This is a genomic window from Methyloversatilis discipulorum (assembly GCF_000385375.1).
GTDB classification, from domain to species: Bacteria; Pseudomonadota; Gammaproteobacteria; order Burkholderiales; family Rhodocyclaceae; genus Methyloversatilis; species Methyloversatilis discipulorum_A.
Genome location: NZ_ARVV01000001.1, coordinates 225,622 through 670,344 on the forward strand (window position 1 = coordinate 225,622; position 444,723 = coordinate 670,344).

425 protein-coding genes, 2 tRNA genes, 1 other RNA gene and 1 riboswitch (1 of these 429 only partly in view) are annotated in these 444,723 nt (G+C 67.1%); of the genes, 256 read left to right on the forward strand and 172 right to left on the reverse strand.

Annotation, left to right across the window (positions count from 1 at the left end):
• The first annotated feature begins 7 nt into the window (after positions 1 to 7).
• Positions 8 to 595 (forward strand): c-type cytochrome, encoded by a 588-nt coding sequence (locus METRZ18153_RS0101075; protein WP_020162991.1) that lies wholly within the window; start codon positions 8 to 10, stop codon positions 593 to 595.
• A gap of 453 nt (positions 596 to 1,048) precedes the next feature.
• On the opposite strand, the gene METRZ18153_RS0101080 is transcribed toward METRZ18153_RS0101075, so the two are convergent.
• Positions 1,049 to 3,058 carry a UvrD-helicase domain-containing protein gene (locus tag METRZ18153_RS0101080; protein ID WP_020162992.1) on the reverse strand — a complete coding sequence of 670 codons (2,010 nt, stop codon included), beginning with the start codon at positions 3,056 to 3,058 and terminating at the stop codon, positions 1,049 to 1,051.
• Between the two features lie 126 nt (positions 3,059 to 3,184).
• Here METRZ18153_RS0101080 and METRZ18153_RS0101085 point away from each other — a divergent pair, with 126 nt between their 5' ends.
• Positions 3,185 to 5,512 (forward strand): Tex family protein, encoded by a 2,328-nt coding sequence (locus METRZ18153_RS0101085; RefSeq protein ID WP_029143470.1) that lies wholly within the window; start codon positions 3,185 to 3,187, stop codon positions 5,510 to 5,512.
• 323 nt (positions 5,513 to 5,835) lie between these two features.
• Here the strand turns inward: METRZ18153_RS0101085 and METRZ18153_RS0101090 are convergent, their stop codons facing one another.
• The gene (locus tag METRZ18153_RS0101090) at positions 5,836 to 6,516 is read right to left on the reverse strand and encodes a DUF4197 domain-containing protein (protein ID WP_020162994.1); all 681 of its coding nucleotides are present in this window, start codon (positions 6,514 to 6,516) and stop codon (positions 5,836 to 5,838) included.
• 14 nt (positions 6,517 to 6,530) lie between these two features.
• On the opposite strand from METRZ18153_RS0101090, the gene METRZ18153_RS0101095 reads away from it, so the two are divergent.
• Genes METRZ18153_RS0101095 through METRZ18153_RS0101115 form a run of 5 tightly spaced genes read left to right on the forward strand, consistent with a single transcriptional unit; the run spans position 6,531 to position 12,304 of the window.
• Positions 6,531 to 7,055, forward strand: a complete 525-nt coding sequence (locus METRZ18153_RS0101095) for a TlpA disulfide reductase family protein (protein WP_232415937.1) — start codon at positions 6,531 to 6,533, stop codon at positions 7,053 to 7,055.
• 8 nt (positions 7,056 to 7,063) lie between these two features.
• Positions 7,064 to 8,290, forward strand: coding sequence for an efflux RND transporter periplasmic adaptor subunit (locus METRZ18153_RS0101100; protein WP_020162996.1), 1,227 nt, complete (start codon positions 7,064 to 7,066; stop codon positions 8,288 to 8,290).
• 2 nt (positions 8,291 to 8,292) lie between these two features.
• Positions 8,293 to 9,516, forward strand: a complete 1,224-nt coding sequence (locus tag METRZ18153_RS0101105) for an ABC transporter permease (protein ID WP_020162997.1) — start codon at positions 8,293 to 8,295, stop codon at positions 9,514 to 9,516.
• A 10-nt stretch (positions 9,517 to 9,526) separates the two neighbouring features.
• The gene (locus tag METRZ18153_RS0101110; protein WP_020162998.1) at positions 9,527 to 10,213 is read left to right on the forward strand and encodes an ABC transporter ATP-binding protein; all 687 of its coding nucleotides are present in this window, start codon (positions 9,527 to 9,529) and stop codon (positions 10,211 to 10,213) included.
• A 57-nt stretch (positions 10,214 to 10,270) separates the two neighbouring features.
• On the forward strand, positions 10,271 to 12,304 hold the full coding sequence (locus tag METRZ18153_RS0101115) for a site-specific recombinase (RefSeq protein ID WP_020162999.1): 2,034 nt from the start codon (positions 10,271 to 10,273) through the stop codon (positions 12,302 to 12,304).
• Positions 12,305 to 12,313: 9 nt separating this feature from the next.
• Here the strand turns inward: METRZ18153_RS0101115 and METRZ18153_RS0101120 are convergent, their stop codons facing one another.
• The 4 genes from METRZ18153_RS0101120 to METRZ18153_RS0101135 all read right to left on the reverse strand — a co-directional run bounded on the left by METRZ18153_RS0101120 (position 12,314) and on the right by METRZ18153_RS0101135 (position 15,705).
• On the reverse strand, positions 12,314 to 13,360 hold the full coding sequence (locus METRZ18153_RS0101120; RefSeq protein WP_020163000.1) for an NYN domain-containing protein: 1,047 nt from the start codon (positions 13,358 to 13,360) through the stop codon (positions 12,314 to 12,316).
• A 288-nt stretch (positions 13,361 to 13,648) separates the two neighbouring features.
• On the reverse strand, positions 13,649 to 14,656 hold the full coding sequence (locus tag METRZ18153_RS0101125; RefSeq protein WP_020163001.1) for a DUF6976 family protein: 1,008 nt from the start codon (positions 14,654 to 14,656) through the stop codon (positions 13,649 to 13,651).
• Positions 14,657 to 14,673: 17 nt separating this feature from the next.
• Positions 14,674 to 15,408, reverse strand: a complete 735-nt coding sequence (locus METRZ18153_RS0101130) for a hypothetical protein (RefSeq protein WP_020163002.1) — start codon at positions 15,406 to 15,408, stop codon at positions 14,674 to 14,676.
• A gap of 212 nt (positions 15,409 to 15,620) precedes the next feature.
• Positions 15,621 to 15,705, reverse strand: a tRNA-Leu gene (locus tag METRZ18153_RS0101135).
• Between the two features lie 74 nt (positions 15,706 to 15,779).
• Between METRZ18153_RS0101135 and METRZ18153_RS0101140 the strand changes: the two genes are divergently transcribed.
• On the forward strand, positions 15,780 to 17,501 hold the full coding sequence (locus METRZ18153_RS0101140; RefSeq protein ID WP_020163003.1) for an ABC transporter transmembrane domain-containing protein: 1,722 nt from the start codon (positions 15,780 to 15,782) through the stop codon (positions 17,499 to 17,501).
• A gap of 14 nt (positions 17,502 to 17,515) precedes the next feature.
• On the opposite strand, the gene METRZ18153_RS0101145 is transcribed toward METRZ18153_RS0101140, so the two are convergent.
• From METRZ18153_RS0101145 to METRZ18153_RS0101165, 5 genes are all read right to left on the reverse strand, one after another.
• Positions 17,516 to 18,802, reverse strand: coding sequence for a sensor domain-containing protein (locus METRZ18153_RS0101145; RefSeq protein WP_029143471.1), 1,287 nt, complete (start codon positions 18,800 to 18,802; stop codon positions 17,516 to 17,518).
• A 124-nt stretch (positions 18,803 to 18,926) separates the two neighbouring features.
• Entirely contained in the window at positions 18,927 to 19,265 is a 339-nt protein-coding gene (locus tag METRZ18153_RS0101150; protein ID WP_020163005.1) for a zinc ribbon domain-containing protein YjdM, read from the reverse strand.
• A gap of 107 nt (positions 19,266 to 19,372) precedes the next feature.
• A complete protein-coding gene (locus tag METRZ18153_RS0101155) occupies positions 19,373 to 20,332 on the reverse strand; it encodes a YcjF family protein (protein ID WP_020163006.1) in 960 nt (319 codons plus the stop codon).
• Positions 20,333 to 20,417: 85 nt separating this feature from the next.
• Positions 20,418 to 23,057, reverse strand: a complete 2,640-nt coding sequence (locus METRZ18153_RS0101160; RefSeq protein ID WP_020163007.1) for an AAA family ATPase — start codon at positions 23,055 to 23,057, stop codon at positions 20,418 to 20,420.
• A complete protein-coding gene (locus METRZ18153_RS0101165; protein WP_020163008.1) occupies positions 23,054 to 24,175 on the reverse strand; it encodes a metallophosphoesterase family protein in 1,122 nt (373 codons plus the stop codon). Before METRZ18153_RS0101165 ends, METRZ18153_RS0101160 begins: the two co-directional genes overlap by 4 nt.
• Positions 24,176 to 24,404: 229 nt before the next feature.
• On the opposite strand from METRZ18153_RS0101165, the gene dksA (METRZ18153_RS0101170) reads away from it, so the two are divergent.
• The gene (gene dksA, locus METRZ18153_RS0101170) at positions 24,405 to 24,833 is read left to right on the forward strand and encodes an RNA polymerase-binding protein DksA (RefSeq protein ID WP_019915780.1); all 429 of its coding nucleotides are present in this window, start codon (positions 24,405 to 24,407) and stop codon (positions 24,831 to 24,833) included.
• A 15-nt stretch (positions 24,834 to 24,848) separates the two neighbouring features.
• Here the strand turns inward: dksA (METRZ18153_RS0101170) and infA are convergent, their stop codons facing one another.
• The gene (infA, locus tag METRZ18153_RS0101175; RefSeq protein ID WP_020163009.1) at positions 24,849 to 25,109 is read right to left on the reverse strand and encodes a translation initiation factor IF-1; all 261 of its coding nucleotides are present in this window, start codon (positions 25,107 to 25,109) and stop codon (positions 24,849 to 24,851) included.
• A gap of 273 nt (positions 25,110 to 25,382) precedes the next feature.
• Here infA and METRZ18153_RS0101180 point away from each other — a divergent pair, with 273 nt between their 5' ends.
• On the forward strand, positions 25,383 to 26,132 hold the full coding sequence (locus METRZ18153_RS0101180) for a S1 family peptidase (protein WP_020163010.1): 750 nt from the start codon (positions 25,383 to 25,385) through the stop codon (positions 26,130 to 26,132).
• Positions 26,133 to 26,210: 78 nt separating this feature from the next.
• Positions 26,211 to 27,422: a glycoside hydrolase family 2 TIM barrel-domain containing protein gene (locus METRZ18153_RS0101185; protein WP_020163011.1), complete on the forward strand. Its 1,212-nt coding sequence runs from the start codon at positions 26,211 to 26,213 to the stop codon at positions 27,420 to 27,422.
• A gap of 214 nt (positions 27,423 to 27,636) precedes the next feature.
• Here the strand turns inward: METRZ18153_RS0101185 and mog are convergent, their stop codons facing one another.
• Entirely contained in the window at positions 27,637 to 28,236 is a 600-nt protein-coding gene (gene mog / locus METRZ18153_RS0101190) for a molybdopterin adenylyltransferase (protein WP_020163012.1), read from the reverse strand.
• Complete coding sequence (gene yjgA, locus METRZ18153_RS0101195) at positions 28,229 to 28,807, reverse strand: ribosome biogenesis factor YjgA (RefSeq protein WP_020163013.1); 579 nt, start codon at positions 28,805 to 28,807, stop codon at positions 28,229 to 28,231. The genes mog and yjgA overlap by 8 nt, the downstream gene beginning before the upstream one ends.
• A 72-nt stretch (positions 28,808 to 28,879) precedes the next feature.
• Here yjgA and pmbA point away from each other — a divergent pair, with 72 nt between their 5' ends.
• Complete coding sequence (gene pmbA / locus METRZ18153_RS0101200) at positions 28,880 to 30,220, forward strand: metalloprotease PmbA (RefSeq protein WP_020163014.1); 1,341 nt, start codon at positions 28,880 to 28,882, stop codon at positions 30,218 to 30,220.
• Positions 30,221 to 31,300 (forward strand): TRAP transporter substrate-binding protein, encoded by a 1,080-nt coding sequence (locus METRZ18153_RS0101205; protein WP_020163015.1) that lies wholly within the window; start codon positions 30,221 to 30,223, stop codon positions 31,298 to 31,300.
• Between the two features lie 76 nt (positions 31,301 to 31,376).
• Here the strand turns inward: METRZ18153_RS0101205 and metK are convergent, their stop codons facing one another.
• A complete protein-coding gene (gene metK / locus METRZ18153_RS0101210; protein ID WP_020163016.1) occupies positions 31,377 to 32,540 on the reverse strand; it encodes a methionine adenosyltransferase in 1,164 nt (387 codons plus the stop codon).
• A gap of 169 nt (positions 32,541 to 32,709) precedes the next feature.
• Here metK and METRZ18153_RS0101215 point away from each other — a divergent pair, with 169 nt between their 5' ends.
• The 13 genes from METRZ18153_RS0101215 to METRZ18153_RS0101275 all read left to right on the forward strand — a co-directional run bounded on the left by METRZ18153_RS0101215 (position 32,710) and on the right by METRZ18153_RS0101275 (position 45,151).
• Positions 32,710 to 33,585 carry a lysophospholipid acyltransferase family protein gene (locus METRZ18153_RS0101215; protein WP_198291202.1) on the forward strand — a complete coding sequence of 292 codons (876 nt, stop codon included), beginning with the start codon at positions 32,710 to 32,712 and terminating at the stop codon, positions 33,583 to 33,585.
• 5 nt (positions 33,586 to 33,590) lie between these two features.
• Positions 33,591 to 34,019, forward strand: coding sequence for a CoA-binding protein (locus tag METRZ18153_RS0101220; RefSeq protein ID WP_020163018.1), 429 nt, complete (start codon positions 33,591 to 33,593; stop codon positions 34,017 to 34,019).
• Complete coding sequence (gene dapF / locus METRZ18153_RS0101225) at positions 34,016 to 34,849, forward strand: diaminopimelate epimerase (protein WP_020163019.1); 834 nt, start codon at positions 34,016 to 34,018, stop codon at positions 34,847 to 34,849. The genes METRZ18153_RS0101220 and dapF overlap by 4 nt, the downstream gene beginning before the upstream one ends.
• Before the next feature lie 7 nt (positions 34,850 to 34,856).
• A complete protein-coding gene (locus tag METRZ18153_RS0101230) occupies positions 34,857 to 35,507 on the forward strand; it encodes a DUF484 family protein (protein WP_020163020.1) in 651 nt (216 codons plus the stop codon).
• A 139-nt stretch (positions 35,508 to 35,646) separates the two neighbouring features.
• Positions 35,647 to 36,861 (forward strand): class I SAM-dependent rRNA methyltransferase, encoded by a 1,215-nt coding sequence (locus METRZ18153_RS0101235; RefSeq protein WP_020163021.1) that lies wholly within the window; start codon positions 35,647 to 35,649, stop codon positions 36,859 to 36,861.
• A 70-nt stretch (positions 36,862 to 36,931) separates the two neighbouring features.
• A complete protein-coding gene (gene dksA, locus METRZ18153_RS0101240; RefSeq protein ID WP_019915761.1) occupies positions 36,932 to 37,369 on the forward strand; it encodes an RNA polymerase-binding protein DksA in 438 nt (145 codons plus the stop codon).
• 19 nt (positions 37,370 to 37,388) lie between these two features.
• Positions 37,389 to 37,718 (forward strand): hypothetical protein, encoded by a 330-nt coding sequence (locus tag METRZ18153_RS0101245; protein ID WP_020163022.1) that lies wholly within the window; start codon positions 37,389 to 37,391, stop codon positions 37,716 to 37,718.
• A 97-nt stretch (positions 37,719 to 37,815) separates the two neighbouring features.
• Positions 37,816 to 39,819, forward strand: a complete 2,004-nt coding sequence (locus METRZ18153_RS0101250; protein ID WP_020163023.1) for a TonB-dependent receptor — start codon at positions 37,816 to 37,818, stop codon at positions 39,817 to 39,819.
• 203 nt (positions 39,820 to 40,022) lie between these two features.
• A complete protein-coding gene (locus METRZ18153_RS0101255; RefSeq protein WP_020163024.1) occupies positions 40,023 to 41,231 on the forward strand; it encodes an STAS domain-containing protein in 1,209 nt (402 codons plus the stop codon).
• Between the two features lie 67 nt (positions 41,232 to 41,298).
• A complete protein-coding gene (hslV, locus tag METRZ18153_RS0101260) occupies positions 41,299 to 41,838 on the forward strand; it encodes an ATP-dependent protease subunit HslV (protein WP_019915756.1) in 540 nt (179 codons plus the stop codon).
• A gap of 26 nt (positions 41,839 to 41,864) precedes the next feature.
• Positions 41,865 to 43,187 carry an ATP-dependent protease ATPase subunit HslU gene (gene hslU / locus METRZ18153_RS0101265; protein ID WP_020163025.1) on the forward strand — a complete coding sequence of 441 codons (1,323 nt, stop codon included), beginning with the start codon at positions 41,865 to 41,867 and terminating at the stop codon, positions 43,185 to 43,187.
• Positions 43,188 to 43,223: 36 nt separating this feature from the next.
• The gene (locus METRZ18153_RS0101270) at positions 43,224 to 43,703 is read left to right on the forward strand and encodes a disulfide bond formation protein B (protein ID WP_020163026.1); all 480 of its coding nucleotides are present in this window, start codon (positions 43,224 to 43,226) and stop codon (positions 43,701 to 43,703) included.
• A gap of 125 nt (positions 43,704 to 43,828) precedes the next feature.
• Entirely contained in the window at positions 43,829 to 45,151 is a 1,323-nt protein-coding gene (locus tag METRZ18153_RS0101275; RefSeq protein WP_020163027.1) for an NAD(P)/FAD-dependent oxidoreductase, read from the forward strand.
• A 40-nt stretch (positions 45,152 to 45,191) separates the two neighbouring features.
• Here METRZ18153_RS0101275 and METRZ18153_RS0101280 read toward each other — a convergent pair whose 3' ends face one another.
• From METRZ18153_RS0101280 to gpmA, 5 genes are all read right to left on the reverse strand, one after another.
• Complete coding sequence (locus METRZ18153_RS0101280; protein WP_020163028.1) at positions 45,192 to 45,950, reverse strand: HesA/MoeB/ThiF family protein; 759 nt, start codon at positions 45,948 to 45,950, stop codon at positions 45,192 to 45,194.
• A gap of 54 nt (positions 45,951 to 46,004) precedes the next feature.
• Positions 46,005 to 46,466 carry a hypothetical protein gene (locus tag METRZ18153_RS0101285; RefSeq protein ID WP_020163029.1) on the reverse strand — a complete coding sequence of 154 codons (462 nt, stop codon included), beginning with the start codon at positions 46,464 to 46,466 and terminating at the stop codon, positions 46,005 to 46,007.
• 65 nt (positions 46,467 to 46,531) lie between these two features.
• Positions 46,532 to 47,920, reverse strand: coding sequence for a S41 family peptidase (locus METRZ18153_RS0101290; protein ID WP_020163030.1), 1,389 nt, complete (start codon positions 47,918 to 47,920; stop codon positions 46,532 to 46,534).
• A 58-nt stretch (positions 47,921 to 47,978) separates the two neighbouring features.
• A complete protein-coding gene (locus METRZ18153_RS0101295; protein WP_020163031.1) occupies positions 47,979 to 49,202 on the reverse strand; it encodes a murein hydrolase activator EnvC family protein in 1,224 nt (407 codons plus the stop codon).
• Positions 49,199 to 50,020, reverse strand: a complete 822-nt coding sequence (gene gpmA, locus METRZ18153_RS0101300; protein WP_020163032.1) for a 2,3-diphosphoglycerate-dependent phosphoglycerate mutase — start codon at positions 50,018 to 50,020, stop codon at positions 49,199 to 49,201. The genes METRZ18153_RS0101295 and gpmA overlap by 4 nt, the downstream gene beginning before the upstream one ends.
• 264 nt (positions 50,021 to 50,284) lie before the next feature.
• Here gpmA and METRZ18153_RS0101305 point away from each other — a divergent pair, with 264 nt between their 5' ends.
• From METRZ18153_RS0101305 to METRZ18153_RS0101325, 5 genes are read left to right on the forward strand one after another with little or no spacing between them, the layout of a single operon-like run.
• Positions 50,285 to 50,701, forward strand: a complete 417-nt coding sequence (locus tag METRZ18153_RS0101305) for a rhodanese-like domain-containing protein (protein ID WP_020163033.1) — start codon at positions 50,285 to 50,287, stop codon at positions 50,699 to 50,701.
• Positions 50,702 to 50,705: 4 nt separating this feature from the next.
• A complete protein-coding gene (gene grxC / locus METRZ18153_RS0101310) occupies positions 50,706 to 50,963 on the forward strand; it encodes a glutaredoxin 3 (protein WP_019915745.1) in 258 nt (85 codons plus the stop codon).
• A gap of 34 nt (positions 50,964 to 50,997) precedes the next feature.
• On the forward strand, positions 50,998 to 51,480 hold the full coding sequence (secB, locus tag METRZ18153_RS0101315; protein WP_019915744.1) for a protein-export chaperone SecB: 483 nt from the start codon (positions 50,998 to 51,000) through the stop codon (positions 51,478 to 51,480).
• Positions 51,480 to 51,926, forward strand: a complete 447-nt coding sequence (locus METRZ18153_RS0101320) for an SH3 domain-containing protein (protein WP_020163034.1) — start codon at positions 51,480 to 51,482, stop codon at positions 51,924 to 51,926. Before secB ends, METRZ18153_RS0101320 begins: the two co-directional genes overlap by 1 nt.
• Positions 51,895 to 52,992 (forward strand): NAD(P)H-dependent glycerol-3-phosphate dehydrogenase, encoded by a 1,098-nt coding sequence (locus METRZ18153_RS0101325; protein ID WP_269744940.1) that lies wholly within the window; start codon positions 51,895 to 51,897, stop codon positions 52,990 to 52,992. Before METRZ18153_RS0101320 ends, METRZ18153_RS0101325 begins: the two co-directional genes overlap by 32 nt.
• On the opposite strand, the gene METRZ18153_RS0101330 is transcribed toward METRZ18153_RS0101325, so the two are convergent.
• The 7 genes from METRZ18153_RS0101330 to METRZ18153_RS0101360 form a co-directional block, all read right to left on the reverse strand.
• Positions 52,980 to 53,465: a tRNA (cytidine(34)-2'-O)-methyltransferase gene (locus METRZ18153_RS0101330; protein WP_020163036.1), complete on the reverse strand. Its 486-nt coding sequence runs from the start codon at positions 53,463 to 53,465 to the stop codon at positions 52,980 to 52,982. The two genes, METRZ18153_RS0101325 and METRZ18153_RS0101330, sit on opposite strands and share 13 nt — an antisense overlap.
• Positions 53,466 to 53,518: 53 nt before the next feature.
• Complete coding sequence (locus METRZ18153_RS0101335) at positions 53,519 to 55,192, reverse strand: nitric oxide reductase activation protein NorD (protein WP_020163037.1); 1,674 nt, start codon at positions 55,190 to 55,192, stop codon at positions 53,519 to 53,521.
• Positions 55,176 to 56,006 (reverse strand): CbbQ/NirQ/NorQ/GpvN family protein, encoded by an 831-nt coding sequence (locus METRZ18153_RS0101340; RefSeq protein WP_020163038.1) that lies wholly within the window; start codon positions 56,004 to 56,006, stop codon positions 55,176 to 55,178. Before METRZ18153_RS0101340 ends, METRZ18153_RS0101335 begins: the two co-directional genes overlap by 17 nt.
• Positions 56,003 to 57,043: an aliphatic amidase gene (locus METRZ18153_RS0101345; protein ID WP_020163039.1), complete on the reverse strand. Its 1,041-nt coding sequence runs from the start codon at positions 57,041 to 57,043 to the stop codon at positions 56,003 to 56,005. The genes METRZ18153_RS0101340 and METRZ18153_RS0101345 overlap by 4 nt, the downstream gene beginning before the upstream one ends.
• 188 nt (positions 57,044 to 57,231) lie before the next feature.
• The gene (locus METRZ18153_RS0101350) at positions 57,232 to 58,923 is read right to left on the reverse strand and encodes a SulP family inorganic anion transporter (protein WP_020163040.1); all 1,692 of its coding nucleotides are present in this window, start codon (positions 58,921 to 58,923) and stop codon (positions 57,232 to 57,234) included.
• Positions 58,924 to 59,102: 179 nt separating this feature from the next.
• Positions 59,103 to 59,918 (reverse strand): spherulation-specific family 4 protein, encoded by an 816-nt coding sequence (locus tag METRZ18153_RS0101355; protein WP_020163041.1) that lies wholly within the window; start codon positions 59,916 to 59,918, stop codon positions 59,103 to 59,105.
• Positions 59,919 to 60,094: 176 nt separating this feature from the next.
• A complete protein-coding gene (locus METRZ18153_RS0101360; RefSeq protein WP_020163042.1) occupies positions 60,095 to 60,760 on the reverse strand; it encodes a GntR family transcriptional regulator in 666 nt (221 codons plus the stop codon).
• A 208-nt stretch (positions 60,761 to 60,968) separates the two neighbouring features.
• On the opposite strand from METRZ18153_RS0101360, the gene scpA reads away from it, so the two are divergent.
• The 7 genes from scpA to ypfJ all read left to right on the forward strand — a co-directional run bounded on the left by scpA (position 60,969) and on the right by ypfJ (position 72,046).
• Complete coding sequence (gene scpA / locus METRZ18153_RS0101365) at positions 60,969 to 63,122, forward strand: methylmalonyl-CoA mutase (RefSeq protein ID WP_020163043.1); 2,154 nt, start codon at positions 60,969 to 60,971, stop codon at positions 63,120 to 63,122.
• A complete protein-coding gene (gene meaB, locus METRZ18153_RS0101370) occupies positions 63,119 to 64,093 on the forward strand; it encodes a methylmalonyl Co-A mutase-associated GTPase MeaB (RefSeq protein ID WP_020163044.1) in 975 nt (324 codons plus the stop codon). Before scpA ends, meaB begins: the two co-directional genes overlap by 4 nt.
• An 18-nt stretch (positions 64,094 to 64,111) precedes the next feature.
• Entirely contained in the window at positions 64,112 to 65,644 is a 1,533-nt protein-coding gene (locus tag METRZ18153_RS0101375; protein ID WP_020163045.1) for an acyl-CoA carboxylase subunit beta, read from the forward strand.
• 68 nt (positions 65,645 to 65,712) lie between these two features.
• The gene (locus METRZ18153_RS0101380; RefSeq protein WP_020163046.1) at positions 65,713 to 67,716 is read left to right on the forward strand and encodes an acetyl-CoA carboxylase biotin carboxylase subunit; all 2,004 of its coding nucleotides are present in this window, start codon (positions 65,713 to 65,715) and stop codon (positions 67,714 to 67,716) included.
• Positions 67,717 to 67,864: 148 nt separating this feature from the next.
• The gene (locus METRZ18153_RS0101385; protein ID WP_020163047.1) at positions 67,865 to 68,248 is read left to right on the forward strand and encodes a response regulator transcription factor; all 384 of its coding nucleotides are present in this window, start codon (positions 67,865 to 67,867) and stop codon (positions 68,246 to 68,248) included.
• Between the two features lie 32 nt (positions 68,249 to 68,280).
• Entirely contained in the window at positions 68,281 to 71,133 is a 2,853-nt protein-coding gene (locus tag METRZ18153_RS0101390; protein WP_020163048.1) for a CHASE domain-containing protein, read from the forward strand.
• A gap of 37 nt (positions 71,134 to 71,170) precedes the next feature.
• On the forward strand, positions 71,171 to 72,046 hold the full coding sequence (ypfJ, locus tag METRZ18153_RS0101395; RefSeq protein ID WP_020163049.1) for a KPN_02809 family neutral zinc metallopeptidase: 876 nt from the start codon (positions 71,171 to 71,173) through the stop codon (positions 72,044 to 72,046).
• Between the two features lie 96 nt (positions 72,047 to 72,142).
• On the opposite strand, the gene METRZ18153_RS0101400 is transcribed toward ypfJ, so the two are convergent.
• Positions 72,143 to 73,153 (reverse strand): zinc-dependent alcohol dehydrogenase family protein, encoded by a 1,011-nt coding sequence (locus tag METRZ18153_RS0101400; protein ID WP_020163050.1) that lies wholly within the window; start codon positions 73,151 to 73,153, stop codon positions 72,143 to 72,145.
• A 144-nt stretch (positions 73,154 to 73,297) separates the two neighbouring features.
• Between METRZ18153_RS0101400 and METRZ18153_RS0101405 the strand changes: the two genes are divergently transcribed.
• Positions 73,298 to 74,488 (forward strand): TIGR03790 family protein, encoded by a 1,191-nt coding sequence (locus METRZ18153_RS0101405; RefSeq protein WP_043363984.1) that lies wholly within the window; start codon positions 73,298 to 73,300, stop codon positions 74,486 to 74,488.
• On the opposite strand, the gene METRZ18153_RS0101410 is transcribed toward METRZ18153_RS0101405, so the two are convergent.
• From METRZ18153_RS0101410 to waaA, 3 genes are read right to left on the reverse strand one after another with little or no spacing between them, the layout of a single operon-like run.
• Positions 74,481 to 75,461, reverse strand: coding sequence for a GDP-L-fucose synthase family protein (locus METRZ18153_RS0101410; RefSeq protein WP_020163052.1), 981 nt, complete (start codon positions 75,459 to 75,461; stop codon positions 74,481 to 74,483). The two genes, METRZ18153_RS0101405 and METRZ18153_RS0101410, sit on opposite strands and share 8 nt — an antisense overlap.
• 16 nt (positions 75,462 to 75,477) lie before the next feature.
• Positions 75,478 to 76,593 (reverse strand): GDP-mannose 4,6-dehydratase, encoded by a 1,116-nt coding sequence (gene gmd / locus METRZ18153_RS0101415; RefSeq protein ID WP_020163053.1) that lies wholly within the window; start codon positions 76,591 to 76,593, stop codon positions 75,478 to 75,480.
• Positions 76,594 to 76,640: 47 nt separating this feature from the next.
• Positions 76,641 to 77,906 carry a lipid IV(A) 3-deoxy-D-manno-octulosonic acid transferase gene (waaA, locus tag METRZ18153_RS0101420; RefSeq protein WP_020163054.1) on the reverse strand — a complete coding sequence of 422 codons (1,266 nt, stop codon included), beginning with the start codon at positions 77,904 to 77,906 and terminating at the stop codon, positions 76,641 to 76,643.
• Positions 77,907 to 77,996: 90 nt separating this feature from the next.
• Between waaA and METRZ18153_RS0101425 the strand changes: the two genes are divergently transcribed.
• The 33 genes from METRZ18153_RS0101425 (at position 77,997) to ruvA (ending at position 110,998) form a co-directional block, all read left to right on the forward strand.
• On the forward strand, positions 77,997 to 78,362 hold the full coding sequence (locus METRZ18153_RS0101425; protein ID WP_020163055.1) for a MarR family EPS-associated transcriptional regulator: 366 nt from the start codon (positions 77,997 to 77,999) through the stop codon (positions 78,360 to 78,362).
• Positions 78,359 to 80,170 (forward strand): ABC transporter ATP-binding protein, encoded by a 1,812-nt coding sequence (locus METRZ18153_RS0101430; RefSeq protein WP_029143475.1) that lies wholly within the window; start codon positions 78,359 to 78,361, stop codon positions 80,168 to 80,170. The genes METRZ18153_RS0101425 and METRZ18153_RS0101430 overlap by 4 nt, the downstream gene beginning before the upstream one ends.
• A 4-nt stretch (positions 80,171 to 80,174) precedes the next feature.
• Complete coding sequence (gene pseB, locus METRZ18153_RS0101435; protein WP_020163057.1) at positions 80,175 to 81,173, forward strand: UDP-N-acetylglucosamine 4,6-dehydratase (inverting); 999 nt, start codon at positions 80,175 to 80,177, stop codon at positions 81,171 to 81,173.
• Positions 81,170 to 82,327: a UDP-4-amino-4,6-dideoxy-N-acetyl-beta-L-altrosamine transaminase gene (pseC, locus tag METRZ18153_RS0101440; protein ID WP_020163058.1), complete on the forward strand. Its 1,158-nt coding sequence runs from the start codon at positions 81,170 to 81,172 to the stop codon at positions 82,325 to 82,327. Before pseB ends, pseC begins: the two co-directional genes overlap by 4 nt.
• A complete protein-coding gene (locus METRZ18153_RS0101445; RefSeq protein ID WP_020163059.1) occupies positions 82,324 to 83,211 on the forward strand; it encodes an aldo/keto reductase in 888 nt (295 codons plus the stop codon). Before pseC ends, METRZ18153_RS0101445 begins: the two co-directional genes overlap by 4 nt.
• Positions 83,208 to 84,107 (forward strand): Gfo/Idh/MocA family oxidoreductase, encoded by a 900-nt coding sequence (locus METRZ18153_RS20740; protein WP_020163060.1) that lies wholly within the window; start codon positions 83,208 to 83,210, stop codon positions 84,105 to 84,107. Before METRZ18153_RS0101445 ends, METRZ18153_RS20740 begins: the two co-directional genes overlap by 4 nt.
• Positions 84,104 to 84,862: an SDR family oxidoreductase gene (locus tag METRZ18153_RS20745; protein ID WP_020163061.1), complete on the forward strand. Its 759-nt coding sequence runs from the start codon at positions 84,104 to 84,106 to the stop codon at positions 84,860 to 84,862. Before METRZ18153_RS20740 ends, METRZ18153_RS20745 begins: the two co-directional genes overlap by 4 nt.
• The gene (locus METRZ18153_RS0101460; RefSeq protein WP_020163062.1) at positions 84,859 to 85,569 is read left to right on the forward strand and encodes an acylneuraminate cytidylyltransferase family protein; all 711 of its coding nucleotides are present in this window, start codon (positions 84,859 to 84,861) and stop codon (positions 85,567 to 85,569) included. Before METRZ18153_RS20745 ends, METRZ18153_RS0101460 begins: the two co-directional genes overlap by 4 nt.
• Positions 85,566 to 87,071 (forward strand): UDP-2,4-diacetamido-2,4,6-trideoxy-beta-L-altropyranose hydrolase, encoded by a 1,506-nt coding sequence (pseG, locus tag METRZ18153_RS0101465; protein ID WP_020163063.1) that lies wholly within the window; start codon positions 85,566 to 85,568, stop codon positions 87,069 to 87,071. The genes METRZ18153_RS0101460 and pseG overlap by 4 nt, the downstream gene beginning before the upstream one ends.
• A complete protein-coding gene (gene pseI, locus METRZ18153_RS0101470) occupies positions 87,064 to 88,119 on the forward strand; it encodes a pseudaminic acid synthase (RefSeq protein ID WP_020163064.1) in 1,056 nt (351 codons plus the stop codon). Before pseG ends, pseI begins: the two co-directional genes overlap by 8 nt.
• Positions 88,120 to 88,158: 39 nt before the next feature.
• Positions 88,159 to 89,103, forward strand: coding sequence for a methyltransferase domain-containing protein (locus tag METRZ18153_RS0101475; RefSeq protein ID WP_020163065.1), 945 nt, complete (start codon positions 88,159 to 88,161; stop codon positions 89,101 to 89,103).
• 117 nt (positions 89,104 to 89,220) lie between these two features.
• Positions 89,221 to 90,261 carry a hypothetical protein gene (locus METRZ18153_RS0101480; protein ID WP_157257171.1) on the forward strand — a complete coding sequence of 347 codons (1,041 nt, stop codon included), beginning with the start codon at positions 89,221 to 89,223 and terminating at the stop codon, positions 90,259 to 90,261.
• A 7-nt stretch (positions 90,262 to 90,268) separates the two neighbouring features.
• Positions 90,269 to 92,647, forward strand: coding sequence for a PEP-utilizing enzyme (locus METRZ18153_RS0101485; protein WP_020163067.1), 2,379 nt, complete (start codon positions 90,269 to 90,271; stop codon positions 92,645 to 92,647).
• A 17-nt stretch (positions 92,648 to 92,664) separates the two neighbouring features.
• Positions 92,665 to 93,192 carry an adenylyl-sulfate kinase gene (locus METRZ18153_RS20445; RefSeq protein ID WP_081629052.1) on the forward strand — a complete coding sequence of 176 codons (528 nt, stop codon included), beginning with the start codon at positions 92,665 to 92,667 and terminating at the stop codon, positions 93,190 to 93,192.
• A complete protein-coding gene (locus METRZ18153_RS0101495; protein WP_020163069.1) occupies positions 93,189 to 94,397 on the forward strand; it encodes a hypothetical protein in 1,209 nt (402 codons plus the stop codon). Before METRZ18153_RS20445 ends, METRZ18153_RS0101495 begins: the two co-directional genes overlap by 4 nt.
• 20 nt (positions 94,398 to 94,417) lie before the next feature.
• The gene (locus METRZ18153_RS0101500; RefSeq protein WP_029143477.1) at positions 94,418 to 95,206 is read left to right on the forward strand and encodes a class I SAM-dependent methyltransferase; all 789 of its coding nucleotides are present in this window, start codon (positions 94,418 to 94,420) and stop codon (positions 95,204 to 95,206) included.
• Positions 95,203 to 95,835 carry a gamma-glutamyl-gamma-aminobutyrate hydrolase gene (locus METRZ18153_RS0101505; protein ID WP_020163071.1) on the forward strand — a complete coding sequence of 211 codons (633 nt, stop codon included), beginning with the start codon at positions 95,203 to 95,205 and terminating at the stop codon, positions 95,833 to 95,835. Before METRZ18153_RS0101500 ends, METRZ18153_RS0101505 begins: the two co-directional genes overlap by 4 nt.
• 3 nt (positions 95,836 to 95,838) lie before the next feature.
• Positions 95,839 to 96,600, forward strand: coding sequence for a phosphocholine cytidylyltransferase family protein (locus METRZ18153_RS0101510; RefSeq protein WP_029143478.1), 762 nt, complete (start codon positions 95,839 to 95,841; stop codon positions 96,598 to 96,600).
• A gap of 6 nt (positions 96,601 to 96,606) precedes the next feature.
• Positions 96,607 to 97,314 carry a CDP-alcohol phosphatidyltransferase family protein gene (locus METRZ18153_RS0101515; protein ID WP_020163073.1) on the forward strand — a complete coding sequence of 236 codons (708 nt, stop codon included), beginning with the start codon at positions 96,607 to 96,609 and terminating at the stop codon, positions 97,312 to 97,314.
• Between the two features lie 36 nt (positions 97,315 to 97,350).
• Complete coding sequence (locus METRZ18153_RS0101520) at positions 97,351 to 98,400, forward strand: glycosyltransferase family 2 protein (RefSeq protein WP_020163074.1); 1,050 nt, start codon at positions 97,351 to 97,353, stop codon at positions 98,398 to 98,400.
• Positions 98,400 to 100,271 carry an asparagine synthase (glutamine-hydrolyzing) gene (gene asnB, locus METRZ18153_RS0101525; RefSeq protein WP_020163075.1) on the forward strand — a complete coding sequence of 624 codons (1,872 nt, stop codon included), beginning with the start codon at positions 98,400 to 98,402 and terminating at the stop codon, positions 100,269 to 100,271. Before METRZ18153_RS0101520 ends, asnB begins: the two co-directional genes overlap by 1 nt.
• Positions 100,241 to 101,206 carry a glycosyltransferase gene (locus METRZ18153_RS0101530; RefSeq protein WP_043363719.1) on the forward strand — a complete coding sequence of 322 codons (966 nt, stop codon included), beginning with the start codon at positions 100,241 to 100,243 and terminating at the stop codon, positions 101,204 to 101,206. The genes asnB and METRZ18153_RS0101530 overlap by 31 nt, the downstream gene beginning before the upstream one ends.
• Before the next feature lie 19 nt (positions 101,207 to 101,225).
• On the forward strand, positions 101,226 to 101,957 hold the full coding sequence (locus METRZ18153_RS19900) for a CatB-related O-acetyltransferase (RefSeq protein ID WP_051091667.1): 732 nt from the start codon (positions 101,226 to 101,228) through the stop codon (positions 101,955 to 101,957).
• Positions 101,954 to 102,721: a glycosyltransferase family 2 protein gene (locus METRZ18153_RS0101540; RefSeq protein ID WP_020163078.1), complete on the forward strand. Its 768-nt coding sequence runs from the start codon at positions 101,954 to 101,956 to the stop codon at positions 102,719 to 102,721. Before METRZ18153_RS19900 ends, METRZ18153_RS0101540 begins: the two co-directional genes overlap by 4 nt.
• A complete protein-coding gene (locus METRZ18153_RS0101545) occupies positions 102,718 to 103,653 on the forward strand; it encodes a UDP-glucose 4-epimerase family protein (RefSeq protein ID WP_020163079.1) in 936 nt (311 codons plus the stop codon). The genes METRZ18153_RS0101540 and METRZ18153_RS0101545 overlap by 4 nt, the downstream gene beginning before the upstream one ends.
• The gene (locus METRZ18153_RS0101550; RefSeq protein ID WP_020163080.1) at positions 103,650 to 104,648 is read left to right on the forward strand and encodes an MraY family glycosyltransferase; all 999 of its coding nucleotides are present in this window, start codon (positions 103,650 to 103,652) and stop codon (positions 104,646 to 104,648) included. Before METRZ18153_RS0101545 ends, METRZ18153_RS0101550 begins: the two co-directional genes overlap by 4 nt.
• A 1-nt stretch (position 104,649) precedes the next feature.
• The gene (locus METRZ18153_RS19905) at positions 104,650 to 106,533 is read left to right on the forward strand and encodes a polysaccharide biosynthesis protein (protein ID WP_020163081.1); all 1,884 of its coding nucleotides are present in this window, start codon (positions 104,650 to 104,652) and stop codon (positions 106,531 to 106,533) included.
• Positions 106,530 to 107,345, forward strand: a complete 816-nt coding sequence (locus METRZ18153_RS0101560; protein ID WP_020163082.1) for a symmetrical bis(5'-nucleosyl)-tetraphosphatase — start codon at positions 106,530 to 106,532, stop codon at positions 107,343 to 107,345. The genes METRZ18153_RS19905 and METRZ18153_RS0101560 overlap by 4 nt, the downstream gene beginning before the upstream one ends.
• 79 nt (positions 107,346 to 107,424) lie before the next feature.
• The gene (locus tag METRZ18153_RS0101565) at positions 107,425 to 107,832 is read left to right on the forward strand and encodes a PTS sugar transporter subunit IIA (RefSeq protein WP_020163083.1); all 408 of its coding nucleotides are present in this window, start codon (positions 107,425 to 107,427) and stop codon (positions 107,830 to 107,832) included.
• A complete protein-coding gene (locus METRZ18153_RS0101570; RefSeq protein ID WP_020163084.1) occupies positions 107,819 to 108,088 on the forward strand; it encodes an HPr family phosphocarrier protein in 270 nt (89 codons plus the stop codon). The genes METRZ18153_RS0101565 and METRZ18153_RS0101570 overlap by 14 nt, the downstream gene beginning before the upstream one ends.
• Positions 108,089 to 109,837 (forward strand): phosphoenolpyruvate--protein phosphotransferase, encoded by a 1,749-nt coding sequence (gene ptsP / locus METRZ18153_RS0101575; protein ID WP_020163085.1) that lies wholly within the window; start codon positions 108,089 to 108,091, stop codon positions 109,835 to 109,837.
• Positions 109,838 to 109,842: 5 nt separating this feature from the next.
• On the forward strand, positions 109,843 to 110,379 hold the full coding sequence (gene ruvC, locus METRZ18153_RS0101580; RefSeq protein ID WP_029644358.1) for a crossover junction endodeoxyribonuclease RuvC: 537 nt from the start codon (positions 109,843 to 109,845) through the stop codon (positions 110,377 to 110,379).
• A gap of 43 nt (positions 110,380 to 110,422) precedes the next feature.
• Positions 110,423 to 110,998 (forward strand): Holliday junction branch migration protein RuvA, encoded by a 576-nt coding sequence (gene ruvA, locus METRZ18153_RS0101585; RefSeq protein WP_019915684.1) that lies wholly within the window; start codon positions 110,423 to 110,425, stop codon positions 110,996 to 110,998.
• A gap of 155 nt (positions 110,999 to 111,153) precedes the next feature.
• Here ruvA and METRZ18153_RS0101590 read toward each other — a convergent pair whose 3' ends face one another.
• Both METRZ18153_RS0101590 and METRZ18153_RS0101595 read right to left on the reverse strand, forming a co-directional pair.
• Positions 111,154 to 112,290, reverse strand: a complete 1,137-nt coding sequence (locus METRZ18153_RS0101590; RefSeq protein ID WP_020163087.1) for an EAL and HDOD domain-containing protein — start codon at positions 112,288 to 112,290, stop codon at positions 111,154 to 111,156.
• A gap of 8 nt (positions 112,291 to 112,298) precedes the next feature.
• Positions 112,299 to 113,312 carry a CDP-6-deoxy-delta-3,4-glucoseen reductase gene (locus tag METRZ18153_RS0101595; RefSeq protein ID WP_020163088.1) on the reverse strand — a complete coding sequence of 338 codons (1,014 nt, stop codon included), beginning with the start codon at positions 113,310 to 113,312 and terminating at the stop codon, positions 112,299 to 112,301.
• A 28-nt stretch (positions 113,313 to 113,340) separates the two neighbouring features.
• Here METRZ18153_RS0101595 and METRZ18153_RS0101600 point away from each other — a divergent pair, with 28 nt between their 5' ends.
• The 8 genes from METRZ18153_RS0101600 (at position 113,341) to METRZ18153_RS0101635 (ending at position 122,809) form a co-directional block, all read left to right on the forward strand.
• A complete protein-coding gene (locus METRZ18153_RS0101600; protein ID WP_269744941.1) occupies positions 113,341 to 114,273 on the forward strand; it encodes an SDR family oxidoreductase in 933 nt (310 codons plus the stop codon).
• A gap of 11 nt (positions 114,274 to 114,284) precedes the next feature.
• Positions 114,285 to 114,713: a CopD family protein gene (locus METRZ18153_RS0101605; protein ID WP_020163090.1), complete on the forward strand. Its 429-nt coding sequence runs from the start codon at positions 114,285 to 114,287 to the stop codon at positions 114,711 to 114,713.
• A 3-nt stretch (positions 114,714 to 114,716) separates the two neighbouring features.
• Entirely contained in the window at positions 114,717 to 115,979 is a 1,263-nt protein-coding gene (locus tag METRZ18153_RS0101610) for a THUMP domain-containing class I SAM-dependent RNA methyltransferase (protein WP_029143480.1), read from the forward strand.
• Positions 115,980 to 116,019: 40 nt separating this feature from the next.
• Positions 116,020 to 116,391 (forward strand): hypothetical protein, encoded by a 372-nt coding sequence (locus tag METRZ18153_RS0101615; RefSeq protein WP_020163092.1) that lies wholly within the window; start codon positions 116,020 to 116,022, stop codon positions 116,389 to 116,391.
• A 171-nt stretch (positions 116,392 to 116,562) separates the two neighbouring features.
• Positions 116,563 to 116,952: a c-type cytochrome gene (locus METRZ18153_RS0101620; RefSeq protein ID WP_020163093.1), complete on the forward strand. Its 390-nt coding sequence runs from the start codon at positions 116,563 to 116,565 to the stop codon at positions 116,950 to 116,952.
• Between the two features lie 30 nt (positions 116,953 to 116,982).
• Positions 116,983 to 117,061, forward strand: a riboswitch (SAM riboswitch).
• A gap of 84 nt (positions 117,062 to 117,145) precedes the next feature.
• Complete coding sequence (gene metH, locus METRZ18153_RS0101625; RefSeq protein ID WP_020163094.1) at positions 117,146 to 120,829, forward strand: methionine synthase; 3,684 nt, start codon at positions 117,146 to 117,148, stop codon at positions 120,827 to 120,829.
• Between the two features lie 124 nt (positions 120,830 to 120,953).
• Entirely contained in the window at positions 120,954 to 122,228 is a 1,275-nt protein-coding gene (locus tag METRZ18153_RS0101630; RefSeq protein WP_020163095.1) for a mechanosensitive ion channel family protein, read from the forward strand.
• Positions 122,229 to 122,299: 71 nt separating this feature from the next.
• Entirely contained in the window at positions 122,300 to 122,809 is a 510-nt protein-coding gene (locus METRZ18153_RS0101635) for a GNAT family N-acetyltransferase (RefSeq protein ID WP_020163096.1), read from the forward strand.
• Positions 122,810 to 123,135: 326 nt separating this feature from the next.
• Here METRZ18153_RS0101635 and METRZ18153_RS0101640 read toward each other — a convergent pair whose 3' ends face one another.
• The 6 genes from METRZ18153_RS0101640 to METRZ18153_RS0101665 all read right to left on the reverse strand — a co-directional run bounded on the left by METRZ18153_RS0101640 (position 123,136) and on the right by METRZ18153_RS0101665 (position 127,014).
• Positions 123,136 to 123,759: a 3'-5' exonuclease gene (locus METRZ18153_RS0101640; RefSeq protein ID WP_020163097.1), complete on the reverse strand. Its 624-nt coding sequence runs from the start codon at positions 123,757 to 123,759 to the stop codon at positions 123,136 to 123,138.
• Complete coding sequence (gene arsC / locus METRZ18153_RS0101645) at positions 123,756 to 124,115, reverse strand: arsenate reductase (glutaredoxin) (protein WP_020163098.1); 360 nt, start codon at positions 124,113 to 124,115, stop codon at positions 123,756 to 123,758. The genes METRZ18153_RS0101640 and arsC overlap by 4 nt, the downstream gene beginning before the upstream one ends.
• A 75-nt stretch (positions 124,116 to 124,190) precedes the next feature.
• On the reverse strand, positions 124,191 to 124,595 hold the full coding sequence (locus tag METRZ18153_RS0101650; protein ID WP_020163099.1) for a cupin domain-containing protein: 405 nt from the start codon (positions 124,593 to 124,595) through the stop codon (positions 124,191 to 124,193).
• Positions 124,595 to 125,047, reverse strand: coding sequence for a carboxymuconolactone decarboxylase family protein (locus tag METRZ18153_RS0101655; RefSeq protein ID WP_020163100.1), 453 nt, complete (start codon positions 125,045 to 125,047; stop codon positions 124,595 to 124,597). The genes METRZ18153_RS0101650 and METRZ18153_RS0101655 overlap by 1 nt, the downstream gene beginning before the upstream one ends.
• Before the next feature lie 87 nt (positions 125,048 to 125,134).
• Positions 125,135 to 126,004 (reverse strand): RNA polymerase sigma-70 factor, encoded by an 870-nt coding sequence (locus METRZ18153_RS0101660; protein WP_029143483.1) that lies wholly within the window; start codon positions 126,002 to 126,004, stop codon positions 125,135 to 125,137.
• A gap of 110 nt (positions 126,005 to 126,114) precedes the next feature.
• Positions 126,115 to 127,014, reverse strand: coding sequence for a LysR substrate-binding domain-containing protein (locus METRZ18153_RS0101665; protein ID WP_020163102.1), 900 nt, complete (start codon positions 127,012 to 127,014; stop codon positions 126,115 to 126,117).
• A 116-nt stretch (positions 127,015 to 127,130) separates the two neighbouring features.
• On the opposite strand from METRZ18153_RS0101665, the gene METRZ18153_RS0101670 reads away from it, so the two are divergent.
• Positions 127,131 to 127,919, forward strand: coding sequence for an SDR family NAD(P)-dependent oxidoreductase (locus METRZ18153_RS0101670; protein ID WP_020163103.1), 789 nt, complete (start codon positions 127,131 to 127,133; stop codon positions 127,917 to 127,919).
• A 70-nt stretch (positions 127,920 to 127,989) separates the two neighbouring features.
• Positions 127,990 to 128,997, forward strand: a complete 1,008-nt coding sequence (locus tag METRZ18153_RS0101675) for an extracellular catalytic domain type 1 short-chain-length polyhydroxyalkanoate depolymerase (protein WP_029143484.1) — start codon at positions 127,990 to 127,992, stop codon at positions 128,995 to 128,997.
• Between the two features lie 32 nt (positions 128,998 to 129,029).
• On the opposite strand, the gene METRZ18153_RS0101680 is transcribed toward METRZ18153_RS0101675, so the two are convergent.
• From METRZ18153_RS0101680 to METRZ18153_RS0101690, 3 genes are all read right to left on the reverse strand, one after another.
• A complete protein-coding gene (locus tag METRZ18153_RS0101680; RefSeq protein ID WP_020163106.1) occupies positions 129,030 to 129,548 on the reverse strand; it encodes a metal-dependent hydrolase in 519 nt (172 codons plus the stop codon).
• A gap of 112 nt (positions 129,549 to 129,660) precedes the next feature.
• The gene (gene ycaC, locus METRZ18153_RS0101685; RefSeq protein ID WP_020163107.1) at positions 129,661 to 130,284 is read right to left on the reverse strand and encodes an isochorismate family cysteine hydrolase YcaC; all 624 of its coding nucleotides are present in this window, start codon (positions 130,282 to 130,284) and stop codon (positions 129,661 to 129,663) included.
• 376 nt (positions 130,285 to 130,660) lie between these two features.
• The gene (locus METRZ18153_RS0101690; RefSeq protein WP_020163108.1) at positions 130,661 to 131,530 is read right to left on the reverse strand and encodes a pirin family protein; all 870 of its coding nucleotides are present in this window, start codon (positions 131,528 to 131,530) and stop codon (positions 130,661 to 130,663) included.
• A 147-nt stretch (positions 131,531 to 131,677) separates the two neighbouring features.
• Here METRZ18153_RS0101690 and METRZ18153_RS0101695 point away from each other — a divergent pair, with 147 nt between their 5' ends.
• From METRZ18153_RS0101695 to METRZ18153_RS0101730, 8 genes are all read left to right on the forward strand, one after another.
• On the forward strand, positions 131,678 to 132,580 hold the full coding sequence (locus METRZ18153_RS0101695) for a LysR family transcriptional regulator (protein WP_020163109.1): 903 nt from the start codon (positions 131,678 to 131,680) through the stop codon (positions 132,578 to 132,580).
• 102 nt (positions 132,581 to 132,682) lie between these two features.
• The gene (locus tag METRZ18153_RS0101700; protein ID WP_020163110.1) at positions 132,683 to 133,144 is read left to right on the forward strand and encodes a tellurite resistance TerB family protein; all 462 of its coding nucleotides are present in this window, start codon (positions 132,683 to 132,685) and stop codon (positions 133,142 to 133,144) included.
• A gap of 87 nt (positions 133,145 to 133,231) precedes the next feature.
• On the forward strand, positions 133,232 to 133,864 hold the full coding sequence (locus METRZ18153_RS0101705) for a paraquat-inducible protein A (RefSeq protein ID WP_019915660.1): 633 nt from the start codon (positions 133,232 to 133,234) through the stop codon (positions 133,862 to 133,864).
• Positions 133,861 to 134,508 (forward strand): paraquat-inducible protein A, encoded by a 648-nt coding sequence (locus METRZ18153_RS0101710; protein WP_020163112.1) that lies wholly within the window; start codon positions 133,861 to 133,863, stop codon positions 134,506 to 134,508. Before METRZ18153_RS0101705 ends, METRZ18153_RS0101710 begins: the two co-directional genes overlap by 4 nt.
• A complete protein-coding gene (locus METRZ18153_RS0101715) occupies positions 134,501 to 136,141 on the forward strand; it encodes a PqiB family protein (RefSeq protein ID WP_029143486.1) in 1,641 nt (546 codons plus the stop codon). Before METRZ18153_RS0101710 ends, METRZ18153_RS0101715 begins: the two co-directional genes overlap by 8 nt.
• Positions 136,138 to 136,707, forward strand: coding sequence for a PqiC family protein (locus tag METRZ18153_RS0101720; protein ID WP_020163114.1), 570 nt, complete (start codon positions 136,138 to 136,140; stop codon positions 136,705 to 136,707). The genes METRZ18153_RS0101715 and METRZ18153_RS0101720 overlap by 4 nt, the downstream gene beginning before the upstream one ends.
• A gap of 183 nt (positions 136,708 to 136,890) precedes the next feature.
• Positions 136,891 to 139,839 carry a fibronectin type III domain-containing protein gene (locus tag METRZ18153_RS0101725; RefSeq protein ID WP_020163115.1) on the forward strand — a complete coding sequence of 983 codons (2,949 nt, stop codon included), beginning with the start codon at positions 136,891 to 136,893 and terminating at the stop codon, positions 139,837 to 139,839.
• Between the two features lie 58 nt (positions 139,840 to 139,897).
• Positions 139,898 to 140,449: a cohesin domain-containing protein gene (locus METRZ18153_RS0101730; protein ID WP_020163116.1), complete on the forward strand. Its 552-nt coding sequence runs from the start codon at positions 139,898 to 139,900 to the stop codon at positions 140,447 to 140,449.
• A gap of 150 nt (positions 140,450 to 140,599) precedes the next feature.
• On the opposite strand, the gene METRZ18153_RS0101735 is transcribed toward METRZ18153_RS0101730, so the two are convergent.
• From METRZ18153_RS0101735 to METRZ18153_RS0101750, 4 genes are read right to left on the reverse strand one after another with little or no spacing between them, the layout of a single operon-like run.
• Positions 140,600 to 141,322, reverse strand: a complete 723-nt coding sequence (locus tag METRZ18153_RS0101735; RefSeq protein ID WP_232415939.1) for a 4'-phosphopantetheinyl transferase family protein — start codon at positions 141,320 to 141,322, stop codon at positions 140,600 to 140,602.
• Positions 141,297 to 150,146 carry a non-ribosomal peptide synthetase gene (locus METRZ18153_RS0101740; RefSeq protein ID WP_020163118.1) on the reverse strand — a complete coding sequence of 2,950 codons (8,850 nt, stop codon included), beginning with the start codon at positions 150,144 to 150,146 and terminating at the stop codon, positions 141,297 to 141,299. Before METRZ18153_RS0101740 ends, METRZ18153_RS0101735 begins: the two co-directional genes overlap by 26 nt.
• A 30-nt stretch (positions 150,147 to 150,176) precedes the next feature.
• Positions 150,177 to 151,829, reverse strand: a complete 1,653-nt coding sequence (locus METRZ18153_RS0101745) for a thiamine pyrophosphate-binding protein (protein ID WP_232415940.1) — start codon at positions 151,827 to 151,829, stop codon at positions 150,177 to 150,179.
• Positions 151,830 to 151,851: 22 nt separating this feature from the next.
• A complete protein-coding gene (locus METRZ18153_RS0101750) occupies positions 151,852 to 153,690 on the reverse strand; it encodes a non-ribosomal peptide synthetase (RefSeq protein WP_020163120.1) in 1,839 nt (612 codons plus the stop codon).
• Positions 153,691 to 153,927: 237 nt separating this feature from the next.
• Here METRZ18153_RS0101750 and METRZ18153_RS0101755 point away from each other — a divergent pair, with 237 nt between their 5' ends.
• Positions 153,928 to 155,817, forward strand: a complete 1,890-nt coding sequence (locus METRZ18153_RS0101755; protein ID WP_020163121.1) for a B12-binding domain-containing radical SAM protein — start codon at positions 153,928 to 153,930, stop codon at positions 155,815 to 155,817.
• Between the two features lie 7 nt (positions 155,818 to 155,824).
• Here METRZ18153_RS0101755 and METRZ18153_RS0101760 read toward each other — a convergent pair whose 3' ends face one another.
• Entirely contained in the window at positions 155,825 to 157,039 is a 1,215-nt protein-coding gene (locus METRZ18153_RS0101760; protein ID WP_020163122.1) for a TolC family protein, read from the reverse strand.
• 148 nt (positions 157,040 to 157,187) lie between these two features.
• Here METRZ18153_RS0101760 and METRZ18153_RS0101765 point away from each other — a divergent pair, with 148 nt between their 5' ends.
• From METRZ18153_RS0101765 to METRZ18153_RS0101775, 3 genes are all read left to right on the forward strand, one after another.
• Positions 157,188 to 157,859: a response regulator gene (locus tag METRZ18153_RS0101765; RefSeq protein ID WP_020163123.1), complete on the forward strand. Its 672-nt coding sequence runs from the start codon at positions 157,188 to 157,190 to the stop codon at positions 157,857 to 157,859.
• Positions 157,849 to 159,252, forward strand: coding sequence for a sensor histidine kinase (locus METRZ18153_RS0101770; protein ID WP_020163124.1), 1,404 nt, complete (start codon positions 157,849 to 157,851; stop codon positions 159,250 to 159,252). Before METRZ18153_RS0101765 ends, METRZ18153_RS0101770 begins: the two co-directional genes overlap by 11 nt.
• Before the next feature lie 194 nt (positions 159,253 to 159,446).
• The gene (locus tag METRZ18153_RS0101775) at positions 159,447 to 160,145 is read left to right on the forward strand and encodes an AbiV family abortive infection protein (RefSeq protein WP_020163125.1); all 699 of its coding nucleotides are present in this window, start codon (positions 159,447 to 159,449) and stop codon (positions 160,143 to 160,145) included.
• Positions 160,146 to 160,154: 9 nt separating this feature from the next.
• Here the strand turns inward: METRZ18153_RS0101775 and ruvB are convergent, their stop codons facing one another.
• From ruvB to METRZ18153_RS0101790, 3 genes are read right to left on the reverse strand one after another with little or no spacing between them, the layout of a single operon-like run.
• Entirely contained in the window at positions 160,155 to 161,222 is a 1,068-nt protein-coding gene (gene ruvB / locus METRZ18153_RS0101780) for a Holliday junction branch migration DNA helicase RuvB (protein ID WP_020163126.1), read from the reverse strand.
• A 4-nt stretch (positions 161,223 to 161,226) separates the two neighbouring features.
• A complete protein-coding gene (locus METRZ18153_RS0101785; RefSeq protein WP_020163127.1) occupies positions 161,227 to 161,916 on the reverse strand; it encodes a pseudouridine synthase in 690 nt (229 codons plus the stop codon).
• 1 nt (position 161,917) lies between these two features.
• Complete coding sequence (locus tag METRZ18153_RS0101790) at positions 161,918 to 162,559, reverse strand: MBL fold metallo-hydrolase (protein ID WP_020163128.1); 642 nt, start codon at positions 162,557 to 162,559, stop codon at positions 161,918 to 161,920.
• A gap of 140 nt (positions 162,560 to 162,699) precedes the next feature.
• Here METRZ18153_RS0101790 and METRZ18153_RS0101795 point away from each other — a divergent pair, with 140 nt between their 5' ends.
• Both METRZ18153_RS0101795 and METRZ18153_RS0101800 read left to right on the forward strand, forming a co-directional pair.
• Positions 162,700 to 163,404 carry a glutathione binding-like protein gene (locus METRZ18153_RS0101795; RefSeq protein ID WP_020163129.1) on the forward strand — a complete coding sequence of 235 codons (705 nt, stop codon included), beginning with the start codon at positions 162,700 to 162,702 and terminating at the stop codon, positions 163,402 to 163,404.
• A 61-nt stretch (positions 163,405 to 163,465) separates the two neighbouring features.
• On the forward strand, positions 163,466 to 163,672 hold the full coding sequence (locus METRZ18153_RS0101800; RefSeq protein WP_019915645.1) for a hypothetical protein: 207 nt from the start codon (positions 163,466 to 163,468) through the stop codon (positions 163,670 to 163,672).
• A 202-nt stretch (positions 163,673 to 163,874) separates the two neighbouring features.
• Here METRZ18153_RS0101800 and METRZ18153_RS0101805 read toward each other — a convergent pair whose 3' ends face one another.
• From METRZ18153_RS0101805 to METRZ18153_RS0101820, 4 genes are all read right to left on the reverse strand, one after another.
• Complete coding sequence (locus tag METRZ18153_RS0101805) at positions 163,875 to 164,249, reverse strand: YchJ family protein (protein ID WP_020163130.1); 375 nt, start codon at positions 164,247 to 164,249, stop codon at positions 163,875 to 163,877.
• Entirely contained in the window at positions 164,249 to 164,689 is a 441-nt protein-coding gene (locus METRZ18153_RS0101810) for an outer membrane lipoprotein (protein WP_020163131.1), read from the reverse strand. The genes METRZ18153_RS0101805 and METRZ18153_RS0101810 overlap by 1 nt, the downstream gene beginning before the upstream one ends.
• Before the next feature lie 113 nt (positions 164,690 to 164,802).
• Positions 164,803 to 165,741, reverse strand: a complete 939-nt coding sequence (locus METRZ18153_RS0101815) for a carbohydrate kinase family protein (protein ID WP_020163132.1) — start codon at positions 165,739 to 165,741, stop codon at positions 164,803 to 164,805.
• A gap of 64 nt (positions 165,742 to 165,805) precedes the next feature.
• Positions 165,806 to 167,041, reverse strand: a complete 1,236-nt coding sequence (locus METRZ18153_RS0101820; protein ID WP_020163133.1) for a glycosyltransferase family 4 protein — start codon at positions 167,039 to 167,041, stop codon at positions 165,806 to 165,808.
• Between the two features lie 140 nt (positions 167,042 to 167,181).
• Here METRZ18153_RS0101820 and METRZ18153_RS0101825 point away from each other — a divergent pair, with 140 nt between their 5' ends.
• Positions 167,182 to 167,673 (forward strand): TlpA family protein disulfide reductase, encoded by a 492-nt coding sequence (locus METRZ18153_RS0101825; RefSeq protein WP_020163134.1) that lies wholly within the window; start codon positions 167,182 to 167,184, stop codon positions 167,671 to 167,673.
• Between the two features lie 24 nt (positions 167,674 to 167,697).
• Positions 167,698 to 168,795 carry a transglutaminase-like domain-containing protein gene (locus tag METRZ18153_RS0101830; protein WP_029143487.1) on the forward strand — a complete coding sequence of 366 codons (1,098 nt, stop codon included), beginning with the start codon at positions 167,698 to 167,700 and terminating at the stop codon, positions 168,793 to 168,795.
• 56 nt (positions 168,796 to 168,851) lie between these two features.
• On the opposite strand, the gene METRZ18153_RS0101835 is transcribed toward METRZ18153_RS0101830, so the two are convergent.
• A complete protein-coding gene (locus METRZ18153_RS0101835) occupies positions 168,852 to 169,436 on the reverse strand; it encodes a helix-turn-helix domain-containing protein (protein WP_020163136.1) in 585 nt (194 codons plus the stop codon).
• Positions 169,437 to 169,649: 213 nt separating this feature from the next.
• Here METRZ18153_RS0101835 and METRZ18153_RS0101840 point away from each other — a divergent pair, with 213 nt between their 5' ends.
• The 15 genes from METRZ18153_RS0101840 (at position 169,650) to METRZ18153_RS0101910 (ending at position 183,031) form a co-directional block, all read left to right on the forward strand.
• The gene (locus METRZ18153_RS0101840; RefSeq protein WP_024300675.1) at positions 169,650 to 170,891 is read left to right on the forward strand and encodes an FAD-dependent oxidoreductase; all 1,242 of its coding nucleotides are present in this window, start codon (positions 169,650 to 169,652) and stop codon (positions 170,889 to 170,891) included.
• Positions 170,892 to 170,919: 28 nt separating this feature from the next.
• Positions 170,920 to 171,177: a sarcosine oxidase subunit delta gene (locus METRZ18153_RS0101845; protein WP_020163137.1), complete on the forward strand. Its 258-nt coding sequence runs from the start codon at positions 170,920 to 170,922 to the stop codon at positions 171,175 to 171,177.
• Positions 171,177 to 174,074 (forward strand): 2Fe-2S iron-sulfur cluster-binding protein, encoded by a 2,898-nt coding sequence (locus METRZ18153_RS0101850; RefSeq protein ID WP_020163138.1) that lies wholly within the window; start codon positions 171,177 to 171,179, stop codon positions 174,072 to 174,074. The genes METRZ18153_RS0101845 and METRZ18153_RS0101850 overlap by 1 nt, the downstream gene beginning before the upstream one ends.
• On the forward strand, positions 174,071 to 174,745 hold the full coding sequence (locus tag METRZ18153_RS0101855; RefSeq protein WP_020163139.1) for a hypothetical protein: 675 nt from the start codon (positions 174,071 to 174,073) through the stop codon (positions 174,743 to 174,745). Before METRZ18153_RS0101850 ends, METRZ18153_RS0101855 begins: the two co-directional genes overlap by 4 nt.
• Before the next feature lie 73 nt (positions 174,746 to 174,818).
• A complete protein-coding gene (gene glnT, locus METRZ18153_RS0101860) occupies positions 174,819 to 176,147 on the forward strand; it encodes a type III glutamate--ammonia ligase (protein ID WP_020163140.1) in 1,329 nt (442 codons plus the stop codon).
• Between the two features lie 19 nt (positions 176,148 to 176,166).
• Positions 176,167 to 177,075 (forward strand): class II glutamine amidotransferase, encoded by a 909-nt coding sequence (locus tag METRZ18153_RS0101865; RefSeq protein ID WP_020163141.1) that lies wholly within the window; start codon positions 176,167 to 176,169, stop codon positions 177,073 to 177,075.
• The gene (locus METRZ18153_RS0101870) at positions 177,063 to 177,752 is read left to right on the forward strand and encodes a protein glxC (RefSeq protein ID WP_019915621.1); all 690 of its coding nucleotides are present in this window, start codon (positions 177,063 to 177,065) and stop codon (positions 177,750 to 177,752) included. Before METRZ18153_RS0101865 ends, METRZ18153_RS0101870 begins: the two co-directional genes overlap by 13 nt.
• Positions 177,753 to 177,858: 106 nt before the next feature.
• Entirely contained in the window at positions 177,859 to 179,223 is a 1,365-nt protein-coding gene (locus tag METRZ18153_RS0101875) for an FMN-binding glutamate synthase family protein (protein WP_019915620.1), read from the forward strand.
• A 28-nt stretch (positions 179,224 to 179,251) separates the two neighbouring features.
• A complete protein-coding gene (locus tag METRZ18153_RS0101880; RefSeq protein ID WP_020163142.1) occupies positions 179,252 to 179,581 on the forward strand; it encodes a DMT family transporter in 330 nt (109 codons plus the stop codon).
• Between the two features lie 121 nt (positions 179,582 to 179,702).
• Positions 179,703 to 180,056 (forward strand): hypothetical protein, encoded by a 354-nt coding sequence (locus tag METRZ18153_RS19910; protein ID WP_020163143.1) that lies wholly within the window; start codon positions 179,703 to 179,705, stop codon positions 180,054 to 180,056.
• Positions 180,057 to 180,067: 11 nt separating this feature from the next.
• Positions 180,068 to 180,469 carry a hypothetical protein gene (locus tag METRZ18153_RS0101890; protein ID WP_020163144.1) on the forward strand — a complete coding sequence of 134 codons (402 nt, stop codon included), beginning with the start codon at positions 180,068 to 180,070 and terminating at the stop codon, positions 180,467 to 180,469.
• Positions 180,470 to 180,472: 3 nt separating this feature from the next.
• The gene (locus METRZ18153_RS20950) at positions 180,473 to 180,613 is read left to right on the forward strand and encodes a hypothetical protein (protein ID WP_020163145.1); all 141 of its coding nucleotides are present in this window, start codon (positions 180,473 to 180,475) and stop codon (positions 180,611 to 180,613) included.
• A gap of 50 nt (positions 180,614 to 180,663) precedes the next feature.
• Complete coding sequence (locus METRZ18153_RS0101900; RefSeq protein ID WP_024300674.1) at positions 180,664 to 182,058, forward strand: APC family permease; 1,395 nt, start codon at positions 180,664 to 180,666, stop codon at positions 182,056 to 182,058.
• Positions 182,058 to 182,735 carry a hypothetical protein gene (locus tag METRZ18153_RS0101905; protein WP_020163146.1) on the forward strand — a complete coding sequence of 226 codons (678 nt, stop codon included), beginning with the start codon at positions 182,058 to 182,060 and terminating at the stop codon, positions 182,733 to 182,735. Before METRZ18153_RS0101900 ends, METRZ18153_RS0101905 begins: the two co-directional genes overlap by 1 nt.
• Entirely contained in the window at positions 182,732 to 183,031 is a 300-nt protein-coding gene (locus METRZ18153_RS0101910) for a hypothetical protein (protein ID WP_020163147.1), read from the forward strand. Before METRZ18153_RS0101905 ends, METRZ18153_RS0101910 begins: the two co-directional genes overlap by 4 nt.
• Positions 183,032 to 183,051: 20 nt before the next feature.
• Here METRZ18153_RS0101910 and METRZ18153_RS20750 read toward each other — a convergent pair whose 3' ends face one another.
• Positions 183,052 to 183,213 (reverse strand): hypothetical protein, encoded by a 162-nt coding sequence (locus tag METRZ18153_RS20750; RefSeq protein WP_157257173.1) that lies wholly within the window; start codon positions 183,211 to 183,213, stop codon positions 183,052 to 183,054.
• On the opposite strand from METRZ18153_RS20750, the gene METRZ18153_RS0101915 reads away from it, so the two are divergent.
• Complete coding sequence (locus tag METRZ18153_RS0101915; protein ID WP_020163148.1) at positions 183,197 to 183,982, forward strand: TorF family putative porin; 786 nt, start codon at positions 183,197 to 183,199, stop codon at positions 183,980 to 183,982. The genes METRZ18153_RS20750 and METRZ18153_RS0101915 overlap by 17 nt on opposite strands.
• A gap of 83 nt (positions 183,983 to 184,065) precedes the next feature.
• Here METRZ18153_RS0101915 and METRZ18153_RS0101920 read toward each other — a convergent pair whose 3' ends face one another.
• Positions 184,066 to 185,130: a helix-turn-helix domain-containing protein gene (locus METRZ18153_RS0101920; protein WP_232415941.1), complete on the reverse strand. Its 1,065-nt coding sequence runs from the start codon at positions 185,128 to 185,130 to the stop codon at positions 184,066 to 184,068.
• A gap of 386 nt (positions 185,131 to 185,516) precedes the next feature.
• Between METRZ18153_RS0101920 and peaA the strand changes: the two genes are divergently transcribed.
• The 9 genes from peaA to METRZ18153_RS0101965 are packed head-to-tail and all read left to right on the forward strand — an operon-like array spanning position 185,517 to position 196,751.
• Positions 185,517 to 187,130 (forward strand): quinohemoprotein amine dehydrogenase subunit alpha, encoded by a 1,614-nt coding sequence (gene peaA / locus METRZ18153_RS0101925; protein WP_020163150.1) that lies wholly within the window; start codon positions 185,517 to 185,519, stop codon positions 187,128 to 187,130.
• Positions 187,131 to 187,157: 27 nt separating this feature from the next.
• Positions 187,158 to 188,600 (forward strand): quinohemoprotein amine dehydrogenase maturation protein, encoded by a 1,443-nt coding sequence (gene peaB, locus METRZ18153_RS0101930; RefSeq protein ID WP_020163151.1) that lies wholly within the window; start codon positions 187,158 to 187,160, stop codon positions 188,598 to 188,600.
• On the forward strand, positions 188,597 to 188,917 hold the full coding sequence (qhpC, locus tag METRZ18153_RS0101935; protein WP_019915608.1) for a quinohemoprotein amine dehydrogenase subunit gamma: 321 nt from the start codon (positions 188,597 to 188,599) through the stop codon (positions 188,915 to 188,917). Before peaB ends, qhpC begins: the two co-directional genes overlap by 4 nt.
• A gap of 31 nt (positions 188,918 to 188,948) precedes the next feature.
• On the forward strand, positions 188,949 to 190,058 hold the full coding sequence (peaD, locus tag METRZ18153_RS0101940) for a quinohemoprotein amine dehydrogenase subunit beta (protein WP_020163152.1): 1,110 nt from the start codon (positions 188,949 to 188,951) through the stop codon (positions 190,056 to 190,058).
• A 5-nt stretch (positions 190,059 to 190,063) separates the two neighbouring features.
• The gene (locus tag METRZ18153_RS0101945; protein ID WP_020163153.1) at positions 190,064 to 191,794 is read left to right on the forward strand and encodes an ABC transporter ATP-binding protein; all 1,731 of its coding nucleotides are present in this window, start codon (positions 190,064 to 190,066) and stop codon (positions 191,792 to 191,794) included.
• The gene (gene qhpE / locus METRZ18153_RS0101950; RefSeq protein ID WP_020163154.1) at positions 191,791 to 192,441 is read left to right on the forward strand and encodes a subtilisin-like serine protease QhpE; all 651 of its coding nucleotides are present in this window, start codon (positions 191,791 to 191,793) and stop codon (positions 192,439 to 192,441) included. The genes METRZ18153_RS0101945 and qhpE overlap by 4 nt, the downstream gene beginning before the upstream one ends.
• On the forward strand, positions 192,434 to 194,593 hold the full coding sequence (gene ccsA, locus METRZ18153_RS0101955) for a cytochrome c biogenesis protein CcsA (protein ID WP_020163155.1): 2,160 nt from the start codon (positions 192,434 to 192,436) through the stop codon (positions 194,591 to 194,593). Before qhpE ends, ccsA begins: the two co-directional genes overlap by 8 nt.
• Positions 194,590 to 195,927, forward strand: coding sequence for a flavin-dependent monooxygenase QhpG (gene qhpG / locus METRZ18153_RS0101960; RefSeq protein ID WP_020163156.1), 1,338 nt, complete (start codon positions 194,590 to 194,592; stop codon positions 195,925 to 195,927). The genes ccsA and qhpG overlap by 4 nt, the downstream gene beginning before the upstream one ends.
• 56 nt (positions 195,928 to 195,983) lie before the next feature.
• Positions 195,984 to 196,751, forward strand: coding sequence for a TorF family putative porin (locus METRZ18153_RS0101965; RefSeq protein WP_020163157.1), 768 nt, complete (start codon positions 195,984 to 195,986; stop codon positions 196,749 to 196,751).
• Positions 196,752 to 196,830: 79 nt separating this feature from the next.
• Here the strand turns inward: METRZ18153_RS0101965 and narL are convergent, their stop codons facing one another.
• Entirely contained in the window at positions 196,831 to 197,478 is a 648-nt protein-coding gene (gene narL, locus METRZ18153_RS0101970; RefSeq protein ID WP_020163158.1) for a two-component system response regulator NarL, read from the reverse strand.
• Entirely contained in the window at positions 197,475 to 199,079 is a 1,605-nt protein-coding gene (locus METRZ18153_RS0101975) for an ATP-binding protein (RefSeq protein ID WP_020163159.1), read from the reverse strand. Before METRZ18153_RS0101975 ends, narL begins: the two co-directional genes overlap by 4 nt.
• Here METRZ18153_RS0101975 and METRZ18153_RS0101980 point away from each other — a divergent pair.
• A complete protein-coding gene (locus METRZ18153_RS0101980) occupies positions 199,078 to 200,943 on the forward strand; it encodes a sensor domain-containing diguanylate cyclase (protein ID WP_020163160.1) in 1,866 nt (621 codons plus the stop codon). The genes METRZ18153_RS0101975 and METRZ18153_RS0101980 overlap by 2 nt on opposite strands.
• A gap of 25 nt (positions 200,944 to 200,968) precedes the next feature.
• Here the strand turns inward: METRZ18153_RS0101980 and METRZ18153_RS0101985 are convergent, their stop codons facing one another.
• Positions 200,969 to 201,856, reverse strand: coding sequence for a DUF4394 domain-containing protein (locus METRZ18153_RS0101985; RefSeq protein WP_020163161.1), 888 nt, complete (start codon positions 201,854 to 201,856; stop codon positions 200,969 to 200,971).
• Between the two features lie 218 nt (positions 201,857 to 202,074).
• On the opposite strand from METRZ18153_RS0101985, the gene METRZ18153_RS0101990 reads away from it, so the two are divergent.
• The 3 genes from METRZ18153_RS0101990 to METRZ18153_RS0102000 all read left to right on the forward strand — a co-directional run bounded on the left by METRZ18153_RS0101990 (position 202,075) and on the right by METRZ18153_RS0102000 (position 206,018).
• Positions 202,075 to 202,680, forward strand: coding sequence for a methylamine utilization protein (locus METRZ18153_RS0101990; RefSeq protein ID WP_415857692.1), 606 nt, complete (start codon positions 202,075 to 202,077; stop codon positions 202,678 to 202,680).
• A gap of 4 nt (positions 202,681 to 202,684) precedes the next feature.
• The gene (locus tag METRZ18153_RS0101995) at positions 202,685 to 205,102 is read left to right on the forward strand and encodes a putative bifunctional diguanylate cyclase/phosphodiesterase (RefSeq protein WP_020163163.1); all 2,418 of its coding nucleotides are present in this window, start codon (positions 202,685 to 202,687) and stop codon (positions 205,100 to 205,102) included.
• 76 nt (positions 205,103 to 205,178) lie between these two features.
• Positions 205,179 to 206,018 (forward strand): alpha/beta hydrolase, encoded by an 840-nt coding sequence (locus METRZ18153_RS0102000; RefSeq protein WP_020163164.1) that lies wholly within the window; start codon positions 205,179 to 205,181, stop codon positions 206,016 to 206,018.
• A 45-nt stretch (positions 206,019 to 206,063) separates the two neighbouring features.
• On the opposite strand, the gene METRZ18153_RS0102005 is transcribed toward METRZ18153_RS0102000, so the two are convergent.
• The gene (locus tag METRZ18153_RS0102005) at positions 206,064 to 206,750 is read right to left on the reverse strand and encodes a hypothetical protein (RefSeq protein WP_020163165.1); all 687 of its coding nucleotides are present in this window, start codon (positions 206,748 to 206,750) and stop codon (positions 206,064 to 206,066) included.
• A gap of 208 nt (positions 206,751 to 206,958) precedes the next feature.
• Between METRZ18153_RS0102005 and METRZ18153_RS0102010 the strand changes: the two genes are divergently transcribed.
• From METRZ18153_RS0102010 to METRZ18153_RS0102020, 3 genes are all read left to right on the forward strand, one after another.
• Positions 206,959 to 207,153, forward strand: coding sequence for a hypothetical protein (locus tag METRZ18153_RS0102010; RefSeq protein ID WP_020163166.1), 195 nt, complete (start codon positions 206,959 to 206,961; stop codon positions 207,151 to 207,153).
• A 200-nt stretch (positions 207,154 to 207,353) separates the two neighbouring features.
• Positions 207,354 to 209,192 (forward strand): serine/threonine protein kinase, encoded by a 1,839-nt coding sequence (locus tag METRZ18153_RS0102015; RefSeq protein WP_029143489.1) that lies wholly within the window; start codon positions 207,354 to 207,356, stop codon positions 209,190 to 209,192.
• Positions 209,193 to 209,351: 159 nt separating this feature from the next.
• On the forward strand, positions 209,352 to 210,263 hold the full coding sequence (locus METRZ18153_RS0102020) for an AAA family ATPase (RefSeq protein ID WP_232415942.1): 912 nt from the start codon (positions 209,352 to 209,354) through the stop codon (positions 210,261 to 210,263).
• Positions 210,264 to 210,273: 10 nt separating this feature from the next.
• Here the strand turns inward: METRZ18153_RS0102020 and METRZ18153_RS0102025 are convergent, their stop codons facing one another.
• The gene (locus METRZ18153_RS0102025; protein ID WP_020163168.1) at positions 210,274 to 211,413 is read right to left on the reverse strand and encodes a class I SAM-dependent methyltransferase; all 1,140 of its coding nucleotides are present in this window, start codon (positions 211,411 to 211,413) and stop codon (positions 210,274 to 210,276) included.
• Between the two features lie 77 nt (positions 211,414 to 211,490).
• Here METRZ18153_RS0102025 and METRZ18153_RS0102030 point away from each other — a divergent pair, with 77 nt between their 5' ends.
• Positions 211,491 to 212,231 carry a pteridine reductase gene (locus METRZ18153_RS0102030; protein ID WP_020163169.1) on the forward strand — a complete coding sequence of 247 codons (741 nt, stop codon included), beginning with the start codon at positions 211,491 to 211,493 and terminating at the stop codon, positions 212,229 to 212,231.
• Between the two features lie 139 nt (positions 212,232 to 212,370).
• A complete protein-coding gene (locus METRZ18153_RS0102035) occupies positions 212,371 to 213,261 on the forward strand; it encodes an adenylate/guanylate cyclase domain-containing protein (protein ID WP_232415943.1) in 891 nt (296 codons plus the stop codon).
• A 73-nt stretch (positions 213,262 to 213,334) separates the two neighbouring features.
• On the opposite strand, the gene METRZ18153_RS0102040 is transcribed toward METRZ18153_RS0102035, so the two are convergent.
• The 24 genes from METRZ18153_RS0102040 to METRZ18153_RS0102155 form a co-directional block, all read right to left on the reverse strand.
• On the reverse strand, positions 213,335 to 215,734 hold the full coding sequence (locus METRZ18153_RS0102040) for a serine/threonine-protein kinase (RefSeq protein ID WP_020163171.1): 2,400 nt from the start codon (positions 215,732 to 215,734) through the stop codon (positions 213,335 to 213,337).
• 30 nt (positions 215,735 to 215,764) lie between these two features.
• A complete protein-coding gene (locus METRZ18153_RS0102045; RefSeq protein ID WP_020163172.1) occupies positions 215,765 to 216,580 on the reverse strand; it encodes a hypothetical protein in 816 nt (271 codons plus the stop codon).
• Positions 216,581 to 216,655: 75 nt separating this feature from the next.
• Positions 216,656 to 217,345 carry a hypothetical protein gene (locus METRZ18153_RS0102050; RefSeq protein WP_020163173.1) on the reverse strand — a complete coding sequence of 230 codons (690 nt, stop codon included), beginning with the start codon at positions 217,343 to 217,345 and terminating at the stop codon, positions 216,656 to 216,658.
• A gap of 149 nt (positions 217,346 to 217,494) precedes the next feature.
• A complete protein-coding gene (locus tag METRZ18153_RS0102055) occupies positions 217,495 to 217,818 on the reverse strand; it encodes a PsiF family protein (protein ID WP_020163174.1) in 324 nt (107 codons plus the stop codon).
• A gap of 106 nt (positions 217,819 to 217,924) precedes the next feature.
• Positions 217,925 to 218,860: an HPr(Ser) kinase/phosphatase gene (gene hprK, locus METRZ18153_RS0102060; RefSeq protein WP_020163175.1), complete on the reverse strand. Its 936-nt coding sequence runs from the start codon at positions 218,858 to 218,860 to the stop codon at positions 217,925 to 217,927.
• A complete protein-coding gene (gene ptsN / locus METRZ18153_RS0102065; protein ID WP_020163176.1) occupies positions 218,829 to 219,317 on the reverse strand; it encodes a PTS IIA-like nitrogen regulatory protein PtsN in 489 nt (162 codons plus the stop codon). The genes hprK and ptsN overlap by 32 nt, the downstream gene beginning before the upstream one ends.
• Before the next feature lie 122 nt (positions 219,318 to 219,439).
• On the reverse strand, positions 219,440 to 219,760 hold the full coding sequence (hpf, locus tag METRZ18153_RS0102070; protein ID WP_019915577.1) for a ribosome hibernation-promoting factor, HPF/YfiA family: 321 nt from the start codon (positions 219,758 to 219,760) through the stop codon (positions 219,440 to 219,442).
• Positions 219,761 to 219,823: 63 nt separating this feature from the next.
• Positions 219,824 to 221,266 (reverse strand): RNA polymerase factor sigma-54, encoded by a 1,443-nt coding sequence (locus METRZ18153_RS0102075; protein ID WP_020163177.1) that lies wholly within the window; start codon positions 221,264 to 221,266, stop codon positions 219,824 to 219,826.
• A gap of 20 nt (positions 221,267 to 221,286) precedes the next feature.
• Positions 221,287 to 222,027 (reverse strand): LPS export ABC transporter ATP-binding protein, encoded by a 741-nt coding sequence (gene lptB, locus METRZ18153_RS0102080; RefSeq protein ID WP_020163178.1) that lies wholly within the window; start codon positions 222,025 to 222,027, stop codon positions 221,287 to 221,289.
• A complete protein-coding gene (gene recX / locus METRZ18153_RS0102085) occupies positions 222,020 to 222,463 on the reverse strand; it encodes a recombination regulator RecX (protein WP_020163179.1) in 444 nt (147 codons plus the stop codon). Before recX ends, lptB begins: the two co-directional genes overlap by 8 nt.
• Positions 222,460 to 223,494 (reverse strand): recombinase RecA, encoded by a 1,035-nt coding sequence (recA, locus tag METRZ18153_RS0102090; protein ID WP_019915573.1) that lies wholly within the window; start codon positions 223,492 to 223,494, stop codon positions 222,460 to 222,462. The genes recX and recA overlap by 4 nt, the downstream gene beginning before the upstream one ends.
• 29 nt (positions 223,495 to 223,523) lie before the next feature.
• Positions 223,524 to 224,045, reverse strand: coding sequence for a CinA family protein (locus METRZ18153_RS0102095; protein ID WP_020163180.1), 522 nt, complete (start codon positions 224,043 to 224,045; stop codon positions 223,524 to 223,526).
• A complete protein-coding gene (locus tag METRZ18153_RS0102100) occupies positions 224,045 to 224,491 on the reverse strand; it encodes a phosphatidylglycerophosphatase A family protein (protein ID WP_020163181.1) in 447 nt (148 codons plus the stop codon). The genes METRZ18153_RS0102095 and METRZ18153_RS0102100 overlap by 1 nt, the downstream gene beginning before the upstream one ends.
• Positions 224,492 to 224,560: 69 nt before the next feature.
• Positions 224,561 to 225,523 carry a thiamine-phosphate kinase gene (thiL, locus tag METRZ18153_RS0102105; RefSeq protein ID WP_020163182.1) on the reverse strand — a complete coding sequence of 321 codons (963 nt, stop codon included), beginning with the start codon at positions 225,521 to 225,523 and terminating at the stop codon, positions 224,561 to 224,563.
• A gap of 72 nt (positions 225,524 to 225,595) precedes the next feature.
• Positions 225,596 to 226,063, reverse strand: a complete 468-nt coding sequence (gene nusB, locus METRZ18153_RS0102110; protein WP_020163183.1) for a transcription antitermination factor NusB — start codon at positions 226,061 to 226,063, stop codon at positions 225,596 to 225,598.
• Positions 226,064 to 226,065: 2 nt separating this feature from the next.
• Positions 226,066 to 226,539 (reverse strand): 6,7-dimethyl-8-ribityllumazine synthase, encoded by a 474-nt coding sequence (gene ribH, locus METRZ18153_RS0102115; protein ID WP_020163184.1) that lies wholly within the window; start codon positions 226,537 to 226,539, stop codon positions 226,066 to 226,068.
• A 20-nt stretch (positions 226,540 to 226,559) separates the two neighbouring features.
• Complete coding sequence (gene ribBA / locus METRZ18153_RS0102120; protein ID WP_020163185.1) at positions 226,560 to 227,648, reverse strand: bifunctional 3,4-dihydroxy-2-butanone-4-phosphate synthase/GTP cyclohydrolase II; 1,089 nt, start codon at positions 227,646 to 227,648, stop codon at positions 226,560 to 226,562.
• 5 nt (positions 227,649 to 227,653) lie between these two features.
• Positions 227,654 to 228,256 carry a riboflavin synthase gene (locus METRZ18153_RS0102125; protein WP_020163186.1) on the reverse strand — a complete coding sequence of 201 codons (603 nt, stop codon included), beginning with the start codon at positions 228,254 to 228,256 and terminating at the stop codon, positions 227,654 to 227,656.
• Positions 228,257 to 228,297: 41 nt separating this feature from the next.
• On the reverse strand, positions 228,298 to 230,154 hold the full coding sequence (gene dsbD, locus METRZ18153_RS0102130) for a protein-disulfide reductase DsbD (protein WP_020163187.1): 1,857 nt from the start codon (positions 230,152 to 230,154) through the stop codon (positions 228,298 to 228,300).
• Positions 230,151 to 230,486 (reverse strand): divalent-cation tolerance protein CutA, encoded by a 336-nt coding sequence (gene cutA / locus METRZ18153_RS0102135; protein WP_020163188.1) that lies wholly within the window; start codon positions 230,484 to 230,486, stop codon positions 230,151 to 230,153. Before cutA ends, dsbD begins: the two co-directional genes overlap by 4 nt.
• Positions 230,483 to 231,148 (reverse strand): alpha/beta hydrolase, encoded by a 666-nt coding sequence (locus tag METRZ18153_RS0102140; protein WP_020163189.1) that lies wholly within the window; start codon positions 231,146 to 231,148, stop codon positions 230,483 to 230,485. Before METRZ18153_RS0102140 ends, cutA begins: the two co-directional genes overlap by 4 nt.
• Complete coding sequence (locus METRZ18153_RS0102145) at positions 231,148 to 231,456, reverse strand: (2Fe-2S) ferredoxin domain-containing protein (RefSeq protein WP_019915560.1); 309 nt, start codon at positions 231,454 to 231,456, stop codon at positions 231,148 to 231,150. Before METRZ18153_RS0102145 ends, METRZ18153_RS0102140 begins: the two co-directional genes overlap by 1 nt.
• 29 nt (positions 231,457 to 231,485) lie before the next feature.
• Positions 231,486 to 232,574 (reverse strand): VanZ family protein, encoded by a 1,089-nt coding sequence (locus METRZ18153_RS0102150; protein ID WP_020163190.1) that lies wholly within the window; start codon positions 232,572 to 232,574, stop codon positions 231,486 to 231,488.
• Positions 232,571 to 232,978: a YqaA family protein gene (locus tag METRZ18153_RS0102155; RefSeq protein ID WP_020163191.1), complete on the reverse strand. Its 408-nt coding sequence runs from the start codon at positions 232,976 to 232,978 to the stop codon at positions 232,571 to 232,573. The genes METRZ18153_RS0102150 and METRZ18153_RS0102155 overlap by 4 nt, the downstream gene beginning before the upstream one ends.
• Before the next feature lie 116 nt (positions 232,979 to 233,094).
• Here METRZ18153_RS0102155 and ilvA point away from each other — a divergent pair, with 116 nt between their 5' ends.
• The 3 genes from ilvA to METRZ18153_RS0102170 all read left to right on the forward strand — a co-directional run bounded on the left by ilvA (position 233,095) and on the right by METRZ18153_RS0102170 (position 236,171).
• The gene (gene ilvA, locus METRZ18153_RS0102160) at positions 233,095 to 234,606 is read left to right on the forward strand and encodes a threonine ammonia-lyase, biosynthetic (RefSeq protein WP_020163192.1); all 1,512 of its coding nucleotides are present in this window, start codon (positions 233,095 to 233,097) and stop codon (positions 234,604 to 234,606) included.
• A complete protein-coding gene (locus METRZ18153_RS0102165) occupies positions 234,603 to 235,556 on the forward strand; it encodes a YVTN family beta-propeller repeat protein (RefSeq protein ID WP_020163193.1) in 954 nt (317 codons plus the stop codon). The genes ilvA and METRZ18153_RS0102165 overlap by 4 nt, the downstream gene beginning before the upstream one ends.
• Before the next feature lie 87 nt (positions 235,557 to 235,643).
• Positions 235,644 to 236,171, forward strand: a complete 528-nt coding sequence (locus tag METRZ18153_RS0102170) for an SRPBCC family protein (protein WP_020163194.1) — start codon at positions 235,644 to 235,646, stop codon at positions 236,169 to 236,171.
• 50 nt (positions 236,172 to 236,221) lie between these two features.
• Here METRZ18153_RS0102170 and METRZ18153_RS0102175 read toward each other — a convergent pair whose 3' ends face one another.
• Both METRZ18153_RS0102175 and METRZ18153_RS0102180 read right to left on the reverse strand, forming a co-directional pair.
• A complete protein-coding gene (locus METRZ18153_RS0102175; protein WP_020163195.1) occupies positions 236,222 to 236,731 on the reverse strand; it encodes a hypothetical protein in 510 nt (169 codons plus the stop codon).
• A gap of 112 nt (positions 236,732 to 236,843) precedes the next feature.
• Positions 236,844 to 237,428, reverse strand: a complete 585-nt coding sequence (locus METRZ18153_RS0102180; protein WP_020163196.1) for a 5-formyltetrahydrofolate cyclo-ligase — start codon at positions 237,426 to 237,428, stop codon at positions 236,844 to 236,846.
• A 96-nt stretch (positions 237,429 to 237,524) separates the two neighbouring features.
• Here METRZ18153_RS0102180 and METRZ18153_RS0102185 point away from each other — a divergent pair, with 96 nt between their 5' ends.
• The 3 genes from METRZ18153_RS0102185 to METRZ18153_RS0102195 are packed head-to-tail and all read left to right on the forward strand — an operon-like array spanning position 237,525 to position 241,642.
• Positions 237,525 to 239,423, forward strand: a complete 1,899-nt coding sequence (locus tag METRZ18153_RS0102185; protein WP_232415944.1) for a lytic transglycosylase domain-containing protein — start codon at positions 237,525 to 237,527, stop codon at positions 239,421 to 239,423.
• Between the two features lie 41 nt (positions 239,424 to 239,464).
• A complete protein-coding gene (locus METRZ18153_RS0102190; RefSeq protein ID WP_020163198.1) occupies positions 239,465 to 240,421 on the forward strand; it encodes a complex I NDUFA9 subunit family protein in 957 nt (318 codons plus the stop codon).
• Entirely contained in the window at positions 240,422 to 241,642 is a 1,221-nt protein-coding gene (locus tag METRZ18153_RS0102195; protein ID WP_020163199.1) for a multifunctional CCA addition/repair protein, read from the forward strand. It begins immediately after the preceding gene.
• A gap of 56 nt (positions 241,643 to 241,698) precedes the next feature.
• Here the strand turns inward: METRZ18153_RS0102195 and METRZ18153_RS0102200 are convergent, their stop codons facing one another.
• Positions 241,699 to 242,535, reverse strand: a complete 837-nt coding sequence (locus tag METRZ18153_RS0102200) for a DMT family transporter (protein ID WP_020163200.1) — start codon at positions 242,533 to 242,535, stop codon at positions 241,699 to 241,701.
• A gap of 11 nt (positions 242,536 to 242,546) precedes the next feature.
• Positions 242,547 to 244,400: a dihydroxy-acid dehydratase gene (gene ilvD / locus METRZ18153_RS0102205; protein ID WP_020163201.1), complete on the reverse strand. Its 1,854-nt coding sequence runs from the start codon at positions 244,398 to 244,400 to the stop codon at positions 242,547 to 242,549.
• Positions 244,401 to 244,484: 84 nt separating this feature from the next.
• On the opposite strand from ilvD, the gene METRZ18153_RS0102210 reads away from it, so the two are divergent.
• The 4 genes from METRZ18153_RS0102210 (at position 244,485) to METRZ18153_RS0102225 (ending at position 249,699) form a co-directional block, all read left to right on the forward strand.
• Positions 244,485 to 245,558 carry a glycosyltransferase gene (locus tag METRZ18153_RS0102210; protein ID WP_020163202.1) on the forward strand — a complete coding sequence of 358 codons (1,074 nt, stop codon included), beginning with the start codon at positions 244,485 to 244,487 and terminating at the stop codon, positions 245,556 to 245,558.
• 142 nt (positions 245,559 to 245,700) lie between these two features.
• Entirely contained in the window at positions 245,701 to 246,534 is an 834-nt protein-coding gene (locus METRZ18153_RS0102215; protein WP_020163203.1) for a phosphate/phosphite/phosphonate ABC transporter substrate-binding protein, read from the forward strand.
• On the forward strand, positions 246,531 to 248,828 hold the full coding sequence (locus METRZ18153_RS0102220; RefSeq protein ID WP_020163204.1) for an ATP-binding protein: 2,298 nt from the start codon (positions 246,531 to 246,533) through the stop codon (positions 248,826 to 248,828). The genes METRZ18153_RS0102215 and METRZ18153_RS0102220 overlap by 4 nt, the downstream gene beginning before the upstream one ends.
• 94 nt (positions 248,829 to 248,922) lie before the next feature.
• Positions 248,923 to 249,699 carry a ferredoxin--NADP reductase gene (locus METRZ18153_RS0102225; RefSeq protein WP_020163205.1) on the forward strand — a complete coding sequence of 259 codons (777 nt, stop codon included), beginning with the start codon at positions 248,923 to 248,925 and terminating at the stop codon, positions 249,697 to 249,699.
• Between the two features lie 71 nt (positions 249,700 to 249,770).
• Here METRZ18153_RS0102225 and METRZ18153_RS0102230 read toward each other — a convergent pair whose 3' ends face one another.
• On the reverse strand, positions 249,771 to 250,727 hold the full coding sequence (locus tag METRZ18153_RS0102230) for a PEP-CTERM sorting domain-containing protein (protein ID WP_020163206.1): 957 nt from the start codon (positions 250,725 to 250,727) through the stop codon (positions 249,771 to 249,773).
• Positions 250,728 to 250,872: 145 nt separating this feature from the next.
• Here METRZ18153_RS0102230 and METRZ18153_RS0102235 point away from each other — a divergent pair, with 145 nt between their 5' ends.
• Together METRZ18153_RS0102235 and METRZ18153_RS0102240 are read left to right on the forward strand one after the other, a co-directional pair.
• Complete coding sequence (locus tag METRZ18153_RS0102235) at positions 250,873 to 252,066, forward strand: glycosyltransferase (protein WP_029143492.1); 1,194 nt, start codon at positions 250,873 to 250,875, stop codon at positions 252,064 to 252,066.
• Between the two features lie 36 nt (positions 252,067 to 252,102).
• A complete protein-coding gene (locus tag METRZ18153_RS0102240) occupies positions 252,103 to 253,182 on the forward strand; it encodes a lipocalin-like domain-containing protein (RefSeq protein WP_020163208.1) in 1,080 nt (359 codons plus the stop codon).
• A 7-nt stretch (positions 253,183 to 253,189) separates the two neighbouring features.
• Here the strand turns inward: METRZ18153_RS0102240 and msbA are convergent, their stop codons facing one another.
• Positions 253,190 to 254,905 carry a lipid A export permease/ATP-binding protein MsbA gene (gene msbA, locus METRZ18153_RS0102245; RefSeq protein WP_020163209.1) on the reverse strand — a complete coding sequence of 572 codons (1,716 nt, stop codon included), beginning with the start codon at positions 254,903 to 254,905 and terminating at the stop codon, positions 253,190 to 253,192.
• A gap of 116 nt (positions 254,906 to 255,021) precedes the next feature.
• On the reverse strand, positions 255,022 to 255,603 hold the full coding sequence (locus METRZ18153_RS0102250; RefSeq protein ID WP_020163210.1) for a histidine phosphatase family protein: 582 nt from the start codon (positions 255,601 to 255,603) through the stop codon (positions 255,022 to 255,024).
• Between the two features lie 214 nt (positions 255,604 to 255,817).
• On the opposite strand from METRZ18153_RS0102250, the gene METRZ18153_RS0102255 reads away from it, so the two are divergent.
• The gene (locus METRZ18153_RS0102255; RefSeq protein ID WP_020163211.1) at positions 255,818 to 256,078 is read left to right on the forward strand and encodes a hypothetical protein; all 261 of its coding nucleotides are present in this window, start codon (positions 255,818 to 255,820) and stop codon (positions 256,076 to 256,078) included.
• A gap of 49 nt (positions 256,079 to 256,127) precedes the next feature.
• On the opposite strand, the gene METRZ18153_RS0102260 is transcribed toward METRZ18153_RS0102255, so the two are convergent.
• A complete protein-coding gene (locus METRZ18153_RS0102260) occupies positions 256,128 to 256,694 on the reverse strand; it encodes a histidine phosphatase family protein (protein ID WP_020163212.1) in 567 nt (188 codons plus the stop codon).
• The gene (gene cobU, locus METRZ18153_RS0102265) at positions 256,691 to 257,227 is read right to left on the reverse strand and encodes a bifunctional adenosylcobinamide kinase/adenosylcobinamide-phosphate guanylyltransferase (protein ID WP_020163213.1); all 537 of its coding nucleotides are present in this window, start codon (positions 257,225 to 257,227) and stop codon (positions 256,691 to 256,693) included. The genes METRZ18153_RS0102260 and cobU overlap by 4 nt, the downstream gene beginning before the upstream one ends.
• A gap of 103 nt (positions 257,228 to 257,330) precedes the next feature.
• Here cobU and METRZ18153_RS0102270 point away from each other — a divergent pair, with 103 nt between their 5' ends.
• From METRZ18153_RS0102270 to METRZ18153_RS0102305, 9 genes are all read left to right on the forward strand, one after another.
• A complete protein-coding gene (locus METRZ18153_RS0102270; protein ID WP_008061278.1) occupies positions 257,331 to 257,525 on the forward strand; it encodes a hypothetical protein in 195 nt (64 codons plus the stop codon).
• Positions 257,522 to 257,827 carry a cell division protein ZapA gene (locus METRZ18153_RS0102275; protein WP_019915533.1) on the forward strand — a complete coding sequence of 102 codons (306 nt, stop codon included), beginning with the start codon at positions 257,522 to 257,524 and terminating at the stop codon, positions 257,825 to 257,827. The genes METRZ18153_RS0102270 and METRZ18153_RS0102275 overlap by 4 nt, the downstream gene beginning before the upstream one ends.
• 35 nt (positions 257,828 to 257,862) lie before the next feature.
• A non-coding RNA gene (gene ssrS, locus METRZ18153_RS20450) (6S RNA) lies at positions 257,863 to 258,045 on the forward strand.
• Positions 258,046 to 258,379: 334 nt separating this feature from the next.
• On the forward strand, positions 258,380 to 259,906 hold the full coding sequence (locus METRZ18153_RS0102280; RefSeq protein ID WP_020163214.1) for an acyl--CoA ligase: 1,527 nt from the start codon (positions 258,380 to 258,382) through the stop codon (positions 259,904 to 259,906).
• Positions 259,907 to 259,955: 49 nt separating this feature from the next.
• Positions 259,956 to 260,960: a Bug family tripartite tricarboxylate transporter substrate binding protein gene (locus METRZ18153_RS0102285; RefSeq protein ID WP_020163215.1), complete on the forward strand. Its 1,005-nt coding sequence runs from the start codon at positions 259,956 to 259,958 to the stop codon at positions 260,958 to 260,960.
• A 102-nt stretch (positions 260,961 to 261,062) separates the two neighbouring features.
• On the forward strand, positions 261,063 to 261,575 hold the full coding sequence (locus METRZ18153_RS0102290; RefSeq protein ID WP_019915529.1) for a tripartite tricarboxylate transporter TctB family protein: 513 nt from the start codon (positions 261,063 to 261,065) through the stop codon (positions 261,573 to 261,575).
• A gap of 26 nt (positions 261,576 to 261,601) precedes the next feature.
• Positions 261,602 to 263,098, forward strand: a complete 1,497-nt coding sequence (locus METRZ18153_RS0102295) for a tripartite tricarboxylate transporter permease (protein ID WP_020163217.1) — start codon at positions 261,602 to 261,604, stop codon at positions 263,096 to 263,098.
• Between the two features lie 97 nt (positions 263,099 to 263,195).
• Positions 263,196 to 264,200 (forward strand): 2-dehydropantoate 2-reductase, encoded by a 1,005-nt coding sequence (locus tag METRZ18153_RS0102300; protein WP_020163218.1) that lies wholly within the window; start codon positions 263,196 to 263,198, stop codon positions 264,198 to 264,200.
• 120 nt (positions 264,201 to 264,320) lie between these two features.
• Positions 264,321 to 265,151: a sulfite exporter TauE/SafE family protein gene (locus tag METRZ18153_RS0102305; RefSeq protein WP_029143494.1), complete on the forward strand. Its 831-nt coding sequence runs from the start codon at positions 264,321 to 264,323 to the stop codon at positions 265,149 to 265,151.
• Positions 265,152 to 265,160: 9 nt separating this feature from the next.
• On the opposite strand, the gene METRZ18153_RS0102310 is transcribed toward METRZ18153_RS0102305, so the two are convergent.
• Entirely contained in the window at positions 265,161 to 265,676 is a 516-nt protein-coding gene (locus tag METRZ18153_RS0102310; RefSeq protein WP_020163220.1) for a hypothetical protein, read from the reverse strand.
• 10 nt (positions 265,677 to 265,686) lie between these two features.
• Positions 265,687 to 267,129 carry a magnesium transporter gene (gene mgtE / locus METRZ18153_RS0102315; protein WP_024300664.1) on the reverse strand — a complete coding sequence of 481 codons (1,443 nt, stop codon included), beginning with the start codon at positions 267,127 to 267,129 and terminating at the stop codon, positions 265,687 to 265,689.
• Positions 267,130 to 267,281: 152 nt separating this feature from the next.
• Between mgtE and METRZ18153_RS0102320 the strand changes: the two genes are divergently transcribed.
• Positions 267,282 to 269,297: a ribonuclease catalytic domain-containing protein gene (locus tag METRZ18153_RS0102320; protein WP_020163221.1), complete on the forward strand. Its 2,016-nt coding sequence runs from the start codon at positions 267,282 to 267,284 to the stop codon at positions 269,295 to 269,297.
• Positions 269,298 to 269,359: 62 nt separating this feature from the next.
• On the opposite strand, the gene METRZ18153_RS0102325 is transcribed toward METRZ18153_RS0102320, so the two are convergent.
• The 7 genes from METRZ18153_RS0102325 to METRZ18153_RS0102355 all read right to left on the reverse strand — a co-directional run bounded on the left by METRZ18153_RS0102325 (position 269,360) and on the right by METRZ18153_RS0102355 (position 277,074).
• Positions 269,360 to 270,022 (reverse strand): PEP-CTERM sorting domain-containing protein, encoded by a 663-nt coding sequence (locus tag METRZ18153_RS0102325; protein ID WP_020163222.1) that lies wholly within the window; start codon positions 270,020 to 270,022, stop codon positions 269,360 to 269,362.
• A gap of 145 nt (positions 270,023 to 270,167) precedes the next feature.
• Positions 270,168 to 271,865 carry a CorA family divalent cation transporter gene (locus METRZ18153_RS0102330; protein WP_043363731.1) on the reverse strand — a complete coding sequence of 566 codons (1,698 nt, stop codon included), beginning with the start codon at positions 271,863 to 271,865 and terminating at the stop codon, positions 270,168 to 270,170.
• Between the two features lie 42 nt (positions 271,866 to 271,907).
• Complete coding sequence (locus tag METRZ18153_RS0102335; RefSeq protein ID WP_020163224.1) at positions 271,908 to 273,485, reverse strand: ArnT family glycosyltransferase; 1,578 nt, start codon at positions 273,483 to 273,485, stop codon at positions 271,908 to 271,910.
• A 119-nt stretch (positions 273,486 to 273,604) separates the two neighbouring features.
• Positions 273,605 to 274,150 carry a PEPxxWA-CTERM sorting domain-containing protein gene (locus tag METRZ18153_RS0102340; RefSeq protein WP_020163225.1) on the reverse strand — a complete coding sequence of 182 codons (546 nt, stop codon included), beginning with the start codon at positions 274,148 to 274,150 and terminating at the stop codon, positions 273,605 to 273,607.
• Positions 274,151 to 274,940: 790 nt separating this feature from the next.
• Entirely contained in the window at positions 274,941 to 275,711 is a 771-nt protein-coding gene (locus tag METRZ18153_RS0102345; RefSeq protein WP_020163226.1) for a ChbG/HpnK family deacetylase, read from the reverse strand.
• Positions 275,708 to 276,091 carry a GtrA family protein gene (locus METRZ18153_RS0102350; RefSeq protein WP_020163227.1) on the reverse strand — a complete coding sequence of 128 codons (384 nt, stop codon included), beginning with the start codon at positions 276,089 to 276,091 and terminating at the stop codon, positions 275,708 to 275,710. The genes METRZ18153_RS0102345 and METRZ18153_RS0102350 overlap by 4 nt, the downstream gene beginning before the upstream one ends.
• The gene (locus METRZ18153_RS0102355; protein WP_020163228.1) at positions 276,091 to 277,074 is read right to left on the reverse strand and encodes a glycosyltransferase family 2 protein; all 984 of its coding nucleotides are present in this window, start codon (positions 277,072 to 277,074) and stop codon (positions 276,091 to 276,093) included. Before METRZ18153_RS0102355 ends, METRZ18153_RS0102350 begins: the two co-directional genes overlap by 1 nt.
• Before the next feature lie 290 nt (positions 277,075 to 277,364).
• Between METRZ18153_RS0102355 and METRZ18153_RS0102360 the strand changes: the two genes are divergently transcribed.
• The gene (locus tag METRZ18153_RS0102360) at positions 277,365 to 278,204 is read left to right on the forward strand and encodes a PEP-CTERM sorting domain-containing protein (protein WP_020163229.1); all 840 of its coding nucleotides are present in this window, start codon (positions 277,365 to 277,367) and stop codon (positions 278,202 to 278,204) included.
• 453 nt (positions 278,205 to 278,657) lie between these two features.
• Here the strand turns inward: METRZ18153_RS0102360 and METRZ18153_RS0102365 are convergent, their stop codons facing one another.
• On the reverse strand, positions 278,658 to 279,062 hold the full coding sequence (locus METRZ18153_RS0102365) for a group II truncated hemoglobin (protein WP_029143495.1): 405 nt from the start codon (positions 279,060 to 279,062) through the stop codon (positions 278,658 to 278,660).
• Positions 279,063 to 279,254: 192 nt separating this feature from the next.
• Positions 279,255 to 280,964 carry an ABC transporter ATP-binding protein gene (locus METRZ18153_RS0102370; protein ID WP_020163231.1) on the reverse strand — a complete coding sequence of 570 codons (1,710 nt, stop codon included), beginning with the start codon at positions 280,962 to 280,964 and terminating at the stop codon, positions 279,255 to 279,257.
• 244 nt (positions 280,965 to 281,208) lie between these two features.
• On the opposite strand from METRZ18153_RS0102370, the gene METRZ18153_RS0102375 reads away from it, so the two are divergent.
• The 14 genes from METRZ18153_RS0102375 to msrA (METRZ18153_RS0102435) all read left to right on the forward strand — a co-directional run bounded on the left by METRZ18153_RS0102375 (position 281,209) and on the right by msrA (METRZ18153_RS0102435) (position 291,073).
• The gene (locus tag METRZ18153_RS0102375; protein ID WP_020163232.1) at positions 281,209 to 281,643 is read left to right on the forward strand and encodes a DUF3806 domain-containing protein; all 435 of its coding nucleotides are present in this window, start codon (positions 281,209 to 281,211) and stop codon (positions 281,641 to 281,643) included.
• Between the two features lie 76 nt (positions 281,644 to 281,719).
• Complete coding sequence (locus METRZ18153_RS20755; protein ID WP_157257175.1) at positions 281,720 to 282,184, forward strand: hypothetical protein; 465 nt, start codon at positions 281,720 to 281,722, stop codon at positions 282,182 to 282,184.
• Positions 282,185 to 283,386: 1,202 nt separating this feature from the next.
• Complete coding sequence (locus METRZ18153_RS20760) at positions 283,387 to 283,806, forward strand: hypothetical protein (RefSeq protein WP_157257176.1); 420 nt, start codon at positions 283,387 to 283,389, stop codon at positions 283,804 to 283,806.
• Positions 283,807 to 283,930: 124 nt separating this feature from the next.
• Complete coding sequence (locus tag METRZ18153_RS0102390; RefSeq protein WP_020163235.1) at positions 283,931 to 284,347, forward strand: hypothetical protein; 417 nt, start codon at positions 283,931 to 283,933, stop codon at positions 284,345 to 284,347.
• A gap of 166 nt (positions 284,348 to 284,513) precedes the next feature.
• The gene (locus tag METRZ18153_RS0102395) at positions 284,514 to 286,052 is read left to right on the forward strand and encodes a transposase (protein WP_020162865.1); all 1,539 of its coding nucleotides are present in this window, start codon (positions 284,514 to 284,516) and stop codon (positions 286,050 to 286,052) included.
• A gap of 229 nt (positions 286,053 to 286,281) precedes the next feature.
• A complete protein-coding gene (locus METRZ18153_RS20765) occupies positions 286,282 to 286,587 on the forward strand; it encodes a hypothetical protein (RefSeq protein WP_157257177.1) in 306 nt (101 codons plus the stop codon).
• A complete protein-coding gene (locus METRZ18153_RS0102400; RefSeq protein ID WP_020163236.1) occupies positions 286,584 to 286,931 on the forward strand; it encodes a hypothetical protein in 348 nt (115 codons plus the stop codon). The genes METRZ18153_RS20765 and METRZ18153_RS0102400 overlap by 4 nt, the downstream gene beginning before the upstream one ends.
• Before the next feature lie 101 nt (positions 286,932 to 287,032).
• Positions 287,033 to 287,524, forward strand: coding sequence for a hypothetical protein (locus METRZ18153_RS20770; RefSeq protein WP_157257178.1), 492 nt, complete (start codon positions 287,033 to 287,035; stop codon positions 287,522 to 287,524).
• A 1,038-nt stretch (positions 287,525 to 288,562) separates the two neighbouring features.
• Positions 288,563 to 288,721: a hypothetical protein gene (locus tag METRZ18153_RS20955; protein ID WP_020163238.1), complete on the forward strand. Its 159-nt coding sequence runs from the start codon at positions 288,563 to 288,565 to the stop codon at positions 288,719 to 288,721.
• A gap of 31 nt (positions 288,722 to 288,752) precedes the next feature.
• Entirely contained in the window at positions 288,753 to 289,118 is a 366-nt protein-coding gene (locus tag METRZ18153_RS0102415) for a hypothetical protein (RefSeq protein ID WP_020163239.1), read from the forward strand.
• 63 nt (positions 289,119 to 289,181) lie between these two features.
• Positions 289,182 to 289,379, forward strand: a complete 198-nt coding sequence (locus METRZ18153_RS0102420) for a hypothetical protein (protein ID WP_029143498.1) — start codon at positions 289,182 to 289,184, stop codon at positions 289,377 to 289,379.
• A gap of 145 nt (positions 289,380 to 289,524) precedes the next feature.
• Positions 289,525 to 289,971, forward strand: a complete 447-nt coding sequence (locus METRZ18153_RS0102425) for a GNAT family N-acetyltransferase (RefSeq protein WP_232415945.1) — start codon at positions 289,525 to 289,527, stop codon at positions 289,969 to 289,971.
• A gap of 146 nt (positions 289,972 to 290,117) precedes the next feature.
• On the forward strand, positions 290,118 to 290,567 hold the full coding sequence (gene msrB, locus METRZ18153_RS0102430; protein ID WP_020163242.1) for a peptide-methionine (R)-S-oxide reductase MsrB: 450 nt from the start codon (positions 290,118 to 290,120) through the stop codon (positions 290,565 to 290,567).
• A complete protein-coding gene (gene msrA / locus METRZ18153_RS0102435; RefSeq protein ID WP_020163243.1) occupies positions 290,564 to 291,073 on the forward strand; it encodes a peptide-methionine (S)-S-oxide reductase MsrA in 510 nt (169 codons plus the stop codon). Before msrB (METRZ18153_RS0102430) ends, msrA (METRZ18153_RS0102435) begins: the two co-directional genes overlap by 4 nt.
• 21 nt (positions 291,074 to 291,094) lie before the next feature.
• On the opposite strand, the gene METRZ18153_RS0102440 is transcribed toward msrA (METRZ18153_RS0102435), so the two are convergent.
• The 5 genes from METRZ18153_RS0102440 to METRZ18153_RS0102460 all read right to left on the reverse strand — a co-directional run bounded on the left by METRZ18153_RS0102440 (position 291,095) and on the right by METRZ18153_RS0102460 (position 296,235).
• Complete coding sequence (locus METRZ18153_RS0102440; protein ID WP_020163244.1) at positions 291,095 to 292,048, reverse strand: PEP-CTERM sorting domain-containing protein; 954 nt, start codon at positions 292,046 to 292,048, stop codon at positions 291,095 to 291,097.
• Positions 292,049 to 292,439: 391 nt separating this feature from the next.
• Complete coding sequence (locus tag METRZ18153_RS0102445; protein WP_020163245.1) at positions 292,440 to 293,483, reverse strand: heme-dependent oxidative N-demethylase family protein; 1,044 nt, start codon at positions 293,481 to 293,483, stop codon at positions 292,440 to 292,442.
• Between the two features lie 10 nt (positions 293,484 to 293,493).
• Positions 293,494 to 294,453, reverse strand: a complete 960-nt coding sequence (locus METRZ18153_RS0102450; protein ID WP_020163246.1) for a PDR/VanB family oxidoreductase — start codon at positions 294,451 to 294,453, stop codon at positions 293,494 to 293,496.
• Positions 294,450 to 295,046, reverse strand: coding sequence for a dimethylamine monooxygenase subunit DmmA family protein (locus METRZ18153_RS0102455; protein WP_020163247.1), 597 nt, complete (start codon positions 295,044 to 295,046; stop codon positions 294,450 to 294,452). Before METRZ18153_RS0102455 ends, METRZ18153_RS0102450 begins: the two co-directional genes overlap by 4 nt.
• Before the next feature lie 70 nt (positions 295,047 to 295,116).
• Entirely contained in the window at positions 295,117 to 296,235 is a 1,119-nt protein-coding gene (locus tag METRZ18153_RS0102460) for an aminomethyltransferase family protein (protein ID WP_020163248.1), read from the reverse strand.
• Between the two features lie 171 nt (positions 296,236 to 296,406).
• On the opposite strand from METRZ18153_RS0102460, the gene METRZ18153_RS0102465 reads away from it, so the two are divergent.
• Positions 296,407 to 296,805, forward strand: coding sequence for a GFA family protein (locus METRZ18153_RS0102465; protein ID WP_029143499.1), 399 nt, complete (start codon positions 296,407 to 296,409; stop codon positions 296,803 to 296,805).
• A gap of 109 nt (positions 296,806 to 296,914) precedes the next feature.
• Here METRZ18153_RS0102465 and METRZ18153_RS0102470 read toward each other — a convergent pair whose 3' ends face one another.
• Together METRZ18153_RS0102470 and METRZ18153_RS0102475 are read right to left on the reverse strand one after the other, a co-directional pair.
• On the reverse strand, positions 296,915 to 299,197 hold the full coding sequence (locus METRZ18153_RS0102470; RefSeq protein ID WP_020163250.1) for a DUF1989 domain-containing protein: 2,283 nt from the start codon (positions 299,195 to 299,197) through the stop codon (positions 296,915 to 296,917).
• A 105-nt stretch (positions 299,198 to 299,302) separates the two neighbouring features.
• Positions 299,303 to 300,664, reverse strand: coding sequence for a flavin-containing monooxygenase (locus METRZ18153_RS0102475; protein WP_020163251.1), 1,362 nt, complete (start codon positions 300,662 to 300,664; stop codon positions 299,303 to 299,305).
• A gap of 667 nt (positions 300,665 to 301,331) precedes the next feature.
• On the opposite strand from METRZ18153_RS0102475, the gene METRZ18153_RS0102480 reads away from it, so the two are divergent.
• Together METRZ18153_RS0102480 and METRZ18153_RS0102485 are read left to right on the forward strand one after the other, a co-directional pair.
• Complete coding sequence (locus tag METRZ18153_RS0102480) at positions 301,332 to 302,126, forward strand: TorF family putative porin (RefSeq protein ID WP_415857693.1); 795 nt, start codon at positions 301,332 to 301,334, stop codon at positions 302,124 to 302,126.
• Between the two features lie 51 nt (positions 302,127 to 302,177).
• Entirely contained in the window at positions 302,178 to 303,878 is a 1,701-nt protein-coding gene (locus METRZ18153_RS0102485; protein WP_020163253.1) for an APC family permease, read from the forward strand.
• 393 nt (positions 303,879 to 304,271) lie between these two features.
• On the opposite strand, the gene METRZ18153_RS0102490 is transcribed toward METRZ18153_RS0102485, so the two are convergent.
• The 12 genes from METRZ18153_RS0102490 to METRZ18153_RS0102545 all read right to left on the reverse strand — a co-directional run bounded on the left by METRZ18153_RS0102490 (position 304,272) and on the right by METRZ18153_RS0102545 (position 315,711).
• The gene (locus METRZ18153_RS0102490) at positions 304,272 to 306,386 is read right to left on the reverse strand and encodes a putative bifunctional diguanylate cyclase/phosphodiesterase (RefSeq protein ID WP_232415946.1); all 2,115 of its coding nucleotides are present in this window, start codon (positions 306,384 to 306,386) and stop codon (positions 304,272 to 304,274) included.
• Between the two features lie 162 nt (positions 306,387 to 306,548).
• Positions 306,549 to 307,163, reverse strand: coding sequence for an ANTAR domain-containing response regulator (locus METRZ18153_RS0102495; RefSeq protein ID WP_020163255.1), 615 nt, complete (start codon positions 307,161 to 307,163; stop codon positions 306,549 to 306,551).
• Positions 307,120 to 308,655, reverse strand: a complete 1,536-nt coding sequence (locus tag METRZ18153_RS0102500) for a sensor histidine kinase (RefSeq protein ID WP_020163256.1) — start codon at positions 308,653 to 308,655, stop codon at positions 307,120 to 307,122. The genes METRZ18153_RS0102495 and METRZ18153_RS0102500 overlap by 44 nt, the downstream gene beginning before the upstream one ends.
• A 355-nt stretch (positions 308,656 to 309,010) precedes the next feature.
• Entirely contained in the window at positions 309,011 to 309,397 is a 387-nt protein-coding gene (locus METRZ18153_RS0102505; protein WP_020163257.1) for a diacylglycerol kinase, read from the reverse strand.
• Positions 309,398 to 309,454: 57 nt separating this feature from the next.
• Positions 309,455 to 309,958, reverse strand: a complete 504-nt coding sequence (gene tpx, locus METRZ18153_RS0102510) for a thiol peroxidase (RefSeq protein WP_020163258.1) — start codon at positions 309,956 to 309,958, stop codon at positions 309,455 to 309,457.
• 46 nt (positions 309,959 to 310,004) lie between these two features.
• Entirely contained in the window at positions 310,005 to 311,216 is a 1,212-nt protein-coding gene (locus METRZ18153_RS0102515; protein ID WP_020163259.1) for a DUF3426 domain-containing protein, read from the reverse strand.
• Positions 311,216 to 312,163, reverse strand: coding sequence for a 50S ribosomal protein L11 methyltransferase (prmA, locus tag METRZ18153_RS0102520; protein ID WP_020163260.1), 948 nt, complete (start codon positions 312,161 to 312,163; stop codon positions 311,216 to 311,218). The genes METRZ18153_RS0102515 and prmA overlap by 1 nt, the downstream gene beginning before the upstream one ends.
• On the reverse strand, positions 312,160 to 313,521 hold the full coding sequence (accC, locus tag METRZ18153_RS0102525; RefSeq protein WP_019915469.1) for an acetyl-CoA carboxylase biotin carboxylase subunit: 1,362 nt from the start codon (positions 313,519 to 313,521) through the stop codon (positions 312,160 to 312,162). Before accC ends, prmA begins: the two co-directional genes overlap by 4 nt.
• 11 nt (positions 313,522 to 313,532) lie before the next feature.
• Positions 313,533 to 313,985: an acetyl-CoA carboxylase biotin carboxyl carrier protein gene (gene accB / locus METRZ18153_RS0102530; RefSeq protein ID WP_020163261.1), complete on the reverse strand. Its 453-nt coding sequence runs from the start codon at positions 313,983 to 313,985 to the stop codon at positions 313,533 to 313,535.
• A 44-nt stretch (positions 313,986 to 314,029) separates the two neighbouring features.
• Positions 314,030 to 314,548, reverse strand: a complete 519-nt coding sequence (gene aroQ, locus METRZ18153_RS0102535; RefSeq protein WP_020163262.1) for a type II 3-dehydroquinate dehydratase — start codon at positions 314,546 to 314,548, stop codon at positions 314,030 to 314,032.
• Between the two features lie 57 nt (positions 314,549 to 314,605).
• Positions 314,606 to 315,142 (reverse strand): TlpA family protein disulfide reductase, encoded by a 537-nt coding sequence (locus METRZ18153_RS0102540; RefSeq protein WP_029143500.1) that lies wholly within the window; start codon positions 315,140 to 315,142, stop codon positions 314,606 to 314,608.
• The gene (locus METRZ18153_RS0102545; protein ID WP_020163264.1) at positions 315,139 to 315,711 is read right to left on the reverse strand and encodes a hypothetical protein; all 573 of its coding nucleotides are present in this window, start codon (positions 315,709 to 315,711) and stop codon (positions 315,139 to 315,141) included. Before METRZ18153_RS0102545 ends, METRZ18153_RS0102540 begins: the two co-directional genes overlap by 4 nt.
• Before the next feature lie 69 nt (positions 315,712 to 315,780).
• Between METRZ18153_RS0102545 and mpl the strand changes: the two genes are divergently transcribed.
• From mpl to METRZ18153_RS0102585, 8 genes are all read left to right on the forward strand, one after another.
• On the forward strand, positions 315,781 to 317,130 hold the full coding sequence (gene mpl / locus METRZ18153_RS0102550; protein ID WP_029143501.1) for a UDP-N-acetylmuramate:L-alanyl-gamma-D-glutamyl-meso-diaminopimelate ligase: 1,350 nt from the start codon (positions 315,781 to 315,783) through the stop codon (positions 317,128 to 317,130).
• Positions 317,131 to 317,247: 117 nt separating this feature from the next.
• Entirely contained in the window at positions 317,248 to 317,718 is a 471-nt protein-coding gene (locus METRZ18153_RS0102555) for a DUF2244 domain-containing protein (RefSeq protein WP_232415947.1), read from the forward strand.
• 136 nt (positions 317,719 to 317,854) lie between these two features.
• Positions 317,855 to 318,910: a cytochrome c oxidase subunit II gene (gene coxB / locus METRZ18153_RS0102560; protein ID WP_020163267.1), complete on the forward strand. Its 1,056-nt coding sequence runs from the start codon at positions 317,855 to 317,857 to the stop codon at positions 318,908 to 318,910.
• Positions 318,911 to 318,958: 48 nt separating this feature from the next.
• Positions 318,959 to 320,548, forward strand: coding sequence for a cytochrome c oxidase subunit I (gene ctaD, locus METRZ18153_RS0102565; protein WP_020163268.1), 1,590 nt, complete (start codon positions 318,959 to 318,961; stop codon positions 320,546 to 320,548).
• A gap of 17 nt (positions 320,549 to 320,565) precedes the next feature.
• The gene (locus METRZ18153_RS21050; protein ID WP_020163269.1) at positions 320,566 to 320,676 is read left to right on the forward strand and encodes a cytochrome oxidase small assembly protein; all 111 of its coding nucleotides are present in this window, start codon (positions 320,566 to 320,568) and stop codon (positions 320,674 to 320,676) included.
• Positions 320,673 to 321,257 carry a cytochrome c oxidase assembly protein gene (locus METRZ18153_RS0102575; protein WP_020163270.1) on the forward strand — a complete coding sequence of 195 codons (585 nt, stop codon included), beginning with the start codon at positions 320,673 to 320,675 and terminating at the stop codon, positions 321,255 to 321,257. Before METRZ18153_RS21050 ends, METRZ18153_RS0102575 begins: the two co-directional genes overlap by 4 nt.
• A 1-nt stretch (position 321,258) precedes the next feature.
• Entirely contained in the window at positions 321,259 to 321,447 is a 189-nt protein-coding gene (locus METRZ18153_RS0102580) for a DUF2970 domain-containing protein (protein WP_019915458.1), read from the forward strand.
• 25 nt (positions 321,448 to 321,472) lie between these two features.
• Positions 321,473 to 322,339 carry a cytochrome c oxidase subunit 3 gene (locus tag METRZ18153_RS0102585; protein ID WP_020163271.1) on the forward strand — a complete coding sequence of 289 codons (867 nt, stop codon included), beginning with the start codon at positions 321,473 to 321,475 and terminating at the stop codon, positions 322,337 to 322,339.
• A 154-nt stretch (positions 322,340 to 322,493) separates the two neighbouring features.
• On the opposite strand, the gene METRZ18153_RS0102590 is transcribed toward METRZ18153_RS0102585, so the two are convergent.
• On the reverse strand, positions 322,494 to 322,688 hold the full coding sequence (locus tag METRZ18153_RS0102590; protein ID WP_019915456.1) for a twin transmembrane helix small protein: 195 nt from the start codon (positions 322,686 to 322,688) through the stop codon (positions 322,494 to 322,496).
• Between the two features lie 54 nt (positions 322,689 to 322,742).
• Here METRZ18153_RS0102590 and METRZ18153_RS0102595 point away from each other — a divergent pair, with 54 nt between their 5' ends.
• Genes METRZ18153_RS0102595 through METRZ18153_RS0102615 form a run of 5 tightly spaced genes read left to right on the forward strand, consistent with a single transcriptional unit; the run spans position 322,743 to position 326,496 of the window.
• A complete protein-coding gene (locus METRZ18153_RS0102595) occupies positions 322,743 to 323,465 on the forward strand; it encodes an SURF1 family protein (RefSeq protein ID WP_020163272.1) in 723 nt (240 codons plus the stop codon).
• Positions 323,462 to 324,019, forward strand: a complete 558-nt coding sequence (locus tag METRZ18153_RS0102600) for an SCO family protein (protein ID WP_020163273.1) — start codon at positions 323,462 to 323,464, stop codon at positions 324,017 to 324,019. The genes METRZ18153_RS0102595 and METRZ18153_RS0102600 overlap by 4 nt, the downstream gene beginning before the upstream one ends.
• Positions 324,019 to 325,035, forward strand: a complete 1,017-nt coding sequence (locus tag METRZ18153_RS0102605) for a COX15/CtaA family protein (RefSeq protein WP_020163274.1) — start codon at positions 324,019 to 324,021, stop codon at positions 325,033 to 325,035. Before METRZ18153_RS0102600 ends, METRZ18153_RS0102605 begins: the two co-directional genes overlap by 1 nt.
• The gene (cyoE, locus tag METRZ18153_RS0102610; protein WP_020163275.1) at positions 325,016 to 325,915 is read left to right on the forward strand and encodes a heme o synthase; all 900 of its coding nucleotides are present in this window, start codon (positions 325,016 to 325,018) and stop codon (positions 325,913 to 325,915) included. The genes METRZ18153_RS0102605 and cyoE overlap by 20 nt, the downstream gene beginning before the upstream one ends.
• A complete protein-coding gene (locus tag METRZ18153_RS0102615; RefSeq protein WP_020163276.1) occupies positions 325,912 to 326,496 on the forward strand; it encodes an SCO family protein in 585 nt (194 codons plus the stop codon). Before cyoE ends, METRZ18153_RS0102615 begins: the two co-directional genes overlap by 4 nt.
• 65 nt (positions 326,497 to 326,561) lie before the next feature.
• Here METRZ18153_RS0102615 and rpoH read toward each other — a convergent pair whose 3' ends face one another.
• Positions 326,562 to 327,449 (reverse strand): RNA polymerase sigma factor RpoH, encoded by an 888-nt coding sequence (gene rpoH / locus METRZ18153_RS0102620; RefSeq protein ID WP_020163277.1) that lies wholly within the window; start codon positions 327,447 to 327,449, stop codon positions 326,562 to 326,564.
• A gap of 193 nt (positions 327,450 to 327,642) precedes the next feature.
• On the opposite strand from rpoH, the gene METRZ18153_RS0102625 reads away from it, so the two are divergent.
• The 14 genes from METRZ18153_RS0102625 (at position 327,643) to METRZ18153_RS0102690 (ending at position 340,197) form a co-directional block, all read left to right on the forward strand.
• On the forward strand, positions 327,643 to 327,957 hold the full coding sequence (locus METRZ18153_RS0102625) for a hypothetical protein (protein WP_020163278.1): 315 nt from the start codon (positions 327,643 to 327,645) through the stop codon (positions 327,955 to 327,957).
• A 17-nt stretch (positions 327,958 to 327,974) separates the two neighbouring features.
• On the forward strand, positions 327,975 to 329,324 hold the full coding sequence (gene miaB / locus METRZ18153_RS0102630; RefSeq protein ID WP_020163279.1) for a tRNA (N6-isopentenyl adenosine(37)-C2)-methylthiotransferase MiaB: 1,350 nt from the start codon (positions 327,975 to 327,977) through the stop codon (positions 329,322 to 329,324).
• Entirely contained in the window at positions 329,321 to 330,304 is a 984-nt protein-coding gene (locus METRZ18153_RS0102635; protein ID WP_020163280.1) for a PhoH family protein, read from the forward strand. Before miaB ends, METRZ18153_RS0102635 begins: the two co-directional genes overlap by 4 nt.
• On the forward strand, positions 330,304 to 330,777 hold the full coding sequence (gene ybeY, locus METRZ18153_RS0102640; RefSeq protein WP_020163281.1) for an rRNA maturation RNase YbeY: 474 nt from the start codon (positions 330,304 to 330,306) through the stop codon (positions 330,775 to 330,777). Before METRZ18153_RS0102635 ends, ybeY begins: the two co-directional genes overlap by 1 nt.
• A gap of 1 nt (position 330,778) precedes the next feature.
• On the forward strand, positions 330,779 to 331,270 hold the full coding sequence (locus tag METRZ18153_RS0102645) for an OmpA family protein (protein ID WP_020163282.1): 492 nt from the start codon (positions 330,779 to 330,781) through the stop codon (positions 331,268 to 331,270).
• A gap of 92 nt (positions 331,271 to 331,362) precedes the next feature.
• Positions 331,363 to 332,220 (forward strand): HlyC/CorC family transporter, encoded by an 858-nt coding sequence (locus METRZ18153_RS0102650; RefSeq protein ID WP_020163283.1) that lies wholly within the window; start codon positions 331,363 to 331,365, stop codon positions 332,218 to 332,220.
• Entirely contained in the window at positions 332,217 to 333,677 is a 1,461-nt protein-coding gene (gene lnt, locus METRZ18153_RS0102655; protein WP_020163284.1) for an apolipoprotein N-acyltransferase, read from the forward strand. Before METRZ18153_RS0102650 ends, lnt begins: the two co-directional genes overlap by 4 nt.
• 38 nt (positions 333,678 to 333,715) lie before the next feature.
• Complete coding sequence (gene glyQ / locus METRZ18153_RS0102660; RefSeq protein WP_019915440.1) at positions 333,716 to 334,666, forward strand: glycine--tRNA ligase subunit alpha; 951 nt, start codon at positions 333,716 to 333,718, stop codon at positions 334,664 to 334,666.
• A gap of 74 nt (positions 334,667 to 334,740) precedes the next feature.
• Entirely contained in the window at positions 334,741 to 336,846 is a 2,106-nt protein-coding gene (gene glyS / locus METRZ18153_RS0102665; RefSeq protein WP_020163286.1) for a glycine--tRNA ligase subunit beta, read from the forward strand.
• 4 nt (positions 336,847 to 336,850) lie between these two features.
• Entirely contained in the window at positions 336,851 to 337,393 is a 543-nt protein-coding gene (gene gmhB, locus METRZ18153_RS0102670; RefSeq protein WP_020163287.1) for a D-glycero-beta-D-manno-heptose 1,7-bisphosphate 7-phosphatase, read from the forward strand.
• Positions 337,393 to 338,136, forward strand: a complete 744-nt coding sequence (locus METRZ18153_RS0102675) for a lysophospholipid acyltransferase family protein (RefSeq protein ID WP_020163288.1) — start codon at positions 337,393 to 337,395, stop codon at positions 338,134 to 338,136. Before gmhB ends, METRZ18153_RS0102675 begins: the two co-directional genes overlap by 1 nt.
• Positions 338,105 to 338,881: a M48 family metallopeptidase gene (locus METRZ18153_RS0102680; RefSeq protein WP_232415948.1), complete on the forward strand. Its 777-nt coding sequence runs from the start codon at positions 338,105 to 338,107 to the stop codon at positions 338,879 to 338,881. Before METRZ18153_RS0102675 ends, METRZ18153_RS0102680 begins: the two co-directional genes overlap by 32 nt.
• Before the next feature lie 164 nt (positions 338,882 to 339,045).
• Complete coding sequence (gene gloA / locus METRZ18153_RS0102685) at positions 339,046 to 339,444, forward strand: lactoylglutathione lyase (RefSeq protein WP_020163290.1); 399 nt, start codon at positions 339,046 to 339,048, stop codon at positions 339,442 to 339,444.
• A 99-nt stretch (positions 339,445 to 339,543) separates the two neighbouring features.
• The gene (locus METRZ18153_RS0102690; protein WP_020163291.1) at positions 339,544 to 340,197 is read left to right on the forward strand and encodes a laminin B domain-containing protein; all 654 of its coding nucleotides are present in this window, start codon (positions 339,544 to 339,546) and stop codon (positions 340,195 to 340,197) included.
• Here METRZ18153_RS0102690 and METRZ18153_RS0102695 read toward each other — a convergent pair whose 3' ends face one another.
• Both METRZ18153_RS0102695 and METRZ18153_RS0102700 read right to left on the reverse strand, forming a co-directional pair.
• Positions 340,198 to 343,299 (reverse strand): ATP-binding protein, encoded by a 3,102-nt coding sequence (locus METRZ18153_RS0102695; protein WP_029143502.1) that lies wholly within the window; start codon positions 343,297 to 343,299, stop codon positions 340,198 to 340,200.
• Between the two features lie 3 nt (positions 343,300 to 343,302).
• Positions 343,303 to 344,340, reverse strand: coding sequence for an HD domain-containing phosphohydrolase (locus METRZ18153_RS0102700; RefSeq protein ID WP_029143503.1), 1,038 nt, complete (start codon positions 344,338 to 344,340; stop codon positions 343,303 to 343,305).
• Between the two features lie 204 nt (positions 344,341 to 344,544).
• Between METRZ18153_RS0102700 and METRZ18153_RS0102705 the strand changes: the two genes are divergently transcribed.
• The 4 genes from METRZ18153_RS0102705 (at position 344,545) to METRZ18153_RS0102720 (ending at position 351,832) form a co-directional block, all read left to right on the forward strand.
• Positions 344,545 to 345,936 carry a TAXI family TRAP transporter solute-binding subunit gene (locus tag METRZ18153_RS0102705; protein WP_020163293.1) on the forward strand — a complete coding sequence of 464 codons (1,392 nt, stop codon included), beginning with the start codon at positions 344,545 to 344,547 and terminating at the stop codon, positions 345,934 to 345,936.
• Between the two features lie 105 nt (positions 345,937 to 346,041).
• Positions 346,042 to 347,265, forward strand: coding sequence for an efflux RND transporter periplasmic adaptor subunit (locus METRZ18153_RS0102710; RefSeq protein ID WP_020163294.1), 1,224 nt, complete (start codon positions 346,042 to 346,044; stop codon positions 347,263 to 347,265).
• A gap of 14 nt (positions 347,266 to 347,279) precedes the next feature.
• The gene (locus tag METRZ18153_RS0102715; RefSeq protein ID WP_020163295.1) at positions 347,280 to 350,393 is read left to right on the forward strand and encodes an efflux RND transporter permease subunit; all 3,114 of its coding nucleotides are present in this window, start codon (positions 347,280 to 347,282) and stop codon (positions 350,391 to 350,393) included.
• Positions 350,390 to 351,832 carry an efflux transporter outer membrane subunit gene (locus tag METRZ18153_RS0102720; protein ID WP_020163296.1) on the forward strand — a complete coding sequence of 481 codons (1,443 nt, stop codon included), beginning with the start codon at positions 350,390 to 350,392 and terminating at the stop codon, positions 351,830 to 351,832. The genes METRZ18153_RS0102715 and METRZ18153_RS0102720 overlap by 4 nt, the downstream gene beginning before the upstream one ends.
• A 6-nt stretch (positions 351,833 to 351,838) precedes the next feature.
• Here the strand turns inward: METRZ18153_RS0102720 and METRZ18153_RS0102725 are convergent, their stop codons facing one another.
• A complete protein-coding gene (locus METRZ18153_RS0102725) occupies positions 351,839 to 352,420 on the reverse strand; it encodes a bactofilin family protein (protein WP_020163297.1) in 582 nt (193 codons plus the stop codon).
• Positions 352,421 to 352,772: 352 nt separating this feature from the next.
• Here METRZ18153_RS0102725 and METRZ18153_RS0102730 point away from each other — a divergent pair, with 352 nt between their 5' ends.
• From METRZ18153_RS0102730 to METRZ18153_RS0102745, 4 genes are all read left to right on the forward strand, one after another.
• On the forward strand, positions 352,773 to 354,170 hold the full coding sequence (locus tag METRZ18153_RS0102730; protein ID WP_020163298.1) for a HAMP domain-containing sensor histidine kinase: 1,398 nt from the start codon (positions 352,773 to 352,775) through the stop codon (positions 354,168 to 354,170).
• On the forward strand, positions 354,160 to 354,642 hold the full coding sequence (locus tag METRZ18153_RS20345; RefSeq protein ID WP_020163299.1) for a hypothetical protein: 483 nt from the start codon (positions 354,160 to 354,162) through the stop codon (positions 354,640 to 354,642). Before METRZ18153_RS0102730 ends, METRZ18153_RS20345 begins: the two co-directional genes overlap by 11 nt.
• Positions 354,639 to 356,015 carry a sigma 54-interacting transcriptional regulator gene (locus METRZ18153_RS0102740; RefSeq protein WP_020163300.1) on the forward strand — a complete coding sequence of 459 codons (1,377 nt, stop codon included), beginning with the start codon at positions 354,639 to 354,641 and terminating at the stop codon, positions 356,013 to 356,015. Before METRZ18153_RS20345 ends, METRZ18153_RS0102740 begins: the two co-directional genes overlap by 4 nt.
• A gap of 183 nt (positions 356,016 to 356,198) precedes the next feature.
• On the forward strand, positions 356,199 to 356,543 hold the full coding sequence (locus tag METRZ18153_RS0102745) for a BON domain-containing protein (RefSeq protein WP_020163301.1): 345 nt from the start codon (positions 356,199 to 356,201) through the stop codon (positions 356,541 to 356,543).
• A gap of 20 nt (positions 356,544 to 356,563) precedes the next feature.
• Here the strand turns inward: METRZ18153_RS0102745 and METRZ18153_RS0102750 are convergent, their stop codons facing one another.
• Entirely contained in the window at positions 356,564 to 357,334 is a 771-nt protein-coding gene (locus METRZ18153_RS0102750) for an oxygen-binding di-iron domain-containing protein (RefSeq protein WP_020163302.1), read from the reverse strand.
• Between the two features lie 161 nt (positions 357,335 to 357,495).
• A tRNA-Ile gene (locus METRZ18153_RS0102755) sits at positions 357,496 to 357,574 on the reverse strand.
• Positions 357,575 to 357,650: 76 nt separating this feature from the next.
• Between METRZ18153_RS0102755 and METRZ18153_RS0102760 the strand changes: the two genes are divergently transcribed.
• On the forward strand, positions 357,651 to 358,811 hold the full coding sequence (locus tag METRZ18153_RS0102760) for an alkaline phosphatase family protein (RefSeq protein ID WP_020163303.1): 1,161 nt from the start codon (positions 357,651 to 357,653) through the stop codon (positions 358,809 to 358,811).
• Between the two features lie 39 nt (positions 358,812 to 358,850).
• On the opposite strand, the gene METRZ18153_RS0102765 is transcribed toward METRZ18153_RS0102760, so the two are convergent.
• From METRZ18153_RS0102765 to rpsU, 5 genes are all read right to left on the reverse strand, one after another.
• On the reverse strand, positions 358,851 to 359,282 hold the full coding sequence (locus METRZ18153_RS0102765) for a CBS domain-containing protein (RefSeq protein WP_020163304.1): 432 nt from the start codon (positions 359,280 to 359,282) through the stop codon (positions 358,851 to 358,853).
• Positions 359,283 to 359,339: 57 nt separating this feature from the next.
• Positions 359,340 to 361,361, reverse strand: a complete 2,022-nt coding sequence (rpoD, locus tag METRZ18153_RS0102770; RefSeq protein ID WP_019915415.1) for an RNA polymerase sigma factor RpoD — start codon at positions 361,359 to 361,361, stop codon at positions 359,340 to 359,342.
• A 181-nt stretch (positions 361,362 to 361,542) separates the two neighbouring features.
• Complete coding sequence (gene dnaG, locus METRZ18153_RS0102775) at positions 361,543 to 363,312, reverse strand: DNA primase (RefSeq protein ID WP_020163305.1); 1,770 nt, start codon at positions 363,310 to 363,312, stop codon at positions 361,543 to 361,545.
• 11 nt (positions 363,313 to 363,323) lie between these two features.
• Entirely contained in the window at positions 363,324 to 363,779 is a 456-nt protein-coding gene (locus METRZ18153_RS0102780) for a GatB/YqeY domain-containing protein (RefSeq protein ID WP_020163306.1), read from the reverse strand.
• A 113-nt stretch (positions 363,780 to 363,892) separates the two neighbouring features.
• On the reverse strand, positions 363,893 to 364,105 hold the full coding sequence (gene rpsU, locus METRZ18153_RS0102785) for a 30S ribosomal protein S21 (protein ID WP_008061479.1): 213 nt from the start codon (positions 364,103 to 364,105) through the stop codon (positions 363,893 to 363,895).
• 129 nt (positions 364,106 to 364,234) lie between these two features.
• Between rpsU and tsaD the strand changes: the two genes are divergently transcribed.
• Entirely contained in the window at positions 364,235 to 365,245 is a 1,011-nt protein-coding gene (gene tsaD / locus METRZ18153_RS0102790; RefSeq protein ID WP_020163307.1) for a tRNA (adenosine(37)-N6)-threonylcarbamoyltransferase complex transferase subunit TsaD, read from the forward strand.
• Between the two features lie 6 nt (positions 365,246 to 365,251).
• Here the strand turns inward: tsaD and plsY are convergent, their stop codons facing one another.
• Positions 365,252 to 365,869: a glycerol-3-phosphate 1-O-acyltransferase PlsY gene (gene plsY / locus METRZ18153_RS0102795; protein WP_020163308.1), complete on the reverse strand. Its 618-nt coding sequence runs from the start codon at positions 365,867 to 365,869 to the stop codon at positions 365,252 to 365,254.
• 63 nt (positions 365,870 to 365,932) lie between these two features.
• Between plsY and folB the strand changes: the two genes are divergently transcribed.
• Positions 365,933 to 366,292, forward strand: coding sequence for a dihydroneopterin aldolase (gene folB, locus METRZ18153_RS0102800; protein ID WP_020163309.1), 360 nt, complete (start codon positions 365,933 to 365,935; stop codon positions 366,290 to 366,292).
• Here folB and METRZ18153_RS0102805 read toward each other — a convergent pair.
• Positions 366,231 to 366,782: a methylated-DNA--[protein]-cysteine S-methyltransferase gene (locus METRZ18153_RS0102805; protein ID WP_020163310.1), complete on the reverse strand. Its 552-nt coding sequence runs from the start codon at positions 366,780 to 366,782 to the stop codon at positions 366,231 to 366,233. The genes folB and METRZ18153_RS0102805 overlap by 62 nt on opposite strands.
• On the reverse strand, positions 366,779 to 367,360 hold the full coding sequence (locus METRZ18153_RS0102810) for a chalcone isomerase family protein (protein ID WP_020163311.1): 582 nt from the start codon (positions 367,358 to 367,360) through the stop codon (positions 366,779 to 366,781). The genes METRZ18153_RS0102805 and METRZ18153_RS0102810 overlap by 4 nt, the downstream gene beginning before the upstream one ends.
• Positions 367,361 to 367,559: 199 nt before the next feature.
• Here METRZ18153_RS0102810 and METRZ18153_RS0102815 point away from each other — a divergent pair, with 199 nt between their 5' ends.
• Together METRZ18153_RS0102815 and METRZ18153_RS0102820 are read left to right on the forward strand one after the other, a co-directional pair.
• Positions 367,560 to 368,888 carry a tetratricopeptide repeat protein gene (locus METRZ18153_RS0102815; RefSeq protein WP_020163312.1) on the forward strand — a complete coding sequence of 443 codons (1,329 nt, stop codon included), beginning with the start codon at positions 367,560 to 367,562 and terminating at the stop codon, positions 368,886 to 368,888.
• A gap of 9 nt (positions 368,889 to 368,897) precedes the next feature.
• A complete protein-coding gene (locus METRZ18153_RS0102820; protein ID WP_020163313.1) occupies positions 368,898 to 370,295 on the forward strand; it encodes a FecR family protein in 1,398 nt (465 codons plus the stop codon).
• 20 nt (positions 370,296 to 370,315) lie between these two features.
• Here METRZ18153_RS0102820 and METRZ18153_RS0102825 read toward each other — a convergent pair whose 3' ends face one another.
• The 6 genes from METRZ18153_RS0102825 to METRZ18153_RS0102850 all read right to left on the reverse strand — a co-directional run bounded on the left by METRZ18153_RS0102825 (position 370,316) and on the right by METRZ18153_RS0102850 (position 377,529).
• On the reverse strand, positions 370,316 to 370,912 hold the full coding sequence (locus METRZ18153_RS0102825; RefSeq protein ID WP_020163314.1) for a MarC family protein: 597 nt from the start codon (positions 370,910 to 370,912) through the stop codon (positions 370,316 to 370,318).
• A gap of 63 nt (positions 370,913 to 370,975) precedes the next feature.
• A complete protein-coding gene (locus tag METRZ18153_RS0102830; protein ID WP_020163315.1) occupies positions 370,976 to 372,232 on the reverse strand; it encodes a glutamate-5-semialdehyde dehydrogenase in 1,257 nt (418 codons plus the stop codon).
• Between the two features lie 96 nt (positions 372,233 to 372,328).
• The gene (gene holA / locus METRZ18153_RS0102835; protein WP_020163316.1) at positions 372,329 to 373,333 is read right to left on the reverse strand and encodes a DNA polymerase III subunit delta; all 1,005 of its coding nucleotides are present in this window, start codon (positions 373,331 to 373,333) and stop codon (positions 372,329 to 372,331) included.
• 5 nt (positions 373,334 to 373,338) lie between these two features.
• Positions 373,339 to 373,863 (reverse strand): LPS-assembly lipoprotein LptE, encoded by a 525-nt coding sequence (locus METRZ18153_RS0102840; RefSeq protein ID WP_020163317.1) that lies wholly within the window; start codon positions 373,861 to 373,863, stop codon positions 373,339 to 373,341.
• Between the two features lie 8 nt (positions 373,864 to 373,871).
• On the reverse strand, positions 373,872 to 376,505 hold the full coding sequence (gene leuS / locus METRZ18153_RS0102845; protein ID WP_020163318.1) for a leucine--tRNA ligase: 2,634 nt from the start codon (positions 376,503 to 376,505) through the stop codon (positions 373,872 to 373,874).
• Positions 376,506 to 376,599: 94 nt separating this feature from the next.
• Entirely contained in the window at positions 376,600 to 377,529 is a 930-nt protein-coding gene (locus tag METRZ18153_RS0102850) for a mechanosensitive ion channel family protein (protein WP_020163319.1), read from the reverse strand.
• A gap of 136 nt (positions 377,530 to 377,665) precedes the next feature.
• Here METRZ18153_RS0102850 and uvrD point away from each other — a divergent pair, with 136 nt between their 5' ends.
• From uvrD to METRZ18153_RS0102880, 6 genes are all read left to right on the forward strand, one after another.
• Positions 377,666 to 379,894 carry a DNA helicase II gene (gene uvrD / locus METRZ18153_RS0102855; RefSeq protein WP_020163320.1) on the forward strand — a complete coding sequence of 743 codons (2,229 nt, stop codon included), beginning with the start codon at positions 377,666 to 377,668 and terminating at the stop codon, positions 379,892 to 379,894.
• 6 nt (positions 379,895 to 379,900) lie between these two features.
• Positions 379,901 to 380,797: a tetratricopeptide repeat protein gene (locus METRZ18153_RS0102860; protein WP_029143505.1), complete on the forward strand. Its 897-nt coding sequence runs from the start codon at positions 379,901 to 379,903 to the stop codon at positions 380,795 to 380,797.
• A gap of 5 nt (positions 380,798 to 380,802) precedes the next feature.
• Positions 380,803 to 381,384 carry a poly-gamma-glutamate hydrolase family protein gene (locus METRZ18153_RS0102865; protein ID WP_020163321.1) on the forward strand — a complete coding sequence of 194 codons (582 nt, stop codon included), beginning with the start codon at positions 380,803 to 380,805 and terminating at the stop codon, positions 381,382 to 381,384.
• 31 nt (positions 381,385 to 381,415) lie between these two features.
• Positions 381,416 to 382,252 carry a transporter substrate-binding domain-containing protein gene (locus METRZ18153_RS0102870; RefSeq protein WP_020163322.1) on the forward strand — a complete coding sequence of 279 codons (837 nt, stop codon included), beginning with the start codon at positions 381,416 to 381,418 and terminating at the stop codon, positions 382,250 to 382,252.
• Complete coding sequence (locus METRZ18153_RS0102875; protein ID WP_029143506.1) at positions 382,249 to 385,434, forward strand: sensor domain-containing protein; 3,186 nt, start codon at positions 382,249 to 382,251, stop codon at positions 385,432 to 385,434. Before METRZ18153_RS0102870 ends, METRZ18153_RS0102875 begins: the two co-directional genes overlap by 4 nt.
• A 214-nt stretch (positions 385,435 to 385,648) precedes the next feature.
• Positions 385,649 to 387,133, forward strand: a complete 1,485-nt coding sequence (locus METRZ18153_RS0102880; protein WP_029143507.1) for a diguanylate cyclase — start codon at positions 385,649 to 385,651, stop codon at positions 387,131 to 387,133.
• A gap of 33 nt (positions 387,134 to 387,166) precedes the next feature.
• Here METRZ18153_RS0102880 and METRZ18153_RS0102885 read toward each other — a convergent pair whose 3' ends face one another.
• From METRZ18153_RS0102885 to METRZ18153_RS0102895, 3 genes are all read right to left on the reverse strand, one after another.
• Positions 387,167 to 387,682 (reverse strand): hypothetical protein, encoded by a 516-nt coding sequence (locus tag METRZ18153_RS0102885; protein ID WP_043363741.1) that lies wholly within the window; start codon positions 387,680 to 387,682, stop codon positions 387,167 to 387,169.
• Positions 387,683 to 387,743: 61 nt separating this feature from the next.
• Positions 387,744 to 387,956, reverse strand: a complete 213-nt coding sequence (locus METRZ18153_RS0102890) for a hypothetical protein (RefSeq protein ID WP_020163326.1) — start codon at positions 387,954 to 387,956, stop codon at positions 387,744 to 387,746.
• Positions 387,953 to 388,720: a ParA family protein gene (locus METRZ18153_RS0102895; protein ID WP_019915387.1), complete on the reverse strand. Its 768-nt coding sequence runs from the start codon at positions 388,718 to 388,720 to the stop codon at positions 387,953 to 387,955. The genes METRZ18153_RS0102890 and METRZ18153_RS0102895 overlap by 4 nt, the downstream gene beginning before the upstream one ends.
• 166 nt (positions 388,721 to 388,886) lie before the next feature.
• Here METRZ18153_RS0102895 and METRZ18153_RS0102900 point away from each other — a divergent pair, with 166 nt between their 5' ends.
• The 7 genes from METRZ18153_RS0102900 (at position 388,887) to METRZ18153_RS0102930 (ending at position 394,868) form a co-directional block, all read left to right on the forward strand.
• Positions 388,887 to 389,870 carry a quinone oxidoreductase family protein gene (locus tag METRZ18153_RS0102900; protein ID WP_029143508.1) on the forward strand — a complete coding sequence of 328 codons (984 nt, stop codon included), beginning with the start codon at positions 388,887 to 388,889 and terminating at the stop codon, positions 389,868 to 389,870.
• A 44-nt stretch (positions 389,871 to 389,914) separates the two neighbouring features.
• Positions 389,915 to 390,253, forward strand: a complete 339-nt coding sequence (locus METRZ18153_RS0102905) for a hypothetical protein (protein ID WP_020163328.1) — start codon at positions 389,915 to 389,917, stop codon at positions 390,251 to 390,253.
• Positions 390,254 to 390,286: 33 nt separating this feature from the next.
• On the forward strand, positions 390,287 to 390,946 hold the full coding sequence (locus METRZ18153_RS0102910; RefSeq protein ID WP_020163329.1) for an SDR family NAD(P)-dependent oxidoreductase: 660 nt from the start codon (positions 390,287 to 390,289) through the stop codon (positions 390,944 to 390,946).
• Positions 390,943 to 391,584 (forward strand): ParA family protein, encoded by a 642-nt coding sequence (locus tag METRZ18153_RS0102915; RefSeq protein WP_020163330.1) that lies wholly within the window; start codon positions 390,943 to 390,945, stop codon positions 391,582 to 391,584. Before METRZ18153_RS0102910 ends, METRZ18153_RS0102915 begins: the two co-directional genes overlap by 4 nt.
• Entirely contained in the window at positions 391,581 to 392,222 is a 642-nt protein-coding gene (locus tag METRZ18153_RS0102920) for an NADPH-dependent FMN reductase (protein WP_020163331.1), read from the forward strand. Before METRZ18153_RS0102915 ends, METRZ18153_RS0102920 begins: the two co-directional genes overlap by 4 nt.
• Before the next feature lie 59 nt (positions 392,223 to 392,281).
• A complete protein-coding gene (locus METRZ18153_RS0102925; RefSeq protein ID WP_020163332.1) occupies positions 392,282 to 393,055 on the forward strand; it encodes a fumarylacetoacetate hydrolase family protein in 774 nt (257 codons plus the stop codon).
• Positions 393,056 to 393,134: 79 nt separating this feature from the next.
• Positions 393,135 to 394,868, forward strand: a complete 1,734-nt coding sequence (locus tag METRZ18153_RS0102930) for a cation:proton antiporter domain-containing protein (RefSeq protein WP_020163333.1) — start codon at positions 393,135 to 393,137, stop codon at positions 394,866 to 394,868.
• Between the two features lie 18 nt (positions 394,869 to 394,886).
• Here the strand turns inward: METRZ18153_RS0102930 and METRZ18153_RS0102935 are convergent, their stop codons facing one another.
• Entirely contained in the window at positions 394,887 to 395,390 is a 504-nt protein-coding gene (locus tag METRZ18153_RS0102935) for a hypothetical protein (RefSeq protein ID WP_232415949.1), read from the reverse strand.
• Positions 395,391 to 395,515: 125 nt separating this feature from the next.
• Here METRZ18153_RS0102935 and METRZ18153_RS0102940 point away from each other — a divergent pair, with 125 nt between their 5' ends.
• Positions 395,516 to 396,331: an alpha/beta fold hydrolase gene (locus tag METRZ18153_RS0102940; protein WP_020163335.1), complete on the forward strand. Its 816-nt coding sequence runs from the start codon at positions 395,516 to 395,518 to the stop codon at positions 396,329 to 396,331.
• A gap of 46 nt (positions 396,332 to 396,377) precedes the next feature.
• Here the strand turns inward: METRZ18153_RS0102940 and METRZ18153_RS0102945 are convergent, their stop codons facing one another.
• The 3 genes from METRZ18153_RS0102945 to METRZ18153_RS0102955 all read right to left on the reverse strand — a co-directional run bounded on the left by METRZ18153_RS0102945 (position 396,378) and on the right by METRZ18153_RS0102955 (position 400,346).
• The gene (locus METRZ18153_RS0102945; protein ID WP_020163336.1) at positions 396,378 to 397,985 is read right to left on the reverse strand and encodes a methyl-accepting chemotaxis protein; all 1,608 of its coding nucleotides are present in this window, start codon (positions 397,983 to 397,985) and stop codon (positions 396,378 to 396,380) included.
• A gap of 113 nt (positions 397,986 to 398,098) precedes the next feature.
• The gene (locus METRZ18153_RS0102950) at positions 398,099 to 399,751 is read right to left on the reverse strand and encodes a TRAP transporter large permease (protein ID WP_020163337.1); all 1,653 of its coding nucleotides are present in this window, start codon (positions 399,749 to 399,751) and stop codon (positions 398,099 to 398,101) included.
• Positions 399,752 to 399,830: 79 nt separating this feature from the next.
• Positions 399,831 to 400,346, reverse strand: a complete 516-nt coding sequence (locus tag METRZ18153_RS0102955) for a TRAP transporter small permease subunit (RefSeq protein WP_020163338.1) — start codon at positions 400,344 to 400,346, stop codon at positions 399,831 to 399,833.
• 276 nt (positions 400,347 to 400,622) lie between these two features.
• On the opposite strand from METRZ18153_RS0102955, the gene METRZ18153_RS0102960 reads away from it, so the two are divergent.
• Positions 400,623 to 401,267 carry a histidine phosphatase family protein gene (locus tag METRZ18153_RS0102960; protein ID WP_020163339.1) on the forward strand — a complete coding sequence of 215 codons (645 nt, stop codon included), beginning with the start codon at positions 400,623 to 400,625 and terminating at the stop codon, positions 401,265 to 401,267.
• A gap of 326 nt (positions 401,268 to 401,593) precedes the next feature.
• Here METRZ18153_RS0102960 and METRZ18153_RS0102965 read toward each other — a convergent pair whose 3' ends face one another.
• The 4 genes from METRZ18153_RS0102965 to METRZ18153_RS0102980 all read right to left on the reverse strand — a co-directional run bounded on the left by METRZ18153_RS0102965 (position 401,594) and on the right by METRZ18153_RS0102980 (position 404,599).
• Complete coding sequence (locus tag METRZ18153_RS0102965; protein ID WP_020163340.1) at positions 401,594 to 402,157, reverse strand: antibiotic biosynthesis monooxygenase; 564 nt, start codon at positions 402,155 to 402,157, stop codon at positions 401,594 to 401,596.
• 401 nt (positions 402,158 to 402,558) lie between these two features.
• Positions 402,559 to 403,134 (reverse strand): YceI family protein, encoded by a 576-nt coding sequence (locus METRZ18153_RS0102970; RefSeq protein ID WP_020163341.1) that lies wholly within the window; start codon positions 403,132 to 403,134, stop codon positions 402,559 to 402,561.
• Positions 403,135 to 403,190: 56 nt separating this feature from the next.
• Positions 403,191 to 403,778, reverse strand: coding sequence for a cytochrome b (locus tag METRZ18153_RS0102975; protein ID WP_020163342.1), 588 nt, complete (start codon positions 403,776 to 403,778; stop codon positions 403,191 to 403,193).
• Positions 403,775 to 404,599, reverse strand: a complete 825-nt coding sequence (locus tag METRZ18153_RS0102980) for a DODA-type extradiol aromatic ring-opening family dioxygenase (protein ID WP_020163343.1) — start codon at positions 404,597 to 404,599, stop codon at positions 403,775 to 403,777. Before METRZ18153_RS0102980 ends, METRZ18153_RS0102975 begins: the two co-directional genes overlap by 4 nt.
• Positions 404,600 to 404,694: 95 nt before the next feature.
• Here METRZ18153_RS0102980 and METRZ18153_RS0102985 point away from each other — a divergent pair, with 95 nt between their 5' ends.
• From METRZ18153_RS0102985 to METRZ18153_RS0103095, 24 genes are all read left to right on the forward strand, one after another.
• Positions 404,695 to 405,582 carry a LysR family transcriptional regulator gene (locus METRZ18153_RS0102985; protein WP_020163344.1) on the forward strand — a complete coding sequence of 296 codons (888 nt, stop codon included), beginning with the start codon at positions 404,695 to 404,697 and terminating at the stop codon, positions 405,580 to 405,582.
• A gap of 215 nt (positions 405,583 to 405,797) precedes the next feature.
• The gene (locus tag METRZ18153_RS20780) at positions 405,798 to 406,280 is read left to right on the forward strand and encodes a hypothetical protein (protein WP_157257169.1); all 483 of its coding nucleotides are present in this window, start codon (positions 405,798 to 405,800) and stop codon (positions 406,278 to 406,280) included.
• Positions 406,281 to 406,661: 381 nt separating this feature from the next.
• Positions 406,662 to 407,057, forward strand: coding sequence for a hypothetical protein (locus tag METRZ18153_RS0102990; RefSeq protein ID WP_020163345.1), 396 nt, complete (start codon positions 406,662 to 406,664; stop codon positions 407,055 to 407,057).
• A gap of 127 nt (positions 407,058 to 407,184) precedes the next feature.
• Complete coding sequence (locus tag METRZ18153_RS0102995) at positions 407,185 to 407,637, forward strand: hypothetical protein (protein ID WP_157257180.1); 453 nt, start codon at positions 407,185 to 407,187, stop codon at positions 407,635 to 407,637.
• A gap of 5 nt (positions 407,638 to 407,642) precedes the next feature.
• On the forward strand, positions 407,643 to 408,539 hold the full coding sequence (locus tag METRZ18153_RS20455; protein WP_198291204.1) for a DUF5677 domain-containing protein: 897 nt from the start codon (positions 407,643 to 407,645) through the stop codon (positions 408,537 to 408,539).
• A gap of 75 nt (positions 408,540 to 408,614) precedes the next feature.
• Positions 408,615 to 408,980: an SMI1/KNR4 family protein gene (locus METRZ18153_RS0103005; RefSeq protein WP_020163348.1), complete on the forward strand. Its 366-nt coding sequence runs from the start codon at positions 408,615 to 408,617 to the stop codon at positions 408,978 to 408,980.
• A 155-nt stretch (positions 408,981 to 409,135) separates the two neighbouring features.
• Positions 409,136 to 410,674, forward strand: a complete 1,539-nt coding sequence (locus METRZ18153_RS0103010; protein ID WP_020162865.1) for a transposase — start codon at positions 409,136 to 409,138, stop codon at positions 410,672 to 410,674.
• Positions 410,675 to 410,863: 189 nt separating this feature from the next.
• Positions 410,864 to 411,421 (forward strand): hypothetical protein, encoded by a 558-nt coding sequence (locus METRZ18153_RS0103015; protein ID WP_020163349.1) that lies wholly within the window; start codon positions 410,864 to 410,866, stop codon positions 411,419 to 411,421.
• Positions 411,422 to 411,527: 106 nt separating this feature from the next.
• A complete protein-coding gene (locus tag METRZ18153_RS20785; protein WP_157257181.1) occupies positions 411,528 to 411,806 on the forward strand; it encodes a hypothetical protein in 279 nt (92 codons plus the stop codon).
• A 798-nt stretch (positions 411,807 to 412,604) separates the two neighbouring features.
• On the forward strand, positions 412,605 to 412,952 hold the full coding sequence (locus METRZ18153_RS0103025) for a hypothetical protein (protein ID WP_232415950.1): 348 nt from the start codon (positions 412,605 to 412,607) through the stop codon (positions 412,950 to 412,952).
• A gap of 11 nt (positions 412,953 to 412,963) precedes the next feature.
• On the forward strand, positions 412,964 to 413,449 hold the full coding sequence (locus METRZ18153_RS0103030) for a hypothetical protein (RefSeq protein ID WP_020163352.1): 486 nt from the start codon (positions 412,964 to 412,966) through the stop codon (positions 413,447 to 413,449).
• Positions 413,450 to 413,463: 14 nt separating this feature from the next.
• Positions 413,464 to 413,769 (forward strand): hypothetical protein, encoded by a 306-nt coding sequence (locus METRZ18153_RS0103035; RefSeq protein WP_157257182.1) that lies wholly within the window; start codon positions 413,464 to 413,466, stop codon positions 413,767 to 413,769.
• Between the two features lie 53 nt (positions 413,770 to 413,822).
• Positions 413,823 to 414,179: a hypothetical protein gene (locus METRZ18153_RS0103040; protein ID WP_081629054.1), complete on the forward strand. Its 357-nt coding sequence runs from the start codon at positions 413,823 to 413,825 to the stop codon at positions 414,177 to 414,179.
• A 58-nt stretch (positions 414,180 to 414,237) separates the two neighbouring features.
• Positions 414,238 to 414,495, forward strand: coding sequence for a hypothetical protein (locus METRZ18153_RS0103045; protein ID WP_020163355.1), 258 nt, complete (start codon positions 414,238 to 414,240; stop codon positions 414,493 to 414,495).
• Between the two features lie 117 nt (positions 414,496 to 414,612).
• The gene (locus METRZ18153_RS0103050; protein WP_020163356.1) at positions 414,613 to 414,837 is read left to right on the forward strand and encodes an addiction module protein; all 225 of its coding nucleotides are present in this window, start codon (positions 414,613 to 414,615) and stop codon (positions 414,835 to 414,837) included.
• Entirely contained in the window at positions 414,834 to 415,127 is a 294-nt protein-coding gene (locus METRZ18153_RS0103055; RefSeq protein WP_020163357.1) for a type II toxin-antitoxin system RelE/ParE family toxin, read from the forward strand. The genes METRZ18153_RS0103050 and METRZ18153_RS0103055 overlap by 4 nt, the downstream gene beginning before the upstream one ends.
• A gap of 70 nt (positions 415,128 to 415,197) precedes the next feature.
• Positions 415,198 to 415,812 carry a YfbM family protein gene (locus METRZ18153_RS0103060; RefSeq protein ID WP_020163358.1) on the forward strand — a complete coding sequence of 205 codons (615 nt, stop codon included), beginning with the start codon at positions 415,198 to 415,200 and terminating at the stop codon, positions 415,810 to 415,812.
• 164 nt (positions 415,813 to 415,976) lie between these two features.
• Positions 415,977 to 416,312: a YggL 50S ribosome-binding family protein gene (locus METRZ18153_RS0103065; RefSeq protein ID WP_020163359.1), complete on the forward strand. Its 336-nt coding sequence runs from the start codon at positions 415,977 to 415,979 to the stop codon at positions 416,310 to 416,312.
• Positions 416,313 to 416,369: 57 nt separating this feature from the next.
• On the forward strand, positions 416,370 to 417,002 hold the full coding sequence (locus METRZ18153_RS0103070) for an HAD hydrolase-like protein (RefSeq protein ID WP_020163360.1): 633 nt from the start codon (positions 416,370 to 416,372) through the stop codon (positions 417,000 to 417,002).
• A 113-nt stretch (positions 417,003 to 417,115) separates the two neighbouring features.
• Positions 417,116 to 417,427, forward strand: a complete 312-nt coding sequence (locus tag METRZ18153_RS0103075; RefSeq protein WP_020163361.1) for a hypothetical protein — start codon at positions 417,116 to 417,118, stop codon at positions 417,425 to 417,427.
• Positions 417,428 to 417,511: 84 nt separating this feature from the next.
• On the forward strand, positions 417,512 to 417,949 hold the full coding sequence (locus tag METRZ18153_RS0103080) for a hypothetical protein (RefSeq protein WP_020163362.1): 438 nt from the start codon (positions 417,512 to 417,514) through the stop codon (positions 417,947 to 417,949).
• 67 nt (positions 417,950 to 418,016) lie between these two features.
• On the forward strand, positions 418,017 to 419,033 hold the full coding sequence (locus METRZ18153_RS0103085; protein WP_232415951.1) for a magnesium transporter: 1,017 nt from the start codon (positions 418,017 to 418,019) through the stop codon (positions 419,031 to 419,033).
• Positions 419,034 to 419,497: 464 nt separating this feature from the next.
• Positions 419,498 to 419,905: a YciI family protein gene (locus METRZ18153_RS0103090; RefSeq protein ID WP_020163364.1), complete on the forward strand. Its 408-nt coding sequence runs from the start codon at positions 419,498 to 419,500 to the stop codon at positions 419,903 to 419,905.
• Positions 419,906 to 419,955: 50 nt separating this feature from the next.
• On the forward strand, positions 419,956 to 421,227 hold the full coding sequence (locus METRZ18153_RS0103095) for an RNA polymerase sigma factor (RefSeq protein ID WP_029143510.1): 1,272 nt from the start codon (positions 419,956 to 419,958) through the stop codon (positions 421,225 to 421,227).
• Between the two features lie 655 nt (positions 421,228 to 421,882).
• Here the strand turns inward: METRZ18153_RS0103095 and METRZ18153_RS0103100 are convergent.
• The 10 genes from METRZ18153_RS0103100 to METRZ18153_RS0103150 all read right to left on the reverse strand — a co-directional run bounded on the left by METRZ18153_RS0103100 (position 421,883) and on the right by METRZ18153_RS0103150 (position 433,804).
• Positions 421,883 to 423,205: a hemolysin family protein gene (locus METRZ18153_RS0103100; RefSeq protein ID WP_020163366.1), complete on the reverse strand. Its 1,323-nt coding sequence runs from the start codon at positions 423,203 to 423,205 to the stop codon at positions 421,883 to 421,885.
• A gap of 92 nt (positions 423,206 to 423,297) precedes the next feature.
• Positions 423,298 to 424,008 carry a two-component system response regulator KdpE gene (kdpE, locus tag METRZ18153_RS0103105; RefSeq protein ID WP_020163367.1) on the reverse strand — a complete coding sequence of 237 codons (711 nt, stop codon included), beginning with the start codon at positions 424,006 to 424,008 and terminating at the stop codon, positions 423,298 to 423,300.
• On the reverse strand, positions 424,005 to 426,755 hold the full coding sequence (gene kdpD / locus METRZ18153_RS0103110; protein ID WP_020163368.1) for a two-component system sensor histidine kinase KdpD: 2,751 nt from the start codon (positions 426,753 to 426,755) through the stop codon (positions 424,005 to 424,007). The genes kdpE and kdpD overlap by 4 nt, the downstream gene beginning before the upstream one ends.
• Before the next feature lie 119 nt (positions 426,756 to 426,874).
• Entirely contained in the window at positions 426,875 to 427,456 is a 582-nt protein-coding gene (gene kdpC / locus METRZ18153_RS0103120) for a potassium-transporting ATPase subunit KdpC (RefSeq protein WP_020163370.1), read from the reverse strand.
• Positions 427,457 to 427,471: 15 nt separating this feature from the next.
• Positions 427,472 to 429,556, reverse strand: a complete 2,085-nt coding sequence (gene kdpB / locus METRZ18153_RS0103125; RefSeq protein WP_020163371.1) for a potassium-transporting ATPase subunit KdpB — start codon at positions 429,554 to 429,556, stop codon at positions 427,472 to 427,474.
• Between the two features lie 13 nt (positions 429,557 to 429,569).
• Positions 429,570 to 431,309, reverse strand: a complete 1,740-nt coding sequence (kdpA, locus tag METRZ18153_RS0103130) for a potassium-transporting ATPase subunit KdpA (RefSeq protein WP_020163372.1) — start codon at positions 431,307 to 431,309, stop codon at positions 429,570 to 429,572.
• Positions 431,309 to 431,401, reverse strand: coding sequence for a potassium-transporting ATPase subunit F (locus METRZ18153_RS20460; RefSeq protein ID WP_081629055.1), 93 nt, complete (start codon positions 431,399 to 431,401; stop codon positions 431,309 to 431,311). The genes kdpA and METRZ18153_RS20460 overlap by 1 nt, the downstream gene beginning before the upstream one ends.
• Positions 431,402 to 431,523: 122 nt before the next feature.
• The gene (locus tag METRZ18153_RS0103140) at positions 431,524 to 432,468 is read right to left on the reverse strand and encodes a phosphatidate cytidylyltransferase (RefSeq protein WP_020163374.1); all 945 of its coding nucleotides are present in this window, start codon (positions 432,466 to 432,468) and stop codon (positions 431,524 to 431,526) included.
• A gap of 44 nt (positions 432,469 to 432,512) precedes the next feature.
• A complete protein-coding gene (locus tag METRZ18153_RS0103145; protein WP_020163375.1) occupies positions 432,513 to 433,112 on the reverse strand; it encodes a lysophospholipid acyltransferase family protein in 600 nt (199 codons plus the stop codon).
• Positions 433,106 to 433,804 (reverse strand): CDP-alcohol phosphatidyltransferase family protein, encoded by a 699-nt coding sequence (locus METRZ18153_RS0103150; protein ID WP_020163376.1) that lies wholly within the window; start codon positions 433,802 to 433,804, stop codon positions 433,106 to 433,108. The genes METRZ18153_RS0103145 and METRZ18153_RS0103150 overlap by 7 nt, the downstream gene beginning before the upstream one ends.
• 222 nt (positions 433,805 to 434,026) lie before the next feature.
• On the opposite strand from METRZ18153_RS0103150, the gene msrB (METRZ18153_RS0103155) reads away from it, so the two are divergent.
• Positions 434,027 to 434,500, forward strand: a complete 474-nt coding sequence (msrB, locus tag METRZ18153_RS0103155; RefSeq protein WP_020163377.1) for a peptide-methionine (R)-S-oxide reductase MsrB — start codon at positions 434,027 to 434,029, stop codon at positions 434,498 to 434,500.
• A complete protein-coding gene (msrA, locus tag METRZ18153_RS0103160; protein WP_020163378.1) occupies positions 434,497 to 435,090 on the forward strand; it encodes a peptide-methionine (S)-S-oxide reductase MsrA in 594 nt (197 codons plus the stop codon). Before msrB (METRZ18153_RS0103155) ends, msrA (METRZ18153_RS0103160) begins: the two co-directional genes overlap by 4 nt.
• Positions 435,091 to 435,428: 338 nt before the next feature.
• Here the strand turns inward: msrA (METRZ18153_RS0103160) and METRZ18153_RS0103165 are convergent, their stop codons facing one another.
• From METRZ18153_RS0103165 to METRZ18153_RS0103180, 4 genes are all read right to left on the reverse strand, one after another.
• Positions 435,429 to 435,794 carry a YciI family protein gene (locus tag METRZ18153_RS0103165; RefSeq protein ID WP_020163379.1) on the reverse strand — a complete coding sequence of 122 codons (366 nt, stop codon included), beginning with the start codon at positions 435,792 to 435,794 and terminating at the stop codon, positions 435,429 to 435,431.
• Positions 435,795 to 436,277: a VOC family protein gene (locus METRZ18153_RS0103170; protein ID WP_020163380.1), complete on the reverse strand. Its 483-nt coding sequence runs from the start codon at positions 436,275 to 436,277 to the stop codon at positions 435,795 to 435,797.
• Between the two features lie 108 nt (positions 436,278 to 436,385).
• Complete coding sequence (locus METRZ18153_RS0103175; protein ID WP_020163381.1) at positions 436,386 to 439,025, reverse strand: bifunctional diguanylate cyclase/phosphodiesterase; 2,640 nt, start codon at positions 439,023 to 439,025, stop codon at positions 436,386 to 436,388.
• Positions 439,026 to 439,087: 62 nt separating this feature from the next.
• Positions 439,088 to 441,544 carry a sensor domain-containing protein gene (locus tag METRZ18153_RS0103180; protein WP_020163382.1) on the reverse strand — a complete coding sequence of 819 codons (2,457 nt, stop codon included), beginning with the start codon at positions 441,542 to 441,544 and terminating at the stop codon, positions 439,088 to 439,090.
• Positions 441,545 to 441,882: 338 nt separating this feature from the next.
• On the opposite strand from METRZ18153_RS0103180, the gene METRZ18153_RS0103185 reads away from it, so the two are divergent.
• Positions 441,883 to 442,731 carry an ATP-grasp domain-containing protein gene (locus METRZ18153_RS0103185; RefSeq protein WP_020163383.1) on the forward strand — a complete coding sequence of 283 codons (849 nt, stop codon included), beginning with the start codon at positions 441,883 to 441,885 and terminating at the stop codon, positions 442,729 to 442,731.
• Between the two features lie 61 nt (positions 442,732 to 442,792).
• Positions 442,793 to 444,052: an Hsp70 family protein gene (locus METRZ18153_RS0103190; RefSeq protein ID WP_020163384.1), complete on the forward strand. Its 1,260-nt coding sequence runs from the start codon at positions 442,793 to 442,795 to the stop codon at positions 444,050 to 444,052.
• Positions 444,053 to 444,705: 653 nt separating this feature from the next.
• Here the strand turns inward: METRZ18153_RS0103190 and METRZ18153_RS0103195 are convergent.
• Positions 444,706 to 444,723: the 3' end of an FAD-dependent oxidoreductase gene (locus METRZ18153_RS0103195; RefSeq protein WP_232415952.1), read on the reverse strand. It continues 1,392 nt past the right edge of the window; only the last 18 of its 1,410 coding nucleotides appear in the window; its start codon lies off the right edge, out of view; the stop codon is at positions 444,706 to 444,708.

Genomic DNA, 444,723 nt, shown 5'->3' on the forward strand with positions numbered 1-444,723 from the left:
AGGCACCATGTCGGACGCGCACGAAGAGCACGAAACTCTCATCAAGACGCCGCAACAGCTGATCGCGGTGGTCGTACTGTCATTTGTGGTGTTTGTCGGTCTGGGCGTGCTGGTGGCCCAGTACGTGTCGTCCGGTTACAAGGGCGCCAGCAATCCCGATCCGGAAGTGGTGTCGCGTGCGATCCAGCCGGTTGCGCAACTCGCTCTGGGCGAGCCGGAAGCCAAGGGCCCGAAGACGGGCGAGCAGATCTACAAGGGCGCCTGTGCCGCCTGTCACGACGCCGGTATGGCCGGCGCGCCGAAGCTGGGCGACAGCGCTGCCTGGTCCAGCCGTATTGCCACCGGTCTCGATGCACTGGTGAAGTCGGCGATCAACGGCAAGGGCGCGATGCCGGCCAAGGGCGGTAACGCCTCGCTGAGCGACGACGAAATCACCCGCGCCGTGGCCTACATGGGCAACAAGTCGGGCGCCAGCTTCGCCGAACCGAAGGTCGCCGACGCGGCCGAAGCGCCGGCTGCCGATGCAGCCGCTGCCCCGGCGGCGCCGGTCGAAGCCGCGGCCATTGCGGCGCCGGCTTACGAAGAGAAGAAGTAAGCGCAGTACCGCTGCAAGGAAGAAGCCCGCCGATCGGCGGGCTTTTTTTCGTCCATCGCGGGCGACGTGAGTGCGCAACTCCTGCTTTCGGCTGCCTTTCGACACAGGAGTTCGTCGGCAGCGGCGTGGGTCGACGCCGGCGGACTGCAGCGGCCGCGTCGCGGTCAGAAGACCGCTCCTACAGGGGTGCTGCGCCCTATCCAAGACCTGAGCTCGGGACGGGGTTCTGTGGGAGAGGCCTTCTGACCCGGGCAGCGGCGTGGATCGAAGCCGGCGGACTGCTGCGGCCGTGTCGCGGTCAGAAGACCGCTCCTACAGGGGTGGTGCGCCCTATCCACGGCCTGAGCGCGGGACGGGGTTCTGTGGGAGAGGTCTTCTGACCCCGACAGCGGCCTGGATCGGAGCCCGCTGTCTGTAGCGACCGCCTCGCGCGCGAAGTGAGCGCGACGCCGGTCAGCCGCCCGCCGGCCCCTTGCCTGCCAGCAGTGCTTTCATCGCCTCCAGCCGCGCGACGTTGGTGGCGCGGTCTTCGGCGGTCGGGGCGGCACCGTCCTTCTTCGGCCGCTGCACGTCCTCGCCCATTTCGGCGATGAAGCGCGACGGCTCGCAGTCGCGCGATTCGCGGCCGCTTTTGCGCCGTTCGCAGTGACTCAGCGTCAGCGTGCGCTGGGCGCGGGTGATGCCGACGTACATGAGCCGTCGCTCTTCCTCGATCTTGCCGCCGTCGATGGACTCGCGGTGCGGCAGGATGCCTTCCTCCAGGCCGATCAGGAACACGTGCTTGTACTCCAGGCCCTTCGACGCGTGCAGCGTCGATAGCTGCACCGCGTCGCGTTCCTCGCCGTCGTCGCGCTTGTCCAGCATGGTGATCAGCGCGACGGTCTGCGTCAGCTCCATCAGCGTTTTGCCGTCCTCCTCGCCCTTGCGGCCCATCCAGTCGACGAATTCGCGCACATTGTTCCAGCGCGTTTCCGCCTCCTTCGGCTCGAACTGTTCGAACAGCCAGGTTTCGTAGCCGATGCCGCGCAGCAGGTCTTCAAGCAGGAGGCGCGGCGCCTCGGTGCGGGCGCGCCACTCCAGCCGGTTGATGAAGTCGCCGAATTCGCGCAGCGGGGTCAGCGCCCGTGCCGGCAGCGCCTGCTCGGCGCCGGTTTCGAACATCGCCGCGAACAGGCCGATGTGGCGCTCGCCAGCGTAACGGCCGAGCGCCTCGAGACTCATGCCGCCGATGCCGCGCTTGGGCGTCGTCACCGCGCGGATGAAGGCCGGGTCGTCGTCGCCGTTGGCGATCAACCGCAGATAGGCCATCACGTCCTTGATTTCGGCACGGTCGAAGAAGCTCTGGCCGCCGCTGATGACGTAGGGAATCTTCTGCTCGCGCAGCGCCGTTTCGATCACCCGCGCCTGGTGGTTGCCGCGGTAGAGCACCGCGTAGTCGCTGAACTTGCCGCGGTGTTCGAACTTGTGCGAAGCGATGCGCATCGCGACGCACTCGCCCTCGTGCTCGGCGTCGCGCGCCACCATCAGCGTGATCGGGTCGCCGCGGCCCATGTCGGACCACAGCTTCTTGTCGAACAGCTTTTCGTTGCGCGCGATCAGCGTGTTGGCGGCCGACAGGATGCGCTGCATCGAACGGTAGTTCTGTTCGAGCTTGATCACTTTGAGCTTCGGGTAGTCGGTCTGCAGATTGCGCAGATTCTCGACATCGGCGCCGCGCCACGCATAGATGGCCTGGTCGTCGTCGCCGACCGCGGTGAAGGCGCCGCGATGGCCGGCCAGCAGCTTGACGATCTGGTACTGGCAACTGTTGGTGTCCTGGTACTCGTCGATCAGCAGATAGCGCAGCCGGCGCTGCCAGCGTTCGAGCAGTTCTTCGTCGCTGGCGAGCAGGCGCGCCGGGATGCCGATCAGGTCATCGAAATCGACCGCCTGGTAGGCGCGCAGCGTGCGCTCGTATTCCTCGTAGACGCGGGCGGCCAGCGCCTCCATCTCGTCGGCAGCGTGCGAAGCAGCGGCCGACGGCGGCAGCATGGCGTTCTTCCAGCCCGATATGCGCGACACCAGCGCGCGCAGCCGCGACTTCTCGGTTTCCTTCGAAATGTCGGACACGATGGCGGTCGCATCCGACGAATCGAGTATCGAGAAGGCGGGCTTCAGCCCGGCCGCCTTCGCTTCGGTGCGCAGCATCTTCACGCCCAGTGCGTGAAAGGTGGAAATGTTGAGCTGCTTGCCGGCACGGCCTTCCAGCAGGTGCGAGGCGCGCTCCTGCATTTCCTTGGCCGCCTTGTTGGTGAAGGTGATGGCCGCGATGTTGCGCGGATCGAAGCCGCACTCCTGCACCAGATAGGCGATCTTGCGCGTGATGACGCGGGTCTTGCCCGAGCCGGCACCGGCCAGCACCAGCAGCGGGCCGTCGAGATACTTCACCGCCTCGCGCTGAGGCGCGTTCATGTCGGACAGCATGGGATGCAGTCACCGCCCGGACGGGCAGCGCACCAATCGATGGAGTGCCGGGATTGTACCGGCTTGCGGCATGCGCCCCGCGTGGGTATGGTTCGCGCCTTCGCCAGCCGTTCCTGCCTGTCTCACATGCTCCCACCGATCGAACAGCGGCTCGCCGCAGAACTGGGCGCACGCCCGCAACAGATCAACGCCGCCGTCGCCCTGCTGGACGAAGGCGCGACCGTGCCCTTCATTTCGCGCTATCGCAAGGAAGCCACCGGCGGTCTCGACGACACCCAGCTGCGCCTGCTCGAAGAGCGCCTCGGCTATCTGCGCGAGCTGGAAGAGCGCCGCGTCGCGGTGATCGCCAGCATCGACGAACAGGGCAAGCTCACGCCGGCGCTGCGCGCCGAGATCGAGAACGCCGACAGCAAGCAGCGGCTGGAGGATCTGTACCTGCCTTACAAGCAGAAGCGCCGCACCAAGGCGCAGATCGCGCGCGAAGCCGGCATCGAGCCGCTGGCCGACGCGCTGCTCGCCGATCCGACGCTGACCCCGGACGTCGAGGCCGCGAAGTTCCTGAATGCCGAAGCCGGCTTCGCCGACGCCAAGGCGGTGCTTGACGGCGCGCGGCAGATCCTGATGGAGCGCTTCGCCGAGAGCGCCGAGCTGGTCGGCGCGCTGCGCGACTACGTGGCCGAACACGGCGTGGTCGTCGCCACCGTGGCCGACGGCAAGGACAACGACGCCGAGGCGGCCAAGTTCCGCGACTACTTCGCCTACCGCGAAAAGCTGGCCGACATTCCGTCGCACCGCGCGCTGGCGCTGTTCCGCGGTCGCAACGAAGAGGCGCTGCGGGTGAAGCTGGCGCTGGACACCGACCCGGAAGACGGCAGCCGCTCGCCCGAACCCAATCCCTGCGAACGTCGCGTCATGACGCACGCCGGCATCCGCGACCAGGGCCGTGCCGCCGACCGCTGGCTGGTCGATACCGCGCGCTGGACCTGGAGCGTCAAGCTGTCGGTGCATATCGAACTCGACCTGATGGGCGAGCTGCGCAGCCGTGCCGAACTGGAGGCGATCCGCGTGTTCGCCAAGAACCTGAAGGACCTGCTGCTGGCCGCACCGGCCGGCCCGCGCGTCACCATGGGCCTGGACCCCGGCATCCGCACCGGCGTGAAAGTGGCGGTGGTCGACGCCACCGGCAAGCTGGTCGACACCGCCACCATCTATCCGCACGAGCCGCGCCGCGACTGGGACGGCTCGCTGCACGCGCTGTCCGCACTGGCGCAGAAGCACGGCGTGCAGCTGATCGCCATCGGCAACGGCACGGCCAGCCGCGAAACCGACAAGCTGGCGGCTGACCTGATCAAGCTGAAGCCGGAACTGGCGATGACCAAGATCGTCGTGTCGGAAGCGGGTGCTTCGGTGTATTCGGCGTCGGAACTGGCGGCGAAGGAATTCCCCGGTCTCGACGTGAGCCTGCGCGGCGCAGTGTCGATCGCCCGCCGGCTGCAAGACCCGCTGGCCGAACTGGTAAAGATAGACCCCAAGGCCATCGGCGTCGGCCAGTATCAGCACGACGTGAGCCAGACCAAGCTGGCGCGCTCGCTTGACGCGGTGGTCGAGGACTGCGTGAACGCGGTCGGCGTGGACGTGAATACTGCGTCCGCCCCGCTGCTGGCGCGCATTTCCGGTCTGAACTCGACGCTGGCGCAGAACATCGTCGCCCATCGCGACGCGCACGGCGCCTTCCCGTCGCGCAAGGCCCTGCTGTCGGTGCCGCGCCTCGGCGACAAGACTTTCGAACAGTGCGCCGGCTTCCTGCGCATCATGAATGGCGACAATCCGCTGGATGCTTCGGCGGTACACCCGGAAGCCTATCCGGTGGTCGAGCGCATCCTGGCCGACGTGCAGAAGAAGGCGCGCGAACTGATCGGTGACGCCGCCACGGTGAAGAAGCTGTCGGCGCAGAAATACACCGACGAGCGCTTCGGCCTGCCGACCGTGCAGGACATCCTGCGCGAGCTCGAAAAGCCGGGCCGCGACCCGCGCCCGGAGTTCAGGACGGCGAGTTTCCGCGACGGCGTCGAGGACATGAAGGACCTCGAACCCGGCATGCAGCTCGAAGGCGTCGTGACCAACGTGACCAACTTCGGCGCCTTCGTCGACATCGGCGTGCACCAGGACGGCCTGGTGCATGTGTCGGCCATCGCGAATCGCTTCGTCAAGGACCCCGCCGAGGTGGTGAAGGCGGGCGACATCGTCAAGGTGAAGGTGGTCGAGGTCGACCTGGCACGCAAGCGCATCGCGCTGACCATGCGGCTGGGCGACGAAGTGGTGAGGAAGCCGGCTGGCGGAAGCCGCGACAGCCGCGGCGCCCGCCCCGACCCGCGGGCAATGGCGAAGGCCAAGGAAGCGCCGGCTGCCAACAACGCGCTGGCCGCGGCATTCGCGAAGGCTGCGAAGCGCTGAGGGTGGCGCAGGCGCGACATCCGCGAGCGCCGGCTGGATTGAAGCCGGCGACTCGCAGCAGCCGCGTCGCGGCCAAAGCCGCTCCCACAGGGACGGCGCTTCTTATTGCTCGCGGGGCGGGGGCTTGTGGGAGGGGTCTTCTGACCCCGACAGCGGCCTGGATCGAAGCCGCCCGACTGCACAACCGCCGCGTCGCGGCCAAGGCCGCTCCCACAGGGATAGTGCCGGACCTGTAGCTGGAGCCGGGGTTGTGTGGGAGCGAGCTTGCTCGCGATTGCGGCGCCGAACAGGGCCACCATCGCAAAAGCCTGCGCAGACCGCGCCTAGCGCAGCGCGCCGAACACCTTCTTCGCCAGACTGCCGGCAGCGCCGACCGGGTTCTTGCGGATCGCCTTCTCCTCTTCGGCCACCATCGTGAACAGGCCGTCCAGCGTCTTCTGCGTCACGTAGTTGTCGAGGTCGGCGTCTTCCTTGCTTATCACGCCGTACTGCGCGCCCTTGGACGCGAATTTCTCGTAGGTCTTGGCCAGGCCCACCTTGTCCATCGCCTTCTGCACGATGGGTTTGAAGCGCTCCTTCAGCTGGGCCGAGGTCTTGCCCTTGAAGTATTCGGTGCCCGCCGTGTCGCCACCGGTCAGAATCTTCTTCGCGTCCTCGACGCTCATGTCCTTGACTGCGCCGACCAGCAGTTCCTTCGCTTCCGGTACCGCCGCCTCGGCGGCACGGTTCATCGCGGTGATCAGTTCGTCGGCCTGCTTCTTCATGCCGAAGGTGCGCATCAGCTTTTCCGCCTGACGCAGGCCGTCCGGCATCGGAATCTTCACCTTGGCGTTCTTCAGGAAGCCGTCCTGCTTGCCCAGCAGGTCGACTGCCTTCGACGCCCCCTGGGTCAGCGCCTCCTTCAGGCCACCACCGGCGTCCTTGTCCGACAGGTCGGACAGTGACAGTGCCCACACCTGGGTGCACATGACAAGACACGCCACAAAACCGACAATCGCACGCATGGTCGAAGCCCTCAGTGTTTGAACGAATGAAGATTATGGATCGCAAATGGGTATCACCGTTAGTGTTGCTGGCGCTGATTGCAGTGGTGTGGCTGCTGCGCGGTACCGGTCATCCGGAGCAGGTGCCGGCACTGCAGGTCGCGCTGCTGGACGGTGGCCAGATCGACCTCGGTCACGCTGATGGAAAAGTGCGTCTGGTGAATTTCTGGTCCACCTCCTGCGGCCCCTGCATCAGGGGCATGCCGGGCTTGGCGGACACCCATCGCCGGCATGCCGCGCGCGGTTTCGAAGTGGTGGCGGTCGCCATGTCCTACGACGCGCCGAGCCATGTGCAGGATTTCGCGCAGCGCGAAAAACTGCCGTTTCGCGTAGGCTTCGACCCGGTCGGCGCCCTTGATCGCGGCTTCGGCGGCATCCGCGCGACGCCGACCAGCTTCCTCGTCGACCGCGATGGCCGCATCGTCAAACGCATCATCGGTAACCCGGATCACAGACAGCTCGACGCGCTGATCGACACACTGCTCCCGCCCGCTTCCTGACCCCTTCAATGAAAACCCGTCACCTGATCGCACTGCTGCTGGCCGCAGCGGTGCTCGTCGCATGGCTGTTCTGGCCGCGCGGCATCGCCGTCGATGTCGTCAAGGTCGAGCGTTCGCCACTGACCCAGAGCGTGGTCGCCACCGGCCGCATCGCCACACCGTCGCGCATCGAACTGGGCACGCAGATCACTGCCATCATCGATGAGGTGACCGTGCGCGAGGGCGCGGCGGTCAAGGCGGGTGATCTGCTTGTGCGGCTGCGGGCGACCGACGCCGACGCGGCAGTCGAACAGGCGCGCTCGCAGATTGCCGAAGCGCAGGCGCGTTTCACCCAGCTCGACGCGGTGGGCCTGCCGGTGGCCGAACAGGCGGTGAAGCAGGCGGAAGCGAATCTGCGCGTGGCCGAGGCCGAGTATCAGCGCGCACAGGCGCTGGTGGCACAGCAGTTCTTCTCGCCGTCGAAACTCGATGAGGCGGCGCGCCAGCTCGACACCGCGCGCGCCCAGCTGCGCACCGCGCAGGCCCAGCGCGACGCCAACACACCGCGCGGTGCCGAGCGTGTCAGCGCGCAGGCGCGGCTGGCGCAGGCGCATGCCGCGCTCGAATCTGCACAGGCACGGCGCGACCTGCTGACGCTGCGCGCGCCGGTCGATGCGCTGGTGATCGCGCGCGACGCCGAGCCGGGCGACGTCGCCCAGGCCGGCCGCGCGCTGCTGACGCTGGCCGAGAATGGCGAAACGCGCATCTACGCGACGCTGGACGAAAAGAACCTGCGCTATCTGCGGCTCGACGCGCGCGCACAGGCGGTGGCCGATGCCTTCCCCGGCCAGCCCTTCGATGCCGTCGTCTATTACCTGTCGCCGGCCATCGACGCCCAGCGCGGCACGGTCGAGGTGCGGCTGCGCGTGACTGAGCCGCCGGCCTTCCTGCGGCCGGACATGACGGTGTCGGTCGAGGTGGTGATCGGTCGCAAGGAGCAGGCGTTGTCGCTGCCGCTGGAGGCGGTGCGCGAGGTCGACAGCGCGGCGCCCTGGGTGCTGGTCGCGCGCGACGGCACGGCGGCGAAGCTGCCGGTGAAGATCGGCCTGCGCGGCGTCGGTCGCGTCGAAATCACCGACGGACTGGCCGAAGGCGACGTCGCCATCATGCCGGCCGGCGGTGCGCTCGATGGCGATCGCATCCGCATCAAGCCGGCGCGCGGCGCGCCGGGCCCGACGCCCAATCTCGGCCGCTGAAGATGGCGCGGCCCAAGCTTCCGTTCGAGTTCCTGGTCGCGCTGCGCTTCCTGCGCGAGGGGCGCATGCAGACCGCGCTCATCCTGCTCGGCGTGACCGGCGGCGTGGCCGTCATCGTGTTCCTGTCGCAGCTGATATCGCAGCTGCAGGCCACCATCATCGACCGCGTGCTGGGCAGTCAGGCGCACGTCGTGATGCGGCCGCTGGAGGAAGTGAATCTGCGTGCTTCGACCGACCCGGCCAGCTCCGTGCTGATCGAGCCGCGCGCGCAGCGCCTGCGTTCGATCGACCAGTGGGAAGCGATGGTGAAGCTGGCCGAAGCACAGCCGCGGGTGGTCGCGGTGTCGCCAGTGGTGAGCGGTCCGGCCTTCGCGCTGCGCGGACGCGCCAGCAAGTCGGTCGCGCTGGTCGGCGTCGAGCCCGACCGCTATCGCCGCATCGTCAAGATGGACACCTACATGACGCGCGGGCAGTTTCAGGTCGACGGCACGAACGCCATCATCGGCATCGAACTGGCGAAGGATCTGGGCGTCACGGTGGGCGACAAGATGTTCCTGCGCGCTGCCGGCGGTCGCGACGAACTGCTGCAGATCACCGGCCTGTTCGACATCGGCAACAAGGACCTGAACCGGCGCTGGGTGTTCACGACGATGAAGCTGGCGCAGTCGCTGCTCGACCTGCCGGGTGGCGTGTCGAACATCGACATCACGGTGGCCGACATCTTCGACGCGCAGGAGGTGAGCGAACGGCTGCAGGCCGGCAGCGGCCTGACGGTCGAAAGCTGGATGACCACCAACTCGCAGCTGCTGGCCGCGCTGCGCAACCAGACCGTATCGAACAACCTGATCCGCGGCTTCGTCATCGTCATCGTGGCGCTCGGCATATCGAGCGTGCTGGTGGTGAGCGTGGTGCAAAAGCAGAAGGAGATCGGCATCCTGCGCGCGATGGGCACCAGTTCTAACCGCGTGATGGGCATCTTCCTGCTGCAGGGCGGACTGGTCGGTTTCGTCGGCGCGCTGTCCGGTGTCGCGCTCGCCTGGGGTCTGCTGCAGTTCTTCTCCAGCGTCTATCGCACCGGCGACGGCGCGCCGCTGTTCCAGCCGCAGCTGGACACCGGCATCGCGCTGTCGGCGGCGCTGATCGCGCTGGTGGTCGGCGTGCTGGCGGCGCTGATTCCGGCGCGGCGCGCGGCCAAGATGGACCCGGTGCAGGCGATTCGTGCATGAGGCGCGGCGCATGAACGCCATCGTATCGCTGCGGGGTCTGCGCAAGTCCTATGGCATCGGCACGCCGGTGGAAACCGAAGTGCTGCACGGACTCGATTTCGAACTGGCCGAAGGCGAGTTCTGTGCGCTGATCGGCCCCAGCGGCTCCGGCAAGAGCACGCTGCTCAACCTGATCGGTCTGCTCGAACGCCCGACCTCGGGCGAGCTCGCGATTGCCGGCAGCGAGACGCGCGGCCTGAGCGAACAGGCGCTGACCGTGCTCCGCGGCCGTCATATCGGCTTCGTATTCCAGTTCCATCATCTGCTGCCGGCCTTCAGCGCGCTGGAAAATGTCATGATGCCGTCCATCATCGAGCACGGCATTGCCACCGCGCAGGCGGAGGCGGTGGCCTTCGACCTGCTGGATCGCGTCGGCCTGAAGGGGCACGAGCACAAGAAGGCCAATCAGATGTCGGGCGGGCAGCAGCAGCGGGTGGCGATCGCGCGCGCTTTGTCACTGTCGCCGCGGCTGATACTGGCCGATGAACCGACCGGAAATCTGGACACTCACACGGCGGATGATATTTTTGCGCTGCTGCGCGAATTCAATCGCGAACGCGGCAGCGCCTGCCTCATCGTGACGCACGACCCGCGGCTGGCGGCGCGCTGCGACCGCCGCATCGAACTGGTCGATGGCCGCATCGCCCGCGGCGACTGAACGCCGCGCGGGGCGACGCGCCGACCCCGATCCACATTCCGCTATTCCGCTTCGATCATGACGACACACAGCACTGCCTACGTCGCCGAACTGACTGCGCTGCTCGAAGAGGTGGCGCGCCACACCAACGACACCACCGGCGAGCGGCTTGCCCGGTTGATCACGCTGATGCGCCCCGGACGACGCGACGGCGTCGAGGTTGCCGAGTCGCGTTTCCGCGCGCTGCTGCGCCTGCTCGGTGCGCGAGCGGAACTGGCGAGCGCGCTGTCAGCCCATCTGAACGCGGTGCTCGCCGCGCGCATGCACCGCACGCTGTACGCCGAATCCGGCGTGCTCGCCAACCAGGGTTTCTTCAGCGGTCTGAGCAGCCGCCTGCTCGGCCGCATGCTGCCGCCGGCGGTCGATGCCGACTTCCTGCGCGACCTGTTCAGCGAGGTGTTCGACGACGCCGGCGATGGCGAATGGATGAGCGCCATTCCGCGCGAGGACTGGCAGATGCTGTTCGATCTGTTGCAGGTGACCGGCGACGCCTTCGCGCCGGCGCGTCGCCAGATCCGGCACGAGCTGTTCGAAGCGATGCGCATGGCGTCGCACCGGCTGGCGGCGCTCGGCATGGAGCCGGCGTTGCTGCGCTATCTGCCGGCGCTGGCGCGGCACGAGTCGCCCTTCCTCGCGCAGAGCGACGAGGTGCGCGCTTTCATCGCCCGCCACACCGACAGCGACGAGGTGCTGCCGCACGACGGCCACCTCGAAGTGCTGCTCGAACAGTGCGTGAGCTATGTCGATACGATCCGGCGTCGTTCGCGCGAGGCGGGCGTCGGCGTGAACCTGGTGTTCGTGCTGGCGCGCATCGAACAGATCGTCGCCCGGCTGCGTCTGCTGCGCATGCTGGTGCTGCCCGATCCGGCCGTCGATGCGCCGACCCTGCGCGCCCGCGCGATCGATTTCTTCCTCTGCCTGGTGCGCCAGGAAACCCGCCGCAACAGCGTGCGCGACCTGTTCTCGGGTACCACCGAACTGCTGGCGCGGCGCGTGACCGAACAGGCGAGCAAGTCGGGTGAGCACTACGTGACCGAAAGTCGCAGCGAGTTCTTCGGCATGTTCCGCGCCGCCGCCGGCGCCGGCCTGATCATCGGCTGCATGGCGCTGATCAAGATCGTGACCGGCAAGCTCGGCCTGCCGCCGGTGTGGGAGGCGGTCGTGCACAGCCTCGACTACGGGCTGGGCTTCGTGCTGATCCACATCCTGCACCTGACCGTTGCCACCAAGCAGCCGGCGATGACCGCCGCCACGCTTGCCGCCGCGCTCGACGGCAAGCAGAACCGCGACGCGCGCCTTGGCGTGCTGGCGGATCTGGCCGCCCAGGTCAGCCGCACGCAGTGGATATCGATCGCCGGCAATGTGTCGATCGGCTTCCTGACCGCGATGTCGATTGCGATGGTCGGCGGCACCTTCCTCGACTGGCACCCGGTCGATCCGGTCAAGGGCGCGCACCTGCTGCACGACCTGAATCCGCTGCTCAGCCTGGCCATTCCGCACGCGGCGATCGCCGGCGTCTTCCTCTTCCTCAGCGGTCTGATTTCCGGCTACTACGACAACCAGTCGCTGTATCACCGGGTGCCGGAGCGGCTGCGGCGCGTGAAATGGCTGCGCGCGCTGCTGGGTGAAGCGCGGCTAAACCGGCTGGCCAACTATGTTGAACACAACCTCGGTGCGCTGATGGGGAATTTCCTGTTCGGCTGCATGCTGGGCAGCACACCCATCATCGGGCAGTTGCTGGGGCTGCCGCTGGACATCCGCCACGTCGCCTTCGCGTCGGCCAATCTCGCCTACGGTACGCATGCGCTCGGCTTCGATCTCGACTGGCACACCATCGCGGTCGGTGCGCTCGGCGTGATGCTGATCGGCCTGACCAACCTCATCGTCAGCTTCAGCCTGGCGATGAAGGTGGCGCTGCGCTCGCGCGGCATCGAGCCCGAAGATACGCGCGGCCTGTCGGTCAAGCTGGCCCGTCGCTTCCTGACGCGGCCGCGCGACTTCTTCTGGCCGCCGCGGCAGGACTCGACCGCCGCCGACGAAGTGCGCAGCTGAGGCCGGCGCTCAGGACTGCGGCGCTTCGCCTTCCGGCTTGCGGGTCCGGCTGCGGCGCGGCGCGCGCGGCTTCGCCGGTTTGGCTTCGGTCGACTCGACCGTCGCTTGCGCGGCAGCAGGGGGCGCTTCGGTCGGCGCGGGCGTCACCGTCTCGGCGGCCGGCTTGGCCTTGCGTTGCGGGCGGCTGCGGCGCGACTTCGCCGGCGCCTCGGTCGCGGCCTCCGGTGCGGCGTCCGGCGCCGGTTCCGGCAACAGTTCGAGCTGCTTGTCGGCCGCACGTTCGATCAGCTGCACCTGCGCCTGACCGTTGTCGCCCTTGCGCAGGCGGAACAGTTCCGGATGGCTTTCCAGCAGGCCGGACAGGCTGGCGTGGCCGTAATCCTTGTGACTGAAGCCGGGTTCGTACTGGCGCACGATCTGGCCGACGCGGCCGATGCCAGCCCAGCCGCTGTCCTCGTCGGTGGCCGACCGGATGCCCTGCGACAGCAGTTCGAGGATCTGCGCGTCCGGCTGCGCGTTGCGCGGCCTGCGCGGTGCCTGTTCGGGGCGCGCGGCGCTGCTGCCGGACGATGCCGCAGGTTTCTTCTTCTGCGCCGAAGCCGGCGGCGACGCGCGCATGTCGTCGGTGAACACGAACTCCTCGCAGGCGCGCTGGAAGGCGACCGGCGTCGTACGGCGGCCGACACCCATCACGAACAGGCCGCTTTCCTGGATGCGGCGGGCCAGCGAAGTGAAGTCCGAATCGCTGGACACGATGCAGAAGCCATCGACCAGGCCGGAGTGCAGCAGGTCCATCGCGTCGATGATCATCGCGCTGTCGGTCGCGTTCTTGCCGCCAACGATGCGGAACTGCTGGATAGGCCGGATCGAGTGGTCCAGCAGATGGGCTTTCCAGCTGGTCATGTTGGGCGAGGTCCAGTCGCCGTAGATGCGGCGCACGGTGACGCGGCCACGCGAGGCGGCGGCAAGCAGGACGGGCTGGATCAACGAGGGCTGCGCGTTGTCGGCGTCGATGACGAGGGCGAGGCGGCGCGGCTGGGAGGAGGAGTCGTTCATGCGGAATGCGATGCGGGGCGGGAAAGCGGCATGCTACGCCAATCGGCGCCGACCGCGGATCGGGCGAGGGTTCTGTGGGAGGGGTCTTGACCCCGACGGCGCCCTTAATCGAAGTGCAGCTGCCGCGTCGCGGCCAAGGCCGCTCCCCCCGGGAGGTGCCTCCGGCCCACAGCCGGCGCCGGGACAACGGTTCTGTGGGAGGGGTCTCGACCCCGACGGCGGTCTCAATCGAAGCCGGCTCTCTGCGGCGGCCGCGTCGCTGCCAGGGCCGCTCCCACAAGAGCGCTCTCAGCCCTCGATGGTCAGATAGACCAGCGTCTGGTTCAGCAGCTGGTAAGCCACTTCGCCGAAGGTCATCGGGCCGAGCATAGCCGGCACGCGCTTGCCTTCGAGCTCGCTGTACAGATAGTTCAGCACGCAGTTGCAGCTGAAGCCTATCGGGCCGGTCTGCCCGGGCAGCGCGGTGTGGAAGGCGCTCACGTAGTCCGGCACCGGCGCCGCGAAGCGGTATTCGATGTCGTCGAACACCGGCGCGTAGAAATCGACCGTGCCCTTGTTGGCATCGACCGACTTGATGCTCACGTTGATCATCGCGCCGCTGTAGTCGGCCACCAGCGGCAGCTTGGTGTCGATCGCGCGCGAACTCACGTACTGCGCGAAGTTACCCGGCTGGCCGTTGATCAGGCAGTCGGTTGCGCTGAATCCCTTGGCCGGGAAGCGGATGCGGTCGCCTTCGCCCTGTGTGAACAGGTTGATGATGTCGATCTGTGCGTACTTGTTCTCGGGCAGCGGGACGTGCATGACCAGTGCGCGCTCGCCATCGAATTCCAGTGTCTCGCCGTTGACCACCAGCGGGCTGGCGCGACCGAGATCCGACAGGTGAATGCCGGAGATCCAGCCGACCAGCGGCTTCAGGTACATGTCCTCGTAGCCCGGCGCGTTGCGTGCGAACAGCGAATGCACAGCCGAAAACGCCGGCATCACGATGATGGAAAAGCCGTTCTCCGGCGCGTCGGCGCAGACGCGTTCGAGGCTGATCTGGTCGTAGAAGCGGATCATCGGCAGGCCGTTGATCACCGGCACCTGCGCGACGTAGAGCTGGTCGCGCGTGGTGACGCCGCCGTCCTGGCCCATGAAGTAGGGAATGGTGCCGCCTATCCAGTGGCCGCGCGGCAGTTGGCGCAGCAGCGCCTCGTCGCCGGCGACGCTGAAATGACCGCCGCCGCGGATCAGGGCCGTCGCCTCGGACAGCCCCATCATGCGTCCGCTCACGGCGGACGTGTTCTGAGTGGTCATGTAGGTCCGTCCGGGAATCAGTGCGTGCGCAGTTGCGCCAGTTCGTGGCCGAGCATGCGGGCGTTCTTGACGAAATAGCGGTGCAGTTCGCGCAGCTTCAGCATGCGCACCTCGTCGTCGGTGATCACCTCCATCTGGCTGCGCAGTCGCGTCATCAGCAGCTTCAGGCTGAGCGCGCGGATGTCGATGTCGCGCTGGCCCTCGATCAGCTGCAGCCAGACCGGATCGGCCACGTCGGGAATATCGTCGTCGGACGCCGCGGCCGGCGGCGCACTGGGATCAGCCGCGGGCTGTATCGCTGCCGCGGCGGATGCCTTCGACGGCTCGGCGATCGCCGCCTTGCCCTGGTCGAGCGCGAACTTGAATTTCCACAGTTCCTGCAGCGGAATGCCGGTGATGGCACAGATGCCGTTCAGCGAAACACCCTCGTTGAACAGTGCGAACACCTGTTTGGACAGCGCCTGCGAGAAGGGCATGTCGGCCGGGCCGGCCCACGGCAGCGAGCTGAGATCGGCGTTGGGCGGCGCCAGCACGCGCAGATGACAGCGCCAGCCGGCGAGATCGATGTGACGCCAGACGCGCTCCGCCGCCTCCGGCTCCTGCTTGCGCGCCAGGCCGAACCAGCCGCGCTGAACTTCGAGGCCTATCCATGCGTCGATGCGGCGGGCACCCGGATCGAAACGGAAATCGCGTACCGTCCACGGTTCGTTCAACTGCAGCAAGCGTCCCAGCAGGACCTTGTCCAACGCCATCGCTGTCTCCTTCTCCGACCTCGTCCGCCTCCCGCTCGTAGTCAGGAAGTCTTGATTTGGGTTGATTGGCTCGGAATTGCGACGCGCATAGTAACAAAGCGCGTGAAACGGCAGCAGCGCACTGCAGCACGGTAGGCTGCGGGCAATTTGAATGACATGGAACAATCCCGATCCGGACGGTTCGGGATGAGCACCGGAAGGTGCTGAAGGTGTGGTGCGCGGAGAGAGACTCGAACTCTCACGCCTTGCGGCACTGCCCCCTCAAGACAGCGCGTCTACCAATTTCGCCACCCGCGCACTTGGGTAGGGGCGCGAATATACAACAAAAAGGATGATTCTGCGTGAGTGATTTACGTCGTGCCCGGCAGGTGATGTGGGAACTGGTGAAGCCGCACCGCGGCCGTCTGGCGCTGGCGGCGCTCGGTCTGGTGCTGGCCGCCAGTTCGGCGCTGGCGCTCGGCCAGGGCCTGCGCAGCGTGATCGACCAGGGCTTCGCCGCCGGTGATCCGCAGTGGCTGGACCGCGCGCTGGCCGGCACGCTGGGGCTGGTCGTGCTGCTGGCCGGCGCGACCTGGCTGCGCTTCTACAATGTTTCGTGGCTGGGCGAACGGGTGGCGGCCGACCTGCGCACGCGGGTTTACGCCCACCTGCTTACGCTGCCGCCCTCCTTCTTCGAGGCCGGGCGTACCGGCGAGGTCATTTCCAGGCTGACCAACGACACCGCGCAGATCGAGAATGTGGTCGGCTCGACCCTGTCGATCGCGCTGCGCAACACGCTGATGCTGGCCGGCGGCCTGGTCATGCTGGGGCTCACCAGCGGTCGGCTGACGCTGCTGGTGCTGGCCGGCGTGCCGGTGGTGGTGGCGCCTATCGTCATCTTCGGCCGTCGCGTGCGCGGGCTGTCGCGCGAACGCCAGGCACGGGTGGCTGATCTCGGTACCCATGTGGATGAGAGCGTGCACGCCATCCGCATCGTGCAGGCCTGCGGTCACGAGGCGGCCGACCGCACGCATTTTGCGGCGCTGGTCGAGCGCAGCTTCGACACCGGCGTGCGCCGCTATCGCCACACGGCGGTGATGATCGTCATGGTCATCCTGCTGGTGTTCGGCTCGGTTGCCCTCATCCTGTGGGTGGGCGGCCATGACGTGCTGGCCGGGCGCCTCAGCGCCGGCGAACTGTCGGCCTTCGTGTTCTACGCCGCCATCGTCGCCAGTTCGGTCGGCGCGCTGTCCGAGGTATGGGGCGAACTGCAGCGCGCCGCCGGTGCTACCGAACGCCTGATCGAACTGCTGGACACGCAGCCGGACATCGCCGCGCCGGCCGACCCGCAGCCGCTGCCGCAGCCACCGCGCGGCGACATCGCCTTCCGCGGCGTGCGCTTCTGCTATCCCAGCCGACCGGACATTCCGGCGCTGGACCGCTTCGAGCTGACGGTACGCGCCGGCGAGACGGTGGCGCTGGTCGGGCCGTCGGGCGCCGGCAAGTCCACGCTGTTCCAGCTGCTGCTGCGCTTCTATGATCCGCAGGCCGGCACCGTCGAGATCGACGGCGTGCCGCTGGCGCAGGCCGACCCGGCCGCCGTGCGCGCGCGCATCGCGCTGGTGCCGCAGGAAGCGGTCATCTTCGCCGCCAGCGTGGCCGACAACGTGCGCTACGCGCGGCCCGAGGCGAGCGACGACGAGGTCCGCGCCGCCTGCGAGGCGGCCTTTGCCGACGCCTTCATCCGTCAGCTGCCCGGCGGCTATGACAGCCCGCTCGGCGAACGCGGCGTGCGGCTGTCCGGCGGCCAGCGTCAGCGGCTCGCGATCGCGCGTGCCATCCTCGCCGACAGGCCCATCCTGCTGCTGGACGAAGCCACCTCGGCGCTCGACGCAGAGAGCGAGCGCATGGTGCAGGCCGCACTGGCGCCGTTGATGGCCAGCCGTACCACGCTGGTGGTGGCGCACCGCCTGGCTACCGTTCAGCGCGCCGACCGCATCATCGTGCTCGACCACGGCCACGCCATCGAATCCGGCACGCACGCAGAACTGCTGGCGCGCAACGGCCTGTACGCGCAGCTGGCACGGCTGCAGTTCATCGACGACGGCAGCTGAGGTCCGAGCAGTGCTCAGCGTCGCCGCTTCGCCGCGTACATCGCGGCGTCGGCGATCAGCAGCAGATCCTTCGCGCTGTCGCCGTTCTCCGGCCAGCGGGCGATGCCTATGCTGGCGCCGACCGTCAGTTCGTGGCCGTCCATCGTCACCGGCCGCGCCAGCACATCGCGGATCTTGTCGGCCACCGTCTCGGCGTCCTCCATGCGGCGTACGTCGGCCAGCAGCACGACGAATTCGTCGCCGCCGATGCGCGCCACCGTGTCGGCGTCGCGCACGCACTGGCGCAGGCGCTGCGCGACGTCGTGCAGCAGCACGTCGCCAGCGGCGTGGCCCAGCGTGTCGTTCACTTCCTTGAAACGGTCGAGGTCGAGATAGAGCAGGGCCAGCCGGCCCTTGGCGCGGCGCGCGGCGGCGATTGCCGTCTCGATGCGGTCGTGCAGCAGCGCGCGGTTGGGCAGGCCGGTCAGGCCGTCGTACTGGGCCATGCGGCGCAGGCGCGTCTGCAGTTGCATGCGCTCGAGCGCGGTGGCGATCTGGGTGGCGACGAAGTTAAGGAGTTCGCGGTCGCGCTCGGTGAACACCGGTGCGCCGGGGGCACGCTTCAACGCCAGCGTGCCGAGGCAGCCGTCGGCCGACACCAGCGGCGCACCGAGCCAGGTTTCGCCGCGTTCGCCGGCCATCAGTCGGGTTTCGCCGCGCGTCACCACGTCGGCACAGAAATCGATACAGCGCGACGGCAGGCCATCGACCGGATCGCCGTGCGCGTCGGCCGCGTAGGCGATGTTGAGCGCGCCGTCGATCTCGTTGCGCACGCCCACCATCATGCGCTCGGCCGGCAGCAGGTCGGCGACGATGCGATGCGCGCGCGCCAGCAGGTCGAACAGGTCGGTCGCCACGTGCGCGGCCTCGGACATCGCGTACATCGCCGCCTGCATGTCGCCGGCGCGCCGGCGCGCGGTGATGTCGTGCGCGATCGCCACGCGCAGCCGCTCGCTTTCCGACCAGCGCGCCGACCACAGGATGTGCACGATGGCGCCGTCCTTGCGCACGTAGCGGTTCTCGAAGCTGAGCTTGGGTTCGCCCGACATGATTTCGGCCGCCGCACGCAGCGTGCGCTCGCGGTCCTCAGGCAGCACCAGGTCGATCATGCGGCGCCCGATCACCTCGTCACAGCTGTAGCCGAAGATGCGTTCGAAGGCGGCGCTGACGAATACGAAGTGCCCGAACTCGTCCACGACGCAGACGGCGTCGAGCAGGAGGTCAATTACGGCTTCGAGTGGGGCGGTGCGTCTTCTGTCCATGACCGGGAAAGTACCGCGGGTGGGCGATGCGGCGAACAATTTTCGGTCAATTTGCGCAAACGGCGAAATTTCTGAAGAAACAGCCCGTCTCCCGTCCGCGTGCCGCCGCCTCCTTCACGCCTTTTCAGACCTTCTTCACGAACTCCGACTTCAGCTGCATCGCGCCGAAGCCGTCGATGCGGCAGTCGATGTCGTGGTCGCCTTCGACCAGGCGGATGGACTTCACCTTGGTGCCCACCTTCAGCACCGACGACGAGCCCTTCACCTTCAGGTCCTTGATCAGCGTGACGCTGTCGCCGTCGGTCAGCACGTTGCCGTAGGCGTCCTTCACGACGCGCGCCTGATCGGCGGCTTCGGCGGCCTGCTGCGGCCACTCGTGCGCGCATTCCGGACAGACGTACATGCTGCCGTCCTCGTAGGTGTATTCGGAACTGCACTGCGGACATTTCGGAAGTGAACTCACGGCCTACCCATTCATGATCGGTTTCTCGCCCGCGGACCGCGGGGGCCGCCATTGTGCACTGCTGCTGCGTCAGGCCCGTTGCGCCAGCGCAAACCGACCGATGACGCTCAGCCGCCGCGCACCATCGCCATGATCTGCCCGGCGTCCAGGCCGGATGCGCGCTGGCGCATCTGCGGCAGGTAGTCCGCCTGCAGCTTCTTCGCCGGTTCAAGCATCTGCTGGAAGCCCTGTTGCAGCGCCGCTGCGCTCATCTGCCGGCCGCCGGCGTAATAGCGTTTGGCGATGTGACCGAGCGCGTAGGTGCTGGCGAACGAGAAGGCCATGCCGGTGGCGGCGCGGCCGAGACCACCGACCGTCTTGCCGGCCATCTTGCCAAGCAAGCCGCCGAGCAGCTTGCGGCCGAACTGTTCGAGGTATTGCGAGGTGAGGCCGACGCCGACCGTGGCGAGGAATTCCTTGATGTGGCCCTGGTCGAGTTCGTAGCCGTGCGCGCGGCCGATGCGATAGACCATCTTGATCTGCAGCGGAATGATGGCGACCGATGCCCAGGTCTGCGGCAGCAGTTCAAGCGCGCCATTCAGGATGGCGTAGTTCAGGATGGTCTTGTCGAGTTCGGCGTCTGATGGCGCCGGCTGCGCGGCCGCGACAGATGCGGTGACGGCTGCGGGTGCGGTGACCGCGGCAGGTGCGTACTCGTCGAGATTGGCCAGCGCGTCCGCCTTGCTTTCGGCGTCGGCCACCTGGGCGTCGCCGTCGAGGCAGAGCTGGCGCTTCAGGTCGGCGAGGAAGGCGCGTTCGGTGTCGCACTGGCGACCGTCGGCGTCGCAGATGCACAGTGCCATTTCGTAGGCGAACTGGCGCTGGCCGAGATCGCCCAGCGCCGAGGTCGCGTCGCGCAGCGTGACGCGCTTGAGCAGCACGTCCTGGTAGAGGCGCGGCAGGTCGGGCGCCTGCGCGCCGAGCGATTCGGCAAAGCGGCGCACGTGTTCGCGCTCGCGGTCGTCCTTGACGCCGTCGGCGAAGGCGGCGAACAGGGCAATGGTGAGCAGGGCGTTGTCGGGATTCATCGGCACTCCGTCGGTTGGCGGCAATGCTGCTCCGATCCGGCGCCGCGCATGCAGTTCCGCCGTCTGCCCGTGAGGCAAACCCCGCTTACAAAGCGGTCTCCAGTGTGCGCACCGGCACGCCCATGTCGCGCCACTTGTCCGGATGACAGGTGAACAGCAATACCTGGTGGCGCCGCGCGGCGTCGAACAGCACGCGCTTCATGCGCTCTAGGCGTGCGTCGTCGCTGTGCACCAGCGCGTCGTCGAGGATGATGAGCGTCGGCTTGCCGGCCGCCTTCAGCAGATCGGCATAGGCGAGGCGGGCGATCACGCCCATCTGCTCGCGTGCGCCGAAGCTCAGTTCGTCGACCTCGCCGCTTTCGCTGCCGGCGGCGCTGTCGCGCGTCAGCGGGCCGGGGCTCAGGCTGTCGTCGAGGGCGATGCGCGCACCCGGGAAGAGCAGACCGAGATAGTGGTTCAGATGTGCCTGCAGCGGCGCCTGCAGCCGCTGCGTCAGCGCGTGCCGCTTGTCGCGCAACTTGCGCAGCAGCAGGTCGAGTGCGCGGGCACGGCGCGCCAGCTGGCCGGCGCGGCGCTCGGCGGCGGCGTGGTCGCGCGCCAGCGCGGCGCGGCGTTCGTCCAGGCCCTGCGCGCCGGCCGCCTGCAGTTCGACTTCGAGCACGGTGAGCGCGTCGCGCCGCTGCGCGAAGCTGCGCTCGATCTGCTCGGCGCTGCGCGTGTAGCGCTCGACGTCCTGCGCCAGCGCCTGCGGGCGGGCGGCGTCGAGCTGGCGCGCGAGTTCGTCGATGCGCAGCGCGGCCGCTTCCTGCTGCGCCAGTGCGTCGGTCAGCGCGACGCGGGTGTCGGCCAGTTGTTGCGCGCGCGCCGGGTCGTCGAGCCGGGCGCGGGCTGCGGTCAGCTCGCGTTGCGCGGCTTCCAGCGCTGCCTGCGCCGCCGTGCAGCCATTGCGTGCGTCGGCCAGGCGACGCGTTGCCTCGGCCAGCGCGCGGCGCGCGGCGTCTTCGGCCGACTCGGCTTCGGCGACCGGCGGCAGCGCGTCGTCGCCTTCGTCCGCCTGCGCCGTCAGTCGCTGCCTCAGTTCGGCCGCACGGCCGGCGAGCGCGGCGCCTTCGGCGCGCAGCGCATCGACGCCCTGTGGCGCCAGCGCTTTCAGCGTCGCCTGCGCCGCCTTCAGGTCGGACAGCTTGTGCGCGTGCTGCTGCTGGCGCGCCTCGGCGGCGTCGAGCGAGGCGAGGCCGAGCCGGGCCAGCGCACTGGCGTGGCGGTCCTGCAGTTCGGCCGCTTCGCGCGCCAGCGCGGCGAGGTCGCCGCCGCCCGGTTCGATGCGCAGCCGGCCGTAGCCGGGCAGCGTCAGCGTGGTGGCGTCGAGCAGCAGGCGCTCGCCGTCGCCGCTGAGCACGGCGTCGCCGATGCGCAGTTCGCGTCCGGCTTCGAGTGCGAAGCGCAGCCGGGTGGCGATCGCCGTGCGCCGGATGTCCAGTTCGCGCAGCTGCCGCGCCTGATCGCGCAGTGCGTTCAGATCGCCGGCCCTGATTTCGAGGGCCGCCACTTCGGCCTGCAGGGCAAGCTGGCGCGCCTGTTCGGCTTCGGCCTGCGCCAGCGTGGCGGCCAGTGCTTCGCCCTTGTGGCGGAGTTCGTCCAGATCGCGCACCAGCGCGCGCCGGTTGTCGCGTGCGCGCGTCAGCGCCAGCGTACGGCGGGCCGCGTCGTGTTGCGTCTGCGCATCGCGTTCGCGCTGCTGCCAGGGCGTGGCGAGCGCGAGTGCGTCGTCGAGCGCGCGCTGCGCAGTTGTCACCGCCTCGGCACGCGACTGTGCGTCGCTCGCCTCGGCCGCCCAGCGGTCGAGCTGCTGACGCAACAGATCGGCGCGTTCCTGCAGTGATTGCGCCGAGCGCTTCTCGACGTGCAGACGTTCCTGCAGCGACTGCGCTTCGCGCAGTGCGGCTGCTGCTGCGGCAGCCCGCGCGCGCAGGTCCTCCCATGGCCGCTGTGCGGCGTCGGCGTCGTGCTCGCGGCGCAGTTGTGCCAGCCGGTCCACCTTCTGGCGGAAGGCGAGCAGATCGTCGTCTACTTTCGTCAGCGCCTCGCGCAGCGACTGCTCTGCCTGCAGCGCTTCGGCATAGGCGCCGCGCGGACGATCGGAGGACGGCGTCAGCAACTCGTTGCGCAGCCGCTCCACCTCGTTCGTCACGTCGTCGCCGTCGCCGCCGGCGATTTCGCCGAGCGAGGCGTTCAACGCGGTGCGCAGGTGATCGGTGGCGTGCGTGACGGCGGCGCGGATGTCCTGCGCGCTGCCCTGTTCCATCCACAGCAGGCCGGGGATGCCCCAGTGCTCGGCCTTGCTCGACCCTTTGGCGGCGAAGGCGAAGCCGAGCTGTTCGGCGATGAAGTCCTCGGCTTCGGCGCCGTCGTAGGTGCGCGTGCCGAACTGCAGCGTGCAGCGCTTCTTGCCGAGGAAGCGCTTGCTCAGGCGGCAGGGCGTGCCGTTGAGTTCGAAATCCAGTTCGACTTCGGGCGCAGCACTGGCATCGCCCCAGGGACGGAGATGCTCGACCGTGCCGGAGCGGTGGCGCTCGAAGAAGGCGGCGCGCAGCGCGGCGACCAGCGTGCTCTTGCCGGCTTCGTTGGGGCCGACGAACAGATTGAGGCCGGGGTCGAGGTCGCGCAGTTCGAAGGGCTGGCGGAAGCGACGGAACTGGTCGACACGCAGGCGGCTGATCTTCATCGCACCACTCCCGCGCGGCGTGCATCGAGCAGGCCGGCCAGCAGCACCAGCGCGTCGCGCGCGGTGTCGCCGTCGGCGCTGTCCTGCGCGGCGCGCAGATCAGCGATCACCTCGCCCAGATAGCCTTCGGCGGCCAGTTGTTCGAGGTCGTCGGCGGTCGGTTCGATGCGCACGCGGTCGAGCTCGGCCAGCACGGCACGCGCGCGGCCGCGCGCCTGCGTGATCGCGTCGCGGATGCGCTTCAGGCCGTCGAGGTCGGTGCGGCCATCGATGTCGAGCTGCAGCACGTCGTCCGCTGCGAGCGCGCCGAGCAGTGTGCACAGCGCATCGACGTCGCTCGCCACCTGCAGCGTCGCGGTGTCGCTGCGCCAGCGGTAGCGGCCGGTATCCACCGGCGTTACCCGTGGCACCTCGCCCGGCGCGTCGATGTCGACGATGAGTGCGCGGCCGGAATCGTTGTTGCGGAAGCGGTCGGTTTCTGGCGTGCCGCTGTACCAGCAGCGCGCATCGACCTGACGGCAGCCGTGCCAGTCGCCGAGCGCGAGATAGTCCAGCCTTGCCTGGGCGGCGCGGTCAGCGGCAATCGGGTTGGCGGAATCGATGCCTTCGGCGAGCAGGCCCTGCACCGCCCCGTGCGCGATGCCGATGCGGAACGCGCCGGTCGGCGTGTCGGCGGCGGCAAACCAGTCGGTCAGGTCGTTGTAGGTGTGGCGCTGGGTCAGCGGCGCCGGCAGCACGACGGCGTTCAGCCCGTCGAACTGCAACGGCTCGGCGCGCAGGCACAGGTGCACGTTGTCGGGCACCGCGTTGAGCCGCTGCGCGCGCGTCCACACCGACTCGCTGAGTGCGGCGTCGTGATTGCCCGGAATCATGACCCATGGGCCGGCATGCGCGCGCGTCGCGTTGAACAGCCGCAGCACCGTCTTGTCGGCGATGCCCTGGGCGTCGAACACGTCGCCGGCGACCAGCACCAGATCGACGCGCTGTTCGGTCGCCAGTGCGGCCAGCCGCTCGACCGCGGCGATGCGGGCTTCGGCCAGCAGTGCCGCCTCGTCGGCGTCGAATTGTCCGTACTGTCGGCCGATCTGCCAGTCGGCGGTGTGGAGAAGTCTGAGCACAGGTGTGGGCGGGGCATCGCGGGGCGCATACCTTGCGTCGGCGACGCCGGACCTGTCAATCGCTGCCGGGCGCGGGCGGGCAGTATTCGCCGGCTGCGGGAAAAGTTGTGCGCACCGCCGTCATCCGGGACGTGTATCTTTAGCGCACCGGATCGCCGATTCCTGCGGCGGCCGGCGGGCACGCACCGTTGCGTGCGCCCATCCACCGCTCACCCGGAAGGCCCGTACCATGAGCGCTACCCTCCTTGCCGAGGCGGACGCCGAAGCCCGCCTGCTCGCATCCCCACCGTCGGAGTACATGTCGCCGGAGCAACTCGCCTTCTTCCGGCAGCGATTGCTCGCCGAGCGCGATGCGCTGCTGCAGTCGGCGCATGAAACGACGCAGCACCTGCACGAATTCGAGCGCACGCCCGACCCGTCGGATCGCGCGTCGCTGGAGGAGGATCATTCGCTGGAACTGCGCGTTCGCGATCGCGAACGCAAGCACCTGCACACGATAGACGAGGCGCTGGCGCGCATCGACGACGGCAGTTACGGCTGGTGCGAATTTACCGGCGAGCCGATAGGGCTCGCCCGGCTGCTGGCGCGGCCGACCGCAACGATGTCGGTCGAGGCGCAGGAACTGCACGAAAAGCGCCGCAAGATGCGCGGACGCTGACCGCGCAGCAGGGACTCAATGCGTGCGGCGTACCGGTGCGGACGCTGCGCCACGGCCTTCGATGTGACGGAAAGTGATGCGCCCCTTGCTGAAGTCGTAGGGCGACATTTCCAGCGACACCTTGTCGCCGGCGATGATGCGGATGTGGTGCTTGCGCATCTTGCCGCAGGTGTAGGCGACCACCATGTGGCCGTTCTCCAGCGTGACGCGGTAGCGCGAATCGGGCAGGACTTCCGTCACTACGCCGTTCATGTCGATCAGTTCTTCCTTGGCCATTGCGGCTCTCCCGGGGTGGGCGTGAAAAGTGGACGCCGGGCCGCAGGCGCGCGGGCCGTGGAACGTCAGCAGGACTGACTGCGGGATCGCTTTGGGATGCGACTGGATTTCGGGTCGCCGACGACGGGGTCTGCGCGAGAAGGAAACCGGAAAACTGCAGTGACGACGCGGCCGGAATCGGTGAAAACCGTACGGCGCCGGCCGACACTATGCACCGAAAACGGTCTTTCTGTCGGTATATCTGCCGAAGGCGATCACAATGAGGACCGTTTCATGCCGCCGAACCCGATGATAGAACCCATCCTGCTCGCCGCCGCGCGCATCTGCACCTTCGACGGCGCACGCGCGCTCACCAACGCCAGCGGCTTCTTCTTCGAACGTGACGGGCGGCTCTATCTGGTTACCAGCCGCCACGTGCTGGTCGATCAGCCAAGCCGTCATTTTCCCGACCGCATCGAGATCGAACTGCACACCGACGCCGCCAACATGGCGCGCTCGACCGGTTTCTCGATCCCGCTCTATCGCAACGGCAAGAGCCTGTGGCGCCAGGGTGCCGACCGTGCCGGCGCGATCGACGTCGCGCTGATCGAACTGGATCGCGCCGCGCTGCCGCCGACCGCCGTCTGGCGCGCCTTCACGCCGGCTCACCTGTCGGCCGACCTCGATCGCATCGAAGTCGGCAGCTCGCTGCTGGTGGTCGGTTTCCCGCTGGGTTTCCACGACACGCTGCACCACATGCCGGTGGTGCGTCAGGCCGGCATCGCCTCGTCCTTCGGTCTGCGCTTCCAGGGCGAAGGCTACTTCCTGACCGATGCTCGCACCCACCGCGGCATCAGCGGCGCACCGGTCGTGATGCGCGTGCCCGACGACCCTGCCACGCTGGGCGACCTGCCGTGGATGCTGCTCGGCGTGCACTCCGCACGGCTCGACGTCGGTACGCGCGACCTCAAGATGGACGAGGCGCTGGGACTGAACTGTGCCTGGTATGCGGACATCCTGATGACGCTGACCCAGCCCGCCTGAGGGCATCGGCGGGAACACTGGACGGCTACGCGCCTCTCAGCTTCGTGGCCGCCGGTTGGCGGCGTCGTGCATATATATATGGCATTCCGTGAACTTTCCCGGGCGCTGACCCTGCTCGCGTTCGTCGCACTACTGTGCCTGCCGCTGCCCAGCCGCGCCGCCGACCCCGCCTGGCAGGGCGCTGCCTTCGAAGGCGACCGCGTGGCGCTGCAGAAGCTGGCCGATGCCGGCGCGCGCGTGGTGCGCGTCTATCGCGAGAGCGACGCCTGGGTGCTGGATGCGGCACAGACGATGGGCATGAAGGTGGTGATGGGGCTGTGGCTCGGCCATCCGCGCCATGGCTTCAACTACCGCGACGCTCGGCTCGTCGCCGCGCAGGACGCGCGGATCACGGATTTCGTGCGGCGCCACCGTGAGCACCCGGCGCTGCTCGCCTGGGCGATCGGCAACGAGATCGAGACCGGCGTTGGCGATCCGCGGCCGCTGTGGAACGAAGTGAACCGCGTCGCCGCTCTCGTGAAGGCGCTCGACGCGAAGCACCCGACCGTCATGGTGGTTGCCGACAACAGCGACGCGTGGCTCGCGCCGCTTGCCGGCTGCTGCCCCCACGTCGATATGCTTGGGCTGAACCTGTATGGCGGTTCCATCTTCGAACTGCCGGCCCGACTGCAGCGGCTGGGCATCGCGAAGCCGGTGCTGGTGACCGAACTGGGTCCGCTCGGTCAGTGGCAGGCCGGGCGCAAACCCTGGGGCGCGCCGGTGGAGCTGACCAGCACGCAGAAGGCGGATTTCTTCCGTGACGCGCTGGCCTTCGTCGCCAGGCAGCCGCAGATCGTCGCCGCCTTCCCCTTCCTGTGGGGCGAGAAGCAGGAACAGACCGCGACCTGGCACAGCCTGCTCGACGTCGGCAGGCCGACCGCGATGACCGACGCGTTGTCGGCAGCGTGGGGCCGCCCGCCGGCTGACGCAGCACCGCGCATCGCCGGCATCGGTATCGCGGCCGACGAGTTTCCGGCCGGAGGGGAGGTGTCGGCGGGCGTCGATGCGCAGTCGTCCGATGGTTCGGCATTGAAGACCGAATGGACGGTGTGGGCCGAGGCCACCGATCTGCGCCTCGGCGGTGACGAAGAGGTCGTGCCGCCGCGCATCCCGGTGCGCCTGCTGCATGCCGACGCGCGCAGCGTGCGCTTCGTCGCCCCGGCCGTGCCGGGCGCCTACCGGCTGTTCATCACGGTGACGGACCGGACCGGCAAGGTGGCGACCGCCAATCTGCCGTTTCTGGTGCGGTAAGGTCCAGTTTTGGCAGAGGACTGGCCGTGGAATTCTTTGGAAGGGGCCCTCTGATCCCGACATCGACCTGAGCCCAAGGCCAGGCTTCTGTGGGAGGGGTCTTCTGACCCCGACAGCGGCCTGGATCGAAGCCGGCGGAGCGCAGCGGCTGCGTCGCGACCAAGGCCGCTTCCACAAGGGGGGCGCGTCTCGCGGCCGCGGCGGCTCGGCTGACTCAGGTCTTCGCGGCGCGGATTGCCGATTTCGGGCGGAAGGCCTTCACCACGCTGTCGTCGGTTTCGATGTAGGGCCCGCCTATCAGGTCGATGCAGTAGGGCACGGCGGCGAAGATGCCGGGAACGAGCGGGCTGCCGTCGGCGTCCTTGACGCCTTCCAGCGTTTCCTTGATCGACTTGGGCTGGCCCGGCAGGTTGAGGATGAGCGTCTTGCCGCGGATCACGCCGGTTTGGCGCGACAGGATGGCGGTCGGCACGAAGCGCAGGCTGATCTGGCGCATCTGTTCGCCGAAGCCGGGCATCACCCGGTGCGCCACCGCGACGGTGGCGTCTGGCGTCACGTCGCGCGGCGCGGGGCCGGTGCCGCCGGTGGTCAGCACCAGATCGCAGCCGGCGCTGTCGCACAGTTCGATCAGCGTCGCCTCGATCTGCGGCTGTTCGTCCGGGATCAGCCGCGTTTCGAACATGACCGGGTTCTTCAGCGCGGCTGACAGCCAGTCCTTCAGCGCCGGGATGCCCTGGTCCTGGTAGACGCCGCTCGATGCGCGGTCGGAGACGGAAACCAGGCCGACCGTCAGCAGATCCTGTGTGTCACTCATCGTCGTTCTCGTCCTGTTCGGGTTCGATGTCGTCTTCGCCGCTCTGCGCGTTGTCGAGCTGGCGCAGCACGCGGAAGATTTCGCGGAAGGCGCGCGGGGGCTTGTTCAGTTCGCGTTCGCGCAGCACGTTGCGACGCAGCGTGCGCAGATGGGTCAGGTCGGCGCCCGGCCACTGGGCGGCGATGTCGCCCAGTACCTGTTCGTCGGCGATCAGCCGCTCACGCATGCGTTCCAGCATCTGCTCGCGCGCGACTGCGCGGGCGGATCGGCCGTGGATGGCGTCCAGCGCCTCGGTCAGCGGCGCGGTGTCGATGCCGCGCATCACCTTGCCGACGTACTGCATCTGCCGGCGCAGGCCTTCGTGGCTGCGGGTGCGCTGGGCCTCGGTAATCGCGATGCGCAGGTTTTCCGGCATGTCGATGCGCTTGATCTGTTCGGCCGACAGCGCGACCAGCTGCGTACCGATGTCCTGCAGCACATGGGCGTCGCGCTTCCGCTGGCTCTTGCTGGGACGGTCCGGCAGATCCTGATCGTCGGGGTTTTCGGTGGTGGAAATCGATTTGGGGCGCATTGGGATACAGAGGACGGGGCAGAGCGTGGCAAGCGGCTATTATTGCAGCCTTTGCCCGACCACGAATCCGCCATGTCCCGACAGGGTTTCAGCTATACCGACGCCAGCATGCGCGACATCGCGCAACAGCTCATCGATCATGCCCGCGCCGGTGGCGCGACTGCCGCCGAAGTCGACGTGTCCGAAGGCTTCGGCCAGTCGGTCACCGTGCGCCGCGGCGAGGTCGAAACCATCGAGTACAACCGCGACAAGGGCATAGGCGTCACCGTCTATGTCGGCCAGCGCCGCGGCTATGCCAGTTCGAGCGACTTTTCGCTGGACGCGATGCGCGCCACCGTCGATGCGGCGCTGTCGATCGCCCGCTTCACCGCCGAGGACGACGCGGCCGGTCTGCCGGACAAGTCGCTGCTGGCCACCGAATTCCGCGACCTCGACCTGTTCCACCCGTGGGAACTGCCGGTCGAGCAGGCGATCGATCTGGCCCGCCGCTGCGAAGACGCCGCCTTCGGCGTGTCGCCCGACATCCGCAATTCGGAAGGCGCCTCGGTGTCGGCCCAGCAGTCGCAGTTCATTTCCGCCAACAGCCTGGGTTTCATGGCCGGTTACGCCAGCACGCGGCAGTACATCAGCTGCTCGGTCATCGCCGGTGAGGGCGACGGCATGCAGCGCGAGGACTGGTACGCCAGCCGCCGCAATGCGCACGACCTGCCGGCGCCGGAGGCGATCGGCGATTACGCCGCGCGCCGTGCGCTGTCGCGTCTGGGTGCACGTCGCGTCAAGACGACGCGGGTGCCGGTGCTGTTCGAGGCGCCGCTGGCCATCGGCCTGCTCGGACATTTCGTGCAGGCGACCAGCGGCGGCGCGCTGTACCGCAAGTCCTCCTTCCTGCTCGACAGCCTGGGCAAGCAGATCTTCCCGAAGCACATCAACATTTCCGAGCGGCCGCACCTGCCGGGCGCGATGGGCTCCGGCATGTTCGACGACGATGGCGTCGCCACGCGCGACCGCGAGGTGGTGCAGGGCGGCGTGCTGAACGGCTATTTCCTGAGCACCTATTCGGCGCGCAAGCTGGGCATGGAAACCACCGGCAACGCCGGCGGCTCGCACAACCTCATCCTGCAGTCGGGCAGGAAGAGCCTGGAAGAGCTGATCCGCGGCATCAAGCGCGGCCTGCTGGTGACCGAACTGCTGGGCCACGGCGTCAATTACGTGACCGGCGACTACTCGCGCGGCGCCGCCGGCTACTGGATCGAGAACGGCGAAATCGCCTACCCGGTGCAGGAAATCACCATCGCCGGCAATCTGCGTGACATGTTCATGGGCATACAGGAGGTCGGCGCCGACGCGCTGGTGCGCGGCTCGAAGCAGAGCGGCTCGGTGCTGATTGACCGCATGCGCATTGCAGGTGCCTGAGTGACCGACCGGCGCAGCTTCCTGAAAGCGGCGCCGCTCGCCGCTCTGGCCGGAGCTCCGGCGGTCGTCGGCGCCCAGCCAGCCATCCGCTGGCGGCTGGCGTCGAGCTTCCCGAAGGCGCTGGATGCGCTGTACGCCGCCGCGGAACAGGTGGCGCAGCAGGTCAGTGCCGCCACTGGCGGCCGCTTCCAGATACAGGTCTTCGCGGCCAACGAACTGGTGCCGCCCTTCGGCGTGCTCGACGCGGTGCGCGAAGGCACGGTCGAGTGCGGCCACTCGGCGTCCTACTACTACATCGGCAAGGACCCCACCTTCGCCTTCGATTGCGCCATGCCCTTCGGCCTGAACAGCAGGCAGCAGTCCGCCTGGCTGGTCGATGGCGGCGGCATGGCGCTGATGCGCGAACTGTTCGCCGGCTACAACATCGTCAATTTTCCCTGCGGAAATACCGGCGCGCAGATGGGCGGCTGGTTCCGCCGAGAAATCCGCAGCGTGGCCGACCTCAAGGGCCTGAAGATGCGCATCGGCGGCTACGCCGGCCAGGTGGTGTCGCGGCTGGGCGTGGTGCCGCAGCAGATTCCGGGCGCCGACGTCTATCCGGCGCTGGAAAAAGGTGCGATCGACGCCGCCGAGTGGGTCGGCCCGTACGACGACCTCAAGCTGGGCTTCTACAAGGTCGCGCCCTATTACTACTACCCGGGCTGGGCCGAAGCCGGTCCGCAGCTCACCATCTACGTCAATCGACAGGCGTACGACGCACTGCCGGCCGAGTATCGGCAGATCCTCGAATCCGCCTGCGCGGCGGCCCACATCGGCATGCAGGCGCGCTACGACGCACGCAACCCTGCGGCGATGAAGAAGCTGATCGAAGGCGGCGCCCAGCTGCGCATGTTCTCGCGCGACATCCTGCTCGCGCTGCAGAAGGAGGCCTTCGCGCTGTACCGCGAAACTGCCGCCGCCAACCCGCGGTTCCGCAAGGTGTTCGAACCGTGGAACCGCTTCCGCTCGGAACAGCGCCTGTGGACGCGCATCGCCGAGAACTCGGTGGATGCGTTCGTGGGCAGGCATCCGGTCGAGTGAGCGTCGCCCGTCACGCGGCCAAATGACAAAGGCCGCAATGCGGCCCTTGTCGTTGTGCGACGCGCAGACTGACCGGTTATAGGCCCGCGTCTGCCCGCAGCGCCGCTGCCTTGTCGATCGCTTCCCAGCTGAATTCCGGCTCGTCGCGGCCGAAGTGGCCGTAGGCGGCGGTCTTCTGGTAGATCGGGCGCAGCAGGTCGAGCATCTGCACGATGCCCTTCGGGCGCAGATCGAAGTGGCGCTTCACCAGTTCGGTCAGCTTTTCGTTCGAAATCTTGCCGGTGCCGAAGGTTTCGACCATGACCGAGGTCGGCTGGGCGACGCCGATCGCGTAGCTCACCTGCACCTGGCACTTCGACGCGAGGCCGGCGGCGACGATGTTCTTCGCCACGTAGCGGCCGGCGTAGGCGGCCGAGCGGTCGACCTTGGACGGGTCCTTGCCGGAGAAGGCGCCGCCGCCGTGCGGTGCGGCACCGCCGTAGGTGTCGACGATGATCTTGCGGCCGGTCAGGCCGCAGTCGCCCTGCGGGCCGCCGATGACGAAGCGGCCGGTCGGGTTCACCAGATACTTGATTTCGCCCTTCACCAGTTCCGGCGGCAGCACCGGCTTGATGATGTCCTCGATCACCGCTTCGCGGATCGCTTCGAGCGACATGTCCGGTGCGTGCTGGGTGGACAGCACCACGGTGTCGATGCGTTCCGGCTTGCCGTCGACGTAGCGGATGGTGACCTGGCTCTTGGCGTCCGGGCGCAGCCAGGGCAGGCGGCCGTCCTTGCGCAGGTGAGCCTGGCGTTCGACCAGACGGTGCGACAGGTGCAACGCCAGCGGCATCAGCACCGGCGTCTCGTCGCAGGCGTAGCCGAACATCAGGCCCTGGTCGCCGGCGCCCTGGTTCAGGTAGTCGTCGCTGGCGCGGTCCACGCCCTGCGCGATGTCCGGGCTCTGCTTGTCGTAGGCCACCAGCACGGCGCAGCCCTTGTAGTCGATGCCGTACTCGGTGTTGTCGTAGCCGATGCGCTTGATGGTGTCCCGCGCGACGTGGATGTAGTCGACGTTGGCGGTGGTGGTGATTTCACCGGCCAGCACGACGAGGCCGGTATTGCACAGCGTTTCGGCGGCGACACGGGCGGTCGGGTCCTGCGCCAGGATGGCGTCGAGGATGGCGTCGGAAATCTGGTCGGACACCTTGTCCGGGTGGCCTTCGGACACCGACTCCGAAGTGAAGAAATACTCTGACATGCACCTGCTCCTTGTAACTTCCCTGTTGCGGTTCGTCGAACCAGCCCCGGGAAGCGAGCAGGCGACGCTTTAGCAGTATTTTTAGTCCGCCCTGCAAGTTGTCTCGTTTAACTCGGCGGAAACAGTAGTCTACCGCGTCCTGTCGTTTTCGCGAATCCAGCTTTTTTCCATGTCAGACCTCGCGAGCCGGGTGGCCATGGGGGCCTTCCGGCTGCTTTCCCATCTTCCGCTGCGCACGCTGCAGGCGATCGGCGCCATCGCCGGCCGCCTGATCCACGCGCGCTCCGCCCGTTTCCGGCGCGAGTTCGACCGCAATCTGACGTCGGCGATACCTGGCGCCGACGCCGCGCTGATCCGCGAGGCGGCCGCCCATTCCGGGCGCGCCATGCTCGAACTGCCGTGGATCTGGATGCGGCCGCGCCCCGCCGTAGTGGCCGGCGTGGTCGGGGTCAGCGGCTGGGAACACGTCGAGCGGCTGCACGCCAGCGGCCGCGGTGTAGTGCTGCTGACGCCGCACATGGGCGCTTTCGAGATCGCCGCCCGGCTGATCGGTTCGCGCATCCCGATCACCGTGCTCTACCGCGCACCGCGCCAGGACTGGCTGCGCCCGCTGATGGAGCAGGGGCGCGACGGCGACGGTGTGTCGCTGGCGGCAGCCGACGGCACCGGCGTGCGCCGGCTGCTGCGCACCATCAAGGACGGCGGTCTGGTCGGCATCCTGCCGGACCAGGTGCCGGCCAATGGCGAAGGCATGTGGGCCGACTTCTTCGGTCGCCCGGCCTACACGATGACGCTGGCCGCCCGGCTCACCTCGATGGCGGCTGGCACGGTGATGGTGTTCGCCGAGCGGCTGCCGGCCGGGCGCGGTTTCCACCTGCATTTCATCGAGCCCGAAGTACCGGTCGAAGGCGATACCGCGCAGCGGGTCGAGGCGATCAACCGCAATGTCGAAGCGCTGGTGCGCCGGTATCCGGCGCAGTACATCTGGGGCTACAAGCGCTACAAGTGCCCGCCGGGTGTGCAGCGGCCCGCCCCTGTAGAATGACAGCCATGTTTACGAATCCTGCGCCGCAGGCCATCGCAGACCTGTTGCGCCGCGTGCGCACGGTTGCCGTGGTCGGCCTGTCGCCGAACGAATCCCGCCCCAGTCATCGCGTCGCCCGCGGCATGCAGCGCTTCGGCTGGCGCATCGTGCCGGTGCGTCCGGCGGTGACCGAAGTGCTGGGCGAGCAGGCCTACGGTTCGCTGGCCGACATTCCCGAAGACCTGCGCCGGCAGATCGATCTGGTCGACCTCTTCATTGCTGCCGACCGCGTCGGCGCCTTTGTCGACCAGGCGATCGCGCTCGGCCTGCCCGCCGTATGGCTGCAGGACGGCGTGATCGACGAGGCGGCGGCGCTGCGCGCGCAGGCGGCCGGTCTGACCGTCGTGATGGACCGCTGCGTCTGGCGCGACTACAGCTCGATGGTGACTGAATGAAGCTCCGTTTTTCCAAGATGCACGGGCTGGGCAACGATTTCGTCGTGATCGACGCGATCCGCCAGCGGGTCGATCTGACGCCCGATCAGGTGCGCTTCCTGGCTGACCGCCATTTCGGCGTCGGCTGTGACCAGCTGCTGGTGGTCGAGCGCGCGCAGCAGCCGGGCGTCGATTTCCGCTACCGCATCTTCAATGCCGACGGCGGCGAGGTCGAACAGTGCGGCAATGGCGCGCGCTGCTTCGTGCGCTTCGTGCGCGAGCAGGGCCTGACCGACAAGCGGGAAATCCGCGTCGAAACGAAGAGTGGCGTGATCACGCTGACCGCCGCCGACGACATCAATGTGACGGTGAACATGGGCGTTCCGGTATTCGAGCCGGCGCGCATTCCGTTCCAGTCCGATTCCGACGCCCTCGTGCAGCCGCTCGACGTGGCAGGCAGCGCGGTGCCGATCACCGCCGTGTCGATGGGCAACCCGCACGCGGTGCAGGTGGTGGCCGACGTCGACCGTGCGCCGGTTGGCCAGCAGGGCCCGCTGATCGAATCGCACCCGCGTTTTCCGGCGCGCGTGAACGCCGGCTTCATGCAGGTGGTCGACGCCCACCACATCCGGCTGCGCGTGTACGAGCGCGGCGCCGGCGAAACGCTGGCCTGCGGCACCGGCGCCTGCGCCGCCGTGGTGGCCGGCATCGTCCGCAATCTGCTGGAGAGCCCGGTGCGCGTGAGCACGCGCGGCGGCGAACTGAACATCGCCTGGGCCGGCGAGGGCCAGCCGGTCTTGATGACCGGCCCCGCCGTCACCGTATTCGAAGCCGACATCCATCTGGAGTAGTACCCCCATGAAAGCCGACGACGTCGCGCGTTACCTGCAGGACCATCCGCAGTTCTTCGAGGACTATCACGACCTGCTCGCCCATCTGTATGTGCCGCACCCGCACGGCGGCCGCGCGATCTCGATCACCGAGCGGCAGATCCTGACGCTGCGCGAGAAGGCCAAGCTGCTGGAGCTGAAACTGGCCGAACTGCTGCGTTTCGGCGAGGACAACGACGTCATTTCGACGCGCGTGCATGCGCTGTCCATCGCATTGATGACGGCCGGCAGCTTCGATGCGGTGATGACCGCGCTGCGCGAACAGCTGTCCGAGGGCTTTTCGGTGCCGCACACCGCGCTGCGCCTGTGGAACAGCGTGCTTACCCGCGACGGCGACGTATTCGAGCCGGTCGAGGAGCGCATCCGCGTGTTCGCCAACGAGGCGCGCCAGCCCTACTGCGGCCCGGTGAACGACCTCGGCGTCGTCGCCTGGTTCGGCGAGTCGGCCCCGGCCGTGCAATCGATGGCGCTGGTGCCGCTGCGCCGCGAATCGCGCGTGGTCGGTCTGCTGGCGCTGGGCGCCAACGACGCAGCGCGGTTCGTGCCGGACATGGGCACGCTCTACCTGGAACGCATCGGCGAACTGCTCGGTGCCGCGCTGATCCGCGAGCTGGGCTGAGAGTGTTTGCCCCCGCGCTCACTTTGTTCGCTCAGGAGGGTCGGCTTTGCACAGCCGACCGGTTGCGCGGGCGGCGAGCAGTGCTCGCCGAAACCCCCGCTACACCCTTCGGGCGGCGCGGCGTTATGACTGACAGAGCATGAGTGCCACCCTGATTCTCGCACCGGGCCGCGAGCGCTCGGTCATGCGCCGCCACCCGTGGATATTCGCCGGTTCGGTCGACCGTCTCGACGGTCGCGCCCGGCCGGGCGACACCGTGCTGGTGCAGGCTGCCAATGGGTGTGCGCTCGGCCGCGCCGCGTTCTCGCCGGCGTCGCAGATACGCGCCCGCATGTGGACCTTCGGTGACGAATCGATCGACGACGCCTTCTTCCGCCGCACCGTCGCGCGCGCGGTCGAGCAGCGGCGAGACCTGCCGGAACTGGCGGGCGAATTCGGTCCGCGCGGCGGTGTGCGCCTGCTGCACGGCGAGTCCGACGGCCTGCCCGGCGTCATCGCCGACCGCTACGCCGACGTGATCGTGCTGCAGATCACCAGCGCCGGTGGCGAGAAGTGGCGCGCCACCATCGCCGACGCGCTGGTGCGCGCGACCGGCATCGCACGCGTCTATGAGCGCTCCGATTCGGACGTGCGCGCGCTCGAAGGTCTGGAGCCGCGCAGCGGCTGGCTGATCGGCGACGGAGATGCGCCTTTCCCGGTGATTGCCGAACCGGGCGTGACCGGCGACGTGAACATCGAAATCGACGTGGCCAGCGGCCACAAGACCGGCTTCTATCTCGACCAGCGCGAAAACCGACGGCTGTGCGGCGCGCTGGCCGCCGGTCGCCGCGTGCTGAACTGCTTCTGCTACACCGGCGGCTTTTCGCTGCACGCGCTGGCCGACGGTGCCGAATCGGTGCTGTCCATCGATTCCTCCGGCCCGGCGCTGGCGACCGCGCAGCGCAATGTCGGCCACAACCCGCAGATCGACGCCGCGCGCGCCGAATGGCTGGAGGCGGACGTGTTCCAGGCGCTGCGCACCTTCCGTGCCGAAGGCCGCAAGTTCGACCTGATCGTGCTCGACCCGCCGAAATTCGCGCCGTCGGCCGCGCATGCGAAGTCGGCCGCGCGCGCCTACAAGGACATCAATCTGCTCGGTTTCCGGCTGCTGGCGCCGGGCGGCCTGCTGATGACCTATTCCTGTTCGGGCGGTGTCGATGTCGACTTCTTCCAGAAGATCGTCGCCGACGCGGCAGCCGACGCCGGCGTGTCGGCGCGCGTGCTGAAGCGCCTGTCAGCCGGGGCGGATCACCCGGTGGGGCTGGCTTTTCCCGAGGGCGAGTACCTGAAGGGGCTGCTGCTCAGGATCGAGTGAAGCGTTACGCAGTTTTTTGCCAAAACATTGGTATCCTCTTCGCCTTTCCAATCCCCGGGAGTTCATGCGGATGGCCACCAAGAACGCCAGCAAGGCCGACAAGCCGCTGACCGAAGCCGACATCCTGAAGATGCCGGAAAAGGACTACATGAACGAGGCGCAGCTCGCCTTCTTCCGCGACCTGCTCGCCCGCATGCGCGACGACATCCTGCGCAAGGCCGATGAAACCGTGGAGCACATGCGCGAGGTCGACAACGTGTCCGACCCCGCCGACCGCGCCACGGTTGAAGAGGAACACACGCTGGAACTGCGCACGCGCGACCGCGAGCGCAAGCTGCTGAAGAAGATCGAACAGGCGATCGACCGCATCGATGCCGGCGAATACGGCTATTGCGACGAAACCGGCGAGCCGATCGGCATCGGCCGCCTGCTCGCCCGTCCGACCGCGACGCTGACCATCGAGGCGCAGGAGCGCCGCGAACGTCTGCAGAAGCTTTACGGCGACTGAGGCCGGGCCCGGACGCGCGATGTTCCGACGCCTGTCCGCGCTGCGGCTCGTCATGTTGCTGCTGTGCCTGATCGGGGCACAGCATGTCACGCTCGTCCACGCCTTTGAACACGTCCCGACGGCCGGCATCGCGCTGGCTGCCGAGGACGACGGCGGCCTCGCTCACGCGCCGGTCTGTCCGGACTGCCTGTCGGCCCATTCCCTGACCCAGCTGTCTGTCGGCGCCGCGCCCGACCCGGCTGTTCCCGATCTGTCGCACGTACAGCGTGCCGCTTCGCTGCGCGTCGCGGTCCATGGTGCGGCGCCCGAGCCCTGCGCGCACGGGCCGCCTGCCGTCTCCCCGCTCTGATCCGTCGCCCCCTCCGGGGCGTGCACTTCATACATTCAGACTGACCCGCGTGATCACGCGCGGGCGCGCGTCCATATCCGGGCGCGGGGAGAACTTCATGCAGATCCATCGTTTTGTCGGCGGCGCCCTCGCGGCGGCCGCTTCCGTGTCCTTTTCCGTTCCGGTCTTCGCCCAGGCCATCCAGAACCTGCCGGCCATCGTTGTCACCGGCAATCCGCTGGGCAGCGACCTGTCCGACCTGGTCAGCCCGGTGTCGGTGATGGACGACCACGACCTCACGCTGCGCGGTGCCAGCACGCTGGGCGAAACCGTCGGCAACCTGCCGGGCGTCAGTTCGACCTGGTTCGGCCCGAATTCCAGCCGGCCGGTCATCCGCGGCCTCGATGGCGACCGCGTGCGCATCCTCGGCAACGGTGGTGCCACCGTCGATGCGTCCTCGCTGTCCTTCGATCACGCGACCACGGTGGATCCGCTGGTGATCGAGCGGGTCGAGGTGGTGCGTGGCCCGGCAGCGCTGATGTATGGCGGCAACGCGGTCGGCGGCGTCGTGAACGCGCTCGACAACCGCATTCCGCAGTCGCCGATGAACGGCGCCAGCGGCCGCGTCGATGGCATCGTCGGCGGCGCCGACTCGACCCGCGCGCTGGCCGGCCGCGTCGAGTTCGGCAAGAACGGCCTCAACCTGCACGCCGACGGCTTCACCCGCTCGACGTCCGATCTGCGCATCCCCGACGGCCGGCTGCGCAATTCGGCCGCCGACACCGAGGGCGGCGGCTTCGGCGCCTCCTTCGCCGGTGAGCGCGGCTACGTCGGCGCCTCCTACGGCGTATTCGATTCGACCTACGGCACGGTGGCCGAAGAGAACATTACGATAGACATGCGCAGCGAGCGCTGGGACCTCGCCGGCGAACTGCGCGAAATCGACGGCTTCATCACCGGCGTCAAGTTCCGCGCCGGCCATACCGACTACAAGCACGTCGAACTGGCCGACGGGTCGCCCGAAACGCGCTTCTTCAGCAAGGGCACCGACCTGCGGGTCGAGGCGGCCCATGCGCAGCTGGGCCCCTTCCGTGGCGTGGTCGGCGTGCAGCTCGACAGCAGCGAGTTCTCGGCGCTGGGCGACGAAGCCTTCGTGCCCTCGACCAACACCGATACGCGTGCGCTCTTCCTGTTCGAGGAAACCCGCGTCGGTGACCTCAAGCTCACCTTCGGCGGCCGCGTCGAGCGGGTCGAGGTGGGCAGCGACGGCGGCGGCCCGGACGATGCGAACAATCCGGGTACGCCGCGCTTCGATCCGGCGCAGGAGCGGCGTTTCACTGCGCGCAGCGCCGCCTTCGGCGCGGTCTATCCGCTGAACGACACCTTCTCGGTCGCCACCCAGCTGGCGCACACCGAGCGCGCGCCCACCTTCTACGAGCTGTTCGCCAACGGCCCGCACGCAGCGACTGGCAACTACGAGGTCGGCAACGCGGCGCTGGACAAGGAACAGTCGAACTCGATCGACGCCCAGTTGCGCGTCAAGCGCGGCGAGCACAGCGGCAGCATCGGCGTGTTCCACAGCCGCTTCCGCAATTTCATCGCGCTCGCCGATACCGGCATCCGGCGCGAGGAGGATGGCCTGATCGATCCGGCCGGCGAACTGCCCGAGTTCGCCTACCAGGCGGTGCCGGCAAAGTTCTACGGTCTGGAGGCGCAGGCCCATCTGCTGCTGTGCCGCTGCGCCGGCGAACTGCACCTCGACCTGCAGGCCGACATGGTGCGTGCCGCCAACCGCGACACCGGCGAGCCGCTGCCGCGCATTTCGCCGATGCGCGGCATGGCGGCGCTGAACTGGCACCGCGAGGCGCTGAATCTGCGGCTGGAAGTGCAGGGCGCCCGCCGGCAGGACCGGGTCGACGACCTCGGCACGCCGACTGCCGGCTACGCGCTGGTCAATGCCTTCGCCAGCTACGGTTTCCAAGCGGCCGGCGTGAACTGGGAAGCCTGGCTGCGCGGCAACAACCTGTTCGACACCGAGGCGCGCAACCATGTGTCCTTCCTGAAGGGCATCGCACCGATGCCGGGCCGCAGCATCATGGCCGGCCTGCGCGCCACCTTCTGACCGTTGTCTTGTGCATGGCGGGCGCGGCGAATGCCGCGCCCGGCGCGCCTGGGCGCCGATTCGTGCCCTTGCAGCACCTTGTCACGTCTTCTTACGCCTTCGGGGGTGCCGCCAGCCGCGGTTGAAAGGTAAAGTTACCGATCGTTGCAGTTGTGAATCGATGCGCCGTTAATTACGGTTCGCGCCCCGATCCGGACCCATCCGTGGCTTTCTCCTTCTTCAAGAAAACACCTGCGCCGCAGGTCGAAACCCGCAAGCCGGTGCGACCGACCGCACCGGCGGCGGGGACGGCCACCGCGTCGCGCCCGCCCGACAGCATGCCGGCAAGCGATCCGCCGTCGTCTGCCGGCCTGATGTCGCTCGACTTCGTGTCGCGCGATCCGCTGGAGGGCGCCCGCCGCGCCGGCAAGGGCGAGTTGCAGGTGCAGGACGTGTCCAGCGGGCTGCACCCGGTGGTCGAGGAAGCGGCCATGCTGTTCGCCAATGGTGACGACGAGGCCGCGCTGTCCACGCTGGAACGCGCCACCTTCGGCGACCTCGGCAGTTCGACCGAACAGGTGTGGGCCATGCTTTTCGACCTCTGTCACGCGCTTGGTCGTGTTGACGCCTTCGAGGCGCACGCGCTGGCCTACGCCGAGCGCTTCGAACGTTCGGCGCCGGCCTGGCCGGCGTCCCCGTCTCGCGGCGCGACCTCGGGTCCGCCCACACTGACGCTGGCGGGCAAGCTGACCGCGGCCAGCCGCGCCTCCATCGACCAGATCGACCGCCTGTGTTCAAAGGCGCATGTGGTGCGGGTGGATGTCGCCCGTCTGCACGACGTGGACGAGGACGGCGCGCGCATGCTTCTCGACGTGCTGGTTGCGCTGCGCCGCTGCGGCCACGGTGTGGCCATGCTCAGCGCCACCGTGCTGCGCGACCTGCTGGCGCCGCGCATCGTGCCGGGCAAGGCCGAAGGGCCGGCGCAGTGGCTGCTCTACCTGGAAGCGCTGCAGCAACTGGGCGACGAAGCCAACTTCGAGGAATTCGCGATCCAGTACGCGGTCACTTTCGAACTGTCGCCGCCGTCCTGGGACGCCCGCTGGGTGTCGTCGGTGCTCGCGCCTGTCGCGGCCGAACCGGCGCCGGTCGAGAAGAATGCGCGCATCGCGCTGCGCGGCGAGATCGTCGGTGCCCGTCAGGATGCCTTTGCCGTGCTGCAGGCGGCTGACCTGCCGCAGGGGGTCATGAAGGTCGATTGTTCCGAGCTCTGCCGGATGGACTTCATCAGCGCCGGCCTGCTGTTCAATGTGATCACTGCGGTGCAGGCGACCGGCCGCCAGCCCCGTCTGGTCGATGTGCGGCCGATGGTGGCGGCGCTGCTGCTGCTGATCGGTGTCGCCGCCGTGGCGGAAATCCAGCAACGCCGCTTCTAGCGCCACCTGCGCCCCGCTGCGCATGGTTTAAAGTGCGCAGCCTCCGCGGCATTTTTCGGGAATTGCGATGGAACAGTATCACGGCACCACCATACTTTCGGTGCGTCGCCCGGGTCAGGTCGCCCTCGGTGGCGACGGTCAGGTGACGCTCGGTAACATCGTCGTCAAGGCCACCGCGCGCAAGGTACGGCGGCTTTATCAGGGGCGCATCCTGGCCGGTTTCGCCGGCGGTACAGCCGACGCCTTCACGCTGTTCGAGCGCTTCGAATCCAAGCTGGAGAAGCATCAGGGCAATCTGCTGCGCAGCGCGGTCGAACTGGCCAAGGACTGGCGTACCGACCGCATGCTGCGCCGGCTGGAGGCGATGCTGGCGGTGGCTGACCGCGAGTCTTCGCTGATCATCACCGGCAACGGCGACGTGCTCGAACCCGAGGGCGGCATCGTCGCCATCGGCTCCGGCGGCGCCTACGCCCAGTCGGCGGCCCGTGCGCTGGTCGAGAATACCGAGCTGTCGGCGCGCGACGTGGTGTCGAAGTCGCTCGGCATCGCCGGTGACCTGTGCATCTACACCAACCAGAGTCACACCATAGAGAGCATCGAGTGGTGAGCGCCGTGACCCCTGCGGATCAAGTCATGACCCCTTCCGAAATCGTGTCCGAACTGGACAAGCACATCGTCGGCCAGACGCGCGCCAAGCGCTCGGTGGCCGTCGCGCTGCGCAACCGCTGGCGCCGCGCCCAGGTGGCCGAGCCGCTGCGCAGCGAAATCACGCCGAAGAACATCCTGATGATCGGTCCGACCGGCGTCGGCAAGACCGAGATCGCGCGCCGGCTGGCGCGGCTGGCCAACGCGCCCTTCATCAAGATCGAGGCGACCAAGTTCACCGAAGTGGGCTATGTTGGCCGGGATGTCGACACCATCATCCGCGATCTGGTCGAGATCGCCATCAAGGACCTGCGCGAGCGCGCGATGAAGGCGGTGCGCACGCGCGCCGAGGACGCCGCCGAGGACCGCATTCTCGACGTGCTGCTGCCACCGGCGCGGCCGGTCGGCTTTGGCGTCGATGCACCGGCCGCCGACGAGAGCGGCACGCGGCAGAAATTCCGCAAGAAGCTGCGCGAGGGCGAACTGGACGACAAGGAGATCGACATCGAGGTGGCGGTGGCGCCGGCCGCGATGGAAATCCTGACGCCGCCCGGCATGGAAGAACTGACCGGCCAGCTGCAGTCGATGTTCCAGAACATCGGCGCGCAACGCCGGCGCAGCCGCAAGATGCCGATCCGCGAGGCGCTGCGCGTACTGACCGACGAAGAGGCGGCGCGCCTGATCAACGAGGACGAAGTGAAGCAGCAGGCGCTGGTCGCGGTCGAGCAGAACGGCATCGTGTTCCTCGACGAGATCGACAAGGTGGCTTCGCGTTCGGACCACGGCGGCGCCGATGTTTCGCGCCAGGGCGTGCAACGCGACCTGCTGCCGCTGGTCGAAGGCACGACGATCACGACCAAGTACGGCATGGTGAAGACCGACCACATCCTGTTCATCGCCAGCGGCGCCTTCCACCTGTCGCGGCCGAGCGACCTGATTCCCGAGCTGCAGGGCCGTTTTCCGATCCGCGTGGAGCTGGAGTCGCTGTCGGTCGATGACTTCGAACGCATCCTCACCGCCACCGATGCCTGTCTTACCCGCCAGTACGCGGCGCTGCTGGAAACCGACGGCGTGACGCTGGATTTCGCGCCGGACGGCATCCGCCGGCTGGCCGAAGTGGCGTGGTCGGTCAACGAACGCACCGAGAACATCGGCGCGCGGCGGCTGCACACGGTGATGGAAAAGCTGCTGGAGGAGGTGTCCTTCGACGCTGGCCAGCACGCCCGCTCGCTCACCATAGACGCTGCCTACGTGGACGCCCGGCTGGGCGAACTTGCACAGAGCGAGGATCTCGCGCGCTACGTGCTCTGACGCGCCGGCTGTCCCAACAACGAGAACGAGTCCCCGATGACCCCGATTGCCCGTACGCGCATCTACTTCCTGCTGTCCTACTTCTGTTTCGGCCTGCTCGCCTTCGCGCTGTGGCTGCAGCACGTCGAGCGTCTGGCGCCCTGCCCGCTGTGCATCCTGCAGCGCTACGCCTTCTTCGGCGCCGGCGTGTTCTTCCTGCTGAGCGGCCTGTTCGGCGGGGCGCTGGCGCGCAGCGGACTGTGGGTGTCGGCGCTGATCGCCGCCGCTGGCGCGGCGGTGGCCGGGCGTCACGTCTATGTGCTGTACAACCCGTCGGTCAGCTGCGGCCTCGATCCGGTCGAGGATTTCGTCAACAGCCTGCCGCCGGCGCAGTGGTTCCCGCAGGCCTTCTTCGCCGACGGCGCATGTGGCGCCAAGCTGCCGCCGATATTCGGCCTCGACATTCCGGAGTGGTCGCTGCTGTGGCTGTGCGTGCTCGCCGTCGTTGCTGTACTGCTCTCGTTGCGCCGCGGCTGAACACACTGGGCGGTCGACTGTTCCGCCGCCATGACACCCGGAGCCCTGCCCTGCACAAGCGGCGGGGGCTGTAGCAGAATGCGCCGTCCGCTCCCGTGCAGGGCGGGCTTCGCTCCGAGGAGATCATGAATAATTCCAAGAAACCCGTCATCGTGGTGGTCGGCGGCGGCGCCGGCGGCCTCGAACTGGTCACCCAGCTCGGCGACCGCTATGGCGCCAAAGGGCAGGCCGACATCGTGCTGGTCGATGCTTCGCCCATCCACATCTGGAAACCGCATCTGCACGAAGTCGCCGCCGGGCGCATGGATATGCACATGCACCGTCTGGAGTACGTCGCGCAGGCGCGCTGGCACAACTTCGAGTTCCAGATGGGCCGCATGACGGCCATCGATCGCAGCCGCAAGACCATCCACATCGAGGCGGTGGCCGACTTCGACGGCGAACCGATGCTGCCCGAGCGCGAGCTGCATTACGACTATCTGGTGATCGCCATCGGCAGCACGGTGAACACCTTCGGCATTCCCGGCGCCGACGAACACACGATGGCGCTCGATACCACGCACGACGCCGAGCGCTTCCGGCAGAAGCTGGTCGCCGCCTGCATGCGCGCGGACGCGCGTGCCGAGCGCGGTGAACCGCACGAAGTGTCGATCGCCATCATCGGCGCCGGTGCGACTGGCGTCGAACTGTCGGCCGAGTTGCGCCACACCAGCAAGGTGCTGCGCGCGTTCGGCGTGCACAGCATGGACCCGCGCCAGGACGTGCGCATCACGCTGATCGAGGCGGCCGACCGCGTGCTGCCGGCTTTGCCGGCGCGCATTTCGGCGTCGGCCGAAGAACTGCTGCGCGGCATGGGCATCGACGTGCTGAAGTCGGAGCGCGTCAGCGAGGTGCGCCATGACGGACTGGCCACTGCCAGCGGCCATTTCATCCGCGGCGACCTGATGGTGTGGGCGGCCGGCATCAAGGCGCCCAACATGCTGTCCGGCTTCGGCGGGCTGGAGTCGAACCGCATCAACCAGCTGGTGGTGGATGATCACCTGGTCACCACGCACGATCCGGACATCTACGCCTTCGGCGACTGCGCGGCCTGTCAGTGGCTGGGCGGTGAGGGCACGATTCCGCCGCGCGCCCAGGCGGCGCACCAGCAGGCCAGCTATCTGGTGAAGATTTTCGCCATGCGGCTCGAAGGCAAGGGCGACCCCGGCCCCTTCCGCTACAAGGATTTCGGCTCGCTGGTGTCGCTCGGCAAGAGCGGCGCAACCGGCAACCTGATGGGTGGTGTGGTCGGCGGTAGCATGTTCATCGAAGGTCTGGTCGCGCGCATGATGTACCGCTCGCTGTACCAGATGCACCAGATTGCACTGCACGGCTGGATCAAGAGCTCGCTCGACGCGGTGGCCCGCTTCATCAAGCAGAGCACCGAGCCGCACGTGAAGCTGCACTAGCCTTTTTAGGGGCTAGGGGCTAGGGGCTAGGGGCTAGGGGCTAGGGGCTCCGGCCCTCGCCGCAGATGGCGCAACCGGGATCGCGCGGCAGCGTGATGCTGCGCCACTCCATGCCGAGTGAGTCGAGCAGCAGCAGACGGCCGGCAAGCGTGCGGCCGGTCTGCGCCAGTATCTTCAGCGCCTCGGCCGCCTGCACGGTGCCGATGATGCCGGTCAGCGGCGCGAACACGCCCATCACCGCGCAGCGCACCTCCTCGACCTCGCCGCCCTCCGGGAACAGGCAGTGGTAGCAGGGCGCGTCCGGCTCACGGCTGTCGAATACCGACACCTGGCCGTCGAAGCGGATGGCCGCGCCCGATACCAGCGGCGTGCGGGTGGCCACGCAGGCGCGGTTGATCGCGTGGCGGGTGGCGAAGTTGTCGCTGCAATCGAGCACGACGTCGGCGGCGGCAACCTGTTCCAGCAGTTCGTCGCCGGCCAGACGCTTCTTCAGCGCGATCACCTCGGTGCCCGGATTGATGTCGTGCAGCGTTTCGCGCGCCGATTCGACCTTGGCGCGGCCGACCGAGTGTTCGCGATGCAGGATCTGCCGCTGCAGATTGGTCAGGTCGACGTCGTCGTCGTCGGCGATCACCAGCGTGCCGACACCGGCCGCCGCGAGGTAGAGCGCCGACGGGCAGCCGAGGCCGCCGGCGCCGACGATGAGGGCGCGCGAGGCGAGCAGCCTGTCCTGTCCCTCGATGCCTATCGGATCGAGCAGGATGTGGCGGCTGTAGCGCAGCAGTTGCTGGTCATTCATAGAGAAGTGACCGCCGGCGGATGCGGCGGCGTGTAGCGGTGGGGAAGTGGGCGGTCAGCGGTATTCGCGCAGTTCGCTCGGCGTGTCGTCGTGATCGCCGTGCGGGTGGTGCTGCCAGGCCTTGACGTAGATTTCGTTCGACTTCTTGATCAGTCGCTCCGGCTGCTTCAGGTTGCGCAGCTGGGTGTCCTCGCAGAAATAGAGCATGGTGCGGATCAGTCGCATCTTCAGCGAACCGTCGAGCACGAAGCCGTGTGCGCGCAGTGCCCGCTCTATGCTGCGGAAGCTGTGGTCAGTGAGGCTGTACTCGATGGCGACCACGCGATCGCCCTGCGCGGTCACCGAAATGCCGCCGACCGCGGCGAGCAGCGCGAGCGCTTCATCGACGCGGCGCGGACAGCGGCGACAGAAGCGCAGTTCGCGGTGCTTCATCAGACCCGCCTGGGGGCCGTATCCGGGCTTGCGCGGCGCGCGGTGTTCGCGGCCGAAACGACGCTGGCTGGCATGTGCGACCATGATTCAGCTCCTGCATCCGGCGGCGATCCGGAGATCGCCGCACGGCCCACCGCGGACGGCGAGCCTCAGTTTTTCTGGATGATCTGCAATCCCTTCAGCAGATTCAAGGCCTGGGTGAACTGGTAATCCGATGCGGTGGCGAACTCGAACGGCGCAGCCGGCTTGGCTTCCTCGTCCTCGTCCTTCGCCGGCTTGCCCTTGGCGCCAGCGGCAGGCTTCGGCGCGGCCTCCTCGGGTTCCTTGTCGTTGCCGAGGTGACGGTCGAGGTCGGCTTCGCGCAGGCGGATGCCGCCGCCGCTGCCATTCGGCGTCTCTTCGACGATGATGTCCGGCACGATGCCCTTGGCCTGGATCGAGCGGCCGTTCGGCGTGTAGTAACGCGCCGTCGTCAGCTTGATCGCGGTGTTGTTGGCCAGCGGCATGATGGTCTGCACCGAACCCTTGCCGAAGGTCTGGGTGCCCATGATGACTGCGCGCTTGTGGTCCTGCAGCGCGCCGGCGACGATTTCCGACGCCGAGGCCGAGCCCGAATTGACCAGCACCACCATGGGCACCGACTTGGCGCCGGCGGGCAGCGTGGCGAGATAGTCCTCGCGCGATCCGCGCAGGTAATCTTCCGGCGCGGCAATGAAGCGGCGCTTGGCGTCTTCGGTGCGGCCGTCGGTCGACACCACGGTCGCCTTCGGCGGCAGGAAGGCGGCGGATACGCCAACGGCGCCGTGCAGCAGGCCGCCCGGGTCGTTGCGCAGGTCGAGCACCAGACCTTTCAGTTCACCTTCCTTGTACAGCTTGCCGATGTGCTTGGCGAGATCCTCGGCACTGGCCTCCTGGAACTGCGTCAGGCGCAGGTAACCGTAGCCGGGTTCGACCAGCTTCGACTTCACCGACTGCACCTTGATGATTTCGCGCGTCAGCGTCACCTCGATCGGCTTCGCCTCGCCCTTGCGCGCAATGGTCAGGCGGATGCTGGTGTCCGGCTTGCCGCGCATGCGCTTGACCGCGTCGCTCAGCGTCAGCCCCTTGGTCGAGGTGTCGTCCAGCTTGATGATCAGGTCGCCCGCCTTGACGCCGGCGCGGAAGGCAGGTGTGTCCTCGATCGGCGAAACCACCTTGACGAAGCCGTCTTCCATGCCGACCTCGATACCGAGACCACCGAATTCGCCCTGGGTACCGGCCTGCAGATCCTTGAACGCGTCCTGGTCGAGGTAGGCCGAGTGCGGGTCGAGACCGGACAGCATGCCGCTGATCGCGTGGGTGATCAGCTTCTTGTCATCGACCGGCTCGACATAGCCCGACTTCACCGCATTCAGCACGTCGGCGAACTGGCGCAGTTCCTCGACCGGCAGCGTGCTGCCGACCGGCTTGTTCGCGTTGGCGGAGAAATTGAGACTGAGCAGTACCCCGGCACACAGTCCGATCATGACCAGCCCGGTTTGCTGCAGCTTCTTTTGCATCGATTGCACTCCGCGTATTTTTCGGCCGGAACGGATGCCGCACCGTCGTCGGTGCAGCCTAGCGGGCGACCCATTTCAGCGGGTCCAGCGCCTGTCCCTGATGCCGCAATTCAAAGTATAAACCCGATTCCGAAGCCCCACCGCTGGCGCCTATCGAGGCGATCACCTCGCCGGCGCGCACCGCTGCGCCGACCGACTTCAGCACCGCTTCGTTGTTGCCATAGACGCTCAGATAGTTGTCGCCGTGGTCGACGATGACCAGGTTGCCGAAACCGCGCAGCCAGTCGGCGAACACCACGGTACCGGCAGCCACCGCCTTGACGTCGCCTGCCGCTGCGCGGATGAAGATGCCGCGCAGCGGTGTTCCGCCATCCGCGCCTTGGGCACCGAAGCGGCGCGCAAGTTCGCCACTGGCCGGCCACGGCAGGCGGCCGCGCAATTTCGGGAAGGCGATGCCGCCGTGATCGACCGGCGCTGACTGCACGACCGGGCCGCGGCTTTCGCGGCCCGCTGGCGCCGGCGAGTCCTCGGTCGGGCCTGCCGCGGGCGTCTTCGGCGGCGCGCTGCGGGCGCTGCGCCGCGACAGCGATTCGATCAGCCGGCTCAGCCGCGCCTCGTCGCGCTTGAGCTGGGCCAGTTCCTTGCGTTCGGTGCGCAACTGGGTGGCGATGCGGTCGAGCACCTTGCGCCGCACATCGTGCTCGGCCTGCAGCTTGCCGCGTTCGCGCTCGCGTTCGGCCTCCAGCGTGCGGATTTCGTCCAGCTGGGCGTCCTGCTGCGCCAGCAACTCGCGCTGGCGCGTCAGCGTCGCACGATGGTCGTCCATCAGCCTGAGCTGGCTTTTCGACAGGCTGCGCAGGTAATGCAGGTCGCGTGCGCTCTGGTTGGGGTCGGTGCCGGACAGCAGGTGGCGCAGTGCGTCGGCCTCACCGGCGCGCTGGTGGCCGCGCAGCAGTTGCGCCAGTTGCGATTGCTGGGTACGCAGGCGTTCCTCGCCGGCGGCCACGTCCTTGCGCGTCTGCGCAAGTGCGCTTTCGACCGCCTTGCGGCGGCCGGCGATGTCGCGCAGCGCGCGGCTGGCGTCGGAAATGGCTTTTTCGGAGCTGCGCAGCTCGTCGCGGGCTTCGCGGTGGGCGCTTTCCGACTGGTTCAGTTCATCGCGCAGCGCTTCCATGCGCTGCTGCAGCGCGCGCAGCTGTTCCGGGCTGGACTGGACTGCGCGCTCGGCGAAGGCGGCTCCGGGCAATGCGCACAGCAGCGCCCGGATCAGCCAGCGCTTCACTCCATCCACGGTGCGCGCTGTTCGGCCGTCTGCGGCTCTTCGGTTTCGGGGATGGGCGGACGCTGGCGCTGCGGCACGGCGCGGCTCTGGTTGGCCACGGCGTCGATGGCGGCGCGGATGGCTTCCTGGTCGCCGAGGTAGTAGTGGCGGATCGGCTTCAGGTTTTCGTCCAGCTCATACACCAGCGGCTGGGCGGTCGGGATGTTCAGGCCGAGGATGTCCTGTTCCGACACGTTGTCGAGGTACTTGATCAGCGCGCGCAGGCTGTTGCCGTGGGCAACGATGAGCACGTTCTTGCCGGCCTTGATCTGCGGTGCGATCTCGGCGTCCCAGAACGGGATGACGCGGGCCACGGTGTCCTTCAGGCATTCGGTGCGCGGGAACTGCTCGTCCGGCACTTCGGCGTAGCGCGGGTTCTTGCGATCGAGGCGCGGATCGTCCTCTTCCAGCGCCGGCGGCGGCGTGTCGTAGGAGCGGCGCCACACCAGCACCTGTTCCTCGCCGAACTTCTGCGCCGTCTGCGCCTTGTTCAGGCCCTGCAGCGCGCCGTAGTGACGCTCGTTCAGGCGCCAGGTCGGACGGATCGGAATCCACATCAGGTTCAGTTGTTCGAGCGCGACATAGAGTGTCTTGTTGGCGCGCTTGAGCACCGAAGTGAAGGCCATGTCGAAGCGATAACCTTCGCGGTTGAGCAGGCGGCCGGCTTCGCGGGCCTCGATTTCGCCTTTGTCGGTCAGACCGACGTCGGTCCATCCGGTGAAACGGTTTTCCTTGTTCCAGACGGATTCGCCGTGGCGCAGCAGAACGAGCTTGTACATATCGGGTGGGCTATGTGTGAAGGGCGCGGCGCCCCGGTGAGACGTGCTGCACTGCGGACTCGTGGTCTGCAGGTGGACTGACCGCGCTTGGGCTAAAATGCGCATTTTCCCAGAAAACGCAGCGCGCGGCCCCGTAAAAATTCGACAGAAGATGACATGTCGAAACATCCGCGTTGCCGGATGACACGATCCCGGCGATGATGCGGACCCCGTTACAGCGGACCGCCTGCCGCGAGCCCCACAGCCTGCCAGCACCTCTCTCCCATGGAATTCCTGACTCAGAACAACAACTACCTCTGGGCCATTTCGGCCCTGATCAGCGGCGTCGCGCTGCTCGTCATGACGGTGCGCACGAAGACCTCGGGACCGCGGCTGACGCCGGCACAGGCGACGCAACTGATCAACCGCGAGGACGCGCAAGTGATCGACGTGCGCGAACAGCCCGAATGGGCCAAGGGCCGCATCGCCGGTTCGCGCCACATTCCGGTCGGCCAGCTCGACCAGCGCATCGGTGACCTGGAAAAGTTCAAGGAGCGCCCGCTCATCGTCGTCTGCGCCAGCGGCATGCGTTCCGCCAGCGCCTGCTCGACGCTGCGCAAGGCCGGTTTCGAAAAGGTGTTTGCACTCGACGGCGGCATCGGCGCCTGGGAACAGGCCGGTCTGCCACTGACCAAGAAGTGATGCGATGGCACACGTACTGATGTACACCAGCGGTTACTGCCCCTACTGCGTGCAGGCGGAGCGCCTGCTCGTGTCCAAGGGCGTGACCGACATCGAGAAAGTGCGGGTCGACACCGATCCGGCACGGCGTACTGAAATGATGGAGAAAACCGGCAGGCGTACCGTGCCGCAGATCTACATCGACGACTTCCATGTGGGCGGGTGCGACGATCTGCACGCACTCGACCGCGAAGGCAAGCTGGACCCGCTGCTGCAGGCCTGACCTGCGGCGTTCATCACCAACCGAGAAGCGAAAAATGGCCGACGAAGCAGTGCAACCCCAACAGCCCCAGGGCCCGGTGTTCTCCATCGAGAAGGTCTACGTGAAGGACCTGTCGCTCGAAGTCCCGAACGCCCCGGAAATCTTCCTGACCCGCGAAAACCCGAACGTGCAGATCCAGCTGCAGACGGAAGGCAAGGCGGTGCAGGACGGCGTGTTCGACGTGACGCTGACCGTCACCGTCACCGCCAAGATCGGCGAGAAGACGATGTTCCTGGTCGAAGTGCGCCAGGCCGGCATCTTCCAGATCCGCAACGTGCCGCAGGAAGACCTGCAGCCCATCCTCGGTATCGCCTGCCCGAACATCCTGTTCCCGTACGCCCGCGAAAGCGTGTCGGACGCGGTGAATCGCGCCGGCTTCCCGCCGGTCGTGCTGGCGCCGGTCAACTTCGAAGCGCTCTACCAGCAGCGCGCGCAGCAGGCCGCAGCCGGCCAGGACGGCGCGCCGACGGTTCAGTGATGAAGCGCATCGCGCTGGCGGCGCTGGCCGCCTTCGCCATCGCCCCGGCCGCCCAGGCGGCGGGGCTCGAATATCGCTCGCTTGCCGACGTCGCCGTCATGTACGACGCGCCGTCGAAGCAGGCGCGCCAGCAGTACGTGATCGCGCGCCAGACGCCGGTCGAGGTCGTGCGCACGCAAGCCGGCTGGGTCAAGGTGCGCGAGCCGGGCGGCATGCTCGCCTGGGTCGAATCGTCGGCGCTGTCACCGCAGCGCACCGTCATCGTCAGCGTCGACAAGGCGCGCATTCTGGCCAAGCCGGAAGACAACGCAGCGCTGGTGTTCGAGGCCGAACGCCGCGTGCTGCTCGAACCGGTGTCGGAACCGGCGCCGGCCGGCTGGGCGCGCGTGAAGCACCGCGACGGCCAGAGCGGCTTTGTCCGCATCGGCCAGGTGTGGGGCCTGTGAGCCCCGCCCGCCACGCATGAAGATCGCCGTCCTCGGCGCCGGTGCCTGGGGCACCGCGCTGGCCGTCGCCTACGCGGCCGATCACGATGTCACCCTCTGGACGCGCGACGCGGCGCACGCGCAGGCGCTGCGCGCGTCGCGTCGCAACGAGCGCTACCTGCCCGAGATCGCACTGCCGGACGGCATCCGCATCGACGCCGACATCGCGCACGCGCTGGCCGGCTGCGAACTCGCACTGATCGCCACGCCGATCGCCGGTCTGCGCGAGGCGCTGCATGCCGTCGCCGCGTCCGGCGTGCCTGCCGTGCTGTGGGCGTGCAAGGGCTTCGAAGCCGGCACCGGCCTGCTGCCGCATGCGGTGGCGGACGAGGTGTTGCCCGCGGCGGTCAGCCGCGGCGCACTGAGCGGCCCCAGCTTCGCGGTCGAGGTGGCGCGCGGCCAGCCGACCGCGATCACCGTCGCCAGCAACGACCTCGCTTTTGCCACCCGCGTCGCCGCCGAACTGCACAGCCCGCGGCTGCGCCTGTACGCGCAGGACGATCTGACCGGCGTCGAGGTCGGCGGTGCGGTCAAGAACGTGCTAGCCATCGCCACCGGTGTCTGCGACGGACTGGGTTTCGGGCTCAATGCACGCGCTGCGCTGATCACCCGCGGTCTGGCCGAAATCGCCCGCCTCGGCGAAGCACTGGGCGGCCACGGCATCACCTTCATGGGTCTGGCCGGCATGGGCGACCTGATACTGACCTGTACCGGTGATCTGTCGCGCAATCGCCGCGTCGGCCTGATGCTGGCCGAAGGCCTGTCGCTCGACGCGGTGCTGCAGAAGCTGGGCCACGTCGCCGAAGGGGTGTCGACGGCGCGCGAAGCCGCTGCGCTGGCGCGCCGCATGGGCGTCGACATGCCGATCACGCGCGCCGTCGCCGACGTGCTCGATGGCCGCCTCAGCGCGGCACAGGCGGCCGAAAGACTGCTGGCGCGCGACCCCAAGGTGGAACAGGAAGCGGTGCTCGAACGCGCCGACGAGGCCGACCTCGGCGCTCTGCAGCCGGGTGCTCAGTCCGGCTGAAGCGCGCCGTCGAAGCCGTGCTGTCGCCATGCCTCGTAGGCGACGATGGCGACCGAATTGCTCAGGTTCAGGCTGCGACAGTCCGGACGCATCGGAATGCGCAGGCGCTGTGCCGCCGGCACCGTGTCGAGCAGGCTGCCCGGCAGTCCGGCGGTTTCCTGACCGAACAGGAAGATGTCGCCGGCACGGTAGTGCGGCGTCGTGTGCGCCACCCGCCCGCGCGTGCTCAGTGCGTACAGCCGGCTGTCCTCCGGCTGCAGCGCAAGGGCTGCCGACAGCGCCGCCCAGTCCTCATGCACCGTCACATTGATCAGGTCGCGGTAGTCCATGCCGGCGCGCTTCAGCTGCTTGTCGCTGATGTCGAAGCCGAGCGGCTTCACCAGGTGCAGGCGGAAGCCGCCGTTGGCGCACAGGCGCATCACGTTGCCGGTGTTCGGTGGAATTTCGGGCTGGTACAGGACGATGTGGAACATGGGCGTGCGCGATCGGGCGGAGGCGCGATTGTGCCAGCGGACGCGGTGGCGGGTCAGCTGCGCCGCAGGCCGGACAGCAGCGAATCGACGATGTGCCGCGGATCGACGGCAACACAGCGGCCGGCGGCGAAGGCATGGCGCAGCGCCGACGGCGCGGCCGGGCCGACGTGTACGCACTGTGTCGTGACGCCGGCGCGGCGCGCCTCGCCTGCCGCGTGCTTCACATCCTCCAGCAGATAGCGCGGGTCGTGCACGTCGATGTCGTGCGGCTCGCCGTCGGTCAGCAGCACGATCAACGGGCGCTCGCCCCGCGCATGCGCGGCGGCGTGACGCAGCGCGGCGCCGATGCGTGTCGAGCCGTGACTGCGCAGCCCGGCAGCGCGGGCGCAGACGCGCGCATCCAGCGCGCCGTCGTGCTCGTCCTTCAGGTGCTGCACGCGCACGCGATGTCGCGTATCCGACGCGAAAGCCCACACGCGGACAATGTGAGCTTCGCGTTCGAGTGCGTGCGCGGCCAGCAAGGCGGCGTCACGCAGGTGTTCGAGTAGCGGTCGGCCGTCGGCGCAGGGGTGCGCGGTGGAGGCGGATGCATCGATCAGCAGCAGCACGTCGCGGCCGCTGTCCGTCGCATGCGCTGCGCGATACAGCCGGGACGGCGGCCGCGTACGTGTGCGCAGCGCGACGCCCGCCTCGATCAGCGCGTCGGTGTGCAGCACTTCGCCGTCGCGTTCGCGGCCGCTGCCCGGACGCCCCGCTGAGCGACGGTGCGCAGTGGGCAGCCGGCGGATCTGCGCACGCAGTCGTGCGCGCAGCGCCGTGGCGTCGACTTCGAGCGGGCGGCTTTCGATCACCGTGCACCAGTCCGGCCGCAGGCGCGCGATCAGGCGATCCCACTCCGGATACTTCAGCATGCGCAGCGGCGCTTCCGACCACAGCGCGGTGGTGCCGCCTTCGCCCTCGTCTGCGCCGCCGGTCGCCTGCGGCGGTGGGCGTTCCGCCGTCACATCCTTGTCGTCGTCACCGCCGCCGTGGCTGTCGGCGTCCTCGCGTTCGAGCGGCGTTGCGGACGGCGGCAGGCTGTCGTCGGCGATCCACAGGTGGTGGTTGTCGTCGCGATAGGCCGGTTCGACCCGCCAGCCGGCGGCATTGAAATTCAGGCGCATCTGCCCGATGTCGTTGCCGAGCAGCGATGCCGCCGCGCGCAGCCGCTGCGGCGTATCGAGCGCGAGCATGCCGTCGGCCGCGAAGAACAGCCGCCGCACCTTGGCGATCCAGGCGTGGCCGTCGGCATGCGCCGGGTCGAACAGCGCATGCGCCAGCCGCACCAGCAGCGCGTCGAAGCCGTTGCCGTCGTCCGGGCCGGCGACATGGAAGGGCGCCCACAGCGTGCGCAGGCCCGGCAGGTCCCGCATCGCCAGCCATTCAACGCGGGCGTCCTCCAGCGTTTCCAGCAGCACGCGCTGTATCGGCTTCAGTTTTGCGCGCGGTTGCGGCGTGCCGCCGTATGCGAGGTGGGCAGCCGCGTGGGCGGCGCGGGCGCGGGTGAGCAGCGCGCCGTCTGCTGGCAGATGCAGCACCGGCCGCGTGCCGGCGCGCGACAGGACCGCGCGCGGCCGGTCGTCCGGCGTGGCGAGCGTCGCCAGCCGCGGCTGCACCGACCACAGCGCATCCAGATAGATGCCCAGCGGACGTCCGCCGGGCAGCGCTGATTCAGGCGACGCAGGCATCGACCATGGCGGCCAGCGCCTGACCGACTTCCGGGTCGTCGGACAGCGGCACCGCGATGGCCTGCAGGCAGGCGGCGCGGGGTGCCAGGCCCTCGGCGATCAGCAGGCCGGCGTGGATGAGCATGCGGGTGGAGGCGCCTTCGTCCAGTTCGTCGCCGGCCAGCCGGCGCGTGCGCTCGGCCAGCGTCACCAGTTGCTTCGCGATGGCCTCGTCGACGCCGGACTCGTGCATCACGATGGCCGCCTCGCGTGCCGCGTCCGGATAGCCGAATTCGAGCGCGGTGAAGCGCTGCCGGGTCGATGCTTTCAGCGTCTTGTGCACGCCGTGATAGCCCGGGTTGTAGGACACGATCAGGCGGAAATCCGGGTGCGCGTGCAGCAGTTCGCCGGTGGCGGCCAGCGGCAGCTGGCGGCGCGCGTCGGTCAGCGGGTGGATCAGTACCGTCGTGTCGGCGCGCGCTTCCACCAGCTCGTCCAGATAGCAGACGGCGCCGTGGCGCACCGCGCGGGTGAGTGGTCCGTCCTGCCAGCGGGTGCCGCCGGCGTCGAGCAGGAAGCGCCCGATCAGGTCACCGGCCGACAGGTCCTCGTGACAGGCGACGGTGATCAGCGGCAGGCCCAGCCGCCAGGCCATGTGCTCGACGAAGCGCGTCTTGCCGCAGCCAGTCGGGCCCTTCAGCATCAGCGGCAGGCCGCGCGCGTGCGCGGCCTCGAAGGCAGCGATCTCGCCGCCGACCGGCGCGTACCAGGGTTCGCCCCGGATGCGCCAGTCGTGCAGCGGATCGGCCAGTTCGGCCGTTTCCTGCACCTTCACTTGTGACCGACGGTAGAGGGATTGGGCAGACCTTCGATCGGGCATTCCTCGGTGCCGACGGTGTCGCGCGTGAAGGCTTCGACCGCCTTGCGCGTGCCTTCCGGGTCGTTGATCCACTTCGAGTAGAAGTCGTAGGGGCAGGTGGCCACGCCCTTGTCGCCTTCGCGCGAATTGATGAGGCCGGTGTAGCCACGGTGCAGCAGCTTGAACAGGTGGTTTTCCGACTGGCCATTCTTGCGGAAATCGCGGATCAGGCTCTTGGACAGCGCCGCGTACTGCATGCCCATTTCCTCCTCGCCGCATTCGCCCAGCGTACGGCCGTCGAAGCCGACGATGGCCGAGTGGCCGAAGTAGGTGTAGACGCCGTCGAAGCCTGCCGCGTTGGCGACCGCGACATAGCAGTTGTTGGCGAAGGCCATCGCTTTCGCCATCGTCACCTGCTGCTCCTTGGCCGGGTACATATAGCCCTGACAGCGCACGATCAGTTCGGCGCCCTTCATTGCGCAGTCGCGCCAGATTTCCGGGTAGTTGCCGTCGTCGCAGATGATGAGACTCACCTTCAGGCCCTTGGGGCCGTCCGACACGTAAGTGCAGTCGCCCGGATACCAGCCTTCGATCGGCACCCAGGGCATGATCTTGCGGTACTTCTGGACGATTTCGCCCTGGTCGTTCATCAGGATGAGCGTGTTGTACGGCGCCTTGTTCGGGTGCTCCTCGTGCCGTTCGCCGGTCAGCGAGAATACGCCCCACACCTTGGCCTTCCTGCAGGCGGCCGCGAAGATGTCGGTCTCCTCACCAGGGATGGCGGAGGCCGTGTCGTACATCTCCTTCGAGTCGTACATGATCCCGTGCGTGCTGTACTCCGGGAAGATGACCAGATCGAGCCCGGGCAGGCCGGACTTCATGCCGACGATCATGTCGGCGATCTTGCGCGCGTTGTCCAGCACCTCGGCCTTCGTGTGCAGGCGCGGCATCTTGTAGTTGACGACGGCGACGCCGACCGTGTCCTTGCTGCTCGAAATGTCCCCGTGGTGCATGAGTGGCCTCCGCTGCGGAATGGGTGGAAAAGAAGTTCAAGACTTCCCATTCTGCGAATGCGGCCGGCGCGGCCAATACGGTGAACGACGTATCGGCCAGCCGGAACTCTCAAGAAAACGCTGGGCCGTTCCCGAGCTTTCTCGACCCCCCTCGGGGGGCCTGACGCGAAGCGGCAGGTCTGGGGGGCTCAGGTGTAGCTGACGGCTGGCGTTGTCGGGCGCACTGCCTGCGCGCGCAGCAGGGCGTCCGTCAGATTGCCGGCGATGTTGTCCTCCCCCAGACGCGCGGCAAAGCCGGAGCGGCGGATCAGCGAGGCAGGCTGGTCGTTCAGGTCGCACAGGATGAGCGTGGCGCCGCGCCGCGCGAGGTTGCGCTGCAGCGTCTGCAGGATGTCGAGGCCGGTGGTGTCGATGCTGATCACCTTTTCCAGGTCGAGGATGACTGCGTCCGGATGGCCGTCCTGCATCAGCAGCAGGTTCTCCAGCTTGTTGGCGGCGCCGAAGAACAGCGAACCGGTCAGCCGGTAGGCCAGGATGCGCGGCGTGCCGTCGGCGCGCGCGAGTGCTTCGATGCCGTAGTGCTCTTCCAGCGGCAGGCGATCGATGCGCGTCAGGTCGGACATGCGGTAGATGAAGAACAGGCTGGCCAGCACCATGCCCAGTTCCACCGCCAGGGTCAGGTCGAACACCACGGTGACGAAGAAGGTGGCGAGCAGGATGGTGCGGTAGGGCGCCGAATAGCGGCGCAGCTCCGACGGTGCGAAGGCGTGCCACTCACCCATGTTGATCGACACGACGACGACGATGGCCGACAGCGTCGCCAGCGGGATGTGCGCGGCCAGCGGTGCGGCTGCCAGCACGATGGCGAGCAGCACGCCGGCGTGCAGCATGCCGGCCACCGGGGTGCGGCCGCCGGTACGCACATTGGTGGCGGTGCGGGCGATGGCGCCGGTGGCCGCGAAGCCGCCGAACAGCGGTGCGGCGACATTGGCGATGCCCTGCGCCATCAGTTCCTGGTTCGGGTCGTGCCGGTCGTCGATCTGGCTGTCCGCCACGCGCGCCGACAGCAGCGACTCGATGGCGCCGAGCAGCGCGATCGCCAGCGCCGGTGCGATCAGTTTACCGAGCAGGCCGAGCGACAGTGCCGGCAGGCCGACGTCCGGCAGTTCGCGCGGAATGCCGCCGAAGCGGCTGCCTATGGTGTCGACCGGAAGCTGCAGCAGCGCGTTGGCTGCGGTGGCGATCAGCAGTACCGCCAGCGGTCCGGGCAGCCGGCGCATCCAGGCGATGTCCTTCGCCACGCGGTTCCAGCCCAGCAGCACGGCCAGTGAGGCGAGCGACAGCGACAGCGTCGGCAGGTCCAGCGTCGGCAGCGCGTCGAACAGCGCGCGCATCTTGCCGAAGAACTCGCCCGGCAGCGCGTCGATCTTCAGCCCGAGGAAATCCTTGATCTGCGAAATGAAGATGACGACGGCAATGCCGTTGGTGAAGCCGATCACCACCGACAGCGGGATGAAGCGGATCATGCTGCCGAGCCGGAAGGCGCCCATGGCCAGCAGCATGACGCCGGACATCATCGTTGCGATCAGCAGGTTCTGCACGCCGTAGTCGGCGACGATGGCGTAGATGATGGGAATGAAGGCGCCGGTCGGGCCGCCGATCTGCACCCGTGATCCGCCGAGCGCGGAAATCAGGAAGCCGGCGACGATGGCGGTCCAGATGCCGGCGGTCGGCGACATGCCGCTGGCGATGGCGAAGGCCATGGCCAGCGGCAGCGCCAGTACGCCGACGGTCAGGCCGGCCGACAGGTCGCCGGAAAACCGGCCGCGGTCATAGCCGGGCAGCGTGTCGAGAAGCTTGGGTCGGAAGCTGAAGTTCATGGTGTCTCCGCAGTGAGAAGTGGCGCGAAACGCGTCGCATGAGGCGGTGCGGAGACGGGTGCCCGTGGCCGGTGTGGCGCAGCACGACCCAGCGCTTGGTCGGGGTCAGCGGCATGGTGGACGGCCACGGGTGTTCATGCCGGCATTGTGTTCGCGGCCGGCGCCGCGTGTCCAGCGCCTCAGCGGCGACGGCGCAGCCGGGCTGCGATCAGGCCGAGGCCGGCTGCCAGCGTCGCCCAGGCGGAAGGCTCCGGCACCGCGGCCACGGCGGCGGTCTGGGCCGCCCAGTAGGACGGCAGCGTGTCCCACGGGTTGCTGATGTCGTCGTCGGTGACATAGACGTGGCCGACGTTCATTGCGCGCGCGCGGGCGATCACCGCCTGCATCGCGGCGGCGTCCGGCACTTCGTAGACCAGGTGGGCGAAGCGGTTGGCGTCCTGCGACTGTGTCCAGGCGTCCGCTTCGTAGCCAGCGTATTCGGCGGCCGGGCTTTCGAAGGTGACCAGCACGTCGGCGGTTGCGAGGTAGTCCGGAGCGGTCTGCGTGCCCGGATTGCCGACGATGAAGCCGCTGCCATCGAGCCCGCGGATGTAGTCGTGCAGCGACTGGTAGTAGCCGAGGTGGGCCGTGTCGTTCGACATTTCGTCGATGAAGATGCCGTCGACGCCATACAGCGTGTAGTAGCGGTCGATCTCCGCGCGCACCGTGGCGGCGCTGCGCATGCCGTAGCTGGTATGCACGTAGCCGATCACGCGACCACCGGCAGCCTGCAGGCTGCCCACCACGGCGGTGTAGTTCGTGTCGAGCGTGCTGCCCGGCCCGCTGTCCGGATTCAGGATGGCGGTGATGCCCACCCCGGGCGCAGAGTCGGTCAGGGATTGCCAGTAGCTGGCGCCATCGTCGGCCGGATAGAAGTAGGCGGGAACCAGCAGTTCGAGGGCATGCGCGGCAGGCATGAACAGGGCGAGCAGAGCGGTGGCGACAGCGGATTTCACGGCGACTCCCGGAGAAGGTCAAGGCGGACGCATCCTGCGCCGGCGCTGACGAGGAAGCAATCGCCTTTACGGCCGGCGCTGCTGCGACTGTAGGGACGGTCCGCTGGCTGCGACGCGCCCTTGCGACAGCTGGGCTTTTCTATACGCCCCGGTCGGAGTCGAACCTTCTGCTGATGTCAGCTGCTCAGCGCCCTGCGGCTGCTTTCGATGTGTTCCTGCATCGCGCGGCGGGCGGCCTCGGAATCGTGTGCCTGCAGCGCGGCGAGCAGCACGCGGTGCTCTTCCAGCGACGCGACGAGGCGCCCTTCGAGGTAGAGCGAGTCGTGCCGCTGCAGCTTCAGCACCGCGCGCAGTTCGTCGATCATCTGCGCCATGCGGCGGTTGCCGGCGATGTGGTGGATGAGCAGGTGGAAGCGCTGGTTGGCGTCGAAAAAGCGGTCGATGTCGCGCGCCGCCGCGCTGTCTTCGAGCGCCTGGTGCAGCGCAGCCAGCTCGGCCAGGTCGGCGTCGGACGCGCGGCGGGCGGCGCCGGCGGCGCATTCGCCTTCCAGCAGCGCCATGATGGGATAGATCTCTTCCAGGTCGCCGCCGCTGATCTGCGCGACGTAGCAGCCGCGGCGCGGCTTCAGCACCACCATGCCCTCGGTGGCGAGCACCTTCAGCGCTTCGCGCAGCGGCGTGCGCGAAATGCCGTACTGGGTGGCGAGCGCCTGTTCGTCTATCCACTCGCCGGGCGCCATCGCGTGGCTCTGGATCAGCCGGCGCAGACGGTCCGCGACCTCTATATATAGAGCGCGCGGAGCGATTGCTTCGGCGGCGGGGTTCAGGGTTTCACTGTTCATGTGTGTTTCGAGTCTGGCGCGGAGGTAGGGCGAAAAAGCCGGTTGCAGCCGGACGCCAGAGATCGTCACCGGCTGCGTTTTCTGCAACGCAACATCCGCTTGCATTCATAATTATGGATAAAGTATTCTCCGTTGCGCGCTGAGTCAAGCCGGTATCCGACCGATGCCGTGCCGGCAGCGCCGACCCGCAATCCGCAAGGACAGAACCATGGCCGACACGACGGGCAGCGCCCACCCTGATTACGCAGCGTGGCTGAAGGCTGCCGCCAAATCCGCTCCCGGCGGCGACCCGGCCAATCTGGACTGGAAGACGCCAGAAGGTCTGACGGTGAAGGCGCTGTACACCCGCGCCGACGTCGAAGGCCTGCCCAACGCCGACACGCTGCCCGGCTTCGCGCCTTTCGTGCGTGGCCCGCAGGCCACGATGTACGCGGCCCGTCCGTGGACCATCCGCCAGTACGCCGGCTTCTCGACCGCCGAAGAATCGAACAACTTCTACCGCAAGGCGCTGGCCGCCGGCGCCCAGGGCGTGTCGGTCGCTTTCGACCTCGCCACCCACCGCGGCTACGACTCGGACAACCCGCGTGTGGTCGGCGACGTTGGCAAGGCCGGCGTCGCGATCGACAGCGTCGAAGACATGAAGCGGCTGTTCGACGGCATTCCGCTCGACAAGATCAGCGTGTCGATGACGATGAATGGCGCCGTGCTGCCGGTGCTGGCCGGCTTCATCGTCGCCGGCGAGGAACAGGGTGTGCCGCAGGCCCAGCTGTCGGGCACCATCCAGAACGACATCCTCAAAGAGTTCATGGTGCGGAACACCTACATCTATCCGCCCCAGCCGTCGATGCGCATCGTCGCCGACATCATCGAATACACCGCGCGCAACATGCCGCGCTTCAACTCGATCTCGATTTCCGGCTACCACATGCAGGAAGCGGGCGCGACCCAGGGCCTGGAGCTGGCGCTGACGCTGGCCGACGGCATGGAATACGTGCGCACCGCGATGGCGCGTGGCATGGACGTCGACGAATTCGCCGGGCGACTGAGCTTCTTCTTCGCCATCGGCATGAACTTCTATCTGGAAGTGGCCAAGCTCCGCGCGGCACGACTGCTGTGGAGCCGCATCATGGATGGCTTCGGCGCCAAAAGCGCCAAGTCGAAGATGCTGCGCACCCACTGCCAGACCTCGGGCTGGTCGCTGACCGAACAGGACCCGTACAACAACGTCGTGCGCACCACGGTCGAGGCGATGGCCGCGGTGTTCGGTGGCACGCAGTCGCTGCACACCAACAGCTTCGACGAGGCGATCGCGCTGCCGACCGAGTTCTCGGCCCGCATCGCGCGCAACACACAGCTCATCCTGCAGGAAGAGACGCACATCACCAACGTGATCGACCCGTGGGCCGGCAGCTACATGATGGAAAAGCTGACCCAGGACATGGCCGACCACGCCTGGGCCATCATCGAGGAAGTCGAGCAGATGGGCGGCATGACCAAGGCGGTCGAATCCGGCTGGGCCAAGCTGCAGGTCGAGAAGTGCGCGACCGAGAAGCAGGCGCGCATCGACTCCGGCCGCGACGTCATCGTCGGTGTGAACAAGTACAGGCTGGACAAGGAAGACGCGCTCGACGTGCTGGTGATCGACAATGTCGCGGTGCGTGAGTCGCAGGTGGCGCAGCTCGCGCGCATCCGCGCCAGCCGCGACGCCGCGGCGGTGAATGCCGCGCTGGCGGCACTGACCACCGCCGCCGAATCCGGTCAGGGCAATCTGCTCGAACTGACGGTCGCCGCGATGCGCGCACGCGCCACGGTTGGCGAGGTGTCGGATGCGCTGGAAAAGGTATGGGGCCGTCACCGCGCGAGTACGCAGGCGGTGAGCGGCGTATATCAGTCCGTGGTAGCCGATGACGAAGGATGGGGCGCGATGAAGGAGGAGGTCAGCCAGTTTGCCGAAGAGCAAGGTCGTCGCCCGCGCATCCTGATCGCCAAGCTTGGCCAGGATGGCCACGACCGCGGTGCCAAGGTGATCGCCACCGCGTTCGCCGACCTCGGGTTCGACGTGGATATCGCGCCGCTGTTCCAGACGCCGGAAGAGGCGGCGCGCCAGGCCATCGAGAACGACGTGCATGCGGTCGGCGTATCGACGCTGGCGGCCGGCCACAAGACGTTGGTGCCGCAGCTGATCGCGGCGCTGCGCGCCCAGGGCGCGGACGACATCGTGGTGGTGGTCGGCGGCGTCATCCCGGCGCAGGACTACGACGAACTGTACGGCCACGGCGTGTCCTGCGTGTTCGGCCCCGGCACGCCGATTCCGAAGGCCGCCAAGGACACGCTGGACGCGATCCGGGCGAAGGTCGCGTGATCGACGCCTCCGATCAGTCCCTGATCGATGGCGTTCTGGGTGGTCAGCGCCGTGCGCTCGCCAAGACCATCACGCTGATCGAATCGACGCGCGACGATCACCAGCTGCGCGCCGGCGAGGTGCTGCGCGCGCTGCTGCCGCGCACCGGCCGCTCGATACGCGTCGGCGTTTCCGGCGTGCCCGGCGTCGGCAAATCCACCTTCATCGAGGCGCTCGGTCTGGCGCTGATCGCGCGCGGCCACAAGGTGGCGGTGCTGGCGATCGATCCGTCGTCGACGGTCACCGGCGGTTCCATCCTCGGCGACAAGACGCGCATGGAGCACCTGACGCAGAGCCTGGACGCCTTCATCCGTCCGTCACCGTCGGCCGGCAGTCTGGGCGGTGTCGCGGCGCGCACGCGCGAAGCCATGCTGGTGTGCGAGGCGGCCGGCTTCGACGTGGTCATCGTCGAAACCGTCGGTGTCGGCCAGTCGGAAACTGCGGTGGCCGGCATGACCGACGTGTTCGTGCTGCTGCAGCTGCCGAACGCTGGCGACGACCTGCAGGCGATCAAGAAAGGCATCGTCGAACTGGCCGATGTGGTCGTGTTCAACAAGGCCGACCTCGACGAAACCGCGGCCGAACGCGCGATGCAGCAGATGAAGGGCGCATTGCATCTGCTGCGCGCGGCCTCGCCCGACTGGACGGTGCCGGTGCTCAAGGTGTCGGCGGCGAAGCACGCCGGGCTGGACGAGTTCTGGTCGGCCATCCTGCGCTACCGCGATGCCATGCAGGCCAGCGGCGCCTGGGAGGCGCGGCGCAGCCGGCAGGCGCTGGACTGGATGTGGGCGCTGGTCGACCAGGGTCTGCGCCATCGTTTCGAACACCACCCGGCGGTGCGTGCCGCGCTGCCGGACATCCGCGCGGCGGTCGCCGCCGGCACCCTGCCTGCATCGGCGGCCGCGCTGCGCCTGCTGCAGGCGATGGACTGAATTCACGGAGGACTGACGATGCAAGACATCATCCGCAAGCTCGACGAGAAGCGCGAGAAGGCCCGGCTCGGCGGCGGCCAGCGCCGCATCGACGCGCAGCACGCGCGTGGCAAGCTGACCGCGCGTGAACGCCTCGAAGTGCTGCTCGACGAGGGTAGTTTCGAAGAGTGGGACATGTTCAAGGAACACCGCTGCACCGACTTCGGCATGGCCGACGATTCGGTACCGGGCGACGGCGTGGTGACCGGCTACGGCACCATCAACGGCCGGCTGGTGTTCGTGTTCTCGCAGGATTTCACCGTGTTCGGCGGCTCGCTGTCCGAGTCGCACGCGGAAAAGATCTGCAAGGTGATGGACCAGGCGATGAAGGTGGGGGCGCCGGTGATCGGCCTCAACGATTCGGGCGGCGCCCGCATCCAGGAGGGTGTCGCCTCGCTCGGCGGCTATGCCGAAGTGTTCCAGCGCAATGTGATGGCCTCCGGCGTCATTCCGCAGATTTCTCTGGTGATGGGCCCATGCGCCGGCGGCGCGGTGTACTCGCCATCGATGACCGACTTCATCTTCATGGTGCGCGATTCGAGCTATATGTTCGTGACCGGCCCGGAAGTGGTGAAGACGGTGACGCACGAGGAAGTGACCGCCGAGGACCTCGGCGGTGCCACGACGCACACGACGAAGTCCGGCGTCGCCGACCTCGCGTTCGAGAACGACGTCGATGCGCTGATGTACACGCGCCGGCTGTTCAACTACCTGCCGCTGTCCAACCGCGAGAAGCCGCCGGTGCGCCCGAGCACCGACCCGACCGACCGCCTCGACCCCAGCCTCGACACGCTGGTGCCGGCCAATGCGAACCAGCCCTACGACATGAAGGAGCTGATTCTCAAGATCGTCGATGACGGCGATTTCTTCGAGATCCAGCCTGACTACGCGAAGAACATCGTCGTCGGCTTCGCGCGCATGGAAGGCAGCACGGTCGGCATCGTCGCCAACCAGCCGCTGGTGCTGGCCGGCTGTCTGGACATCAAGAGCTCGATCAAGGCGGCGCGCTTCGTGCGCTTCTGCGACGCCTTCAACATTCCGGTCATCACGCTGGTCGACGTGCCGGGCTTCATGCCGGGCACGGCGCAGGAATACGGCGGCATCATCAAGCACGGCGCCAAGCTGCTCTATGCCTACGCCGAGTGCACGGTGCCCAAGGTGACTGTGATCACGCGCAAGGCCTACGGCGGCGCCTACGACGTGATGAGTTCCAAGCATCTGCGCGGCGACGTGAACTTCGCGTGGCCGAGTGCGGAAATCGCGGTGATGGGGCCGAAGGGTGCGGTGGAAATCATCTTCCGCGAAGAGAAGAACGATCCGGCCAAGATCACCGCGCGTGAAGCCGAGTACCGCGAGAAGTTCGCCAACCCCTTCATCGCTGGCAAGCGCGGCTTCATCGACGACGTGATCATGCCGAGCGAAACGCGCAAGCGCATCTGCCGATCGCTGGCCATGCTGCGCGACAAGCAGATCGAGAACCCGTGGCGCAAGCACGGCAACATTCCGCTGTGATGGTGCGGAAGGAAGGTTGAACATGATTATGAAAATGTTGGTCGCACAAGTCGCCGCGGAGACCCGCCATGTTTGAAAAGATCCTGATCGCAAACCGCGGCGAGATCGCCTGCCGCGTCATCCGCACCGCCCGCCGCATGGGCATCGCCACCGTCGCGGTGTACTCCGAAGCGGACGCCAACGCGCTGCACGTCGAACTGGCGGACGAAGCCGTCTGCATCGGCCCGGCGCCGGCGCGTGAGTCCTATCTGGTGGCTGACAAGATCATCGCTGCCTGCAAGGCGACCGGCGCCCAGGCGGTGCACCCGGGCTACGGCTTCCTGTCGGAGAACGAATCGTTCTGCGATGCGCTGGAGCGCGAAGGCATCGTGTTCATCGGCCCGAAGACGCACGCCATCGCCGCCATGGGCGACAAGATCGCGTCGAAGAAGCTGGCCAAGGAAGCGGGTGTGAACACCATTCCCGGCTGGAACGATCCGATCGAAAGCCCGGAGCGTGCGGTCGAGATCGCGCGTGGCATCGGCTACCCGGTCATGATCAAGGCCAGCGCCGGCGGCGGCGGCAAGGGCCTGCGCGTGGCGTTCAATGACGCCGAGGCGCACGAAGGCTTCGCCTCCTGCGTAAACGAAGCGAAGAACGCCTTCAACGACGATCGCGTGTTCATCGAAAAATTCGTCGAGGAGCCGCGCCACATCGAAATCCAGGTGCTGGGCGACGCCTTCGGCAAGGTGGTGTATCTGAACGAGCGCGAGTGCTCGATCCAGCGCCGCCACCAAAAGGTGATCGAGGAGGCGCCGTCGCCCTTCATCGACGCCGACACCCGGCGCGCGATGGGCGAGCAGGCGGTGAAGCTGGCGAAGGCGGTGCAGTACCAGTCGGCCGGCACGGTCGAGTTCGTGGTCGGCCGCGACAAGTCCTTCTACTTCCTCGAAATGAATACGCGGCTGCAGGTCGAGCATCCGGTGACCGAACTGATCACCGGCCTCGACCTGGTCGAACAGATGATCCGCGTCGCCGCTGGCGAGCCGCTCACCTTCGATCAGGCCGACGTGAAGCTGGACGGCTGGGCGATGGAAGCGCGCATCTGCGCCGAAGATCCGGCACGCGGTTTCCTGCCCTCGGTCGGCCGCCTCGTGAAGTACCGGCCGCCGGTGCAGACTCAGTCGGCCACACACGCGGTGCGCGTCGACACCGGCGTCTATGAAGGCGGCGAAGTGTCGATGCACTACGACTCGATGATTGCCAAGCTGATCTGCCACGGCCGTACCCGCGACGAGGCGATCGCCCGTCTGCGCGATGCGCTGGACGACTTCGTCATCCGCGGTCCGAATCACAACATCGCTTTCGTGTCGTCGGTGCTGGGCCACGAGCGCTTCGCCGCCGGCCGCTTCACCACCGCCTTCATCGCCGAGGAGTATCCGCAGGGCTTCGATCCCGCGGCTGCCGAGTTCGAGGACGCGCCGCTGCTGCTGGCGGTGGCGGCCAGCGTGCACCAGCGCTACAACGAGCGCGCCTCGCGCATCGTCGGCCAGATGCCGGGCCACGAATTCCGCATCAAGCCGGAAGCGGTGGTGCGCCTGCGCGGCGTTGCCCACTTCGTGCAGCTGGATGTCGACGGCGACGATCACGTGGTCAGCATCGATGGCAAGCCGCATCGCCTGGTTGCCGACTGGAAGGTGTCGGATCCGGTCTATCGCGGCGAACTCGACGGCAAGACCTTCGCCGTGCAGGTCGAGCGCATCGGCCTGCGCTACCGGCTGCAGCATCGCGGCGTGCGCGTCGATGCCGAGGTGATGAGCCAGCGTGCGGCGGAACTGCTGGCGCGCATGCCGGTAAAGGCCGCGCCCGACATGTCGCGCTTCCTGCTGTCACCGATGCCTGGTCTGCTGCGCGAGGTCAGCGTGAAGCCGGGACAGGCGGTCAAGGCCGGCGAGCGGCTGGCGGTGATCGAGGCGATGAAGATGGAGAACATCCTGCGTGCCGAGCGCGACGGCGTGGTCGAGAAGGTGTCGGCCGGAGCGGGCGAGAGCCTTGCCGTCGATCAGGTCATCCTGGTGTTCGCGGCGGGTTGAGTGCGTTGTGCGGGCCGGCCCCGCACGCGACTCAAGCAATTTCGTGTTCACGTCGTTAAGCTGTCCGGATTCCTCTCCGGCGAGCTTGCAATGAACGTGTCCCCTGTCCGCAGTGCCACCTCAGTCCGCATACGGGGAGCGTACTGACATGGGGGCCCGCATCGCGGTGATCGAGGATCAGCCGGAAATCCGCCAGCTCATCCGCATGACCCTGGAGTTCGGCGATTTCGAACTGAGCGAGGCCGAAAACGCCGACATCGGCTGGAGCAAGATCCAGCAGCACACGCCTGATCTGGTGCTGCTCGACGTGATGATGCCGGGCTCGATGGACGGGCTGGAAATGTGCCGGCGTCTGCGTGCGCAGCCGGCGACGGCGCAGGTGCCGGTCATCCTGCTGACCGCGCGCGGCCAGCAGCGGGACATCGAGGCCGGCCGTGAGGCGGGGGCCGACACCTATCTGACCAAGCCATTCAGCCCGATGGAACTGCTCGACCGGATCGCTGCGCTGCTCGGAGGCTCGTCGGCGCGATGAAGGGTGACGGGCCGCAGGCCCGGAGCGCGACGATGGCAACGACCGACGCCAGCCTGCGCCACCGGCTGAACATTCCCGACTGGCTGGCCTGGCTGGCGCTGTCGCTCGGCCTGCTGGTGACCGCCGCGGTGAGTACGCTGCTGTGGGACCGTCTGAACGCCGCCACCGCGCAGCGCTTCGACAGCGAGGTCGACAAGGTGGTCGCCCAGCTGCGCCGGCGCATGGTCGCGCACGAGGAGATTCTGCGCGGCGCGGCCGGCCTGGTCCGCGCGAGCCGCGAGGTCACGCGCGACGAATGGCACGATTACGTCAATGAGCTCAATCTGGAGCGCAACTACCCGGGCATCCTCGGCGTCGGCCTGACGGTGCGTGTACCCGCGGCCGACAAGGCGTCACATGAGGCGGCGATCCGCCGGCAGATGCCCGATTACGCGATCAAGCCCGACACGCCGCGCGCCGAGTATCACAGCATCCTCTTCCTCGCGCCGTTGAACGAGCGCAACCGCAGGGCGATCGGCTTCGACATGAATTCGGAGCCGATACGGTCGGCGGCGATGAGCCGCGCGCGGGACATCGGTGACGTCGCGCTGTCGGGGCGCGTCGTTCTGGTGCAGGAGGGCAAGGACGGTGTGCAGCCGGGCTTCCTGCTGTACTACCCGGTGTATGCGCGCGGCGTCGCAGTCGATACCGTCGAGGCGCGCCGGCGCGCGCTGATCGGCTACGCCTACAGCCCCTATCGCGCGCACGATCTGTTCGGCAGTGCGCTGCGTGGCTACGCAGACCACGTGGTCGTCGCCATCCACGATGGCCGCAGCCTGGACGCGGCGACGCTGCTCTACAGCAATGCAGTCGATGGCCAGAAGCTGTCCGGTCTGGAGGACGTGCGCGAGATCGAGGTCGCTGGCCATGCATGGACGGTGCGCATGCGTGCGCCGGCCGGTTTCGGCTCCGACCACCTGGTGCTGTGGCTGGTGCCGCTGATGGGCATCGCGCTGAGCGCGGTACTTTTCCATCTGCTGCGACTGCTGGCCGAGACGGCGCGGGCGCACCGCAATGCACGGGCGACAGCGCGCGAACTGGCGCTCAGCGAGACGCGGCTGTCGGCGGTGCTCGACACCGCTGCCGACGGCATCGTCACGACCGACGAGGGCGGCATGGTGCTGACCATGAACCGCTCGGCGGCGGACATGTTCGACCGCCGGGCGGATGAGGTGATCGGCCTGCCGCTGTCTCGCCTGCTGCCGCAGTTCGACGCGGACTGGTTTGCCGCCGGGCTGCATGATGCGCAGTCGCTTACGCGCCTGACGCGACACGAGGACAGCACCGGGTTGCGTGCGGGCGTGCGGCAGTTTCCGGTGACCGTATCGGCCAGCCGCTTCGTGCACGAGGGGCGCGTCGTGCACACGCTGCTGCTGCGCGACGTGAGCGAGCAGGTGGCCGCGCAGACGCGCATGCGGCTGCACGACAGGGCGCTGGCGTCGTCGAGCGAAGCGGTGCTGATCCGCGATGTCCAGCGCACCGGTCTGCCGGTCGTCTATGTGAACGCGGCGTTCGAGCGGCTGACCGGACGCAGTGCACAGGAGGTGATCGGACGCCCGTTCTCCTACACCGCCGACGGCGACGCGGCGGATCGTGTCGGCGACGAGATGCGTTGGGCCGTCGCCCACGCCAAGCCCTTCAGCACCACGGTCGATGTGCGGCGCGCCGACGGACGCACCCTGTGGGTGGCGCTGTCGTCCTCGCCGGTGCGCGACAACGACGGTGCGGTGACGCACTACGTCGATGTGTTCGACGACATTACCGAGCGGGTCGAGTTCGAACAGAAGCTGATCCGCCGTACCAATCGCCTGCACACGGTTTTTTCACTGTCGCCCGACGGCTTCGTCACCTTCGATGCAGACGGCATCCTGACCAATGTGAACCCGGCCTTCGTGCGCATGACGCATATGGCGCAGAGCGAACTGCTGGGGCTGGACGCGCAGACCTTCGATCGGCGCATGGCCGGGCTGTCGGACCCGGCACACCCATGGCCGGAGCTCGCGCTCGACGGTTCGAGCGAGGAGGCGCAGCGGCTGTGGCTGCTGCGCCCGGAGCGCCGCGTGCTCGAGCGCAGTGCGCGCGTGGCACCGCAGGGGCGCTCGGAAACGGTGCTCTACTTCCGCGACATCACGCAGCAGTTCGAAGTCGACCGGATGAAGAGCGAGTTCCTGAGCACGGCGGCGCACGAACTGCGCACGCCGCTGTCGTCCATCTTCGGCTTTGCCGAACTGCTGCTGAACCGCGAATACGACGAAACGGCGCGCCGGCGCATGCACGGCATCATCCACCGGCAGTCGCGCGTGCTGGTGAACCTGATCAACGACCTGCTCGACCTCGCGCGCATCGAGGCGCGCGCCGGGCAGGATTTCCGCTACGAGGACCTGCCGGTCAAGATGCTCATCAACGCGACGCTGGAAGGCCTCGCGATGCCGGGCGACACGCACCGCGTATCGCTGGACATGCCGCAGTCGATGCCGCGCATCCGCGTCGACCACGAGAAGATGGTGCGCGCGCTGAGCAACATCATCACCAACGCCTTCAAGTACTCCCCGGGCGGCGGCGAAGTCAGGCTGTCGGTGACCGAAGTGACGCGCAACTCGCGCCTGATGGCGGGCATTCACGTCAGCGATCAGGGTATCGGCATGACGCCGGAACAGCAGGCGCGCATCTTCGAGCGCTTCTACCGCGCTGACCCGTCGGGCAACATTCCGGGCACCGGTCTGGGCATGTCGCTGGTCAAGGAAATCATGGACCTGCATGGCGGCGAGATCGAAATCGTCAGCGTCCCCGGCGAGGGCACGACGGTCACGCTGTGGCTGCCGGTGATGGATACCGCCACCACCTGATCCGCCTATCATGTGCGTCTGCGAGGAGGGGGCGAGCATGCGACTGGACGACGGACGGGAAAGCGAGAACATCGAGGACAGGCGGGGCGCCCGCGGCGGCCTGCCGGGCGGCGGGCGCAGCATAGGCATAGGCACCATCGTGCTGGCGCTGGTGGCGATGTATTTCGGCGTCGATCCGTCGGTGGTGCTCAATATGGGCAGTGGCCTGCCGGATGCGCAGCAGCAGGCACCGGTACAGCCGGGGGTGCAGTCGACCGGGCAGCCGGAACAGGATGGCCTGGCGCGCTTCACCTCGCGCGTGCTGGCCGACACCGAGGACACCTGGGGCGCACTGTTCCGCGCCGGCGGCGGCGAGTACCGCGAGCCGCGGCTGGTGCTCTACACCGGCGGCACGCAGACCGGCTGTGGCGTGGGACAGGCGGCGATGGGGCCCTTCTACTGTCCGGCCGACGAACGCGTCTATCTCGATCTGGGTTTTTACGACGACCTGCAGCGCCGCTTCGGCGCGCCCGGCGATTTCGCCCAGGCCTACGTGATCGCGCACGAAGTCGGGCACCACGTGCAGCACCAGCTGGGCATCGCCGAAAAGGTGCAGCGCGCGAAACAGCGTGCAGGCGAGCGCGAGGCCAACCTGCTGCAGGTCCGGATGGAACTGCAGGCCGACTGCTTCGCCGGCATCTGGGCGCACCACGCCAACCGCTCGCGCAGCATCCTGGAGCAGGGCGACGTCGAAGAGGCGCTGCGCGCCGCCACCGCCATCGGTGACGACACGCTGCAGAAGCAGGCGCAGGGTTACGTGGTGCCGGAAAGCTTCACCCACGGCAGCGCCGAACAGCGCATGCGCTGGTTCCGCCGCGGACTGGAACAGGGCGAGATGGCGGCCTGCGACACCTTCTCGGCGAAGGTGCTGTGAGAGGGGCTGGGGTAGAGGGGCTAGGGATCAGGGGCTGGGGACTGGAGGTCAGGAACCCTCGGTGCGCGCCGGACTCCGCCCCTAGCCCCTAGCCCCTCAGCCTATCCTCACCACCACCTTGCCGACGTGGGCCTGGCTCTGCTGGTGTGCGAGTGCTGCGCGCGCTTCTTCGAAACCAAACACGCGGTCGATGACCGGGTGAATCTTGTGCAGCGAAATCACCTTGTTCATGGATTCGAACATTTCGCGCGAACCGACGAACACGCCGCGCACGGTCGAGGTGGTGAACAGCAGCGGCAGCGGGTTGATTTCGCCGCCGGTCAGCACGCCGATCAGGTGCGCCTGGCCGTTCTGGCCGAGCGAGGCAATCGAGCGCTGCAGCGTGCCCGGGCCACCGACTTCGACCACGTGGTCGACGCCTGCACCACCGGTGGCATTGCGCACTTCCTGATCCCACTCCGGGTGGCTACGGTAATTGATCAGCGTGGTCGCGCCCAGCGACTTTGCCTTTTCCAGCTTGGCGTCGCTCGACGAGGTGGCGATCACCTCGGCTCCGGCCGCCTTTGCCAGCTGCAGCGCGAACATCGACACGCCGCCGGTGCCCAGCACCAGCACGCGTTCGCCGGCACGCAGCGGGGCCGGGCCTTCGAACAGCGCGTTCCACGCGGTCAGCGCGGCGCAGGGCAGCGTCGCCGCCTCCTCGAAGCTCAGGTGCGCCGGTTTGGCGACCAGCGATTCCTGTGGGAACAGGCGGTACTCGGTGAGTACGCCGGGCGCGGTGCCGCCCAGGGTCTTGCCGAAGTAAGCCGGCTGCAGTCGACCGGATATCCATGTTTCGAAGAAGGTGCCGATCACGTGGTCGCCGGCGGCAAAGCGGTCGACGCCCGCGCCGATCTCGACCACCTCGCCAGCGCCGTCGGACAGCGGGATCAGATCCTTCGAATCGACGCCGGGATACAGGCCCTGCAGGATGAACAGATCGCGATAGTTCAGCGACGCTGCGCGCATCTTGACCAGCACCTGGCCCGGACCGGGACGCGGGACTTCAGCGTCGATCATCGTCAGGCTGTCTGCATTGCACTGCTCACGATAGGCTTGATAACGCATTCGAGTGAACCTCCGTTGGATAGTGTCGTGGGCGCAGGGCTGGATCTGCGCCCGGATGGTGCCATGCCCGCGCGCGGACAGGTGTCTCGCAGGCGCTTGCCTATATAGACTGTCGGCCTGATCGAAATGCGCTGCGGACGCCACATGCCGAAACTCACTGTCTATCTTCGCTGCCTGCTGCTGGCCCTGCTGCTTCCGCTCGCCGACGTCGCGCGAGCACTGGGCCCGGGCGAGCTGGCGGTCATCGTCAATGTGTCCGACCCGGCCAGCGTCGATGCCGGCACCTATTACCGCATCCGCCGCGGCATACCGGAGGCGAACCTGATCGAGGTGCGCCTGCCGCACGACCGCGCTGCACTGACACGCGCCGAGTTCGAGGCGCTGCAGGCGGAAGTCGAGCAGAAGCTGCCGTCCGGCATCCAGGCGTTCGCGCTGGCATGGACCAAGCCATGGCGCGCCGGTTGCATGAGCATCACCTCCGCTTTCGCTTTCGGCTACGACGAACGCTTCTGCTCAGCCAGCTGCGGACCGACACAGACCAGCCGGATGTTCAATGGCGGCCGCGCCATGAGCGAGGACATGCCGATGCCGAGACCGGCCATGCTGCTGGCCGGCGAAACGGTCGAGCAGGTACGACAGCTGATCGACCGCGGCATCGCATCGGATTACAGCTATCCGAAGGGCAGCGTCTACCTGGTCCGCACCGAGGATTCCGCGCGCAACGTGCGCGCCGGCATGTTCGACGAGATCGTGCAGCAGGTGCGCGGCCTGCACTTCGAGACGCCGACCGCCGCCGAGGCGGGCGGGCGGCGCGACGTGATCGGCTATTTCACCGGTGCGGTCAGGGTGCCCGCGCTCGATACGCTCACCTTCCTGCCCGGCGCGCCGGCCGACCATCTGACCTCCTTCGGCGGCCAGCTGACCGGCAACCAGACGCAGATGAGCGCACTGGAGTGGCTGCGTGCCGGCGCCACCGGCAGCTACGGCACCGTGGTCGAGCCGTGCAACCACCTCGGCAAGTTCCCGCACCCGGGCATCCTGATGACCTTCTACGCCGAGGGCGAAACGCTGATCGAAGCCTACTGGAAGAGCGTAGCCTGGCCCGGCGAAGGCGTGTTCGTCGGCGAGCCGCTGGCGCGGCCCTTCGGTATGCGCACGACGCGCGACGACAAGGGCTGGTGGCTGGAAAGCCATTCGGCCGCCGGGCGCCGCGCGGTGGTCGAAGTGGCGCCGAGCGTGGTCGGACCGTATCGCCTGGCCGGCACCGTGCAGATTCCGGCTGGCCACGGCAGGCAGCGGCTGAAGGTGGAGGCGGGGGCGGTCAGGGTCAGGTAGCTTGGCGGGTGAAATCCCGGTAGGCGTCAGCCAGACCGCTACGCAGGGTGGTCGCGGCTCGCCAGCCCATTCCGTTCAGACGTGACACGTCCATCAATTTGCGCGGCGTACCATCGGGCTTGCTCGTATCGAACACCAATTCACCGTCGAAACCGACCACCTTGCCGACCAGTCCGGCCAGTTCCTTGATGGTCACGTCCTCGCCCACACCCACGTTCACCAGCGGCGGCTCGAACCGGCCGCTCACCGACTCGTCGCTGCCCAGCAGGCTCGTGTAGCGATCTTCCGGCAGGTTCATCAGGAAGACGCAGGCATCCGCCATGTCGTCGCTGTACAGGAACTCGCGCCGTGGCGTGCCGGTGCCCCAGATGGTGACCGTCCGGTCGCCGCGCTGCTTCGCCTCGTGGAACTTGCGCAGCAGCGCCGGGATGACGTGGCTGTTCTCCGGGTGATAGTTGTCGCCCGGTCCGTACAGATTGGTCGGCATCACCGCCAGATACTTCGTGCCGTACTGGCGGTTGTAGCTCCAGCACATTTCGATGCCGGCGATCTTGGCCAGCGCGTACGGGCGGTTGGTCGGCTCCAGCGGGCCTGTCAGCAGGCAGTCCTCGCGCATCGGCTGCGGCGCCATCTTCGGGTAGATGCAGCTCGACCCGAGGAACATCAGCCGCGTCACACCGTGCTTCCACGCGCTGTGGATCACATTGGCCTGGATCACCAGGTTGTCGCGGATGAACTCTGCCGGGTAGCTGTTGTTGGCGACGATGCCGCCGACCTTGGCAGCGGCGAGAAACACATACTCGGGCTTGTGTTCGGCGAAGAAGGCGTCGGTCGCGGCCGCGTCGGTCAGATCGAGTTCGGCGTGTGTCCGCTTGAGGATGTGCGTATAGCCTTTCGCCTCGAGATTGCGGACGATGGCCGAGCCGACCAGACCGCGGTGGCCGGCTACGTAGATGCGCGCGTGCTTGTCCATGGAAGGGTTCGCCCGCTTACTCGTGATAGTCGTAGGCCTGGAAGCCGGCCATCTTCACCAGCGCGTCGCGCTTGGCGCTGGTGTAGTCGGATTCGACCATCTCCTTCACCAGCTCCTGCAGCGTGGTCTTCGGCGTCCAGCCCAGCTTCTCACGCGCCTTGGTCGGGTCGCCGAGCAGGGTCTCCACTTCGGTCGGACGGTAGTAACGCGGATCGACCTTCACGATCACGTCGCCCACTTTCACCTTGGCGCGGTCGCCCGTGATAGCAGCGACGATGCCCACTTCCTTCTCACCCTCGCCCTCGAAACGCACCGTGATGCCCAGCTCCGCAGCGGCAAACTCGACAAACTGGCGCACGCTGTACTGCACGCCGGTGGCGATCACGAAGTCTTCGGCGTGGTCCTGCTGCAGCATCAGCCACTGCATTTCGACGTAGTCGCGGGCGTGGCCCCAGTCGCGCAGCGCGCTCATATTGCCCAGATACAGGCAGTCCTGCAGGCCGAGGGCGATGCGTGCGATGGCGCGCGTGATCTTGCGCGTGACGAAGGTTTCGCCGCGCACCGGCGACTCGTGGTTGAACAGCACGCCGTTGCAGGCGTACATGCCGTAAGCCTCGCGGTAGTTGACGGTGATCCAGTAGGCGTAAAGCTTGGCCACCGCATACGGGCTGCGCGGGTAGAAGGGCGTGGTTTCCTTCTGCGGGATTTCCTGCACCAGACCGTACAGCTCGGAAGTCGAGGCCTGGTAGAAACGGGTCTTCTTTTCCAGACCGAGGATGCGGATGGCTTCAAGTATGCGCAGCGCGCCGATGCCGTCGGCGTTGGCCGTGTATTCCGGCTCTTCGAAACTCACTGCCACGTGCGACTGGGCGGCCAGGTTGTAGATTTCGTCCGGCTGCACCTTCTGGATGATGCGCACCAGCGAGGTCGAATCGGTCAGGTCGCCGTAGTGCAGGATGAACTTGCGGTTGTCGACGTGCGGATCTTCGTACAGGTGATCTATCCGGTCGGTGTTGAACAGCGACGAGCGGCGCTTGATGCCGTGGACCTCGTAGCCCTTCTTCAGCAGGAATTCGGCGAGGTAGGCGCCGTCCTGGCCGGTAACGCCGGTGATGAGTGCGATCTTGGGCATGATTCTCTGGGGGCCGGAAGTCAGGGGCGAATTATCGCCCATCTATGTCAATCGCTCCCGCTTGAGGGAAGCAGCGCTTCCAGCGCCTGCAGCGTGCGCATGGTTGCGCCCCGGTGCGCGCGGGCGAATGTGTGTGCAGCGGTCGCCATGCGCTGCCGCCCCTCGGGGTCGTCCAGCAATGCGCGAGCGATGGCTGCGGCATTCGCCTCGTCGGTCGCTCTGATCGCGGCACCCGCGTCTATGGCGTCAAGAGTCGCCGTCGCAAAATTGAACGTGTGCGGCCCGATAACGACCGGGCAACCCACGGCGCATGCTTCGATCAGGTTCTGTCCGCCCAGAGGTTGCCAACTCCCGCCGATGAGTGCGAGGTCGGCAAGCGCATACCAGGCGAACATTTCACCCATCGCGTCACCCAGCCATACGCGGGTGCTCGTGTCCGGGGCCGCGCCGGTACTGCGTCGACATAGCGTCAGGCCGCGAGAGAGGATGCCGTCGGCGACCTCGTCGAAGCGCTGCGGGTGGCGTGGGACCAGAGCGATCAGAACGTCGGACGGAAGCTCCGGCAGCAGGGCGTCCAGCAGCGGTGCTTCCTCGTCCTCGCGGGTGCTTGCGAGCAGCAGTACCCGGCGCGGGCCCAGGCCCGCGCGCCAACCTCTGCCGAGGTCGAGTTGGCTGGCCGGCGGTTCGATGTCGAACTTCAGATTGCCGGCGACAGTAACTCGCGGTGCGCCAAGCGCGGACAGCCGCGCCGCGTCCTCGGTGGTTTGCGCGACAAGTGCGGAGAAATCGCGCAGCACCGCCCGCACGAAACCGCCCAGCCGTGCGTAACGTGCGGCCGAGCGCGCCGACATTCGAGCGTTTGCCAGCGCAACCGGCACGCTGGCGCGGCGGCATTCGTGCACCAGATTCGGCCAGATCTCGGTTTCCATCACGATGCCCAGGGCGGGTCGCCAGCGGCGCAGGAAGGCGCGCTGTGCCCAGGGGAGATCCCATGGTAGCCACGCGAACTCGGCGAAGTCGCCGTACAGCGCGCGAGCCGTGGCTCGGCCGGTGGCTGTCATCTGCGTGATCAGGATCCGATGTTCCGGATAACGGGCACGGAGGGCCGTCAGCAGTGGCGCCGCCGCACGGGTTTCTCCGACTGATACGGCATGCAGCCATAAGGTCGGACGCGAAGGCGGACGAGGGCCCAAGCCCAGGCGCCCGCGGATGTCCTCCAGGTAGCCCGGTTCGCGTCGGCCGCGCAGCCGCGTGCGCAGCAGCGCGAAGGGCAGACCGAGCAGCCAGATCAGGGTGTAGAGGGCACGCATCATGAAGGCGCGAGCATAGCAGCCGGATGTCGGCAGAATTGACAGTGAAGGCGGCTACGTGTGTAATTCGCGCGTTCAATCAATGAACGCACGATGCTCGACGAACAGACCCGATACCGCCTGCTGAAATTGCTGGAAGCGAAGCCCGAACTGTCGCAACGACAGCTCGCGCAGGCGCTGGGTGTGAGCGTCGGTAAGGTCAATTTCTGCTTGAACGCGCTGATCGAGCGTGGCCTGGTCAAGGCACGCAACTTCCGCAACAGCCGCAACAAGCTCGCCTACATGTATTTCCTGACACCTGCCGGCTTCGAGGAGAAGGCGCGGGTGTCGCTGCGCTACCTCAAGCAGAAACTGCAGGAGTACGAAACGCTGCGATCCGAAATCGAGGAGCTACAGGTCGAGGCCCGCCGCATGAGCGCGCAGGTGGGCGAGATTCCGTCGGAAGAGAGTCGGCAATGAGCAGCGCCGCGTCCCGGTTTGCGTTGGCGCGAAAGCTGTTCGCGGTGCTCGACCCCGACCAGCGACGGTCGGCGGGAGGCCTGTTCCTGCTCATGCTCGTCGGCATGGCTTTCGAAACACTGGGCGTCGGGCTGGTGGTGCCGGCGATGGCGGTGTTGATGCAGGATGATCCAGCCTCCCGCAGCCCTCATGTGGCCAGCGTGCTCCGGCTGCTCGGCGAACCGCCGCAGGCGGTGCTGGTGGCCTGGGCGGTATCGGCGCTCGCGCTGGTCTATCTGGTCAAGAACGCCTTCCTCGCCTTTCTCGCTTGGCGCCAGTCTGCCTTTGCGTTCGCAGCACAGGCGCGGGTGGCACACAAGCTGTTTGCCCGCTATCTGGCCGAACCCTACATTTTTCATGTGCAGCACAACTCGGCGCAGTTGATCCGCAACGTCACTACAGAAGCGACGCTGTTCGGCAGTCATGCACTGCTGCCGGGGATGCTGCTGGTTGCCGAAGCGTGCGTGCTGGTCGGTATTGGCACCCTGTTGCTACTGTTTGAGCCGGTGGGCGCGCTCGTCGTCGGCGGGGTGGTCGGCGGTTCGGCCTGGGCGTTCAACCGTTTCACCCGCTCGCGCGTGGCGCGCTGGGGGCGACTGCGCCAGCACCATGAAGGGCTCAAGCTGCAGCAGATCCAGCAGGGGTTGGGCGGGGTGAAGGATGTACGCGTATTCGGGCGCGAGGCTGCCTTTCTCGCCGCATTCGATCAACACAATGACGCGGTCGCCAAGGTGGGCGGACGGCAGTCCGGGCTGCAGCAGATGCCGCGTCTATGGTTGGAGCTGTTGGCGGTCGGCGGCCTGGCTCTGCTGGTTCTCAGTATGGTCTGGCGCGAGCGCGCACTGGCAGATGTCGTGCCGGTCGTTGGTCTGTTCGCGGCGGCTGCCTTCAGACTGATGCCTTCGATGAACCGGGTACTGACCGCGCTACACGGCCTGCGGTATGGCCTGCCGGTAATCGACATGCTGCATGCCGAACTCACCCGACCGCAGGGTGTGGAGGACGCAGGCATCGCCTCTGCCGCCCGCGCTCCGTTCAATCGCGGCATTCGCATAGATGCGCTGAGCTATCGCTATCCGGGAGCCTTGACCCCAGCGCTCGACCGGCTGTCGCTGGACATCCATGCTGGCGAAACACTGGGCATCGTCGGCAGCAGCGGTTCCGGCAAGAGCACGCTGGTGGATCTGCTGCTTGGCCTGCTCAATCCGGATGTGGGGCGTATCGAGGCAGATGGCCGCGACATCCGCGATGACTTGCGCGGCTGGCGAAGCCAGATCGGGTATGTTCCCCAATCCATCTACCTCACAGACGACTCGCTGCGTCGAAACGTGGCTTTCGGCGTTCCGGACGCGCAGATCGACGATGCCGCGGTGGCTCGCGCGTTGGCCTTCGCCCAGCTCGACGCCTTCGTCGCGACTCAGCCCGAAGGTGTCCACACCTTCGTCGGCGAGCGCGGCGTGCGTCTGTCAGGCGGCCAGCGTCAGCGCATTGGCATCGCCCGTGCGCTATACCACGATCCCCCCATCCTGGTGCTGGACGAAGCTACCAGTGCGCTCGACGTGGCGACCGAAGCCGAAGTGATGAAGGCGGTCGACGCGTTGCAGGGACGCAAGACCATTGTCATCGTGGCTCACAGGCTCAGTACTGTGGAACGGTGCGACCGGCTGTGCCACCTGGAATCGGGCCGGGTGGTGCAGATCGGTTCGCCGGCCGAAGTGCTCGATCAACTTGTCAGGACGGCGGAAGCCGCCGTCCCTTCCATGGAATGAACCCATGCTGACCAACGCATCCATCCTCGTGACCGGCGGGACCGGCTCTTTCGCTCACACCTTCGTACCGATGACGCTGGCGCGCTACAACCCGCGACGTCTGGTCATCTTCTCGCGTGACGAAATGAAACAGTGGGAGATGGCCAAGCTCTATGGCGACGATCCCCGGGTGCGCTTCTTCATCGGTGACGTGCGCGACAAGGATCGCCTCTCCCGTGCGCTGCACGGGGTCGATTACGTCGTGCACGCCGCGGCCACCAAGATAGTGCCGACCGCCGAGTACAACCCCTTCGAGTGCGTCAAGACCAATGTGATCGGCGCGATGAACCTGATCGACGCCTGCATCGACCAGAACGTGAAGCGGGTGGTGGCGCTGTCCACCGACAAGGCGAGCAGCCCGGCAAATCTTTATGGCGCGACCAAGCTTGCGTCGGACAAGCTGTTCGTGGCCGGCAACTCGTATGCCGGTGGCAACGATACCCGCTTCGCGGTGGTGCGCTATGGCAACGTGATGGGTTCGCGCGGATCGGTCATTCCCTATTTCCTGTCGATCGCTGACAAGGGCGTGCTGCCGATCACCGATCCACGCATGACGCGCTTCATGATCACGCTCGAGCAGGGTGTGGATCTGGTCTGGCATGCCTTTGATGACATGGTGGGTGGCGAGATCTACGTGAAGAAGATTCCGTCGATGAACATCACCGATATCGCGCGCGCAGTGGCGCCCGACGCGCGGCACGATATCGTGGGCATCCGTCCGGGCGAGAAGCTGCACGAACAGATGATCGGCCCCGAGGATGCGCCGCACACCTACGAGTACGGCGATCACTACAAGATCCTGCCGGCCATCCACAAGTGGAGCGAAGACCCGGGCCGCATCAATGACGGCGTGAAGGTGGCGCCAGATTTCACCTATTCCTCCGACAATAACCGCGAATGGATGAGCGTCGAGGCGCTACGCGCGTGGATCGATGCCAACCGCGACAAGGTGGGTCGCATATGAGTGGCTTCATCCCCTACGGCCGGCAGCAGATCAGTGAGGAGGACATCGAGGCGGTCGTGCGCGTGCTGCGTTCCGACTACCTCACACAGGGGCCGGCGGTGCCCGCTTTCGAACAGGCGGTGGCGCGCTACTGCGGTGCTGCTCACGCCGTAGCGATGAACAGCGCCACCTCGGCGCTGCACGTGGCTTGCCTCGCGCTGGACGTAGGCCCCGGCGACCGGGTGTGGACCAGCCCGGTCACCTTCGTCGCCAGTGCCAACTGCGCGCTGTACTGCGGGGCCACGGTGGATTTCGTCGATGTCGATCCGGCCACTGGCAACATGTGTGCCGAACATCTGGCGGAGCGCCTGGCGCGGGCGGAGCGGGAGGGTACCTTGCCCAAGGTGGTGATTCCGGTGCACTTGTGCGGCCGCTCCTGCGACATGAAGACGATCCGCGCGCTGAGCCGTCGCTACGGGTTTGCGGTGATTGAGGACGCTTCGCATGCCATCGGGGCGCGCTATGACGGTGCGCCGGTGGGTGACGGCCGCTACAGCGACATTGCGGTGTTCAGCTTTCATCCGGTCAAGATCATCACGACCGCCGAAGGTGGCATGGCGCTGACGCAGGACGTCGCACTGGCCCGCCGCATGGAGCGCCTGCGCAGCCATGGCATCACGCGCGACCCGGCGGACATGACCCACGCCCCGGATGGCCCTTGGTACTACCAGCAGATCGATCTAGGCTTCAACTACCGCATGACCGACATGCAGGCTGCGCTCGGCCTGAGCCAGATGAACCGACTCGACGCTTTCGTAGACCAGCGCCACCGGGTGGCCGCGCGCTATGCCGAAGCGCTCGCGGCGCTTCCTCTGAGCCTGCCGCCGGCCGAACTGGATGGGCGTTCCGCGCTGCATCTCTATGTGGTGCAGGTGGGTGCCGGTCATGACCGACGCACCGTATTCGAGGCGCTGCGCGCGCGCGACATCGGTGCGAACGTGCACTACATACCGGTTCATCTGCAGCCCTACTACGCAGGCCTGGGCTTTCGGCCCGGCCACTGCCCGGGCGCGGAGCGGTATTACGCCGGCGCCATAAGCCTGCCCATGCATCCGGGCCTGTCCGACGCAGATCAGGATCGCGTGATCGGCGCTCTCCGGGACGCGCTCGCGTGACCGACCGTCATGCCCGGATCGGCCTCGGCACCGTGCAGTGGGGCGTGGACTACGGCGTGGCCAATCGCGACGGCCGCACGCCGCCGACTGAGGTCGGGCGCATCCTCGCCGCCGGCCGGGTGGCCGGTCTGCGTGTGCTCGATACCGCAGCCCTGTACGGAGAGGCGGAGTCGGTACTCGGTGAGCAAGATCTGACTGGCCTGCAGGTGGTGACGAAGACGCCGCGATACGCGCATGCGCCGATCACGGCCGCTGACGCGGACGACCTGAAGGCGACGCTGGAACGCTCACTGACGCGGCTGCGCCTGCCCGCGGTGCATGGCCTGCTCGCCCACCACGCCGACGATCTGCTGGCGCCGGGCGGCGAACGGCTGATCGATGCGCTGCGCGCGTTGCGCGACCAGGGCAAGGTCGAGCGCATCGGCGTATCGATCTATGACGGAGCCCAGCTGGACGCGATACTTGCGCGCTTCACGCCGGATCTGGTTCAGCTGCCGCTCAACGTGTTCGACCAGCGGCTGATCGTCGATGGGTCGCTGGCGCGGCTGGCGGCGCTCGGCGTTGAAATTCACGTGCGCTCGGTCTTCCTGCAGGGTCTGCTGCTGATGTCGCCGGATAGCGCGCCCGCCTACTTCGATCCCTGGCGCGAACGGCTCCATGCCTGGCATGCCGCCTGCGCAGAGCGCAAGGTCTTGCCGCAGCAGGCCGCACTGGCCTTCGTGTGCGACCTGCCTGAGGTCAGTTGCTGCCTGATCGGCGTACAGAACGTCTCCCAGCTCGACGAGGCGCTGATCGGGCTGGACGCGGTGCTGCCATTCGATGCCGCACCCTTCGCATGCAGTGACCCGGCGCTGCTCAATCCGGTTAACTGGAGGCTGTCATGAGCACGGCACTGCGTCTTGGCGTGATCGGACTTTCGTCCGGCAACGGTCATCCCTACTCGTGGTCGGCCATCTTCAACGGCTATGACGCAGCGGCCATGGAGCACTGCGGCTTTCCGGTCATTCCGCGCTATCTCGAAAAGCAGCGCTTTCCGGACGACGCGATCGCCGGTGCCCGGGTGACCCATGTGTGGACCCAAGACGTCGCGATCTCGCGGCATGTGGCTCAAGCGGCATGCATCGAGCACGTGGCCGACCGCTGCACCGATCTGATCGGACAGGTGGACGCGGTGCTGCTGGCGCGAGACGACGCCGATACCCACCTCGCGTTCGCGCGACCCTTTCTCGAGGCGGGTGTGCCGATCTACGTCGACAAGCCGCTCGCGCTGTCGCGTGTCGATGCGGAAACCCTGATCGGCCTGCAGCGTTTCCCCGGCCAGCTGTTCTCGTGCTCCGCGCTGCGCTATGCGCCGGAACTGAGCCTGACCTTGGCCCAGTGCGAGGCGGTTGGGCCGCTGCGCGCTGTTGCAGCGACCGTGCCCAAGGACTGGGACAAGTACGCGGTCCATGTGATCGAGCCACTGCTGCAGCTGCTGCCCGATCGCGGTACGGTCGTACGCAGCCAGCGCTGGTCGGTTGCCGATCGCGTCACGCTGCAGGTCGAGTTCGCCTCCGGCATCGAAGCGCAGATATCCACTCTGGGCTCGGCCGGTGCGCCGCTGGGCCTCAGGGTGTTCGGTGCCGCCGGCTGGTGCGACCTGCAATTCGCCGACACCTTCCGCGCCTTCCGCGCGGCGCTGCAGGATTTCGTCGATGGCGTGCGCGCCCGCGACGTGCGCATCCGGCCGGACGCCATGCTGGAGGTGGTGGATCTGATAGAACTCGGGAGGCGTGCATGAGCCGTTCCATTCTCATTACTGGCGCCACCGGCAAGATAGGCCGCGTGCTGGCGCGCCATTTCCTGACGGTCGGTGATACGGTGATCGCCGCCGGCCGCTCGTTCGACGCGCTGGCCGAGCTGGCCATCGACCTGTCCGGCAATGGCGGTACCCTGCACACGCTGTGCGCCGACCTGATGGCGCCGGGCGCCGCAGCCACGGTGGTCGACGGTCTGCGGCAGATCGGCTGCATGCCGGACGGCCTGGTCAACAATGCACGCAATGTGTCCTTCCTGCGTACCGGCGTGGACGGCCGGGTCGCGCGCCAGGATTTTCTCGACGAGTTCGCGCTCGACGTGGTGACGCCGTATGAACTGGTGATGGCACTGGCTGACGCGCCGGACTCCAGGCTGCGTGCGGTGGTGAACATCGGGTCGCAGTACGGTACGGTCGCGCCCAATCTGCGTCTATACGCCGATCCAGTCCGGCAGTCGCCGCTGCAGTATGGCGTGGCCAAGGCGGCGCTGGCGCATCTGACCAAGGAACTGGCGGTGCGACTGGCCGAGCGCGGCATCCGCGTGAACTGCGTGGCCTTCGGTGGCGTGGAAGGGCGGGTGGACGAGGCCTTCAAGCAGCGCTACGCCGCGCTGTGCCCGATCGGCCGCATGCTGGGCGAGCATGAACTGGCCGGGCCGGTAGACCTGCTGTTGTCCGATGCCGCGTCTGCGGTCACCGGCCACGTCATGATGGCCGACGGCGGCTGGAGCGTCTGGTGAGCCGTCGCATCGCCATCATCCTGGCACGCGGAGGCTCGAAGCGGCTGCCGCGCAAGAACGTGCTGCCGCTTGGTGGCAGGCCCATGCTGGCGTGGTCGGTCGGCGCTGCGCTAGACGCCGGCTGCTTTGACCGGGTGCTGGTGTCCACCGACGATGCTGGGATCGCTGAAGTTGCGCGTGAGGCGGGTGCCGAGGTGCCCTTCCTGCGTGAAGCGGCGGCCGACGATCAGGCCTCTTCAAGCGAGGCAACCCTGGTTGCACTGCGCCAGGCTGAAACGCACTGGAATGAGCGTTACGACACGGTGGCGCAGCTGATGGCCAACTGCCCGCTGCGCAATGCCCGGGACATCCGCGATGCGATGACCGCTTTCGAGAGTGGTACGGCACCGGCCCAGATCAGCGCCTTCCGCTTCGGCTGGATGAATCCGTGGTGGGCCGCTCGCCTGCAGGCCGACGGACAGCCCGACTGGTTGTTTCCGGAGGCACGCACCGCGCGCTCGCAGGATCTGCCGCCGCTTTACTGCCCGAGCGGTGCGCTGTGGCTGGCAGAACGCGATGCCTTTCTGGAGGGAGGCAGCTTTTACCTGCCCGGCCATACGCTGCATCCGATGGACTGGATGTCAGCGATGGACATCGACGATGACGCCGATCTCGCCATGGCCGAGGTCTGTGTGGCACTCCGTCTGCGAGCTGAGGGCGCCGCATGAGAGTAGCCATCCGCACCGATGCGTCGCCGCAGATCGGCACCGGCCATCTTGCGCGCTGCCAGACGCTGGCCGACGCGCTCGCGCTGCGCGGTGCGCAGGTCCGCTTCGTCTGCCGCCACCTCACCGAAGGTGCAGCAGGGCGTTTGCAGGCTGCAGGGCACGCGGTGACCCGGATCGACGGGGCGGGCGAGCCGGACGGCCTGCCCCATGCGGGCTGGCTGGGCGGTGCTCAGGCGGAAGATGCGGCCCGCACCCGCGCCGCGCTGGCCGGTTTCGCGGCTGACTGGCTCATCGTCGACCACTACGCGCTGGATGTACGCTGGGAGCGTGTGCTGCGCGAGCGGGTGCGTCGCATCATGGTGATCGATGATCTGGCGGACCGTGATCACGAGTGTGACCTGCTGCTGGACCAGAATCTGTATGCCGACACGGCGGTGCGCTATGCGCAGCGCGTTCCCGCCGCTGCCCGGCGGCTTCTCGGTCCGCGTTACGCGCTGCTGCGGCCGGAGTTCACGTCCGTGCGTGGCCGCCGTCGCGACGGCGGGGTGCGCAGGGTGCTGGTGTTCTTCGGCGGTGTCGATGCGGCCAACCAGACAGGCCGGGTGATTGCGCTGCTGCCGCGCGTGCTGTCCGCGCAGGTGGCGGTCGATGTGGTGATCGGCGCCGCGCACCCGCATCGTGCCGACATCGAGGCGGCCTGCGCGCAGGCCGGCTACTGCTGTCATGTGCAGACTGCTCGCATGGCCGAGCTGATGGCGGCGGCCGATCTGGCCATCGGCGCCGGCGGCACCGCAGTCTGGGAGCGCGCCTGCGCCGGGCTGCCGGCGCTGGTGTGGCCGGTGGCCGACAATCAGCATGAGCAGGTCGCAACCGCCGCTGACGCAGGGGTGCTGCACGCGCCGCTTCAGGTGGGCCATGACGATGAGGCGCTGCTGCGACAGATTGTGGCGCTGTGCGAAAGCCCGCACCTGCTGCGGGCGCTGTCCGCCGCAGGTGCGGCGACGGTCGATGGAGCCGGTGCTGCCCGGGTCTGCCGGGCGTTGGGCTGCACTGGCGTCACGATACGTCCGGCCGTCGCGGCAGACGGTGACAACCTCTTTGCATGGCGCAATCGCGAGGCGGTGCGCCGGGTGTCGCGCAACCGGGACCCGATTCCGCGCCCCGCACACGATGCCTGGCTGGCCGATACGCTGGGACGCGCGGACCGCCGGCTGCTGGTGGGCGAGCGCAACGGTCAGGCGCTGGGCGTAGTGCGCTTCGATCTGGTCGGCGACGAGGCCGAGGTGTCGATCTATCTCGCTCCGGGCGAACATGGCACGGGGGCCGGCAGCGAGCTGCTCGCCGCCGCCGAACGCTGGCTGGTGCTCGAACGGCCGGCCGGTGTGTGTAAGATTCGCGCCGAAGTGGCCGGCGACAATGCGCCGTCCCGCCACATGTTCCTGTCTGCCGGCTACCTTCCCGATGCCGCGCGCTTCTTCAAGCGGATCCTTCCAGATGACTGAAGCCTTCCACATTGCCGGCCGTCCGATCGGCGCCGGCGCCCCCCCCTTCGTGATTGCCGAGATGTCCGGCAATCACAATCAGTCGCTCGAGCGGGCGCTGGCCATCGTCGATGCTGCCGCCAAGTCGGGTGCCCATGCGCTGAAGATCCAGACCTACACGCCGGACACCATGACGCTGGATCTGGACGAACGCGAGTTCCATATCGCGGATCCGGACAGCCTGTGGGCCGGCACCTCTCTCTACAAGCTTTACGGCGAGGCCTACACGCCTTGGGACTGGCACGCGCCGATCTTCGAGCGCGCGCGCGCGCTGGGCATGATTCCGTTCAGCACGCCCTTCGATGACAGCGCGGTCGATTTTCTCGAATCGCTGGATGTGCCCTGCTACAAGATCGCGTCGTTCGAGAACACTGATCTGCCGCTGATTCGCCGCGTTGCGGCTACCGGCAAGCCGCTCATCATTTCCACCGGCATGGCCACGCTGGCCGAGCTGGACGAAACCGTGCGCGCCGCACGCGAAGCCGGCTGCCGTCATCTGGTGCTGCTCAAGTGCACCAGCACCTACCCGGCCACACCGGCCAACACCCATATCCGCACCATTCCGCACCTGCGCGAAATGTTCGGCTGCGAGGTGGGGCTGTCCGACCACACCATGGGTGTGGGCGTGTCGGTGGCCAGCGTCGCGCTGGGCGCCACCGTGATCGAAAAGCATTTCACGCTGGACCGCAGCGAAGGCGGCGTGGACGCCACCTTCTCGATGGAACCGCACGAAATGGCGCAACTGGTGGTGGAAACCGAGCGCGCCTGGCAGGCGCTTGGCGAGGTCCGTTACGGGCCGACAGAAGCCGAGCGCAAGTCGCTGCAGTTCAGGCGCTCGCTCTATGTCACCGCAGATCTGGCGCCAGGTGACGTGCTGAGCCACGACAACGTGCGCGCGATCCGGCCTGGTCTGGGGCTGGCGCCGGGATTCATCGACGCGGTGATGGGGCGCACCGTCGCCCGCGCAGTCGTACGTGGCACGCCGCTGTCCTGGGATCTGCTCAAGTGAACATTCGCCCCCTTCAAATCTGACCGATGCTCGAGCCCCATGTTTTCTCTTGACCAGCAGGCCACCGACACCGCCGCCTCCGAACTGCGCGCGCTGCTCGCCGGCATGCGCGATGCCTTCGCGCGTGGCGAGAACGCAATGGAATACGCGCGCCGCGCACTCGGACGCAACGACAATCTTTCCGCCGCGACGCTGATTGCCTACGACCTGCAGGCCGGCGCCTACGTGCGTCACGCGCTGTCCGACCCCGCGGGCAAACAGCGCTGGTGCGCTCAGCTCGCCGGGCTGGTCGCGCCTCATCTGCCGGTCGGCGGCTCGGTGATGGAGGTCGGGTCGGGTGAAGCCACCACGCTGGCCGGTCTGCTCGAAACACTGCCGCAGCGGCCGGCGGCTGCGCTCGGGTTCGACATCAGCTGGTCGCGCTGCGCGCACGGCCGCGGCTGGCTGCGGCAGAAGGCGCAGCAGGCGGAGCTGTTCGTGGCCGACCTGTTCCACATTCCGCTGGCCGACGCCAGCGTGGATGTGGTCTATACCTCGCACTCGCTGGAGCCGAACGGGGGCCGCGAACGGGCCGCGCTGCAGGAACTGCTGCGGGTAGCCCGACGCGCGGTGGTGCTGGTCGAACCGATCTACGAACTGGCCGGCCCGGAGGCGCGCGAACGCATGGCGCATCACGGCTATGTGCGCAATCTGAAGGCGACCGCCGAGGCGCTGGGCTGTACGGTCGCCGACCATCGGTTGCTCGATTTCTATGTGAATCCGCTGAACCCGAGCGGCGTCGTGAGCATCGTGAAGACGGACGCCGGTGAACCGGCTCGTCCCGCCTGGCGCTGTCCGCTTACCCATGCGCCGCTGATGCGTTCGGAGAGTGCCTTTTCGTCGCCCGACACCGGCCTGGTCTATCCGGTGCTCGACGGCATTCCGCTGCTGTGCCGCGACCACGCAGTGCTGGCCTCGGCCTACGGAGCTTGCATCGAATCATGACTTTCGTGTTCTCTGCTCGACCGCTTCGGTCCAGGTCACAGTCGCATGTCGATCCGGCGTCGGATCGTCTGCGCGTGAGGAATATCGTATGAGTTTCAGCAGTCAGGGCTGGCCACAATGATTCCGGTCGATGCGATGGCGGCGCGCGTCTTGACAGAAGGCTATTCCGACGACGAACTTTTGCAACTGAGCCGACTACGGCGTCGTACGGAAGCAGGTTTCGCGCCTTGGGCAAGCTGGGAGGTGGAGAACTCCAGTTTCGGCAAGACGCTGCGTGACTGGGCCAGTTATCCGTCCTGGCTTCCCATGTGTGCCGTGTCTGATCATGGCGTTCACTGGGGCGCGCGATGCTGGCCTAACGAGATCGAGTCGCCTTACCGGCTGTTCCTCAGCTGGAACGCCAAGAAGGCGCGTCTGATGGCAGAGCGGCATGGCAAGGAAGCGCTGCACATTCCGCACCCGTGGGCCGCGTATCGCAGCGCGCGCGGCATCGAGCCCGACGCCGATCGCCACGGCACCGTTGTGTTCTTCAGTCACTCGAACGACAACACGACGCCGATGTTCGACTCACTCGATGCATACATGCAAAGCTTGAAGAATCTTCCCGAGAGCTTTCATCCGGTGGTTATTTGCCTCTCGTTCCATGATGTACTTAAAGGGATGCATCGGACGCTTCGTCGCTACGGTCTGTCCATCGTCACCGCCGGGACCACCAACGCTCAGTGTTTCGTGGATAGGTTCTATGGGATTGCTCGGCGTTTCCGGTACGCCTGTTCGCCGACCATCGGGTCGCACAGTTTCTACCTCGTGGAGGCGGGGGTGCCGTTCTTCCTTTACGGACCTGCTCCCACCTATGTGATCAAGGGGTCGCGGTCGGTACGAGATGGGGTTCAGGACTTGAGGGATTACGGAGATGAGGAGGACATCGAGCGTTTCTTGGCCTTGCGCCAGCTCTTCTCGGAGCCGGTCGACAGAGTGTTGCCTGCGCAGATGGATGCTGTCCGAACCTACCTTGGGCTTGATTCGGGTGCAGGTGCAGGCCATCTGAGGGCGGCCTTGTGGCGGTCGCTGACCACCAATCTCCCGCGTGTCGGACAGTTATACGGCACCAAGGCGTGGCGCGTGCTGCGTGTCCTGAGGGCTGCCGCCAGAACGTGATCCGCCCATGATGAACAAGACCCTTTCCAAGGCGCGCATGCTGATCGAACTGCAGCCCCGGGTGAGCCGCTTCCGCGTGCCCGAGCTGCTGGCTTTCCCGGTGGATCAGCTCGCGCAGATGCCCGGGGCCGAACTGTGTGCAGCCATCTCGGCGCATTTCGGTTCGACCACGCTCATCGTGCGTTCTTCGGCCGGTGATGAGGACGGGGTGCTGGCTTCGAAGGCCGGTGCCTATGACTCTGTGCTGGGTGTCCGTGCGGATGATGGTGTCGCGCTGCTGGCGGCTGCACGTACCGTGATGGACAGCTACGCGCGTGACCGACGCACCGCCTCGCGTGACGAGGTGATCTTCCAGACCCTGATCGAGCACCCGGCCATGAGCGGCGTGGTATTCACCCACGACCTCAATACCGGTGCGCCGTACTACGTCATCAACTACGACGACGTTTCCGGGCTGACCAATACGGTCACCTCGGGCGGCGGTGAGTATGCCAATCGCACGCTCTGCATTCACCGCGGGGCGGCGGACGCGATCCGGTCGGAACGCTTCCAGCGGCTGATTGCCGCGGTGCAGGAGCTGGAACAGCTGCTGGGCAGCCAGTTCCTCGACATCGAGTTCGCGCTCGATGAGGCACTGCAGCCCTATCTGCTTCAGGTGCGTGCGATCACCACCCAGCCGAACTGGAATCGGGCCGTGGCCCGGCGCATCGATGCCGAGCTGCGCGGCATACAGACCTTCGTCCGCGAGCGTCTGCGCCCGGCGCACGGCGTGTTCGGTCACACCACGGTGCTTGGCCAGATGCCGGACTGGAATCCAGCGGAAATGATCGGCCGTGCGCCGCGTGCGCTGTCGCTGTCGCTTTACCGCACGCTGATCACCGACCATGCCTGGCGACGCGCCCGCGCGAGCATGGGGTATGCCACGCCGTCCGGTCAGGCCCTGATGGTGTCGCTGGCCGGTCAGCCCTTCATCGATACCCGGCTCAGTTTTCATTCCTACTTGCCGGCGGATCTGCCAGCGGCGGTCGCCGGCAAGCTGGTCGATGCCTGGGTGGCACGACTGCGCGCGCATCCGGAGCTGCACGACAAGATTGAGTTCGAGGTGGCCATCACCACCTTTAGTTTCGATGTGGACGACAAGCTCGACACGCTGGTGGGTGATGCGCTGTCGGCAGATGAACGCGAGCTGTTCCGCGACGCGCTACGCAGGCTCACGCTGCCGCTGCTGCGCGGCGAAGGCGAGGGGGCGATCAGCGCAGCTCTGGCGCGGGTGGAGGTGCTGGCTGCGCAACGGCTACCTGCCGCCGACAGCGGTCTGTGCGCGCTGCTGCCGATGATCGAGGACTGCACCCGGCTGGGCACCGAGCCGTTCGCGGTGCTAGCGCGCCACGGCTTTATCGCGCGCACGCTGCTGCTCTCGCTGGTAGCGCGTGGCGCGCTGTCCGCCGATGACGTGGCACGTTTCCAGGCCGGCGTGCGTACCGTGGCGAGCGACCTGGTCGACGACATGCGACGGCTTCAGACCGGCGTGCTGGCGCGCGAGGCTTTCATGCAGCGCTATGGCCACCTGCGTCCGGGTACTTACGACATCCTGTCGCCGCGCTATGACCAGATGCAGGACTTCGCCACCTCCGGTGGTGCGGCGCCCGGCGCGCCGACGACTCATCCGCCGGCCTTCGTGCCGGATCCCCGGCAGCGCGCCGCCATCGAGGCTCTGCTGCGGGAAGAGGCGCTGGCGGGTGTGGATTGTGACCGTCTGCTGGCGTATTGCGCCGCTGCGATCGCCGGCCGTGAGTACGGCAAGTTCGTGTTCACCCGTTCGATCAGCGCCATGCTTGAACTGATCGCCGACTTCGGCGAGCGCCACGGCCTGAGCCGCGAGGAAATGTCGCATGTGCCGGTCAGCCCGCTGCTCGATGTCGCGCTGTGCAGCGCCGACGTCTCGGTCGAGGAACGTCTGCGCGCGATTGCCGAGCGCGAGGCCGAACGCCATGCGCTCACTTCGGCGATCCGGCTGCCACAGGTGCTGTTCGACGAGGCCGGCGTACATGTCGTGCCCTTCCAGGTCAGCCAGCCGAATTTCATCACCGGCCTCAAGGTGACCGCGGATCTGGTGTGCCTCGATGCACGTCAGGTCGCACCGGCGCTGGATGGTTGCATCGTACTGATCGAGAACGCCGATCCGGGCTACGACTGGATATTCGCGCAGCGTATTGCCGGTCTGGTCACCAAGTATGGCGGCGCTAATTCGCACATGGCGATACGCTGCGCCGAGTTCGGCATTCCGGCCGCCATCGGCTGCGGTGAGCAGCGCTTCGAGGCCTTTCTGCAGGCCCGCCGGCTCAGTCTCGACTGCTCCGCCGGCCTGATCACTCCCTTGCACTGATTGGATTGGATAGAAAAATGGTGGTCTGGATCATCGGCTTATCGGGCTCAGGCAAGACGACGCTTGCCGGACAGGTAACCGCTCGCCTGCGCGACGCCGGACGCTCGGTCGTCATGCTCGATGGCGATATCGTGCGCGAACTGTTCAAGAACGACGTCGATCATTCGATTGAAGGTCGGCGTCGCAATGCAGAACGGCTCTCGAGACTTACCAAGTTCATTTCGGATCAGGAAGTTGATGTGGTGGCTGCTGTTCTGTCCATCTTTCCCGATTGGCGCGAATGGAATCGTCAAAATGTACACGGATACCGCGAGGTGTATCTGAGAGCATCGATGGAAACGCTGTTGCGCCGCGAGACGAAAGGTCTTTACGCACGTGCATTGCGCGGTGAGATAAACAACGTCGTGGGGGTGGATATTCCATTCCCTGAGCCGGAGAATCCAGATCTGGTGCTCGATAACAATATTGATCGAACCGATTTCAGTGAAATGGTTTCCTCGGTCGTAAGTCTTGCCATGCAGGAGCGGGGCAGTCGAAAAGCATGACGATATTCGCAGTCCTTGCGGTACTGCTTCTGATCGAGGTGGCGCTCATTTTCTGCGTGCGTCTGCAGCGCAGCGTGTTCCCCTGGTTGATCACGGAACGCGATGAAAAGCCATTTCTTTCGCCAGAGGCGGTATGCAACTTCATCGACAAGAGCCATGATGCTGAACTCGGGTGGGTCAGGCGTCCGGGGTCCCACGGAATCGAACGTGGCCAGTATGGAACGGTGGAATATCACATCGATGGATATGGCGCCCGCATGCTGGCGGGCAATCCTCCTCCGAGGGTGGCCGCCTTTGGTGACTCTTATGTTTTCTGCCGCCAGGTAGAAGACAACGAGACGTGGGAGGCGCAGTGGTCGAATGCGCGAGGGATTGGGGTTCTGAACTTTGGCGTGGGCAATTACGGAGCGGATCAGGCCCTGATCAGGTATGAACGGACATCGCTTCCGTCGACGGTGACTCACGTCATTCTTGGTTTCGTGCCCGAGACCATCTGCCGCATTCAGTCCAGCTGGAAACACTATCTCGAGTTTGGCAACATCCTTGCGTTCAAACCGAGGTTCCGTCTCGATGAGGCTGGCCGGCTGCAGCGTATCGAGAACGTGATGCGCACAGCCGACGATTTCGCAAAGTTGGACAATTACCTGCCGGAACTGAGGCAAACCGATGGTTTCTACAGGAGGAAATTTCGCTCCGTGCAGTTCAGGCTGCCATACACCTTGAGTTTTCTGCGGCACCCGCTCCGTAACGCAATGCTCATGTCGGCAGTAGCCGCCCGGGCGTTTGCACGAACGATTGGTACAGCTCATCCCTGGATCGAGGGCCTGCCGTTCAGCATCGTCATGCGCCAAAATATACGAGATGCTCACGCGATGTACCGCGACACAGATGCGACGGCCCTGCTGGAGGCGATACTGAGACGCTTTGTAGATGAGGCCCGGCGCCGCGGCCATCGGCCCCTCGTCGTCGTAATGCCGCAATTGCTCGACTTGCGAATGGGCGGTCGGAAGCCGGTTTACAGCCCCTTCTTTGAGGAGATCGCTCGTACGCTTCCGTTACTCGATCTGACTTCGGAACTGCAAGCGACGAACTTCGAGGCGTGCTATGTGAATGATCAGTATGGCGGGCATTTCTCTGTGCGCGGCAACCAATTGGTTGCCTCCGTGCTTTCGCGCCGCCTGGCGGCCGACCTCGACACTATTTAAGACGGACGGATAAAAATTTCATGAGAGTTACCTATCGCCATGCCAACAACAAGGAATACTGGACCCGTCGTTGGGGCGATATTCCTGCCGATGTTCCGATGCAGAACAGAACCGTCTATCCGCTCAAATATGCGGAACAGACGGTGACGGCAAATGACGGCGCAATTCTTGAGGCCGGTTGTGGCGCCGGGCGCATCCTGCGCTATTACCACGAGAGCGGATACGACATTACCGGTATTGATTTCATTGACGTGGCAGTCGAGAAACTGCGCGCCGTCGATCCGACACTCAAGGTTGAAACGGGTGACATCACGCAGCTGCGTTTCGCGGACGCCTCATTTCGATATCTTTTGGCGTTCGGGCTATATCACAATCTGGAACACGGTCTGGCTGAGGCAGTGGGCGAAACAGCTCGTGTGCTGCAGAGTGGGGGGCGTGTCTGTGCTTCGTTTCGTGCGGACAATATACAGACTCGACTGACGGACTGGCTGACCGAACGACGTGCACGCAAGAGCGGCAAGACGATGGGCAAAGCATTTCACAAGATGAACCTGACCCGGCGCGAATTTGCCGCCTTGTTCGAGCGTGCAGGTTTCGTGGTCGAGTCGGTGTCTCCGGTCGAGAATATGCCGATCCTGTACAAGTTCGCTTTCTTCCGCGCACGCACGCACAAGGTGTTCGATGAGAACCGTGCTCGTGCCGAGGGTTACCGCCTGTCCGGTCTGGGGCAGTTGCTGCAGGATGCGCTGATGCGCTTCCTGCCAGACCAGTTCTGCAACATCTATGTTCTGATCGCACACAAGCCATGAAACTGCGCGATCGAGCGCAGGTAACCTTCATTGCTGTCAGCCAGCGCAGTGACAACATAGAGTCGCGCGCCGAGACGCGCGATGCGCTCGACCAGCGGCTCATCGGCTGGGTGCGCGCGCTCGGTGCTCTGCCCCTGCCGGTGCCGAATGCGCTGGGCGATGAACTGGCGGTCTGGCTGAAGACGCTGTCGCCAGAGGCGGTACTGCTGTCAGGCGGCAACGACATCGGCGGCTGCCCTGAACGCGATCGCACCGAAACCGAGCTGCTGGATTATGCGGAGCGTGCAGGACTGCCGGTGCTGGGCATCTGCCGTGGCATGCAGATGCTGGCGCACCATGCGGGCGGCATCCTGCTGCCGGTATCTAGCCACGCCGGCACGCGCCACCCGTTGCTGGGTGACGCGGTGGCGTCTGGCGAAATGCCCGCCGAGGTGAACAGCTTCCACAACTGGGGACTGGCCGCCTGTCCTCAGGACTATGCAGTGCTGGCCACCGCGCCGGATGGCAGCATCGAAGCGATGCGCCACGGCAAGCGCCGGTGGGAAGGATGGATGTGGCATCCGGAGCGTGAAGCGCCCTTCGGTGAAACCGAACTGGCGCGCGCGCGACAACTGCTGATTGGAGATTGAGAAATGAAAGCGCTGATACTGGCAGCGGGTGAGGGTACTCGGCTGCGCCCCTACACGCTTGATCGCCCCAAATGTCTGGTCGAGGTCGAGGGTGTAAGCCTGCTTGATCGCCAGTTGGCGGTGCTGCGCAGCGAGGGCGTTGCTGACATTGCGCTGATCGGCGGCTACCGCAGCGACATGCTCAAGCGTCAGGGCCTTGGTCTGGAGTTGAATCCGCGTTATGCAGAGACCAATATGGTATGGACGCTGTTCAGTGCAGAGAAATTGCTGCAGGGCGAGCTGGTGCTGGCCTACGGCGATATTGTCTATTCGCGCGAAGTCCTGCGTGGGCTGCTGGCGTCGACAGCGGATATCGCAGTCACCATCGATCTCGACTGGGAGCAGTACTGGCGGGCACGCAACGAGAATCCGCTGGAGGATGCCGAGACCTTGCGGATGGATGAAACTGGCCACATCCTGGAGATCGGCCAGAAGCCGGTGTCGCTCGAACAGATACAGGGTCAGTACATGGGCCTGATGAAGTTCTCGCCACGCGGCCTCGAAATCCTGCGCGACACTTTTCACCGTGCTCTCGCGGCGGGTTCGTTACGCGGGAAGTCGCCAGAGAAGGCTTACATGACCGATCTGCTGCAGCTCATGATCGATGAGGGCAATGCTCTGTCGGCGGTAAAGGTGCAGGGCGGTTGGGTCGAGGTCGACACGGTGAGCGACCTGGAGTCTGCAGTCACCCGGCAACGACTAGCGGCGATCGCTTCGGCGCTTTGAGGCCATATGGTGTCCTTCCTAAGTCGCGTGTTCTCTGATCGCTATGTCAATGAAGCCGCCATCGGCTCGAATCTGCTCTTGCTGGCGATGTACAGATTTGCCTATCCCTTTTCTGTGCTGCTCATAGGGCTGAGGTTGAGCCCGAACTTCATTACGACCTTATCTCTTCTATGTGCCCTGCTTGCTGCACTGGCCCTTGCGCTTGCCGAAGGTACCGTTATTTTTGCTGCGTTCTGGGGGCTTACAGTGCTGCTGGACTTTTGCGATGGCACTGTCGCGCGCATGACCGGCAGGGTCAGGCGTACGGCCTTCCGCTACGATCACTTCAGCGACCTGATCAAGATCTTTCTCGTCATCCTCGGCGGAGGATTTCGCTATGACAACACAGCGATTTGGTGTGTGTGTCTGGCTGCCAGTTTCTGCTTCATGTTCTACATCGTGATCAATCATGATCTTGGCGGTATCCGCCAGCGCTTGATCGATACGGCGGAAGGGCGGGCTCCATCTCGAGTGGCCGTATCGCAGCGCAGATCGGCAACAATCATGCAAGTGCTCGTAGCTGCACTCCTGACCATCAACGGCCACACGATGCTGGTCTTCTTCCTTCTGGGGTTCGGCGAGGTCGAGGCGATGCTCGGATTGACCTATTTTCTTGCGCTCTCGGCGCTTCGCGCCGCGCGTTGCATCCATATCATGATCGGCTTGCCGAAATAGGCGATCGACGGCGCTTTGTACTCTCCTCGTTCAACGATGTCCGATCACAGCCCTCCGCTGATATCCGTCTGCATTCCGACATACAACGGTCATCCGTACATCGAAACGCTGATCGCCGAACTGTTGCGTTCATCGCGCAGCGATTTCGAGATCGTGGTGTCGGATGACTGCTCGACCGATGAAACATGGGATTTCGTCGTTCGGGTTAGCCAGTCCGATCACCGTCTCCGGTGCTTTCGCAACGAGAGCAATCTCGGCATGGACCGCAATTTCGCGGCCTGCGTGGCGCGCGCGCGCGGGCGCTTCGTGTGGCTGACCGGTCAGGACGACCGCCTGTTTCACGAGGGGCTCGATGCGATTGCGGCGATGATCCTGGCGCGTCCGGAACTCGATTTCCTGCACCTGAACTACACGCGGGTCGAAGAGGCCAAGAGCGACGGCGCCTCCATCCGGCCGGTAGCGGGCGATCAGCATGAGTTCGGCGTCGGGATAGACAGCTTTCTGGCCCGAACCGGCGGATGGCTGCCCACCTTTCTTCCGCTGTTCGTGATGAAGAGGGTGCTGTGGGAGGGCGTGGACATCAGTCACTATTTCGGCACGTATTTCTGTCAGGTGGGGGCCTTCGTCGAATCCTCGCGCGCGATCCGCTGGTGCCACCTGGACGGCAACTACGTGGTCGGACTGACGCCGGTCGATGGCTGGCAGTTCAAGCCGCTGTCCTATGCTCGCATCGTTTTCGGAAACTACGTCATGCTGGACCGTGTCGAGCGACGTTGCGACTGGCTGGGGCCCGCGTTCATCCGGACGCAGTATTGGAAGATCTACGACCAGCTCGTGTATGCGCTCATCATGCTGAGTGCTTGCCGACTCAGCGTGGATGCCCCTCTGCTGGAGGGCATGAAGCAGGCGGCCAGTCGTGTGCCGTATGTGAACCTGACGCTCAGGCTGATGCTGCACATGCCTGCGCCACTCGGAAGGCTTGCAGTCGTTCTGATCAAGGCGCGCCGGGTGGTCCGCCGATTTAAGTCGGGAATGCAATCAAAGTTAAGTACGCGTTCCGCTTCTCAGGGTGCGGGGTCGAGCTGATGTGCGGCATTCTCGGTTGGGTCACCACGCGATCAACGGACGGGCGGGCACGCTTCGTCAGGGCGCTTGACACCCTGCGGCACCGCGGCCCGGACGACGGCGACATCTTTGCCGCGGACGGCATCCTGCTCGGGCATCGCCGGCTCTCCATCATCGATCTGAGCAGCGCGGGGCGCCAGCCCATGAAAGATCCCGCTCTCGGCAACGTGATCACCTTCAACGGCGAGATCTACAACTACCTCGAGTTGCGTGCCGAGCTGGAGACGCTCGGGCACGTGTTCCGGACTGCCACCGACACCGAGGTACTCCTCCATGCTTTCCGTGCATGGGGCGCTCAGGCGCTCAACCGGCTGAACGGCATGTGGGCGTTCGCGATCTGGCAGCCGGCGACCCGCACCCTGTTCATGGCGCGGGACCGTTTCGGCGTGAAGCCTTTCTATTACGCCATCACCGCTGAGGGGCTGGCCTTCGCGTCCGAACCGAAGGCGCTTCTGCAGCTGTCGCCAGAGCTGCGGCGAGCCGATGATGCGACCGTCTTCCGGTTTCTGTCGGCAGGCGAACTGCACGCCGGTGAAGACACCTTCTATGAAGCGGTGAAAGCGTTGCCCGCGGGCTGTTACGCCGAGTTCGGTCCGGATGCAGGAGCACCGAAGATCAGCCGCTACTGGGATTACCCTGCACCGGCGTCCGTCGCGCAGGACCCGGATGAGGCCGCCCGCGAGTTTGCGTGCCTGCTGGATGATGCGGTCCGGCTGCGCACCCGCAGCGATGTCAAGGTGGGACTGACGCTGTCGGGCGGGCTCGATTCGACCGCCATCCTTGCATCGGCACAGCGTCTGTCTCCGCAAGGCCTGCAGTGCTTCACTTCGGTCTATGGCGGAAACGAGAGAGGCGAGGCCCGATGGGCCGCTGCCGCGGCCCGTCCCTACGGAAGCGTACCGCTTGAGGTCGAAGCGCCGAAGCAGTCCTGGCTGGACACGCTGCTGGATATCGCGTGGCACATGGATAGTCCGGGCTATTCTCCGGCGGTCTATCCGTTGTGGCACCTGATGAAAACCGCGCGCCAGCAGGGCGTGTACGTGCTACTCGAGGGGCAGGGGGCGGATGAGGCGCTGGGCGGCTACCCGCAGTACGCGGCGCTTTCTGTGCTGCAGCAACTGCGCGGCATGCGTGGGTTCGCCGACTTTGGAGCGCTGGTTCGTACCCTCAGGACGTCCGCGCAGACCTTTTCGGCGCCCGTGCTGTTCAGGTGGCTGCTGCGCGAGCTCTTCCCGGTGCTGATCTCGGCAAACCGCGGGCTCGTCGGCGCGGCGTCAGTGCTCGATCCGGCCTTCCGCGCATCCATGCAGGGCCGCGCCGCTGCAGCGCATCCGGCGGGCAGCCGGATGGCGGGCCATGATCTGCTGACTGCACGGTTGCTCCAGGACCATTCGAGAAATATCCTTCCGGCGCTGCTGCAGTATGGTGACGCGGTCAGCATGGCGCATGGCGTCGAATCCCGTCTGCCTTTCATGGATTACCGCTTGGTCGAGTGGCTGTTTGCCCGCGACGCGACGTTCAAGATCGCGGATGGCCGCACCAAGTGGCTGCTCAGACGCTATCTGATGCAGGCGGGGCAGCAGGACATCGCCGCCCGCAGGGACAAGCAGGGCTATCCCACGCCGGTGGAGCGGTGGATGGCGGAAGACAACGGGCGCTTCGTGCGCGATCTGCTGCTGGTGCCTGACGCCTGCATACGCCGATACTGCGACAGCGCGGCACTTGCACGCCTGATCGACCGGCACACCTCGGGCCGCAAGGGCAGTGGCAATCATGTGTATCGACTGGTGAGTACCGAACTATGGATGCGCCGCTGCCTCTCCCAACCGTGAGTAGCCGCGCCCCGATCGCGCTCTTCGTCTACAACCGTCCGGAGCATACGCGCCGTACCGTCGAGGCGCTGGCCGCGAACGAGGGGGCCGCTGCGTCTCCGCTGTTCATCTTTTCCGATGCCCCGCGCACGCCTGCCGCCGCGCCGCTCGTGGATCAGGTGCGCGCGTATGTGCGCACGGTCACCGGATTTGCGCAGGTGACCGTGGTCGAGCGCAGCGCCAACATGGGCCTTGCCCGGTCCATCATCGAGGGCGTCAGCGATCTGACCGGACGCTTCGGCCGGGCCATCGTGCTGGAAGATGATCTGGCTACCGCGCCCGGTTTCTTGTCCTTCATGAATGACGCGCTCGATGCCTATGCCAATGACCCGCGGGTGCTGAGCGTGTGCGGCTACATGTATCCGGTGGTGTTCGATACGCCGGCCGACACGCTGTTTCTGCGCGCACCGCACAGCTGGGGTTGGGCTACCTGGAAAGACCGCTGGTCACTGTTCCGGCCGGATGGCGCTACGCTCCTGCAGGAACTCGAGGCGCGACGGCTGCTGCATGCGTTCGACTCCAATGGCCCACACGATTACACGCGCATGCTCAAGGATCAGGTTGCCGGCCGCAACGACTCATGGTTTGTCCGCTGGTATGCGGCTTCGTTGCTTGCCGATCGGGTGTCTCTTTATCCGGCTCGGTCTCTGGTCAGCAACATCGGCATTGACGGCACCGGAGTCCATTGTGCGGACTGGCGCTTTGATCCGTTCAAGGTCAGTTTGTGTGATAAGGCCGTGCGCGTCGTTGCCCAGGAGGCTGCCATCAACGAACGCCTCGAAGTCGCGCTTGCGCGCTACTACAGGAAGGTGGGCTTGCTCCGCTACGTGAACTTCGCATACCGGCTATTGGACCGAATGTTGCCCGTACCGGGCAGGTCTGAGGTCAGGCGATGAACTGTGGAGGCCGGTCGCAATGAAACGTGCTCTGGATCTGACCGATTGGGTGTTGCGCAGACGGCTCGTATTGGCGCGACGGCTACCCTGTTTTTCGGCATCGATGATGACATTGGTCGATCGAAGCACCTCCTTTGGAGGCTACAACCGACTTACCCCGGGGACGATGATTTTCGGAGCGCGGGTCGGGCGCGGCACCTATGTTGGCGGCGCGCGCTTGCAGAACTGCACCGTCGGGGCATTCTGCAGCGTCGGCGCGCGCACCCGTATAGGAGCGCTCGGGCGGCATCCGACGCGGTGGCTGTCGACGCATCCCGCCTTCTTCTCGCCGCTCGGACAGGCCGGGTTCACGTTTGTCGATCGACCTCACTTCGATGAGCTTGCGCCGGTGATGGTCGGTAACGATGTGTGGATCGGCGCCGGCGCGATGATCCTCGATGGCGTGACGGTCGGCGATGGCGCCATCGTGGCGGCAGGGGCGGTGGTGACGACCGATGTGCAGCCCTATGCCGTGGTCGGCGGCGTACCTGCGCGGTTCATACGTTCAAGATTCGACGAACCGTCGATTAGCGTATTGCTCGATATGCGCTGGTGGGACTGGAGCATCGACAAGATCCGCGCCGCGGCGGATCTGTTCAGGCAGTCCGGCGACAGTGCAGTACGCGACCTGCTCGCGTTCGACCGTACTTACGCGGCGGGACCGGAGAGCGGCCACCCCGACGCCGGCCACATACTGCATCGAGAACCATGAAGATTTCCATCGTCACCGTCTGCTATAACTCCGCCGCCACGCTGGCTGACACCCTCGCTTCGGTCGCCTCGCAGGATTACCCGGATGTCGAACACATCGTGATCGACGGCGGGTCCACCGATGGCACTCGTGAACTGGTCGAGCGCGAGGGCGGCCATGTGAAGGTGTTCGTGTCCGAACCCGACAAGGGCATCTACGACGCGATGAACAAGGGACTGGCGCACGCCAGCGGAGAGCTGGTTGGATTTCTGAATTCGGACGACGTCTATACGCACAGCGGGGTGCTTTCCCGCATCGCCGGCGTGATGGCGGACCCCGCACTCGACGCCTGCTACGCCAACCTGTATTTCGTCGATCCGATGAGACTGGACGTGGTGCGACGCGTCTGGCGCTCGCGCGACTACGAACCCGGCCTGTGCGCACGCCGCGGCTGGATGCCGGCGCATCCGACGTTCTATGCCCGCCGTGCGCTGTACTTGAAGCATGGTGGCTTCAACCTCGATTACTCGTTGCAATCGGATTTCGACATGGCTCTGCGCCTGCTCGACATCCATGGAATACGTACCCGCTTCGTACCGGAGTTCTGGGTCCGCATGCGCATGGGGGGAGCAAGCAATGCCAGTGTGCGCAATGTGCTTCGCGGCAACCTGGAAGCCTGGCGAGCCGTCCGGGCGCATAACATTCCTGTTCCGCCCTGGTTCATTCTGGTGAAACTGGCCAGCCGGCTCGGCCAGTTCGGCAAGCGCTCGCTCGATCTGGGATGAGGGTACTGCTCACAGGCGCCAGCGGCTTCGTCGGCCGAGCGACGGAATCGGCGCTCGCCGCGAGCGGCCACGCCGTGCGCCGCGTGCTGCGCCAGGCCGGCGAGGGCGACGTTTTCCGCGTCGACAGCATCGACGGCAGCACCGACTGGCGGGGAGCGTTCGACGGGGTCGATGCGGTGGTGCACCTTGCTGCGCGCGTTCACAAGATGGCCGACACCGAAGTCGATCCGCTAGCGGCCTTTCGCGCAGTCAATACGATCGGCAGTGAGACGCTGGCGCGAGCGGCGGCAGCGGCGGGCGTCAGGCGTTTCGTGTTCGTCAGCTCGGTCAAGGCGGTCGGCGAAGCGAGTGCGCCGGGGCAACGCCTGGACGAGCGCACGCTGCCGCAGCCGGTCGACCCTTACGGCGTGTCCAAGCTGGAGGCGGAGCAGGCCTTGCAGCGGGCGGCCGACGAAACTGGGCTGGAGCTGGTCATCGTGCGTCCGCCGCTGGTCTACGGGCCGGGTGTCGGCGCAAATTTTCGCGCCCTAATGCGCGCAGTGGAGAACGGCTGGCCGCTGCCGCTCGGCTGCGTTGAAAATCGCCGCAGTCTCGTTTCGGTCGCCAATCTGGCCGACGCGCTGCGCATGTGCGTCGAACATCCGGCGGCAGCGGGTCGCATTTATTTTGTGACCGATGGCGAGGATGTGAGTACTCCGGAACTGTGCCGACGCATCGGCCGGGCCTCGGGGCGCCCAGCCCGCGTATTGCCGGTGCCGGTTGCGCTGCTCGCGCTGGTCGGCAGATTGACCGGTCGTTCCGCCGCGGTGCAGCGGCTGACCAGCTCCCTGGAGCTGGACAGCGGCCTCATCCGGCGTGAACTGGACTGGCGTCCGCCGCAGACGCTCGACCAGGCGCTGGCGCTTACCCTTGCTGCGGAGCGTGCATCGTGACCCTGCCGCTCTGGCTGCTGCCGGTCGTGTCCGCGCTGCTCTCCGCAGGGGTGCTCGCCTGGTTGCTGGGAGCCGGCCGCGAACGCATGGCCGTCGATCTGCCCAACGAGCGCTCCCTGCACACCCGACCGGTGCCGCGCAGCGGCGGTCTGGCCGTGATGGCCGGCATACTGAGCGCGCTGTTGCTGAGCGAACTGCCCGAGCGCTGGGTCCTGCTTCCCGCACTTGCTGTGCTGGTCGGCATTTCGCTGCTCGACGATTTCCGCAACCTGTCCGCCTTCCTGCGTTTCGCGATACACGGGCTGGTGGCGGCAACGTTCGCCTTCCTGCTGTTGCCGGAACGCCTGGGCTGGCCAGTTGCCGTGTTCGCCGTACCGGTCATTGTGTGGATGACCAATCTGTTCAATTTCATGGACGGTTCGGACGGGCTGGCAGGCGGCATGGCGGCCATCGGGTTCGCCACGCTGGCGGCGGCCGCCACGATCGCCGGCGACGCTGTGATGGCAGCCTTTTGTCTCGCCATCGTTGCGGCCAGTCTTGTGTTCTTGCGCGCGAACTGGCATCCGGCGCGCATCTTCATGGGTGACGGCGGCTCGGTGCCGCTGGGCTTCGCGGCTGCCGCGCTTGGCCTGATCGGCGTTTCACGCGGCATCTGGCCGGCCTGGTTGCCGGTACTGGCATTTTCGATGTTCATCGTCGACGCGACGGTCACGCTGGCGCATCGGGGCCTGCGCGGCGAGAAGGTCTGGCAGGCGCATCGCACGCACTATTACCAGCGCATGGTGCGCCTGGGCCTGGGGCATGCGCGCACTGCCAAGCTGTGTTACGTTGCCATGGCTGGCAGCGGCTTCAGTGCGTTGCTGGGCATGGTGCTGTTTCCGCGCTTCGGTGGGGGCTTGCTTGCTTGCTGGCTGGTCATATACGCCGTTGCAGCACGCCAGATTGATCTGCAGTGGCAGCGCTTTGCAGCAAAGAATCCGGAGTCCGCCCGCTGACATGCGTTTTTCCCGTTCCGCCCTCGTCTTCCTGAGCGATGTGTCGCTCGCCATGCTGGCATGGTGGGGTGCCTTCCTGCTGCGCTTCAACTTCGCGATACCCCCTCTCTTTGTCGACAGCATGCTTTACGCGATGCCCTTCATCGTCGTGGTGCAGGCCGTTGTATTCCGCATGTTCGGCCTCTACCAAGGCATCTGGCGCTTCGCCAGCCTGCCTGACCTGCAGCGGCTGGTGCGGGCGATAGGGGCGGTCGCCGTGCTGGGGCCGGTTGTTGTCTGGCTGCTGCAGGGCAAGGGAATAGTGCCGCGCTCAGTCTACGTGCTGGATCCGATACTGCTGCTGATGTTGATGGGGGGCGGCCGCTTCGCCTACCGCGCTTGGCGCGAGCATCGCGAGTTCGGATCGCTGCTGGCCAAGGGTAAACCGGTGTTTATCCTCGGTGCCGGCGAGGCCGCCGCCAGTCTGCTGCGTGAGCTGGGGCGCTCCGGCCAGTGGCGTGTGGTCGGCCTGCTCGACGACAACGCACGCAAGCACGATCGCACCCTGTACGGACTGCGGGTGCTTGGCGCGATCCGCGATCTCGAGCGCTTCGCACGCGAGTTGAAGGTGTCGCACGCCATCATCGCCATGCCCAACGCGTCGCACGAGGTGCGGCGCGAAGCGGCGAACGCCTGCGTGCGTGCCGGCGTGAAGCCGATGACGGTGCCGTCCTTTGACGACCTCATCAGTGGCAAGGTGGCGGTGGCGTCGGTGCGTGAGGTCGAGGTCGAGGATCTGCTCGGTCGCGATCCGGTCAAGATCGATGCGCCGCGGCTGCGTCAGCTCATCGAGGGACAGATGGTGATGGTCACCGGCGCTGGCGGTTCGATCGGTTCCGAGTTGTGTCGCCAGATCGCACGGTTCTCGCCGTCGGCCATCGTCGCCTTCGAGCGCAGCGAGTTCTTCCTGTACACGCTCGTTGAGGAATTCGCCGAGCTCTTTCCGCACGTGCGCATCGAGTCGGTGATCGGCGATGTGCGCGAGGAGGACCGTCTGCTCGCGGCGATGCAGCGCTTCCGGCCGGTGGTGGTGTTCCACGCGGCGGCCTACAAGCATGTGCCGCTGATGGAGGGCGTCAATGCGGCCGAGGCGATCCGCAACAATGTCGGCGGTACGCTGGCGGCGGCGCGGGCTGCGCAGGCGAGTGGTGTGCCGCGTTTCGTGCTGGTGTCGACCGACAAGGCGGTGAATCCGGTCAACGTGATGGGCGCGACCAAGCGTCTGGCCGAGATGGGCTGCCAGGCGCTGGCTGCGCGCGGCGGCGACACGCTGTTCAGCACGGTGCGTTTCGGCAACGTCCTGGGCAGCGCCGGCAGCGTCATTCCGAAGTTCCAGGAACAGATCGCCCGCGGCGGTCCGGTCACGGTCACTCACCCGGACATCATCCGTTACTTCATGTCCATCCCCGAGGCGGCGCAGCTGGTGCTGCAGGCGGCGCTGATGGGTGAGGGTGGGGAGATTTTCGTGCTCGACATGGGCGAACCGGTGCGCATCGCCGACCTGGCGCGCGACATGATCCGCCTGTCCGGCGCGTCGGAATCCGAGGTGAAGATCGAATTCACCGGCCTGCGCCCGGGCGAGAAGTTGTACGAGGAGCTGCTGGCCAGCGACGAGACGACGCGCCCCACCCATCACCCCAAGGTGCGCATCGCACGTGCCCGGGCGATCGACGACGCGCTGTGGCTGGGTCGCCTCGAGCGCTGGCTGACCGGTCCCTTGCCGGCCGAGCCCGCCGCCGTCCGCGCCGAGCTGGCGCAGTGGGTGCCGGAGTATGTTCCGCAGGGCGATGGCCCGGCGCCGTCGCCGGCTCCGTCCGGTGAGGTTCGCAGCGGAACCGGCACATGAGCACCTGGGCGATCGGCGATCTGCAGGGTTGTTTCGATCCACTCGAAGCGCTGCTCGAGCGCTGCGGCTTCGATCGCCGTCGTGACCGGCTGTGGTTCGTCGGCGATCTGGTCAATCGCGGCCCGAAATCGCTGGAAACCCTGCGCTTCGTGCGCGACCTCGGCGACGCTGCGGTGACCGTGCTCGGCAACCACGACCTGTCGCTGTTGATGATCGCCGCCGGTCACGGCAAGCAGCACCGGCTGGATACCTTCCACCACGTGCTCCACGCGCCGGACCGCGACGAGCTGCTGGCCTGGTTGCGCGAGCGGCCGATGATGCACGTCGAGGGCGAATTCGCGATGGTGCATGCGGGCCTGCTGCCGCAGTGGGACGTGGTGCAGGCGATGCTGCTGGCGCGCGAGGTCGAGGACGCGCTGCGCGGGCCGCAGCACGACGAGTTCATGCATCGCATGTGGGGCAGCGAACCGGCGGCCTGGAGCGACACGCTGACCGGCTGGGACCGCCTGCGCGTCATCGTCAATGCGCTGACCCGCATGCGCTTCTGTACGCCGGCCGGGCATATGGAGTTCTTCAGCAAGGGGTCGCCGGAGGAGCCTCCACCCGGACATCTGCCGTGGTTCGACGTCGAGGCCGCGCGCTGGCGCACGCACACCGTGGTGTGCGGTCACTGGTCGGCGCTGGGCTATCGTCGCGCTGCCAATCTGATCGCGCTGGACTCGGGTTGCCTGTGGGGCGGCGAGCTCACCGCGGTGCGGCTGGAAGACCACGCCGTGGTGCAGGTGCCTTGCGAGCGCTGCGCTCGCTTCTGATCTGCGCGGTCGGCCGTGCCGGTATCCCGGTTCAAGCCGGTTGCAGCGCTTAGAATGCCGCCAAGGGAGAATTCAAACGATGATCGGCCTGTTTCTGATTACGCACAGCAGCTACGGCGAGTCGCTGATCCAGTGCGCCTGCCACGTGCTCAACACACGGCCGGAGCAGATCGCGCAGCTCGGCGTGTCCGGGCAGGACGATCCGCTGGACCTGCTGCCGCTGGCGCGGCGGATGATGTCCGTCGTCGACAGCGGTGAAGGTGTGCTGCTGCTGACCGACATCTTCGGTGCCACGCCGTCCAATCTGGCACTCAAGCTGTGCGTGCCGGACAAGGTCGAGGCGGTGTCCGGCGTCAATCTTCCCATGCTGCTGCGCACGCTGACCTATCGCGAGCGCGAAACGCTGCATGGGCTGGTCAACAAGGCGGTCAGCGGTGGCCGCGACGGAGTGATGGCGATGAAGGTGGGGCGCGATGCCAAGACGTGAGATCGAAATCACCAACAAGCTGGGCCTGCACGCGCGCGCCTCGGCCAAGCTGACCCAGATCGCGAGCCGCCACGGCTGCGAGGTCTGGCTGGAGCGCAACGGTCGCCGCATCAATGCGAAGAGCATCATGGGCGTCATGATGCTGGCGGCCGCCAAAGGCTCGGTCATCATCATCGAGACCGAAGGCGCCGACGCCGACGCTGCCATGACTGCACTGGTCGCGCTGATCGAGGACAAGTTCGGCGAGGGCGAGTAAGTGACCTTCACGCTGCACGGTCTCGCCGTTTCCGGCGGCATCGCGATCGGCCATGCCTATCTGGTGTCGCACGCGACGCTCGAGGTGGCCCACTATTCGCTGCCGCCGCGCAAGGTCGATGACGAAGTCGTCCGGCTCGGCCGCGCCTTCGACGCCGTGCGTGGCGAACTGGCCGAGCTGCGCAGCGGCCTGCTGAACGACGGTACCGAGGCGCGCGGCGAACTGCTCGCTTTCGTCGACCTGCACAGCATGATCCTCGACGATCCGCTGCTGCTCGACGAGGCCGGCGAGTACATCCGCAGCCGTCGCTGCAATGCCGAGTGGGCGATCAAGCGGCAGATGGACCGGCTGGTCGAGCAGTTCGAACAGATCGACGACGCCTACCTGCGCAGCCGCAGCGCCGACGTGGTGCAGGTGGTCGAGCGCGTGATCAAGGCGCTGGCCGGCAAGCGCAATCGCGTCAGTACCCGCCGTCGCGACACCGACAGCATCGTTGTCGCACACGATCTGTCGCCAGCCGACACCATACAGTTCAAGGCGCAGCGCATCGCCGCCTTCGTGACCGACCTCGGCGGTGCCACCTCGCACACCGCCATCGTCGCCCGCAGCCTGGCGATCCCGGCGCTGGTCGGCATGCATCAGGCGCGCCGGCTGATCCAGGACGACGACATGCTCATCGTCGATGGTGTGCGCGGCGTGCTCATCATCAATCCGGACGAGCGCATCCTCGACGAGTACCGGCTGCGCGCGCGCGAGATCGAGATCGAGCGCTCGAAGCTGAAGCGACTCACCGGCGCCGTCGCCACCACGCTGGACGGTGAGGCGGTACAGCTGTTCGCCAACATCGAGCTGCCGCAGGACGTCGAACAGGTGCGCGAAGTCGAGGCCGACGGCATCGGTCTGTTCCGCACCGAGTTCATGTTCCTGAACCGCGACGACCTGCCGGACGAGGACGAGCAGTTCGAGGCCTACCGCAGCGTGGTGCAGGCGATGAAGGGCAAGCCGGTCACCATGCGCACGCTGGACATCGGCGCCGACAAGGCGCTGCGCGGCGCCGAGCGCAGCGAAGCCAACCCGGCGCTCGGTCTGCGCGCGATCCGCTACTGCCTGGCCGAGCCGCGCATGTTCGTCACCCAGCTGCGCGCCATCCTGCGCGCCGCGCACTACGGCAAGGTGCGCATCATGCTGCCCATGGTGGCCTTCCAGCACGAGATCGAATCGGCGCTGGCGATGATCGCGCTGGCCAAGCAGCAGCTGCGCGAGGCGAACCGCAGGTACGACGACCGGGTCGAGATCGGCGCCATGGTCGAGATTCCGGCTGCGGCGCTGGCGCTCGGAACGCTGATGAACCACTTCAGCTTCCTGTCCATCGGCACCAATGACCTGATCCAGTACACGCTGGCGATCGACCGTGCCGACGAGGCAGTGGCGCATCTCTACGACCCGCTGCATCCGGCCGTGCTGCGGCTGGTGCAGCAGGTGATCGCGCAGGCCAAGCGCGCCGGCATGCCGGTAGCGGTGTGCGGAGAGATGGCCGGCGAGCCGCAGTTCGCGCGCCTGCTGCTCGGTATGGGTCTGCGCCAGTTCTCGATGCATCCGTCGCAGCTGCTGGAAGTGAAGCGCGAAGTACTGCGCTGCGACTGCGGCGATATCGCGCCGCGCGTGATCAAGCTGCTGCGCTCCGACGACCCGATCCGCATCCGCGAGCAACTCGAGCGCATCAACGCCGGCAGCGGCATCGTGCAGTGAGCAACATGCGCATCCTGGGCATAGACCCTGGCCTGCGCATCACCGGCTTCGGCGTACTCGAAGCCGAGGGCGCAAAGCTGCGTTACGTCGCCAGCGGCCGCATCACCTCGAACGAGCGCGAGCCGCTGCCGTCGCGCATTGCCACGCTGTTCGCCGGCATACGCGAAGTGGTCGATACCTGGCAGCCGACGCACGCGGCGGTGGAAATCGTCTTCGTGAACGTGAATCCACAATCGACGCTGCTGCTCGGTCAGGCGCGCGGTGCCGCGCTGTCGGCGTTGACCGCCACCGGCCTGCCGGTAGCCGAGTACACCGCGCTGCAGGTGAAGCAGGCCGTGGTCGGCCACGGCAAGGCGAACAAGGAACAGGTGCAGTACATGGTGGCCCGCCTGCTGGCGCTGGCCGCGGCCCCCGGCACCGACGCTGCCGACGCGCTGGCCTGCGCCATCTGCCACGCCCACGCGGCGCGCGGCATGGGCGCCATCGGCGGCCCCGGCGCCCGCCGGCGCGGCGGGCGTATCATCGCGCGTCGTCCGGCCTGATCGCATCCGTCGCGGCCAGCGCCTTCAGTCTCCCGGAGTTTTCATGATCGGTCGCCTCACCGGCTCGCTGCTGGAAAAGAATCCGCCGCGCATCCTGCTCGACGTGCAGGGCGTGGGCTATGAAGTCGATGTGCCGATGAGCACCTTCTACAACCTGCCCGCCATCGGCGAGCGGGTGACGCTGCACACGCATTTCGTCGTGCGCGAGGACGGGCATTTCCTGTTCGGCTTCGGCGCGCCGGCCGAGCTCGCGGCCTTTCGCCAGCTGGTGAAGATCAGCGGCATCGGCCCGCGCATGGCGCTGGCCGTGCTGTCCGGCATGTCGGTCGACGAACTGGCGCGCGTGGTGGCGATGCAGGAGGCGGGCCGGCTGACCAAGATCCCGGGCATCGGCAAGAAGACGGCCGAGCGTTTGCTGCTCGAACTGCGTGACAAGCTGATGCCGACCGTGTCGCTGGCTGCTGCGGTGGCGCCCGATGCCGGCGCCGACATCCTGAACGCGCTGATGGCGCTCGGTTACAGCGATCGCGAGGCGCAGGCGGCGCTGAAGACCTTGCCGGAAGGCGTCAGCGTGTCCGATGGCATCCGCCAGGCCCTGAAGGCGCTTTCGAAGGCCTGATACGGCAGGGACGCACCCTGTGGGAGCGGCCTTGGCCGCGACGCGGCAGTGGCGGGCCGCCCGCTTCGATCCGGGCTGCTATCGCGAGCAAGCTCGCTCCCGTTGGGAAACGCCGGCTCCGATGGTGGGTCGGGCGCGTTCTTCCGAACCGGAACTCAGAACTCAAGCGTGTCGGCGAACTTCAGCGCCGACAGCTGGGCGCGATTGACGGCGTCGGCGCTCAGGCCGAGTGCGTGCGTCAGTTCCGACAATGCATCGGCCGACGCATCCTCGCAGGCGCGGGCCAGTTTCAGGAACGGTGTGTAGGCGCCGTCCTGACCGAGCAGCGCGTCGCTGATGCGGTCCGGCAGCGACATTTCTTCGAGCACCTTGTCCATCGGCGCGCCGAGCAGACGGTCGAGCAGCGAGAAGGCGCCGGTGATGAATAGGTTGTCGTGCTCCTCGCGCGGGAAGAACTCGGCGCCCAGCACCTCCATCAGCCGGCCGCGGGCGATCGCCGCCTGCATCAGCGCCGGCGCCGACGGATCCTTGCCGGCGGTTACCAGCAGCAGCGACAGCCACTTGTTCAGCTTTTCGTAGCCGAGGATGACGACGGCGTGGCGGAAGGACTGCACCTGACACATCAGGCCGAAACCGGCCGAGTTGATGTAGCGCAGCAGCTTGAAGGACAGCGCCACGTCCTGCTTCATCGCGTCCTCGATCTGCTTGGGGTCGGCGTTGCGGCGGACCAGATTCAGCACGCGCACGATCTGCGCATGCGCCGGTGCGAGCTTCTTCGCCGTGGTCTGGCCGGCCTTGAAGAACCAGCCGGCGGCGCCGCCGTAACCGGCCTTGATCGCGGCATCGAACGCAGCGGGTTCATCGATGCCGGTGGCGATCAGGATGCCCGGCACGCGGATCGTGACCGGCTGCACGCGCGCGTCGGCCATCACGAAGCGGAAGGCGAGGCCGGCCGGTATTTCGGTACCGGCCTTGTAATCGGACAACACCAGCGGCAGCCCTGACTGGGCCAGCTGCGACACCGCCTGCGCGGTCACCGGGTCGGCCAGCGACGGCGCGGCGACCTCGAGCATGGCGCCCTCGGGCGCGATCCAGTCGGCCAGCGTGGCGTCCGGCCGGCAACCGGCGAGGCCGACGAAGACCGGGCGCGCCAGCGGCCAGTCATCGCCGATCGATTCGAGCGCGGCCACCGCGGTCGCGCAGTCCGGTGCGTGCACGCGCAGCCGTGTGGCAGTGATCGCCCGCTGCTTGTTGACCACCGGTTCCCGGGTGAAGAAAACGTCCTGGTCCATTGCGTCGATTAGGTCGAATAGGTGAAGGAGTCGGCGTGAAAATGCTCTATCGGCAGCCCGCACTGGCGGGTGAAGTCCTCCTTCGCCGCATCGATCATCGCCGGGCCGCCACAGGCATAGACCTGGTGACCCGACAGGTCGGGCAGATCGGCCATGACGACCTGGTGGACGAAGCCGGTGCGGCCGTCCCATGCGTCGCCAGCGGCCGGCTCCGACAGTACCGGCACGTAGCGGAAGCCGGGCAGGGCGCCGACCCAGCTCTGCGCGAGATCGTGCATGTAGAGGTCCTGTTTCGTGCGCGCACCCCAGTACAGCGTGATCGGCTGCGTGTAACCGATCTTGATCGCATGTTCGATCACCGCCTTGATCGGCGCGAAACCGGTGCCGCCGGCCACCATCACCACCGGGCGCTCGACGTCCTCGCGCAGGAAGAAGCTGCCGTGCGGGCCTTCGAAACGCAGGATGTCGCGTTCCTTCATTGCGCCGAACACGTGGCCGGTGAAATGACCGCCCGGCACTTCGCGGATGTGCAGCGTGATGAACTCATCGTCGTGCGGCGCATTGGCGATCGAGAAGCTGCGACGCTTTCCCTCCTTCAGCAGGAAGTCGATGTACTGGCCGGCCAGGAACTGCAGGCGCTCGTTGGCCGGCAGCTTCAGCTTGAGCAGCATCACGTCGGGCGCAAGTTTCTGCATCTCCTGCACGCGGGTGGGCAGGGTGCGCACCGCGATGTCCTTCAGGCCGCCGACCTCGCGGCATTCGAGCACCAGATCGGAACAGGCCTTCGCGACGCAGAACAGCGCATAGCCCTGGGTCTTCTCCTGCTCGGTCAGCTTGGCGGCCTGATACTGGCCGTAATCGACGGTGCCGGACAGTATCTTGCCCTTGCACGAGCCGCAGGCGCCGTTGCGGCAGCCATACGGAAGGTTGAAGCCTGCGGCGAGGGCGGCGTCGAGCAGGCGGGTTTCGGAATCGGTAGCGAACTGGTGCTGGCTGGGCTGGAGCGTGACCTGATAGGACATGGCTGCGTGAGACAATCCGGTAATGAAGATGACGAGCAGACCGCGACGCACTGCCCCTGGAAACTGGTGCGGCGCCCGGTCAAGACTGCTGATTGTAGGCTGTGGCGACGTTGCGCGTCGCGCCCTGCCTTGGCTTGCCCGCCGGATACGGGTGCTGGCGCTGGTGCGCAGCGATGTCGCTGCGGCCGACCTGCGCCCGCTGGGCGTGCGCTGCGTACGGGCCGACCTCGACCAGCGGCGCAGCCTGCGTCGCGTCGCTGCGCTTGCCCGCTGGGTGTGGCATTTCGCGCCGCCGCCGAATTCCGGCGCGGCGACCGACCCGCGCAGCCGGGCGCTGGTCGATGTGCTGGCGCGTGCCGGTCGCGTGCGCCGGCTCTGTTACATCAGCACCAGTGGCGTGTACGGCGACTGCGGCGGTGCCCTCGTGCCGGAGAGCCGGCCGTTGCGGCCGGCGAGCGCGCGTGGCAAGCGACGGGTCGACGCCGAGCGCGCAGTGCGCACGCTGGCTCGGCGCGGCGTCGCCGTGTCCATCCTGCGCGCGCCCGGCATCTACGGCCCGGACCGCCTGCCGCTCGAACGTCTGCAGCGCGGTGACCCGGTGCTGCAGGCCGACGACGACGTGCACACCAATCACATCGATGCCGAAGATCTCGCCCGCCTGGCCTGGGCCGCGCTGCACCGCGCACGCGGCGGCCGCACCTACAACGCCAGCGACGACACCCGGCTCAAGATGGCCGACTATTTCGACCGCGTCGCCGATGCCTTTGCGCTGCCGCGCCCGCCGCGCGTCGCACGTGCAGAGGCGGCGCAGAAGCTGTCGCCGATGACGCTTTCCTTCATGGGTGAGTCGCGCGTGCTCGACAACCGCCGCATGAAGCGCGAACTGCGCGTCCGGCTGTCGCGGCCCGATGTCGACGCCGTGCTCGCCGCCGCACTGAATTCTCCTTCCACGACCTCCTGACCCTGTCGACCATGCAAAGCAGTTACCTCTGGGCCAAGGCCCTGCACATCGTTTTCGTCACCAGCTGGTTCGCCGGCCTGTTCTATCTGCCACGCCTCTTCGTCAACCTGGCCATGCTCGGGCCGGAGGAGGGCGCCGTGCGCGACCGCCTGCTGCTGATGTCGCGCAAGCTGCTGCGTTTCATGGGCCCGCTGGCCGGGCTGGCGGTTGGCTTCGGCCTCTGGCTTTGGCTGGGCGAGGGCATTTCCGGCGGCTGGATGCACGCCAAGCTCACGCTGGTGCTGCTGCTGGTCGGCTACCACCATTACTGCGCCCGGCTGCTGCGCGACTTCGAAGCGGGCCGCAACACGCGCAGCCACGTCTGGTACCGATGGTTCAACGAAGCGCCGGTGCTGGTGCTGTTCGTGGTCGTCATCCTCGTCGTGCTGAAGCCTTTCTGAGCCATGAATACTCCGAATTCCGCCAGACCCGGCGTGCGCGCCGTTCGCCGCGTCGTCCGCGAAGAGCCTGAAGTGCAGTCGGGCCAGTATTTCTTCTCGCCCTGTCCGCGTGGCCTCGAGCCCGTGCTGGCCGACGAGCTGACGCGGCTCGGTGCGGCCGACGTCAAGGTCGTGCCGGGTGGTGTCGGTTTCACCGGCGACTGGAAGCTGGCCTACACCGTCAACCTGGAAAGCCGCATCGCCACCCGTGTGCTGTGGCGCGTCGGCCAGGGGCCGTACCGCAAGGAAGACGACATCTTCAAGCTCGCCTACGGTCTGCCCTGGGAGCGCTGGTTCAGCCCCAAGCGCACGCTGCGCGTCTACACGACCGCAGTGCGCTCGCCGCTGAAGAGCGTCGATTTCGTGACGCTGCGGGTGAAGGACGCGATCTGCGACCGCATGCGCGAACAGACCCGGCAGCGGCCCAGCATCGACACCGCCAATCCGGACGTGCGCGCCCACGTCTTCCTGACCGACCGCGAAGCCACGCTCTACCTCGACACCTCGGGTGAGCCGCTGTACAAGCGCGGCTTCAAGGTGGCCGCGGTCGAGGCGCCGATCAAGGAAAACCTCGCCGCCGGCATCATCATGCTGTCCGGCTGGGACAAGGTGGAACCCTTCTTCGACCCGATGTGCGGCAGCGGCACCTTCCTGATCGAAGCCGCGCAGATGGCGCTCGACATCGCGCCCGGCCTCGGCCGCAGCTTCGCCTTCGAAAAGCTCACGCCGTTCAGCGCCGCCGTATGGACGACGATACGTGAGGCCGCCGCCGCGCGCGCCCAGCCGCCACGCGAGCTGCCCATATTCGGCTCCGACATTTCCGGCCGCGAGCTGGCGCGCACCAAGGAAAACCTTCAGGCGGCGAAGCTGCCCTGGGTGGTGAAGGTGGAAGGGGCGGACGTGCTGGACCGCGAACCGCCGGCCGACCACGGCGTGATGGTGACCAACCCGCCCTACGGCGTGCGGCTGGAAGACAAACCGGCACTGGACGCCTTCTATCCGAAGCTGGGCGACCTGCTGAAGCAGCGCTACGCGGGCTGGCGCTGCCACTTCATCACCGCCGATCCGGATTTCCCGAAGCTGATCAAGCTGAAGGCGAGCCGGCGCACGCCGCTGTTCAATGGCGCGCTCGAATGCCGGCTGTTCGAGTACCGCATGGTCGAGGGCAGCCTGCGCACGCGTCGCACCGGCACCGACGACGAACCGGGCAGCGCCGGGCCGGTCTGACCGGCAAGCGGCGCATTTGCGCCGATCCGGAGGAGACGTCATGAACCGCATGCTGTGCGCGCTGCTCGGTGCGCTCACGCTGTCCGCCGGCGCAAATGCCGGACAGGAGTCGGCGAACACGCAGGACTGGATCGTCGCCGGCCGCCTCGGCCTGATGCAGTTCATCGTCGTGCCCGAAGCGTCGGCGCGCGACCGCGCCTACTACAGCCGCGTGATCGAACAGAGCTGCGACAAGGAAGAAACCTGCTTCCTGCGCTTCTTCACCAACAGCAGCGGTGCGGCGCCGGTCGTGCCGCTGCCCGACGCCATCCTGGCCGAGCCGACCGCGATGTTCCAGCGCTCGATCAAGCAGGCGCGCGAACAGTTCCAGTGGAGCTGCCGGCTCGGGCTGGCTGAGGCGAACTGCTTCTGAACGGGTCGGTCTTTCGTGCGCGAAGCGATAGTTTTTGCGCCGCAGCACGCCCTTGATGCACGTCAATTCCCTGCCCGTTGTGGGGGATTAGCGTGGCGACATGAGATGCCGCAACGGTTTCACGAGAGCCGTCACGGCACCAGACGCCTATATTCATCAGGGAGAAAGACCATGAACACCTTCCGTTACGCAGTTGCAGCAGGCGCCTTGTCGCTCGCGCTGGGCAGCAGCCCGGCGATGGCCGACCCATCCAAGGATGCTTCGATGCTGAAGCTCGCCGCCAGCAGTGGCTGCACCGTCTGTCACAGCGTGGAGCCGGCCAAGAATGCCGACGGCCGCACGCCGGTCGGGCCTCCGTGGCGTGACGTCGCCGCGCGCTACTACGGCGTCAAGGACGCGCAGAAGCAGCTGGTGCAGACGGTGATGAAGGGCTCCAACCCCTACGACAGTCACTGGAAGGGCAAGGCCGCCGGTCTGGCGATGCCGCCCAACGCGGTGGCCATCAACGAAGCCGACGCCAGCAAGCTGGTCGGCTGGATACTGTCGATGGACGTCCGCTGAAACTTGACTTGAACCCCGCACCCCCTTAAGGTGCGGGTCCGCGCCGATTTGAGCCTCCAGCTTGCGGGCGCGTTATAAATGCCGCTAAAGCGAGCTGCCCACGACCCGTCAGCACGCTTTCCGCGTTCGGCGGGTTTTTCGCTTTTGTGTCCGCCATTCGATGATCACGGGTCGCCGCTCCACGGAGAGACCGATGATTCGTCCAGACTGCACCGAACAGCTCAAGGCCCTGATGGCCCGCCGCATCCTGATTCTGGATGGCGCGATGGGCACCATGGTGCAGAAGCACCGGCTGGTCGAGGCTGACTACCGCGGCACGCGCTTCGCCGATCACCCGAAGGACCTCAAGGGCAACAACGATCTGCTGCTGCTGACGCGGCCGGACGTGATCCGCGGCATCCACGCGGCCTATCTCGAGGCCGGCGCGGACATCATCGAAACCAACACTTTCAACGCCACGGTGATTTCGCAGGCCGAGTACGGCCTGGAAGCGATCGTGCACGAGCTGAACGTCGAAGGTGCGCGCATCGCGCGCGCGGCCTGTGACGAATACACCGCGAAGAACCCGGACAAGCCGCGCTTCGTCGCCGGCGTGCTGGGCCCGACTTCGCGTACCTGTTCGCTGTCGCCGGACGTGAACGATCCGGGCTTCCGCAACGTCAGCTTCGACCAGCTGGTCGATGACTACGTCGCCGCCGCGCGCGGCCTGACCGAAGGCGGCGCTGATCTGCTGCTGATCGAGACCGTGTTCGACACGCTGAATGCGAAGGCTGCGGTGTTCGCGGTCGAGAAGTTCTTCGACGAGGTCGGCCGCCGCTGGCCGGTCATGATTTCCGGCACCATCACCGACGCCTCCGGCCGCACGCTGTCCGGCCAGACTGCCGAGGCGTTCTGGAATTCGCTGCGTCACGCCAATCCGATTTCGTTCGGCTTCAACTGCGCGCTTGGCCCGAAGGACATGCGCCAGCACGTCGAGGAACTGGCGCATCTGGCCGACACTCATGTGTCCGCCCACCCGAACGCCGGCCTGCCGAACGCCTTCGGCGAGTACGACGAAACGCCGGCCGACATGGTGAATCACCTGCGCGAATGGGCGCAGTCCGGCTTCCTGAACATCGTCGGCGGTTGCTGCGGCACCACGCCTGACCACATCCGTGCCTTCGCCGAGGCGATGGGCGGCATGCCGCCGCGCGTCGTGCCGGAGATCGAACGCAAGCTGCGCCTGTCCGGGCTGGAAGCGTTCAATGTCGGCGCCGACTCGCTGTTCGTGAACGTCGGCGAGCGCACCAACGTGACCGGCTCGCGCGCCTTCGCGAAAATGATTCTGGAATCGCGTTTCGACGACGCGCTGGCAGTGGCACGCCAGCAGGTCGAGAACGGCGCCCAGGTCATCGACATCAATATGGACGAGGCGATGCTGGATTCGGTCGCTGCGATGGAGCGTTTCCTCAAGCTCATCGCTTCCGAGCCGGACATTTCGCGCGTGCCCATCATGCTCGATTCGTCTAAGTGGAGCGTGATCGAAGCCGGCCTGAAGTGCATCCAGGGCAAGGGCGTCATCAACTCGATCTCGATGAAGGAAGGCGAGGCCGAATTCCTGCGCCAGGCCAAGCTCGCACGTCGTTACGGCGCGGCGGTCATCGTGATGGCCTTCGACGAGAAGGGCCAGGCCGACACCTACCAGCGCAAGACCGAAATCTGCCAGCGCGCCTACACGCTGCTGACCGAGCAGGTGGGCTTCCCGCCGGAAGACATCATCTTCGACCCGAACATCTTCGCCATCGCCACCGGTATCGCCGAGCACGACAACTACGCGGTCGACTACATCGAAGCGGTGGGCTGGATACACAAGAACCTGCCGTACGCGAAGACTTCGGGCGGCGTGTCGAACGTGAGCTTCTCCTTCCGCGGCAACGACCCGGTGCGCGAAGCCATCCACACCGTGTTCCTGTACCACGCGATCCGCAACGGCCTGTCGATGGGCATCGTGAACGCCGGCCAGCTCGGCGTGTACGAGGACATCCCGCAGCCGCTGCGCGACAAGGTCGAGGACGTGGTGCTGAACCGCCACCCGGGAGCCGGCGACGCGCTGGTCGAATTCGCGATCACGGTGAAGGGACAGGCGAAGGAATCGACGCAGGATCTGGCCTGGCGCGAATGGCCGGTCGACAAGCGCCTCGAACACGCGCTGGTCAAGGGCATCACCGAATTCGTCGTCGAGGACACCGAAGAGGTGCGCGCGCGGCTGGAAGCCGAAGGCAAGCCGCCGCTGGCGGTGATCGAAGGCCCGCTGATGGCCGGCATGAACCACGTCGGCGACCTGTTCGGTGCCGGCAAGATGTTCCTGCCGCAGGTGGTGAAGTCGGCGCGCGTGATGAAGCAGGCGGTGGCCCATCTGCAGCCCTACATCGAGGCGTCGAAGAAGGTCGGCGAAACCAAGGGCCGCGTCGTCATGGCGACGGTGAAGGGCGATGTGCACGACATCGGCAAGAACATCGTCGGCGTCGTGCTCGGCTGCAACGGTTACGACGTGATCGATCTCGGCGTCATGGTGTCGTGCGACCGCATCCTGCAGACCGCGCGCGAACACAAGGCCGACATCATCGGCCTGTCGGGCCTGATCACGCCGTCGCTGGAAGAGATGAGCCACGTCGCGTCCGAAATGACGCGCGAGGGCTTCGACATTCCGCTGCTGATCGGCGGCGCCACCACTTCGCGTGCGCACACCGCGATCAAGATCGCGCCGCATTACGCGTCGCCAGTGGTGTATGTGCCGGACGCCTCGCGCGCGGTCGGCGTCGCCACCAGCCTGCTGTCGAAGGACCAGCGCGCGGCCTATGCCGAAGAAGTGGCGGCCGACTACGCGAAGATCCGCGAACAGCACGCCGCGAAGAAGGGCCAGAAGCTGGTGTCGCTGAACGACGCGCGCGACAACGCTTACTGCTGCGGCTGGGGCAGCGAAGTGATTCCCGAACGGCCGCAGAAGATCGGCCGCCAGGTGATCGCGGACCAGGATCTGTCGGCGCTGGTCGACTACATCGACTGGGGTCCGTTCTTCCAGACCTGGGAACTGTCGGGTCCGTATCCGGCCATCCTCGACGACGAGATCGTCGGCGAGGAGGCGCGCAAGCTGCTCGCCGACGCGCAGGCCATGCTGCAGCAGGTGATAGCCGGCAAGTGGCTCACCGCGCGCGCCGTATATGGCATCTGGCCGGCCAACAGCCGCGGCGACGACATCGAGTTCTACAGCGACGAGACGCGCCTGAATACCGCGATGACCTGGCACAACCTGCGCCAGCAGCACGAGCGCCCGGCCGGCAAGCCGCACTACTGCCTGGCCGACTTCGTGGCGCCGCGCGCCAGCGGCGTGGCCGACTGGGCCGGCGCCTTCGTCGTCACCGCCGGCATCGGCATCGAAACCAAGCTGGCCGAGTTCGAGAAGACGCACGACGACTACAGCAGCATCATGCTGAAGGCGCTGGCCGACCGTCTGGCCGAAGCCTTCGCCGAGTACCTGCATGCGAAGGTGCGGCGCGAGGACTGGGGCTATGCGCGTGACGAGCAGCTCGACAACGCCGCGCTGATCGCCGAGAAGTACCGCGGCATCCGCCCGGCGCCGGGCTATCCGGCCTGCCCGGACCACACCGAGAAGGGCGATCTGTTCCGCCTGCTCGACGCCGAGGCGGCGATCGGCGTGTCGCTGACTGAAAGCTACGCAATGCTGCCAACGGCCGCGGTAAGCGGCTTCTACCTCGCCCACCCGGACGCGCAGTACTTCGCGATCACCAAGGTGGGCGCCGATCAGGTGGCCGATCTGGCGGCGCGCAAGGGCATGCCCGAGCCCATCATGAAGCGCTGGCTGGCGCCGGTGATCTGACGCAGGCAGGGCGGGCCCCCGCCCTGCGGAACCCCTGCCGTGGGCGGCTGTCGGTCCTGCATGCCGACAGAGCCGGCGCGCCTTCGCGGTGGCGCCGCCATCGGCCATTCACAGGGAGACAACAATGACGGGCTACCTCGAGCTCATGGAGGCCTTCGACCATTACCCGCCGGAGCTGCGCGCGCTGATCGGCGTCGTGCTGATCGCACTGCTGGCCTGGGTAGCCAACTGGATGGTCAAGAAGGTGCTGCTGCGCCTGCTGTCGCGCGTGCAGCGCATGTTGCCGGTCGCCGAAGGGCAGACGGCCTTCGATGACAAGGTCGTGCGCCGTCTGTCCAATGTCGTGCCGGCACTGATCGCGCACAACGGCATCGCACTGCTGCCCGACGTACCGCCGACCGCGGTTACCGTGGTGCAGAACGTGGCCAGCGCCTTCATGGTGCTCACCGTTGCGCTCGCGGTCGGCGCGCTGCTCAGCTGGCTGAACGCACTGTACGAGCGGCGGCCCGGTGCCCACCTGAAGCCGATCAAGGGCTACATCCAGGTGGTGAAGATCGTGCTTTACGCCGTTGCCGCCATCCTGATGGTGGCGGCGCTGATCGACCGCTCGCCGCTCATCCTGCTGTCCGGCCTCGGTGCGATGGCCGCCGTGCTGATGCTGGTGTTCCAGGACACGCTGCTGTCACTGGTGGCCAGCGTGCAGATTTCGTCGAACGACATCGTGCGTGTCGGCGACTGGGTCGAAATGCCGCAGCTCAATGCCGATGGCGACGTGATCGATATCGCGCTGCATACGGTGAAGGTGCAGAACTGGGACAAGACCATCACCACGATCCCGACCAAGCGCTTCATCACCGATCCGTTCAAGAACTGGCGTGGCATGAAGGAAGCCGGCGGTCGCCGCATCAAGCGCAGCCTGCTGCTCGACCAGCAGAGCGTGCGCTTCCTGTCCGACGACGAGCGACGCGGCCTGGCGCGCTTTGCCGTGCTCGAGGACTACCTCGGCGAGAAGCAGCGCGAGATCGACGACTGGAACCGTCAGCTCGAAGCGCGCGGCAAGGCGCCGGTGAACCAGCGCCGTGTCACCAACATCGGCTGTTTCCGCGCCTACGTGGAGCGCTTCCTGCGCGCGCATCCGGGCATACACCGCGACATGACGCTGCTGGTGCGCCAGCTGGCACCGACGCCCGACGGACTGCCGCTGGAAATCTACTGTTTCACGCGCACGACGGTGTGGGCGGAGTACGAAGGCATACAGTCCGACATCTTCGACCACCTGCTGGCCATCCTGCCGGAGTTCGGTCTGCGCGTGAGTCAGCATCCGATCGGCGTCGACCTGCGCGAGATCGGTCGCGGGCTCGCCGCCGGTCAGCGGGCGGAACTGCGCGCCGCGTCGTGAGGCGGGGCACGATTCTCGCAATCCGGCGTGGTACCGCCGCACATTTCACTTCCCGAGGTCCTGCCGTACCGATGCATCCGATCATCCGCACTATGCGCGCCGACGATGTCGACGCGGTGCTTGCGCTGCAGGCAATCGCCTATGCCGACGCCGCCTTCGCCCCCGAGGGCGCTGCCGTCTATCTGAACCGCATCAGCTTGGCACCGGATCTTTGCCTGGTAGCGCAGTCTGCTGCCGGCGATCTGCTCGGCTATCTGGTTTCCCACCCCTGGCACGACGGCAAGCCGCCGGCGCTGCACACCGAACTTTCCGCGCTGCCGGTGCCGGCGACGCGCTGGTATCTGCATGACTGCGCGGTGGCCGTGTCGGCGCGCGGCAGCGGCGTGGCGGCCGCGCTGTACGAGGCGGCACACGACCTGGCGATATGCCGCGGACTTCGCTGTGCCGCCCTGGTGGCGGTCGGCGATGCCGCCGGTTACTGGGCGCAGCGCGGCTACCGGGCAGCGCGTGGGACCGTGCCTGAGCAGGCGCTGGCCAGCTATGGCGAAGATGCCTGCTACATGACCAGCGTGCTTGGCTGAGGCGCAGCACGGGCAAGCTTCGCGGGTTTCTGTGAGAGGGAACGGGTCTTCTGATCCCGAACGCGACCTGTATCGAAGCCTGCGGACCGCAGCGGTCGCGTCGCGGCCAAGGCCGCTCCCACAGAGGGGGACGCCAGACTCGCGGTCGGTGGCCGGAGCCGGGTTTCTGTGGGAAGGGTCTTCTGACCCCGACTGCGGACTGTATCGAAGCCTGCGGACTGCATTGACCGTGTCGCGGCCAAGGCCGCTCCCACAGCGGGCGCCAGACTCGTGGCCTGAGCCTCGGGAGGCTGTAGCAGCGGTCTTCCGACCGCGACAAGACGCGCTCAGCGCCCTGGCAGCAGCGCCTGTCTTTCCTGCGGCGTCAGCGTGAGCGCGAGGTACACGCGCAGCGCGGCGTAGGCGTCGTTGGCGGCATACAGTTTCTGCGCATCGCTCAGGCGGGGCAGCGACCAGTTGGTGGTGGTCACCGATTTCGACTTGCGGAAATTGCGGTCCAGCACCAGGCCGACGGCGGCGCGTGCGCCCAGCGAGCTGTTGTAGCCGCGACGCCGGAACAGGTGATCGAGGTCGAGCACCGACTGCAGCGTGGCGCCAAGTTTCGCGTGGATCTGGCTGCGGTCGGCGCTGAGGCCGAAGCCTATCTTCAGCACCGCCGGATCCTCCAGCAGCAATGACGCCGCATCGCGGCTGGCGCCGTCGTGCATCTGGAACAGGAAGGCGCGGTCGGGCAGCGCGAACTGCACGAGGTGCGGCCCGCTGCTCACTTCTCCCGGTCTGAAGGTCGGCTTCGATTCGGTGTCGAAACCGGCTTCGCCAGCGGCGCGGATTTCCGCGACCGCGGCGGCGACGGCATCCTTCGTATCGGGGATGATGATGTCTTTGAGCGCCAATCCCTCGAACGGCGGCATCAGGTCGGTTTCGGCCTTGCCCGGCCCGGTCTTTCTCATCGCGCGGGCAGGATGTCGAGCACCCGTTCCGGCGGTCGGCACAGCCGCGTGCCGAGCGGGGTGGCGACGATGGGCCGGTTCAGCAGCACCGGGTGTTCGACCAGCGCCGCGATCAGTGCGTCGTCGCCAAGCGTCGGGTCAGCGAGGCCCAGTTCGCCGAACAGCGCCTCCTTGCTGCGCATCAGTTCGCGCACCGGCACACCGCAGGCGGCAATCAGCGCGCGCAGCGCGTCGGCCGACAGCGGTGTCTTCAGGTACTCGACGACGTGTGGCTCGAAGCCGCGTTCGCGTATCAGCTCGAGTGCGCCGCGCGAGTTGCTGCATTTCGGGTTGTGATAGACGGTGATGACGCTCATGAGACCTGCCGTGATGTCGGAGCGTCGGGACGATAGCAGACTGCGTTCCGCGGCGCGCCGCGGAACGGCGGTCTCTCAGTTCGCCGGCAGCACCACCGGCACGCCCTGCTTCTTCACCATGAACACGGCGAAACGGGCGGGCGCCGTGCTGCTCAGGTTGCGCGCCTGCGTGTGGATGTCGTCCGGTTTTTCCTCGAACACGTCGCCCGGCCTGAGCCGGCGCTCGGGTCCGCCCGCCACCTGCATCAGCACTTCGCCTTCCAGCATGTAGACGAATACATGCGCCTGGTGGCGATGTGCCGGGCTGGCTTCTCCCGGTGCCAGCGTGACGACCAGCAGCACGCCTTCGTCCAGACCCGGCTGCAAGGGCTGGCTCAGGCGCTGCGCAACGCCACCGCCGTGACCGGCTTCGTGTGCGAGAGCAGGTTGGGCGACGAAGGCCAGCGCCAGCAGCGCGGCAAGCAGCGACGCGCGGCGCATCACGACGCCCTCCGCTCGATCGGTTGCTGCATCGACACGGCGATGCGGTTCCACGCGTTGATGGTGGCGACGGCGAAGGTCAGTTCGGCGATCTGCGCGTCGCTGAAGTGCTGTTTCAGCGCATCGAACTGCGCGTCCTCCGGCGCGCCGTCGCCGATGCGGGTCAGCGTTTCCGCCCAGTCCAGCGCCGCCCGTTCGGCGTCGCTGAAGAATCCGCATTCGCGCCAGCCGGCGACGACGTCCATGCGCTGGGCATCCTCGCCCAGGGCGCGCAGCGCGGTGGCGTGCATGTCCAGGCAGAAGGCGCAGCCATTCATCTGCGACACGCGCAGATAGACCAGTTCGACCAGCTTCTTGTCGAGTGCGCCGCGCCCGAGGTGGTCGGACAGGGCATAGAGGGTTTTGTAGGCTTCCGGCGCGAGGCGGAAGTAGGGCAGTCGCAGGCCGTGCATGAGGACTTCTCCATGTGGGGGCGCAGCGGAATCGATGCGCTCATGGACAAGACGACGACCGCCCGCCCGGTGTGACAGCCGCCTGCGTCAGTCGACGCCGAAGCCGCCCAGCTTGTCCGGATTGAGTACGCCGTACAGGGCGAGCACGCGTTCGCCGTCGGTCACGATGGACAGCGTCGAGTGCAGCACGCCGTTGCGGAAGCGCAGGATGGCCGGCTCGCCATTGACCACGCCTTCGCGCCATTCCAGGCTGATGTCCGGGTTGCGTGCGACCGCGTAGTAGAGCCAGGCGATGCGCGCGGCGCCGTGCAGCGGCTTGAGCGTGGCCCAGGTCTTGCCGCCGCCGTCGGACACGGCGATGGCGTCGTCCGCCAGCAGGCTTTCGATGTCGTCGCGCTTGCCCGACTGAGCGGCGGCCATGAAACGGCGCAGCACGCGCAGATGGGCCTCGCGGTCGACGGTGAAGCGTGGCTGCTGTTCACCGACGCGCGCCTTCGCGCGATGCACCAGCTGGCGGCAGGCCGCTTCGCTCTTGTCCAGCGCCTCGGCGACCTCGGAGTAGTCGTAGTCGAACACTTCGCGCAGCAGGAAGGCGGCGCGTTCATCCGGGCTCAGGCGTTCGAGTACCGCGATGAAGGCGAACGACAGGTCGTCGGTCCGCTCCAGCCGTGATTCCGGCGTGATCAGGTCGTGCTCGGCCAGCGGTTCCGGCAGCCAGGGGCCGACGTAGTGCTGCGCTTCGGCCTTGCGCGCGCGCAGCCGGTCGATGCTGAGCCGGGTCACCGCGGTCACCAGCCAGGCTTCGGCGGAGCGCAGGTCGGCAGGCGCCGACTCGTGCCAGCGCAGCCAGGCGTCCTGCAGCACGTCGTCGGCGTCGGCGCGCGAGCCGAGCATGCGGTAGGCGATGCCGGTCAGGCGCCGGCGGTGCTGGTCGAAGGTTTGGGTGCTCAAGGTCATGGTCTGGCGTCGCAGCGGGAGTGGATACGCGTCGAAGACGCGCCGGCGCCCGACTTTGTGACAGGCGGCGGCGGACACCCGGGAATTGTCCTCCCGTCATCGGGCGGGGTTCAATCCTCGCCCGTCGCCGGCCAGCTTTCGGCGAGGAAGTCGATGAAGCAGGCGATGCGTGCCGCCAGCGTGGTGTTGCGGTAATACACGGCATGCACCGGCTGGTAGCTCGGCACGCGCAGCGGTGCGAGCAGCTCGACCAGCCGGCCGCTGCGCCGGTCGTCTTCGGTCATGAAGTCGGACAGGCAGGCGATGCCTTCGCCAGCGAGCGCGAGCTGGCGCACCGTTTCGCCACTGGACGCGGACAGCTTCGGGCGGATGGCGCAGCCTTCGCCGTCCGCCGTGCGCAGCGGCCAGGTGTTCAGATGGGTCGGCGCGGTGAAGCCGATCAGCCGGTGCGCGGCGAGCGCTGCCGCGTCGGCCGGTTCGCCGTGGACGGCCAGATAGGCCGGCGAGGCCAGCAGGCGCAGCATCGAACGGCCCAGCAGGCGCGCGTGCAGCGTCGAATCCGGCAGCGTGCCGATGCGCAGCGCGACGTCGGTGCGCTGTTCGATCAGGTCGGTGATGCGGTCGTTGCTGTGCAGCTCCAGCTCGATGTCCGGGTAGCGCGCGCGGAAGGCGCCGACGCGCGGCACCAGCACGTGCAGCACGAAGGGCGAGGCGGCATCGACACGCAGCCGCCCGGCCGGGCGCTGGCGACGGATGGCCATGCATTCTTCCGCCTCGGCCAGAGCGGCGACGATGCGCCGTGCGTGGTCGGCGAACAGCCGGCCTTCTTCGGTCAGGTCGATGCGCCGTGTCGTGCGCACGAGCAGCGTGCTGTCCAGCCTGCGTTCCAGCCGCGCCAGCGCACGGCTGACGCCGGACACCGTCTGCCCCAGCTGTTCGGCGGCCGCCGTCAGCGAGCCGCCATCGACTACCGCCAGATAGACCATGAGGTCTTCGGTGCGCGTAGTCATGACTGTGGTCCGCTTGATATTTGACTCATGATCAACAATCAATTGTTTTTCTGGTGGTTAGTGAAATGATAGGCCGGCGGCACACTTGCGGGCACATCAACTGCAAGGAGCTGCACATGGATCTCGAACTGAAGGGCAGACGCGCCCTGGTCACCGCGTCGTCGAATGGCATCGGCCTGGAAATCGCCCGCGCGCTGGCGGCCGAAGGTGCGCAGGTCGTCATCAACGGGCGCAGCGCGGCCAGCGTGGAGGCCGGCGTCGCCAACATCCGCGCCAGTCATCCGCAGGCCGACCTGCTGCCGCTGGTGGCCGACAACGGCACGGCCGAAGGGTGCGCCGCCACGCTGGCCGCGCTGCCCGAGGTCGACATCCTGGTGAACAACCTCGGCATCTACGAGGCGGTCGGCTTCTTCGACGAGAGCGACGCCGACTGGCAGCGCCTGTTCGAAGTGAACATCCTGAGCGGCGTGCGGCTCGCGCGACATTACCTCGCCGGCATGCTGGCCCGCGGCGACGGACGCGTGGTGTTCATATCGAGCGAATCCGGCATCAGCCCGGCGCCGGAAATGGCGCACTACAGCGCGACCAAGACCATGCAGCTGGGCCTGTCGCGCTCGCTGGCCGAACTCACCATGGGCACGCGGGTGACGGTGAACGCGGTACTGCCGGGTCCCACGCGCACCGAAAGCGTCGAGAAGTTCATCCATGACGTGTTTCCCGATCTGCCGCCGGCCGAGGCCCAGCGCCGCTTCATGGCGGAGAACCGCCCCTCGTCGCTGATCGCGCGGCTGATCGATCCGGCGGAGATCGGCGCCGTTGTCGCCTTCATCGCCAGCGCGCGCGCCGCGGTGATCAACGGTGCGGCGATCCGCGCCGAAGGCGGGCTGGTGCGCACGGCCTTCTGACCGCGCCGCGCCATCCGCCGCGCACGCCTGCGCGGGGAACCGTCACACCGGGAGCCGCATAATCACCCGCATGAAAAGGCGCACACGCAAGTCCGCCTGGGCCAAGAGCCTGGAGCGAAGTCTGGTGGCCCTCACCCGCGGTGCGGTGAAGAGCGGCGCCCGCGCACTGGGGCAAGCCATGAAACCGGCGCTCGCCCGCCGCGCGCCGCCAGCGGGTGAGGGCTCATGGATACTCGGCATCGCCACCGGCATGGCCGGCGCCCGCCGCTTCAGGCTCTATCGCCCCCCTGGCGTCGCCGCCGGCGAGCGCCTTCCGCTGATGGTCATGCTGCATGGCTGCGGGCAGGACGCGAACACCTTTGCCCGCAGTACGCGGATGAACCGGGTGGCGCTGCGCAACCGCTTCCTCGTGCTCTATCCGGAGCAGGACAGGCTGGCCAATGCACAGGGATGCTGGAACTGGTTCGACTCGACTGCGGGTCGCGCCGGCGGCGAGGCCGCGCTGATCATGAAAATGATCGACCAGGTCTGCCTGCTGCACTCCGCCGACCCGACGCGGATGGCGATCGCCGGTCTGTCGGCCGGTGCCAGCATGGCGGCGCTGCTGGTCACCCGCCACCCGGCGCGCTTCCGCGCCGTCGTGATGCATTCGGGCGTGCCGCCGGGTACCGCCCATTCAACTCTGTCTGCGCTCGGGGCCATGCACGGCCATCGCACGACGAAGCCACTGGAGGCCACGCCGCTGGAAGTGGAAAGCGGCTGGCCGCCGCTGCTGGTCATCCACGGCGACGCCGACAAGGTGGTGGCGCTGCAGAACGCGCACGCCGCCGCGCAACAGTGGGCCGAAGGCCTGGGTGCCCGCGCCCGGCCGCCGCGCAGCGTGCAGCGCGGCCAGCGTCATGCGATGACGGTGACCGATTTCCGCCGCGCCGGGCGTCTCGTGTCCAGGCTGGTGCTGGTACGCGGGCTGGCGCACGCATGGAGCGGCGGTGCCGCGCAACTGCCCTTCAGTGACCCACTCGGACCCGACGCGTCACGGATGGCCTGGGCCTTCGCGGCGGCGCAGTTCCGCGGCTGAGTGGCCGACTTTGCCGGTCGCAGCGAAGCCGGTCAGCGCAAGCCCTGGATCGGCAGCGTGCGCCGGCGCCGCCGGTAGGTGGCGAGCGCCCACGCGCAGATCGCCAGCTCGAGCGCGAACGACCAGTGCAGGAAGAAGTTGAGCCACCAGGGCTTGTACAGCGCCGGTACGGTGAACAGCGCGAACGGTCGGTCGACGAAGGGCGCGAACCACCAGATGTCGCCAACCACGCTGTCCAGCACCATGTGCAGCAGGCCGCCTGCGGCAAAGACACCGAGCACGATGGCGCTGGCGCTCGATGGCCTCGCGTGGCGCCACAGCAGTGCAAGCAACAGCAGCGACAGCCACAGGACAGGCCAGTGGCTGATGTACTTGTGGTGATGGGTCCGCCGCGCATCGACCAGATGGAACCACAGCATGTCGAAGTCCGGCGCCAGACCGCCGATCACGCCAGCGGCCACGGCGACGCCTGTCCGGACGGGCAGCGAACGCGCGCGCTCGACGAAATGCGTAGCAAGAAGATAGCCCGAGGGGGCGTGGGCGATGAACATGGCGGGGTTCCGATGCGCGCGCATCGAGCGAATAAAAACCCGCCGATGATATCGCCGGACATGACGATGGCAGGTCATCCGTCCGGACGACCTGCCATCCTTCCCGCGGGCCTCAGCCCTTCAGTGCGTTGTAGCTGGTGATCAGGTTGCGGTAGTCCGGGATGTGGTTGGACAGCAGCGTCGCCAGGCCCTCGACGTCGTTGCGCCAGTCGCGGTGCAGTTCGCACGCCACGCCGAACCAGTTGATCAGTTGCGCGCCGGCCTGCGACATGCGGTCCCAGGCCGAATGGCGGGCGATGTCGTTGAAGGTGCCGGAGGCGTCGGTCACGACGAACACGTCGAACCCTTCCTCGATCGCCGACAGGGCGGGGAAGGCGACGCACACTTCGGTCACCACGCCGGCGATGATGAGCTGCTTGCGGCCGGTGGCCTTGATCGCCTTGACGAAGTCCTCGTTGTCCCAGGCGTTGATCTGGCCGGGGCGGGCGACGTAGGGCGCGTCCGGGAACAGTTCTTTCAGCTCCGGCATCAGCGGGCCGTTCGGGCCCTGTTCGAAGCTGGTGGTCAGGATGGTGGGCAGCTTGAAGTACTTGGCCAGATCGGCGGTGGCCAGCACGTTGTTGCGGAACTTGTCCGGATCGATGTCGCGCACCAGCGACAGCAGGCCCGCCTGGTGGTCCACCAGCAGCATCACGGCATCGTCCTTGTTCAGCTTCTTGTAGGTCTTCGTGGTCATGGCAATTCTCCTTGCAGTTGAGGTTGGGTGCCGGGAGGGTGGCTTTGGCCTTTGTGGCCCCCGGCGGAGTGGTCCCTGCGCGCCCCGGTGCGCGCAGGGGGTGAAACGGATCAGGTCGTCGCGGCTGCCTCGAAGCGTCCGCGAGGTCGTCCGAATCGCGCTTTCTTACGGTGCGCGGCAATCAGCATGCTCGCAGGGCAAGGCGCGCCGACGCTGACGGACTGGCTGTCCGTCGAGGAGGTGCAACGCAGCCATGCGAGCATGCTGATCGCCGCCCAAAGGGTTGAACGTGAGCCCCCTGCGCTCTGCGTTGTACTTCTTGCAGAGACAGCCAGTCTCAGCGGCGGCGTACGCCTTGATCGCACGGGGCTCACGATCAACGCACCGCAAGAAAGCGCGATTCGGACGACCTGAAATCGTCGATCGCCTCGCGGATTTCGTCCTTCGTGTTCATCACGAAGGGGCCGTAGCCGGCGATCGGTTCGTCTATCGGTTCGCCGGCCAGCAGCAGCACGGTGGCGTCGCTGTCCGCGGTGATCGAGAAGCTGCTGCCTTCGCGGTGGTACAGCGCCATCTGCGCCTCGCGCACCGGCTGGCTGCCATTGGCGCGGATCAGGCCGTGCAGCACCACCAGCGCCAGCGTGTGGCCTTCCGGCACCGTCAGTTCGAGGTCGGCGCCGGCCTTCAGCTTCAGATCCCATACATTGATGGGCGTGAAAGTGCGGGCCGGGCCCCTGTCGCCAGCGTACTCACCGGCGATGACGCGCAGATGTCCGGCGCCGTCCGGCAGTTCGACCACCGGAATGTCCTTCTTAGCCAGGTGCTGGTAGCCGGGGGCTGCACGCTTGTCGCGCGCCGGCAGGTTCACCCACAGCTGCACCATCTCCAGCGGGCCGCCGCGGCGGGTGAAGTCCGGCGAGTGGAATTCTTCGTGGATGATGCCGGCACCGGCGGTCATCCACTGCACGTCGCCCGGGCCTATCGTGCCGCCGGCGCCGGTCGAGTCCTGGTGGGCGACTTCGCCCTCATAGACGATGGTGACCGTTTCGAAGCCGCGGTGCGGATGGCGGCCGACGCCGCGCGGCGTGTCCGACGGCTCGAAGTTCGCCGGGCCAGCGTAGTCCAGCAGCAGGAAGGGGCTCACGTGGCGGCCCATCGAATCGTAGGAAAACAGCGAGCGCACCGGAAAACCGTCGCCGACCCAGTGCTGGCGCGGTGCGCTGTACAGACCTGCAATCTTCTTCATGGTGTTTCTCCTGTTCGTTCGCACCGTTCCGTCTGAACCGTGCTGCGTTGAGGTGAATACTAGATTCGGGACAATCGACGCACTAGACGGCAAAATCGCTATTCAGTGTTCTATTGATGGAACGATGGAGGCGGTATGGCAACTGGGATGCAGGACCTGAACGACCTCTACTACTTTGCCCGCGTGGTCGAGTACGGCGGCTTTGCGCCGGCGGCGCGCGCGCTCGACATGCACAAGTCCAAGCTCAGCCGGCGCATCGCGCTGCTGGAAGACAGTCTCGGGGTGCGCCTGATCCAGCGCTCGACGCGCCGCTTCGCGGTGACCGAGATCGGCCAGGCCTATTACGGTCATTGCGTGGCCATGCTGGTCGAAGCCGAGGCGGCGCAGGAGGCGGTCGAGCGCACGCGCGCCGAGCCGCAGGGCATCGTGCGGCTGGCCTGCCCGACCGCGCTGCTCGAGTATCAGGTGGCCGATATGCTGAGCCGGTACATGGCGGCCTGTCCGCGCGTGCAGATCCATCTGGAGAGCACCAACCGGCGCGTGGACGTGATCCGCGAAGGTTTCGACCTCGCCATCCGCGTGCGCTTTCCGCCGCTGGAGGACACCGACCTCGTGATGAAGGTGCTGGGCGACAGCCTGCAGCGCCTGGTCGCCCATCCGGCCCTGATCACGCCGCTGGGCGAGGTCCGCGTGCCGGCCGATCTCGCAACGCTGCCCAGCGTGGCTTGGGGGCCGGCGCAGCGCGACCACGCATGGATGCTGGAAGGCCCGGACGGTGCCAGCGCGCAGGTGCGCCACGCGCCGCGGCTGGTGACCGACGACCTGGCCGCGCTGCGCAGCGCCGCGCTGCACGGCGTCGGTGTCGCCCAGCTGCCGACCATGATGGTGCGCGACGACCTCGCCAGCGGTCGCCTGATCGACGTGCTGCCCAACTGGGCGCCGCGCTGCGGCATCGCCCACGTCGTGTTCCCGTCGCGCCGCGGCCTGCTGCCGGCGGTGCGCGGGCTGGTCGATCATCTGGCGCGCGAGTTTGCGCAACTGCCGGCGTGATCGTCCGTCGCCCGATGCGGTGTGGGCGGGAACACGCAGCACCGATGCACACTCTGCACAACACGGCCGGCGACCTGCGCCGGCGCGAACGAGGATGAATGGATGTTCCGTACCCTGAAAGAGCTGTTCGACAGCTTCGCCGCGCCGGCGGTCGATCCGGTCGCCACCGAACACCAGCTGCAGCTGGCCACCGCCGTGCTGCTGGTCGAAGTGATGCGCGCCGACCCGGACATCGGTGACGACGAGCGCGCGGCTGCGATGCAGGCGCTGCGCGACAAGTTCGCGCTCGCCGACGACGAGATCGAACGGCTGATCGAACTGGCGACCACCGCGGCGGCCGAGGCCTACGACTACCAGCGCTTCACCGGCCAGCTGAACCGCGCCTTCGACGCCGCACGCAAGCTGCGCGTGATCGAGCTGATGTGGCAGGTGGCCTATGCCGACGGCCATCTGCACGCGCACGAAGCGCACGTGATGCGCAAGGTGGCCGACCTGCTCTACATCCCGCATGCCGACTACATCACCGCCAAGCTGGCGGCGCGCGACGGCGTCGGCGCGCACTGACGGCCGGTTGCGCACGCACCGGCAGCGGCCACGTTGCGTGGCGGGGCAGCGGCCCGCACAATCGCCGCTGATTCCACGGTAATGCCCATGTCCCACGCGCATCCCACGCTGCCCGCCCAGACCATCGCCTGCCACGAGTGCGATCTGCTGCAGACCGAGCCCGAACTCGCGCCCGGGCAGACCGCGCGCTGCGTGCGCTGCGGTGCCTTCCTCGCGCGCAATCCGCCGGACAGCCTCGATCGCACGCTGGCGCTGACGCTGACTGCCGCCATCCTGTATGTGATCGCCAACGTCTATCCGCTGGTCGGCCTCGAACTGCAGGGGCGGCGCGTCGAGGTGACGCTGATCGGCGCGGTGCAGGTGCTGTGGCAGGACGGCATGACACCGGTCGCCGCGCTGGTGTTCGGCACCGCGCTGCTGTTCCCGCTGCTCGAACTGCTGATGATCCTGATGGTGCTGCTGCCGCTGCGTCTGGGCCGAGTGTCGCCACGACTGGCGCCCTTCTTCCGGCTGGTGCGTTCGGTGCAGCCGTGGGGCATGGTCGAGGTGTTCCTGCTCGGCATGCTGGTGTCACTGGTGAAGCTGTCGCACATGGCGACCGTGCTGCTCGGCACCGCCTTCTGGGCGATGGCGACACTGATCGTCGCGCTGACGCTGGCCGGGCGCGCGTTCGACACGCGGCTGCTGTGGCAGGTACCACCGGAAGGCGCCAACGCATGAAGCGCGACCTGACCGCGCGCGAAGCGGGGCTGATGAGCTGCCATGTGTGCGGCCAGCTCGCGCACATTCCGGCCGATCGCGCGGCGCTGCTGCGCTGCCCGCGCTGTCGCGCGCCGATGCACCTGCGCAAGCCGGCCAGCGTGTCGACCACCTGGGCGCTCATCATCGCGTCGGCCGTGCTGTTCGTACCGGCCAACCTGCTGCCGATGATGACCACTTCCTCGCTGCTCGGTCGACAGCAGGACACCATCATGAGCGGCGTCGTGTTCCTGTGGCAGAGCGGTTCGTGGCCGCTGGCGGCGGTGGTGTTCTTCGCCAGCATCATGGTGCCGCTGCTGAAGATCATCGCGCTCGCCTGGCTCACCGTGACGGTGCAGCGCCGCTCGCGGCGCAGCGTCATGCAGCGCACCCGGCTCTACCGCATCATCGAATTCGTCGGCCGCTGGTCCATGCTCGACATCTACGTCATCACGATACTGGTGGCGCTCGTCAATTTCCGTGGCCTGGCCACCATAGAGGCCGGGCCGGCGGCGATCGCCTTCGGCGCCGTCGTCGTGCTGACCATGTTCGCGGCGATGAGCTTCGACCCGCGCCTGATCTGGGACCCTCTTACCGAACCCGGGAAACCTGCCGCCCATGTCTGACCCGACTCCGCCCGCGCTGCCCACTGCAGTGGTGGACCCGCCGCGCCGCTTCCGCATCCCGCTGGTGTGGGTGATCCCCATCGTCGCCGCGCTGATCGGGCTCTTCCTCGCTGCCCGCACCTGGTACGAACAGGGGCCGGTGGTGACGCTGCAGTTCCGCACCGGCACCGGGCTGGAGCCCGGCAAGACGCGCATCAAGTACAAGGACGTCGACGTCGGCCAGATCAGCACCGTGCGGCTGGCCGAGGACGGCAGCCACGTTGTCGCCACCGCGCAGATGGCGCGCGAGGCGGCACCGCTGCTGGTCGAGGACACGCGTTTCTGGGTGGTCAGCGCCAAGGTGTCGGGCAGCGCGGTGTCCGGGCTCGATACGCTGCTGTCCGGCACCTATGTCGGCATGGACGCCGGCAAGTCGGGCGAGGCGCGCCGCGATTTCGTCGGTCTGGAGGACGCACCTGTCGTGTCGCTCGGTGTGCCGGGGCGCAGCTTCGCGCTGCACGCCGACACGCTGGGCTCGATCGACGTCGGCACGCCGGTGTATTTCCGGCGCATCCAGGCCGGGCAGGTGACCGCCTTCAAGCTTGACGACGCCGGTCAGCATCTCGACATCCAGGTGTTCATCAAATCGCCCTACGACCGCTTCGTCACGATAGATACGCGCTTCTGGAACGCCAGCGGCATCGACCTGAAACTGGGCGCCGAGGGGCTGCAGCTCAACACCGAATCGGCCACCGCGATACTGGCCGGCGGGCTGGCCTTCGAAACGCCGCCCGGCGGCGATACCGAGGCGGCGCCGGCGGGCCAGGACTTCCGCCTGTTCTCGACCCGCGCCGAGGCGCTCAAACAGCCCAGTTCGAATGCGCAGATCTGGCAGCTGCGTTTCACCGAAACCCTGCGCGGCCTGTCGGTCGGTGCGCCGGTCGACTTTCGCGGCATCCAGATCGGCGAGGTGATTGCGATCTCGCCTGACGTCGATGTCGACGCCGCCGACGTCGGCCTGCAGGTCGACATCGCGGTGTTCCCGGAGCGCATGCAGTCGCGCAAGGACGCCACGCAGGACATGAGCGAGGCCGACTTCCGCGCCTTCGTCGACCGCCTGATCAAGCGCGGCCTGCGCGCCCAGTTGCGCAACGGCAATCTGGTCACCGGCCAGCTCTACGTGGCGATGGATTTCTTCCCCAACGCCGGCGCGGCGAAGATCGACTGGGCAGGGCAGCCGCCGCAGCTGCCGACGCAGCGCGGCAGCCTCGACGAGCTGCAGGCGACGCTGGGCCGTATCGCCGCCAAGCTCGACCGCCTGCCGCTGGACGACATCGCCGCCGAAACGCGCCGTGCGATCGCCGGCCTGGCCAGCGCGGTCGAGCGCACCGAGGCGCTGATGCAGCGGCTGGACGGGCTGGCGTCCAACGAAGTGCGCGCCGCGGTCGCCGAAACGCAGCAGACCATGGCCGAGGCCCGCGCCGCGGTCGCCGACGGTCGTCGCCTGCTGGCCAGCGACGCGCCGCTGCAGCAGGACCTGCGCGACAGCTTGCAGGAGCTGTCGCGCGCCGCGCAGTCGCTGCGCCATCTGACCGACATGCTGGAACGCAATCCGGAAGCGCTGCTGCGCGGCAAACCCGAGGAGAAGCCGTGATCCGTCTTTGTCTGATTCCGGTCGCCGCCGTCATCGCCGTGTTGCTTGCCGGCTGCGGCAGTTCGCCCGCCGTACGCCACTACACGCTCACCACCGGCGAGGCGCCGGTCGCTGCCGGCGCGGCGTCACCGAGCGTCGTCGTCGGTCCGATCAGCCTGCCGGAAGGGGTGGACCGCCTGCAGATCGTGCAGCGCGTCGCCGGTTCGCGCGCCGAGCCGGCACAGGGTCACCGCTGGGCGGGGTCACTGAAAGCCGAGCTGGCTCGCCGGCTCGCCACCTCGATCGCCCGCGAGCGCGGACTGACGCGCGTGGTGGCTGCCCCGCAGAACAGCGTCGCCCGGCCCGATCTGACGGTGCCGGTCGATGTGCTGCGCTTCGATGCCGACGGCTTTTCGTCGGTCACGCTGGAAGCCGTGTGGGCCGTCCGCCGCGACGGCGCCGACATCGGCAGCGGCCGTTTCAGCCGCAGCGAGCCGGTGAGCGCGCAGACCTACGAAGCGCTGGTCGAGGCGCACGGCCGGCTGGCCGATGCGCTGGCCGCCGACATCGCAGCCGCGATCCGCTGAGCGCCTGCATGCGGCTGTAGCGGTCGAGCGACCGGTACAGTGCGTGGGCGGTGCAAGCCGTTGAGCTGACGATGTTTTCGCTGCATGGATGATCCGAACGGCTTACCCGCGAGCTAGAGAGCCGTTCGAAGATGTAACCCGGGGTCGCTGTAATCCGGCGGTTTTCTTCCGGATGTACCGACCATGAACTTCCATGCCGCATTCGTGCGACGGCTGCACATTGCCGTCGCTGCGCTGGTGTGCGCCTGCGCGTCGCTGAGCGCAGCCGCTGCCGACATCGTTCCCTACCTGCAGACGCCGACCGCGAATTCGATCTGGGTGTCGTGGAAGACCGCCGACGGCGACGAGTCCGTCGTCGAGTACGGCGTGGATGGCGGACCGCTGAACCGCACCGCGTCCGGTTCGGCGCAGACGCTGGCCGCGAACTACCGCCTGCACGGCGTGCAGCTCACCGGCCTGCAGCCGGAAACGCTGTACACCTACCGCGTGCGCACCGGCAGCCAGGTGTCGCCGGTGTTCCGCTTCCGCACCCAGCCCACGGCGGCGCGCAAGAGCGGCCACTTCCGCATCCTGCTCACCGGTGACCACCAGCTGCGCAACGACGATCGCCACACGCCGCTGCTGCAGGCGGCCAAGGCCAAGATCCAGTCCCTGACTGGTCTGCCGCTGGAAGAGTCAGTGCAGCTCATGCTGAACAACGGTGACCAGGTCGACGTCGGCACGCTGGACCACTACGAATTCGTGCACATGAAGCCGTCAGCCGTGGTGTCCGGCAATCTGGCCATCATGACCGCGCTGGGCAATCACGAAACCTACTACGACCCGGGTCTGGCCAACTGGCGCGCGCACAACTTCTACGACCAGATCAGCTACAAGGGCATCGCCGCCGCGGCCGACGAAAGCTATTACGCGCATCAGGTCGGTCGCGTGCTGCTGGTGTACCTGAATTCGGAGTCGGGCTTTTCGGCGCAGACCGAATGGCTGCGCAAGGTGGTGACTGCAGCGGACGCCGATCCGGACGTCGACTGGGTGATCAGCGTCGTGCATCGCCCCTATCAGGCGGAACAGTACGTCGGCGACATATCGCAGTGGTTCCGCGACACCGCGATGCCGATACTGGCCGGCACGCGCAAGCACGCGCTCAACATCGGTGCCCACCATCATCTGTATGCGCGCGGTCAGACCCGCGACTGGCCGATCTATCACATCATCAGCGGCGGTACCGCCTGGGACCAGTTCTGGGGCCAGTCGACCGAGCGCGACATGGATGACGTGCAGAAGACCATCGCCAACTGGACCTGGCAGCTGATCGACTTCGATCTCGACGCGCGTTCGATGAAGGTGTCGACCTATGCCGAAGGCCACCCGAAGCTGGGCTTCGCCTACAACAGCCGCCTGATCGACGAATTCGAACGTCGCCTCGACGCGGCCGCGCCGGAGAAGCCCGAACTGAGCGGTGCGGCCAATGGCGCAACCGTCACGTTGCCGCAGTCCTTCAGTCTGTCGTCCTTCATGTCGACGTCGGGCATGGCACTGAACAGCACGCAGTTCCAGATCGCCCGCGATGCCGCGTTCTCGAGCACCGTAGTCGATCTGATCCGCGATGTCGAGAACCTCTACGGCGACACCGGTGCCCCGGATTACGAGCCGGTGGACATCCACGCCGGCGTCGATATCGAAACCTATACCGTGCAGCAGTACGGCCTGAACAACGGCAGCTACTACATCCGCGCTCGCCACCGCGACGCCAATGCCGAGTGGTCGCCGTGGTCGGAGGCGCGCAGCTTCAAGGTCGAGGGCAGCGCCGACGGCGACCCGACCCTGCGTCTGGCGAAGAAGGTGTGGTCACCGGACGAGCCGGTCACCGTCGAGTACCTGAACGGTCGCGGCAAGGCCAAGGACTGGGTGGCCATCTATCGCAAGGGGCAGACGCCGGGTTCGGCCACGCCGTCGATCAAGTGGGGCTATGTGTCGGGCGTGAACGGGCAGATGGCGTTCTCGGGACTGGCGGCAGGGGTCGAATACTTCGCCGCCTTCTTCACCGACGACAGCTACGTCGAGATCGCGCCGCGCATGGCCTTCTATGTCGGCAACATGCCGGAACTGGCGATCAACAAGACCCAGTTCAACGTCGGCGAGCGCCCGACCTTCAGCTGGAGCGGCGCGCCGGCCGGCGCCAAGGACTGGATAGGCGTGTACCGCGTCGGCCAGACGCCGGGCGGCATCGGTTCCACCACCTGGGCCTATGCGCCGACCGAAGCCGGCAGCGTCACGCTGGGTGCGCTGAACAAGGGCTACTACTACGCGGCCTTCTTCATCAACGACGCCTACTTCGAAATCTCCGACCGCGTGCCGTTTGCCGTCGGCAGCGAAATCGCGAGCGTCAGCCTGGTCAAGACCGCACTGGCCAGCGGCGAACGGCTGGACATCCGCTTCTCCGATGGCCCGGCCACCGCGAAGGACTACATCGGCGTGTTCCGCAAGGGCGCCGTGCCGGGCATCGACCTGCTGGTGAACTACTACTACGTCGATGGTCGCGCCAGCGGCAGCCTGTCGCCGCCGGAACCGCTGCCGGATGGCGAGTACTTCCTCGCGCTGTACATCAACGACTCCTACACGGAAGTGTCCAACCGCGTGGAATTCACGGTCGGTGCCGGCAGCGAGCCGGAGCCGGATCCGCGCGTGCTCGGCGTCACCCGTAACCTGATCCGCACCGGCGACACGCTGGAGGTGAACTGGTCGGGCATGCCGGGCAACGCGAAGGACTGGATAGGCATCTATCGTTCGACCCAGACGCCGGGCAGCAGCAGCCCCTCGGTGCTGTGGCGTTACGCCGGTGCCGCCGCAGGCACGGCGTCGTTCAGCGGCCTGGCTGCCGGCGAGTACTACGTCGCCTTCCTGCTGAACGACGGCTACGAAGACGCCGCCCCGCGCGTGCCCTTCGCGGTGCGCAAGCGCGGTGACATCAACGGCGACGGCCGCATCGACGTCGCCGACCGCGACGTGCAGCGCGCAGCGATCGGCAGCTGCGACGGCGACGCTCGTTACCAGCCGCTGGCTGATTTCGACAGCGACCGCTGCATCACACAGGCCGACTACAAGCTCTGGTATGCGCTCTTCACCAAGCAGTGAGCGCTCGTTCAGCACTGAAGGCGGGGTCTGACGGCTCCGCCACGCAAGGAGAATGAAAATGATGATGAAAACCCTCGTCGCCGCGCTGATCGCCGCCGGCACCCTGTCGGCGCAGGCCGCCACCGTTTCGCTGTACGGTACCGCAAGCGCGGCGGTCGGCCAGACCTTCACGCTCGATGTGTCGCTGCTCCAGCCCTTCGACGGTGAACGCGCTGGCGACGAGCTGCTCGCCTTCGGCATGGCGCTGTCCTACGACAGCAGCCTGCTGAAGCTGCTGGGTGTGTCGCTTGCCGACGGCTGGAGCGACGATTCGGCCTTCACCGGCCTCGCCCTGTCCGGTTCCGCCTTCCCCGGCGTGGCCGACGCGGGTCAGACCTCGTTGACGCTGGCGACGCTGTCTTTCGAAGTGCTGGGCAGTGGCCACACCTCGGTCGGCGTGATCAGCGATGCGGCGAGCGACTTCAATCAGGGGCTGTGGTACGCGATGGCGCCTACGCTGGACATGCAGGCGACGCATGCACTGGCGCTCGCGGTGCCCGAGCCCGGCAGCTACGCGATGATGCTGGCGGGCCTCGGTCTGCTGTCGCTGGCGGTGCGTCGCCGCGGCTGAGAGAGGCCGGGCGGTTGGCGTCGGCCGCATCGCGAGCACGCTCGCTCCCGCACCCTCGGGTTCGGAAAGCGAGTCTGTCGTGGGAGCGAGCTTGCTCGCGATTCCTGCCCGCAGCGAAGCCACGCCCAGCGGCGCAAGAGGGCAACGGCGCTATGCGTGCCAGCGCCTGCACACCGCCGTCGTCGGTCCTCCGCTGACGGCGATCGCCGCGACATGACCCGGCGGCGCCGGCAGGTCGCGGCAGTGCAGTGGCGGCAGGGAACTGCCGAGCGGAGCGGCGACGTCCTCGCGCGCGGCCCCGTGCACGCTGAACTGCTGCAGCGGGCCGTCGAGGCCGCAGCCCCAGGCTTTCAGGCAGGCTTCCTTGCGCGTCCACAGCGTGTAGAAAAGATCGGTGCGCGCCGCTGCCGGGCAGACGTCGAGCGCCGCTCTCTCGTCCGCCGAGTACACCTGTTCCGCCACCGCGCGCAGGTCGTCGTGCGCGATCACGGCTTCGATGTCGACGCCGAGTTCGCGGCCGCGGGCGATGCCTATCAGCACCGCCCGGCCGGCGTGCGCCAGGTTGAAGCAGAGGTCGCTCGCGTGGGTGGCGGCAAGACATGGTTTGCCACGCGCATCCCGGTCCAGCACCACGCTGCGGGCGGCGACGCCCAGGCTGCGGGCAAGCACGTCGCGCAGCACCGCGTGCGCGAGCACGAACAGTGCGCGGTCCTCTTCGCGCAGCAGGCGCGCGAGGCGGGCGCGTTCGGCATCGTCGAGCCAGGTCGCGAGCGTATCGGTCGGCGGCGCGTCGTCCACCCGCGCCAGCCACAGGTGAACTTCGTCGACCGCCAGCGCGGGGGTGGCGTCAGTCGGTGGCGGCATCGAGTTCATCCAGTCTCCGCTGCAGCATCTGCGCGATTTCGCGCACGCGCGGCGGCTTCACCATCAGGCCGTGGCTGCCTTCCACCGGGTGCTGCACCAGCGACCCGGTGACGCGGCTCGACCAGCCGAGGCAGGGCGCACTCGCTTCCAGACGAGACGCGTCGGCGACGTACAGGTCGACACGGCCGGGATAGGTCGTCGGGCGGTAGCTCCAGTGCGCCCACCAGTGCGCCGACGCGGCATCCGGGAAGTGGCGCGGCGACAGACCGGTGAGCGAACAGACGAGGTGCTGCAGGCGTCGCCGGTCGGTGTAGGGACGCAGCGGCGCGACGAGGCGCTCGATCAGGCTGCCGCCCGGTGCGCGCAGGTAGGTGCCGGGCGCCCAGGTGTCGAGCAGGCCGAGGAAGTCGACCTGCTCGCCGGCCGCGCGCAGTTGCTGCGCCATTTCGTAGGCGACGGTGCCGCCGCTGGAGAAGCCGAGCAGGCGGTACGGTCCCGCCGGCTGCGCGCTGCGCATCGCGGCAATGCAGTCGGCCGCGATGTCGGCGATGCGGCTGCGCGCCGGCTCGGCGCCGCCGACGCCGACCGCGTTCAGCCCCATGACCGGTTGTCCGTCCGGCAGCGCCTTCGCCAGTTCGTAGTAGTGGAACAGGTTGCCGCCTATCGTGTGCACACAGAACAGCGGACGCCGCGTGCCGCCGGGCCGGATCGGCACCAGCACCGGCCAGCGCAGCGGTGCGTTGGTGCCGCGCAGCAGGCCGGCGATGTCGCGGATGGTGTTGCCGCGGAACCAGAAGGTGTCCAGCGGCAGGCGTACGCCAAAGGTACGTTCGATCGCGTCGACCAGGCGCACGGCGAGCAGCGAATGTCCACCCATGGCGAAAAAGTCGTCGTCGGTGGACAGCCCGTCGCGGCCGAACAGCGATTCCCAGATCGCCAGCAGGTGGCGCTCGGCCGCATCGATGGGCGCTTGCCTCGTGCGTGGCGCAGTGACCGCGTCGGGCGCCGGCAGCGCGGCGCGATCGAGCTTGCCGTTGGCGGTCACCGGCATGCGGTCGAGCGTGATCACGGCGGACGGCAGCATGAATTCCGGCAGCGTCCGCGCGAGCTGTGTGCGCAGCGCAGCGCCGTCCAGTCCATCGCCGCTCGCCCAGCCGAACAGACGACGCTCGCCGTCGGTGGCGGTGCGCAGCATGACGGCAGCCTGGTTCACGCCGGGCAGTGCGGCGAGCGCGGCTTCGATCTCGCCGGGTTCGATGCGGAAGCCACGCAGCTTGATCTGCTGATCGGTGCGACCGACGAAGGCGATGCTGCCATCCGTGCGCCAGCGCACCCGGTCGCCGGTGCGATACAGCCGCGCATCCGGGCAATCGCTGAAGGCGGGCGCGACGAAGCGCTCGGCGGTCAGCGTGGGTGCGCCGATGTAGCCGCGGGCGAGGCCGGCGCCGCCGATGTACAGCTCGCCCTCGACGCCGTCCGGTACCGGCTGGCCCTGCGCATCGAGAACATAGACCGTGGTGTTGGCGATCGGCCGACCGATAGGAATGGCGGTCCAGTCCTCCGGCAGCGGGTTCGGGATGCGCTGGCAGCAGGTGAAGGTGGTGCTTTCGGTCGGCCCGTAGCCGTTGATCAGTGCGACGTCGGGCAGGGCTGCCAGCGCGCGCTTCACGTGCGGCAGCGACAGCGCCTCGCCGCCGGTCAGCAGCTGGCGCAGTCCGCGCAGCGCCGCCGGCCGTTCGTCGACCACCGCGTTGAACAGCGCTGCGGTAAGCCACAGCGTGCTGACGCCGTGCCGTTCGATCGTCGCTTCGAGACCGGCGGCCGTCGCCGCTGCCTCCGGGTGGATGACGCAGCGGGCGCCATGCAGCAGCGCGCCCCACAGTTCGAAGGTCGAGGCATCGAAGGCCATCGGTGCCAGCAGCAGGAAGGTTTCGTCCGGACCGAAGTGCGCGTAGTCGCCGCCGAACACCAGACGCGCGACGCTGCGCTGTTCGACCATGACGCCCTTGGGCTGGCCAGTCGAACCCGAGGTGTAGATGACGTAAGCGAGGCTGTGACCGTCGCCCAGCGGCCGCGGATCGGATGCCGGCTCGGCCTGCAATGTCGCGTCGTCGGCGTGCAGTACCTGCACCGCGAGACCGTCGAACAGCGCGTCGCCATCGCGCCCGGCGATCACCCATGCGGACTGCGTGTCGCCGAGCAGACGGGCGATGCGCGCCGCCGGCCAGGCCGGGTCCATCGGTACGTAGGCGCCGCCCGCCTTGACGATGGCCAGCGCGCCGACCACCAGCTCGACGCTGCGCGCCATGCACAGGCCGACGCAGCGATCGGGGCCGACGCCGAGCGCGCGCAGCCGGTGGGCGAGCCGGTTGGCGCGCGCGTTCAGTTCGGCGTAGCTCAGCACCTGTTCGCCACTGATCAGCGCTGCTGCGTCCGGCGCCTGCCTGACGCGCGCTTCGAACAGCGAGGCCAGCGTGGCATCCGCCGGGTAGTCGGTGGCGGTGTCGTTGCGCTCGACCAGCACGGTCTGTCTCTCGGGCGCTGTCAGCAGAGGCAGGCCGCCGACCTTGCTGCCTTCGTCGGCCACCATGCCGGCGAGCAGCTGGCGGTAATGACCGGCCATGCGCTGCAGCGTGCTGCGATCGAACAGCGCCGTGGCGTAGGCGAACTGCGCGACGAGGCCGTTGCCGGTTTCGGTCAGGTCCAGCGTCAGGTCGAACTTCGCCACCGGGCGCGCCGCCGGCAGCGCATGAGTCGACGCGCCGGCCAGCGTCAGCGTTTCGGCCGGCGCGTTCTGCAGCACGAACATGACCTGGAACAGCGGATTGCGACCGGCTTCGCGCTGCGGACTCAGCGCCTCGACCAGCCGGTCGAAGGGCAGTTCGGCGTGATCGAAGGCACCGAGCGCCGTGGTCCTGACCTGCTCCAGCAGTGCGCGCACCTCGGCGCTGCTGTCGACGCGGGTGCGCAGTACCAGCGTGTTGGTGAAGAAGCCGACCAGATGGTCCAGCTCGGGCTGACCGCGGCCGGCCACCGGTGTGCCGACAGCGATGTCATGCTGCCCGCTCCAGCGCGCCAGCAGCAGCTGGAAGGCGGCCAGCAGCACCATGTACAGCGTGCAGCCAGTGCGACGCGCGAGCGCGCGCAGAGCGGCAGTGAGTGACGCGTCGAGTGCGAAGTCGACGCTGCCGCCACGGTGATCCGCGTGCTTCGGCCGTGGCCGGTCGGTCGGCAGTTCGAGCGTGGCCAGCCCGTCGAGCTGGTGGCGCCAGTAGCCGAGCAGGCGCTCGCCGGCCGGGCCGTCCAGCAGCGCGCGTTGCCAGCGGGCGTAGTCGCTGTACTGCAGCGGCAGCGCGGGCAGCGTCGCGTGGCCGCCGTGGCGCGCGGCGGCGTACAGCGCGCCCAGTTCGCGGTTCAGCACGGCCTGCGACCAGCCGTCGGAAATGATGTGGTGGATGACCGTCTGCAGTACCTCGGCCCCGCCGTCGTCGCGCCACAGCGCCACGCGCAGCAGCGGCGGCTGCGCCAGGTCGAAGGGGCGTTCGGCGTGCGCGTCGGCATCGGTCGCCGCGATCCGCTCGACGACGCAGCGCACGTCGGCATCGACGCGCAGATGAGGTCGGCCCTCGCGGTCGACGAATCCGGTGCGCAGCGCCGATTGCCGGGCGAGCAGCGCGTCGAGCGCCCGCTGCAGCGCATCCACGTCGAGTTCGCCGGCGATGTGCCAGCGGTTGACGATGTGATACAGCCCGCCGCTGGCGCCCATCCGTTCGATGAACCAGAGGCCGGCCTGCGCGTGTGCGCAGGGCGTTTCGCGCTCGCCGGTCGACGGCTGCACGATGGTGTGTGTCGGCGCGGCGTCGTCACGCAGCGCCTCGAGACGCGCCGCCATCGCCGCCACGGTGGGTGCTTCGAACAGCGCGCGCAGCGGCAGCGGCTGGGCGAGCAGCTTGCGCAGGCGGCTGACCAGACGCGCCGCCAGCAGCGAGTGGCCGCCGAGTGCGAAGAAGTCGTCGTCGATACCCACGCTGCGCCGGCCCAGCGCGTCCGCCCACAGCTCGACCAGGGCCTGCTGCAGCGGTGTGCGCGGGCCGGTGTGAGTACATGGCGTGTCGTCGCCCGACGGTGATGGCAGTGCCTTGCGATCGATCTTGCCGTTGGCGGTCAGCGGCAGCTGTTCGAGCACGACGATGGTGCCCGGCAGCATGTGGGATGGCAGCGTGCGCGCGAGTCCGGCGCGCAGTGCGGCGGCATCCAGATCACGGCCGCCGGCCCAGGCGACCAGGCGCTGACCGTCGGCCTGCAACATGACGGCGGCCTGACGTACGCCGGGCAGGACCGCCAGCGCGGCTTCGATCTCGCCCGGTTCGATGCGCACGCCATTCAGCTTGATCTGGTGATCGGCACGCCCGGCGAACAGCAGCGCGCCATCGGCGCGCCGGCGCACGCGGTCGCCGGTGCGGTAGAGGCGGGCGCCGGGCGTCGGGTCGAAGGGGTCGGGCACGAAGCGTTCGGCCGTCAGTTCGGGCCGTCCGACATAGCCGCGGGCGAGGCCGGCGCCACCGACGTAGAGCTCGCCTTCGACGTCCACCGGCACCGGCTGCATCCGCTCGTCGAGCACGTGGGCGCTCGCGTTGGCGATCGGGTGGCCGATCGGTGGTGGCGTGTCGCCGTCGCGGTCGCTGCAGGTCCAGAAGGTGGCGTCGATGGCCGCTTCGGTCGGACCGTACATATTGTGGAGCGCGGCTCGGCAGCGGCTTCGGAAGGTGCGCGCCAGCGCGGCATCCATCGCTTCGCCGCCGCAGAACACATGGCGCAGCGTGCGGCATTGCGGCAGCGCCGGATCGTCGAGCAGCAGGCGCAGCAGCGCCGGCGTGAAATCCCACAGCGTCACGTGCTCGCGCCGACTCAGCTCGACCAGTGCGGCCGCATCGCTGCGCAGCGCGTCGCCAGCCAGCACGCAGCGACCGCCGGTGATCAGGCAGGCGAACAGCTGGCCGACCGACACGTCGAAGCCGATCGAGGCGTGCGCCAGCATCGCATCGTCGGCGCCGATGCCGAACTGCCCGATCAGCCAGCGCATGCGGTTGCCGATCGCCGCGTGACCGACCATGACGCCCTTGGGCGTGCCGGTGGAGCCTGAGGTGTAGAGCACATAGGCAAGCGTGTCGGCCGCGCCGTCGGGCACGGGGTTGTGCTCAGGGTCGTGCTCAGGGTCGTGCACTGGCTCGTCGCGCAGCCAGTTTTCGTCGTCGAGGTGGAGCGCAGTGACGCCAGCGGCTGCCGACAATGCCGCGGTGCGCGTGGTGAGCAGCAGCGTCGCCCCGGCGTCGGCCAGCATCCACTGCGTGCGCGCCGGCGGATTGCGCGTGTCCAGCGGCAGGTAGGCGCCACCGGCCTTCAGCACGCCGAGCACCGCAGCCACCAGGTCGCAGGACAGTTCGAGCTGCACGCCGACTGGCGTGTCGGCGCCGACGCCGCGCCGGCGCAAGGCGTGCGCGATGCGGTTGGCGCGCGCATTCAGTTCGCCGTAGCGCAGCGTGCGACCTTCATGCACCAGCGCCACCGCGTCCGGCGTGCGCGCGGCCTGTGCTTCGAACAGCGCATGCAGTGTCGCCGCGCCGTTCGCTGTCACCGTGGTCCGGCCGTCCAGCCAGCGCGCCATCGCCTCCACGCTCGGCGCATCGAGCAGGGCGCCGAGCGGCACGTCGATGCCGAAGCGGGCGCGCAGCTTCGTCGCCAGTCGCGCCGCGAGCAGCGAGTGGCCGCCCAGGTCGAAGAAGCTGTCGCGCGTGCCGACAGCGGGCTGGCCAAGCACCTCGGCCCACAGCGCCGCCAGTTCGCGCTCCAGCGGCGTGCGCGGTGTGCCGTCCCCGATCGCCGCGAAGTCGGGCGCCGGCAATGCGTTACGGTCGAGCTTGCCGTGCGGAGTCAGCGGCAGTGCGTCGAGCACGACGATGGCTGCCGGCACCAGATGCGCCGGCAGTGTGCGCTGCAGGCGGTGGCGCAGCGCGGCGGCGTCCGGCCGGTGCCCGGCGCCGGTCACGTAGGCGACCAGACGCTCCTCGCGCGCGACGACGACCGCCTGCTCGACGGTCGCGTCGGCGCACAGCGCCGCTTCGATCTCGCCCGGCTCGATGCGAAAGCCGCGCAGCTTGATCTGGTGATCGACGCGGCCGACGAACACCAGTGCGCCGTCGGCGCGCCGGATGACGCTGTCGCCGGTGCGGTAGAGGCGGGCACCGGCGCGCGTATCGAAGGGATCGGTGACGAAGCGTTCGGCGCTCAGTGCCGGCTTGCCCAGGTAGGCGCGGGCGAGGCCGATGCCGCCCAGATACAGCTCGCCAGCGACGCCAGCCGGCACGGGCTGCATCGCGTCGTCCAGCACATGAGCCTGCATGTTGGCGATCGGACGGCCGATCGGCACCTGCGCGTCGTCCGCCAGTTCGCAGGTCCACCAGGTGGCGTCGATGGCCGCCTCGGTCGGGCCGTAGAGATTGTGCAGACGCGCCGTGCTGCGCGCGAAGAAGGTGGTGACCACCGGCGCTTCCAGCGCCTCGCCGCCGCAGAACATCTGCCGCAGCGCGGTGCAGGCGGCGAAGCCGGGTTCGGCCAGCAGCGCGCGCAGCAGCGACGGCACCACCTGCATGACGGTGACGCGCTGCGCCTGCATCTGCCGCACCAGCGCCGAAGGGTCGCGCTGGCTGCCGGGCTCGGCCAGCACCATGCTGGCGCCGCAGAACAGCGGCGCGAGCAGCTCCCACACCGAGGCGTCGGCCGAAATGCCGGTCTTCTGCAGCACGCGGTCGGACGCGTCGAAGCCGAAGGTGGCGAGCATCCAGTGCATGTGGTTGCAGATGGCCGCGTGCTCGATCATCACGCCCTTGGGTTGGCCGGTCGAACCCGAGGTGTAGATGACGTAGGCAAGGTCGCGCGGTCCGGCCGATGACGCCGGGTCGTGCGCCGGCATGTCGGCGCAGTCGTCGCTGTCGAGGCAGATCACCGTCGCATTGCGCGCGGCAAAGCGGGCGCCCAGCGCACGCTGGGTCAGCAGCACCGGCGCGGCGGCGTCGTCCAGCATGTAATCGATCCGCGCGTCCGGATAGTCCGGGTCGATCGGCAGGTAGGCGCCGCCCGCCTTCTGGATGGCGACCAGCGCGATCACCAGTTCGAAGCTGCGCGTCATGCAGACCGCGACGCAGCGATCGGGCCCTACACCGAGTGCAAGCAGCCGGTGGGCGAGGCGGTTGGCATGCGCATTCAGCGCGGCGTAGCTGAGCACGCGGTCGCCGAAGGCCAGCGCAGGGGCGTCCAGCGAGCGCGCGACCTGCTGCGCGAACATCGATGCCAGCGTCGCGTCCGCCGGGTAGTCAGTGGCAGTGTTGTTGCCGTCGCGCACCGCATCGCCGGCGTACATCGGCAGTCGGCCGACTGGCAGACCGTCGTCGGCCACCGCGCTTTCGAGCAGGCGGCGGTAGTGGTCCGCCATGCGCGCCGCGGTGGTGGCGTCGAACAGCGCACAGGCGTACTCGATCTGCGCGTCGATGCCGTCGTCGTGTTCGCTCAGTTCCAGCGTCAGGTCGAACTTGGCAATGTCGCTGCGCAGTGCCTGCGGTTGCGCGTCGATGCCGGGCAGCTGCAGATCCGACCGCGGTGCGTTGCGCAGCGCGAACATCACCTGGAACAGCGGGTTGCGGCCCGGGTCGCGCGGCGGTTTCAGTTCCTCGACCAGCTTCTCGAACGGCATCGCCGCGTGGTCGAAGGCACCGAGCGCGGTCGCGCGAACGCGGTCGAGCAGATCGGCGACGCCGGCCTGCAGGTCGAGCCGGGTGCGCAGCACCAGCGTATTGGCGAAGAAGCCAATCAGGTGGTCGAGTTCGGGCTGGCCGCGACCGGCCACCGGCGTGCCGACGACGACGTCGTGCTGTCCGCTCCAGCGCGCCAGCAGCAGTTTGAAGGCGGCCAGCAGCACCATGTAGAGCGAGCAGCCGTGGCGGCGCGAGAGCGCACGCACCTTGCCGGTGAGTGCGGCGTCGAGACGGAAATCCAGCGTGGCACCGCGGTAGTCCGGCTGTGTCGGGCGCGGGCGGTCGGTCGGCAGCGCGAGCTGCGGCAGTCCGGCCAGCATGTCGCGCCAGTAGCCGAGCAGCGTGTCGTAAGCGCTGCCGTGCAGGCGTTCGCGTTGCCAGCGCGCGAAATCGGCGTACTGCAGCGGCAGCGGTGGCAGTGCGGCATCACCGCCGCGCAATGCGGCCGCGTACAGCGCACCCAGCTCGCGCTGCAGCACGCCCTGCGACCAGCCGTCGGACACGATGTGATGGGTTACCAGCTGCAGCCTCTGCGCGCCGTCGTCGGCGCGCCACAGCGCGGCGCGCAGCAGCGGCGGCTGTTCGAGATCGAAGGGGCGCTGCGCGTGCGCGTCGGCGTCGGCCGCGGCGATGCGTTCAAGCGGACAGTGCGCGTGGGCGGCGATGCGCTGCACCGGTTCGCCGTCGACGGCCGGGAAGCCGGTGCGCAGCGATTCGTGCCGCGCCACCAGCGCGTCGAGCGCCTGCTGCAGCGCTGCTTCGTCGAGTGTGCCGTCCAGACGCCAGCGACTCACCACGTGGTACAGCGCGCTCGACCCTTCCCACTGTTCGAGGAACCAGGCGCGCGCCTGTTCGCAGGAACAGGGTTCGCCATCGGCTGCGCGCGGATGCGCGCGCAACTGCGACGGCGCCGCCGAGGCAGCCTGCATGCGCGCACGCAAGGCTTCGAAGCGCGCGCTGTCCAGCCGACCGCCGCGTGCGACCGGTCCGCCGGTCAGGGCATCCTGTCTGCCGATATCACCCACGACGCATCCCCATGCGCTCCCCCCTCGCGATCAGCTTGCCAGCGGATCGATCTGTAGTTGTATCAACGCCGGCCCGTCACCGCCCAGCGCCCGCGCGAGTGCCGCCGGCAGCGTCGCCGGGCCGTCTGCCTGTTCGACGCGCACGCCGAGCTGCTGCGCCATCAGGTCGTAGCGCAGGCCCTGGCGGTAGGCCAGAAGGCGCTCGCCATGGCCGGCTGGAAAGGCCTTGCGCTGACGACGTTCGCCGGACGGACCGTCGTTGTTCAGCAGCATGACGACGAGCTTGAGTCCGTGCCGCACCGCTGTTTCGAGCTCGAAGAAATTGAGACCCAGTGCCATGTCGCCGGTGACCAGCACGACCGGTCGGCCGCTGCCGGCGCGCGCGGCGGCGATCGCGAACGGCAGGCCGCTGCCCATGCAGCCGCTGGTGCCCGGCGTCAGTCGCGACAGCGGCTGGCGGACGACGATGTGTTTCTGTGCCGCCAGCAGCGTCACGTTGCCGTCGAGCACGGTGATCGCGTCGGTGGGCAGAGCGGCGGCGAGCGCTGCCGCGACCTCGTCCGGCGTCGGCCGGTCGGTGGCTGCGGCGGATGGCGCTGCGATGACGCCGCCCGTGCTGTCCGGCACCGGCGCTGGAAGGGGCCGGAGCTGCCGGATCCGCTCGAGCAGGGCCGGCAGCAGCGTGCCGGCGCGACCGGTCAGCGTCAGCGCGCGCGGCGGGCCCTCGGCGAAGGCGGCGTCGCAGCAGTCGATCTGAACGATGGGGGTGCCGGGGCGGATCTCCGCGCCGTAGCGGAAGGTCCAGTTCAGCCGCGCGCCGACCAGCAGCACGCAGTCGGCGGCGGCCAGTGCGCGGCCCTGTTCGGCGCTACGCGACAGCGGGTGATCGTCCGGCAGCAGACCGCGGCCCATCGGCGAGGCGATGAAGGGCAGTTGCAGATGGTCGACCAGCGCGCGCAGCGGGCGGTAGGCGTCGTCCCAGCGCACGCCCTTGCCGAACACCAGCAGCGGCGCGCGCGCGCCCAGCAGCAGGTCGGCGGCGCGATCGAGGGCGGCGGCGTCCGGCAGCGTGTCGACAGACGGTGCGCCGATGTCGATAGGCGCCGGGACGGCGAAGCCGCTCAGGCTGTCCTCCGGCAGGTCGACATGGACGGCGCCGGGGCGTCCGTCGCAGGCGATGCGGGCGGCGGCGGCCAATGTGCGGCCGATTTCGGCGGTGCTGCCGGCGCACAGACAGTCCTTGGCCAGCGGACGCATCGCGCGCATGCCGTCCAGTTCGGTGAAAGCGCCCATGCCGGCGGCGGCCTGCTCGACCGCACCGGCGAGCAGCAGCACCGGCCAGCCATTGTCCTGGGCGACCTGCACGCCGGTCATCGCATTGGTCACGGCGACGCCGCTGGATACCATGGCCACTGCGGCGAGGCGGCCGGCGATGTAATTGTGGGCGGCGGCCATCATCACCGTCGCCTGCTGGTGTCGGGCGCCGGTGACGATCAGGCCGGCGCGTGCGCAGGCGCCTATCGTCTCGTCGGTCGGCAGGCCGGGCATCGCGTACAGATGGGTGATGCCGAGTGCGGCCAGCGCCTGCGCGACCGCGTCGTGACCGCGCACGCGGCGCGCCAGCAGCGCTTCGCGCAGAGCGTCGCGATGCGCCGGCGCGAGCGCCGCCAGGCGGTCGAGCACCGCGTCGGTCCGGCGCTTCCGGTCAGACGGGGCGCGCATCCTGTTCGTCGCGCGCTGCGGGCAGCGGCGCCAGTTCGTCGAGGATGCACTCGATCTCGGCGATCACCGACGGATCCAGTGTCTGCCGCACCGCGTCGGCGAGGGCGGCGACCGTCGGGTGGCGGAACAGCAGCGCAGTGGGCAGATCGACCGGCAGCACCGACACGATGCGGGCAACCACGCGGGTGGCCTTCAGCGAGTCGCCGCCGAGCGCGAAGAAGTTGTCATGCACGCCGATGTCGCCGCCCAGCACCTCCCGCCAGGACTGGACGAGGATGTCCTCGATCACGTCGCGCGGTGCGACGAAGTCCGGCGTGCGCAGCGCCTGCAGCCTGTCCGCCAGACCGATGCGCTGCACCTTGCCGGTTGGCCCCTTCGGAATCTCGGCCAGCAGCAGCACCTCGCTCGGCACCTTGAAGTCCGCGAGCCGGCCGAACAGGAATTCGCGCAGCGCTTCCGGTCCGATGGTGCTGCCCGGCCGCGGTACGACGGCGGCGGCGACGTCCTCGCCCAGCGTCGGGTGCGGCACCGCGAAGGCGACCGCCTGGGCGACGTCGGGATGGGCGAGCAGCGCTTCGTCGATTTCCCGCGGCGTGATCTTCTCGCCGCCGCGGTTGATCATCTCCTTGAGCCGGCCGGTGATGTGCAGATAGCCATCGGCATCGAGATAGCCCTCGTCGCCGGTGCGGAACCAGCCCGCGGTGAAGGCGCTGCGGTTGGCCTCCGGGTTCGCGTGGTAGGCGCGCATCACGTTGGCGCCGCGGATGGCGACTTCGCCGCGCACGTCGGCGGCGAGCGGTGCACCGGCAGCGTCGATGACGGCGATTTCCGGGCCGGCCGGCAGGCCGACCGAACCGGGCTTGCGCACGGCCGGCGGCAGCGGGTTGCTGGCCATCTGGTGCGCCGCCTCGGTCATGCCGTAGGCCTCGATCACCGGGCAGCCGAAGTGCGCCTCGAGTGCGGCCAGCGTGGCCGGCGCCAGTGCGGCAGACGACGAGCGCACGAAGCGCAGCGGGCGTCGTGGCCGGCGACCGTCGGCGGCGGCGAGCACGGCCTGGTGCATGGTCGGCACCGCCGAATACCAGGTGGCGCCGCAGGCATCGAGCCAGTCGAAGAAGTCGGGCAGGCGCAGTGCCGGCGCGCACACGGTACGGCTGCCGGCGGCCAGCGGTGCGAGCAGGCCGGCGACCAGACCATGAATGTGGAACAGCGGCATCGCGTTCAGTGCGCAGTCGTCGGCGCCGAGGTGCAGCGTGGCGACGATGTGGGCCATCGACGCGGCGAGGTTGGCGTGGCTGAGCGGAACCTGCTTCGGACGTGAGGTGGTGCCCGAGGTGTGCAGCACCAGCGCGATGTCGTCCGGCGCCGGTGTTGGCGGCAGCGGCGCGTCGCCGGTCGCCCACAGTGCGTCGCCCGCCTCGACCACCGGCAGACCGCGCTGCGCCGCGACTTCGCGCGCCAGCGCCGGGCTGTCGGCGGTGACGACCAGCGCGCGTGCCGCGAGGTCGTCGAGGTAAAAGGCCAGTTCGGCCTGCCCGTACTGCGGATTCAGCGGAGCGCAGGCGGCGGCGCGCATCGTGCCCAGCACGGCCAGCGCCATGTCGATGCCGTTGGGTGCGATCACCGCCACCCGGTCGGTCGGCGCGATGCCGAGCGCGCGCAGCCGCTGCGCCAGCAGGCGGGTGCGCCGGGCAAGTTCGCTGCGCGACAGGCTGCTGCCATCGCTGCGCAGCAGCGCTGCGCGGTCACCGGCATCGGCCGCCAGTGCTTCGATCAGCGCGGCGACGGACAGCGGTCCGGCTTGGGTGGGTGCTTCGGGCATCGTGGCCTCTCTCCTCGGTACGGCGTCGTCGGACCTTCGCGCTCGTATCGCCGTGATGGTAGGGGCGTACAGCGAATTGCCGAGTAAATATTTGGGAACGAGGAGCGGTCACCGCTGCCGCGAGCGGTCAGTCGTGAGGTATTGCGCGGATCGGGGCACCTTCGGGTACGCTGCGCGGCTTGTCGCACCGCCGTATCCATCATGAGCGCGCCCGCTTCCTCGATCCCGTCGCCCCGTGTGCTGTCCGTCATCCCGCCGATGACGCAGCTGAACACGCCCTATCCGTCCACCGCCTACCTGACCGGCTTCCTGCGCTCGCGCGGCGTCGATGCGGTGCAGGAGGATCTGGCGCTGGCGCTGGTGCTGGACCTGCTGTCGCGCAACGGTCTGGCCGCACTGCGCGAGGCCTGCGACGCGCTGCCGCAGAAGAAGCGCCCGCGCGCCGCCGCCAGTTTCGCGGCGCAGCATGCGCGCTACGCGGCGACGATGGCGCCGGTGCTCGCCTTCCTGCAGGGGCGCGATCCGACGCTGGCGCACCGCATCGTGTCGCGCGGCTTTCTGCCCGAGGGGCCGCGCTTCGAATCGCTGGAGGCCTACATCGACCCGGACGGCGGCGATCCGCTGGCCTGGGCCTTCGGTGCGCTGGGCGTGCAGGACCGTGCGCGCCATTTCGCGACGCTCTACCTGAACGACGTGGCCGATGCGATACGCGAAGCGGTGGACCCGCGCTTCGAATTCGTCCGCTACGCCGAGTCGCTGGCGCAGAGCCAGCCCAGCTTCGATCCGCTGGCGCAGGCGCTGGTCGCCGCGCCCACCCTGGTCGACCGCGCGCTCGACCGGCTGACGCGCGAAGCGCTGGCGCGCCATGCGCCGCGGGTGGTGCTGCTGTCGGTGCCCTTTCCCGGCGCGGTGTACGCGGCTTTCCGCATCGCGCAGACGATACGGGCGGTCGATCCGTCCATCGTCACCGTGCTCGGCGGCGGCTTCGTCAACACCGAACTGCGCGAACTGAGCGAGCCGCGCGTATTCGACTTCTTCGATTACGTGACGCTGGACGCCGGCGAGCGGCCGCTGCTGGCGCTGCTCGACCACCTCGCCGGCGGCCGCTCGCGACAACGGCTGGTGCGCACCTTCCTGCGTGAAAGGGAGGGGGGCGGCGGCGCGGTGAAGTATGTGAACTTCGTCGAGCCGGACATTCCGTTCGACGAGGTCGGCACGCCGACCTGGGCCGGTCTGCCGCTGGACCGCTACCTGTCGCTGCTGGACATGCTCAATCCGATGCACCGGCTGTGGTCGGACGGGCGCTGGAACAAGCTCACGGTGGCGCACGGCTGCTACTGGAAGAAGTGCAGTTTCTGCGACGTGAGCCTCGACTACATTTCGCGCTACGACGCGGCCAGTGCGAGCACGCTGGTCGATCGCGTCGAAGCCATCATCGCCGAGACCGGGCAGAGCGGTTTCCATCTGGTCGACGAGGCGGCGCCGCCGAAATCGCTGCGCGCCTTCGCCGCCGAACTGAAGCGGCGCGACGTCAGCATTTCATGGTGGGGCAATATCCGCTTCGAGAAGTCGTTCACGCCGGAGCTGTGCCTTGAACTGGCCGACAGCGGCTGCATCGCCATCTCGGGCGGACTGGAAGTGGCAAGCGACCGGCTGCTGCAGCTGATGAAGAAGGGCGTATCGGTCGAGCAGGTGGCGCGCGTCACGCGCGGCTTCGCCGACGCCGGCATTCTGGTGCACGCCTACCTGATGTACGGCTTCCCGACGCAGACGGTGCAGGACACGGTCGATGCGCTCGAATACGTGCGCCAGCTGTTCGAGCACGGCTGCATCCAGAGCGGCTTCTTCCACCGCTTCGCCTGTACCGTGCATTCGCCGGTCGGCATGCACCCGGAGGACTACGGCGTACAGCTGCTGCCGCTGCCGCCGGTCACCTTCGCGAAGAACGACGTCGGCTTCATCGACCCGGTCGGCACCGACCATGACGCGATGGGCGCGGCGCTGAACAAGGCGCTGTACAACTACATGCACGGCATCGGCCTGGACGAGGACGTGCGCGCCTGGTTCGGCGGTCGCGTGCCGAAGACGCGCGTGCCGCGCCATTTCATCGAGCGCGCGCTGGGCTGAGGGCGGATCAGTCGAGCAGGCCCGGCAGTTCGCTGCGTGCCAGCAACAGCCGTATCTGGGCGCGCAGCAATCCTTCCTCGAGCTCGATCCGGCGCAGGGTTGCGCGTTGCTGCGCGCGCAGGGCGTCTATCAGGTCGGCCGGCCCGGCACTGTCGTTCCGGTAGGCGTCGCCAGCCAGCCGCAGCAGCGCCTGCAGGCGCGGTCCGACCTCGGCATCGAAGGCGGCCAGCGCGTCACTGCGCATCGCCACCTCGATCTGGTTGCGGCGGGCATCGAGGTCGATTTCGGCTTCCAGCAGCTGGCGCTGCAGCCGCGCGCCGGCAGCCAGTGCGTCGGCGCGATCCACGGCGCCGTCGCGGCGGTCGAACAGTGGCAGTTCGACCGACACGCTGACCCCGTCGGCGATACCGTAGGGCTCGCTGGTCCAGCTGCGGATGAGGCCGAGCGAAACCTGCGGGAAGCGTTCGGCGCGCGCCGCTCGCCCTGCCGCCTCGGCGGCGGTCTCCTCCAGCCGCGCGGCATGCAGCGCCAGATGGTCGCTGCGTTCGCCGCTGCGTTCGCCGTTCGCAGCGACCAGGTCGAGCGGGTTCAGCGGGACGACCACCAGGGTGCGCCAGTCCGCGATGTCGAGCATGTCGGCCAGACGCTGCCTGGCGGCGGCCAGTTCGGCGTCGGCGGCGGACAGGGCGGCGCGCCAGTCGGCGCGTTCGAAGGCCAGCCGCTGTTCGGCGTACGGGTGCGCGGCGGGGTTCATGCTCGCACTGGCGACGATGTCCTCCAGCCGGTTCAGCCCGACGGTCGCGGCGGCCTGCCGTGACTGGGCCGCCTGCAGCGACACGAAGGCGAGTGCGGCGTCGGCGGCGCGCGTCATCCGTGACACCGCCACGCGAGCGCGCGCCGCGTCGACCGCGCGCTCGGCCGCATCCATGCGCGCACGTCGCTGTCCGCCCAGCAGCAGCGGTTGCTCGATCGCCACGTCCTGCTGACGCGAGCCGTCGAACATGGTGCTCGCGCGGCCGGGTCGCAGCCGGCCATAGCTGATGACCGGATTGGGGTGGGCGCTGGCGCTGCGCCGGTCCGCTTCGACGGCCGCGAGCGATGCCGCGTCGAGCGCGCTCTGCAGCTCGGCGTCGCGCGCAAGGCGCAGCGCGGTGCGCAGATCGAGCGCACTGTTCGCGGTGCAGACGGTCGGCGCCAGTGCGAGCAGCAACAGGACGCCCACGCGGGCGGCCCCTGCAACGATTTCGTGAAAGCGGGTCAAAGCGGCTGCGGCTGAACGTGAAGAAAGCGCGGCAGGCTAGCTGCCGGGGCCTTACAAAGTTCTTTCATGCAGTGCCGCGCCATGCCGCTTCTGATACACGGATTCAACGATGCGATTACTTCTGGTCGAGGACGACGACGCGCTGCGCAAGACACTTACGCAAGCATTGCGAGGCGCTGGCTATGGCGTCGATGCGGTCGGAGACGGACGGAGCGCCGACGGCGCCCTGCTGTGCGGCCACTATGCCATGGTGGTGCTCGATCTCGGTCTGCCCGATACCGACGGCATGCAGCTGCTGCAGCAACTGAGGCAGCGCGGCGACCGCACGCCGGTTCTGGTGCTGACCGCGCGCGACAGCCTCGATCAGCGCGTGCTTGGCTTGCGCCAGGGCGCCGACGACTATCTGACCAAGCCGTTCGCGCTGCCCGAACTGGAGGCGCGCGTAGCCGCGCTGATCCGGCGAGCGGGCGTGGGGCCGGCGCGTCTGTCGCACGGCCCGCTCGAATTCGATCCTCTCACCCGGCAGGCGCATATCGGCGGTCGTGCGCTGGAACTGTCGGCACGCGAAGCCTCGCTGCTCGACGCGCTGATGCAGCGACCGGGCGAGGCGGTGATCAAGTCCCGACTGGCCCACACGCTGGGCGATTGGGGCAGCGAACTGGGCCATAACGCGATCGAGGTGTACGTCCATCGACTGCGTCGAAAGCTGGAGCCCTTCGGCATCCGCATCCGCACATTGCACGGTCTCGGCTACCTGCTGGAGAAACCCGATGCGCACTGAGCGTGCCACGCTCAGACGAGGCCTGCTGCGCTGGCTGCTGCCGCCGATACTGGCGCTCACCGTGCTGTGGGTGTGGGCGACACACGGCGTGGTGCTCCACTTTGCCAATCTGGCGCACGACCGCGCGCTGGAGGATTCGGCCAGGACGCTCGCCGGTCAGGTGGTCCCGGACGGTGCAGGCCTTGCCGTCGATCTGCCGCCCGCAGCGCGTCGGATGCTGGAGTTCGACGAGATCGATACGGTCTATTTCAGCGTCACCGACCGCAGCGGCCGCGTCTGGGCCGGCAATCGTGCGCTGCCGGCAGCGGACATCGAAGTCGATGGCGATGCGCACCTCTACGACGGCACAGTCGATGGCCGGCGCGTGCGGCTGGCCGAGTTCGTCACCCGTGGCGAAGTGCGGGACCATGACCTGCTGGTGCGTGTGGCCGAGACGCTGAACAAGCGTGAACTGATGGCGCAGGAGGTGATGACCTACATGCTGGCGCCGCAGGCTGTTTTCGTGACCGGACTTGCGCTCTTCCTCTGGTACGGGGTCGGGCGCGGTATCGCGCCACTGCAGCGGGTCAGTGCAGCGATCGCCCGTCGCAACCATGCGGACATGGGCCCGATCGACGAGCAGGGGCTGCCAGCCGAGGTGTTCGAGCAGGTGCATGTGATCAATCAGCTGATGGAGCGGCTTGGGCATACGCTGGATGCGCAGAAGCGCTTCATGGCCGATGCGACCCACCAGCTGCGCACGCCGATCACGGTGTTGCGCACCCAGGTCGAGCTCGTACTGCGTACCGCCGAGGGTCCGGAGCGCGAACGCCTGCTGCGCGACATGGATGCCGCCTGCGCACGGCTTGCGCGGCTGGCCAACCAGTTGCTCAGCCTGAGCAGGGCGGAGGCTGGCGCGTCGCTGGCCCGCGCGCCGGTCGTCGTGAGCACGATGGTCGAGGACGTGGTGGCCGCGCTGATTCCGGCGGCGCTGGCGCGGGGCATCGAAGTGAGCGTCGACATCGAACCCGGACTGCCTGCGCTGCAGGGCGATGGCGTGCTGCTGCCGGAAATGCTCGCCAACATCGTGGACAACGCGATCCGCTACACGCGATCGCCGGGCGAAGTCGTCATCCACGCACAGGCGCATGACGACCATCTCCTGCTCAGCGTCAGCGACAGCGGTCCGGGCATTTCCATTGTCGAGCGGGCGCAGGTGTTCGAGCGCTTCCGCCGCGGCACCGCCGCCCGTGCCGAGGGCAGCGGCCTCGGCCTTGCGATCGCGCGCGAGATTGTTCAGGCGCACGGCGGTCGCATCGATCTGGCAAGTGGCGCCCGCGATCGCGGCCTGCAGGTGACGCTGACGATACCGCTGTCTCCCCAGCTGCCGGATCCATCCGCGACGGGGTCATAGCCGCCAGCCGCGATTCCTGTCTGGCTGAACACCGCGCCGTCGGGGCGGGTACGCTGCGCTCGCATCCGCATCCCGGTGACACGTTGCGCACGCGCGACTTCTGCCCGCTGGACGTGCCGTGCTGCGCTGCGTATGCTTTTTCCAGGGGGTGGTGTGTCGCGCCCCTGCCCGTTCCGCGTAACCGGAGTCCTGCCGTGTCGTCCGCATCCTTCTCCAGCGTTCCCCTCAGTTCGCGTCTGCTGCGCACCATTCGCGACGTGGCCATCGACAACGCACGCCAGCTGTTGCACGAAGCGCCGCTGCTGTTGCGTCACCATCACCACGCGCGCGCCGCGTTGCTGGCCCGGGTGGCCATCGAGGAGGTGGGGCGTGCGGTCCAGGCGTTCGATGCGCTCGGTCGCAACGTGACGGACGAGGCGGTGGCGATGCGGGTGAAGCTCAATTTCGAGGATTACGCGAAACGTCTCAACGCCGCGGTGTTCCCGCTGCTGCTCGAAGAGCCGCAGCGGCGTGACGAGGTGATGGCGCAGATCGACGATCTGGTCGAGGCCGGCCAGAACCCGCGCGATCCGGCGCTCTACACCGGCGTTGATTCGCTGACCGGCCGCGTCACCACGCCCAATGGCTCTATCGGGCCGGCCGCCGCGTCGCGCCGCGTTGCGCTGGCGAAGGACATTTTTGCGCGCGGAGAGATGCTGGTGCTGTTCACGCCGCCCAAGCTGCGCACCCGTGCCGAGGACCGCGCGTTCGCGCTGCGGCCGGGCGAGCTGATCGCCGCCCGCCAGGGCGTCGAGGCGTGGGAGGTCTACATCGAGAACATCCGCGCCGGCGACGCGCGCTTCGATTCCGCGCTCGACGAAATGCGCCGCCGCACGACCGACGGCGAGCGCTGACCACGCGCGTCAGCCTTCCGGCTTTTCGTCCCAAAGCGAGGCGACGGCCGGGCCGGGCGCATTGAAACCGAAGTGCCGATAGATGGCGGCGGTGGCGATGCGGCCGCGCGGCGTGCGCTGCAGATAGCCCTGCTGGATCAGGTAGGGCTCCAGCACGTCCTCGATGGTGTCGCGCGATTCGCCGATGGCGGCGGCGAGGTTGTCCACGCCGACCGGGCCGCCGTCGAACTTGTCGATCACCGCTTCGAGCAGCTTGCGGTCCATCAGGTCGAGGCCGACGCTGTCCACGTCCAGCATCAGCAGTGCGGCGTCGGCCACTTCGCGCGTGATGGTGCCGTCGGCTTTCACCTGCGCGTAGTCGCGACAGCGGCGCAGCAGGCGGTTGGCGATGCGCGGCGTGCCGCGTGAGCGGCGCGCGATTTCCAGACTGCCGGCGTCGTCGATCGCGCAGTCGAGCAGGCGCGCCGAGCGGCGCACGATGAGCGCCAGTTCGTCGGCCGAGTAGAATTCCAGCCGGGCGACGATGCCGAAACGGTCTCGCAGCGGGTTGGTGAGCATGCCGGCGCGCGTGGTGGCGCCGACCAGTGTGAACGGCGGCAGGTCGAGCTTGATCGAGCGCGCGGCCGGGCCTTCGCCGATCATGATGTCGATCTGGAAATCCTCCAGCGCCGGGTAGAGGATTTCCTCCACCACCGGGCTCAGGCGGTGGATTTCGTCGATGAACAGCACATCGTTCGGTTCGAGGTTGCTCAGTATCGCCGCCAGGTCGCCGGCGCGCTCCAGCACCGGGCCCGAGGTCTGGCGCAGATTGACGCCCATTTCCGCGGCAACGATGTGGGCCAGCGTGGTCTTGCCGAGGCCCGGCGGGCCGAACAGCAGCACGTGGTCCAGCGGCTCGCTGCGACCGCGGGCGGCGGCGACGAAAATGTCGAGCTGGTCGCGGATCTTCTGCTGGCCGATGTATTCGTCGAGTCGCTTCGGCCGCAGCGCGCGCTCCAGTGCGTCTTCCTGCGGGCCGGCGGGTGCTGCCGACACGATGCGCGGACCGCTGGGCAGGGAATCGGTCTGGATGGCCATGCGCTTATACCTCCGACGGGTCGATCCAGCGCCATTCGCCCGGCGCCAGATCGGCCGGCAGTTCCAGACGGCCGACCGCGACCCGGTGCAGCGTCTCGCAGCGGTTGCCGGCGGCGGCCACCATGCGCTTGACCTGGTGGTACTTGCCTTCGCCTATCGTGATCGACAGCTGGTTCGCAGCGATCTGTTCGACCGCGTGCGCGGCCACCGATACGCCGGGCGCGTCGTTCAGTTCGACGCCACCGCGCAGTGCGGCGAGCTGGGCGTCGTCGACCGGGTGCTTGGTGGTGGCGACATAGCGCTTCAGCACGCCGTGCTTGGGCGAGGTGAGCTTGTGAATGAACTGGCCGTCGTCGGTCAGCAGCAAGAGGCCGGTGGTGTCCTCGTCGAGCCGGCCGACGCACTGCACTGCGCGCATCACCAGTGGCGACGGCAGCAGCGTGAACACCGCCGGGTGGTGCTTGGGCTTCTGCGAGCATTCGTAGCCGGCCGGCTTGTGCAGCATCACGTAGGCTTTTTCGTGATAGCGCCAGGGCTGGCCGTTGACGGTGAATTCCAGGCCTTCGGGATCGAGTTCGACGAAGGGGTCGTCGATCATTTCACCACCGACGGTGACGCGTTCGAGGCGCACCAGCGCGCGGCATTCGCGACGGGTGCCGAAGCCCTGGCTCTGCAGGATGCGTTCGAGTTGCATATCAGTGGTTTCCGCCCACGTAGGGGTTGTATTTGCGTTCCTCGCCGAAGGTGGACATCGGGCCGTGGCCGGGGATGAAGCGGATGTCGTCACCGAGCGGGAACAGTTTTTCGCGGATGGAACGGATCAGGTCGCCGTGGTTGCCGCGCGGAAAGTCGGTGCGACCGATCGAGCCGGCGAACAGCACGTCGCCGACCTGGGCCAGACGGCCGGCGCGGTCGACGAACACCACGTGGCCCGGCGTATGGCCGGGGCAGTGCACCACGTCCAGCGTCACCTTGCCCACGGTCACGGTGTCGCCGTCGGCCAGCCAGCGGGTCGGCACGAAGGGTCGACAGGGCGGGAAGCCGAACATCTGCGCCTGCACCGGGAAGCCGTCTATCCAGAACTTGTCGTCCGGATGCGGGCCTTCGATCGGCAGCCCGAACTGTTCCGCCAGGTCCTGCGTGGCGCCGGCGTGGTCGAGGTGGCCGTGGGTGACCAGAATCTTTTCCAGCGTGATGCCGTGGCGCTGCACCTCGGCCAGCACGCGGTCGAGATCGCCGCCCGGGTCGACGACGGCGCCCTTCATCGTTTCGTCGCACCACAGCAGGGTGCAGTTCTGGGCGAACGGGGTGACCGGGATGATGGCGTGCTGGAGCATGGGCGAGGCAGTTGCGAGAAAGCGACATTGTACGTGGCGGCGGTGCGCCATCCGACACGGCGGCTTACAGCTCGGGCAGACAGAAACCGCGGCGGCGGGTTAGGCTGGACGCGACGGCATTCATTCCGAGGCAGCGCATCGTGATCGATCTTCATTTCTGGCCGACCCCGAACGGTTACAAGGTATTGATGTTCCTCGAAGAAGCGAACGTCGAGCACCGCATCGTGCCGGTCAATATCGGCGCCGGCGAGCAGTTCCGCCCGGAATTCCTGGCCATCTCGCCGAACAACCGCATGCCTGCCATCGTCGATCACGCACCGGCCGACGGCGGGGCGCCGCTGTCGGTGTTCGAGTCGGGCGCCATCCTGCTGTATCTCGCGGAAAAGACGGGCAAGTTCCTGCCGGCCGATCTGCGTGCCCGGGTGCAGGCGCTCGAATGGCTGTTCTGGCAGGTCGGCGGCCTCGGGCCGATGGCCGGGCAGAATCACCATTTCGTCCAGTACGCGCCGGAGGCGATCGCCTACGCGATCAAGCGCTATGTCGACGAAACCGGCCGCCTGTACGGCGTGCTGAACAAGCATCTGGCGGACCGCGCCTTCATCGCCGGCGACGACTACACGATCGCCGATATGGCGAGTTACCCGTGGGTGGTGCCGCACAAGCGCCAGCAGATGGATCTGGACGATTTTCCGCACCTGAAGCGCTGGTTCGAATCGATACGCGCCCGCACTGCCACCGTGCGCGCCTACGAGCGCGGCGCGCAGGTCAGCGACAAGCCGGTCGTGGACGAGCAGTCGCGCAAGCTGCTGTTCGGCCAGAATGCCGATACGGTGGCGAAGCAATGAGCCTGTGCTAGGCTGCAAAAGCCGTTCTCACCCTCGTCAGTGTTCCTTCGGGAGAAAGACAATGAGCACCGAAAAGCTGATCCACGACGCCGCCGACCAGTGCGACTGGGACCCCGACATGGTGGTCAGCGTACTCGCCGATTTCATCGACGAGTTCTGTGACCCGGACGATTTCAAGGCCTTCCTCGAAGCCCGCGTCGCCGAAGAGGCGGACGACGAGTACGAGGAAGATGAAGAGGACGAGGTCGCGAACGACGACGATTACTGAGCCGTTTCGGGCGGTCTTCTGCTCAGTGAGCCCTGTAGAGGCGGTCTTCCGACCGCGACAGTGCGCATGAACCTGTATTGCCGACGATGACAGGCGCAGTTGCGGTCGGAAGGCCGCTCCCCCAAGTGCGCAGAATCGTCGGGTTTTCAGGAGGACAGCAGCGCTGACCCCTGAGTATGGAATCACAGCCCGTCCGTCGCGCTCAGCGCGCGAAATCTCCATCGACGTAGTACCAGCGGCCGTTCTCCCGCACGAAACGGCTGTTTTCGTGCAGGCGGTGCGCCCGTCCGCCCAGCTTGCTGCGGGCGACGAATTCGACCGTGCCGCGATCGGCGTCCTGCAGCGCGCTGCGCTTCACCTCCAGCCCGAGCCATTTCAGGCCAGGCTCGGGCGGCGGCAACGCAGCGGGGCGCGTCGTCGGGTGCCAGGTGGCCAGCAGGTACTCGCGCAGATCGAGTACGAAGGCGCTGTAGCGCGAGCGCATCAGCGCCTCCGGTGTCGGTGCCGGTTCACCGGCATGGAAGCGCGCGCAGCAGGCGTCCGCCGCGCGGCCGCTGCCGCACACGCAGACCGACATCAGTAACGGCTGACCCGCGTATTGCCGCTGGAGCCGACCAGTTTCACGCGGTCGCCCGGGTTGAACTTCTCGTCGCCTTCCTGCACCACGGCGATCACGTTGCCGCTGTCCAGACGTATCGTGATTTCCTGACCGGAGCGGCGGGTCGCGCCTTCCTCGATCAATGCACCGGCGACGCCGCCGACCACTGCACCGGCGATGGCGCCTGCGGTCGAACCGCGTCCACCGGCCAGACCGCCGATGGCGGCACCGCTGGCGGTGCCGACGTGTGACTTGGTGCCTTCGATGGTGACCGCGCGCACGGCTTCGACCGTACCCATGCGTACCGACATTTCGCGCCGCGCCTGATCGCGCGAATAGGTGTCACCGGACAGGCTGGACTGGCAGCCGGCAAGCACCAGGCCGGCCATCATCAGCGCGGTAAGCGCCAAGCGATTCATTTCATCTCTCCGTCGGATTGCTGCCGGCACCTTGCCGGCAAACCATCTCATTTAACGCGCCGGCAATGAACCGGCGATGCTGCAATCGTGAGCAGTTGTTTCCGTGCTCTCGTTCAGAAATCGAGCGCACTGCCAAAGGTGGCGCGGAAGCGACGCTCGATCTCGGTGCGCGTCGGCGCATGGTTCTGACCGCCGCGGCTGGCGATCTTGATCGCTCCCATAACCGACGCCAGACGGGCCGACGACACGACGTCGGCGCCGCGCGACAGGCCGTACAGCAGGCCGCCACGGTAGGCGTCGCCGCAGCCGGTCGGGTCGAGCAATTCGTCGGCCGGCACGCACGCCACTTCGGTCACCGTACCGCCGTGATAGACGCGCGAACCTTCGCCGCCGCGGGTGACGATCAGCGCGTCGACGCGCTCGGCGATCTGCGCTTCACTGAGGCCGGTGCGGTCGCACAGCATGCGCGCCTCGTAGTCATTGACCGTGCACCAGGTCGCCAGTTCGAGGAAATGCAGCAGGTCGTCGCCGTTGAACATCGGCATGCCCTGACCCGGATCGAACACGAAGGGGATGCCCGCGTCGGCGAACTGCTGCGCGTGCGTCAGCATGCCGTCGCGGCCGTCGGGCGCGACGATGCCCAGTTTCACGCCCTGCGCGTCGCTGACCCGGTTCTCGTGCGAAAAGCTCATCGCGCCCGGATGGAAGGCGGTGATCTGGTTGTCGTCGAGGTCGGTGGTGATGAAGCACTGCGCGGTGAAGGCGTCATCGACGCGGCGCACGTGGGTGACCGGGATGCCGAGCGCGGCGAAGCGCTCGAAATAGGGGCCGGCGTCCTGGCCGACGGTGGCCATCATCAGCGGTTCGCCACCGAGCAGCTTCAGGTTGTAGGCGATGTTGCCGGCGCAGCCGCCGAACTCGCGCCGCATGTCCGGCACCAGGAAGGACACGTTCAGGATGTGGATCTGGTCCGGCAGGATGTGGTGCTTGAAGCGGTCCGGAAAGACCATGATGTTGTCGTAGGCGATGGAGCCGCAGATGAGGACGGACATGGAGGGCGTGCCGGTAGCGGGAAAACCGCGAGTATACGGCGCCCGGAGCGGCACCGGCAGGCCTTCAGAAGGCGTCGTCGCGTGCCCGGCGCAGGGTTTCGGCACTGCTGACGGCGTTGCGCAGCCGGCGGGCGAAGGTGTCCGCGACGCTGTTCCAGTCCAGCTGCTCGACGCTGCGTCGTGCGCCGGTCGCCATCGCCTCGCGCAGCGCGTTGTCGCGGCCGGCGCGCAGGGTCTGTTCGATGAAGGCCGCTTCGTCGCCCGGCGGCGCCAGCAGGCCGTTGCGGCCGGGTTCTATCAGTTCGGCTGCGGCCGCCTGGGCGTAGCTCACCACCGGCAGGCCGCTGGCCAGCGCTTCGGTCAGCACGTTGCCGAAGGTTTCGGTCAGGCTGGCGAACAGGAACAGGTCGGCGCTGGCGTAGTGAGTGGCCAGATCCTCGCCGCTGCGCATGCCGGCGAACAGGTGGTGCGGATACTGCTGCGTCAGCGTTTCGCGCGCCGGGCCGTCGCCGACCCACAGCATGCGTGCGTCCGGCCGCTCGCGGCGCAGCGCTTCGAACGCGCGGGCGACCAGGTCGAGGTTCTTTTCCGGCGCCAGGCGGCTGACGAAGGCGACCACCAGATCGTCGGCGCCGGCTCCCCAGGCAGCGCGCAGCGCCTTGCTGCGACGCGACGGCGAGAACAGCGCGGTGTCGACGCCGCGCGACACGACTTCGATATTGCGGTAGCCGCAGTCGGTCAGCTGCGCCTGCAGCGCCTGCGTCGGCACGAAGGTGGCGTGGCCGAGGTTGTGGAAGCGGCGCAGGTAGGCGGCGATCGGCCGCTTCAGCCAGCGGATGCCGTAGTGCGCGCTGTAGGCGTCGAAATTGGTGCGGAAATCGCTGGTCACCGGCAGCTTGAGCTTGCGTGCCGCCGCCATCGCCGACCAGCCGAGCGGGCCTTCGGTGACCAGGTGCACCAGGTCGGGACGCTCCAGGGTCCACAGGCGGGCGAGCTTCTGCTTGGCCGGCAGGCCGACGCGCAGGCTGCCGTACTTCGGGATCGGCACGCCGCGCGCCAGCACCTCGCGCAAGGGGCCGTCGCGCAGCGGCGCATCGGTTGCGTGCTGCTTCGGCCGGATCAGCTGCACCCGGTGACCGCGCGCGAGCAGGCCGTCCACCATGCGCTTCAGACTCATCGCCACGCCATTGACCTCGGGCGGCCAGGTCTCGGTCACGACGGCAATGCGCAATGCCTCGTCCGCCGCCTGCAGGCGTTCGACGGTGAAGGCGATGTCGGTGCGGGGATCGTCGCGACGCATGTGGACAGTGTCATCGCGGCCCAATGCAGGCCGGTGACGGGGTGGTGACAGCGGCGTGACAGTGGCCCTGCTCCCCGAGCGGATGAAATGCGGAGCCGCTGCCACTACACTGCGCGCTTCGACACACCCTTCGTGCGCACATGTTTCGGTCCGTTCTGCGTGCCGGTCGTCTGGCGGCCTGCCTGCTGGCGCTGTGCTCGGCGCCGCTCTGTGCGGCCGCCTTGACGCCGGTCGAGCCGACGGCGCTGCCCCAGGGCGGCGACGCGAACCTTGCCACGCGGCTCGCGTCTTACGCCGGTCGTCCGGTGCTGGTGAATTTCTGGGCGTCGTGGTGCGAACCCTGTCGCGAGGAAATGCCGGCGCTGCAGGCGCTCGCCGACAGCGGTGTCGTGGTGCTGACCATTGCCGTCGCCGACCGCGACGCCGATGCGCGCCGCTTCCTCGATCAGGCCGGTGTCGCACTGCCGCTGCTGTTCGACCGCGAGCAGCGCATCAGCAAGGCGTGGGGCGTGCGTCTGCTGCCCTACACCGTGGTGCTCGACCGCCGGCATCGCGTGGTGGCGCGGGCGCAAGGCGTGGTCGACTGGGACGCATCGGCTGTGCGCGAACAGCTGCAGCGCCTGATGCGCTGATTGAATTTCGTCTGGAGAATGTTCATGGATCGTCGTCGTTTCATTCACGCCAGTGCGCTGGCCGGCCTGTCGGCCTCACTGCCCGGCGCGCTGCGCGCCGCCCCGGCCGCCTTCGATCCGTCACCGGCAAGTGGCTGGCGTACCTACGAGGTGGTGACCCGGGTGACACCGGTGGCCAGCGACCAGGCCGTGACCGTATGGATTCCGCTGCCGTCGCTGAGCAACGACGACTGGATCCGCACGCTGGGCAACGAGTGGAACGGCAATGCCGCGCGCGCCGGTGTGGCCGAGGATTCGGTGTATGGCGCGCGCATGCTGGTCGCGCAGTGGAATGCCGGGCAGGCCGCGCCGGAAATCGAGGTGGTCAGTCGCTTCGCCACCCGCGACCGCGCGATCGATTTCGCTGCGTCGAATGCCGTGCCGCCGCTCGACGCCGCCGAGCGGCGCCTGTTCACGCAGCCGACCGAACTGCTGCCGACCGACGGCATCGTGCTCGACACCGCGCAGAAGGCAACGCGCGGCGCGAAGACCGACACTGATCGCGCCCGTGCGCTGTACGAGTGGATCTGCGACAACACCGAGCGCAATCCGAAGACGCGCGGTTGCGGCCTGGGTGATATCCGCAGCATGCTGGAAAGCGGCAACCTGTCGGGCAAGTGCGCCGACCTGAATGCACTGTTCGTCGGCCTCGCCCGCTCGGTCGGACTGCCGGCGCGCGATGTCTATGGCATTCGCGTTGCGGATTCGAAGTTCGGCTACAAGAGCCTGGGCAAGAGCGGCGACATCACGAAGGCGCAGCACTGCCGCGCCGAGGTGTGGCTGGCCGCTTACGGCTGGGTGCCGGTCGATCCGGCCGATGTGCGCAAGGTGGTGCTGGAAGAGCGCCCCGGGCTGACGCTGAAGGACGACGTCGTCGTCGCTGCGCGGAACAAGCTGTTCGGCGCATGGGAGATGAACTGGCTGGCCTACAATGTCGCGCACGACATCGCTCTGCCGGGGTCGAACGGCGCCGCCGTGCCCTTCCTGATGTACCCGCAAGGCGAAACCGCCGCCGGCCGCCTGGACAGCCTCGACCCCGCCGGTTTCAGCTACACCATCACGTCAAGAGAAATCGTCGCCTGAGCTCAGAGGGGCTGGTCAGGGCGCTCTCCAGCCCCTGACCCCCAGCCCCTACCCGCTTACTCATGCCCGGCTTCCGGGTAGATCGTGATCGACAGGAAGCGGATGGGCACCTGGGTCAGCTTTTCCGGGCCGTGCGGCACGTTGCCGTCGAAGGTGAGCGCGTCGCCCGGCTGCAGGTCGTACACCGTCTTGCCGTGGCGGTACTCGATGCGGCCTTCCAGCATGTAGATGAATTCCGTTCCCGGGTGTTCGAACACCGGGAAGGTTTCGCTTTCCTGCTCGATCGTGATCAGGAAAGGCTCGAACAGCTTGGTCGGGCCCTGGTGGTAGGACAGCAGGTGGTAGGTATGCCCGCTGCGCGTACCGCGCCGGGCCACTTCCATGCTCTCGCCGGCCTTGATCAGCTGCGCGCCGCCGCCCTCCGTCTCGTAGTTCTTGAACAGCGCCGACAGCGACACGCCGAGCGCACGCGCGATGCGTGACAGCGCGTCGAGGCTGGTCGCGGTCTGACCGTTCTCGATGCGCGACAGCATGCCGCGGCTGATGTCGGCGCGCTCCGAAATGTCGGCAATCGTCAGGCCGTGCGCCCGGCGCAGCTCCCGGATGGTGTTTCCGAGGTAGCGCTCCAGTTCGCCTTCCATGACGCTGTCTTGTGTGCTCATTGCTTTTCCGCCTCCAGACTGGGCCTCTACCTGTCCCTTGTGACCGTTATCTTACACGCGGGGTTTCATAAGAAGAATTTAAGTTGACTTGGATACAAAAAGGTTCATGATTCGAAAAAAAGTTGCTTCCCCCGAAACACGCTGCATTGCAGCAGAAGCGACACCCTTTCAGTCTGGACTACAGGAAAGCACATGCCCTGGCGCCTATTGCGATTCGGTCTGTCGAAGTCCCATCCGGAACCCCGGATGTTTACGGCTCACGACAAGCTCAAGCCCTCGTACGACGTGGTGATCATCGGCGGGGGTGGCCACGGCCTCTCCAGCGCCTACTACCTCGCCCGTGATCACGGCATCACCAATGTGGCGGTGCTCGAAAAGGGCTACATCGGTGGCGGCAACACCGGCCGCAACACCACCATCATCCGCTCGAACTACCTGACGCCCGAAGGCGTCAAGTTCTACGACAAGTCGGTCCAGCTGTGGCAGGACCTGTCGACCGAGTTCGATCTCAACCTCTTCTACTCGACGCGCGGCCACTTCACGCTGGCCCACACCGACTCCGCGATGCGCACGATGCGCTGGCGCGCAGAGGTGAACAAGCACTATGGCATCGCGTCCGAAGTGGTCGGCCCGGAAGAGGTGAAGCGCCAGACACCGCAGATCGACCTGTCCTGTGGCGGCCATGCGCCGATCCAGGGCGCGCTGTACCACGCGCCGGGCGCGGTGGCCCGTCACGATGCGGTGGCCTGGGGCTACGGCCGCGGTGCCGACATGCGCGGTGCCGAAATCCACCAGCAGACCGCGGTGACCGGCATCGAGGTCAAGGGCGGCAAGGTGGTCGGTGTACACACCACCAAAGGTTTCATCTCGACCAACAAGGTCATCTGTGCGGTCGCCGGCTTCACGCCGCGCATCACCGACATGGTGGGCTTCAAGACGCCGATCTTCGTGCATCCGCTGCAGGCCATGGTGAGCGAGCCGATGAAGCCCTGGCTCGACACCATCCTGGTGTCCGGCAGCCTGCACATATATGTAAGTCAGAGCGCCCGCGGCGAACTGGTGATGGGCGCCTCGCTCGACCCGTACGAAGTGCAATCGACGCGTTCGACGCTGGACTTCCCGGAAGGCCTCGCCGCCCATCTGCTCGACATGTTCCCCTTCCTGTCGCACTCCAAGGTGGTGCGCCAGTGGGCCGGCATGGCCGACATGACGCCGGACTTCGCGCCCATCATGGGTCTGACTCCGGTTGAAGGTTTCTACCTCGATTCAGGCTGGGGTACCTGGGGCTTCAAGGCGACGCCGGTCTGCGGCAAGACCATGGCCTGGACCGCCGTCAATGACAAGCCGCACGAACTGATCACCGGCTTCTCGCTTGACCGCTTCCGCAACTACTCGCTGACCGGCGAGAAGGGTGCGGCGAGCGTGGGTCACTGAGCGCCGAACAGAGAGCGGAGACGACGACATGAAACTGATGACCTGTCCGATGAATGGCACGCGTCCGATTTCGGAGTTCGCCTACTGGGGCGAAATCCGTCCGGCACCCGACGCCGACACCTGCACCGACGACCAGTGGGCCGACTACGTGTTCAACCGCAACGGCGCACCCGGCGTGAAGAAGGAATGGTGGTGCCACACGCCGTCGAACACCTGGTTCATCGCCGAGCGTGATACCGAAAAGGACAAGGTGCTGCGCACCTATCTGCATGGAGAAGACAAGTGATGCGTCTGCCCGCAATGCCCGACGAGTGGCTCGATCGCAGCCGCACTGTCCGGTTCCGTTTTGAAGGTCGCGCCTTTGAAGGCGTCGCCGGCGACAGCATCGCCAGCGCGCTGTGGGCGGCCGGTCAGCGCACCCAGGGCCGCAGCTTCAAGTACCACCGTGTGCGCGGCATCCTGTCCGCCGCCAATCACGACGTGAACGTGATGGTGCAGGACGGCCAGAAGCTGAACACCCGCGGCGACGTGGTCGCCGTGCGTGAGGGCATGGACCTGACCGCGGTGAACACCTTCGGCGGCCTGGCCAAGGACCGCGCGCGTCACCTCGGCATGTTCGCCCGCTTCCTGCCCGTCGGCTTCTATTACAAGGCCTTCCACAACAAGCGCCTGTTCCCGATGTGGGAGCGCGTGTTCCGCCGCATCACCGGCCTCGGCGTGGTCGACTTCTCGACGCCGCACATCCGTACCGCCAAGCGCTACGACTTCTGCGACGTGCTGGTGATCGGCGCCGGTCCGTCCGGCCTGTCGGCCGCGCTGTCGGCCGCCGATGCCGGCGCCCGCGTGGTGATCTGTGACGAGAACGCACGCGCTGGTGGCAGCGGCCTCTATCAGCTCGGCGGCGATGCTGTCCGCCGTCAGCACACACGTACGCTCCTTGACCGCGTCAAGTCGCACGCAAACATCCGCCTGCTCGAAGGCACCTACGCAGGTGCCTATTACGCCGACCAGTGGGTGCCGCTGATCGACGCCGACAGGATGACGAAGATGCGCGCCAAGGCGGTCATCGTCGCCAGCGGCGCCTTCGAACAGCCGGCGGTGTTCCGCAACAACGACCTGCCGGGCGTCATGAACGGCTCGGCGATGCAGCGCCTGATCTATCGCTATGCGGTCAAGCCGGCGGGCAACGCCGTGGTGCTGGCGGCGAATGCCGACGGCTACCGCGTCGCGCTCGACCTGATCGCTGCCGGCGCCAGCGTCGCCGCCGTGCTCGACATGCGTGCCAGCGTGCCGCCGTCGGCACAGGCCGACGCACTGCGCGCCAAGGGCGTCGAAATCCTCGCCGGCCACGCCGTGTATGAGGCGCACGCCGACGGCAAGGGCGAACTGGCCGGCATCACCGCCTGTCGCATCGACGGCTCGGGCCGTGTGGTGTCGGGTTCGCAGCGTCGCATCGCCTGTGATGGTCTGGCCATGAGCACCGGCTGGGCGCCGGCTGCCAACCTGCTGTACCAGGCGGGCACCAAGATGCGCTTTGACGAACTGCTGCAGCAGTTCGTGCCGGACCAGCTGCCGGAAGGCGTGTTCGCCTGTGGTCGCGTCAATGGCGTGTTCAAGCTGGAGTCGCGCATCGCCGACGGACAGCGCGCCGGCCTGGCCGCCGCCGCGCACGCCGGTCACGGCAGCGCGGCCCAGGTCGATGTGCCGCCCGAAACCGAATCGCCGTCGCACGCATGGCCCATCGTCGCCCATCCGGACGGCAAGAACTTCGTCGATTTCGACGAGGATCTGCAGGTGAAGGATTTCGAGAACGCGGTGCAGGAAGGCTACGACAACATCGAGCTGCTGAAGCGCTTCTCGACCGTCGGCATGGGCCCGAGCCAGGGCAAGCACTCGAACATGACGGCGCTGCGCATCCTGGCACGCCTGACCGGCAAGTCGCCGCAGCAGGTCGGTACCACGACCGCGCGCCCGTTCTTCCACCCGGTGCCGCTGTCGCACCTGGCTGGCCGCGGCTTCAGTCCGCAGCGCCACTCGCCGCTGCACGGCCGTCACGCCGCGCTCGGTGCGGTGTTCATGCAGGCCGGTGCGTGGGAGCGTCCGGAGTACTACGCGGTCGAGGGCAAGTCGCGCATCGACTGCATCCGCGAAGAGGCGCGCCGCGTACGCACCGCCGTCGCGCTGATCGACGTCGGCACGCTGGGCAAGCTGGAAATCCGCGGTCCGCAGGCGGCCGAGTTCCTGAACCGCTGCTACACCGGCCGCTACGACAACATGAAGGTGGGCGCCACGCGCTATGCCGTCATGTGCGACGAGTCCGGCGTGCTGAGCGACGAAGGCGTGGTGGCGCGCATCGCCGAAGACGTCTTCTACTTCACGACCACCAGCTCGGGTGCGGCCACCGTCTATCGCGAACTGTCGCGCCTGAACATCGAGTGGAAGCTGGACTGCGGCCTGATCAACCTGACCGGTTCCTACTCGGCGATGAACCTCGCCGGCCCGGCCTCGCGCAAGGTGCTGGCGCAGCTGACGGACATGGACCTGTCGTCGGCCGCCTTCCCCTACCTGGCGGTGCGCAGCGGCAGCGTCGCCGGCATCCCGGTGCGCATGATGCGCGTCGGCTTCGTCGGCGAATGGGGCTACGAAATCCACGTGCCGGCCGAATACGGCCCGACGCTGTGGGACGCGCTGATGAAGGCTGGCGAATCGGCGGGTATCGGCCCCTTCGGTGTCGAGGCCCAGCGTCTGCTGCGCCTGGAAAAGGGCCACCTGATCGTGAGCCAGGACACCGACGGTCTGACCAACCCGTTCGAGGTCGGCATGGACTGGGCGGTCAAGCTCGACAAGCCCTTCTTCACCGGCAAGCGCTCGCTGCAGATCGTCAAGAAGATGCCGCTCAAGCGCAAGCTGGTCGGCTTCCGCCTGGCCGAGAACTACAGCGGCGAAGTGCCCAAGGAATGCCACCTGATCATCGAGAACGGTGACATCGCCGGCCGCGTGACCAGCATTTCGTGGAGCCCGCACGTCGGTCGCTACATCGGTCTGGCCTTCGTGCTGCCCAGCATGACCGAGCCGGGTACGCCGTTCTCGATCCGCATCACCGACGGCAGCATGGTCGCGGCCGAGGTCTGCAGCACGCCCTTCTTCGACCCGAAAGACGAACGCCAGAAGGAAATCGAATGAACGCCCCCTTCGCCCCTACTCGCATCAGTCCGCTGTTCGACGAACAGGCGCCGCACGCGGCGAAGTGGACCCAGGTCGAGACGATGCAGAGCGTCGCCGCCTACGGTTCGGCCGACGCGGCACGCGTGCCGCTGGCCGGCATCGGCGACCTGTCGTTCCGCCGCCGTGCCGGCGTCAAGGGACCGGGCGCTGCCGCCTGGCTCAACGCGCTCGGCATCGCCACGCCGGAACGCCCGAACAGCTATCTGCGCATGGACGACGGCACGCTGGTGCTGCGCATGGGCAATACCGAGTTCCTGGTCGAGGACGTCGCCGGCGGCAGTCACGCCGCCACGATGCTCGCCACCGCGCCGGGTGCGGGCGTCTATCCGGTGCCGCGCTATGACGCGGCGCTGGTGATCACCGGTCGCAACGCGATCGAACTGACGCGCCAGACCTGCGCCTTCGACTTCGCCAGCCTTTCGCCGAGCGCGCAGCCGCTGGTGATGACCTCGATGGTCGGCGTCGGCGTCACCGCGATCGCGCTCGACGGCGCCGACGGTACGTATTTCCGCCTGTGGTGCGACGGCACTTACGGCGGCTATCTGTGGGCCACGCTGGTCGAGGTGGCTGCGGATCTCGGAGGTGGAGCAGTCGGCCTCGATGCACTGGGGCGGGTTGCACAGCAATAACAAGCAAAGAGCGCGTCATCGAAGCTGACGCAAATCAGTGGGATCAGAGCCGTTTGGACAGGGAGGGAATGTGATGTCACCCAGCGAAGCACAGCAGTTCCTGAAGGAGAACGAGGTCAAGTACATCCTCGCGCAGTTCGTGGATATCCACGGTTCGGCCAAGACCAAGTCGGTTCCGGCCGAGCACTACAACACCGTGGTCACGGATGGCGCCGGCTTCGCCGGTTTTGCGATCTGGGGCATGGGCATGACGCCCAATGTCGATGCCGACTACATGGCCGTCGGCGACGCCTCGACGCTGTCGCTGGTGCCCTGGCAGCCGGGCTATGCCCGCATCGCCTGTGACGGTCACACCCACGGCAAGCCGCACGAATACGACACCCGCGTCGTGCTGAAGAAGCAGCTGGAGCAGATCACCGCCCGCGGCTGGACCTTCTTCACCGGCATGGAGCCGGAGTTCTCGCTGCTGCGCAAGGTCGAAGGCAAGATCCTGCCGGCCGACCCGGGCGACACGCTGTCCAAGCCCTGCTACGACTACAAGGGCCTGTCGCGCGCCCGCGCATTCCTTGAGCGCCTGTCCGAATCGCTGCGCGCGGTCGGCATCGACGTCTATCAGATCGACCACGAAGACGCGAACGGCCAATTCGAGATCAACTACACCTTCACCGACGCGCTGACCTCCTGCGACCACTACACCTTCTTCAAGATGGGTGCCGCCGAGATCGCCGCCGAACTGGGCCTGATCTGTTCCTTCATGCCCAAGCCCTTCTCGAACCGCCCGGGCAATGGCCTGCACATGCACATGAGCATCGGCGACGGCAAGCGCAACCTGTTCGAGGACAAGTCGGACAAGAACGGCCTCGCCCTGTCCAAGCTGGCCTACCACTGGGCTGCCGGTCTGCTCAAGCACGCGCCGGCGCTGGCCGCTCTGTGCTGCCCGACCGTCAATTCATACAAGCGTCTGGTGGTCGGCCGCTCGCTGACCGGCGCCACCTGGGCACCGGCCTACATCTGCTACGGCGGCAACAACCGCAGCGGCATGATCCGCAGCCCGGGCGGCCGCCTGGAACTGCGCCTGCCGGACGCGTCCTGCAATGCTTACCTCGCGACGGCCGCGGTCATCGCCGCCGGCATGGACGGGGTGAACAACGAGCTCGATCCGGGCGCGCCGAACAACGACAACCTGTACGACTACAGCCAGGCCCAGCTCGATGCGGCCGGCATCCGCGTACTGCCGCAGAACCTGCATGAGGCGCTGGTGGCGCTCGAGAAGGACGAAGTGATCCGTGCCGCACTCGGTCCGGTCGTCGATGAGTTCCTGCGCCTCAAGCATATGGAGTGGGTCGAGTACATGCGTCACGTTTCCGATTGGGAAGTGAGCAGCTACCTCGAATTCTTCTGATCATCCCCGGAGAACTGTTATGTGTGGAATCGTGGGTTTGCTGGTCAAGACACCGGCATTGAAGGAACGCCTGGGCGAACTGATGGTGCCCATGCTGATCGGCATGACCGAGCGTGGTCCGGACTCGGCGGGTCTGGCCGTGTTCGGCGACACGCTGGCTGAGAACTCGCGCAAGCTGAGCCTGTACTCGGGCCTCACCGACGACGGTGCGGACTTCAACTGGCACGGCCTGACGCATGCGCTGAAGGAGCACCTCGATGTCGATGCGCACATCGACGTCAAGCACAACCACGCGGTGCTGTCCTTCGCCGTGTCGCCGGAACTGGTCAAGCGCTGGCTGCGCGAGAACCATCCGAAGCTGCACATCCTGAGCACCGGTCGCACCATCGACCTGTACAAGGACATCGGCACGCCGGCCCAGGTGGCCGACCGCTACGACTTCAAGTCGATGAAGGGTTCGCACCTGGTGGGCCACACCCGCATGGCGACCGAGTCGGCGGTGACGCCGGATCGCGCACACCCCTTCACCGCCGGCGAAGACTTCTGCCTGGTGCACAACGGTTCGCTGTCGAACCCGAACTCGATCCGCCGCAAGCTCACGCCGGCCGGCATCCACTTCGAAACCGACAACGACACCGAAGCGGCCTGCCGCTTCCTCGAATGGCGTCTGCGTGAAGGCGACGACCTGGAAGTCGCGCTGCAGAAGGGCTTCGACGAACTGGACGGCTTCTTCACCTTCCTGATGGGTACGCCGGACAAGCTCGCGCTGATCCGCGACCCCTTCGCCTGCAAGCCCGCTGTTGTGGCCGAAACCGACGACTACGTCGCGATCGCGTCGGAGTTCCGTTCGCTGGCCCACCTGCCTGGCGTCAAGCACGCCAACGTGTTCGAACCCGCGCCCGAGGAGATGTACGTATGGAACGCATGACCTTTGATCTCGCCAGCTCGTCGCTGACCGAGATGAACACCTTCCTGCACAAGGGTCTTGAGGAGGGCGACAAGCGCCACATTTCAGTGCTGAACCCGGACGGCGCGCACAACATCGCAGTCGGCCTGAACCAGCCAGTCACGGTCGAGGTGCATGGCCATGCGGGTTACTACGCCGCCGGCATGAACAAGCACGCCCGCGTCGTCATCCACGGCAGCGCCGGCACCGGCGTGGCCGAGAACATGATGAGCGGCACCGTGCATGTGAAGGGTTTCGCCTCGAACGGCGCCGGCGCCACCGCCCACGGCGGTCTGCTGGTGATCGACGGTGACGCCGGCCTGCGCTGCGGCATTTCGCTGAAGGGCGGCGACATCGTCGTCGGCGGCAGCGTCGGCAGCTTCTCCGGCTTCATGGCCCAGGCCGGCCACATGGTCATCTGTGGCGACGCCGGCGACGCGCTCGGCGACTCGCTGTACGAAGCGGTCATCTACCTGCGCGGCAACGTCAAGTCGCTCGGTGCCGATGCACGTTTCGAGGACATGACCGACGCCGACTACGCGACGCTGGCCGAACTGCTGTCGAAGGCCGGTCTCGAGCACGACCCGAAGAGCTTCAAGCGCATCGCTTCCGCGCGTTCCCTGTACCACTGGAACGCCGACGCGAACCAGGAGTATTGACCCACACGGAGCGGCGACGCCGCTCCGGGCCCCGAGGGGCGGCGAGGAAGCTTGGGACGACCCGGTGCTTCCTCCGGTGCAGACACGGATACATCAAGGACTCAACATGGACATCAAACCCGTATCGTTCAAGCGCGTCTCCCGCGAGGAGTCCGCCAGCTTCGACCGCAGCGTCATCGACTACATCCAGAACGCCGCGGCGCACGGCCTGTACGAAATCCGCGGCATGGGCGCCAAGCGCAAGCTGCCGCATTTCGACGACCTGGTCTTCCTCGCCGGTTCGCTGTCGCGTTACCCGCTCGAAGGCTATCGCGAGAAGTGCGTCACCAAGACCATTCTCGGCACCCGCTTCGCCAAGAAGCCGCTCGAGCTGGACATCCCGATCACCGTCGCCGGCATGAGCTTCGGCGCGCTGTCGGCCAACGTGAAGGAATCGCTGGGCCGTGCCGCCACCGAGATGGGCACCACCACGACCACCGGTGACGGCGGCATGACGCCGGAAGAGCGCAACTCGTCGAAGACGCTGGTGTATCAGTGCCTGCCGTCGCGTTACGGCTTCAACCCGGACGACGTGCGTCGCGCCGACGCCATCGAAGTGGTGATCGGCCAGGGCGCCAAGCCGGGCGGCGGCGGCATGCTGCTGGGCCAGAAGGTGAACCCGCGCGTGGCCAAGATGCGCACGCTGCCGCAAGGCGTCGACCAGCGCTCGGCCTGCCGTCACCCGGACTGGACCGGTCCGGACGATCTGGCGATCAAGATCCAGGAACTGCGCGAACTGACCGACTGGGAAAAGCCGATCTACGTGAAGGTCGGTGCCACCCGCACCTTCAACGACGTCAAGCTGGCTGTCCATGCCGGCGCCGACGTGGTGGTGGTCGATGGCATGCAGGGCGGCACCGCAGCTACCCAGACCTGCTACATCGAACACATCGGCATCCCGACGCTGGCTGCAGTCCGCCAGGCGGTCGATGCGCTGGAAGACCTGAACATGAAGGGCGAAGTGCAGCTCATCGTGTCCGGCGGCATCCGCAGCGGCGCCGACGTCGCCAAGGCGCTGGCCATGGGCGCCGATGCGGTCGCGATCGGCCAGGGCATCCTGTACGCGCTCGGCTGTAACTCGGAAACCTATATCCAGAACGGTCAGCACATGTCGGCGCTGGAAGGTTACGACGCGCTCGGCACCACGCCCGGCTTCTGCCACCACTGCCATACCGGCAAGTGCCCGGTCGGCGTGACCACGCAGGATTCGGTGCTCGAACAGCGCCTGCAGCCGGATGTCGGTGCCCGTCGCGTCAAGAACTACCTGAAGACGCTGAACATGGAGCTGACCACGATCGCTCGTGCCTGCGGCAAGCAGAACGTGCATCACCTGGAGCGCGAAGATCTGGTCGCCCTGACGCTGGAAGCCGCCGCCATGGCGCGCATCCCGCTGGCAGGCACCAGCTGGATCCCGGGCCACAACGGCTACTGATCCACGCCGCCATGAGGAGTCTGCGGACGTGACCGGCTGGCTCTTCCTGCTGGGCGCCATCGTTGCGGAAGTCATAGCAACGAGTGCGCTCAAGCAGGTCGAGGGCCTGTCACGTCCGCTGCCTCTGGCGTTCACGGTCGTCGGTTACGTCATCGCGTTTTCGCTGATGTCGCTGTCGCTGAAGACCATACCGATCGGCATCGCCTACGCGGTGTGGTCGGGCGTCGGCATCGTCGCGATATCAATAATCGGCCTCATCGCATTCGGCCAGCGACTCGATACGGCAGCGCTCGCGGGCATCGCCCTTATCGTGAGCGGGGTCGCCGTGATCCAGCTCTTTTCGAAGTCCCAGGCCTGAACAACGCAACACCTACAGACACTTTCCCGAGGAGATCCCACCACCGCACATCCGACGTTCCACATCTGCTGCTGACGATTTCATCCCATCAAAAAATGCACCCATAAAGGAGGAGAGCAAGATGGATCAAAGCAAAAGCAAACACCCCGTAAGTCCCGCGCTCGAACGCCGCATCAACAGCATGTTCGGTCGGGACAAGGCCATGTCTCTGGGCGCCCTGCTCGGACTGTGGCTTGCGCTGGGCTATGTGTACCTCGCCGTACCACACGGCTTCCTCGGCTCGCCCGTCGGCATCGTGCTGACCGTGGCAGGCTCGCTCGTACTGCTGTTCAACACGGCATCGGTGATCGCCATGCTTCGTCATTACGCCGAAGACCGCGAACACATCTACGGCATCGACATCCACCACCTCGACGAACACCGCGCCCGTGCCCGCAAGGCCGCACTGCGCCCGGCTCACGTCGACATCGGCTGAGGAGTGCACACATGTCCCGCAACGCCTACAAACCCCCTGTGCAGAAGGGCTTCGGTCAGTTCGTCGACGCCATGGTCGTACTGGCGCTGGTCTATCTGAGCCTGCTCGCGCCGCTGCTGCTCGGCGGCACCGCCGCCGAATCGGAAGCGCCGGCCGACAAGCCGGTCGCCACCTGGGAAGCGATGAAGCAGAACGAAACGATGGCCGCGCAATGGCAGAAGCTCGGCTTCGACGCCGAAACGGCCGAGCCCATCGTCAGCAAGAAGTTCAGCTACGAGATCGAACCCTGGTCGCTGGGCATCACCGTCGCCGTGATCGCCATCTACTTCTTCTTCGTGCTCAAGGTGTCCGACCGCGAGTACCGCGAAGTCATCAACGAGCGCTTCGGCCCGCGCGCCGGCAAGGAGGACTGAGTCATGGATTTCTGGACGGCACTGGAATACGCGGCCTGGGGCATTTCGATCGTGCTGATCGGCTGGATGCTGGTCGATGCGCGCTTCGTCAGCACTACCTACGGCGAAGACTTCCTGCTCAGCTCGCGCGAAGGCGACGAGTGATCGGTGGTTCGAACCACGCACAACGGCGTGCGTGAAGACGGGAGAACAAGATGGGAACTGCAACTGCAGCGGCAGGGAAGCAGGAGAAGATTTCACTGCTGAAAGTGTTGGGCCCGGTGCACGTATGGGCACTGGGCGTCGGGATCGTGCTGGTCGGCGAGTACATGGGCTGGAACTTCTCGGTAGCGAAGGGCGGTGCCTACGGCGCGCTGATCGCCTGCTGGGTGATCGGCCTGCTCTATACCTGTGTGGCGATGATCGATTCCGAGGTGACCTCCACGGTCGCTGCGGCGGGTGGTCAGTACACGCAGGCCAAGCACATCATCGGGCCCTTGATGGCCTTCAACGTCGGCCTCTATCTGGTGATGGCCTACACCATGCTGGAGGCGGCCGACGCGCTGGTAGTCGGTGACCTGCTGCACGCGGTAGCGGCACAGTACGGCGCCGAGCTCGATCCCAAGCCCTTCGTGGTGCTGACGATCGCCTTCCTCGCCTGGCTGAACTACCGCGGCGTGTTCATGACGCTGACGGTGAACTTCGTCATCACCGCCTTCGCCGTGCTCGCCATCCTGGTGCTGTTCTTCAGCACCACCGGCATCGCCGGCGGCGAGAGCGTGCTGCGTCACAGCGAACTGCTGACCGATCTGCCCTACGGCTGGATCGGCGTACTCGCTTCGCTGCAGTTCGGCATGTGGTACTACCTCGGCATCGAAGGCACCTGCCAGGCGGCGGAAGAAGTGCGCTCGGCCGGCCGCTCGATTCCGCTCGGCACCATGGGCGGCATGATGACGCTGCTGATCGCGGCTTCGCTGACCTGGTACATCTGCACCGGCCTCATCCCGTGGGAATACCTGGGCCAGGCGACGACGCCGCTGTACGACGCGGCGCGACTGACCGGCAATGTCGAGCTCGAGGTGATCCTGTTCATCGGCACCATGTTCGCCGCCATCGCGTCGGCCAACGGCTGCATCAATGACGCCTCCCGTGCCTGGTTCTCGATGTCGCGCGACCGCTACATGCCGCACTGGTTCGGTGCCGTGCATCCGCGCTACCGCACGCCCTACCGCGCCATCCTGTTCCTGATCCCGATCGCCGTGTCCTTCGCCTTCACCGGGCTGCTCGATCAGGTGATCACCTTCTCCATCCTGTCGGGCCTGCTGGGTTACACCTTCATGTCCTTCAACATCGTGCGTTTCCGCCGGCTGTGGCCGCTGGGGTCGATCGAGCGCGGTTACGTGCATCCCTACCACCCGCTGCCCTGCATCGTGCTCGGCCTGCTGTGCGGCGCGACCTACTTCGCCACCTATCTGGGCTACGGCACCTCGCTGCTGTCCATCATGGCCTTCTACATCCTGGTGTCGATCTGGTTCGTCGTGCGTCGCTATCCCTACGTGAAGCGCGGCGAACAATTCACGATGCCGTGGCCGCGTCCGAAGGGCTACTGATGACGGTCGCGACGATGGCGGCGCTGCTGCTCGGCGGCGGACTGTTCGCGTGGTGGCAGCAGCGCACGCAGCGGCAGTTCCGCGACGAGCGCGCAGCGGTGTTCGACCACTGCGCCGGCATGTTCGACGCGGTCGGCGTGGCCGATTCGGGGGCGGAGTACCCGCGCCTGAGCGGCCGCTACGGCGGTGCGCAGTTCGAGCTGCAGGCCATGCTCGATCACGTCGGCTACCGCAAGGTGCCGTCGCTGTGGCTGTCGGTGACGCTGCGCACACCCTTGCCGGTAGGTGGCCGTTTCGACCTGCTGATGCGGCCACAGAACATCGAGTTCTGGTCGGCCTCGGACGGCATGGACGAGCGCATCGATCTGCCCGCCGACTGGCCGGTTCACCAGATCGCCAAGGTCAGCCCGGCCGGCTGGCGGCCGCCGCTGGGTGCACTGCGCGAAGCGGCCGGCAGCCTGATCGACGAGCCCTCGTTCAAGGAACTGCTGGTGAGCCCGCGCGGCGTGCGCATCGTGTTCCGCGTCGGAGGCGTACAGCGCGCGCACTACCTGGTGCTGCGCTCGCTGCTGCCGGACGAGACGCGCGTCGAGCCGGAGCTGTTGCAGCCGCTGCTCGATGCCGCACTGCGCATCGCTTCGTCGCTGAAGCTTACGAAACTGGAGAAGGCAGCATGACTTCCGCAAGCGTATCGACACCATCCCGTCCGCCGCATCCGTTCTTCGTGCTCGCCGCCGCGCTGCTGCTGCCTGGCATGGGGCAGGTGCTGAACGGCATGCTGGTGCGGGCGTGGATCATGCTGTTCTTCGCGCTCAGCCTCGGCGTCGTGAGCTGGCACATGACGACGCCCGAGCATTCATTCGTCGGGCGCCATGCCGGCGGCTTTTTCGTCTATGCCGTCATGGTCATGGACGCCTACGTCTGGGCGCGTTACAGGCACACACTGGCCCGAGTCCGCGCGGGCCAGCGCTGAAGGGGCGGCGCACACCGTCCTCACCTTGGCCGGTACATGCGGGGCGGCTCCTCCTGCGCCGCATGTACCGGGTCTTTTTCAAGGCATCCGCATTCGAACGAACTTCCTCCGGCGCGCGGCAAGCGTTCGCGCGTGCGGAACACATCCAGAAAGGTATCCGGCATCATGACAAAGAACTTCATTCGTCTCCCGCTGGCCGCGCTCGCGCTGTGCGCCGCTTCCGTCACCGTCCACGCGCAGGAAACGGCTGCCGCGCCGGCCTATACGATCAGCGCCAACGTGGGCCTGTTCTCGCAGTACATCTTCCGCGGCATCAGCTATACGCAGGAGAATCCGGCGGTGCAGGGCGGTTTCGACCTCGCGCACTCGAGCGGCGCCTACCTGGGCATCTGGGGTACCAATGTGAGCGATCTGGCGCTGTCGAACGCGACCGGCGAGATCGACGTGTACGGTGGCTTCGCCAAGACCATCGACGACTGGACCTTCGACGTCGGCTTCCTGCAGTTCATCTTTCCGGGTGGCAAGTACGACCTGGTCGGCGGCGGCACTGAAAGCCTGAACACGCTGGAACTGAACGCGGCGGTGACGTGGAAGTTCATCCAGCTGAAGTACTCGTACGCGGTGACCGACTACTTCGGTTTCAGCAAGAAGGCCTTCGGCGCAGACTCGGACGGATCGGACTACATCGAGCTGAACGCAAACTACGAGTTCATGCCGTCGTGGATCGCCAACATTCACGTCGGTCACCAGAAGGTGAAGAACTACGACGATTACGACTTCACGGACTGGAAGGTGGGCGTGACGAAGAACTTCGAAGGGGGCTGGCAGGCGGCAGTGGCGTATGTCGACACCAATGCGGACAAGAACTTCTACACGATCTGCGACAACGGCATCCGCTGCAAGGACACCGGCGACAGCAAGTGGCTGCTCTACGTGAAGCGTACCTTCTGAAGCACCGACAATGTCCTCGCGGATTCCGCCTCCGGCGGAATCCTTGACGGCCGCACGCTCTCCTCGCGTCGCGGCCGTTTTTTTCAGTCAGACAGCCCGGGGAAGGGCCAGTCTCCGGTTCCCGAGGACCACGGCTGGGCACGCACCTGCGGCGGGCGCTTCAACGTGGACGACGGCGACTCGCCGAACAGCGCCTTGTAGTAGGACGAGAACATGCCCATGTGCCAGAAGCCCCACTTGCAGGCGGCACTGCTGACCGACATGTCGGGGCCGCCATGCAGCAGGTCCTTGCGTACGCCGTGCAGGCGCACGTAGCGCAGGAAGGTGACCGGGCTGATGCCCAGCACGTTCATGAAGGCATGGTGCAGGCCGCGCCGGCTCATCTTCAGATGAACGCTGAGGTCGCTGACCGACGGTGGCGCGTCGCGGTTGGCAAGGATGTACTGCCGTGCGCGTTCGACGATGGCGCGGTGGATGGCGTGTCCGCCGCGGCTGCGCTCGGGCCGCTCGGAAATCGACAGCAGCGCGGTGAGCGACGCATTGATGATGGATTCCGACACCGCCTGACAGGAGGCCGCGTGCTGCAGCACCTCGGGAGTCGACTGCACGCAGCACATCACCTCGTGCAGCACCTGCCGGTAGCGCATCGCCGCACCTGACTGCAGCGTCTGCATCTGCGTGCGCGCCACCACGCTGGCGACTTCGCGGCCGAGCACCGATTCGGCGTAGCCGTCCAGCGTGTCGGCGTCGATCACGGCGACGAAGATGTCGGACATCCGCGGTGTGCGGAAGTGAAGTTCCTCGCCCGGCAGCAGCGTGAGCAGGCTGTCGCGGCGCACCTCCTGCGCCTGCCAGTAGCCGTCAGGATGCACGTTGATCGGCACACCGAAGGTGTAGGAGGAGGGCCGCGGATGGCCCTTCTCGTCGATCACCTGATCCATCGACTCGCGGAACAGCTGCACCGGGCCGGACGACATTTCGACGATGCGGCCGCGGAACTCGCCGCTGGTCAGCTGCAGGTATTCCTGCGACCACTGCGGCAGGCTGTCCGCGTGCTGACAGGGGTCCTCGGTGACGAAACAGCACACCTGGGGACCGACCGGCTGTTCGTTCGACAGCGTCTCGCGGGTGGATTCAACGGTATTCACGCTCACTCCCTTCGCCGCTCGTGATCGGCGCAACCCATGCTGTCTGGCAGGACGGATGACGCTTCGGAAAATGGCGGCGTTCTCTGTGTCTGCGGATCGGCGTGCGTTCCGGCGCGCAGACCGGACCCGCCCGGCTCGCCCGGACTCCTCTGAAACTCATGGTAGGCCTGCCCACATCCCCCGGCAATACACCGCCGGCCGGCGTCCGGACGAACGGGCCGATTCTTGATAGTGCGAACGGAACCTCTGGCCGGTTCACGATAACGCCCGCGCGGACCCCACTCCTATAGTCGATCAACGGCCAGCGGGCTCCGCCTGCGCCGTGATCCACAGACGCCGCAGCGCCACCGGGCGGCATTCATGGCCAACAACTCAAGAGGTACTCGATGCACAGAACAGTACTCAACAGGAGGTCGCAGCGAGCGCTCGCGCTTGCCACCGGCCTGCTCACCCAGCTTTGCGTCGCCGGCGCCTACGCCGCCGCCCCGGCCGGCGAAGCGCTGGTCAACACCAAGTGCGCGTCCTGTCACTCCGCCAAGGGCGACGGCAAGTGGGATCGCATCAGCGAAAGCCGCCGCACACCGGAAGGCTGGGACATGACGGTCGCCCGCATGAGCTTCGCGCACGGCGTCAAGCTGAGCCACGACGAACGCGGCGCCATCGTCAAATACCTGTCGGACGCCTACGGCCTGTCGCCGGACGAATCGGCGGCGCACCGCTACATCGTCGACCGTACGCCCAGCGTGGTCGAGCACCCGGAGAACAAGCTGATTGGCGATACCTGCGCGCGCTGTCACTCCTATGGCCGCATCGCGGTGCAGCGTCGCACCGAGGCGGACTGGCGCAAGCTGGTGCATTTCCATGTAGGTCAGTTTCCGGCCATCGAAATCCAGGCCGGCGGCCGCGACCGCAACTGGTTCGAAATCGCGACCGGCGACGCCTCGGTCGAGCTGGGCAAGGTGTACGGCTTCGAGTCCGACAGCTGGAACAAGTGGAAGGTGCAGAAGCCGGCCGACGCGAGCGGCAGCTGGCGCCTGGTCGGCCACAAGCCGGGCACCGGAGCCTACGAAGGTATGGCCACCGTAAAGCGCACCGGCAACGACGCCTATTCGGTCAGCATGACCGTGCGCTACGAGAACGGTACGAGCGAACAGCTGAGCGGATCGGCTCTGGTCTACACCGGTCACGAATGGCGCGCCACGCTGAAGAGCGGCGAGCGCGAGATCAACCAGGTCATGACGCTGGCCGACGGTGGCCGGTCGCTGTCCGGGCGCTGGTTCGAGTCCGGTTACGACGCGATCGGCGGCACGCTGCGTGCCGTGCGAGCGGACGGTGTAAAGCCGACCGTGCTGTCGGTACAGCCGGCCGCGCTGAAGGCGGGCACGCGTGGCCGCCTGGTCATCAACGGTGTCGGTCTCGACGGCGACGTGAGCCTGGGCAATGGCGTGAAGGTGCTGTCGGTGGCCGAGCGCAGCGCCGAGCGCGTGGTGGTCGAGGTCGAGTCGGCGAAGGACGCCGTGACCGGCCCGCGCGAGGTGAAGGTGGGCAATGCGCGCAGCGGCGACGCGCTCAAGGTCTATCAGCGCATCGACTACGTGAAGATCACGCCCGACCACCCGATGGCCCGTGTCGGCGGCAACGGCGGCTCGATGAACAAGGTGCCGGCCCAGCTGGAAGCGCTGGCCTACACCGTCGGCGCCGACGGCAAGGCGGGTACGGCCGACGACGTGCAGCTCGGTGCGATGCCTGCGACCTGGTCCTTCGACAACCTGAACAAGGTGGCGGCGGAAATGAAGGACGCCAAGTTCGCCGGTCGCATCGACCAGACCGGCCTGTTCATGACCAACGACGCCGGCCCCAACCCGCAGCGCAAGTACCGCACCAACAACGCGGGCGAGCTGAAGGTGACCGCCGCGGTCAAGGACGGCACGCGCACGGTCAAGGCCACGGCGCCGCTCATCGTCACCGTGCAGCGCTTCAACGATCCCCCGATCCGCTGAGCGCGGGCCGTCACCGGAACAGCCACCATGTCCGAAGCCAACCTGCTTTACGTCGATACGCACGCCTTCCACGACGTGGATGTGAAGGGCCGGCGCGTGCTGCTGCACGTGCCGAGCACCGGCATCTTCGATCTCGACGGCGTGACCACCGAGGTGCTCGATTTCGTGCGGCCGAAGGCGACCGTGAGCTTCGAGGAGCTGCTGCAGCGCTTCTCGGGCAGCGGCTCGCCGGCGCTGATCGCCGACGCGATCGAGGACCTGAAGTCGCTGGGCGTGCTGCGCGGCGACCCTGCCGTGGCCGACCGCGGCGCCGGCATCAGCGTGACCGAGTTTCCGCTCAGCACCATCGTGCTGAACGTGAACACCGGCTGCAACCTGAGCTGCACCTACTGCTACAAGGAAGATCTGACGACGCCGTCCAAGGGCGAGAAGCTCGACTTCGACAAGGCGAAGAAGAGCATCGAGCTGCTGCTGAAGGAGGGTGCGAAGCGCGACCGCGTCAACGTGGTGTTCTTCGGCGGCGAGCCGCTGTCGAACATGCGGCTGATCAAGGCCGTTACCGCCTACGCCGAGGAGCGCTGCCGCGAGGAGGGCAAGCAGGTCGACTTCTCGCTCACCACCAACGCCACGTTGCTTACCGAAGAGATCGCCGACTGGTTCAACGAACATTCCTTCGGCATCTCGATCAGCATGGACGGCCCGCAGGCGGTGCATGACCTGCGCCGCAAGACGATAGGCGGCAAGGGCACCTACGAGGTGGTGGCGAAGAAGGCGCGCATGCTGCTGTCGCGCTACACCGCGCGGGCGGTCGGTGCGCGGGTCACGCTGACCGCAGGCTATTCCGACGTCGCGGCCATCCACCATCACCTGAAGGACGAACTCGGCTTCGCCGAAGTGGGTTTCGCGCCGGTCACCAGCAACCCGATCACCACCTTCAACCTGGTCGGTGACGAGCTGCGCGCGGTGTTCGACGCGATGAAGACGCTGGGCCGCGAGTACGTCGCGGCGGCAGTCGAGGGCCGCAACATCGGCTTCTCGAACATGCACCAGATGCTGTCCGACCTGTACGAGGGCCGTCGCAAGGCGTTGCCCTGCGGTGCCGGCATCGGGCTGCTGGCGGTCGATCACAAGGGCGAACTGAATCTCTGCCACCGCTTTACCGGCTCCGAGCTGCCGACCTTCGGCAACGTCGACACCGGCATCGCGAAGGCGGAGCTGGGCGCCTTCCTCGAAGGCGCGCTCGACCGTTCCGAGCGCGGCTGCTCGACCTGCCGCATCCGCAACCTGTGCTCGGGCGGCTGCTACCACGAGTCCTACGCCAACTTCAGCGACCCGCATTCGCCGGTCTATCACTACTGCGAACTGCTCAGGGAGTGGGTCGATTTCGGCATCGAGGCCTACCTCGAAATCCTCGAAAAGAACCCCGCCTTCCTCCACAAGCACGTCGCGAACAGGAGCTCTGAACTATGAACCGCTTGAAACCGCTGAACCGCAAGGCCCACCAGATCGAAGCCGCCCCGAACGACGAAGCGGTCGAAAAGGTGGTCGCGATGACCGCCGCCGTCGCCGGCTGCGCCACCACCTTCGACCCGGGTTGGGAACTGGACCCCTTCCTCGGCGTGGCCGGCCTGTGCCAGCCGATGGAAGCCGATCTGTATGGCTGTTCCGACCCCTGCTGGTGGCCGGCCCAGGTGCCGGACACGCTGCACAACTACCCCGACTGGAACACCGGCAAGGACGACGCTGCGCGCGACTGGAAGGCGCTGCAGAGCGTGTTCCCGAAGTAAGCCCGCGAACGTACAAGAGGAACTCCCGACCATGAAGATCAAGACCACGGCGGCCGCACTGGCCGCCAGCTTTGGCGTCGCGCTGTTCGGCGCCCTTCCGACCGCTGCACTGGCGGCCAAGGATTACCTGGTCACCGCCGCGCGCCCCAACCTCGTGTTCGTGATGGACGCGAAGGAACGCAAGGTGGTGAAGACGCACACCATCCCGAACACCTCGATGGGCAACAGCCCGATCACGCTGGTGCACTCGCGTGACGGCAAGACCGCCTACGTCATTCACAACCGCTGGGAAACCGTGTCCGGCATCGACCTGGACAGCGGCAAGGAAGTGTTCCGCGCCGAACTGTCCGGCGGCGACATCCGCGGCAAGTCGCCCTTCCCGATGGACCTCAGCCCGGATGGCAAGGAACTGGCGGTCTATGTGAATCCGACCCAGCTGCTGCCGGGCGAGTACAAGGTGATGGATCCCTACATCGCGATCTACCGCACCGACGCCGGCACCGACGCCGAGCCGGTGCGCAAGCTCAAGGTGCCGCGCCGCGTATCGACGCTCGCCTGGTCGGCCAAGGGCGACACGCTGTACGCCTTCAGCTGGGACATGCTCAAGCTCGACCCGCAGACCGGCGCAGTCAAGGGCCAGCACCCATGGCGCAGCTGGAAGAACGGCGAACAGGGCGAGCCGGACACGCTGGCGATCTGGCCGCAGTGGGAACAGACCAATGTGTTCGCCACGCCCTACTACGTGGCTTACGCGAACAAGCCGGAAGGCGATCCGTCCGCACTGCGCGCCGGCATCTGGACGCTGGACCTCGAGAAGGACACGGTGCATTTCAAGGAATTCGAGAACGCCGGCGTCGTGCTGTTCTCCAGCGTGGTGAACCCGGTGCGCCGCGACGAAACCTATACCGTCTATACCCAGCTCACCAAGGTGAATACGAAGACCGGCAAGATGGACCGCGTCGACCTCGACCACACCTACTACAACGTGAATGTGTCGAGCGACGGCAAGGAGCTCTACATCGGCGGCACCCAGGGCGACATCGCGGTGTACGACAGCGCCACGCTGAAGCGCATCGGCAACATCCGCACGCCGGGCGGTGGCGACCAGGTGCTCACCTCGCTGCGCATCTTCCAGCGCTGAGCGGCATGCGGGCAGAAGCACTGCATGCGCCCGCAGCGGGCGCCGCGCCAGTCGCGGCGGCGCCTGCTGGGCAGGGCGGTCGTCGGCTCGGTGCGCTCTACCGCTGGGCCGGCGACTTCATCCGGCCGGAGTGGCCGGCGCTGGCGGCCGTGCTTCTGCTGTCGCTGCTCGCCGTGCTGGCCGGACTGGCCCAGCCTGTGCTGACCAAGGCGCTGATCGACGACGGCATCCTCGCGCACGATCGCGCGGCGGTGCTGGCGAGCGGCGGGTGGATGGTGGGGCTGGCGCTGTGTGCGCTGGCGGTCGGCTTCGCCTGCCGCCGCATCCACGTGGCGGCGTCGGCGCGCATCCTCCACCGCATGCGCGAATCGCTGTTCGCGCATGTGCTGCGGCTGTCGCCGGCCTTCTTCTCGCGCATGCGGCAGGGCGACCTGCTGGCGCGGCTGGAAGGGGACCTCGGCGAGGTGCAGCGCTTCGCCGTCGACGCCGTGCTGTCGGCGATCAACTCGGTGCTCACGCTGATCGGCACCGTCGTGCTGCTCTGGCTGCTCAGCCCGAAGCTGGCGCTCTTCCTTGCGTTGTTGATGGTGCTCAACGGCATCGTGCTGTCCTGGGTGCGGCCGCGCATCGAAAAGCTGTCGCAGCAGTCGCGCGACGCCGGTGTCGAAGTGTCGAGCTTCCTGGTCGAGAAGGTCGGTGCGGTGCGGTGCGTGCAGACGCACGCCGCCGAGCGGCGCGAACTGGAGCGGCTCGCTGCCTTGCACCGCACGGTGCGCGAGCGCCTGCTGTCGCTGCAGCTGTTTGGCTATCTCGGCGGTGCTTTTCCCAATCTGCTGCTGTCGCTGGCCGTGATCGGCATCTTCGTCGGCGGCAGCCTGTCGATGCTGGCTGGCGAGGCGCTGACGCTGGGCACGCTCGTCGCCTTCGCCACCTGCGTGCAGCGCGCCAGCGCGCCGCTGCATGCGCTGATGGGGCTCTACCTGCAGTGGCAGCGCGTGAAGGTCGGCCTGAACCGCGTCGACGAACTGCGCGCGCTCGACGTGCCGGACGATGCGCCCCTGCTGCCGGCAGACCTTCTGCCGACCGCCGACCTCGTGGTGCGCGACCTCGCTTTCAGCTATCCGGGTGCGGCGCGCCCGGCTTTCAGCGGACTGAACCTGACCCTTCCCGCCGGCGCCCGCGTCTGGCTGCGTGGCGATTCAGGCTGTGGCAAATCCACCTTCATCGATCTGCTGCATCGTCACTTCGAACCGTCGGCCGGCTGGATCACCATCGGCGGCGTGAACCTGCAGGCCATAGACCGCGCAACGCTGCGCCGGCACGTCGTCGTGGTGTCGCAGGAGGCGGTGCTGTTCACCGGCTCGCTGTGCGACAACATCCGCTACGGCCGGCCCGACGCGAGTCGCAACGAGGTCGAGCGGGCGGCGCAGGCGGCCGGCGTGAGCGACTTCCTGTCGCGGCTGCCCGACGGGCTGGACGCCATGGTCGGCCCGCGCGGCGCATCGCTGTCCGGCGGTGAGCGGCAGCGGGTCGCGCTGGCACGTGCGCTGCTGATGTCACCGACACTGCTGGTGATCGACGAAGGCACGTCCTCGCTCGACGGCGCGCTCGAACTGCGCACGCTGGCGGCGATCGACGCGCTGCTGCCGCGGGCGACGCGCATCGTGGTCAGTCACCGCGACCTGTCGCAGTTCGCCTTCGACCGCGTCATCGATTTTCCGCAGGCCGCCGCATGACCGCTGTCGTACGCGTGGGTCTGCTCGACGGCGCGCTGGACCGCAGCTTCGGTCACGCGGTGGACGCCGTGTCGGGCAGCGCGCCGCTGGACGCCGATGCGCGCGGCCACGGCAGCCAGATCGCGCGCTGCGTGCTCGCGCAGGCACCGCAGGCGCGGCTGGCGGTGGCGCAGGTGTTCGACCGCAGCCGTGAAACGACGGTCGATGCGGTGCTCGACGGCCTGTACTGGCTGATCGGGCAGGGCGTGCACCTGATCAACATGAGCTTCGGCATGGCGACGGCAAGCCCGCGGCTCGCACTGGCCTGCCGCGACGCCGCTGAAGCCGGCGTCGTGCTGGTCGCGTCGGCGCCGGCGCGCGGTGCGCCGGTGTATCCGGCCGCCTTCGCGCACTGCATCGCGGTGACCGGCGACGCGCGCTGCGCGCCGGGCGAGCTGTCGTGGCTGGCGACCGCGGCAGCCGACTTCGGTACGCACGCGCTGATCGAACCCGGCCATCCGGAACGCGGCGGTGGTGCCAGCATCGCCACCGCGCGGATGAGCGGGCTGATCGCCGCGCTGCTTGCGCTGGGCGTCGCGCCGGGCGACGTGCGCGCGCGGCTGCAGCGGGCGGCGATCCATGTCGGACCGGAGCGCCGTCATGCCTGATCGTCTGCTGTGGGGCGCCGTGCTGGGGGCGGCGCTGGTCTGTACCGTGCTGCCGGCGCTTGGCGATGTGCTGCTCGCCTCTGTCGGAGCGGCCGCGCTGTGTGCCGGCGTGGCGAGCGCCCGGCGCGCCGCGTTGCTGCGTGTCGCGGCCGGTCTGCTGTGGGGCGCGCTGATTGCGCTGGCCCTGCTGCTGCTCGGTGACCGTTTCGACCTGCGCTATGTGTGGATCTACAGCGGTGCCGAACTGCCGCTGCATCTGAAGCTGGCCAATCTGTGGGGTGGCGACGAAGGTACGACGCTGCTGCTGGCCGCCTTCCTGAGCACATTGGCCGCGCGCGGCGCAGCGCAGCGCCGCCAGCGCATCGACGTCGCTGCACTGCTGGCGGCCTGGTATGCGCTGACCGCCGCCTGGCTCGGCCCTTTCGCGGCGACGCCGGCCGAGTGGCTGCAGAAGTCGGTGTCGCAGGGCATGAACGCGCACCTGATGAAGATATGGATGCTGGTGCACGCGCCACTCATCCTCGCCGCCTACGCGTGGACGCTGTCGCTCGCCGCACCCGCGCTGGCTGCGCTCGGCGGACAGGAGACACGCTGGCCGGGCAGTGCGCTGACGCACGCACGTCGGGCCTGGGCGCTGCTCACCGCCGGCATCGGCTTCGGCATGGTGTGGGCCTTCGAGGACGCGATGTACGGCCAGGTGTGGCACTGGGACCCGGTGCAGACCGCGGTGTTCGCCGTCTGGTGTCTGCTCGCCGCCCACCTGCACGGCGCCGGCGGCTGGCGGCCCGGGCGCACGATGTGGCGCTGGGTGCCTTTCGCCGCTCTGGCGGCGGCGGTGCTGACCGCGGTCGCGATGGGCGTCACGCGCAACGACGTGCTCGCCAGTTCGCACCGCTACGTCGGCGCGTCGACCTGGGCGGCCCACCTGATGCTGGCTGCGCTGCTGTCGCTGGCCGGACTTGCTGCGTGGCTGCAAGGACTGCGCGCGGTTCGGCCCATTCCGAGTGCGAAGCGCCTGAATCTCGCCGCCTGGGGCTTGCGCGCGACGCAGCTCCTCTTTGTATTCATCGGCCTGGCCGCAGTGGCGCATCTCGCCTGGGCCTTCTACGCCAGCGCACAGGCCCTGCCGCGGCCGGACGACCTGAAGCCCTTCTTCGAAACGCTGCGCAACTGGGCGCGCGGCTCCGAATTGCCTGCGCTGCGTGCGGCCTTCGCGCAGTGGGACGTCGACGGCTACGGACTGGCACGCCTGCTGCTGTTGCCCATGGTCGCGACCGGGCTGATCGGCGGCTGGTTCTTCGCGCGCAGGCTGTCGGCACGACTGGGCTGGATCACGCTGGCTGTCGCGGCGCTGGCCTGCGCCGCAGCGTTCCTGCAGGGCGGGCTGCTGGCCGGCCACTACGCCGGCAGCGGTGTGCTGTCGCAGCAGATCGTCGCCGTGCTGCCGCGCATCGACGCCGCGCTGATCGCCGGCGCTTATCTTGCGCTCGGCTGTGCAGCGTGGAGCCTGCACGGCGCCTGGCGCAGCCGGCGCACCGCCGGCTATCTGCTGCCGCTCGGCCTGCTGCATCTCGGTGCGGTGGTCGCGCTGTGGGGCGGGCTGCTGGCGACGGCGCTGAATGGCTATTCGCAGCACCTGGTCAATATCGACGGAGCGTGGCAGCGCGCGCATCAGGGCTATGCGGTGCGCGTTACCGGCCTTGACGTGGACCGCGCATCCGACGGCGGTCGCACGCAGGGCGGCGGCAGCTTCCGCGCGCTGGCGCAGATCGAGATTTCGACGCCGGAGCAGCGCGTGCTGCAGGGACAGACGCTGTACCGCGACGCCCGCAGCGCGATCGCCGGCTACGCCGGGCCGGTGCGCCAGATCTGCGAAATCCTCGACTACCGCTATGCGCGCTATGCCGACCAGCCGGGCTATGTGCTGCACCCTTTCATCGACCGCGGCTGGGCGCGCGACCTGCAGCTGTGGGTCGCCACCTCGTCCGCGGTGGCGGCGCTCGAAGGCGGACCGCAGGCCGCGCAGGCCGTGGTCGTGCTGCGCGTGCTGCCTTTCGCCTCGCTGCTGTGGATCGGTCTGACGCTGACGTCGCTGGGCGCGCTGTGGCTCGCACTGCGCCCGCAACCCACGCACAGGGAGGTGCAACGATGAATCCGCTGGTCATACTCGGGGCCGGTCCGGCCGCCAGCCTGCTGGCGATCGCGCTGGCGCGGCACGACATAACCGCGCAGGTGATCGGGCGTCTGCGCACGGCATCTGCGGTCGAGGGCCTGTCGCAGCGCGTGGTCGAGGCGCTGAGGCAGCTCGGCTGTCACGAGGCGCTGGCCTTGCTCGGCCCGCGCTGGCATCGCGTGTCGAGCTGGAACGCGCAGGAAGTCGAGATGAACGGCGAGTTCGTCGTCGACCGCGTCGCCTTCGACGCGGCCCTGCTGCGCGACGCGAAAGCAGCAGGCGTCGAACTGCACGACGGTCTGGTGCGCGAACTGGAGCGTGGCGACGACGGCGGCTGGTGCGTGCGCTGGGAGGACGGCGACGGCCGGCTGCAGCGCACCGATGCCGCACTGCTCGCCGAGTGCCGCGGCCATACGGCACCGAAGATGGCACCCGACCGCCATGCCGGCCCGACGCTGGTGTCGCTGGGGCGCACCTTCGACGGCGCCCGACCACAGCCGCGAACGACCTTCATCGAATCCTTCCCGTCCGGCTGGGCCTGGGGCGGCGTCGATCCGCAGGGCTGTGCGCACATCCAGGTGGTCGTGCAGCCGGCCGGCGTGGCGGCCGTCGGCGGCGACCTCGATCTGGCGCACGCGGCGGCGCTGGCGCAGCTCACGCGCCTGCCACGACGTTTCGGCATGCAGCTGAAGCCGGCCGGTGCGACGCGGGCGCGCGGCATACAGGCGGCGCTGCGCGGCGGCGTCGTCGGCGACGGTTATCTGCGCGTCGGCGATGCCGCCTATACCTGCGATCCGCTGTCCGGTCACGGCATGTTCGAAGCGGCCTCCGGCGCCATTGCCGCGGTGCCCTTCATCAACACGTTGCTGCGGCGGCCGGCGCAGACGGCGCTGGCGCAGCGCTACCTGCGCGAACGCATCGAAACGGTGTTCGCATCGCGCGTCGAGGCGGCGCGGCAGCACTACGCGGCCGAGATGCACTGGGCCGATGAGCCCTTCTGGCGGCAGGTGACCCAACCACCCGCTGCGCCGTCATCGGCGCTCGCCCCGGTCGCCACGGCGGCGTTCGCGACGCGACCGGTGGTCGAGGACGGCTTCATCGTCGAGCGCCGCGTCGTCGTCAGCGCCGAGCATCCGCGCGGCGTGCGCTTCATCGATGGCATAGACCTCGGCCGGCTCGACGAACTGCTGCAGGCCAGGCCACAGACCGGGCCGAGCGACATCGGTCAGCACCTGCACGCACCCGCCGACGCGGTGGCGCGCGCGCTGCGCTGGCTGCAGGCGCAGTCCCTGATCACCCGCGCCGGGCACTGATGATCCGGCGTTTCACCCACCGCAAGAGGAGGCGTTTCAACATGAGAAGAACACGGATGAAGGGGCTGCTGCCCGCGATACTGACCTGTTTGCTGCCGCTGTCGTCACTTGCCGAAGAAGCCGCCGCACCGGCCTACACGATCAGCGCCAACGTGGGCCTGTTCTCGCAGTACATCTTCCGCGGCATCAGCTATACGCAGGAGAATCCGGCGGTGCAGGGCGGTTTCGACCTCGCGCACTCGAGCGGCGCCTACCTGGGCATCTGGGGCACCAATGTGAGCGATCTGGCGCTGTCGAACGCGACCGGCGAGATCGACGTGTACGGTGGGTTCGCCAAGACCATCGACGACTGGACCTTCGACGTCGGCTTCCTGCAGTTCATCTTTCCGGGTGGCAAGTACGACTTGGTCGGCGGCGGCACCGAAAGCCTGAACACGCTGGAACTGAACGCAGCGGTGACGTGGAAGTTCATCCAGCTGAAGTACTCGTACGCGGTGACCGACTACTTCGGTTTCAGCAAGAAGGCCTTCGGCGCAGACTCGGACGGTTCGGACTACATCGAGCTGAACGCGAACTACGAGTTCATGCCGTCGTGGATCGCCAACGTTCACGTCGGTCACCAGAAGGTGAAGAACTACGACGATTACGACTTCACGGACTGGAAGGTGGGCGTGACGAAGAACTTCGAGGGCGGCTGGCAGGCGGCGGTGGCGTATGTCGACACCAATGCGGACAGGAACTTCTACACGATCTGCGACAACGGCATCCGCTGCAAGGACACCGGCGACAGCAAGTGGCTGCTCTACGTGAAACGGACCTTCTGACCGACCTCGTTGGTGCCTTGCAGGCACCGTTGTGCAGCGCGCAGCATTCAGCTTCCCTGACCGCTGCGCGCTGTCTTTTTCAGCCCGCCATCATTTGCCTGAACTGCGGGTTCTGCAGCGCCCACACCGCCGCTTCGAGCCGGCTCTTCATGTTCAGCTTGCGCAGCAGGTGCTTGATGTGCACCTTCACCGTGGCGTCGGAAATGCCCAGTTCGCGGGCGATTTCCTTGTTGCTGCGGCCGTCGGCCAGCAGGCCGAGGATTTCCCGCTCGCGTTCGGTCAGGTCGCTGTGCGAGGCGGCCGGCGGTGCATTCAGCGCGTGCGCCAGCAGGCCGGCGACGCTGGCGTCGAGCACCACGTTGCCGCCGACCGACTGCTTGATGCGGGCGCACAGCTCTTCCGGTTCCATGTCCTTCAGCAGATAGCCGTCGGCACCGGCTTTCATCGCGTCGAGCACGTCGCGCTCGTCGTCGGACACGGTGAGCATGACGCAGCGCGCACGCACGCCTGAGGCCTTCAGCTGGCGCAGCGTTTCGATGCCGTTCATCGACTTCATGTTCAGATCGATCAGGATGAGGTCGGGGTCGAGTTCGGCGGCCAGCGCGATGCCGCTGGCGCCGTCGCTGACCTCGCCCGCCAGTTCGAGCTCGTCGTCGGCGCGCACCAGCTGGGCCACGCCCTTGCGGAACAGCGGATGGTCGTCGATCAGCAGGATGCGGATGCTCATGCGGTACTTTCGTCTAGTTGGCCGACCGGCAGTTTCTGCGGTGCGAAGGTGAGCTGCACGCGCGTGCCGCCGCCGGGGCGGTGCACGACCGACACTTCGCCGCCGAGCGAGCGCGCGCGTTCGCGCATGATGCTCAGGCCGTAGTGGTTGCTTTCGGCGTACGGGTTGGTGAGGCCGCGACCGTCGTCATCGACGATCACGTTCAGCAGGTGTTCGGGGCCGTAGTGCATGCTCACCCACACATGATAGGCGCGCGCGTGGCGCACGGTGTTCGACAGCGCTTCGCGTATCACCTGCATCACGTGGAATTCCTCGTTCACTTCGAGGTGGCAGCGGCCGAGGTCGTGCACGAAGCTGATGTCCAGACCGCTGCGCTGGGCGAAGTCGTCGACCGCGTCCTGCACTGTCGACAGCAGGCCGCCGGGCCCCATGCGCACGCGGAAGGCGGCGATCAGTTCGCGCACCTCGCGGTAGGCGGCGGACAGGCCTTCGCGCAGTTCGCGCGCCGCCTGCGCGACGTCGGTCGGATGCTTTTCGCGGTCCAGCCCGCGCTGCAGCCGCGCCACCTGGATCTTCATATAGGCCAGCGACTGCGCCAGCGAATCGTGCAGTTCGCCGGCGATGGCGCTGCGTTCCTCCATCAGCGCCACCCGTCTTTCCTCCTGGCTGCGGCTGATGCTGGAAATGGCCAGCGCGGCGAGGTGGGCGAAACTTTCGGCGAGATTGACCTGCGGGTCATCGACGCGCGCGACTTCGGGGAATTCGATCACCAGCGTGCCGACCGACACGTCGCCGCGGCACACCGGTACCACCAGCGAATGCGCGGTGCAGTCGCCCGACGGCGGCACCACGCGCGCGCTGACTTCGCGCGCGCTCTGTTCGGCACCGAGCTGGCGCACGATGGCCGGCTCGCCGCGGGTGCACAGCAGCGGCCCGGTGCCCAGCGCCTTGTGCGCCGGCGTGTTCAGGCAGAGTGCGGCGGTCTGCGCGCCGAGCGAGGTTTCGAGCAGGGCGAGACCGTTGCGCAGGCTGAACTCGGACACGTCGCCGTCGGTGAACATGCGCGCCACCTGATGCAGGGTCTGCAGCGCCTGGCTCTTGCGGCGCAGCTGTTCGCCGCTGACCTGCTGGCGCCAGCGGCCTTCGGCCTCGAAGCCGGCCTGGCGCGCTGTCAGTTCGGCCAGGCTGTCGACCAGGCGTTCGACCTCGTCGCGGCCGCGCGTGCGGGCGCTGTCCGGCATCAGCGACAGCGCCGATTCGGTCCGCCGCACCAGTACGCGGTGCGCGCGTTGTGCGATCAGCAGGGTGCCGGCGACGATGACGGCGAAGCACAGCCCCTGCAAAAGCAGCATCACGGCGACGCGTTCCAGCAGCGTGCGCTCGACGCTGGCGAAGGCGGCGCAGACGGCCGATTCGCGGTCGCCGGCGCTGTGCGCACAGAGGTCGACCAGCGTGCCGAACACCTGTTCGAACTGGCGCTCGATCTCGACGCTGCCCCAGATGCTGAGTACGGCGGCGACCGCGCAGCCCGCCAGAGTGGCAACCAATCCGGTATATAGGGGATAGCGCCCGCTGGGGCCGAAGAAAGAACGGATCACCATGACTTTGTACGTGTTTTCAGCCTGGATACTGGCGCTGCTGTTCGCCGCGGTAGTCGGTTCGTGGTACGGCTCGGCGACTGCCTATGCGCTGCCGGGTGCCGTCGTGCTGGCCGGGCTCACCATGCTCGGCCTGGCGCGCCGGCTGCCCTGGTATGTCGGTCGCCCGCATCCGCCGGAGGCCAGTGCGCAGCAGATGGAGTGGGCGGGTCAACTGTGCCACAACATTTCGTCGCCCTCGGTCACGATTCAGGGGCAGCAGATCACTTTTGCGAACCAGGCCTTCCTCGCGCTGCTGAACTACCGCGGACGCGGCGACCAGGTGGTCGGCCTGCCCTTCACCAATCTGCTGCATCCAGTCGATCACGCACGCTTCGCGACGCTGATGGCGATCGCCGGCGGCGAGGACGCGTCGGACGCCGAGGGCGTGCTGCGACTGGTGCGCTCCGACGGTGGTGCGATCAAGATGCACGCCAGCATTTCGCCTTTGTCGTCGGTGCCCGGCAGCCTGCTGATCCAGTTCAGCCCGGATGCCGCGGCCGTACCCGTGCGCGACGGTGTCGAGAACTCGATGTCGCTGGTGCTCGACCAGCTCGACCTGGTGCTGTTCAAGACCGACGCCGAGGGGCGCATCGCCTACGTGAACCGCGCGTGGGAGCGGCTCACCGGCCGCAGCATGGCCGACAGCCGGGGCCGCCTGCTGTCGGTGGCCATCCATCCCGAGGATCGCGACGCGGTCGACCGCGGCATGCTGTCGGTCGCCGGCGGGCAGCTCGATCACCTGAACACCGAAGTGCGCATGGTGAATGGCAGCGGCACCGTGTTCTGGGTCATGTTGCGCGCGCAGACCTGCACGCTGCCGGACGGCGATCTGCTCGGTGTCGTCGGCACCATGACCGAAGTGACGCGGCGCCGGCGCGGCGAAGACCTGGGTTCGAGCCGGCGCTACCTGAACACGCTGCTCGCCAACGTGCCGGGCATGGTGTATCGCGGCCGCAATGATCCGGACTGGACGATGGAATTCGTCAGCGACGGCAGCGTGGACCTGATCGGCTACGAGCCGTGGGAACTGGTGGACAATCACCGCATCGCCTTCGGCAGTCTGGTGCACCCGGAGGACCGCGAATTCCTGTGGGCGCAGGTGCAGGCCAATCTGGCGCAGCACAAGCCCTACCAGATCTCCTACCGCATCGCCGACGTCAGCGGCAACTACATCTGGGTGTGGGAGCAGGGCCGCGGCGTGTTCTCGTCACAGGGCGAACTGCTGGCGATCGAAGGTTTCATCACCGACGTCAGCGAGCGTCGCGGTGCGGAAGAGAAGGCGCGCCGGCGCATGTGGTTCGAGGCACGCACCGGCATGACCAGCCGCGCCATCTTCGACGCGCTGCTGGCGTGGACGCTGCATCAGTCGCAGGTGAACGAGCTCCCCTTCGCTCTGCTGTGGGTGGACGCCAGCGGCCTGGCCGAACCGGTGATGAGCAGCAGTGCCGAGGCGGCGGAGCAGATACTGGCCACGGTGGCGCGCCGCTTCCGGCCGGTGAATTACCCGGGGGCGGCGATCACCTATCTCGACAATTACCAGTTCGCCGTGCTGCTGACCGATTTCCGCGCCGGTGAGGCGGCGCGTGCGCTGTCCGGCTCGAACGAGGTGATACCGGCCGTGTCGCAACTGGCCAGCCGGCTGGTGCAGGAACTGTCGGCGCCGCTCAACGTCGGCGGTCGCGACATTTCGGTGCCGGTGGCGGTCGGTATCGCCATCGCCGATGCGCGCTACATCGGTGCCGAATCGATGTTCGCTGCGGCCCGTCGCGCGGCAACGCAGGCAGCCGAGCTGGGGCCCGGCCACTGCGAGTTTGCCGACGAATGAGGGCGCTGCCGGTGAGCGGAATGCTTCAGGGTTCGATGGCGATGCCACGCAGCGCTTCGCCGGAGCCCACCTTGCCGATGCGCGTCGCCTTGCCGGTCTTCAGGTCGATTTCGTAGAACTGGGCGGCGGCGTCCTTTGCCGTGCCAAGTACCGCGAAGGCGGCGTTGTTCAGGTCGGCGATGTCGAAGTGGGCGTCGGTCAGTCCGGCGACGCCGAGCGAACCCACGGTGTAGAGCTTGCCCAGATTGGGCGACACGACGGGCTGCTCGCCCTCGATCGAGCCCTGGCGCACCAGTGCGCCGGTGGCCGCGTCGATCGCGTAGTTGGTGGTGAGCTTCTCGTTGTCCTTGTTGTAGGTGTAGCCGGCAGCCAGCACCCGCGGCGTCACCTTCTCGTTCGCGTCGCCGGCGGCGTAATGCAGCGTGCCGTCCGCCTGCAGGCCCGGTGCATCGGGCGAGGCGTCGACCAGCGCGCCGGTGTCCGGGTGGGCGCGCAGGTTCTGCCGCGTGTCCGACACGATGCGTATGCGGTCGGCTGCCGGATTGAAGTCGAAGCCGAACTGCCCGCCGTTCAGCGGCTGCGCGAATTTCTCGTTGCCCACCGGCGTCAGCTGGCCGCTCGCGGTGTCGACCCGGAACACGCGCCCGCTGCTGCCGAGCGCGTACAGCTCGCCGCGGGCGACCCGGTAGTCGATGCCGAGCACTGTTTCGCCCGCCGCCAGACCCTTCAGTGCGACGTCGGACAGCAGCCGGCCGGGTTGCCCGGCGTTGAAGCTGACCAGATGGTGCGACTGCGTGACCGCGCGGACGATTTCCTTGCGCGGCGTGCCGCCGGTGTCGGGCAGACCGGCGCAGCCGGTCGCGAGCAGGGTGACGCCAATGACTGCAGCGGGAAAAGCGAGAGCATGTTTCATCGTGAGGATCCGTATGTCGTTGTTCGAATGCGCGGCGCCGCGGCGGTGCGATCCGCATGGTTACCGACCTGATCACGGCTGCACAGGCCCGGTCTTGAGACAGCTGTCTCGTCCGTCTTGCCCCGTCGGGTGAGCTGCCCGCCTCAAGGGACCGTGGCGACGTCCGTTAACCAGGCAGTCAACGATCAGAGCGAACCGCCGTGCCCTGCGCCGTCACCGTGTTTCATCATTTCCGCCGTGTCCTGCTCGTCGCCGTCGTCCTGGTGGGCAGCGGCGTGCCTGCGCAGGCCGCCAAGGTCACGATCAAGGCCGGCGACGGATCGGGCAATGCGCTGGACAGCGTCGTCGTGTCGCTGGTTCCGGTTGCGCGAGCCGCCCTGCCCGCCGCCAGACCGGCGCAGATCGAGCAGCGCGACAAGACCTTTCTGCCGGCGATCAGCGTCGTGCAGACCGGTACCGCGATCGAGTTTCCGAATAACGACACGGTGCGCCATCACGTCTATTCCTTCTCGGCGGCCAAGGTTTTCGAGCTGAAACTTTACGCCGGCAAGCCGGAAAAGCCGGTGGTGTTCGACAAGCCGGGCGTCGTCGTGCTGGGCTGCAACATCCACGACAAGATGGCGGCTTACGTCGTCGTGGTCGATACGCCGTGGTCGGCGATCTCTCAGACCGACGGCCTGGCCCGCATCGCCGACGTGCCGGTCGGCGACTACCAGCTTCAGCTGTGGCACCCGCGCCGCCTCGGCATGCCCGACATTCCGCCGCGGCCGCTGCGCATCGCCGGTGACCAGACCGAAGTGGTCAAGGTCGAACTGAGGCCCTGAGTCGATGGGTTTCAGCCTCAAATGGAAGATCGCGGCCTGGTGCGCTGCACTGCTGCTGGTCACGCAGATCGGCGGCCTGATGCTGTTCGGCCAGATCGGTCGCGGCAGTGCGATGGCCGATGCACAGACCGACCTGAAGACGGGTGACCGGGTGTTCGCGCGCCTGCTCGACGAGCGGGCGTCGCAGCTGACCCAGGCGGCGCGCGTGCTGGCGGCGGACTACGGCTTTCGCGAGGCGCTGCTCAGCCAGGACAGGGAAACGATCGAATCGGCGCTGGCGAACCACGGCGGGCGCATCCGTGCCGACGTGATGCTGCTGCTGGCGCTGGACGAGTCCATCGTCGCCAGCTCGTCCTTCAATCCGGGGCGCACGCCCGAGCGTCTGCGCCAGCTGATCGAAGGTGCGCGCAGCGGCGCACACAGTGGCGGCTTTGCGGTGGTGTCCGGAATGCTTTACCAGCTGGTCGTGGTGCCGGTGATGGCGCCGGTGCCGGTTGGCTGGGTGGTGATGGGCTTCAGCGTGGACAAGAGCCTGGCCAACGACCTGAAGGGGGTGACCGGCCTCGAAGTCAGTTTCGTGCGACGCAGTGGCGACAAGAGGTGGGTGCTGGCGACGAGCACCTTGGACGAGCCGCTGCAGAGCGCGCTGATCGGTGAGTTGTCCGCGAACGGCGCGCTGCAGGACGAGGCGTTGACGCTCGGCGATCGCGATTACGTCAGCCTGATGCACGCGATCGACGCCGGCCCGCAGCAGCAGGTCGGCGCCGTACTGCAACTGTCGCTGGAGCGCGCGCTGGCGCCGTGGAACCGGCTGTACCGTGACTGGACCGGGCTTACGCTGATCGGCACGCTGCTGGCGCTCGCCGTCAGTGCCTTCATGGGCCGTTCGATCGCCTCGCCGGTGGTCCGGCTGGCGGAATTCGCGCGCCGTGTCGAATCCGGCGAGTACAGCGCGCCACCGGCGGTGGCGCGCGGCGACGAGATCGGCCAGCTCGCCAATGCCTTCGTGCACATGACCGACGCCATTTCGCTGCGCGAAACGCGCATCAGCGAACTGGCCTACTACGATGTGCTGACCGGCCTGCCCAATCGCGCCTACTTCACCGAAAGGCTGGAAGAATCGCTGCGCGCAGCGGCCGCCGACAACGGCGACCTGGCCGTGGTGTGCCTGGACGTCGACCGTTTCAAGATGGTGAATGACACGCTGGGGCACGAACTGGGCGACCTGCTGCTGCGCGAGGTGGCGCGACGGCTGCGCGAAACGCTGCGCGACGTGCGCGATCAGGTGGCACGACTGGGTGGCGACGAGTTCGCGGTCATGCTGCCGGGCGCCGACGCGTCGAAGGCGCTGAGCGTGGCCCACCGCATCGCCGAAGCGATGAACCGGCCGATGAACCTCGACGGCCAGATGGTCGACGTCAGCGCCAGCATGGGTGTGTCGGCTTGTCCGGCGCACGGCAACGATGCGCAGTCGCTGCTGCGTCATGCCGACGTCGCCATGTATCTGGCCAAGCGTCACAACACGATGGCCGAAATCTACGACCCCAGGCATCACGACCAGAACGTCGAGCGGCTGTCGCTGCTGAGCGAGCTGCGGCTGGCGGTCGAGCGCGACGAACTGGTGCTCTATTACCAGCCCAAGGTGTCGACCGCGCCGGACGCGGTTCATCACGTCGAGGCGCTGGTGCGCTGGATACACCCGACGCGCGGTTTCGTGCCGCCTTTCGAGTTCATCCCCTTCGCCGAGCAGACCGGCTACATCAAGGCGATCACGCTGTGGGTGATGAACGCGGCGATCCGCCAGTGCGGGCAGTGGCTGCGGCAGGGGCTGGAGGTGAACGTGTCGCTGAACATTTCCGCACGCGACCTGCTGAACCCGGAACTGCCGGCGCTGTTCGCGGGCATGCTGGAATGCCATGGCTGTCCGGCACGCCTGATCACGCTCGAAATCACCGAGAGCGCGGTGCTCGATGATCCGCTGCGCGCGCTGGCCAATCTGCAGGTGCTTCGCGAGACCGGCTGTGCGCTGTCGATCGACGACTACGGCACCGGCTACTCGTCGCTGTCCTACCTGCGGCAGATGCCGGTCAGCGAAATGAAGATAGACCGCAGTTTCGTGATGCACCTGCTCGACAATCCGAACGACGAAATCATCGTACGTTCGACAATCGAACTGGCGCACAACATGGGTCTGAAGGTGACGGCCGAGGGGGTCGAGAGCGAAGGCGTGCTGGAGAGGCTGCGCCTGCTCGGCTGCGATCTCGCCCAGGGCTATCTCATCAGCAAGCCGATTCCGGCCGAAGCCCTTGAAAAATGGTTCCGCGAGTCGCACTGGGCGCAGGGCGCGGCCGGGTCCTCTGCTGCCGCCGTGATGTTGGACGAGCCGGTCGGCAGGGCTGCCACCCGGACCGTCGCAGTCTGAGTATTTCCGTGTCGTGGTTGCCGGCCCGATACATGCTTCAGGTTACAGTGTCGGGAACCTGCAGGAGCGAATAACAATGATGAAGCGTCACGGACCACTGGAAGTCATTACCCGCACGCCTCACGTCAGGTCGCGGCCGGTGCCGCTGCTGTTCGTGCATGGCGCCTACACGGCCGCCTGGTGCTGGGACGAGCACTTCCTGCCCTGTTTTGCCGAGGCCGGCTACGAGGCGCACGCGCTGTCGCTTTCCGGCCACGGCGGCAGCCCGGGGCGCGAGTACCTCGACCTGATCAGTCTCGACGATTACGTGCGCGACGTGCTCGAAGTGCTGGACCAGTTCGACACGCCGCCGGTGCTGATCGGGCATTCGATGGGCGGCATGGTGGTACAGAAGTGTCTCGAGCTGAGACAGGTGCCCGCTGCCGTGCTGATGGCGTCGGTGCCGCCGCAAGGCCTGTGGGCGTCGGCAGTTGGCCTGGTCATGCGCAAGCCGGACCTGATGTCGGAACTGAACAGCCTGCTGGCCGGCGGCGCGACCTCGCTCGACGCACTGCGCGAGGCCCTGTTCGCGCAACCGGTGTCGATGGAGCGCCTGCAGCAGATGGCCAGCCGCGTGCAGCCTGAATCGGCGCGGGTGATCTGGGACATGACGCTGTTCAACCTGCCGCAGCCGGCGCGCATGCATCGTCCGCCGTTGCTGGTGCTGGGCGCTGAGTGCGACCCCATCATTCCGCCGGCGCTGACCGAAATGACCTCGCGCGCGCTCGGTGTGCCGGCCCACGTCTTCCCGGGCATGGGACACGGCATGATGCTGGAGGCCGACTGGCGCAAGGTGGCGCAACGCATGCTCGACTGGCTGCCGGGCGCCCTGTCGGCGATGCAGCCAGAGGCCCAGGGCTGCAACGCCGGCGCCTGAATGGCTGACATCCGGTCCGTCACGCGACGGACCGAACGCCGGGGGTCACGAACCCCGGCGTCCCGGTGCGGCGTACCGCTGCAGATAGGCGAGGATGTCGGGCAGGCGCAGCTGCGGTTCGCCCGGCATCGCCCGCGAGCCGACCACGCGGTTCATCCACGCCATATTCCTCTCCATCCGCGCGACCACGCGTCGCCACTCTCCAGCGGTGCGGCTCGACGGTTCCGGCAGCACGTGGCACTGGTCGCAGGCGTCGCGGAAGCTGCGACCGCGCGTATCGAGGTCGGGATAGCGCGCTGCATCGATCGGCTTCTGTGCATTACGTCGCAGGTAGCCGATCAGCATGTGTACTTCTTCCTCGTCCGGCGCCTTGACGCCGCCCATCATGTCCTTCATCAGCGCCCCACGGTTTCCGTGTCCGCGCATGCGCACCACCATGCGGTCGACGATCTTCGGCCACTTGTCCGGGTGATGCATCGCCGGATTCGGAACGTGGTGGCACTGAACACAGTAGCGCGCCAGCAACGCGGCGCCGCGTGACCCGGGTTCCGGCAGCGAGGCGGCGTCGAGCGAGGGCGGCAGGATGCGCGCAAGCCAGCCGGCCTGCGGCGATCCTTCCCAGCGCGCACGTGCGGCGTCGATCGCTGTCTGGTTCGCCAGCGGACCGTCGCCGGCTGTAACGGTGCCGTAAGCAAACAGTGCGATCAGTAGCGCGATGCCGTGATGAAACATGTGTGCGGGGAGGAGGTCAGACCTCTCCAGAGTAGTCCAGCAAGACGGCCGACAAAAGCTTGCCACGAGCTTTTCACGAGGCCGCGAACGCAGGTGCTGCAGCATGGGTTTGTGAAGTTTCGATGCATCTGCGCATCGGCCCTTCGGACGATTCAAGCCGGCAGTGCTGTCCGCCGTTAGCCAAGATGTCGGGTACGGGAAGAGAAAGATGGATCTGTTCGATTTCATGACCGGGAAGTCGCTGGGCCGCGCCCAGGACTACGGAGACGAAGTGCTCAATGCGGGCTGGTTGCCGCAGCTCGAAGCCGCCGTGGCCGGCCGTCGTGTGCAGGCGGTACGCCAGCGCAGCGCGGTGGCCGACCCCGACGCCTTCCTGCGCGACATCTACCGCAGCCAGGAGTAAGCGGGTCTGACCGGATGAGGTGCGAGACACGTGCCCGAGGGCATGTGTCTTCATTTGCGCCGATACGCCGTTCCGCATTCCGATCCTGCATATTGCGCAGCCGGCGCAGGTAATATCGCGCTCATGGCCTGCACCCCTGTTCCAGTCTCCCGTCCGATGCCTGCCGCGCGCCGCGGCCTCCGCCCTGCGGAGCGGTCCGCATGAGCGATGCCGTGCGCAAGCTGGGGCGTTACGTGCTCGGCCGCGAAATCGGTCGCGGCGAGCGCGGCGCCGTATTCGAAGCCACCGAGGCCGGCAGCGGCCGACTGCTGGCAATCAAGACCTTCCGTACCGATCTCGCCGCCGACCCGGCGCACTACGTGCGCAAGCTGGGCGAAAGCCTGCTTGCCACGTCCTCGCTGCAGCATCCGGGCATCGTCCGCATCATCGAACAGGGCGTGGCCGAAGACGGGCAGCCCTGGGCGGCGGTCGAGCGGCTGGACGCGCGCTCGCTGCGTCAGTTGCTCGACGCGCTGCCGCGCATGGCCTTCGACTGGGTACGCAGCATAGGCAGTCAGGCGGCCGATGCACTGGCCCACGCGCACGCCGCCGGCATCGTCCATGGCGGACTGAAGGCGTCGAACATCCTGGTCGATGGCGACGGGCGCGTGTTCGTCACCGATTTCGCGCTGCCGTCGCCGTCGCCGGATGCGCTGCCGGCGATGCCGCAATACCTGTCGCCGGAGCAGGTGCAGGGCCTGCCGCCGGATGCGCGTTCCGACGTGTTCTCGCTCGGCGCCATCCTGTTCGAGATGCTGGCCGGCCGCCCGCCTTTCGGCTCGCCGCTGACCGGATCCTTGTCTACCGTGCTGGAGAACATCGCCTACGCGCCGACGCCGACGCCCAGTGCGATCGATCCCGACGTGCCGCCGGATCTCGACATGGTCGTGATGAAGGCGCTGGCGAAGTCGCCGATCGAGCGCTACGCCGACGCGTCGTCGCTGGCCGAAGCGCTGCGCGGCGTGCAAGCTGCGCCGGTCGCACGCGACGCAGACCCGCTGCCCGACGTGGTGCCGGTCGATGCCGGGCCGGCGCCCATTCTGCGTCGCGGGCAGTCGGGCAGACCGAAGGCGCCGGTAGAGGACGTGCTGGCCGAGCTGGCGGCCGACATCGACGCTTTCGCCGCGCGCGGCGCACCGCAACCGTCGATCGGGCAGGCGGCGTCCGCCTCGGCGCAGCGACCGCTGCGCGAACAGGCGCCGCCGGCCGTCGCCTTCCCCACGCTGCACGAAATGCCGGCGCCGCTGCAGGCGCCACCGACACCGGCGCCGGCCGTGCAACGCGCAGCGCAGGCGCCCGCCGATCCGCCGGCTGCGGCAGCGTCGTCGCTGCTGGCCGACCTTGCCGGCGAGGCGCAGCGCATCCGTGCGCACACGGCGCAGATGCAGCGTGGCGAGCGTGCAGTCCGCACCGAAGCGGAACAGGCGCTGTCCAACCGCCTGCTGCTGGTGCGCGACTACTTCTCCCAGTTGAGCGCCCAGCTCAATGTGATCAAGCCGCAGGTGGCGCGCGACTATCCGCTGCTCGGGCTCGGCGTGCTGCGTGGCCTGGCCTGGCAAGCGTCGGATGTGAACACCCGCAACCGCGGCGCCGAGGCGCCCGACCAGCTGGTGCGCGTGTCCTTGTCCTGGCTGCTGCGCGGCCAGGCGGTGCTGCGTTGCGAGCGCGATCCGCTGGCGGCGGATGCGCTGCGTCTGGCGCTGCGCGAGCACGGTCTGCGCTTCGAGGAACAGCCGGCGCGCGACGAACTGAACCGGCTGCGCGCGCAGATTTTCGACGTCGCGCCCGAGGTGCGCGGCCGGGTCGAACTGAATGCCGACTACCGGACGCTGACGCTGCGCCTGACGCTGCAGAACGTCGAGCGCTTCGGCCTGGTCGATTACGTGCCGCCGGCCGAGGACCGCGGCAGCGAATGGCTGGACGAGCTGGTGCGACTGCTGCTCGGCCAGCCCAGCCGTTTCCCGACGCTGGCCAAGCTGATCGTGCCGTCACCGATGTGACGTGGCGCGGATGATGCTTCGTTTCAGTCGGGTGTGTGCCGGCCGTTCAGTTTCCGGTCGGCCGGGACGTTGAATCATGTGACGGACAGCAGGAGGCGAGCCATCATGGACGGGGCGGACATTCGGATTCCCCTGGCGGAATGTCGCGAAATCTACGACGTGGGTGATGTGGACCGGGCGATGGAGTCCGGCAGCGGAGCGCGCAACGAGGCGCTGACCGCCTTCTACGGAAAGATGAAGACGCTGGGCGGCGTGCGCTACGTGGTCAAGCCGTCTTCCTTCGACGGCCTCGATCCGCTGTATGCCCGCTGCCCGAACTTCGCACCGGTGCTGGACGACCTTAAGCGCTATCTGGCGCTGGCGGTGGCCGGCAACGAGCCGATGAACTTCACGCCCATCCTGCTGCTCGGCGAGCCGGGCATAGGCAAGACCCATTTCGCGCGCCAGCTGGCCAATGTGCTCGGCACCGGCTTCGAATTCGTGTCGATGTCCTCGCTGACCGCCGGCTGGATACTGAGCGGCGCCTCGTCGCAGTGGTCGCACGCCAAGCCGGGCAAGGTGGCGCAGGCGCTGGTGTGCGGCGACTACGCCAACCCGCTGGTGGTGCTGGACGAGGTCGACAAGGCCGGCGGCGACGCGCGCTACGACCCGATGGGCGCACTGTACGGCCTGCTCGAACAGGACACCGCGCGTCAGTTCAAGGACGAATTCGTCGAGGTCGACATCGACGCCAGCCACATCATGTGGGTGTCCACCGCCAACGACGAGCGTTCGATTCCCGAACCCATCCTGAGCCGGATGAATGTGTACACCGTGCCGCGGCCGGATCACGATCAGGCCTGCATCATCGCGCGCACGCTGTACGAGGAACTGGTGGCGGCGCACGACTGGGGCTTCGCGCCGGAGGCGCCGGAAGACGTGATCGACCGCCTGGCCGGCGTGCCGCCGCGCGACATGCGCAAGGTGCTGCTGGCCGCGTTCGGCAACGCCAAGTTGGCGCACCGCGACCACCTGCTGCCGGCCGACCTCGAAGCGGGACGAGCGACGCGGCAGAAGAAGATCGGTTTCTGAGCGGGCGACCCTAGAGCGTGTGGCTGCGGTCGCCGCGCAGGAAGCCGGTCAGTGGGGAGTCGATGTCGCGCATCATGCAGATCACCTTGAACAGTTCGCCCATTTCGGCCGGCGAGGTGAGCTGATTCAAGGCTGCATTCTGCTTCGCCCGGCCCAGCGCGTCGGCGTCGCGGTCCAGCAGTTCGAGCACGCCACAATTCAGCAGGAAGTTCGCCTGACTGGTGTAGCCGGCCAGCGACATGCCGGCGTCGAAGGCGGCCTGGGCGACGGCGGTGAAATCGACGTGCGCAGTCAGGTCGTTGAGTCCGGGCATCCACAGCGCATCGGTGTGCGCGTGATGGCGGTAATGACACATCAACGTGCCGCTGCGCCGGTCAGGATGGTAGTACTCGGCCTGCGGGAAACCGTAGTCGATCAGCAGCAGCGCACCGCGGCCGAGGCGTCGCGCCCACTCGGCCACCCAGGCGCGGGCGGCGAAGTTGATTTCGCTGTCGTAGCCGTCGGTGAATCCGAGCGCGCGGGCTTCGTCAGCCAGCGCCGCGGGCGCCGGCCGCCAGTCCAGCGCCGGCTGGCCGGACGGGTCGAGCGCCAGACCCGCCTGTTCGATCCGGCCGGCCGCGTTGCGCAGGCGCTCGACCGGCATCGCGTCGAGCACCTCGTTGCCGATCACGACGCCGTCGAACGCGTCCGGCAGACTGTCCAGCCAGCTCACGCGAGCGCTCAGATGCGGCAGCTCGGCGGCGATCAGCGCCTGCTGGCGGGCGCGCAGGTCGGCCGACAGTTCGAGGATGCGATAGCTCTGCGGTGCGGCGCCCAGGCGGTCGAGTTCGGCCAGCAGATCGGCGGCGAGGCGACCGCTGCCGGCGCCCGCCTCGATCAGGTGGGGCGCGCTCAGCGCCATCAGTTCCGCCAGCTGGCGGGCGAGGCTGCGGCCGAACAGCGGCGTCAGCTCCGGCGCGGTGACGAAATCGCCGTCGTGGCCGAACTTTTGCAGCGCGCCGCTGTAATAGCCGAGCCCCGGCGCGTACAGCGCGCACTCCATGTAGCGGCTGAACGGCATCCAGCCGGTGCGGGCGATCTCGTCGCGGATCTGTCCGAGCAGGCGCTGGCTGTGCTCGATGGCGTCTGAATCGGGCTGGGGCAGTGACATGGCACGGGTGTCCGGTCGCGGGGTCCGCGATAATGCGACATCGCGTCGCGACAGACAAACAGGTGGACAGGAAAGCGATGGAAAACGGCAAGGTTGCACTGATCACCGGCGCGGCGCGGCGCCTTGGCGCGCAGATGGCGCGCACGCTGCACGACGCCGGCTGGCGGGTGGCCATCCACTACCGGCAGTCGGCGGAAGAGGCACTGCTGCTGCTCGACGAATTCAATGCGCGCCGCGCGAAGAGCGCCTGCTGCCTGTCGGCCGACCTGCTCGATACCGCCCGTCTGCCCGAACTGGTCGACAAGACGCTGGCGAAATTCGGGCGCCTGGACGCACTGATCAACAATGCGTCGTCCTTCTACCCGACGCCGATCGGCACCATCACGCAGCGCGACTGGGACGACCTGACCGGCAGCAACTTCCGCGCGCCGCTCTTCCTGTCGCAGGCGGCTGCGCCGGCGCTGCGCGACAGCGGCGGCTGCATCGTCAATATTGCCGACATCCACGCCGAACGACCGCTGCCGGGCTATGCGCTGTACAGCGCCTCGAAGGGCGCACTGGCGACGCTGACGCGCGCGCTGGCCATCGATCTGGCGCCGCGGGTGCGCGTCAATGGCGTGGCGCCAGGGCCCATCCAGTGGCCGGAGAACGACCTGTTCGATCCGGAAGAACGCGCCCGCATCGTGCGGCATACCCTGTTGCAGCGCGAAGGCGACCCACAGGACATCGCACGTACGGTACGCTTCCTGATCGAGGACGCACCCTACATCACCGGTCAGATCATCGCCGTCGATGGCGGGCGCAGCGTGCACCTGTGACGCATCCGTCAGACCTTCGTCGGATTGCCGGCGCGGCGTCGCACGTATATCGTCGGTAATTGTAAAATGACGTAAATGCCTGACGTTGCAGCACTGACCTCGGGCCCTGACGTTGAAGCCCTATGCCACCCGGCCTGCCATGAGTTCCCAACCTAAATCTGTGTGCGTGCTGTTCGCCGACGTCTCCGGCAGCACCCGGCTCTACGAGAAGCTGGGTGACGCCGAAGCGCTGCGCGCCGTGGAACGCTGCCTCAATCGCATGCGGCGCGTGGTCGACGGGCATGGCGGCAAGGTGATCAAGACCATAGGCGACGAGGTGATGACCACCTTCCCCAATGCCGACGCGGGCATACAGGCCGCCTGCGAGATGCAGCATCGGGTGACCGATCTGCCGCCGGTGTCGGGCGTCAAGCTGGCGATCCGCGTCGGCTTCCACTTCGGACCGGCAATCGAGGAGAACGACGACGTGTTCGGCGACACCGTCAACACGGCGGCGCGCATGGCGGGCCTGGCCAAGGCCGGGCAGATCATCACCACCGCCGAAACGCTGGCCGCGGTGACGCTGTCGATGGGGCCGGAAGTACGCGAGATCGACGCACTGACGGTGAAGGGCAAGGCCGAGGATGTGCGCGTCTGTGAAGTGCTGTGGCAGGAGGGCGCTGATCTGACGATGAAGGCGTCGAGCATTGTCGCCAGCTATCACGTGGCGCGGCTGCTGGTGCGCTACCGCGATACCGAACTTACGGTGGACAACGCGCACGGTCCGCTCACCCTGGGTCGCGACATGAGCAACGAGGTGGTGATCAAGGACCAGCGCGCCTCGCGCAATCACGCGCGCATCGAGCGCCGGCGCGACAAGTTCGTGCTGGTCGACCAGAGCACCAACGGCACCTTCCTGCGCATCGAGGGCGAGAACGAGGTGGTGCTCAAGCGTGAAGAGATCATCCTGCGCGGCCAGGGCACCATCGGCTTCGGCCACAGCGCGCTCGAGCAGGGCATAGACCTGATGAGCTTCGAAGTGCTGGACTGAGGGGCGTAGTCCTTACTGGCACCTGAAGCGTGGTTCCGCGGTCGCCGCCGGCTGGCACGGCGGCCCGCGGCGGTCAGATACTGATGCGCTTGCGCAGTTCGGGACTGTGCACCACCGCTTCACGCCGCGACGGCGCGGCTTCCATCAGTCCGGCCGGTGGCAGGGTCTGCAGCTTCGCCACCATGTCCGGCGCGGCGCAGGCCGGGTCGAAACTGAGCGTCACGGCGTCGGGCGTGCTCGACGCGACGCTGAGGCAGTTGCGGCCCAGCTTGCGCGACAGCGGCATCAGAATGCCGGCCTGCACGTTCTGGCCGGCGTCGGCGAGGCCGCCCGACATGTCGACCACGAACTCCGCACGCTCGCTGCCCAGCGACTTCACTTCGGTTGCCAACACCGCACGCAGCGACGCGATTTCGCGCAGCAGCGAGCCGGCGACTTCCTCGCCCGGCAGGCCGGTAAGTTGCAGCGCCACCTTGCGGGCGGTGAAATGGAAATGGCTGAGGAAGAACTCGCGGCTGAACTGCTCGCCGACGCGCTTGCCGATGTCGGCCAGCGCCTTCTCTTCGGACGTCCAGCTGGTGCCTTCCGGCACTTCGGTGTTCAGGTACACCTCTTCGCCGGACTTGCGGTCGGTGCAGCGCACCGTCCATGAGGTCAGCACGACCTTGTCGATCACCAGGCCGGATGCCGCCAGCCTGACGCTCAGCCGCTTGAAGCGCACTTCGCCGTCGATCGCGAAGTCGGCGTTCTGGCCGGTGCCCGCCTCGTCGTTCCAGGTGCGGAAGCCGAAGCCCTGGATGTGCTGCTTCAATGTGTTCTCGGCCAGTTGCGAACGCAGCGGGGGGGCGGTCGGATCGCCGTCGGGCCACAGCGAGGACACGGCGACTGCGATCTTCGGGTCGCCGTTGTTGCGGATGAAATCGACCCGCTCCTCCTGCGACATCTGGTTCAGCGACTTCTGCACCTGGCGTACGCGCACCGCGGCGCGCACTTCGCCGGACATCAGACCGTCCTTGCCCAACTGCGCCGGACCTTCTTCCAGCACCGCCTGTATGAAGTCGCCGCTGCGGTCGAGCAGGCGCGACTGCAGTACGTCGTAGTGCGCATTGACCGACTTCGGGTCGACGAACAGCGCAACCGCTTTTTCCAGTATCTGGCGGCGCGCGTCGTCGCGCATGGCCTGGTTCAGCGCGTTGCGATCATTGGCCAGCCTGGGGTCGCCGGGATCGGCCAGTCCGATGGCGCTGATGATGGCGACACCCGGATCCAGCGCTGCCGCCGGTGCCGGCGGCGGTGGCGCTACGGCGACGGGAGCCGTGTCGGCTGCGAGCGGCGCGGGTGCGGACGGGGTCGGCTCGGAGCCGCCACCGAGGTAGGTCCAGGCACCGCCGGCAAGCAGCAGTGCGGCTACGCCGGCGGCGATGAGCATCGGAGTGCGCTTTGCCGCCACTGGCGGCATGGCTGGGGATGGCGTTTCGGCCGTCGTGCGTGCCGGTGCCGGGGCCGCCATGGGCTGAGGTGGTGGCGCGGGCTCGACCGCTGGCGGCGCCGGCATGCGGGCGGTCTGCAATGTCGCGTCCGGAGTCGTCGACAGCACGGTGGCGTCGCCGTCGTCCAGGCTCACGACGGTGGCGTCGTCGTCGGCAACCGGCGCCGACAGCGCCGCGTCGAGTGCGCGGCGGAATTCGGCGGCGCTCTGGAAGCGGTCTTCCGGCCGTTTGGCCATCGCCCGCTTGACCACCGCGTCGATGCGCGGCGACACATGGACGTTCAGCACCGACGGCCAGGGCGGGTCTTCCTTCAGCACCTTGTGCATGATGGTGGTGAGCGCGCCGGTGAAGGGCTTCTCGCCGGTCAGCAGCTGGTACAGCACGACGCCGGCCGAGAACAGGTCGCTGCGCCCGTCCACGGTCTGTCCCATGAACTGTTCGGGCGACATGTAGGACGGCGTGCCCATCACGGTGCCGGCCTGGGTCAGGTTCGACGATTCGATGCGGGCAACGCCGAAATCGGCCACCTTCACCGTCCCGTCGGCGAGCAGGATGATGTTGGCGGGCTTGATGTCGCGGTGGGTGACGCCGTTGCGGTGGGCGTGCTCCAGCGCGTCGAGCAGCTGGTCCATCACGCGGCCGACCATCTGGAGCGGGATGCGCTCGTCGGAGTCGAAGGCGTCCTTCAGTTCGCGTCCCTGCACGAATTCCATCGCGATGAAGGCGGTACCGTCCGCTTCCTCGCCATACTCGTAGATGGCCACCACGTTCGGGTGGTTGAGCCGGCCTGCCGCCTGTGCCTCGCGCTTGAAGCGGGCGATCACCTCGTCCGCCTCGCTGCGTTCCAGCTGTTCGCGCTTGAGCGTCTTGATGGCGACCCGGCGATCGATCACCGGGTCACGCCCCTCATAGACGATGCCCATCGCGCCCTGGCCCAGTTCGCGCAGGATGTCGTACTTGCCCAGTCTGGCAGGAATGCTCACGAGGCGTGCTCCGGCAGCGTTGGCGGGGAATTACTTGTACTTGGCGTCGATTTCCCAGACCGACTTCTGCACCAGACGCTGCACCATTCCGTCGAGCGTGATGCCGCCTTCCTGGCTGCTGGACACGCCGAGGATGGAACTGCCCTTGGCGCCCACTTCCATCTTCTCTTCGGTATAGCCCTGCGCCAGCTGCTCGGTGGTGTTGGCGTCCATGATCTTGTAGCGCATGCCGATGATCCAGACGCCGGCGGCGGCACCGGTCTCGACCGAGCCGACCGCTTCGCCGGCCGCGTAGCTGCCGCGGCTGCCGCCGAGGATGCCGATGATGTTGCCGAGCGTGCGGCCGCTGACGCCTTCCTTCGCGGCGGCCACCTGCTCCGCCTTCAGGATGTCGAACTTGACCACGTACTTGGTCGTCTTGAACTTGCCCTTCTGCAGCATCTTGCGCGCCGAGCCGGGGTCGCCCATCGAGTAGGCGAGCTGGAACTCGTTCAGCAGCGGACCCATGTCCGAACGTTCGAGCACCTTGAAGTTGGCCTGCGACAGTTCCAGTTCGCCGAAATCGGCGATGTTGTTCGAGGCGAACTTCTGCGTGAACGTGGCGTTGTTGCTCTTGATCTCGCCCGGCACGACGACGACCGTGGGGCCCGGCTTGTTCTTGTTGCTGTATTCGACGGCCTTGTACATCGCCTTGTCGGCGCTTTCGTTGGCCTTCTGCGACACGCTGTCGCCGGCGGTCGGCGAAGCGCTTTCGAAAGTGGGCTGGGCGTACGCGAGCGGCAGCAGGCTGCCGACGGCGGCGGCGAATGCCGCGGATTTCAGTGCGCGATGCAAGGTGAAGTTCATGGAGGTCCCTTTCTCTGAAGATTGCTGGGACGCCTGCGCCCCGTTATGTGTCCGCGCGGTCGGGCCGCGCGGTGCCTATTTGCTTTTCTTTTTGCCGCCTGCGGGCGGATTGGCCGCGCAGTAGCCGCCGAGCAGTGTGCTGACGACGGCGTCGGCCTGCTCTTCGATCAGCGTGCCGGCCATGCCGAGCGTGTCGCTGCCGGAATACGATTCGGCTTTCGCGCTCGCCTCGGAAATCATCTTTCCGCCGGGGGTCATCAGTACGTACGCAATCGAAACATAGACCTCAGGAATGCGCAGCACCGGATTGATCGCCGAACGGGAGTCGATGGTGCCGCGCATCACCAGCTGCGCGCCCATCTTCTTCGACGCGGCCAGTGCCGCGTCCGGGTCGTTGCGGAAATAGGCGTCGACCTCGGCCTGCGCGATCTGCGCGCGGATTTCCTGCTGGGAATAGGTGCGGATGCCGTGCTTGAGCAGGCGTTTGTTGATCGAGTTGAAGTGCGGGCTGAAACGGGCCTGCTCGGCAGTGACCCCTTCGCCGGTCCGCTCGCCCATCACGATCATGATCTTCCGGCGCCGCAGTTCGTCGAGGCAGGCCGGCGGCAGCGACAGCACGTGCGCGGCAGCGGCAGCCCGGCTTTCCTCTGCCGCGGCGGCGTCCTTCTTCGCGTCCTCGGAGAAGCTGAAGGCAAGGGCGCCGGGGGCCACGATGGCGAGGACGGTGGCGAGCAGTGCGGGGCGCAGGAATCGGTCGGGCAACATCGGGCAGCTCCGACGTTCGAAGACGATCGACTATACCAAAAGGCTTTTGCCTGTCCGGCAGGCCCCGGGCGCCTTTCGGGGACGTCTTGTTGCATAGCGCACGAAAGCAGGTGCGACCCGCCGCCAAGGGCGGGCCGATGCTGCCGGGTTCAGGTCTTCGAGCACTCGCTGATGAAGGTCTTGCGCTCGTCTCCCTTCAGCGATTTGGCGCTGGCTTCGGCGCGACACTGTTTCTTGCGCGCCGCAGCATCGTCGGATGCATCTGCAGTCCGCGTCGCCTCGCTCTTGCCGGACGACAGGCAGCTGCTCATGAAGGACTTGCGCTCGTCGCCCTTCAGCGACTTTTCCTTCGCCTCCTTGTTGCAGGCTCGCATCCTGTCCTGCTGCGGGCCGGCGACGGCGGCATGCGGGAAGGTGGCGAGCAGGGTGATGCTGACGAGTGTGCAGCTGAGCGTACGGCGGGTATTCGGCATGACTGAGCTCCTGGCTGTGCAGCATGAAATGACAATACCGACGGCAGCCCGGGGGGCTGCCGTCGTGCATGTTATGCATATGTCATCGTCATGTACAGTCGCCGGGTCAGCCGTCCTCCCCACCCAGGGCGCGGCGCTGGCGTTCGACGAATTCGAGCGTCGAATCGATGCCGCGGAAACTCAGTATCGTGGTGCGCACGGCGGCCTCGACCAGCACCGCCAGGTTGCGGCCGGCGGCAACCGGAATGACCACCTTGCGTATCTTCACGCCGAGGATGTCCATCACCTCGTTGTCCAGCGGCATGCGCGTGGCTTCGGGCAGGCCGGTCACCTGCTTCTGCAGATGCACGACCAGTTGCAGCTTCATCTTGCGCCGACAGGCGGTTTCGCCGAATACGGTGCGGATGTTCAGTACGCCCAGCCCGCGCACTTCGAGGAAGTCCTTCAGCAGTTCCGGGCAGCGTCCTTCGAGCACATTGGGCGCGATGCGCGAAATGTCGACGCAATCGTCGGCCACCAGGCCGTGGCCGCGCGAAATCAGTTCCAGCGCCAGTTCGCTCTTGCCGACGCCGGAGTCACCGGTGATCAGCACACCCATGCCCAGCACGTCCATCGACACGCCGTGCAGCGTGGTCTGGTCCGCCAGCTCGCGCGCGAGATAGGCGCGCAGCTGGTCGATGACCGAGGCGGCGCTGCGTTGCGTGGTCATCAGCGGGATGCCGCGACTGGCACAGCCGCTGCGGATGGCGGGCGGCGGATCGGCACCGTCGGCGACGATGAAGGCGGGCGGGCGGGCGTCGAGCAGGGTATCGACGATGTCCTCGACCTTGCGCGTCGATACGCTCTCCGCCCACAGGATTTCCGGCACGCCGACAACCTGTATGCGCCGGGTGTGGATGGTGTTCAGGTGACCGACCAGGTCGGCCGGTGACAGACCGATCTGGTCGGCGACGATCAGCGTTTCACCGCTGCCGCACTGCCATTGCAGGCGCAGCCGGTCGCGATTGTCCTCAAACAGCCGCGCGACGCTGAGTTTCCGCATGCGCGGGCTGCCAGGCTGTGAACAGGGTATGGATGGCGGGTACGTCGGCGGCCTGCATCAGCTGTTCGCGGAATGCCTTGTCGGCAAACATCTGTGCCAGCTCGGACAGGATCTGCAGATGCAGTTCGGTCGCCTGCTCCGGGACCAGCAGCACGAACAGGAGATTGACCGGACGGCCGTCCGGCGCATCAAAAGCGACCGGGTTTTCCAGTCGCACGAAGCCGCCGATGGCTTCCTTCAGTCCCTTGATGCGGCCATGAGGAATGGCCACACCCTGGCCGAGGCCGGTCGAACCGAGCTTTTCGCGCGCGAACAGGCTGTCGAAGACCTGGCTGCGGGCGATGCCCTGGTTGTTTTCGAAAAGCAGGCCGGCTTGTTCGAACACACGCTTCTTGCTGCTGGCGTCGAGGCCGAGGCAGATGTTCGAAACGGGCAACAGCTTTGCGATAAGCGTCATGTCAGGGGCTACTCCGAACACGCGGCGGGCGCGGTACCGAGGTTAACGGTCGCCGCGCCGGAAAAGTTGATTGCACTGCAACAAGGCCGCGGATTATACGCCCCTGGCAGCGGGCAATCGTTTCATTCTGCCGCCTGGTGCTTCAGTGCCTCACGGGTGTGTTCGCCGGACTTCTCCTTGTGCTTCAGTACCTGGCGATCGAGCTTGTCGATCAGGTTGTCGAGCGTCGCGTACATGTCCTCGCTTTCGGCTTCCACGAAGATGTCCTTGCCGCGGACGTGCAGCGTGACTTCCGCCTTCTGTCGCAGCTTTTCCACCGACAGGATGACGGAAACGCTGGTCACGTGGTCGAAATGGCGGATCACGCGGTCGAGTTTCGTTTCGACGTATTCGCGGATGGCCGGGGTGACTTCGAGGTGATGGCCGGTGATGGTGAGGTTCATGCTGCCTCCTTTCGTTACGGGACGAAAAATGCGTGGCGATCGGGTCGGTCGATGTGATCGGTCTCAGATCGCCTTGCGCACGCTGACCGGCGGGATGTTCAGGGACTCGCGGTACTTGGCGATGGTGCGCCGCGCAACGACGATGCCCTGCTGGCCCAGTATTTCCGCGATGCGCGAGTCCGACAGCGGACGCTTTGCATCCTCGGCGCCCACCAACTGGCGGATGAGCGCGCGGATCGCGGTGGCCGAACAGGCCCCGCCACTTTCGGTCGCCACATGGCTGCCGAAGAAATACTTCAGTTCGAACAGTCCGCGCGTCGTCGCCATGTACTTCTGCGAGGTGACACGCGAAATGGTGGATTCGTGCAATTCGAGCGTTTCGGCGATCTCGCGCAGCGTCAGCGGCCGCATCGCCACCTCGCCGAACTCGAAGAACTGGCGCTGCCGCTCGACGATGGCCTGCGACACGCGCAGGATGGTGTCGAAGCGCTGCTGCACGTTCTTGATCAGCCACTTGGCTTCCTGCAGCTGGCCGGACAGCCCGCTGCCGCGCTGACCCTGCAGGATTTCCGCGTACAGCCGGTTGATGCGCAGGCGCGGCATCGCGTCCGGGTTGAGCAGGGCCGTCCATTGGCCGCGCACCTTGCGCACCACCACGTCGGGCACGATGTAGCGCGCGTCGATCGGCGCGAACTGCGCGCCCGGGCGCGGGTTCAGCGAGCGGATCAGGGTCTGCGCGGCACGCAGCAGTTCCTCGTCGCAGCCGACGGCGCGACGGATCTTGGCGAAATCGCGCGCGGCCAGCAGGTCGATGTGCTGGTCGATGATGATGCGCGCAAGCCGCGACACCTCGTCTGTCGGCAACGCGTTGAGCTGCAGCAGCAGGCATTCACGCGGATCGCGCGCGCCGACGCCGACCGGGTCGAAGTTCTGCAGCTGGCGCAGCGCGATCGACAGGTCGTCGAGATCGATGTCGGCCTCTTCCGGCAGCAGCTCGACCAGTTCGGTCAGCTCCTGGTTCAGGTAGCCGTCGTCGTCCAGCGCCTCGATCAGCAGGCGGATCAGGTAGCGGTCGCGCTCGCTCATCTGCGACAGCGCGAGCTGGCCGCACAGGTGGTCGCGCAGCGAGGTGCCGGCGGCCTGCACGTCCTGATAGTCGCCGTCCTCGTCGTCGCCGCCGCTGCGCGAGCCGTAGCTGCCGCTTTCGCCGGACCAGTCGTCCATGTCGGCGCTGCTGGCGCTTTCCTGAGCGCGCTGCTCTTCCTGCTGGGCGTCCGCACTCTCCTGCGGCGTGCTGTCACGCGTCTCACCCATGCTGTCCTGCGGCGGCTGGTAGTTCGCGACCGGCTCGCTGTCGTCACGCTCGAGCATCGGGTTCTCGTCCAGGAAGCGTTCGATCTCCTGGTTGAACTCGATGGTCGACAGCTGCAGCAGCCGGATGGACTGCTGCAGTTGCGGCGTGAGCGCAAGATGCTGGGAAAGTTTGAGTTGCAGCGACTGCTTCATGGTGTGCAAATTTCGGCGGTCTAGAGGCGGAAGTGTTCGCCGAGATAGACCTTCCTGACGCTCTCGTTATACACGATTTCTTCCGGCCGGCCGCTCGCCAGTACCTCACCGGCGTTGATGATGTAGGCGCGATCGCAGATGCCCAGCGTCTCGCGCACATTGTGATCGGTGATCAGTACGCCGATGCCGCGCTCCTTCAGGAAACGGATGGTTTTCTGGATGTCGATGACGGCGATCGGGTCCACGCCGGCGAACGGTTCGTCGAGCAGGATGAAGCGTGGCGAGGTGGCCAGCGCGCGGGCGATTTCGACGCGGCGGCGCTCGCCGCCGGACAGCGCCGCGGCCGGGCTCTTGCGCAGGTGGCCGATGCCCAGCTCCTCCAGCAGTTCGTCCAGCCGGGCGGCGCGCCGGGTCGCGTCCTTCTCGTTCAGCTCGAGGATGGCGAGGATGTTCTCCTCGACGTCCAGCTTGCGGAACACCGAATTTTCCTGCGGCAGGTAGGACAGCCCCTCGTGCGCCCGCCGGTGGATGGGCAGATGGGTGAGCCGTTCGCCGTCGAGGTGGATTTCGCCGCCGTCGGCGCTGACCAGGCCGACGATCATGTAGAAACAGGTGGTCTTGCCGGCGCCGTTCGGGCCCAGCAGACCGATCACCTCGCCACTGCCGACCTCGAAGGACACGTCCTTCACCACCGGGCGCGATTTGTACTTTTTGCGCAGCCGCTCGACCTTGAGCCGGCTGGCGGTCCGGGATTCACTCATCTTGTTCGGGTTGTTCGCGCAATACCTTGTGAATGCTATCGGCGGAAAAGCCGCGGGATTGCAGAAATCTTGCCTGTTTCGCCCAGCTTTTGGCATCTGACGGCCGGGCGTCGAACTTGCGCGCCCACACCGCGCGGGCGCGGGCGGCTTCGTCGTCGCCGACGGCGGCCAGCGCATCCGCCACGTCGGCATCGGCCACGCCGCGCTGCTTCAGGTCGTACTGCAGCCGGCGGGTGCCGAAGCGCGCCGCGCGGGACGATACGAACTGTCCGGCGAAACGGCTATCGGACAGCAGTCCGCATTCCTCGAAACGGACGAGCAGGGCGGCGATCTCGTCCTCGTCGCCGTCCTCGCGCAACTTACGCGCCAGTTCCGCCCGGCTGTGGTCGCGCCGCGCGAGCAGGCGCAAAGCCTTCTCGCGCAGCGCGGCGTTCACGCGGCGTCCGCCTTGCTGTCCGGCGCGATCACTGCCAGTTCGGGCATGCCGCAGGCAACGCGCACCTTGTTCTCGATCTCGCGGGCCATCGCCGGATTGGCGCGCAGGAATTCGCGCACATTGTCCTTGCCCTGGCCGATGCGGTCGCCGCTGTAGGAATACCAGGCGCCGGACTTCTCGACGAACTTGTGCAGCACGCCCAGTTCGATGATTTCGCCTTCGCGCGAGATGCCCTCGCCGTACAGGATGTCGAACTCGGCCTGCTTGAACGGCGGCGCCACCTTGTTCTTGACGACCTTGACGCGGGTTTCCGAGCCGACCACCTCTTCGCCCTTCTTGATCGCGCCGGTGCGGCGGATGTCCAGGCGGACCGAGGCGTAGAACTTCAGCGCATTGCCGCCGGTGGTGGTTTCCGGGTTGCCGAACATGACGCCGATCTTCATCCGGATCTGGTTGATGAAGATGACCAGCGTGTTCGTGCGCTTGATGTTGGCGGTCAGCTTGCGCAGCGCCTGACTCATCAGGCGGGCCTGCAGGCCGGGCAGCGAATCACCCATCTCGCCTTCGATTTCGGCCTTCGGCGTCAGTGCGGCGACCGAGTCGATGACGATGATGTCCACACCGCCCGAGCGCACCAGCATGTCGGCGATTTCCAGCGCCTGTTCGCCGGTGTCCGGCTGCGAAATGAGCAGGTCGTCGATGCGCACGCCCAGCTTGCCGGCGTACTGCACGTCGAGTGCGTGTTCGGCGTCGATGAAGGCCGCGGTGCCGCCGAGCTTCTGCATTTCGGCGATCACCTGCAGCGTCAGCGTGGTCTTGCCGGACGATTCCGGGCCGTAGATCTCGACCACGCGGCCGCGCGGCAGGCCGCCGATGCCGAGGGCGATGTCCAGCCCGAGCGAACCGGTCGACACCGCCTGGATGTCGTTTTCGAGCTGGCCGTCGCTCATGCGCATGATCGAGCCCTTGCCGAACTGCTTCTCGATCTGCGCGAGCGCTGCGGCGAGCGCCTTGGCCTTGCTGTCGTCCATGCTGAATCCTTTCCTGGGTATGCGGTCGATTATGGCACAGTTCTTGCCACAGGGTCTTTTGGCGTGCCTCCCAGCAAAGCCAGGAGCACGGCCAGTGTATGACATGCGGATTGACGGCGGACCGCTTCGCGGTCGCCGTCGAAATGCAGGGTTTCGCTGCGGCTGCGGCCGTCGGCCAGCGCCCAGCCGAAGCAGACGGTGCCCACCGGCTTGCCCGGTACCGCGCCGCCGGGGCCGGCGATGCCGGTGATCGACAGTGCGACCGTGGCGTCCGAATGCGCCAGCGCGCCGCGCGCCATCGCCAGCGCCACCGCTTCGCTGACGGCGCCGTGCGCCTTCAGCGTGGCTTCGGGCACGCCCAGCATGCGCTGCTTGGCGGCGTTCGAGTAGGTGACGAAACCGCAGTCGAACCAGGCCGAACTGCCGGCGGTGGCGGTGACGATCTCCGCCACCCAGCCGCCGGTGCACGATTCGGCGGTGGCGAGCACGGCGCCGGCCGCTTTCAATGCGGCGCCCACCTCGACCGACAGGGTCTGCAGATCGGCGTCCATCAGAAGAAGCGCACGACCAGCAGGTGCAGCGCCGCGATCGACACCGCCGCGAACAGTGCGGCGATGGCGTCGTCCAGCATGACGCCGAAGCCGTTCTTCATGTTTACGTCCACCCAGCGCGCCGGTGGCGGCTTGAAGATGTCGAAGAAGCGGAACGCGAAGAAGGCGGCCAGCTGCCACCAGAAATCGACCGGCGTCACCCACAGCACCAGCCAGAAGGCGACGATTTCGTCCCACACGATGGCGCCGTGGTCGGCCACGCCGAGCGCGCGACCGGTGCGCTGGCAGCAGGCGCTGCCGAGCGCGAAGGCGATCAGCAGGAACAGCGCGAAGGCACCATCGGAAAACGAGGGCTTGATCAGCAGGTAGAGCGGCCAGGCGGCCAGCGTGCCCCAGGTGCCGGAGGCGAAGGGGATCAGGCCGCTGCCGAAGCCGCAGGCCAGCATGTGGGCCGGGTGGACGAGGAAGCCGGGTCCGGGATAGGGCGCTCTGGTTTTCATGACTCAGGCGAAATTTCAGGCGAAATGGTCGTAACCGCGTCTGCCGACCGGCAGTTCCGCGCCGGCGGCGTCGACCAGGCGCACGCCGTCGCCGGACTGCATCGCGCCGATGCGGGTGAGGGGCAGAGCCAGCCGGGCCGACAGCGCGGCGAGCGCGTCGTCGGCCTCGGGTGGTGCGCAGAACAGCAGTTCGTAATCGTCGCCGCCAGCCAGCAGCGCGTCGCGCGCCGCCGCACCGTCGGTGCAGGCGGCGTGCAGTGCCGCCCAAGGCAGCGCCGCGTCGTCGACCACGGCGCCCAGACCGCTGGCACGGGCGATGTGGCCAAGGTCGGCCAGCAAGCCGTCGGACACGTCGATCATCGCCGTCGCCAGGCCCTGCAATGCGGCGCCGAGCGCGACACGCGGCTGCGGCTGTTCCAGTGCCGCGATGCATTCGTCGTGCGCGCTGCCGTGCAGCCGGACCTTGCCCAGCAGATCGGCCAGACCGAGTGCGGCGCGGCCGGGCTGGCCGGATATCCAGATGCCGTCGCCGGCACGGGCGCCGCCGCGGCGTATCGCGCGGCCAGCCGCGATTTCGCCGAAGGCGGTCACGCACAGGTTGAGCGGGCCGCGCGTCGTGTCGCCGCCGATCAGATCCACGCCGAAGGTGTCGGCACAGTCGAAGAAGCCGGCGGCGAAGGCGGCCAGCCAGTCGTGATCGACCTGCGGCAGCGACAGCGCCAGCGTGACCCAGCGCGGCACGGCACCCATCGCGGCGACGTCGGACAGATTTACCGCCAGCGCCTTCCAGCCGAGGCGTCGCGGATCGGTGTCCGGCAGGAAGTGGGTGCCGGCGACCAGCATGTCGCTGGTGATCGCCAGTTCGTGGCCGGGCGACGGACGGATGAGCGCGCAGTCGTCGCCCGGGCCGAGCGAGGTGATGCGCATCCGCATCGGTCGCACGAAGTGGCGGCGGATCAGGTCGAACTCGGGCGTCATCCGGCGTCGGTACTCATGCAGGAAGTGCCATGCACGCCGTGTGCATATATATATGCAGCGTGCGGACGGCGCTCAGCCGCGCGGACGGTTGCGGGCGGCCTCGACCTCGACCGCGCGCAGCTGCGGCGCCAGCTTGTCGAGCACGCCGTTGACGAACTTGTGGCCGTCGGCGCCGCCGAATTCCTTGGTCAGCTCGATCGCCTCGTTGATCACGACGCGGTAGGGCGTCTCGATCATGTTGGCCAGTTCGAAGGTGGCCACCAGCAGGATGGCGTGCTCGACCGGTGACAGCTCCTCCACCTTGCGGTCGAGGTGGGCTCCGAACTGCGCGCGCAGCGCCTCTGCGTTGTCCAGCGCGCCTTTCAGCAGCGTGCGGAAGAGCTTGTGGTCGACCTTGGAGAAGCCGGGGTCCTCGCTCAGGTGAGCGATGATGTCCGGCGCCTCGTTGCCCGACAGCAGCGACTGGTAAATGCCCTGCACCGCGTATTCACGGGCGAGGCGGCGGCTGGATTTGCGCGGGGCTTCGGGCTTGGCGTCCATGTTCAATCCGTCAGTCGGGCGAGCAGGCGCGCCATTTCGACCGCGGCGCGACCGCAGTCGGCGCCCTTTTCGTGCATGCGGGCGATGGCCTGGTCGTCGTCCTCGGTGGTCAGCACGCCATTCGCGATCGGTACGCCGGTCTTCAGCTGGATGTCCGCCACGCCGCGCGCCATTTCATTCGACACGATCTCGAAGTGGTAGGTCTCGCCGCGGATGACCGCGCCGAGCGCGACCAGTGCGTCGTACTTGCCGGACAGCGCCAGGCGCTGCAGCGTCAGCGGCAGTTCGAGCGCACCGGGCACGGTGACGATCAGCGTGTCGGCCGGTGCCACGCCAAGCTTGCGCAGTTCGGCGCAACAGGCCGACAGCAGGCCGTTGCCGATGTCCGGATTGAAGCGGGCCATCGCGATGGCGACGCGCAGACCTTTGCCGTCGAGGTTTTCCTCGATTTCAGGGATGTCGTTGAAGCGGGGCATGGATATCTCGATCGAATTGTTCAGTCTTGCAGGTAGCCGGTCAGTTCGAGGTCGAAGCCGGCCATGCTCGGAATCTTGCGCGGGCTGGCGAGCAGCCGCATCTTGCGCACGTTCAGCGTACGCAGGATCTGCGCGCCGACGCCGAAGGTGCGGGCGTCCCAGCGGGCCGCCGGTGCGTCGGCAGGGTCGATCAGCAGCGCGCGCATGCTGGCGTCGGTTTCGGTCCGGCGCAGCATGACGATGACGCCGCTGCCGGCGTCGTTGATGATCTGCATCGCGCGGTCGATGCTGAAACTGTGGCGCGGGTTGTCGGCGTCGAGGAAGTCGAGCACCGAAATCGGCTCATGTACGCGCACCAGCGTTTCGGTATCCGGGTCGATCTCGCCCTTCACCATCGCCAGGTGGATTTCGCCGGTGGTGGTGTCCTCGAAGCCATGCAGCGTGAACTGGCCGTAGGCGCTGCGCACCTCGCGCTTCGACACCTCGCGCACCAGCGCCTCGGTGGCGGCACGGTAGGCGATCAGGTCACGGATGGCGCCGATCTTCAGGCCGTGTTCCTTGGCGAACTCGATCAGGTCCGGCAGGCGCGCCATCGTGCCGTCGTCCTTCAGGATTTCGCAGATCACCGCCGCCGGCTCCAGGCCAGCCAGCTGGGCGAGGTCACAACCGGCTTCGGTGTGACCGGCGCGGATCAGCACGCCGCCCTTCTGCGCGGTCAGCGGGAAGATGTGGCCGGGCATCACGATGTCGTCCGGCTTCGCGTTGCGTGCCACCGCCACCTGGATGGTGCGCGCGCGGTCATGCGCCGAAATGCCGGTGGTCACGCCGGTGGCCGCCTCGATCGACGCGGTAAACGCGGTGCCGTGCGGCGTACGGTTGTGGCGCACCATCTGCTCCAGCCCGAGCTGGCGGCAGCGTTCGTCGGTCAGCGTCAGGCAGACCAGGCCGCGGCAGTGCTTCACCATGAAATTGATCGCTTCGGGCGTCACGAATTCGGCGGCCAGCACCACGTCGCCCTCGTTTTCGCGGTCTTCCTCGTCAACAAGGATGACCATGCGGCCGGCCTTGATGTCGGCGATGATGTCCTTGACCGGCGCCAGTGCGCTCATCTGTATCAGTCCTCTGCAGCCATCATGCGCTCCGCGTAGCGGGCGATGAGGTCGATTTCAAGATTGACCCGGCTGCCTGCCTTCAGGCTGCCGAGCGTGGTGACCTGTACCGTGTGCGGAATCAGGTTGATCGAAAATTCGCAGCCATCCTCGACGTCGGTCACGCGATTCACGGTGAGGCTGACGCCCTGCACCGTGATCGAGCCCTTGCGCGCGATGTAGCGGGCCAGCGGCTTGGGCGCGACGATGACCAGTTCGTGCGATTCGCCGACGCGTTCGAAGCTGCGCACCGTGCCTACGCCGTCGACGTGGCCGCTGACCAGATGGCCACCCAGCCGGTCGGACAGGCGCAGCGCCTTTTCCAGGTTCACCTCGCCGGGTGCGTCGAGGCCGGCGGTGCAGTTCAGCGTTTCCTTCGATACATCGAACTGCGCGTTGCGGCCGTCGAGGCCGATCACCGTCAGGCAGACGCCGTTGTGCGCGATCGAGTCGCCGAGGGCGACGTCGTCCAGGCCGAGACCGGCGGTGTCCACGGTCAGACGGACGCCCTGTTCGAGCGGATCAATGCGGGTGATGCGGCCGACGGCGGCCACGATGCCGGAAAACATGGGGAAGGGTGCGCAGCGGAAAGATGCGCGATTTTACGCGATCAGCGCGCGCTGCTGGCAGCGATTACGCGATCGAGGCTGGCGGCGAAGGCCTCGGCCGGCACGAAACCGACCGTGCGCGCGCTGTCGATCTCGCGTCCGCCGGGGCCGAAGAACAGGATGCCCGGCGGTCCGAACAGGCCGAAACGCTTCAGCAGCGCCTGATGCTCGGCGTCGTTCGCGGTCACGTCGGCCTTCAGCAGCGTGAAGCCGGCCAGTCGTGCAGTCACCTGTGGATCGGCGAAGGTGAAGCGCTCCATTTCCTTGCAGCTGACGCACCAGTCGGCGTAGAAGCCGAGCATCACCGGGCGCGTGGCGGCGCTCAACCGGGCCTCCAGTTCAGCCACGCTGCGCACCGGTTCGAACACCGGTTTCGCCTCGGCCGCCGCCGCACCGCCACGCAGCACCGACAGCGGCTGCAACGGGTCGCGCGAGCCGGCCGCGGCGCCGATCAGGATGCTGGCACCAGCCAGCAGCGCGATCACGCCAACGCCCTTCCACAGCTTGTGCCAGCCCTTGGCGTGCGCCGGCAGCGGGTCGAGCGCATGCAGGTAGATGCTGCTGGCGATCAGCAGCGCCGCCCAGGCCAGCATCACCAACAAGGCGGGCAGTACCGGCTGTGCGATCCAGATCGCGGTTGCCAGCAGCAGCACGCCGAAGAAGCGCTTGACGCCTTCCATCCACGGACCGGTGTGCGGCAGCAGCGAGCGCGACGCCACGCCGACCGCGATCAGCGGCGCGCCCATGCCCAGCGCCAGCGCGAACAGCGCCAGGCCGCCGAGCGCAGCGTCGCCGGTCTGCGCGATGTAGAGCAGCGTGCCGGCCAGCGGCGCGGCGACGCAGGGGCCGACGATGAGCGCCGACAGCGCGCCCATCGCGACGATGCCGCCATAGGAGCCACGCCGGTGGTTGGCCGTGTCGGACAGGCGCGACTGCAGTGCGGTCGGCAGCTGCAGTTCGTAGAAGCCGAACATCGACAATGCGAGCACGACGAACAGCAGCGCGAAACCGCCCAGCACCCAGGCGTTCTGCAGCGCCGCCGACAGCAGCGTGCCGGACAGCCCGGCCGCCACGCCGGCGACGGCGTAGGTCACCGCCATGCCCAGCACGTAGGCGAGCGACAGCGCGAGCGCGCGGCCGCGCGAAATGTGAGCGCCGTGGCCGACGATGATGCCGGACAGGATGGGCACCATAGGCAGCACGCAGGGCGTGAAGCTCAGTGCCAGACCGAAGCCGAAGAAGGTGATGGCGACCAGCCACAGATTGCCGCCGCGCAGCAGGCCGGCGGCGAAGGAGCCGTCGTCGGCCGGGGCGGCGCTGGGGGCCGGCGCCTCCACTGGTGTCGACGCTTCGCTACTCATCGCGCGGCCGCGCAGCCGGTCCAGCAGGCCGCCGCCCGCGTTGTCGCCATCGAGGCCGACCGGCCACACGCGTACGCCGGGCTGTGCCGGGTCGAGCAGCACCGTCTGTTCGCTCGGCGGGTAGCACACGCCGGCGTCGGCGCAACCCTGCGACGCCACCTTCAGCGTCACCGTCTCGCCGCTGGCGCTCAGCGGCAGACGGATCGACAGCTGGCCGCGATGCACCTCGACGTCGCCGAAGATTTCGTCCTTCTTCATCTTGCCCGGCGGGATGTCCGGCGTGCCGAGTGCCGCCTGTTCGGCAGCGAAACCCAGCTTGTCGCGGTACAGGTAATAGCCGTCGGCGATGTCGAAGCGCACTTCGACGGTGTTGAGGTCCACCACCTGGGCCGACAGGCGGAAAGCCTGTTCCAGCGGCAGCAGTTCGGGTTCGGCGCGCACGGGTGCTGTGGCCAGCAGCGCCAGCCAGGCCAGCGCGGCAATGAGGATGCGGATCATCGGCTTTCCGGGTGCTTGGTCGTCATGTCGCCCACCCACTGCAGATAGGCCGGCAGACCGCGGTCCACCGGCAGCGCAATGATTTCGGGCAGGTCGTAGGGGTGCAGCGCACGCAGCGCGGATTCGAGCGCGTCGTAGGCGGCGACGGTGGTCTTGATCGCCAGCGGCACCTCGTCCGCCTCCTCGATCGCGCCCTGCCAAGGGTAGATGGACCGGACCGGCGCACCGATGCTGACGCAGGCGGCGTGTCCGCTCTCGACCAGCGATCGCGCGATGCCTTGCGCGGTCGCGGCGTCCGGCAGCGTGGTCAGCACCAGCAGCACGTCGGTCATTGCCCGGCTGGCGTGGTGGCACGCCACCAGCGTTCGATCAGCACGCGCAGCACGTGCAGCTTGCCGTGGAAGAAGTGGCCGCTGTCGCCGAGCACGGCCACCGGCAGGTTCTGCGGCGCCGCCCAGGCCAGCACATTGGCCAGCGGCACGACCTGGTCGCGCTCGCCGTGGATCACCAGCGCGTCGTCGCGCACCGGGCCCGGCTCGTAGTGCCGGATGCCCTCGACACTGCCGGCGGCCAGACCGACCAGCACCATGCCGGCGACCGGACGACCGTTCTCGGCCAGACGGTCGGCGACGCGGGTGGCGACGAAGGCGCCGAAGGAGAAGCCTGCGACGATGACCGGCAGGTCGCCGTAGGCATTCAGGCCGTGTTCGATCACCGCCAGCTGGTCGTCTGTTTCGCCGCGGCCTTCGTCGTGCGTGCCTTCGGTCGCGCCGACGCCGCGGAACTGCGAGCGCAGCGTGACGCAGCCCAGTTCGCGCAGCGCCCGCGCGACGGTCACCACCACCTTGTTTTCCATGGTGCCGCCGAACAGCGGGTGCGGGTGGCCGATCAGCGCCAGTGCGCGCGGCGCGTGGTCCGGTCGCTCGGCCAGCACCTCGATGCCGCCGACCGGGCCGGCGATCACCGTCCGTTCGGACTGGATGCGCGTATTCATCAGACTTTCAGCCGTTCGACGACGCGGCCGTGCACCAGGTGCTCGTCGATGATTTCGTCGATGTCCTCGCGGTCCACATAGGTGTACCAGACCGCCTCCGGGTAGATCACCATGACCGGGCCTTCGCCGCAGCGGTCCAGGCAGCCGGCCATGTTGACCCGGGTCTTGCCCTCGCCGGACAGGCCCAGCGCCTTGACGCGCTGTTTCGCGTAGTCGCGCAGCGCGGCGGCGCCCAGCGCGGCACAGCACTGTTCGCCTTCGGCGCGCTGGTTGCAGCAGAAGAATACGTGGTGCTTGAAGTGGCTCATGCGAAGCTCGGGTTCGGACAAAGACGTGATTATCGGTGATCGTGGGCGGCATGGCGGCCGCGGCTTTCGCGCAGTTGCAGCGCCATCAGGTAAGGCAGCGCGAAATACGGCCACAGCGCCGACGCCAGTCGGGTCAGACCGCTGAAATTGAAAAAGTGCCCGGCCCGCCAGGCATCGGACACCGCCGACGGGTAGGGGTTGTCGGGCGCCAGGTTCACCAGTGCCACGCCGGCGAGCAGGGCCAGCGCCGCGACGCCGAAGCGCAGCGTGACCGGCAGCCACAGCGCGACGCGCAGCGCGACAGCGCCGCCGGCCAGCCCGGCCAGCGCGCCCGGCGTGGCCCACAGCCAGGCACCGCCGGCCGGCACCAGTACTGCACCGGAGCCGGCCTTGATCGCCAGCGCGACGACGAAAGTCGAGCCGAGCAGCCAGAAGCTGCGCGCGCGCATGCTGTGCCAGCCGATCACGCCGACGCTCACCATGGCGCAGATGCAGGCGCCGATCTCCACCGCGCGGTAGCGCCGTTCGGTGAAATCGACCGGTGCTTCGAGGCCGAACACCCAGCGCAGGTCGCCCAGACCGAACAGTGGCGTGTCCGGATCGATCTGCGCCAGCCACCACAGCACGAGCAGCACCAGCGCGAATTCGCCGGTGTGGCCGCGCACGATGCGGCGCGCACGCCAGCGCGCCAGCGCGCCGCCGTCGCCCAGCATGCCGCCCCAGCGCGCGCCGAGCAGTGCGCCGCAGGCGGCGCCCAGGGCATTCGACGCGACGTCGAGATTGGACGGCACGCGGGTCGGCAGATAGTGCTGCAGGACTTCGAGCCCGATAGACAGGCCGGTCGCCAGCAGGCAGGCGAGCAGGAAGGCTGGCAGACGGCGCAGCCAAGGCGACGCGGCCGGCACCAGCAGGAAGCCCAGCGGCAGGTAGCCGAGCGCATTGGCGATCACGTCGAAACGCGTCCAGTAGCGCGGCCAAGGCGCGCTCAGGAAGCCGAGCAGGTCGCCGCCCCCTTCGCGGAAGTCGCCCAGCGGGTGCAGGCTGGCGTAGGCGATCAGCAGCGTCCACAGCAGCGCGAGGTGGCGGGCGAGATGGGTGGCGTGGCGACTGTTCTTCATGCCATCAGCCCGGCGATGGCGAGGTAGCGCGCACCTTTGCCGATCGCCATCATGACTGCGCTGCGCAGCGGCGGCAGGCGCAGCCAGCCGGCGGCGATGCACAGTGCGTCGCCGATCAGCGGCACCCAGGACAGCAGCAGCGCCGTCGTGCCGTGTGTCTGCACCAGCGCCAGCCGGCCCGGCAGTTCCTTGCGCGGGATGAAGCGCCCCATCGCGTAGCTCACCATGCCGCCGGCGGTGTTGCCGGCGGTGGCCAGCAGCAGCGCGGCGTCGCGTTGTTCCGGGTGGGTGGCGAGCACGGCCAGCAGCGCCGCTTCCGAGCCGCCGGGCAGCACGGTGGCCGACAGGAAGCTGGCGAGCGTCAGTCCGGCCAGGCTGGCTTCGGCCCCGGGCATGAAATCCATGCTCAGCGCGCGTCCGTGCCGGGCGCGATTTGCCCCCGGCCTGTGCGCGCTGCTAGGCTTGCGTGCTTGCGCATCGGCCATTCCGGCGCCGGTGCGGGCTGCGCTGTGTCCTCATCATGCAAACCGACTACCTCGAAAGAATCCTCAACGCGCAAGTGTACGACGTCGCGGTCGAAACGCCGCTCGATGCCGCACCGAACCTCTCGCGGCGCATCGGCAACACCGTATTGTTCAAGCGTGAGGACATGCAGCCGGTGTTCTCGTTCAAGCTGCGCGGCGCCTACAACAAGATCGCCCAGCTGTCGGACGAGGCGCGCGCGCGTGGCGTCATCTGCGCGTCGGCAGGCAACCACGCCCAGGGCGTGGCGCTGTCGGCGGCCAAGGTGGGTTGCCGTGCGGTCATCGTGATGCCGACGACGACGCCGCGCATCAAGGTGGACGCGGTGGCGGCGCGCGGCGGCGAGGTGGTGCTGGCTGGCGAATCCTACGACGAGGCCTACGCGCACGCCCGCAAGCTCGAAGCCGAGCAGGGCCTCACCTTCGTGCATCCTTTCGACGACCCGGACGTGATCGCCGGTCAGGGCACGATAGGCGTCGAAATCCTGCGCCAGCACCCGAAGCCCATCGACGCCGTGTTCTGCTGCGTCGGCGGCGGCGGGCTGATCGCCGGTGTGGCGGCCTACATCAAGCGGCTGCGTCCGAACACCCGCATCATCGGCGTCGAGGCGTCCGACGCCGACGCGATGGCGCAGTCGCTGAAGGCGGGCAGGCGCATACAGCTCGACAGCGTCGGGCTGTTCGCCGATGGCGCCGCGGTCAAGCTGGTCGGCGAGGAAACCTTCCGGCTGGCGCAGCAGTACGTCGACGAGATGGTGCTGGTCGATACCGACGCCATCTGCGCCGCGATCAAGGACGTGTTCGAGGACACCCGCTCGATTCTGGAGCCGGCCGGTGCGCTGGCGGTGGCCGGCGCCAAGGCCTGGGCGGCGCGCAACAACGTGAAGGGCAAGACCCTGGTCGCGGTGGCCAGCGGCGCCAACATGAATTTCGACCGCCTGCGCTTCGTCGCCGAACGCGCCGAGATCGGCGAGTCGCGCGAAGCGGTGCTGGCGGTGACGCTGCCCGAGCGCCCGGGCGCCTATCGCGAACTGGTGGCGCTGTTCGGTCGCCGCAACATCACCGAACTGAACTATCGCTACAAGGACGCCAGCGAGGCGCATGCCTTCGTCGGCGTGCAGGTATCGGGCCGCGCCGAGGCCGCCGAGCTGGTGAAGCACCTGGACGCCAACGGCTACCCGGCGCTGGATCTGACCGACGATGAAATGGCCAAGCTGCACGTGCGCTACATGGTCGGCGGCCGCAGCCCGGCAGTCGGCCACGAACAGGTGTTCCGCTTCGAATTCCCGGAACGTCCCGGCGCGCTGATGAAATTCCTCGACTCGATGAGTCGCGACTGGAACATCAGCCTGTTCCACTACCGCAACCACGGCGCCGACTACGGCCGCGTGCTGGTCGGCATGCAGGTGCCGCCGGGCGACGCGGCGGCGCTGCAGCGCTTCCTCGATACGCTGGGCTATTCCTGGCGCGAGGAAACCGCCAACCCGGCCTACAAGCTTTTCCTCGGATGAGGCGCTTCGCCGTCCTGCTGGCGCTGTGCGCCGCGGCGACCTGTGCGTCGGCCGGGCCGCTGGCCTACATCACGAACCAGGGCTCGCATGAAGTGACGGTGGTCGACGTCGACGCGTCCACCATCGTCGCCCGCCTGCCGGCGGGCAAGTCGCCGGCAGGCGTCTGGGTCAGCGAGGCGGCCGGCAAGGCCTTCGTCAGCGCGCCGGACAGCGCGACGATCACCGTGATCGATCTGGCCAGCCGCGCGGTGGTGGGCGAGAGGAAGGCCGGCCGCAGCCCGGTCGGCATCACCGTCACGCCGGACGGCCGGCGTGTGCTGGTGGCCGACTGGTTCTCGCACCGCGTGCTGGTGTTCGATGCGTCAAGCCACGCCGCGCTCGGCGAGATCGCGGTCGGCAACGCGCCGGCCGGGCTGGTCGCGTCGCCCGACAGTCGTACCGCCTATGTCGCCAACCGCGACGACAATGCGGTCGGCGTGCTCGACCTCGATGCGATGAAGCAGACCGGCGTCATCGCCGTCGGCAACCATCCGTTCGCGCTCGAACTGTCGGCCGACGGCCGCACGCTGTATGCGCTGAACGTGTGGAGCGACGACGTGTCGGTGGTCGACCTCGCACAGTCACGCACGGTCGCTACACTGCCGGTCGGCAAGGCGCCCTATGGCATCGCTTTCTCTGACGATGGCGCGCGCGCATATGTAACGAATCAGAAGGGCGACAGCGTATCGGTCATCGACACCGCGGAACGGCGCGTCATCGCGACCTGGCCCTCGGTCGTTTATCCCGAGGGCGTCGCGGTGGCCGGCACTAAACTGCTGGTCGTGAGCTGGATGGACGATCTGGTCGGCGTGTACGACGCGCGGACCGGACAGTCGCTGGGCAGCATCGAACTCGGGCGCAACCCGCGCGGTTTCGGGCGCTTCATGCACAAGCCTGCGGCGGCACGTTGATCGCGACAGTGCTTGCCGCTATCTTCACCGCCTTTTTCGTCGCCGACTTTTCAACCCAACCATTCTGACAACGAGGAGATTCAACCCATGCGTTTTGTATCGGCATTCGTCATGATGCTGGCCGCGTCGCTGGCGGCATCGTTCGCCCACGCGCACGGCCCGACCCGCCAGAAGGCGTTCGAAACCATCACCATCAAGGCCAGCCCGGATGCGGTGTGGGCCAAGGTGAGCGATTTCACCCAGCTGCAGGGCTGGCATCCGGCGGTCGAGAGCAGCACCGCCACCAACGGCAGCAACGTCGGCTCGGTGCGTACGCTGAAGCTCAAGGGCGGCGGCGAACTGGTCGAGACGCTGGAGTCCATCGACCCGGCGGCGAAGAAGTTCTCCTACCGCGCCAAGGACGGCGGCGCGCTGCCGGTGACCAACTACAGCTCGAACCTGACGGTGAAAGCCGGCGACGGCGGCACCTCGGTGGTCGAATGGCGCGGCGCCTTCTATCGCAAGTACATGAACAACGACCCCCCGAAGGGTGAGGACGACGAAGCCGCGCTGAGCGCGGTGACCGGCGTCTACAAGAGCGGTCTGGAAAACCTGAAGAAGGTGATGGAGAAGTAAGCGTCCGCAGGACGCAACGAACCGGGCCACGCGGCCCGGTTTTTTTTCGCCTACGGAAACACCGGAATGTCCGGATCGGCGCCGTGCGGCTGCACCTGCGGATGCAGGGCGCGCACCCGTTCGGTGATTTCGTCGACCCGCGCGCGCGGCACGTCGAGCATGACCAGCAGCTGGCCCTGTTCGATCGCGTCCTCGAAGGCCTTCAGGTGCGTGTTGCCGGCAGTCAGCCCGACCATGCCGCCGACCCAGGCGCCGGCGCCGGCACCGCCCAGGCCGGACGCCAGCAGGATGCCGCCGGCGATTACCGCCGCGCCAGGCGACAGCGCCAGCCCGATCAGCCCGCCCAGTATGCCGACGCTGCCGCCCATGGCCAGTCCGCGCTGCACGGCCGGCGAAAAGTCGGACTTCTGCAGCATGGTCGCCTCAGGCAGCTCTTCCAGCGGCGTGCCGCGTCGCGCCAGGATGTGGATGTGCTTCTCGGGAATGCGCGCCACCAGCATGTCGTTGACCACGGTGCGCGCCGTATCGATGCCGGGTACCAGGAAATAGATGCGTTTCATGCCGTCCTCCTCCGTGCGGGGCCTTGCAGGCGCGCACCCCGGTGCCGGCAGGCGCGCGATCAGGTCGGGACTGCTTCCAGCATAGACGGCCGGCGGCGCGCCGCCCGGCCGCTCAGCGGCGCGACGGGAAGGCGCCGGCTTCGGTGACGATCCAGTCCATCGGCAGGTCGTGCGGCTGCGGCTGCAGGTCGTCGAGGCGGCCGTCCTCGATCGCCACGCCGACCGCCAGCGGCGTCGGTGCGAGCGCGGCCAGCGTGCGGTCGTAGTGGCCGGCGCCGTAGCCCAGCCGGTAGCCGCGCGCGTCGAAGCCGTTGCACGGGATCAGCAGCAGTTCGGGCACCACCGGGCCGCCCTCGGCCGGGTAGGGGATGCCGTAGCGGTCGGTCGCCATCGCGCTGTCCGGCGCCCAGCGGCGGAAGCTCATCGGCTGGCCTTTCTCGCCGACCACCGGCAGTGCGGCCCAGCGGGACGGGTCTGCGGCCAGCCAGCGGCGCATCAGCGGCAGCGCGTCGAATTCGCCGCGGTAGGGCCAGGTGAAGCCGATCGATTGCGGTGACAGCCGGGTCAGCAGCGCCTCCAGTTTCTCGTTCAGCGCAGCGTGCAGCGGCGCCAGCGCAGCCGGGTCCATCGCCTGGCGGCGGCCGATCAGTTCGAGCCGCAATGCCTTGCGGCGTGCGCGATCATCGGGAACATTCATGTGCGGGCGGTATCATTCGGGCAAACCCGGAAACACTAGCAGATGCCCACACGATTCTCTCCCCGTAACGTCCGCGCGCTGCTCATCGGCGCCTGCATGACTGTCGCGACCCTGGCGCAGGCCAGCGACGACGCCTTCCTCGCCGCACGCGACGCCTTTGCCGCCGGCAACCGCCAGGCCTTCGAGCGCCATGCCGCCGGCCTGCAGTCGCACCTGCTGGCGTCCTACATCGATTACTACCGGCTGCGCCTGGACATCGACCGGGCATCGCCGGACAGCATCGCCGTGTTCCTCGAACGCAACGCCGACAGCGTGGTTGCGCAACGCCTGCGCAGCGACTGGCTGCGCCAGCTGGCCAAGGGCGAGCAGTGGGCGGCCTACCGCACCGAGTATGCAAAGCTGCCGCTGAAGAATCCGTCGCCCGAGAATGACCTCCGCTGCCACGCTGCGCGCGCGGGCATGGTGGTCGGCGACGCGGCGGCGATCAACGAGGCGCGCATGCTGTGGGACACGCTGGACGACGCCCCGTCGGCCTGCAATCCGGTGTTCGCCGCGCTGTTCGACGCCGGTCGTCTGAGGGAGGACGACGTCTGGGCGCGGGCGCGCCGGCAGATGGAGGCGAAGCGGCCGGGTCAGGCGAGCAGCGTGCTGGATCTGCTGCCGGCGGCCGAACGGCCGGGCCGCGTGCTCGACGACATCGTCGCCAATCCGGCGCGCTGGCTGGTCCGCCAGCCGGCCAATTTCTCGATCACCCGCCGCGGCCGCGAGCTGGCGCTGATGGCGGTCGCCCGCATGGCGCGCAACGATGTGCGCGCGGCCGAGCGCAGCCTGGAGGTGATCGCCGCCCGTCTGAGTCCGCAGGAACGCGCCTACGCTTTCGGTCAGCTCGGCTGGCAGGGCGCGATGCGGCACGACTCGCGTGCGCTGCAATGGTGCCGCTCGGCCGACGACGCGATGGACGGCGACGAGGTGTTCGCCTGGTGCGCGCGTGCCGCGATGCGCGACGGCAAGTGGAAGGTGTTGCGCGACATCGTCGAGCGCATGCCCGAAGCGCTGGCGTCGAAGCCGGAATGGATCTACTGGCGCGGCCGCGCGCGCGGCGCCACCGGCCACGTCGACCAGGCGCGCGAACACTATCGCCGCATTGCCGACCAGCCGAATTTCTACGGACTGCTGGCGCGCGAGGAACTGGGTCAGCCCTACCAGCTGCCGCCGCAGGCGGCCGAGCCCTCGCCGGAGGACATCCGCCGCGCCGAACTGACGCCGGCCATCCAGCGCGCGCTCAAGCTGTTCGCACTCGACCTGCGTACCGAAGCGGTGCGCGAATGGAACTGGGCGATCCGCGAGGCGGACGACCGCACACTGCTGGCGGTCGCTCACCTCGCGGCAAAGAAGTCGCTGTGGGACCGCGCCATCGCCAGTGCCGACCGCACCGTGGCCGAGCACGACTACGCGCTGCGCTATCTGGCGCCGATGCGCAGCGAGGTCGAGCCGCACGTGCAGGCGCGCGCGCTCGATCTGAGCTGGGTGTACGGCCTGATGCGGCAGGAAAGCCGCTTCATCATGAACGCGAAGTCGTCGGCCGGTGCCCAGGGCCTGATGCAGGTGATGCCGGCGACCGCCAAGTGGGTGGCGAAGAAGATCGGTCTGAACGGCTACCAGCCGTCGCAGATCGCCGACACCGACACCAATCTGCTGCTCGGCACCAGCTACATGCGCCTGGTGCTGGACAGCCTGGACGACCACCCGGTGCTGGCCAGCGCCGGCTACAACGCCGGGCCCGGCCGCGCCAAGAAGTGGCGTGCCGCCAAACCGCTGGAAGGCGCCATCTACGCCGAAACCATTCCGTTCACCGAAACGCGCGACTACGTGAAGAAGGTGATGGCCAACGCCGTCATGTACAACCTCGTGTTCGGCCGCAAGGAGATCGGTCTGAAGCAGCGCCTCGGCACCATACAGCCCGGTCCCGGCGCGCTGCCGGACGATCCGATCTGATCCACAAACAGAGTCTCGACCCACAGACCCGGAGTGCCCTCATGTTTCCGAAAACCGTCCTCCTGATCGGTGGCGCCGGCTTCATCGGCAGCCACGTCGCCAGCCAGCTCGCCGCTCGCGACGTACGCGTCATCGTGCCGACGCGCCGCCGCGATCGCGCCAAGCATCTGATACTGCTGCCGATGATCGACGTGGTCGAGGCCGACGTGCACGACCCGGCCGCGCTGGCGCGCCTGATGACGGGCGTCGATGCAGTGGTGAACTTCGTCGGCATCCTGCATTCGCGCGAAGGCAGCCCATGGGGACTCGATTTCGAGCGTGCGCACGTCGCGCTGCCCAAGGCCATCGCCGCTGCGGCGAAGGCGGCCGGCGTGCGTCAGCTCGTCCATGTCAGCGCGCTGGGCGCGGCCGAAGGTGCGCCATCCGGCTACCTGCGTTCGAAGGCCGCCGGTGAGGCGGCGATACGCGCCGGTGGCGTGGACTGGACGATATTCCGCCCGTCGCTGGTGTATGGCGACGGCAAGTGTTTCCTGTCGATGTTCGCCGGTCTGCTGAAGATGTTCCCGGTGTTCCCGCTGGCCGGTGCCGACACCCGCTACCAGCCGGTCGCCGCACGCGACGTCGCGCGCTGCATCGTGCATGCGCTGGGTGACGAGGCAGCCATCGGCCAGACCTGGGCGCTGTGCGGCCCCAAGGTCTACACGATGCGCGAACTGGTGAAGATGACCGGCCGTGCCATCGGCGCCGAGCGCTGCGTCATCGGTCTGCCCGGCCCGCTGGCGTCGCTGCAGGCGCTGGCGCTGGAACTGGCGCCGGGGCCGACGCTGATGTCGCGCGACAACCTGCGCTCGATGCAGGTCGACAGCGTGTGCGATGCCGGCTGCGCGCTGCCTTTCGGTTTCGTGCCGCTGACACTGGAGAGCGAGATCGACGCCTGCCTGGCCGACTTCCGGCCGACCGACCGCTTCGAGCACGCGCGCTCGAAAGCGCACAGATAGATGAAGATCTACCGCGTCGGCGGCTCGGTCCGTGACGAGCTGATGGGGCTGCCGGCCGGCGACCGCGACTGGGTGGTGGTCGGCGCCACGCCGGAGGACATGGTGGCCGCCGGTTACACGCCGGTCGGTCGCGATTTCCCGGTCTTCCTGCACCCGCAGACGCACGAGGAACACGCACTGGCGCGCACCGAGCGCAAGACCGCGCCGGGGTACCGCGGCTTCGTGTTCCACGCCGACCGCTCGGTGACGCTGGAGCAGGATCTGCAGCGGCGCGATCTCACCATCAACGCGATCGCACGCGCCGACGACGGTACGCTCATCGACCCGTGCAACGGTCGCGCCGACATCGCCGCGCGCGTGTTGCGCCACGTCAGCGCAGCCTTTGCGGAAGACCCAGTGCGGATACTCAGGCTGGCCCGCTTCGCCGCGCGCTTCCACGACTTCACGGTGGCGCCCGCGACGATGGCGCTGATGCGCGACATGGTGGACTGCGGCGAGGTCGATGCACTGGTGGCCGAACGCGTGTGGCAGGAACTGTCGCGCGGGCTGATGGAGGCGAAGCCCTCGCGCATGATCGAAGTGCTGCGCGAGTGCGGCGCGCTGCGTGTCGTGCTGCCGGAGGTGGACGCGCTGTTCGGTGTACCGCAGCCGCCGCAGCATCACCCGGAGATCGACACCGGCCTCCATCTGATGCAGTGCCTGGACTGGGCGGCGGCGCACGGCGCCTCGCTGGCGGTGCGCTGGGCGCTGGTGGCGCACGACCTCGGCAAGGGCACGACGCCGAAGGAGGAGTGGCCGCGCCACATCGCGCACGAGCCGCGCAGCGCGAAGCTGGCGCGCGAGGTGGCCGAGCGCCTGCGCGTGCCGGTCGATATCGCCGACATCGCGCGGCTGGTGGCGCAGGAACACACCAATGTGCACCGTGCGGCCGAGCTGCGTGCCGACACCATGGTGAAGCTGCTGGAGCGGCTGGACGTGATGCGCAAAGCGGAACGGCTGGCCGACATCCTGCTCGCCTGCGAAGCGGACGCGCGCAGCCGCCCGGGTTTCGACGCGCGCGGTTATCCGCAGGCCGGGCTCGTACGCGCGGCCGCAGAGGCGTTCAGATCGGTCGATGCCGGTGCCATCGCGAAGCAGCTGGCCGAATCCGGCAAGGCTTCCGGCCCGTCGATCGCGCAGGCGGTGCACGCGGCGCGCGTGCAGGCGGTGGCCGCGCGCTAGGGTCTGTTGCCATTGAATCGCGCGCGGCCCGCGATTCAATGGCAACAGACCCTGGATCACCGCCGGCGGGTCGTTACCACCAGCGCGATGCCGCCCAGCGTCGCGACCGAGGCCAGCAGCAGGCGCAGCGTCAGCGCTTCGGACAGCAGCAGTGCGCCACCGATGGCCGCGATCACCGGCACCGACAGCTGCACGCTGGCTGCCTGCGTTGCGCTGAGGCCGCGCAGCGCGCTATACCAGATGGCATAGCCGACGCCGGACGCCAGTGCGCCGGACAGCGCCGCATAGACGAAGCCCAGCGCATCGATGCGCGCATCGGCAGCGGCAATCATCGACAGACCGATCGCCATCGGCACCGCGCGCACGAAGTTGCCGGCGGTCATCGCCAGCGGCGTGCCGCGGGCGCGCCGGCCGCGCAGCGAGTAGACGCCCCAGGCAATACCGGCCAGCGCCATCATGATGGCGGCCTCGGCCGGCGGTGCGCTGACGCCGGGTGCCAGCAGCACGCCCAGCCCGGCCAGCGCCAGCAGCAGACCCACGGTCTGCAGCGCGCACAGCCGCTCACCCTTCAGCAGGCCGGTGCCTATCATCGTCACCTGCACGGTGCCGAACAGCAGCAACGCGCCGGTACCGGCGGCCAGTTCGCGGTAGGCGTAGGAGAAGGCGGCGGCATAGACGAACAGAGCCGCCGCGCCGGGCCAGTCGCCGGCCGGCCGGCCGTCCGGCTGGCGGCGCACCAGTGTCCACAGCACCAGGGCGCCGGCGGCGATGCGTATCAGCGTGAAGCTGGCGGCGTCGATCGCCGTGTTGGCCAGTGCCAGCCGGTTCAGGATGGAGTTGGCGGCGAAGGCCAGCATCGCCGCCGCGGTCAGGGCGGCGATGCGGCCCGGCATCGGGCCTGCGCTCAAGAGCGACGCAGCTGGCTCAGGTCGCGCACGGCGCCGGTGTCGGCGCTGGTGGTCATCAGCGCATAGGCCTGCAGCGCGGTCGACACCACCCGCTCGCGCGCGTGCGGCGTGTACGCGGCGGCGCCGCGGTCCTCTTCCGCTTCACGACGGTGCGCCAGTTCGGCGTCATCGACCGCGAGGTGGATGGTGCGGTTAGGGATGTCGATCTCGATCACGTCGCCGTCCTTGACCAGCGCGATCAGGCCGCCCTGGGCCGCTTCCGGCGAGGCGTGGCCGATCGACAGGCCGGAGGTGCCGCCGGAGAAGCGGCCGTCGGTCAGCAGCGCGCAGGCCTTGCCCAGGCCCTTGGACTTCAGATAGGTGGTCGGATACAGCATTTCCTGCATGCCCGGGCCGCCCTTAGGACCTTCGTAGCGGATCACCACGACTTCGCCCGGCTTGACCTGATCGCCGAGGATGCCGGCGACCGCGTCGTCCTGGCTTTCGAACACCTTGGCGGTGCCGGAGAACTTCAGGATGGAATCATCGACGCCGGCCGTTTTCACGATGCAGCCGCGCTCGGCGATGTTGCCGTACAGCACGGCCAGCCCGCCGTCCTGGCTGAAGGCGTGTTCCTTGTTGCGGATGACGCCGTTCTCGCGGTCGAGGTCCAGTTCCGGGTAGCGGCGGTCCTGCGAGAAGGCGACCTGGGTCGGGATGCCGCCGGGGGCGGCGCGGTAGAAGGTGCGGACGGCCTCGTCCTGCGTGCGCACGATGTCGTACTTGTCGAGCGCTTCGCCCAGCGTCGCGCTGTGCACGGTGGGCAGGTCGCGGTGGATCAGGCCGGCGCGGTCCAGTTCGCCGAGGATGGCCATGATGCCGCCGGCGCGATGCACGTCTTCCATGTGCACGTCGGACTTGGCCGGCGCCACCTTGGACAGGCAGGGCACGTGGCGCGAAATGCGGTCGATGTCGGCCATCGTGAAATGCACGCCGGCTTCCTTCGCCGCAGCCAGCAGGTGCAGCACGGTATTGGTCGAGCCGCCCATCGACACGTCCAGCGTCATCGCGTTCTCGAAGGCCTTGAAGCTGGCGATCGAGCGCGGCAGCACCGAGGCATCCTCGCCTTCGTAGTACTTGCGGCACAGTTCCACCGCCAGCTGGCCGGCGCGCAGGAACAGCGCCTTGCGGTCGGCGTGGGTGGCCAGCACCGAACCGTTGCCCGGCAACGACAGGCCCAGCGCCTCGGTCAGGCAGTTCATCGAATTGGCGGTGAACATGCCGGAGCAGGAGCCGCAGGTCGGACAGGCGCTGCGCTCGTAGGCTTCGGCCTCCTCGTCAGAGCAGTTGCTGTCGGCGCCCTTGACCATGGCGTCGACCAGGTCGACGGCGATGATCTTCTGGCCCCAGTTCACCTTGCCGGCTTCCATCGGGCCGCCGGACACGAACACGGTCGGGATGTTCAGCCGCAGCGCCGCCATCAGCATGCCCGGGGTGATCTTGTCGCAGTTCGAGATGCACACCAGCGCGTCGGCGCAGTGGGCATTCACCATGTATTCGACGCTGTCGGCGATCAGATCGCGCGAAGGCAGCGAGTACAGCATGCCGCCGTGGCCCATCGCGATGCCGTCATCGACGGCGATGGTGTTGAATTCCTTGGCCACGCCGCCGGCCTTCTCGATCTCGCGCGCGACCATCTGGCCGAGATCCTTCAGGTGCACGTGGCCCGGCACGAACTGGGTGAAGCTGTTCGCGATGGCGATGATGGGCTTGCCGAAATCGCCGTCCTTCATGCCGGTGGCGCGCCACAGCGCGCGGGCGCCGGCCATGTTGCGGCCGTGGGTCGAGGTACGGGAACGGTAGGCGGGCATGGAAGCTCCTGCAGAATCGGGTAAAAGCGGAATTCTATCCGTCCCTTCACCTTCCGTCCTTCCATCTTCCCCGAAGCGTCTCCGATGAGCCGACCGAAACTGATATTCGTCACCCGCAGCCGCTACTGGCGTCCGGGTAACGGCGAAGCGGCGCGCACCGCGGCGCTGATCGACGCGCTGGCCGAAGTCTGCGACCTGACCGTGTTCTTCCCCGAGCAGCCGGACGCAGCCACGCGGCCCTTCGTCGAGCGCAGCAGGCACCGCTACCGCCTCGCCGTCGGCGACACCGCGAGGCCGGAACGCGCCGCGCTGGTGAGCGGGCTGCGCGGCATGTGCCGGCAGATCGCGCCGGACTGCGTGCTGCTGTCGCGGCTGCAGCTCGATTTCCTGCGGCTGGGGGTGCCGGACGGCGTCCGCCTGGTGATGGACACGCACGACCTTGTCAGTGACAACGCCGCGTCACGCGCGAGCGTGGGCGTCGCGGTCGAGGAGGCGCTGGATTTCGAACGCGAGCTCGGCTTCCTGCAGCACTACGACCGCGTGCTGCTGATACAGCCGGACGATCACGCGCGTGTCGCCGCCGTGCTCGGCGAGCGTGCGCTGTGCGTGCCGCACCCGGTCGTGCTGCCGGCGCAGCCGGTGCGGCCGGATTCGCGTGTGGTCGGTTACGCGGCCAGCCAGTGGGTGGCGAACCGGCATGGCCTGCAGTGGTTCATCGACGACGTGTGGCCGGCGCTGTCCGCCGAGCGCGCCGAACTGCAGGTGGCCGGGCACATCGCCGCGCTGCTGCCGCAGCCGTTGCCCGAGGGCATCCACGCGCGCGGCTTCGTTCCCGACATCGAGGCGCTATGGAGCGGTGTCGACGTCGCGATCAATCCGGTGCGCTGGGGCTCGGGGCTGAAGATCAAGACTGTCGAGGCGCTGGCCGCTGGTCTGCCTCTGGTCAGCACGCGCGAGGGTGCGCGCGGCCTGGAGGATGGCGCTGGCGAAGCCTTCCTGCTGGCCGACGAAGCCGCTGCCTTTGCCGACGCCTGCCGCACGCTGCTCGACGATCTGCCGCTGCGCCGGCGTTACGCACGCGCCGCCCACGTCTATGCCCGCGACCGCTTCTCGCACGCGGCCTGCTATGGCGGACTGATCGCCTGGCTGCGCGGCTGAACACGCTTCGAGTCAAGAAGTGTGCTCTGAAAAATCATTGTTAAACAGTGTGTTGCGTCGGTGTTGTGGCGCAGCATCCGCTCAAGGGGGCGACGGCGCGTTCCGTTAACGCGGGGTGTCCATTGCCGTCCCGTCTGCCCGGATGTTCCTCGCCTTCACCCGTCTGCTGCTGTCCGTCGCCTGTTTCATTCCCGCGCTTGCGCTTGCCCAGGACGCGCCGCTGTTCCGCATCGGCGTTGCGCCGCACACCAGCTCGCGCGTCATCATCGAAATGTACCAACCGCTGCGGCAGCATCTGCAGAAGACGCTCGGCAAACCCGTTGCCATCGTCACCGCGCCGGACTTCACCGAGTTTGCACGGCGGGCGCTCAACCGCGAATACGAGCTGGTCATCACGACCGGACATCAGGCCGAACTGCTGCGCGCGGATGCGCGTTACCGGCCGCTGCTGACCTACCGTGCGCCCTTTCATGCGGTCGTTGCCGTCGCTGCAGGCAGCCGGGCGAAGTCGGCACGCGACCTGGCCGGCAGCACGGTGGCCGGGCTCAGTCCATCGTCGCTGGTGACACTGTGGGGCCTGCGCTGGATGAGCGAGAACGGCGCGGCCGGCGTCACCGTTCGCTACGTCAGCGCCGCCGACAGCGTGGCGCAGCTGCTGCTCAATGGCGAGGTCAGCGCCGGCACGATGTCGCTTGCGAACTTTCAGGGCCTGGCGCCCGAGGTGCGTGCGCGACTGCAGCTGCTGACCGACAGTCCGGCCATGGTCGGCCGCGTCTATCTGCTCAATCAGGCCGACGCGGCGCGCGGAGCCGCGATCGAGAGGGCGTTGTGGTCGTTCGCCGAAACGCCGGCCGGCGTCGATTACTTCGCCCGTTACAAGCTTGAAGGCTATCGCCCGCTGCGTTCCGGCGAACTCGATGCGATGGCGCCCTACGCGGCCGAGGTGCGCGAACAACTGAAGAAGTCCGCTCTGTGAGCCGGCTGTTCGATTTCCGGCTGCGGCGCTCGGTGCGCGGCCGCCTGCTGATCGCGGCCATCGTCGTCGAGGCGGTCATGCTGACGCTGCTGGTGAGCAACAGCGTGCGCCTGCAGCGCACCCACATGACCGAGCAGGCGGAGCGTCACGCGCAGCAGATCGTGCCCATACTGAACGCGGCGCTGGTGGCGCCGATGGCGCAGAGCGACTACGCGACGATGCAGGCGGTGCTGGACGAGAGTCGATCCAGTCAGGGCATCGCCTATCTCATCCTGCGCGACAGCGGCGGCCACGTCGTCGCGCACAGCGGCTGGTCGCGCGATGCGCCGGTACCGCAGACCGACGAGCGCTTCGACCTCTCGGTCGAGGACGATCCGCCGATCTACGATCTTGTCACGCCGGTGGCGCTGGCCGGGCAGCCGCTCGGTCAGCTGCATTTCGGTCTCGACATGTCGGCGCTGCGCAGTGCCAACCGCCAGCTGCTGCTGCAAGGCATCGGCATCGCCGCGGGCGAACTGCTGCTGTCGATCGCGCTGCTGACCGGTCTCGGTCTGTGGCTGACACGCCAGCTGCTGCGGCTCACGCATGCGGCGGAAGAGGTTGCGACCGGCACCCTGACGCCGGCGCCGGTCGCCGAGGGCGAGGACGAGGTCGGCCAGCTCGGTCGCGCCTTCAACGCGATGTCGGCGGCGATCCGGGAGCGCATCGGCGAACTGCAGGCGCTGCACGAGAAGGAGCACGGTCTGGCGCGCATCGCGTCCGAGGCGAACGGTCGCCTCGAAGCGCTGCTCGACGCGATGGACATCGGCGTGCTGCTGGCCGACCACGAGAACCGGGTGCTGTACGCGAACGACAAGCTGGCGCAGGTGTGGGCGCTCGACGCCGGTCGTCCGCCGGATGGGTGTGCGCTGCAGGTGGTCGAATCGATGTGTGCCGCGCGGCTGTCGCCCGGCGCGGCGATGACGGTGTTCTGTCCTCACCGCGGCGAGCGGGAGATCCTGCTCGCCGACGGCCGCACGCTGACCCAGCGCAGCTTTGCCGTGCGCGATGGCGACGGCCGCGAGATCGGCTGTCTGTGGCTGAGCGAGGACGTGTCGGCGGCGCGCGCGGCGGCCGACGAACTGCGTCGCGCACGCGACGAGGCGGAGGCGGCCAGCCGCGCCAAGGCGGCCTTCCTCGCCACGATGAGTCACGAAATCCGCACGCCGATGAACGGCATCATCGGCATGACCGACATGGTGCTGTCGGAGCCGCTCAGCGACGAGCAGCGCGAGAACCTCGGCTGGGTCAAGTCGTCCGCCGACAGCCTGATGGGCATCCTGAACGACATCCTCGACTACTCCAAGGTCGATGCCGGTCAGCTGCAGCTGGAAGCGGTCGATTTCGGCCTCGAAACGCTGGTCGCCGACACGCTGGCCATCTTCTCGACGCAGGCCGCGGCCAAGGGCATTGCGCTGCGCTGGCAGGTCGCGCCGGCCTTGCCCGCCATCGTCACCGGCGATCCGCTGCGGCTGCGGCAGATACTGTCCAATCTGGTGTCGAATGCGCTGAAGTTCACCGCCCACGGCGGCGTGACGGTGAGCGTCGAGAGCGCAGGCGCGGGGCGGATCGCGCTGTCGGTCGCCGACACCGGCATTGGCATCGCATCCGACAAGCAGGCGCAGGTGTTCATGCCCTTCTCGCAGGCGGATTCATCGACCACGCGCACCTACGGCGGCACCGGGCTGGGCCTGTCCATCGTGTCGCGACTGGTTGCGCTGATGCACGGCACGATCACGCTGGACAGCACGCCGGGCCGCGGCAGCACCTTCAGCGTCGAATTGCCGTTGCCGGCCGCAGCGACCGAGGACGCCGCGGCGCGGCCGGACGAGGCGGCATCGACGCACGAGGCGGCGCTGCTTGATGCCGACGTGCTGATCGCCGAGGACACGCCAGTCAATCAGGTGCTGCTCGGCCGCCTGCTGTCGCGCCACGGCGTGCGCATCACCCAGGCGGCTGACGGCCGGCAGGCGCTGGCTGCCTGCGCCGAGCGCCATTTCAATCTGGTGCTGATGGACATGCAGATGCCGGTCATGGACGGGCTGGAGGCGACGCGCCGCATTCGCGCGCTGGGCAATACACACTGGCAGCAGGTGCCCATCGTCGCGATCACGGCCAACGCGCTGGACGAGGACCGCGCCCGCTGCCGTGACGCGGGCATGGACGATTTCATCAGCAAACCCTTCCAGGCCGGGGAACTGGTGGCGACGCTGGCGCGTCATCTGTCGTACCGTCGCGCACCGGAAGAGGGATAACTACAGGTTATCGAAACATTGTTATTTGGTTTGTTGAGTTATGGTGCGCTGCGGCGCTATAAATGCACCATCGCCTTTCAACCGGATTACTGCCATGGCCAGCGTCGCGCCCGAAAAAGTCCTCAGCGTCCATCACTGGAACGATTCGCTGTTCAGCTTCAAGACCACGCGCGACCCCGGTCTGCGCTTCCGCAACGGTCATTTCGTCATGATCGGTCTGGAAACCGGCGGCAAGCCGCTGCTGCGCGCCTACAGCATCGCCAGCGCCAATTACGAGGAACACCTGGAGTTCTTCAGCATCAAGGTGCCGGACGGCCCGCTCACGTCGAAGCTGCAGCACCTGCAGCCGGGCGATGAAATCCTGGTCGGCCGCAAGCCGACCGGCACGCTGGTGCTGGACGACCTGAAGCCGGGCCGGCACCTCTACCTGTTCGGCACCGGCACCGGTCTGGCGCCCTTCCTCAGCCTGATCCGCGATCCCGAAGCCTACGAGCGTTTCGACAAGGTGATCCTGTTCCATGGCGTACGCCACGTGAATGAACTGGCCTACCAGGACTACATCGAGAACGAGCTGCCGAACGACGAATTCCTCGGCGAGTTCGTGCGCGACAAGCTGCTGTACTACCCCAGCGTCACGCGCGAGCCCTACCGCAACCGCGGTCGCCTGACCGATCTCATCGTCAGCAACAAGATGACCGACGACCTCGGCCTGCCGCCGCTGAATCCGGAAACCGACCGCGCGATGATCTGCGGCAGCCCGAGCATGAACAAGGACACCGCCGACCTGCTCGACGCGCGCGGCTTCGTCATCTCTCCGGGGGTGGGCGAACCGGGTGATTACGTGATCGAGCGAGCCTTCGTCGAGCGCTGATCGCCTCCGGACGGCGGAAACAAAAAAGCACCGCATGCGGTGCTTTTTTGTTGTCGGTGCCGACGTGCGACTCAGTCGCGCTTCTTCCGTCGTCGTGCGACGCCGGCCGCGCCCGCGGCGAGTGCCAGCAAGGCGAGGCTGCCCGGCTCCGGCACGGCGCGCGTGGTGACACGCAGGCTGTTCGGGTCGGCGTTGACCGGATTCGCTTCGATCTCGAACGGGTCGCCGTAAAAGGCTGACGCATTGCCCTTGCTCTGCGTGCACACCGAGGTGCTCTGCAGCGCCGGGCCGTAGCCGCCATACCCACCGTAGCCGCCGTAACCTTCGTAACCACCGCCGCAATCGTAGGCATAGACGCCGACGTTGCTGGTGGCGCTGTCCGACAGCTCGGCCAGCACGTCGAGCGACTCGTTCGGGTCGAGCACGCCGAGGTCGATGGTGACGTAACGGCTTTCCCAGCCGTAATAGCCGTCGCTGCCGTCGTCGTTGCTGTTCAGGTCGGTGCCCGACTTGTCGTGCGTGATGACGCCGCCGTTGTTCTGGATGCTGGCCGACGAGTACCAGACCTGATTGCCATCGATCTTGATCGACGCCAGGTAATCGACGCTGAGGTATTCGTCCGCGTCGAGCGCGTAGTAGTTCGTTGCACTGATCGAGCCGCCGTAGATCTTGAAGGTCAGGCTGAAGTTCTGCGCCACGTTCGACGCGTTGGTGACGGTGGCGAGGATGCTGGCCATCGCGCTGGCGCTGCCGTTGTAGCCGTAGGCCGAGGAGGACACGGCATAGGCGCCGGTGGCGGACGAGAAGGCGTAGCCGTTGGCCGAGTTGTTGTCGCCCGACCAGATGTAGCTCGAACTGTTGCGGTACTCCGGCGTCACCCAATCGGAGGGTGTTGCAGTGCTGCCGTTGCTGCTGGCGGCGGACGAGGCGCCGAGAACCGGCAGTGCGTGGGCGAGCGGCACCTGACTGAACCAGGCGAACAGTGATACCGCGATCAGTGTCGGGCGCGAGGGCAGCGAGAAGTTCATTGTTTTCATCCTGTACGATTAAGGCGCTCGCCGCCTGTAACAAGATTTATGCCCATCTTCTTAGGTTAAACGGATCAATGACTTGCACGTCGTCTTCGCGCTCCGACAGGGCGTGGTGTAAAGCCCCTCGACAGGTGTGCGCGCGATGAGCCGTGTGCTGATGGCTTGGGAACTGGGCGCCAATATGGGCCACATCGACCGCATGCTGATCACCGCGCGCGCGCTGCGCGAACGCGGGCACGCGGTCACCTTCGCGCTGAAGGATCTCGCGCGCGCGCATGGCCGCATCGTCGCCGACGGTTTTCCGGTACTGCAGTCGCCGCTGTGGCTGCCGCGCATGGTCAACCCGCCGAAGCTGGTCAATTTCTCGGCCGTGCTGGCCGCTGCCGGATGGCTGGACCCGGGCGGACTGGCCGGGCTGCTGTCCGCCTGGCGCGGGCTGTTCGAACTGCACCGCCCGGATCTGCTGGTGTGCGATCACGCGCCGACCGCGATGCTGGCGATGCGCGGCCGCGGCACGCCGATCGCGGCGATCGGCAATTGCTTCGAGATTCCACCGCATCGCGACGTGTTTCCGGCGATGAACTACTGGGACAAGGGCGACGTTGCCCAGTGCGCACGCAGCGATGCGCTGCTGCTGGCGCCGGTGAACCAGGCGTTGGCGCTGCTCGATGACGGCGCACTGCCGCGCCTGACCGAACTGTTCGGCGGCGTGCGCTGCATCGCCGCCAGCCTGCCGGAGCTGGCCCACTACCCCGAATACGACGAGCGCGTGCGCATGGTCGGCCCGAGCTACGTCGGCGACAGCGGCGTGCCGCCGCAGTGGCCGGCGGGCGAGGGCGCGCGCGTGTTCGTCTACCTGTCGCCCGAACATGCGGATTTCAATGCGCTGATGGAGGCGCTGCGGCAGTCCGGCATGCGCACGCTGGTGCATGCCAAAGGGCTGTCGCCGGACGCCGCGCGACGGCTCGGTGGGCCGTCCATCCGTTTCGAATCTGCGCCGGTGCAGATGGACCCGGCCGTGCGCGCGGCAGATCTGGTCGTTTCGCACGCCAGCATCGGCACCGTCAGCGCTGCGGCGCTTGCCGGGTGCCCGCAACTGGTGCTGCCCAATCACATGGAGCAGTACATGGTGGCGCGTCGTATCGTCGATGGCGGCTTCGGTCTGGCCGTGCCGCCGGGCAGCAAGAACACCGATTACCGGGCACTGCTGCGTCGCCTGCTCGACGAACCGCGCTTCGCCGCGGCGGCGCGCGCGCTCGCACAGCGTCACGCCGGCGCCGACCCGACGAAGACCGGCGCCTGCATCGCCGACGAGCTCGAAGCGCTGCTGCGCTGAGCGGGAACCTCCTGCCGTGGGTGCGCTCTGCGCAACATGAATTCCGCGCTGCGCCGACTGCTGTTGCGCCTGCCGCTGCTGGCCGTGCTGCCGGCCCGCGCGGACGAGGCCGCCTACGATGCGGTGCTCCCCGCCACACCGCGCAGCCTGCCGCGGGACCACGGTGCGCACCCCGGTCACCGCATCGAGTGGTGGTACATCACCGGCTGGCTGGAGCGCGACGCCGCGGCGCCGATCGGCTTCCAGCTCACCTTTTTCCGCGTGCGCCAGCCGGCGCACGACGCCAACCCGAGCCGCTTCGCACCGCGCCAGCTGCTGTTCGCGCACGCCGCGGTGTCCGACCCGGCGCGTGGCCGCCTGCTGCACGCGCAGAAGATCGCGCGCGCCGGTTTCGGTCTGGCCGAGGCCTCGGCCGACGACCTCGACGTCCGCATCGACGACTGGCATCTGGCGCGCCAGCCTGCGCCTGAGCGCCTGCTCGCACACATCGCGGCGGACGATTTCGACTACACGCTGACCTTCGCGCCGACGCAGCCGGTGCTGTGGCAGGGCGAACAGGGGTTCAGCCGCAAGGGGCCCGATCCGGCGCACGCCAGTCATTACCTGAGCTGGCCACAGCTGGAGGTGAGCGGACGCCTGCGCATCGCGGCGACGACCAGCGCCGTGCGCGGTCGCGCCTGGCTCGATCACGAGTGGTCGAGCGCGCTGATGCCGGAGGGTGCGCAGGGCTGGGACTGGCTGGGCATCAATCTGGACGACGGCGGTGCACTGATGGCCTTCCGCATGCGCGACGCCGATGGCCATGCGCTATGGGCGGCAGCGACCGTGCGCGATGCGGCAGGTGATCGCCGCTACGCGCCGACCGAAGTCGGTTTCGCGGTGCGCCGCGTCTGGCGCAGCCCGCGCAGCGGTGGCGCCTATCCGGTCGAACTCGAAGTCAGCGTCGGCGGGCGGCGTTTCGTGGTGAAGCCGCTGTTCGACGACCAGGAGCTGGACAGCCGCGCCAGCAGCGGAGCGATCTACTGGGAAGGCGCGGTGACCGTGTTCGACGGCGCGCGCCGGGTCGGTCGCGGCTACCTCGAACTGACCGGCTATGCGTCCGCGCTGAAGATATGAGCCGGTCTTACTCGCCGCCGCCGAGCTGCGAGTTGTAGAGACCTGCGTACATGCCGCCCGCCGCCAGCAGGTCGGCATGCTTGCCGATTTCGGCGATGCGGCCGCGGTCCATCACGACGATGCGGTCGGCGCGTTCGATGGTGGACAGCCGGTGCGCGATCACCAGCGTCGTGCGGTTCTTCATCAGCACTTCGAGCGCGGCCTGCACCTGGCGTTCGGATTCGGTGTCCAGCGCCGAGGTGGCTTCGTCCAGGATCAGCACCGGAGCGTCCTTCAGCAGCGCGCGCGCGATCGCCAGCCGCTGGCGCTGGCCGCCCGACAGCTTGACGCCGTTCTCGCCGATCATGGTGTCGAAGCCTTCCGGCATCGCCTGGATGAAATCCAGTGCGTACGCGGCGCGCGCCGCCGCCTCGATGTCTGCGCGGTCGGTACCGCGCAGCGCGCCGTAGGCGATGTTGGCCGCCACCGTGTCGTTGAACAGTACGACGTCCTGGCTCACCAGCGCCATGTTGGCGCGCAGGCTGGCCAGCTTCACGTTCTGGATGTCGTGCCCGTCAAGCAGGATGCGGCCCGAAGTCGGCGTGTAGAAACGCGCCAGCAGATGCGCCAGCGTGGTCTTGCCGGAGCCCGAAGCGCCGACCAGCGCCACTGTCTCGCCCGGCGCGATCGACAGATCGAAGTGCTGCAGCACGCGCAGTTCGCGGCCCGGGTAGCCGAAGCCCAGCTGGTCGAAGTCGATGCGGCCGCGCGCACGTTCGAGTTCGACCGTGCCGCTGTCGCGTTCGGCCTGCTGGTCGATCAGCTGGAACACGCTTTCCGCCGCCGCCAGCCCGCGCTGCAGCGGCGCGTTCACGTCGGTCAGCCGCTTCAGCGGCGCCAGCAGCATCAGCATGGCGGTGACGAAGCCCATGAAGCCGCCGACCGTGGTGCGATTGGCCGCCGAGTCGGCCAGCGCGACTGCGATGACGATGCCCAATGCCACCGCGGTGAGCACCTGGGTCATCGGCGACACCAGCGAGGCGGCGACGATGTTGCGCATGTTCTGCCGGCGCTGCTTGCGGCAGGCGGCGTCGAAGCGGCCCATTTCGTAGTCCTGGCCGCCGAAGATCTTCACCACCTTGTGCGCCTCGATGGTTTCTTCCAGCGTGTGCGCGATGCTGCCCATCGCCGTCTGCGCGCCGCGCGCCGATTCGCGGATGCGACGCGAACTGAGTCGCACGATGAGCGCGATCAGCGGCAGCATGCCGAGCACGATCAGCGTGAGCTTCCAGTTCAGCCACAGCAGCCAGGCCAGCAGGCCGGCCACGGTGAGCGTGTCGCGCACGAACACGGTGATCACGTTGGTCGCCGCCTGCGTCACGCCCTGCACGTCGTAGGCGACCTTGGAAATCAGCGCGCCGGACGAGTTGTTGTCGAAGAAATCGGTCGGCAGCGCCAGCAGGCGGCCGAACATCGCGCGGCGCAGATCGAGCACCACATTGTTGGCGGCCCAGGCGAAGGCGTAGTCGGCGATGAAACCGAAGATGCCGCGGACCGCGAACAGCAGCACGATGGCCAACGGGTAGAACCACACCGCCTGCGGGTCCTGACCGCCGAAGCCGCCGTCGAGCAGCGACTTCATCAGCGCCGGAAAGACCGGTTCGGCCGCTGCCGTCAGCGCCATGCAGACGATGGAGACGGCGAAGGCGATCCAGTAGGGGCGCACGTAGCCGAGCAGACGCATATACAGCGCGCGGCTGGAAACCTGGGGTGAATTCATGGTGGGCGTCGGGCGGAGAAGCGCGGATTATCCTTGATCCGGCCGGGCTCTGTTCATCCGGGCTGCGCTGCGCGCAGGCTTCAGCGATTGAAGCTGCGCAGCTTGGGCCCGAGCGGGCCAATGGCCAGATGCGTGACGCGGCCGAACTCGAACTCCAGATTGAGCCAGCGGCTCGGGGGCAGGCCGAGCAGGGTGCCGGTCAGCGCGCGCATCGGCCCGTTGTGCGCGACCACGACCAGCGCACCCGTGCCGGCGCGGTGTGCTTCGAAAGCGTCCCAGACGCGCGTCGCCATATCCGCGTACAGCTCGCCGCCGGGCGCGCGGAAGTCGATCAACGTGCTGCCCCACACCTCGAAGCCTTCCGCCGGAATGTCGGCGAAGGGCTTCAGTTCCCAGTCGCCGAAATCAAGCTCGCGCAGCCGCGCGTCCAGATGCACCGTCGGCGATACCGCTTCGGCCAGCAGACGGGCCCGCGTCAGCGGGCTGCTGACCACGCGCGCGTCGGTTGGCAGCAGTGGCGCAAGCCGTGCGGCGCAGGCGGCGATGTCCTCGGCCACCGGCAGGTCGGCGGCGCCGTAGCACAGCGCCGGGTCGACGGCCGGCTTCGGGTGACGGACCAGATACAGGTCCAGTGGATCAGTCAGACGGAACAGTTCGTTCATCGTGTTGCATTCATGCAATGACAGCGGCGTGACGGCGCACTCGCCAGCCGGCACACCTGGAGCACTGTGTAACGTCGCGTATGCACTTTGATGCGCTGCAAAAAATTCTTACTTGATCTGAGGCAAACCACGGCAGACGTAGGGCTTGAAAGGTTTGTTGCGGTGCACTACATTGAACTCAACGACAGCTTTTTAACTTGCAAGGAGCATCACCATGAAAACCACTGCAATCCGCATCGCTCTCGCGACCACTCTTGCGATCGCCACGCTTGGCGCATCGGCGGCCACCGAAGCTTCGGTGTCGTCGGCCGCCGTCGGGCACCCCGAAGACTACAAGGTGTTCATCGACGCGCCCACCGGCTACGCTTTCGTGAAGACGCCGTCGCGCTGGGTGTTCACCCGCAAGGTGGACAGCGCCCGCGTCGCCGAATCGTCCGCCGAAAAGCGCGTCGAGAAGGCCGAAGCGACCCGCTGATCGAAGTTTCAGTGCCGCACCGGAAAAGCCACCCGCAAGGGTGGCTTTTTCATTTTGCGGTCTCGCTCCGGCGCCAGCCGCCGTCCGGGCCCGATTCCAGCTTGATGCACGCACCCTGCGGGCAGGCGATGTCCAGCCAGTCGTTCTGCGGCAGGCCGAGCAGCCGGCCCGCCATCACCCGGAGTGGTCCGCCATGCGCAACCACGACGAGGTCGCCCCCCGCCGATGCGCCCCATTCCTCCCAGGCGGCCCACGCGCGCGCCGCCATGTCCGCCGCCGATTCGCCGCCGGGGATGCGGAAGCCCCACACGTCGGCGGACCAGAGGTCGATGTCGGCGCGTGGCAGCGTGTCGTAGCGCCTCATTTCCCATTCGCCGAAATCCATCTCCTGCAGGCGGTGGTCGAAGGTCACCATGTCCGACAGCGCCCGCGCGAGTTCGGCGCAGCGGCGCAGCGGACTGCTCAGGATCGTTGCACCCAGCGGCAACTCGTCACGCAGCGTCGCCGCGGCAGCGGCAACCGGTGCGGCCAGCGCCACGTCGGAGCGCCCGTAACAGATGCCGCGTTCCACGGCGACCGGCGGATGCCGCACCAACCAGAGTCGGCGCGCGCTCACGGCCGCTTCAGCGCCAGCGGAAGCCCGGCGGTGACCAGCGTCACCCGCGGACAGAGGCGGGCCAGCGCCTGGTGCAGGCGGCCGGCCTCGTCGACGAACACGCGCGACAGCCGCCCCATCGGCACGACGCCGCTGCCGACCTCGTTCGATACCAGTGCGATCCGGCCGGGCAGCATCGGCAGTGTGTCGACCAGCGCCGCGCGTTCGCGCATAAACAGTCCGGGCAGCGGCGCGCCCGGCGCATCGTCCATATCCATCAGCAGGTTGGACAGCCAGAGTGTCAGGCAGTCGACGACGATGAAGCGATCCTCCGCGGCGGCTTCGCGCAGCGCGGCCGCCAGGTGCAGCGGTGCTTCGACGACCGGCCAGTGCGCCGGCCGGTTGGCCCGGTGACGTTCGATGCGCGCCGCCATCTCGCCGTCGCCAGCTTGCGCTGTAACCACCATGGTCACTGCCAGACCGCTTTCGGCGGCCTGTGCCTCGGCGTAGGCGCTCTTGCCGCTGCGGGCGCCGCCCAGAATCAGTTCGTGCACTGCGTATCGCTCCATTGCTTGCTGGCGGAGGATTGTAGGTCGGCCGCGCCGCAGGCGCTGTGCTGTCTTGACCGGCCCGGCGGCGCACACCTATAGTTCGCCGATGGATCATGACATCAACCAGCTCGGCGACCGGCTCGACATCCTGCTTGGTCGCTTCCGCGCGCTGCATGACGAAAACATCGTCCTGCGCAACCGCGTTGCGGCGCTCGAAGGCGAGAACAAGGTGCTCGGCGACAAGGTCGCCGCGGCGCGTGAAAAGGTGAGCGGTCTGCTCGAAAGGCTGCCTCAGGAATGAGCGAATCGAATCTCGTCGAAATCACCATACTCGGCCGCGAGTATCGGGTGCAGTGCCGCGAGGGCGAACGCGATGCGCTGAATGCATCGGTCGAACTGGTCGAGCGCCGCATGCGCGATCTTGCCGAGGCCACGCGCGCCTCCGGCGAGCGTCTCGCCGTCATGTGTGCGCTCAACCTGGCACACGAAATTTTTCAGATGCAGGCGACGGGCGGTGTTGATTTGGTGCCGCTGCGGCGTAGAATCAACGCCATGCAATCGCGCATCGACGAAGCGCTCTCCGCACAGGAAAAGCTCTTCTAGAGGCGGTTGCAGCAAGGTGAAAGACCTTGCGTATCAATCCCCTGCGGTGTTCGCCAAGGTCATAGATTCCTTGAACCAATGTCTCATTGGCATAAGGTCGCGAACCATGGACGCCGCTGTTGTGCGCACCTCTCGGGGATGCGCCTGATGCGGCAGGGACGCGGCCGCTCTGAACCCTCGGTTCAGGATGCCGGCCTAGCGACATGCGCGGGGGTCCCCTACAAAGCAGTACCGTAGAGTGTTGCAAGCCCGACGCCCACTACCCCGGGTACGGGCCGGTCACCAGAAGTGGCCTCCCTCCTCCGGCCGCGGCCATACCAGCCGCGGTCTTTGCTGTGTAACGCATCTGTTACACATTGCTCCGTCGTAGAGATCTGCTGCGTCAGCTTTGCTGTGCGCGGCTGTTTTGCGGCAGCGCGTCTTGAACACCCGTTCGATCTGGGAAAGACTCAGCTGCCGTTCGTCCCGTGTGTCCATACGACGCACGTGGCTCCGTCGCGGAAGCGGATGCACCCATCCATTCCTTTGTTTCCTGAGTTTTTCGGAGTTCGTATGTCCGGTATTTCCACGCTTGCCGAGCTGTTTTCCACCGGTGCCGATTCGGCAGTGGCGCTGTCCGCGCCCGCGCGCACCGATCTGAGCTTCGGCAATCTGCGCGCACTGATGACGCGCACCGTCGCACGTCTGAATGAACTGGGTGTGGGTCGCAACGACCGCGTCGCCATCGTCCTGCCGAATGGCCCGGACATGGCCAGCGCCTTCATCAGCATTGCTTCCGGTGCCACCGCCGCGCCGCTGAATCCGGGCTACCGCGCCGAGGAATTCGAGTTTTACCTGTCCGACCTGAATGCCAAGGCACTGGTCGTCGAGCGCGGCAGCGTGTCGCCGGCGATCGAGGTGGCGAAGAAGCTGGGCGTGCGCGTGATCGACCTGGTGGCGAACGAAGCCGCTGGCGATTTCAGCCTGGAGCCGCGAGAAGCCGCGGCCGTCGCCCCGGCCGCCAACGGCGGCGCCGCGCAGGCGGACGACGTCGCACTGGTGCTGCATACCTCGGGTACGACCTCGCGTCCGAAGATCGTTCCGCTGACCCAGCGCAACGTGTCCGCTTCGGCGCAGAACATCCGCGCCACGCTGGCCTTCACCGAAAAGGACCGCGGCCTGAACATCATGCCGCTGTTCCATATTCACGGCCTGATCGCCGGCATCATGGCGCCGCTGTCGGCCGGTGCTTCGGTGTTCTGCACGCCGGGCTTCGATGCCCTGAAGTTCTTCTCGCTGATGGATGAAGCGCACCCGACCTGGTACACGGCGGTGCCGACCATGCATCAGGCCATCCTGTCGCGCGCCTCGCGCAACAAGGAAATCATCGAACGCAACCCGCTGCGCTTCATGCGCTCGTCGTCGTCGTCGATCCCGCCGCAGGTCATCCGCGAACTGGAGGAAACCTTCGGCGCTCCGCTGATCGAGGCTTACGGCATGACCGAAGCGTCGCACCAGATGGCGTCCAACCCGCTGCCGCCGCGCGCCCGCAAGCCGGGTTCCGTCGGCCTGGCCGCCGGTCCGGAAGTCGAAATCATGGACGACGACGGCAACATCCTGCCGGCCGGCGAGATCGGCGAAATCGTCATCCGTGGTGCCAACGTCACCCCGGGTTACGAGAACAACGAAAAGGCCAACAAGGAAGGCTTCACCAACGGCTGGTTCCGCACCGGCGACCAGGGCAGCAAGGACGCCGAGGGCTATCTGTCGCTGACCGGCCGCCTGAAGGAAATCATCAACCGCGGCGGCGAGAAGATTTCGCCGCGCGAAGTCGACGAAGTGCTGATGGATCACCCCGCTGTGGCGCAGGTCGTCACCTTCGGCATCCCCCACCCCAAGCTGGGCGAGGAAGTGGGCGCCGTGGTCGTGCTGCGTGAAGGTCAGCAGGCCACCGACAAGGAAATCACCGCCTTCGCCGCGACGCGACTGGCCGACTTCAAGGTTCCGCGCAAGATCCTGTTCATGGATGAAATCCCGAAGGGTGCGACCGGCAAGCTGCAACGCATCGGTCTCGCCCAGAAGCTGGGTCTGGGTGGCTGAGCCATCCCCTTCCGCGCACTACCGCATCAACAATAAAGGAGACTTGCACATGACCAAACTCGGAAAGTGGGCCGGCCGCGCCCTCGTGACCGCCATCGCGACCATCGGTCTGACCGGTGCCGCGAATGCCTGGGAACCGACCAAGCCGGTCGAGTTCGTCGTGCCGGCCGGTACCGGTGGCGGTGCCGACCAGATGGCCCGTTTCATCCAGGGCGTCGTGGCCAAGAACAAGCTGATGGCCCAGCCGCTGGTCGTCGTCAACAAGTCCGGCGGTGCCGGCGCGGAAGGTTTCCTCGAAGTGAAGGGCGCCAAGGGCGACCCGCACAAGATCATCATCACCCTGTCGAACCTGTTCACCACGCCGCTGGCGACCGGTGTCCCGTTCAACTGGCGTGACCTGACCCCGGGCGCGATGCTGGCGCTCGACCAGTTCGTGCTGTGGGTGAACGCCGATGCGCCGTACAAGACGGCCAAGGAATACATCGACGACATCAAGGCCAAGCCGGCCAACACCTTCAAGATGGCCGGTACCGGGTCGAAGCAGGAAGACCAGATCATCACCGCGATGATCGACAAGGCGACCGGCAAGAAGATGACCTACGTGCCGTTCAAGGGCGGTGGCGACGTGGCGGTGCAACTGGTCGGCGGTCACGTCAATTCGACGGTGAACAACCCGATCGAGGCGGAAGCCCACTGGCGTGGCGGCAAGCTGCGTCCGCTGTGCATCATGGACAGTGAAAAGCTGCCGTACAACGAGAAGGTGACCGCGACCCAGGCCTGGGGCGACATCCCGACCTGCAAGAGCGCCGGCGTACCGATCGAGTACCTGATGCTGCGCGGCGTGTTCCTGGCGCCGGGCGTCACGCAGGAACAGGTCGACTTCTACGTCAATCTGTTCAAGAAGGTGCGCGAGACGCCGGAGTGGGCCGACTTCATGAAGAAGGGCGCGTTCAAGCAGACCTTCATGAGCGGCAAGGAATTTGCCGACTGGGTCGGCAAGTCGGAAGCGATGCACTACGGCCTGATGAAGGACGCAGGCTTCCTGGCCAAGTAATCAGCCTGTAGCAGTGTGCGAATACGGGCGGGTCATCCCGCCCGTATTCGTTTCGATGTGCCGCGAAGATGTTCACTTCCTGTTTTTAGTTTCTGGAGATTCATGATGGAGCGATCCGAGGACGCCGCTGAAGCCGGCATGTCCAACCGCTGGCCGGAAATCCTGGTCGCGCTCTTCCTGTTCGCCATCGGCATCATCGTGGTGAACGACAGCATCCGAGTCGGCATCGGCTGGGAAGAGGGTGAGGGCCCGCGCGCCGGCTATTTCCCCTTCTACATCGGCTGCATCCTGCTCATATCCAGCGGCTGGATCCTGTTCGGCGCACTGACACGCTTCAAGAAGGCACAGCCGCAGTTCGCGTCCTGGGTCGAGCTGAAGTCGGTGATGCAGATGCTGGTGCCGCTCACCATCTACATCGTGGCTGTCGTCTATCTCGGCATCTACGTGTCGTCGCTGGTGCTGATCGCCTTCTTCATGAAGGTGCACGGCAAGTTCGGCCTCATTGCCACCACCCTGACCGCAGTCGGCGTGCCGCTCGCAGCCTTCATGCTGTTCGAGCGCTGGTTCCTCGTGCCGCTGCCCAAAGGTCCGATCGAGCTGATGCTCGGTTTCTGACATAACGCGAAATTCCCGAGACCGAGATGGAAGAACTCAACAACCTCATGCACGGGTTCAGCGTCGCGCTGACCCTGCCCAATCTGGGCTTCATGGTGCTCGGCATCACGCTGGGCATCCTGATCGGCGTGCTGCCGGGCCTGGGCGGTGCCAACGGCATCGCCATCCTGCTGCCGCTGACCTTTTCGATGGACCAGACCTCGGCCATCATCATGCTGTCCTGCATCTACTGGGGCGCGCTGTTCGGCGGGGCGATCACGTCGATCCTGTTCAACATTCCGGGCGAACCGTGGTCGGTGGCCACCACCTTCGACGGCTTCCCGCTGGCGCAGCAGGGTCGGGCGGGTGCCGCACTGACGGCGGCGTTCACGTCGTCCTTCGTTGGCGCCTTCTTCGCCGTGCTGCTGATCACCTTCCTCGCCCCGCTGGTGGCGAAGTTCGCGCTGAAGTTCGGGGCGGCGGAAATGTTCGCGGTGCAGATGCTCACCTTCTGCTCCTTCGTCGGCATGAGCAAGGAGCCACCCGCCAAGACGCTGGCCGTGATGGCGCTCGGCTTCGCGCTGGCGGCGGTCGGCATGGACACGGTGACCGGCACGCTGCGCATGACCTTCGGCACCACAGAGCTGCTGAAGGGCTTCGACTTCCTGATCGCGGTGATCGGTCTGTTCGGCATCGGCGAAATCCTGCTGACGATGGAAGAGGGCCTGGCCTTCAAGGGCAAGAGCGCGAAGATCCAGCTCAACGTCGTGCTGCAGACCTGGAAGGAACTGCTGCGCTACTGGAAGACCTCGATCCGCTCGGTGCTGGTGGGCTGCTGGATGGGCGTCACCCCGGGTGGCGCGACGCCGGCCTCCTTCATGGCCTACGGTCTGGCCCGTCGGGGAGCGAAGGACAAGGACTCGTTCGGCAAGGGCAATATCGAAGGCGTGGTGGCCCCGGAAACCGCGGCGCACGCCGCCGGTACCTCGGCGCTGCTGCCGATGCTGACGCTGGGCATTCCCGGTTCGCCGACCGCCGCCGTGCTGCTGGGCGGCCTGCTGATCTGGGGTCTGCAGCCCGGTCCGCTGCTGTTCACCGAGAAGCCGGACTTCGTCTGGGGCCTGATCGCGTCGATGTACCTCGGCAACATCGTCGGCCTGATCGTCGTGCTGACCACGGTGCCTTGGTGGGCGGCCATCCTGCGCATCCCGTTCTCGGTGATTGGCCCGGTCATCATCGTGATCTGCGCGATCGGTGCCTACACGGTGCACAGCTCCATCTTCGACGTGGTGATGATGCTGGTGTTCGGCGTGTTCGGTTACCTGTTCAAGAAGCTGCGTTACCCGCTCGCACCGCTGGTGCTTGCGCTGGTGCTCGGCGACATGGCCGAATCGAGCTTCCGCCAGTCCATGCTGCTGTCGCAGGGCAGTCTCGACATCTTCTGGGCCAACCCGCTGGTGGCCGGTCTGATGCTGCTGTCCTTCACCATGCTGCTGTGGCCCATCGTGCCGGCGCTGAAGCACTATCTGCGCGGCCGTGCGTGACATGAACTGATTCCGCCCGCCACACGACGGCGGGACGGAATGACGGCGGGCCGGTGCGCAAGCGCCGTCCCGCCGCGCCATTGAAGGAGATGAAAAGATGAAGATCGCAGTCGTTGGCGCAGGCGCCATCGGTGGTTACCTGGCGGTGAAGCTGTCGCGCGCCGGCAATGAAGTGACCTGCATCGCGCGCGGCCCCAACCTCGCCGCCATCCAGGCCAAGGGCATGTCGCTGATCCTGGAGGACGGCACGGTCGAAGACGCCCCGAACATCCGCGGCGTGCAGAAGATGGCCGACGCCGGCGTGCAGGACGTCATCCTGCTGACGCTGAAGGCGCATCAGGTGAAGGACGTGGCGGCCGACATGCGCGCGCTGTTCGGCCCCGACACGATGGTCGTGACCATGCAGAACGGCATCCCCTGGTGGTATTTCCACAAGCTGGGCGGCGACTACGAAGGCACGCCGGTCACCTCGGTCGATCCGGACGGCATCGTCGCCGCCAATATCGAGGTCGAGCGCGTGATCGGCTCGGTCGTCTATCCGGCGTCCGAGCTGGTCGAGCCGGGCGTGATCAAGCTGATCGAGGGCAACCGCTTCACGCTGGGCGAGCTCGACGGATCGCGTTCGCCGCGCATCGAGGCGCTGTCGCAGGCGATGATCGCCGCTGGCTTCAAGTCGCCGGTGTCGAAGGACATCCGCTCCGAAATGTGGGTGAAGCTGTGGGGCAACCTGAGCTTCAACCCGATTTCGGCGCTGACCCATGCCACGCTGGAAGACATCTGCCGCTTCCCGCTGACGCGCGAACTCGCTGCCAACATGATGCGCGAGGCGCAGGCGGTCGGCGAGAAGCTGGGCGTGGAATTCAAGATCGGTCTGGACAAGCGGATCGCCGGCGCCGAAGCGGTCGGTGCGCACAAGACCTCGATGCTGCAGGACGTCGAAGCCGGCCGTCCGCTGGAGTTCGAGGCGCTGGTTGGCTCGGTGCGCGAACTGGGCCGCATCACCGGTATCCCGACGCCCAACATCGACGCGGTCTACGCGCTGGTGTCGCTGCTGGCGCGCACCTTGTCGGACAAGAAGGGCAAGCTGGCCATCGCTGGCTGATCGTCGCAGACTGTACGACACAGCCGGGGCGCCTTCGGGCGCCCCGTTTTGTTTTTGCGCCACGCCACTTTTGCGGCAACGGCGCGTGCTGTGTTCAGATAGCGCCTTTTGCGCTGCACCATGATGCTGATACCGGACTTCTTCCCCAGCCTCGACTTCGTCCTCGCCTGTCTCGTGCTCGGTGCCGTTGCCGGCTTCTTCGCCGGCATGCTGGGCATCGGCGGCGGCACGCTGCTGGTGCCGATACTGGTGATGCTGTTCGAACAGCAGCAGGTGACGCCGGACCACATCCTGCATCTGGCGCTGGGCACCTCGATGGCGGCCATTGTCGTGTCCGCCTTCGTCAGCCTGCGCACCCATCACGCACACGGCGCCGTCGACTGGCCGGTAGTCCGGCTGATGACGGTGGGCGTGCTGCTCGGTACCGCGCTCGGCACCTTCATCGCGCGTCTCGTTTCTACGCAGACGCTGTCGGTGTTCTTTGCGGTATTCATCGCCTACATCGCGATCAACATGCTGGTCGGACTGAAGCCCAAGCCGTCGCGTCAGCTGCCGGGGCCGGCCGGCCTCATTGCGGTAGGGGGCGGCATCGGTACCATTTCCGCGCTGGTGGCGGTCGGCGGCGGTGCGATGACGGTGCCCTTCCTGACCTGGTGCAACCGCGACATCCGCAACGCCATCGGCACCTCTGCCGCGCTGGGCCTGCCGATCGCGCTCGGCGGCACGGTCGGCTACGTCGTCAATGGCTGGGGTGTGCAAGGCATGCCGGCTCAGGTGCTGGGCTATGTGCACCTGCCGGCGCTGGCCGCCATCCTATGCACCAGCGTGTTCACCACGCCCTGGGGTGCGCGCGCCGCTCACCGTCTGCCGGCCACCTTGCTCAAGCGCGTGTTCGCGACGCTGCTGGTCGTGCTGTGCGCGCGCATGCTGTGGAAGCTGTGGGCGGCCTGAGCCGCCGCTTCACGGACGGTGCCGTGCCGCGGTCAGCCGTTCGACCGCAGTCTGCTGATCGCCTGCGCGCGCCTCCGCGCTCATCGCGGTAAAGCTCACCGTCAGTTCGCCGACGCGCAGCATGCCCTGGCGCAGCCGGGTATAGGGTTCCGGCGTGATGCTGCCGCCGGCGTCGAAATAGAAGCCGGTCGCCGTCTCCTGCAGCGGCGCCGCCGCCGCGCCGACCGTTTCGGCGGTGCGGCGGACGCGGGCGCGGATTTCGTCCGGCGTGGCCGGTGGTTTGCGGTCGGCGGCCTTCCACACCGCGGTCACCACCCACTGCGCCTGACCGTCCGGCGCGGCGACGGTCACCGTCGGCGGCATGCGCGCGTCGTGCCGGCTGATGTCCACCGCCCAGTCCTCGGGCACGTCGAATTCCAGCGTGCCGGCCTCGGCACAGGGCACGGTGATGATGCGGTCAGCCGCCTCGGCACAGGTGCCGGCCACCATCATTGCAAGGCCGAAGGCGAACAGGCGCAGCTGCATGGCAGGTCCTTCAGATCAGGAACAGGGTGGCCAGCCCGAGGAAGATGAAGAAGCCGCCGGAATCGGTCACCGCGGTGATCAGCACCGAAGAGCCCACCGCCGGGTCGCGCCCGTAGCGCGCCAGCAGCATCGGTACCGATACACCGACAAAGGCGGCGAGCAGAAGGTTCAGCGTCATCGCGCCGGTCATCACCATGCCCAGCGCCCACGAATCGTACAGCCACCAGGCGAGCAGGCCCAGCAGACCGCCCCAGACGATGCCGTTGATCAGCGACACGCCCATCTCCTTGCGATAGAGCCGGCGCGCCGCCTCCGGCTGCAGCTGACCGAGAGCGATCGCGCGCACGATCATCGTGATGGTCTGGTTGCCCGAATTGCCGCCGATGCCGGCGACGATGGGCATCAGCGCGGCCAGCGCCACCAGCTTCTCGATCGAGCCTTCGAAAGCGCCGATCACGCGCGAGGCGAAGAAGGCCGTGACCAGATTGATCGCGAGCCAGGCCCAACGGTTCTTCACCGAATCCATGATGGGCGCGAAGATGTCCTCCTCCTCGCGCAGACCGGCGTGCGCCAGCAGCTCCTCTTCCGACTGCTCGCGGATGAAGTCCATCACCTCGTTCACGGTGAGCCGGCCGATCAGCTGATCGTGGTGATCGACCACCGGCGCCGACACCAGGTCGTAGCGCTCGAAAGCCTGGGCGGCCGATTCGGCGCTGTCCGAGGCGCGCAGCACGAGCGGATGGTCGTGCATCACGCTGGCCACATCGACGTCGACGTCGTTCACCAGCAGCGTGTTCAGCGACAGCGAGCCGCGCAGCTTGTCGTCGCGGTCGATGACGAAGATCTGGTCGGTGTGGTCCGGCAGTTCGTCGAACAGGCGCAGGTAGCGCAGCACGACTTCCAGTGTCACGTCCTCGCGCACCGTGACCATGTCGAAATCCATCAGCGCGCCGACCGAATCCTCCGGGTAGGACATCGCCGCTCGCAGCTGTTCGCGCTCCTCGTGGTCGAGCGAGCTGAACACGTCCTGCATGACCTCGGTCGGGAGGTCGGGCGCGAGGTCGGCCAGTTCGTCGGCGTCGAGCTGTTCGACCGCGGCGACCAGCTCCTTCGGCTCCATCGCATCGATCAGCGTCTCGCGGACCGCGTCCGACACTTCGAGCAGGATTTCGCCGTCGCGCTCGGCGCGCACCAGGTCCCACACCAGCAGGCGGTCGTCCGGCGGCAGCGCTTCCAGTATGTAGGCGATGTCGGCCGGGTGCATCGCGTCGAGCTTCTTGGTCAGCTCGTTGTGATGCTGCTTGGCCACCAGCGTCTCGACCAGCTCGTGACGCGGCATCTCCTGCCGGTGCACCAGGCTTTCGACCCGCTTCTGACGGTCGAGCAGCGTCCTCACCTCTTGCAGGCGCTCTTGCATCGCGTCGTGGTGAAGGATTTCGTCGGCGTCGGCCACGTGCAGCACATCCGGGTCGGGCCTGCCGGGCGGCGGGCTGGCAGGCGATTGTAGCCGCCCCCGCTTACCGGCCCGAGGCTTTTTGCCGCGATGCGACAGCGGCTGCGCGCTTTCAACGATAATCACGGGCCGTATCCCTGCCGACCCGTTTCATGAATGTTCTTTTCGAAGAGGACGGCCACTTCCGCGCCGGCTCCGTGATGACCGACAGCGTGTCCTCGCTGCAGGTCGAACTGCCGAGCGGCAAGCGCTCAAAGGTGAAGGCGGCCAATGTGCTGCTGCGTTTCGCCAGCCCCGAGCCGTCCGCGCTGCTGGCGGCCGCCGAAACGCAGGCGGGCGATCTCGACGCGCCCTTTCTGTGGGAAGTGTGTGGCGACGACGAATTCGCCTTCGAGGAACTGGCCCGCGAATACCACGGCGCGGCACCGGACGCCGTGCAATCCACCGCCATCCTGCTGTGCCTGCACGCCGCCCCGATCTACTTCCATCGCAAGGGCCGCGGTCGCTTCCGCAAGGCGCCACCGGACATCCTGAAGGCCGCGCTCGCCGGCCTGGAAAAGAAGCGGCTGCAGCAGGAGCAGATCGAGCACTGGAGCGCCGAACTGCAGGCCGGGCGCACGCCGCCGGAGATTGCCGCCTGCGCGACGCAGATCCTGTACAAGCCGGACCGCAACCGCCTCGAAACCAAGGCGGTCGAAGCTGCCGCCGCGGCCGCCGGCCTGTCTGTGGTGGCGCTGATGGCGAAGGCCGGTGCCTTCGCCTCCAGCCACGACTATCACCTCGGCCGCTTCCTGTTCGAGTATTTCCCGAAGGGCACCGACTTCCCGACGCACGAAGTGCCGCCGGCCGGCGAACTGCCGGACGCCGGCGTGCGTGCCTTCTCGATCGACGACGCCACCACCACCGAAATCGACGATGCGTTCTCGGTGCGCCCGAAAGAGGGCGGCGGCTGGCGTATCGGCATCCACATCGCCGCGCCGTCGCTGGCGATTCAGCCCGGCAGTGCGCTGGCCGACATCGCGCGCAGCCGGCTGTCCACCGTCTATTTCCCCGGCCGCAAGATCACCATGCTGCCGGACGAGGCGGTCGACGCCTACACCCTGGCCGCCGGGCGCGACTGCCCGGCGCTGTCGCTCTACCTCGACGTCGAGAGCGACCTGCGCATCACCGCGAAGGAGACGCGCATCGACCGCGTCGCCGTCGTTGCCAACCTGCGTCATCACGAGATCGAGCCGCTGTTCAACGACGACACGCTGACAGCCGGCGAGCTGCCGGACTTCGAGTGGCGCGACGAACTGCTGCTGCTGTGGCGTCTGGCCGAAGTGCTCGAAGCCGGTCGCGGCAAGCCGTCGGCCAACGGCGGCCAGATGGATTTCAACTTCTACGTCGATTGGGAACAGACGACCGAGGACGGCGAGGGCCGCGTCGACATCCTGCGCCGTGCGCGCGGCAGCCCGCTGGACAAGCTGGTGGCCGAACTGATGATCGTCGCCAACAACACCTGGGGCGCCGACCTGCGCGACGCCGGCATTCCGGCGCTGTACCGCGCCCAGGGCGCCGGCAAGGTACGCATGACCACGGTGGCCGCACCGCACGAAGGTCTGGGCGTCGACTGCTACGCCTGGTCCACCTCGCCGCTGCGCCGCTACGTCGACCTGGTGAATCAGTGGCAGATGATCACGCTGCTGCGCGGCGAGCCGCCGGTGTTCCCGCCGAAGTCGGAAGCGCTGCTGTCGGCGCTGCGCGACTTCGAACTGGTCTATGCCGCCTACGCCGACTTCCAGCGTGCGATGGAGCGCTACTGGTGCCTGCGCTGGCTGCGCCAGCGGGCGGCGGCCGGCGACAGCTCGCCGCTGTCGGCCATCGTGCTGCGCGAGTCACTCATCCGTCTCGAGCAGATTCCGCTGGTACTGCGCTGCCCCAGCCTGCCGGCGCGCGATCCGCGTTCGCGGGTCGAGGTCGAGGTGGAGCACATCCATCTGCTCGACAACGACGCGCGCGCTCGCTGGGTCGGCGATCTGGCGGCGCTGACCGGCGCCGCCGCGGTGTCGGAGGAAGAGCTGGCGGAGGAAATCGCCGAAGCCGAGCTGCCGCCGGAGACGCCGCCCGCCGAAGCACCGGTGCCCGAACTGCCGGTGACCCCGCCGGAGAGCGGCGAGGCGGACTGAAGGTAGGCGCAGAAAACGAAAAAGCCGGCGCGAGCCGGCTTTTTCGTGGGTGAGCGCTTGGGTCAGCGCGCCATGCGGCGGCGGGCAGCCAGCGAGATCAGACCGAGGCCGGCCAGCATCAGCGTATAGGTTTCGGGTTCCGGCACCGGGGCTGCAACAAAGCCTACTTCCAGTCTGCCCTGACCGACGCTGGACACCACGGCATTCGCGCTGGCACTGAGCGTCAGTGTCAGGCCGGACACCACCAGCGACGAGAAGCTGCCGAGCGGTGCGCTGCCTCCCAGGCTGTAGTAGCCGCTGCGCGCCTGCGGGCCGCCGAGCTGTTCGGTACGGTCGAGAAGTTCGTAGAAGGGCAGCACCGGGCTGCCGTCGATGGCCATGGCGCCGGCCAGCCACGCGCCGCTCTCGCCATTGCCGATCTCGGTGTAGCCCAGGTTGCCGATGAAGCCGCTGAGGTCACCGCTCAACGTGTACCCGCTGTTGGCCGTGACGGTGAAGCTGGGCAGCGCGAACTCGATGGTGGCGTCGTTGGCGACCAGTGAAGTCGACAGTGTCCAGCCGAAGCCCAGACTTCCGCCGCTGCCGCCCGAGTTGAAGGAAATGCCGCCCAGTACCGTCGAGTTGTCGAAGGTGACCGAGTACTCGGTGAAATGTACGGTTTCGAGTGCGGCGGATGCCGGCAGTGCGAAGGCGCCCAGTGCTGCGGCGAAGACAAGAGCTTTCATTGCAATCCTCAGACGGTATCGAAAGACGTCATCGAATTGCAATAACCGTGCCGCACTGCCGTGCATGGCATCCAGCCGCCCTTTGTGCAGCGCGGCCCGCGGGTGACGACAGGCTGATGTAAGAAGGGCCGACAGTGCTGGGTGGTCAGCGCGGTGTGCCGACCGGCGGGTCGTAGCGGCGTCGCAGCGGCGGCGAACGCTTGCGCCAGATGCGTAGGAAGGCGCGCACCTTCTGCCGCGGCGTCAGCGTGTCATCCGACACCGCGTCGAAAAATTCCGACAGCGCGCTCGATTTCTTCAGTGTGTAGAAGGTGAGCACCAGCGTCGGAATCGCCACCACGACGACCGCCCCGATCTTGCCGAGCAGCGTGGTCGGCGGGCCGTCGAAAATGTTCATGCCGAGGAAGCCCGTGACGATGGTGCCGACCAGACCGAAGATGGTCACTACGGTCAGGCGGAGCAGCGTTTCGTTCTGGCGACGGCTGTCGTCCGCCTCCAGGTAGTTGTCCATGTCGAGTATTTCGGCGCGCAGCTCGTCGTACAGCGCGTCGTTGCCGAGGTTGCGCGTCCACATGTCGAACAGGTCCTTGGCCATCGATTGCTTAGACACCTCGCCGAACCAGTAGCGGTGGCTGAAGCGCAGAAAGATTTCCATGGTCTGGCGGATGCTGCGCTTGAAGCGGCGGCGTGAATCCGCCTCGTCGGCGTCGAGCAGGCTCACCGCTACGACCAGCCGATCCATCAGCATCAGCAGCGACGCACGGTGGAAGTGGGCGATCAGTCCGATCAGGAAGTACTGGTGGCGGAATTCGGCCAGCAGGCCGTTCTGCGGATCGGAATAGCCGCTCAGGCCGTGCATGCCCACCATCACCATCGACGGTCCGGTACAGATGACGCGCGTGCTCGCGTTTTCGCTGCGCCGCCCGGGCACCCAGAAGCGGTCGTAGCAGGACGTGCGTTCGAACTCCGACATCACCTCTTCCGAATAGGGCAGCGGCCGGCCGTCGTCCGGCTGCGTCGCCTGACCCAGCCGGACGAAGTCCTCGCGCGTCAGCGCGAACGGGTCGTCGAAGGACAGGAAAGTCATCTTCGGCTGGCGGTGATATTCGAGCTGGCGATAGCGGATGTCGCCGTCGGCTTCCGAGTGGTGCAGCACCATCGGGCTGAGCAGGTACTCCCAGTGCTTGCCGATGGCCGACGCGCGGTGTTCCCACACGTGGCGCAGATAGCGTTCGCGGTCGCCGTAGTCCGACTCGGCCAGCACCTCGCCGTCGCGCCCCAGCCACTGCACGCTGCGCATGCACTGCGCGGCGCGGCTGTCGTTGCTGTCGCCATTGGTCCACTTTGCCGGGAAGGCGCGGCCGAAACGGAACAGCAGTTCCTGCACGCGCGGCAGCGGCAGGTCGTCGGCATACACCTCCAGCACCAGCAGCACCACATCGACGTCATAGAAGAAGTAGAGGTCGATGTGCTGCACCGTCAGGTCCAGCGTGCTGCCGTCCTCGCAACCGAGGCGGACGGCGGCGATGTCATGTCTTCGGAATACGCGGATCGGCGATTCGCCATAGCCGCGCAGGGTCGCGCTGGAGCGCCCCTGGCCGTAGAGGAAGCGCTGCACATGCGGCAGGAAGGTGACGAATTCGCGGTAGTGGCGTTCGTGGAAGTCGGTCGGCGCGCCGGTGAATTCGTCGCGCTGTTCGCGCCAGGGGTTGTTCTCGGTGATCGCTGCCAGCGCTTCGGAATGCCGCTGCACCTGGTCGCCGGCGCGCATCGGCATCAGCCGCAGCGGCCACATCAGGATCTGGCGGAAATGACGGGCAACGGGTGGGGTGGATGCACTCATGACGATCGCGCCGGTTGCGGGTGGCCGAGTGTAGCGCCCCGCTCAGCGCAACGGGCGGCGCAGTTCGGGCGGCAGCGCGCGGCGGTCCTTCACCACGGTCAGCGTCAGTTCGGCGCGCTCGACGCGCGCGATCTCGTCGCCGCGCAGCACTTCGTTGCAGCGCATGTGCGTGGTCGAAATGAAGAAGTCGGCCCGCACCCAGTCGCGGGTGACGATGTAGCGCTCGGCCGGCAGCCAGGCCTGTGCCTGCAGCGATTCGGCGCACACCGCTACCTGCCACGGTTCGGCCGGCGCCGGTTCGGCGTCGATGCGCGTGCGCAGCAGCGCCGCCGCCTCGCGCACGCCGTCCGACCAGTAATCGGTTTCCCAGCGGTCCGGTGCGCCGGCGAAGCCGCCGGCCAGCCGGTTGTAGTTCACGTAGTGATAGGGGGCGAGCCGCACCATGTCGTACAGCGGCACGGCGACGCCGGCCGCGCACAGCAGCGCGAAGGCGGCGGTCGTGGCCGGCCGCGCACGCGCACGGCGCCCGGCGGCGCACAGCCCGGCGGCTGCGATCACCGCCAGCGGCGGCAGCAGGAAGGTGAAGTGGCGGATGCCGTTGTACAGCGTCGGCCGGGTGGCCAGTGCGAGCGTCAGCGGCAGCAGCGCGGCGAGCAGCACCGGCAGCCAGCGCAGCCAGTCGATGCGTCGCCCCGCCGTCAGCGCGCCGGCGGCGGCGAGCAGCAGCCCGGCCAGCGCCAGTTCGGGCAGGCGGGCGGCGAGGTAGAGCGTCAGGTAGTGACGCGGCACCTCGCCTATCTTCATGACATCGCCGTCGAGCACCGTGTACAGGTCGAAAGTGAAGTGCGAGAAGGTGGTGAGTGCCTTGAACAGATTGCCGGGCGCCTGCACCGACCATGGCCAGAACAGCGCCATCAGCGCCAGCGCGACCGGCACGGCTGGCAGCAGGCTGGCGATCGAGCGCAGCAGGTGAATCGCGCGCGTGCGCAGACTGCCTGCCGACAGCGCGCTGACCGCGATCACGGTCAGCCCCAGCGCCATCACCGCGAACACCGCGCCGACGCGCAGTCCGAACGCACAGCCGATAGCCGCGCCCAATTGCAGCACGAGCGCCAGCGGCGGGCGCGGCATCAACGGAACAAGCCGCACGGTGCACAGCGTCGCCCACGCCATGCAGGCGGCGAAGGGGATGTCCTTGGTGTGCGTGAACAGTGCGCCGCTCCAGGCGCCGGTCAGCATCAGCAGCCCGACCGCGCTCAGCGCCGCCGCCTCACCGGTCAGCAGGCGCGCCGTGCGATACACGGCGAACAGGCCGCCGACGCCAAACAGCGCGGTCAGCAGATGCCGCAGATCCCACACATTCATCGCCGGCAGCAGCCGTTCGGCCGACGCGGCAAGCAGGTCGAACAGGCCGCCGTAGAGGTAGAGGTTCTTGTACTGGAAGGCCGCGAGCTCGATCAGACCGGAGCGGTAGTAATCGAGCAGCAGCCGGCCATAGACGTGCTGTACCTCCTCGTCATTGCTCAGACCGTGCTGGTCGAAGCACAGCAGGACGTAGACGGCGACCAGGGCGAACAGCAGGAGGGCAGGGGCGTTGCGGCGGAGGGCGGCTGAGGTCACGACAAGTGCGGGCTGTGGACGGCCGCCGGATAACGCGCGACCGCCTGCCGCGCTGACAGCGGACGCAAAAAGAAAACGCCCCGCGTTTGCGGGGCGTCGGTTCGACCCGAGGACTGCGCTCAGACGCGGCGACGGGCGATCGCGCCGATCACGCCCAGACCGGCGGCCAGCAGCGCCCAGCTCGCCGGCTCGGGCACCGGCAGCGGGCTGCCTGCGTACAGGATGGCGTGCGACAGGTTCTGCGCGTTGCCGCGGACGTTGGTTGCGATGCCGGCGGTGGTGTCGAAGCTCAGCGAGGTGACCGGGGCGGTCAGATCGAAGTAGTAGAAGCTGTGCTGATTGGCCGCCTTCAGGCCGATCACGATGCGGCCACTGACCGCGCTGTCGAAGTTCAGCGTGCCCGAGGTGGCGCCGCTCGGGTTGGACGAGAAAGGACCGAAACCCGTGCTGTCGGTCGAGCCGACGAAGGTCCAGCTGCCGCCGAAGGTGGTCGCGAGGAAGTCAGTTTCGGCCGTGGCGCCGTTGATGTTGTTTGGCCGCGCACCGACGCATGCGCTGGCGGCGACGCCGGAGAAACTGGTGTCGGCGCAGTCTTCGGCGCGGGCGCCGTTCATGGCCAGCAGCGCCAGCAGAGGCAGGGAGAATCGGGCGAGGGACTTCAGCATTTCATGGCTCCAGATCGCCGCGCAGCGACTGCCGCGCGATGGATTTGATGCTACGCAACATGGCTGCGGGCGGCCGGAAATAAGTCATGCAGGAAGTGACCGAAAGGTTACGTTTTGCATCGCACCATACGGAAGGGCGGTCAGGGAATGCTCACTGTGGGAGCGGCCTTGCCCGTGAAAGGGCAGTCGCAGTCTGCAGGCTTCGATACAGGCCGCCGTCGGGGTCAAGACCCCTCCCACACAACCCCGGCCCGGGCTCAGGCCGTGGATCGGGCGCTCATCCTGTAGGCGCGGCCTTGGCCGCGACGCGGCCGTCGTAGTCCGCCGGCTTCGATCGAGGCTGCCGTCGGGGTCAGAAGACCCCTCCCACAGAATCCGGGCTCCGGCCGTGGATCGGGCGGTCACCCTGTAGGAGCGGCCTTGGCCGCGACGCGGCTGTCGCGGTCCGTCGGCTTCGATACAGGTGGCTGTCGGGGTCAAAAGACCCCTCCCACACAACCCCGGCCCGGGCTCAGGCCGTGGATCGGGCGCTCATCCTGTAGGAGCGGCCTTGGCCGCGACGCGGCCGTCGTAGTCCGCCGGCTTCGATACAGGTGGCTGTCGGGGTCAGAAGACCCCTCCCACAGAATCCGGGCTCCGGCCGTGGATCGGGCGCTCACCCTGTAGGAGCGGCCTTGGCCGCGACGCGGCCGTCGCGGTCCGTCGGCTTCGATACAGGTGGCTGTCGGGGTCAGAAGACCCCTCCCACAAATTCCTCGCTCCGACCACGCGTCAGGCGCCGTCCCGGGTTTCAGCCGCCCAGCGCGCCCAGCTCCACGGCATTGGCGGCGAGCAGAGCCGGCAGCGTGTCGGATGCCAGCACGCTGTACTCGCGCACCCGCGCGGCGCCGATCGGGTCGCCCGGCAGTGCCTGCGTCGCCGGGTGCACCATCACCGCGTCGCCGTCGGCGGCGTTGCCGAGCCAGCCCGAAAGGCGCTGACGGTAGCCGGTGGCGTCGCCGTCGAAGCCATAGGCGCCGAGCAGTCGCGGCATCGCGCGGATGTGGGCGGCGAAGGCCAGGCGCTCCAGCGCGGCAGCGCCGAGTGCGGCGATGAACAGCGGCTTGGCGCCGTCGCCGATGCGCGCGCCGCTGATGCGCAGCCTGGGCAGGCGGCCGGCGTAGCGCGCGACCAGCACCTCGACCAGCGCTTCGCGGATCTGCGGCAGCTGGTGCACGTGCTGGTGGCCATCCACATAGTCCGGCGCACGGCCAGTCGCGTCCTCGAAAAGTGCGCACTGGGTGGCGATTTCGTCGCGCAGTGCGCTCGCATCGAGGCGGTGCGCGAGGCTGGCGCCGATCAGCGGCCACAGGCCGCGGCGCAGCGGGCTGAATTCGGTGAAGTCGAGGTGCAGGCCAAAGCTGCCCGCGGTACCGATGCGCGACGCCGCTGCCGGCCAGCCCGGTGCGCGCGTCATGCAGCCGGCACCGGACAGCCGGCCGTCCGCCATCAGCGCGAGGATGGCGTCGTCGACTGCGGCGTTGTAGCCGTAGTCGTCGGCGGTGAGATACACCGTCTTCACGCTGGCGAGTGCGCGAACGCCCAGTAGCGGCCGAGCAGCCAGGTGCTCAGCGCGACGAACACCAGCACGATGGCCAGCGCGACCCACAGCGGCAGCGGTGTGAAGCGCAGCAGCGCGGCGAGCATCAGCTGGTTGCCGACGAAGGCGGTACAGGACACCGCGAGCAGCCGCGGCAGCGCCTGCCGGTGCGGCGCCTGAGTGCCGGCGAAGGACAGGTTGCGGTGGCCGAGGTAGCTCACCGGGAAGGCGCACACGAAGCCGACCAGATTGGACCACGCAGGGGCGATGCCGGTTGCCCAGTCCACGCCCAGCGTGACCAGATAGTGCGTCGCCGCTGCGCAGCCGCCGACGATCAGGAACAGCAGTACCGAGGCGCGCATCAGTCCTGCTGCCCGCTGCCGCGCACCACTTCGGCGACGATGTAGGGCGGGCGGCCCTTCACTTCGTCGTACACCCGCGCCAGGTATTCGCCAAGGATGCCGATGAACAGCAGCTGCACACCGGAGAAGAACATGATGCTGACCACCACGGTGGGCCAGCCGGGCACGTCGACGCCGAACAGCAGCTTTTCGATCACCTCGTACAGGCCGTAGGCGAAGGCCACCGTCGACAGCAGCAGGCCGATCAGGCTGGCCATGCGCAGCGGCAGCACCGAGAAACTGGTGAGGCCGGTCCACGCCAGGCGCATCAGGTTGAGCCGGTTGAAGGTGGTCATGCCGGCGGTGCGCGGCAGCGGCGTGTAGGGGATGCCGATCGAGCGGAAGCCGACCCAGGCGTACATGCCCTTCATGAAGCGCTGGCGCTCGGGCAGCGCGAGCAGGGCGTCGACGACACGCCGGTCCATCAGCCGGAAATCGCCGGCGTTCGGCGGAATGTCCAGCCGGCCGCTCGCATTCATCATGCGGTAGAACAGTTTCGAGCCGAGGCGGTTGAACAGGCCCTGCTCGGCGCGGTCGGCGCGCACCGCATAGACCATGTCCCAGCCTTCGCGCCAGTACGCAAGCATGGTTCCAAGCAGGTCGGCCGAGTGCTGGCCGTCGGCGTCCATGCACACCACGACGTCGCCGCGCGCGTGCTGCAGGCCGGCCGAGATCGCCGCCTCCTTGCCGAAATTGCGCGAGAAGCGCACCAGCGTGACCGGCAGACGCTCAGCGCTGTCGGCGGCGATCTGCGCGGTGGCGTCGCGGCTGCCGTCGTCGACGACGACGATTTCATAGTGCGGCACCAGCGCGGCCAGATGGCGCGCAATCATGTCCAGCGTGCTGGCGAGCGCACCGGCCTCGTTGTAAGCCGGCACCACGACGCTGAGTACGGGCGCGGTGGTGCGCGCGGAAGAGTGCGGCGGTGGGGTGGTCTGGTTCATCGTGTTGTGGGCGCTCCGGCAGTCGCCGACTGCCGGTGTGCAGAGCGGCGCGGCGCCGGCAACGGCGTGCAGTGTATCGGTTGAAGTATCTGTCGGTGCGCTTTACAGCATGGGTACGAATCGTTCGCGCACACATTGTGACAATCACAAGACATTGACGCGAAAGCGTTTCCGGGTTTCTGGCACAGCGGTTGCTGAAAGCGCCGTCACGCGCCGAACGGCGCCCATGCAGGCCGGAAACGCCCGAGCACATCCGCCTGCCGACACGACAACACTAAACGAGACAAGCGATGACCTTCCCGACTCATTTCCTGAATCTGATTGCACGCTCCGCCGCGGCTCTGTCACTGGCGTTTGTTGCGTCGCATGCCGGCGCAGCCGTGATTGCGCAGGATGGCTTCCAGTCCTACTCGACCGGCGCGCTGAACGGCGCCAACGGCGGCTCTGGCTGGGGTGGCGCGTGGAGCGCGACCGGCAACGCCAACGTCGTCGATCCGGCCGCCAACCTGTCCGGCAATCGTGCGCTGGCCCTGACCGGCAACGCAAGCAACGCCGCCGTGCGCACGCTGGCTTCGTCCTTCAGCGGCGACAGCCTGTTCGTGAGTTTCCTGATCCAGGCCGACCGCGGCAGCTCGATCGACCGCAACGACTTCATGGGCCTGTGGCTGGATCTGGGCACCAACAACGGCGGCGCCAATCGCCCGAACATCGGCGTCAAGGGCAACCAGGACAGCACCAGCGCCACCAACGACATCTTCGCCCGCACCACGGGCACCAATGGCAGCTATGCACCGGACAGCAATCTCGACGTGCTCGACACCTATCTCGTGGTCGGCCACCTGTACCGCAATGCAGCTGGCAACTACACGAACTTCGACCTGTGGCTGAACCCGACCGTCGACGACTTCCTGTCGCCGGACGCGAGCTTCACCGGTAACGCCGGCATTTCGGCGATCGATCGCGTGGGCATCCGCCTCGCCAACCTGGACAGCGGCGACCGCATCCTGATCGACAACCTGCGGCTGTCGACCACCTTCCAAGAGGCGACGGCCATCCCGGAGCCGGGCGTGCTTGGCCTGCTGGGTCTTGGCCTGGCCGGTCTGGCGTTCGCGCGCCGTCGCAACACCTGAGCGCTCCGGCGCTCGCTTCAGGGGGCTGCCGCGGCAGCCCCTTTTTCGTTCACGCACGGGCCGAGGCGCAGCGAGGGCGGTGTCCTGATTCCGGCTTTGGCGGGCGATTCGAGGCGGCGCGATCTCGGCGCTGGTGTCGCTCTCGCAGGGAGACGGGCGCCAGATCTCCGCCGGCGGGGCCGGAACGCGGGGTCTGTGGGAGGGGGCCTCTGTCCCCGACCGCGGCCTTGTATCGAAGCCAGCGATCTGCAGCGGCCGTGTCGCGGCCAAGGCCGCTCCCACAGAGGTTGCGTCTGACCCGCGGCCCGAGCTAGAGCCGGAGCTTTGTGGGAGGGGTCTTCTGACCCCGACAGCGGCTTGTATCGGAGCCGGCGGACTGCGCCGGCCGTGTCGCGGTCGGAAGACCGCGCCTACAGCGGGCTTCCGGCCCGCGGCGCAGGGTCCGCTGCGCGGTCAGTCGCGGTTCTTCAGCGCCTCGGCGGCGCGGGTGAAGTGCTGCATCAGCCGCACACCGACGTCGGTCGGGATGCCCGTCGCCTCGATCGCATGCACCATGCAGCGCAGCCAGGACACGACTTCCGCCTGGCCGATGGCGACGTGCGCATGCATCTGCCGCAGATTCGAGTGGCCCATGCGTTCGGCGTAGTAGCGCGGGCCGCCGAGGAAGCCGCACAGGAACTCGAACTGCGCCTCGCGCAGATGGGCGACGCCGAAACCTTCCTGGTGCAGCTTGTGTACCGGCTCACCGTCCGGGTGGGTTTCGACGATGTCGTAGAAGGCATTGACCAGCCGGCGCAGCGGCTCTTCGCCGCCGATCTGCTGGAACATGCTCGGCGGCTTCATCGACGGGGCGTTCATCTTCTTCCCATGTACGGATGTCGTTGCGGGTCGTGGGCGCAGCGTCGCGAAGCACCGCGTTGCCGCATGGAGGTCAGTGCAGTTTTCCCTCTGACGGCACAGTCGGAACACCGCGCCCACGGACCGAAGGATTGCGCCGCGGCGGTGCCGGCGCAATACCGCATAGGAGGTAGTCGGCGCTGTCCACAGGAACTATGCCGGCGCCGGAGCATGCGCATGGAATGCGCCGTCACCGGTCAGGCGGCCGGCGTCCATCGTGAGCACGCGCCCCATGCGCTCGAAGGCGCGCGGGCGGTGCGCGATCAGGATGACGGTGCGGCCGGGCGCGTGCTCGCTCATCAGCGCGTCGATCACGCGCGCCTCGGTGTCGGCGTCGAGTGCCGACGTCGCCTCGTCCAGCAGCAGCACCGGTGCGTCGCGCAGCACCGCGCGCGCGATGCCGACGCGCTGTCGCTGGCCGCCGGACAGGCTGTGCCCCTTCTCGCCGACCGGGCTGTCCAGGCCCTCGGGCAGCAGCGCGATCACGTCGTCGAGCTGGGCGATGCGGCAGGCGCGCAGCACGTCCACCATGCTCACCTCGCGGCCCAGCGTCAGGTTCTCCAGCAAGGACAGGCTGAACAGCTCTGTTTCCTGCGGCACTACCGCGATCTGGTGCAGCAGCGCCTCGTGCCGGATGTCGGCCAGCGGCACGCCATCGACGGTGAGCCGGCCCGATTCCGGCGGGTAGAGCGCCAGCAGCAGCTTCACCAGCGTGCTCTTGCCCGAACCCGAGCGCCCGGCGATGCCGACGTGCTCGCCGCGCGCGATGCGGAAGTCCAGTGGCCCGAGCACGCGCCGGCCGTCGTGCGCGAAAGTGAGCGCTTCGGCCTGCAGCGCGCGCCAGTCGGCCGGCCAGTCCTGCGTGCCGTGCTGGCTGGGCTGCGGCGCGAACAGCGGCATCATGCGGCCGAGGTTGGAAGTGCGTTCGATCATCGTCTGCACGCGGTCGGTCATGTCCATCGACGCTTCGCGCAGCGTGTTGAAGTAGGCGCTGTAGGTGAGCACCAGGCCAACCGACAATCCTCCTTCCATCACGCCCCAGGCCACGCCGAAGATGTAGATCGCCCAGGCCAGCGCGGTGTGTAGCTGGAACAGCATCCACTTCGTATTGGTGAGGCGCAGCCGGCGGTAGGCGAAGTCGCGCGCCGCGCGTTCGCGGTCGGCCACGCGGGCCGTCATGTCGGCGCCTGCGTTCATCGCCTTTACGGACAGGATGTTGGCCGCGCTCTCAACGAAGCTGCCGCTGGCGTTCTCCATCGACGCGTTGATCTGGTCAGACAGCCGCGCGATGCGGCGGTAGAAATACCACTCGATGAAGCCGAGCACGCCGCAGTAGTAGAGGAAGAAGAACACCGTCGCCGGATGCAGCAGCATGCAGGCGATCAGCGCGCCGAAGAAGGCGCCGCTGGCGGTGAGCAGCGCATTGACCAGTTCGCTGGTCCAGTCGCGCACCGCGTCCGCCCCGGTGATCACCCGCTGCGCCTTGTTGCCGGTGCTTTCCTTCTGGTGCCAGGCCAGCGAGAAATCGAGCAGCCGCTCGAAGCCCCACACCTTGGCGCGCATGCGCGCATCGATGGCCATGCGCCCGATTACCCGCTTGGTCGACAGCCGCACCAGCGCCACGCAGGCATGCGCCACGCCCAGCGTGGCCACCAGCGTGTACAGCGGCGCCAGACTGTCACCGCGCTGCCAGCCGAGCAGGAAATCCGCCACCCGCCCAATCAGGTAGGGCGGCAGCATCGGGTAGAACTGCACCACGCCCAGCACGCAGATGAAGAACAGGTAGCGGCGGCGGTCGGCTTCAAGAAAGAAGGCGATCGCGCGCGGGACGTCGGTCAGACGGAAGGCGGGTGGGGCGGACATGGCGGGGCGGCGAGGGTGAGCCGCACATTATCGCGGGTCGCTGGGGCGATGGCGTACAGCGATCTGCGTCGGTCGAAAGGTCGATTGCCGTGTAACACCGCAGATGAGAGGCTCCGATAAACGGACTGCGGCAGTAACGCGATGAAAACAGTAAGGAATCAGCTGCGTTGTCCGCTGGAATATCACGCAGGCTTCTGGAATATCCATCAATTTTAATGTCTACATCACGTTCGGCGTCATTGGCATGAACTCAGATCAGAGATTCCGCGATCTCACCGATGAGGATCGCAAGTGGTTATCCGATCAACGCTCAAGAGTTGAACAACTACTTGACGGTAACCCCGATGCGCAGCGCAAATATCAAACATCGGCAGGAAAGCTCGGCACCATTCGTGCCGTCCTTGAGGGTGGAATCTTCCGAGCCGACCAGACGTTTGAACTGCAGGGCCTCGGCATCATCCTCGGAGACGCTATCTCGGCTGAGATGGGCGTAGATTGGAAGATGGTCGAAGATCAGTACGGAACAAGTCCATGTTTGGCCCTGAAAGGCACCTCGGTTGTCCTGTACCCGCAGACCATGATCTCAAAACGTGTGGAGCGTGGCGAAACAGTCGACGTCTTCAATCTCTTCAACTGGCTTTGTAGCCAGATAGATGAACTGAAAGCCAAAGAGTGCTGAAGTGACGCTGAACCCATCATTCCACCGGACCTGCGCAAGAAGCCGCGCAGTCCGGTGAATTCAAACGTTAGGCGCCATGGCAGAGCGCATCCATACCTACTTCTCTTATGACGGAGAGACCGATCTGCCCAAAGAGGGGATCGCCGATTTCCAAGGTAAGCCACACTACTTTTGGCTTAGTCAATGCTCTTCAGAGCCGCGTGCCGGCCTCTATGAGTTGGCGCCTATCGATGCGGAACTACTCGCGTTGGCACGCGAGAGAGAATCGATCTGGCATGAATGGGATCTCGCGTACCACGCGGGGAAAGTAGGACTGGCAACACACCCGATCCAGCCAGGCAACAGTCCTAGGTATGTCGAGCTAACGGCACAAATTGCTCAGCGCGCTGAAGTTATTCGTGCCACCACCCGCACTGCTATTGGTACTGTCAGCACATCGGCTGATTACCTCGACCGCATGCGACCGTTCGTTGGACAGAAATGGCCAGTTCCGGGCACCTACTCGCCTGAACTGGAGGTCGAGTGGCGCCACACACCGTGACGCCTAACCCTTCCATCGAGAGGACGTCACAAGGGCTGCGCCCTTGCGCCGCCTCTCATGTCAAACGTTAGGCCTCACGTGAACCAGCCATCGCCACCACCCGAGCGACAAATCCTTGCTCTTCTCACTGGAAGAGCGTTTCAGTTGGCGTGCGAGTGGTCCGGAAAGACAACACTGGACGGCAGTGAGTACGCAAGCGTCTTCACGGTCGAACCTGAAGCCGTCCATGACTACGTTCTTCGCAACGGTATTCCTCGCGGCGCGTGGAGCGATCGACCAGGATCTCACGACGGTCTCTACATGGTTGAAGACCACGGGAAGTACACCGTGTACTACCAAGAACGCGGGATCACGTTCGATGAGTCATCCTTCAGTTCCAGGCGAGAGGCCGAGGTTGCATTGGTCAATCAACTGCTCGCTCACTCTGGCGCCGGCCTCTACGTCGCCCGCGGGAGGAGCAAGAATGCCGCCGCGAGACTGAAGCTCTCGGTGTCTCGGCTGTTGGGCCGCGGCACCGCGCAGTGAGGCCTAACCCTTCGCTCGAGTGGACGCGCTCCGGCATGGCACTTGGCCCGCGAGGCGCTGTGGTACATGTTGCGCCTCGCGGGCCAAGCGCCATGCCTGCGCGCGCCCCTCAGCTCAAACGTTAGGCCCAGCTAGAGACTACATGAACGCATTGACAGTCTTCCTCGCGGCGGCCGCCAGCCTAGGCCTGCCATCGCTCCTACAGACATCTACGCTCTTGGCCAGACTCTCTCGCGCAGCCTTTGCGCGACTGACGAAACAAAAAAATGGTGCAGTCGTTCCGGCCGTCGCCATACGATCCGGAAACGACGGAGCGGATAGAGACAGTCTCATGCAGCGCGGGCGAGTCCCAGATCTTGATCTCTCCGCTCGCTCGAGATTCGGATGGAATCGTCCTCTACGTATATGTGCATGGCACAACAGCAGACATCCCCAGCTTTCTTTAGGTCGGTGCTTCGCTAGGATCCGCGGTTTATGAGCTGGGCGATCCGTCTCACAAGCAGCCCGGCAGCATTGTCTTTCTCCTTGGAGAGAGTGAGTCAACGTTTGAGATACAGCACGAGAGCGGAAAGATTGTGTCCTTGGCTTGGTCGTTCTACAGCGGCTAGGCCTAACAATTCATTCAAGCCGACGCCGCTTCGCGGCGCGGCTTAATTCAGGTGTTAGGCCTCCACGACATGATTGCAATCGGAGCCGATTACGGTGGGCCAGAACTAAAAGACACTCTTCTTTGTCGAGCCATACAGAGAGTATCTGTCACGATTAAAGGCCTGCGCGAACCTTCGGCAACAATTCTCCTGAACCCCATATTTTGTGTTCCCGGTTCTGTTTCAGGTGACCTCCCGTTCGAGGGCATTCAGTATGGAAAATTTGATAAGAAAAAACCGTGCCTAGCAACCTTGGTTGCGGTTCCGGCGAAGAGAATCAACGAACGAGAATTGGTGCCATATTTGCTTAATGAATTGCATGGTTGCAATGCTATGGTCTTTGAGTTTTATCGCCAGAAAGGACTGGTCTTTCCTCTTCGAGATGCAGAGTCGCTACTTGCTATGGTTGCGGAATCACTAGAGGGTCGAAGCAATGAGCCAACGGCCTAACATGGCAGTCGAGCAGGACAGCCAAAAGCTGCGCTTTTGGTTCCCTACGCTTCGCTCCGGCTGCCTCTCACTTCTACGTTAGGCTGCACGAAATCGCTCAGAACCCTTGGTATGGAGCACCTTTGTGGATCAGGTTCACGAGAACGCAGCACAAGCAGTTAAGCAATTGGGAGCGCGCGTACAGGGTAGGCTCGACTACTCAGTTGCAAGTCTTCAAGCAGTCGAAGAACTCCTCAACGACGTAGCCAACAAGAAGGCCAGCATTAAGCCCGAGGCCGTTGAAGCCATCATCGAGTTGGTAGGTTGCTACATCCTCGAAGTTGGATATCGAGAGCACGGCGGCAAGTTCGCTTGGTATGAGAAAGGGCAACAGCCGGTTCTCATTGTTGGCGAGCCAACGTTTCACGTGGCCATGATGTCCTTTGACAAGGTTCGCGGTCGCGTTAATGGTGACCGCGCAGACAACATTCCGTTCTTCTATGAGGGGTTCACCGAGCGTGCGAAAGCTGCGGTTCCGGGCACAAGGGCCGTCTATGTGTAGCGAGTTGAAGCGCATGCAGCCTAACCCCTCCGTCAAGGGGACCGCTTGCGCTTACGCGCAACCGGCCCCTTACGTCGAACGTTGAGGCTGTAGAAAAACCCCTCCCCACCGTCACCCGTTCACATGCCGTTGTTATGATTCCGCATCGCCTCTACGGAGCCCCGCGATGCCGCGATTCAAGACACCCGACTACGGCCTGAAGTTGATCCCGGTCGATTTCGCGCAGCAGGTGCTGCCCGGCACCTTCGAGTTCGCACTCTGCCACCTGGTCGACAACGAACTCGATCTGTCTGCCCTGCGCGAGCGTTACACCAACGACGCAGGCGGCGCTCCGGCCTTCGATCCGGCCGTGCTGCTCAAGATCGTGCTGCTTGGTTACTCGCGCGGGCTGATCAGCTCCCGATCCATCGCCACTGCCTGCCGCACCAACGTGCTGTTCATGGCCGTCTCCGGCGATAGCGCGCCGCACTTCACAACCGTCGCGCACTTCGTCAGCAGTCTCGGCAATGAGGCCCAAGCGCTCTTCACCGAGGTGCTGCTGGTGTGCGACCGCGAAGGGCTGATCGGGCGCGAGCTCTTCGCCATCGACGGTGTGAAGCTGCCGTCGAACGCATCCAAGGCGAAGAGCGGCACCCGTGCCGATTTCGAGCGCGAGGCGGCGAAGATGGAAGCGGCCGTGCAGCGCATGATCTGTGAGCAGAAGGCGCGCGATGCCGCCGGCTGCGACGACGAGGCAGCCCGTGCGCAGCGCACCCGCGAAAGACTTTCAAGCGAAGCGGCAAAGATCCGAGACTGGCTTGCGCGCCACCCGGACGACCGACGCGGCGCCAAGGGCGCGGTTCGCCTCTCGAATCGTACCGACAACGAATCGGCCAAGATGGCCACCGCCAAGGGCGTGCTCCAGGGCTATACCGGCGTGGCCGCCGTCGATGCCGCCCACCAGATCGTGGTCAATGCGCAGGCGCACGGCACCGGATCGGAACAGGAACTGCTGCTGCCGGTGATCGACGCCTCTTCCGCTCAGCGCAGCCAGGACACCGCGATCTGCGCCGACGCGGGCTATCACTCCGAGAAGAACCTCGCCGAACTGGATAAGCGCGGCATTCCCGCGTGGGTGTGCGACAACGGCTACAGGCAGCGTGACCCCAGATACGCCGATCAGGCCAAGCACAAAGCGAAACCCGACACGCTGTGGGACAAGAGCGAGAAGGCGAAGGCAGCGCGCACCGCCGGCAAGAACAAGCCCTACGCCAACACCGACTTCACCGAAGCCGAGGACCGCAGCCACTGCCTGTGCCCAGCGGGCAAGCGCCTCTATCGCAACGGCGGTGAATGCACGATCAACGGCTACGCCGCCACCAAATACACCGGCGCCGCGCGCGACTGCGTGCCGTGCGAGCAGCGCAGCCGCTGCCTGCGCACGCCGGGCACAACGAAAGTGCGACAGGTCGCCTTCTTCCGCGGCAAGCGAGGCCCCACCGAATCACACACCGAGCGGATGAAGCGGCGCATCGATTCCACGGACGGCAAACGGATGATCGCTGCGCGGTTTGCCACCGTCGAGCCCGTGTTCGGCAACCTGCGGCACAACAAACGGCTCAGTCGCTTCACGCTGCGCGGGCGGGAGAAGGTGGATGGGCAGTGGAAGCTGTACTGCCTGGTGCACAACATCGAAAAGCTCGGGCACCATGGATACGCGAATTAGGTAAGCTGGCGGCAGAGACCGACGCCATTTCGAGCGCGTCGGGCAGCGGCCGGCGCTGACGTCAGGGGACGACGATGAAGCGAAGATCGAGAGACTGAAACGATGATGAACGACTTTGAGCCGGCGTGCGCCGGTCACAACCGCTTGCCCCGGAATGGGGTATTTCTACAGCGTCGTTAGACCGCAAGTGTCACTCATGACTCCACTACGAAAGAAGCGGCTTCTCTCCTTGTTCAAGCGCAAGCGGGTTCAGCCGTGCGTATGCGTGCGCGAGAGTGAGCCGCCATCCTCACGCTACGCCATCCGCGAGATCACCTTGACGGAGGACGGTGTCATCGTCGCCATCTCGCCGAATGCACTTTCTCCTAAAGCCAGTTCCTCTGCGGAACTGCGAGAGAAGCTCCTCCAGTTGCTTGCCGAGAATGGCGTTGAACATTTTCACTGCGGGGAAGCCGGCCGCCCGTTCACCAGGCCTGACATTGAGGCTTGGCTACGTGTCATCGGACAACCGGTGTTAAAGGTGCTCGAAAGATGAACGTCGCCCTGTGTCGCTACGCGAACGAGTGGCCTAACGTGCCTGTCACCTTTACGTTAGAGCGCAACCCAATGACGTCTCAGCTCTACCAGAAGGTCGTTGCACTTGAGTTACTTCTCAGGCAGCACGAAGAAAGCAACCGGATTCGAGGGGTCACCGCTACTCGCGAGGCGCTAGATCAAGGTGACCTTGAAGGAGCCAAGACTACCTATCGGGCCATGCTTGGTGGCGCTGGTAGTTTTGCCGACCTGAACTTCTGGCACGACGACTTCGAGACACGCCGAAAGCTGAACGAGCCGCTAGATAGTCTTCGGGATGGAATATGGGACGCCTTCGGTCTATGAGCGGGTTTCGCTTTAACCTTTCATTGCAGCGGGCCTACGCCAGCTTCGCTGACTGGACCGCTGTTAGGCCTCACAGTCTTCCCCCACGCATTCCATCGCCTATGAAGATCACCTCCGGACTCTTGCTTTCTGCATGCCTCATGTCATCAGCGTGCACGACAATGAACTACGCCACTTCGACAACACCTGCGTCGGTACAGGAAGAGTGGATACGGGAAGGCGTAACGATCTGGGGCGGTACTCGAATTTATTCAATTGGAAATCTCGAGTTTGGCCTCATGGCACGAGAGAACGACATGACATTTAAGGTTGACCCGGGTTCCACGTCAGTGAAGGTGTTCTACTATGCAAATCGCGGTAATGCCAATAGCCTTTTCTGGCAAACCGATCCGGTTTCACTTGATGTTTTGCTCAAGCCAAACGGGAGATATCAAGTCCAAGGTGTCTATGGCGAAACAACCGTTCGCTTCAAGATCGTTGATCTAGAGTCGAAGGTGGTTCTTGTTGAATCATCGGAAACGCAGGTTGTGCGGCGCCCGAACCCATTCATGCCAGGGCCATGGATCGTTCCTGTATTCGTTCCAGTCAAGTGAAGTCGCGAGTACCAGGGTGAGGCCTAACCCTTCGCTCGAGCCGACTCGCGTCGGCAAGCCGCCGCTCGCGGCTCAGCTTCAACGTCAGGCGTTTCAAGCCATGCCCGAAGACTTCAAGCGTGCAAGGAACCTGAAACAGACAACCAAGCTTGCCCGATCAAAGCAACTTGGGATCGACTCCCCGCGGGTCATCGAGGTTCAGCTTTGAAACAAGCGCATGAAGCAAGCGTGAAAGCTTCGGTCCGAACAAATGTCCTGTTTGTTTGCAGCCGAAACCAGTGGCGAAGTCCGACGGCGGAGCAGGTGTGGCGTAAGCATCCATCGCTCTCGGTCAGGTCTGGAGGAACAAGCCCGAATGCGAGGCACCCCGTCACCGCTGCCGACCTTTCATGGGCTCATGTGGTCTTCGTCATGGAAGAGAAGCACAAGTCCCGGCTAATGACTGAGTGCGGGCGAGTTCTCGAAAACAAGCCGATTCACGTCCTAGATATTCCGGACGAGTACCGGTACATGGATGCCGAGTTGGTCGAGCTGATTGAAAAGTCGGTGGGGGCGATTCTTGGACTCGAATAGCGGATGCTCTGTCCCGGTGTGCCCGCAAACGCCTTTGGGCGGCGGAGTTCAGCAGGCCGCGCCCGAGGCAGCGAGTGCGACGGTCAGCGAGATTGAAGTTGACTGCACTCCGCGCTTGCGTGGCGTCGGGACATCCTCCGAATCAGTAAAAAAGAGGGGGCCGGACAGAGCCCATGCAGTCGATGGGGACCGAACACGGATTGAACGAGGAAGCATGAAAGCGTGACCACCAGGTCGCTCCTGTTGCGCCTGACCGTCGCGCGATGAGGCAGCACGGTTTCCGCCCGTCCCACGTTGAGATCATTCATGTCTGCGCGCTGCCCACACTGCAATGCACGACTGTCCTGGCTGAGCCTGAAGCGCGCTTTCCGTTGCCCCTCGTGTGGCTCCGATCTCGCCGCAAGGACGTTCTGGCCCTGGCTTGCGACCATTGGGCTCTGGTCGCTCGCGGATATCCCGCTCCGGATGGCGATGCCGGTGGCCGAGGGCGCTGCGGCGTTTCTCGGCGTTGCCGTGAGGGCGAGTGCGAGCCTCGGCATCGGCTATGCCATCGCTTGTGTTGTCGTGGGCACTTTCAGCACCGTTTCGATGGCGAACACGGCATATGAGCGCACCGAGTCCTGAGCACGGTGCAGACCGTTCGATCGTGTCTGCAATGGGCGTGATGCTCGGCATTGCGCGGTGCGCAGCGCTGCTTGGCCTCGGTGTGGTTGGCCTGCTGTATCTGAACGACGCCTTCGTCAGCGCCTGGGTCGCAGGCGGACCGCCGGGGCCTCACAAGCTGGGCTGGGAGCGACGTTCCCTCGCTTCGTTCCTCTGGTCGCTCGCCGCCTTTGTGGCGGCGGTCGGCCTGTTTCGGGCGCTGGGTCGCCTTCCGCGCATCGGCACGCTGGCCTGGCTTCTGCTCGCGGTGGCGGCCGTTCTGGCGCTTGCCCCCTTCGTCGCACGCGAAATCCTGATCGATGCCTGTGTCGACAGGGGTGGCCGCTGGGTGCATGCGGCGCTCGAGTGTGAGCACTGAGCCTGGCGTATGCTTGACCGGCCACGCTGCGGGTACGCAGCAGCCGTTTGAGAGGAGCATTCCATGGGATTTCCTGGCATGAATCACGGGCTGTTCTTCCTGCCCTTTCTGGTGATCTTCGTCATTCCGGCCTGGCGCATCGTCAGCAAGGCCGGGTACAACGGCGCGTTCTCACTGCTGCTGCTCGTCCCCTTCGTCAACGTGATCGCGTTGTGGGTGTTCGCCTTTGCGGAGTGGCCGGCGCAGGGGCGCCGCGAATAGTCTGCGATGCTGTGCGGGTCGCCTGCGCACCGCCGTTTCGTGAAGGGGGCTGTCATGCACGATCCGCCCGACCGCGCGGTCGAACCGAGTCGATCTATTTGAAATGCGGATACGTGAAGCGCTTGAATCCGACCTCGATGCGCTGATGGCGGTGTTTGCCGCGGCGGTTCACGATCTTGCGGGCCGTGCCTATACCCGCGAACAGTGTCGCGCCTGGGCACCGCTGCCGCCGGATCCGGATGCCTGGCGCGCCCGCCTGTCGCGTCTGCATGCCCGGCTCGCGTGCGACGGTGATGAGGTGGCCGGTTTCATCGGCTACACGCATCAGGGTCACGTCGATCTGCTGTTCACGGCGCCGCAGCATGCGCGCCGGGGTGTGGCGTCCGCACTCTTCCGCGCGGCGTGCGCGGACCTCCGCCGCGCTGGCGCCGAGCGCGTCTTTGCCGAGGCCAGTCTGGCGGCGCGCCCATTCTTCGAGCGCCAGGGGCTGGCGGTCGTTGCCGAGGAGGTCGTGCTGCGCCAGGGCGAGGCATTGCGCCGCTTCCGCATGGAGGGCGCACTGCCATCTCCGCATGTTCCGACGGCGCCTTGAAGCGGTCTGAACCGGGCGCGGCAGAGCGGCGTCGGACCCTGAATGCCGGCGCACGATGAGCGGAGCCGTTCGCGCTATCCTCGGCGATGACAAGAAACGCAGAACGCGCCCGCGGGGGCGCGGTCTACGACGCCACAGGAGGACGCATGAAGACCTATCGCAAATCACCCGAGGTGATCGCCCGCCTCACGCCTGAGCAGTACCGGGTTACGCAGCAGAACGGCACCGAATACCCAGGCACCGGCGAATATCTGCACAACCACGAACCGGGCATCTACGTCGACATCGTGTCCGGCGAGCCGCTGTTCGCGTCGAGCGACAAGTTCGAGTCCGGCTGCGGCTGGCCGAGCTTCACCAAGCCGATCGAGCCGGCGCACGTGACCGAGCTGCGCGATGCTTCGCTCGGCATGATCCGTACCGAAGTGCGCTCGGCGCACGGCGACAGCCATCTCGGCCACGTCTTCCCGGACGGCCCGCGCGACCGCGGCGGGCTGCGCTACTGCATCAATTCGGCGTCGCTGCGCTTCGTGCATCGCGACAACATGGTGGCCGAAGGTTATGGCGACTATCTGGATCAGGTGGAGGACGTGCGATGAGCACCGAACGCGCAGTGCTTGCCGGCGGCTGTTTCTGGGGCATGCAGCAGCTGATCCGCCGCATCCCTGGCGTGGTCTCGACGCGCGTCGGTTACAGCGGCGGCGACGTGCCGAACGCGACCTACCGCAATCACGGCACGCACGCCGAGGCGATCGAGATCCTGTTCGATCCGGCGCAGCTGAGCTATCGCCGGCTGCTGGAATTCTTCTTCCAGATCCACGACCCGAGCACGCCGAATCGCCAGGGCAACGACCGCGGGCCTTCCTACCGATCGGCGATCTACTGGACCAGCGAAGCGCAGCGCGACGAGGCGCTGCGCACCATCGCCGACGTCGATGCGTCGGGCATCTGGCCGGGCAAGGTGGTGACCGAGGTCGAGCCGGTCGGTGATTTCTGGGAGGCCGAACCGGAACACCAGGACTACCTGGAGCATTTCCCGAACGGCTACACCTGCCACTTCCCGCGACCGAACTGGGTGCTGCCGAAGCGGGACGCCGCCGCCTGAGCGGCGGCGCCGCGCGGCGTCTTACGCGTTCGTTCGGCGGCGCGCGATCGCGCCGAGCACTGCCAGACCGGCGGCCATCAGGCCCCAGGTTGCGGGTTCGGGCACAGGCGGTGCGACGGCGGCAGTCAGCAGGCCGGTATTGCCTTCGAGCGTGTAGCCCTGCGGTAGCAGGATGCTCAGCCGGCCGGTGTTGAAACCGTCCACCGCGCCCCAGGACTGGCTGTAGTCGAAGGGGCCGGCGCTGGGCAGTATGGGTTCGGGCGTGACCTGGGTGCTGAGGTTGTTCACCAGCACGAAGTTCTGGCCCGGGGTCATCGTGACGGTGAGCCGGATTTCGCCGATCAGGTCGTTCATGTCGTCGCTGATGACGGTGCTGGTGGCGCCGGCGTAGGGCTCATCGACGTAGACGAAACCCGGTTCGAAATAGGTGACGTTGCCCTTGCTTTCCGTGCGCACGGCGGTGTCGTCCAGCAGATCGGTGCGGAACACCAGTTGCGACTGGTAGTTCACATTGGTGAAGGCGACCGTGCTCGACGGTATGCCCAGTGTCAGTGTGCCGACAAGCTGGTGGAACACGTTGCCGCTGTAGGTGTGGAAGCTGCCGTCGAAGGTGAATACGAAGGTGACGTCCACCGGGCCGCTGCCCGGCGTGCCGACCAGCACGCCGCTGCTCGTGTTCTGGGCGAAGGCGGAGCCGATCAGCAGGTCGGGTACGCCGCCGACGCCGCGGCTGTCGATTTCGCTGAACACGCGCACCGTGCCGGTCGCGTCGTCGCCCTGCGCCTTGCCGACGAAGGTGACGCCACCCGCCGACACGTAAGGCGTTTCATCGAGGTTCACCGACTGCAGACCGCCACCGCTGACGATCTGGCTTTCCGATGGCGTCACCCATTGCACCTGGGTCAGTGCGTGGGCCTGGAACGACAGCGCGGCGAACACGGTGAGCACGGGAAGACGGGCAAGAGCGCGCGGCATGGTGACCTCCTGGGGCGGTTGAAGGATGAGTCCCGCCCCGCAGCAAGATGCGCACCAGCCGAGAACTGTTCACATTCAAATCAATCATTTGCGTGCGAACGGAAGTGTACGGCCGGAGTACTGTATGGCGTGTCGACACCCTCAAATAGGGGGCGCGGCGCACGATGACAGTGTGGGAGCGGTCTTCTGACCGCGACGGGGCCGCAGATCAACTGCTGTCGTCAATCTTCGAGGCGCGATGTCTGCTTGAAATCGGAGCCTGCGGCTTGCTGACGCCGCGTCGCGGCCAAGGCCGCTCCCACCAAAGCAAGCCCGATTCGCTGCCGCCCGTCAACGAAAACGGCGGACACGGGCACCCCCCATGTCCGCCGCGAGCGCGTTGTGGCGCTGCTTACTCGGGTTGCGTGCCGGCAGGCAGCACTTCGCCGTCGTCGAACTTCGACAGCCATTCCAGCGTGGTCGGCTTGTAGCGCACCAGACCCTTGTACTCGGCCAGCTCGTTCGGCAGCGTGCTCAGTACGCGGTGCAGACGCTTGGCCCAGCGCGGGTAGGTGGCCAGTTCGTTCATGCTGGCCAGATAGCCGCGGATCGAGAACAGCATGCCGTTGCTGCGCGGCAGGCGGAACAGGGCCTGCAGTTCGACGCGCAGGTGCACCTTGTCGCCGACGTTGTCCGGCGTGACGCTGGCGCGGTCCGGGCCCCATTCCGGGTAGGTTTCCGGCGAGGTGTCGAGACGCGGGTTGATGGTCATGGTCCAGTTCAGGCGGCGCACCGGTCGGCCCTGCTGCAGCATCAGCAGGTACTTCAGCGCGCGCTCGAACACGCCCAGCTCATGCGCCAGCGGCACCGGACCGTGCCATTCCATGAAGCTCATGCCGGCGTCGAACATCAGCGACCAGTCGGCCTGCGAGGTGATCATGCCAGCGTCGGCGAACAGGTCGTTGTCGCGCTGGTCCATGATGACGAAGTCACCCTGGGTCTGCCGCGTGATGTACTCGAAGGGCGGGCAGGGCAGCGTGGCGGCGTCGCCGAAGGTGAAGGTCTGCTCGATGCCCAGCGGCTTGTTGATCCAGCTCCAGCGCGCGCCGTCCTTGGCCAGCGTGAACATGTCCGGATAGTCGCGCGACAGCGATTCCATGATCAGTTCCAGCGTGTCCCACTCGGCGTCCATCATGTGCGGCAGCGACACGCAGCGGCCCGGGTCGCGCTCCAGCGTGATGGCGCGGTCGCGCATTTCGGCGATGTAGTGCTCGTCGATGTCGAAGGCGTTCTCGAACACCGAACCTGCAGGCCCCTTGGTGTGCGGCTCCATGTTGACCGAGTACATGTACTGGTCCTGATGGAAGGGGAAGGGGAAGCGGCGGATGGCCGCCGGCGAGTTGCGGTAGGTGTAGTCGCCGCGGAAGGTTTCGTCCGGCTTGAATGCGATGCTCATGTCGTCTTCCTCACAGGTTCAGGGTCAGGCAACCGCCCTTCAGGCGCGACACGCAGGGCATGATCTTCTTGCCCGACGCGCGCTCGTCGGCGCTCAGATACAGGTCGTGATGGATCAGCTCGCCTTCGGCGCCGAGCACTTCCAGTTCGCACTGGCCGCAGGCGCCGCCGCGACAGAGGTAGGGCGCGTCGACGCCCTGCTGCTCGATCGCTTCCAGCAGCGACAGGTCGCTCGGCACGGTGAAGGCCTTGCCGCTCAGTGCCAGCTTTACGTCGAACGGCTCACCGCCGGTCGGCGCGAGGAACTGTTCGCTGTGCAGATGGCTTTCCGGCCAGCCCAGCGACTTGCCGGCGTTCATGCTGGCGGCCACCATGCCGGCCGGACCGCAGATGTAGAAGTGGGTGCCCAGCGGACGGCCGGCCAGCAGCGAGCCGAATTCGATCTGTTCGCGGCGCGACTGCACGTAGTGATGCACGCGCCCCGGAGCAAGCGCCTCCAGCTCGTCGGAGAACACGCCGTATTCGGGGCCGCGGTAGGCGTAATGCACTTCGAAGTCGGCACCGAGGCGGGCCAGTTCGCGCGCCTGCGACAGGATGGGCGTGATGCCGATGCCGCCGGCGACCAGGATGTGGCGGCGGCCGGTGCGGATCAGCGGGAACAGGTTCACCGGCGCCGAAATGTCGATGCGCATGCCTTCGCGCGCCTGCTCGTGCAGCCAGCGCGAACCGCCGCGCGACTCTTCCTGCTTGCGCACCGCCACGCGCCAGGTGTCGCGCACGGTCGGGTCGCCCAGCAGCGAGTACGGATTGCGGTGCGGACGCTCACCAAGCGGCAGCGACAGCACGATGTGGCTGCCGCCGGAATAGACCGGAAAATCTTCGCCGTCGGTGCGCGACAGGCTGAACTCGCGGATGCCCGGCGCCAGTTCGCGGATGCGGCGGATCTCTACGTTGAGGGATGCACTGCTCATGGGTAGACCACCTCCGCAGCGGGGACCTCGCCCGGCACTTCGGCGTCGATCTGGAAGCCCATGTAGGCACCCAGCCGGCGCGAGAAGTGGTCGCGCACGAACAGCGATCGTCCGCAGCCGCTGCATGAAACGATGTTGGTGTGCACGCCGCGCGTGATGGTGCGGCAATGCACGCAGAACACCGGGCGTGCCTTGCTGCCCAGTTGTGCGTAGCGAACTTCGTCGCGTCCGACGCCGAAGCCGTCGGCCACGCGCGACGCCTGCCACACCGCGTCTTCCGGGCCGGCGAGATAGATGCGCGTGCCCATCTGCGCGACGTAGAGCGCGTCGCGCAGCACTTCCAGCGCCTCCGCCAGCGAGTGCGTCTCGAGGTAGAGCGCACTGTCGGGCAGGCCCTGCGACCAGCAGCTGCGCGCCTCGGCGGACGTGCTGCCCAGGTGGATCAGCGTGATGGTGCCGGCGGGCGGGTTGGAGAGCAGGCGCTGCGCCAGAGCGGCGTCCTCGGCGGCAACGAACAGGATGTGATGCGTACCGGCGCGATCCCATTCGAGCTCTGCGTAAACCGGCTGGCTTTTGATGGCTGGGGTGCTCATGCGGCGTCTCGATGCGAGTTGCAGACATGCCGCGCGCCGGAGCGCGCGGCGGGTCGGATTCGATGCGCGATCAGCGCTTCTTGTCCGGATGGGTACGCTGGCGCAGCGGGTCGTAGAACGGCGTCGGCACCACCAGCGCGGCGAGCTTGCCGGCCTTGCTGGCAATGGTCAGGCGGGTGCCGATGTTCGAATGCGACGGCTTCAGGTGCACCATGGCCAGCGACTGCATCAGCAGGCGGCTGTACGAGGCCGAGGTGACCACGCCGACTTCCTTCTCGCCGTCATAGACCTTGGCGCCGGCTTCGACCGCTTCGTGGTGCAGCACGGTCATGCCGGCCTGCTTGGCACGTTCGCGGCCCTTCAGTGCGAGCACGGCAGCCTTGCCGATGTAGTCGCCCTTCTTGTCGAGGTCGACCGCCCAGTCCATGTTCACTTCCCACGGCGTGGTGTCGCCTTCCGGCATTTCGAACGGGAAGAACAGCAGCGCGCCTTCGACGCGGGTCAGGTCGAGCGCGGTCCACGAGCAGGGGATGACGCCCTTCGGCTTGCCGGCTTCGAGGATGGTGTCCCACAGGAACACGGCGTCGGCCGCGCTGCAGTACACCTCGTAGCCGCGCTCGCCGGAGTAGCCGCCACGGCCCAGCGTCACCTTCTTGCCGAACAGCGTGGTTTCGACGTGGTTGAAGTAGGGCAGCGCAGCCAGATCGGCCGGCGTGTGCGGGGCCAGCACGTCGAGCGAAACCGGGCCCTGCAGCGACAGGATGTGCACGTCGAGGTCGGCTTCGACCTTCACGTTCTTGCCGGCAGCCAGTGCAGCCAGCGTCTTCGGCGTGGCGCCGCTGCCGTGCGAAATGCGGAATTTGTCGGCCGAGTCACGGATGATCATGATGTCGTCGACCAGCGCACCGGCTTCGTTCACTTCGCCGCCGAGGCGGGCGGTGCCCGGCTTCAGCTTGGTGATGTCGATGGTGACCAGGCGGTCGATCACGGCTTCGGCGTCCGGGCCGGTCACGTTGACGATGTTCAGCGCCGACACGTCGTACAGGCCGGCGCGGGTGCGCGTGGCGACGACTTCGTCGTGCGGGCAGCTGTTGTAGCTCCACGGGATCGGCATGTTGTTCCACGTATCGCCGTCGAGCTTAGAACCGAGCTGGCGGTGCCGCTCGTTCAGTACCGAATTCCTCTGCATTCCCGGATCTCCTTGTCGTGGGCGTCGCCGCGCTGCGCGGTCGATCTGGGACTGATTCTGTTGTCCGGGGGAGGTCGGGACAATTCTCAAGAGGGGTTACCCCCTAGGTGGTATGTGCGCGCGAGCGCCTGCTGCGTACGCTGCGCGCATCACGAACAGGGGAGGCGGGCGATGGCGAAGGCGGGTGGAGGTGAAGGTGCGTGTCTGTGCGGTGCCGTGCGCTACCGTGTGCGGGGGGCGCTGAGCGCGCCGGTGGCGTGCCATTGCAGCCAGTGCGCCCGCACCAGCGGCCATCATGCCGTGATGGCGAGCTGCGCCGACGCCGACCTCGAAATCATGGCTGGCGACCCGCTGCGCTGGTACGCCTCGTCGCTCAGCGTGAAACGCGGCTTCTGCGCACAGTGCGGCGGCAATCTGTTCTGGAAGGACGCCGGATCCGACGTCACCTATGTGACTGCCGGCACGCTGGACCGCCCGACCGGCCTGAAGCTGTCGGCCCACATCTTCGCCGGCTCGCGCGCCGACTACTACGACATCGACGACGACCTGCCGCGCAGCGACGCCTGGTAGGCGCGACCGGTCACCGCGCCTGCGGCGGCGGCGCGGATCTACATGCCGGGAATGAAAAAGGCGCGGAACGGCTTTCGCCGCTCCGCGCCCTGCTGCCTGCGTACCGCGATCAGGCGCGCACGCGGGCCTTGGTCGGGTCGTAGTGCGAGGTTTTCACCTGGGTGGCCTTGATGCGCTTCTGGTGGCCGTCCAGCTTGCCGATCTCCACCGTGGCACCCAGCTCGACCGCCGACACGTCCAGCCGTGCCAGCGCGATGGTTTTGCCGAGGATGGGCGAACGGGTGGTGCTGGTGATCTGGCCGATCTGCGCGCGACCGTTGAAGATCGGGTCGCCGTGCGCCACCAGTTCGGTGCCTTCGATGTCCAGGCCGACCATGACGCGCGCCGGGTGGGCCTTGCGCCGCTCCAGCGCGGCCTTGCCGACGTAGTCATCCTCCTTGTCGGCCGCCACCGCGAAACCGATGCCTGCCTCGAACGGATCGGTCTGATCGCAGAAGTCGTACTCGGCGAAGATGAGCGCCGCTTCGATGCGCAGCATGTCGAGCGCGGCCAGGCCCATCGGCGCGATGCCGTGCGGCTCGCCGGCCTTCGCGATGGCGTCCCACACCTGCACTGCGTGCTTCGGGTGGCACCAGACTTCGTAGCCCAGTTCGCCGGTGTAACCCGTGCGCGACACGACGACCGGCAGGCCGTCGATCTTGCCCACGGTCAGGCGGAACCACTTCAGTTCGTCCATCGACGCATTGCCCGGCGGCGTGACGACGATTTCGCGCAGGATGTCGCGCGACTTCGGGCCCTGCACCGACAGGTTGTGCAGCTGGTCGGTGGAGGACTTCACCCACACGCGCAGGTTGTGCTTGGCCGCCAGTTCGCGCAGCCACACGCCGCAGTAGTCATCGCCGCACACCAGGCGGAAGTTGTTCTGGCACAGGCGGAACACCGTGCCGTCGTCGATCATGCCGCCGTGCTCGTAGCAGAGCGCGGTGTAGACGATCTGGCCGACCGCCAGCTTGCGGATGTTGCGCGTGGTGGCCAGCTGCAGCAGCTGTTCGGCGTCGGGGCCGGTGATTTCGAACTTGCGCAGTGCGGACAGATCGATCATCACCGCGCGTTCGCGGCAGGCCCAGTATTCGTCGATCGGGCCGTTGGACGAGAACGAGTCCTGCAGCCAGAAGCCGCGGTACTCGACCATGCGGCGGGTGAGCGCGGAGGTGCGGGCGTGGAAGCCGGTTTCGCGCGTGAGCTTGGGGGCGGCGTCGGGCGTCATGCGGTGTGCGATCCCTTTGGAGAAGTTGTTCGAGGCGTCATAGACCCGCACGTGGATATCCGTCGGGTTCCAGCCGTTGGCCGGGTCGATGTCGTCGGTGCAGGACGAGGAGGCGCAGACCAGGTCGGTCATCGCGCGCAGCAGCACGTAGTCGCCGGCGCGCGACCACGGTTCGTCCAGGCTGATGCTGTCGTCGTGATTGACGATGGTGTTGTAGAAGAAGTTGATCGCCGGCCAACCAGCGCGGCGGGCCACGCCGTGCGGTTCGAGCGCGTTGTTGAAGTTGTCGCTGCAGTTGGCGTGACCGGGGTAACCCATGTCGTCGTAGTACTTCGCGCTGCACGCCAGCATGAAGGTGTCGTGGCGGCCGACCGTGTCGCGGATCACCTCGACCAGCGGCACCTGGCGCTCGTCGTAGTACTTGTTCAGCAGGCCGGGGCCGGGGCTGGCCGAACCCATCAGCGTGCGCGTGGTGGTCGGGTCGAGGTCGTATTCCTGGCCCTGCGCGAGTGCTGCGGCGTCGAAGGCGAGGAAGTCGGAGCACTGGCGGCCGTCGACGTCGATCACCTGTATGTAGTCGCCGGCCTTCACGCGGTAGGCCTGTGCCGTGCCGGCGGCGATGCGCAGGTCGAGTACCGGCGGGGCCAGCGGCGGCGGCGCGATGCCGGCCACCGGTTCGGCGCACTCGATGTCGGCGATCAGTTCGGTCGGCGCGTTCTGCGCGTCCGGCTGCATGTCATCGCCCGGCGCGTGCAGTGCGCAGCGCACTGCGCCGGGTGCGGTGACGACGCGCTGGCTGCCCGGCAGCCCGTCGCTGCCGAACACTTCGGCACAGACCAGGCCCCAGCCGGCCGGTGCACCGCTGAGCAGCGCGCGGGCGAAGCCGGGCACATCGGCCGGGGTGGTGACGGGCAGGCCGGGCAGCATGGCCGCGGCGATGCCGTTCGGGCCGGCGACATAGAGCAGCCCCGGCTGCAGGCCTTCGGGGTCGGTCAGCGTGAGGCGGTCGCCGGCGGCGAGGTCGAAGGACACCGCTGCGCCGCCGAGGGCGACGTGACGGACGTGGCGTGCACGCGTTCGCGCGGCAGTCGCCGGATTCAGCGAAGGTTCGACGATCGTGTTCATGTCATGGAAGCACCCGCGACCCGACGTGCCCGGTGGTGGCCGGGCAGGTCGGGTCGCATCAGGGTTGGTCGGTCACGGGTGTGTCACCCGTGGGCCCCGGGGCCGTCAGGCCTGCTCGGTCGAGGCCGGCTCGTTCAGGTAGGCCTCGAGCGAGTCGTCCAGCGCCTCCAGCCACGAGGTGTGGTGCGGCGTGGCCATGGTGCCGGTCATCAGCGAGCGGTAGCACTTGTTGCGGTAGCCCATGATGTCCTCGTACTTGTCCTTCTTCCATTCGAGGAAGGTCTGGTTGACCTCGGGAATCGGGAAGCTCGGGTAGTCGGTGGCGTCGATCAGGTGCTGGATGTACTTGCCCTGGAATTCGAACATCTGCTGGGCGTCTTCCAGCGTCAGTTCCTCTTCGCGCCACTTCATGTCTTCGGCGTGCATCTCTTCGTACGACGGCACCGGCAGGCGGCCGAGGATGACGTCGCGCGCGTACCAGGCCTGGGCGTCGAACATGTTGAAGCTGTACCACTGGTCCTGCATGCCGAGGTACATCAGCTGCGGGTTGTCCTCCCACATGATGCCCTTGTACAGATTGAGCGGCCACAGGCGGTTGTCGGTCTTCAGGCGCAGTTCTTCCGACAGGAAGGGGAAGTGGTGCTTGTAGCCGGTGCACAGGATGACGGCGTCGATGTGCTTGCTGGTGCCGTCGGCGAAGTGGGCGGTCTTGCCCTCGACGCGCAGCAGCTGCGGCTTCTCTTCCCAGTTGTCGGGCCATTTGTAGCCCATCGGGTTGGTGCGGTAGCAGCTGGTGATCGAACGGGCGCCGTACTTGTAGCACTGCGAGCCGATGTCTTCCGCCGAGTAGCTGGCGCCGACGATGAGCACGTCCTTGCCCTTGAATTCGAGCGCGTCACGGAAGTCGTGCGCGTGCAGCACGCGGCCGCCAAAGGTTTCGAAGCCCGGGAAGTAGGGCACGTTCGGGGTCGAGAAGTGGCCGCTGGCGACGATGACGTAGTCGAACTCTTCCGAGTAGGTCACGTCCTGGTCGTAGTTGTGCACGGTGACCGTGAACTTCTTGGTCTTGTCGTCGAAGGTGACGTTGCGGGCGGCGGTGTTGAAGCGGATGTACTTGCGCACACCGGCCTTCTCGACACGGCCCTTGATGTAGTCCCACAGCACTTCACGCGGGGGGTAGGAACCCATCGGGCGACCGAAGTGTTCGTCGAAGGTGTAGTCGGCGAATTCCAGACATTCCTTCGGACCGTTGGACCAGAGGTAGCGGTACATGCTGCCGTGCACCGGCTCGCCGTGCTCGTCCAGGCCGGTGCGCCAGGTGTAGTTCCACATGCCACCCCAGTCCGACTGCTTCTCGTAGCACACGATCTCCGGAATGTCGGCGCCCTTGGCCTGGGCGGACTGGAAGGCCCGGAGCTGGGCCAGGCCGCTGGGGCCGGCGCCGATGATGGCAACGCGCTTCTTCATGATCTGTATCCCTCTTGTGTGGTCCGTTCTGGATACGACCGCGGCATGCTCTCGGCCGCCCGGTCGGTCGCTGGACGTCGTGCATTCGCCGCGTCTCAGGTGCGGCGAATGATGCGAAGGCGGATCAATGCCCACAATTCTCAAGAGGGATTACCTCTTTGGGGGTAAGGGCGGGTGAGTCGAGGGACTAGGGGCTAGGGATCAGGGACCAGGGAACAGGTGTGGCTGCGCCACACGAGGTCAGGGCGCGGCCCCTCTAGCCCCCAGCCCCTGACCCCTGGTCCCTGCTTACCCCTTAAGAGGTAATCCCTTGTGAGAATTGTTCCGACGGCGGCCCGCTTCCAATAATCGGACTCACATCGAGACGACCGCGCAACGTCAGCCGGTCGCGAAGTGCGGGGAGATCAGGGTGACGCAGTGCAGCTGCCGTTTTGACGCCGATCACGGACACGCCTCTCCGGACCCCTTCCGCACTTCTTCCTTCAGCACTCCCGCCAGTCGCAACGCTGCGACCGGTGCAGATTCTTCGCCACACCCGTTTCCGAGTATCAGGGTCGCATCCGGCAACGACGCCAGGTCGCGCGCCGACTCACAACCGGACAGCTATGGGCAGGCCGTCCGCTTTTTCAGATCGCCCGAAACCGTGGATCAACAGAGGGAGAACACCGTGCTTAACCACCGACGTCACCGCAACACCCTGAGCGCCGTATTGCTGGGTCTGCTCGCCGTACCGTTCTGTGCCCAGGCAGAAGAAGCCGCCGCACCGGCCTACACGATCAGCGCCAACGTTGGCCTGTTCTCGCAGTACATCTTCCGCGGCATCAGCTATACGCAGGAGAATCCGGCGGTGCAGGGCGGTTTCGACCTCGCGCACTCGAGCGGCGCCTACCTGGGCATCTGGGGTACCAATGTGAGCGATCTGGCGCTGTCGAACGCGACCGGCGAGATCGACGTGTACGGTGGCTTCGCCAAGACCATCGATGACTGGACCTTCGACGTCGGCTTCCTGCAGTTCATTTTCCCGGGCGGCAAGTACGATCCGTCGGGCGAGAGCCTGAACACGCTGGAACTGAACGCGGCGGTGACGTGGAAGTTCATCCAGCTGAAGTACTCGTACGCGGTGACCGATTACTTCGGCTTCAGCAAGAAGGCCTTCGGCGCGGATTCGGACGGTTCGGACTACATCGAGCTGAACGCGAACTACGAGTTCATGCCGTCGTGGATCGCCAACGTTCACGTCGGTCACCAGAAGGTGAAGAACTACGACGATTACGACTTCACGGACTGGAAAGTGGGCGTGACGAAGAACTTCGAGGGCGGCTGGCAGGCGGCGGTGGCGTATGTCGACACCAATGCCGACAAGAACTTCTACACGATCTGCGATACGGCCGGCGGGGTGTCCACGCGCTGCAAGGACACCGGCGACAGCAAGTGGCTGATCTACGTGAAGCGCACGTTCTGATGACCAGGGGGCCGCAGCGATGCGGCCCCTTGCGCACAAGGGGGATATGACATGAGCAGCAATGCGGATGTGATCGGAGCGGCGCCGGTACGGTCGGCCAGCCGCGCCGAAAGTGCTTCACTGCACCGGAAGATCGACTGGACCGGTGCGTTCTGGGTGGCCAGCGGCGTGCCGGCGCTGGTGCTGTTTTCCATCGGCGCCATCGCCGCCACCGTCGGCAAGCCGTCGTGGATGGTGTGGGCGCTGTCGATCGGCTTCGGCTTCATACAGGCCTTCACCTATGCCGAAATCGCCGGCCTGTTCCCGCACAAGTCGGGTGGCGCTTCGGTGTATGGCGCGGTCGCCTGGGTGCGTTACAGCAAGATCATCGCGCCGGTGTCGGTGTGGTGTAACTGGTTCGCCTGGTCGCCGGTGCTCGCCATCGGTTCCGGTCTGGCGGCCGGCTACATCCTCGGTGCGCTGTTCCCGGCCGATGCGGCGATCAACACCTGGCAGCTGACGCTGGTCGACCTGAGCTTCATCAAGTCCGGGCTCGAACTGCGCATCAACGCGACCTTCCTGGTCGGTGTCGTGCTGCTGCTGGCGGTGTTCGGCATCCAGCACGGCGGCATCCTGCGTTCGGCGCGCACGACCATGGTGCTCGGCGTCACCGCACTGATTCCGCTGATGCTGATCGCGCTGGTGCCGCTGCTGTCCGGCGACATGCCGTCGACCCACTTCTCGCCGATGGTGCCCATCGCCTACGAGAACGGGCTGGTGGTGGACGGTGCCTGGAACATGGCCGGCGTCACGCTGATGGCAGGCGGCCTGTTCATCGCCGCGTGGTCGACCTACGGCTTCGAGACCGCTGTCTGCTACACCCGCGAGTTCAAGGATCCGAAGAAGGACACCTTCAAGGCCATCTTCTACTCGGGTCTGCTGTGCATCGTGGTGTTCACGCTGGTGCCGCTCGCCTTCCAGGGCCATCTCGGCCTGGGTGAGGTGGTGACGCCGCCGGTGGTCGAGGCGGACGGCACGGTGAGCACGCCGGCGGTCTACAGCGGCATGCTGGCGCCGGAGGTCTACAGCGGCATGGGCGTGGCCAACGTGATGTCGCACATGGTCGGCGGCGGCGAAGTGGTGGCCAATGTTCTGGTGGTCATGCTGGTGCTGGCGGTGCTGCTGTCCATCATGACTTCGATGGCCGGTTCGTCGCGCACGCTGTACCAGGCTTCGGTTGATGGCTGGCTGCCGCGCTACCTGTCGCACGTCAATGAACACGGCGCACCGACGCGCGCGATGTGGACGGATCTGGGCTTCAACCTGATCCTGCTGCTGATGTCGGACTACGTGTTCGTGCTGGCCTGCTCCAACGTCGGCTACATCATGTTCAACTTCCTGAACCTGAACTCCGGCTGGATCCACCGCATCGATCGTCCGGACTGGGAGCGTCCGTTCAAGGCGCCGAAGATCATCCTCGGCATCGGTGTCGTGCTGGGCTTCGTCAATCTCGCGCTGATGGGCCTCGGCGCAGACATCTACGGCGCCGGTACGCTGACCGCCGGTCTGGTGTTCGCGTCCCTGATCATCCCGGTCTTCCTGTACCGCCACTACGTGCAGGACAAGGGCAAGTTCCCTGATGCGATGCTGGAGGACATGCACCTGAACGACCAGCTGGCGGAAGGCGGCAAGCGTGCCGGCATCCTGCCCTACGTCACGCTGGCCGCTGGCGTCGCGGTGGTGATCATCGCGCACAACATGGCCGTGTATTGATGCAGCTGGGCCGTCGCGCGCTCGCGTGACGGCCGCGGAACGATGTCCGCACTTGCCGGCATCGGCCACTCCTGCGGGGGTTGTCGATGCCGGTTTTCTTTTGGCGTCGCGGTCCCCGGCTGTCCGCGCACGCCTACCCAGAATGGCTTACTCCCTCTTGAGAATTGTCCGGCCGATGGCGCTTGCTGATAATCGTATTGCCCTGCCTGAATCGGCGAATGACGTACTCAGGCGGAGCAAGCGGGAATGCGGGGTGCATTCCCGCCGGATGCGCAAGTCGCGGTGCGAGCGCCGCGACAACCAACTCTCCTCACCTTCACCGGCACGTGCAGCCAGCTCCTCCTGGCGAGCACCTGCCGGTTTCTTTTTTCAGGTCTGCGTTAAGGGCTGCGCTCAGGTCTGCGGTGCGGCCGGGCTGAAACAGCTCAGGCGCAGCAGCTCTTCGGGCCGCACCGGTCGGCTGAACAGATAGCCCTGCAGGCGGTGGCAGCCGAGTTCGGTCAGCTGCGCCAGCTGCCCCGGCGTTTCCACGCCCTCGGCGACGACTTCCAGCCCCATGCTGTCGGCCAGCGAGGTGATGGCACGCACGATGGTGACGGCGTCGGAACTGCTGCGCAGCTGGCTCACGAAGCTGCGATCGATCTTCAGCGTGCGCACCGCAAAGCGCATCAGATAGGCGAGCGACGAGTAGCCGGTGCCGAAATCGTCGATGGCGAGGCTGATGCCCATGGTGTCGAGCGCGCCGAGAATGTCGGTGGTGCGCGGGATGTCCTCCATCAGCGTGCTTTCGGTGATTTCCAGTTCCAGCATGCGCGGATCGACACCGGCTTCCTGCAGCGCGCTGGTGATGTCGCTCACCAGGTCGTCGTCGCGCAGCTGCCGGCCCGACAGGTTGAAGGCGAGGTGCAGCTGCGGCTGTGTCGCCTGCAGCATGCGCAGGTCGCGCAGCGCTTCGCGCAGCGACCAGCGGCTGACCGGCACGATGAGTCCGGTCTCCTCCAGCAGCGGAATGAAGCGGTCGGGCGGCACTACGCCTTCGGTCGGGCTGTTCCAGCGCAGCAGCGCCTCGACCGTCGCCACGCGGCCGGTGCGGGTGTCGATGATGGGCTGATAGACGAGGAAGAACTCGCGCCGTTCGAGCGCGCCGTGCAGCGCGATCTCCGCCGACAGCTCGGTGTGCGCGTGCGCATCCATGCTCTGGTCGTAGAAGCGCACCGTGTTGCGGCCCGCCGCTTTGGCGCGGTACATCGACAGGTCGGCACGGCTGAGCAGTTCGTCGACCGAGTGTCCGTTCTCCGGAAACAGCGCGACGCCGACGCTGGCGCTGACGAAGAACTCGCGCCCCTGCACGCGCACGCCTTCGGCAAGCGCCGCCAGTATCTTTTCCGCGATCTCGGTGACTGCGGCGCGGTCACCGGTCTCTTCCAGCAGCACGGTGAACTCGTCGCCACCCAGTCGTGCCACCGTGTCGGAGGCGCGCACGCAGCCGCGCAATCGTGCCGCCACTTCGGTCAGCAGTGCGTCGCCGACGCTGTGACCCAAGGTGTCGTTGATCACCTTGAAGCGGTCGAGGTCGATGAACAGCACGGCCAGCGGGCACTCGGTGCGCATGGCGCGGCGCATGGCCTGGCGCAGCCGGTCGGTGAACAGCCGGCGGTTGGGCAGATCGGTCAGCGCGTCCATGCCAGCCAGATACTCCAGCTGGTCCTGCGCGCGGATGCGTTCGCTGACGTCGCGCGAGGTGGCAACGTAGTGACTGATCCGTTGCTGCGCGTCGCGGATCGGGCTGATCGTCTTCTCTTCGTGATAGAGCTCGCCGTTCTTGCGCCGGTTGGTGAACACCATGCGGAACACCTCGCCGCTGCGCAGTGCACGCCACAGCCGGGCATAGACGTCGGGGCCATGCAGGCCCGATTTCAGCAGGCCGGGCGAGCGCCCCAGCACTTCTTCGGCGGAGTAGCCGGTACTGCGCTCGAAAGCTGGATTCACGTACTCGATCAGGCCGCCGGCACAGGTGATCAGCACCGCATCGCCGGCCTGGTGCGCCGCGCGCGCCAGCAGGCGAAGCTCGCGCTGCGCGGCGTCCTCAGGCGTGCCGTGGCTCACGCGCAGCAGCCAGTCGCCGGCCGCGTCGCCGGGCAGGCGGGCGCACTCGACACAGACGGCTTGTCCGTTGTCGCACAGATGCCAGACGTGGCGGCTCACGTCGCCGCCGCTGTCCGCGCAGAAAGATGGCCAGTGCGAGCAACCGTCGTCGTCGAGTTCGCGGAACAGGGTGTGTACCGCCCGGCCCTGGACAGGGGGCAGTGTGTCGGGCCAGCCGATCTGGTGCAGGACGCGGCCGTCACCGGCAAGCCGCAGCAGTGCGACCGGCGCCGATTGCGGCGCGTCGCCGACCGCCGCGGCGAAGGCGTCCGGGAAGGAAACGTGCTGCGTGCATGGCATATCCATGGCGCTGCAGCTGAACAGTGCGGAAACGACGGCCATCGTGCATCCCCCGGTCTTCATGGCAGCGTCCTGTAGCCGGATGTCCGGATCAGGCTGCGTTGAGTGTCGGGCGGGGTTCGGGCCCTCGTGCGCGCTCTGCGGCGCGCCTTCTTCTGCAGCTTACGGTTCGCGCAGGTGCGGTCTTGAGGGCGCCTGTCACGCCGGCGCCCTCGGGACTGGATGCTACTGGCCGGCGCCGGCCCTCGGCGTGCCGCCGCCGAGCGGCTGCATCATGTCCTTGGCGACGTCCTCGATGCGCCGGCGCTGAGCGCGGGCGGTCTTGCGCAGCATTTCGAAGGCGGGCTGGCGATCGATGCGCAGGCGCTCCATCAGGATGCCGACGGCGATGCTGATTTCGCGACGCTCGTCGAGGGCGCGCTGCAGGTGCTGCCCGGTACTGCGCAGCTGGCGCAGCTCTTCCGAGCGCGCCAGTGCGGTGCGCAGCGTGGGCAGCAGCTGTTCGACGTCGAGCGGCTTGACCAGATAGGCCAGCGCACCGCGCTCGATGGCGCTGCGCACCCGACCCGGGTCGCCAAAGGCGGTCAGGAAGATCAGCGGCAGGCTGTGGTGCTCGCGCAGCACCGCCGCGAACTCGAGCCCGGTCATGCCCGGCAGCTTCTCGTCGAGGATGACCAGATCGATGCGCGTCGTCCCGAGCAGCGCCAGCGCCTCTTCGGCCGAGCGCGCGACATGGACGCCGTAGCCGTGAGCGCGCAGCCCGTCGCCCAGCGTGGCTGCGTTCAGCCGGTCGTCCTCAACCAGCAGCAGTTGCGGGCTGGTGTCGTCGTATGTGTGCATGGTCGCGGGTCTCGTCAAACGTAATGATGGGCGGCCGCAGCGCGAGGCGCGTCAATACGCGTCCCGGCTGCTGGCGAAAATCCAGTGTGGCGTGCTCGGTCGGCAGCAGTGCGGCCAGCAGTTCGAGGCCCTGGCCGAGGCCGCGGCGTGCGGCGAAATCGAAGCCGGGCGGCAGCTCGCCACCGTTGCCGATGACGATGAGTGCGCCGTCGTCGTCCGTCGACAGTTCGACGTCCACGCCGGCGTCGCGGTCGACCTGCCGGTGCTTGACCGCATTCATCAGCAGTTCGTTGAGCACGATGGCCAGCGGCACCGCTTCGCTGTCGGCCAGACGCAGTTCGAAGGCGCTGAGGTCGTGCACGTCGAGCTTCACCCGGGCGTCGAACAGGCCTTCGATGCTGCCGGCAATCATGCGCAGGAATTCGCCGAGCTGGACCGGGGCGCCGGCCTGACTGCCCTGCAGCTCGTGGATGACGGCGATCGATCGAACTTGGCTGATGGCGCCGGTCAGCGCGTGGGCGAGCGCCGGGTGTTGTCCGGCGCAGCGACGCAGCAGTCCGACCACGCCCTGCAGGCTGTTCTTGATGCGGTGGTGCGCCTCACGCACCAGCGTTTCGCGCTGCCGCTCGGCCTGCGCCAGCCGGTGAGCCTCGGCTTCCTTGCGCGCCGTGATGTCCTCGGCGACACCGGCCACGCGTGCATGGCCGTCCTGCGCCTGCCACGGAAAGGCGCGGCAGTGCAGCCAGCGCAGGCCGCCATTGCGGTCGGCGACGCGTACCTCGACTTGCGCTACCTCGCCCTGCGCCTGAGCGGCGAGAAAGGCTTCGAAACGCGATCGGTCGGGTGGTGCCACCGCTTGTGCCCAGCCGTTCAGATCGCCCGGGTGCTCGCCGTTCGGCAGTGCGCTGATGTCCGAAAAGGCCGGGCTGGCGTAGTACAGCGCACGCGTGTGCGGATCGCTGACCCAGAAGATTTCGCGGATGTGTTCGGCCAGCAGATAGAAGCGCTCCTGCGCTGCACGCAGTGCGGCCTCGGCCTGCTTGCGTTCGCGGATGTCGCGCACGACCGCGATGACCGCGGGCCCGCCGGCGAACTCGATGCGCGAGCCGACGACTTCGACCGCGACCGTTTCACCGTCACGGGTGAGCGCCACGCCATCGAGGTAACGCGTGCTGCGCTTGATCGCCAGCTCGTCGAAACAGGCCTGGACGCGCGTCTCCTCGGACGGCGGGTAGAGCATGGATACGTGCTTGCCGGCGACTTCGGCGGGGCGGTAGCCCAGCAGTTCGCTTGCCGCGCCGTTCATGTGCATGATCACGCCGCGCGGCGTCATCAGAAGCAGCGCGTCGGCGATGCCCTCGAACAGCTCCGGGAAGGCGGGGATGCCTATGGCATCAGCGTCGCGCTCACTCTTCCCCGGTCGCGTGCCCGCGACCTCGCCGCCCGGAAGGCCCGGTGCGGGTGCTGCTGGGAATGCAAATTCGCGAACCATCGTGGTGCGCCCCCCTGGCTGCGCCTGTGTTGCCGTACTCGAAAGCTTCGCGCTGGGGCCGGGCGCTGGGCGTACGCAAATCCGTTGCCACCAGATGCGTGGCTGTTCTCAATTCAAGTTTAGCGCAAGCACGGCGGCGGATTCGGGCCACGAAATGCTTTGCTGCGGCCATTTGTAACGATCGGGTTCCGGAGCGGATGGGAAAACGATACGCGCGCCTGCTGGCGAGGGCGGCGACCGCGAAGGGAGGCGATCACGCGTCGGCGCCGAAGGCGGTGTGCATGCCCAGAGGGGGCGGAAAACAGCGTGGCGGCGGCCGGGGTTGCCCCGCGCGAAATGCCGGAGCAACGCCGGGTCAGCCGCTCCAGAATCGAGCGCTCAGCACCAGCGCCCACACCAGGAGCAGGTTGAGCAGCGAAACCATGACGGCGGCCGAGCCGATGTCCTTGGCGCGCTTGGCCAGCGCATGGTTCTCCAGCGAAATGCGGTCGACGGTGGCTTCGACCGCGGAATTGAGCAGTTCGACGATCAGCACCAGCAGCACCGAGAACACCATCAGCGCGCGTTCGACGCCGCTGTTGCCGAGCCACAGCGCCAGCGGCAGCAGCAGCACGGCGGCGATCACCTCCTGGCGGAAGGCGTCTTCGTGACGGAAGGCAGCACCCAGACCTTCGGCCGAGTAGCGGGTGGCATTGAGCAGGCGGCGCAGGCCGGTCTTGCCCTTGAACGGACTTTCTTGCATCGGCTCAGCGTAGTGCGGGAATGTTGCAGGGCGCCGACCGGCGCCCTGCGGAGGTACTTACTTCAGCGCGGCCAGTGCGGCGGCGTAGTCGGGTTCCTGCTTGATCTCCGGCACCAGTTCGGCGTGCAGCACGGTGTCGTCGGCGTCGAGCACCAGTACCGCGCGCGCGGTCAGGCCGGCCAGCGGGCCGTCGATGATCTCGACGCCGTAATTGGCCATGAACTCGCGGCCGCGCAGCGTGGACAGCGATTGCACGTTCTGCAGGCCTTCCGTTTCGCAGAAGCGCTTCATCGCGAACGGCAGGTCGGCGGAAATGACCAGCACGACGGTGTTGGCGATGTTGCCGGCCTGTTCGTTGAACTTGCGGGTCGAGGTCTGGCACACCGGGGTGTCCAGGCTGGGCACGATGTTGAGCACCTTGCGCTTGCCGGCGAGGCCGGCAAGCGACACGTCGGCCAGGTCGGTGCCGACCAGCGTGAAAGCTGGCGCCTTGGTGCCCTTGGCCGGGAAGTGACCGGCGAGGTGGATGGGGTTGCCGGCGAGCGTGACGGTCTGGGTCATGGGTATTCCTCCTTGTGCGGGGCGCTGCGGGGACCCGATCGGTCGATCAGGGATAGAAGACGTAGAGGCGGTAGCCGCCGGCGTTGGTGTCGGTCGGGTCGACCAGCACGCTGACCGCCTGTTCCGATGCGGCAGCGAATTCGCTGCCCTGACGGTCGGCCGGCAGGTAGTCGGCAGGTGCGAGCACGCGGCGCACGATGGGCCGGTCGCTGGTGTCGGTCAGGCTCAGTTCGAGGTGCGGCCAGTCCTGCGCGTGCGTGGCGCCGTTGCGCAGCAGCGCGTTCAGACGCAGCAGCGGCGCCCGTTCGCTGTCCGGATTCAGTTCCGACGACTCGATGCTGATCAGGTCTGCACGACGCGGCGCAGGCAGCGTGCAGCCGAGGCGGGCGCAGACCTGTTCGAACAGCGGCTTCAGTGCCGGTTGCGCGATCACCAGTTCGGTGCGGAACAGATAGGCAAGCTGGGCGGCGGCCAGCAGCAAGAGCAGCAGGATGCCTGCGCTCCACAGCGTCGTCTTCAGCGCGCCGCGGCGAGGCGCCTGGTCTTCGCCATACAGTTCGCGGCGGATGCGCTGTACCGCCGGGTCGCGCACCGGTTCGAGCGCCGGCGGCGGGTCGAGCAGGGGATCGCGCGCGGACGTCGCGGGCGCGGCGACGATGTCGTCGTCGGGTGCCGGCGCGGCTTCGAGTTCGACGATGTCCAGCGGCTGCGTGACGTCCGGATCGGGCTCGGGCGCCGCCTCGCCTGCAGCGGTCGCGCCGGGATGGTCGTCGACGGGGGCTTCGTTTTCGGTGGTGGCCTCGGCGGCTTCTGCCGGCGCCATGTCATCGGCGCGCGTCTGCCAGTAGTCGGTGGTGCGCTCGACCAGCGCTTCCATGCTGTCGCCGGGCTGCGGCGAGGGCGGCGCGTCGGCGCTGCCGACGTCGAGGTCCAGCCGTTCGGTGGTGACGGCGGCCGGGTCGTCCGCCAGCAGTTCGATGTCCGGCTCTGCCGCGAAGGTCAGCGTGGCATGGCTGTGTTCGGGTTCGTCCGCGACCGGCGCTGCGTTCTCGATGTCGGTGGCGGCGGACGGCGGTGCGAGGTCTGCGGCGGCGGGTGCCGGAGTGTCACCGCTTTTCGGGAGCGGCACGTCCACCATTGCGTCGACAGCGTCGAACACCGTGTGGCAGCGGCCGCAGCGCACGCGGCCTTCGCGTGCCCGGAGCTGCACCGTGTCGACGCGGAAGACGGTGGCGCAGGCCGGGCAGCGGGACAGCATCAGACGCGCGTCCCGGTCAGCAGCACCCAGCCTTCCCGCTCGCCGGCAACCTCCAGTTCGAAGGCCGGGCGGTAGGCGGCGCGCACCATGTCGGTCTGCGCGGCGAGGATGCCGGACAGCGCGATGCGTCCGCCGCTGCGCGTGAGACCGCACAGCAGCGGCGCCAGCACGGTGAGCGGGTTGGCCAGGATGTTGGCCACCACGACGTCGGCCGTGTGGTCGATGTTTTCGCGCGAATGCAGCAGTTCCAGCGTGGCGCCGTTGCGCTCGGCGTTGTAGCGGGCGGCGTCCATCGCGTGCGGGTCGATGTCGGTGCCGGTCACGCGCGCGGCACCGAGCTTGGCGGCGGCGAGCGCGAGGATGCCGGAGCCGCAGCCGTAGTCGATCACCGTTTCGCCGCCGCGGATGACTGAATCCAGCCATTCGAGGCAGAGCCGGGTGGTCGGGTGCGAGCCGGTGCCGAAGGCCATGCCCGGGTCGAGCGTGATGTTGATCGCCGCAGGATCGGGCTGGTCATGCCAGGACGGCACGATCCACAGACGCTTCGATACCGGGATGGGCTCGAACTGGGCCTGCGTGATGCGCACCCAGTTCTGCTCGTCCAGCGGCGAGGTCGTGTAAGGGGGCGGTGCTGTCAGGCCGGCCTGTTCGGCCGCTTCCGCCATCGCGGTCGCGTAGTCGGCGTCGCGGTCGAACAGCGCGTGGATGCGCGAATGCGGCCACAGCTCGACGGCGACCGGCATGCCGGGTTCGCCGAACTGCGGCTTTTCGTCCGGCGTGCCGGCGTCGGCGTCCTCGATGTCGACCGACAATGCGCCCGCTTCGAGCAGCGCGTCCGACAGTGCCTCGGCGTTGGCCGAGTCGGCCAGCAGCGTGACGGTGATCCAGCCGCCCGCCTGCTGCTCGCCCGCCTGCTGCTCGCCCGGCTGTTCGCGCGATTCGCTCATTTGACCTTGGCCGCTTCCTGCGCCGCGAGCTTCTGCTCGAGGTAGTGGATGCTGGTGCCGCCATCCATGAAGCGGGTGTCGTGCATCAGTTCCTGGTGCAGCGGGATATTGGTCTTGATGCCGCTGACAATCATTTCCGACAGCGCGATGCGCATGCGGCGGATCGCCTGGTCGCGCGTGTCGCCGTAGGTGATCACCTTGCCTATCATCGAGTCGTAGTGCGGCGGCACGGTGTAGCCCTGATACACGTGCGAATCGACGCGCACGCCGGGGCCACCCGGCGGGTGATAGCCGGTGATCTTGCCCGGGCTGGGCGTGAACTTGTACGGGTCTTCGGCGTTGATGCGGCATTCCAGCGCGTGGCCGGTCAGCTTGATGTCGCGCTGCTTGAAGCGCAGCTTTTCGCCGGCGGCGACGCGGATCTGCTCCTGCACCAGGTCGATGCCGGTGATCAGTTCGGTCACCGGGTGCTCGACCTGGATGCGGGTGTTCATTTCGATGAAATAGAACTCGCCGTTCTCATAAAGGAACTCGAAGGTGCCGGCGCCGCGGTAGTTGATGCGGCGGCAGGCCTCGGCACAGCGCTCGCCGACGCGGGCGATCAGCCGTGCCGGAACACCCGGTGCCGGTGCTTCCTCGATGATCTTCTGATGGCGGCGCTGCATGGAGCAGTCGCGTTCGCCCAGATAGACGGCGTTGCCGTGTGCGTCGGCCAGCACCTGGATTTCGATATGGCGCGGGTTCTCGAGGAACTTCTCCATGTACACGGCGGGGTTGTTGAATGCCGCGCCGGCTTCTGCACGGGTCATCTGCACCGCGTTGATCAGCGCCGCCTCGGTGTGCACGGTACGCATGCCGCGTCCGCCGCCGCCGCCGGCCGCCTTGATGATGACCGGGTAGCCTATGCCACGCGCGATGCGGACGATTTCCTTCGGGTCGTCGCCGAGCGCGCCTTCGGAGCCGGGTACGCAGGGTACGCCGGCCGCCTTCATCGCGTCCTTGGCCGACACCTTGTCACCCATCAGCGTGATGGTTTCGGGGCGCGGACCGATGAACACGAAGCCGCTGCGCTCGACGCGTTCGGCGAAATCCGCGTTCTCGGACAGGAAGCCGTAACCGGGGTGGATGGCTTCGGCATCGGTCACTTCGGCGGCCGAAATGATGGCGGGGATATTCAGGTAGGACTGGCCGGACGGCGCCGGGCCGATACAGACCGACTCGTCGGCCAGTCTGACGTACTTCGCCTCGGTGTCGGCTTCGGAGTGCACCGCCACGGTGCGGATGCCCAGCTCGCGGCAGGCGCGCAGGATGCGCAGCGCAATCTCGCCACGGTTCGCGATCAGAATTTTTCCGAACATGGGGTGGTCGCTCAGCCGATGATGAACAGCGGCTGGCCGTATTCGACCGGCTGGCCGTTCTCGACCAGGATGGCCTTCACGACACCGGCGGCGTCGGACTCGATTTCGTTCATCAGCTTCATCGCCTCGATGATGCACAGCGTTTCACCGATCGCCACCGACTGGCCGACATCGACGAAGGCCTTGCCGCCTGGCGATGACGAGCGGTAGAAGCTGCCGACCATCGGCGACTTGACGACATGGCCTTCCGGCAGCGCAGCTTCGGCCGGTGCGGCAGGCGCGGCGGCGGCCGGAGCGGGTGCTGCGGCGACCGGCGCGGGCGCCGCAACGTAGGTGGCCTGGGCGGCCGGTGCCGGCAGATGCTTGGCGATCCGCACCTTTTCCTCGCCCTCGGTCACTTCCAGCTCGGAAATGCCCGATTCCTGGACGAGGTCGATCAGCTTCTTGAGTTTGCGCAAATCCATGGTGTATCCCCGCGTAAGCCGGCCTTCGTTGTGCCGGCGAGTGTTTATTTTCTGGTGTCGAGCCGCCGCAGCGCGAATTCGAGCGCGGCTTCGTAACCGTAGGCGCCCAGACCGCACACCACGCCAACCGCGATATCCGACAGATAGGAGTGATGCCGGAATGCTTCGCGTGCATGCACGTTGGACAGGTGCACCTCGACGAACGGAATGGCGACCGCAGCCAGCGCGTCACGTATGGCCACACTGGTGTGCGTGTAGGCGGCCGGGTTGATCAGGATGAAATCGACGCTCTCGCTCCGGGCAGCCTGGATGCGGCCGACCAGATCGCCTTCGTGATTGCTCTGGAAACATTCGAGCGATACGCCGGCAGCAAGCGCATTCACCTTCAGCTTCGCGTCGATGTCGGCGAGCGTCAGGTGACCGTAGATTTCGGGTTCCCGCGTGCCCAGAAGATTCAGATTGGGCCCGTGCAGCACGAGGATGCGACGGGTGTTGGGGGTCGCATCCTGCGCCGCCGGCTGCGTGGCAGGTTTGGTCGCCTTGCGGCGCGTTGTTGGCTGCATGGCGGCAAGTTTGCCGGAATTCGCGTCAGATTGTCCAGCCGCGCCGGGTCCGGGCGCTCAGCGCAAGCGGGCAAGCAGGATGGCCTCCAGCTCCTCTTCCTTGTAGGTGCCCAGCTTGCGTTCGACGATCTTTCCGTCTGGCGAGAAGATGACGGTAAAGGGCATGGCCTGCGCCGCATTGCCGAGATCGGCCGACAGCTGGATGGCGTCCGAGCCGCCGATCAGCAACGGATAGGCAATGTTCTCTTCCTGCAGGTAACGGCGCACGTTGTCGGCGTTATCGATGCTGATGCCGACAAACTGCACGCCGCGATCGCGGTACTTCTCGGCCAGGCGGGAAAAGGCCGGCATCTCTTCGCGACAGGGCGGGCACCAGGTGGCCCAGAAATTCACCACCTGCAGTTTTCCACGCCAGGCGGAGAAAGGCATCGGCTGCCCGTTCGCGTCGGCCAGATTGAGCGCTTCGAGGCGCGCCGCATCGGTCATCGCGGTTTCGGTCAGCTGCGGTTGCCGGCTCTGGCCGAACCACACCCCGGCTACGCCGGCCGTGGCGACCACCGCGGCGATCAGGCCGCGGCGCATCCAAGCATTCATTCCGTTTCCTCTTCCTTGTCCAGCAATGCGCGCAGCGATTCGGCGCGCAGGCGTTCGCGTCCGCGAGAGCGTTCGAGACCGGCCGGATAGACCGCGAGTTCAACCGGCAGGTCGTCCCAGTCGAACAGCAGCGTGGTTTCCGGGCTGTTGCGGTCCGGGCGGCGTGGGTCGCGCGAGTCGAAATCGACGCCGTTGTTGAGCAGGAAGAGCTCGACTTCCTTGGCACTGTCGGCGAACACCTGCAGCTCGATCGCGGTGAAGCGCCCGGCAGTGCCGTCGACCACGCCGCCGGTCGCGTACGGCTTGAAGCGGTCCAGTTCGACCATCAGCTCCAGCGTGGCGTTACGCAGCGTGCGCAGCTGTTCGGGCTGCTCGTCGGCGAAATAGATGGCCTGGTAGTCGCGCACCGCCTCCTCGATCTCGGCATTGGTGGGCAATTCCTCGTTCGGACCGACGCCGAGCTGGCGGGCGGCTTTGCGTTTGGCCAGGCCGTAGTCGCGGATGCCTTCTTCCGCGATCAGTCGCGCCGCGGCACTGGCGATCTGGCGTCTGATGTTGCTGGGGCGCATGTCGGGTGCTGCAGGGAAAGGAGGGGCGGGTTGATAGAATCCGCGACCATTCTGTCACATCGACCCACCATGCACATTCACATCCTCGGCATCTGCGGCACCTTCATGGGCGGCATCGCCGCGCTGGCGCGCGAAGCGGGTCACCGTGTCACCGGCTGCGACGCGAACGTCTATCCGCCGATGAGCACGCAGCTCGAACAGCTCGGCATCGAGTTGATCGAGGGCTACGATCCTGCTCAGACAGCGCTGGCGCCCGATGTGTTCGTGGTGGGCAACGCGGTGTCGCGCGGCAACCCGCTGCTCGAGGAAATCCTCGATCGCGGTCTGCCGTATGTGTCCGGTCCGCAATGGCTGGCGGAGAACGTGCTGGCCGGCCGCTGGGTGCTGGCGGTGGCCGGTACGCACGGCAAGACGACCACCACCTCGATGCTGGCCTGGATGCTGGAGGCGGCGGGCCTGAAACCCGGCTTCCTGATCGGCGGCGTGCCGCAGAACTTCGGCGTGTCGGCACGCCTCGGTGACGCGCCCTTCTTTGTCATCGAAGCCGATGAATACGACACCGCCTTCTGCGACAAGCGCTCGAAGTTCGTGCACTACCGCCCGCGGACCGCGATCCTGAACAACCTCGAGTTCGATCATGCCGACATCTTCCCGGATCTGGCGGCGATCGAGACGCAGTTCCATCATCTTGTGCGCACCATGCCGCGTCTTGGCCGCATCGTGGCCAGCGGCGGCGAGGCATCGCTGAAACGCGTGCTGGCGCGCGGCGCATGGAGCGAGGTCGAGTGGTTCAACGACGCAGCCGGCTGGCGCGTCGAGTCGACCGGCGAGGCGCTGGCGGTGGTCGGGCCGGCGGGCGAGCGCGCGACCGGGCGTCTTGCGATGCCCGGCATGCACAACGCGAACAACGCACTGGCCGCCATGCTGGCAGCGCGGCACGCCGGTGTGCGGCCGGAGCAGGCGCTGGCGTCGCTCGGTGAATTCGTCGGCATCCGGCGCCGGCTCGAACGCGTCGGCGAGGCCTGTGGCGTCACCGTCTACGACGACTTTGCCCATCATCCGACGGCCATCGACGAAACGATACGCGCGCTGCGTTCGGTGGTGGGTGGGGCGCGCATCGTTGCGGTGATCGAGCCGCGCTCCAACACGATGAAGCTCGGCGTCATGAAGGCACGCCTGCCCGATGCGCTCGCAGAGGCGGACGTGTGCTACTGCCTCGGCGGCCCCGCCCTGGGCTGGGATGCGGCCGAGGCGCTGGCACCGCTGGGTGAACGGGTCAATGTCGCGTCGTCGGTGGAGGAGCTGCTCGATGCGCTCGCCGGCGGCGTGAAAGCAGGCGACCACGTGCTGGTGATGAGCAACGGCGGCTTTGGCGGCGTGCATCGCCGCCTGCTTGATCGCCTCGCCAGCAGGGTCTGAGGGCACCCGCTTGGTGCGGGGCAATATTGATAAGGATCAATACCCGTGCTAGCTTATGCCTGTTAAGCGGCCTGCAGAAGCCGTGTCAGGGGGAGATAACACTTCCGGGGCAGTTCAGTGTCCGCAGTGCTCAGCCAATCCAACGAGTTCAGCATCGTTGCGCGCCGCAACTGTTCGATGTCGCCGCGTGCACTTCTGGCCTTCTTCCTGGTCACGGCTGTGTTGTCCCTACTGATCGCGATGGCTTGGGCCATGGCTGGTGTCTGGTGGGTACTCCCGTTCGCGGGCGTCGAAATCGGGGCGTTGGGCATTGCCTTCATCGCTTTCGGCAGACGCGTCGGTGATTTCGAACGCATCCACCTCGACGACAGCCGGTTGGTTGTCGAGGTCTGTGAACGGGATCGTGTCTGCAGACATGAGTTTGTGCCCGCATGGGCAAAGGTCGAAACGCGCAGGGTCGGCCTGGGTTCCGAAGTAGTCGTGCGGTGCCGCGACCAGCAGGTCGTGGTGGGGCGGTATCTGGACGAGGGCGGCCGCGAGTTGCTGGTGCGGGAGCTGTCGGCTAGATTGCGGGAAAGACGGTTTTAAGACCGCGGTTTCAGAATCAATCACAACATATATCTGGGGTTGCAATATGGCGCTAACAAGAGGTGGCTCGTCCATCGCCCGCAGGGCGTGGGCCGGGATGGGGTTGTTTCTGCTTGCTGGGCTCGCCCAGGCGGAAATGAAGCTCAATCTGCAGGAGCCGATCACCGAACTGGGTCAGAAGGTGTATGACCTCCACCTGCTGATGACCATTGTCTGTGGCGTCATTTTCGTGGCCGTCTTCGGCGTGATGTTCTGGTCGGTGTTCGTGCACCGCAAGTCCGCCGGCCACAAGGCCGCAACCTTCCACGAAAGCACCACGGTAGAAATCCTCTGGACCATCGTTCCGGTCTTCATCCTGCTCGGCATGGCCTGGCCGGCGACCAAGACCATCCTGGCGATGCGCGATACCAGCAACCCCGACATCACGATCAAGGCCACCGGCTATCAGTGGAAGTGGGGCTATGACTACCTGAAGGGCGCCGGCGAAGGCATCAGCTTCACCAGCAACCTGTCGACGCCGCAGCCGCAGATCCGCAACGAGGCGGCCAAGGGCACCGATTACCTGCTCGAAGTCGACAACGAGCTGGTCGTGCCGGTCGGCAAGAAGGTGCGCATCCTGACGACGGCGAACGACGTCATCCACGCATGGTGGGTGCCGGCGCTGGCGGTCAAGCAGGACGCGATTCCCGGCTTCATCCGTGATACCTGGTTCCGTGCCGAGAAGACCGGTACGTTCCGCGGTCAGTGTGCCGAACTGTGCGGCAAGGACCACGGCTACATGCCCATCGTCGTCAAGGTGGTGACCGAAGACGAATACACGGCATGGGTCGACAAGAAGAAGGCCGAGCTCGCCGCTGCGGCCGACGATCCGAACAAGATGTACACCGTCGAGGAACTGAGCCCGCGTGGTGCCAAGGTGTTCGCCGCCAACTGCGCCGCCTGTCACCAGGCCAACGGCCAGGGCCTGCCGCCGGCCTTCCCCGCGCTCGACGGCTCGAAGGTGGTGCTTGGCTCGCAGGATGCGCAGATCAATCTCGTGATGAACGGCAAGTCGGGTACTGCGATGGCCGCGTTCAAGCACCTGAGCGATACCGATCTGGCTGCAGTGCTGACCTACACGCGCAACAGCTGGAGCAATGCGACGGGCGAGGTCATCCAACCGTCGGACATCAAGATGGCCCGCGAAGAGTAAGCGGCTCTCTGAACGTTCAGTCACTTTCTAGATTTCCAGGAGATACACATGGCTGCGATTCCGGGCGGTGCCGACCACTCGCACGATCATTCGCATGATCACCACCCCAGCGGACTGATGCGCTGGGTGACCACCACCAATCACAAGGACATCGGCTCGATGTACCTGTGGTTCTCGTTCGCAATGTTCATCGTCGGCGGCATCATGGCGCTGGTGATCCGCGCCGAGCTGTTCCAGCCGGGCCTGCAGGTGGTCGATCCCGACCGCTTCAACCAGATGACGACGCTTCACGGTCTCATCATGGTGTTCGGCGCCATCATGCCGGCCTTCGTCGGCTTCGCGAACTGGATGATCCCGCTGATGATCGGCGCATCCGACATGGCGTTTGCGCGCATGAACAACTGGTCGTTCTGGCTGCTGCCGCCGGCCGCCATCCTGCTGACGACCTCGCTGCTGGTTCCGGGCGGTGCCGCCGCATCGGGCTGGACGCTGTATCCGCCGCTGACCATTCAGATGGGCATCGGCATGGACATGGCGATCTTCGCGGTCCACATCCTCGGCATTTCGTCGATCATGGGTTCGATCAACATCGTCACCACGATCCTGAACATGCGCGCGCCGGGCATGACGCTGATGAAGATGCCGCTGTTCTGCTGGACCTGGCTGATCACCGCCTATCTGGTCATCGCCGTGATGCCGGTTCTGGCCGGTGCGGTCACGATGATCCTGACCGACCGTCACTTCGGCACCAGCTTCTTCAACGCTGCCGGTGGTGGTGACCCGGTGCTGTACCAGCACATCTTCTGGTTCTTCGGTCACCCCGAGGTGTACATCATCGCGATCCCGGCCTTCGGCGTCGTGTCGCAGGTGATTCCGGCCTTCTCGCGCAAGCCGCTGTTCGGCTACGCGTCGATGGTGTACGCGACCTCGTCGATCGCCATCCTGTCCTTCATCGTGTGGGCGCACCATATGTATACGGTGGGCATGCCGGTGGCCGGCCAGCTGTACTTCATGTTCGCCACCATGCTGATCGCGATCCCGACCGGCGTGAAGGTGTTCAACTGGGTGGCCACGATGTGGCGCGGCTCGCTGACTTTCGAAACCCCGATGCTGTTCTCGATCGGCTTCCTCTTCCTCTTCACGCTGGGCGGTTTCTCCGGCCTGGTGCTGTCGATGACCGCGGTGGACGTGCAGCTGCACGACAGCTACTACGTCGTCGCCCACTTCCACTACGTGATGGTGGCGGGTGCGCTGTTCTCGGCCTACGCCGGCGCCTACTACTGGCTGCCGAAGTGGACCGGTCACATGTACGACGAAAAGCTCGGCAAGCTGCACTTCTGGCTGTCGCTGATCTTCTTCAACATGACCTTCTTCGTGCAGCACTTCCTGGGTCTGGCCGGCATGCCGCGCCGTATTCCGGACTACTCGCTGCAGTTCGCCGAGTTCAACATGATCTCGTCGATCGGTGCCTTCGGTTTCGGCCTGTCGCAGCTGGTGTTCCTGGTTGTCGTGCTGAAGTGCATGAAGGGTGGCGAGAAGGCTTCGGCCAAGCCCTGGGACGGTGCTGAAGGCCTCGAATGGACGGTGCCGTCGCCGGCGCCGCACCACACCTTCGAAACCCCGCCGGTCTTCAAGTGAGTACTGGCGTGACCGAGATGGATGAAACACTCCGCCGCCGCAACGTCCGTACGGCGTTGTGGCTGGCGGCCACCGCGGTGGCGGTGTTCGTGCTGTTTGTCGTGCGTTACGGGATGTCGGGTCAATGACCGAGCAAGCCCGGGTTGCGGCCGGTTCCGAGCGCCGCAACCGTTCGACGCTGATACGCCTGGTGGTGTCGGCTTTCCTGATGTTCGGCTTCGGCTACGCGCTGGTGCCGTTCTACGAAAAGCTGTGCCAGGTGCTCGACGTCAACAACCTGAACAAGCAGGACAACACGCTGCCGCTGAATACCCAGGTCGATCGTTCGCGGAACGTGACGGTCGAGTTCGATGCGAACCTGCACAAGCTGCCGTGGAATTTCAAACCGGTGACCGGCTCACTCGTGGTTCATCCGGGCGAGGTGGTCACCGTGGAGTACGAAGTCTCGAACACGCGCGAGAACGCGGTGACGGGACAGGCGATTCCGAGTTACACGCCGTCGGCGGCGATGCAGTACTTCCAGAAGCTCGACTGTTTCTGTTTCAAGCAGCAGACGCTGGCAGCCGGGGAAACGCGACGCATGCCGATCGCCTTCCTCGTATCGCCGGATCTGCCTAAGGACATCAACACGATCACCCTCTCCTACACCTTCTTCGAGGTGCCGGGGGCGACTGCAGCGACGACGCAGGACGGTCGCACAGGAGGCTGAAATGGCCGGGTTCGTGAAGGGTGTGGTGACAGTGCTTTCGGCCTTCGTCGGCATACGCCGCAAGGGCGATCACGACGCAGCGGTGTCATCGCTGACGCCGTTGCAAGTTATCATCACGGGCGTTGTGGCTGCAGCGCTGTTCGTGATTGCAGTGATCTTGGGTGTAAGAATTCTGATAAGCATCGCTTGAGAGAAACCGGGAAGGAAAAACATAAATGAGCTCGCATACGCCACAACAGGCCCCCTACTACTACGTACCTGCGCCATCGACTTACCCGATCACGGGTTCGATCGCGCTGTTCCTGTTTGCACTGGGTTCGGTGCTGACGATGAACAAGATCACCGGCGGCGGCTTCGTGCTGGGCGCGGGCGTGCTGGTCCTGTTCTACATGATGTATTCCTGGTTCGGCAAAGTTGCGCACGAATCCGAAGGCGGCCTGTACAGCAAGCGCGTGGGTGTTTCCTTCCGCTGGGCGATGGGCTGGTTCATCTTCTCTGAAGTGATGTTCTTCGCCGCCTTCTTCGGCGCGCTGTTCTACGCTCGCGTGCTCGCCGTGCCGGATCTGGCCAGCCTCGAACATCAGGCGCTGCTGTGGCCGGATGCCACCGCAATGTGGCCGAACGCGGGTCCGGGCTACGACGGCGGTCCGTTCACGCCGATGGGCGCCTGGGGCATCCCGGCGATCAACACGCTGCTGCTGCTGACCTCGGGCGTCACGCTGACCTGGGCGCACCACGGCCTGCTGCACAACAACCGCGGCCAGCTCAAGCTGGGCCTGTTCCTGACCATCGCGCTCGGCGTCGTGTTCCTCGGCTTCCAGGCCTACGAATACATGCACGCCTACTCGGACCTGAACGTCAAGATGACCACCGGCGTGTTCGGTTCGGTGTTCTACATGCTGACCGGCTTCCACGGCTTCCACGTGACGGTTGGTGCAACGATGCTTATCGTGATACTGTGCCGCGTCTTCGCCGGGCATTTCAGCCCGGAAAACCACTTCGGCTTCGAAGCGGTCGCGTGGTACTGGCACTTTGTCGACGTCGTCTGGCTGCTGCTGTTCGTCGTCGTGTACTGGATTTGATGTAAAGACGGGATCTGCGAGGAGGAGAGTGGGCCGGTAAGCAAAAAGAGCCCTTATAAAATAAACGCTCGGCGCCGCACATCGTGCGGCGCTTTTTTTCGTGGGTAGGGAGCGTTGGGGCGGGTGTTTCCCGTCGGCGGGGCGCCGCCGGCGGTCAGAGCTTGCCGGTGATGAATCCGAAGCGGTAGCCGAGCATCAGGAAGATGAACAGCGCCATCGACAGACCGACGCGGATGGCCAGCGAGCGCAGCATGCGGCTCGAGTTGCCGCTGTCGCGAAACAGGAAGAACAGCGCTGAACCGAGGCTGGCGATCACGGTCAGCAGCATGAATATCACGAGATAACGCATCAGGAAGAATCCTTAGTCCGGGTGGTCAGTGTACCTGCCGGGCGTCCGACAGCAATGTTCCAGTTCCATTTCGCCCGCCGTCGTTTTCGCATCCGTCTGTGGCCTGCGCTGGCCTGCCTGCTGGTGATCGGCGTCACGCTGTCGGCGGCACGCTGGCAGACCGCCCGCGCGCATTACAAGCAGTCGCTGGCAGACGCTTACGCGACGCAGCAGCGGCAGCCGGCGCTGGGCCTGGACCAGTGGAGTGACGCGGCGCCGCCCGAGTTCGCGCGGGCAACAGTGTCCGGTACGTGGCGCAGCGAAGTGCTGATCTACGCCGACAATCAGGTCCGCGACGGACAGGCCGGTTTCCTGGTGCACATGCCGCTGTGTCAGACCGAAGAGCGGTGCGTGCTGGTTGCGCGCGGTTGGGTCCGGCACGGCGGGCGTCGAGACGTGTTGCCGCCGGTTGCATCGCCGGCCGGGCCGCAGCGCATAGAGGGTGTCGTTACGCGCGCCCAGCCGCGCTTCGTCGAACTGTCGGGCGATGCGGTACAGGGGGCGGTCTGGCAGAACGTCACGGTCGACCGCGTGGCAAAGACCACCGGTCTGCAGCTCGCGCCTTTCATTCTCGTGCAGACCGGTGACGCCGCGGACGGCTTGAGGCGTGACGACGTGAAGCCGGAGTTCGGCGTCGAGAAACACTGGATGTATGCCGCGCAGTGGTACGCGTTTGCGCTGGTCACGCTGGTATTCGGGCTCTATGCAGCCATGCAGAAAGAGGGAGAGAAGTCTTGAAAGGCAAGAAGGTCCTGATCGTGCTCGCGGCGATATGCGTGTTGCCGCTGCTCGCGTCCTACGCGATGTATTTCCTGTGGCGCCCCGACAGCACGGTGAACTACGGTCAGCTGCTGTCGCCGCGTGCCTTGCCGGCCGAGGCGCTGACCACGGTCGATGGCAAGCCTTTTGACTTTGCTTCCATCAAGGGCCGCTGGACGCTGGTGCTGGCCGACGGCGGCGCCTGCGACGCGAAGTGCGAGGAACTGCTCTATTACATCCGCCAGGTGCGCAAGGCGCAGGGCGAGCACCAGGAACGCATCGAGCGCGTGTGGCTGGTGACCGACGGTACGCAGCCCAAGGCGGAACTGCTGACCGCGATCGAAGGTATGCACGTGATCAGGGCGGCCGGCAGCGCGACCCTGGGCGCGTTCGCCGGCGATGCGACGCATCCGCGCGCCATTCATCTGGTCGACCCGCTCGGTCAGGTGATGATGCGTTATCCGGATGAGCCGGATCCGAAGAAGATGATCAAGGATTTCCAACGTTTGATGAAGTACTCGAGGCTGGGCTGATGAAAACCTACCGCACGCTGTTGCTTGCCACGATTGCAATGACTTTCGCGCTGATCGTCCTCGGCGCCTACGTACGACTGTCCGACGCCGGTCTCGGCTGTCCGGACTGGCCGGGCTGTTACGGCCACGTCACGGTGATTCATGCGTCCGAGCACATCACCGCAGCGCAGGAAGCGAACCCCGAGGGCCCGGTCACCTTCGCCAAGGCGTGGAAGGAAATGATCCACCGCTACTTCGCCGGCATCGTCGGCCTGTTCATCCTGGCGATCGCTGCGCTTGCCTGGCGTCACCGGCGTGAAGCCGGCGCCTCGCCGGTGCTGGCAACGGTGCTGGTCGGCGTGCTGTTCCTGCAGGCGATGTTCGGCAAGTGGACAGTAACCATGCTGCTCAAGCCGGCCATCGTGACTGGTCACCTGATCGGCGGGCTGACCGTGCTCACGCTGCTGGTGTGGCTGTATGCCCGCACGCGTGGGCCGGCGATGCCGACCGTGTCGCCGGCGACGCGCGCGCTGGCGGTCGTCGCCTTCGTCGTGCTGGCGATGCAGATATCGCTGGGCGGCTGGGTCAGCACCAATTACGCGGCGCTCGCCTGTACCGACCTGCCGACCTGCCACGGCGAATGGGTGCCGCAGATGGATATCCGCAACGGTTTCCACATCGTGCGCGAGCTGGGGCAGAGCGCCGATGGCGAAACGCTGACGATGGATGCGCTGACCGCCATTCACTGGATGCATCGTGTCGGTGCCATCGTTGCCGCACTGGTGATCGGTGCGCTGGGCTTCGCGCTGCGCGCTGCCGGCCATCGTCCGCTCGGCACGGCGCTGCTGGGTGTGCTTGCGCTGCAGATCATGCTGGGCCTCGCCAACGTGTGGTTCAGCCTGCCGCTGCCGCTGGCCGCTGCGCACAACGGTGGCGCTGCAGCATTGGTGATCCTCATGGTGCTGATAAACTACCGCGTCCGCGCCACGGCGCAGCAACGCGTTTCCGGAGTCCTAAATGAAAGCCCTGCGGCTTGATATCCAGCCCTTCTCGCTGAGGCTCGCGAATTACCTGCAGCTGACCAAGCCGCGCGTCGTGTCGCTGATCGTGTTCTGTGCGGTCATCGGCATGTTCCTGGCGGTGCCGGTCGGTCTGCCGGATTTCGGCATCGTTGCGGCCGCGACCGTCGGTATCGCCCTGGTCGCCGGTGCGGCGGCAGCGGTGAACTGTCTGGTCGAGCAGAAGATCGACGCGGTGATGGCGCGTACCCGCGCCCGCCCGCTGCCGCGCGGCGAGGTGAATTCGCTGGAAACGCTGGCTTTCTCCGGCGTGGTCGGCGGTGCCGGTCTGTCCATGCTGTACCACTGGGTGAATCCGCTCACCATGTGGCTGACGCTCGGCACCTTCATCGGCTACGCCATCATCTACACCGTGTTCCTGAAGCCGGCCACGCCGCAGAACATCGTGATCGGCGGCGCCTCCGGCGCGATGCCGCCGGTGCTGGGCTGGGCCGCGGTGACCGGCGAGGTGTCGGCCGACGCACTGCTGCTGTTCCTGATCATCTTCGCCTGGACGCCGCCGCATTTCTGGGCGCTGGCGCTGTATCGCACGCAGGAGTACGCCAAGGCCGGCCTGCCGATGCTGCCGGTGACGCACGGTGCCGAATACACGCGGCTGCAGGTCTTCCTGTACACGCTCATCCTGTTCGCGGTAACCATGCTGCCTTTCGCCTCGCGCATGAGCGGCTGGATCTACCTCGTGTCGGCGGTGGTGCTGTCCGGCATGTTCATCGTCTATGCCTGGCGTCTGATGCGCAACTACTCTGACGAACTGGCGAAGAAGACCTTCCGCTTCTCGCTGTGGCACCTGTCGCTGCTGTTCGCGGCCCTGCTGGTCGACCACTACATTCCGCTATGAAGCGCCGTCTTTTCGTTGCCGCCCTGCTGTCGGCAGGGCTGGCGGGCTGCGCGCCGTCCGGGCCGACCTTCCACAGCGTGGATATCACCGGCGCCGACTACGGCAAGGGCTTTGCGCTGACCGACCACACCGGCGCGGCGCGCACGCTGGCCGACTACAAGGGCAAGGCGGTCACGCTGTTCTTCGGCTTCACGCACTGCCCTGACGTCTGCCCGACCAGTCTGGCGACGATGAAGCAGGCACTGGCGCTGCTCGGGCCGGACGCCGCCAGGGTGCAGGTGCTGTTCGTCACGCTGGACCCGGAGCGCGATTCGACCGAACTGCTGGCCGCCTACGTACCGAAGTTCGATGCGTCCTTCGTCGGCCTGCGCGGCGACACGGCGGCCACCGCTGCGGTCGCGAAGGAATACAAGATCTTCTACCAGAAGGTGCCGGGCAGCACGCCGGACAGCTATACGCTGGATCACTCGGCGGGCACCTATGTGCATGACACTCAAGGGCGTCTGCGACTGTTCATCCGTCACGGCGAAACGCCGCAGAAGATCGCCGACGACCTGAAGGCACTGCTGGCCCAGGGTTGATCTCAGCTGCTGCGGCCAACAAAAAAGCGACCCGCGGGTCGCTTTTTTGTTGGGACAAACGACGGTCAGGCGGCCATGCCCAGCATCTTCTGCATCGACGCCTTCATCTTCTGCATCGCCTTGGCTTCGATCTGGCGGATGCGCTCGGCCGACACGCCGTACTCGGCCGCCAGTTCATGCAGGGTGGCGGCTTCGCCGTCCTGCGCGAGCCAGCGGCGCTGCACGATGGTGCGGCTGCGGTCGTCGAGCGACGCCAGTGCCGAGTGCAGGCCATCTTCCTGCAGGCGCACGTTCTGCGCCGCCTCCAGCACTTCCAGCGGCTCGGCGGCAGAGTCGGCCAGCCAGTGGATGGGCGCCAGACGGGCGCTGTCGCGATCGTCGTCCTCGCTGCTGCCTTCGAGCGCGACGTCCTGCCCGGTCAGACGGGTTTCCATCTCGACCACTTCTTCCGGCTTCACGCCCAGCGTCTTCGCCACCTCCCGCACTTCGGCCGGGTTAAGCGTGTTGCTGCTGCTCTTGAGGCTGCGCAGGTTGAAGAAGAGCTTGCGCTGCGCCTTGGTCGTGGCGACCTTGACCAGACGCCAGTTGCGCAGGATGTATTCGTGGATTTCCGCCTTGATCCAGTGGATGGCGAAGGACACCAGACGCACGCCACGGTCCGGGTCGAAGCGCTTCACCGCCTTCATCAGGCCGATATTGCCTTCCTGGATCAGATCGGCGTGCGGCAGGCCGTAGCCGAGATAGCCGCGGGCGATCGCCACCACCAGACGCAGGTGCGACATGACCAGCGCGCGGGCGGCTTCGAGGTCTTCGTCGTCGCGGAAACGGCGGGCAAGTGACTGTTCCTGCTCTTCGCTGAGCAGGGGCACGCGGTTGGCGGCCTGGATATAGCTGTCGATATTGCCCAGCGCACCGGGCATCGACAGATTCGGAACCATCAGAGCATGGGTCATGATTCATTCCTCCCTTGGGAAGCAAGATTAGCACTCCCTGCGTTTGAGTGCTAACAACTGCGACCGTTCATTGCGTTGCAACATGTAAGCCGAGCGGAGCGCCTCTCCCGCACTGCGTTCGCGCTGGTTTGGGTTCGCCGGGAGCGCACGCTACAATCCGTGAATTCCCGACCGTTTCCTCGCCCCGGCTCCGATGCGCCTGCCCTCCGCCCTGTGTGCCGTCCTGCTCTGCCTGCCGCTGCTCGCTGCGGCGCAGCTGCGCGCGATCCCGCCGGATGCGATCAAGGCGAAGATGAAGCCGCCGGTCGATGGCATGGTCGAAGTCGGCAAGTACACCTTCAGGCTGGCGCCCGGCGCCCAGATCCGTTCGACCGACAACCGCATCCTGCTGCCGGTGATGATAGGCAGCGAGCAGGTGGTCCGTTACAAGCTGGACAACAACGGCGATTTGTATCGCGTCTGGGTGTTGTCGCCCGAAGAGATCGACCTGCCGGCACCCAAACAGTAATTTCCCCGTCCCCTTCGATGACCCGCAAGATTTACATCAAGACCTTCGGCTGCCAGATGAACGAGTACGACTCGGACAAGATGGCCGACGTGCTCGGCGACGCCGAAGGTCTGGAAAAGACCGACCGCCCGGAAGACGCCGACGTGATCCTGTTCAACACCTGCTCGGTGCGCGAGAAGGCGCAGGAGAAGGTGTTCCATGACCTCGGCCGGGTGAAGCACCTGAAGCGCGACAACCCCAACCTGATCATCGGCGTCGGCGGTTGCGTCGCCAGCCAGGAGGGCGCGGCCATCGTCGAGCGCGCGCCCTACGTCGATCTGGTGTTCGGCCCGCAGACGCTGCACCGCCTGCCCGACCTCATTTCGAAGCGCCGCGCCAGCGGCCGGCCGCAGGTCGACATCAGCTTCCCGGAGATCGAGAAGTTCGACCACATGCCACCGGCCCGGGTCGAGGGCGCGACTGCTTTCGTGTCCATCATGGAAGGCTGTTCCAAGTACTGCACCTTCTGCGTCGTGCCCTATACGCGTGGCGAGGAAGTGTCGCGGCCGCTGGACGACATCCTGACCGAGATCGCCACGCTGGTCGGCCAGGGCGTGAAGGAAGTGACGCTGCTCGGCCAGAACGTCAATGCCTGGCGTGCGCCGATCAGCCGCGGCTCGGACGACATCGGCGATTTCGCCTTCCTGCTCGAATGCGTGCATGAAGTGCCGGGCATCGAGCGCATCCGCTACACCACGTCACACCCGCGCGAAATGACGCAGCGCCTGTTCGACGCCTACGCGAAACTGCCCAAGCTGGTGTCGCAGCTGCACCTGCCGGTGCAGTCGGGTTCCGACCGCGTGCTGGCGGCGATGAAGCGCGGCTACACCGCGCTCGAATACAAGGCGGTGGTGCGCAAGCTGCGCGCGGCGCGGCCCGACCTGTCGCTGACCTCGGATTTCATCGTCGGCTTCCCTGGCGAGACCGAGGAGGATTTCGAAAAGACGATGAAGCTGATCGACGACGTCGGCTTCGACGGCAGCTTCAGCTTCGTCTATAGCGCCCGCCCGGGCACACCGGCGGCCGATCTGGCCGACGACACGCCGCAGGACGTCAAGCTGGCACGGCTGGCGCGGCTGCAGAAGCGCATCGATGAGCAGGCGCAGGCGGTCAGTCAGAGCATGGTCGGCAGCGTGCAGCGCATCCTGGTCGAAGGCCACGCGCGCAAGGACGCCGCCGAGCTGGCCGGACGCACCGACAACAACCGCGTCGTCAATTTCCCCGGCCCGGCGCGGCTGATCAACCAGTTCATCGACGTGCGCATCACCAGCGCGCTGCCGCACAGCCTGCGCGGCGAAGTGGTCATCCGCGAGGCGGTCAGCGCTTGAAGCCGCGGCCGCTCGAACTGGTGCTGGAGCCGCTCGACAACGCGCGGCTCGCCAACCTGTGCGGTGTACTCGACGAAAACCTGCGCCAGCTCGAAACGGCTTACGACGTCGAGATCGCCCGCCGCGGCGAGCGCTTCCGGGTCAGCGGAGAGCCGGGCCAGTCGCAGCGGGCTGCCTCGGCGCTGCGCCATTTTTATGCAGCGGCTACAGAGCACCTGAGCATAGACGCGATACAGCTTGGCCTGATCGAGCTGTCGAACCGCATCGCCGCCGAACCTGCGGCGCCGGTGCTGATGACGCGCAAGAGCAATCTGCACGGCCGCACGCCGCGCCAGACTCAGTATCTGCGGCAGATCCAGGAACACGACATCACCTTCGGCATCGGCCCGGCCGGCACCGGCAAGACCTATCTGGCGGTGGCCAGCGCCGTCGACGCGCTGGAGCGCGAGACGGTAGCGCGCATCGTGCTGACCCGACCGGCGGTCGAAGCTGGCGAGCGGCTCGGCTTCCTGCCGGGCGACCTGGCGCAGAAAGTCGATCCTTACCTGCGGCCGCTGTACGACGCGCTGTACGACCTGATGGGTTTCGAGCGCGTCGCCCGCGCCTTCGAGCGGCAGGTGATCGAGATCGCGCCGCTCGCCTACATGCGCGGACGCACGCTGAACAACGCCTTCATCATCCTCGACGAGGCGCAGAACACGACGCCGGAACAGATGAAGATGTTCCTGACCCGCATGGGCATAGGCTCGAAGGCCGTCATCACCGGCGACCTGACCCAGGTCGATCTGCCGCGCGGTCACAAGAGCGGTCTGGCCGAGGCGCGGAAGATACTTGCCGACGTGCGCGGCATCGCGATGACCGATTTCCTCGCCGAAGACGTGGTGCGCCACCCGCTGGTGGCGCGCATCGTGTCGGCCTACGAACGTTTCGAGGCGCAGCGCGAAGCCGAGGACGCGATGCGCAAGGGACCGCGCGGCTGATGCGGCTCAATCTGTCGGTGCAGTACGCGTGCGCGCGCGATGCGTGCCCGCCGCGTGACGACGTGAAGCGCTGGGTGCGCGCTGCGCTCGACCCGGACGTGGTCGTGCGCGCAGACATCACGGTCCGCTTTGTCGACGCGGAAGAAGGGCGGGCGCTAAATCTCGAATACCGTGGCCGCGACTATGCGACCAATGTGCTGTCGTTTCCGTACGAACAGGGTACGCAGCTCGCGGGCGACCTGGTGGTGTGCCAGCCGGTGCTGGCGCGCGAGGCGGGGGAGCAGGGCAAGGCCTTTGCCGACCACGCCGCCCACCTGATCGTGCACGGCACGCTGCATCTTCAGGGCTGGGACCACGAAACGTCGGACGACGATGCCGACGCGATGGAGGCGGAGGAGCGCGTCATCCTGCAAGGACTGGGCGTGGCCGATCCGTATTCGGACGAATACTCGATTCAATCAACGGAGGTCTGAAATGTCGGATCAGGACGACGACAGTAATGTCGGTTTGCGGGTGGTGGCCATCATCGTGATCGCGGTCGTCGCGGCGGTGGTGGGGTTCGCGGTATCGCTGGCCGGCAAGCCGGGTACGGATGCTGCAGTGGTCGAGGTGGTGGAAGTGGTGGAGGTGATCGAGGCACCCGAGCCCGTGGGCGAGGCGCTGGCGCTCATCTATTTCGCTGTCGGCAGCGCCGAACCCGGTGCAGATCTGGCCGATGCCGTGGCGCGTGCGCAGGCTGCGCTGAGCGCGACGCCGGGCGCCATCGTGCTGCTGTCCGGCTTCCACGACCCGTCGGGTGATGCCGCGCAGAACGCCGAACTGGCCAAGGCGCGGGCGCTCGCGGTGCGCGACGCGCTGGTCGCGGCGGGCGTCTCCGAAGCCGGCATCAAGCTGCGCAAGCCGGAAATCACCGCTGCCGATGGTCCGCCGGAAGAGGCGCGACGGGTCGAGCTGCGCGTCCAGTAAGGCCGTGACATCCGGGACATTCCAGATGCCTGACTCGAAACCGACACGCTGGCCGGGTTACACTGCCGGCGTGTTCGTTTCCCGCGTCCCGCATGGACAGTAGTTCCTCACCTTCGCAGCGCCCCGGTTTTCTCGAGCGGCTGTCGCATCTGCTGATGCGCGAGCCGGAAGACAGAGAACAACTGCTGGTGCTGCTGCACTCCGCCTTCGAACGCAATCTGCTGGACGCCGACGCCCTCTCCATCATCGAGGGTGCGCTCCAGGTGTCGGACATGCCGGTGCGCGAAGTGATGATTCCGCGCGCACAGATGGACGTGATCGACATCGACGATCCGCTCGACAAGATCGTGCAGACCGCGCTGCGCACCGCGCACTCGCGTTTCCCGGTGATCGGCGAGAACCGCGACGACGTGATCGGCATCCTGCTCGCCAAGGATCTGCTGCGCCTCATGTCGGGCGACGACGACAGCCTGCGCGACATGCTGCGGCCAGCGGTATTCATTCCCGAATCGAAGCGTCTGAACGTGCTGCTGCGCGAATTCCGCGCCAGCCGCAACCACATGGCCATCGTGGTCGACGAATACGGCGGCGTCGCCGGCCTCGTCACCATCGAGGACGTGCTGGAGCAGATCGTCGGCGACATCGAGGACGAGTACGACTTCGACGAGTCGGCCGACAACATCCGGGTCGACCAGACCGGTCGTTACCGGGTCAAGGCCGGCACCGAAATCGAGGACTTCAACGAGGTGTTCGGCACCACCTTCGACGATGACGCCTACGACACCGTGGGCGGGCTGGTCATCCATCAGATCGGTCGTCTGCCCAAGCGCGGCGAGGTGGTGCAGATCGACACGCTGCGCTTCACCGTGCTGCGCGCCGACAGTCGTCGCGTGCACACGCTGATGGTCGATCGCATCGCGCCTCCGGCCGCACCGTCCGCCGTCGAATGAGGCCGGCCGTCCGACTGGCCGCTGCTGCTGCGGCCGGTGCGCTGGCGGTTGGCGGCTTCGCGCCCTTCGGCGTGTTCGCGCTGCCGGTCGTCGCGCTGGCTACGCTGCTGTGGCTGGTCGATACGCTTTCTGTCCGCGCTGCCGCGCTGACCGGCTTTGCCTTCGGCATGGGCTGGTTCCTCGCCGGCGTGTCCTGGGTCAACGTCAGCCTGAGCCAGTTCGGCGGCATGCCCTTGCCGCTGTCGCTGCTGGCCACCGTGCTGTTCTGCGCCTATCTTTCGCTGTTCCCCGCTGCCGTATGTGCCCTCATGCGCGCGCTGCGTCCGTCGGTGGCGCTGACGCCCTGGCTGTTCGCCGCGCTGTGGGTGTCGTCGGAGTGGCTGCGCGGCACGCTGTTCACCGGCTTCCCCTGGCTGGCCAGCGGCTATGCGCACGCGACGCCGAGCCCGCTCGCCGGCTACGTGCCGCTGTTCGGCGTGCACGGCGCCGGCTTCGTTGCCGCGCTGATGTCCGGCCTGCTCGCGCTTTTCGTGCTGCGCCGCATCGCGCTGCGCCCGGTGCTGCTGTCGCTGGCAGCGCTGCTGGTGGTCGGCGGCCTGCTCGGCAGCGTGCGCTGGACCGAAGCGACCGGCCGCGCGCTCACGGTGAGCCTGCTGCAGGGGAATATCGAACAGAGCATGAAGTGGGTGCCCGAGCGGCTGCCCGATTCGATGCAGACCTATCTCGACCTCGCGCGCGCCTGGCCGGCCGATCTGGTGGTTCTGCCGGAGACGGCCATCCCCTTGCCCTACGCCGAGATCGATCCGGCCTGGCTGGCCGCCGTGCGCGCTACCGGGCGCGATGTGCTGATGGGTGCGGTCACGCTGGGCGAGGTCGATGGGCGCGCGCGCTATTTCAACAGCGCGGTGGCGCTCGGCCATGACGATGCGCGTTACAGCAAGTCGCACCTGGTGCCCTTCGGCGAGTTCACGCCACCGCTGTTCGCGTGGACGCTGCAGCTGCTGTCCATTCCGATGTCCGACTTCGGTCGCGGCGCGAAGGTGCAGCCGCCGCTGGCGCTGGCCGGCGAGAAGGTGGCGGTGAACATCTGCTATGAGGACGTGTTCGGCGAGGAGCTGATCGATGCCGCGCGCGACGCCACGCTGCTGGTCAATGTGTCGAACACCGCCTGGTTCGGGGATTCGTGGGCGCAGCCGCAGCACCTGCAGATTGCGCAGATCCGCGCGCTCGAACTCGGTCGGCCGATGCTGCGCGCGACCAACACCGGCATGACCGCGGCCATACAGCCGGACGGCCGCGTCGTCGCGGCGCTGCCGCCTTTCACTCGCGCGGCCCTGCGCGTCGAGCTGCAGGGCTACCAGGGCCTCACCCCTTTCATGCGCTGGGGCAATGTGCCGGTGCTGCTGCTGGCGCTTGCCGTCATCATCGTTGCCGCGGTGCAGCGCAAAAGAGGCTGAGCCGGTAAAATCCCGCCTTTCCCTCACGGTCTGGCTCCATGTCTGCTGCACCCACATTCCAGGAAGTGCTGCTGCGTCTGTCCCGTTTCTGGGGCGAGCAGAACTGCGCGCTGCTTCAACCTTATGACATCGAGGTCGGTGCCGGCACCTTCCACACCGCCACCTTCCTGCGCGCCATCGGCCCCGAGCCCTGGCGCGCCGCATACGTGCAGCCCTCGCGCCGGCCGAAGGATGGCCGCTATGGCGAGAACCCGAACCGTCTGCAGCACTACTACCAGTTCCAGGTCGCGTTGAAGCCGTCGCCGCCGAACATCCAGGAGCTGTACATCGACAGCCTGCGCGCACTCGGTCTCGATCCTTCGCAGCATGACATCCGCTTCGTCGAGGACGACTGGGAGTCGCCGACGCTGGGCGCCTGGGGCCTGGGCTGGGAAGTGTGGCTGGACGGCATGGAAGTGACGCAGTTCACCTACTTCCAGGAAGTGGGTTCGATTCCGTGCAAGCCGGTGCTCGGCGAAATCACCTACGGCGCCGAGCGCCTGGCCATGTACCTGCAGGGCGTCGAGAACGTGTACGACCTGGTGTGGGCACCGGGCATCCGCTATGGCGACGTGTATCACCAGAACGAGGTCGAACAGTCGACCTACAACTTCGAACATTCGAACGTCGAATGGCTGTTCCGCCAGTTCGGCGATTACGAGTCGGAGGCGAAGCGCCTGATCGAAGCCGGTCTGCCGCTGCCCGGTTACGAAATGGTGATGAAGGCCTCGCACAGCTTCAACCTGCTCGATGCGCGCGGCGCCATTTCAGTGACCGAGCGCGCTGCCTACATCGGCCGCGTGCGCGCGCTGGCACGGCTGGTGGCGCAGGCCTACTACGCCTCGCGCGAACAGCGCGGTTTCCCGATGGCCGACCTGAGCAGCCCGCGCCTGCGCGCATTGCTCGGCGAGGAAGAGTGTCAGCGCATCGAAGCGCTGCGCGCCGCCTGAGTTGCGTCATTCTTGCCCCGTCCTGATCCGACAGAACTGTTTTGAGGCCGCTGCGGCGGCCCTCTGGAAGAGCTATGCAAGCCACATTGCTGGTCGAACTGCTGACCGAAGAATTGCCGCCCAAGGCGCTGTCGCGCCTGGGCGAGGTGTTTGCCGACGCGGTGTTCAAGGCGCTGGTCGAGCGCAAGCTGGTCGCTGCCGACGCGCGCATGGACCGCTACGCCAGCCCGCGCCGTCTCGCGCTGACCGTGCAGGGCGTGACCGACCGCGCGCCCGATGCGGTGGTCGATGAAAAGCTGATGCCGGTCGCCGTCGCGCTTGATGCCGATGGCAAGCCGACACCGGCGCTGCTGAAGAAGCTGCAGTCCAAGAACATTCCGGCCGAGGCGCTGCCGCAGTTCACCCGTCGCATGGACGGCAAGAGCGAAACGCTGTTCTACGCGATGACGGTGCCGGGCGCCGCGCTTGACGAGGTGCTGGCCGGCATCGTGCTCGAAGCGCTGAAGAAGCTGCCGATTCCGAAGCTGATGCGCTGGGCCGACTGCGACTACCAGTTCGTGCGCCCGGTGCACGGTCTGGTGCTGCTGCACGGCGACCGCGTCGTGCCGGGCCAGGCCTTCGGCCACGCCTCGGGTCGCAGCACGCGCGGCCACCGCTTCATGGGCGAGGGCGAAGTGACACTGGCGAACGCCGACGAATACGCGCGTGCGCTGTACGAGCGCGGCGCGGTGATGGCGTCCTTCGAGGCACGCCGCGCGCTCATCGTGCAGCGGCTGGCGCACGTCTGCGCCGACATCGGCAACGGCGTGCACCACGTCGATGACGCGGCGCTGATCGACGAAGTGACGGCGCTGGTCGAGAACCCGAATGTCTATGTCGCGCAGTTCGAACCGGACTTCCTCGCCGTGCCGCAGGAATGCCTCATCCTGACGATGAAGGCCAACCAGAAGTATTTCCCGCTGCTCGATGCCAGCGGCAAGTTGCTGAACCGCTTCCTGGTGGTGTCCAACATGCAGGTGGCCGATCCGCACAACATCGTGTCCGGCAACGAGCGCGTGGTTCGCGCCCGCCTGTCGGACGCGCGCTTCTTCTTCGAGCAGGACAAGAAGACGCCGTTGGCCGCGCGCATTCCGAAGATGGAGGCGGTGGTCTATCACAACCGCCTGGGCAGCCAGTTCGACCGCGTCATGCGCATCCAGCGTCTGGCCACCGACATCGGCGGTCGCCTCGGCGCCGACGTGATGCAGGCGGCGCGCGCCGGCCTGCTGGCCAAGGCCGACCTGATGACCGACATGGTGGGCGAGTTCCCCGAGCTGCAGGGCGTGATGGGGCGTTACTACGCACAGCACGACGGCGAAGCCGAGGTCGTTGCGCAGGCGGTCGAGCAGCACTACCGCCCGCGCTTCGCCGGCGACGCGCTGCCGGATGGCGCCGTCGCGTGTGCGGTGTCGCTGGCCGACAAGATCGACGCGCTGGCCGGCTTCTTCGGCATCGGGCAGATCCCGACCGGCGACAAGGACCCGTTCGCGCTGCGCCGCGCCGCGCTCGGCGTGCTGCGTATCCTGATGGAAACGCCGCTGCCGCTCGATCTGGCCGAACTGATTGCCGCCGCGCGCGGCGGTTTCCGCGCGGGCCAGGTGGGCGAGGGCGACGCGGCGAACTTCGAGGCGCAACTGCTGGACTTCATGTTCGAGCGCCTGCGCAACTTGCTGCGCGAAGCCGGTCACGATGCGCGTGCGATCGACGCCGTGCTGGCGCTGCGACCGACGCGCGTCGACCTGGTGCCGGCCAAGCTGGCAGCCGTGGTTGCCTTCTCGGCGCTGCCGGAGGCGCAGTCGCTGGCCGCTGCCAACAAGCGCATCGTGAACATCCTGAAGAAGGCGGACGGCGTGGCGGTCGGTGTCGACGCGGCCCTGTTCGCCGAAGCCGCCGAGCGCGATCTGCACGCCGCGCTGACGGCGGTGCAGCCGGCGCTGCGTGCCGATCTCGACGCGGGCCGCTACGCCGAAGCACTGACCGCACTGGCGCAGCTGCGCGCGCCGGTCGACCGCTTCTTCGACGACGTGATGGTCAATGCCGACGACCTCAAGGTGCGCGCCAACCGCCTCGCACTGCTGGGCGAACTGGCGGCAGCGATGAATGCAGTGGCCGACATTTCCCGCCTTGAGCTGAAGGACTGAGCGGGTGAAGCTCATCATTCTCGACCGTGACGGTGTCATCAACTACGACTCCGATCAATTCATCAAGTCGCCGCAGGAATGGCGACCGATCGAAGGGTCGATGGAGGCGATCGCGCTGCTGAACCAGTGGGGCTGGCGCGTGGTGGTGGCGACCAACCAGTCGGGTGTGGGCCGCGGTCTGTTCGACATGGATACGCTGGCCGCCATCCATGACAAGATGCACCGCACGGTGGCACAGGCCGGCGGCCGCATCGACGCCATCTTCTTCTGTCCGCACGCGGCCGATTCCAAGTGCGCCTGTCGCAAGCCGAAGCCAGGCATGCTGCTGGAGATCGCCGAGCGCTTCAATGTTGACCTGAACGACGTGCCGGTGGTCGGCGACAGCCTGCGCGACCTGCAGTCGGCCGTCGCCGCCGGTGCGCAGCCGGTGCTGGTACGCACCGGCAAGGGCGGGAAGACCGAAGCCGATCCCGAGCTGCCGCCTGGCACGCCGGTTCATGACAACCTCGCCGCCTATGTGCGTGCACTCACGGTGAATACCGACTGATGCCCTTCGTCCGCTCGCTGCTGTTCTTCGTCTTCCTCTTCGTCATCACGCCGCCGTTTTCGCTGATCGCCATCCTGGCGCGGCCGCTGCCGCCCCATGTGCGCTACCGCCTGATCGGGTTGTGGACGCATCTGACGATGTTCGCGCTGCGCGTCATCGTCGGTCTGCGCCATCGCGTCATCGGCAGCGAGAACCTGCCCAAGGGCAAGGCAGTGGTGCTGTGCAAGCACCAGTCGGCGTGGGAAACGATGGCGCTGCAGGTATTCCTGCCGCCGGTCGCCTTCGTGTTCAAGCGCGAGCTGCTGCGCATACCCTTCTTCGGCTGGGGCCTCGGTTGCATGCCGATGATTGCGATCGACCGCGGCGCCGGCAAGGACGCTCTCAAACAGGTCGAGGAGCAGGGCGCTCGCCTGCTCGACCTCGGTTTCTGGGTGACCGTTTTTCCCGAGGGCACGCGCATGCCACCCGGGCACACGAAGCGCTACAAGATAGGCGGTGCGCGGCTGGCCGAGGTGACCGGTGCGCCGGTGGTGCCGATCGCGCACAACGCCGGCGACTTCTGGAAGCGCAATGCCTTCCTCAAGCTGCCGGGCGAAATCACGGTGAGCATCGGACCGGCGATCGACACGCAGGGCTTGACGGCGGAACAGATCAACGGGCAGGCTCAAGCCTGGATCGAAAGTGAAATGCGCAGACTGTTCCCGCATCACTATGGCTCAAACCCACAGCCCGCAGCAGCTTGAATTGGCGCTCGATACGCCGGACAACGCGCCGCCGCAGCCGCGCGGTCGCCACATCGTGCTCGGTCAGCAGATCATCGAGTACGCACTGCGTCGCAGCCGCCGCAACTCGATCGGCTTTTCCATCGGTGAATCCGGCCTGCGCGTGACCGCGCCGCACTGGGTGACCCTGCCGCAGATCGAAGAAGCGCTGCGCGAAAAGCAACGCTGGATATTCACCAAGCTGGGCGAAGTGCGTGCCCGTCGTGCCCCGGTGCGCACCGACTGGCGCGACGGCGCCCGGCTGCCCTGGCTGGGTACGCACGTCATGCTGCGCCTCGGTGACACCTGCGCGCGACCGTTGATCGACAACGAGGTGCTGCGCCTGCCACTGCCGGCCGACGCCGACCACGACCGCGTGCGCGACGCGGTGTGCGGCTTCCTGCAGCAGGAGGCGCTGGCGCTGTTCACCCGCCGCGCGACCGAGCTCGGCGCGCGCATCGGTGTGGCGCCCGAACGGGTGGTGCTCAGTTCGGCCAATACGCTGTGGGGCTCGTGCACCGCACAGGGCGTGATCCGGCTGAACTGGCGACTGATACATTTCTCGCCGGCGCTGATCGATTACGTGATTGCGCACGAACTTGCTCACCTGAAGGAACTGAATCACTCGCGCGCGTTCTGGGATACCGTGGCCGCCATCCTGCCCGGTTTCGAGGCGGCGCGGCGCGAGCTGCGCGCGCACCACCCGGGGCGCATCGTCGCCCCCTAGAATGAAACAGCCCCCTTACTCGCCAGGCACGTACAGGGTCGGCTTCGCACAGCCGACCCGTTTGGCAGGCGCGGCGCAATGCGCCGCACCCCTGCCTCACCCCCCGCAAGGGGAAGGTCAGTTCCTTCGGAACGGCCGTGCTGAACTGAAATGAGGACTCACACATGCGCATCCTTCACACCATGCTGCGCGTCGGCAATCTCGACCGCTCCATCGATTTCTACACCAGTGTCCTCGGCATGCGCGTGCTGCGCCGCAAGGACTATCCGGACGGCAAGTTCACGCTGGCCTTCGTCGGCTACCAGGACGAAGCCGACGGCGCGGTGCTCGAACTGACCCACAACTGGGATACCGACAAGTACGACCTCGGCAACGCCTACGGCCACATCGCGCTCGAGGTCGACGACGCCTACGCCGCCTGTGAGCAGGTGAAGGCGCGCGGCGGCAAGGTGGTGCGCGAGGCCGGCCCGATGAAGCACGGCTCGACCGTGATCGCCTTCGTCGAGGACCCGGACGGCTACAAGATCGAGTTCATCCAGCGCGGTTCGCAGTCCGCAGGCTGAGCCTGCCACCGGCAACGCACGTCCGTGAGATATTCACGTGGCGTGCGTGCCCTGCAGGTTTAGGTTGCCGGCTTCCAACATCGGAATCGGAGGTCGGACATGCGTTCCCACATCATCGCGCTGCTGCTGTCGCTCGGCGCGTCCCACGCGGCATTCGCTGCGCCGTCGAGTACCTTCGACTCCGGCAATGACGGCTGGACGGTATCCGACACCAATCCGCCCTTCGATTCCTTCGGCGGCTCCTTCACACCCGACTACGACGAGGAAGGCCAGTTCATCCGCTACACCGATCCGTCGGCGATGAGCTTCTTCTTCGAGGCGCCGGAATCCTTCCTCGGCGACCTGTCGGGCTACTACGGCGGTACGCTGCACTACAGCCAGACCTTGTCGGTGCAGACGCCGCAGTGGCGCGATGACCCGGACGTGGTGCTGGTGAACGGCGCGGGTCTCGTGCTGGTGTTCCAGCACGACTACCAGCCGGGCATCGACTGGACCGATTTTACGGTGACGCTGGCGGAGGGTAGCTGGCGCGTGGGCGGTCTTGGCGGCAGCTTCGCCACCGCCGCACAAATGCAGTCGGTGCTCGGCGACCTGCAGCGCCTGCGCATCCGTGGCGAGTACATCTCCGGGGTGGTGGAGACGACGGCGCTCGACAACGTCGCCATCACCGCCGTGCCCGAGCCTGCATCGTGGGCGCTGATGCTGTCCGGCGTGGCGCTGGTCGCCGCTGTGGCGCGGCGACGTTTCGGCTGATCAGGCTGCTACGCGGGCGGCCTGCAGTTCCGCCCGCAGTTCGGCGGCCAGGGCCTCCACCTCGGTTTCCAGCTGGTCGATCAGCAGGTCGGTGCCGGCGTCGTCCGGCGCAGCGGCGCCACCGCGTTCAAGCCGCCCGGCGATGCCGGCGGCTCGGGTGCCGCCGAAATTGCGCACCGTACCCTTGAGCGTGTGCGCCTCGGCCGCAAGCGCATCGCGCGACACCGACCGTGCCTCGCGCAACGCACCCAGCATGGTCCGGTAGTCGCGCAGGAAGAGCACGATGATGTCGCGCATCAGCACTTCGTCGCCGCCCAGATTGCCGAGCGTGAACGCGCGGTCGAACTGCGCGGCGTGCGTGCCGTCCGCCTTGCCGATGCACTCCTCGGGGCGTTCGGCCGGCGCCGACGCCGGCTTCTGCAATGCCTCTTCCAGTGCGCGTATCAGTGCCGGAACCTGTATCGGTTTCGACACGTAGGCGTCCATGCCGGCGGCAAAGCACTTCTCACGGTCGCCAGCCATTGCGTGCGCTGTCATCGCCACGATGGGCGTGTGGCGCTCGCCGTCCTGTGCGCGGATGTGACGCGTGGCGTCGAAGCCGCCCATCTGCGGCATCTGCAGGTCCATCAGGATGACGTCGTAGCGGATGCAGGCTGCCTTCGCGACGGCTTCGAGGCCGTTCGCCGCCACGTCGACTTGGTGGCCCAGGCGCTCCAGCAGGCGTACCGCCAGCGTCTGGTTCACCGGATTGTCTTCGGCCAGCAGGATGTTGAGACGGCGTCCTTCTCCGCCCTCGGTCACCGGAATGCTGCGCCGCTGGCCGGTCGTGCCGGTGCCCGTCGCGGCCATCAGCGCGTCGAGCAGGGCTGCAGTCTGCGCGGGCCGGGCGACGCTGCCGCTGATGCCGGCGGGCAGGGCGCTGGCGCCCGGTGCGGCACCGTCGTGCAACAGGATGATGGGCAGTTCGGCGGCGCACTGTCCCTTCAGCGCATGCACCAGCGCCCAGCCGTCGCGTGCGGCGAGGTCCTCCGCTACCAGCAGTGCGCGGAAGCACTGAGCCTCGCTTTCTGCCGACACGATGGCACCGATGCCTTCGTCGAGATCGGCGCACAGCCGCGCCGCCATCTGCCACTGCGCCAGCTGGGCGGCGAGATGCGTACGCGATGACGGGTCGGGCTCGATCACCAGCAGAGGCATGCGCTCCAGCGAGCCGGTTTCCTGCGATGCCAGTTCGCCGGCGCGTGCGCTGGCGAACGGGACGGTGAAATGAAAGGTCGATCCCTCGCCTGGTGCGCTGATCACTTCCAGCCTGCCGCCCATGCGCTTGACCAGCCGCGTGCAGATGGCAAGGCCGAGGCCGGTACCGCCGAAGCGGCGGGTGGTCGAACTGTCCGCCTGCGAGAAGGCGTCGAAGATGAGCGCCTGCTTGTCCGCCGGAATGCCGATGCCGGTGTCGCGCACCGCGAAGCGCAGGCCCTGCACGCCTTCGTCCTGGCGGTCGAGCGTGACCGACAGGTCGACGCTGCCGCGCTCGGTGAACTTCAATGCGTTGCCGATCAGATTGGTCAGCACCTGACGCAGCCTGACCGGATCGCCGACGACGCCGTCGGTCACCGACGGATCGATGCGGCAGCCGAGCTGGACCGGACGTCCCGGCTTGGGCGCCAGCGTGCGCACGATGCTGCCGATCACCTCGCGCAGGCTGAACGGAATGTGTTCGAAGTCCAGGTGCCCGGCTTCGATCTTCGAGAAGTCGAGGATGTCGTCGATCAGCGTCAGCAGTGTGTCCGACGACTGCTTCACCAGTGTCAGGTACTCACGCTGTTCGCCGGTCAGGTCGGTGTCGAGCGCCAGTTCGGTCATGCCCATGATGGCGTTCATCGGCGTGCGGATTTCGTGGCTCATATTGGCCAGGAAGTCGCTCTTGGCGCGGCTTGCTGCCTCGGCGGCGTCACGCGCCTGCATCATCTGCTCGTGCACCGCGCGTCGCTCGCTGATGTCGGAAATGAAGGCGGTGAACAGCGCACGCCCCTTCATGTGCGTCGAGGTGATGGCCAGTTGGGCGGGGAAGCGGCGACCGCTGCGGTGGCGGATGTCCAGCTCCATGTGATGTCCGATGACGGAATCGAAGTGGCGGCTCAGCCACTGCAGCAGGTCGTGCTGACCCGGCTCGCGTTCGGAGGGGGCCACCAGCAGCTCGATCACCGGGTGCTGCATCGCCTCGGCAGCCGTCCAGCCCAGCATGCGTTCCGCAGCCGGGTTGTATTCGATCACGTTGCCGAAGCCGTCGAAGGTGATCACTGCGTCCAGCGCCGCACCGAGAATCGCACCGGTGCGTGCTTCGCTTTCGGCCAGTGCGCTGCGCTGGTCGTACAGGCTCAGCGACGCCCAGTTCAGCGCCCGTGTCAGCCGATCGGTTTCATGCGAGCCGGTCGCGGTTGGCAGGGTTTCGCCCATCGCCTGGTCCAGCTTTTCGGCGAAGTCGGTGCACTGGTTCAGCGCGGCCAGCGGCCGGCGCAGCAGCAGGTAGAGCGCGCCAGCGCCGAGCAGCATTGCGAACAGCCCGTGCAGCAGGCTGTCACGCAGAATGTGCGCATGCACTTCGCGCGCTTCCGGTGTATCGGTCTCGGTGCGCAGCCATACGGTCTGTCCGCCGGCCACCAGTGGCACCCAGCTGACGACGATCCGCCGCCCCGCATCGTCCTCTGCCGCAGCGCGCGCACGCGCGATCAGGCCCGGTGGCGGTGCGTCGGTCGGGCGGGTGTCGGCCGTGCGCCAGGCGCCATCGCCGGCGCGTCGGAGTGCCGACAGGACTTCGCCGTTCGGCGTGACCAGCGCCGCCGCCAGCAGCACGGCCGTGTCGGGCAGCCGCGGCCGCAGCGCGACCAGGGCGTCGCGGTCGTATTCGATGTCGGCCGCCAGGCTGGCGGCGATGGTGTGCGTCTCGGCCAGCGCGCCGCGTTCAAGCAGGCGCAGTGTTTCGTGCGTCTGTTCGCTCGCCGTGTACAGCGCATTACCCGCCGCGCCGACGCCGAAGGCGAGCGCAAACAATGCGGTGATGCGCAGCAGCAGGCGGTGCGGCCCGAAGGCTGATGGATTCATGGATCAGTCTTCGTCCCGGAAGCGCGCACGAATGTTCTGCACTTCGTCCCAGCGCCCGAGCATGGCATCGACGCAGGCCGGATCGAAATGTCGCCCCCTGCCATCGGCAAGGAAGTCGCCCGCGCGTTCGACCGCCCACGCCTGCTTGTAGGGGCGCGACGAGGTCAGCGCGTCGAACACATCGGCCACCGCGACGATGCGCCCGACCAGCGGTATGGCATCACCGGCAAGGCCCTTCGGGTAGCCGCTGCCGTCGAATTTCTCGTGGTGACTGAGCGCAATCGTCGCCGCCAACTGCATGTAGGGCGAGGCGGAGTCCTTCAGGATTTCGTGGCCGATGGTGGCGTGCTGCTTCATGATTTCGAACTCGTCCGGGTCGAGGCGGCCCGGCTTGAGCAGGATGTGATCCGGCGTGCCCAGCTTGCCGACGTCGTGCATCGGTGCAGCGATCAGCAGGGCCTCCTCCATGTCGGCGTCGAGACCCATTTCGCGTGCGATCAGCGCCGAGAAGTGAGCCATGCGCAGGATGTGCGCGCCGGTTTCGGGGTCGCGGAATTCGGCGGCGCGCGCCAGCTTGTTCAGCGTTTCGCGCTCGCGTTCGAAAATTTCGGCGGTAGCACGGCGGACCTCTTCGGCCAGTACGCGGGCGTGGTTGGCCAGCACGACCTGGCTGCGCCTCAGCGACAGCATGTTGCGGACGCGCGAGGTGAACTCGACACGATCCACCGGCTTGGTCAGGAAATCGTTGGCGCCGGATTCCAGCGCGCGGTAGCGCACTTCGCGCTCGTGGTCGGCGGTGACCATCAGCAGCGGTGTCTGGGTGCGCGCCAGATTGGAGCGGAAGCGCCGGATGAATTCGATGCCATCCATGTCCGGCATCATGTAGTCGACGATGACCAGATCCGGGTCCTCGCGCATGCAGTGTTCCAGCGCCTCGGACGGTGACAGGAAACAGGTCGATTCCACGTCCGGCAGCTTGCCCAGCAGCGCAGACATCAGAACCAGATTCACCTGCGCGTCATCCACGACCACTACATTCATCCAGGGCACCCCGTGTGCGTATCTTTTTCGATGTGCGGCGGTGCCCGATCGGCCCGCCCGATCCATCCTTTCCGCACGAAGGAATAACGGCGCCGCGCGCGGGCGACTTTAGATGGCCCGGATCGTGGCTGACAGAATGAAACAGATGCGCGCGAGAGCATCCGGCCGTGCGCAAGCCCGGTCGGCGCGCTAACCTACTGCCCGATGAATGCTCCGACGCCCTACACGCTTCGCGCTTCCGCGCTGCGCAACTGGCTGCGCCAGCTGTCCTTCCGCGACATGTTCGCGCTCGGCCTGCCAGCCCTGCTCATCATCGCCGCCGGTTTCTGGTTCGCCGCCCGCTACATCAAGCCGGCGCCGCCTGACCAGACGACGATTTCCTGCGGTGCCCAGGGGTCTGCCTACGAATCCTTCTGCGCGCGCTACAAGCCGCTGATCGAGCCCTTCGGCGTCGGCGTGAAGCTGCTCGAAAGCGCCGGTTCGATCGAGAATCTGAAGCGCCTGAACGACCCGGAACAGACCGTCGATTTCGCTTTCGTCCAGGGCGGCAGCGCGGAAGATCACCCGCCCGGCCTGCTGTCGCTCGGGGCCGCCTATTACGAACCGGTGTGGGTGTTCTACCGTGGCCGGCCCGGGCTGGAGCGGCTGGACCAGCTGAAGGGCCTGCGCATCGGCGTCGGGCCGGAGGGCAGTGGCACCCGCCATCTTGCGCTGCAGATGCTGGCGGCGCACGGCATGGCGGACGACAAGCGGCGCTTGCTGCCGCTGAGCGGAATCGTTGGCGTCACCGCGCTGCGCGACCGCCGCATCGACGCGCTGGTGGTGGTCGGCGCGGTGCATTCGGCCAGCGTCTGGGCCTTGCTCTATTCGGACGGCGTGTCGCTGATGAGCATGACGCAGGCGTCCGCATACTCGCGCCGCTTCCCGCATCTGACCATGCTGACGCTGCCGCGCGGCGCCATCGATTTCGTGCGCGACATTCCGCCGAAGGACGTGTCGCTGGTGGCGACACAGGCCTATATGGTGGCGCGCGAAGACACGCACCCGGCGCTGATCGACCTGATGCTGGGCGCGATGAAGCCGGCGCATGCCGAGGCCAGCGTGTTCCAGCGGCCGGGCGAGTTCCCGAAGGCGGATGGCGGCGACTTCGAACTGCACCCGCGCGCCAAGCGCTTCTACGAGGTCGGCCCGCCTTTCCTGCAGCGCTACCTGCCGTTCTCGATCGCCAATCTGTTCGACCGCATGCTGGTGCTGCTGGTGCCGCTGCTGGCCCTGGCGGTCCCGCTGTTCAAGATCCTGCCGCAGCTCTACGTCTGGCGCGTGCGCAGCAAGCTGTACCGCTGGTACGGCGAACTGAAGGACGTCGAACGTCAGGCCATGCTGCCGGATCAGACACGCAGCCGGGCCGAGTGGCTGGACGACATCGACCGCATCGAGGCGGCGGTCGCGCGCATCCACGTGCCGCTGGCGCATTCCGATTACCACTACCAGTTGCGTGCCCACATCCACATGGTGAGGCGGCGTCTGCAGGGCATACCGGACGGTGCGGCGCACGAAAATGCGCAGGGCGCAGGAACCGAAACGGCGCCGTCCTGACTCAGTGACAGTTCGCCGGCCGCGCGTCGCGCAGTCCGGCTGGGGCAAATTTACAAACATTCGTGCTTGTATATAATTGCAGGCCGAATTCAGGAGAGTTCCCCGATGCCTGTCCGCTCCGCGGCCGCCGTGCCCGCCTCGCGTCCGATTTCCCGCCTGGCCGTGCGCCCGGGACGCCGACTTTCTCCGCTCCACACCTCTTTCGGTTTCGTCGTGCTGATTGCTGCTGCGCTGCTGCTGTCCGCCTGCAGTGGCGACAAGGCGGCGCAGCCGGCCGCCGCGGCGCCGCAGACCTTGCCCGTCACGGTGATCGAAGTGGCGCCGACGCAGGCGCCGCTGGTGGTCGAGGCGGTGGCGCAGGCCGAAGGTGCACGCGAAGTCGAAGTGCGGGCGCGCGTCAGCGGCATCCTCGAAAAGTGGCTGTTCCGCGAGGGCGAGCCGGTCAAGGCCGGGCAGATGCTGTTCCGCATCGAGCGTGCACCGTTCGAGATCGCGCTGGCGCAGGCCAAGGCGCGTCTGGCCGAAGCGCAGGCGGTCGAGGAACAGACGGCGCGTGAAGCGCAGCGCCTGACCGGGCTGGTAGACGAGAAGGCGATCAGCCAGAAGGAATTCGACGATGCGCGCTCGGCCAGCGCCGTGGCCCGTGCCGCGGTGAAGTCGGCCGAAGCGGCGGTGCGCGAGGCGGAACTGAATCTGAGCTACACGCAGGTGAGCGCGCCGGTGGCAGGGGTGACCGGCCGTGCCCATCGCTCCGAAGGTTCGCTGGTGAATACCGGCAGCGACAGCCTGCTCACCACGATTGCGCAGATCAATCCGATCTGGGTGCGCTTCAGCCTGTCGGACAACGACCTGGCCGGCGTGCCGGGCGGGCGCGCCGCGGTACGGAGCTTCCGCGAGGTCGAGCTGCAACTGCCCGACGGCAGCATCCTGCCGCAGCGCGGCCGCATCAATTTTTCCGCCAGCCGCATCGATCCGGCGCTGGGCACGCTGGAAATGCGCGCCGAGTTCGCCAACGCCGACGCCGTCGTGCTGCCCGGCCAGTTCGTCCGCGCACGGGTGATCGCCGGTGAGCGCGACAATGTGTTCCTGGTGCCGCAGGCTGCGGTCACGCAGACCGAAAGCGGTCCGGTGGTGATGCTCGCGAATGCCGAAGGCAAGGTGGAGCCGCGTCCGATCAAGCTCGGTCAGTGGCAGGGCAAGGACTGGGTGGTGACCGGCGGCCTGCAGGCTGGCGACCGCGTCATCGTCGATAACCTGATCAAGCTGCGACCGGGTGCGCCGGTGGCGCCGCGCGCGGCGGGTGAAGCTGCGCCGCCGGCGAAGTCCTGAAGGAGCGCCCGCACATGGCCCGCTTCTTCATCAACCGCCCTATCTTTTCGGGCGTCATATCCATCGTCATCATGATCGCGGGCCTGGTGGCCTCGCTGTCGTTGCCGATCGCGCAGTACCCGGAAATTTCGCCGCCCACCGTCATCGTCACGGCGACCTACCCGGGCGCCAACTCGGAAACGCTGGCGCGCACGGTGGCGGCACCGATCGAGGAACAGCTGTCGGGCATCGAGGGCCTGCTGTACTTCAACTCGACATCGACCTCCAACGGTACGGTCACCATCACGCTCACCTTCGAGGTGGGCACCAATCCGGATACCGCGCTGATCGCGGTGAACAACCGCATTTCGGTGGCCGAGTCGCGGCTGCCGGAAGACGTGCGCCGCTCCGGCCTGGTGGTGCGCAAGCGTTCGAACAACCTGCTGATGATCGCCGCGCTGAAGTCGACCGACGGCCAGCGCGACACGCTGTTCCTGACCAATTACGTGCAGGTGAACGTGCTGGAAGAGCTGCGCCGCCTGCCGGGCGTCGGTGACGCGATCGCCTTCGATGCGCCGTACGCGATGCGCGTCTGGCTGAAGCCGGACGTGATGGCACGCTTGGGCATCACGACCACCGAAGTGGCGGCCGCCATCCGCGTGCAGAACGCACAGAACGCGGTCGGCCGCATCGGTCAGGAACCGGTCACCAACGGCCAGCAGCTCACCTACACGGTGACCGCGAAGGGCCGCCTGCTCGACATTCCGCAGTTCGAGAACATCATCCTGCGCGCCGACGGCCCGGGTGGCGTGGTGCGGCTGAAGGATGTCGCGCGCATCGAACTGGGTGCCGAGAACTACGACCGCACGACCAAGGTGAATGGCACGCCGGTGTCCGGAATGGGTGTCTATCTGCAGTCGGGTGCCAACGCGCTCGACACCGCCAAGGCGGTGCGCGCCAAGCTCGACGAACTGTCGCAGCGGCTGCCAGAAGGCACCGAATTCATCATTCCGAACGACACGACGCGCTTCATCAGCGAGTCGATCAAGGAGGTGGTGCACACGCTGGCCGAGGCCACCGTGCTGGTGGTGCTGGTGGTGTGGGTGTTCCTGCAGAACTGGCGCGCCACGCTGATTCCATTGATCGCGGTGCCGGTGTCGCTGGTCGGCACCTTCGCCGGCCTGTGGGCGCTCGGCTTCTCGATCAACACGCTGACGCTGTTCGCGATGGTGCTGTCTATCGGCATCGTGGTCGATGACGCCATCGTCGTGCTGGAGAACGTCGAGCGGCAGATGCGCGAACACGCGCTGCCACCCAAGCAGGCGTCGATGGCGGCGATGCGCGAGGTGTCGGGCGCGCTGGTGGCGATGGTGCTGGTGCTTTGCGCGGTGTTCGTGCCGGTGGCTTTCCTCGGCGGCATCGCCGGTCAGCTTTATCAGCAGTTCGCCGCCACGGTGGCGATTTCGGTGTCGATCTCCGGTGTCGTCGCATTGACGCTGACACCGGCGCTGTGCGCGCTGATGCTGAAGGAGCACGAGGGCGAAGTGAAGTTCTTCCGTCCGTTCAACCGTGGCTTCGAGTGGCTCACCCGGCTGTACACCGGCACCGTGGGCGCCACGCTGCGCCACCGCGTGGTGGCGACGCTGCTGGTGTTGCTGCTGTTCGCGGGCGCCGGCTTCATGTTCCGCGTCGTGCCCGGCGCCTTCGTGCCGTCCGAGGACCAGGGCTATCTGTTCGGCTTTGTCACGCTGCCCGACGGCGCCTCCGCCGAGCGGACCGAAGTGTCGTTCGAAAAGATCCGCCGCGTGATCAACGACCACCCGGCGGTGGAGAACGTGTTCATGGTGCGCGGCATGGACTTCATCACCGGCAACAACCGGCCCAGCGTGGCGATGACCTTCGTCGTGCTGAAACCGTGGAAGGACCGCACGACCACGGCCGACGACCTGCAGAAGGTGATCGCCGCCGAAGGCATGAAGCTGAGCGACGGCATGGGCTTCATCTTCAATCCGCCGCCTATCCAGGGCCTGGGTGCGGCGGGTGGTTTCGAGGCCTATGTGCAGGCGCGCGAGGATTCCGATGCGCGCAAGCTGGCCGCCATCACCGGCCAGCTGATCGCCGAGCTGAACAAGCGGCCCGAGCTGGTGGACGTGAAGACCTTCTTCCGCGTGTCGTCGCCGCAGCTTGCGGTCGATGTCGATGAGCCGAAGGCGCTGTCGCTGGGCATTCCGCTCGACGCGCTGTATTCGACGCTGCAGGCGACGATGGGCACGCTGTACGTGAATGACTTCAACCGCTCGGGCAAGACCTACAAGGTGCAGCTCGGCGCCGACGCGCCCTACCGGATGAAGCCGGAGGACCTCGGCAAGCCCTACGTTCGGTCGAGCTCGGGCGCGATGATTCCGCTGTCGGCGGTGATCAGCGTACGCACCGTGGTCGGGCCGGAAATGGTCGAACGCTTCAACGGCTTCGTCGCCGCCAAGATTCTGGGCAATGCAGCCCCCGGTCGCAGTTCCGGCGACGGCATCGCCGCCGTCGAGGAGGTGGCGCGTCAGGTGCTGCCGGCCGGCTACACGCTGGAGTGGGTGGGCCAGGCCTACCAGGAGAAGCGCACCGGCATCACCTCGGTGCTGGCGCTCGGTTTCGGCATCATCATGGTGTTCCTGATCCTGGCCGCGCAGTACGAGCGCTGGTCACTGCCGCTGGCCGTCATCATGGCCATCCCGTTCGCCATCCTCGGCGCGCTGCTGGCGGTATGGATGCGCGGCATGCCGAACGACATCTACTTCCAGATCGGTCTGGTGGTGCTGGTCGGTCTGGCGGCGAAGAACGCCATCCTGATCGTCGAGTTCGCGCTGCAGAAGCAGCAGGAGGGCATGGACGCCATCGCCGCCTCGCTGGAAGCGGCACGGCTGCGCTTCCGTCCGATCTGCATGACGGCGCTGGCTTTCATCCTTGGCGTGGTGCCGCTGGTCACCGCCACCGGCGCCGGCGCCGCGGCGCGCCGCTCGATGGGTACCGGCGTGTTCGGTGGCATGCTGGCCGCCACCTTCATCGCCACGATATTCATTCCGATGTTCTACAGCTGGATGGCCGGCCGCAAGGCAGCGCGCCGTGACGACAGCCCGGCCGACGAGGTGACCGCATGATGCCCGCCGCCCTGAAAACGCCGCTCGCGCTGGCCTGCGCCGCGCTGCTGTCCGGCTGCATGGTCGGCCCGGACTATGTGCGCCCGACGGTCGATCTGCCGGCACAGTACGCGCCGGCGCAGGACGCGGTGCCCGTCGCCGTTGCGCGTGGCTGGTGGAAGCAGTTCAACGACGACACGCTGAACACGCTGGTCGAACGGGCGCTTGCCGACAACGCCGACGTGCAGCGTGCCGCAGCACGGATCGAACAGGCCGACGCGCTGCTGCGCGAAGCCGGTGCGGCCCTGTTCCCCGATGTCGGCCTTGGCGCCTCTGCCAGCCGCTCGCGCATCAGCGGCGTCGGTGCGCCGATACCGGCTGGCGCGCCGCTCTACCGCAACAGCTTCCAGACGGCGATCTCGACCTCGTTCGAACTCGATTTCTGGGGCCGGCTGCGCCGCGCCAGCGAGGCGGCGCGTGCGCAGGCGCTCGGTACGCGGCACGCGAAGGACACGGTGGAACTGACGCTGGTGAGCCAGGTGGTCGGTGGCTACCTGAACCTGCGCGCGCTCGACGCCCAGCTCGTGCTGTCGCGCGACACGCTGGCCACGCGACGCGAGAACGTGGACATCCTGCGCAGCCGCGTCGAGCGTGGCCTTACCAACGAACTGGAACTGCAGCAGGCGCTCGGCGCGGTCGCGGCGATCGAGGCGCAGATCACAGACCTGGCGCGCAGCCGTGGCATCGCCGAAAACCAGATCGCGCTGCTGACCGGCAATCTGGGCATGCACATCGAGGCTGGCGACCTGCGCAGCCTGCCGCTGCCGCCGTTGCCGCCAGCCGGCTTGCCGTCGTCGCTGCTCGACGCCCGTCCCGACGTGCGACAGGCGGAGGCGGAACTGGCGTCGGCCAACGCGCAGATCGGGGTCGCCAAGGCGGCGCTCTATCCGTCGATTTCACTGACCGGCAACTACGGTTCGCAGAGCCGCGAGTTGTCGGACCTGTTCAGCGGCCCGGCCAATATCTGGTCGCTCGGCGTTGCGCTCGACCTGCCGCTGTTCGACGCCGGTCGCCGCAGCGCCCGTGTCGATCAGGCCACGGCACAGCAGAAGCAGGCGCTGGCCGGCTACGTTTCGGCCATCCGCAACGCCTTCACCGACGTGCGAGACGCACTGGTCGCTGCCGAACAGTACGCGCAGAGCGTGAGCGCACTGCAGGCGCAGTCCGACGCCGCGGCGCGCAGCCTGCACCTGGCGCAGAAGCGCTACGACGCGGGCTATTCGCGCTATCTCGAAGTGCTCGATGCGCAGCGCACCGCCAACGAGGCGTCGCTGGCGCTGGTGCGCGCGCGTCAGGGCCAGCTGGCCGAAGTGGTGAACCTGTACGCCGCACTGGGCGGCGGATGGGGTGAGGAGGCTGGGGCCGCGCCGGACGACGCCGCAGCGTCGTCCTTCCGCTGATCCGCTTCAACCGGCGAGCGCGGTCAGTGACCGCGGCTCGTCGGCCTTGCGCTCGACCGGCTTTTCCTTGCCGGCGCTGGCCAGCGATTTAATGTCGCCGGAGATTTCGCCGCCTTCCTCGATATGGATCTTGCCGTAGCGGATCTTGCCGCTGACGCGGCCGGTGGCATGCACGATGAGTTGTTCGCGCGCGGTCAGTTCGCCGTCGAAATTGCCATGGATTTCCGCCACGTCGATGCTGACGGTGCCGGAGTAGGCCCCGTTTTCGGCGATGCGGATGACGCGGCTGTCCATCGTTGCTTCGACCCGGCCTTCGACCACCAGCGTGTCGCAATCGAGAATTTCCGCGCCGCGCAGTTTCACGTCGGGGCCGACGATGAGACGGCTGCCGTGGGTGGGCGAGGGCTCCATCGCTTCCGGCTTCGACGGCTGCGGCGCCGGGGTGTCGCGCTGCGGCGACAGCGCGGCCGGCGACGGTGTCGTGCTCACCGTCATGCCGCTGCCGGACGTGCCGCCGCCGCCCGGTCGTATCGTGCGCGGCAACGTGGATTCAGTGGATTTCGGGAACAGGCCGGGCTTGTTGAACATGTCGTCTCCTTGAAAGTGGCTCGCACCGTGCGGCACGGCGCGCACCGACCGTTCGCAAGCCGTGTGCCTGGTGCTAAATCGGATTTTTAATCAATGGCTTACTTGCTTCGATTCGAGCTTTCACGGCGCCTCTGGCGCAAAGGCCCGCGATTCTGTCGCCGCAGCGCGACAGTCGGCCGCGCCGAAGGGGGCGCAGTGCGCATCAAGGCGTGCGCTGCGCCGTGTCGCCGCTCGGCGACACGGCGCCTCGTCGCTGCGGATTTAACGTTCTGTTGCATTCCATTACCGGACCTTACCGTGGCCCGCGTCCGGGCTGCCTAGACTCGGACGTTCACCGGAAATCCTTCGACTCATGCCTCATGCATCCTTCCGTACCACCCTGCTGCTGACCGTGCTGCTGATCGCCGGCGCGCTCGGTGCCGCAGCAGCAAGTGGCTGGATCATGCTGCAGGACTTCGCCCGCGCCAGCCGTGAGGCCGGCAGCGGCGCATTGAATCTGACGTCGGCGATGCAGCAGATCGACGAACGCTCGCTCGACATGGCGCGCAGCGCACGTCAATACGCCGTGCTGCGGGACGACGGTCTGCGTCTCCGCTACGACGAGGCTCAGACCCAGGCGCTGGCCTCGCTGGCGACGATGACCGCGACCTTGCCGCAGATCGCGCCGCACGCGGATACGTGGCGCCGCACCGAAGCGCAGTTGCGCGCCGTGTTCGACCTGCCGACCGAGGCCGCCGTCGACGACGCGTTGCCCGATCTCGCAACTATCAATGATCGTCTCGCCGCTGGCGTGCGCGAGGCCATCGATGGCCGCAACGCGGCGCTGCTCGATACGCTGGAGTCGAGCCGCGACACGCTGGCGACGCAGGTGCTGGCGGCCATCGCCCTTGCGCTCCTGCTGGCGGTGGCCACCGGCTGGTGGATATTGCGGCCACTGAAGCGCGTGGAGCAGGCGATTGCGCGCCTCGGCGAAGGACAGTTCTCGACGCCGGTGCAGGTCGGCGGCCCGGCCGATCTGCGCCGGCTCGGCGAGAAGCTCGAATGGCTGCGATTGCGGCTGGCCGATCTCGAGACCCATCGCAATCGCGTGCTGCGCCACGTGTCGCACGAACTGAAGACGCCGCTCGCGTCGCTGCGCGAGGGCATCGCACTGCTGCAGGATGGCGTGACAGGCAGGCTCAGCGACGAGCAGATCGAAGTAAGCGGCATACTGGATGCCAATGCACGCGCGCTGCAGGAACGCATCGAACAGCTGATCGGCTACAACGCGACGCAGTTCGACGCCCGCCACCTCGAACTGAAGCCGACCGCGCTGCGTGCGCTGGCGCGCGAAGTGGCGGCCGACCTCAAGCTGCAGGCGCAGGCCAAGGACATCCGTCTCGACGTCAGCGGCTACGCGCCGCCGGTGCGCGGCGACGCCGCCAAGCTGCGCATCGCGCTGACCAACCTTCTGGCCAACGGCATCGCCTTCAGCCCGCACGGTGGCACGGTGCGGCTCGAACTGAGCAGCGATGGCGGCACCACGCGCATCGACTGCATCGACGAAGGTCCGGGGGTCGCGCCGGACGAGACCGAACGCATCTTCGAACCCTTCTTCCGCGGCAGCCGCCGCGCACCGCGCCCGGACAAGGGCAATGGCCTCGGACTGGCCATCGTGCGTGAATTCATCGCCGCGCACGGTGGCCGGGCTCTGGTACTGCCGGCCGAGCGCGGCGCCCACTTCAGGATCGAATTGCCCCATGCCAGCTGACGTCCGTCTGACCCGTCTGACACCGATCGTGCTTGCGCTGTCGCTCGCCGCCTGTGCCGGCGTGAAGCCCGCACCATCCGCGCCGGTGACGACCGAGGCGCCGCAGCCAGCGGCGCCTGAAACACAGACCAACGCGGCGGAACGCCAGTTGCAGCAGGCGATGCAGGCGGCGCAGCTGCGCGGCGGCAATCTGACGCGCGCGCGCACCCTGCTGGAGGCGCTGGTCGCCTCTACCAGCGACGAGGCGCGGGCAGTGCAGCCTTATGCGAAATCGCTGCTCGAACAGGTGACAGAGCGCCAGCGGCTGGACGCTGCCAACGTGAAGCTTACGCAGCAACTCGAGCGCAGCAGCCAGCAACTGAAGGACAGTCAGGCGCGGGCGGACGAACTGCAGCGCAAGCTTGACGCGCTCGCCGACATCGAGCGCAGCCTGCCGCCCGCGCGCATTCCGTCGCGCGGCGTGCCGCGGTGAGGGCGGACGGGCAGCACAAGCTGCTGCTGGTCGACGACGACACCGATCTGCTGCGTCTGCTGTCGCTGCGGCTGAAGGCCAGCGGCTATCGAGTCAGCACCGCCGAAACGGCCGAAGCGGCGCTGACTCGGCTGGCGGTGGAGCGCTTCAGTCTGGTCCTGAGCGACGTGCGCCTGCCGGACCGCGACGGGCTCGCGCTGTTCGACGACATCCGTGCGCAGCACCCGGCACTGCCGGTCATCCTGCTGACTGCGCACGGCAGCATTCCCGATGCGGTGGAAGCGACCTCGCGCGGCGTCGCCGGTTATCTGACCAAACCTTTCGACAGCGCCTCACTGCTCGACCGCATCGCGCAGGCGCTGTCGCATGCCGCTCCGGCCGGTGCGGCGACGGCGATCGACGCCGGCTGGCGAGACGGCTTCATCAGCCGCAGTGCGCGGATGGAATCACTGCTCGACGAGGCGCGGCTGGTCGCCGCCTCCGATGCCAGCGTGCTGATACGCGGTGACAGTGGCACCGGCAAGGAACTGCTGGCGCGCGCCCTGCACCGCGCCAGCCCGCGCGCGCAGGCGCCTTTCGTCGCCATCAACTGCAGCGCGATACCGGACGCGCTGCTCGAATCCGAGCTGTTCGGTCACGAACGTGGCGCCTTCAGCGGCGCGGTCGCCCGTCACACCGGCCTGTTCCGTGCAGCACACGGCGGTACGTTGTTTCTCGACGAGATCGGTGACATGCCGCCGGCGTTACAGGTGAAGCTGCTGCGCGTGCTGCAGGAGCGGGCGGTTCGGCCGGTCGGCGCGACGCAGGCCGAGCCGGTCGATGTGCGCATCGTGTCGGCTACCCACTGCGATCTCGATGCGCTGCTCGCGCAAGGGCAGTTCCGTGAAGACCTGTATTACCGCATCAACGTGGTCACGCTGACGCTGCCGCCACTGTCCGAGCGGCGCGAGGACATTCCGCTGCTGGCCGAGCATTTCCTGCGCACGCTGGCAAAGAAGTACGGCAAGCGCTTGCGCGGCTTCGCGCCCGACGCGCTGGAGGCGCTGGCGACCGCGCACTGGGCCGGCAATGTGCGGCAATTGCAGAACGTGGTCGAACAGGCGTGCGCGCTGGCCACTACGCCGCTGGTGCCGCGGGCGCTGGTCGATCGTGCGCTGCGTGTGAGGCCGATGGAAGCGCTGGGCTACGCCGAGGCGAAGCAGCGCTTCGAGCGCAATTACCTGGTACAGCTGCTCAAGCTCACCGCCGGCAACGTGACCGACGCGGCGCGCATCGCCGGCCGCAACCGCACCGAGTTCTACCGCCTGCTGCAGCGCTACGACCTGAACCCGGGCCTGTTCCGGGGCGATGTCGCCGAGATGCGACAGGCCTGACCGGCGCTGCGCAAGGGGCCGCGACCGGGTGCCGTGCGGGCGTCGCCGCAGCCCGACGCGCAGTGTGTGCTGCACGTCCCAAGTATCTGAATTCAAAAGCAGGCGAGGTGTGGCATGGCGTGTGCTGAGGCGGGCACTCCCGCCGGCCGGAGTACGCCGCTACAACAGATACGGAGGCAGACCATGATCACCCGCCAGTCCATTGCGACCCTGCTCACCACGACAGCGATCGCCTACTCGATCTGCTCTCCCGCTCAGGCGGCCAGTCTGGTCGCCGCCACGCAGGCGACGTCGCGCGATCCGGTCGCCGATGATCGCGACCGTGGCCTGCAGGAGGCGATCAAGGGCGCGCTCGGCGCCGACGAGGCCCTGAGCGGCTGCTATGTCGCGGTGAGCGCCCGCGATGGACGCGTGACCTTGAGCGGGGTCGTGCGCGACGCGTCGCAACTGGCGCGCGCGCTGCAGACGGCGATGGCGGTACCCGGCGTGCGCGCTGTCGACAACGCGCTGGAAGTGGCCGGGCGCTGAGTACGCTCCGGCGCGCCGGTTCAGGGCGCCTTGTAGTGCGCCTGCGTCATCAGGTCGACGCCGCAGGGCAGATTCTCTATCCAGTCGACGAAGCGCTTCACCATCGCCTTGCCCTCGAAGCGGGCGCCGTGCTGCGGCACGATCATGTCGATGTCGAGCCCGCGCACCATGCTGGCCCAGTAGCGGCAGATCTTGTTCGACACCATGTAGCGGCGGTGGAAGCCGAACATGTGCGGAATGTGCGCGTCAAAATCGCTGACCGGCGGCAGCGCTTCGCTGTGACCGATCATCGAGGCGCCCATGTCGCCGGAGAACAGGATTTTCGACACCGGGTCGTAGAACTGGAAATTGCCTTCCGAGTGCATGAAGTGTGCCGGCAGCGCCAGCATTTCCATGCCGCCGAGCGGAATGCGCATGCCTTCGTCGGGGATCGGAATGATGCGCGCCGTGTAGTCGCGACCTGTCGTGAAATGCGGCAGGAAGCGCGCCCACAGCTTCGAAATCATCACCTTGCACGAGGTGCTGACCATCCATTTGTTCATCGACGCAATGATGTCCGGGTCGGCGTGCGAGGCGAGGATGAGATCGAGGTCTTTGGACGGGAAATAGCGCTGCATCGCCATCATCAACCCGGTGTAGGTCATGTTGCCGCCGGGGTCGATCAATGCGCCGTGTTCGCCATCAACCACCAGGAACTGGTTGCACTGCACTGCGTGGTCGGCGCCTTCGTCGACCAGATCGTAGAAGGCCAGGCAGACGTGCTTGCCGTTGTTGAACAGTTCGACTGCCATTGCCCATCACCCCTTGCCGAAATGCCGACTGATTACGAAGGCGACAGTGTGCCGCAAATCGGCGGGCTTTTAGCCGCCGGCAGCGGGGGGCTTGATGACGATCAATGGGCGGGCGCCCGGAGCGAGGGGCCCCAGCCGTGTGCGGGCTGGGGCGGGCGATCTGGTGGGCCCCCTGGGAGTCGAACCCAGCACCAACGGATTATGAGTCCGCTGCTCTAACCAAGCATGAGCTAGAGGCCCGGAAGGGAGCGGTACTATAGCAAAGGGGCGCCGTATCGGGGCCTGCGGAGCGGGTTTCGGAGGAGGGTGGCGGGCGATGTGGCCGGATTTCGAGGGTGGGTCGATCGCCGACCTGATGCAGGATGTGGTGCGCGCATGTGGCGGCAAGAGCGCCGGTACGGGCTTGCGCGATGTCGACGCGTCAGCCTGGCGTGGCGCGCGCAGCGTCGTGTTGCTGGTGCTCGACGGCGTCGGCATGAAGCAGCTCGAACTGCTGCCCGAGGATGGTTTCCTGCGCCATCACTGCATGGCGACGCTGACCTCGGTGTTCCCATCGACCACCGCAGCGGCCATCACCACCTTCATGACAGCCCGGCCGCCGGCAGTGCATGGGCTGACCGGCTGGCACCTGCGTTGTACCGAACCGGGACTGGATGGCCGCGTGCTCGCCATCCTGCCGGTCACGCTGCGCGGCGATGGCGATCTGCCCTGGTCGCAGGAGGAGGTGCTGGCGAGGGTGTGCCGGGCGCCGTCCGTGTTCGCGTCGCTGCCCGGCCCGTCACGGGTGATCTCGCCCGCCGACATTGCGCACTCGCCGTTCAACACGCTGCACAGTGCAGGCGCGGAGGTCGTCGGCTATGCCGGGCTTGAGGGCATGCTCGCCGCGCTGACCGAGGCGCTGCGCGCACCGTCACCGCCGGCTTACGTCTATGCCTACTGGCCGGACTTCGATCATTGCGCTCATGTGCGCGGCTGTGCGTCGGACAGCGCGCGCGAACTGCTGCGCGCGGCAGACGCTGCGCTGACTGCCTGGGCCGGGACGATGGCGGGCTGCGACGCGCAGTTGCTGGTGACGTCCGACCACGGCTTCATCGATGCACCTGCGGAGCGCCTGATCGAACTCGAGCAGCTGCCGTCGCTGGCCGACTGTCTCGCCGGTCCGTTGTCGGGTGAGCGGCGCGCCGTGTTCTGTCACCTGAAACCCGGCCGTGCGCGCGATTTCGAACGCGCGCTGCAGGCACTGGACAGCGCCTGCATTCCGTGGCGATCGAGCGATCTCGTCGCAGCAGGGCGTTTCGGTCCGGGCGAGCCGCATCCGCGCCTGCTTGAGCGGATTGGTGACTACACGCTGGAAATGAGGGCGGACTGGACCTTGCGCGACACCGTGCCGGGCGAACGTGCGCACCGGCTGATCGGCGTGCACGGGGGCACGAGCGAGGCGGAAATGAGGGTACCGCTGGTGGGGAAGATGCTCTGAAAGACATACGGGAGCGCGCTCGCGCTCCCGTCGTGAAGGTCAGCTCGCGATATAGCTTTCGAGCTGCTTGATCAGGAACTGCTGGTACTCGATCGTTTCCTTGACCATGTCACCGATGGACACGACACCGACCAGTGATCCGGCGGCATCCAGCACCGGCAGGTGGCGGATGCGCTTGTCGCTCATCAGCTGCATCGCCTGATCGACCGTCATCTCCGGCGTCACGTGGATGAGCTTGCTGGTCATGATGTCGCGCACCGGCGTGGTGGCCGAATCCTTGCCCTGCAACACTACCTTGCGCGCATAGTCGCGCTCGGAAAAGATGCCGGCCAGCGCACCGTTGTCGGTCACCAGCACGGCACCGATGCCGCGATTGGCCATCACGCGCAGCGCGCTGATGACCGTGTTGTCCGCTTCGACGGTCGCGATCGGACCCTGCTTGCCTTCAATCACCTGAGCGATGGTCTTCACGGTAGGCCTCCCTGTTGTTTTCCGTGACGATGGGGTCGCTCAAGTTTCACACGAAAATCAGGTTTCCGTGTCGAGGAAGCTGCGCAGTTTTTCGCTGCGCGACGGGTGACGCAGCTTGCGCAGCGCCTTTGCTTCGATCTGACGGATGCGCTCGCGCGTCACGTCGAACTGCTTGCCCACTTCTTCCAGCGTGTGGTCGGTGTTCATTTCGATGCCGAAGCGCATGCGCAGTACCTTGGCTTCCCTCGGCGTCAGGCTGTCCAGCACTTCCTTCGTGATGTCGCGCAGGCTGGCGAACAGCGCAGCGTCGGTCGGTGCCAGCGTCGCGGTGTCCTCGATGAAGTCGCCCAGATGGGAATCGTCGTCGTCGCCGATCGGCGTTTCCATCGAGATCGGCTCCTTGCTGATCTTGAGGATCTTGCGGATCTTCTCTTCCGGCATTTCCATGCGGATGGCCAGCGTCGCCGGATCCGGCTCGGCACCGGTTTCCTGCAGGATCTGGCGCGAAATGCGGTTCATCTTGTTGATCGTTTCGATCATGTGCACCGGGATGCGGATGGTGCGCGCCTGATCGGCAATCGAACGCGTGATGGCCTGACGGATCCACCAGGTCGCATAGGTCGAGAATTTGTAGCCGCGACGGTATTCGAACTTGTCCACCGCCTTCATCAGGCCGATATTGCCTTCCTGGATCAGGTCGAGGAACTGCAGGCCGCGGTTGGTGTACTTCTTCGCGATCGAGATCACCAGACGCAGGTTGGCTTCGGTCATCTCGCGCTTGGCGCGACGCATCTTGGCTTCGCCGGTGGACATCTGCTTGTTGATGTCCTTCAGTTCCTTCAGCGGCAGGCCGATGCGGTCCTGGATGTCGATCAGCTTGCCCTGTTCCTCGATGATGGCCGGGGCGGCACGCAGCAGCTGCGCGCCATTCGACTTGGCGGCGGTGATTTCGCCCTTCAGCCAGTCGATGTTCACCTCGTTGCCCGGGAACACCTTGATGAAGTGGGCGCGCGGCATATTGCCCTTGTCCACACACAGTTCGAGGATCTTGCGCTCGTGCTTGCGCGCCGATTCGACCATGTTGCGCACCGAGTCACACAGCTTCTCGATCATGCGCGCGGTGAAGCGGATGTTCATCAGCTCGTCCGACAGCTGCTTCTGCAGCTTCAGATAGGTCTTGTCCTGCGAGCCCTTCTTGTCCAGCGTCGACTGCATCTTCGTGTACAGCGCACGGATGCTTTCGAAGCGCTCCAGCGCATCGGCCTTGAGCTGGATCAGCGAAGCGCTCATCGCGCCACCTTCGCCGTCCTCGTCCTCTTCGTCGCTGTCCTCGTCCTCTTCGTCGGACGCTTCGGCACTGGCGGCCGCTTCTTCCTCTTCCTCGACCGCGTTCGGGTCGATCAGGCCGTCGATCAATTCGTCGATGCGCATCTCTTCGCGCGCGACGCGATCGGCCATGTCGAGGATTTCGGCAATGGTCGTCGGGCAGGCGGAAATCGCCTGGATCATGTGGCGCAGGCCGTCCTCGATGCGCTTGGCGATCTCGATCTCGCCCTCACGCGTCAGCAGTTCGACCGTACCCATTTCACGCATGTACATGCGCACCGGATCGGTCGTGCGACCGAATTCCGATTCGACCGTCGACAGCGCCTGTTCGGCTTCCTCTTCGACTTCCGACGCGTCGACCACGGCCGGCGCGTTCTCGCCCATGAGCAGGTCTTCCGAAGCGGGGGCTTCGTCGAAGACACGGATGCCCATGTCGTTGAAGGTCGAAATGATGGATTCGATCTGCTCGGCGTCGACGATGTCGTCCGGCAGGTGATCGTTGATTTCGGCGTAGGTGAGGTAACCGCGTTCCTTGCCCAGCGCAATCAGCGTCTTCAGACGCAGGCGACGCTGATCGGCGTCCATCGGCAGGGCGTTCGCTTCGGCGGAACCCGCCTTCGCTTTCAGATCCTTGGCTTTGGCGTCTTTGGCGGCCTTTGCACCGCGGGCGGTGACGGGCTTTGCGGCTGCAACAGGCTTTTCTGCGACTTCAGCCTGCTTGCGTGTATCCTTCGACTTGTCCTTGGCGACCATGTATATCCTCAGATCTGCGTGTAACCAGCGGCGAACCTGGCAAGGCAAAACCCTCACCGGATTGCCGTCCGCCTGCGCACAGGACCCCGTCGTACCGGGCCGGCAATGAGCCCGACCTATGTAAGCGGTCGACAGGGAAAACCCGTCATTATACCCGTTTTAGGGGTTGGCTTCTCGTCTTTCAAGTCCGCGCCTTCTCCCGGAGCAGACGGCCGAGTTCGGCCTGTTGCTCTGCGGTCAGCGGCGCCTGACGGCCGAGCATCGTCAGATGGTTGATTGCGCGGGAAATTCCCGTTTTCCTCAGATGCTGCAGCGTGTCGTCGAACATGTGCGGCAGCGCACCCTCGTCCGCCGGGTCGTCGATCGCCGCGGCGACCGCGTCCTCGATCAACGGTCCGTGCGGACCGTCCCTGAAGTATTCGACCAGCGCAGCCGTGTTGCCGGCATCGATATCGCCGTGTTCGATGCAATCGGCGATCGCCTGCACGGCACGCAGCCAGGGGTCGTCATCGATGTCTTCCAGGTGTCCGACCTTGCTGCCGAGCGCGGGGCGCTGCATCAGCATGCACAGAAGCTTGCGCGCCGGCGTCGTCGGTGCGACGCGCGGTGCTGCCGGCGCCGGCGGCGCGTTGTAGCGACCAGTGCGGCGCGGCATGCGCAAGCCGCAGGCTTCGGCCAACTCCTGCGCCGACAGCCCGACCGCCGGTGCCAGCAGGTGCAGCAGCTGGGTACGCAGGGCGCCGGCGGGGATCTGTGTCACCAGCGGCTTGGCTTCATTGATGAACTGGGCGCGACCTTCGGCGCTGCGCGTGTCGCAGCGCGACTGCAGTTCGTGCAGCAGGTATTCGCTGAGTGGCTGCGCCGACAGCGCGAGCTGGCGGAAGCGGTCCGCACCCTGTTCGCGGACGAAGCTGTCCGGGTCGTGCTCGGTCGGCAGGAAAAGGAAGGAAGCGCTGCGGCCGTCGCTCAGTTCCGACAGCGCCGATTCGAGCCCGCGCCACGCGGCCTTGCGGCCGGCGCGGTCGCCGTCGAAGCAGAACACGATGCGGTCGGTCTGGCGGAACAGCTTGTGGATGTGGTCAGGGGTGGTCGCCGTGCCCAGTGTGGCCACCGCGTTGCCGACGCCAAACTGGGCCAGCGCCACCACGTCCATATAGCCCTCGACCACCAGCACGAAGCCGTCGTCGCGGATCGCCGCGCGCGCCTGTGTCAGGCCGTACAGTTCGCGGCCTTTCGAGAACAGCGGTGTTTCCGGGGAGTTCAGGTATTTCGGTTCGCCGCGATCGAGCACGCGGCCGCCGAAGCCGATCACATTGTTCCGCGCATCAAGGATGGGAAACATCACGCGGTCGCGGAAGCGGTCGTAGCGTCGGCCCTTGCTCTGGCCCTCCGACGGCTCGGCGTCGATCACCAGGCCGCATTCGGCCAGCGCAGCAGCTTCGTAATCGTCGAACGCTTCGCGCAGGCCCTGCCAGTCGTCCGGTGCGTAGCCGATGCCGAAGCGGGCGGCGATCTCGCCCGACAGGCCGCGGCCCTTCAGGTAGTCGATCGCGCGCGGGCTTTTTTTCAACTGTTGCTTGTAATGCTGGGCGGCGCGCGCCATCACCTCGGTCAGCGACGCCGCCTGCTGACGGCGCTGTGCCATTTCCGGCGTGAAGTCTTCGCGCGGAACGGTCATGCCGGCGTTGCGCGCCAGTTCCTCGATGGCGTCCGGATAGCTCAGCCCGGAGTATTCCATCAGGAAGCCGATGGCGCTGCCGTGCGCGCCGCAGCCGAAGCAGTGATAGAACTGCTTGGCCGGGCTGACCGTGAATGAGGGTGTCTTCTCGCTGTGGAAGGGGCAGCAGGCCTGATAGTTGGCGCCGGCCTTCTTCAGCGGGACGTAGCGCTCAACCACGTCGACGATGTCGACGCGGTTGAGCAGTTCCTGGATGAAGGACTGCGGGATCATCCCGCCGTCGCTCAGCCGGCGTTGCCGCTCAGCGCGGCCTTCACCAGCGCGGACGCCTGCGCCATATCGGTGCGACCGGCCAGCTTCGCCTTCAGCGGTCCCATCACCTTGCCCATGTCGGCCGGGCCGGCGGCGCCGACCGCTGCGATCACCTCGGCGATGACGGCGCGTACTTCGTCCGCGCTCATCTGCTGCGGCATGTAGGCGGTCAGTACCTCGAGTTCGAACTTCTCGGCGTCCGCCAGATCCTGGCGGCCGGCGCTTTCGTACTGACTGATCGAATCGCGGCGCTGCTTCAACATCTTGTCGATCACGGCGGTGACCTGGGCGTCGTCGAGCACGATGCGCTCGTCCACTTCCTTCTGCTTGATCGCGGCCAGCAGCAGGCGGATGGTGCCCAGACGCGCGCTGTCTTTGGCGCGCATCGCGGTCTTCATGTCTTCGCTGATCTGTTCCTTCAGGCTCATGGTGTCACTCGCGGCGGCGGTTGAAGGGAAGCAACAAACACAAAAAGCCGAATGCGTCACTGCGCATCCGGCTTTTTGGGTTCAAGCCCTGCAGCCTTGCAGGGCCCGGCGAATCAGTACAGCTTCGGCGGCAGGGTCTGGCTGCGCAGCCGCTTGTGGTGACGCTTCACGGCGGCAGCCAGCTTGCGCTTGCGCTCGGCCGTCGGCTTTTCGTAGAACTCGCGCGAACGCAGTTCGGTCAGCGTGCCAGCCTTTTCGATGGTGCGCTTGAAGCGGCGGATCGCAACTTCAAACGGCTCGTTTTCCTTGACGCGAATACCCGGCATACAAACAGCCCTCAATGGCGCGCCCGCTGCTCGATATGAGCGGACGCATAACGGAAAGCCGGCGAGTATATCTCGGTGCCGGCGATGTGCCAAGTCCGATTTGTGGGGCGCGCAAGTACAATGCGCCGCATGTGGATACTTGGCATCGAATCGTCGTGTGACGAAACAGGGCTGGCGTTGTACCACGACCAGCGAGGTCTGGTCGCGCACGCCGTGCACTCGCAGATCGATCTGCATCAGGCGTATGGTGGCGTGGTGCCGGAGCTGGCGTCGCGCGATCACGTACGGCGCATCGTGCCGCTGTATCGTCAGGTGCTGGCCGAAGCAGGCATTGCCGCCGGCGACATCGACGCCATCGCCTACACGGCGGGGCCGGGGTTGGCGGGCGCGCTGCTGGTCGGTGCGGCGTTCGCCGAATCGCTCGCCTTCTCGCTCGACAGGCCGGCCATCCCAATTCATCACCTGGAAGGGCATCTGCTGTCGCCGCTGCTGTCGGCTGATCCGCCGACCTATCCCTTCGTCGCCTTGCTGGTGTCCGGCGGCCATACGCAGCTGATGCGCGTGTCGGCGGTCGGTGACTACGAAATGCTCGGCGAGACGCTGGACGATGCGGCCGGCGAAGCCTTCGACAAGACGGCCAAGCTGCTCGGCCTGCCGTATCCGGGTGGGCCGCACCTGGCGGCGCTGGCGCAGCAGGGCTCGCCGGGGTGTCTGAAGCTGCCGCGGCCGATGCTCGGCAGCGGCGATCTCGACTTCAGCTTCTCCGGACTGAAGACGGCCGTACTGAACGCGGTGAACAAGGGCCTCGACGAGGCCGGGCGTGCCGATCTGGCGGCCGAGTTCCAGGAAGCGGTGGTCGATGTGCTGGTCGCCAAGTCGCTGGCTGCGCTGCGGCAGACCCGGCTGAACCAGCTGGTGGTGGCCGGCGGGGTCGGTGCGAACCGGCGTCTGCGCGCGCGGCTCGACGTCGAACTGGCGCAGCGGAAAGGGCGCGTGTTCTATCCGGAGCTGGCGCTGTGCACCGACAACGGCGCGATGATCGCCTTTGCTGGCGCGCAGCGGCTGGCAGCGGGCGTGGCAGCGTCGTCGTCGCAACACGCCATCGCGGTACGGCCGCGCTGGCCGCTCGACACGCTCTGAGCGGGCTCAGCCCGCGTTCTGGGCCTTCTTGCCGCCGATGCGGCTTTCGGTGCCATTCATCAGTCGGCGTATGTTGTCCGCGTGGCGCCAGATCAGCAGGCCGGACATCGCGGCAAGCGCGCCGCACACGACGGCGGACTGCGTGTACAGCAGGCCGCTGATCGGCGCGCTGCATGCGGCAACCAGTGCCGCCAGCGACGAGTAACGGGTGAGCAGCGCGACCGCCAGCCAGATGCCCAGCGCGATCAGCCCCACCATCGGTTCGGCGGCCAGCATTACGCCGGCCGCGGTCGCCACGCCCTTGCCGCCGCGGAAGCCCAGCGTGACCGGGAAGACATGGCCGACGAAGGCCGCCACCCCCGCCAGCAGTGCGGCGTTGTCGCCCATGCCCAGCGCGCGCACCAGCCATACCGCGACGCAGCCCTTCAGCGCGTCGCCGATCAGCGTAAGCAGCGCGGCCTTCTTGTTGCCGGAGCGCAGCACGTTGGTGGCGCCCGGATTGCCGGAGCCATAGGTGCGTGGATCGGCCAGGCCGAACAACCTGCTGCTGACGACGGCGAAGGGAATGCAGCCGAGTGCGTAACCGAGGGCGATCGCGATGGCGATGCTGAAAGCTGAATTCACGATGGGCGACGGGTCGGACGTAGAATCCGGCAATTCTAGTTCGACACGGGCATCTGGGCAGACATGGACTGTATTTTCATCGAAGGCATGAAGGTGACCGCATCGGTCGGCATCTACGCGCGCGAGCGTGCGCACACGCAGCAGCTGGAGATCAGCATGACCTTCGGCGTGCCCGACGCCGCGGCCCAGAACGACGACATCAACGACACGATCGACTACGCTGAGGTGGTCAATCGCATCCGCGCCGAACTGGGACAGCGCCACTTCAATCTGCTCGAAACGCTGGGCGAGTTCGTCATCAACATGATGCTGAACGACTTCCGCGCGTCATGGGTCCGGATTTCGATCGCCAAGACCGGCATCATGAAGGACGTGCGTCAGGTCGGCGTGACGATAGAGCGGGGGCGATCGCCGACAGCCTGAAATCGCGCGTCGCGGCCTCGTGCGCGAGCAGCCAGCGCTTGATGCCGGGCAGAAAGCCCTGCGTCGCGTGCGCGAAGCCGCCCAGTGCGCCACCCGCCCCGACGACGCGATGACAGGGAATCACGACCGGCAGCGGATTGGCGCCGCAGGCCGCCCCGACGGCGCGCGGCGCGGAGCCGATGCGGCGCGCCACCTCTCCATAGGTCAGCGTGTCGCCGACCGCGATCTGCTGCATCACCGCCCACACCGCGTTCTGGTGGGCGCTTCCGCCGGGAGCCAGCGGCAGATCGAAGCGGTGCCGGGCATCGCGCAGGTAGGCGTCGATCTGGCGTGCGGCTTCGGCCGCCAGTAGCGTGCGCGCCGGTTGCGGCGACTGCGGCGACAGGAACTCGATCAGCGTGAGCGCATCGTCCGCCGTGCGGATGCCCAGAGCGAAGCCGGGCGCCGCGATGACCGCGTCCCAGTCGGTCGCGTCGGAGTCCTTCATCATTGCGCCTGTCTGGCGCCGAGCAACTGCTGCTTCAGGTCGTCCTGGGTCGGCTTCTGCCCTATCCAGATGGCGAGCAGCGCACGGTAGAAATCATCGCCCTCGACCGTCTTGCTCACCTCCTTGCCGTCGATCACGGCACGGGTGCCGCGACCGGGCAGCCATTCAAGGCCGATGCGGCTGCCCTTCTTCACCTCCTGCACCGCCATCAGATCGTCGACGAAAGCGCGGATGCGCGGCTGCATCGCTTCGAATTCCGCCGGCGGCAGATTCTTCTTCATGCCCTTGACCAGCGGTTCGGTGAACTGCGTTGCGGAAAAGCTCATCAGCGGCACGATCTCGATACGTTTCGGGCCTGCCGCGGCCATTGCCGCGTCCAGACTGTCGGCCGGTGCGCCAAGGTAGAGCGCGACGGTGTAGGCCTTGATGATGAAGCGCGTGCGCACGCCAGCGCCGTTCAGCTGAAGCGTCGAATCGGACAGGCGTGTCGTCGGATCGAAACGCGTGCCTTCGACTTCGATGGCCGTGACGACCGGAGAGAGCATCAACATCGACACGAAACACAATGCGCGCAGATTCATGGGGACTCCGTCGGGTTCGGGTCCCGAATTATCCGGCGGACGGGCACCGATCGTGCTCGCGAGATGTGAGAAATGACGGCCTGCTTCAGGAATCAACCTTAATAAGACTTCGCAAGCTATTGTTTTTCAATCAATGAAGTGCAATCATCCGACCATTGAGGTCAGTCGGTTGTCGGTCACGCGACAACGAGGAGGGCGCATGCGCGCACAAAAAAGAACACATCCGCTGCTGTTTGCACTGCTGCTGGGCACATCGGTCGCCACGCACGCTCAATCCTTGACCGAACAGGCGGCCGCGCACATCGAAGCCGGTCGCCATGCCGCTGCCTACCAGCTGCTGTCTCCGCAGGAGTCGGAGCGGGCCGGTGATCCGCAGTTCGATCTGCTGCTCGGCATTTCGGCGCTGGAGACCGGGCGGCATACGCTGGCCGTGTTCGCGCTCGAACGCGTGCTCGCCGTGCAGCCGGACAATGCGCGCGCCCGTGCGGAAATCGGCCGTGCCTATCTGGCGCTCGGCGAATCGGTCGGCGCCCGGCGTGAGCTGGAAGCGGTGCGCAATCAGAACGTACCGCCCGAGGTGGCCCGCGCGATCGATCGCCTGCTGTCGGCCATCGATCGGGCGCCGGACGCAGGCAAGCCGTCCTTCGCCGGTTTCATCGAAGCGGCGGTCGGACGCGACACCAATGTGAATAGCGCCACTTCGCAGAATGCGGTCGCGGTACCCGGCCTTGGCGCCTTCCTGCTCGACCCTGCCAGCCAGAGTCGCGACGCCTGGTTCAGTGCGCTGTCTGGCGGTGTCAATGCACGCGTGCCGCTGAACCGCGAATGGGCTTTCCTCGCCGGCGCTACCGGCGCGGCGCGCTTCAACGGCGGTGAGTCGCGCTTCGACACCACGGCGCTGGACGGCAACGCAGGCGTGTCGTGGACGCGCGGCGCGAACCGGATCACCGCTGCGCTGCAGCTCGGCATGTTCGAGGTCGATGACGACAAGCTGCGCGACTACACCGGTGGCTCGCTGCAATGGCAGCACACGCACGATGCGCGCAACCAGACCACCGTATTCGTCCAGCAGAGCCGCCTGCGTTACGAAGGCACGAACGACGTGCGCGACGTCAATCGCAACATCTATGGCGTCGGTCACGCGCTGGTTCTGCCGAACGATCGCACAATGCTGTTCGGCAGTTTCTACCTGGGCGCCGAAACCGGTCGCAACGATCTGCCTTCGGGCGTAAACATCGCGGCCAACGACGTGATCGGCTTTCGCGTTGGCGCGCAGCATACGCTGGACGAGCGCTGGATGCTGTTCGGTGCGCTGGCACACGAGGCGCGCGAGTACTCGAATGTCGACCCGATCTTCGCCCGCGTGCGCGACGACAACCTGACCTCGCTTTCGCTGGGCGCGAGCTATGCCTTCGCCAAGCAGTGGCTGCTTACGCCGTCGGTGTCCGTGGTGCGCAACGACTCCAGCATCAACCTCAACGAATACCGTCGCGGCGTCGCCCAGTTCGCCGTGCGCCGCACGTTCTAGGAGAGCGCCATGGCGAAACCCTTCACTCCCGCACGCCTGACGTTCGCCATCGCGCTGGCGTTTCCGCTGCACGCGCTGGCCGATAACGCGGCGCGTGTCGAATTCACGTCGGGCGACGTGCGCGCGCTGGCGGCCGACGGCAGCAGCCGCGTGCTGGCGCGCGGTGCCCAGGTCGGCAGCGGCGACACCGTCGACACCGGCAGCGGCCGCGCCCAGATGCGCTTCACCGACGGCTCGCTGGTGTCGCTTCAGCCGCAGACCCAGTTCCGCATCGATCAGTACGCGTTCGCCGGCAAGCCGGCCGAGGACCGTGGCTTCTTCAGCCTGATCAAGGGCGGTCTGCGCACCATCACCGGTCTGGTCGGCAAGGGCAATCGCAGCAATTACAAGCTCACCACCTCGGTTGCCACCATTGGCATCCGCGGTACCGAGTTCTCCGTTGTCTACGGCAACAGCATCAACGTGACGACCGGCGATGGCGCGGTCGACGTCTGCAATGGCGCCGGCTGCCTCACGGTGTCCGATGGGCAGAGTGCCTATGTCGCTGACCAGAGCACGCCGCCGGTCATTACCGAGGTGAAGACCGACCTGCCGCCGCCTCCGCCGTCGAACAGCGCCAGCCTGACGCCGCCGCAGGGAGATGACACCTTCCTGGTGTCGGAGAACCGCAGCGAGGGCGGTGGGCTGGACGTGCTGGACGGCTACGCCGGCGGCAGCCTGCAGTCCGGCGACGGCTATTACGTCTATGGCCAGTACGTCGACCAGTACGGTGGCTATGGCGGCGACGTCATGCTGGATTCGGCGAGCGCCACCTTCGAGGGCAATGCGCTGGTGTCGGCGTCGAATTCGAATGGCGACATCCAGGCGTCTTCGGTTGCCGAAGCGCATCAGGACGGCATCATCGGCTGGGGGCGCTGGACCAGCGGTTCGTGCTCCGGCGAATTCGACTGCGCCGGCGACACGCTGCTCGACGTGCATTACATCGCCGGCAGGCCGACGCCGGATCTGGCCGCGCTGGGCGGCGCCAGCGGCACCTATGCGCTGAGCGGCTACACGACGCCGACCACGACCGGCGGTGCGAGTGGCGGTTCGGTGAGCGGGTCGATGACGGCCGATTTCTCGGCCTACACGCTCAGCGTCGGCATGAACGTAACGGTCAGCGCCACCACCTTCGGGCTGACCGGCTCGGGCAGCATCAACAGCGGTACTGCAGCGTTCTCCGGTTCGTTCTCGAACTGCAGCGGGTGTTCGTTCAGCCCGCCCAGCGGCAGTTTCCACGGCTTCTTTGCCGGTGCAGGCGCCGAGCGCGCGGGCATGGTCTACACCTTCGACAGCGGAATTGGCGGCATCAACAAGGTCAGCGGCGCGGCGGTGTTCACGCAGACTTCGCTCGGTCTGGGCAACTGACGGGCGCGCCGATCAGCCGCTCAGAGCGATCCGGCAAAGCTGCGGATGCCGGTCAGCAGCATTTCGACCGCGACCGCACACAGCAGCAGGCCCATCAGTCGCTCAAGTGCGGAGGTTCCGCGCTCACCCAGCCGGCGGATCAGCGGCCCGGCCGCCAGCAGCACGCAGGCGGTGACCGCCATGGCCGCGCTCATCGCGCCGGTCCAGGTCCAGAAGCGGTCCGGCTCGCGCGACACCAGCAGCATCACCATGGCCATCGCCGACGGCCCGGCGATCAGCGGAATCGCCAGTGGCACGACGAAGGGTTCGCCGCCGGCCCACTCGCCGAACACGCCGGCCGGCTGCGGAAAGATCATGCGCAGCGCAATCAGGAACAGCAGCACGCCGCCAGCGATGCCGAGCGAGGTCTGCGACAGCTGAAGTAGCTTCATGACCGACTCGCCGGCCCACATGAAGACGAGCAGCGCCAGCCAGGCGAAGAAACACTCCCGCAGCACGACGCGCTGACGCCGCGCCTTCGGCACGTCCTTCAGCAGCACGGTCATGACCGGTGCGTTACCGAATGGATCGAACAGCAGCAGGAGCAGGATGCTGGCGGAGAGGAAGCTGTCGGACAATTCGTAGGGGCTGGGGGCTAGGACCTAGGGGTAACGGGACGGCGTGCCGTCCCGTTACGCAGTTCAGTTGCGCACGTGGCCGTCGCCGAGCACCACCCACTTCTGACTGGTCAGTCCATCCAGGCCGACCGGGCCGCGGGCGTGGATCTTGTCGGTCGAGATGCCGATCTCTGCACCGAGCCCGTATTCGAAGCCGTCGGCGAAGCGGGTCGAGGCGTTGATCATGACCGACGCCGAATCGACCTCGCGGATGAAGCGCATCGCCCGCGTGTGGTTCTCGGTCACGATGGCGTCCGTGTGCTGCGAACTCCAGCGGTTGATGTGCTCGATCGCGTCGTCCAGCGAATCGACGATGCGCACCGCGAGGATGGGGGCAAGGTATTCGGTCGCCCAGTCCTCGTCGGTGGCCGCCTTCATCGCCGGTACCAGCGCGCGCGCGCGCTCGCAGCCGCGCAGTTCGACGCCCTTGCCGAGGTAGATGTCGGCCAGTCGGCCAAGCACGCGCGGTGCCGCAGCGACATGCACCAGCAGCGTTTCCATCGTGTTGCAGGTGCCGTAGCGATGGGTCTTGGCGTTGTCGGCGATGCGCACCGCCTTGTCGTCATCGGCGAATTCGTCGATATAGACGTGGCAGTTGCCATCCAGATGCTTGATCACCGGCACCTTCGCTTCGCGGGAGATGCGCTCGATCAGACCTTTGCCGCCGCGCGGCACGATCACGTCGACGAACTGCGGCATCGTGATCAGCGCACCGACTGCCGCGCGATCGGTGGTGTCGACCACCTGCACCGCCGTTTCCGGCAGACCGGCGGCAACCAGGCCTTCGCGTACGCAGGCGGCGACCGCCTGATTGCAGCGCGCTGCTTCCGAACCGCCGCGCAGGATGGCGGCGTTGCCGCTTTTCAGGCACAGGGCCGCGGCGTCGGCGGTCACGTTCGGCCGCGCTTCGTAGATGATGCCGATCACGCCGAGCGGCACACGCATCTTGCCCACCGTGATGCCGGTCGGGCGGCGCTTGAAGTCGGTCATTTCGCCGACCGGGTCGGGCAGCGCGGCGACCTGTTCCAAGCCCTGGGCCATCGCCTCGACGCCCTTCGCGGTCAGCGTGAGCCGGTCGATCATCGCCGCGTCCAGACCATTGGCGCGCGCCGCGTCGACGTCGGCCGCGTTGGCTTCGAGCAGCTGCGGCGCACGCTCGCGCAGCAGAGCGGCGATGCGGATCAGCGCGTCGTTCTTGGCGGCGGTGGATGCCTGCGACACGATGCGCGAGGCGGCGCGGGCCTGGCGGCCCAGCGTGTTCATGTAGTCCTGGATGTCCATCTTGATTCCCGAAATGCTCAGACCGCGCACCCTATGGAAACTGCAGTCAAACACGGATGAAAGCAGAAAGCGCGGCGACTTGCCAGTCGGCCACGCTCAGCGTGCGCACAGTCGCAGCGTGATCTGCAGGAACTCGTCCCACACGTCGCCACGCGCTACGCCCTTGATCATGCGGTCCAGTCGCGCCGCCTGCATCAGCGCGGTGCGGGTGGCGGCCGAGGACAGGCGCTGCAGTGCCCGCTTGTACGGTGACTGGCGGGCGCCGAAGATGCGCGCCGCGGACAGTGCGTCGTCGGCGCTGCGGCCGGCGTCCATTTCGGCGCGTGCCGTGGCCAGCACACGCAGTTCGGCGACGATGATCCACAACACCAGCGGAGCGGCCACGCCCTCGGCGCGCAGGCCGTCGAGCAGGCGGCTCGCGCGCGCGGCGTCGCCGGCGAGCAGCGCCTGGCGCAGGTCGTCGACGTCGTAGCGGGCGACATCCATCACCGCGTTGCGCACCTGTTCGAGCGTCAGTTCGCCTGGCGGATGCAGCAGCGCGAGCTTCATCACTTCCTGATTGGCCGCCAGCAGATTGCCTTCGACGTGGCCGGCCATGAATTCCAGCGCTTCCGGTGTCGCGCTCTGCTGCTGACGGGCGAGCCGACCGGCCAGCCAGGCCGGCAGGCGCGCAAGACCGGGCGCGTTCAGTTCCAGCTCCATGCCGGATTCGATCAGTGCGGCGAACCAGCTGCTCTTCTTCGCCTTCCAGTCCATCAGCGGCAGCGTCACCAGCGTGATCGTGCCGGCCGGCGGGTTCGCGGCGTAGCGGGCCAGCGCGTCGCTGCCTTCGCGGCCCGGCTTGCCGGTCGGAATGCGCAGGTCGATCAGCTTGTCGCCACCGAACAGCGACATATTGCCCGCCGCCTCGGCCAGCGCCGACCATTTGAAGTACTGCGTCACCACCAGCACCTCGCGCTCGCTGAAACCGCGCGTACGCGCGGCGGCGCGGATGGCGTCCGCCGCCTCGATCACCAGCAGCGGCTCGTCGCCGTGCAGCACGTAGAGCGGCGCGAGCGTGCCCTTCAGGTGGGCCTCGAGCTGTTCGGCGCGCAGCTGCATCGCGCTCAGGCGGGTTTGCGCTTGATCGCCTGCAGGCGGCGCAGCAACTGCTGGATCAGGTCGGACTGCATTTCGTCGTACAGCACCTGCTCTTCCTGCTGCTTTGCCAGCATTTCGGAATCGCTGTAGGTCAGGTCGCGGCGCAGCTCGATCGACGCCACCGGCGCGATCTCGACATTGTTGCGATCGCGTACACGGAACGAGAAGCGCTGACGCAGTTGATATTCACGCACGCGGCCGGCCGAGTTCAGGCTCAGGATGACCTTTTCGACCTTGTTCTCGGTGATGTCGACGATGGCGTCGGCGGCTGACGGTTCGTCCGCCACCTGAGTCGAACTCTGTGTCTGTATCGCGCGGCGGATCTGCGTGGTCAGTTCCGTGTTGCTGCGGCTGCCGTTGATGTACAGCGTCTGGAAAGGCAGATCACGCACGCCGCGCAGGTGGAAGCCGCAGGCCGCCAGCGGAAGCGCGGCGGCGGCGACCAGCAGCAGGCTGCGGCGGGATGGGTTGGCGGGGGCGCTCACGGGCATCTCCTGCTTCAGCACACGATATTGACCAGACGGCCGGGCACGACGACCACTTTCTTCGCCGGCTTGCCTTCCATGAATTTCTGCGCCGCATCGTTGGCCAGCGCAGCGGCCTCGATGGCGTCCTTGGCCGCATCGGCGGCGACGCGCAGGCTGCCGCGCAGCTTGCCATTCACCTGCAGCATCAGTTCGACCTCGTCCTGCACCAGCGCCGATTCGGCCGGCTCAGGCCATTCGGCGCTCAGGATGTCGTCGCCGAAGCCGCAGTCGCGCCACAGAACGTGCGTGACGTGCGGGCAGATCGGCGACAGCACGCGCAGCAGCATGGACAGGCCTTCGCCGATCACCTCGGCCGCGTCGGCGCCGTCGCGCGGCGCCTTTTCCAGCGCGTTGAGCATCTTCATGCAGCCTGAGGCCACAGTGTTGAACTGCTGCTTGCCGAGGTCATAGCTGGCTTGCTTCAGCACAAGGTGCAGTTCGCGTCGCAGGTCGGCCAGCGCGGCCGGCAGCTTGGCCTTGCCCAGCGTCGACGCCGCCGGCACGTGCGCGCGCAGTTCGGCCTTGTAGTCCTGGGCGAAGTTCCAGACGCGCTTCAGGAAGCGGTGTGCGCCCTCGACGCCGGCATCGTTCCATTCCAGCGTCTGTTCCGGCGGGCTGGCGAACATCATGAAGAAGCGCGCGGTGTCGGCGCCGTACTGATCGATCAGCGCCTGCGGGTCGACGCCGTTGTTCTTCGACTTCGACATCGTGGTCAGTTCGTGCTCGAGCACGGTGCCGTCGGTCTTCAGCCTGCCGCCGGTGATCTGCCCCTTGGCGTCGCGCTGGACCTCGACCTCGCTTTCCCAGTAGTAGTTCTTGCCGCCGCCTTCAGGCTTGTGCAGCCAGGCGTGGTTCAGAACCATGCCCTGGGTGAGCAGGCGGGCGAACGGTTCCTTCACCGTCATCAGGCCCATGTCGCGCATCACCTTGGACCAGAAGCGCGAGTACAGCAGATGCAGGATGGCATGCTCGATGCCGCCGATGTACTGATCCACCTGCATCCAGTAGTTGGCGCGCTCATCGACCATGGCCGCATCGTTGCCGACCGAACAGTAGCGGGCGTAATACCAGCTGGAGTCGACGAAGGTGTCCATCGTGTCGGTTTCGCGCTTCGCCGCCGCGCCGCATTTCGGGCACGCGACGTTGATGAAGTCTTCGCGCTTGAGCAGCGGGTTGCCCGAGCCATCCGGAATGCAGTCTTCCGGCAGCACCACCGGCAGTTGCTCGTCCGGCACCGGCACGTCGCCGCAGTGATCGCAGTGGATGATGGGTATCGGGCAGCCCCAGTAGCGCTGGCGCGACACGCCCCAGTCGCGCAGGCGCCACTGCACCTTCTTCTCGCCACCTTTGGCCGCGAGATCGGTGGCCACCGCATCGACTGCGGCAGCGTAGCCCAGACCGTCGTAGCGGCCGCTGTTCACGCAGACGCCGTCCTTCGATCCGTACCACTCGGCCCATGCGTCAGTCGAGAATGCATTGTCGCCGACCGCGATCACCTGCCTGATCGGCAGGTCGTACTTCTTCGCGAAACCGAAGTCGCGCTCGTCGTGCGCCGGCACGGCCATTACCGCGCCGTCGCCATAGCTCATCAGCACGTAATTGCCCACCCACAGCGGCACCGATTCGCCGGTCAGCGGATGCACGACGGTGAGGCCGGTCGGCAGACCTTCTTTTTCCATCGTCGCCATGTCGGCTTCCATCACCGAGCCGTGCTTGCATTTCTCGATGAAGGCGGCCAGTTCCGGATTGCTGCGCGCGGCGTGGGTGGCCAGCGGATGTTCGGCGGCGACCGCGCAGAAGGTGACGCCCATGATGGTGTCGGCGCGGGTCGTGAACACCCACAGCTTGCCGTCGTCGATCAGTGCGCCGCTGTCATCGCGGATGTCGTGGCTGAAGGCGAAGCGCACGCCGGTGCTCTTGCCTATCCAGTTCGCCTGCATGGTCTTCACGCGCTCGGGCCAGCCGTCCAGCGTGTCCAGGTCGTCCAGCAGTTCGTCGGCGTACTGCGTGATGCCGAGGTAGTAGCCGGGGATTTCGCGCTTCTCGACCAGCGCACCGGTGCGCCAGCCGCGGCCGTCGATCACCTGTTCGTTGGCCAGCACGGTCTGGTCGACCGGGTCCCAGTTCACCACCTGGGTTTTCTTGTAGGCGATGCCCTTTTCCAGCATGCGCAGGAACAGCCACTGGTTCCACCTGTAGTACGACGGCTGGCAGGTCGCCAGTTCGCGGCTCCAGTCGATGGCGAAGCCCAGCGCCTTGAGCTGCTGGCGCATGTAGTCGATGTTGTCGTAGGTCCATTTTGCCGGCGGCACCGCATTCTTGATCGCCGCGTTCTCGGCCGGCAGACCGAAGGCGTCCCAGCCCATGGGTTGCAGCACGTTGTAGCCGCGCATCCGGTGGAAGCGGGTCAGCACGTCGCCGATGGTGTAGTTCCGCACATGGCCCATGTGCAGCTTGCCCGACGGGTAGGGGAACATCGACAGGCAGTAGTACTTGGGCTTCGAAGTGTCCTCGACGGCCTTGAAGGTCTGGCTGTCGTCCCAGTACTGGCGCGCGGCGGCTTCGACCTCGGACGGGGTGTAGGCGGGGGTCTGTTTTTCTGACATGAGGCGGGATGCGGCGGAAATGAACGCTAACCCGCAATTATAGGCCCGGCGGGACGCGGCCCGCCGGAAAACGCGGTGTAGGTGCCGCGCCGACTCAGGCCGGGGCCGTCCGGCGGGGCGCCGAGCCCTTGCGCGACACTTCGCGCAGCGTCGCTTCGGCGTCGTCGGCGAAGCGCAGCGTCAGATGCGGCAATGGCATGGTCTGGCCGCGTTCGTCGTAAGCTTCCTTCACCCGCCGCAGGAACTCACGCCGCACTTCCCATTGGGCCATCGCCGCGACACGGATACGTGCCCGCACGATCAGTGCCGATTCCTGCCACTGGTCCACGCCCGCCATTTCCAGGTCGCCGAGCATGCGGCCGCCGAAGTACTCGTCCTCGCGCATCGCCTTGGCGACATCGAACATGATGGCGTAGATGTCAGCCACCCGGTCGGTCGGCGCCATCCGCACGTCGATCACCGCATTGGCGAATTCGCGCGAGCGGCTGGTGACCGTCGTGATCTCGCCGTTCGGGACGAAATGGACGTTGCCTTCGTAGTCGCGCAGCCGCACATAGCGCAGCGTCACCTCTTCGACCACGCCGCTGTGGCCGGCGATATCGACGATGTCGCCGACGCGGATCTGGTTCTCCAGCAGTACGAACAGCCCGGAGAACAGATCCTTCACCAGCGACTGGGCACCGAAGCCGATGGCGATGCCGGCGACACCGGCGGTGGCCAGCAGCGGGGCGACCGAAATGCCCAGCGCGCTCAGCGCGATGCCGCCGGCCAGCACGAGGATGACCACCGATGCCGCGTAGCGCGCGACCCGCACCAGCGTGTCGATACGCTTGATGTCTTCCGCGCAGTCGGTGCGCCGGCGCAGCGTTTCGTGGATCAGCCGTATCGAGCGCCGGGCGAGGTGCTGCAGTATCCAGGCGAGCAGCAGGATCAGGAACAGCTTCACCGCGAGGTCAAGCACCTGAGGCAGGCGGTCGCCCGCCCATGCGTAGAGCCAGGCGGCGGTCTGTGTCCAATCGTTCATTGTTGTGGTCTCTCCCTGTTTGCGTTGTCCGGGTTAGACGCGACCGCCCTGCCCGGGGGCGGTTCCTCGCTGTAGGAGGAGGACTACACGCCCACGGGGCGCGACCGTCGGCAGGCAGCCCGGTAGAATCCGCCGCATGACATCCAACCCGCTTCTTTCCGGTCTGAACGAACAGCAGTTCCAGGCCGTCACGCTGCCGTCGCAGTCCGCACTCATTCTCGCGGGTGCCGGGTCGGGCAAAACGCGCGTGCTGACCACGCGCCTGGCCTGGCTCATTTCGACCGGCCAGGTGTCGCCGCACGGCATCCTCGCGGTCACCTTCACCAACAAGGCGGCCAAGGAAATGCTGGCGCGGCTGACCGCGATGCTGCCGATGAATGCACGCGGCCTGTGGATAGGCACTTTCCACGGTCTGTGCAACCGCATGCTGCGCGCGCACTGGAAGGAAGCCGGGCTGCCGCAGCTGTTCCAGATCCTCGATTCGGCCGACCAGCTGTCGGCCATCAAGCGCATGCTGAAGGCGCTGAACATCGACGACGAGAAATTCCCGGCGCGCGACCTGATGTACTTCATCAATTCGGCGAAGGAGCAGGGGCTGCGTCCGCACGAGGTCGAGGCCTTCGACGACTTCGCGCGCAAGCGGGTCGAGCTGTACCAGGCCTACGAGGCGCAGTGCCAGCGCGAGGGCGTGGTGGATTTCGCCGAGCTGCTGCTGCGCTGTCACGAGCTCCTGCAACGCAACGAGCCGATACGCGCCCACTACCAGCGCCGTTTCCGCCACATCCTGGTCGACGAGTTCCAGGACACCAACGTGCTGCAGTACCGCTGGCTCAAGCTGCTGGCTGGCCTCGGTACCGAAGGGCAGGCGGCGGTGATGGCGGTCGGCGACGACGACCAGAGCATCTACCGCTTCCGCGGCGCCGAGGTCGGCAATATGCGCGACTTCGAACGCGAGTTCCATGTCGACAACGTCATCCGGCTGGAACAGAACTACCGCTCGCACGGCAACATCCTCGACGCCGCCAATGCGGTGATCAAGCACAACAGCGGGCGGCTCGGAAAGAACCTGTGGACCGAAGCCGGCCACGGCGAGCCGCTGCGCGTCTATGAAGCGTTCAACGACATCGAGGAAGCGCGCTGGGTGGTCGAGGAAATCAGGGCGCTGATACACGACGGCACCGCGCGCGATGACATTGCGCTGCTCTACCGCAGCAATGCGCAGTCGCGCGTACTCGAACACGCGCTGTTCTCGGCTGGCATTCCGTATCGCGTCTATGGCGGCCTGCGCTTCTTCGAGCGGCAGGAGGTCAAGCATGCGCTCGCCTACATGCGCCTGATCGCCAATCCGCACGACGACACCGCGTTCACCCGCGTGGTCAATTTCCCGACCCGCGGCATCGGCGCGCGTTCGCTGGAACAGCTGCAGGACGCGGCGCAGGCGCATTCCACCAGCCTGTATGGCGCGCTGAATTTTCTGACCGGCAAGGCGGCGCAGTCGGTCGGTGCCTTCATCAAGCTGGTCGATCAGCTGCGTTTTGCCTGCGAAGGACTGAAGCTGCCGGAAATGGTCGAGCAGGTGCTCGAACTGTCCGGCCTGCGCGCGCACTACCTGACCGAGAAGGAGGGTCAGGAGCGGGTGGCCAACCTCGACGAAATCATCAATGCGGCCGCCAACTTCATTTCCGAGGAAGGCTATGCGCAGGTCGCCGCCGAGGACGAGGCGGCGCCGCCCGACCCGCTGTCCGCCTTCCTGTCGCACGCTTCGCTCGAAGCGGGCGAGCATCAGGCTGACGCCGGTCAGGCCGCGGTGCAGCTGATGACCGTGCATTCGGCCAAGGGGCTGGAATTCGACGTGGTGTTCATCGGTGGTCTCGAAGAAGGCCTGTTTCCGCACGAGAACTCGGTGCTGGAGCGCGACGGTCTCGAAGAGGAGCGCCGGCTCATGTACGTCGCCATCACCCGCGCGCGCAAGCGGCTCTATCTGTCGTTCGCGCAGTCGCGCATGCTGCACGGACAGACCCGCTACAACCTGCGCAGCCGCTTCTTCGACGAAATTCCCGCCGAACTGCTGAAGTGGCTCACGCCACCGGCCAGCGCGCGCGGTTACGGCGGCTTCGGCAGCAGCAGTGCCGCGCCGTCGGCACCGGCGAGCAGCAATCCGCGCAGCTTCGGCAGCGGCCGCCGGACCACCGCGGTCAATGACAGCGGCTTCCGCGTCGGCCAGCAGGTGAGCCACGCCAAGTTCGGCGCCGGCGTCATCGTCAATGCCGAGGGCTCGGGTTCGGATGCCCGGGTCCAGGTCAATTTCGGTGCGTCGGGCGTCAAGTGGCTGGCGCTCGCCGTGGCCAAGCTGTCGCCGGCCTGATCGCTCATGAGCGTGCGCCTCCGCCTCTTCTGTTTCGCAGCGCTGCTGTCGGCAGCCGGCGCGGCTGCGGCGTCGGAACAGTGGCGTACCGCCCATCTGCGTGGCGAGTGCGATACGGCGCTGGCCGAGGCGCGTGGTGCCGCCGAGAAGGGCGAGCCGGAAGCGATGCTGCAGATGTCCGACTGGCATTTCTTCGGCACCTGCCTGGACAAGAACGACACCGAATCGGCGCGCTGGGCGCTGCTGTCGGCGGAGGCCGGGCTGGCGCGGGCGCAGGTCGTGGCCGGGCAGATCCGTGCCAGCGGCATCGGCGTCGAGCGCAATGCGGCCGAGGCACGCCGCTGGTACACACTGGCGGCCGAAGGCGGTGACCCGGAAGGCATGCTGTTGCTGGCCAAGCTGATCGAAGCCGATACCGCCGACCCGCTGGCGCCGGAACTGGCGCTGGCCTGGGTGCGGCGCGCGGCCGACAGGAACTACGCGCCGGCCTATGTCCATCTGGCGGCGATCTACAGCGGCGGCGGTGCCCAGACCGACTACGCGGAATCTGCGCGCTGGCTGGAGAAGGCGATGCAGGCGGGCTACAGGGACAATTCGGTCTGGGTCGCCTGGTCCTGGGCCTGCCTCAATCTCGGCCGCTACGACGAAGTGCTGCAGGCGGCGACCAAGGTGCCGAACGACGCGCCGGAATTCAAGGCGGCGCAGATCAACCACGCGCACGCACTGTTGCTGAACGGACAGATAGGCAACGCGCGCGAGGTGTACGCCGCCAACATGACCCTGCGCGGCGCCGACGAATTCCGCCGCATCCTGCGCGAGGACTTCGCCGAACTGCGCCGTTCCGGACGCGATCACCCGGGCATGGCGCGCATCGAGAAGCTGTTCCTGACCGGCAAACCCTGAGCGACGTGCACCGCGACCGCCATCGCAGCTATGCCGAACTGTCGTCCGCGCATCGCGAGGGCATCGACTACCACGTCACCGTAGAGCGACGCGGCAGCGGGGTCGCCATCGTCGCGCCGCATGGCGGGCGCATCGAGCGGGGCACTTCGGAGGTGGCGCGTGCAATCGCCGGCGACGACTTTGATCTCTACCTGTTCGAAGGCGCGTTGCCGACGATGAACTTCGAAACCCTGCACATTACGAGCACCCGCTTCGACGAGCCGCGCGCCCTGTCGCTGATCGCCGACTGCGACGCCGTGCTGGCGGTGCACGGCGTGGCCGATACCGGCGAGCGCGCGCTGCTCGGCGGCCGCGATCGTGCGCTCGCCTGCGCCATGGCCGATCGTCTGTACGCACGCGGCGTGCTCGCGCAGACCAGCGGCCATCGCTACCCCGGCCTCGATCCGCGCAATCTGTGCAACCGGGGGCGGCAGGGCCGCGGCGTGCAGATCGAACTGAGCGACCGCTTGCGCGGCGGTCGCTACGAAAGGGCAGTGATCGATGCCGTTCGTGCTGCCCTGCATGGACGGGTCATGACGCGACGCTAGAATGCAAAGCTGACCTCGTCAGCAACCCGTCATGCGCACTCCCTACCTGCTTGCCGGATTCATCGTTGCCCTCGTCGCGCTGGTTCTCGGCCGGCTCATCCATGACGACTCAGCGCGCGCTGGCGACGTGCCGACGCTGCGTGCGCTGTATTCGATCGAGCCACCGTTCGCCTACATCGACGCGCGCGGCCGCGTCACCGGCGAGGCGCCCGAAATGCTGCGCGTGCTGGCCAAACGGGCCGGCCTCGGCGAGGTCGAGTTCATCCATACCGAGTTCGGCCAGTTGCTGCACGATCTGCAGATCGGTCGCGCCGACATCGTCGCCAGTGGTCTGTTCGTGACGCCCGAGCGCGCGCAGCGCGCACGCTTCACCCGGCCGACCGCGCAGGTATCGTCGGCGCTGCTGGTGGGTGCCGGCAATCCGCTCGACCTGCATGGCCTCGACGACATCGCCGCGCACCCGGATGCGGTGCTGGCCGTCATCGACGGTGCGGTCGAACTGACCGTGGCCAAGCGTGCCGGGGTACCGCCCGCCCGCATACAGCGTCACGGCGACGCGACCAGCGCGGCGGTGGCGGTAATCGAGGGCCGGGCCGACGCGCTTGCTCTGTCCGACGTGTCCTTGCGCCACATGCTTGCGGTATCCGGTCTGACCGGCGTCGAACTGGCGCAGCCCTACCGGCCGCCGCAGCGCGAAGGGCGTGGCGAAGCGGGCTGGCCCGCCTTCGCGCTGCGTCCGCAGGACGAGGCGATGGCGCGCCGCATCGACGAGGCGATGGCCGGCTATCTCGGTTCGCCCGAGCATCGCGCACTGGTCGCCGCCTTCGGCTTCGGTCCGGACAACCTGCCGGCGCCGGCACAGCGATGAACGGGCGCAGCGCAATGGCGGGCGGCCCGCCGGTATTCGGTCTCGCGCTGCTGCTTTGCGCCTGCATGGGCCTGATGACCTATGCGCACATGCGCTGGGACGACAGCCTTGCCGCCGCACTGACCGCGCGCGACAACCTGGCGCAGTCGCGCCGTTACGCGCTGCTTGCCCAGCTCGATACCGAGCGCCTGCTGACCGGCGTGACGACGATACCGCGCACCCGTGTGATCGCCCATCTGGACCGTGCCCTCACGACCGCGCGCGACCTGCGCAGCGGCGGTGGTGCCATCGCCGGCTTCTCGGTGCGGGTGCCGGTGGCGGGCGACGTGGCCGCGGCCGCCGATGCCTACGTGGCGGCACTGGCCGATGCGCGCGCCATCATGGAACGCCAGCTCGACGGATTCGAAGCGGGCGGCAGCGCACTGCTGCTGGCGCAGCGCGCGGTCGATAGCCGTGCGGTCGCGCTGGAGGACGCATTGCTGCGCCATCTGGCGGCACAACGCCGGCTGCTGCGCCAGCACGACACGGCGACGCTGGCGCTGGTGGCGATCCTCGGCCTGCTCGTGCTGTTCTACCTGTACGTCGCGCACCGGCGTCGCGATGCCGCGGTCGATGCGCTGCTCGGCAGCGAGTCGCGTCTGCGCGCCTTCGTCGACAGCCTGCCCGAGGTCGCTTTCATGCTCGACCGCCACGGTCGCTACATCGAGTCTTTCGGCAATGGTGGCGCCTTGCTCGCGTCGCCGGCGGAAACCCTGGTCGGGCGCACCGTCGAGGAGGTGTTCCCGGCCGACGTGAGCAGCCGCTTCCTTGCCGTGATCCGACAGGCGCTGGCGCGGCAGCGCACGCAGTCCTACGAGTACACGCTGGCGCTGGCGGGCCGGCAGGTGGTGTTCGATGCCCGGGTGTCGCCGGTGCCGGGCAGCGACCGCGTTGTCTGGGTGTCGTGGGACGTGACGGCGCGCCGCCGCGCCGAGGCGCACGTGCAGGCGCTGGGCCGGCTGTACAACTTCCTCAGCCAGGTGAACCAGACCATCGTCTGGTCGGCCGACGAGGACGAACTGTTCGAGCGCATCTGTCGCGTCGCCATCGAGTTCGGCGCCTACCGCTTCGCCTGGATCATGCGTGCCGACGACAGCGGCACACTCGCGCTGCGCGCCAGCGCCGGCAGCGCGGTCGCCGACCGCGCTCAGCTGGTCAGCGCGTCGTCCACCGACGCCGGCAGCGTCACCGCCGCCGTCATGCGCAGCGGCAAGCTGTGTCGCCTGTCGGCGCTCGACGGCGACGACGCGTGGATGCCGGCAGCGCGTGCCGCCGGCTGCATGGGCTACGTCGGCCTGCCGATCCGCCTCGATGACAAGGTGGTTGCCGTGCTTGGCCTGATCGCGCGCGAAGTCGACCCGGAGGACGAGGACGAAGCGCGTCTGCTCGACGAAGTGATGATGGATCTGTCGTTCGCGGTGCGTCGCCTGCGCGACGACCGTGATCGCGCGCGCGCCGAACAGTCGGCGCGCCTGCTGGCGGCGGCATTGCGCAGTACGCGCGATGGCGTTGTGGTGACCGACCTCGACGGCATCGTGGTTACAGTGAACGAGGCCTTCTGCGAGCTGAACGGTCTCGATCCGGCCGCCACCGAAGGATGCACGCTGGTGTCGCTGCTCGATGTCGAGGGCGCCGATGCGCTGTATGCCGACATCGATCGCGCGCTGCGCGGCGGCGGCTTCTGGCAGGGCGAGGTGGCGGCGCGGCGGCGCAACGGCGAAGCGTGGTCGGGCTGGCTGTCCTGCGCCACCGTGCGCGACGACGACGGCCGGGCGACCCACCGCGTCAGCGTGCTCACCGACATCACGCAGGCGCGGCGCACCGAGGAAATGCTGCATCACCTGTCGCAGTACGACCCGCTGACCGACCTGCCCAACCGCGTGCTCATCCAGTCGCGCCTGATGCACGCGATCGATCTGGCCGCGCGGCGCGGCACGCGCGTGGCTGTGCTGTTCCTCGATCTGGACAATTTCAAGACCATCAACGACGGCCTCGGCCACGCTGCCGGCGACGAGGTGCTTGCTGCCGTCGCGCAGCGCCTGCGCGCGCGCTTGCGCCGACAGGACACGCTGGGCCGGCAGGGCAGCGACGAATTCGTGCTGCTGCTCGAAAACATCGACCAGCCGAGCGAGGCGGCGCTGGTTGCCCAGGGCGTGTTCGACAACCTGAGCGCACCGGTGCGTCTGGCCTCCGGTCAGGACATCTACCTGCAGGCCAGCATAGGCATCAGCCTCTACCCGGACAACGGCAACAGCGCCGAGGACCTGATCCGCGACGCCGACGCCGCGATGTATCAGGCCAAGCGCAGCGGCCGCAACACGCTGCGCTTCTACACCGATGCCTACACCGATGAGGCGACGCGGCGGCTGTCGCTGGACACTGGCCTGCGGCGCGCGCTGGAGAACGACGAATTCGAGCTGCGCTTCCAGCCGCTGGTCGACCTGTCCGACGGTTCTCTGATCGGCGCCGAGGTGCTGGTGCGGCTGTCCGCCGCGGCCAGCGTGCACGCCGGTCCGTCGCAGTTCATCCCGATCATGGAAGCCAACGGACTGATCGTGCAGCTGGGCGAGCGCGTACGCGAGCTGGCCTGCCGGCAGGGGCGCGCCTGGCTCGACGCCGGTTACCGGCTCGGCACCTTGGCGGTCAACATGTCGGTCGCCGAAATACGTCGCGGCGGGCTGGAGCGGCGCATCGAGCGGCTGCTCGGCGACACCGGTTTTCCGGCCGCGCTGCTCGAACTCGAAGTGACCGAATCCAGCCTGATGGAACAGGGCGACGAGGCGCGTCACTTCCTCGACGCGATCAAGCGCCTCGGCTTGCGCATGGCGATCGACGATTTCGGTACCGGCTACTCGTCGCTCGCCTACCTGAAGCGCCTGCCGGTCAACAAGCTCAAGATAGACCGCAGTTTCATCTGCGACCTGCCGGGCGACGCCAGCGCGGTCGAACTGGTCGACACCATCATCACGCTCGGTCACAAGCTGGGCATGTCGGTGCTGGCCGAGGGCGTCGAAACCGAGGGCCAGCGCGATCTTCTGCGCGCGCACGGTTGTGACGCCTGCCAGGGCTATCTGTACGCTGAACCGCTCACCGCCGCCGAGTTCGAACGTCGCTTCCTGCGTCCGGCGCCCCGCGTGCAGTGAGCGCACGACACCAATCCTTTCAAGCGGTATCGGGCGCCGCCCCAGGGTCTGTTGCCATTGAATCGCGGGCCGCGCGCGAATCAATGGCAACAGACCCTAGAATGATTGGCCGCGGGTCCGCCTTCCGGGTCCGGTCCGATTTCAGCGAGTTTCCCGTGCAGTCCGCAATGTCCCTCGATGCCCCGATGTGCCCGCGCCCGAACAGGGTGAGGGCATGAATACTCCTGCCGCAGGCGGTGGCGAGCACATGCCCCAGCTGGGCTTCGCGCAGCGCAGCTATCGCGCGCGGCAGGCCGGGCTGCTGTTCGGCCTGCCCATGGTGCTCGCCGTGCTGTACGAGCGCGGCGACCTGTCGTGGTCGTCCTGGCTGCTCTGGCTGGGCCCCTTGCTGCACGCATTGGTGTGGCCCCACCTCGCCTGGTGGCGCGCCCGGCAGTCGCGCGATCCCTTCCGTGCCGAAGGCGACAACCTGCTGGCCGATCATTTCTTCGGTGGTGCATGGACCGCACTGATGGCCTTCAACGCCGTGCCCTCGCTGCTCATCCTCGCGCTGATGAGCATGGACAGCGTCGCCGGCTGCGGTCCGCGCCTGATGCTGCGTGGCCTGCTGGTGCACGCGGTGGGGGTGTTCGCCGGCGTGCTGCTTTACGGTTTCGACTGGCAGCCGCTGTCCAGTCTGGTCGTCGTCGCGGCCGGCGTGCCGATGCTGCTGCATCCGATCGCCATCGGCTTCGTCACCAACCAAGCGCTGCGCAAGCTGCAGCGACAGCGCGAGGCGCTGGAGACGCTGAGCCGGATCGACGCGCTGTCCGGCCTCGCCAACCGCGGTCACTGGGAGGTGCTGGTGCGCAAGGAATTCGCGCGCTATCGCCGCTACGGGCATACGGCGACGCTGGTGATGGCCGATCTCGATCACTTCAAGTACATCAACGATCGCTACGGCCACGCCGCCGGCGACGAGGCGATCCGTCGTTTCGCCGCGCTGCTCGGCCGCGAACTGCGGGTCAATGACACGGCGGGCCGCTACGGTGGCGAGGAATTCGGCATCCTGCTGCCGGACACCACCGGCGAGGGCGCACGCGAAATGATGGCGCGCCTGCGTCAGTGCCTGCACGACGAACCGCTGATCGACGGGCACGTGGTCACCGCCAGCTTCGGTGTGGCCGAACTGACGCCGATGCTCGATACCTGCGAGGCGTGGATGCGTGTCGCCGACCAGATGCTCTATCGCGCCAAGCATGCCGGCCGCGACCGCATCGTGCTGCCCGGCCCGGGCGGCGGCGAGGTCGATGGTGGGCCGATCACCGGCGAAGAGGGCGTGCCGCCGCATCTGGCGGTGGCCGCTGCGCGGCCGGACGTGCTGCGCCAGCTGCTGACCGGCATCGACATGAGCGAAACCGCTTTCGCGCTGTTCGATCCGGTCGACCGGCTGGTGCTGGCCAATGCAGCCTTCATCGAAATGTACTGCGTGCCGGCCGGCGATCTCCGCTTCGCCGACCTGATGCGACATTGCTACACGCACCGCATCGGGCCGCGCATCGAAACGGACGACATCGAAGCCTGGCTTGCGGCCGCCGACAGCAAACGGCGCAGCCGGCCGTGGCGCTCGTTCGACGTCGACATGATGGACGGACGCATCCTGCGGGTCGAGGAAACGTCGTTTGGCGAAGGCTGGGTGCTCACCTCGGTCCGGCACTAAGGTCTGCGACAGCGAATCGCGTGCCGCGCGGGCTCAGCTGCCGTTGCGGAAGGGCGCGGCGAGGTCGCCGGCGCAGTTCAGGTACTGACCCGTCACGTCGCGCGGTGCCGGGCCGTTGAATGGCAGCTCGACGTCGCCGCCGATCTGGCCCAGCACCAGGCGACCGCCGAAGAAAAGGAAGTTGCGCATCAGCGTCGCCCAGTCGAGCTGCTTGTCGGCCTCGAAGCCGGGCAGCGTGAGCCGGCCGTCCTGGGCGACCAGCAGTATGGCAGGGCGGAACTGCTCGACTTCCAGCCGCGCCAGCACCGGCAGTCCAGGATTGCCCGGCGGCGGCTGCACCTCGACTCGGGCGTTCACCTCGTCGCCGTCGCGCTGGCGCACGACGCGGATGTCCCAGCCTGACACCGTCACCGCGGTGCCGCAGCCGCGCGGCCAGCCGTTGTCCAGCTCGACCACTGCGCGGTAGCTGCCGGCGACGCGGTCGGCGGCCGCCAGCGGCGCGGCGGCCAGACATGCCAGCAAGGAGAGGAGCAGGGCGCCGTGTTTCATGCCGGCTCAGACGCCGCAGGGCGTCCGGAGTTCGCAGTGCTCGCCCGCGGCCCGCTCGGCCTCAGTCACCACCACCGCCGCCATCGCCACCACCTCCACCGCAATCGCTGCCGCCGTCGCCAACATGGGTGCAGCCCGAATCGTTGCTGCTGCCGGCGATGCCGCTGCCGTCCGCTTGCGAGTCGTGCGGGCGCTCGCGCAGGCGGCGCAGACCGCCGGTCAGCAGCCACACCAGCGCCGCGACAGCGATCAGCGCGACGACGAAACCGCTCACGCGCCGTTCAGCAGCGTGTGCAGCGCGACGAATTCCTGCGCCAGCTTGTGCGACGGCGCGAAGTGGATCAGCGGCAGTGCCGCCTCATGCGACTCCTTCACCTTGACCGACGGCGACAGCGTCGCGTCGAGCACCGGCAGGCCTTCGTCGCGCAGTTCCTGCACCACGCGGGCCGGCAGGCTGGAGCGCGCCTGGTACTGGTTCACGACGATGCCTTCGAGCTTCAGGGCCTCGTTGTGGTCGGCGCGGATCTCTTCGATGTTGTCGATCAGCTGGTACAGCGCCTTGCGCGAGAACTCGTCGCAATCGAACGGGATGAGCACCGATTCCGCCGCAATCAGCGCGCAACGCGAATAGAAATTCAGCGCCGGCGGCGTATCGATGTAGATGTGGTCGAACTGGTCCAGCGCTTCCAGCGCCTCGCGCAGCTTGTAGATCTTGTAGCGCGATTCCAGCTTGTTCTCGAGTTCGGCCAGCTTGGCGCTGGCGGTCATCACGGCCAGACCCGGGTGGGCGGTGTCGGTGATGAATTCGGTGGTGTCTTTCGGCGTCAGCTTGAAGTTCAGGATCTGGTCGAAGAAGTCGGCGGCGCCAAGCTCGACGCTGTCCGCCGCCTTGCCCAGCAGATAGTTGCTGGAATTGCCCTGCGTATCGAGGTCGATCACCAGCGTACGTTTGCCGCTTGCCGCGCTGATGGCGGCGAGGTTGCAGGTGATGGTGGACTTGCCGACGCCACCTTTCTGGTTGAACACGACGCGACGCATGACGGACTCCCTGACCGAAAGAGGCATTCTGCCAAATCATTGGGTGCAGTGCACAATAAGCGTGCTGATTGCGGCCGTCGCGCGCACGCGCCGCGACGTGAAGGGCAACAGACCCCGATCATGACCGGTAGAATTCCGCGCCAATCACCATGAGGGCAGGATGACCATGACGGATTTCGCTGTACGCATGCACCGCACCGGCGGCCCCGAAGTGCTGCAGTACGAGGCGGTCGAGCCGGGCGCGCCTGCGCCGGGCGAGGCACGCGTGCGCCAGCATGCGGTCGGCGTCAATTTCATCGACATCTACCACCGCAGCGGCCTCTATCCGGTGCCGTTGCCGAGCGGACTGGGGCAGGAGGCGGCTGGCGTGGTCGAGGCCATCGGTCCCGGTGTCAGCGAAGTCGCGGTCGGTGACCGTGTCGCCTATGCAGGCGGTCCGCTCGGCGCCTACGCCACGGCGCGCAATATAGCGGCCGACCGGCTGGTACGTCTGCCGGACGGCGTTTCCTTCGATACCGCTGCCGCGCTGATGCTCAAGGGGCTGACCGCGCACTACCTGCTGCGCCGCACCTGCCGTGTCGAGCCCGGCGACGCGGTGCTCATCCACGCGGCGGCCGGCGGCGTCGGCCTGATCGCCTGCCAGTGGGCCCGCGCGCTCGGCGCCACCGTCATCGGCACCGTCAGCACGCCGGACAAGGCGGCGCTGGCGCAGGCCAACGGCTGCGAACACGCGCTGACCGGCGTGGCGCCGGCCGACCTCGCGGCGCAGGTGCGTGCACTGACCGGCGGCCGCGGCGTGCGCGTGGTCTATGACGGCATCGGCCGCGACACCTTCATGGCTTCACTCGACTGCCTGCAGCCCATGGGCATGATGGTGAGCTATGGCAATGCGTCCGGGCCGGTCGCGCCATTCGAGCCCGGCATGCTGGCGCAGAAGGGCTCGCTCTTCCTGACCCGGCCGACGCTGTTCCATTACATTGCCGCCCGTGCCGACCTGGTCGCCGCGGCCGACGAACTGTTCGCCCGCGTACTCGACGGCACGCTGCAGATCAACATTCAGCAGCGTCATGCGTTAGCCGACTGTGCCCGTGCGCATGAAGCACTGGCCGCGCGTCGCACGACCGGCTCGACCATCCTGTTGCCGCAGTGAAGCATCCGCTGCACCGGCGACATCCTCTTTCGGAGCGCTTTTCGATGAAGTTTCTGTTGTCGCTGCTCGCCTGCTGCTGCATCCTGTCTCCCGCCGCGGCGCAGACGCCGGCGCAGACGGCCTTTCTGAAGGCCGAAACCCGCCGCATCGACGAGCAGTTCGTGCGTCGCGTGGTCGACATCACGAAGCTGCCGGCAGCGCAGGTGCGCGCCGCCATGCCGGCGGAAGGGCGCATCACCGAACCGTCGGCGCGGGTGGCTGCCGGCATCGAAAAGCAGCTGGGCGAGCCACTGAGCGACGAACAGAAGCAGGCCATTGCGCACGCGGACGAGGAACGTCGCAGCGCACTGGCCGCGGCACGTGCGGCAGCAAAGAACAAGTAAACACGCAGAAGCGCAGCAGGTCGGGAGAGAACTATGGGTTCGAAAGTGTGTGCCATCGTCGGCATGGGCTCAGGCGTCGGCGCCGCAGTGGCGCGGCGTTTCGCCGCCGAGGGCTATTGCGTGGCGATGATTTCGCGCGACGCCGGAAAGCTCGAGCGCTACGAGCACGAACTGGCCGCGCGCGGCGTGACCGCGCAGGGTTTCGTGGTCGATGCCGGCAGCGACGAATCCATCGTGTCGGCCATCGAGAACATGCGGCAGGCGATGCCGCCGCCGGAAGTGCTCATCTTCAACGCCTCGGTGCCGCGCGAATGCGCACCGTCGGTGCTCGACCCGGAAGCGCTGGCGTCCGATCTGCGCATCGGCGTGCTCGGCGCGCTGACCGCGGCACGCGCCGTGCTGCCGGCGATGCGGGCGACCGGCCAGGGCAGCATCCTGTACACCGGCGGTGGCCTGGCGATGGAGCCGGTCGCCGCGGCCGCCTCGCTGTCGGTGCAGAAGGCGGCGCTGCGCAACCTCGTATTCAGCCTGCACCAGGAGCTGTCGCCGGCCGGCGTGCATGCCGCCATCGTCACCATTGCCGGCGTGCTGCGCGAAGGCAGCCTGCTCGACGCATCCCGTGTGGCCGACGCCTTCTGGACGCTGCACGCGCAGCCGCCCGGCCAGTTTGCGCGCGAGATCGTATTGTCATGACGGAACGGGCACTGCGCAGCGTGCTGATCGCCAACCCCAAGGGTGGCGCCGGCAAGAGCACGCTGGCCACCAATGTGGCCGGTCACTGGGCCACCCAGGGCGCGCGCGTCATGCTGGGCGACATCGATCGCCAGCAATCGGCCCGCCACTGGCTGGGCATGCGCTCGCCATTGCTGGCGCCAATCTCCACCTGGGAACTCGAGCCCGAACAGCCGGCCCGTCCGCCGCGCGGCACCACCCACGTCGTGCTCGACACGCCGGCCGGCCTGCGCGGCAAGCGGCTGGAGGCGATGCTGAAAATGGTCGACCGCGTGCTGATCCCGGTCCAGCCGTCGATCTTCGACATCCTCGCCACCGGCGACTTCCTGACCGAACTGGCCGAGCACAAGCGGGTTGCCGCGAACAAGGTGAAGATCGGCATCGTCGGCATGCGGGTCGACACCCGCACCCGCGCCGCGCACGAACTGGAGCGTTTCTGCGCTGGCCTCGAACTGCCCGTGCTGGCCTACCTGCGCAACTCGCAGCTGTACGTGCAGACGGCGGCGCACGGCATGAGCATTTTCGACCTGTCGCGCTCGCGCGCGCAGACCGACCGCGAACAGTGGCAACCCATCATCGATTGGCTGGATTCCCCATGAACAACTCGACACGCAACAGCAAGAGCCTCGCCGTCGTCCGCGACAGTTCCGAGCTGGATGGCGCCAAGGCGCGCATCCTGGTGTTCGCCGGCAGCACGCGCGAGGCTTCGTTCAACCGCAAGCTGGCGATCGCCGCCGCGCGCGCGATCGAGGAAGCCGGCGGCGAGGCGACGCTGATGGATCTGCGCGACCACCCGCTGCCGCTGTACGACGGCGATCTCGAAGCGTCGGCCGGGCTGCCGCTGGGTGTGCGCCCGCTGAAGGAACTGTTCAAGTCGCACGACGGCCTGTTCATCGCGTCGCCCGAATACAACGGGTCGATGAGCGCCGTGCTCAAGAACACGCTGGACTGGGTGTCGCGCCCGGCCGGCGACGAGGCGGGCACCGTGCCCTATGCCAACAAGACGGTCGCACTGGGCGCTGCCTCGCCCGGCGCGCTCGGTGGCCTGCGTGGTCTGGTGCATCTGCGCGCGGTGCTGCAGTCGGTCGGCGCGCTGGTGCTGTCGGAGCAGATCGCGGTCGGCAACGCCGCTTCCGCCTTCACGCCGGAAGGCGGGCTGGCCGACGAGCGGATGCAGCAGATGCTGCGCCGCACGGTCGCGCGCCTGGTCGATGTCGCCTCGCGCCTGCGCGATTGACGGAACGCGCCTGCGCGACTGAAGTTTTTCATTACAACAAACACGAGCCTGGAAGAGACATGAAATACCTGCGCCTGCGCCATAACGGCGCCGAACGCCTGGGCCGCATCAATGGCGATGCGGTCGAACTGCTGGACGGCGATCTGTTCGCCAACCCGGCACCGACCGGTGAGACCGTGCAGCTGGACGGCATCGAGTGGCTGATGCCCTGCCTGCCGCCGAAGATGGTCATCATCGTGCACAACATCCGCGCCGCAGTGGAAAAGGCCGGTCATCCGATTCCGGAAGATCCGCTCTACCTGGTGCGCTCGCCGCAGGCGCTGAACTGGCACCAGCAGCCCATCCCGAAGCCGGCCGGCTTCGACGGTCGCGTGTTCTACGAAGGCGAACTGGGCGTCGTCGTCGGCAAGGTCGCGCGCAATCTGGACGAGGCGCAGGCCGCCGACGCCATCTTCGGCTACACCTGCATCAACGACGTCAGCGCGCTCGAACTGGTGGACAAGAACCCGTCCTTCGGCCAATGGACGCGCGCCAAGAGCTTTGACGGCTTCGGCTGCTTCGGCCCGGTCATTTCGACCGACCCGCTGCCGGCCGACGCCGAAATCGTCACCACGGTCGGTGGCCGCGAACGCCAGCGCTACCCGGTGACCGACATGATCTTCTCGCCGGCGCAGCTGGTGTCGCGCATTTCGCGCGACATGACGCTGATGCCGGGCGACGTGATCTGCTGCGGCACCTCGGTCGGCGTGCTGCCGATGAAGCCGGGCACCACGGTCGAGGTCACCGTCAGTGGCGTCGGCACGCTGACCAACACCTACGCACCGACCGAGTAGGGCCGCCGCGGCATGAACAGCCGCGCTCCGATCGACCTGCATCAATACGGCCGGCCGCGCGCACAGGCATCCTGAAAATATGGACGCCCACGCCGGCCTGCCCCATCTGCAGCCCATCCTGCTCTTCCTCGCCATCGCCGGTCTGGTGATGCCGCTGCTCGCCCGCGCGCGGGTGAGCCAGGTGGTTGCCTTCCTGGTGATCGGTGCGCTGGTCGGGCCGAACGGACTGGGCCGCATCGCGGCCGACCACGCCTGGCTGCGCTGGCTCACCATCGCCGACGGCGAAGGTGTGCGCGTGCTGGCCGAACTGGGCGTGGTGTTCATGCTGTTCGTGATCGGCCTTGAGCTGCCGGCGCGCCAGCTGTGGTCGCTGCGCCGATGGGTACTCGGTGTCGGCAGCGCGCAATGGCTGGGCTGCGCTGCGCTGATCGGCGCCGTCGCGCTGGCCTTCGGCCACAGCGAAGAAACGGCGGTGGTGCTCGGCCTCGGTCTTGCCATGTCGTCGACTGCAGTGGTGATGCAGTTGCTGGCCGAATCCGGCCAGACCCGCTCCACTGTCGGCCGCATGAGTTTCGCCGTGCTGCTGCTGCAGGACATCGCCGTCGTGCCGCTGCTCATCCTGCTCGGTCTGATGGCCGGCCAGAGTGGAGAGGGCGGCGGCGGGCATTTCCTGATGCTGATGCTGACCGCGCTGCTGAAGGCGGCGGCGGCCGTGGCGCTCATCCTGCTGACCGGACGCCTCGTGCTGACCCCGCTGTTCCGCCGCGTGTCGGTCACCACCCAGGCCGACAGCTTCATGGCGCTGACGCTGTTCGCCACGCTTGGCGTGGCGGCGCTGACCGGCGCCGCCGGCCTGTCGATGGCGCTCGGCGCCTTCCTCGCCGGCCTGATGCTGGCCGAAACCGAATACCGTCACGCCGCGCTGCTCGCCATCGAGCCGTTCAAGGGTCTGTTGATGGGCCTGTTCTTCGTGTCGGTCGGCATGAGCCTCGATCTGCTGCAGGTGGCCGGCGACGCCGGCTGGCTGGTCGCTTCGGTGCTCGGCCTGTACGCCATCAAGAGCGCGACCATGTACGGCTTGTTCCGGCGCAGCGGCCTGAGCCGCGGCGAGGCGGCCGAGGCGGCGCTGCTGCTCGGCCAGGCCGGCGAATTCGGCTTCATCGTCATCGGCGTGGCCATCGCCGGTGGCGTGCTGGCCGGCGCGGTCGGCAATTTCATGCTGCTGGTGGTGACCTTGAGCATGTTCCTGACGCCGCTGGCGGCGCGGGCAGGCCGCGTGCTGCGGCAGAAGCTCGACACGCGCGAGGCCGACGCACCCGCGTCATTGCCGGACGACGAAGCCGACGAGGACGTGGTCATCATCGCCGGCTTCGGCCGCGTCGGCCAGCTGGTGGCGCGCCTGCTCGACCGGGCCGACGTACGCTGGGTGGCGATCGAGCGCCACGTCGCGGCGGCGGCCGAACATCACGCGCAGGGGCGACCGGTCATCGTCGGCGATGCCGGCAGGCCGGCTCTGCTGCATCACCTCGGCGCCGGCCGCGCGCGCGCCATCGTCGTCACGATGGACGACATGGCCGCGGCCCGCCACGTGGTACACAGCCTGCGCGCCGAATTTCCGGCGCTGCCGCTGATCGCGCGTGCGCGCGATGCCGCACATGCGCGCGAGCTGTTGGCGGCGGGGGCCAGCGAAGTGATTCCCGAAGCGCTCGAAGCGGCGCTGCAGATGGGGGTGCATGTGCTCGACCGTGTCGGCGTCGATGCCGACACGGGCGCTCGCCTGATCGAGTCGGAGCGGGCGGCCGGCAGCGCCTGAGCGCCGCCGGTCACCGGTTCAGGGCTTGACGCCCGGCGGCAGCGCCGGCTTGCTTTCGGTGGCCGACGGCAGCGGGTGGTCGTGACCTTCGATAGCCGGGTGTTCGTAGCCGGCGTGCACCTTGTGGGTGGCCGTCGTGGCGCCCGGCGGCAGGGCCGGCCTGTTCTCCACCGCGGTCGGCACATGCTGTTCGTGGCCCTCGATCGCCGGATGCTCCTGGCCGGCGTGAACCTTCTTCGTTTTCGTGCTCACGCCAGGCGGCAGTGCCGGCGTGTTCTCGACCGCGGTCGGCACGTGCTGGTCATGGCCTTCGACCGCCGGGTGTTCGTAGCCGGCGTGCACCTTCTTCGACTTCGTGCTGACGCCGGGAGGCAGCGCAGGCTTGGCCGCGACATTGGCCGGCTTCTTGCCCTTGACGGCCTCGGCCGGGTGGTCGGCGCCGGCGTGCTTGCCCGACGCGTCGGCCCATACCGGGCCGCTCATACAGAGGGAAAGCGCGATGACTGCCCATTCCTTTTTCATGATGTCTTCCTTCCGATTGGTGGGTTGTTTATAACCAGTCTGCGCTGGATTCCGCGCCGCAACATTGACATGACTCAAACGGCAGCAGGGAGCATTCTGCCGGCCGGGGTTATGCTTCCGATCCAATGAACATACCGTCTTCCCGGCTGCTTTTCCTGCACGCAAACGGCTATCCGGCGGGCGTTTATCGCGCCTTCCTCGATCTGCTGGCAACGCGCTGGACGGTCCACGCGATCGACACCATAGGCACCGAAGCGCAGCACCGCCCCGGTCATGGCTGGCGGCGCATGCGGGCGCAGGTGATGGACTGCATCGACGCGCTGCCCGACGGACCGCTGGTGCTGGTCGGACATTCGATGGGCGGCTATCTGGCCGCGATGGCGGCTGCGCGGCTGCCGCAGCGGGTGTCACAGGTCGTGTTGATCGATTCGCCGATGGTGCTCGGCTGGCGGGCAACGCTGGTGTCGGCCGCAAAGGCCACCGGACTCACCTGGAAGCTCGGCCCGGCGCCGGTCGCGGCGCGCAGGCGCAACCACTGGGCGTCGCGCGAGGAAGCGCGCGCCCATCTGGGCAGCAAAGATTTCGTGCGGCGCTGGGCGCCCGGTGTGCTCGAAGATTTCGTCCACGCCGGCCTGCACGAGCACCCCGGTGGTGGGGTCACGCTGGCCATCCCACGCGAAACCGAGCGCGACGTGTACGCGACCATCGCCCACCGCGATGCGCTGCTCGCCGTGCGCCGGCTGCGCGCCCGCGGTACGCCGGTCGGTTTCATCACCGGCAGTCATTCGGAAGAAACCCGCCTCGCCGGTCGCGAACAGAACCGCCGTTTCTGGGGGGCGAGCTGGGTGGAACTGCCGACCGGCCATCTGGTGCCGATGGAGGCGCCGGAAGCGTGTGCGCGGGCAGTGCTGGAAATGATCGAGCGGGGCGGAGGCCAGTGAGCGCAGGGCGATCACCGGCCCTTCCTGCAAGAGACGCTGACCGCGATCAGACGCGGAAGCGGGCGATGGTCGAATCGAGTTCGGTGGCCAGCGCCCCGAGCTGATGCACGGTCTGTTCGGCGGCCAGCACCGAGTGGTCGGATTCCTCGACCATGTGGGCGATGCGTTCGACGTTGCTGGCGATGCTGTTGCTGGCCTGCGTCTGTTCCGCGGTCGCGTGGGCGACGCTGCGGATCTGGTGCAGCGCCTCGGTCGCGCCGTCGTTGATGCTGCGCAGCGCCGCCGCGGCCTCGCCGGCCAGCGCCACGCCCTTCTGTATCTGCGGGCGCACCGCTTCCATGCTGTGCACGACGGCGTCGGTGTCGGTCTGGATCGCCGCGATGGTCTGCGCGATTTCGCCGGTCGCCTGCGTCGTGCGCTCGGCCAGCTTGCGCACCTCGTCGGCGACGACCGCGAAGCCGCGGCCCTGTTCGCCGGCGCGCGCCGCTTCGATCGCCGCGTTCAGCGCCAGCAGATTGGTCTGTTCTGCAATTTCCTTGATGGTCTTGGCGATGCCGCTGATCTGGCGCGAACGCTCGGCCAGTTCGCCGATGCGCTCCGACGCGTCGGTGACCTGCCGTGACACGTCCTCGATGGCGCCGGCGGCGGACTGCACACGCTGTTCGCCGACGATGGCCAGTTCGGCCGAACGGCTGGAGTGGTTCTCCGAGTCGCGCGCACTGTCGGCGATCTGGCTCACGCTGACCGTCATCTCCTCGATTGCCGCGGCGGTCGAGGAGGTCGCGGACGACGACTGGCCGGAGGCCTCGCGGATCTGCTGCATGCGTTCGGCAATGTCGGAGGCCGCCGCGGTCAGCGACTTCGACCCCTGCTGGATGCCGCCTATCATGGTCTTCAGGCTGTCGCGCATGATGGACAGCGAATGCATCAGGCTGCCGTTGCGTGCCGATGGCATCGCCACGTCGAGTCGCCCGGCGGCGATTTCGGTGGCGGCCCGCATTGCGACCTCCGGCTCGCCGCCGATCTGCGCAAAGATGCGGCGCGAGGCGGTGATGGTCAGCGCCACGGTGGCTGCAATGACCGCCAGCGCGATGACCAGCAGCGTCAGCGCGTAGGACTTGAAGGCCTGTTCGATGTCATCGACGAAGAAGCCGGTCCCCAGGGTCCAGCCCCAGGGCGCGAAATGGGTGACGCCGTTCATCTTCGGCAGCGCCTCGCTGGCCCCCGGCTTCTTCGCCGGTACGGTGACGAAGGCGGGGTCGGCCTTGGCCAGCGCTTCGCGGTAGACGTCGGTGTTGGTGCGGCCGTCCGGGGCAACGCCACCATTGTCCTTCTGGCCGAGCTTTTCCTTGCGCACGTGGGCCAGCAGCACATCGTCGGCGCTGCGCGCGAACATGTAGTGATCATCGCTCTGCAGGCCCAGCAGCGCCTCGCGTGCATGTGCCTGCGCCTGTTCGCGCGTCAGCGTGCCGGCTTTCTCCTGCTCGTGATAGCGCTGCAGGATGCCGGTAGACAGCTTGAGCAGCGTGACGATGCGCGCCTCGCGTTCGGCCATCATGGTCGAGCGGATTTCGCTCAGTGCGATGCCGCCTATCAGCACCAGACCGACGGCGGAGCACGACACGATCAGTGCCAGGCGAGTGGAAATCTTCACGGGGTCATCCCTTCGGTTCGCTATGGACGAAGGGTTCACGGCCGGGCGCCGCATTACTTGACGACGCGGCGACCGCGCGGGACGGATTCCCGACGGACGGTACTGCGCTGCGCTCAGTCCCCCTCGCTCTGGCCGGACAGGCGTTCTGCCCGCTCGATCGCCGCTTCGAGCGCCGCCTCGGGGTGGCCCGCCGGCAGACGCGGCGTGCCGCCGGTACGCTCGTAGCCGTCGTCGACGAGGCTGCCGCTGCCCACCGCCCGCGCCGGCCCGCCCAGGTTGGCGGTCACCAGCTGAGGCACCGCCAGCACCAGCGCCACCATGACGATCTGGATGCCGACGAAGGGTACGGCGCCCCAGTAGATGTCGCGCGTGGGCAGCGTCTTCGGCGCCACCGAGCGCAGGTAGAACAGCGCGAAGCCGAAGGGCGGGTGCATGAAGGAGGTCTGCATGTTCACCGCCAGCAGCACGCCGAACCACACCAGGTCGATTCCCAGCTTCTCGGCCACCGGCGCCAGCAGCGGCACGATGATGAAGGCCAGTTCGAAGAAGTCGAGGAAGAAGGCGAGCACGAACACCAGCAGCATCACCGCGATCAGGAAGCCGGTCTGGCCGCCGGGCAGCGACAGCAGCAGGTGTTCGACCCACAGGTGACCGTCGATGCCGTAGAAGGTGAGCGAGAACAGGCGCGCGCCGATCAGTATGAACAGCACGAAGCAGGTCAGCCGCACCGTGCGGTCGAGCGCCTGGTTCAGCAGTTCTCCGCTGAGGCGGCGGCGCGCCAGCGCCATCAGCAGCGCGCCGGCCGCGCCCATCGCGCCGCCTTCGGTCGGCGTCGCCAGGCCGAGGTAGATGGTGCCGAGCACGAGGAAGATCAGCGCCAGCGGCGGCATCAGCACGAAGGCCACGCGGCGCGCCAGATCGGGCAGCAGGTTCAGGCGCAGCAGGCGGTCCGCCAGCGCCAGCAGCCAAGCCACCGCGCCACCGGCGGTGACCGACAGCAGTGCGCGCGCGTCGGCGGCGTGCGCCTGCAGCGCCGGCAGCTGACTGGCGCCGACACCAGCCGCCAGCGCGACCGCGAACAGCGCCCACACGCCGCGCCGCTCGGCCGCGTCGTGGTCGTCGGCTTCGGGCAGCGCGGGTGCGCTCTTCGGTTTCAGCCAGGCCATGCCCAGCACGTAGAGCAGATAGAGCCCGGTCAGCACCAGACCGGGCAGCAGTGCACCGCGGTACATGTCGCCCACCGGCCGGTTCAGCTGGTCGGCCAGCACGATGAGCACCAGCGAGGGCGGAATGATCTGCGCCAGCGTGCCCGACGCGGCGATCACGCCGCTGGCAAGCCGCGCGTCGTAGCCGGCGCGCAGCATGATGGGCAAGGAAATGAGACCCATGGAAATGACCGACGCCGCGACCACGCCTGTGGTGGCCGCCAGCATCGCGCCGACGAGCACCACCGCCACCGCCAGCCCGCCGCGCAGCGTGCCGAACAGCCGGCCCACCGTGTCGAGCAGGTCCTCGGCCATGCCGGACCGTTCGAGCAGCAGGCCCATGAAGGTGAAGAAGGGAATGGCGAGCAGCGTGTCGTTGCTCATGACGCCGAATACGCGGTCCGGCATCGCCTGCACCAGCGAGGCGGAGAGCAGGCCCAGTTCGATGCCGATCAGCCCGAACACGATGCCGCAGGTCGCCAGCGCGAACGCGACCGGCGCCCCCGACAGCAGGAACAGGATCATCGCGAAGAACATGACCGGGGCCAGCCAGGCGGTCATGGGACGACCCTCCGGTCACTGTGTGACCACCTCCCCGGGGGAGGGACGCGCATCCTTCGGAGCGGCCGTGCGGACGCGCTCATGCCTCCGCCTCCGCGTCGTCGGCGAGCGCAGCGACCCGGCGCACGATCAGCGCCAGCGCCTGCAAGGTGAGCAGCGCGAAGCCGGCGGGCACAAGAATGCGGGCCGGCCACAACGGCAGGCCGCCGGCGCTGGCCGACACTTCATTGCTGAGCCACGACGACAGGAACCAGGGCCAGGACAGCCACAGCATCAGCAGGCATACCGGCAGCACGGTCAGCGCGAGCGCAGCGATGTCGGCTTTGATCCGGCCGCGCGGCGACAGGCGCGCGGTCAGCAGATCGATGCGCACGTGCTCGTCCAGCTTCAGCACGCGGCCGGCGCCGAGCAGGAAGGCGGCCGACACCAGATACCACTGCGCCTCAAGCAGCGCATTCGAGCCGGCGTCGAACTTGCGCGCCAGCGCATTGCCTACCGCCAGCAGCACCGCCGCCAGCACGGTCCACGGCAGCACGCGGCCGCAGGCCTCGTTCAGTCGGTCGGTCAGATCGGCGAGCGTCAGCAGGGCGCGCATGGCGTGGGGGTGGAGGTGAAGGCGCGATGGTAACCGCTGAGGCGGCTGCGACGCACTGTGGGAGCGGTCTTCTGACCGCGACGCGGCCGATGCAGTCCGCTGGCTTCGATTCTGGCCGCAGTCGGGGTCAGAAGACCCCTCCCACAGAACCCGGATTCAGGCTCCGCTCCTTGATCGGGCTCACCGTCTCTGTGCGAGCGGCCTTGGCCGCGACGCGGCCGCTGAACGTAGCAGCTGCCGACGCCCTACAATATTGCATCGCACAAGGATCGCTCCATGACCGCCACCACCCGCATCTGCCTGGTCCGCCACGGCGAAACCACCTGGAACGTCGACCGTCGCGTGCAGGGCCAGATCGACATTCCGCTGAACGAGCGCGGCCTGCTGCAGGCGCAGGCCACCGCACAGGCGCTGCTGGCCGAGCGCATCGACACGCTCTACGGGTCCGACCTTGGTCGCGCCTGGGTGACGGCCTGGCGCATCGCGGTGCCGCGCGGCCAGCCGGTCATGCCGGAGCCGGCGCTGCGCGAACGGCATTACGGCGCCTTCCAGGGGCTGACCTACGCCGAGGCGCGCGAGCGCCACCCGGAGGACTTCCACCGTTTCGAAGCACGTGAGCCCGCCGCGCAGTTTCCGGGCGGCAGCGGCGAAAGCCTGCTGCAGTTCGATGCCCGCATCTGGGGGCTGATTGAAACGCTGCGCGCGCGCCACGCCGGTCACACGCTGCTGCTGGTGACGCACGGCGGCGTGCTCGACATTGTCGCCCGCCGTGTGCGCGGGATGCCGCTGACCGGCAAGCGCGACTTCGACATCGCCAACTGCGCGCTGAACTGGATCGCGCACGATGCGAACGGCTGGCGCATCGAGCGCTGGGGCGACCAGACCCACCTCGACGGTGCGCTGGACGAGTTGCCGGCGTAAGCAGCGCGGCGTCGCAAGCCATCGGCTTCGATCCACGCCGCAATCGCGAGCACGCTCGCGCCCACCAGAACCCCGCTCCGACCGTGATCCGGGACTGCTTTTGTGGGAGCGACCTCTGGTCGCGATGGGGCTTCGGCAGGCCGCTGTCGGGGTCAGAAGACCCCTCCCACAAGACCTCGGCAAAGGTTCGGGGCGCGGATCGGCGCGTCCCCTGTGGGAGCGGCCTTGGCCGCGACGCGGCCGTCAGGCGCCGCCGGCTTCTATCCAGGCCGCAATCGCGAGCAAGCTCGCTCCCACAAGGCCGGTGCGCCCTTCGAAGACGGGCGCTATCTGCCCGCCGCCGGATTCAGGAAACCGCGCATCAGCCGCGTCAGCCGCGGCATCACCACCCAGGTCATCGTGATCACGATCAGCGCGGTCAGCAGCGCGACGCGCGGCAGGAAGGGCAGCGGCGTCAGCCAGGGCGCCACCAGCCACAGGAAGAGCGACACGGTCGGAAAGATGCCCATCCAGGTCACCAGTGCCATGCGGGCGCGCGGCGGGTGGGTGGACGGCGCCACCACCTGCGGGCCGAACCACGCCTCCAGCCCGGTCACCACCCGGTACTCCGGCTCGTTCTCGCCGGCGGCGCACAGCCGTGGCTGCAGCGCCGCGCGTGCCGGGCTTTCGTCCCACGCCTTCAGATCGGCTTCGGAACGGAAATGCGCGATCACCTGGTAATCGCCGCCCGGCTGCTCTGGCGTGATCATCTGAGCGCCGAGAAAGCCGGGCGCATGACGCATGGCTTCGAACATTTCGCGGATCAGCGCTTCGTATTCGACCTCGAACCCGACCCGTGCCCGGCGGCGGGCGATGCGGGTGACATGGGCTTGCGGTGGGGCGGCGCTCATGATGATCTCCGTTATCCGTATTGCGTTTGTTAGAGAAGCTGGGTTGCGTACTTCGATGCCCCGGTGGGAGAGATCTTGACCCCGACAGTGCGTATGACGACCCGCCGCTGTCGGGGTCGAGACCCCTCCCACAGAACCATGCTCCAGGCTCGGGTCGCGGATCTGGCGCAACCCTTGTGGGAGCGGCCTTGGCCGCGACAGTGCGTATGACGACCTGCCGCTGTCGGGGTCAAGACCCCTCCCACAGAACCATGCTCCAGGCTCGGGTCGCGGATCTGGCGCAACCCTTGTGGGAGCGGCCTTGGCCGCGACAGTGCCTGTGACGACTCGCAGCTGTCGGATTCAGAGACCCCTCCCACAGAATCCCGGCCCGGCCGCAGGTCGGGCGCATCTCCTGCTGCTTACTCCTTGATCGCTTCGACTGCGATGTCGATGGTCACTTCGTCGCCGACGTTCGGGGCGTACTTGCCCATGTTGAAGTCGGTGCGCTTGACGGTGACCGTCGCGTTGGCGCCGATGGCGTCCTTCTTCGTCATCGGGTGCGGCATCGAATGGAAGCTGGTCACCTTCAGCGTCACTGGCTTGCTCACGCCCTTCAGCGTCAGCGTGCCGTCGACCGCGACCGGCTTGTCGCCGTCGAACACCACCTTGGTCGACTTGAAGGTGGCGGTCGGGAAGCGGGCGGTGTCCAGGAAGTCTTCGGCCTGGATGTGCTCGTTGAACAGCGACGAACCGGTGCTCACCGACTTCGTGTCGATGGTGATGTCGACGGCGCCGGTCTTCGCCGCGCGGTCCAGCGTGATCGTGCCGGAAGTCTTGTCGAAACGGCTCAGCTGGGTCGAGTAGCCGAAGTGGCTGTACGAGAAGCGCGGGAAGCTGTGGTTCGGGTCGAGCTTGAAGGTTTCCGGCGCGGCCAGCGCGGGGGCGGCGACAGCGGCGAGGGCGAGCGAGGCGATGAGGGCTTTCAGCGAGGTCATGGCGGTTCTCCGGTTTGGGTACATCTATATATATATGCAGCGAGGGTGAGGGCGGCTCAGCCGCCGGAAGTCATCTTCACCAGCGTGCGGTCACGCAGGACGAAGTGGTGGTACAGCGCGGCGCCGGCGTGGCCCAGCACGAGCAGCCAGATCAGCCAGGCGCCGAGCACATCCTTGTGGATGAAGTCGATCGGCTTTTCGAAGGTCTTGAAGTCGAGACCCATGCCTTCGGCCACCACGCTCTGGAACAGCGCGGTGCTCTCGAATTTCGGAATCTCGAACAGGAAGAAGAAATCCGTGTTCACGCCGGTGCCGAGGTAGCCGGTGATCGGCGCGACGACCATCACCGCGTACAGCGCCAGATGGCCCAGGTGAGCGGCGAGGTGCGCCAGCGGCGTGCCCGGCTCGTCTGCGGGCGCGCGGTTCATCAGGCGCCAGATCACGCGCAGCGCCACGATGACGGCGATGCTGACGCCGACCGACAGATGGATCTGCAGCGCGGTCATGTTCTCCGGCGTCTGCTTCTCGGTGAACCACTGGCGGTAATAGACCGACACGTAGGCGGCGAGAAAGAGTGCCGCCGTGGTCCAGTGGAACCACTTGGCGATGCGGCCGTAGCTGTCGGCGGTGTTCTTCAGGCTCATTGCAGCGCTCCTCGATCAGGGGTGAAGGCCCAGGCGTCCATCGCCAGCACATAGTCGTCGATGCCGGCGTGGAAGCGCTCGGCGGTCGCACCTTCGCCTGCGGCGCCGAGCGCGACGAAGAAGGGCAGCAGGTGTTCCTCGCTCGGGTGGGCACGCACGGCGTCCGGCGCGCGGCGCCGGTAGTCGAGCAGCGCGTCGGTGTCGCCTGCCGCCAGCCGTTCGGCGAACCAGTCGGCGAAGGCGCGCACATAGGCCGGCGTGCGGCCGTCGCCGTGGGCGACGATCTGCCAGTCGCGCAGGTTGTGCGTCAGGTTGCCGGAGCCGAGCACGCGCAGGCCTTGCGCCGCCAGCGGCGCCAGCGCCCGGCCCAGCCGGTAGGCGCCTTCGGCGCCGCCGCGGCTCTGCAGCGACAGCGGAATCACCGGCACGTCGGCGTCGGGGTACATCAGGCGCAGCGGCACCCAGGCGCCGTGATCGAGGCCGCGTTCGGCGTCGAGCTGCACCGGCAGGCCGGCGTCCTCGATGGCCGAGGCAACGATGCCCGCCAGTTCGCGGCAGCCGGTCGCCGGGTAGCGGATCCCATACAGCTCGGGCGGGAAGCCGTAGAAATCGTGAATGGTGTCCAGCCGGTCGGCGGTGCCGACCGTGGGTACGGTGCTGTCCCAGTGCGCGCTGACCGCGACGATGGCGCGCGGCCGCGGCAGCAGGTCGGCCTTCGCCTTCAGCGCCGCACCGGCCGCACCCGGGCGCAGCGCAAAGGTCGGCGCGCCGTGCGGTACGAAGAGGCTGGACGGGTAGGTGTGCAGTGCGGCGGTGCTCATGGCGGACATCCGTGATTCGATGACTGCAGCTTAGTCATTCCGGCTTGTCCGAAATAGACGACAATCCGCAAATACTCGTTGCAGGAATCGCAACAATGGATCGTCTCGACGCCATGCAACTCTTCGTTCGCGTGGTCGAACTGGGCAGCTTCTCCGCCGTCGCCCAGCAGATGGGTGTTGCCCGCTCGGTGGTCACCCGGCAGATCGCCGCGCTCGAAGCCCACCTCGGCGCCAAGCTGCTCGCGCGCAGCACGCGCCGGCTGTCGCTCACCTCGGCCGGCACCGCCTATCTGGAGAAATGCCGCGTCATCCTGAACCTGGTCGAAGCCGCAGAAACCGGCATAGCCGAAGAGCGGCAGACACCGCGCGGCCCGATCCGCGTCGGCGCGCCGCTGAGCTACGGCCTGAAGCGCCTGTCGCCACTGCTGCTCGATTTCGCCGAGCACTACCCGGAAGTCACGCTCGATATCGACTACAACGACCGCCGCGTGAACCTGATCGAAGAGGGCATGGACCTCGCCATCCGCGTCACCACGAAGCTCGACCCCGCCACCGTCGCGCGCCGCATCGGCACGAGCCGCCTGATCGCGGTCGCCTCACCCGACTATCTCGCCCGCCACGGCACCCCGGCCACGCCTGAAGACCTCGCGAACCACGCCTGCCTCGGCTACACCGCCGTCGCCGCCCACCCGAGCTGGACCTTCACCACGCCCGACGGCCGCACCGTCACCGTGCCGCTGCGCAGCCCGCTCACCGCCAGCAACGGCGACGTCCTGACCGAAGCCGCCGCCCGCGGCATGGGCCTCACCTGCCAGCCCGATTTCATCCTCGACCCCTGGCTGGCCGACGGTCGGCTGCTGCCTGTGCTCACCGACTGCGCGACACCGGAACTGGGCGTGTATGCCGTGCTGCCCGGCAACCGGCATGTGCCGCACCGGGTCAGGGTGCTGATGGACTGGTTGGCCGAAAGGCTGATGGCATAGTTGGACACAGCCTGTTCAGGTACATTCTGGATGACCCTAGATGAGAAATTGAAGGGGTGAGGTTTTTCATCGCTGTTTAATACTGGATGAATACACAGCATGGCGCGCCAAAACCGTGAGCCTGAAACCGTTTCGGAACGATCACACCTGCCCGCTTATCCGGCAGCGTCCATAGTTATGGCGCAAAAATGCGCCAGAAAACAAAGTTGGGCATCATGAAACCGACCGCCGAGTTAACTGTTGCACGCCAGGCAATTGCCGAAATTTCTGCTCGTTTTCCTTCTCTCCAAATGATTGAGGAACCCGAGGCTCCCGTCGAGCTAAGCATTCTTATGCCCGTCCAGCCTGGGCTTAATCACAAAGTGTGGCTTGCGCTTCAAAACAATGATGAACTGCATTTCTCTGTCGGGCATTTTTGGCTCGAGTGGTTCCCTTGCACAAAGCCATCGCGCGTAGCCGAATATATTGCCGCGGTCATTGGCTTTCTGTCGGGCGAATATCGTGTTCTAGAGCACTATCGCGGCGATCGTTGCGTGAGGGCAGAACTTCAAGCCCCAAGTGATAGTGGCTGGAAGACCGTTGGCACATGGAGCAACCTTCTCAGTTTTCTACCGTGGCGGCGCTCACTTCGCGAGGTATCTAATGCCCAACCAATCATTCCACAGGACCTTGCGCATAAAGCCGCGCAAGGCCGGTGAATGCAAACGTTGAACGGCACCGGTTCTTGTGGCGCTGGTGGGCGGTCCGAATCGGCGTGCGGCGCCCGAGCGGCGGCTGCGGCGGTCAGCGAGATAGGTAGCGGCAGCACTCCGAGTGCAAGTGAGTGGCCCCCCTTGTCGCTCCATGACCTTGTGCTAGTGTTTCGGGGCATGGGAGTGGCGGGCCGTCGCAGGCGCCGCCGGCCTGGTTCAGTTCAAATCAACTTTGAGGGGCAACGGCTTCGTCATGCACAGCGTGGCTTCGCGAACGGTTTCGGCGCCGTCCAACACTGCGTTCGAGCGGACCGCCCAAAGCTGCGCTTTGGGTGCCCTGCGCGGCTGCGCTGCTCCGGCGCCCGCACAACTACGACGTTGGGCGTCATGAGAATCACAGTTCTGCTCTTCGGGTTGCTTATACCGACACTTGCAGCCGCAGAGGTGTCGGACAAGATTCCGACCATTGGTTTTCTTCTGCTGCAAGGCATCTTATTCGGCGCTGCCGCCTTGGCGTTGGCTGGGTTCCGCTGGTGGCTAGCCTTACTCGGCATGGGCTTAGGGGCAATCATGCTGTGGGGTACTTGGGACCTGTGGCAGGAGCCCTACATGAGAACGGCAATATTGAACGAGCAAGGCATGGTGTACTTTTTCTCGGCCGCCGCTTCATCTCTGCTGGTTGCCGTGGGTGCGCTTGGCGGGCTTGTCCTTGGTAAACGAAAAGCGCCCAACAAGGCGCTCCATCGGACGCCAAAAAGGCTACCGCCTTTTTGGCGCCGCTGAGCTTTCACGTTAGGCGCCACTGAACGCTATGCGATCGCGAGTAGCCACCGTCCTCTTGGCGTGCGCGTCCAGCCTTTCGCTGGGGCGCGAAGCAACCGTCTTCTCATTCGAAGGCTTTTCACTGGGCATGTCTCGCTCCGACGCCACCGCAATCCGGCCCGATACACCTTGGAAGCAGGTGATGCGTGGAACGCCTAGCGAAGCGGTACGCAAAGAGTTCAAGGCAAGCCATCTCGGGCAAGAAGCCCAGGTGAACGTCGATCTCTCGGCTTCCGGAGGCGCGGTTGAAGTGATTGGCTTCACGTTCCTCACTCAAACAGATCAGCAGTGCATCCAAGAGGCTGTCAAAGCACTCGTTGAACTTGAGAAACTTTATGGCGTTGAGGCAGAGGTTTCCCACGAACAGACTGGCAAGAGAGCCAAGTGGCTCACCAACGAAGGAACCACTGTCCGTTGGTTTGAGCTTTGTGCTGTTGGGGCGCGTCGCTATGTCATCACCTACGCGAAAGTGGCGCCAAACCCTTCCATCGAGATGAGGTCGCCCGGCAAGCCGGGCGCCGCCTCTCATGTCAAACGTTAGGCGTCATGGAGAAGCCCGCCGTCACGGAGCAAGTTCCGCTTGTCGATGCATTGCGTGGAATCGGACTTCTTCAACTCGAACTCATACGTCTCGCGTTATACATTGCCTCTGAAGGACCCGCCGAATTTGAAGGAGAGCGTTTAGCTTGCTCTCTGACGGAACCGCGACGACGTGCCTCAACCTTGCTGGCTATGGGTGCAGGGCAATCCATGAATACCGTTCTTCGCATGGCGAAGCTTCGCGGAATTCCCGTAAGAGATGCCTACCCTGTAGCCCGCTCCGTGATTGAAACCTTCGTGAATGCGGCCTACCTCCTGTCGGAGTCAGATCAAGTCTCTGAGCGAGCAGTCCGATACGTGGAGTACGCAGCCTGGAAGCACCACAACCGTGGCGTTGGAAGTGGGGACTTTTCTCTTGAGGTTTCCTCCGACCCCAATGCGGCCCAAACGCTCGCCACCAGGTTTCCAGAGTCCAGTGGCAAGGGCATGGGCACCTGGTCACCTCTTGATGTACCAAGTCGGATTCGACGTGTTGGCGAGCTTGCTGGAAAGCGGGCGGGTTCTAGGTTGCTGGCGGCGTACGCGTTGATCTATAACTTGTCCTCCGAGGTCATACACGGCTCACCGTTTGGTGTCAGCTTCTTCTATACAGGGCATCTGCATGGCGATGAAACTACGGAAGCATTCCAAGAGGGTACCGTTCGTCAGCTCGAAGAGATACTCGTTGCCGTTCTTCACGCTGCTTGCGGATATATGGCAGCCTTTGCTGAGGTTCAAGCCTTAGGCCGCCTGGGCGCAGCCGAACAGAGAATCTTTGACAGGCTCCTAGATGTCAGCACAAAAGACGCATCAGCTTTCCCTCCACCGTCCTCGTCGCGAGACTCTGCGGCAGATGACACCTAACCCGTCCATCAAGCGGACCCACAAAAAGCTGCGCTTTTTGCGGGCCGCTTATGTCCAACGTTGGGCCCCAGAAATATGAAGCGCTCGGACATCGCAGCTATCGAGGCACAGTTCGACGTCACGCTGCCTGGCGAGTACGTCTCCTTGTTGCTGGCCTACCCAAAGGATCTACCGGAAGTAGTAAGCGGGCTGGAGCTCTATAACCAACAATGGGAACTGGTCAGTGACAACGAGAGTGTAAGGAAGGGGCCGCTATGGGGAGTCACCTGGCCGGCACACTATTTCGTCATTGGCAGTGACGGCGCGGGAAACTACTTCTGCATCGATACAAAACATACGGCCCCTCCAATCTTGTTTTTCGATCACGACGACCGAACGTTCAGACAGGAAGCTCCGTCACTAGCCGAGTGGCTGCCGCAGCTACGGGAGCTCCACTCGTGACACTGGGGCCCAACAACGCGTTCAACTCGGACCGGCCTCGCGTTGCTCGGCCGGCCGGTTAACGCGGGCGTTGAGGCTGTAGAAAAACCCCTCCCCACCGTCACCCGTTCACATGCCGTTGTTATGATTCCGCATCGCCTCTACGGAGCCCCGCGATGCCGCGATTCAAGACACCCGACTACGGCCTGAAGTTGATCCCGGTCGATTTCGCGCAGCAGGTGCTGCCCGGCACCTTCGAGTTCGCACTCTGCCACCTGGTCGACAACGAACTCGATCTGTCTGCCCTGCGCGAGCGTTACACCAACGACGCAGGCGGCGCTCCGGCCTTCGATCCGGCCGTGCTGCTCAAGATCGTGCTGCTTGGTTACTCGCGCGGGCTGATCAGCTCCCGATCCATCGCCACTGCCTGCCGCACCAACGTGCTGTTCATGGCCGTCTCCGGCGATAGCGCGCCGCACTTCACAACCGTCGCGCACTTCGTCAGCAGTCTCGGCAATGAGGCCCAAGCGCTCTTCACCGAGGTGCTGCTGGTGTGCGACCGCGAAGGGCTGATCGGGCGCGAGCTCTTCGCCATCGACGGTGTGAAGCTGCCGTCGAACGCATCCAAGGCGAAGAGCGGCACCCGTGCCGATTTCGAGCGCGAGGCGGCGAAGATGGAAGCGGCCGTGCAGCGCATGATCTGTGAGCAGAAGGCGCGCGATGCCGCCGGCTGCGACGACGAGGCAGCCCGTGCGCAGCGCACCCGCGAAAGACTTTCAAGCGAAGCGGCAAAGATCCGAGACTGGCTTGCGCGCCACCCGGACGACCGACGCGGCGCCAAGGGCGCGGTTCGCCTCTCGAATCGTACCGACAACGAATCGGCCAAGATGGCCACCGCCAAGGGCGTGCTCCAGGGCTATACCGGCGTGGCCGCCGTCGATGCCGCCCACCAGATCGTGGTCAATGCGCAGGCGCACGGCACCGGATCGGAACAGGAACTGCTGCTGCCGGTGATCGACGCCTCTTCCGCTCAGCGCAGCCAGGACACCGCGATCTGCGCCGACGCGGGCTATCACTCCGAGAAGAACCTCGCCGAACTGGATAAGCGCGGCATTCCCGCGTGGGTGTGCGACAACGGCTACAGGCAGCGTGACCCCAGATACGCCGATCAGGCCAAGCACAAAGCGAAACCCGACACGCTGTGGGACAAGAGCGAGAAGGCGAAGGCAGCGCGCACCGCCGGCAAGAACAAGCCCTACGCCAACACCGACTTCACCGAAGCCGAGGACCGCAGCCACTGCCTGTGCCCAGCGGGCAAGCGCCTCTATCGCAACGGCGGTGAATGCACGATCAACGGCTACGCCGCCACCAAATACACCGGCGCCGCGCGCGACTGCGTGCCGTGCGAGCAGCGCAGCCGCTGCCTGCGCACGCCGGGCACAACGAAAGTGCGACAGGTCGCCTTCTTCCGCGGCAAGCGAGGCCCCACCGAATCACACACCGAGCGGATGAAGCGGCGCATCGATTCCACGGACGGCAAACGGATGATCGCTGCGCGGTTTGCCACCGTCGAGCCCGTGTTCGGCAACCTGCGGCACAACAAACGGCTCAGTCGCTTCACGCTGCGCGGGCGGGAGAAGGTGGATGGGCAGTGGAAGCTGTACTGCCTGGTGCACAACATCGAAAAGCTCGGGCACCATGGATACGCGAATTAGGTAAGCTGGCGGCAGAGACCGACGCCATTTCGAGCGCGTCGGGCAGCGGCCGGCGCTGACGTCAGGGGACGACGATGAAGCGAAGATCGAGAGACTGAAACGATGATGAACGACTTTGAGCCGGCGTGCGCCGGTCACAACCGCTTGCCCCGGAATGGGGTATTTCTACAGCGTCGTTAGGCGTCACAAATGCACTCGAGCAATACCGCTCTGGCTTCGCTTCACCGGCTCATGGCCTTTGCCCAGTCGGTCAGAGTTCGCCGGATGATCGAAGGAATCGCGCTCGAGCCCAAGCAGACGTTCTGGATCATGACCCTGAACCTGCTGCTTGATGCGGCGGCCATCGACTGGTGCAAAGTCTTCGGGTCCTGGGATGAAGACACTCACTGGACACGAACCATCCCCAAAGAGCGGCATGAAGAAGTGCGTGCGGAGTTACTGAAGAGGATTGGTCTCAGCGCTGACGAATGGGAAGCCTACAGAGGGAGCATTGTCCGTTTTCGAGACCAAATGGTTGCTCACCATGATCTCAATGCAACGGTCGCGCAGTATCCGCACTATGACCTCGCCTTGGGCGCTGCCGACTTTATGTTCGCTGAAATCTACGATCTAGCTGATCCGGATTCTTTAGGTGGCATTCCGTCGTCGCTGGATCGGTGGTCCGGCACCGTTGCGGGCAACATGTCAGCCATCGTCAGAGCAGCCTTCGGCGCAAGCGCGCAGCTTGGTTCGAATGTGCCCGCGTGAATCCACTTGATCTTGAGCCCGTTCGCCTCAGCGATGGCGCAAACCATCCACTGGATCGCAAGGCATGAGGTCACTACTCAGACCTTAGGCGCCCCCAATCCGTCCCATGTTTGACTTCCTGGACATGATCTCACTGCCAAGGACCCTATTGCTGGGCGTGTTACGTGCGCTTTGGTGGCTTGGTTGGGAGTTCTGTGTGCAAACGGTCGGTTGGTCGGTGGGCTGGTTCGCTTGCCGTGCGGTCACATTTGGCCGTTTTCCGTCCGAGCAGCGGAACCAACTAGAAAACGCAGGTTTGTTCGTTGCCTTCGTCGTAGAAGTGCTTGGCCTGGCACTTATAGCTCTGGGCATTTATCTCCTGTCTCAAAGCTGGCCGCACCTATGAGTTATTCAAGCTTTTCGCGTCGTAGCTTGCGTCTGCCGAGGGCGTGCGGTGGCGCAGGTGCGCCTAACCATTCCGTCTACCGGACCGCCGAACACCCGCCTTTAGGCTGCGTCAATCCGCCTCGCGGGGCGTAGGGTTACTTTCGTCGATAACCAGCGCGAGCCCTTCACTTCTGAGCCGGACACGGTAGCGCCGCCCATATGCACATCACAACTCAGGGAACGAAAAGTACGTGCCAGAGATGCGGAACAGTGCTTGAACACGAAGTACGGCGACGCAGCATGATCGACGTCGTCGGTGCGACTCTGCTCGGTCTGGTGGTCCTTGGCCTCGCGCTGTTGTTCGCGTCCACCTCCGGCCTGCGTGGCGGACGCTACACCTTGGCCGTAATCGTAGGCACTGCGGGCTTTCTTATCTGGGGGCTCTGGTACGTCGCTGGTCCAGCGGATCGCGCGGTCTCGTCCTGCCCCTCGTGTGGTGCTCAAGAGCCGGGTTCGCGTGAGCCGTAGAAGAGCGTGACCTTGCCCAATGAATGAAGGCCGAATCGTGATCGGCAGGCGAGCGACGACGTGAAAAGCTTGTTGAACATGCATGTTCGAGGCCTGCTGCAGATTGCGTATCTGTCCTTCAGCCCGACCTCGGCGCCCAGCCGCTCAGACGGCCCCAGACTTTCATGTCGATCGCTGATCCGGCTGAAAGGCTGATTTCATTCAGCACGTGGGCATACCGAAGTACATTGTGGATGCCTCTTCTCGAACCCGTCATGTCATGCGGAGTGCCCTCCTTCTCGCTAGCGTAGTGTCCGTCGCAGCCTTGACTGTCGTCGGCTTCCGGTACGTCACTTCCGTGCACGAGCCGGAGGAGAGCTTCGTTGCGGAGCAATGGGTGAGCCGGCGCGCGCAGGTACAACTCAACGATCCGGGTTGTGTGCGGGGCGGAATGGCGCTGTCGCTCATACGTACAGGCGCGCTGCTCAAGCTGACGCGCGTCGAGGTGGTCGGACTGCTCGGCGCGCCTGACGAAGGTGCCGCGGAAGCACTGCGCTACGGCCTCGGCCAGTGCCACTGGGACTGGCGGCAAAGCCTGCTGGTTGTCAGTTTCAGTCCTGGCGGCAACGTAAGCCATGTCACGGTTGCAGTCGATTGACCGCAGCTTGAATGGAGGACTTGATCCTCATGCAGTTTGCCCCGGGGAAAGGCATGGCTTTCTGGAAAAAGTGCGTGATCGGTCTGATGCTGATGTGTGCACTCGCATTCGCCGCTCTGTTGGCGCTGCTGTCGAACGCTGATGACCGCTTATGCGGAACGTACGTGGTGGACGAGGTGCTCTCGCCAAATCGGAAGTCGAAAGCTGTTTCGTACCAGATCGACTGCGGTGCGACCACCGGTTTCAATACACATATGGCGATCCTCCCCGGAGGCAGCACGCTTGAGATCGAAGACCGGAAGCTTTGGGGCGTAACGAGTTTCTTCGTGGTGGAATCCAACAACGACCCCGCGCCACGAACGCAGTACGGTGGACCAAAGGTGACAGTTCAATGGGTCTCGGATACGAAGATCGAGTTGCACTCCGACGCGCGAGCCCGCGTCATCCGGAAGGAGTCGTCGTCCGGGCGAATCCAGGTTGACTACCACTACTATTAGAGGACACTTCGTCGATGCACTTGTCGCGTCTGCGAATCTGGCTTTCTTACGGTCGTTGTCTGGACACCCCGCAAGGCATTGCGCTGATACTGAGCGTGCCCGTGTGCTGGATAGTGATTCGGCTGCGCTGGGCTTTTCCCGATCTGGCGGAAATGTCGGCCTTCTCTTCACCGGACTGGCTTTATCTGTTCTCGCCCTTTCTGGGCTTTCTTGCTTTCCTACGGCTCGGGTATCCGGCCTTTGACGCCTCGTGGCTTGCCGCCGGTATGGTGTGTGCGCTCTCAGGGTTTCCGTTCTATGTCGCCTACCTTCGCACCTGATTACACGCAATGCGCTGTGGTCCTCGCGCTGCGCCGTTTGATGGAGACTTCGCATGAAGTGTGATTGCCCTCTTTGCGGAGAGAACCTTTCGCGCAGGCGATTGAAGAAGGTGCCACTGCAGGGCGAATCATCCTGGCTGGCGTTCAGATGGTTTCTGAAATGTCCGTCGTGCATCGGTGCGCTGCAATTGAATCCGCACCCGCTCGAACGCGCCGCCCTGCGGTGGGTACTCATCGGGGTTGCGATGCTGAATGGCGGAGCTCTGCTGTTCGGCGTCACGGCGCCGCCGTCGTTGGCACTGCTATCGATTGTCCTGGTCGCGTTCGGGCCGTTCATCGGGCGGGCTCTGTTGGTTCCGGCCGACTGGCCCCGGTATGCGCCGCAGGCCTCAGGCGAGCGCAAGGCTTGATGTGGTGATGCATCGTGATTCCCGTCAATTCCTTCGTGCCGCGACGGAGACCGCCCACATGACCCTGCTCTTCCTGTGCGCCTTCTTCGCCGCGCTCTGGCTGATCGGCCTGCCGCTTTACCACGCATTCTTCGCCTGTCAGGGTGAGCGCGACGCGCTGCAGGCGAACTTCCGGCGGCTTCGGCAGGACAGACGCCTGCGCGGCCGCTGCCTGCTCGGGCTGTTCGTGCTGCTGAATGCGTGGTCGCTGTATCCGCGGCGAGGCGTGTGCGTCGCCGTGGCGGTCATCGCGGCTTTCGTGCTGGTCACGCGGTAGGGAGCACGTGCGTACGAAGGTTCTTTTCATCGCTCGCTTTCAGGCTCCGCAACTGTCCTGCTCCATGGCTGTTATGCCGCGTTGTGGCAATCTACGCAGATAAATATGGAGGTTGCTATGCCCCGTCCGCTGGAAGCCCTTGCTGAAGAAGTGCTCCAACTTGCGCCGGAAGCACGTGCCAGGCTGCTCGACCGTGTGGTGGCCAGTCTGGATGCGGATCGTGCTCGTGACGCCGCCTGGGATGCGCTGGCCGCTGAGCGGGACGCCGAGCTTGAATCCGGTGAGGCAGTGGCCATTCCGGTCGAGCAGGCGCTCGCCCGTCTTCGTGCGGAACTGGAGTGAAGGTTTCGATCCACCCGGGTGCGGATCGTGATCTCACCGATGCTTTCCGCTTCTACAGATCGGAAGCCGGTAGCCGTGTGGCTGGCCGGTTTCTTGCCGAGTTCGAGCGCGTAACGAAGCTTCTTGCCGAGTACCCGGACCTCGGCACGCCTACCGGCGCTGATCGCCGGGCATATCCGCTTGTCGGCTTTCCCTATGCGGTCATCTATTGCAGGAAGGATTACGGACTGCAGGTGCTGGTCGTACGGCACCAGAGCCGCGATCCCGGGCACGGCGAACAACGATCCTGACTTGCCGGACATGCGTGTCGCAGTCTCTGGCGCCTTTTCCCCTGCTGCCTGCCCCGAGTGATCCCCGCCCATGAGCATGATTCTCGAACTGCATACCGTCAGTGACGCCAACCTGGCCCGGGTGCTGGCCGATCCGCCGCTGGTGTGGAAGGTGGTGTCGCCGGACGATGACGGCATGTACGAAGCGGCGCGTGCCGAAGCAGGCGTTGCGGAGGCCGGTTTCTTCCAGCGCCTGTTCGGCCGGCCGGCGCGCGCAAAGGCGCCGGCGGTGGATTTCCAGCTGGCCCCGGGCGAGGTCGAAGCCACCGATCTCGACAAGGCCTGGCACGGCATCCACTTCATGCTGACCGGCACCGCGTGGGAGGGGGCGCCGCCGCTGAACTTCCTGATGCACGGCGGTGCGGTGATCGGCGACGTCGAGGTCGGCTACGGGCCCGCGCGCGGCATGACGGCGGCGGAGGTGAAGGCGGAGGCCTGCGCGCTCGCCGGCATCGACGAGGCTTTCATGCGTGCACGCTTCGATCCGGCGCAGATGACGCAGCTCGACATCTACCCCGGCATCTGGGACCGCGACCCGGCCGAGGACGACAGCTTCGGCTACTGCATGGAGTACTTCGGCGAGCTCAGGACCTTCGTGACGCGGGCAGCGGAGGGGCGCGCTGGCCTGATCATCAGTCTCACTTGAGTCACTGTCTTGCCGGTGTCCGTCATCGAATGTGCTGTCACCCGTGACGGTAGCAGGGCGATACTGTCGGCCCGGCGATCAGACGCCGGACCTGCCACAGAGACAGCGGAGCAACGCCGCCCGCCTCGTGGCCCTTCTTCGGTTTTCGGATTCGGGAGTACCGGATGTCACATCACCGTTCGCGCCGCCTGCGCAAGAAGCTGCACATCGACGAGTTTCAGGAACTGGGTTTCGAGGTGGCCTTCAGGCTGCGCGACGGCCTGTCCGCGGACGAAATGGGTGCCTTCTGGGATGCCTTCATCGGCGACGCGATCGAGGGCAACGGCCTGCTGTATGGCGGATCGACGCGCGGGATGGCCTGTCTGCGCAAGCGCGGGTCGGCCGGCGAGCAGCATCGCGAGGCGGTGCGATCCTGGCTCGCGGGGCGGTCGGAGGTGAGCGAGACGGAGGTCGGCCCGCTGATCGACGTCTGGTATCCGGCGGAGAACGATCAGGCCTGACGCCGAGCCGACGCGGCGGAGGTCCGCGTGCTGCCTTTAGCGCACCCTTGCATTCGTATGACCCACCCCCTCGTCCTGTTCGATTTCGACGGCACGCTCGCCGACTCCTTCCATCTGTTTCTCGACGCGTGGACGTACGCGGCGCAGCGGTATGGCTTCCGCGCCGTCGATACGACCGACCTCGACCGCCTGCGTCGCCTCGGCGCGCGTGACATCGTGGCCGAGGTGGGGTTGTCGCTGTGGAAGCTGCCGGCAGTCGTGGCGACGATGCGCGCGTATGTGCGCGAGCGGGCGGACGAGGTGAAGCTGTTCGACGGCGTACCCGAAGTGCTGCACGCGCTGAAGGCAGGTGGTGCGCGGATCGGCATCGTCACGTCGAACGCACGCGACACGGTGGAGCGGGTGCTCGGCGACGACTGCCGTCCGCTGATCGATCACTGGGGCTGCGGTGCGTCGCTGTTCGGCAAGGCGGCGAAGACGCGGCGGGTGATGAAGGCGGCCGGGGCTGTGGCGGAACGGACGGTGAGCGTCGGCGACGAGCTGCGCGACCTCGAAGTGGCGCAGTCGCTCGGGCTGGATTTCGTCGCGGTGGCCTGGGGTTATACCGTGCCGGACCGCTTCGCCGGGCTGACCGGCGTGCGGCTGTGCGCGGCGCCGGGTGAGCTGCCGGCACTCGTGTTCCGGCCCTGAGCGGGCGACCTCGAATGCGCGGCACCGTTTATTTGCGAACGATTCGCATTTGCGTTAATCTGGCTTCCCGAGCGGGCGCACTTCCTGCGACCCTCAGCCACAGGAAGCGGACGATGGAATTCGATACCGATGAGCCCCGGATGCCTTGCCCTTTCGGCATGCTGGCTGCGACGATGGCGTTGATGACGCGCTACGCGGACCCGGCATCGGGGCAGACCGGGCAGGGCGTGCATGAGGTTCATCCGCTGCTGGCGCGCAAGATCGTGTCCAACCTGTTCTTCCTGCAGCATCACCCGGCCTTGCCCGAACATTTCGCCCAGGTCGTCGCTCAGGTCCGCGCGCAGTGGAAGGCGCTGGCCGATGCGAAGGCCGGACGTCAGGCGGGCTTTACGTCGATGGCGGCACTGTCCACGACCGCGCACTGAACACCCGCCGTCCCGCCGTTCCGGGCTGGCCGACTTCAGCTGCTCTGGCGTATCGTCCGCTCTTCAGTCCTGGAGCCGAATGTCATGTGCAGCGACCGCGACGATCCCGAACTCGCCCGCGCCCGCATCGCCGGCGAAACCGCGCGCCACTACGGCACGATGCGCTTCGCGATGTTCACGGTGTTTTCCGCCGTGCTGGGGGCGCTGCTCGCGTTCGCGTTCTCGCAGGGCGGGTCGCTCTTCCTGGCCCACGCGCCCTACCGGGTCGGCCTCGGCGTGGTCGGGCTGGTGCTGTCGGTGCTGTTCCTGCTGGCCGAATACCGCATTTCGACGCTGGTCGCCTTCTATCAGGAAGAGGCGTTCACGGCCGGTGCGCTGGCTCCGTCGCCCGACCATGACGACTGGAAGGGCGTGGTGCTGGTGACCATGCTCGCGCCCTACGCCTTATCGGCGGTGTTCTGGCTGCTCGCCATCTTCGGCCTCATCGTGTTCCCGGTCTGGCCGGCGCCGGCGGCCGGCTGATCCTGCGCATGACGAGGTGCCGCGCGATGCGGCACCATGGCGGAACACTGTCCGGATGGAACCCGTCATGAGCGCCCATGCCCCTCCTGCAAACGATCCGTCGGTGCCGAGCGTTCTGCCGGCCGACGAAAGCGCCGGCCGTTACCTGCTCGCCGCCGTGCCGCGCGTGCATCCGGCGCAGACCGTCGATGCGGTGCTGGCCGACCTGCGCGCCCGGCACTACGACTGCCTCGACATCGTGTGCGTGGTCGATGATGACGAAAGCCTGATCGGCATCGTGCCGCTGGCCGATCTGTTCCGCGCGGGGCAGGGCGCACGCATCGACGCGGTGATGCGGCGTGACTGCCCGACCGTGCATGCGCACACCGACCAGGAGCGCGTCGCGTCGCTGGCGCTGCATCACGTGCTCGACGCGATGCCGGTGGTCGATACGCACGGCCGGCTGCTCGGCGTCGTGCCATCGACCGCGCTGCTGCATATCCTGCGTCGCGAGCACGTCGAGGACATCCACCGCCTCGCCGGCATCACGCGCGAGACGCGGCGTGCGCGCGAGGCGATCGAATCGGCGCCGATGCGCCGCCTGCGTCACCGTCTGCCCTGGCTGCTGATCGGTCTGGCCGGCAGCATGTTCGCCACCTTCATCATGGCCGGCTTCGAGCGCACGCTGTCGCTGAGTCCGGCGCTCGCCTTCTTCGTGCCGGGGCTGGTCTATCTGGCGGACGCCATCGGCACGCAGACCGAAGCGGTCGCAGTGCGTGGCCTGTCGCTGAGCCACGCGTCGATCGGCGCGCTGGTCGGTGGCGAGGTGCGCACCGGTCTGCTGATCGGACTGGTGCTGGGCGGGCTAACCTTTCCCTGCGTCTGGCTGGCCTTCGGCGACCCGACGCTGGCGTTCGCGGTGGCGCTCTCGCTGGTGATGGCCGGCGGCATCGCGACGACGATAGGTCTCTTCCTGCCCTGGCTGCTCGGCCGCCTGGGCAGCGACCCCGCCTACGGCAGCGGCCCGCTCGCCACCATCGTGCAGGATCTGCTGACGCTGCTCACCTATTTCGCGGTGGCCAGCGCGGTGATGGTGCAGGGGTGAAGGCGGGCCGGTTGCGAGTTCGGCCCTCATCCGCGGTCCCGCTCACGCTGAAGCGGGAGAGGGGCGTGTGCGGGCGGAGGTCTTTCCGTCTCCTGCATTGGCGGGGGAGGCAGAGCTTCGATCAAGGCCGCTATCGCGAGCAAGCTCGCTCCCACAAGACCCCGCCTCCGGCAACGGATCGGGCGCGCCCCCTGTCGGGGCAGCCCCGGTGGTAGCGGCCTTGGCCGCGACACGGCCGCTACGGTCCGCAGGCTTCGATACAGGTTGGCGTCGGGGTCAGAAGACCCCTCCCACAGAACACCCGGCTTTGGCCGCGGATCGCGCGTGCTCCCCGTGGGTGCGACTCCTGGGGGAGCGGCCTTGGCCGCGACATAGGCATACTGCAGCCCCTGCTGTCGATCCGCGCACCGGTCGCTCGTCGACCCTGCGACGGCGCCTGTCGCGCCGACTCCAGGAGAGCTGCCATGCGTTACATGATCATCGTCAAGGCCACCGCGGACAGCGAGGCGGGTGTCATGCCGGAGGAAGCACTGATGGCTTCGATGGCCACCTATCATGAAGAACTGATGCGCGCCGGCGTGCTGCTCGACGCCTCCGGGCTGCAGGCCAGTTCGAAGGGCTGGCGCGTGCGTTACCGCGATGCCGGGCGCAGCGTCATCGACGGCCCGTTCGCCGAGACGAAGGAGCTGATCGCCGGCTATACGCTGATCCAGGTCGCCTCGCGCGAAGAGGCGTTGCACTGGACACGCCGCTTTCCGAACCCGGCCGGCGAGGGGCGTGACGCCGAGATCGAGGTGCGTCAGGTGTTCGAACTGGACGACTTCGCACCCGGTGAGGCGGTGGAACGCTTCCGCCGGATGGACACGGCCTGAAGGAGACGATGCATGACGCACGGGACCACGACGACGGTGCACACCGGACGATGACGGCCGACCTGCACCGCACGCTGGACGCCGTCTGGCGCATCGAGTCGGCGCGCATCATCGGCGCGCTGGCGCGCATGGTGCGCGACGTCGGCCTCGCCGAGGAACTGGCGCAGGACGCGCTGGTGACGGCGCTCGAACAGTGGCCCGACAAGGGCGTGCCGGACAATCCCGGCGCCTGGCTCACCGCCACCGCGAAGAACCGCGCGCTCGACCTGCTGCGTCATCGCAGCATGCAGGCAACCAAGGCCGATGCGCTGACCTGGGAAATCGAATCGCAGCTCCAGGACGGCGCGCCACCGGCCCCGGACAGCGCGCTCGACGAACCGATCGGTGACGACGTGCTGCGCCTGATGTTCGTCGCCTGCCACCCGGTACTGTCGGTGGAAGCGCGCGTCGCGCTGACGCTGAAGATGGTCGGCGGCCTGGCCACGCCGGACATCGCGCGCGCCTTCCTGGTGCCGGAGGCGACGCTGGCGCAGCGCATCGTGCGCGCCAAGCGCACGCTGAGCGAGGCGCGCGTGCCCTTCGAACTGCCCGGGCCGGCGGAGCTGGGGGAGCGGCTCGACGCCGTGCTGAAGGTGATCTACCTCATCTTCAACGAGGGCTATGCCGCCACCGCCGGCGAGCAGTGGATGCGACCGGCGCTGTGCGAAGAGGCCCTGCGCCTCGGTCGCATACTGGCAGAGCTGGCGCCGCAGGTCGCCGAAGTGCACGGCCTGGTGGCGCTGATGGAAATCCAGGCCTCGCGCCTGCACGCGCGCACCGACGCTCGCGGCGCACCGGTGCTGCTGCTGGAACAGGACCGCACGCGCTGGGACCGTCTGCTGATACGCCGCGGGCTGGCCGCGCTGGAACGCGTCGACGCGCTCGGCGGCGGCTACGGCCCGTATGCGCTGCAGGCCGCCATCGCCGCCTGTCATGCGCGCGCCGCCCACGCCGACCACACCGACTGGCCGCGCATCGCCGCGCTGTACGACGCGCTGGCGCAGATCGCGCCGTCACCGGTGGTCGAACTCAATCGCGCGGTCGCCGTCGGCATGGCCTTCGGCCCGGCGGCCGGTCTGGAGATCGCCGACGCGCTGCGCGACGAAGCGGCGCTGCGCCACTACCACCTGTTGCCCGGCGTACGTGGCGACCTGCTGGCCAAGCTCGGCCGCCACAGCGAAGCCTGCGAAGAGTTCCGCCGCGCCGCCGCGCTGACGCAGAACGAACGCGAGCGCGAACTGCTGACCGAACGCGCCCGCGTCAGTGCGGACGCAGCACGCTGACACTCATGCGGGCAGTTCCCGGCGACGGCGCGCGGCCAAACCGATCAGCGCGGCGCCGGGGTTTGTGGGAGAGGTCTTCCGGCCCGGACAGCAGCCTGGTGCGGAGCGCGACGGCCGTGTCGCAGCCAAGGCTGCTCCCACAGGGGCATGCGCCAGACCTGCGGCCGGAGCCCGAGCGGGTTCTGTGGGAGGGGTCTTGACCCCGACAGCGGCGGTGGGCAGCGTGCTGCGCCGCTTTCAGGCCCCGTCCGCAGCAAGGGCTGCCTCCCACGGAGATCCGTCGCGCGATCCTGTGCCGAAAGCTGTGGGAGCGAGCTTGCTCGCGATTGCGTCCGTGATCGAAGCCGGCGGCCCGCACTCGCCGCGTCGCGGCCAGGGCCGCTCCCACAGGGCGTGCACACAACCAGCGCACCGACGAAAAAAAAGGCGGCCCGCAGGCCGCCTTTGAGAACTCACAGCCATTGCTGTGGAGGAGGAGAGCCGAGTATCGCCCTTGTCCGCCTGCCTGCAAGGGCTGTCACAAATACTTCATCTGCGTCTGTTCCGCAGACGGCTCAGGGTGTGCAACCCGGTGCGACAGGTGGTCGAAGGGCGGTGCAGCCGCCCGGCGCATGCTGCTGCGTGGTGCATGCGTCCGCGGCTTGCGAATGTCGGTTTACTCCGCCTCGACCGAGGCAGGCAGCGGTTCGAGTCGCTGCACCAGCACCTTGTCGACGCGGTTGCGGTCCATGTCCATCACCTCGATGCGCAGGCCGGCGACCTCGAAGAAATCGGTGGCCACCGGGATGCGGCCGAGCATGTGCAGCACCAGTCCGCCCACCGTGTGGAAGTTTCCGCTGTCCTCGCCCGGCAGTGCGTCGTCGATGCCGAGCACCGATTTGACGCGCTCGATCGACGTGCCGCCGTTGACCAGCCACGAGCCATCCGCGCGCTGAACCACGTCCGCTTCCTCGTGCGCCGTCGGCACCGACATGTCGCCGACGATGGCGGCGAGCACGTCGTTGACAGTGACCAGCCCCTGCAGATCGCCGTACTCATCGACCAGCAGCGCGAGGTGCTTGCGCGTGCGACGGAAGTTCTCCAGCAGTTGTGCGGTGCTGACCGTGTCCGGCACGTAGAGAGGCGCTTCGAGCAGCGCCTCGATGCTGCGCCGGTCTATCGTTTCGCCGGCCAGCGACTGCTTCAGCAGGGCGCCGCTCTGCAGAACGCCGAGCACGTGTTCGAGACCGTCGCGGCACACCAGCACGCGGCTGTAGGGGCTGTCGGCGATGCGCCGGCGTATGTCGTCCTCCGGGTCGTCGAGGTCGATCGCGTGGATGTCCTTGCGCGGCGTCATGATGGCGCCGACGCGCAGTTCGTCCAGGCGCAGCACGTTGGACACGATCTGCTGTTCGCTCTGGTGGAACACGCCCGCTTCGGCGCCCTGGCCCATCAGCACCTTGATCTCCTCGTCGGTGATCGGCGGCTCGTCGGTGCGGCGCGCACCGGCGATGCGCAGGATGGCGTTGCTGGTGACCGACAGCACCCACACCAGCGGCCGCGCGACGCGCGCCAGCAGCACCATGGGCCGCGAAATGAGCGAGGCGATGCCTTCGGGCGCCAGCAGTGCCAGCCGTTTCGGCACCAGTTCGCCGACCACGACGGAGAAATAGGTGATGCCGACCACCACGACGGACAGCGCCACCGTGCGTGCATAGGGCTCGATCAGCGGGAATCCCGACAGCCACGCGGCCAGCGGGTCGGCCAGTACCGTTTCGCCCATGGCGCCGCTCAGGATGCCGATCGACGTGATGCCGACCTGTATCGTCGACAGGAAGTTCGACGGGTCGTCGTGCAGCCGTATGGCGGCCTGCGCCCCCTTGTGGCCGTCCTCGGCAAGACCGATCAGGCGCGCCTTGCGCGACGACACGACGGCGATTTCCGACATCGCGAAGACGCCGTTGAGCAGGATGAGTGCAAACAGTAGTGCTACGTCCATGCTGCAGGCCACCCGCTGTCCAATGCGTGGCCCCGGTGTGAAGGAAGGACCATTATCCCCCACGGCGCACACCGCTCCCGGCCGGGCGGGGACTAGCGGCTGTCGGCGATGAAGCGGTAGCCCACGCCTGTCTCGGTCAGCAGATGTGCGGGCCGCGCCGGGTCGGCTTCGAGCTTGCGCCGCAGATGGCCCATGTAGATGCGCAGGTAGTGGCCGTGCTCGACGCTGTTCGGGCCCCATACCTCGCGCAGCAGCTGGCGGTGCGTCAGCACCTGGCCTTCGTGCGCCGCCAGCGTGGCGAGCAGCCGGTACTCGACAGGCGTCAGGTGCACCGGCTCGCCGGCGCGCGTGATCAGGCGGCGCGCCAGATCGAGTTCGCAGTCGCCGAAGCTGAGCGGGCCTGCGGCATCGGCCGGCGTGCCGCCGCGGCGGCGCAGCGCGACGCGCACGCGCGCCATCAGTTCGCCCACCGAGAACGGTTTGATCAGGTAGTCGTCGGCGCCAGCGTCGAGCGCGGCGATCTTGTCGTCGTCGCCGGTACGTGCCGACAGCACGATGACCGGCACGCTGCTCCAGCCGCGCAGATCGCGTATCAGGTCGACGCCGTCGCCGTCGGGCAGGCCGAGATCGAGCACCAGCAGATCAGGCTTGCGCGTGCCGGCCTCGATCAGGCCGCGCTGAAGTCCATCGGACTCGAACACCTGATGCCCGGCCTCCTCCAGCGCCTGGCGCACGAAACGGCGTATCGCCGCATCGTCTTCGATGATCAGTACGCGGGACACCGGGGGCTGCAGGCTGCTCATGCCGCACAGTCTGCCGCAGGCGGCAGATCGGTGCCTGCTGGCGCGTCGCGGTGCGGCAGGGTCCAGCGGAACACCGCGCCGTGTGCCGGCGGCGGCCGGTTGGCGGCGCCGATGTCGCCGCCGTGCGCGCGCACGATGGCGCGGCAGATGGCCAGCCCGAGGCCGACGCCCGGCGTGCTCGACTCGGCTTCGCCGCGCGTGAACTTGCGGAACAGGTCTTCCGGATCGCCGGCCGGCAGGCCCGGTCCGTCGTCGCTCACCTCGACCGCGATCGTGTCGCCGTCGCGCGCGGCGGTGATGCGTATCGTCGTGCCGGCCGGCGTGTACTTGGCGGCGTTCTCCAGCAGATTGACCAGCACGCGTTCGAGCAGCACGGCGTCGCCGTACAGCAGCGGCAGGTCGGGCGGCAGGTCGACGCGCACCACATGCCGTGCCAGCGCGCCCTCGATGGCGCGGATCGCGCTGCCCGCCAGTTCCTCCAGCGACTGCCAGTCGTGGCGCAGCGCCACCGCGCCGGCCTGCAGCCGCGCCATGTCGAGCAGGTTGTTCACCAGCTGCGCGGTGCGCCGCGCCTGTTCGACGATGGCGGCGATGGCCGGCCCGTGGGCGGACCCCTCGCGCGCCAGCGCGCCGGACAGGTTCTCCGACATGCCGATCAGCGCGGTCAGCGGCGTGCGCAGGTCGTGCGACAGCGCCGCCAGCAGCGAATTGCGCAGCCGTTCGGATTCCATCGACAGCAGTGTGTCCTGCGCGACGGCGACGAAGTGCACGCGCTCGATGGCGATGGCGACCAGCGCCGCGTAGGTGTCGAGCAGCTGGCGCTGTTCCGGAATCATCAGCAGCCGCGCGTGCGCCGGCTTCACGGCGATGACGCCGCGCGTGCGCATCGGCGCCTGCAGCGGCAGATAGAGCGCCGGTGCGCCGGGCAGCGTGCCGGTACCGGCACCGGCCGGTTCGCTGTGGTCGTAGGCCCACTGCGCAAGGCCGACGTCGGGCGCGAAGCGGTCGTTGTCGGGCGAGGCTGGCGCCAGCCGTTCGGCCGCGTCCGGCAGCAGCAGTGCGGCGTGGCCGCGGAAGGCGCGCTCGACCGCGCGTTCGCCGATCTCGGCCACCTGTTCCAGCGTCAGCGCGCGACCGAGATCGCGCGCCATTTCGAACAGGCTGCGCGCGCGGTCCTCGCGGTAGCGGGCAACGCGCGCCTGGTACTGCAGCGAGGCGGTGAGCTGGCCGATCACCAGACCGACCGCCATCATGACGGCGAAGGTGATCAGATATTCGGCGTCGCTGACCGAGAAGGTGAAGCGCGGTGGCACGAAGAAGAAATCGAAGGCCAGCACGTTCAGCACGGCCGACGCCAGTGCCGCCCGGCGACCGTGGCGCACGGCGATCGCCACCACCGCCAGCATGAAGAGCATGACGATGTTGGCGAGGTCGAAGTAGGGCAGCAGCGGTGTCGCCAGCACCGTCACCGCGGCACAGGAGGCGCCGGCCCACAGGTAGCCGCGCAGCGAGCGGGCGACTGCCTCGCCGTCCTCGTCGTCGGCGGGCGAGGGCGATGACGAGAGCGGGCCGCTGTCGTCGCGCCGCGCGATCACCATGAATTCGATTTCCGGCGCCAGCGCCGCCACCCGTTCGCCGAAATGGCTGCGCCCGCTGGCGCGCTGCCACAGCGTGCCGACCCGGCCGCGCAGCGAGTAGCCGGTCACCAGCGTGCCCAGATTGTGTTCGCGCGCGTAGGCGACGGCGGCCACGGCGGCGTCCTGCGCGGTCAGCGTGGCAGTGGTCGCGCCCAGCGACTCGGCCAGCTTGAGCGTGGCCAGTATGGCGCGGCGACGCGCTTCGGGCAGGCGCTGCAGCGCCGGTGTCTCGATGTAGATGGCGTGCCACGGCGCGTCGGCCTGCGCCGCCCGGCGGGCAGCGGCGCGCACCAGCCGCTCGGCGCCGGCGTCCGGGCCGACGCAGGCGAGCAGTGCATCGCTTACCTGCCACACCGCGCGGCTGGCCTGCGCAACGTGTTCGCGCCGGTAGCTGCGCACGTCCTCTTCGACCCGCTCGGCCGTGCGGCGCAGCGCCAGTTCGCGCAGCGCCATCAGGTTGCCCTTGCGGAAGAAATTCTTCACCGCGCGCTCGGCCTGCTCCGGCAGATACACCTTGCCTTCGCGCAGCCGGCGCAGCAGATCGTCGGTCGGCAGGTCGACCAGCACCACTTCGGAGGCGGAATCGAACACGTGGTCGGGCACCGTTTCGCGCACGCGGATGCCGGTGATGCCGCCAACCACGTCGTTCAGGCTTTCGATGTGCTGCACGTTCACCGTGGTCCACACGTCGATGCCGGCGTCGAGCAGTTCGTCGATGTCCTGCCAGCGCTTCGGGTGGCGCGAGCCGGGCGCGTTGCTGTGCGCCAGTTCGTCGACCAGCAGCACGGCGGGGCGGCGGGCCAGCGCACCGTCGAGATCGAATTCCTCCAGCGTGCGCCCCTGCACCGTCAGCGCCCGGCGCGGCAGCAGTTCCAGCCCCTGCAGCTGCTGCGCGGTTTCGCTGCGGCCGTGCGTCTCGACGATGCCGACCACGACGTCGATCTGCTGATCGCGCAGGCGCTGTGCAGCGTCAAGCATGGACCAGGTCTTGCCGACGCCGGCAGACGAACCGAAGTAGATCTTCAGCCGGCCGCGCGCGGCCCGCGCTTCCGCCGCCTGTGCGGCGGCGAGCAGGGCGTCCGGGTCGGGGCGTATCGGTTCGTCGGTCATCGTCGCAGTCTAGCGCCCGGAACGCCGGCCGCTGCGCACGACCAGCCAAACGACCAGCGCCAGCGGCGCGGCGATGGCCAGCAGACCGAGCAGCAGCACGAGGAGGTCGTGGTCCATGCTCAGCGCAGCGCGGCGAGTGCGCGGTTCAGCGCCAGCACGTTCACCCGTGGCTCGCCGACGAAGCCCAGCCACGGGTGATGCGCGTGACGCTCGATCAAGGCCTCGACCGCGGCCGGGTCGAGGCCGCGCGCCCGCGCCACGCGTGCGGCCTGATAGCGCGCGGCGGCGAGGCTGATGTCGGGGTCCAGGCCGCTGGCCGATGCGGTGACCAGATCGACCGGCACCGGCGCGCGGTTGTCCGGGTCGGCCGCCCGCAGCGCGGCGATGCGCTGCGCCACCGCGTCGACCAGCACGCGGTTGTTCGCGCCCAGATTGCTGCCACCGGAGGCCGCGCCGTTGTAGGGCTGCGTCGCGGTGGCCGACGGGCGCGACCAGAAGTGACCGGGCGACGAGAAGGGCTGGCCGATCAGCGCCGAGCCGGTCACCTGCTCGCCGTCGCGGATCAGCGATCCGGCGGCGCGTTCGGGGAACAGCGTCTGCGCCAGCGCGGTGACCAGCAGCGGGTAGGCGAGACCAGTCAGTGCGGACAGCAGCAGGAACAGAGACAGCGCAGGGCGCAGGGCATGCAGTGCGGCGTTCATGGCAGGACTCCGTATTCAGGTGAGGTGCAGCGCGGTGAGCAGCACGTCGATGAGCTTGATGCCGACGAAGGGCACGACGAGCCCGCCCAGGCCGTACAGCAGGCCGTTGCGACGCAGCAGCGCGGCGGTGCCGAGCGCGCGGTACTGCACGCCGCGCAACGCCAGCGGAATCAGCGCGACGATGATGAGCGCATTGAAGATGACGGCCGACAGGATGGCCGACTCGCCCGACGCGAGCTGCATCACGTTCAGCGCACCGAGCTGCGGATAGGTGGCGGCGAAGGCGGCCGGCAGGATGGCGAAGTACTTGGCGACGTCGTTCGAAATGCTGAAGGTGGTCAGCGCGCCACGCGTCATCAGCATCTGCTTGCCGATCTCGACCACCTCGATCAGCTTGGTCGGATTGCTGTCGAGGTCGACCATGTTGCCGGCCTCCTTCGCCGCCTGTGTGCCGCTGTTCATCGCCACCGCGACGTCCGCCTGGGCCAGCGCCGGCGCGTCGTTGGTGCCGTCGCCGGTCATCGCCACCATGCGGCCCTCCGCCTGGTAGCGGCGGATCAGCGCCAGCTTGGCTTCCGGCGTCGCTTCGGCCAGCACGTCGTCGACGCCGGCTTCGGCGGCGATGGCGGCGGCGGTGAGCCGGTTGTCGCCGGTGATCATGACGGTGCGTATGCCCATGCGCCGCAGTTCGACGAAGCGCTCGCGGATGCCGCCCTTGACGATGTCCTTCAGTTCGACCACGCCCAGCACGCGTGCACCGTCGGCCACCACCAGCGGCGTGCTGCCGCGGCGGGCGGCGTCCTCGACGATGCGCAGCAGTTCCGGCGCGAACTGCCCGCCCAGCGACTCGACATGCTGGCGCACCGCCTCGGCCGCGCCCTTGCGGATCTGCCGGCCTTCCCAGTTCACGCCGCTCATGCGCGTCTGCGCGGTGAAGGGCACGAAGGCGGCGTCGTGCGACAGCAGCTGGCGTTCGCGCAGCGCGAACTTCTGTTTGGCGAGCACGACGATGCTGCGCCCCTCCGGCGTTTCGTCGGCCAGCGATGCAAGCTGGGCGGCGTCGGCCAGATCGCGTTCGCTGACGCCGGGTGCCGGCAGGAAGGCGGCAGCCTGACGATTGCCCAGCGTGATGGTGCCGGTCTTGTCGAGCAGCAGCACGTCGACGTCACCGGCCGCCTCGACCGCGCGGCCCGAGGTGGCAATCACGTTGGCGCCGAGCATGCGGCTCATGCCGGCCACGCCGATGGCCGACAGCAGGCCGCCTATCGTGGTCGGGATCAGGCATACCAGCAGCGCCACCAGCGCGGTCACGGTCACCGGCACGCCCTGATGCGCGGCCTGCACCGCGAACAGCGAGAACGGCAGCAGCGTCACGGTGGCCATCAGGAATGCCAGCGTCAATGCGATGAGCAGGATGGTCAGCGCGACTTCGTTCGGCGTCTTGCGCCGCTTTGCGCCCTCGACCATGGCAATCATGCGGTCGAGGAAGCTGTCGCCCGGATTGACCGTGCAGCGCACGACGATCCAGTCCGACAGCACGCGGGTGCCGCCGGTGACCGACGAGAAATCCCCGCCGGCTTCGCGGATGACCGGCGCCGATTCGCCGGTGATGGCGCTTTCATCCACCGAGGCCACGCCTTCGATCACCTCGCCGTCGCAGGGCATGGTGTCGCCGGCCTCGACCAGCAGCACGTCGCCGATGCGCAGCGCGCCGGTATCGACCGGATCCCAGCGCTCGCCCTGTCGCGGCGCGCGCAGCTTCTTCGCGGTGCCGCGCTTCTGCAGGCTGCGCAGGCTGGCCGCCTGCGCCTTGCTGCGGCCTTCCGCCAGCGCCTCGGCGAAATTGGCGAACAGCACGGTGAACCACAGCCACAGCGCGTTGGCGCCGATGAACCAGGCGGGCGCCTCGCCCTGACCGGCCAGCGCCTGCAGCCACAGCGCGCTGATCAGCACGGCGCACAGCCAGACCACGAACATGACCGGATTGCGCCATTGCGCGGCCGGATTGAGCTTGATGAAGGCATCGCGCACCGCGCCGCGCAGCAGCGCGGGATCAAGCAGACCGGCAGTCGGGCGCGAAGGATGAAGGGCGTTCGTCATGATCCTGAAAACCTCAGCGATACAGGTTGATGTGCTCGACCACGGGGCCGAGCGCCAGCGCGGGCAGGTAGGTGAGCGCGCCGACCAGCAGCACGGTCAGCACCAGCAGTACGACGAACATCGGTCCGTGCGTCGGCATAGCGGCGTCCTGCGCGGCGGCGGGATCGCGCACGGCACGGGTGCGGGCGGCCAGCGCGCCGGCCAGTGCCAGCACCGGCACGATGACGGCGAAGCGGCCGAGCGCCATCGCGATCGCCAGCGTCAGGTTGTAGAAGGGGGTATTGGCCGACAGCCCGGCGAAGGCGCTGCCGTTGTTGTTGGCGGCCGACGAGAAGGCGTACAGCACTTCGGAGAAGCCGGCCGCCGCCGGATTCAGCAGGCCGGCGCGACCGGCCTCGCTGCTCACCGCGAGGGCGGTGCCCGACAGCACCAGCAGCGGCGTGACCAGGATGGCGACGGCCACCCATTTCATTTCCGCCGGCTCGATCTTCTTGCCCAGGTAGGCCGGCGTGCGCCCGGTCATCAGGCCGGCGACGAATACCGCCAGCACGGCGAACAGCAGCATGCCGTACAGCCCCGAACCGACGCCGCCGAACACCACCTCGCCGAGCTGCATCAGCAGCATCGTGATGCCGCCGGCGAGCGGCGTCAGCGACGCGTGCATCGCGTTCACCGCACCGCAGGAGGCGGCCGTCGTGATCGCCGCGAACAGTGCGCTGGCGGCGACGCCGAAGCGCACCTCCTTGCCTTCCATATTGCCGCCGGCCTGCAGCGCACTGGCCGCCTGGTCGACGCCGAGCACGGCGAAATGCGGGTTGCCTGCCTGTTCCAGCGACATGATGCCGACCACCGCGGCAACGAACAGCACGGTCATCGCTGCCAGCAGTGCCCAGCCCTGACGGCGGTCGCCGACCAGGCGACCGAAGGCCATGCACAGCCCGGCCGGAATCGCGAAGATGGCCAGCATCTGCAGTACGTTGGTCCACGCCGTCGGGTTCTCGAAGGGGTGGGCCGAATTGGCGTTCATGAAGCCGCCGCCATTGGTGCCCAGCATCTTGATCGCCTCCTGCGAGGCGACCGGACCCATGGCCAGCGTCTGCGTGCCGACCGTACCCGCATCGGCATGCAGCGGTTCGAGCAGCGTGACGGCGAGGTCGGGCGACAGGTTCTGGATCACGCCCTGCGCTACGAACGCCAGCGCCAGTGCGAAGGACAGCGGCAGCAGCAGCCACAGCGTGATGCGCAGGACATCGACCCAGAAATTGCCGATGCCGCCCGCGCCGCTGCGCGCGAAGCCGCGCATCAACGCGAAGGCGACCGCGATGCCGGTGGCGGCGGACAGGAAGTTCTGCACCGTCAGGCCCAGCATCTGCGTCAGGTGGCTCATCGTCGACTCGCCGCCGTAGCCCTGCCAGTTGGTGTTGGTGACGAAGCTCACCGCGGTGTTGAGCGCCGAATCCCAGGTCGGCGCGGCGAACTGTTGTGGATTCAGCGGCAGCTCGGGCTGCAGCCGCTGCAGCACGTAGAGCGCGATCACGCCGATCAGGTTGAACAGCAGCAGCGCACCGGCGTAGCCGCGCCAGCCCTGCTCCTCACCACTCACACCGCAGGCGCGCAGCAGCGCCGCCTCGATGCCGGACAGCGGACGCGGTGCCCGTTCCGACACCAGGGCCAGCCAGCGGCCCAGCGGCAGCGCGATCAGCCAGACGGCCAGCACGAAGGCGCCCAGCAGCATCCACATCTGGGCGGTCATCACAGATCCTCCGCGCGCCACAGCGCCCACAGCAGATAGACGAACAGCGCCGCGGCCAGCGCGGCGCAGATTCCGTACAGCGTTCCCATCATGATTCCTCCGCAGACGATGTGCGAAGACTAGGCGGGCACGTGCAAAGACGGTCTATAAATCGCGGGCACCGCTGTATACGCGGCGTAAACGTGCCGGCCCTGCAGGCTTCGGCAGCGAACGATCAGGGCGTGAAGAAATAGCGCGTGAGGTGGAAGAACACCGGTGCGGCGAAGCTGACCGAATCCATGCGGTCCATCATGCCGCCGTGGCCCTGGATCATGCTGCCCCAGTCCTTCGCGCCCAGGCTGCGTTTGACCGCCGACAGCACCAGCCCGCCGAGGAAACCCATCACGACGATGGCGGCCGACATGCCGGCCGCCTGCAGCGGCGTGAAGGGCGTGATCCACCACATCGCGGCACCGATCGCGGTGGCCGACAGCGCGCCGCCGACGAAACCTTCCACCGTCTTCGACGGGCTCACCACTGGCGCGATCTTCGTCTTGCCGAACAGCTTGCCGAACACGTACTGCAGCACGTCGCTCAGCTGCACGACGAGCAGCAGGTAGAACAGCAGCAGCGCGTTCTGGCCGGCGTAGTCCGGAATGTCGAGCAGCAGCAGCGCCGGCACGTGGCTGATGCAGTAGATCGTCAGCATGACGCCCCACTGGATCTTGGCCGCGCGTTCGAGGAAGTGCTCGGTGTCCTGCGCCAGCACCGACAGCGAAGGCAGCAGCAGGAAGCCGTAGACCGGGATCAGTATCGAGAACAGCGCGTACCACTGGTCGGCGATCAGCGCGTACTGCAGCGGGATCGCGATGAAGAAGGACACCGACAGCGCGCGGTGGTCGCCCGGCCGGGTCGGCGTCAGCGTCATGAATTCGCGCAGCGCGAACCACGATATGAGCGCGAACATGACGATGGTGGCCATCTTGCCAAGCATGAAGGCGACCGCGAACACGGCCACCATGATCCACCAGGCCTTGATGCGCGCATTGAGGTTGTCGACCACGGCGCGGCCCGACTCGCCGCTGACCCGCCGCGACAGCACCCAGCCGATCAGCGACGACAGCAGCAGCACGGCACCGATGCCGCCCATCAGCCAGTAGAACTTGTCCTGTGCGCTCATTCCGTTTCCTTTTTGTTGTCGCGCCGCAGGCCGGCCGCGTCGGTTCAGGCCAGATCGATGACCGCGCGCCGGGCGCGCTCCAGAAACGCTGTCTTGTCTTCACCCTCAATACGCGCCAGCGGCGCGCCGAAGCGCACGGTGCAGATCAGCGGCACCGGGAAGAAAGTGCCCTTGGGCATGCAGCGGTGCAGGTTTTCCAGATACACCGGCACCAGTTCGACCTCGGGGAAGCGCTCGGCCAGATGGAACAGCCCCGCCTTGAACGGCCCCGGCAGCGGCTGCAGGTTGCGCGTGCCTTCCGGAAAGATGATCAGCGAATCGCCGGCAGCGAGCGCTTCGGTCAGCGGTGCCAGCGGGTCTTTCGTCGCCTCGCTGCGCTGGCGCTCGATGAACACCGCGTTCAGCCCGCGCACCGCGATGCAGCGGCGCACGGCGTCGGTGTTCCAGTAGTCGGCGGCCGCCACCGGCCGCGTGTGGCGGCGCAGTTCGCGCGGCAAGGCCGACCACAGCGCCAGCGTGTCGATGTGGCTGGAGTGGTTGGCGAAGTAGATGCGCTGCGCCGGCGACGGCGCGCTGCCCTGCCAGCGCGGCGCGGCACCGACCAGCGCGCGGGTGATTCCGATCAGCAGCGCGGAAATCAGCATGACGGAGCCCCGGCGGTGAGCTGGCGGGCGATGCCCTGCGTGCGCGTGATGCAGGTGAGCATCGAGCCGGCCGCAATAACGATGCAGGCCACCTGCAGCGCCCACTGGCTGCCGGCCCAGGCCAGTTCGCCGGCGCCGATCAGGCAGGCGACGGTCATCACGGCCATCCGGTGCTGCTTGGCCATCGGCCCGCGGAAGCTCTGTGCCTGACCGAGCGCACCGCCGAACACGCGCACGTAGGCGGTCAGCGCCGCCGCCAGTGCGCCGAACCAGCCCAGCGCCGGCCAGCCGACGGCGTAGCCGAGCGCGACGATGAGCAGCGAGTCGGCGACGCGGTCCGGGAATTCGTTGTACAGCGCACCCAGCGCCGACTTCTTGCCGCCCTCGACCGCCACCATGCCATCCAGCAGATTGCAGATCAGCCGCCCCTGTATCGCCAGTGCGCAGCCGACCAGCCCGGCGGGCGTCGGCCACCACAGCAGCAGCGCCGCACCGACCGCAGCGAACAGGATGCTGACGACGGAAATCTGGTTCGGCGTCACGTCGGTGCGCGCCAGCCAGGCCGCACTGCGCTGCGCCCAGCCGGCCGAGCGGGCGGCAATCGGACGGCGGTTCTCGTCCGTTTCGTCTTTCGGACGGCGATTCTCGTCCGCATCCTTGTTCGCCTGAGGCAGTTCGTCCGCATCGTTCATGTTCTTGGGCTCCGCACGGGTGGTGGGATACGGCGCTGGCATTCTGCCCGGAATGCACGCGGCCGTCATGGGTGGGCGTCACCGCGTGCCGATGTAAGCATCCGCCATCGCGCGCGGTCTGCTGTGGTATCGACCCCGGACGTGGCGCCGGCGGAACCCCGCCCGGCGCTCCGGCGTCCGAAAATCAGTGCCGCACAAGGACCACACCGTGGAGGACACACCATGAACCGCCGCCAACTGCTTGGCCTGCTCGCGCTGCACGGCCTGGGCCTCGCCGCCCTGCCGCTGCGCGCCGACACGCCGGCGCCGCTGAAACTGAGCGACGCCGAGTGGAAGAAGCGCCTGACACCGGCGCAGTACGCCGTGCTGCGCGAGGAAGATACCGAGCGCCCGGGCAGCAGCCCGCTCAACGCCGAGAAGCGCCGCGGCACCTACCACTGCGCCGGCTGCGACCTCGCGCTGTTCTCGTCGAACGCCAAGTACGAGAGCGGCACCGGCTGGCCCAGCTTCCACACCGCGCTGCAGGGGGCGCTGGGCACGAAGACCGACTACAAGCTCATCCTTCCGCGTACCGAGTACCACTGCGCGCGCTGCGGCGGTCACCAGGGCCACCTCTTCAACGACGGCCCGGCGCCGACCGGCAAGCGCTACTGCAACAACGGCGTGGCGCTGCGCTTCGCGCCGGCGGCGGCATGAGCACCCTGCGTACGCTGGCCGGATTCGTTGCGCTGCTTGCGCTGAGCGGCGGGGCGATGGCGCAGACGACCGCCCGCGCCACCTTCGCCGGTGGCTGCTTCTGGTGCGTCGAGGCGGATTTCGACAAGGTCGACGGCGTGCTCAAGACCACCTCCGGCTACACCGGCGGCAAGACGGCCAATCCGAGCTACGAGGAGGTGTCGTCCCACACCACCGGCCACGCGGAAGCGGTGCAGATCGAGTACGACCCGGCGAAGGTGAGTTACGAAGCCCTGCTCGACAAGTTCTGGCACAGCATCGACCCGACGGTGAAGGACCGTCAGTTCTGCGACATCGGCACGCCCTACCGCACCGCGATCTTCGCTCACGATGCGGCGCAGTTCGAAGCGGCGAAGCGCTCGCTCGCCGCGCTGGAGAAGAGCAAGCCGTTCAAGGCGCCCATCGTCACCGAAATCCGCATGGCCGACACCTTCTACCCGGCCGAGGACTACCACCAGGACTACTACCGCAAGAATCCGGCCCGCTACACCTACTACCGCTGGAGCTGCGGCCGGGACGCGCGCCTGCGCGAGCTGTGGGGTGTGAAGTAGGCGGCTGCTCCTGCAGGAGCAGCGGTCGACCTGCCGCCTGAGGCCGGGGCTCTGTGGGCGGGGGCTTGACCCCGACAACAGCCTGAGTCGAAGTCTGAGGACTGCAACGGCCGTGTCGCGGCCAAGGCCGCTCCCACACGGATCGCGCCGGCGCTGCGGCCGGAGCCGGGATCCTGTGGGAGGGGTCTTCTGACCCCGACAGCGGCCTGTGTCGAAGCCTGCGGACTGCAACGGCCGCGTCGCGGCCAAGGCCGCTCCCACAGGGACATGCCCGATCAGCCGCTGTGGCCAGGCTTTCGTGGGAGCGAGCTTGCTCGCGATGCGGCTGGCAGCGGCTGTCAGCCCGGTGCCTTGCTGTCGTCGAAGCAGGGGCCGAAGCCGCGGACTTCGACCGTGGCCCAGGCGGCGGCGGGGCAGGCGCGTGCGATGTCCAGCGCCTGCTGCCGGTCGTCGGTGGCGAGCATGAAGAAGCCGCCTATCATTTCCTTCGCTTCGGCAAACGGGCCGTCGACCACCTGGGCACGGCCGTCGCGAACCTGTACGCGCGTCGACTCGACGCGCAGCGATTCCGATCCCATCAGCAGGCCGCGCGCGGCGAGGCCTTCGCCGAAAGCCACCATCTGTGCATAGAGCTCGCGGCCTTCGGCTTCGGTACGGGTGGCGCGCTGGCCGACCGGTTCGATGATGAGCAGCATGTGCGGCATTCAGGTCTCCTTGGTGACGCTCTCAGGGCAGGGATTGGCGCTGGCGGCGAGCAGTTCCTCCGGGCTCACGTCGCGCACATGGGTGGCGATGGCCCAGACGTGGCCGTTCGGGTCGACCACCCGGCAGTAGCGGTCGCCCCAGAACATGTCTTCCGGGGCCATTTGCGCCGTCGCACCGGCGGCCACCGCCTGCGCAAACAGCCCATCGACATCGGGCACCTGCAGGTGCAGTACGACCGGTGTGCCGCCGTAGCTGTTCGGGTCGCGCATGAACCATTCGGGGTGGGCGTCGACGATCATGACGGCCGAGTCGCCGATGCGCACCTGCGCATGCAGGATTCTGCCCTCGCTGCCGGGCAGGCGCATCACTTCCGTCGCGCCGAAGGCGCGCACGTAGAAATCGATGGCGGCTGCCGCGTTGTCGCAGACGAGGTGCGGGGTGACGGTGTGCATGCCCGCAGGCACGGGCTGGGGTGAGGTCATGGCCGGATCTCCTTCGAGGGTGAAGTGAACCGGCACGCACCGGTCCTGCCCGGTCGACGAAGCAGTCGGTGCGAAATCGACAGCGCGCCCGATGAAAGTCCGCCTGCTTCAGCGTGCGCGCCGCAGATCCTCGCGCAACAGACCTTCGAACTCGTCGGCCGGCAGCGGCCGCGCGAACAGATAGCCCTGGAAGAACTGACAGCCATTGCCCGCCAGCGCATTGCGCTCGCCGTCCGTTTCCACGCCTTCGGCGATCACCTTGACGTCCAGCGCCGAGGCCAGCGCGACCACCGCGCGCACGATGGCCAGATTGCCCTCGCTGGCCGGCAGATTGCGCACGAAGGATCGGTCTATCTTCAGCTCGTTGATCGGCAGGCTCTGCAGATAGGCCAGCGACGAATAGCCGGTGCCGAAATCGTCGATCGAGAACCGGATACCGCGTGCGCGCAGCCGCTGCATCACGTCGATCGCGCCATCGACGTCGCCGAGCAGGATGGACTCCGTCAGTTCGAGCACCACCTTGCCCGGCGGTGCGCCGGTGCGCGAGATGGCCTCAAGCACCGAATCGGCGAACTCCGACTGGTAGAGCTGGGCGGCACTGATGTTGATCGCTACCGACAGATGGGCGGTTTCCGGTTTGCGCGCCCAGCGCGCGAGCTGTTCCAGCGCATCTTCCATCACCTGCTGGCCGAGCGCAGGCATCAGGCCGGCGCGTTCGGCCACCGGTATGAACTGCGCTGGCGGGATGAAGCCCTTGTCCGGGTGACGCCAGCGTGCGAGCGCTTCGGCCGACACGATGCCGCGACCGTTCTCGACCTGCGCCTGGTAGTGCACGCAGAACTGGCGCGTCGCCAGCCCGCTGCGTATTTCGTCTTCGAGGCGCAGTCGCGCGGTGACGGTTTCCTGCATGACCGGGTCGAAGAAGTGCAGGCGGTTCTTGCCGCGCTGCTTCGATTCGTACATCGACAGGTCGGCGCGCCGCAGCATTTCGTCGATCGAGTGCGTGCTGCCGCTGAACATCGCGATGCCGATGCTGGCACTGGTCTGGCGCGTCTGACCGTCGAGCACGTAGGGGCGATTGAGCGCCGCCAGCATGGCCTCGGCCACGCGCTCCGCCTGCTGCGCGGCGTCGATCGAGTGCTCCGGCAGGTCGGCCAGCAGCACGACGAATTCGTCGCCGCCAAAGCGGGCGACGGTGTCGGTCTCGCGCACGATGTCGCGCAGCCGGGCACCGGCCTTCTGCAGCAGCAGGTCGCCATTGTGATGACCGAGCAGGTCGTTCACGTTCTTGAAGTCGTCGAGGTCGATGAACATCAGCGCGCCGTGGCGCGAGTTGCGCGACGTCGACGCCATCGCCTGGCCGAGCCGGTCGGACAGCAGGCGCCGGTTCGGCAGGCCGGTCAGTGCGTCGTAGAAGGCGAGCCGGCGTATTTCGTCCTCGGCCGCCTTGCTGAAAGTGATGTCCATGAAGGCGGCGACGTAGTGCGTCACCATGCCGTCGGCGTTGCGCACTGCGCTGATCGACAGCCGCTCCGGATACACCTCGCCGTTGCGCCGCCGGTTCCAGATTTCGCCCTCCCACACGCCGTCGGCGTGCAGCTTGGACCACATGGCGCGGTAGAAGGCGGTGTCGTGGCGGCCGGACGCGAGCAGGCTGGTGCGCTGGCCGATCGCCTCTTCGGCGCTGAATCCGGTGATCGCGGTGAAGGCCTTGTTCACGCGCAGGATGACGCTGTAGGCGTCGGTGATCATCATGCCCTGCTGCGACTCGAAGGCGATGGCGGCGATGCGCTGTTCTTCCTCCAGCCGCACGCGTTCGGTGATGTCGCGCGTCAGCAGCACGACCGCGCGCCGGCCTTCGAAGGTGACGTCGAGCGCTCTGGCGCGCGCCTCGAACACGCGCGGACCGCCCCGCGTGTCCAGCGTGTATTCGAGTACCTGAGCGCTGTCCGACTGCAGCGTGCGGCGCACGTAGTCCTGGAACATGGCCGCCTTTTCCGGCGGCAGCACGTCGGTCATCAGCTTGCCGTTCAGCGACTCCGCGTCGGCGACGAGCAGCTTTTCGTCCGGCGCGCGTATCTTCAGGTAACGCCCGTCTTCGTCGAGCACCATCAGCACGTCGGGCACCGCTTCGGTGATCGCACGCATGCGCGCCTCGCTGTCGCGCAGCGCCTTGCCCGTGCGCTGGCGCTCGTCGAGGTCGAGCAGCAGCATGCCGAGCAGCGCGGTGGCCGGCGCCAGCGTGAGCAGATAGGGCAGGGCCAGCGTTTCGAACACGCGTTTGGCGGTGTCACCGGGCAGCCCGAGGAAGAACAGCAGCGCCACGACATGCACCACGACACCGAGGCCGAGGAAGGGCAGGAAGCCGGGCGCGACCTTGCCGCGGCTGACCAACATGCGCATCAGCAGGCCGAGCAGCACCGAAACGGTGATGACGCCGACGCCGACCAGCGCGCCACCGCCGCCCAGGTGCAGGCGGTAGGCGGCGGCCACGGCGCCGGCGATGGCGCCGACCGCCGGGCCGCCGAACAGCGCGGCCATGCTGAGCACGGCGGAACGACCGTCGAAGATGACGCCGGGGGTGAGGGTGATCGGCATCATCATGCCGACCACGCACATGACGCCGAAGATCAGGCCGGAGCCTATGGTCCGGGCGGCGTGGCGCTCACCCCAGAAGCGGGAATTGAAGCCCTGCAGCAGGCTGAGCGCCAGGATCAGTGCGGTGGCCTTGATGAGGTCTAGTGCCATTCTCTCTATTTGAAATGCGGGCTGCGAAGCTGTCCGGCAGGGCGCCGGACGTGTGGTGCATTTCAACCATTCTCGCGCAACCAGGCTTCGAAGTGTTCGGCCGGCAGCGGGCGCGAGAACAGGTAGCCCTGCGCATAGTCGCACTGTGCCGCGCGCAGCAGGTCGAGCTGGTGGATGGTTTCGACGCCCTCGGCGATCACCTGCATGCCCAGCTTGTGGGCCATCACGATCATCGCCTCGCACAGTGCAAGCTCGCTGGAGTCGCGCGACAGGCCGCGCACGAAGGACTGATCGATCTTCAGGTAGTCGATGTCGAACTTCTTCAGGTAGGACAGCGAGGAATAGCCGGTGCCGAAGTCGTCCAGAGCCACCTGGACGCCGGCGTCGCGCATCGCGTAAAGGCAGTCCAGCGCCGGTTCGTCGGCCTCGACCAGCATGCCCTCGGTGATTTCGACCGCCACCAGACTGCCCGGCGCATCGAGCTTGCGCAGCAGCTCGACCACACCGGGATAGTCGCCGTTGCGGTTGCGCAGCTGCAGCGGTGAATGGTTGATGCTGATCTGCACCGTGTCGCCGAGACGCTGCTGCAGGTGGCGCGCGAAACCGACCGCGGTGCGCGTGATCCAGTCGCCCATCGGCAGGATCAGGCCGGTCTCCTCGGCGATCGGTATGAATTCCGCCGGCGACACGTGGCCGCGCTGGGGATGCTGCCAGCGTATCAGTGCTTCGGCCTTGCGCACGCGGCCGGTCGCGATTTCGACGATGGGCTGATAGACGAGGTGGAACTGGCCGGTGGTCAGCGCTGTGTGCATGTCCGACACCAGGCGCAGACGGCGTTCCGAGCTAGCCTGCATGGACGGCGTGAAATAGCTCATCCGGTTGCGTCCGGCGCGCTTGGCGTCGTACATCGCCTGATCGGCCTGCTTCAGCAGATCTTCCTGGCTCTGCGCGCTATCCGGGTACAGCGTGATGCCGATCGAGGCCGACACATAGACCAGTTCGTTGAACAGCTGGAAGGGCTGGTGCAGTGCGCTCAGTATCTTGCCGGCGATCTGCTCGACGACGTCCGGGTGCTCCAGCCCGCCCAGCACCACCGCGAATTCGTCGCCGCCGAAGCGGGCGACCGCGTCGGTGTCGCGCATGCAGCCGGTGATGCGCTGCGCCGCCTGCTGCAGCAGGCTGTCGCCAGCCGGGTGGCCCAGCGTGTCGTTCACCTCCTTGAAGCGGTCGAGGTCGATGAACAGCACCGCCAGCTGGCGACCGCTGCGCTGGCTCAGACGCATTTCCTGGCGCAGGTGATGCAGCAGCAGGTGGCGGTTGGGCAGATTGGTCAGCGCGTCGTAATTGGCCTGCTTCCAGATCGTCTGTTCGTTGATCTTCTTGTCGCTGATGTCGCGCACGATGCCGAGCACGGCCGGTTCGTCGCGGTAGGTGAAACGCGAGGCGATCAGTTCGATCCACAGCGGCCGGTCGCCGTCGCGGTTCAGCAACTGCACTTCGTAGCGACGTTGCGGCTCCGGCCCCGCGCCGATGCGGCGCTCGTAGCGTTCGTTCCACAGTTCAAGGAAGTCGGGGTGCAGCACGTCGGCGAAAGTGAGGCCGGTGAATTCCTCGACCGTATAGCCCAGCATGCGCGGCAGGGCCGGATTGACGAATACGAAGCGGTGCTCCTGCGCCACGAACACGCCATCGGCCATCGCGTCGAGCAGCGCGCGCTGGGTGGCTTCGGCGCGCTCGAGCTCGGTCTGCACGCGGCGACGTTCGGTGATGTCGGTATGGGTGCCCACCATGCGCAGCGGCCGGCCGTCGGCGTCATTGCTGATCACCTTGCCGCGGTCCAGTATCCATTTGTACTCGCCGTTGCGGCAGAGCATGCGGTGCTCGTTGCGGTAGCCCGGCGTGCGGCCGTCGAGGTGAGCCTGCACGTCGGCCATCACTCGCGGCAGGTCGTCCGGGTGTACACGTTCCGACCATTCGGACAGCGCGTTGCCGATGTCGTCTTCCTCGTAGCCGAGCATGGTTTTCCAGCGCGGGCTGAAAAAGACGGTGCCGTCCTGGATGTTCCAGTCCCAAACGCCGTCGCCGGCACCTTCCAGCGCGAACTTCCAGCGCAGCTTGTTGGCTACCAGGTCGCGCTCTGTGCGCTTCTGCTGACTGAGGTCGCGCCAGGTGGTGATGAACACCTCGCGGCCGTCGATGGCGATGGTGGTCAGCAGTACCTCGATCACGACCTCGCTGCGATAGGGGCTGCAGATGGTCCACTCGAAACGGTGATTGCCGTTGCGGCGGGCGATGTCCATCATTTCGCGCGCCTTGTCGTCGGACGCACGGCCGTCAGGCTGGCGCGGCGGCGAAATGTCGGCTGGACGCAGCGCGATCACCTCCTCGCGCGCCGGGAAGTTCAGCATGCGCATCGCCGCCGGGTTCCAGTCGGTGAACACGCCCGATTCGACGTCGAGCAGCAGCATCGGGTCCGGTATGCGCTCGAACAGCAGGCGGAATCGCCGGTCGCCCTCCACCTGCTCGTGCGCAGGCCGTTCTGAATATGTGGAACTCGATGGATGCGGGGTTGAAGTCAAGGTTCTGCTGCTCGTCTGGATTGCCAACAAGGCCCGCCATGTTCACTTCGGCGGCGCTCGCATCAGATATCGGCGCGCCACTGGCGGACTGTACTTGTGCATTGCAAAAAATGTTTTCTTTCATGAGGATGGCGAGTTCCCGGCGCGCCTGACGGATACGGTGAGAGGGTGCCCGGCGCCGGTATCATGGCGCCTATCTCAGGGTCTGCCGGCGTGCGAACCGGACGTCGTCGGGCCCGCGTTCCACCACCCGCCCACGCCAAGGATTCCCACCCACCATGAGCGCCCGTCCCGAGATCGCCTTCGTCACCTGCGCCGACACGCCCAAGCCCGACAGCGACGCCGAACTGTTGATGGCCGCCTGCGGCGTGCCGGTCGATCTGGTCGCCTGGGACGCCGACGTCGACTGGTCGGCCTACCGCTGCGTGCTGCTGCGTTCGCCCTGGGACTACCACACGCGCCTGCCCGAATTCCTCACCTGGGCGCGGCGGGTCGATCGCTGCAGCCGGCTGCTCAATCCGCTGCCGGTAATCGAGTGGAACAGCCACAAGCGCTATCTGTTCGAGCTGGCGGCGCGTGGCGTGGACATCGTGCCGACGCGCTTCATCGAGCGGCACAGTGCGCAGGTTGCGCAGGCGCTGGCTGAATTCGGCGGCGGCGAGGTGGTGGTGAAGCCGGCGGTGTCGATAGGCGCCTTCGGTGCTTTCCGCGGTGCGGCCGACAGCGCCGCCTGCGCCGATCACCTGCGCGCGCTGGCTGCCGAGGGCGACGTGCTGCTGCAGCCCTTCGTGCCGGGCATCGCCGACGGCGAGGTGTCGCTCATCTTCTTCGGCGGCCGCTATTCGCACGCAGTGCGCAAGGTGCCGCAGGCCGGCGACTACCGCTGCCAGGACATCTGGGGCGGGGTGGCCAGCGCACACGCGCCGGCCGCCGACGAATTCGCGCTGGCCGAGGCCGCACTGGCAGCCGCACCCGGCGTCTGCGCCTACGCCCGCGTCGACATGCTGCGGCTCGACGGCCGGCCGGTGCTGATCGAGCTGGAACTGATCGAGCCCTCGCTCTTCTTCGACACCGCGCCGGGCAGCGAACGCGCGCTCGCCGAAATCGTGCGTGCGACGGCATGCTGAACTTGCGCGCGATGCGCCGCCCCCGTACGCTGCGCGGCCTTCCGCACCACCGCACTGCCCGATGAACACCTCCGCCTGCGGCATCGACTTCGGCACCTCGAATTCCACCGCCGCCATCCACGACGGTCCGCTGGCCCGCCTGCTGCCGCTCGAAGACGGCAAGCCCACGCTGCCGTCCGCGGTGTTCTTCAATCTCGACGAGGATTCGATGGCGGTCGGCCGCGCCGCGCTGGCCGAATACCTCGAAGGTTTCGAAGGCCGGCTGATGCGTTCGATGAAAAGCCTGCTCGGCAGCGGCCTGATGGACGCCGGTACCGACGTCGGCGGCCGTCACCTGGCTTTCCGTGACCTGATCGGTGGTTTCATCGGCGAAGTGAAGAAGCGTGCCGAGGCGGCGGCGCAGACGCGCTTCGAACAGGTGGTGGTCGGCCGCCCGGTGCGCTTCGTCGACGACGACGCCGAGGCGGACAAGCTGGCCGAAGACACGCTGGCCGACATCGTGCGCCGCGCCGGCTTCCGCGACGTGAGCTTCCAGTTCGAGCCGATCGCCGCCGCGCACGCCTTCGAGCAGACGGTCGAACGCGAATCGCTGGTGCTGGTGGTCGACATCGGCGGCGGCACCTCGGACTTCTCGCTGGTGCGGCTGTCACCGGAGCGCCGACGCCATGTCGATCGCAGCGCCGACCTGCTGGGCAATACCGGCGTGCACATCGGCGGCACCGATTTCGACAAGCGTCTGTCGCTTGCCTGCGTGATGCCCGAGCTGGGCATGGGCGGCCTGCTGGCCAGCGGCGCCGTGCTGCCCAACAGCACCTACTTCAACCTCGCCACCTGGCACACCATCCACCTTGCCTACCGCCGCGACGTGCTGCCGGGTCTGCAGGACATGGCGCGCGACGTGGTCGACGGCTGCCGCTTCGAGCGGCTGTTGCGCGTGCTGCGTGAGCGCAGTGGCCACCATCTGGCGATCCGCTCGGAAGCGGCGAAGATTGCGCTGTCGGACACGCCCCGGGTCGACCTCGACCTGGATGTGGCCGAAGTTGGCCTGCACGTACCGGTCAGTCGTGCCGCGTTCGAGGATGCCATCGCCGCCGAGATCGCCCGTGTCGGCGACGCCGCGCTCGCCTGCGTCGCCCAGGCCGGTCTCGCGCCGTCGGCGGTCGATACGCTGTTCTTCACCGGTGGTTCCAGCGGCGTGCCGGCACTGCGCCAGGCGCTGGCCGCGCGCTTTCCGGACGCGCAGCCGGTCGAGGGCGATCTGTACGGCAGCGTCGGCTGCGGTCTCGCCGTGGTGGCGCGACAGCGCTACGGCAGCGCCTGACCTTCGGGTCGGCATCGCGAGCACGCTCGCGCCCACGAAGCCTGGCCCGAGCCAAGACTCGCGAGTGCTTTGGTGGGAGCGGCCTTGGCCGCGAAACGGCCGCTGCTGTCCGCGGGCTTTGATCCAGGCGGCTGTCGGGGTCAGAAGACCCCTCCCACAGAAACCCGGCCCTGGCGCCAGCCGTGGATCGGGCGCATTCCTTGTGGGAGCGGCCTTGGCCGCGACACGGCCGCTGCTGTCCGCGGGCTTTGATCCAGGCGGCTGTCGGGGTCAGAAGACCCCTCCCACAGAAACCCGGCCCTGGCGCCAGCCGTGGATCGGGCGCATTCCTTGTGGGAGCGGCCTTGGCCGCGACACGGCCGCTGCTGTCCGCGGGCTTCGATCGAGGCGGCTGTCGGGGTCAGAAGACCCCTCCCACAGAAATCTGGCCCAGGCGCCAACCGTGGATCGGTCGCGTTCCGTGTGGGAGCGGCCTTGGCCGCGACGCGGCCGCTGCTGTCCGCGGGCTTTGATCCAGGCGGCTGTCGGGGTCAGAAGACACCTCCCACAGAAACCCGGCCCTGGCGCCAGCCGTGGATCGGGCGCATTCCGTGTGGGAGCGACCGCTGGTCGCGATGCGGCGGGCGCAGGCCCGCGGGCTTCGATTCAGGTCGCTAGCGCGCGCACGCTCG

What these genes read in the sequence shown, in the direction of transcription:
- METRZ18153_RS0102975 (WP_020163342.1), bottom strand. Translation starts at nt 403,778, where the DNA reads ATGAGCCTGAAGAACACCGCCGACAGCTACGGCCGCATCGCCAAGTGG.
- METRZ18153_RS0102100 (WP_020163181.1), bottom strand. Translation starts at nt 224,491, where the DNA reads ATGCTGGCCTGCGGCTTCGGCAGCGGCCTGATCCCCTTCGCCTCCGGC.
- METRZ18153_RS0101155 (WP_020163006.1), bottom strand. Translation starts at nt 20,332, where the DNA reads ATGAATCCCGACAACGCCCTGCTCACCATTGCCCTGTTCGCCGCCTTC.
- kdpE (WP_020163367.1), bottom strand. Translation starts at nt 424,008, where the DNA reads ATGAGCAGCCTGCAGCCCCCGGTGTCCCGCGTACTGATCATCGAAGAC.
- yjgA (WP_020163013.1), bottom strand. Translation starts at nt 28,807, where the DNA reads ATGCGCCCCAAATCGATTTCCACCACCGAAAACCCCGACGATCAGGAT.
- msrA (WP_020163243.1), top strand. Translation starts at nt 290,564, where the DNA reads ATGAGCACCGAACGCGCAGTGCTTGCCGGCGGCTGTTTCTGGGGCATG.
- METRZ18153_RS0101715 (WP_029143486.1), top strand. Translation starts at nt 134,501, where the DNA reads ATGTCTGACCCGACTCCGCCCGCGCTGCCCACTGCAGTGGTGGACCCG.
- METRZ18153_RS0102465 (WP_029143499.1), top strand. Translation starts at nt 296,407, where the DNA reads ATGGCGAAGGCGGGTGGAGGTGAAGGTGCGTGTCTGTGCGGTGCCGTG.
- METRZ18153_RS0101595 (WP_020163088.1), bottom strand. Translation starts at nt 113,312, where the DNA reads ATGTCCTATCAGGTCACGCTCCAGCCCAGCCAGCACCAGTTCGCTACC.
- rpoD (WP_019915415.1), bottom strand. Translation starts at nt 361,361, where the DNA reads ATGGTCGCCAAGGACAAGTCGAAGGATACACGCAAGCAGGCTGAAGTC.
- METRZ18153_RS0103005 (WP_020163348.1), top strand. Translation starts at nt 408,615, where the DNA reads ATGAAGCGCTCGGACATCGCAGCTATCGAGGCACAGTTCGACGTCACG.
- ccsA (WP_020163155.1), top strand. Translation starts at nt 192,434, where the DNA reads ATGCCTGATCGTCTGCTGTGGGGCGCCGTGCTGGGGGCGGCGCTGGTC.
- METRZ18153_RS20760 (WP_157257176.1), top strand. Translation starts at nt 283,387, where the DNA reads ATGATTGCAATCGGAGCCGATTACGGTGGGCCAGAACTAAAAGACACT.
- METRZ18153_RS0101800 (WP_019915645.1), top strand. Translation starts at nt 163,466, where the DNA reads ATGAGCACCGAAAAGCTGATCCACGACGCCGCCGACCAGTGCGACTGG.
- grxC (WP_019915745.1), top strand. Translation starts at nt 50,706, where the DNA reads ATGGCACACGTACTGATGTACACCAGCGGTTACTGCCCCTACTGCGTG.
- METRZ18153_RS0102935 (WP_232415949.1), bottom strand. Translation starts at nt 395,390, where the DNA reads ATGAAAAAGGAATGGGCAGTCATCGCGCTTTCCCTCTGTATGAGCGGC.
- METRZ18153_RS0102025 (WP_020163168.1), bottom strand. Translation starts at nt 211,413, where the DNA reads ATGTCACTGCCCCAGCCCGATTCAGACGCCATCGAGCACAGCCAGCGC.
- METRZ18153_RS0102460 (WP_020163248.1), bottom strand. Translation starts at nt 296,235, where the DNA reads ATGCAGAGGAATTCGGTACTGAACGAGCGGCACCGCCAGCTCGGTTCT.
- METRZ18153_RS0102360 (WP_020163229.1), top strand. Translation starts at nt 277,365, where the DNA reads ATGACCTTCCCGACTCATTTCCTGAATCTGATTGCACGCTCCGCCGCG.
- METRZ18153_RS0101675 (WP_029143484.1), top strand. Translation starts at nt 127,990, where the DNA reads ATGAAAAGGCGCACACGCAAGTCCGCCTGGGCCAAGAGCCTGGAGCGA.
- METRZ18153_RS0101560 (WP_020163082.1), top strand. Translation starts at nt 106,530, where the DNA reads ATGAGCACCTGGGCGATCGGCGATCTGCAGGGTTGTTTCGATCCACTC.
- METRZ18153_RS20460 (WP_081629055.1), bottom strand. Translation starts at nt 431,401, where the DNA reads ATGATGGGAACGCTGTACGGAATCTGCGCCGCGCTGGCCGCGGCGCTG.
- glyS (WP_020163286.1), top strand. Translation starts at nt 334,741, where the DNA reads ATGCAAGCCACATTGCTGGTCGAACTGCTGACCGAAGAATTGCCGCCC.
- ybeY (WP_020163281.1), top strand. Translation starts at nt 330,304, where the DNA reads ATGCGGCTCAATCTGTCGGTGCAGTACGCGTGCGCGCGCGATGCGTGC.
- METRZ18153_RS0102680 (WP_232415948.1), top strand. Translation starts at nt 338,105, where the DNA reads ATGGCTCAAACCCACAGCCCGCAGCAGCTTGAATTGGCGCTCGATACG.
- METRZ18153_RS20345 (WP_020163299.1), top strand. Translation starts at nt 354,160, where the DNA reads ATGCCAGCTGACGTCCGTCTGACCCGTCTGACACCGATCGTGCTTGCG.
- METRZ18153_RS0102575 (WP_020163270.1), top strand. Translation starts at nt 320,673, where the DNA reads ATGACCGAGCAAGCCCGGGTTGCGGCCGGTTCCGAGCGCCGCAACCGT.
- METRZ18153_RS0102230 (WP_020163206.1), bottom strand. Translation starts at nt 250,727, where the DNA reads ATGAACTTCTCGCTGCCCTCGCGCCCGACACTGATCGCGGTATCACTG.
- ribBA (WP_020163185.1), bottom strand. Translation starts at nt 227,648, where the DNA reads ATGAGCGCACTGGCGCCGGTCAAGGACATCATCGCCGACATCAAGGCC.
- METRZ18153_RS0101565 (WP_020163083.1), top strand. Translation starts at nt 107,425, where the DNA reads ATGATCGGCCTGTTTCTGATTACGCACAGCAGCTACGGCGAGTCGCTG.
- msbA (WP_020163209.1), bottom strand. Translation starts at nt 254,905, where the DNA reads ATGCGTCTGCTCGGCTACGTGCGCCCCTACTGGATCGCCTTCGCCGTC.
- METRZ18153_RS0101700 (WP_020163110.1), top strand. Translation starts at nt 132,683, where the DNA reads ATGTTCCGTACCCTGAAAGAGCTGTTCGACAGCTTCGCCGCGCCGGCG.
- METRZ18153_RS0101305 (WP_020163033.1), top strand. Translation starts at nt 50,285, where the DNA reads ATGGAATTCCTGACTCAGAACAACAACTACCTCTGGGCCATTTCGGCC.
- METRZ18153_RS0102780 (WP_020163306.1), bottom strand. Translation starts at nt 363,779, where the DNA reads ATGAGCCTGAAGGAACAGATCAGCGAAGACATGAAGACCGCGATGCGC.
- kdpC (WP_020163370.1), bottom strand. Translation starts at nt 427,456, where the DNA reads ATGAACGCCGCACTGCATGCCCTGCGCCCTGCGCTGTCTCTGTTCCTG.
- METRZ18153_RS0101825 (WP_020163134.1), top strand. Translation starts at nt 167,182, where the DNA reads ATGTTTCGGTCCGTTCTGCGTGCCGGTCGTCTGGCGGCCTGCCTGCTG.
- accC (WP_019915469.1), bottom strand. Translation starts at nt 313,521, where the DNA reads ATGTTCGGAAAAATTCTGATCGCGAACCGTGGCGAGATTGCGCTGCGC.
- METRZ18153_RS0102985 (WP_020163344.1), top strand. Translation starts at nt 404,695, where the DNA reads ATGGATCGTCTCGACGCCATGCAACTCTTCGTTCGCGTGGTCGAACTG.
- METRZ18153_RS0101830 (WP_029143487.1), top strand. Translation starts at nt 167,698, where the DNA reads ATGGATCGTCGTCGTTTCATTCACGCCAGTGCGCTGGCCGGCCTGTCG.
- METRZ18153_RS0103170 (WP_020163380.1), bottom strand. Translation starts at nt 436,277, where the DNA reads ATGACCTCACCCCAGCCCGTGCCTGCGGGCATGCACACCGTCACCCCG.
- METRZ18153_RS0101620 (WP_020163093.1), top strand. Translation starts at nt 116,563, where the DNA reads ATGAACACCTTCCGTTACGCAGTTGCAGCAGGCGCCTTGTCGCTCGCG.
- METRZ18153_RS0101335 (WP_020163037.1), bottom strand. Translation starts at nt 55,192, where the DNA reads ATGCCTGCGTCGCCTGAATCAGCGCTGCCCGGCGGACGTCCGCTGGGC.
- METRZ18153_RS0102915 (WP_020163330.1), top strand. Translation starts at nt 390,943, where the DNA reads ATGACGGAACGGGCACTGCGCAGCGTGCTGATCGCCAACCCCAAGGGT.
- METRZ18153_RS0102180 (WP_020163196.1), bottom strand. Translation starts at nt 237,428, where the DNA reads ATGAATGTTCCCGATGATCGCGCACGCCGCAAGGCATTGCGGCTCGAA.
- METRZ18153_RS20750 (WP_157257173.1), bottom strand. Translation starts at nt 183,213, where the DNA reads ATGAAGTTCTTTGTCATGATGCCGGATACCTTTCTGGATGTGTTCCGC.
- METRZ18153_RS0101945 (WP_020163153.1), top strand. Translation starts at nt 190,064, where the DNA reads ATGCGGGCAGAAGCACTGCATGCGCCCGCAGCGGGCGCCGCGCCAGTC.
- METRZ18153_RS0101610 (WP_029143480.1), top strand. Translation starts at nt 114,717, where the DNA reads ATGAATACTCCGAATTCCGCCAGACCCGGCGTGCGCGCCGTTCGCCGC.
- METRZ18153_RS0102175 (WP_020163195.1), bottom strand. Translation starts at nt 236,731, where the DNA reads ATGAAACGCATCTATTTCCTGGTACCCGGCATCGATACGGCGCGCACC.
- METRZ18153_RS0101975 (WP_020163159.1), bottom strand. Translation starts at nt 199,079, where the DNA reads ATGGTGATCCGTTCTTTCTTCGGCCCCAGCGGGCGCTATCCCCTATAT.
- METRZ18153_RS0102955 (WP_020163338.1), bottom strand. Translation starts at nt 400,346, where the DNA reads ATGCGCGCCCTGCTGACGCTCGCCGATCTGACCGACCGACTGAACGAG.
- METRZ18153_RS0103015 (WP_020163349.1), top strand. Translation starts at nt 410,864, where the DNA reads ATGCACTCGAGCAATACCGCTCTGGCTTCGCTTCACCGGCTCATGGCC.
- METRZ18153_RS0101875 (WP_019915620.1), top strand. Translation starts at nt 177,859, where the DNA reads ATGGACATCAAACCCGTATCGTTCAAGCGCGTCTCCCGCGAGGAGTCC.
- METRZ18153_RS0101215 (WP_198291202.1), top strand. Translation starts at nt 32,710, where the DNA reads ATGTCAGACCTCGCGAGCCGGGTGGCCATGGGGGCCTTCCGGCTGCTT.
- METRZ18153_RS0102990 (WP_020163345.1), top strand. Translation starts at nt 406,662, where the DNA reads ATGAGAATCACAGTTCTGCTCTTCGGGTTGCTTATACCGACACTTGCA.
- METRZ18153_RS0101845 (WP_020163137.1), top strand. Translation starts at nt 170,920, where the DNA reads ATGAAACTGATGACCTGTCCGATGAATGGCACGCGTCCGATTTCGGAG.
- metH (WP_020163094.1), top strand. Translation starts at nt 117,146, where the DNA reads ATGATTCGTCCAGACTGCACCGAACAGCTCAAGGCCCTGATGGCCCGC.
- tsaD (WP_020163307.1), top strand. Translation starts at nt 364,235, where the DNA reads ATGTGGATACTTGGCATCGAATCGTCGTGTGACGAAACAGGGCTGGCG.
- hslU (WP_020163025.1), top strand. Translation starts at nt 41,865, where the DNA reads ATGACCCCTTCCGAAATCGTGTCCGAACTGGACAAGCACATCGTCGGC.
- METRZ18153_RS0102675 (WP_020163288.1), top strand. Translation starts at nt 337,393, where the DNA reads ATGCCCTTCGTCCGCTCGCTGCTGTTCTTCGTCTTCCTCTTCGTCATC.
- lnt (WP_020163284.1), top strand. Translation starts at nt 332,217, where the DNA reads ATGAGGCCGGCCGTCCGACTGGCCGCTGCTGCTGCGGCCGGTGCGCTG.
- METRZ18153_RS0102050 (WP_020163173.1), bottom strand. Translation starts at nt 217,345, where the DNA reads ATGTTGCCCGACCGATTCCTGCGCCCCGCACTGCTCGCCACCGTCCTC.
- METRZ18153_RS20445 (WP_081629052.1), top strand. Translation starts at nt 92,665, where the DNA reads ATGGTGGTCTGGATCATCGGCTTATCGGGCTCAGGCAAGACGACGCTT.
- METRZ18153_RS0101900 (WP_024300674.1), top strand. Translation starts at nt 180,664, where the DNA reads ATGGGAACTGCAACTGCAGCGGCAGGGAAGCAGGAGAAGATTTCACTG.
- holA (WP_020163316.1), bottom strand. Translation starts at nt 373,333, where the DNA reads ATGCAGCTGCGCGCCGAACAGCTCGAGGCCCACCTGAAGGGCACGCTC.
- METRZ18153_RS0102035 (WP_232415943.1), top strand. Translation starts at nt 212,371, where the DNA reads ATGAGTTCCCAACCTAAATCTGTGTGCGTGCTGTTCGCCGACGTCTCC.
- METRZ18153_RS0101815 (WP_020163132.1), bottom strand. Translation starts at nt 165,741, where the DNA reads ATGTCCGTCCTCATCTGCGGCTCCATCGCCTACGACAACATCATGGTC.
- glnT (WP_020163140.1), top strand. Translation starts at nt 174,819, where the DNA reads ATGTCACCCAGCGAAGCACAGCAGTTCCTGAAGGAGAACGAGGTCAAG.
- METRZ18153_RS0101475 (WP_020163065.1), top strand. Translation starts at nt 88,159, where the DNA reads ATGTTTTCTCTTGACCAGCAGGCCACCGACACCGCCGCCTCCGAACTG.
- lptB (WP_020163178.1), bottom strand. Translation starts at nt 222,027, where the DNA reads ATGAGTGAATCCCGGACCGCCAGCCGGCTCAAGGTCGAGCGGCTGCGC.
- METRZ18153_RS0101705 (WP_019915660.1), top strand. Translation starts at nt 133,232, where the DNA reads ATGTCCCACGCGCATCCCACGCTGCCCGCCCAGACCATCGCCTGCCAC.
- METRZ18153_RS0102505 (WP_020163257.1), bottom strand. Translation starts at nt 309,397, where the DNA reads ATGCAAGAAAGTCCGTTCAAGGGCAAGACCGGCCTGCGCCGCCTGCTC.
- miaB (WP_020163279.1), top strand. Translation starts at nt 327,975, where the DNA reads ATGACCCGCAAGATTTACATCAAGACCTTCGGCTGCCAGATGAACGAG.
- METRZ18153_RS0103140 (WP_020163374.1), bottom strand. Translation starts at nt 432,468, where the DNA reads ATGAGCGCACAGGACAAGTTCTACTGGCTGATGGGCGGCATCGGTGCC.
- METRZ18153_RS0101185 (WP_020163011.1), top strand. Translation starts at nt 26,211, where the DNA reads ATGGCATTCCGTGAACTTTCCCGGGCGCTGACCCTGCTCGCGTTCGTC.
- METRZ18153_RS0103065 (WP_020163359.1), top strand. Translation starts at nt 415,977, where the DNA reads ATGTCACATCACCGTTCGCGCCGCCTGCGCAAGAAGCTGCACATCGAC.
- METRZ18153_RS0101850 (WP_020163138.1), top strand. Translation starts at nt 171,177, where the DNA reads ATGCGTCTGCCCGCAATGCCCGACGAGTGGCTCGATCGCAGCCGCACT.
- METRZ18153_RS0101770 (WP_020163124.1), top strand. Translation starts at nt 157,849, where the DNA reads ATGCGCACTGAGCGTGCCACGCTCAGACGAGGCCTGCTGCGCTGGCTG.
- METRZ18153_RS0102490 (WP_232415946.1), bottom strand. Translation starts at nt 306,386, where the DNA reads ATGAAGACCGGGGGATGCACGATGGCCGTCGTTTCCGCACTGTTCAGC.
- METRZ18153_RS0101855 (WP_020163139.1), top strand. Translation starts at nt 174,071, where the DNA reads ATGAACGCCCCCTTCGCCCCTACTCGCATCAGTCCGCTGTTCGACGAA.
- METRZ18153_RS0102995 (WP_157257180.1), top strand. Translation starts at nt 407,185, where the DNA reads ATGTCTCGCTCCGACGCCACCGCAATCCGGCCCGATACACCTTGGAAG.
- METRZ18153_RS20770 (WP_157257178.1), top strand. Translation starts at nt 287,033, where the DNA reads ATGAAGATCACCTCCGGACTCTTGCTTTCTGCATGCCTCATGTCATCA.
- METRZ18153_RS0101410 (WP_020163052.1), bottom strand. Translation starts at nt 75,461, where the DNA reads ATGGACAAGCACGCGCGCATCTACGTAGCCGGCCACCGCGGTCTGGTC.
- METRZ18153_RS0102415 (WP_020163239.1), top strand. Translation starts at nt 288,753, where the DNA reads ATGGGCGTGATGCTCGGCATTGCGCGGTGCGCAGCGCTGCTTGGCCTC.
- METRZ18153_RS0102840 (WP_020163317.1), bottom strand. Translation starts at nt 373,863, where the DNA reads ATGCCCGTGAGCGCCCCCGCCAACCCATCCCGCCGCAGCCTGCTGCTG.
- METRZ18153_RS0103050 (WP_020163356.1), top strand. Translation starts at nt 414,613, where the DNA reads ATGCCCCGTCCGCTGGAAGCCCTTGCTGAAGAAGTGCTCCAACTTGCG.
- METRZ18153_RS0101500 (WP_029143477.1), top strand. Translation starts at nt 94,418, where the DNA reads ATGAGAGTTACCTATCGCCATGCCAACAACAAGGAATACTGGACCCGT.
- METRZ18153_RS0103100 (WP_020163366.1), bottom strand. Translation starts at nt 423,205, where the DNA reads ATGGACGTAGCACTACTGTTTGCACTCATCCTGCTCAACGGCGTCTTC.
- METRZ18153_RS0102930 (WP_020163333.1), top strand. Translation starts at nt 393,135, where the DNA reads ATGGACGCCCACGCCGGCCTGCCCCATCTGCAGCCCATCCTGCTCTTC.
- METRZ18153_RS0101130 (WP_020163002.1), bottom strand. Translation starts at nt 15,408, where the DNA reads ATGGCGTTGGACAAGGTCCTGCTGGGACGCTTGCTGCAGTTGAACGAA.
- METRZ18153_RS0102055 (WP_020163174.1), bottom strand. Translation starts at nt 217,818, where the DNA reads ATGCCGAATACCCGCCGTACGCTCAGCTGCACACTCGTCAGCATCACC.
- kdpD (WP_020163368.1), bottom strand. Translation starts at nt 426,755, where the DNA reads ATGACCGACGAACCGATACGCCCCGACCCGGACGCCCTGCTCGCCGCC.
- METRZ18153_RS0102320 (WP_020163221.1), top strand. Translation starts at nt 267,282, where the DNA reads ATGAATGTTCTTTTCGAAGAGGACGGCCACTTCCGCGCCGGCTCCGTG.
- dksA (WP_019915761.1), top strand. Translation starts at nt 36,932, where the DNA reads ATGGCCACCAAGAACGCCAGCAAGGCCGACAAGCCGCTGACCGAAGCC.
- rpoH (WP_020163277.1), bottom strand. Translation starts at nt 327,449, where the DNA reads ATGACCCATGCTCTGATGGTTCCGAATCTGTCGATGCCCGGTGCGCTG.
- METRZ18153_RS0101725 (WP_020163115.1), top strand. Translation starts at nt 136,891, where the DNA reads ATGAACTTCCATGCCGCATTCGTGCGACGGCTGCACATTGCCGTCGCT.
- METRZ18153_RS0101320 (WP_020163034.1), top strand. Translation starts at nt 51,480, where the DNA reads ATGAAGCGCATCGCGCTGGCGGCGCTGGCCGCCTTCGCCATCGCCCCG.
- METRZ18153_RS0102250 (WP_020163210.1), bottom strand. Translation starts at nt 255,603, where the DNA reads ATGAACGAACTGTTCCGTCTGACTGATCCACTGGACCTGTATCTGGTC.
- METRZ18153_RS0102615 (WP_020163276.1), top strand. Translation starts at nt 325,912, where the DNA reads ATGAAGCGCCGTCTTTTCGTTGCCGCCCTGCTGTCGGCAGGGCTGGCG.
- METRZ18153_RS0102150 (WP_020163190.1), bottom strand. Translation starts at nt 232,574, where the DNA reads ATGAAGAACAGTCGCCACGCCACCCATCTCGCCCGCCACCTCGCGCTG.
- METRZ18153_RS0101105 (WP_020162997.1), top strand. Translation starts at nt 8,293, where the DNA reads ATGGCGCGGCCCAAGCTTCCGTTCGAGTTCCTGGTCGCGCTGCGCTTC.
- gpmA (WP_020163032.1), bottom strand. Translation starts at nt 50,020, where the DNA reads ATGTACAAGCTCGTTCTGCTGCGCCACGGCGAATCCGTCTGGAACAAG.
- METRZ18153_RS0102375 (WP_020163232.1), top strand. Translation starts at nt 281,209, where the DNA reads ATGAACTCAGATCAGAGATTCCGCGATCTCACCGATGAGGATCGCAAG.
- METRZ18153_RS0102285 (WP_020163215.1), top strand. Translation starts at nt 259,956, where the DNA reads ATGACCAAACTCGGAAAGTGGGCCGGCCGCGCCCTCGTGACCGCCATC.
- METRZ18153_RS0102830 (WP_020163315.1), bottom strand. Translation starts at nt 372,232, where the DNA reads ATGGACATCCAGGACTACATGAACACGCTGGGCCGCCAGGCCCGCGCC.
- METRZ18153_RS0102500 (WP_020163256.1), bottom strand. Translation starts at nt 308,655, where the DNA reads ATGGTTCGCGAATTTGCATTCCCAGCAGCACCCGCACCGGGCCTTCCG.
- METRZ18153_RS0102870 (WP_020163322.1), top strand. Translation starts at nt 381,416, where the DNA reads ATGCGCACTCCCTACCTGCTTGCCGGATTCATCGTTGCCCTCGTCGCG.
- mpl (WP_029143501.1), top strand. Translation starts at nt 315,781, where the DNA reads ATGCACATTCACATCCTCGGCATCTGCGGCACCTTCATGGGCGGCATC.
- METRZ18153_RS0102235 (WP_029143492.1), top strand. Translation starts at nt 250,873, where the DNA reads ATGAGCCGTGTGCTGATGGCTTGGGAACTGGGCGCCAATATGGGCCAC.
- METRZ18153_RS0102705 (WP_020163293.1), top strand. Translation starts at nt 344,545, where the DNA reads ATGAATGCTCCGACGCCCTACACGCTTCGCGCTTCCGCGCTGCGCAAC.
- pseG (WP_020163063.1), top strand. Translation starts at nt 85,566, where the DNA reads ATGAGAGTAGCCATCCGCACCGATGCGTCGCCGCAGATCGGCACCGGC.
- msrB (WP_020163242.1), top strand. Translation starts at nt 290,118, where the DNA reads ATGAAGACCTATCGCAAATCACCCGAGGTGATCGCCCGCCTCACGCCT.
- METRZ18153_RS0101750 (WP_020163120.1), bottom strand. Translation starts at nt 153,690, where the DNA reads ATGCCCGAAGCACCCACCCAAGCCGGACCGCTGTCCGTCGCCGCGCTG.
- METRZ18153_RS20755 (WP_157257175.1), top strand. Translation starts at nt 281,720, where the DNA reads ATGGCAGAGCGCATCCATACCTACTTCTCTTATGACGGAGAGACCGAT.
- aroQ (WP_020163262.1), bottom strand. Translation starts at nt 314,548, where the DNA reads ATGCAGCCAACAACGCGCCGCAAGGCGACCAAACCTGCCACGCAGCCG.
- METRZ18153_RS0102580 (WP_019915458.1), top strand. Translation starts at nt 321,259, where the DNA reads ATGGCCGGGTTCGTGAAGGGTGTGGTGACAGTGCTTTCGGCCTTCGTC.
- cyoE (WP_020163275.1), top strand. Translation starts at nt 325,016, where the DNA reads ATGAAAGCCCTGCGGCTTGATATCCAGCCCTTCTCGCTGAGGCTCGCG.
- METRZ18153_RS0102095 (WP_020163180.1), bottom strand. Translation starts at nt 224,045, where the DNA reads ATGGACGCCGATCTGCAGACCCTGTCGGTCGAGGTGGGCGCCGCATTG.
- METRZ18153_RS0101590 (WP_020163087.1), bottom strand. Translation starts at nt 112,290, where the DNA reads ATGGACCAGGACGTTTTCTTCACCCGGGAACCGGTGGTCAACAAGCAG.
- METRZ18153_RS0103185 (WP_020163383.1), top strand. Translation starts at nt 441,883, where the DNA reads ATGAGCGCCCGTCCCGAGATCGCCTTCGTCACCTGCGCCGACACGCCC.
- METRZ18153_RS0101360 (WP_020163042.1), bottom strand. Translation starts at nt 60,760, where the DNA reads ATGAACAGTGAAACCCTGAACCCCGCCGCCGAAGCAATCGCTCCGCGC.
- METRZ18153_RS0102190 (WP_020163198.1), top strand. Translation starts at nt 239,465, where the DNA reads ATGTTTCCGAAAACCGTCCTCCTGATCGGTGGCGCCGGCTTCATCGGC.
- ilvA (WP_020163192.1), top strand. Translation starts at nt 233,095, where the DNA reads ATGCAAACCGACTACCTCGAAAGAATCCTCAACGCGCAAGTGTACGAC.
- METRZ18153_RS0101790 (WP_020163128.1), bottom strand. Translation starts at nt 162,559, where the DNA reads ATGCTCCAGCACGCCATCATCCCGGTCACCCCGTTCGCCCAGAACTGC.
- METRZ18153_RS0101670 (WP_020163103.1), top strand. Translation starts at nt 127,131, where the DNA reads ATGGATCTCGAACTGAAGGGCAGACGCGCCCTGGTCACCGCGTCGTCG.
- gloA (WP_020163290.1), top strand. Translation starts at nt 339,046, where the DNA reads ATGCGCATCCTTCACACCATGCTGCGCGTCGGCAATCTCGACCGCTCC.
- METRZ18153_RS0101905 (WP_020163146.1), top strand. Translation starts at nt 182,058, where the DNA reads ATGACGGTCGCGACGATGGCGGCGCTGCTGCTCGGCGGCGGACTGTTC.
- METRZ18153_RS0102760 (WP_020163303.1), top strand. Translation starts at nt 357,651, where the DNA reads ATGTGGCCGGATTTCGAGGGTGGGTCGATCGCCGACCTGATGCAGGAT.
- METRZ18153_RS0101660 (WP_029143483.1), bottom strand. Translation starts at nt 126,004, where the DNA reads ATGACCTTGAGCACCCAAACCTTCGACCAGCACCGCCGGCGCCTGACC.
- METRZ18153_RS20950 (WP_020163145.1), top strand. Translation starts at nt 180,473, where the DNA reads ATGGATTTCTGGACGGCACTGGAATACGCGGCCTGGGGCATTTCGATC.
- METRZ18153_RS0101650 (WP_020163099.1), bottom strand. Translation starts at nt 124,595, where the DNA reads ATGCGCCGCGCGTCGCTGCTTGCCGCGCTGCTGGCGCTGGCCTTCGTC.
- METRZ18153_RS0102805 (WP_020163310.1), bottom strand. Translation starts at nt 366,782, where the DNA reads ATGATGAAGGACTCCGACGCGACCGACTGGGACGCGGTCATCGCGGCG.
- METRZ18153_RS0101250 (WP_020163023.1), top strand. Translation starts at nt 37,816, where the DNA reads ATGCAGATCCATCGTTTTGTCGGCGGCGCCCTCGCGGCGGCCGCTTCC.
- METRZ18153_RS0101290 (WP_020163030.1), bottom strand. Translation starts at nt 47,920, where the DNA reads ATGCAAAAGAAGCTGCAGCAAACCGGGCTGGTCATGATCGGACTGTGT.
- ptsN (WP_020163176.1), bottom strand. Translation starts at nt 219,317, where the DNA reads ATGACGCTTATCGCAAAGCTGTTGCCCGTTTCGAACATCTGCCTCGGC.
- peaA (WP_020163150.1), top strand. Translation starts at nt 185,517, where the DNA reads ATGCACAGAACAGTACTCAACAGGAGGTCGCAGCGAGCGCTCGCGCTT.
- METRZ18153_RS0102950 (WP_020163337.1), bottom strand. Translation starts at nt 399,751, where the DNA reads ATGACCGCCTGGCTGGCCCCGGTCATGTTCTTCGCGATGATCCTGTTC.
- METRZ18153_RS0102145 (WP_019915560.1), bottom strand. Translation starts at nt 231,456, where the DNA reads ATGAGCCACTTCAAGCACCACGTATTCTTCTGCTGCAACCAGCGCGCC.
- METRZ18153_RS0101075 (WP_020162991.1), top strand. Translation starts at nt 8, where the DNA reads ATGTCGGACGCGCACGAAGAGCACGAAACTCTCATCAAGACGCCGCAA.
- METRZ18153_RS0102815 (WP_020163312.1), top strand. Translation starts at nt 367,560, where the DNA reads ATGCGCGCACAAAAAAGAACACATCCGCTGCTGTTTGCACTGCTGCTG.
- METRZ18153_RS0102275 (WP_019915533.1), top strand. Translation starts at nt 257,522, where the DNA reads ATGAGCGAATCGAATCTCGTCGAAATCACCATACTCGGCCGCGAGTAT.
- METRZ18153_RS0102155 (WP_020163191.1), bottom strand. Translation starts at nt 232,978, where the DNA reads ATGGATTTCATGCCCGGGGCCGAAGCCAGCCTGGCCGGACTGACGCTC.
- METRZ18153_RS0102185 (WP_232415944.1), top strand. Translation starts at nt 237,525, where the DNA reads ATGACTGTCGCGACCCTGGCGCAGGCCAGCGACGACGCCTTCCTCGCC.
- METRZ18153_RS0103190 (WP_020163384.1), top strand. Translation starts at nt 442,793, where the DNA reads ATGAACACCTCCGCCTGCGGCATCGACTTCGGCACCTCGAATTCCACC.
- METRZ18153_RS0102725 (WP_020163297.1), bottom strand. Translation starts at nt 352,420, where the DNA reads ATGTTCAACAAGCCCGGCCTGTTCCCGAAATCCACTGAATCCACGTTG.
- METRZ18153_RS19910 (WP_020163143.1), top strand. Translation starts at nt 179,703, where the DNA reads ATGGATCAAAGCAAAAGCAAACACCCCGTAAGTCCCGCGCTCGAACGC.
- METRZ18153_RS0101820 (WP_020163133.1), bottom strand. Translation starts at nt 167,041, where the DNA reads ATGCGTCGCGACGATCCCCGCACCGACATCGCCTTCACCGTCGAACGC.
- qhpC (WP_019915608.1), top strand. Translation starts at nt 188,597, where the DNA reads ATGAACCGCTTGAAACCGCTGAACCGCAAGGCCCACCAGATCGAAGCC.
- METRZ18153_RS0101890 (WP_020163144.1), top strand. Translation starts at nt 180,068, where the DNA reads ATGTCCCGCAACGCCTACAAACCCCCTGTGCAGAAGGGCTTCGGTCAG.
- msrB (WP_020163377.1), top strand. Translation starts at nt 434,027, where the DNA reads ATGAACCGCCGCCAACTGCTTGGCCTGCTCGCGCTGCACGGCCTGGGC.
- METRZ18153_RS0102010 (WP_020163166.1), top strand. Translation starts at nt 206,959, where the DNA reads ATGGATCTGTTCGATTTCATGACCGGGAAGTCGCTGGGCCGCGCCCAG.
- pseB (WP_020163057.1), top strand. Translation starts at nt 80,175, where the DNA reads ATGCTGACCAACGCATCCATCCTCGTGACCGGCGGGACCGGCTCTTTC.
- METRZ18153_RS0103095 (WP_029143510.1), top strand. Translation starts at nt 419,956, where the DNA reads ATGACGGCCGACCTGCACCGCACGCTGGACGCCGTCTGGCGCATCGAG.
- METRZ18153_RS0102140 (WP_020163189.1), bottom strand. Translation starts at nt 231,148, where the DNA reads ATGAATACGCGCATCCAGTCCGAACGGACGGTGATCGCCGGCCCGGTC.
- METRZ18153_RS0103010 (WP_020162865.1), top strand. Translation starts at nt 409,136, where the DNA reads ATGCCGCGATTCAAGACACCCGACTACGGCCTGAAGTTGATCCCGGTC.
- METRZ18153_RS0102645 (WP_020163282.1), top strand. Translation starts at nt 330,779, where the DNA reads ATGTCGGATCAGGACGACGACAGTAATGTCGGTTTGCGGGTGGTGGCC.
- METRZ18153_RS0101570 (WP_020163084.1), top strand. Translation starts at nt 107,819, where the DNA reads ATGCCAAGACGTGAGATCGAAATCACCAACAAGCTGGGCCTGCACGCG.
- infA (WP_020163009.1), bottom strand. Translation starts at nt 25,109, where the DNA reads ATGGCCAAGGAAGAACTGATCGACATGAACGGCGTAGTGACGGAAGTC.
- METRZ18153_RS0102625 (WP_020163278.1), top strand. Translation starts at nt 327,643, where the DNA reads ATGCGCCTGCCCTCCGCCCTGTGTGCCGTCCTGCTCTGCCTGCCGCTG.
- METRZ18153_RS0102900 (WP_029143508.1), top strand. Translation starts at nt 388,887, where the DNA reads ATGACGGATTTCGCTGTACGCATGCACCGCACCGGCGGCCCCGAAGTG.
- scpA (WP_020163043.1), top strand. Translation starts at nt 60,969, where the DNA reads ATGGCCGACACGACGGGCAGCGCCCACCCTGATTACGCAGCGTGGCTG.
- METRZ18153_RS0102925 (WP_020163332.1), top strand. Translation starts at nt 392,282, where the DNA reads ATGAAATACCTGCGCCTGCGCCATAACGGCGCCGAACGCCTGGGCCGC.
- METRZ18153_RS0102045 (WP_020163172.1), bottom strand. Translation starts at nt 216,580, where the DNA reads ATGAACTTCACCTTGCATCGCGCACTGAAATCCGCGGCATTCGCCGCC.
- METRZ18153_RS0102075 (WP_020163177.1), bottom strand. Translation starts at nt 221,266, where the DNA reads ATGAAGCAGTCGCTGCAACTCAAACTTTCCCAGCATCTTGCGCTCACG.
- METRZ18153_RS0102885 (WP_043363741.1), bottom strand. Translation starts at nt 387,682, where the DNA reads ATGAAACACGGCGCCCTGCTCCTCTCCTTGCTGGCATGTCTGGCCGCC.
- METRZ18153_RS0102905 (WP_020163328.1), top strand. Translation starts at nt 389,915, where the DNA reads ATGAAGTTTCTGTTGTCGCTGCTCGCCTGCTGCTGCATCCTGTCTCCC.
- METRZ18153_RS0102700 (WP_029143503.1), bottom strand. Translation starts at nt 344,340, where the DNA reads ATGAATGTAGTGGTCGTGGATGACGCGCAGGTGAATCTGGTTCTGATG.
- METRZ18153_RS0101120 (WP_020163000.1), bottom strand. Translation starts at nt 13,360, where the DNA reads ATGAACGACTCCTCCTCCCAGCCGCGCCGCCTCGCCCTCGTCATCGAC.
- thiL (WP_020163182.1), bottom strand. Translation starts at nt 225,523, where the DNA reads ATGACGCCCGAGTTCGACCTGATCCGCCGCCACTTCGTGCGACCGATG.
- METRZ18153_RS0101100 (WP_020162996.1), top strand. Translation starts at nt 7,064, where the DNA reads ATGAAAACCCGTCACCTGATCGCACTGCTGCTGGCCGCAGCGGTGCTC.
- METRZ18153_RS0101385 (WP_020163047.1), top strand. Translation starts at nt 67,865, where the DNA reads ATGGGGGCCCGCATCGCGGTGATCGAGGATCAGCCGGAAATCCGCCAG.
- msrA (WP_020163378.1), top strand. Translation starts at nt 434,497, where the DNA reads ATGAGCACCCTGCGTACGCTGGCCGGATTCGTTGCGCTGCTTGCGCTG.
- ruvC (WP_029644358.1), top strand. Translation starts at nt 109,843, where the DNA reads ATGCGCATCCTGGGCATAGACCCTGGCCTGCGCATCACCGGCTTCGGC.
- METRZ18153_RS0102395 (WP_020162865.1), top strand. Translation starts at nt 284,514, where the DNA reads ATGCCGCGATTCAAGACACCCGACTACGGCCTGAAGTTGATCCCGGTC.
- METRZ18153_RS0101640 (WP_020163097.1), bottom strand. Translation starts at nt 123,759, where the DNA reads ATGAGAAAGACCGGGCCGGGCAAGGCCGAAACCGACCTGATGCCGCCG.
- nusB (WP_020163183.1), bottom strand. Translation starts at nt 226,063, where the DNA reads ATGGACGCCAAGCCCGAAGCCCCGCGCAAATCCAGCCGCCGCCTCGCC.
- METRZ18153_RS0101115 (WP_020162999.1), top strand. Translation starts at nt 10,271, where the DNA reads ATGACGACACACAGCACTGCCTACGTCGCCGAACTGACTGCGCTGCTC.
- METRZ18153_RS0102280 (WP_020163214.1), top strand. Translation starts at nt 258,380, where the DNA reads ATGTCCGGTATTTCCACGCTTGCCGAGCTGTTTTCCACCGGTGCCGAT.
- METRZ18153_RS0102420 (WP_029143498.1), top strand. Translation starts at nt 289,182, where the DNA reads ATGGGATTTCCTGGCATGAATCACGGGCTGTTCTTCCTGCCCTTTCTG.
- METRZ18153_RS0102920 (WP_020163331.1), top strand. Translation starts at nt 391,581, where the DNA reads ATGAACAACTCGACACGCAACAGCAAGAGCCTCGCCGTCGTCCGCGAC.
- METRZ18153_RS0101810 (WP_020163131.1), bottom strand. Translation starts at nt 164,689, where the DNA reads ATGAATCGCTTGGCGCTTACCGCGCTGATGATGGCCGGCCTGGTGCTT.
- METRZ18153_RS0102970 (WP_020163341.1), bottom strand. Translation starts at nt 403,134, where the DNA reads ATGACCTCGCTGAAAGCCCTCATCGCCTCGCTCGCCCTCGCCGCTGTC.
- METRZ18153_RS0102310 (WP_020163220.1), bottom strand. Translation starts at nt 265,676, where the DNA reads ATGCAGCTGCGCCTGTTCGCCTTCGGCCTTGCAATGATGGTGGCCGGC.
- METRZ18153_RS0101505 (WP_020163071.1), top strand. Translation starts at nt 95,203, where the DNA reads ATGAAACTGCGCGATCGAGCGCAGGTAACCTTCATTGCTGTCAGCCAG.
- METRZ18153_RS0103090 (WP_020163364.1), top strand. Translation starts at nt 419,498, where the DNA reads ATGCGTTACATGATCATCGTCAAGGCCACCGCGGACAGCGAGGCGGGT.
- METRZ18153_RS0102585 (WP_020163271.1), top strand. Translation starts at nt 321,473, where the DNA reads ATGAGCTCGCATACGCCACAACAGGCCCCCTACTACTACGTACCTGCG.
- METRZ18153_RS0101840 (WP_024300675.1), top strand. Translation starts at nt 169,650, where the DNA reads ATGCCCTGGCGCCTATTGCGATTCGGTCTGTCGAAGTCCCATCCGGAA.
- METRZ18153_RS0101245 (WP_020163022.1), top strand. Translation starts at nt 37,389, where the DNA reads ATGTTCCGACGCCTGTCCGCGCTGCGGCTCGTCATGTTGCTGCTGTGC.
- METRZ18153_RS0102295 (WP_020163217.1), top strand. Translation starts at nt 261,602, where the DNA reads ATGGAAGAACTCAACAACCTCATGCACGGGTTCAGCGTCGCGCTGACC.
- METRZ18153_RS0102270 (WP_008061278.1), top strand. Translation starts at nt 257,331, where the DNA reads ATGGATCATGACATCAACCAGCTCGGCGACCGGCTCGACATCCTGCTT.
- METRZ18153_RS0101635 (WP_020163096.1), top strand. Translation starts at nt 122,300, where the DNA reads ATGCATCCGATCATCCGCACTATGCGCGCCGACGATGTCGACGCGGTG.
- METRZ18153_RS0101540 (WP_020163078.1), top strand. Translation starts at nt 101,954, where the DNA reads ATGAAGATTTCCATCGTCACCGTCTGCTATAACTCCGCCGCCACGCTG.
- METRZ18153_RS20955 (WP_020163238.1), top strand. Translation starts at nt 288,563, where the DNA reads ATGGCGATGCCGGTGGCCGAGGGCGCTGCGGCGTTTCTCGGCGTTGCC.
- METRZ18153_RS0102225 (WP_020163205.1), top strand. Translation starts at nt 248,923, where the DNA reads ATGGCCAGCGTCGCGCCCGAAAAAGTCCTCAGCGTCCATCACTGGAAC.
- METRZ18153_RS0102365 (WP_029143495.1), bottom strand. Translation starts at nt 279,062, where the DNA reads ATGAACGCCCCGTCGATGAAGCCGCCGAGCATGTTCCAGCAGATCGGC.
- METRZ18153_RS0103040 (WP_081629054.1), top strand. Translation starts at nt 413,823, where the DNA reads ATGAAGTGTGATTGCCCTCTTTGCGGAGAGAACCTTTCGCGCAGGCGA.
- METRZ18153_RS0102300 (WP_020163218.1), top strand. Translation starts at nt 263,196, where the DNA reads ATGAAGATCGCAGTCGTTGGCGCAGGCGCCATCGGTGGTTACCTGGCG.
- METRZ18153_RS0102475 (WP_020163251.1), bottom strand. Translation starts at nt 300,664, where the DNA reads ATGAAGAAGCGCGTTGCCATCATCGGCGCCGGCCCCAGCGGCCTGGCC.
- METRZ18153_RS0101910 (WP_020163147.1), top strand. Translation starts at nt 182,732, where the DNA reads ATGACTTCCGCAAGCGTATCGACACCATCCCGTCCGCCGCATCCGTTC.
- METRZ18153_RS0102690 (WP_020163291.1), top strand. Translation starts at nt 339,544, where the DNA reads ATGCGTTCCCACATCATCGCGCTGCTGCTGTCGCTCGGCGCGTCCCAC.
- hprK (WP_020163175.1), bottom strand. Translation starts at nt 218,860, where the DNA reads ATGCGGAAACTCAGCGTCGCGCGGCTGTTTGAGGACAATCGCGACCGG.
- METRZ18153_RS0101870 (WP_019915621.1), top strand. Translation starts at nt 177,063, where the DNA reads ATGGAACGCATGACCTTTGATCTCGCCAGCTCGTCGCTGACCGAGATG.
- METRZ18153_RS0102255 (WP_020163211.1), top strand. Translation starts at nt 255,818, where the DNA reads ATGAAAACCACTGCAATCCGCATCGCTCTCGCGACCACTCTTGCGATC.
- METRZ18153_RS0102545 (WP_020163264.1), bottom strand. Translation starts at nt 315,711, where the DNA reads ATGCGCCCCAGCAACATCAGACGCCAGATCGCCAGTGCCGCGGCGCGA.
- waaA (WP_020163054.1), bottom strand. Translation starts at nt 77,906, where the DNA reads ATGATGCGTGCCCTCTACACCCTGATCTGGCTGCTCGGTCTGCCCTTC.
- METRZ18153_RS0102605 (WP_020163274.1), top strand. Translation starts at nt 324,019, where the DNA reads ATGAAAACCTACCGCACGCTGTTGCTTGCCACGATTGCAATGACTTTC.
- METRZ18153_RS0102715 (WP_020163295.1), top strand. Translation starts at nt 347,280, where the DNA reads ATGGCCCGCTTCTTCATCAACCGCCCTATCTTTTCGGGCGTCATATCC.
- METRZ18153_RS0102820 (WP_020163313.1), top strand. Translation starts at nt 368,898, where the DNA reads ATGGCGAAACCCTTCACTCCCGCACGCCTGACGTTCGCCATCGCGCTG.
- METRZ18153_RS0101125 (WP_020163001.1), bottom strand. Translation starts at nt 14,656, where the DNA reads ATGACCACTCAGAACACGTCCGCCGTGAGCGGACGCATGATGGGGCTG.
- METRZ18153_RS0101090 (WP_020162994.1), bottom strand. Translation starts at nt 6,516, where the DNA reads ATGCGTGCGATTGTCGGTTTTGTGGCGTGTCTTGTCATGTGCACCCAG.
- METRZ18153_RS0101965 (WP_020163157.1), top strand. Translation starts at nt 195,984, where the DNA reads ATGAAGGGGCTGCTGCCCGCGATACTGACCTGTTTGCTGCCGCTGTCG.
- kdpA (WP_020163372.1), bottom strand. Translation starts at nt 431,309, where the DNA reads ATGACCGCCCAGATGTGGATGCTGCTGGGCGCCTTCGTGCTGGCCGTC.
- METRZ18153_RS20785 (WP_157257181.1), top strand. Translation starts at nt 411,528, where the DNA reads ATGTTTGACTTCCTGGACATGATCTCACTGCCAAGGACCCTATTGCTG.
- METRZ18153_RS0102195 (WP_020163199.1), top strand. Translation starts at nt 240,422, where the DNA reads ATGAAGATCTACCGCGTCGGCGGCTCGGTCCGTGACGAGCTGATGGGG.
- METRZ18153_RS0102940 (WP_020163335.1), top strand. Translation starts at nt 395,516, where the DNA reads ATGAACATACCGTCTTCCCGGCTGCTTTTCCTGCACGCAAACGGCTAT.
- METRZ18153_RS0102440 (WP_020163244.1), bottom strand. Translation starts at nt 292,048, where the DNA reads ATGCCGCGCGCTCTTGCCCGTCTTCCCGTGCTCACCGTGTTCGCCGCG.
- METRZ18153_RS0101330 (WP_020163036.1), bottom strand. Translation starts at nt 53,465, where the DNA reads ATGTTCCACATCGTCCTGTACCAGCCCGAAATTCCACCGAACACCGGC.
- dksA (WP_019915780.1), top strand. Translation starts at nt 24,405, where the DNA reads ATGAGCGCTACCCTCCTTGCCGAGGCGGACGCCGAAGCCCGCCTGCTC.
- METRZ18153_RS0101160 (WP_020163007.1), bottom strand. Translation starts at nt 23,057, where the DNA reads ATGAAGATCAGCCGCCTGCGTGTCGACCAGTTCCGTCGCTTCCGCCAG.
- METRZ18153_RS0102425 (WP_232415945.1), top strand. Translation starts at nt 289,525, where the DNA reads ATGGCGGTGTTTGCCGCGGCGGTTCACGATCTTGCGGGCCGTGCCTAT.
- METRZ18153_RS0102750 (WP_020163302.1), bottom strand. Translation starts at nt 357,334, where the DNA reads ATGGCAGTCGAACTGTTCAACAACGGCAAGCACGTCTGCCTGGCCTTC.
- METRZ18153_RS0102370 (WP_020163231.1), bottom strand. Translation starts at nt 280,964, where the DNA reads ATGTCCGCCCCACCCGCCTTCCGTCTGACCGACGTCCCGCGCGCGATC.
- prmA (WP_020163260.1), bottom strand. Translation starts at nt 312,163, where the DNA reads ATGAGCGAATCGCGCGAACAGCCGGGCGAGCAGCAGGCGGGCGAGCAG.
- METRZ18153_RS0101230 (WP_020163020.1), top strand. Translation starts at nt 34,857, where the DNA reads ATGAAAGCCGACGACGTCGCGCGTTACCTGCAGGACCATCCGCAGTTC.
- METRZ18153_RS0101765 (WP_020163123.1), top strand. Translation starts at nt 157,188, where the DNA reads ATGCGATTACTTCTGGTCGAGGACGACGACGCGCTGCGCAAGACACTT.
- METRZ18153_RS0102355 (WP_020163228.1), bottom strand. Translation starts at nt 277,074, where the DNA reads ATGAACCAGACCACCCCACCGCCGCACTCTTCCGCGCGCACCACCGCG.
- METRZ18153_RS0102960 (WP_020163339.1), top strand. Translation starts at nt 400,623, where the DNA reads ATGACCGCCACCACCCGCATCTGCCTGGTCCGCCACGGCGAAACCACC.
- kdpB (WP_020163371.1), bottom strand. Translation starts at nt 429,556, where the DNA reads ATGACGAACGCCCTTCATCCTTCGCGCCCGACTGCCGGTCTGCTTGAT.
- METRZ18153_RS0102005 (WP_020163165.1), bottom strand. Translation starts at nt 206,750, where the DNA reads ATGTTTCATCACGGCATCGCGCTACTGATCGCACTGTTTGCTTACGGC.
- METRZ18153_RS0101235 (WP_020163021.1), top strand. Translation starts at nt 35,647, where the DNA reads ATGAGTGCCACCCTGATTCTCGCACCGGGCCGCGAGCGCTCGGTCATG.
- METRZ18153_RS0101400 (WP_020163050.1), bottom strand. Translation starts at nt 73,153, where the DNA reads ATGCGTTATCAAGCCTATCGTGAGCAGTGCAATGCAGACAGCCTGACG.
- arsC (WP_020163098.1), bottom strand. Translation starts at nt 124,115, where the DNA reads ATGAGCGTCATCACCGTCTATCACAACCCGAAATGCAGCAACTCGCGC.
- METRZ18153_RS0102515 (WP_020163259.1), bottom strand. Translation starts at nt 311,216, where the DNA reads ATGCTGTCCCGCTGCCCGGCCTGCGCCACCGTCTTCCGCGTCGACACG.
- uvrD (WP_020163320.1), top strand. Translation starts at nt 377,666, where the DNA reads ATGACATCCAACCCGCTTCTTTCCGGTCTGAACGAACAGCAGTTCCAG.
- METRZ18153_RS0101510 (WP_029143478.1), top strand. Translation starts at nt 95,839, where the DNA reads ATGAAAGCGCTGATACTGGCAGCGGGTGAGGGTACTCGGCTGCGCCCC.
- METRZ18153_RS20740 (WP_020163060.1), top strand. Translation starts at nt 83,208, where the DNA reads ATGAGCACGGCACTGCGTCTTGGCGTGATCGGACTTTCGTCCGGCAAC.
- mog (WP_020163012.1), bottom strand. Translation starts at nt 28,236, where the DNA reads ATGAGTGACACACAGGATCTGCTGACGGTCGGCCTGGTTTCCGTCTCC.
- METRZ18153_RS0102000 (WP_020163164.1), top strand. Translation starts at nt 205,179, where the DNA reads ATGATGAAGCGTCACGGACCACTGGAAGTCATTACCCGCACGCCTCAC.
- METRZ18153_RS0103145 (WP_020163375.1), bottom strand. Translation starts at nt 433,112, where the DNA reads ATGCTGATTTCCGCGCTGCTGATCGGAATCACCCGCGCGCTGGTCGGT.
- METRZ18153_RS0101655 (WP_020163100.1), bottom strand. Translation starts at nt 125,047, where the DNA reads ATGCACGGCCTGCGACTGCCCTACTTCCGCCTCGCGCCGGAAGCCTAC.
- METRZ18153_RS0103085 (WP_232415951.1), top strand. Translation starts at nt 418,017, where the DNA reads ATGAGCGCCCATGCCCCTCCTGCAAACGATCCGTCGGTGCCGAGCGTT.
- ruvB (WP_020163126.1), bottom strand. Translation starts at nt 161,222, where the DNA reads ATGGCCATCCAGACCGATTCCCTGCCCAGCGGTCCGCGCATCGTGTCG.
- qhpG (WP_020163156.1), top strand. Translation starts at nt 194,590, where the DNA reads ATGAATCCGCTGGTCATACTCGGGGCCGGTCCGGCCGCCAGCCTGCTG.
- METRZ18153_RS0102290 (WP_019915529.1), top strand. Translation starts at nt 261,063, where the DNA reads ATGATGGAGCGATCCGAGGACGCCGCTGAAGCCGGCATGTCCAACCGC.
- recA (WP_019915573.1), bottom strand. Translation starts at nt 223,494, where the DNA reads ATGGACGACAGCAAGGCCAAGGCGCTCGCCGCAGCGCTCGCGCAGATC.
- METRZ18153_RS0102485 (WP_020163253.1), top strand. Translation starts at nt 302,178, where the DNA reads ATGAGCAGCAATGCGGATGTGATCGGAGCGGCGCCGGTACGGTCGGCC.
- METRZ18153_RS0102650 (WP_020163283.1), top strand. Translation starts at nt 331,363, where the DNA reads ATGGACAGTAGTTCCTCACCTTCGCAGCGCCCCGGTTTTCTCGAGCGG.
- METRZ18153_RS0101285 (WP_020163029.1), bottom strand. Translation starts at nt 46,466, where the DNA reads ATGGTCGCACATGCCAGCCAGCGTCGTTTCGGCCGCGAACACCGCGCG.
- METRZ18153_RS0101865 (WP_020163141.1), top strand. Translation starts at nt 176,167, where the DNA reads ATGTGTGGAATCGTGGGTTTGCTGGTCAAGACACCGGCATTGAAGGAA.
- METRZ18153_RS0101980 (WP_020163160.1), top strand. Translation starts at nt 199,078, where the DNA reads ATGACTTTGTACGTGTTTTCAGCCTGGATACTGGCGCTGCTGTTCGCC.
- METRZ18153_RS0101710 (WP_020163112.1), top strand. Translation starts at nt 133,861, where the DNA reads ATGAAGCGCGACCTGACCGCGCGCGAAGCGGGGCTGATGAGCTGCCAT.
- METRZ18153_RS0101515 (WP_020163073.1), top strand. Translation starts at nt 96,607, where the DNA reads ATGGTGTCCTTCCTAAGTCGCGTGTTCTCTGATCGCTATGTCAATGAA.
- coxB (WP_020163267.1), top strand. Translation starts at nt 317,855, where the DNA reads ATGAAGCTCAATCTGCAGGAGCCGATCACCGAACTGGGTCAGAAGGTG.
- METRZ18153_RS0101995 (WP_020163163.1), top strand. Translation starts at nt 202,685, where the DNA reads ATGGGTTTCAGCCTCAAATGGAAGATCGCGGCCTGGTGCGCTGCACTG.
- METRZ18153_RS0101545 (WP_020163079.1), top strand. Translation starts at nt 102,718, where the DNA reads ATGAGGGTACTGCTCACAGGCGCCAGCGGCTTCGTCGGCCGAGCGACG.
- METRZ18153_RS0102445 (WP_020163245.1), bottom strand. Translation starts at nt 293,483, where the DNA reads ATGAGCATCGCATTCAAGCCGGACGAAACCTTCCGCGGCGACTACACC.
- METRZ18153_RS0101805 (WP_020163130.1), bottom strand. Translation starts at nt 164,249, where the DNA reads ATGTCGGTCTGCGTGTGCGGCAGCGGCCGCGCGGCGGACGCCTGCTGC.
- METRZ18153_RS0103075 (WP_020163361.1), top strand. Translation starts at nt 417,116, where the DNA reads ATGGAATTCGATACCGATGAGCCCCGGATGCCTTGCCCTTTCGGCATG.
- peaB (WP_020163151.1), top strand. Translation starts at nt 187,158, where the DNA reads ATGTCCGAAGCCAACCTGCTTTACGTCGATACGCACGCCTTCCACGAC.
- METRZ18153_RS0102810 (WP_020163311.1), bottom strand. Translation starts at nt 367,360, where the DNA reads ATGAATCTGCGCGCATTGTGTTTCGTGTCGATGTTGATGCTCTCTCCG.
- METRZ18153_RS0102730 (WP_020163298.1), top strand. Translation starts at nt 352,773, where the DNA reads ATGCCTCATGCATCCTTCCGTACCACCCTGCTGCTGACCGTGCTGCTG.
- METRZ18153_RS0103045 (WP_020163355.1), top strand. Translation starts at nt 414,238, where the DNA reads ATGACCCTGCTCTTCCTGTGCGCCTTCTTCGCCGCGCTCTGGCTGATC.
- METRZ18153_RS0102875 (WP_029143506.1), top strand. Translation starts at nt 382,249, where the DNA reads ATGAACGGGCGCAGCGCAATGGCGGGCGGCCCGCCGGTATTCGGTCTC.
- METRZ18153_RS0101785 (WP_020163127.1), bottom strand. Translation starts at nt 161,916, where the DNA reads ATGCAACTCGAACGCATCCTGCAGAGCCAGGGCTTCGGCACCCGTCGC.
- METRZ18153_RS0101735 (WP_232415939.1), bottom strand. Translation starts at nt 141,322, where the DNA reads ATGAACTCGATGCCGCCACCGACTGACGCCACCCCCGCGCTGGCGGTC.
- METRZ18153_RS21050 (WP_020163269.1), top strand. Translation starts at nt 320,566, where the DNA reads ATGGATGAAACACTCCGCCGCCGCAACGTCCGTACGGCGTTGTGGCTG.
- ycaC (WP_020163107.1), bottom strand. Translation starts at nt 130,284, where the DNA reads ATGACCACGAAGACCTACAAGAAGCTGAACAAGGACGATGCCGTGATG.
- METRZ18153_RS0102850 (WP_020163319.1), bottom strand. Translation starts at nt 377,529, where the DNA reads ATGAACGATTGGACACAGACCGCCGCCTGGCTCTACGCATGGGCGGGC.
- METRZ18153_RS0102215 (WP_020163203.1), top strand. Translation starts at nt 245,701, where the DNA reads ATGTTCCTCGCCTTCACCCGTCTGCTGCTGTCCGTCGCCTGTTTCATT.
- METRZ18153_RS0101180 (WP_020163010.1), top strand. Translation starts at nt 25,383, where the DNA reads ATGCCGCCGAACCCGATGATAGAACCCATCCTGCTCGCCGCCGCGCGC.
- METRZ18153_RS0101530 (WP_043363719.1), top strand. Translation starts at nt 100,241, where the DNA reads ATGGATGCGCCGCTGCCTCTCCCAACCGTGAGTAGCCGCGCCCCGATC.
- METRZ18153_RS0101495 (WP_020163069.1), top strand. Translation starts at nt 93,189, where the DNA reads ATGACGATATTCGCAGTCCTTGCGGTACTGCTTCTGATCGAGGTGGCG.
- METRZ18153_RS0102340 (WP_020163225.1), bottom strand. Translation starts at nt 274,150, where the DNA reads ATGCTGAAGTCCCTCGCCCGATTCTCCCTGCCTCTGCTGGCGCTGCTG.
- METRZ18153_RS19900 (WP_051091667.1), top strand. Translation starts at nt 101,226, where the DNA reads ATGAAACGTGCTCTGGATCTGACCGATTGGGTGTTGCGCAGACGGCTC.
- METRZ18153_RS0102720 (WP_020163296.1), top strand. Translation starts at nt 350,390, where the DNA reads ATGATGCCCGCCGCCCTGAAAACGCCGCTCGCGCTGGCCTGCGCCGCG.
- pseC (WP_020163058.1), top strand. Translation starts at nt 81,170, where the DNA reads ATGAGTGGCTTCATCCCCTACGGCCGGCAGCAGATCAGTGAGGAGGAC.
- METRZ18153_RS0101080 (WP_020162992.1), bottom strand. Translation starts at nt 3,058, where the DNA reads ATGCTGTCCGACATGAACGCGCCTCAGCGCGAGGCGGTGAAGTATCTC.
- METRZ18153_RS0101350 (WP_020163040.1), bottom strand. Translation starts at nt 58,923, where the DNA reads ATGAACTTCAGCTTCCGACCCAAGCTTCTCGACACGCTGCCCGGCTAT.
- secB (WP_019915744.1), top strand. Translation starts at nt 50,998, where the DNA reads ATGGCCGACGAAGCAGTGCAACCCCAACAGCCCCAGGGCCCGGTGTTC.
- hpf (WP_019915577.1), bottom strand. Translation starts at nt 219,760, where the DNA reads ATGAACCTCACCATCACCGGCCATCACCTCGAAGTCACCCCGGCCATC.
- METRZ18153_RS0101430 (WP_029143475.1), top strand. Translation starts at nt 78,359, where the DNA reads ATGAGCAGCGCCGCGTCCCGGTTTGCGTTGGCGCGAAAGCTGTTCGCG.
- METRZ18153_RS0101665 (WP_020163102.1), bottom strand. Translation starts at nt 127,014, where the DNA reads ATGACTACGCGCACCGAAGACCTCATGGTCTATCTGGCGGTAGTCGAT.
- METRZ18153_RS20455 (WP_198291204.1), top strand. Translation starts at nt 407,643, where the DNA reads ATGGAGAAGCCCGCCGTCACGGAGCAAGTTCCGCTTGTCGATGCATTG.
- METRZ18153_RS0101480 (WP_157257171.1), top strand. Translation starts at nt 89,221, where the DNA reads ATGATTCCGGTCGATGCGATGGCGGCGCGCGTCTTGACAGAAGGCTAT.
- METRZ18153_RS0101835 (WP_020163136.1), bottom strand. Translation starts at nt 169,436, where the DNA reads ATGGAAGGCGAACTGGAGCGCTACCTCGGAAACACCATCCGGGAGCTG.
- METRZ18153_RS0102540 (WP_029143500.1), bottom strand. Translation starts at nt 315,142, where the DNA reads ATGAATGCTTGGATGCGCCGCGGCCTGATCGCCGCGGTGGTCGCCACG.
- METRZ18153_RS0101140 (WP_020163003.1), top strand. Translation starts at nt 15,780, where the DNA reads ATGTGGGAACTGGTGAAGCCGCACCGCGGCCGTCTGGCGCTGGCGGCG.
- METRZ18153_RS0101690 (WP_020163108.1), bottom strand. Translation starts at nt 131,530, where the DNA reads ATGAAGAAGATTGCAGGTCTGTACAGCGCACCGCGCCAGCACTGGGTC.
- METRZ18153_RS0102305 (WP_029143494.1), top strand. Translation starts at nt 264,321, where the DNA reads ATGATGCTGATACCGGACTTCTTCCCCAGCCTCGACTTCGTCCTCGCC.
- METRZ18153_RS0102895 (WP_019915387.1), bottom strand. Translation starts at nt 388,720, where the DNA reads ATGCGTCGCGTCGTGTTCAACCAGAAAGGTGGCGTCGGCAAGTCCACC.
- cutA (WP_020163188.1), bottom strand. Translation starts at nt 230,486, where the DNA reads ATGACCGACGTGCTGCTGGTGCTGACCACGCTGCCGGACGCCGCGACC.
- METRZ18153_RS0101985 (WP_020163161.1), bottom strand. Translation starts at nt 201,856, where the DNA reads ATGAAACATGCTCTCGCTTTTCCCGCTGCAGTCATTGGCGTCACCCTG.
- dnaG (WP_020163305.1), bottom strand. Translation starts at nt 363,312, where the DNA reads ATGATCCCGCAGTCCTTCATCCAGGAACTGCTCAACCGCGTCGACATC.
- METRZ18153_RS0103165 (WP_020163379.1), bottom strand. Translation starts at nt 435,794, where the DNA reads ATGCCGCACATGCTGCTCATCATCGAACCGGTCGGCCAGCGCGCCACC.
- METRZ18153_RS0102860 (WP_029143505.1), top strand. Translation starts at nt 379,901, where the DNA reads ATGAGCGTGCGCCTCCGCCTCTTCTGTTTCGCAGCGCTGCTGTCGGCA.
- METRZ18153_RS0101600 (WP_269744941.1), top strand. Translation starts at nt 113,341, where the DNA reads ATGACGAGCAGACCGCGACGCACTGCCCCTGGAAACTGGTGCGGCGCC.
- METRZ18153_RS0102455 (WP_020163247.1), bottom strand. Translation starts at nt 295,046, where the DNA reads ATGAGCACCCCAGCCATCAAAAGCCAGCCGGTTTACGCAGAGCTCGAA.
- METRZ18153_RS0103150 (WP_020163376.1), bottom strand. Translation starts at nt 433,804, where the DNA reads ATGAACGATGCGGACGAACTGCCTCAGGCGAACAAGGATGCGGACGAG.
- accB (WP_020163261.1), bottom strand. Translation starts at nt 313,985, where the DNA reads ATGGATTTGCGCAAACTCAAGAAGCTGATCGACCTCGTCCAGGAATCG.
- METRZ18153_RS0102330 (WP_043363731.1), bottom strand. Translation starts at nt 271,865, where the DNA reads ATGAGTGCATCCACCCCACCCGTTGCCCGTCATTTCCGCCAGATCCTG.
- qhpE (WP_020163154.1), top strand. Translation starts at nt 191,791, where the DNA reads ATGACCGCTGTCGTACGCGTGGGTCTGCTCGACGGCGCGCTGGACCGC.
- METRZ18153_RS0102030 (WP_020163169.1), top strand. Translation starts at nt 211,491, where the DNA reads ATGGAAAACGGCAAGGTTGCACTGATCACCGGCGCGGCGCGGCGCCTT.
- METRZ18153_RS0101145 (WP_029143471.1), bottom strand. Translation starts at nt 18,802, where the DNA reads ATGGACAGAAGACGCACCGCCCCACTCGAAGCCGTAATTGACCTCCTG.
- METRZ18153_RS0102170 (WP_020163194.1), top strand. Translation starts at nt 235,644, where the DNA reads ATGCGTTTTGTATCGGCATTCGTCATGATGCTGGCCGCGTCGCTGGCG.
- METRZ18153_RS0102240 (WP_020163208.1), top strand. Translation starts at nt 252,103, where the DNA reads ATGAATTCCGCGCTGCGCCGACTGCTGTTGCGCCTGCCGCTGCTGGCC.
- METRZ18153_RS0102590 (WP_019915456.1), bottom strand. Translation starts at nt 322,688, where the DNA reads ATGCGTTATCTCGTGATATTCATGCTGCTGACCGTGATCGCCAGCCTC.
- ypfJ (WP_020163049.1), top strand. Translation starts at nt 71,171, where the DNA reads ATGCGACTGGACGACGGACGGGAAAGCGAGAACATCGAGGACAGGCGG.
- METRZ18153_RS0102165 (WP_020163193.1), top strand. Translation starts at nt 234,603, where the DNA reads ATGAGGCGCTTCGCCGTCCTGCTGGCGCTGTGCGCCGCGGCGACCTGT.
- METRZ18153_RS0101405 (WP_043363984.1), top strand. Translation starts at nt 73,298, where the DNA reads ATGCCGAAACTCACTGTCTATCTTCGCTGCCTGCTGCTGGCCCTGCTG.
- rpsU (WP_008061479.1), bottom strand. Translation starts at nt 364,105, where the DNA reads ATGCCGGGTATTCGCGTCAAGGAAAACGAGCCGTTTGAAGTTGCGATC.
- METRZ18153_RS0101605 (WP_020163090.1), top strand. Translation starts at nt 114,285, where the DNA reads ATGCAAAGCAGTTACCTCTGGGCCAAGGCCCTGCACATCGTTTTCGTC.
- METRZ18153_RS0102980 (WP_020163343.1), bottom strand. Translation starts at nt 404,599, where the DNA reads ATGAGCACCGCCGCACTGCACACCTACCCGTCCAGCCTCTTCGTACCG.
- METRZ18153_RS0101345 (WP_020163039.1), bottom strand. Translation starts at nt 57,043, where the DNA reads ATGCACCACGGGGACATTTCGAGCAGCAAGGACACGGTCGGCGTCGCC.
- folB (WP_020163309.1), top strand. Translation starts at nt 365,933, where the DNA reads ATGGACTGTATTTTCATCGAAGGCATGAAGGTGACCGCATCGGTCGGC.
- METRZ18153_RS0101485 (WP_020163067.1), top strand. Translation starts at nt 90,269, where the DNA reads ATGATGAACAAGACCCTTTCCAAGGCGCGCATGCTGATCGAACTGCAG.
- METRZ18153_RS0101520 (WP_020163074.1), top strand. Translation starts at nt 97,351, where the DNA reads ATGTCCGATCACAGCCCTCCGCTGATATCCGTCTGCATTCCGACATAC.
- METRZ18153_RS0101280 (WP_020163028.1), bottom strand. Translation starts at nt 45,950, where the DNA reads ATGAATGACCAGCAACTGCTGCGCTACAGCCGCCACATCCTGCTCGAT.
- METRZ18153_RS0102495 (WP_020163255.1), bottom strand. Translation starts at nt 307,163, where the DNA reads ATGCACACATACGACGACACCAGCCCGCAACTGCTGCTGGTTGAGGAC.
- METRZ18153_RS0101110 (WP_020162998.1), top strand. Translation starts at nt 9,527, where the DNA reads ATGAACGCCATCGTATCGCTGCGGGGTCTGCGCAAGTCCTATGGCATC.
- METRZ18153_RS0101085 (WP_029143470.1), top strand. Translation starts at nt 3,185, where the DNA reads ATGCTCCCACCGATCGAACAGCGGCTCGCCGCAGAACTGGGCGCACGC.
- METRZ18153_RS0103175 (WP_020163381.1), bottom strand. Translation starts at nt 439,025, where the DNA reads ATGGCACTAGACCTCATCAAGGCCACCGCACTGATCCTGGCGCTCAGC.
- pseI (WP_020163064.1), top strand. Translation starts at nt 87,064, where the DNA reads ATGACTGAAGCCTTCCACATTGCCGGCCGTCCGATCGGCGCCGGCGCC.
- glyQ (WP_019915440.1), top strand. Translation starts at nt 333,716, where the DNA reads ATGTCTGCTGCACCCACATTCCAGGAAGTGCTGCTGCGTCTGTCCCGT.
- metK (WP_020163016.1), bottom strand. Translation starts at nt 32,540, where the DNA reads ATGTCAGAGTATTTCTTCACTTCGGAGTCGGTGTCCGAAGGCCACCCG.
- hslV (WP_019915756.1), top strand. Translation starts at nt 41,299, where the DNA reads ATGGAACAGTATCACGGCACCACCATACTTTCGGTGCGTCGCCCGGGT.
- METRZ18153_RS0101730 (WP_020163116.1), top strand. Translation starts at nt 139,898, where the DNA reads ATGATGATGAAAACCCTCGTCGCCGCGCTGATCGCCGCCGGCACCCTG.
- METRZ18153_RS0102880 (WP_029143507.1), top strand. Translation starts at nt 385,649, where the DNA reads ATGAATACTCCTGCCGCAGGCGGTGGCGAGCACATGCCCCAGCTGGGC.
- METRZ18153_RS0102965 (WP_020163340.1), bottom strand. Translation starts at nt 402,157, where the DNA reads ATGAGCGCCGCCCCACCGCAAGCCCATGTCACCCGCATCGCCCGCCGC.
- ilvD (WP_020163201.1), bottom strand. Translation starts at nt 244,400, where the DNA reads ATGCCCGCCTACCGTTCCCGTACCTCGACCCACGGCCGCAACATGGCC.
- peaD (WP_020163152.1), top strand. Translation starts at nt 188,949, where the DNA reads ATGAAGATCAAGACCACGGCGGCCGCACTGGCCGCCAGCTTTGGCGTC.
- tpx (WP_020163258.1), bottom strand. Translation starts at nt 309,958, where the DNA reads ATGACCCAGACCGTCACGCTCGCCGGCAACCCCATCCACCTCGCCGGT.
- METRZ18153_RS0101615 (WP_020163092.1), top strand. Translation starts at nt 116,020, where the DNA reads ATGAACCGCATGCTGTGCGCGCTGCTCGGTGCGCTCACGCTGTCCGCC.
- METRZ18153_RS0103060 (WP_020163358.1), top strand. Translation starts at nt 415,198, where the DNA reads ATGAGCATGATTCTCGAACTGCATACCGTCAGTGACGCCAACCTGGCC.
- METRZ18153_RS0103070 (WP_020163360.1), top strand. Translation starts at nt 416,370, where the DNA reads ATGACCCACCCCCTCGTCCTGTTCGATTTCGACGGCACGCTCGCCGAC.
- ribH (WP_020163184.1), bottom strand. Translation starts at nt 226,539, where the DNA reads ATGCCCCGCTTCAACGACATCCCTGAAATCGAGGAAAACCTCGACGGC.
- METRZ18153_RS0103030 (WP_020163352.1), top strand. Translation starts at nt 412,964, where the DNA reads ATGGAGGACTTGATCCTCATGCAGTTTGCCCCGGGGAAAGGCATGGCT.
- METRZ18153_RS0101425 (WP_020163055.1), top strand. Translation starts at nt 77,997, where the DNA reads ATGCTCGACGAACAGACCCGATACCGCCTGCTGAAATTGCTGGAAGCG.
- METRZ18153_RS0102470 (WP_020163250.1), bottom strand. Translation starts at nt 299,197, where the DNA reads ATGAACACGATCGTCGAACCTTCGCTGAATCCGGCGACTGCCGCGCGA.
- METRZ18153_RS0103035 (WP_157257182.1), top strand. Translation starts at nt 413,464, where the DNA reads ATGCACTTGTCGCGTCTGCGAATCTGGCTTTCTTACGGTCGTTGTCTG.
- METRZ18153_RS0102200 (WP_020163200.1), bottom strand. Translation starts at nt 242,535, where the DNA reads ATGCCGGGCCGCATCGCCGCCCTGACCGCGGCGGCGATGCTGGCCTTC.
- METRZ18153_RS0101375 (WP_020163045.1), top strand. Translation starts at nt 64,112, where the DNA reads ATGCAAGACATCATCCGCAAGCTCGACGAGAAGCGCGAGAAGGCCCGG.
- asnB (WP_020163075.1), top strand. Translation starts at nt 98,400, where the DNA reads ATGTGCGGCATTCTCGGTTGGGTCACCACGCGATCAACGGACGGGCGG.
- METRZ18153_RS0101630 (WP_020163095.1), top strand. Translation starts at nt 120,954, where the DNA reads ATGACGGGCTACCTCGAGCTCATGGAGGCCTTCGACCATTACCCGCCG.
- METRZ18153_RS0102210 (WP_020163202.1), top strand. Translation starts at nt 244,485, where the DNA reads ATGAGCCGACCGAAACTGATATTCGTCACCCGCAGCCGCTACTGGCGT.
- METRZ18153_RS0102595 (WP_020163272.1), top strand. Translation starts at nt 322,743, where the DNA reads ATGTTCCAGTTCCATTTCGCCCGCCGTCGTTTTCGCATCCGTCTGTGG.
- METRZ18153_RS19905 (WP_020163081.1), top strand. Translation starts at nt 104,650, where the DNA reads ATGCGTTTTTCCCGTTCCGCCCTCGTCTTCCTGAGCGATGTGTCGCTC.
- METRZ18153_RS0102325 (WP_020163222.1), bottom strand. Translation starts at nt 270,022, where the DNA reads ATGAAAGCTCTTGTCTTCGCCGCAGCACTGGGCGCCTTCGCACTGCCG.
- METRZ18153_RS0102015 (WP_029143489.1), top strand. Translation starts at nt 207,354, where the DNA reads ATGAGCGATGCCGTGCGCAAGCTGGGGCGTTACGTGCTCGGCCGCGAA.
- METRZ18153_RS0101380 (WP_020163046.1), top strand. Translation starts at nt 65,713, where the DNA reads ATGTTTGAAAAGATCCTGATCGCAAACCGCGGCGAGATCGCCTGCCGC.
- METRZ18153_RS0102450 (WP_020163246.1), bottom strand. Translation starts at nt 294,453, where the DNA reads ATGAGCAGTGCATCCCTCAACGTAGAGATCCGCCGCATCCGCGAACTG.
- METRZ18153_RS0102125 (WP_020163186.1), bottom strand. Translation starts at nt 228,256, where the DNA reads ATGTTTTCCGGCATCGTGGCCGCCGTCGGCCGCATCACCCGCATTGAT.
- METRZ18153_RS0102745 (WP_020163301.1), top strand. Translation starts at nt 356,199, where the DNA reads ATGATCACCCGCCAGTCCATTGCGACCCTGCTCACCACGACAGCGATC.
- METRZ18153_RS0101270 (WP_020163026.1), top strand. Translation starts at nt 43,224, where the DNA reads ATGACCCCGATTGCCCGTACGCGCATCTACTTCCTGCTGTCCTACTTC.
- METRZ18153_RS20745 (WP_020163061.1), top strand. Translation starts at nt 84,104, where the DNA reads ATGAGCCGTTCCATTCTCATTACTGGCGCCACCGGCAAGATAGGCCGC.
- METRZ18153_RS0102350 (WP_020163227.1), bottom strand. Translation starts at nt 276,091, where the DNA reads ATGCGCGCCTCGGTACTGCTGTTCCTGATCGTCGGCGGCTGCGCAGCG.
- METRZ18153_RS0101275 (WP_020163027.1), top strand. Translation starts at nt 43,829, where the DNA reads ATGAATAATTCCAAGAAACCCGTCATCGTGGTGGTCGGCGGCGGCGCC.
- ruvA (WP_019915684.1), top strand. Translation starts at nt 110,423, where the DNA reads ATGATCGGTCGCCTCACCGGCTCGCTGCTGGAAAAGAATCCGCCGCGC.
- pmbA (WP_020163014.1), top strand. Translation starts at nt 28,880, where the DNA reads ATGTCCCGACAGGGTTTCAGCTATACCGACGCCAGCATGCGCGACATC.
- METRZ18153_RS0102695 (WP_029143502.1), bottom strand. Translation starts at nt 343,299, where the DNA reads ATGAATCCATCAGCCTTCGGGCCGCACCGCCTGCTGCTGCGCATCACC.
- METRZ18153_RS0102400 (WP_020163236.1), top strand. Translation starts at nt 286,584, where the DNA reads ATGAACGTCGCCCTGTGTCGCTACGCGAACGAGTGGCCTAACGTGCCT.
- METRZ18153_RS0101915 (WP_020163148.1), top strand. Translation starts at nt 183,197, where the DNA reads ATGACAAAGAACTTCATTCGTCTCCCGCTGGCCGCGCTCGCGCTGTGC.
- ctaD (WP_020163268.1), top strand. Translation starts at nt 318,959, where the DNA reads ATGGCTGCGATTCCGGGCGGTGCCGACCACTCGCACGATCATTCGCAT.
- dsbD (WP_020163187.1), bottom strand. Translation starts at nt 230,154, where the DNA reads ATGATCCGCATCCTCATTGCCGCGCTGGCCTGGCTGGCGCTGCTGGCC.
- leuS (WP_020163318.1), bottom strand. Translation starts at nt 376,505, where the DNA reads ATGTCAGAAAAACAGACCCCCGCCTACACCCCGTCCGAGGTCGAAGCC.
- METRZ18153_RS20780 (WP_157257169.1), top strand. Translation starts at nt 405,798, where the DNA reads ATGAAACCGACCGCCGAGTTAACTGTTGCACGCCAGGCAATTGCCGAA.
- METRZ18153_RS0101390 (WP_020163048.1), top strand. Translation starts at nt 68,281, where the DNA reads ATGGCAACGACCGACGCCAGCCTGCGCCACCGGCTGAACATTCCCGAC.
- dapF (WP_020163019.1), top strand. Translation starts at nt 34,016, where the DNA reads ATGAAGCTCCGTTTTTCCAAGATGCACGGGCTGGGCAACGATTTCGTC.
- METRZ18153_RS0102710 (WP_020163294.1), top strand. Translation starts at nt 346,042, where the DNA reads ATGCCTGTCCGCTCCGCGGCCGCCGTGCCCGCCTCGCGTCCGATTTCC.
- METRZ18153_RS0103080 (WP_020163362.1), top strand. Translation starts at nt 417,512, where the DNA reads ATGTGCAGCGACCGCGACGATCCCGAACTCGCCCGCGCCCGCATCGCC.
- gmd (WP_020163053.1), bottom strand. Translation starts at nt 76,593, where the DNA reads ATGCCCAAGATCGCACTCATCACCGGCGTTACCGGCCAGGACGGCGCC.
- METRZ18153_RS0101680 (WP_020163106.1), bottom strand. Translation starts at nt 129,548, where the DNA reads ATGTTCATCGCCCACGCCCCCTCGGGCTATCTTCTTGCTACGCATTTC.
- narL (WP_020163158.1), bottom strand. Translation starts at nt 197,478, where the DNA reads ATGAGCATCCGCATCCTGCTGATCGACGACCATCCGCTGTTCCGCAAG.
- METRZ18153_RS0102910 (WP_020163329.1), top strand. Translation starts at nt 390,287, where the DNA reads ATGGGTTCGAAAGTGTGTGCCATCGTCGGCATGGGCTCAGGCGTCGGC.
- METRZ18153_RS0101220 (WP_020163018.1), top strand. Translation starts at nt 33,591, where the DNA reads ATGTTTACGAATCCTGCGCCGCAGGCCATCGCAGACCTGTTGCGCCGC.
- METRZ18153_RS0101695 (WP_020163109.1), top strand. Translation starts at nt 131,678, where the DNA reads ATGCAGGACCTGAACGACCTCTACTACTTTGCCCGCGTGGTCGAGTAC.